General features: G+C 52.7%; 453 protein-coding genes, 3 tRNA genes, 6 pseudogenes, 1 CRISPR repeat array and 1 riboswitch (2 of these 464 running past the window's edge). Of the genes and pseudogenes, 252 read left to right on the top strand and 210 right to left on the bottom strand.

Going from position 1 to position 461,373, the window contains the following annotated elements; all coding sequences use genetic code 11:
* The 5 genes in view from J9253_RS07520 to J9253_RS07500 are tightly spaced (at most 13 nt apart) and all read left to right on the top strand, a layout consistent with a single transcriptional unit that may run on beyond the window.
* Positions 1-304, top strand: partial view of a hypothetical protein gene (locus J9253_RS07520; RefSeq protein ID WP_210224000.1) — the 3' portion only. 302 nt of this gene lie to the left of the window's left edge; the window shows 304 of its 606 coding nt (coding positions 303-606); its start codon lies off the left edge, out of view; the stop codon is at positions 302-304.
* Positions 297-644 (top strand): hypothetical protein, encoded by a 348-nt coding sequence (locus tag J9253_RS07515; protein ID WP_210223999.1) that lies wholly within the window; start codon positions 297-299, stop codon positions 642-644. Before J9253_RS07520 ends, J9253_RS07515 begins: the two co-directional genes overlap by 8 nt.
* Before the next feature lie 10 nt (positions 645-654).
* Entirely contained in the window at positions 655-1,164 is a 510-nt protein-coding gene (locus J9253_RS07510; RefSeq protein ID WP_210223998.1) for a hypothetical protein, read from the top strand.
* 13 nt (positions 1,165-1,177) lie between these two features.
* On the top strand, positions 1,178-2,524 hold the full coding sequence (locus tag J9253_RS07505) for an IS4 family transposase (RefSeq protein WP_210221796.1): 1,347 nt from the start codon (positions 1,178-1,180) through the stop codon (positions 2,522-2,524).
* The gene (locus J9253_RS07500) at positions 2,517-3,896 is read left to right on the top strand and encodes a hypothetical protein (protein WP_210223997.1); all 1,380 of its coding nucleotides are present in this window, start codon (positions 2,517-2,519) and stop codon (positions 3,894-3,896) included. Before J9253_RS07505 ends, J9253_RS07500 begins: the two co-directional genes overlap by 8 nt.
* 966 nt (positions 3,897-4,862) lie before the next feature.
* On the opposite strand, the gene J9253_RS07495 is transcribed toward J9253_RS07500, so the two are convergent.
* The 3 genes from J9253_RS07495 to J9253_RS07485 all read right to left on the bottom strand — a co-directional run bounded on the left by J9253_RS07495 (position 4,863) and on the right by J9253_RS07485 (position 6,986).
* A complete protein-coding gene (locus J9253_RS07495; RefSeq protein WP_210223996.1) occupies positions 4,863-5,321 on the bottom strand; it encodes a helix-turn-helix domain-containing protein in 459 nt (152 codons plus the stop codon).
* Positions 5,321-5,635, bottom strand: a complete 315-nt coding sequence (locus J9253_RS07490; RefSeq protein WP_228291536.1) for a type II toxin-antitoxin system HigB family toxin — start codon at positions 5,633-5,635, stop codon at positions 5,321-5,323. The genes J9253_RS07495 and J9253_RS07490 overlap by 1 nt, the downstream gene beginning before the upstream one ends.
* A gap of 484 nt (positions 5,636-6,119) precedes the next feature.
* Positions 6,120-6,986, bottom strand: coding sequence for an ATP-binding cassette domain-containing protein (locus J9253_RS07485; protein WP_210223995.1), 867 nt, complete (start codon positions 6,984-6,986; stop codon positions 6,120-6,122).
* Positions 6,987-7,059: 73 nt separating this feature from the next.
* Here J9253_RS07485 and J9253_RS07480 point away from each other — a divergent pair, with 73 nt between their 5' ends.
* Together J9253_RS07480 and J9253_RS07475 are read left to right on the top strand one after the other, a co-directional pair.
* Positions 7,060-7,647, top strand: a complete 588-nt coding sequence (locus tag J9253_RS07480) for a Uma2 family endonuclease (protein ID WP_228291535.1) — start codon at positions 7,060-7,062, stop codon at positions 7,645-7,647.
* 225 nt (positions 7,648-7,872) lie between these two features.
* On the top strand, positions 7,873-10,131 hold the full coding sequence (locus J9253_RS07475; protein ID WP_210223994.1) for a DUF262 domain-containing protein: 2,259 nt from the start codon (positions 7,873-7,875) through the stop codon (positions 10,129-10,131).
* 151 nt (positions 10,132-10,282) lie between these two features.
* Here J9253_RS07475 and J9253_RS07470 read toward each other — a convergent pair whose 3' ends face one another.
* The 15 genes from J9253_RS07470 to nifL all read right to left on the bottom strand — a co-directional run bounded on the left by J9253_RS07470 (position 10,283) and on the right by nifL (position 22,900).
* On the bottom strand, positions 10,283-10,540 hold the full coding sequence (locus tag J9253_RS07470) for a nitrogen fixation protein NifZ (protein WP_210223993.1): 258 nt from the start codon (positions 10,538-10,540) through the stop codon (positions 10,283-10,285).
* Positions 10,541-10,613: 73 nt separating this feature from the next.
* Positions 10,614-11,831, bottom strand: a complete 1,218-nt coding sequence (gene nifS / locus J9253_RS07465) for a cysteine desulfurase NifS (protein WP_210223992.1) — start codon at positions 11,829-11,831, stop codon at positions 10,614-10,616.
* A gap of 11 nt (positions 11,832-11,842) precedes the next feature.
* Positions 11,843-12,724: a Fe-S cluster assembly protein NifU gene (nifU, locus tag J9253_RS07460; RefSeq protein WP_210223991.1), complete on the bottom strand. Its 882-nt coding sequence runs from the start codon at positions 12,722-12,724 to the stop codon at positions 11,843-11,845.
* 33 nt (positions 12,725-12,757) lie between these two features.
* On the bottom strand, positions 12,758-13,081 hold the full coding sequence (locus J9253_RS07455) for a HesB/IscA family protein (protein WP_093070997.1): 324 nt from the start codon (positions 13,079-13,081) through the stop codon (positions 12,758-12,760).
* Positions 13,082-13,224: 143 nt separating this feature from the next.
* Positions 13,225-13,725: an Rrf2 family transcriptional regulator gene (locus J9253_RS07450; RefSeq protein ID WP_175518063.1), complete on the bottom strand. Its 501-nt coding sequence runs from the start codon at positions 13,723-13,725 to the stop codon at positions 13,225-13,227.
* The gene (draG, locus tag J9253_RS07445) at positions 13,722-14,609 is read right to left on the bottom strand and encodes an ADP-ribosyl-[dinitrogen reductase] hydrolase (RefSeq protein ID WP_210223990.1); all 888 of its coding nucleotides are present in this window, start codon (positions 14,607-14,609) and stop codon (positions 13,722-13,724) included. Before draG ends, J9253_RS07450 begins: the two co-directional genes overlap by 4 nt.
* Entirely contained in the window at positions 14,594-15,163 is a 570-nt protein-coding gene (locus tag J9253_RS07440) for a nitrogen fixation protein NifQ (protein ID WP_210223989.1), read from the bottom strand. Before J9253_RS07440 ends, draG begins: the two co-directional genes overlap by 16 nt.
* 170 nt (positions 15,164-15,333) lie before the next feature.
* A complete protein-coding gene (locus tag J9253_RS07435) occupies positions 15,334-15,681 on the bottom strand; it encodes a 2Fe-2S iron-sulfur cluster-binding protein (RefSeq protein ID WP_210223988.1) in 348 nt (115 codons plus the stop codon).
* Positions 15,682-15,696: 15 nt separating this feature from the next.
* Positions 15,697-15,981, bottom strand: coding sequence for a 2Fe-2S iron-sulfur cluster-binding protein (locus tag J9253_RS07430; RefSeq protein ID WP_093067968.1), 285 nt, complete (start codon positions 15,979-15,981; stop codon positions 15,697-15,699).
* Between the two features lie 49 nt (positions 15,982-16,030).
* Positions 16,031-17,320, bottom strand: a complete 1,290-nt coding sequence (locus J9253_RS07425; protein WP_210223987.1) for an FprA family A-type flavoprotein — start codon at positions 17,318-17,320, stop codon at positions 16,031-16,033.
* Positions 17,313-17,468, bottom strand: coding sequence for a hypothetical protein (locus J9253_RS07420; RefSeq protein WP_210223986.1), 156 nt, complete (start codon positions 17,466-17,468; stop codon positions 17,313-17,315). The genes J9253_RS07425 and J9253_RS07420 overlap by 8 nt, the downstream gene beginning before the upstream one ends.
* 140 nt (positions 17,469-17,608) lie before the next feature.
* Entirely contained in the window at positions 17,609-17,887 is a 279-nt protein-coding gene (locus tag J9253_RS07415) for a 4Fe-4S dicluster domain-containing protein (RefSeq protein WP_210223985.1), read from the bottom strand.
* Between the two features lie 11 nt (positions 17,888-17,898).
* Positions 17,899-19,407, bottom strand: coding sequence for a nitrogenase cofactor biosynthesis protein NifB (nifB, locus tag J9253_RS07410; protein WP_210223984.1), 1,509 nt, complete (start codon positions 19,405-19,407; stop codon positions 17,899-17,901).
* A 365-nt stretch (positions 19,408-19,772) separates the two neighbouring features.
* A complete protein-coding gene (gene nifA / locus J9253_RS07405) occupies positions 19,773-21,335 on the bottom strand; it encodes a nif-specific transcriptional activator NifA (protein ID WP_210223983.1) in 1,563 nt (520 codons plus the stop codon).
* The gene (gene nifL / locus J9253_RS07400) at positions 21,332-22,900 is read right to left on the bottom strand and encodes a nitrogen fixation negative regulator NifL (RefSeq protein WP_210223982.1); all 1,569 of its coding nucleotides are present in this window, start codon (positions 22,898-22,900) and stop codon (positions 21,332-21,334) included. The genes nifA and nifL overlap by 4 nt, the downstream gene beginning before the upstream one ends.
* A 245-nt stretch (positions 22,901-23,145) precedes the next feature.
* Here nifL and rsxA (J9253_RS07395) point away from each other — a divergent pair, with 245 nt between their 5' ends.
* The 11 genes from rsxA (J9253_RS07395) (at position 23,146) to J9253_RS07345 (ending at position 31,181) form a co-directional block, all read left to right on the top strand.
* Positions 23,146-23,724, top strand: a complete 579-nt coding sequence (gene rsxA / locus J9253_RS07395; protein WP_210223981.1) for an electron transport complex subunit RsxA — start codon at positions 23,146-23,148, stop codon at positions 23,722-23,724.
* A gap of 16 nt (positions 23,725-23,740) precedes the next feature.
* Positions 23,741-24,277 (top strand): electron transport complex subunit RsxB, encoded by a 537-nt coding sequence (gene rsxB, locus J9253_RS07390; protein WP_210223980.1) that lies wholly within the window; start codon positions 23,741-23,743, stop codon positions 24,275-24,277.
* The gene (gene rsxC, locus J9253_RS07385; protein WP_210223979.1) at positions 24,274-25,764 is read left to right on the top strand and encodes an electron transport complex subunit RsxC; all 1,491 of its coding nucleotides are present in this window, start codon (positions 24,274-24,276) and stop codon (positions 25,762-25,764) included. Before rsxB (J9253_RS07390) ends, rsxC (J9253_RS07385) begins: the two co-directional genes overlap by 4 nt.
* A complete protein-coding gene (locus J9253_RS07380) occupies positions 25,761-26,762 on the top strand; it encodes an RnfABCDGE type electron transport complex subunit D (RefSeq protein ID WP_210223978.1) in 1,002 nt (333 codons plus the stop codon). The genes rsxC (J9253_RS07385) and J9253_RS07380 overlap by 4 nt, the downstream gene beginning before the upstream one ends.
* Entirely contained in the window at positions 26,762-27,388 is a 627-nt protein-coding gene (gene rsxG / locus J9253_RS07375) for an electron transport complex subunit RsxG (RefSeq protein WP_210223977.1), read from the top strand. Before J9253_RS07380 ends, rsxG (J9253_RS07375) begins: the two co-directional genes overlap by 1 nt.
* The gene (locus tag J9253_RS07370; RefSeq protein WP_210223976.1) at positions 27,385-28,023 is read left to right on the top strand and encodes an electron transport complex subunit E; all 639 of its coding nucleotides are present in this window, start codon (positions 27,385-27,387) and stop codon (positions 28,021-28,023) included. The genes rsxG (J9253_RS07375) and J9253_RS07370 overlap by 4 nt, the downstream gene beginning before the upstream one ends.
* Positions 28,020-28,295, top strand: a complete 276-nt coding sequence (locus J9253_RS07365) for an RnfH family protein (protein ID WP_210223975.1) — start codon at positions 28,020-28,022, stop codon at positions 28,293-28,295. Before J9253_RS07370 ends, J9253_RS07365 begins: the two co-directional genes overlap by 4 nt.
* 18 nt (positions 28,296-28,313) lie before the next feature.
* Positions 28,314-28,643, top strand: a complete 330-nt coding sequence (locus tag J9253_RS07360; RefSeq protein ID WP_210223974.1) for a (2Fe-2S) ferredoxin domain-containing protein — start codon at positions 28,314-28,316, stop codon at positions 28,641-28,643.
* 99 nt (positions 28,644-28,742) lie between these two features.
* Positions 28,743-29,123, top strand: a complete 381-nt coding sequence (locus J9253_RS07355; protein ID WP_210223973.1) for a hypothetical protein — start codon at positions 28,743-28,745, stop codon at positions 29,121-29,123.
* 20 nt (positions 29,124-29,143) lie between these two features.
* Positions 29,144-30,847, top strand: coding sequence for an ATP-binding protein (locus tag J9253_RS07350; protein ID WP_210223972.1), 1,704 nt, complete (start codon positions 29,144-29,146; stop codon positions 30,845-30,847).
* Positions 30,837-31,181 carry a hypothetical protein gene (locus J9253_RS07345; protein WP_210223971.1) on the top strand — a complete coding sequence of 115 codons (345 nt, stop codon included), beginning with the start codon at positions 30,837-30,839 and terminating at the stop codon, positions 31,179-31,181. Before J9253_RS07350 ends, J9253_RS07345 begins: the two co-directional genes overlap by 11 nt.
* 17 nt (positions 31,182-31,198) lie before the next feature.
* Here J9253_RS07345 and J9253_RS07340 read toward each other — a convergent pair whose 3' ends face one another.
* On the bottom strand, positions 31,199-31,522 hold the full coding sequence (locus J9253_RS07340; protein ID WP_210223970.1) for a GIY-YIG nuclease family protein: 324 nt from the start codon (positions 31,520-31,522) through the stop codon (positions 31,199-31,201).
* A 246-nt stretch (positions 31,523-31,768) separates the two neighbouring features.
* Here J9253_RS07340 and J9253_RS07335 point away from each other — a divergent pair, with 246 nt between their 5' ends.
* The 8 genes from J9253_RS07335 (at position 31,769) to atzF (ending at position 41,997) form a co-directional block, all read left to right on the top strand.
* A complete protein-coding gene (locus J9253_RS07335; RefSeq protein ID WP_210223969.1) occupies positions 31,769-32,104 on the top strand; it encodes a rhodanese-like domain-containing protein in 336 nt (111 codons plus the stop codon).
* A 189-nt stretch (positions 32,105-32,293) separates the two neighbouring features.
* Positions 32,294-32,402, top strand: a riboswitch (guanidine-I (ykkC/yxkD leader).
* A gap of 62 nt (positions 32,403-32,464) precedes the next feature.
* Complete coding sequence (locus J9253_RS07330; RefSeq protein WP_210223968.1) at positions 32,465-33,529, top strand: putative urea ABC transporter substrate-binding protein; 1,065 nt, start codon at positions 32,465-32,467, stop codon at positions 33,527-33,529.
* A gap of 24 nt (positions 33,530-33,553) precedes the next feature.
* Positions 33,554-34,375 carry an ABC transporter permease gene (locus tag J9253_RS07325; protein ID WP_210223967.1) on the top strand — a complete coding sequence of 274 codons (822 nt, stop codon included), beginning with the start codon at positions 33,554-33,556 and terminating at the stop codon, positions 34,373-34,375.
* The gene (locus J9253_RS07320; RefSeq protein WP_210223966.1) at positions 34,372-35,145 is read left to right on the top strand and encodes an ABC transporter ATP-binding protein; all 774 of its coding nucleotides are present in this window, start codon (positions 34,372-34,374) and stop codon (positions 35,143-35,145) included. Before J9253_RS07325 ends, J9253_RS07320 begins: the two co-directional genes overlap by 4 nt.
* Positions 35,138-35,893: an urea amidolyase associated protein UAAP1 gene (locus J9253_RS07315; RefSeq protein WP_210223965.1), complete on the top strand. Its 756-nt coding sequence runs from the start codon at positions 35,138-35,140 to the stop codon at positions 35,891-35,893. The genes J9253_RS07320 and J9253_RS07315 overlap by 8 nt, the downstream gene beginning before the upstream one ends.
* A 10-nt stretch (positions 35,894-35,903) precedes the next feature.
* Positions 35,904-36,542 carry an urea amidolyase associated protein UAAP2 gene (locus tag J9253_RS07310; RefSeq protein WP_210223964.1) on the top strand — a complete coding sequence of 213 codons (639 nt, stop codon included), beginning with the start codon at positions 35,904-35,906 and terminating at the stop codon, positions 36,540-36,542.
* An 18-nt stretch (positions 36,543-36,560) separates the two neighbouring features.
* Positions 36,561-40,157 carry an urea carboxylase gene (uca, locus tag J9253_RS07305; protein ID WP_210223963.1) on the top strand — a complete coding sequence of 1,199 codons (3,597 nt, stop codon included), beginning with the start codon at positions 36,561-36,563 and terminating at the stop codon, positions 40,155-40,157.
* Complete coding sequence (gene atzF, locus J9253_RS07300; RefSeq protein WP_228291534.1) at positions 40,075-41,997, top strand: allophanate hydrolase; 1,923 nt, start codon at positions 40,075-40,077, stop codon at positions 41,995-41,997. Before uca ends, atzF begins: the two co-directional genes overlap by 83 nt.
* On the opposite strand, the gene J9253_RS07295 is transcribed toward atzF, so the two are convergent.
* On the bottom strand, positions 41,918-42,526 hold the full coding sequence (locus tag J9253_RS07295) for a PDC sensor domain-containing protein (protein ID WP_210223962.1): 609 nt from the start codon (positions 42,524-42,526) through the stop codon (positions 41,918-41,920). The genes atzF and J9253_RS07295 overlap by 80 nt on opposite strands.
* Positions 42,527-42,618: 92 nt before the next feature.
* Here J9253_RS07295 and J9253_RS07290 point away from each other — a divergent pair, with 92 nt between their 5' ends.
* The 5 genes from J9253_RS07290 (at position 42,619) to modC (ending at position 46,599) form a co-directional block, all read left to right on the top strand.
* Positions 42,619-42,969: a winged helix-turn-helix domain-containing protein gene (locus J9253_RS07290; protein ID WP_202717158.1), complete on the top strand. Its 351-nt coding sequence runs from the start codon at positions 42,619-42,621 to the stop codon at positions 42,967-42,969.
* 238 nt (positions 42,970-43,207) lie between these two features.
* The gene (locus J9253_RS07285; RefSeq protein ID WP_228291533.1) at positions 43,208-44,008 is read left to right on the top strand and encodes a TOBE domain-containing protein; all 801 of its coding nucleotides are present in this window, start codon (positions 43,208-43,210) and stop codon (positions 44,006-44,008) included.
* Between the two features lie 43 nt (positions 44,009-44,051).
* The gene (gene modA, locus J9253_RS07280; protein ID WP_210223961.1) at positions 44,052-44,828 is read left to right on the top strand and encodes a molybdate ABC transporter substrate-binding protein; all 777 of its coding nucleotides are present in this window, start codon (positions 44,052-44,054) and stop codon (positions 44,826-44,828) included.
* A 2-nt stretch (positions 44,829-44,830) separates the two neighbouring features.
* Positions 44,831-45,511 carry a molybdate ABC transporter permease subunit gene (gene modB, locus J9253_RS07275; protein ID WP_210223960.1) on the top strand — a complete coding sequence of 227 codons (681 nt, stop codon included), beginning with the start codon at positions 44,831-44,833 and terminating at the stop codon, positions 45,509-45,511.
* Positions 45,508-46,599 (top strand): molybdenum ABC transporter ATP-binding protein, encoded by a 1,092-nt coding sequence (gene modC / locus J9253_RS07270; RefSeq protein WP_210223959.1) that lies wholly within the window; start codon positions 45,508-45,510, stop codon positions 46,597-46,599. The genes modB and modC overlap by 4 nt, the downstream gene beginning before the upstream one ends.
* 98 nt (positions 46,600-46,697) lie before the next feature.
* On the opposite strand, the gene clpX is transcribed toward modC, so the two are convergent.
* Genes clpX through nifW form a run of 4 tightly spaced genes read right to left on the bottom strand, consistent with a single transcriptional unit; the run spans position 46,698 to position 49,614 of the window.
* Complete coding sequence (gene clpX, locus J9253_RS07265; RefSeq protein ID WP_210223958.1) at positions 46,698-47,975, bottom strand: ATP-dependent Clp protease ATP-binding subunit ClpX; 1,278 nt, start codon at positions 47,973-47,975, stop codon at positions 46,698-46,700.
* Positions 47,972-48,853, bottom strand: a complete 882-nt coding sequence (gene nifM / locus J9253_RS07260) for a nitrogen fixation protein NifM (RefSeq protein ID WP_210223957.1) — start codon at positions 48,851-48,853, stop codon at positions 47,972-47,974. The genes clpX and nifM overlap by 4 nt, the downstream gene beginning before the upstream one ends.
* A complete protein-coding gene (locus tag J9253_RS07255; RefSeq protein WP_210223956.1) occupies positions 48,846-49,286 on the bottom strand; it encodes a nitrogen fixation protein NifZ in 441 nt (146 codons plus the stop codon). The genes nifM and J9253_RS07255 overlap by 8 nt, the downstream gene beginning before the upstream one ends.
* 4 nt (positions 49,287-49,290) lie before the next feature.
* On the bottom strand, positions 49,291-49,614 hold the full coding sequence (nifW, locus tag J9253_RS07250; protein WP_210223955.1) for a nitrogenase-stabilizing/protective protein NifW: 324 nt from the start codon (positions 49,612-49,614) through the stop codon (positions 49,291-49,293).
* Between the two features lie 391 nt (positions 49,615-50,005).
* Here nifW and J9253_RS07245 point away from each other — a divergent pair, with 391 nt between their 5' ends.
* The 4 genes from J9253_RS07245 (at position 50,006) to J9253_RS07230 (ending at position 55,827) form a co-directional block, all read left to right on the top strand.
* Entirely contained in the window at positions 50,006-50,443 is a 438-nt protein-coding gene (locus J9253_RS07245) for a nucleotidyltransferase (protein ID WP_093068666.1), read from the top strand.
* A gap of 84 nt (positions 50,444-50,527) precedes the next feature.
* Positions 50,528-53,410 carry a COR domain-containing protein gene (locus J9253_RS07240; protein WP_210223954.1) on the top strand — a complete coding sequence of 961 codons (2,883 nt, stop codon included), beginning with the start codon at positions 50,528-50,530 and terminating at the stop codon, positions 53,408-53,410.
* A 40-nt stretch (positions 53,411-53,450) separates the two neighbouring features.
* Complete coding sequence (locus J9253_RS07235; protein ID WP_210223953.1) at positions 53,451-54,275, top strand: Fic family protein; 825 nt, start codon at positions 53,451-53,453, stop codon at positions 54,273-54,275.
* 79 nt (positions 54,276-54,354) lie between these two features.
* A complete protein-coding gene (locus J9253_RS07230) occupies positions 54,355-55,827 on the top strand; it encodes a Fic family protein (protein ID WP_210223952.1) in 1,473 nt (490 codons plus the stop codon).
* On the opposite strand, the gene J9253_RS07225 is transcribed toward J9253_RS07230, so the two are convergent.
* From J9253_RS07225 to J9253_RS07190, 8 genes are all read right to left on the bottom strand, one after another.
* Positions 55,824-56,357 carry a hypothetical protein gene (locus J9253_RS07225; RefSeq protein WP_210223951.1) on the bottom strand — a complete coding sequence of 178 codons (534 nt, stop codon included), beginning with the start codon at positions 56,355-56,357 and terminating at the stop codon, positions 55,824-55,826. The two genes, J9253_RS07230 and J9253_RS07225, sit on opposite strands and share 4 nt — an antisense overlap.
* A 4-nt stretch (positions 56,358-56,361) precedes the next feature.
* Positions 56,362-57,135, bottom strand: a complete 774-nt coding sequence (cysE, locus tag J9253_RS07220) for a serine O-acetyltransferase (RefSeq protein WP_210223950.1) — start codon at positions 57,133-57,135, stop codon at positions 56,362-56,364.
* Positions 57,126-58,277 carry a homocitrate synthase gene (gene nifV, locus J9253_RS07215; protein WP_210223949.1) on the bottom strand — a complete coding sequence of 384 codons (1,152 nt, stop codon included), beginning with the start codon at positions 58,275-58,277 and terminating at the stop codon, positions 57,126-57,128. Before nifV ends, cysE begins: the two co-directional genes overlap by 10 nt.
* A gap of 155 nt (positions 58,278-58,432) precedes the next feature.
* The gene (locus J9253_RS07210; RefSeq protein ID WP_210223948.1) at positions 58,433-59,686 is read right to left on the bottom strand and encodes a D-amino acid dehydrogenase; all 1,254 of its coding nucleotides are present in this window, start codon (positions 59,684-59,686) and stop codon (positions 58,433-58,435) included.
* A 6-nt stretch (positions 59,687-59,692) separates the two neighbouring features.
* Entirely contained in the window at positions 59,693-59,893 is a 201-nt protein-coding gene (locus tag J9253_RS07205) for a hypothetical protein (protein WP_210223947.1), read from the bottom strand.
* Positions 59,890-61,398, bottom strand: coding sequence for a SagB/ThcOx family dehydrogenase (locus tag J9253_RS07200; RefSeq protein ID WP_210223946.1), 1,509 nt, complete (start codon positions 61,396-61,398; stop codon positions 59,890-59,892). Before J9253_RS07200 ends, J9253_RS07205 begins: the two co-directional genes overlap by 4 nt.
* Positions 61,398-61,805 carry a Grx4 family monothiol glutaredoxin gene (gene grxD, locus J9253_RS07195; RefSeq protein WP_210223945.1) on the bottom strand — a complete coding sequence of 136 codons (408 nt, stop codon included), beginning with the start codon at positions 61,803-61,805 and terminating at the stop codon, positions 61,398-61,400. The genes J9253_RS07200 and grxD overlap by 1 nt, the downstream gene beginning before the upstream one ends.
* A gap of 10 nt (positions 61,806-61,815) precedes the next feature.
* Positions 61,816-62,376 (bottom strand): hypothetical protein, encoded by a 561-nt coding sequence (locus J9253_RS07190; protein ID WP_210223944.1) that lies wholly within the window; start codon positions 62,374-62,376, stop codon positions 61,816-61,818.
* Between the two features lie 252 nt (positions 62,377-62,628).
* On the opposite strand from J9253_RS07190, the gene nifE reads away from it, so the two are divergent.
* Entirely contained in the window at positions 62,629-64,029 is a 1,401-nt protein-coding gene (gene nifE / locus J9253_RS07185) for a nitrogenase iron-molybdenum cofactor biosynthesis protein NifE (protein WP_210223943.1), read from the top strand.
* A complete protein-coding gene (gene nifN, locus J9253_RS07180; RefSeq protein WP_210223942.1) occupies positions 64,022-65,410 on the top strand; it encodes a nitrogenase iron-molybdenum cofactor biosynthesis protein NifN in 1,389 nt (462 codons plus the stop codon). Before nifE ends, nifN begins: the two co-directional genes overlap by 8 nt.
* Here nifN and J9253_RS07175 read toward each other — a convergent pair whose 3' ends face one another.
* The 3 genes from J9253_RS07175 to J9253_RS07165 all read right to left on the bottom strand — a co-directional run bounded on the left by J9253_RS07175 (position 65,411) and on the right by J9253_RS07165 (position 66,535).
* Positions 65,411-65,821: a PIN domain-containing protein gene (locus tag J9253_RS07175; protein ID WP_210223941.1), complete on the bottom strand. Its 411-nt coding sequence runs from the start codon at positions 65,819-65,821 to the stop codon at positions 65,411-65,413.
* Positions 65,811-66,062, bottom strand: a complete 252-nt coding sequence (locus J9253_RS07170) for a hypothetical protein (RefSeq protein ID WP_210223940.1) — start codon at positions 66,060-66,062, stop codon at positions 65,811-65,813. Before J9253_RS07170 ends, J9253_RS07175 begins: the two co-directional genes overlap by 11 nt.
* A gap of 83 nt (positions 66,063-66,145) precedes the next feature.
* On the bottom strand, positions 66,146-66,535 hold the full coding sequence (locus tag J9253_RS07165) for a hypothetical protein (RefSeq protein WP_210223939.1): 390 nt from the start codon (positions 66,533-66,535) through the stop codon (positions 66,146-66,148).
* Between the two features lie 38 nt (positions 66,536-66,573).
* Here J9253_RS07165 and tnpC (J9253_RS07160) point away from each other — a divergent pair, with 38 nt between their 5' ends.
* On the top strand, positions 66,574-68,085 hold the full coding sequence (tnpC, locus tag J9253_RS07160) for an IS66 family transposase (RefSeq protein ID WP_210223938.1): 1,512 nt from the start codon (positions 66,574-66,576) through the stop codon (positions 68,083-68,085).
* Here tnpC (J9253_RS07160) and J9253_RS07155 read toward each other — a convergent pair.
* From J9253_RS07155 to hsdR, 7 genes are all read right to left on the bottom strand, one after another.
* Positions 68,072-69,979, bottom strand: coding sequence for a Piwi domain-containing protein (locus J9253_RS07155; RefSeq protein ID WP_210223937.1), 1,908 nt, complete (start codon positions 69,977-69,979; stop codon positions 68,072-68,074). The two genes, tnpC (J9253_RS07160) and J9253_RS07155, sit on opposite strands and share 14 nt — an antisense overlap.
* A gap of 27 nt (positions 69,980-70,006) precedes the next feature.
* On the bottom strand, positions 70,007-71,323 hold the full coding sequence (locus tag J9253_RS07150; RefSeq protein ID WP_210223936.1) for a restriction endonuclease subunit S: 1,317 nt from the start codon (positions 71,321-71,323) through the stop codon (positions 70,007-70,009).
* Entirely contained in the window at positions 71,320-71,727 is a 408-nt protein-coding gene (locus tag J9253_RS07145; protein WP_210223935.1) for a type II toxin-antitoxin system VapC family toxin, read from the bottom strand. The genes J9253_RS07150 and J9253_RS07145 overlap by 4 nt, the downstream gene beginning before the upstream one ends.
* Positions 71,724-71,978, bottom strand: a complete 255-nt coding sequence (locus J9253_RS07140; RefSeq protein ID WP_210223934.1) for a hypothetical protein — start codon at positions 71,976-71,978, stop codon at positions 71,724-71,726. The genes J9253_RS07145 and J9253_RS07140 overlap by 4 nt, the downstream gene beginning before the upstream one ends.
* 66 nt (positions 71,979-72,044) lie before the next feature.
* Entirely contained in the window at positions 72,045-73,085 is a 1,041-nt protein-coding gene (locus tag J9253_RS07135) for a PDDEXK nuclease domain-containing protein (protein ID WP_210223933.1), read from the bottom strand.
* Positions 73,082-74,551 carry a class I SAM-dependent DNA methyltransferase gene (locus J9253_RS07130; protein ID WP_210223932.1) on the bottom strand — a complete coding sequence of 490 codons (1,470 nt, stop codon included), beginning with the start codon at positions 74,549-74,551 and terminating at the stop codon, positions 73,082-73,084. The genes J9253_RS07135 and J9253_RS07130 overlap by 4 nt, the downstream gene beginning before the upstream one ends.
* 21 nt (positions 74,552-74,572) lie before the next feature.
* Complete coding sequence (hsdR, locus tag J9253_RS07125) at positions 74,573-78,079, bottom strand: type I restriction-modification system endonuclease (RefSeq protein ID WP_210223931.1); 3,507 nt, start codon at positions 78,077-78,079, stop codon at positions 74,573-74,575.
* A gap of 263 nt (positions 78,080-78,342) precedes the next feature.
* Here hsdR and J9253_RS07120 point away from each other — a divergent pair, with 263 nt between their 5' ends.
* Genes J9253_RS07120 through fdxB form a run of 5 tightly spaced genes read left to right on the top strand, consistent with a single transcriptional unit; the run spans position 78,343 to position 80,283 of the window.
* Positions 78,343-78,774: a NifB/NifX family molybdenum-iron cluster-binding protein gene (locus J9253_RS07120; RefSeq protein ID WP_228291532.1), complete on the top strand. Its 432-nt coding sequence runs from the start codon at positions 78,343-78,345 to the stop codon at positions 78,772-78,774.
* A complete protein-coding gene (locus tag J9253_RS07115) occupies positions 78,771-79,280 on the top strand; it encodes a SoxR reducing system RseC family protein (RefSeq protein WP_210223929.1) in 510 nt (169 codons plus the stop codon). Before J9253_RS07120 ends, J9253_RS07115 begins: the two co-directional genes overlap by 4 nt.
* Entirely contained in the window at positions 79,267-79,740 is a 474-nt protein-coding gene (locus J9253_RS07110) for a NifX-associated nitrogen fixation protein (RefSeq protein ID WP_210223928.1), read from the top strand. Before J9253_RS07115 ends, J9253_RS07110 begins: the two co-directional genes overlap by 14 nt.
* Before the next feature lie 10 nt (positions 79,741-79,750).
* Positions 79,751-79,960 carry a CCE_0567 family metalloprotein gene (locus tag J9253_RS07105; protein WP_210223927.1) on the top strand — a complete coding sequence of 70 codons (210 nt, stop codon included), beginning with the start codon at positions 79,751-79,753 and terminating at the stop codon, positions 79,958-79,960.
* An 11-nt stretch (positions 79,961-79,971) separates the two neighbouring features.
* Positions 79,972-80,283 carry a ferredoxin III, nif-specific gene (gene fdxB / locus J9253_RS07100; protein WP_210223926.1) on the top strand — a complete coding sequence of 104 codons (312 nt, stop codon included), beginning with the start codon at positions 79,972-79,974 and terminating at the stop codon, positions 80,281-80,283.
* Positions 80,284-80,486: 203 nt separating this feature from the next.
* Here fdxB and J9253_RS07095 read toward each other — a convergent pair.
* A protein-coding gene (locus tag J9253_RS07095) for an ISNCY family transposase (protein ID WP_228291448.1) occupies positions 80,487-81,961 on the bottom strand; the annotation gives its coding sequence in 2 pieces (ribosomal slippage) (positions 80,487-81,508 and positions 81,508-81,961; 1,476 coding nt in all).
* Between the two features lie 228 nt (positions 81,962-82,189).
* On the opposite strand from J9253_RS07095, the gene J9253_RS07090 reads away from it, so the two are divergent.
* Positions 82,190-83,089 (top strand): DMT family transporter, encoded by a 900-nt coding sequence (locus J9253_RS07090; RefSeq protein WP_210223925.1) that lies wholly within the window; start codon positions 82,190-82,192, stop codon positions 83,087-83,089.
* On the top strand, positions 83,086-83,538 hold the full coding sequence (locus J9253_RS07085; protein WP_210223924.1) for a GNAT family N-acetyltransferase: 453 nt from the start codon (positions 83,086-83,088) through the stop codon (positions 83,536-83,538). The genes J9253_RS07090 and J9253_RS07085 overlap by 4 nt, the downstream gene beginning before the upstream one ends.
* 16 nt (positions 83,539-83,554) lie before the next feature.
* On the opposite strand, the gene J9253_RS07080 is transcribed toward J9253_RS07085, so the two are convergent.
* Genes J9253_RS07080 through J9253_RS07070 form a run of 3 tightly spaced genes read right to left on the bottom strand, consistent with a single transcriptional unit; the run spans position 83,555 to position 84,580 of the window.
* A complete protein-coding gene (locus J9253_RS07080) occupies positions 83,555-83,959 on the bottom strand; it encodes a DUF6559 family protein (protein ID WP_210223923.1) in 405 nt (134 codons plus the stop codon).
* A 7-nt stretch (positions 83,960-83,966) separates the two neighbouring features.
* Complete coding sequence (locus J9253_RS07075) at positions 83,967-84,359, bottom strand: type II toxin-antitoxin system death-on-curing family toxin (protein WP_210223922.1); 393 nt, start codon at positions 84,357-84,359, stop codon at positions 83,967-83,969.
* A complete protein-coding gene (locus J9253_RS07070; RefSeq protein ID WP_210223921.1) occupies positions 84,356-84,580 on the bottom strand; it encodes an AbrB/MazE/SpoVT family DNA-binding domain-containing protein in 225 nt (74 codons plus the stop codon). The genes J9253_RS07075 and J9253_RS07070 overlap by 4 nt, the downstream gene beginning before the upstream one ends.
* A gap of 211 nt (positions 84,581-84,791) precedes the next feature.
* Here J9253_RS07070 and J9253_RS07065 point away from each other — a divergent pair, with 211 nt between their 5' ends.
* On the top strand, positions 84,792-85,040 hold the full coding sequence (locus J9253_RS07065; RefSeq protein ID WP_210223920.1) for a hypothetical protein: 249 nt from the start codon (positions 84,792-84,794) through the stop codon (positions 85,038-85,040).
* A 225-nt stretch (positions 85,041-85,265) separates the two neighbouring features.
* Here J9253_RS07065 and J9253_RS07060 read toward each other — a convergent pair whose 3' ends face one another.
* From J9253_RS07060 to nifH, 12 genes are all read right to left on the bottom strand, one after another.
* Positions 85,266-85,562 carry a DUF6156 family protein gene (locus J9253_RS07060; protein ID WP_210223919.1) on the bottom strand — a complete coding sequence of 99 codons (297 nt, stop codon included), beginning with the start codon at positions 85,560-85,562 and terminating at the stop codon, positions 85,266-85,268.
* 5 nt (positions 85,563-85,567) lie between these two features.
* Positions 85,568-86,113 carry a flavodoxin gene (locus J9253_RS07055; protein WP_210223918.1) on the bottom strand — a complete coding sequence of 182 codons (546 nt, stop codon included), beginning with the start codon at positions 86,111-86,113 and terminating at the stop codon, positions 85,568-85,570.
* On the bottom strand, positions 86,106-86,360 hold the full coding sequence (locus J9253_RS07050; protein ID WP_210223917.1) for a DUF3144 domain-containing protein: 255 nt from the start codon (positions 86,358-86,360) through the stop codon (positions 86,106-86,108). The genes J9253_RS07055 and J9253_RS07050 overlap by 8 nt, the downstream gene beginning before the upstream one ends.
* A 16-nt stretch (positions 86,361-86,376) precedes the next feature.
* Positions 86,377-87,339: a hypothetical protein gene (locus J9253_RS07045; protein WP_210223916.1), complete on the bottom strand. Its 963-nt coding sequence runs from the start codon at positions 87,337-87,339 to the stop codon at positions 86,377-86,379.
* Complete coding sequence (locus J9253_RS07040) at positions 87,326-88,045, bottom strand: 4Fe4S-binding leucine-rich repeat protein (RefSeq protein WP_210223915.1); 720 nt, start codon at positions 88,043-88,045, stop codon at positions 87,326-87,328. The genes J9253_RS07045 and J9253_RS07040 overlap by 14 nt, the downstream gene beginning before the upstream one ends.
* A complete protein-coding gene (locus J9253_RS07035; RefSeq protein WP_210223914.1) occupies positions 88,038-88,310 on the bottom strand; it encodes a DUF6129 family protein in 273 nt (90 codons plus the stop codon). Before J9253_RS07035 ends, J9253_RS07040 begins: the two co-directional genes overlap by 8 nt.
* Positions 88,307-88,780, bottom strand: coding sequence for a NifB/NifX family molybdenum-iron cluster-binding protein (locus tag J9253_RS07030; RefSeq protein WP_210223913.1), 474 nt, complete (start codon positions 88,778-88,780; stop codon positions 88,307-88,309). The genes J9253_RS07035 and J9253_RS07030 overlap by 4 nt, the downstream gene beginning before the upstream one ends.
* Before the next feature lie 133 nt (positions 88,781-88,913).
* The gene (locus J9253_RS07025) at positions 88,914-89,108 is read right to left on the bottom strand and encodes a 4Fe-4S binding protein (protein ID WP_210217627.1); all 195 of its coding nucleotides are present in this window, start codon (positions 89,106-89,108) and stop codon (positions 88,914-88,916) included.
* 29 nt (positions 89,109-89,137) lie between these two features.
* Complete coding sequence (nifT, locus tag J9253_RS07020) at positions 89,138-89,350, bottom strand: putative nitrogen fixation protein NifT (protein ID WP_202715971.1); 213 nt, start codon at positions 89,348-89,350, stop codon at positions 89,138-89,140.
* 121 nt (positions 89,351-89,471) lie between these two features.
* Positions 89,472-91,043 carry a nitrogenase molybdenum-iron protein subunit beta gene (gene nifK / locus J9253_RS07015; RefSeq protein WP_210223912.1) on the bottom strand — a complete coding sequence of 524 codons (1,572 nt, stop codon included), beginning with the start codon at positions 91,041-91,043 and terminating at the stop codon, positions 89,472-89,474.
* 58 nt (positions 91,044-91,101) lie between these two features.
* The gene (nifD, locus tag J9253_RS07010) at positions 91,102-92,580 is read right to left on the bottom strand and encodes a nitrogenase molybdenum-iron protein alpha chain (RefSeq protein WP_210223911.1); all 1,479 of its coding nucleotides are present in this window, start codon (positions 92,578-92,580) and stop codon (positions 91,102-91,104) included.
* Between the two features lie 60 nt (positions 92,581-92,640).
* The gene (gene nifH / locus J9253_RS07005) at positions 92,641-93,522 is read right to left on the bottom strand and encodes a nitrogenase iron protein (RefSeq protein ID WP_210223910.1); all 882 of its coding nucleotides are present in this window, start codon (positions 93,520-93,522) and stop codon (positions 92,641-92,643) included.
* A gap of 127 nt (positions 93,523-93,649) precedes the next feature.
* Between nifH and J9253_RS07000 the strand changes: the two genes are divergently transcribed.
* Complete coding sequence (locus J9253_RS07000; RefSeq protein ID WP_228291531.1) at positions 93,650-94,471, top strand: NAD(+)--dinitrogen-reductase ADP-D-ribosyltransferase; 822 nt, start codon at positions 93,650-93,652, stop codon at positions 94,469-94,471.
* A 108-nt stretch (positions 94,472-94,579) separates the two neighbouring features.
* Here J9253_RS07000 and J9253_RS21300 read toward each other — a convergent pair.
* The 3 genes and pseudogenes from J9253_RS21300 to J9253_RS21295 form a co-directional block, all read right to left on the bottom strand.
* Positions 94,580-94,789: pseudogene (locus J9253_RS21300) on the bottom strand (REP-associated tyrosine transposase); the annotation flags it as partial.
* Positions 94,790-94,847: 58 nt separating this feature from the next.
* A complete protein-coding gene (locus J9253_RS06995) occupies positions 94,848-95,999 on the bottom strand; it encodes an RNA-guided endonuclease InsQ/TnpB family protein (protein WP_210223909.1) in 1,152 nt (383 codons plus the stop codon).
* 101 nt (positions 96,000-96,100) lie between these two features.
* Entirely contained in the window at positions 96,101-96,412 is a 312-nt protein-coding gene (locus tag J9253_RS21295; RefSeq protein ID WP_308394135.1) for an REP-associated tyrosine transposase, read from the bottom strand.
* A gap of 291 nt (positions 96,413-96,703) precedes the next feature.
* Here J9253_RS21295 and J9253_RS06990 point away from each other — a divergent pair, with 291 nt between their 5' ends.
* Together J9253_RS06990 and J9253_RS06985 are read left to right on the top strand one after the other, a co-directional pair.
* Positions 96,704-97,564: an SIR2 family protein gene (locus J9253_RS06990; protein ID WP_210223908.1), complete on the top strand. Its 861-nt coding sequence runs from the start codon at positions 96,704-96,706 to the stop codon at positions 97,562-97,564.
* A gap of 2 nt (positions 97,565-97,566) precedes the next feature.
* Positions 97,567-97,800 carry a hypothetical protein gene (locus J9253_RS06985; RefSeq protein WP_210223907.1) on the top strand — a complete coding sequence of 78 codons (234 nt, stop codon included), beginning with the start codon at positions 97,567-97,569 and terminating at the stop codon, positions 97,798-97,800.
* Positions 97,801-97,956: 156 nt separating this feature from the next.
* On the opposite strand, the gene J9253_RS06980 is transcribed toward J9253_RS06985, so the two are convergent.
* Together J9253_RS06980 and J9253_RS06975 are read right to left on the bottom strand one after the other, a co-directional pair.
* Positions 97,957-98,364, bottom strand: a complete 408-nt coding sequence (locus J9253_RS06980; RefSeq protein ID WP_210223906.1) for a hypothetical protein — start codon at positions 98,362-98,364, stop codon at positions 97,957-97,959.
* 373 nt (positions 98,365-98,737) lie between these two features.
* A tRNA-Leu gene (locus J9253_RS06975) sits at positions 98,738-98,824 on the bottom strand.
* A 131-nt stretch (positions 98,825-98,955) separates the two neighbouring features.
* On the opposite strand from J9253_RS06975, the gene J9253_RS06970 reads away from it, so the two are divergent.
* Both J9253_RS06970 and J9253_RS06965 read left to right on the top strand, forming a co-directional pair.
* A complete protein-coding gene (locus J9253_RS06970; protein WP_210223905.1) occupies positions 98,956-100,137 on the top strand; it encodes a lytic murein transglycosylase in 1,182 nt (393 codons plus the stop codon).
* Positions 100,138-100,235: 98 nt separating this feature from the next.
* Positions 100,236-101,411, top strand: a complete 1,176-nt coding sequence (locus J9253_RS06965) for a pyridoxal phosphate-dependent aminotransferase (protein ID WP_210223904.1) — start codon at positions 100,236-100,238, stop codon at positions 101,409-101,411.
* A gap of 37 nt (positions 101,412-101,448) precedes the next feature.
* Here the strand turns inward: J9253_RS06965 and J9253_RS06960 are convergent, their stop codons facing one another.
* The 3 genes from J9253_RS06960 to J9253_RS06950 all read right to left on the bottom strand — a co-directional run bounded on the left by J9253_RS06960 (position 101,449) and on the right by J9253_RS06950 (position 103,811).
* Positions 101,449-101,742, bottom strand: a complete 294-nt coding sequence (locus tag J9253_RS06960) for a hypothetical protein (RefSeq protein ID WP_210223903.1) — start codon at positions 101,740-101,742, stop codon at positions 101,449-101,451.
* 144 nt (positions 101,743-101,886) lie between these two features.
* Positions 101,887-102,774 (bottom strand): carbon-nitrogen hydrolase, encoded by an 888-nt coding sequence (locus J9253_RS06955; RefSeq protein WP_210223902.1) that lies wholly within the window; start codon positions 102,772-102,774, stop codon positions 101,887-101,889.
* The gene (locus J9253_RS06950) at positions 102,771-103,811 is read right to left on the bottom strand and encodes an agmatine deiminase family protein (RefSeq protein WP_210223901.1); all 1,041 of its coding nucleotides are present in this window, start codon (positions 103,809-103,811) and stop codon (positions 102,771-102,773) included. The genes J9253_RS06955 and J9253_RS06950 overlap by 4 nt, the downstream gene beginning before the upstream one ends.
* Before the next feature lie 169 nt (positions 103,812-103,980).
* Between J9253_RS06950 and J9253_RS06945 the strand changes: the two genes are divergently transcribed.
* Positions 103,981-104,553, top strand: a complete 573-nt coding sequence (locus tag J9253_RS06945; protein ID WP_210223900.1) for a glutathione peroxidase — start codon at positions 103,981-103,983, stop codon at positions 104,551-104,553.
* A complete protein-coding gene (locus tag J9253_RS06940) occupies positions 104,553-105,518 on the top strand; it encodes a YbgA family protein (RefSeq protein WP_210223899.1) in 966 nt (321 codons plus the stop codon). Before J9253_RS06945 ends, J9253_RS06940 begins: the two co-directional genes overlap by 1 nt.
* A 36-nt stretch (positions 105,519-105,554) precedes the next feature.
* Here J9253_RS06940 and J9253_RS06935 read toward each other — a convergent pair whose 3' ends face one another.
* Genes J9253_RS06935 through J9253_RS06925 form a run of 3 tightly spaced genes read right to left on the bottom strand, consistent with a single transcriptional unit; the run spans position 105,555 to position 108,438 of the window.
* Positions 105,555-105,878 carry a hypothetical protein gene (locus tag J9253_RS06935; RefSeq protein ID WP_210223898.1) on the bottom strand — a complete coding sequence of 108 codons (324 nt, stop codon included), beginning with the start codon at positions 105,876-105,878 and terminating at the stop codon, positions 105,555-105,557.
* 28 nt (positions 105,879-105,906) lie between these two features.
* Complete coding sequence (gene recN, locus J9253_RS06930; protein WP_210223897.1) at positions 105,907-107,568, bottom strand: DNA repair protein RecN; 1,662 nt, start codon at positions 107,566-107,568, stop codon at positions 105,907-105,909.
* A 3-nt stretch (positions 107,569-107,571) separates the two neighbouring features.
* Positions 107,572-108,438, bottom strand: coding sequence for an NAD(+) kinase (locus tag J9253_RS06925; protein ID WP_228291530.1), 867 nt, complete (start codon positions 108,436-108,438; stop codon positions 107,572-107,574).
* A gap of 104 nt (positions 108,439-108,542) precedes the next feature.
* Here J9253_RS06925 and hrcA point away from each other — a divergent pair, with 104 nt between their 5' ends.
* Positions 108,543-109,601 (top strand): heat-inducible transcriptional repressor HrcA, encoded by a 1,059-nt coding sequence (gene hrcA, locus J9253_RS06920; RefSeq protein WP_210223896.1) that lies wholly within the window; start codon positions 108,543-108,545, stop codon positions 109,599-109,601.
* Between the two features lie 71 nt (positions 109,602-109,672).
* On the opposite strand, the gene J9253_RS06915 is transcribed toward hrcA, so the two are convergent.
* On the bottom strand, positions 109,673-111,382 hold the full coding sequence (locus J9253_RS06915) for a proline--tRNA ligase (protein WP_210223895.1): 1,710 nt from the start codon (positions 111,380-111,382) through the stop codon (positions 109,673-109,675).
* Positions 111,383-111,840: 458 nt separating this feature from the next.
* Here J9253_RS06915 and J9253_RS06910 point away from each other — a divergent pair, with 458 nt between their 5' ends.
* From J9253_RS06910 to J9253_RS06845, 14 genes are all read left to right on the top strand, one after another.
* The gene (locus J9253_RS06910) at positions 111,841-113,112 is read left to right on the top strand and encodes an NAD(P)/FAD-dependent oxidoreductase (protein ID WP_210223894.1); all 1,272 of its coding nucleotides are present in this window, start codon (positions 111,841-111,843) and stop codon (positions 113,110-113,112) included.
* A gap of 181 nt (positions 113,113-113,293) precedes the next feature.
* Entirely contained in the window at positions 113,294-114,895 is a 1,602-nt protein-coding gene (locus J9253_RS06905; RefSeq protein ID WP_228291529.1) for a cytochrome ubiquinol oxidase subunit I, read from the top strand.
* A 12-nt stretch (positions 114,896-114,907) separates the two neighbouring features.
* Entirely contained in the window at positions 114,908-116,050 is a 1,143-nt protein-coding gene (gene cydB / locus J9253_RS06900; RefSeq protein WP_308895187.1) for a cytochrome d ubiquinol oxidase subunit II, read from the top strand.
* Between the two features lie 11 nt (positions 116,051-116,061).
* Positions 116,062-116,169: a cytochrome bd-I oxidase subunit CydX gene (gene cydX, locus J9253_RS06895; protein ID WP_028488905.1), complete on the top strand. Its 108-nt coding sequence runs from the start codon at positions 116,062-116,064 to the stop codon at positions 116,167-116,169.
* A 258-nt stretch (positions 116,170-116,427) separates the two neighbouring features.
* On the top strand, positions 116,428-117,705 hold the full coding sequence (locus J9253_RS06890) for an NAD(P)/FAD-dependent oxidoreductase (protein ID WP_210223893.1): 1,278 nt from the start codon (positions 116,428-116,430) through the stop codon (positions 117,703-117,705).
* Positions 117,706-117,785: 80 nt separating this feature from the next.
* A complete protein-coding gene (locus tag J9253_RS06885; protein ID WP_210224563.1) occupies positions 117,786-118,922 on the top strand; it encodes an efflux RND transporter periplasmic adaptor subunit in 1,137 nt (378 codons plus the stop codon).
* 27 nt (positions 118,923-118,949) lie between these two features.
* A complete protein-coding gene (locus tag J9253_RS06880) occupies positions 118,950-122,210 on the top strand; it encodes an efflux RND transporter permease subunit (RefSeq protein WP_210223892.1) in 3,261 nt (1,086 codons plus the stop codon).
* 146 nt (positions 122,211-122,356) lie between these two features.
* Complete coding sequence (locus J9253_RS06875; RefSeq protein WP_210223891.1) at positions 122,357-123,049, top strand: hypothetical protein; 693 nt, start codon at positions 122,357-122,359, stop codon at positions 123,047-123,049.
* Between the two features lie 137 nt (positions 123,050-123,186).
* On the top strand, positions 123,187-124,296 hold the full coding sequence (gene potA / locus J9253_RS06870) for a spermidine/putrescine ABC transporter ATP-binding protein PotA (RefSeq protein WP_210223890.1): 1,110 nt from the start codon (positions 123,187-123,189) through the stop codon (positions 124,294-124,296).
* Entirely contained in the window at positions 124,293-125,159 is an 867-nt protein-coding gene (gene potB / locus J9253_RS06865) for a spermidine/putrescine ABC transporter permease PotB (RefSeq protein ID WP_228291528.1), read from the top strand. Before potA ends, potB begins: the two co-directional genes overlap by 4 nt.
* A gap of 62 nt (positions 125,160-125,221) precedes the next feature.
* Positions 125,222-128,680 carry a HEAT repeat domain-containing protein gene (locus J9253_RS06860; protein ID WP_210223889.1) on the top strand — a complete coding sequence of 1,153 codons (3,459 nt, stop codon included), beginning with the start codon at positions 125,222-125,224 and terminating at the stop codon, positions 128,678-128,680.
* A gap of 76 nt (positions 128,681-128,756) precedes the next feature.
* Complete coding sequence (locus tag J9253_RS06855) at positions 128,757-129,188, top strand: endonuclease domain-containing protein (RefSeq protein WP_210223888.1); 432 nt, start codon at positions 128,757-128,759, stop codon at positions 129,186-129,188.
* Complete coding sequence (gene potC, locus J9253_RS06850) at positions 129,185-129,949, top strand: spermidine/putrescine ABC transporter permease PotC (RefSeq protein WP_210223887.1); 765 nt, start codon at positions 129,185-129,187, stop codon at positions 129,947-129,949. The genes J9253_RS06855 and potC overlap by 4 nt, the downstream gene beginning before the upstream one ends.
* 1 nt (position 129,950) lies before the next feature.
* Positions 129,951-130,985: an extracellular solute-binding protein gene (locus tag J9253_RS06845; RefSeq protein ID WP_210223886.1), complete on the top strand. Its 1,035-nt coding sequence runs from the start codon at positions 129,951-129,953 to the stop codon at positions 130,983-130,985.
* Between the two features lie 82 nt (positions 130,986-131,067).
* Here the strand turns inward: J9253_RS06845 and rnt are convergent, their stop codons facing one another.
* Entirely contained in the window at positions 131,068-131,709 is a 642-nt protein-coding gene (rnt, locus tag J9253_RS06840; protein ID WP_028488913.1) for a ribonuclease T, read from the bottom strand.
* A 207-nt stretch (positions 131,710-131,916) separates the two neighbouring features.
* Here rnt and aceE point away from each other — a divergent pair, with 207 nt between their 5' ends.
* Genes aceE through lpdA form a run of 3 tightly spaced genes read left to right on the top strand, consistent with a single transcriptional unit; the run spans position 131,917 to position 137,675 of the window.
* A complete protein-coding gene (gene aceE, locus J9253_RS06835) occupies positions 131,917-134,574 on the top strand; it encodes a pyruvate dehydrogenase (acetyl-transferring), homodimeric type (RefSeq protein ID WP_210223885.1) in 2,658 nt (885 codons plus the stop codon).
* Between the two features lie 12 nt (positions 134,575-134,586).
* Positions 134,587-135,909, top strand: a complete 1,323-nt coding sequence (gene aceF / locus J9253_RS06830) for a dihydrolipoyllysine-residue acetyltransferase (protein ID WP_210223884.1) — start codon at positions 134,587-134,589, stop codon at positions 135,907-135,909.
* Positions 135,906-137,675 carry a dihydrolipoyl dehydrogenase gene (lpdA, locus tag J9253_RS06825; protein WP_210223883.1) on the top strand — a complete coding sequence of 590 codons (1,770 nt, stop codon included), beginning with the start codon at positions 135,906-135,908 and terminating at the stop codon, positions 137,673-137,675. Before aceF ends, lpdA begins: the two co-directional genes overlap by 4 nt.
* Positions 137,676-137,765: 90 nt before the next feature.
* On the opposite strand, the gene J9253_RS06820 is transcribed toward lpdA, so the two are convergent.
* From J9253_RS06820 to J9253_RS06780, 9 genes and pseudogenes are all read right to left on the bottom strand, one after another.
* On the bottom strand, positions 137,766-138,605 hold the full coding sequence (locus J9253_RS06820) for a class I SAM-dependent methyltransferase (RefSeq protein ID WP_210223882.1): 840 nt from the start codon (positions 138,603-138,605) through the stop codon (positions 137,766-137,768).
* A 256-nt stretch (positions 138,606-138,861) separates the two neighbouring features.
* A complete protein-coding gene (locus J9253_RS06815; protein ID WP_210224561.1) occupies positions 138,862-139,752 on the bottom strand; it encodes a transposase in 891 nt (296 codons plus the stop codon).
* A 166-nt stretch (positions 139,753-139,918) separates the two neighbouring features.
* Positions 139,919-140,113, bottom strand: coding sequence for a DUF2283 domain-containing protein (locus J9253_RS06810; RefSeq protein WP_028489803.1), 195 nt, complete (start codon positions 140,111-140,113; stop codon positions 139,919-139,921).
* Positions 140,103-140,363: a DUF4258 domain-containing protein gene (locus J9253_RS06805; protein WP_210223881.1), complete on the bottom strand. Its 261-nt coding sequence runs from the start codon at positions 140,361-140,363 to the stop codon at positions 140,103-140,105. The genes J9253_RS06810 and J9253_RS06805 overlap by 11 nt, the downstream gene beginning before the upstream one ends.
* A gap of 295 nt (positions 140,364-140,658) precedes the next feature.
* Positions 140,659-140,868 carry a BrnA antitoxin family protein gene (locus tag J9253_RS06800; RefSeq protein WP_210223880.1) on the bottom strand — a complete coding sequence of 70 codons (210 nt, stop codon included), beginning with the start codon at positions 140,866-140,868 and terminating at the stop codon, positions 140,659-140,661.
* Positions 140,861-140,995 (bottom strand): BrnT family toxin, encoded by a 135-nt coding sequence (locus tag J9253_RS06795; RefSeq protein WP_266097387.1) that lies wholly within the window; start codon positions 140,993-140,995, stop codon positions 140,861-140,863. Before J9253_RS06795 ends, J9253_RS06800 begins: the two co-directional genes overlap by 8 nt.
* Before the next feature lie 55 nt (positions 140,996-141,050).
* Positions 141,051-142,105 (bottom strand): annotated as a pseudogene (locus J9253_RS06790) (ISAs1 family transposase).
* A gap of 191 nt (positions 142,106-142,296) precedes the next feature.
* Positions 142,297-142,662 (bottom strand): HVO_A0114 family putative DNA-binding protein, encoded by a 366-nt coding sequence (locus tag J9253_RS06785; RefSeq protein ID WP_210223879.1) that lies wholly within the window; start codon positions 142,660-142,662, stop codon positions 142,297-142,299.
* On the bottom strand, positions 142,644-142,931 hold the full coding sequence (locus tag J9253_RS06780) for a toxin-antitoxin system TumE family protein (RefSeq protein ID WP_210223878.1): 288 nt from the start codon (positions 142,929-142,931) through the stop codon (positions 142,644-142,646). The genes J9253_RS06785 and J9253_RS06780 overlap by 19 nt, the downstream gene beginning before the upstream one ends.
* 119 nt (positions 142,932-143,050) lie before the next feature.
* Here J9253_RS06780 and J9253_RS06775 point away from each other — a divergent pair, with 119 nt between their 5' ends.
* On the top strand, positions 143,051-143,239 hold the full coding sequence (locus J9253_RS06775) for a hypothetical protein (protein ID WP_210223877.1): 189 nt from the start codon (positions 143,051-143,053) through the stop codon (positions 143,237-143,239).
* Positions 143,240-144,086: 847 nt separating this feature from the next.
* Here J9253_RS06775 and J9253_RS06770 read toward each other — a convergent pair.
* A pseudogene (locus tag J9253_RS06770) lies at positions 144,087-145,217 on the bottom strand (ISAs1 family transposase).
* A 290-nt stretch (positions 145,218-145,507) separates the two neighbouring features.
* Here J9253_RS06770 and J9253_RS06765 point away from each other — a divergent pair.
* The gene (locus tag J9253_RS06765) at positions 145,508-146,458 is read left to right on the top strand and encodes an AEC family transporter (protein WP_028489799.1); all 951 of its coding nucleotides are present in this window, start codon (positions 145,508-145,510) and stop codon (positions 146,456-146,458) included.
* A 4-nt stretch (positions 146,459-146,462) separates the two neighbouring features.
* Here the strand turns inward: J9253_RS06765 and J9253_RS06760 are convergent, their stop codons facing one another.
* A complete protein-coding gene (locus J9253_RS06760; RefSeq protein ID WP_228291571.1) occupies positions 146,463-147,011 on the bottom strand; it encodes a tyrosine-protein phosphatase in 549 nt (182 codons plus the stop codon).
* Positions 147,012-147,090: 79 nt separating this feature from the next.
* On the opposite strand from J9253_RS06760, the gene J9253_RS06755 reads away from it, so the two are divergent.
* Positions 147,091-147,918: a methyltransferase domain-containing protein gene (locus J9253_RS06755; protein ID WP_210223875.1), complete on the top strand. Its 828-nt coding sequence runs from the start codon at positions 147,091-147,093 to the stop codon at positions 147,916-147,918.
* 12 nt (positions 147,919-147,930) lie between these two features.
* Here the strand turns inward: J9253_RS06755 and J9253_RS06750 are convergent, their stop codons facing one another.
* The 3 genes from J9253_RS06750 to J9253_RS06740 are packed head-to-tail and all read right to left on the bottom strand — an operon-like array spanning position 147,931 to position 151,298.
* A complete protein-coding gene (locus J9253_RS06750) occupies positions 147,931-150,309 on the bottom strand; it encodes a serine/threonine-protein kinase (protein ID WP_210223874.1) in 2,379 nt (792 codons plus the stop codon).
* Positions 150,310-150,369: 60 nt separating this feature from the next.
* Entirely contained in the window at positions 150,370-150,702 is a 333-nt protein-coding gene (locus J9253_RS06745) for an MGMT family protein (RefSeq protein ID WP_407701794.1), read from the bottom strand.
* A 14-nt stretch (positions 150,703-150,716) separates the two neighbouring features.
* Positions 150,717-151,298, bottom strand: a complete 582-nt coding sequence (locus tag J9253_RS06740) for a carboxymuconolactone decarboxylase family protein (RefSeq protein WP_228291527.1) — start codon at positions 151,296-151,298, stop codon at positions 150,717-150,719.
* Between the two features lie 151 nt (positions 151,299-151,449).
* On the opposite strand from J9253_RS06740, the gene J9253_RS06735 reads away from it, so the two are divergent.
* Both J9253_RS06735 and J9253_RS06730 read left to right on the top strand, forming a co-directional pair.
* Positions 151,450-151,526 (top strand) — tRNA-Arg (locus tag J9253_RS06735).
* 115 nt (positions 151,527-151,641) lie between these two features.
* On the top strand, positions 151,642-154,434 hold the full coding sequence (locus tag J9253_RS06730; RefSeq protein ID WP_210223873.1) for a response regulator: 2,793 nt from the start codon (positions 151,642-151,644) through the stop codon (positions 154,432-154,434).
* A gap of 14 nt (positions 154,435-154,448) precedes the next feature.
* Here the strand turns inward: J9253_RS06730 and J9253_RS06725 are convergent, their stop codons facing one another.
* Both J9253_RS06725 and J9253_RS06720 read right to left on the bottom strand, forming a co-directional pair.
* Positions 154,449-156,200, bottom strand: coding sequence for an ABC transporter ATP-binding protein (locus J9253_RS06725; RefSeq protein WP_210223872.1), 1,752 nt, complete (start codon positions 156,198-156,200; stop codon positions 154,449-154,451).
* Between the two features lie 34 nt (positions 156,201-156,234).
* Positions 156,235-156,666: a hypothetical protein gene (locus J9253_RS06720; protein ID WP_210223871.1), complete on the bottom strand. Its 432-nt coding sequence runs from the start codon at positions 156,664-156,666 to the stop codon at positions 156,235-156,237.
* Positions 156,667-156,772: 106 nt separating this feature from the next.
* Between J9253_RS06720 and J9253_RS06715 the strand changes: the two genes are divergently transcribed.
* The 3 genes from J9253_RS06715 (at position 156,773) to J9253_RS06705 (ending at position 160,170) form a co-directional block, all read left to right on the top strand.
* Positions 156,773-158,812, top strand: a complete 2,040-nt coding sequence (locus tag J9253_RS06715; RefSeq protein WP_228291526.1) for a monovalent cation:proton antiporter family protein — start codon at positions 156,773-156,775, stop codon at positions 158,810-158,812.
* Between the two features lie 60 nt (positions 158,813-158,872).
* Entirely contained in the window at positions 158,873-159,397 is a 525-nt protein-coding gene (locus J9253_RS06710) for a disulfide bond formation protein B (RefSeq protein WP_210223870.1), read from the top strand.
* A 515-nt stretch (positions 159,398-159,912) separates the two neighbouring features.
* Complete coding sequence (locus J9253_RS06705) at positions 159,913-160,170, top strand: helix-turn-helix domain-containing protein (RefSeq protein WP_210223869.1); 258 nt, start codon at positions 159,913-159,915, stop codon at positions 160,168-160,170.
* Positions 160,171-160,235: 65 nt separating this feature from the next.
* Here J9253_RS06705 and J9253_RS06700 read toward each other — a convergent pair whose 3' ends face one another.
* Positions 160,236-160,730: a helix-hairpin-helix domain-containing protein gene (locus J9253_RS06700; protein ID WP_210223868.1), complete on the bottom strand. Its 495-nt coding sequence runs from the start codon at positions 160,728-160,730 to the stop codon at positions 160,236-160,238.
* Between the two features lie 181 nt (positions 160,731-160,911).
* Between J9253_RS06700 and J9253_RS06695 the strand changes: the two genes are divergently transcribed.
* The gene (locus J9253_RS06695) at positions 160,912-162,390 is read left to right on the top strand and encodes a cytochrome-c peroxidase (protein ID WP_210223867.1); all 1,479 of its coding nucleotides are present in this window, start codon (positions 160,912-160,914) and stop codon (positions 162,388-162,390) included.
* 39 nt (positions 162,391-162,429) lie between these two features.
* Here J9253_RS06695 and J9253_RS06690 read toward each other — a convergent pair whose 3' ends face one another.
* A complete protein-coding gene (locus J9253_RS06690; protein WP_210223866.1) occupies positions 162,430-163,446 on the bottom strand; it encodes an RNA-guided endonuclease InsQ/TnpB family protein in 1,017 nt (338 codons plus the stop codon).
* A 43-nt stretch (positions 163,447-163,489) separates the two neighbouring features.
* On the opposite strand from J9253_RS06690, the pseudogene J9253_RS06685 reads away from it, so the two are divergent.
* Positions 163,490-163,582, top strand: a pseudogene (locus J9253_RS06685) (transposase); the annotation flags it as partial.
* A gap of 78 nt (positions 163,583-163,660) precedes the next feature.
* Here J9253_RS06685 and pyrE read toward each other — a convergent pair.
* From pyrE to J9253_RS06665, 4 genes are all read right to left on the bottom strand, one after another.
* Positions 163,661-164,302 (bottom strand): orotate phosphoribosyltransferase, encoded by a 642-nt coding sequence (pyrE, locus tag J9253_RS06680; protein WP_210223865.1) that lies wholly within the window; start codon positions 164,300-164,302, stop codon positions 163,661-163,663.
* 10 nt (positions 164,303-164,312) lie between these two features.
* On the bottom strand, positions 164,313-165,167 hold the full coding sequence (gene asd / locus J9253_RS06675; protein ID WP_210223864.1) for an archaetidylserine decarboxylase: 855 nt from the start codon (positions 165,165-165,167) through the stop codon (positions 164,313-164,315).
* A gap of 115 nt (positions 165,168-165,282) precedes the next feature.
* Positions 165,283-165,768 carry a hypothetical protein gene (locus tag J9253_RS06670; protein WP_210223863.1) on the bottom strand — a complete coding sequence of 162 codons (486 nt, stop codon included), beginning with the start codon at positions 165,766-165,768 and terminating at the stop codon, positions 165,283-165,285.
* Between the two features lie 158 nt (positions 165,769-165,926).
* Complete coding sequence (locus J9253_RS06665; RefSeq protein WP_210223862.1) at positions 165,927-166,238, bottom strand: BolA family protein; 312 nt, start codon at positions 166,236-166,238, stop codon at positions 165,927-165,929.
* A 92-nt stretch (positions 166,239-166,330) separates the two neighbouring features.
* On the opposite strand from J9253_RS06665, the gene J9253_RS06660 reads away from it, so the two are divergent.
* From J9253_RS06660 to J9253_RS06635, 6 genes are read left to right on the top strand one after another with little or no spacing between them, the layout of a single operon-like run.
* Positions 166,331-167,302: an AAA family ATPase gene (locus J9253_RS06660; protein WP_028488029.1), complete on the top strand. Its 972-nt coding sequence runs from the start codon at positions 166,331-166,333 to the stop codon at positions 167,300-167,302.
* On the top strand, positions 167,302-168,246 hold the full coding sequence (locus J9253_RS06655; RefSeq protein ID WP_210223861.1) for a DUF58 domain-containing protein: 945 nt from the start codon (positions 167,302-167,304) through the stop codon (positions 168,244-168,246). Before J9253_RS06660 ends, J9253_RS06655 begins: the two co-directional genes overlap by 1 nt.
* Positions 168,243-168,719, top strand: a complete 477-nt coding sequence (locus tag J9253_RS06650) for a DUF4381 domain-containing protein (RefSeq protein WP_210223860.1) — start codon at positions 168,243-168,245, stop codon at positions 168,717-168,719. Before J9253_RS06655 ends, J9253_RS06650 begins: the two co-directional genes overlap by 4 nt.
* Positions 168,712-169,695 (top strand): vWA domain-containing protein, encoded by a 984-nt coding sequence (locus J9253_RS06645; RefSeq protein WP_028488032.1) that lies wholly within the window; start codon positions 168,712-168,714, stop codon positions 169,693-169,695. The genes J9253_RS06650 and J9253_RS06645 overlap by 8 nt, the downstream gene beginning before the upstream one ends.
* A 7-nt stretch (positions 169,696-169,702) precedes the next feature.
* Complete coding sequence (locus tag J9253_RS06640; RefSeq protein WP_228291525.1) at positions 169,703-171,541, top strand: VWA domain-containing protein; 1,839 nt, start codon at positions 169,703-169,705, stop codon at positions 171,539-171,541.
* Positions 171,535-173,244 (top strand): BatD family protein, encoded by a 1,710-nt coding sequence (locus tag J9253_RS06635; protein ID WP_210223859.1) that lies wholly within the window; start codon positions 171,535-171,537, stop codon positions 173,242-173,244. Before J9253_RS06640 ends, J9253_RS06635 begins: the two co-directional genes overlap by 7 nt.
* A gap of 111 nt (positions 173,245-173,355) precedes the next feature.
* On the opposite strand, the gene J9253_RS06630 is transcribed toward J9253_RS06635, so the two are convergent.
* Positions 173,356-174,705, bottom strand: coding sequence for a TrpB-like pyridoxal phosphate-dependent enzyme (locus tag J9253_RS06630; RefSeq protein ID WP_228291524.1), 1,350 nt, complete (start codon positions 174,703-174,705; stop codon positions 173,356-173,358).
* Between the two features lie 88 nt (positions 174,706-174,793).
* Between J9253_RS06630 and J9253_RS06625 the strand changes: the two genes are divergently transcribed.
* The gene (locus J9253_RS06625; RefSeq protein ID WP_210223857.1) at positions 174,794-175,408 is read left to right on the top strand and encodes a flavin reductase family protein; all 615 of its coding nucleotides are present in this window, start codon (positions 174,794-174,796) and stop codon (positions 175,406-175,408) included.
* Positions 175,409-175,414: 6 nt separating this feature from the next.
* Here the strand turns inward: J9253_RS06625 and rep are convergent, their stop codons facing one another.
* Genes rep through J9253_RS06610 form a run of 3 tightly spaced genes read right to left on the bottom strand, consistent with a single transcriptional unit; the run spans position 175,415 to position 179,029 of the window.
* Positions 175,415-177,412 (bottom strand): DNA helicase Rep, encoded by a 1,998-nt coding sequence (gene rep, locus J9253_RS06620; protein WP_210223856.1) that lies wholly within the window; start codon positions 177,410-177,412, stop codon positions 175,415-175,417.
* 1 nt (position 177,413) lies between these two features.
* Positions 177,414-178,094: a DUF3226 domain-containing protein gene (locus tag J9253_RS06615; protein WP_210223855.1), complete on the bottom strand. Its 681-nt coding sequence runs from the start codon at positions 178,092-178,094 to the stop codon at positions 177,414-177,416.
* The gene (locus tag J9253_RS06610; RefSeq protein WP_210223854.1) at positions 178,094-179,029 is read right to left on the bottom strand and encodes an AAA family ATPase; all 936 of its coding nucleotides are present in this window, start codon (positions 179,027-179,029) and stop codon (positions 178,094-178,096) included. Before J9253_RS06610 ends, J9253_RS06615 begins: the two co-directional genes overlap by 1 nt.
* 83 nt (positions 179,030-179,112) lie before the next feature.
* Here J9253_RS06610 and J9253_RS06605 point away from each other — a divergent pair, with 83 nt between their 5' ends.
* From J9253_RS06605 to recB, 17 genes are all read left to right on the top strand, one after another.
* Positions 179,113-179,457: a thioredoxin family protein gene (locus J9253_RS06605; RefSeq protein ID WP_228291523.1), complete on the top strand. Its 345-nt coding sequence runs from the start codon at positions 179,113-179,115 to the stop codon at positions 179,455-179,457.
* Positions 179,454-180,065 (top strand): 1,6-anhydro-N-acetylmuramyl-L-alanine amidase AmpD, encoded by a 612-nt coding sequence (gene ampD, locus J9253_RS06600; RefSeq protein ID WP_210223853.1) that lies wholly within the window; start codon positions 179,454-179,456, stop codon positions 180,063-180,065. Before J9253_RS06605 ends, ampD begins: the two co-directional genes overlap by 4 nt.
* A 145-nt stretch (positions 180,066-180,210) precedes the next feature.
* Positions 180,211-180,798, top strand: coding sequence for an META domain-containing protein (locus J9253_RS06595; protein ID WP_228291522.1), 588 nt, complete (start codon positions 180,211-180,213; stop codon positions 180,796-180,798).
* An 80-nt stretch (positions 180,799-180,878) separates the two neighbouring features.
* Positions 180,879-182,156 carry a serine hydroxymethyltransferase gene (glyA, locus tag J9253_RS06590; protein WP_210223851.1) on the top strand — a complete coding sequence of 426 codons (1,278 nt, stop codon included), beginning with the start codon at positions 180,879-180,881 and terminating at the stop codon, positions 182,154-182,156.
* Between the two features lie 6 nt (positions 182,157-182,162).
* The gene (gene nrdR, locus J9253_RS06585) at positions 182,163-182,621 is read left to right on the top strand and encodes a transcriptional regulator NrdR (protein WP_028488041.1); all 459 of its coding nucleotides are present in this window, start codon (positions 182,163-182,165) and stop codon (positions 182,619-182,621) included.
* Positions 182,618-183,733: a bifunctional diaminohydroxyphosphoribosylaminopyrimidine deaminase/5-amino-6-(5-phosphoribosylamino)uracil reductase RibD gene (gene ribD / locus J9253_RS06580; protein ID WP_228291521.1), complete on the top strand. Its 1,116-nt coding sequence runs from the start codon at positions 182,618-182,620 to the stop codon at positions 183,731-183,733. The genes nrdR and ribD overlap by 4 nt, the downstream gene beginning before the upstream one ends.
* Positions 183,734-183,739: 6 nt before the next feature.
* The gene (locus J9253_RS06575; protein WP_028488043.1) at positions 183,740-184,402 is read left to right on the top strand and encodes a riboflavin synthase; all 663 of its coding nucleotides are present in this window, start codon (positions 183,740-183,742) and stop codon (positions 184,400-184,402) included.
* A gap of 6 nt (positions 184,403-184,408) precedes the next feature.
* Positions 184,409-185,515, top strand: coding sequence for a 3,4-dihydroxy-2-butanone-4-phosphate synthase (ribB, locus tag J9253_RS06570; protein ID WP_028488044.1), 1,107 nt, complete (start codon positions 184,409-184,411; stop codon positions 185,513-185,515).
* Between the two features lie 59 nt (positions 185,516-185,574).
* The gene (gene ribH, locus J9253_RS06565; RefSeq protein ID WP_028488045.1) at positions 185,575-186,057 is read left to right on the top strand and encodes a 6,7-dimethyl-8-ribityllumazine synthase; all 483 of its coding nucleotides are present in this window, start codon (positions 185,575-185,577) and stop codon (positions 186,055-186,057) included.
* A gap of 1 nt (position 186,058) precedes the next feature.
* On the top strand, positions 186,059-186,538 hold the full coding sequence (nusB, locus tag J9253_RS06560) for a transcription antitermination factor NusB (RefSeq protein WP_210223850.1): 480 nt from the start codon (positions 186,059-186,061) through the stop codon (positions 186,536-186,538).
* 105 nt (positions 186,539-186,643) lie between these two features.
* The gene (locus J9253_RS06555; protein ID WP_210223849.1) at positions 186,644-186,814 is read left to right on the top strand and encodes a hypothetical protein; all 171 of its coding nucleotides are present in this window, start codon (positions 186,644-186,646) and stop codon (positions 186,812-186,814) included.
* 237 nt (positions 186,815-187,051) lie between these two features.
* A complete protein-coding gene (locus tag J9253_RS06550) occupies positions 187,052-187,390 on the top strand; it encodes a UPF0175 family protein (RefSeq protein WP_210223848.1) in 339 nt (112 codons plus the stop codon).
* Complete coding sequence (locus J9253_RS06545) at positions 187,387-187,866, top strand: DUF3368 domain-containing protein (RefSeq protein ID WP_210223847.1); 480 nt, start codon at positions 187,387-187,389, stop codon at positions 187,864-187,866. Before J9253_RS06550 ends, J9253_RS06545 begins: the two co-directional genes overlap by 4 nt.
* Positions 187,867-187,877: 11 nt before the next feature.
* On the top strand, positions 187,878-188,279 hold the full coding sequence (locus J9253_RS06540; RefSeq protein ID WP_210223846.1) for a hypothetical protein: 402 nt from the start codon (positions 187,878-187,880) through the stop codon (positions 188,277-188,279).
* 3 nt (positions 188,280-188,282) lie between these two features.
* Positions 188,283-189,794: an IS66 family transposase gene (gene tnpC / locus J9253_RS06535; RefSeq protein ID WP_228291520.1), complete on the top strand. Its 1,512-nt coding sequence runs from the start codon at positions 188,283-188,285 to the stop codon at positions 189,792-189,794.
* Between the two features lie 68 nt (positions 189,795-189,862).
* Positions 189,863-190,006 carry a hypothetical protein gene (locus J9253_RS06530; protein WP_210223845.1) on the top strand — a complete coding sequence of 48 codons (144 nt, stop codon included), beginning with the start codon at positions 189,863-189,865 and terminating at the stop codon, positions 190,004-190,006.
* A gap of 209 nt (positions 190,007-190,215) precedes the next feature.
* Positions 190,216-193,827: an exodeoxyribonuclease V subunit beta gene (gene recB, locus J9253_RS06525; RefSeq protein ID WP_210223844.1), complete on the top strand. Its 3,612-nt coding sequence runs from the start codon at positions 190,216-190,218 to the stop codon at positions 193,825-193,827.
* On the opposite strand, the gene J9253_RS06520 is transcribed toward recB, so the two are convergent.
* From J9253_RS06520 to J9253_RS06510, 3 genes are read right to left on the bottom strand one after another with little or no spacing between them, the layout of a single operon-like run.
* On the bottom strand, positions 193,812-194,576 hold the full coding sequence (locus J9253_RS06520) for a sulfite exporter TauE/SafE family protein (RefSeq protein ID WP_210223843.1): 765 nt from the start codon (positions 194,574-194,576) through the stop codon (positions 193,812-193,814). The genes recB and J9253_RS06520 overlap by 16 nt on opposite strands.
* Positions 194,577-194,611: 35 nt before the next feature.
* Positions 194,612-195,361, bottom strand: a complete 750-nt coding sequence (locus tag J9253_RS06515; RefSeq protein ID WP_210223842.1) for a hypothetical protein — start codon at positions 195,359-195,361, stop codon at positions 194,612-194,614.
* 37 nt (positions 195,362-195,398) lie between these two features.
* Complete coding sequence (locus J9253_RS06510; protein WP_210223841.1) at positions 195,399-196,190, bottom strand: inositol monophosphatase family protein; 792 nt, start codon at positions 196,188-196,190, stop codon at positions 195,399-195,401.
* Between the two features lie 225 nt (positions 196,191-196,415).
* Here J9253_RS06510 and J9253_RS06505 point away from each other — a divergent pair, with 225 nt between their 5' ends.
* The gene (locus J9253_RS06505) at positions 196,416-196,763 is read left to right on the top strand and encodes a hypothetical protein (RefSeq protein ID WP_210223840.1); all 348 of its coding nucleotides are present in this window, start codon (positions 196,416-196,418) and stop codon (positions 196,761-196,763) included.
* Between the two features lie 301 nt (positions 196,764-197,064).
* Positions 197,065-197,373: a hypothetical protein gene (locus J9253_RS06500; protein WP_210223839.1), complete on the top strand. Its 309-nt coding sequence runs from the start codon at positions 197,065-197,067 to the stop codon at positions 197,371-197,373.
* 69 nt (positions 197,374-197,442) lie between these two features.
* Here the strand turns inward: J9253_RS06500 and J9253_RS06495 are convergent, their stop codons facing one another.
* Genes J9253_RS06495 through rsxA (J9253_RS06455) form a run of 9 tightly spaced genes read right to left on the bottom strand, consistent with a single transcriptional unit; the run spans position 197,443 to position 204,020 of the window.
* Entirely contained in the window at positions 197,443-197,898 is a 456-nt protein-coding gene (locus tag J9253_RS06495) for an outer membrane lipoprotein (RefSeq protein WP_210223838.1), read from the bottom strand.
* A gap of 9 nt (positions 197,899-197,907) precedes the next feature.
* Complete coding sequence (locus J9253_RS06490; protein ID WP_210223837.1) at positions 197,908-198,327, bottom strand: DUF1841 family protein; 420 nt, start codon at positions 198,325-198,327, stop codon at positions 197,908-197,910.
* On the bottom strand, positions 198,327-198,959 hold the full coding sequence (nth, locus tag J9253_RS06485; protein WP_210223836.1) for an endonuclease III: 633 nt from the start codon (positions 198,957-198,959) through the stop codon (positions 198,327-198,329). The genes J9253_RS06490 and nth overlap by 1 nt, the downstream gene beginning before the upstream one ends.
* Positions 198,956-199,648, bottom strand: coding sequence for an electron transport complex subunit E (locus J9253_RS06480; protein WP_210223835.1), 693 nt, complete (start codon positions 199,646-199,648; stop codon positions 198,956-198,958). Before J9253_RS06480 ends, nth begins: the two co-directional genes overlap by 4 nt.
* Positions 199,645-200,292, bottom strand: coding sequence for an electron transport complex subunit RsxG (rsxG, locus tag J9253_RS06475; RefSeq protein ID WP_210223834.1), 648 nt, complete (start codon positions 200,290-200,292; stop codon positions 199,645-199,647). Before rsxG (J9253_RS06475) ends, J9253_RS06480 begins: the two co-directional genes overlap by 4 nt.
* Positions 200,289-201,320: an electron transport complex subunit RsxD gene (gene rsxD, locus J9253_RS06470; protein WP_210223833.1), complete on the bottom strand. Its 1,032-nt coding sequence runs from the start codon at positions 201,318-201,320 to the stop codon at positions 200,289-200,291. Before rsxD ends, rsxG (J9253_RS06475) begins: the two co-directional genes overlap by 4 nt.
* On the bottom strand, positions 201,317-202,888 hold the full coding sequence (gene rsxC / locus J9253_RS06465; protein ID WP_210223832.1) for an electron transport complex subunit RsxC: 1,572 nt from the start codon (positions 202,886-202,888) through the stop codon (positions 201,317-201,319). Before rsxC (J9253_RS06465) ends, rsxD begins: the two co-directional genes overlap by 4 nt.
* Positions 202,885-203,439: an electron transport complex subunit RsxB gene (rsxB, locus tag J9253_RS06460; protein WP_210223831.1), complete on the bottom strand. Its 555-nt coding sequence runs from the start codon at positions 203,437-203,439 to the stop codon at positions 202,885-202,887. Before rsxB (J9253_RS06460) ends, rsxC (J9253_RS06465) begins: the two co-directional genes overlap by 4 nt.
* The gene (gene rsxA, locus J9253_RS06455; protein ID WP_028488067.1) at positions 203,439-204,020 is read right to left on the bottom strand and encodes an electron transport complex subunit RsxA; all 582 of its coding nucleotides are present in this window, start codon (positions 204,018-204,020) and stop codon (positions 203,439-203,441) included. Before rsxA (J9253_RS06455) ends, rsxB (J9253_RS06460) begins: the two co-directional genes overlap by 1 nt.
* 196 nt (positions 204,021-204,216) lie before the next feature.
* Between rsxA (J9253_RS06455) and J9253_RS06450 the strand changes: the two genes are divergently transcribed.
* Both J9253_RS06450 and J9253_RS06445 read left to right on the top strand, forming a co-directional pair.
* A complete protein-coding gene (locus J9253_RS06450; protein WP_210224552.1) occupies positions 204,217-205,455 on the top strand; it encodes a glutamate-5-semialdehyde dehydrogenase in 1,239 nt (412 codons plus the stop codon).
* Complete coding sequence (locus J9253_RS06445; RefSeq protein ID WP_210223830.1) at positions 205,455-205,631, top strand: hypothetical protein; 177 nt, start codon at positions 205,455-205,457, stop codon at positions 205,629-205,631. Before J9253_RS06450 ends, J9253_RS06445 begins: the two co-directional genes overlap by 1 nt.
* A gap of 60 nt (positions 205,632-205,691) precedes the next feature.
* Here J9253_RS06445 and J9253_RS06440 read toward each other — a convergent pair whose 3' ends face one another.
* Positions 205,692-206,336 carry an SH3 domain-containing protein gene (locus J9253_RS06440; protein ID WP_210223829.1) on the bottom strand — a complete coding sequence of 215 codons (645 nt, stop codon included), beginning with the start codon at positions 206,334-206,336 and terminating at the stop codon, positions 205,692-205,694.
* A gap of 74 nt (positions 206,337-206,410) precedes the next feature.
* A complete protein-coding gene (locus J9253_RS06435) occupies positions 206,411-206,899 on the bottom strand; it encodes an SH3 domain-containing protein (protein ID WP_210223828.1) in 489 nt (162 codons plus the stop codon).
* A 151-nt stretch (positions 206,900-207,050) separates the two neighbouring features.
* Here J9253_RS06435 and miaB point away from each other — a divergent pair, with 151 nt between their 5' ends.
* The 7 genes from miaB to J9253_RS06400 all read left to right on the top strand — a co-directional run bounded on the left by miaB (position 207,051) and on the right by J9253_RS06400 (position 215,072).
* Positions 207,051-208,418 carry a tRNA (N6-isopentenyl adenosine(37)-C2)-methylthiotransferase MiaB gene (gene miaB, locus J9253_RS06430; protein WP_210223827.1) on the top strand — a complete coding sequence of 456 codons (1,368 nt, stop codon included), beginning with the start codon at positions 207,051-207,053 and terminating at the stop codon, positions 208,416-208,418.
* Positions 208,419-208,733: 315 nt separating this feature from the next.
* On the top strand, positions 208,734-208,928 hold the full coding sequence (locus J9253_RS06425; RefSeq protein ID WP_210223826.1) for a hypothetical protein: 195 nt from the start codon (positions 208,734-208,736) through the stop codon (positions 208,926-208,928).
* 192 nt (positions 208,929-209,120) lie between these two features.
* Complete coding sequence (locus tag J9253_RS06420) at positions 209,121-210,158, top strand: carbohydrate porin (protein ID WP_210223825.1); 1,038 nt, start codon at positions 209,121-209,123, stop codon at positions 210,156-210,158.
* Positions 210,159-210,170: 12 nt separating this feature from the next.
* On the top strand, positions 210,171-211,142 hold the full coding sequence (locus tag J9253_RS06415) for a carbohydrate kinase family protein (RefSeq protein ID WP_210223824.1): 972 nt from the start codon (positions 210,171-210,173) through the stop codon (positions 211,140-211,142).
* Entirely contained in the window at positions 211,139-212,611 is a 1,473-nt protein-coding gene (gene zwf / locus J9253_RS06410) for a glucose-6-phosphate dehydrogenase (protein WP_210223823.1), read from the top strand. Before J9253_RS06415 ends, zwf begins: the two co-directional genes overlap by 4 nt.
* Positions 212,608-214,443 (top strand): phosphogluconate dehydratase, encoded by a 1,836-nt coding sequence (gene edd, locus J9253_RS06405; protein WP_210223822.1) that lies wholly within the window; start codon positions 212,608-212,610, stop codon positions 214,441-214,443. Before zwf ends, edd begins: the two co-directional genes overlap by 4 nt.
* A 2-nt stretch (positions 214,444-214,445) precedes the next feature.
* On the top strand, positions 214,446-215,072 hold the full coding sequence (locus J9253_RS06400) for a bifunctional 4-hydroxy-2-oxoglutarate aldolase/2-dehydro-3-deoxy-phosphogluconate aldolase (protein ID WP_210223821.1): 627 nt from the start codon (positions 214,446-214,448) through the stop codon (positions 215,070-215,072).
* Between the two features lie 186 nt (positions 215,073-215,258).
* Here J9253_RS06400 and J9253_RS06395 read toward each other — a convergent pair whose 3' ends face one another.
* Both J9253_RS06395 and xylB read right to left on the bottom strand, forming a co-directional pair.
* Entirely contained in the window at positions 215,259-215,444 is a 186-nt protein-coding gene (locus tag J9253_RS06395) for a DUF1127 domain-containing protein (RefSeq protein ID WP_210223820.1), read from the bottom strand.
* A 150-nt stretch (positions 215,445-215,594) separates the two neighbouring features.
* Positions 215,595-217,043 carry a xylulokinase gene (gene xylB, locus J9253_RS06390; RefSeq protein ID WP_210223819.1) on the bottom strand — a complete coding sequence of 483 codons (1,449 nt, stop codon included), beginning with the start codon at positions 217,041-217,043 and terminating at the stop codon, positions 215,595-215,597.
* A gap of 295 nt (positions 217,044-217,338) precedes the next feature.
* Here xylB and J9253_RS06385 point away from each other — a divergent pair, with 295 nt between their 5' ends.
* From J9253_RS06385 to J9253_RS06355, 7 genes are all read left to right on the top strand, one after another.
* On the top strand, positions 217,339-218,658 hold the full coding sequence (locus tag J9253_RS06385; RefSeq protein ID WP_210223818.1) for an ABC transporter substrate-binding protein: 1,320 nt from the start codon (positions 217,339-217,341) through the stop codon (positions 218,656-218,658).
* 111 nt (positions 218,659-218,769) lie between these two features.
* The gene (locus tag J9253_RS06380; protein ID WP_210223817.1) at positions 218,770-219,648 is read left to right on the top strand and encodes a carbohydrate ABC transporter permease; all 879 of its coding nucleotides are present in this window, start codon (positions 218,770-218,772) and stop codon (positions 219,646-219,648) included.
* Between the two features lie 2 nt (positions 219,649-219,650).
* Entirely contained in the window at positions 219,651-220,496 is an 846-nt protein-coding gene (locus J9253_RS06375; protein ID WP_228291519.1) for a carbohydrate ABC transporter permease, read from the top strand.
* A 12-nt stretch (positions 220,497-220,508) separates the two neighbouring features.
* Entirely contained in the window at positions 220,509-221,555 is a 1,047-nt protein-coding gene (locus J9253_RS06370) for an ABC transporter ATP-binding protein (protein WP_210223816.1), read from the top strand.
* Positions 221,552-222,949 (top strand): D-arabinitol 4-dehydrogenase, encoded by a 1,398-nt coding sequence (dalD, locus tag J9253_RS06365; RefSeq protein ID WP_210223815.1) that lies wholly within the window; start codon positions 221,552-221,554, stop codon positions 222,947-222,949. The genes J9253_RS06370 and dalD overlap by 4 nt, the downstream gene beginning before the upstream one ends.
* The gene (locus J9253_RS06360) at positions 222,946-223,674 is read left to right on the top strand and encodes an SDR family oxidoreductase (protein WP_028489032.1); all 729 of its coding nucleotides are present in this window, start codon (positions 222,946-222,948) and stop codon (positions 223,672-223,674) included. Before dalD ends, J9253_RS06360 begins: the two co-directional genes overlap by 4 nt.
* Positions 223,675-223,700: 26 nt before the next feature.
* Positions 223,701-224,627: an AraC family transcriptional regulator gene (locus J9253_RS06355; RefSeq protein WP_210223814.1), complete on the top strand. Its 927-nt coding sequence runs from the start codon at positions 223,701-223,703 to the stop codon at positions 224,625-224,627.
* A gap of 40 nt (positions 224,628-224,667) precedes the next feature.
* Here J9253_RS06355 and J9253_RS06350 read toward each other — a convergent pair whose 3' ends face one another.
* A complete protein-coding gene (locus tag J9253_RS06350; protein ID WP_210223813.1) occupies positions 224,668-225,345 on the bottom strand; it encodes a hypothetical protein in 678 nt (225 codons plus the stop codon).
* 87 nt (positions 225,346-225,432) lie between these two features.
* On the bottom strand, positions 225,433-225,621 hold the full coding sequence (locus J9253_RS06345; RefSeq protein ID WP_028489035.1) for a YgaP family membrane protein: 189 nt from the start codon (positions 225,619-225,621) through the stop codon (positions 225,433-225,435).
* 94 nt (positions 225,622-225,715) lie between these two features.
* Here J9253_RS06345 and trpD point away from each other — a divergent pair, with 94 nt between their 5' ends.
* From trpD to J9253_RS06310, 7 genes are all read left to right on the top strand, one after another.
* Positions 225,716-226,738: an anthranilate phosphoribosyltransferase gene (gene trpD, locus J9253_RS06340; RefSeq protein ID WP_210223812.1), complete on the top strand. Its 1,023-nt coding sequence runs from the start codon at positions 225,716-225,718 to the stop codon at positions 226,736-226,738.
* Positions 226,738-227,532, top strand: coding sequence for an indole-3-glycerol phosphate synthase TrpC (trpC, locus tag J9253_RS06335; RefSeq protein WP_210223811.1), 795 nt, complete (start codon positions 226,738-226,740; stop codon positions 227,530-227,532). Before trpD ends, trpC begins: the two co-directional genes overlap by 1 nt.
* Positions 227,533-227,550: 18 nt before the next feature.
* Positions 227,551-228,336 (top strand): prolipoprotein diacylglyceryl transferase, encoded by a 786-nt coding sequence (gene lgt / locus J9253_RS06330; protein WP_210223810.1) that lies wholly within the window; start codon positions 227,551-227,553, stop codon positions 228,334-228,336.
* Entirely contained in the window at positions 228,333-229,127 is a 795-nt protein-coding gene (locus J9253_RS06325; RefSeq protein WP_210223809.1) for a thymidylate synthase, read from the top strand. The genes lgt and J9253_RS06325 overlap by 4 nt, the downstream gene beginning before the upstream one ends.
* A gap of 105 nt (positions 229,128-229,232) precedes the next feature.
* Positions 229,233-232,676 (top strand): pyruvate carboxylase, encoded by a 3,444-nt coding sequence (locus J9253_RS06320; RefSeq protein WP_210223808.1) that lies wholly within the window; start codon positions 229,233-229,235, stop codon positions 232,674-232,676.
* A 203-nt stretch (positions 232,677-232,879) separates the two neighbouring features.
* Complete coding sequence (locus J9253_RS06315; RefSeq protein WP_210222949.1) at positions 232,880-233,056, top strand: helix-turn-helix domain-containing protein; 177 nt, start codon at positions 232,880-232,882, stop codon at positions 233,054-233,056.
* Entirely contained in the window at positions 233,041-234,069 is a 1,029-nt protein-coding gene (locus tag J9253_RS06310) for an RNA-guided endonuclease InsQ/TnpB family protein (RefSeq protein WP_210222950.1), read from the top strand. Before J9253_RS06315 ends, J9253_RS06310 begins: the two co-directional genes overlap by 16 nt.
* Positions 234,070-234,118: 49 nt before the next feature.
* On the opposite strand, the gene J9253_RS06305 is transcribed toward J9253_RS06310, so the two are convergent.
* The 6 genes from J9253_RS06305 to J9253_RS06280 form a co-directional block, all read right to left on the bottom strand.
* Positions 234,119-235,477, bottom strand: coding sequence for a cryptochrome/photolyase family protein (locus J9253_RS06305; RefSeq protein ID WP_210223807.1), 1,359 nt, complete (start codon positions 235,475-235,477; stop codon positions 234,119-234,121).
* Positions 235,474-236,406 (bottom strand): MerR family transcriptional regulator, encoded by a 933-nt coding sequence (locus J9253_RS06300; protein ID WP_210223806.1) that lies wholly within the window; start codon positions 236,404-236,406, stop codon positions 235,474-235,476. Before J9253_RS06300 ends, J9253_RS06305 begins: the two co-directional genes overlap by 4 nt.
* A 141-nt stretch (positions 236,407-236,547) precedes the next feature.
* Positions 236,548-237,018: a YidB family protein gene (locus J9253_RS06295; protein WP_210223805.1), complete on the bottom strand. Its 471-nt coding sequence runs from the start codon at positions 237,016-237,018 to the stop codon at positions 236,548-236,550.
* 18 nt (positions 237,019-237,036) lie between these two features.
* A complete protein-coding gene (lysM, locus tag J9253_RS06290) occupies positions 237,037-237,480 on the bottom strand; it encodes a peptidoglycan-binding protein LysM (protein WP_210223804.1) in 444 nt (147 codons plus the stop codon).
* A 131-nt stretch (positions 237,481-237,611) separates the two neighbouring features.
* Positions 237,612-238,259 carry a C40 family peptidase gene (locus tag J9253_RS06285; protein WP_210223803.1) on the bottom strand — a complete coding sequence of 216 codons (648 nt, stop codon included), beginning with the start codon at positions 238,257-238,259 and terminating at the stop codon, positions 237,612-237,614.
* 102 nt (positions 238,260-238,361) lie between these two features.
* Positions 238,362-238,733 carry a TusE/DsrC/DsvC family sulfur relay protein gene (locus J9253_RS06280; protein ID WP_210223802.1) on the bottom strand — a complete coding sequence of 124 codons (372 nt, stop codon included), beginning with the start codon at positions 238,731-238,733 and terminating at the stop codon, positions 238,362-238,364.
* Between the two features lie 216 nt (positions 238,734-238,949).
* Here J9253_RS06280 and J9253_RS06275 point away from each other — a divergent pair, with 216 nt between their 5' ends.
* Positions 238,950-240,320, top strand: coding sequence for an ISNCY family transposase (locus J9253_RS06275; RefSeq protein WP_407701772.1), 1,371 nt, complete (start codon positions 238,950-238,952; stop codon positions 240,318-240,320).
* An 87-nt stretch (positions 240,321-240,407) separates the two neighbouring features.
* Positions 240,408-241,016, top strand: coding sequence for a hypothetical protein (locus tag J9253_RS06270; protein ID WP_210223801.1), 609 nt, complete (start codon positions 240,408-240,410; stop codon positions 241,014-241,016).
* Between the two features lie 12 nt (positions 241,017-241,028).
* Here J9253_RS06270 and J9253_RS06265 read toward each other — a convergent pair whose 3' ends face one another.
* From J9253_RS06265 to J9253_RS21225, 5 genes are all read right to left on the bottom strand, one after another.
* Positions 241,029-242,246, bottom strand: coding sequence for a primosomal protein N' (replication factor Y) - superfamily II helicase (locus tag J9253_RS06265; RefSeq protein ID WP_210223800.1), 1,218 nt, complete (start codon positions 242,244-242,246; stop codon positions 241,029-241,031).
* Positions 242,247-242,260: 14 nt separating this feature from the next.
* Positions 242,261-243,355 carry an SPFH domain-containing protein gene (locus J9253_RS06260; protein ID WP_210223799.1) on the bottom strand — a complete coding sequence of 365 codons (1,095 nt, stop codon included), beginning with the start codon at positions 243,353-243,355 and terminating at the stop codon, positions 242,261-242,263.
* 3 nt (positions 243,356-243,358) lie between these two features.
* Positions 243,359-244,528: a toxic anion resistance protein gene (locus J9253_RS06255; protein ID WP_210223798.1), complete on the bottom strand. Its 1,170-nt coding sequence runs from the start codon at positions 244,526-244,528 to the stop codon at positions 243,359-243,361.
* Between the two features lie 29 nt (positions 244,529-244,557).
* The gene (locus tag J9253_RS06250) at positions 244,558-245,424 is read right to left on the bottom strand and encodes a 5-bromo-4-chloroindolyl phosphate hydrolysis family protein (RefSeq protein ID WP_210223797.1); all 867 of its coding nucleotides are present in this window, start codon (positions 245,422-245,424) and stop codon (positions 244,558-244,560) included.
* A gap of 646 nt (positions 245,425-246,070) precedes the next feature.
* Positions 246,071-246,859 (bottom strand): peptidoglycan DD-metalloendopeptidase family protein, encoded by a 789-nt coding sequence (locus tag J9253_RS21225; protein ID WP_210223796.1) that lies wholly within the window; start codon positions 246,857-246,859, stop codon positions 246,071-246,073.
* A gap of 36 nt (positions 246,860-246,895) precedes the next feature.
* On the opposite strand from J9253_RS21225, the gene J9253_RS06240 reads away from it, so the two are divergent.
* On the top strand, positions 246,896-248,065 hold the full coding sequence (locus J9253_RS06240; RefSeq protein WP_210223795.1) for a pyridoxal phosphate-dependent aminotransferase: 1,170 nt from the start codon (positions 246,896-246,898) through the stop codon (positions 248,063-248,065).
* Position 248,066: 1 nt separating this feature from the next.
* On the opposite strand, the gene ypfJ is transcribed toward J9253_RS06240, so the two are convergent.
* The gene (ypfJ, locus tag J9253_RS06235; RefSeq protein WP_210223794.1) at positions 248,067-248,924 is read right to left on the bottom strand and encodes a KPN_02809 family neutral zinc metallopeptidase; all 858 of its coding nucleotides are present in this window, start codon (positions 248,922-248,924) and stop codon (positions 248,067-248,069) included.
* A gap of 161 nt (positions 248,925-249,085) precedes the next feature.
* Between ypfJ and J9253_RS06230 the strand changes: the two genes are divergently transcribed.
* From J9253_RS06230 to rpoS, 5 genes are all read left to right on the top strand, one after another.
* The gene (locus J9253_RS06230) at positions 249,086-249,682 is read left to right on the top strand and encodes an RNA polymerase sigma factor (protein WP_228291518.1); all 597 of its coding nucleotides are present in this window, start codon (positions 249,086-249,088) and stop codon (positions 249,680-249,682) included.
* Positions 249,682-250,089, top strand: a complete 408-nt coding sequence (locus tag J9253_RS06225; RefSeq protein ID WP_210223793.1) for a hypothetical protein — start codon at positions 249,682-249,684, stop codon at positions 250,087-250,089. Before J9253_RS06230 ends, J9253_RS06225 begins: the two co-directional genes overlap by 1 nt.
* A gap of 23 nt (positions 250,090-250,112) precedes the next feature.
* Positions 250,113-250,346 carry a hypothetical protein gene (locus tag J9253_RS06220; RefSeq protein ID WP_210223792.1) on the top strand — a complete coding sequence of 78 codons (234 nt, stop codon included), beginning with the start codon at positions 250,113-250,115 and terminating at the stop codon, positions 250,344-250,346.
* A complete protein-coding gene (locus J9253_RS06215; protein ID WP_210223791.1) occupies positions 250,327-250,809 on the top strand; it encodes a DUF3106 domain-containing protein in 483 nt (160 codons plus the stop codon). Before J9253_RS06220 ends, J9253_RS06215 begins: the two co-directional genes overlap by 20 nt.
* 328 nt (positions 250,810-251,137) lie before the next feature.
* Positions 251,138-252,169 carry an RNA polymerase sigma factor RpoS gene (rpoS, locus tag J9253_RS06210; RefSeq protein ID WP_456121744.1) on the top strand — a complete coding sequence of 344 codons (1,032 nt, stop codon included), beginning with the start codon at positions 251,138-251,140 and terminating at the stop codon, positions 252,167-252,169.
* On the opposite strand, the gene J9253_RS06205 is transcribed toward rpoS, so the two are convergent.
* Entirely contained in the window at positions 252,166-252,537 is a 372-nt protein-coding gene (locus J9253_RS06205; RefSeq protein WP_210223790.1) for an Mth938-like domain-containing protein, read from the bottom strand. The genes rpoS and J9253_RS06205 overlap by 4 nt on opposite strands.
* Before the next feature lie 87 nt (positions 252,538-252,624).
* Here J9253_RS06205 and alaC point away from each other — a divergent pair, with 87 nt between their 5' ends.
* Genes alaC through J9253_RS06185 form a run of 4 tightly spaced genes read left to right on the top strand, consistent with a single transcriptional unit; the run spans position 252,625 to position 257,306 of the window.
* Entirely contained in the window at positions 252,625-253,818 is a 1,194-nt protein-coding gene (gene alaC, locus J9253_RS06200) for an alanine transaminase (RefSeq protein WP_210223789.1), read from the top strand.
* A gap of 2 nt (positions 253,819-253,820) precedes the next feature.
* Positions 253,821-255,131, top strand: a complete 1,311-nt coding sequence (locus tag J9253_RS06195) for a homoserine dehydrogenase (RefSeq protein ID WP_028489059.1) — start codon at positions 253,821-253,823, stop codon at positions 255,129-255,131.
* 4 nt (positions 255,132-255,135) lie between these two features.
* A complete protein-coding gene (thrC, locus tag J9253_RS06190; protein WP_210223788.1) occupies positions 255,136-256,566 on the top strand; it encodes a threonine synthase in 1,431 nt (476 codons plus the stop codon).
* A 47-nt stretch (positions 256,567-256,613) separates the two neighbouring features.
* Complete coding sequence (locus tag J9253_RS06185; RefSeq protein WP_210223787.1) at positions 256,614-257,306, top strand: metal-dependent hydrolase; 693 nt, start codon at positions 256,614-256,616, stop codon at positions 257,304-257,306.
* Here the strand turns inward: J9253_RS06185 and J9253_RS06180 are convergent.
* From J9253_RS06180 to J9253_RS06170, 3 genes are read right to left on the bottom strand one after another with little or no spacing between them, the layout of a single operon-like run.
* A complete protein-coding gene (locus J9253_RS06180; RefSeq protein ID WP_210223786.1) occupies positions 257,281-258,120 on the bottom strand; it encodes a polysaccharide deacetylase family protein in 840 nt (279 codons plus the stop codon). The two genes, J9253_RS06185 and J9253_RS06180, sit on opposite strands and share 26 nt — an antisense overlap.
* Entirely contained in the window at positions 258,117-259,265 is a 1,149-nt protein-coding gene (locus J9253_RS06175; protein WP_210223785.1) for a glycosyltransferase family 4 protein, read from the bottom strand. Before J9253_RS06175 ends, J9253_RS06180 begins: the two co-directional genes overlap by 4 nt.
* A 17-nt stretch (positions 259,266-259,282) precedes the next feature.
* Positions 259,283-260,269 carry a GNAT family N-acetyltransferase gene (locus tag J9253_RS06170; protein ID WP_210223784.1) on the bottom strand — a complete coding sequence of 329 codons (987 nt, stop codon included), beginning with the start codon at positions 260,267-260,269 and terminating at the stop codon, positions 259,283-259,285.
* A 215-nt stretch (positions 260,270-260,484) separates the two neighbouring features.
* Here J9253_RS06170 and J9253_RS06165 point away from each other — a divergent pair, with 215 nt between their 5' ends.
* The gene (locus J9253_RS06165; RefSeq protein ID WP_210223783.1) at positions 260,485-262,797 is read left to right on the top strand and encodes a GumC family protein; all 2,313 of its coding nucleotides are present in this window, start codon (positions 260,485-260,487) and stop codon (positions 262,795-262,797) included.
* Here J9253_RS06165 and J9253_RS06160 read toward each other — a convergent pair.
* The 3 genes from J9253_RS06160 to gltB all read right to left on the bottom strand — a co-directional run bounded on the left by J9253_RS06160 (position 262,794) and on the right by gltB (position 269,535).
* Positions 262,794-263,354, bottom strand: a complete 561-nt coding sequence (locus J9253_RS06160; RefSeq protein ID WP_210223782.1) for a YqiA/YcfP family alpha/beta fold hydrolase — start codon at positions 263,352-263,354, stop codon at positions 262,794-262,796. The genes J9253_RS06165 and J9253_RS06160 overlap by 4 nt on opposite strands.
* 78 nt (positions 263,355-263,432) lie before the next feature.
* Complete coding sequence (locus tag J9253_RS06155; protein WP_028489066.1) at positions 263,433-264,923, bottom strand: glutamate synthase subunit beta; 1,491 nt, start codon at positions 264,921-264,923, stop codon at positions 263,433-263,435.
* A 16-nt stretch (positions 264,924-264,939) separates the two neighbouring features.
* Entirely contained in the window at positions 264,940-269,535 is a 4,596-nt protein-coding gene (gltB, locus tag J9253_RS06150; RefSeq protein ID WP_210223781.1) for a glutamate synthase large subunit, read from the bottom strand.
* A 158-nt stretch (positions 269,536-269,693) separates the two neighbouring features.
* On the opposite strand from gltB, the gene dnaG reads away from it, so the two are divergent.
* The 3 genes from dnaG (at position 269,694) to J9253_RS06135 (ending at position 273,494) form a co-directional block, all read left to right on the top strand.
* Complete coding sequence (dnaG, locus tag J9253_RS06145) at positions 269,694-271,457, top strand: DNA primase (RefSeq protein WP_210223780.1); 1,764 nt, start codon at positions 269,694-269,696, stop codon at positions 271,455-271,457.
* Between the two features lie 71 nt (positions 271,458-271,528).
* On the top strand, positions 271,529-273,403 hold the full coding sequence (gene rpoD / locus J9253_RS06140; RefSeq protein ID WP_210223779.1) for an RNA polymerase sigma factor RpoD: 1,875 nt from the start codon (positions 271,529-271,531) through the stop codon (positions 273,401-273,403).
* A 14-nt stretch (positions 273,404-273,417) separates the two neighbouring features.
* A tRNA-Ile gene (locus J9253_RS06135) sits at positions 273,418-273,494 on the top strand.
* 405 nt (positions 273,495-273,899) lie between these two features.
* Here J9253_RS06135 and J9253_RS06130 read toward each other — a convergent pair.
* The 6 genes and pseudogenes from J9253_RS06130 to J9253_RS06110 all read right to left on the bottom strand — a co-directional run bounded on the left by J9253_RS06130 (position 273,900) and on the right by J9253_RS06110 (position 277,116).
* Positions 273,900-274,565: an HNH endonuclease signature motif containing protein gene (locus J9253_RS06130; RefSeq protein WP_210223778.1), complete on the bottom strand. Its 666-nt coding sequence runs from the start codon at positions 274,563-274,565 to the stop codon at positions 273,900-273,902.
* A complete protein-coding gene (locus J9253_RS06125) occupies positions 274,565-274,801 on the bottom strand; it encodes a hypothetical protein (protein WP_210223777.1) in 237 nt (78 codons plus the stop codon). Before J9253_RS06125 ends, J9253_RS06130 begins: the two co-directional genes overlap by 1 nt.
* A complete protein-coding gene (locus J9253_RS06120; RefSeq protein ID WP_210223776.1) occupies positions 274,798-275,019 on the bottom strand; it encodes a hypothetical protein in 222 nt (73 codons plus the stop codon). The genes J9253_RS06125 and J9253_RS06120 overlap by 4 nt, the downstream gene beginning before the upstream one ends.
* Positions 275,016-275,792, bottom strand: coding sequence for a BRO-N domain-containing protein (locus J9253_RS20905; RefSeq protein WP_228291570.1), 777 nt, complete (start codon positions 275,790-275,792; stop codon positions 275,016-275,018). Before J9253_RS20905 ends, J9253_RS06120 begins: the two co-directional genes overlap by 4 nt.
* A gap of 18 nt (positions 275,793-275,810) precedes the next feature.
* A pseudogene (locus J9253_RS20900) lies at positions 275,811-276,779 on the bottom strand (IS481 family transposase); the annotation flags it as partial.
* 169 nt (positions 276,780-276,948) lie between these two features.
* Complete coding sequence (locus tag J9253_RS06110) at positions 276,949-277,116, bottom strand: Arc family DNA-binding protein (RefSeq protein ID WP_210223774.1); 168 nt, start codon at positions 277,114-277,116, stop codon at positions 276,949-276,951.
* A gap of 135 nt (positions 277,117-277,251) precedes the next feature.
* On the opposite strand from J9253_RS06110, the gene J9253_RS06105 reads away from it, so the two are divergent.
* The 3 genes from J9253_RS06105 (at position 277,252) to J9253_RS06095 (ending at position 278,397) form a co-directional block, all read left to right on the top strand.
* The gene (locus tag J9253_RS06105; RefSeq protein WP_210223773.1) at positions 277,252-277,470 is read left to right on the top strand and encodes an Arc family DNA-binding protein; all 219 of its coding nucleotides are present in this window, start codon (positions 277,252-277,254) and stop codon (positions 277,468-277,470) included.
* Positions 277,471-277,766: 296 nt separating this feature from the next.
* Positions 277,767-278,015 (top strand): type II toxin-antitoxin system Phd/YefM family antitoxin, encoded by a 249-nt coding sequence (locus J9253_RS06100; protein ID WP_210223772.1) that lies wholly within the window; start codon positions 277,767-277,769, stop codon positions 278,013-278,015.
* A 1-nt stretch (position 278,016) separates the two neighbouring features.
* Entirely contained in the window at positions 278,017-278,397 is a 381-nt protein-coding gene (locus J9253_RS06095) for a type II toxin-antitoxin system death-on-curing family toxin (protein WP_210223771.1), read from the top strand.
* A gap of 239 nt (positions 278,398-278,636) precedes the next feature.
* Here the strand turns inward: J9253_RS06095 and J9253_RS06090 are convergent, their stop codons facing one another.
* The 17 genes from J9253_RS06090 to J9253_RS06010 all read right to left on the bottom strand — a co-directional run bounded on the left by J9253_RS06090 (position 278,637) and on the right by J9253_RS06010 (position 286,815).
* Positions 278,637-279,758, bottom strand: a complete 1,122-nt coding sequence (locus tag J9253_RS06090; protein WP_210223770.1) for a site-specific integrase — start codon at positions 279,756-279,758, stop codon at positions 278,637-278,639.
* A gap of 2 nt (positions 279,759-279,760) precedes the next feature.
* Positions 279,761-279,979, bottom strand: a complete 219-nt coding sequence (locus J9253_RS06085) for a hypothetical protein (RefSeq protein ID WP_210223769.1) — start codon at positions 279,977-279,979, stop codon at positions 279,761-279,763.
* The gene (locus J9253_RS06080) at positions 279,976-280,182 is read right to left on the bottom strand and encodes a hypothetical protein (protein WP_210223768.1); all 207 of its coding nucleotides are present in this window, start codon (positions 280,180-280,182) and stop codon (positions 279,976-279,978) included. Before J9253_RS06080 ends, J9253_RS06085 begins: the two co-directional genes overlap by 4 nt.
* A gap of 13 nt (positions 280,183-280,195) precedes the next feature.
* Positions 280,196-280,354, bottom strand: a complete 159-nt coding sequence (locus tag J9253_RS06075) for a hypothetical protein (RefSeq protein WP_210223767.1) — start codon at positions 280,352-280,354, stop codon at positions 280,196-280,198.
* A gap of 94 nt (positions 280,355-280,448) precedes the next feature.
* Positions 280,449-280,625 (bottom strand): hypothetical protein, encoded by a 177-nt coding sequence (locus J9253_RS06070; RefSeq protein WP_210223766.1) that lies wholly within the window; start codon positions 280,623-280,625, stop codon positions 280,449-280,451.
* Between the two features lie 81 nt (positions 280,626-280,706).
* Positions 280,707-282,599, bottom strand: coding sequence for a hypothetical protein (locus tag J9253_RS06065; protein ID WP_210223765.1), 1,893 nt, complete (start codon positions 282,597-282,599; stop codon positions 280,707-280,709).
* 13 nt (positions 282,600-282,612) lie between these two features.
* Positions 282,613-282,984 carry a hypothetical protein gene (locus J9253_RS06060; RefSeq protein ID WP_210223764.1) on the bottom strand — a complete coding sequence of 124 codons (372 nt, stop codon included), beginning with the start codon at positions 282,982-282,984 and terminating at the stop codon, positions 282,613-282,615.
* On the bottom strand, positions 282,977-283,450 hold the full coding sequence (locus J9253_RS06055) for a hypothetical protein (protein ID WP_210223763.1): 474 nt from the start codon (positions 283,448-283,450) through the stop codon (positions 282,977-282,979). Before J9253_RS06055 ends, J9253_RS06060 begins: the two co-directional genes overlap by 8 nt.
* A complete protein-coding gene (locus J9253_RS06050; protein ID WP_210223762.1) occupies positions 283,447-283,623 on the bottom strand; it encodes a hypothetical protein in 177 nt (58 codons plus the stop codon). The genes J9253_RS06055 and J9253_RS06050 overlap by 4 nt, the downstream gene beginning before the upstream one ends.
* Complete coding sequence (locus tag J9253_RS06045; protein WP_210223761.1) at positions 283,620-283,817, bottom strand: hypothetical protein; 198 nt, start codon at positions 283,815-283,817, stop codon at positions 283,620-283,622. The genes J9253_RS06050 and J9253_RS06045 overlap by 4 nt, the downstream gene beginning before the upstream one ends.
* Positions 283,814-284,002 carry a hypothetical protein gene (locus J9253_RS06040; RefSeq protein ID WP_210223760.1) on the bottom strand — a complete coding sequence of 63 codons (189 nt, stop codon included), beginning with the start codon at positions 284,000-284,002 and terminating at the stop codon, positions 283,814-283,816. Before J9253_RS06040 ends, J9253_RS06045 begins: the two co-directional genes overlap by 4 nt.
* A gap of 83 nt (positions 284,003-284,085) precedes the next feature.
* Positions 284,086-284,607, bottom strand: a complete 522-nt coding sequence (locus J9253_RS06035) for a hypothetical protein (protein ID WP_210223759.1) — start codon at positions 284,605-284,607, stop codon at positions 284,086-284,088.
* A gap of 19 nt (positions 284,608-284,626) precedes the next feature.
* The gene (locus J9253_RS06030) at positions 284,627-284,953 is read right to left on the bottom strand and encodes a hypothetical protein (RefSeq protein WP_210223758.1); all 327 of its coding nucleotides are present in this window, start codon (positions 284,951-284,953) and stop codon (positions 284,627-284,629) included.
* 14 nt (positions 284,954-284,967) lie between these two features.
* The gene (locus J9253_RS06025) at positions 284,968-285,114 is read right to left on the bottom strand and encodes a hypothetical protein (RefSeq protein ID WP_210223757.1); all 147 of its coding nucleotides are present in this window, start codon (positions 285,112-285,114) and stop codon (positions 284,968-284,970) included.
* A gap of 12 nt (positions 285,115-285,126) precedes the next feature.
* Positions 285,127-285,357 (bottom strand): hypothetical protein, encoded by a 231-nt coding sequence (locus tag J9253_RS06020; protein WP_210223756.1) that lies wholly within the window; start codon positions 285,355-285,357, stop codon positions 285,127-285,129.
* Between the two features lie 748 nt (positions 285,358-286,105).
* A complete protein-coding gene (locus J9253_RS06015) occupies positions 286,106-286,402 on the bottom strand; it encodes a hypothetical protein (RefSeq protein ID WP_210223755.1) in 297 nt (98 codons plus the stop codon).
* 23 nt (positions 286,403-286,425) lie between these two features.
* Complete coding sequence (locus J9253_RS06010) at positions 286,426-286,815, bottom strand: helix-turn-helix domain-containing protein (protein WP_210223754.1); 390 nt, start codon at positions 286,813-286,815, stop codon at positions 286,426-286,428.
* A gap of 83 nt (positions 286,816-286,898) precedes the next feature.
* Between J9253_RS06010 and J9253_RS06005 the strand changes: the two genes are divergently transcribed.
* The 35 genes from J9253_RS06005 to J9253_RS05835 all read left to right on the top strand — a co-directional run bounded on the left by J9253_RS06005 (position 286,899) and on the right by J9253_RS05835 (position 319,725).
* On the top strand, positions 286,899-287,195 hold the full coding sequence (locus J9253_RS06005) for a transcriptional regulator (protein WP_210223753.1): 297 nt from the start codon (positions 286,899-286,901) through the stop codon (positions 287,193-287,195).
* Positions 287,192-287,323, top strand: a complete 132-nt coding sequence (locus tag J9253_RS21105) for a hypothetical protein (protein WP_266097375.1) — start codon at positions 287,192-287,194, stop codon at positions 287,321-287,323. The genes J9253_RS06005 and J9253_RS21105 overlap by 4 nt, the downstream gene beginning before the upstream one ends.
* Before the next feature lie 340 nt (positions 287,324-287,663).
* Entirely contained in the window at positions 287,664-288,065 is a 402-nt protein-coding gene (locus J9253_RS06000; protein ID WP_210223752.1) for a hypothetical protein, read from the top strand.
* Positions 288,066-288,292: 227 nt separating this feature from the next.
* Entirely contained in the window at positions 288,293-289,087 is a 795-nt protein-coding gene (locus tag J9253_RS05995) for a hypothetical protein (protein WP_210223751.1), read from the top strand.
* On the top strand, positions 289,065-289,916 hold the full coding sequence (locus tag J9253_RS05990; RefSeq protein ID WP_210223750.1) for an ATP-binding protein: 852 nt from the start codon (positions 289,065-289,067) through the stop codon (positions 289,914-289,916). The genes J9253_RS05995 and J9253_RS05990 overlap by 23 nt, the downstream gene beginning before the upstream one ends.
* A 137-nt stretch (positions 289,917-290,053) precedes the next feature.
* Positions 290,054-290,398 carry a hypothetical protein gene (locus J9253_RS05985; RefSeq protein WP_210223749.1) on the top strand — a complete coding sequence of 115 codons (345 nt, stop codon included), beginning with the start codon at positions 290,054-290,056 and terminating at the stop codon, positions 290,396-290,398.
* A gap of 70 nt (positions 290,399-290,468) precedes the next feature.
* Complete coding sequence (locus tag J9253_RS05980) at positions 290,469-291,926, top strand: hypothetical protein (RefSeq protein ID WP_210223748.1); 1,458 nt, start codon at positions 290,469-290,471, stop codon at positions 291,924-291,926.
* A complete protein-coding gene (locus J9253_RS05975; protein WP_210223747.1) occupies positions 291,917-293,896 on the top strand; it encodes a portal protein in 1,980 nt (659 codons plus the stop codon). The genes J9253_RS05980 and J9253_RS05975 overlap by 10 nt, the downstream gene beginning before the upstream one ends.
* An 8-nt stretch (positions 293,897-293,904) precedes the next feature.
* Positions 293,905-294,297: a hypothetical protein gene (locus J9253_RS05970; RefSeq protein WP_210223746.1), complete on the top strand. Its 393-nt coding sequence runs from the start codon at positions 293,905-293,907 to the stop codon at positions 294,295-294,297.
* 24 nt (positions 294,298-294,321) lie between these two features.
* On the top strand, positions 294,322-294,822 hold the full coding sequence (locus J9253_RS05965; protein ID WP_210223745.1) for a hypothetical protein: 501 nt from the start codon (positions 294,322-294,324) through the stop codon (positions 294,820-294,822).
* A 10-nt stretch (positions 294,823-294,832) separates the two neighbouring features.
* The gene (locus J9253_RS05960; RefSeq protein WP_210223744.1) at positions 294,833-296,602 is read left to right on the top strand and encodes a hypothetical protein; all 1,770 of its coding nucleotides are present in this window, start codon (positions 294,833-294,835) and stop codon (positions 296,600-296,602) included.
* A gap of 20 nt (positions 296,603-296,622) precedes the next feature.
* Positions 296,623-297,120, top strand: coding sequence for a hypothetical protein (locus J9253_RS05955; protein ID WP_210223743.1), 498 nt, complete (start codon positions 296,623-296,625; stop codon positions 297,118-297,120).
* A 5-nt stretch (positions 297,121-297,125) separates the two neighbouring features.
* Complete coding sequence (locus J9253_RS05950) at positions 297,126-297,419, top strand: hypothetical protein (protein ID WP_210223742.1); 294 nt, start codon at positions 297,126-297,128, stop codon at positions 297,417-297,419.
* A gap of 64 nt (positions 297,420-297,483) precedes the next feature.
* Positions 297,484-298,458, top strand: a complete 975-nt coding sequence (locus tag J9253_RS05945; protein ID WP_210223741.1) for a lysozyme family protein — start codon at positions 297,484-297,486, stop codon at positions 298,456-298,458.
* The gene (locus J9253_RS05940; protein ID WP_210223740.1) at positions 298,445-298,639 is read left to right on the top strand and encodes a hypothetical protein; all 195 of its coding nucleotides are present in this window, start codon (positions 298,445-298,447) and stop codon (positions 298,637-298,639) included. The genes J9253_RS05945 and J9253_RS05940 overlap by 14 nt, the downstream gene beginning before the upstream one ends.
* A 40-nt stretch (positions 298,640-298,679) precedes the next feature.
* Complete coding sequence (locus J9253_RS05935; protein WP_210223739.1) at positions 298,680-298,928, top strand: hypothetical protein; 249 nt, start codon at positions 298,680-298,682, stop codon at positions 298,926-298,928.
* A 66-nt stretch (positions 298,929-298,994) separates the two neighbouring features.
* The gene (locus J9253_RS05930; protein ID WP_210223738.1) at positions 298,995-299,495 is read left to right on the top strand and encodes a hypothetical protein; all 501 of its coding nucleotides are present in this window, start codon (positions 298,995-298,997) and stop codon (positions 299,493-299,495) included.
* A gap of 17 nt (positions 299,496-299,512) precedes the next feature.
* Positions 299,513-299,986, top strand: a complete 474-nt coding sequence (locus J9253_RS05925) for a hypothetical protein (protein ID WP_210223737.1) — start codon at positions 299,513-299,515, stop codon at positions 299,984-299,986.
* 10 nt (positions 299,987-299,996) lie between these two features.
* Complete coding sequence (locus J9253_RS05920; RefSeq protein ID WP_210223736.1) at positions 299,997-300,815, top strand: hypothetical protein; 819 nt, start codon at positions 299,997-299,999, stop codon at positions 300,813-300,815.
* Between the two features lie 11 nt (positions 300,816-300,826).
* Entirely contained in the window at positions 300,827-301,759 is a 933-nt protein-coding gene (locus tag J9253_RS05915) for a hypothetical protein (RefSeq protein ID WP_210223735.1), read from the top strand.
* Positions 301,759-301,986 (top strand): hypothetical protein, encoded by a 228-nt coding sequence (locus tag J9253_RS05910; protein ID WP_210223734.1) that lies wholly within the window; start codon positions 301,759-301,761, stop codon positions 301,984-301,986. The genes J9253_RS05915 and J9253_RS05910 overlap by 1 nt, the downstream gene beginning before the upstream one ends.
* A gap of 254 nt (positions 301,987-302,240) precedes the next feature.
* On the top strand, positions 302,241-303,221 hold the full coding sequence (locus tag J9253_RS05905; protein WP_210223733.1) for a hypothetical protein: 981 nt from the start codon (positions 302,241-302,243) through the stop codon (positions 303,219-303,221).
* 22 nt (positions 303,222-303,243) lie between these two features.
* Positions 303,244-304,215: a hypothetical protein gene (locus J9253_RS05900; protein ID WP_210223732.1), complete on the top strand. Its 972-nt coding sequence runs from the start codon at positions 303,244-303,246 to the stop codon at positions 304,213-304,215.
* Positions 304,216-304,225: 10 nt separating this feature from the next.
* Positions 304,226-304,660 carry a hypothetical protein gene (locus tag J9253_RS05895; protein ID WP_210223731.1) on the top strand — a complete coding sequence of 145 codons (435 nt, stop codon included), beginning with the start codon at positions 304,226-304,228 and terminating at the stop codon, positions 304,658-304,660.
* A 1-nt stretch (position 304,661) separates the two neighbouring features.
* A complete protein-coding gene (locus J9253_RS05890; RefSeq protein WP_210223730.1) occupies positions 304,662-304,868 on the top strand; it encodes a hypothetical protein in 207 nt (68 codons plus the stop codon).
* A gap of 1 nt (position 304,869) precedes the next feature.
* Positions 304,870-305,517 (top strand): phage adaptor protein, encoded by a 648-nt coding sequence (locus tag J9253_RS05885; RefSeq protein ID WP_210223729.1) that lies wholly within the window; start codon positions 304,870-304,872, stop codon positions 305,515-305,517.
* Entirely contained in the window at positions 305,514-306,071 is a 558-nt protein-coding gene (locus tag J9253_RS05880) for a hypothetical protein (protein WP_210223728.1), read from the top strand. Before J9253_RS05885 ends, J9253_RS05880 begins: the two co-directional genes overlap by 4 nt.
* Positions 306,062-306,442 (top strand): hypothetical protein, encoded by a 381-nt coding sequence (locus J9253_RS05875; protein ID WP_210223727.1) that lies wholly within the window; start codon positions 306,062-306,064, stop codon positions 306,440-306,442. The genes J9253_RS05880 and J9253_RS05875 overlap by 10 nt, the downstream gene beginning before the upstream one ends.
* Positions 306,442-306,765, top strand: coding sequence for a hypothetical protein (locus J9253_RS05870; protein ID WP_210223726.1), 324 nt, complete (start codon positions 306,442-306,444; stop codon positions 306,763-306,765). Before J9253_RS05875 ends, J9253_RS05870 begins: the two co-directional genes overlap by 1 nt.
* Positions 306,765-307,175 carry a hypothetical protein gene (locus J9253_RS05865; protein ID WP_210223725.1) on the top strand — a complete coding sequence of 137 codons (411 nt, stop codon included), beginning with the start codon at positions 306,765-306,767 and terminating at the stop codon, positions 307,173-307,175. The genes J9253_RS05870 and J9253_RS05865 overlap by 1 nt, the downstream gene beginning before the upstream one ends.
* 8 nt (positions 307,176-307,183) lie before the next feature.
* Positions 307,184-309,091 carry a hypothetical protein gene (locus J9253_RS05860; RefSeq protein ID WP_210223724.1) on the top strand — a complete coding sequence of 636 codons (1,908 nt, stop codon included), beginning with the start codon at positions 307,184-307,186 and terminating at the stop codon, positions 309,089-309,091.
* A gap of 124 nt (positions 309,092-309,215) precedes the next feature.
* Positions 309,216-309,626, top strand: coding sequence for a hypothetical protein (locus J9253_RS05855; RefSeq protein ID WP_210223723.1), 411 nt, complete (start codon positions 309,216-309,218; stop codon positions 309,624-309,626).
* A gap of 2 nt (positions 309,627-309,628) precedes the next feature.
* On the top strand, positions 309,629-310,399 hold the full coding sequence (locus J9253_RS05850) for a hypothetical protein (protein WP_210223722.1): 771 nt from the start codon (positions 309,629-309,631) through the stop codon (positions 310,397-310,399).
* A 34-nt stretch (positions 310,400-310,433) separates the two neighbouring features.
* Positions 310,434-311,864 carry a hypothetical protein gene (locus J9253_RS21290; protein ID WP_407701788.1) on the top strand — a complete coding sequence of 477 codons (1,431 nt, stop codon included), beginning with the start codon at positions 310,434-310,436 and terminating at the stop codon, positions 311,862-311,864.
* Positions 311,865-311,940: 76 nt separating this feature from the next.
* Positions 311,941-319,725 (top strand): PLxRFG domain-containing protein, encoded by a 7,785-nt coding sequence (locus J9253_RS05835; protein ID WP_210223719.1) that lies wholly within the window; start codon positions 311,941-311,943, stop codon positions 319,723-319,725.
* A 23-nt stretch (positions 319,726-319,748) separates the two neighbouring features.
* Here J9253_RS05835 and J9253_RS05830 read toward each other — a convergent pair whose 3' ends face one another.
* On the bottom strand, positions 319,749-320,150 hold the full coding sequence (locus J9253_RS05830; RefSeq protein ID WP_210223718.1) for a hypothetical protein: 402 nt from the start codon (positions 320,148-320,150) through the stop codon (positions 319,749-319,751).
* 88 nt (positions 320,151-320,238) lie between these two features.
* On the opposite strand from J9253_RS05830, the gene J9253_RS05825 reads away from it, so the two are divergent.
* The 10 genes from J9253_RS05825 to J9253_RS05780 all read left to right on the top strand — a co-directional run bounded on the left by J9253_RS05825 (position 320,239) and on the right by J9253_RS05780 (position 332,460).
* Positions 320,239-320,877, top strand: coding sequence for a DUF3164 family protein (locus tag J9253_RS05825; protein WP_210223717.1), 639 nt, complete (start codon positions 320,239-320,241; stop codon positions 320,875-320,877).
* Positions 320,878-321,187: 310 nt separating this feature from the next.
* The gene (locus J9253_RS05820) at positions 321,188-321,436 is read left to right on the top strand and encodes an excalibur calcium-binding domain-containing protein (RefSeq protein WP_210223716.1); all 249 of its coding nucleotides are present in this window, start codon (positions 321,188-321,190) and stop codon (positions 321,434-321,436) included.
* Positions 321,437-321,568: 132 nt separating this feature from the next.
* Positions 321,569-323,110, top strand: coding sequence for an EAL domain-containing protein (locus J9253_RS05815; protein WP_210223715.1), 1,542 nt, complete (start codon positions 321,569-321,571; stop codon positions 323,108-323,110).
* 31 nt (positions 323,111-323,141) lie between these two features.
* Positions 323,142-324,794 carry a glucosamine inositolphosphorylceramide transferase family protein gene (locus J9253_RS05810; RefSeq protein WP_210223714.1) on the top strand — a complete coding sequence of 551 codons (1,653 nt, stop codon included), beginning with the start codon at positions 323,142-323,144 and terminating at the stop codon, positions 324,792-324,794.
* Entirely contained in the window at positions 324,791-325,858 is a 1,068-nt protein-coding gene (locus J9253_RS05805; protein WP_210223713.1) for a glycosyltransferase, read from the top strand. The genes J9253_RS05810 and J9253_RS05805 overlap by 4 nt, the downstream gene beginning before the upstream one ends.
* The gene (locus J9253_RS05800; RefSeq protein ID WP_210223712.1) at positions 325,843-327,627 is read left to right on the top strand and encodes a DUF4091 domain-containing protein; all 1,785 of its coding nucleotides are present in this window, start codon (positions 325,843-325,845) and stop codon (positions 327,625-327,627) included. Before J9253_RS05805 ends, J9253_RS05800 begins: the two co-directional genes overlap by 16 nt.
* Positions 327,624-328,826, top strand: a complete 1,203-nt coding sequence (locus J9253_RS05795; RefSeq protein WP_210223711.1) for an O-antigen ligase family protein — start codon at positions 327,624-327,626, stop codon at positions 328,824-328,826. The genes J9253_RS05800 and J9253_RS05795 overlap by 4 nt, the downstream gene beginning before the upstream one ends.
* A complete protein-coding gene (locus tag J9253_RS05790) occupies positions 328,823-329,890 on the top strand; it encodes a glycosyltransferase (RefSeq protein ID WP_210223710.1) in 1,068 nt (355 codons plus the stop codon). The genes J9253_RS05795 and J9253_RS05790 overlap by 4 nt, the downstream gene beginning before the upstream one ends.
* Positions 329,891-329,902: 12 nt before the next feature.
* Complete coding sequence (locus J9253_RS05785) at positions 329,903-331,348, top strand: oligosaccharide flippase family protein (RefSeq protein ID WP_210223709.1); 1,446 nt, start codon at positions 329,903-329,905, stop codon at positions 331,346-331,348.
* Positions 331,315-332,460, top strand: coding sequence for a glycosyltransferase (locus J9253_RS05780; protein WP_210223708.1), 1,146 nt, complete (start codon positions 331,315-331,317; stop codon positions 332,458-332,460). The genes J9253_RS05785 and J9253_RS05780 overlap by 34 nt, the downstream gene beginning before the upstream one ends.
* Here the strand turns inward: J9253_RS05780 and ygfZ are convergent.
* From ygfZ to J9253_RS05760, 4 genes are read right to left on the bottom strand one after another with little or no spacing between them, the layout of a single operon-like run.
* The gene (gene ygfZ, locus J9253_RS05775; protein WP_210223707.1) at positions 332,439-333,467 is read right to left on the bottom strand and encodes a CAF17-like 4Fe-4S cluster assembly/insertion protein YgfZ; all 1,029 of its coding nucleotides are present in this window, start codon (positions 333,465-333,467) and stop codon (positions 332,439-332,441) included. The genes J9253_RS05780 and ygfZ overlap by 22 nt on opposite strands.
* A 59-nt stretch (positions 333,468-333,526) precedes the next feature.
* Positions 333,527-334,420 (bottom strand): peptidylprolyl isomerase, encoded by an 894-nt coding sequence (locus J9253_RS05770; protein ID WP_210223706.1) that lies wholly within the window; start codon positions 334,418-334,420, stop codon positions 333,527-333,529.
* 33 nt (positions 334,421-334,453) lie between these two features.
* Positions 334,454-334,753 (bottom strand): YciI family protein, encoded by a 300-nt coding sequence (locus J9253_RS05765; protein ID WP_210223705.1) that lies wholly within the window; start codon positions 334,751-334,753, stop codon positions 334,454-334,456.
* A gap of 27 nt (positions 334,754-334,780) precedes the next feature.
* Positions 334,781-335,410 (bottom strand): septation protein A, encoded by a 630-nt coding sequence (locus J9253_RS05760; protein WP_210223704.1) that lies wholly within the window; start codon positions 335,408-335,410, stop codon positions 334,781-334,783.
* Between the two features lie 51 nt (positions 335,411-335,461).
* Between J9253_RS05760 and J9253_RS05755 the strand changes: the two genes are divergently transcribed.
* The 4 genes from J9253_RS05755 to J9253_RS05740 are packed head-to-tail and all read left to right on the top strand — an operon-like array spanning position 335,462 to position 338,802.
* Positions 335,462-336,088: an L-threonylcarbamoyladenylate synthase gene (locus tag J9253_RS05755; RefSeq protein WP_210223703.1), complete on the top strand. Its 627-nt coding sequence runs from the start codon at positions 335,462-335,464 to the stop codon at positions 336,086-336,088.
* Between the two features lie 2 nt (positions 336,089-336,090).
* The gene (locus J9253_RS05750) at positions 336,091-336,762 is read left to right on the top strand and encodes a site-2 protease family protein (RefSeq protein ID WP_228291517.1); all 672 of its coding nucleotides are present in this window, start codon (positions 336,091-336,093) and stop codon (positions 336,760-336,762) included.
* Positions 336,763-336,778: 16 nt separating this feature from the next.
* Positions 336,779-338,002 carry a tryptophan--tRNA ligase gene (locus J9253_RS05745; protein WP_210223702.1) on the top strand — a complete coding sequence of 408 codons (1,224 nt, stop codon included), beginning with the start codon at positions 336,779-336,781 and terminating at the stop codon, positions 338,000-338,002.
* The gene (locus J9253_RS05740; RefSeq protein ID WP_210223701.1) at positions 337,999-338,802 is read left to right on the top strand and encodes a segregation and condensation protein A; all 804 of its coding nucleotides are present in this window, start codon (positions 337,999-338,001) and stop codon (positions 338,800-338,802) included. Before J9253_RS05745 ends, J9253_RS05740 begins: the two co-directional genes overlap by 4 nt.
* A gap of 82 nt (positions 338,803-338,884) precedes the next feature.
* On the opposite strand, the gene hisD is transcribed toward J9253_RS05740, so the two are convergent.
* The 4 genes from hisD to murA are packed head-to-tail and all read right to left on the bottom strand — an operon-like array spanning position 338,885 to position 343,185.
* Entirely contained in the window at positions 338,885-340,186 is a 1,302-nt protein-coding gene (gene hisD / locus J9253_RS05735) for a histidinol dehydrogenase (protein WP_210223700.1), read from the bottom strand.
* A 9-nt stretch (positions 340,187-340,195) separates the two neighbouring features.
* Positions 340,196-341,257: a 3-deoxy-7-phosphoheptulonate synthase AroG gene (gene aroG / locus J9253_RS05730; protein WP_210223699.1), complete on the bottom strand. Its 1,062-nt coding sequence runs from the start codon at positions 341,255-341,257 to the stop codon at positions 340,196-340,198.
* Complete coding sequence (gene hisG, locus J9253_RS05725; protein ID WP_210223698.1) at positions 341,254-341,898, bottom strand: ATP phosphoribosyltransferase; 645 nt, start codon at positions 341,896-341,898, stop codon at positions 341,254-341,256. Before hisG ends, aroG begins: the two co-directional genes overlap by 4 nt.
* Positions 341,899-341,925: 27 nt before the next feature.
* Positions 341,926-343,185 carry a UDP-N-acetylglucosamine 1-carboxyvinyltransferase gene (murA, locus tag J9253_RS05720; RefSeq protein ID WP_210223697.1) on the bottom strand — a complete coding sequence of 420 codons (1,260 nt, stop codon included), beginning with the start codon at positions 343,183-343,185 and terminating at the stop codon, positions 341,926-341,928.
* Positions 343,186-343,412: 227 nt separating this feature from the next.
* Between murA and J9253_RS05715 the strand changes: the two genes are divergently transcribed.
* From J9253_RS05715 to tgt, 6 genes and pseudogenes are all read left to right on the top strand, one after another.
* The gene (locus J9253_RS05715) at positions 343,413-345,863 is read left to right on the top strand and encodes a sugar-binding protein (protein ID WP_210223696.1); all 2,451 of its coding nucleotides are present in this window, start codon (positions 343,413-343,415) and stop codon (positions 345,861-345,863) included.
* Between the two features lie 33 nt (positions 345,864-345,896).
* Positions 345,897-346,184, top strand: a pseudogene (locus J9253_RS21285) (DUF3293 domain-containing protein); the annotation flags it as partial.
* 55 nt (positions 346,185-346,239) lie between these two features.
* Positions 346,240-346,425 (top strand): hypothetical protein, encoded by a 186-nt coding sequence (locus J9253_RS21280; RefSeq protein ID WP_407701787.1) that lies wholly within the window; start codon positions 346,240-346,242, stop codon positions 346,423-346,425.
* Between the two features lie 48 nt (positions 346,426-346,473).
* Positions 346,474-346,662 (top strand): hypothetical protein, encoded by a 189-nt coding sequence (locus J9253_RS21275; RefSeq protein WP_407701786.1) that lies wholly within the window; start codon positions 346,474-346,476, stop codon positions 346,660-346,662.
* Between the two features lie 10 nt (positions 346,663-346,672).
* A complete protein-coding gene (locus tag J9253_RS21270; RefSeq protein WP_407701785.1) occupies positions 346,673-347,173 on the top strand; it encodes an RNA-guided endonuclease InsQ/TnpB family protein in 501 nt (166 codons plus the stop codon).
* A 90-nt stretch (positions 347,174-347,263) separates the two neighbouring features.
* Entirely contained in the window at positions 347,264-348,370 is a 1,107-nt protein-coding gene (tgt, locus tag J9253_RS05700) for a tRNA guanosine(34) transglycosylase Tgt (RefSeq protein ID WP_210224546.1), read from the top strand.
* Here tgt and J9253_RS05695 read toward each other — a convergent pair.
* Together J9253_RS05695 and J9253_RS05690 are read right to left on the bottom strand one after the other, a co-directional pair.
* Positions 348,347-349,213 carry a PfkB family carbohydrate kinase gene (locus J9253_RS05695; protein WP_210223695.1) on the bottom strand — a complete coding sequence of 289 codons (867 nt, stop codon included), beginning with the start codon at positions 349,211-349,213 and terminating at the stop codon, positions 348,347-348,349. The genes tgt and J9253_RS05695 overlap by 24 nt on opposite strands.
* A 9-nt stretch (positions 349,214-349,222) precedes the next feature.
* Positions 349,223-350,635, bottom strand: a complete 1,413-nt coding sequence (locus J9253_RS05690; RefSeq protein ID WP_210223694.1) for a hypothetical protein — start codon at positions 350,633-350,635, stop codon at positions 349,223-349,225.
* A 151-nt stretch (positions 350,636-350,786) separates the two neighbouring features.
* On the opposite strand from J9253_RS05690, the gene hflK (J9253_RS05685) reads away from it, so the two are divergent.
* From hflK (J9253_RS05685) to J9253_RS05655, 7 genes are all read left to right on the top strand, one after another.
* Positions 350,787-351,986, top strand: a complete 1,200-nt coding sequence (hflK, locus tag J9253_RS05685; RefSeq protein WP_210223693.1) for an FtsH protease activity modulator HflK — start codon at positions 350,787-350,789, stop codon at positions 351,984-351,986.
* Entirely contained in the window at positions 351,986-352,855 is an 870-nt protein-coding gene (gene hflC / locus J9253_RS05680; protein ID WP_210223692.1) for a protease modulator HflC, read from the top strand. Before hflK (J9253_RS05685) ends, hflC (J9253_RS05680) begins: the two co-directional genes overlap by 1 nt.
* Before the next feature lie 8 nt (positions 352,856-352,863).
* Positions 352,864-353,058 carry a DUF2065 domain-containing protein gene (locus J9253_RS05675; protein WP_028489761.1) on the top strand — a complete coding sequence of 65 codons (195 nt, stop codon included), beginning with the start codon at positions 352,864-352,866 and terminating at the stop codon, positions 353,056-353,058.
* Positions 353,059-353,066: 8 nt separating this feature from the next.
* Positions 353,067-354,248, top strand: a complete 1,182-nt coding sequence (locus tag J9253_RS05670; protein ID WP_210223691.1) for an ATP phosphoribosyltransferase regulatory subunit — start codon at positions 353,067-353,069, stop codon at positions 354,246-354,248.
* A 40-nt stretch (positions 354,249-354,288) separates the two neighbouring features.
* Positions 354,289-355,584 (top strand): adenylosuccinate synthase, encoded by a 1,296-nt coding sequence (locus J9253_RS05665; protein WP_210223690.1) that lies wholly within the window; start codon positions 354,289-354,291, stop codon positions 355,582-355,584.
* A gap of 8 nt (positions 355,585-355,592) precedes the next feature.
* Positions 355,593-356,342, top strand: coding sequence for a tRNA cyclic N6-threonylcarbamoyladenosine(37) synthase TcdA (gene tcdA, locus J9253_RS05660; RefSeq protein ID WP_228291516.1), 750 nt, complete (start codon positions 355,593-355,595; stop codon positions 356,340-356,342).
* 64 nt (positions 356,343-356,406) lie between these two features.
* A complete protein-coding gene (locus tag J9253_RS05655; RefSeq protein WP_210223688.1) occupies positions 356,407-357,228 on the top strand; it encodes a DUF2189 domain-containing protein in 822 nt (273 codons plus the stop codon).
* Positions 357,229-357,243: 15 nt separating this feature from the next.
* On the opposite strand, the gene dcd is transcribed toward J9253_RS05655, so the two are convergent.
* From dcd to J9253_RS05630, 5 genes are all read right to left on the bottom strand, one after another.
* Complete coding sequence (gene dcd / locus J9253_RS05650) at positions 357,244-357,810, bottom strand: dCTP deaminase (protein ID WP_210223687.1); 567 nt, start codon at positions 357,808-357,810, stop codon at positions 357,244-357,246.
* Positions 357,807-358,253, bottom strand: coding sequence for an LEA type 2 family protein (locus J9253_RS05645; RefSeq protein WP_210223686.1), 447 nt, complete (start codon positions 358,251-358,253; stop codon positions 357,807-357,809). Before J9253_RS05645 ends, dcd begins: the two co-directional genes overlap by 4 nt.
* A 99-nt stretch (positions 358,254-358,352) precedes the next feature.
* Entirely contained in the window at positions 358,353-359,441 is a 1,089-nt protein-coding gene (apbC, locus tag J9253_RS05640) for an iron-sulfur cluster carrier protein ApbC (RefSeq protein WP_210223685.1), read from the bottom strand.
* Positions 359,442-359,677: 236 nt separating this feature from the next.
* Positions 359,678-360,181 carry an Rrf2 family transcriptional regulator gene (locus J9253_RS05635; protein ID WP_210223684.1) on the bottom strand — a complete coding sequence of 168 codons (504 nt, stop codon included), beginning with the start codon at positions 360,179-360,181 and terminating at the stop codon, positions 359,678-359,680.
* Positions 360,182-360,311: 130 nt separating this feature from the next.
* Entirely contained in the window at positions 360,312-361,502 is a 1,191-nt protein-coding gene (locus tag J9253_RS05630) for a tetratricopeptide repeat protein (protein WP_210223683.1), read from the bottom strand.
* 97 nt (positions 361,503-361,599) lie between these two features.
* Between J9253_RS05630 and J9253_RS05625 the strand changes: the two genes are divergently transcribed.
* Entirely contained in the window at positions 361,600-362,385 is a 786-nt protein-coding gene (locus tag J9253_RS05625; RefSeq protein ID WP_323128870.1) for a HesA/MoeB/ThiF family protein, read from the top strand.
* A 1-nt stretch (position 362,386) separates the two neighbouring features.
* Here J9253_RS05625 and J9253_RS05620 read toward each other — a convergent pair whose 3' ends face one another.
* The gene (locus J9253_RS05620) at positions 362,387-362,824 is read right to left on the bottom strand and encodes a hypothetical protein (protein WP_210223682.1); all 438 of its coding nucleotides are present in this window, start codon (positions 362,822-362,824) and stop codon (positions 362,387-362,389) included.
* A 234-nt stretch (positions 362,825-363,058) separates the two neighbouring features.
* On the opposite strand from J9253_RS05620, the gene mscL reads away from it, so the two are divergent.
* Together mscL and J9253_RS05610 are read left to right on the top strand one after the other, a co-directional pair.
* Entirely contained in the window at positions 363,059-363,478 is a 420-nt protein-coding gene (gene mscL, locus J9253_RS05615) for a large-conductance mechanosensitive channel protein MscL (protein WP_210223681.1), read from the top strand.
* Positions 363,479-363,612: 134 nt separating this feature from the next.
* Positions 363,613-367,029 (top strand): DEAD/DEAH box helicase, encoded by a 3,417-nt coding sequence (locus J9253_RS05610; RefSeq protein ID WP_210223680.1) that lies wholly within the window; start codon positions 363,613-363,615, stop codon positions 367,027-367,029.
* On the opposite strand, the gene J9253_RS05605 is transcribed toward J9253_RS05610, so the two are convergent.
* The 4 genes from J9253_RS05605 to J9253_RS05590 all read right to left on the bottom strand — a co-directional run bounded on the left by J9253_RS05605 (position 367,006) and on the right by J9253_RS05590 (position 371,518).
* Positions 367,006-367,809 carry an SGNH hydrolase domain-containing protein gene (locus J9253_RS05605; RefSeq protein ID WP_210223679.1) on the bottom strand — a complete coding sequence of 268 codons (804 nt, stop codon included), beginning with the start codon at positions 367,807-367,809 and terminating at the stop codon, positions 367,006-367,008. The two genes, J9253_RS05610 and J9253_RS05605, sit on opposite strands and share 24 nt — an antisense overlap.
* Before the next feature lie 16 nt (positions 367,810-367,825).
* On the bottom strand, positions 367,826-368,953 hold the full coding sequence (locus J9253_RS05600; RefSeq protein ID WP_210223678.1) for an acyltransferase family protein: 1,128 nt from the start codon (positions 368,951-368,953) through the stop codon (positions 367,826-367,828).
* A gap of 22 nt (positions 368,954-368,975) precedes the next feature.
* Complete coding sequence (locus J9253_RS05595) at positions 368,976-369,902, bottom strand: nucleoside/nucleotide kinase family protein (RefSeq protein ID WP_210223677.1); 927 nt, start codon at positions 369,900-369,902, stop codon at positions 368,976-368,978.
* 68 nt (positions 369,903-369,970) lie between these two features.
* Positions 369,971-371,518 (bottom strand): ATP-binding protein, encoded by a 1,548-nt coding sequence (locus J9253_RS05590; RefSeq protein WP_210223676.1) that lies wholly within the window; start codon positions 371,516-371,518, stop codon positions 369,971-369,973.
* A gap of 74 nt (positions 371,519-371,592) precedes the next feature.
* Here J9253_RS05590 and J9253_RS05585 point away from each other — a divergent pair, with 74 nt between their 5' ends.
* Positions 371,593-371,820 carry a hypothetical protein gene (locus J9253_RS05585; protein ID WP_210224692.1) on the top strand — a complete coding sequence of 76 codons (228 nt, stop codon included), beginning with the start codon at positions 371,593-371,595 and terminating at the stop codon, positions 371,818-371,820.
* 78 nt (positions 371,821-371,898) lie between these two features.
* Positions 371,899-375,585, top strand: coding sequence for a methionine synthase (metH, locus tag J9253_RS05580; protein WP_210223675.1), 3,687 nt, complete (start codon positions 371,899-371,901; stop codon positions 375,583-375,585).
* A gap of 88 nt (positions 375,586-375,673) precedes the next feature.
* Here the strand turns inward: metH and J9253_RS05575 are convergent, their stop codons facing one another.
* Together J9253_RS05575 and J9253_RS05570 are read right to left on the bottom strand one after the other, a co-directional pair.
* Positions 375,674-376,015 (bottom strand): zinc ribbon domain-containing protein YjdM, encoded by a 342-nt coding sequence (locus tag J9253_RS05575; protein WP_210223674.1) that lies wholly within the window; start codon positions 376,013-376,015, stop codon positions 375,674-375,676.
* A gap of 66 nt (positions 376,016-376,081) precedes the next feature.
* On the bottom strand, positions 376,082-376,870 hold the full coding sequence (locus J9253_RS05570) for an EcsC family protein (protein ID WP_210223673.1): 789 nt from the start codon (positions 376,868-376,870) through the stop codon (positions 376,082-376,084).
* Positions 376,871-377,025: 155 nt separating this feature from the next.
* Here J9253_RS05570 and J9253_RS05565 point away from each other — a divergent pair, with 155 nt between their 5' ends.
* Entirely contained in the window at positions 377,026-378,462 is a 1,437-nt protein-coding gene (locus tag J9253_RS05565; RefSeq protein WP_210223672.1) for a DegQ family serine endoprotease, read from the top strand.
* A 226-nt stretch (positions 378,463-378,688) separates the two neighbouring features.
* On the top strand, positions 378,689-379,321 hold the full coding sequence (locus J9253_RS05560; RefSeq protein WP_210223671.1) for a hypothetical protein: 633 nt from the start codon (positions 378,689-378,691) through the stop codon (positions 379,319-379,321).
* 3 nt (positions 379,322-379,324) lie between these two features.
* Here J9253_RS05560 and J9253_RS05555 read toward each other — a convergent pair whose 3' ends face one another.
* Positions 379,325-380,764, bottom strand: a complete 1,440-nt coding sequence (locus J9253_RS05555; protein ID WP_210223670.1) for an FAD-binding oxidoreductase — start codon at positions 380,762-380,764, stop codon at positions 379,325-379,327.
* A gap of 70 nt (positions 380,765-380,834) precedes the next feature.
* Between J9253_RS05555 and J9253_RS05550 the strand changes: the two genes are divergently transcribed.
* On the top strand, positions 380,835-381,317 hold the full coding sequence (locus tag J9253_RS05550) for a LabA-like NYN domain-containing protein (protein ID WP_028489882.1): 483 nt from the start codon (positions 380,835-380,837) through the stop codon (positions 381,315-381,317).
* On the opposite strand, the gene hflC (J9253_RS05545) is transcribed toward J9253_RS05550, so the two are convergent.
* The 5 genes from hflC (J9253_RS05545) to J9253_RS05525 all read right to left on the bottom strand — a co-directional run bounded on the left by hflC (J9253_RS05545) (position 381,300) and on the right by J9253_RS05525 (position 385,327).
* A complete protein-coding gene (gene hflC / locus J9253_RS05545; protein ID WP_210223669.1) occupies positions 381,300-382,322 on the bottom strand; it encodes a protease modulator HflC in 1,023 nt (340 codons plus the stop codon). The genes J9253_RS05550 and hflC (J9253_RS05545) overlap by 18 nt on opposite strands.
* A complete protein-coding gene (gene hflK, locus J9253_RS05540) occupies positions 382,319-383,302 on the bottom strand; it encodes an FtsH protease activity modulator HflK (protein ID WP_210223668.1) in 984 nt (327 codons plus the stop codon). Before hflK (J9253_RS05540) ends, hflC (J9253_RS05545) begins: the two co-directional genes overlap by 4 nt.
* Before the next feature lie 195 nt (positions 383,303-383,497).
* The gene (locus tag J9253_RS05535; RefSeq protein ID WP_210223667.1) at positions 383,498-383,914 is read right to left on the bottom strand and encodes a transposase family protein; all 417 of its coding nucleotides are present in this window, start codon (positions 383,912-383,914) and stop codon (positions 383,498-383,500) included.
* Entirely contained in the window at positions 383,911-384,405 is a 495-nt protein-coding gene (locus tag J9253_RS05530; RefSeq protein WP_210223666.1) for a helix-turn-helix domain-containing protein, read from the bottom strand. The genes J9253_RS05535 and J9253_RS05530 overlap by 4 nt, the downstream gene beginning before the upstream one ends.
* A 64-nt stretch (positions 384,406-384,469) precedes the next feature.
* Positions 384,470-385,327 (bottom strand): WYL domain-containing protein, encoded by an 858-nt coding sequence (locus J9253_RS05525; protein WP_210223665.1) that lies wholly within the window; start codon positions 385,325-385,327, stop codon positions 384,470-384,472.
* Positions 385,328-385,402: 75 nt separating this feature from the next.
* Here J9253_RS05525 and J9253_RS05520 point away from each other — a divergent pair, with 75 nt between their 5' ends.
* The 11 genes from J9253_RS05520 to J9253_RS05470 all read left to right on the top strand — a co-directional run bounded on the left by J9253_RS05520 (position 385,403) and on the right by J9253_RS05470 (position 406,382).
* Entirely contained in the window at positions 385,403-386,143 is a 741-nt protein-coding gene (locus tag J9253_RS05520; protein ID WP_210223664.1) for a CRISPR-associated endoribonuclease Cas6, read from the top strand.
* On the top strand, positions 386,140-389,052 hold the full coding sequence (locus J9253_RS05515; RefSeq protein ID WP_210223663.1) for a hypothetical protein: 2,913 nt from the start codon (positions 386,140-386,142) through the stop codon (positions 389,050-389,052). Before J9253_RS05520 ends, J9253_RS05515 begins: the two co-directional genes overlap by 4 nt.
* On the top strand, positions 389,049-390,032 hold the full coding sequence (gene cas7d, locus J9253_RS05510) for a type I-D CRISPR-associated protein Cas7/Csc2 (RefSeq protein WP_210223662.1): 984 nt from the start codon (positions 389,049-389,051) through the stop codon (positions 390,030-390,032). The genes J9253_RS05515 and cas7d overlap by 4 nt, the downstream gene beginning before the upstream one ends.
* 9 nt (positions 390,033-390,041) lie before the next feature.
* A complete protein-coding gene (locus J9253_RS05505; RefSeq protein ID WP_210223661.1) occupies positions 390,042-390,671 on the top strand; it encodes a hypothetical protein in 630 nt (209 codons plus the stop codon).
* Entirely contained in the window at positions 390,662-392,656 is a 1,995-nt protein-coding gene (locus tag J9253_RS05500) for a DEAD/DEAH box helicase (protein WP_210223660.1), read from the top strand. Before J9253_RS05505 ends, J9253_RS05500 begins: the two co-directional genes overlap by 10 nt.
* Before the next feature lie 9 nt (positions 392,657-392,665).
* Positions 392,666-393,214: a Dna2/Cas4 domain-containing protein gene (locus tag J9253_RS05495; RefSeq protein WP_210223659.1), complete on the top strand. Its 549-nt coding sequence runs from the start codon at positions 392,666-392,668 to the stop codon at positions 393,212-393,214.
* Between the two features lie 4 nt (positions 393,215-393,218).
* Positions 393,219-394,190, top strand: a complete 972-nt coding sequence (gene cas1 / locus J9253_RS05490; protein WP_228291515.1) for a CRISPR-associated endonuclease Cas1 — start codon at positions 393,219-393,221, stop codon at positions 394,188-394,190.
* The gene (cas2, locus tag J9253_RS05485) at positions 394,191-394,493 is read left to right on the top strand and encodes a CRISPR-associated endonuclease Cas2 (RefSeq protein ID WP_228291514.1); all 303 of its coding nucleotides are present in this window, start codon (positions 394,191-394,193) and stop codon (positions 394,491-394,493) included.
* A 122-nt stretch (positions 394,494-394,615) separates the two neighbouring features.
* A CRISPR array of direct repeats spans positions 394,616-399,132; the repeat unit is 28 nt; unit sequence GTTACGAATCCCCATGAGGGGTTATGAG.
* Between the two features lie 132 nt (positions 399,133-399,264).
* Positions 399,265-400,581, top strand: coding sequence for an ATP-binding protein (locus J9253_RS05480; RefSeq protein WP_210223658.1), 1,317 nt, complete (start codon positions 399,265-399,267; stop codon positions 400,579-400,581).
* 35 nt (positions 400,582-400,616) lie between these two features.
* Positions 400,617-405,944 carry a DUF7379 domain-containing protein gene (locus J9253_RS05475; RefSeq protein ID WP_210223657.1) on the top strand — a complete coding sequence of 1,776 codons (5,328 nt, stop codon included), beginning with the start codon at positions 400,617-400,619 and terminating at the stop codon, positions 405,942-405,944.
* A gap of 54 nt (positions 405,945-405,998) precedes the next feature.
* A complete protein-coding gene (locus J9253_RS05470) occupies positions 405,999-406,382 on the top strand; it encodes a hypothetical protein (protein ID WP_210223656.1) in 384 nt (127 codons plus the stop codon).
* On the opposite strand, the gene J9253_RS05465 is transcribed toward J9253_RS05470, so the two are convergent.
* The 9 genes from J9253_RS05465 to J9253_RS05425 all read right to left on the bottom strand — a co-directional run bounded on the left by J9253_RS05465 (position 406,379) and on the right by J9253_RS05425 (position 416,152).
* Positions 406,379-406,582, bottom strand: coding sequence for a hypothetical protein (locus J9253_RS05465; RefSeq protein WP_228291513.1), 204 nt, complete (start codon positions 406,580-406,582; stop codon positions 406,379-406,381). The genes J9253_RS05470 and J9253_RS05465 overlap by 4 nt on opposite strands.
* Before the next feature lie 36 nt (positions 406,583-406,618).
* Positions 406,619-407,926, bottom strand: a complete 1,308-nt coding sequence (locus J9253_RS05460) for a DUF58 domain-containing protein (RefSeq protein WP_210223655.1) — start codon at positions 407,924-407,926, stop codon at positions 406,619-406,621.
* The gene (locus J9253_RS05455) at positions 407,923-408,897 is read right to left on the bottom strand and encodes an AAA family ATPase (RefSeq protein WP_210223654.1); all 975 of its coding nucleotides are present in this window, start codon (positions 408,895-408,897) and stop codon (positions 407,923-407,925) included. The genes J9253_RS05460 and J9253_RS05455 overlap by 4 nt, the downstream gene beginning before the upstream one ends.
* A complete protein-coding gene (locus J9253_RS05450) occupies positions 408,872-409,924 on the bottom strand; it encodes a DUF4350 domain-containing protein (RefSeq protein WP_210223653.1) in 1,053 nt (350 codons plus the stop codon). Before J9253_RS05450 ends, J9253_RS05455 begins: the two co-directional genes overlap by 26 nt.
* Entirely contained in the window at positions 409,921-411,405 is a 1,485-nt protein-coding gene (locus J9253_RS05445; RefSeq protein WP_210223652.1) for a hypothetical protein, read from the bottom strand. Before J9253_RS05445 ends, J9253_RS05450 begins: the two co-directional genes overlap by 4 nt.
* Positions 411,392-412,384 carry a stage II sporulation protein M gene (locus J9253_RS05440; protein WP_210223651.1) on the bottom strand — a complete coding sequence of 331 codons (993 nt, stop codon included), beginning with the start codon at positions 412,382-412,384 and terminating at the stop codon, positions 411,392-411,394. The genes J9253_RS05445 and J9253_RS05440 overlap by 14 nt, the downstream gene beginning before the upstream one ends.
* Positions 412,381-413,070 (bottom strand): RDD family protein, encoded by a 690-nt coding sequence (locus tag J9253_RS05435; protein WP_210223650.1) that lies wholly within the window; start codon positions 413,068-413,070, stop codon positions 412,381-412,383. The genes J9253_RS05440 and J9253_RS05435 overlap by 4 nt, the downstream gene beginning before the upstream one ends.
* Positions 413,071-413,142: 72 nt before the next feature.
* Entirely contained in the window at positions 413,143-414,288 is a 1,146-nt protein-coding gene (locus J9253_RS05430) for an efflux RND transporter periplasmic adaptor subunit (protein ID WP_210223649.1), read from the bottom strand.
* A 61-nt stretch (positions 414,289-414,349) separates the two neighbouring features.
* Entirely contained in the window at positions 414,350-416,152 is a 1,803-nt protein-coding gene (locus J9253_RS05425; protein ID WP_210223648.1) for an endonuclease/exonuclease/phosphatase family protein, read from the bottom strand.
* Between the two features lie 128 nt (positions 416,153-416,280).
* Between J9253_RS05425 and icd the strand changes: the two genes are divergently transcribed.
* From icd to clpA, 3 genes are all read left to right on the top strand, one after another.
* Positions 416,281-417,534: an NADP-dependent isocitrate dehydrogenase gene (icd, locus tag J9253_RS05420; protein WP_210223647.1), complete on the top strand. Its 1,254-nt coding sequence runs from the start codon at positions 416,281-416,283 to the stop codon at positions 417,532-417,534.
* Between the two features lie 188 nt (positions 417,535-417,722).
* Entirely contained in the window at positions 417,723-418,055 is a 333-nt protein-coding gene (gene clpS / locus J9253_RS05415; protein WP_210223646.1) for an ATP-dependent Clp protease adapter ClpS, read from the top strand.
* A gap of 5 nt (positions 418,056-418,060) precedes the next feature.
* The gene (gene clpA / locus J9253_RS05410; protein WP_210223645.1) at positions 418,061-420,355 is read left to right on the top strand and encodes an ATP-dependent Clp protease ATP-binding subunit ClpA; all 2,295 of its coding nucleotides are present in this window, start codon (positions 418,061-418,063) and stop codon (positions 420,353-420,355) included.
* Positions 420,356-420,405: 50 nt separating this feature from the next.
* Here clpA and infA read toward each other — a convergent pair whose 3' ends face one another.
* On the bottom strand, positions 420,406-420,624 hold the full coding sequence (gene infA / locus J9253_RS05405; RefSeq protein WP_028489898.1) for a translation initiation factor IF-1: 219 nt from the start codon (positions 420,622-420,624) through the stop codon (positions 420,406-420,408).
* Positions 420,625-420,809: 185 nt separating this feature from the next.
* On the opposite strand from infA, the gene fabD reads away from it, so the two are divergent.
* The 10 genes from fabD (at position 420,810) to J9253_RS05355 (ending at position 429,308) form a co-directional block, all read left to right on the top strand.
* On the top strand, positions 420,810-421,757 hold the full coding sequence (fabD, locus tag J9253_RS05400; RefSeq protein WP_210223644.1) for an ACP S-malonyltransferase: 948 nt from the start codon (positions 420,810-420,812) through the stop codon (positions 421,755-421,757).
* A complete protein-coding gene (gene fabG / locus J9253_RS05395; RefSeq protein ID WP_210223643.1) occupies positions 421,757-422,512 on the top strand; it encodes a 3-oxoacyl-ACP reductase FabG in 756 nt (251 codons plus the stop codon). The genes fabD and fabG overlap by 1 nt, the downstream gene beginning before the upstream one ends.
* 80 nt (positions 422,513-422,592) lie before the next feature.
* Entirely contained in the window at positions 422,593-422,829 is a 237-nt protein-coding gene (acpP, locus tag J9253_RS05390) for an acyl carrier protein (RefSeq protein ID WP_210223642.1), read from the top strand.
* Positions 422,830-422,906: 77 nt separating this feature from the next.
* The gene (gene fabF / locus J9253_RS05385) at positions 422,907-424,151 is read left to right on the top strand and encodes a beta-ketoacyl-ACP synthase II (RefSeq protein WP_210223641.1); all 1,245 of its coding nucleotides are present in this window, start codon (positions 422,907-422,909) and stop codon (positions 424,149-424,151) included.
* Positions 424,152-425,501, top strand: a complete 1,350-nt coding sequence (locus tag J9253_RS05380; RefSeq protein WP_210223640.1) for an aminodeoxychorismate synthase component I — start codon at positions 424,152-424,154, stop codon at positions 425,499-425,501.
* A complete protein-coding gene (gene pabC / locus J9253_RS05375; protein ID WP_210223639.1) occupies positions 425,488-426,297 on the top strand; it encodes an aminodeoxychorismate lyase in 810 nt (269 codons plus the stop codon). The genes J9253_RS05380 and pabC overlap by 14 nt, the downstream gene beginning before the upstream one ends.
* The gene (mltG, locus tag J9253_RS05370; RefSeq protein WP_210223638.1) at positions 426,294-427,331 is read left to right on the top strand and encodes an endolytic transglycosylase MltG; all 1,038 of its coding nucleotides are present in this window, start codon (positions 426,294-426,296) and stop codon (positions 427,329-427,331) included. The genes pabC and mltG overlap by 4 nt, the downstream gene beginning before the upstream one ends.
* Positions 427,328-427,963: a dTMP kinase gene (gene tmk / locus J9253_RS05365; protein ID WP_210223637.1), complete on the top strand. Its 636-nt coding sequence runs from the start codon at positions 427,328-427,330 to the stop codon at positions 427,961-427,963. Before mltG ends, tmk begins: the two co-directional genes overlap by 4 nt.
* The gene (gene holB, locus J9253_RS05360; RefSeq protein ID WP_210223636.1) at positions 427,960-428,913 is read left to right on the top strand and encodes a DNA polymerase III subunit delta'; all 954 of its coding nucleotides are present in this window, start codon (positions 427,960-427,962) and stop codon (positions 428,911-428,913) included. Before tmk ends, holB begins: the two co-directional genes overlap by 4 nt.
* A gap of 17 nt (positions 428,914-428,930) precedes the next feature.
* Complete coding sequence (locus J9253_RS05355) at positions 428,931-429,308, top strand: PilZ domain-containing protein (protein WP_210223635.1); 378 nt, start codon at positions 428,931-428,933, stop codon at positions 429,306-429,308.
* A 129-nt stretch (positions 429,309-429,437) separates the two neighbouring features.
* Here the strand turns inward: J9253_RS05355 and J9253_RS05350 are convergent, their stop codons facing one another.
* Positions 429,438-429,860 carry a hypothetical protein gene (locus J9253_RS05350; RefSeq protein ID WP_210223634.1) on the bottom strand — a complete coding sequence of 141 codons (423 nt, stop codon included), beginning with the start codon at positions 429,858-429,860 and terminating at the stop codon, positions 429,438-429,440.
* A gap of 8 nt (positions 429,861-429,868) precedes the next feature.
* Entirely contained in the window at positions 429,869-430,708 is an 840-nt protein-coding gene (locus J9253_RS05345) for an SDR family oxidoreductase (protein ID WP_210223633.1), read from the bottom strand.
* A 124-nt stretch (positions 430,709-430,832) separates the two neighbouring features.
* Here J9253_RS05345 and J9253_RS05340 point away from each other — a divergent pair, with 124 nt between their 5' ends.
* The 4 genes from J9253_RS05340 to aspS all read left to right on the top strand — a co-directional run bounded on the left by J9253_RS05340 (position 430,833) and on the right by aspS (position 434,421).
* Positions 430,833-431,096 (top strand): FmdB family zinc ribbon protein, encoded by a 264-nt coding sequence (locus tag J9253_RS05340; protein ID WP_210223632.1) that lies wholly within the window; start codon positions 430,833-430,835, stop codon positions 431,094-431,096.
* A 126-nt stretch (positions 431,097-431,222) separates the two neighbouring features.
* Positions 431,223-431,885: an outer membrane beta-barrel protein gene (locus J9253_RS05335; RefSeq protein ID WP_210223631.1), complete on the top strand. Its 663-nt coding sequence runs from the start codon at positions 431,223-431,225 to the stop codon at positions 431,883-431,885.
* 77 nt (positions 431,886-431,962) lie between these two features.
* Entirely contained in the window at positions 431,963-432,526 is a 564-nt protein-coding gene (locus J9253_RS05330) for a porin family protein (RefSeq protein ID WP_210223630.1), read from the top strand.
* Positions 432,527-432,651: 125 nt separating this feature from the next.
* Positions 432,652-434,421: an aspartate--tRNA ligase gene (aspS, locus tag J9253_RS05325; protein WP_210223629.1), complete on the top strand. Its 1,770-nt coding sequence runs from the start codon at positions 432,652-432,654 to the stop codon at positions 434,419-434,421.
* Positions 434,422-434,468: 47 nt separating this feature from the next.
* Here aspS and J9253_RS05320 read toward each other — a convergent pair whose 3' ends face one another.
* From J9253_RS05320 to rlmKL, 4 genes are all read right to left on the bottom strand, one after another.
* Positions 434,469-435,410 (bottom strand): site-specific integrase, encoded by a 942-nt coding sequence (locus J9253_RS05320; RefSeq protein WP_210223628.1) that lies wholly within the window; start codon positions 435,408-435,410, stop codon positions 434,469-434,471.
* A gap of 163 nt (positions 435,411-435,573) precedes the next feature.
* The gene (locus J9253_RS05315) at positions 435,574-436,869 is read right to left on the bottom strand and encodes a hypothetical protein (RefSeq protein ID WP_210223627.1); all 1,296 of its coding nucleotides are present in this window, start codon (positions 436,867-436,869) and stop codon (positions 435,574-435,576) included.
* A 188-nt stretch (positions 436,870-437,057) separates the two neighbouring features.
* A complete protein-coding gene (locus tag J9253_RS05310) occupies positions 437,058-437,687 on the bottom strand; it encodes an Lcl C-terminal domain-containing protein (protein WP_210223626.1) in 630 nt (209 codons plus the stop codon).
* A 399-nt stretch (positions 437,688-438,086) separates the two neighbouring features.
* Positions 438,087-440,228, bottom strand: coding sequence for a bifunctional 23S rRNA (guanine(2069)-N(7))-methyltransferase RlmK/23S rRNA (guanine(2445)-N(2))-methyltransferase RlmL (rlmKL, locus tag J9253_RS05305; RefSeq protein WP_210223625.1), 2,142 nt, complete (start codon positions 440,226-440,228; stop codon positions 438,087-438,089).
* Between the two features lie 105 nt (positions 440,229-440,333).
* Between rlmKL and J9253_RS05300 the strand changes: the two genes are divergently transcribed.
* Entirely contained in the window at positions 440,334-441,221 is an 888-nt protein-coding gene (locus tag J9253_RS05300; RefSeq protein ID WP_210223624.1) for an NAD(P)-dependent oxidoreductase, read from the top strand.
* On the opposite strand, the gene J9253_RS05295 is transcribed toward J9253_RS05300, so the two are convergent.
* The 3 genes from J9253_RS05295 to J9253_RS05285 all read right to left on the bottom strand — a co-directional run bounded on the left by J9253_RS05295 (position 441,214) and on the right by J9253_RS05285 (position 446,818).
* Positions 441,214-441,708 (bottom strand): LPS-assembly lipoprotein LptE, encoded by a 495-nt coding sequence (locus tag J9253_RS05295; protein ID WP_210223623.1) that lies wholly within the window; start codon positions 441,706-441,708, stop codon positions 441,214-441,216. The two genes, J9253_RS05300 and J9253_RS05295, sit on opposite strands and share 8 nt — an antisense overlap.
* Positions 441,708-444,299, bottom strand: coding sequence for a leucine--tRNA ligase (gene leuS / locus J9253_RS05290; RefSeq protein WP_210224541.1), 2,592 nt, complete (start codon positions 444,297-444,299; stop codon positions 441,708-441,710). The genes J9253_RS05295 and leuS overlap by 1 nt, the downstream gene beginning before the upstream one ends.
* Positions 444,300-444,415: 116 nt before the next feature.
* Positions 444,416-446,818, bottom strand: a complete 2,403-nt coding sequence (locus tag J9253_RS05285) for a Tex family protein (RefSeq protein ID WP_210223622.1) — start codon at positions 446,816-446,818, stop codon at positions 444,416-444,418.
* A 197-nt stretch (positions 446,819-447,015) separates the two neighbouring features.
* On the opposite strand from J9253_RS05285, the gene J9253_RS05280 reads away from it, so the two are divergent.
* Positions 447,016-447,582, top strand: a complete 567-nt coding sequence (locus J9253_RS05280; RefSeq protein WP_210223621.1) for a DUF1877 family protein — start codon at positions 447,016-447,018, stop codon at positions 447,580-447,582.
* A gap of 72 nt (positions 447,583-447,654) precedes the next feature.
* On the opposite strand, the gene J9253_RS05275 is transcribed toward J9253_RS05280, so the two are convergent.
* Positions 447,655-450,873 carry an efflux RND transporter permease subunit gene (locus J9253_RS05275; protein WP_210223620.1) on the bottom strand — a complete coding sequence of 1,073 codons (3,219 nt, stop codon included), beginning with the start codon at positions 450,871-450,873 and terminating at the stop codon, positions 447,655-447,657.
* A complete protein-coding gene (locus tag J9253_RS05270; RefSeq protein ID WP_210223619.1) occupies positions 450,866-451,957 on the bottom strand; it encodes an efflux RND transporter periplasmic adaptor subunit in 1,092 nt (363 codons plus the stop codon). Before J9253_RS05270 ends, J9253_RS05275 begins: the two co-directional genes overlap by 8 nt.
* Positions 451,958-452,057: 100 nt before the next feature.
* Between J9253_RS05270 and J9253_RS05265 the strand changes: the two genes are divergently transcribed.
* The 3 genes from J9253_RS05265 to J9253_RS05255 all read left to right on the top strand — a co-directional run bounded on the left by J9253_RS05265 (position 452,058) and on the right by J9253_RS05255 (position 456,971).
* Positions 452,058-452,687, top strand: a complete 630-nt coding sequence (locus J9253_RS05265; RefSeq protein ID WP_210223618.1) for a DUF4124 domain-containing protein — start codon at positions 452,058-452,060, stop codon at positions 452,685-452,687.
* Between the two features lie 298 nt (positions 452,688-452,985).
* On the top strand, positions 452,986-456,360 hold the full coding sequence (locus tag J9253_RS05260) for a chemotaxis protein CheB (RefSeq protein WP_210223617.1): 3,375 nt from the start codon (positions 452,986-452,988) through the stop codon (positions 456,358-456,360).
* Positions 456,357-456,971 carry a response regulator transcription factor gene (locus J9253_RS05255; RefSeq protein ID WP_210223616.1) on the top strand — a complete coding sequence of 205 codons (615 nt, stop codon included), beginning with the start codon at positions 456,357-456,359 and terminating at the stop codon, positions 456,969-456,971. Before J9253_RS05260 ends, J9253_RS05255 begins: the two co-directional genes overlap by 4 nt.
* A 24-nt stretch (positions 456,972-456,995) precedes the next feature.
* Here the strand turns inward: J9253_RS05255 and J9253_RS05250 are convergent, their stop codons facing one another.
* The 3 genes in view from J9253_RS05250 to J9253_RS05240 are tightly spaced (at most 26 nt apart) and all read right to left on the bottom strand, a layout consistent with a single transcriptional unit that may run on beyond the window.
* Positions 456,996-458,537: a SpoVR family protein gene (locus J9253_RS05250; protein ID WP_210223615.1), complete on the bottom strand. Its 1,542-nt coding sequence runs from the start codon at positions 458,535-458,537 to the stop codon at positions 456,996-456,998.
* The gene (locus J9253_RS05245; RefSeq protein WP_210223614.1) at positions 458,537-459,826 is read right to left on the bottom strand and encodes a YeaH/YhbH family protein; all 1,290 of its coding nucleotides are present in this window, start codon (positions 459,824-459,826) and stop codon (positions 458,537-458,539) included. Before J9253_RS05245 ends, J9253_RS05250 begins: the two co-directional genes overlap by 1 nt.
* Before the next feature lie 26 nt (positions 459,827-459,852).
* Positions 459,853-461,373, bottom strand: partial view of a PrkA family serine protein kinase gene (locus J9253_RS05240; RefSeq protein WP_210223613.1) — the 3' portion only. The gene runs 405 nt beyond the window's last position; the window shows 1,521 of its 1,926 coding nt (coding positions 406-1,926); its start codon lies beyond the right edge, outside the window — the gene reads right to left on this strand; its stop codon occupies positions 459,853-459,855.

The following is a 461,373-nucleotide window of genomic DNA, read 5'->3' as shown; positions in this document are numbered from 1 at the left end:
CGAAACCGACCAGGCGGGCGGGTTTACTTTGGTTGTGCCACAACAGTGGTGGGGGCATAAAGCCGAAAAAATGACCCGTCTGTATATCTGTGGTTTGCGTCCAGGCGAACTACCACCTTTCAGCATGGTGATGGGGGAAGCGTCACACATCTGCGGAACCAGCGGGCGGCGCAGTGATGGAACACGCAGTGACCGGCGGAAAGAGATCAGCAAGCGCGAACGTGAGGCCACCCCGCCCGCGTTTGCCGAATGGCTGGTAGCACTGGCACGCAAGGCACAAAGCCGAGGGGCAAGCCATGAATAATCCACTCTTAACCGCATCCGAACAGGCACACATCAATGCAGTACGTAGCCACCACCGGGGCGGATTGGATAGCACTGTATCCACCCTATCGGCGCTGGTCGATCGGGTTGACTGGAACAAGCTGTTCATCCGTGCGGCTATCGCCCTGAATGCGGTGGGCTTCCTGTACGTGTTGAGCACGTTTCTGTTCTATGCCCACTACTTCGGGGTTTCAGCGTTGGCATTCTTGGGGCAACTCATGATCGGGGTGTTCTTCCTAATGACCGTGTGGAGCACTACAGACGGCCTGAGGGTCATGATGGCATCCATCGGCATGTACATTTTAGCGAATAGTTTCTAAGGGGTAATTTATGAAAATCCAACTTCCAAAATCCAGCGGCCTGTTGCCAACTGACCATCACCGCGCCATTAAAAACCATCGTCTGATGCAGTGGGCGAAAGTCGCCACCTTCGGGCTGTATATCGTCGCCGTGTTCATGCTGTACGTCTCTGACGTGTGGGGTATCGCCTCCTTCGTGGAGAAAAACAGCAATGAGTACATAGCCTTGGCTATCTTCTCCTTCATCAGTTTTGTGCTGGCGTTCTTCCTCGCATCCAGCAAGGAGGCGGTATATGAAGACATTGCTATTCACCGATCTGAGGGCTGGAAGCTAAAGCCAAGCCAATACGCGGCTATGGGCTTGTTCCTGTCATCCGGCATCCTGTTTGAAATGTTCAGCACCACCAACAATCAGCAGCACATTGCCAACACGGCGGCGGAACAATCCAGCATGATGCAATCCATCCAAGGTACGAATGTATCCTTGATCGGTGGCTCTACCCATCTCCTTATACACAAGTCCCAAGCTGATGTAAGATAAGCAATTTTCACCTATGAACTGGTCATCTAGCGAACTCACCGATCTTGATTTGGGAGACAAGCGCCTCGAAACACGCGCCGCCCATATTCTCAATGCCATGCTGAAAGCGCCCCAATCCAGCCTCCCCAAGGCTTGCCAGAGTTGGTCAAGTACCTTGGCGACGTACCGTTTCTTCTGGAATGAGGCGGTGAGCCATGATGCTTTGATGGCATCCCACTTTGAAGCGACAGAGTGCCGAATCCGTCAACAAGACTCGAAGATTATCCTGTGCATTCAAGACACCACCGAATTGGACTTCAATGGACAGGAAACCGAGGGCTTGGGGCGGTTATCCTACGATAAGCAACGCGGGATGTACCTGCATCCGACCTTGTGTATCACCCCGGAACGCCTGCCGTTGGGCATCACCGATACGTGGATGTGGTCACGGGGCTTGAGCAAAGCCGCCGACCAAGCGAACCCCAGCATCAAAGAAAGCCGTCGCTGGATCGAAGGGTATGAACGGGTAGCCGAACTGGCGGCACGCTGCCCCGGACACCGGCTCATCTATACGGGCGACCGTGAAAGCGACTTTTACGACTTGCTCAAACGGGCACAAGCCTTGGATTACCCGGCTGACCTGCTGATACGGGCGCAACATAACCGTGCCTTAGGAGATGACCTCAAACTGTGGGATGCCATTGAGCAACAACAGGCGTTGACCCGCATCACCTTTACCAAACCGCGCAAGCAGGGTGAAAAAGCCCGCAAAGTGGTACAGGAAATCAAGGTGTTACGTTATACCCTGCGTCCCAAGAGCAAGCACCCGATGCTATTGACCTTGGTTCAAGCCAAAGAAATCAACCCACCCGCCGGAAAATCGCCCCTCATTTGGCGTTTAGTCACCAACCGTTGTGTAGAGACCGCCGATGCCGCTTGTGAACTCATCGACTGGTATCGGGCGCGTTGGGAAATCGAAATGTTTTTTGATGTCCTGAAAGTTGGCTGTCGCGTCGAAAAACTGCAACTGGACACTAAAGAGCGCATCGAAAAAGCCCTCGCGCTCTACATCATGGTGGCCTGGCGGATTATGTTTCTGATGCGGTTGGGGCGTACCTGCCCAGAACTTCCGGCTGAGCTGGTGTTTGACCCGCTGGAATGGAAAGTATCCTTCCGGCTCGGCAAAAAAGCACTGCCCGATGGCATACCTACCCTCAATCAAGTGATCCGCAATCTGGCAGAACTGGGGGGCTTTCTGGGCAGAAAATGCGATGGCGAACCGGGAGCTAAAAGTATCTGGTTGGGCTACTCAAGGGTGCTGGACTGTATTTATGGGATTCAGATGGCTAGTGAATTGGGGGAAGGACTGATTTGTGTATAAAGAGATGGGCTCTACCCTCGCTGACAGTTTCGCCAGTGCTCAAATGAAGCTGGCACAATGTGAAGAGCGTCTGAAGCAAGGCAAGGAAAAGCACTGCGAAGGCAGCAAAGCCCGCGTTGATGCTGTGCGTGAAAGCATGGCTATGAGCAACCAGCTCGCCACCACTGCTGCGAAGGCCACGATGGATAACAAAGTGGAGGGTATGCTGAAAATCCGCGAACACTTTGATAAGCCCATGTTTCAGGCGATTGGCAAAGCGACTGGCACAGATAACAACTCAGGCATGTTAATGGTTGTGGGCTTGCTGATCTTCGTGTTTGAGCTTCAGCACATCATGGCGCTGTTTGCCTATGCCAACGCACTGGCACGGATTAACCGCAAAGCAGGCCATAACCAGCCGGGAACTGAATACGCATCCCCTGCCCCATTGGGTGTTTCCGGCAATGAATACGCGCCAACATCAGCATTCACTAGTATGGCTAATTCAGCCCGCCAAACTGTCGGTGAATATGCCGAGAAAGTGGAAGCGGGTTTAAAAGCCTCACCAGAGGTTATCGCCACTGAATATTCACGCGCTCAAAATGCCCGTGAAAATGTTTATCAGGTAGCGGCTGATAAACTGGATGGTTTAAATAAACCCTCTGCCCCTGCAAAAACATTCAGGGAGTCATTAAGGGATGGTGAGAAAGTCGTATCCACTGGGGCATTGGATGAACCTGTTATTACCTACCCTACCCGTCAAGCTAATCAAATGAGCGTAGCGGATACGGTTAAGCAAATCCAAGCCAGTGTAAAAGCCAGTGGTGCGAACTCACCAGCGGCGATTCAGGCAGCGGTATTTGATGCATATGCAGGCATGGCAAACCCTGCCCCACTGAATGACGTTATCCTTGAGCGCATGGCGGAAAAGCTGACAGCCAAGACCCTTCCAGCCACTGCCCCCACTGCTCCATTCAACCAGCGTGCAGGTGCAACGGGCATCCATAATCCTGCACTGGGGACGGCTGAGGAGCACTACCCTCTGCCCATCCAGCACGTTGATGGAGCCGCGCAAAACAGCGCTGCTACGCTTACAGTAAGCGCAGAGCGTGGAGCGGTGAAAAACAGCGCTGCTACGCTTACAGTAAGCGGCGAGGAGTTCACAGAGGACACCTATCAGCGCTTGCTTATCATGGTCAAGGCGGGGGAGATTTCCCCGACATTTGTACCCGTTAAAAAAATGCTGCGGACGTGGGACGTTGGCAGTAGTGACAAGGCACGACAGGACTGGACGGCGCTGGCATTTGAGCGGATGCGCGGGGAGGGCATATTGATAATGAATCCAGCCAACGACGGAACAGGTATCCAAAAGGCAAAATATATCCTTGCCTGATCGGATGACCACCACGGCGGGCAGGGTAGCATCTGACCGCCACCAGTAACCAACGAAGCCGGGAAAGTTCCCGGCTTTGTCTTTTATGTTGTGAGAGAATTGGCGTTTTCAGAAGATGATTTTAAAAGAGGTGAATGTTTATGTATTTGGATTTGATTCAATTGGCAAGGCTTTTATATTCAGTGTTTAGCTTGTTTATAGCGTGGCACTTATCCCAACCGTGGGCAATTAGCTTGTATTCAAAATTGGAATTTCCCGGATGGGTTCAAGTGTCATTGTTTTTAATATCGGCGGGAATGTTATTCCCAAAAAATAGGCGTTTTGATTGGAATAGGGATAGAGATGTGATGCAGGTCAGGCGTGGGTTGTTTATGTCAGGTCTGGCATTGGCAGCCAGTTTTTTACCCTGACAGTCAAAACCCGATCAAGAAAAGAGCCGCACCCGTTGCGGCCTTTTTTTGCCCATAGGGTAGGGCAGTAATCCCTTGTGAATTGTCCCCGAAATTGAGGCAAGCATGACCCCAACATGACCCCGACCGAAACGGGCAAAAAACAGGGCAGGGCGAAAAGTGCCAAGTGCTTGAAAAATTTGGTGCCCGGAGCCGGAATCGAACCGGCACGGTGTCGCCACCGAGGGATTTTAAGTCGGTTTGAAAAATCATTTAAATCAATAATTTAAGTTGGTTCATTTTTCCTAAAGATCGTTAAAACGGCCTATATCAATCAATAACGTAGCGTTTCTTTTTCCTAACCTCTGCGCCTATGAATAGCGTGTTTTTTATACTATATGTTTCATGTGTTTAGGGTCAAGCGATTGAGCGTTGAGCTGAAATCAGTAAGATCTATTGTCCTGAGCTTGACGAACCCTGTGAGCAGCATTTCACTTATTGCTCACTGATTGAAGATGGTTGTTGAGTTTTCTTCCTGTAAGAGGGCGATGTGTTGTACGACGCAAAGAATAACTACTTACGCTGTCCTTGACGTTGAGACCAACCGCAAAGCCGTTGTATGGAAAAAAATCGCAGGGTTTAGCTTGAATCGCAAAGACAAGGCTTGGATATGTTCACGGGTCAGGTTGCGCGAACCATTCAGGATCATCGAAACCAAACTCTTGCTGCCGATTTCCTCTTTCAGGTCTTCGGCTTTAAGTTGGTATTGATCTATTAACGTCCTCAGCACTGCTACCCCATCATCCAGTTTCGCCACCCGCTGGTTAAATTCGGCAAACGCTGGTGCGACATTTTCCCATTCCTCAATCGTATTGGCGAGAATACCGATCAAGGTGCGTTGTTCGTCATAATCTTCCAGCAACTCTTCCATCAATGCCAAGGCATTTTCATAGTCAATATCATCCCGAATCTCAGTCAGGAAGCTGGTTTGTGCGAACAGCTCTTTCGCTTTGATTTTTACAGCAGCAAAGTCCATCAATCTGCCTCCCGTGCGTATTTCTTGCAGAGTTTGTCATAGTCGGCGTGGGTAACAATATGCTTTACATACATACGGTTATCGCGGAATTCAATGAAGGCCAGTAAGCGCAGGTTATTGCCACCAATGTCGATAACCCACCATTTGTCCTTGTAACGAAAATTATCCAGACTGGGAAACACGGCTTTCAACTCCAAAGGGTTGGCAAAACTGCCATTCCGAAGAGTCTTGTAAGCCGCATCAATCGCATCAGCATCATTGGGAAAGTTCAGGCTTGCCTCATTGAAAGGTTTTCTGGATATGACGTGCAACACAACGCTCCTGATTCACTATAGGTGAACTTTAACAACAAACCTATCAATTCACAATATGTGAACAATCTAGAGTGGCTCAATCAAGTGCTTGCTACTGGATTCAGTTGCCTTGTCAAAGGTGTTTTTGACACTGAAAAAAACGGCTTCCTGTTGTAACTGATTGGGATTGGTTTCATTGGCGACAAGCTGTCTGGCGTAACTGCCGTATTAGTGCTGAGGATGCACACCAAGTATCGCCATCAGAATAGACAGGCTCGCGGGATCAAGCCCGCAGTCTGATGCAGGAAGCGGGCATAGTGGCTGTCTACCCAACAAACACGCGCTCGGCAATCAGGCGTGGCTAGCGATTGCGAAAGTTAGCAGCATGGTCAGCAAAAACAGTGATACCATCCGCTCCGCCGTCGCGTTGGATGACAAGCTGTTTGCGAAGCTGATCAGGTACATGAGAAAACCGTGGTGGAATGGGATAATAAAGCCAGGCGTTTCATCGCCGAACAACAGCACAAAATCGCGCATTGGTGTTACAGCGCAAAGCCCTGCAAGGTTGGCGTTCACCCTGTTTGCGGCGATGGGCGGATTTTTCCAATGCAGCTTGTTGTTCGAGTTTTTGTTGCTGGCGGTTGTGTTTGAGTGTTGCCAGTTGCTGTTCCGTGGCGGCAACTTGGGCATCGCGGATGGTGTGGTAGATGGCGTAATTGCCGCCGTATTCGTTCAGGCCGTGCTGATCCAGTTCCAGAATCCGTTCCACCTGTTGCAGCAATTCGCGGTCGTGGGTAGCGACCAATGCGCCCGCCGGGTGTTGGGTCAGTTTTGCCAGTAGCCAGTGCCGACCTTCCGTATCCAGATGGTTGCTGGGTTCGTCCAGCAGCAGGTAGTGATCAGGTTGCAGGAACGCTCGGCACAGTGCCAGCCGGGTTTGTTCGCCGCCGCTGAGATGTTGGACGGGTGTCGACAGGGGCAAATCCAGACCCGCTTCATGCAGTTCCTGTTCCCACAAGGCGGGGAGATGCCAACGGTCTTCGACCTGTGCAAAATCTTCCGCGCTGGCTTCACCGGACTGGATGCGCTCGAAACTGTCATACAACGTGCCAACGCCGAGCGCATCCGCCAGATTCAAACCTTGCAGGCGTTGCAGTTGCCGCACCCAATAGAACGGCACAAGCCAGCGGATGCTGCCGCCGGTGGGTGGAAAATCTTGCGCGAGCAGGGCAAGCAAGACTGATTTGCCTTGCCCGTTACGTCCGACCAGCCCGGTCAATCCGTCGGTCAGGGTGGAGGAAAGCCCTGAAAATACGGTTTTGGTATCAAACTGTTGGGTTAATTGGGAAAACTGGCAGACTACATGTGTCATAAGGGTTGGCGTGGCAATGTGGCATAAGGATAGCCTGAATGTTTCATGCTATTCTTGGAAAAGCAAGCAAGGCATGAAACCAAACTCAGGAGACGCTTACATGGGCGCATTGCCAAAATCTGCCTACATTTCCCCGGAAGAATACCTGCTCGGCGAAAATGACCGTGCCGATGGGGAAAAGTACGAATACGTCAACGGGCAAATCTACGCAATGGCAGGCGCGAGCCGTGGGCATAATCGGGTTGCTGGCAATTTTTTCCTTGCGCTGTCCCTGCATTTGAAGGGTAGCAGTTGCGAAGTTTTCCAGTCCGACATGAAGGTGGGGATCGAAACCATCGGCGACACCCGCTATTACTACCCTGATGTACAAGTCACTTGCGAAGAAGAAACCGCGACTTACTACAACACTTCCCCGTGCCTGATTGTAGAAGTCCTGTCGGATGCCACTGCCCGCAAAGACCGCACCGAAAAACTGGCGGCTTATCGCCTGATTCCGGCGTTGCAAGAATACGTGCTGTGTTCGCAAGAAGTCCCATACGTCGAGATTTACCGTCGCCGCAGCGAATGGGGAAAAGAGATTTACACCGAAGGCCAGAAACTCACACTGGAATCTGTTGGGCTGGAAATGGATGTGAATGAGCTTTATGGGTTTTTGTTGTAGTTTTTATATTGCATTAGGCTCTATCTGGTTTTCGAGGTCTTGCCGTCTATGCTCTGGCGGTAAGCCTCGTGCCACCAAAAAGTTATAACACGACAGACAGGCCAAGACACTGAAATACATAGTGAGCCATAATTAAAATGCTTGCTGTTTGATATTTGCTCAGTATAATACTTGATCTAGTGCAATAATCTATGGCTTTATTAAATATCTCATGGGGAAAGGGTAATGGGGAAAGTAAGGAAGTTATCTCTTAGAGAAATAGCTGATTGGCAGTTATCAGAAAAACATCAGCTATCCGAAAAAGATAAAGTAAAAGTTTGTATTCCATCTCTACAACGCGGTGCTGTTTGGAAACCAGAACAAGTTGAACTTTTATGGGATTCATTATTGCGCGGGTTTCCAATAGGCTCTTTCATTATTTGTCCCCATTTACAAACACAAAATAATGTCAAGGCCAAATACGGCAAGTGTGAAAATCCAACACACCACCTCCTTGATGGACAACAACGCAGTAATGCCATTACGTTAGGATTCGTTGATCCATTCATAAAAGAAAATGTATATGAAGCAATTTGGTTGGATATAAATCCACAAATTAGCGATAGTAGCACTCGATCATTCTTATTTCGGGTGACAACGGAATCACATCCTTGGGGATATAAAAAAGATGAGTCAAAAGATTCCATACAGAAAAACTTCATATTAAATACAGGGGATATAAGAAAAGCATTGGTGAGGTTTGGGTGGCGAGAGGATGAACTCGTGCCAAAAAAACAAGGACGTCCTAGTGTAGGTTATTCTTGGCCTTATGAAGCCAACTTGCCTATTCCTTTTGCTTGGTTGTTAGAAGCAGTTAATGCTACATCAGATGAAGAGGAATTTTGGGTTAAAATTAAAAGCAAGTTTGATAGTTATTCTATTGTTAGGCCAGAATATTATAAAAACTTCAATGAGGCACTTGCTAAATATATTGAAGATACAGACTTAACTAGCCTTTCTGTTAAAAAGAAAATATATTCAAAAGCTAAACAATCTTTAGAGTCAGAGCTTGTTCTTATTGAAGTACCTAATTCTGTAATAGCAGAAGAAACACACCAAGAAATCAATGACGGTAAAAAAATAAAAAATTATAATGAAGAAGAGAGTGAACCAGAAAATATATCAAATATTGAACATTTATTTGATCGGTTGAATTCAAAAGGAACTCCATTAAGTCCACACGATAGAATATATTCAATGATAAAGGCATATTGGCCTGTTTTTGAAGAAAAAATCACAGAGCTTAAAGAGAAGGGCTTGTTGCATTTGCCAGATGCTGAGTTTGTAAGTTTAATCATAAGAGCAGCAATTACTACAGCAAAAGATGAAAAAATACATCCGCCAATTGACGTAAGAGAAATACGACAAATAGCAAAAAATACAAACAATGAATATCAAAAAAAAGATGCTTTAGAAAATATTTTTAGCGAAGATAAAATAATTCTTTGTTGCAGGTTAATAGACTACTGGCTACTTTACTCAAATAACCATGATTTTGGATTGCCTCCATTTATTCGAAGCGAGATAGCTAAGCAATCTGGTGAGGTTTATTTGCTGCTCTTTTGGCTGGCAAAGCGTGAACTAGAAACTACTAGTTATAACTTGGATACTGCAAAATATAAGACTCAAGAATGTTGTAAATATATATTAGGACTGGCAACATCAATTCATTGGTTTTCATTGAACAAATCACAAACTGAAAAAAATAAGCGAATCAATCTTGTCTTTAAAAAACTCAAGGATAATTCCATGAAAAAATCTGATTTTAATGGGATTTTTTCTCCAGAAGATGATGCCAATCCTGTTTGCATGTCTCCAGATAAACTAAATATAGATTTTATTGGTGATGACATTGATGCATGGATTGATAAAGAAGGAAGAAATGAGGCTTGGAATCAAGCAGTTTCACAGCTTTGGAATGATGATATAAAAAGAGCTCATTTTATAAGTATTTGTAGAAGAGATAAATCACAAAGAATTGTCAGTTTGCTTAGCTATGCACAAAGAAAGTATATGAGTAACCAGTTTACTGGTTATGATCCTTCAAATATTTCATTTTGGGAAAACTATAATAGACCTTGGGATTACGATCATATTCTGCCAGCATCAACTCTCTACAATAGAAGAAATAAAAGATATATGCTGATATGCAGAGAGTTTGTTAATCATATCGGCAATCTTCGAGCAATACCTTATGAAGAAAATCGTTCAGATAGAAATATCTTAGCAAAAGAAAAAATAAAAACACCAGAAGATTTTGAAAATAGTTTTCTTACACAAGAACAAATGAAAGGATTAGGGGCTGGTGAAGAAATACTGTGGGATAAAAATGGAGCCGAAAAATTTATTAATTCATCTCAAAGTAGATTAGTTAGAATTTATAGCGAATGGTGGGAAACACTTGATATTTATTATTTATTCGATAATGCAAAGTGCATTCATTAATTAATGAAAAAATATCGTACAATAGATAGGTTGATATTCTATCTATTGTGTTCACTCCCTAGCTAGATGACCGATTATGCTACATGTAATACTGGTAAATGACAGTTACTGAATTTATGGTGGGGGCAGCGTTTAACTAAAGGCTGATGTATTATGGAGCTGTTTCAGTCGCCAACTCCTCCGCCCAACACCCCAACGACACCCCCAACGTCCCGCTCTCATCCTCAAACTGCACCAGATAAAACTCCACATCCGGGTATTCCTCATAATGCCCGGTATTGATCAGCACCCCGCGAGTCCCCGCTTTAACGACCAGCGCTCCTTCGGCATAGCCCGGAATTTCGCCGTCACTGAACAAGTCGGCAGCAGCAAACACCATGTCACCGGGTTGAATTTGAGCAATATCCATGTCATCTCCGATACAAAACAATCTCTTACTCCCCCTCTACCTCTGGGAGAGGGGGCTGGGGGGTGAGGGGGCTTCAGGCATAAGCCGGAGCAAACGCCTTTTCCGGCTCTTCCACTGGCACATTATTGGCAGCATCCCAATACGGCGACAGCTTGCGCAGTTGCGCAATAATCGGCGGAACAACGGCGATGACTTTCTCGATTTCCGGCATATTGTTGTAACGCGACAGCGAGAAGCGGATCGTGCCATGCGCAGCCGTATAAGGAATGCCCATTGCCCGCATCACGTGCGACGGTTCAAGTGAGCCAGACGTACACGCCGAACCGCTGGAAGCCGCGATGCCTTGCTTGTTGAGCATCAGCAAAATCGCTTCGCCTTCGATGTATTCAAACGCGATATTGAGCGTATTCGGCAAGCAATTGTCCGGGTCGCCGGTCACGAAACAGTTGGGGATGGCAGCCAGCAAGCCTTCTTTCAGACGGTCACGCATGGCACGCACGCAAATGTTTTCATGCTCCATGTGTTCCAGCGCCATTTCAGCCGCCTTGCCGAGCGCGACGATGGAAGCCGCATTTTCCGTCCCCGCCCGCCGCCCACGTTCCTGATGCCCACCACGCAACAGCGGACGGAAGCGTGTACCCCGGCGCAAATACAGCACACCAATGCCTTTGGGCGCGTGCAATTTATGCCCGGAAACCGACAGCATGTCGATCTTGGTGTCTTTCAGACTCATCGGGATTTTGCCGACCGCTTGTACCGCATCGGTGTGGAACATGATGCCCGCCGCGTTCGCCATTTCAGCCATTTCCACCACGGGGAAATACGTGCCGCTTTCGTTGTTCGCCCACATCGCCGACACAATCGCCACGTTGTCGGTGAGCAGCTTGGCGTACTCATCCAGATCCAGCCGACCTTTGCCGTCTACCTTGAGGTAATGCACGGTGTAGCCGTCTTTTTCCAGATTTTCGCACAGGGTCAGGATGGCAGGATGCTCCACCACGGTGGTGATGATTTCCTTGCGTTCCGGCTGTGCTTTGAGGGCGGAGAGGATCGCGGTGGAATCGGATTCGGTGCCGCACGAAGTGAAAACGATCTCGGAATCGTGTTCCGCACCCAGCAGCTTTTGCACTTGCTTGCGGGCAGCTTTAATCGCCAGCCCAACCTTGTTGCCAAACTGGTGGATGGAAGACGGGTTGCCGAACTGCTCGGTGAAATACGGCAGCATGGCTTGCACCACTTCCGGCGACACCATCGTAGTCGCATTGTTATCGAGATAAATACCTTCACTCATCACACCACTCCTTAAAACTTGCCCATTTCAGTCGCAGGCAATACGCGGATGAATTCACCCAGATCTTCCATGACGCGCTGTTGCACGCCACCCAAAGTAGCCGCTGCCATCTGGCAACCGGAACATGCGCCGCTGAGGTTAACGAAGGCGATTTTCTTGTCGAAATCGACTTCCACCAGCTCGATGTCGCCCCGGTCGGCTTGCAATTGCGGGCGAATCGCTTCCAGCGTGTGTTCGATGCGGCGCATCCGTTGCAGATTGGTCAACGGGGCTTTGGCAGGTTTGACGGGTTCGGGTGATGGTGCGACGACTTCTTCTTCATCGCGTTCCAGCATGACTTTGTTGAGGATTTCTTCGATGCCTTCAAAACACGCGGAACAACCGCCACCGGCTTTGGTGTAGAAGGTGACTTCTTCCACCGTGCTGAGGTTATTGGCACGAATGGTTTCTTCGATCAACACCGCATCCACCGCGAAGCATTTGCAGATCAACGCGCCTTCTTCGTGGTCGTCTTTCCACTCTTCGCCACGGTAATTAGCAACGGCGGCTTGCAAGGCTTCGCGCCCCATCACCGAGCAGTGCATTTTTTCCGGCGGCAAACCGTCGAGGTAGTCGGCAATGTCTTGGTTGGAAATTTTCAGCGCATCATCTACCGTCATGCCCTTGACCATTTCGGTCAGAGCAGAGCTGGAGGCGACTGCTGAGCCGCAACCAAAGGTTTGGAAGCCAGCGTCTTCGATAATGTCGGTTTCAGGGTTGACCTTGAGGGTCAGGCGTAGCGCGTCGCCGCAACTGAGTGAACCCACATCGCCAGTGGCATTGGCTTGTGCGACTGCACCAGCGTTACGCGGGTTGAAAAAATGGTCTTGTACCTTTTCTGAATAATCCCACATGGCTTGGGTCTCCTGTTGGCGTGGCGTCGTGAATCAGGCAGCGAATGATTTGCCGCAACCGCAGCTATTGGTGGCATTGGGGTTTTCAAACTTGAAACCGCTGCCGTCGATACCGTCGATGAAATCCACGGTTAAACCTTCCAGTTTCGGCGCACTTTCGGGGTCAACGAAGACGGTCAGTGCAGGGAATGGGACTTCCAGATCGCCGTCGGCTTTGGCTTCGACCAAGCTCATCGAATATTGCAAGCCGGAACAGCCGCCGCCGGAAACGCCAATGCGCAAGCCAGCGATGGATTTGTCTGCGCCTTCAATGAAACGTCCGAGGGCTTTCTGGGCATTGTCGGTCAGTATGATCATGCGTTATCTCCCGTTGTAAAGTGCTTTACGGGAATATTGCAAAGCCTGTGCCAAGTAGTTTTATTGTTGATTTTTAAGGATTTTTTGCATTGTTCGAGCGGTTTTGTAGGATTTGGCACAGGTCAGTTGCGCTAGGCTTGTCGTTAAGCAGACATACTGTTGTTGTAGACGGTGTGCGGCGGAAACATGGTGGCGATGTAATTGCTGACGGAATCTTCACGCTGTTTCCACACACTGCTGGGTTTGGTGCTGGCGAAATCGGCAAGGGTGAGTTCGCCGAGAAAGTCGCGGATACGGCGGCTGAGTTCCACCCACCCTTGGGCAGCTTCCAGCCCGCGTGTATCCACGGTTGCAAGCGTGCTTTCTAGCGTGTCCTCATCTGTCAGCGCGTGGGTGGCGTGGAGGATGTCGGCAATGCTGATCTGTGTGGCAGGGCGTGCCAGCCGGTAGCCGCCGCCTACGCCGCGCAAGCCTTCGACCAAGCCGTGTTTGCGTAGGCCGCTGAAAATGTGTTCCAGATACGAGGTGGAAATGCCCAGCGACTCCGACAATTCGGTGAGGCTGATCGGGGCGGCGTAGCGGTCAGTGGCAGCCAGTGACAGCATCGCGGTGATGGAGTGTTCGTCTTTGCGGGAAAGTCTCATGGGGTGTGTCCTTGTTGTGCCAGTTGGTAAAGGGCGCGGGCTTGTTGGGTGCATTGGGCGCGGATGTTGGGGTCGAGCCGTTCCAGCCAGCGGGTGGGGATGTTGTCTATGCCGTACAGTGCGCCAGCCACCATGCCGAGGATTGCGCCCGTGGTGTCGGCATCGCCGCCCCGGTTGACCACATCAACTAGGGCGGCTTCAAAGTTGTCGGTGGAAAATAGTGACTGGAACACGGCTTGCAAGGTATCGACGATGTAGCCGCTGGGGTTGTCGCGGCGGCGTTGGCGGTGGCGGTATTCAAACACGGGGTAATCTTGCACCAGTTGGTGCGCGAGTAATTCCAATTCTGCCAGTGATTTGCCGCGAATGGCGGCTTGCACCATCTGGATAATGCATTCAGTGCCTGCGTCCGATACCGGGTTGTTATGGGTGGTATGGGCTTGCAGGCGGGAGGCTGTTTGCACGTCTGTCCATGACGAATGCACGGTGGCAAGGGCTACGGGCAGGCAGCGCATACACGCGCCATTGCCTGCGTCGTGTTCGCTTTCCGGCATGATGGTTTGTCCGGTGCGGCGGAATTGCACGATGCCACGTCGCACGGTATTGCCGATGTCTTTGGGTTTGCTGCGCATCCATTGACTGAAGGCTTCCGCCACGCTGGTGGGGTCGACTTTGCCCGCAGCAAGGATGGCATCGCCTAAGGCAAGGCTCATTTCGGTGTCGTCGGTGATTTCGCCCGCTTTGAGTTTCAGCCAGCCGCCGCCGATGATGTGTTGGTGCGTGCCGTATTCGTGGCGGATTTCTGCCGGGGTCATGAATTCGACCGTTGCACCCAAGGCATCACCGATGGCAAGGCCGAGGTAGGCGGCTATTCCCCGAAACATGCGGCGTAATCCACGCAAACTTCACAGGAAGGCGCACGGCACACGTAAACGCCTTCGCCAATGCACATTTGCTTGTAGAGGAATTTTTTCCACTTCATGTCTTTGTCGTTCCGTTCGGCGAGGGGACGGAAATTATCGTGCATGAGAGCGGATAAGTCTTTGCGCGACCACAATCCGAGGTCTTGCCAGAGGTGATCGTTGCCCGTACATCCCGCGATGAGTATTTCGGTCATCCAGCCTGCCATCGGTGACGATTGGCTGAGGTTTTGTTGGAGAAGGGTGCGTAGGTCATCAAGTTCTGGCAGACGTGCAAAATCCAGCGATGCGACGTGAGCAGGTAGCGGTAATTGTGGCAGGGTCGGGAAATGGTATTCCATCATCGTGCGGAAAATGTCCAGCGGTAAGCCGAGGTAGAGCGGCATTGCGCCTTGTCCGCACAGGGCAGAGGCGTACATGGTTGCCAACAGGTGCTCGTTGGTTTCGCCACGGCGGTGCTGTATTAGGTAGGCATAATGCGTTTGCAAGAGGTTAGGTGGTTTGGGCATGGCGGTCATAATGAATGGTTTCCTACAATTGGCACGTTTATAGGGATTGATTCAATAAACGTGCCATGAGGCTGTAGGGTGGGTGGAGCGGAACGCGATACCCACCGTTTTTGAAATGGGGAAAAATGAGGTGCATGGGGAAATGGTGGGTATCGCCTTTGGCTACACCCACCCTACGATCAATACTCGACGAAAACATCCTCATCACGCGGAATAAATTGGCAAGCCAGCCGCCATTTGCTCGGCAAATCATTAACGATCATGTCTTCCATCTCGCTTTTGGTGATTTTGCCGAGTTCCAGCAAGACAGTCTTTTCCTTTTCTTCCAGGTGATAGCCCATTGGCGCTTTGTCGCCCAGTTGCGTGACCTTAACCACGCAAGTGCCGCATTCGCCATCACCGCAGGAAAACTGGATCGGAATCTTGTTGGTTTTGGCAATTTTCAGCACGGTTTCGGTGAAGCTGCCTGCCACCGCGTACACGGTTTTGTCCTTGTATTCGGGGCTGGAAAAAGTAATTAATGCCATGTTGTTCTCCTTGAATTAGGCGGGTTTAACTTTGCAATCGCCGAGGATTTGCGCTTGGCACGCAAGGCGGTAGTGGCGGCCTGCCATGTTTTCGCGCAGGACTTTTTCTTCCAGCACGGAAGGTTCGGTCAGGTTGTTCCAGCCTTCGGTGACTTCCATCATGCAAGTGCCGCAATCGCCTTCGCGGCAACCGTAAATAACGCCCGCCCCAATCTTTTCGGAGATTTCGATAATGCGCGTTCCGGCAGGGACATTGACCGTTTGGTTGATGTCTTCAAAGGTAATTTTTGCCTTTGCCATGTCTATTTTCCTTCAATCATTGCTAAAAATTATCAGGTAGTTGGGGTGTTCAGGTGAGGTCGCCGAATTCAATGACCCCGCGCTGCACTTCCTTGCCCACCAGAATATTGGCTATTTCTCTACCAAACCCTGTGCATTCATCCAATTCTTCTTGTGTTGGAATCAGTTTGACGCGGATGCCTTCACGCGGAACCCGCATTTTCAGCCCGCGCATCCGGTCTTCGACCATGCGCACTGCTTCGCCGCTCCAGCCATACGAGCCGAACGCTGCGCCGATCTTGCCTTTGAGGTTCACCACTGCCAGCGACGAGAGCAAATCCCATACCGGCTTGACCGCATCGCCGTTGATGGTGGGGGAACCGAACAGCAACGCGTCGGCGTCTTCAATCAGGTCAACGAAAGGCGCGACTTCGCCGCCTTCGAGGTCGTACAGCGATACGCGCACGCCTTCGACCGTATCCGCACCGCTGTAAATCGCTTCTGCCATGCGTGCCGTATTACCGTAGGAACTCATGTAGAAAATGATCAACGACTTGTTGGTGTCGCCGATTTCGCGGCTAAGGGTGGAGGTGGATAGCTCGCGGTAATGCGCCACGTAACGGCGTGGGCGTTCGCGCAGAATCGGGCCGTGTGTTGGCGCGACGATTTTCATCTTCAACGGTTCGATCAAGGCGAGTGCTTCCATCACCCACTGCTTGAACGGGCGCATGATGTGCGCGTAGTAGTAATCGAATGAAAAGCGGAAATCGCCCACCCGGTCGTTAAACAGGCGCACATCGCAGTAATGGCAGCCAAACACATCACCAGAAAACAGCACTTGTTGCTCTTCCAGATAGGTGCATTGCGTATCCGGCCAGTGTAGGAATGGCGTGTGCAGGAAGCGTAAATGGCGGTCGCCGAGGCTTACCCGGTCATTGGTGGTGACGGTGGTGTATTCAAACGGCTCTTCGCGGTTGGGACGCAACAAGGCTTTGAGCATGGTCGTGGCGCGGGTGGAAATGTACAGCCGTGCTTGTGGGGCGCGGCGCATCAGTTCCGGCAGTGCGCCGCTATGATCAGGCTCCAGATGGTTGAGCACGATCACTTTGATTTCGTCGTAACGCGCTACCGATTCCAGCCGATGGAAAAATTCGTCCTCAAAACCTTCTTTCACCGTGTCGATGATGGCAACGCCTTCGCTGCCGCGTACCAGATACGAGTTGTAAGTCGTGCCGTTGGCGGTTTTGAGGATGATGTCGAAGGTGCGCAAGGTGGGGTCGAGTGCGCCGATCCAGTGGACGCCGGGGGCGAATTCGACCGCTTCCTTCCATGTGGAAACGTTGAGCGGGGTGTCAGCCATGACGGTTGCCTGCAAGACTCATGCTCAACAGCGCGGAATGGCGTTTGATCAGGCAGTTGGGCAGGTTCGGGTAGGCGCGTTTGAGTGCCGGGTCGACCTGTCCGTGACGGCGGAAAGTCTGCAAGAATTTTAGTAAACGTGATTGCATGGCTGTGTCCTCGTGTGGAATAGCGTTCTCCGAACTTACCCCTCACCCCAACCCCTCTCCCTCAAGGGGAGAGGGGCTAAGAAAATCTCTTGTTCCCCCTCGCCCCTTGAGGGAGAGGGGGCTAGGGGGTGAGGGGGTTCTTATCTTGCCTGTATCTCCGCCCGCACCTGTTCCCACCGTTCCGGCGGAATCCCGGTCAGCGAACCCGGCGGATTCAGGGCTTCACCCTGACTGTCCACGATCACTTGTTCGACCGGACAGATGCTGGCGCATTGCTTATCGGCGTAGTCGCCGTCGCATTCGGTGCATTTCTTGGCGTCGATCAGGAAATGCGGGATCGCGGCGTAAATGGCTTTGCTGGGGCAGAGCGGTTCGCACGCCCAGCAGTTCACGCAGCCGTCAACGATTTGTAATGCCATGATGCAGCTCCTTACGCGGTGGCGCGTTGCTTGGTTTCCAGTTTCTTGTCGAGCAAGCCTTTTTCGCCCATTTCCTTGTAGACGGCGGCAACCGCGTCTTCGATGGCTTCCAGCGCGTGTTCACCGTTGGGCATGATTCCGGCTTCTTCCAGCATTCCCCACGGCTCGTAGCCGATTTTGGAACACAGCACCACTTCGCAGCCTTTCAGCGCGTTGATGGTTTTTTGCAGCACGCTTTCGCCGTCGCCGCAGGTGTCATCGCCGCTGCAATACAGGTCAGTTTTGCGGTGGCTGATGAAGCGCACGTCGTGGGCATTGGCTTCGTAAATCAGGAATTCACGCGCATGACCGAAGTGCTGGTTGATGATGCCGCCGCCAGAAGTGGCGATTGCCATCAGTACCGGGCGTGTTTCCTTTTTCGGAATGCTTAAGCTGGACAGCGAGATGAAGGTTTCATTCTTCTTCTGATGTTTGGCGGCGAGGGTGGCTTCGATGGCGGCGTGGACTTCGGTGCGTTTGACCATCGCGGCGGCGTAGTCGACATCCACGGCTTCGATTTTGTCCATCGTGAACTCATCGCCACGGTCTTCGCCCAGCATTCCGACCGCATCGGCGCGGCATTGGCGGCAGTGGCGCATCATGTTCATGTCGCCGGAACAGGCATCTTGCAGTTCCTGCAATTCGTCGTGGGTCGGGCCGCGTTGCCCCATCACGCCGTAGAACGTGCCGTGTTCGGCTTCGGCAATCAGCGGCATGACGTTGTGCAGGAATGCGCCTTTGGCTTTGACCGCTTTGCTGACTTCTTCCAGATGCTTGTCGTTGACACCGGGGATCATCACCGAGTTGACCTTGACCAAGATGCCGCGATCGACCAGCATTTGCAGCCCTTTTTGCTGCTGCTTGATGAGGATTTCTGCGCCTTTACGCCCGTACACGCGGCGGTTTTTCCAGAAAATCCACGGGTAAATTTGTGCGCCGATGTCGGGGTCAACGCAGTTGATGGTCATGGTTACGTGGTCGATATTGTGTTTGCACAGTTCGTCGACCAGTTCCGGCAGTGCCAGACCGTTGGTGGAGACGCACAGTTTGATGTCCGGTGCTTTTTCGGTCAGTTGGCGGAAGGTGTCGAAGGTGCGTTCCGGATTGGCAAGCGGGTCGCCGGGGCCTGCGATGCCCAGCACGGTCATTTGCGGGATATTCGCCGCCACGGTCATGACCTTTTTCACCGCCTGATCGGGGGTGAGCAGTTCGGAAACTACGCCGGGGCGCGATTCGTTGGAACAGTCGTATTTGCGGTTGCAATAGTGGCACTGGATGTTGCAGGCCGGGGCAACCGCAACGTGCATCCGGGCGTAATGGTGGTGTGCCTCTTCGGAGTAGCACGGGTGATTATGCACCTTGGCGCGGATGTGTTCCGGCAGGTGGTTCAGTTGATCGTCGTTGCTCCCGCAACCGCTGGAGGCGCAGCCCCCGGCTTCGGGGGCGGTGGTTTGGCTTTGCCCTAAAACAGTCAGTTCCATGCGTATTCTCCGTGACGTAGGGGTTTCGTGAGGGTGTTTGCATGGGTAGTTCAATTTGCGTGCCAAGTGACGATGCTTGGTAATTTTTCTTTTATTTACAGTTGGTTGGGATTTTGTTGTTGGGTGTGCGACAAAGGGGTTTGAGGGGGAATGTCGGGAATGTGATGTAGGGAAGATGACACCGTATAAAACCGAAACTTTAAGGCAAGACGACTGCCTGCCATGAAGCCATCTACCAGCACAGCAAATTCTTTTGCCTGAGCGGAAATCTTCCGGCAAATGCGCCGTCATGGAGACTGAAAAAAAGCGACCCGAAGGTCGCAGAGGAGAGGGAGATACCGGAGGTGGAGTCGGACTTGTCGGTATCAGATTTGTCGCACCTGAATATTGAGTATTTGGATACGGTAGGCAATTTGGCGCGGTGTCATATTCAGCAACCGCGCGGCCTTGGCTTGCACCCAACCCGCTTCTTCCAGAGCCGTAATCACGCGCTCACGTTCGTCCAGATCCGGCGAATCCAGATCAATCTTGGGTGGCTGTTTGACAGTAGTGCTGCTGGTTTCTACCGGGAAATGGCTATCCAACCCCGTCAGGTGGATCACTTGCTGGTCAATATGCCCATCGGTGCTGAGAATTGCGGCACGTTCCATGCAGTTTTCCAGCTCACGCACATTGCCCGGCCAGCCGTGGTGCATCAGCGCACGGATGGCACTGTCGCCAATATCCAGTGGTCGCCCTTGCTTGTTGCTGATTTTATTGACCAGAAAGCGGGCAAGGTCGGGAATGTCTTCTAAGCGTTCGCGCAATGGCGGCATGATGATCGGCATCACGTTGAGGCGGTAATACAAGTCTTCGCGGAACTCGCCCGCCCGCACTTCCTGTTCCAGATTGCGGTTGGTGGCGGCGATGACGCGCACCTCGACCTTGAGAGTGCGCGTACCGCCGACGCGCTCGAACTCGCCTTCCTGCAAGACCCGTAGCAATTTGGCTTGGAACGCGGGGGTGATTTCGCCGATTTCATCCAGAAACAGCGTGCCGCCGTCGGCTTGCTCAAAACGCCCTTTGCGCTGGCTGACCGCGCCAGTAAATGCGCCTTTTTCATGTCCGAATAGTTCGGATTCCAACAAATTGTCCGGCAAAGCGGCGCAGTTGAGTTTGATGAAAGCATTATTAGCGCGGGGTGAATGGTAGTGGATGGCGTTGGCGATCAGCTCTTTACCCGTGCCGGATTCACCGCGAATGAGTACAGTAGTGTTCCACTTGGCAACTTGCCGCGCTTGGTCGAACACGACTTGCATCACGCGGGTGCGTCCGATCAGGTTGGCGAAACCGGATTCGCCTTTGACCTTGCGGCGCAAGGAGTCGCGTTCTTTTTGCAGTTCCTGCTTGTCGCTGGCGACTTCGTTGGCAAGGACTACATTTTGCCCGATCAGGTTGCCAATCATTTCAAGGAAACGGCGGCGTTCGCCCAGCAAATGCAATTCAGCGGGCGGTTGTGCAGCTAATACGCCGACGATTTCATCGCCACGGGCGCGGATCGGCACGGCAATCAGCGGCAACACTGGGTTGTATACGCCGAGTTTGTCGAGGAAACGCGGTTCGTCGGCTAACTTGCGGATAATCAGCGGCTTATCCATTTCAATCGCCAGCCCCATAATGCCTTCGCCTGCACGGTAGCGCACGTTTTCTACGGTAAGTTTGTCGGCACGGTGCAATTCCAGCAGCAGCAAATCGCCGCTATCGCCGTCCAGCAAGCTGACCATGCCGTGTTCGAGCTGGCCTTCTTCGTGCAGTACGCGCAGCACTTCGCGCAAGGTTTCCTTGAGGTTGAGGGAGCGGCTTAACACCTTGCTGACGGCGTAAATACAGGCAAGTTCGTCTTCCAGCAAGTTGAGGGTTTGTTGCAATTGCGCGTTGTCGTGGCTCATTCCATCCCCCCGTTGCTGGCTTTTAGGGGTAGGTTGACGCGGATACGGCAACCGTTGGGGTAATCGGGGTCGATGCTGATACTGCCGTCGTGGTTGTTGACGATTTCTTGCGCCATGCACAAGCCCATGCCGACATTGCCGTTGCCGCGTTTCCAGCCACTGTGGAAGGGTTCAAATACTTTCAGGCGTAGTGCGGGGGGAATGCCGATGCCGTTGTCGGTGATTTCCACGCTAATGCTGTCGTCGTGTAAACGGGTGTGAATGCGCAATTCGCGGTGTACGCGCCCCGCTTCGTGCAGCGCGAGCAGGGCATTGTCGAGCAGGTAGTTGAACATGCGCCGCAAGGAGGCTTCGTTGCCCATGATGGTGGGTAGCACGGGTTCGGGTCGCCAATCGACGACCACGCCTTCCGAGAGCATCCGGTCGGTGGCAATAATGAGCAAGTCTTTGAGCACCTGATTGATGTTGACCAAGGAATACGTGCCGTGTTCGGCTCTGGGGATTGCCATGCGCATGGCGTTGATGGCGCGATAAGACGATTCCAGCACTTGTTGCAGCACCGGGTACAAGGCTTCGGTGGAAGAGGGCGGCATGACCAGAGCGGCTTGGATCACGTTGAGCGGAGTTTCCAGTTGAAAAATCGCGCCTGCCAAAGTTTCGCGGACGCTGCTGGTGAGTTCTTGTTCCGCCATTTGCACTTTGAGGTGTTGGATGCGGGCGCGTTCCAGCTCGGCCTTGCGGGTGGTGATGTCGGTGGCAACCAACAGCAGGTAATGCCCGCCGCTGCTGGTTAGGGCGAAATAGTTTTTGGCGGCATCGTCGAGTTCTTCGACGTGGATGCCGGACAGGGTGAACCAGCATTCGTTGCCATTGGGCGCGTCGAAACGGATTTGCACATCGTGGAAGTTGTCGAAGGTTTCACCGTCAAGCGAGGGCAAGCGATCCTTGAGTGCGTCGAGGAATAGGTGGATGGGTTCGATTGTACCGAATTCGACTTTGAGGTGTTTGTAGGCTTTGTTATCCATCAAGATATTACGATTGCTATCGAGCAATACCACGATGGCCGGAGCGAGATCGAAAATGGTGTCGGAGAGGATTTTTTGGTGTTTGAGTTGCTGTTCGAGGTTATGGATCACCGATATGTCGCGGTGCATTCCGAGAAAGTTGGTGATATTGCGCTGAGCATCCAGCACAGGCGCAACGGTGACTTCGGCGAGGTAGCGGTCGCCCGCTTTGTTGCGGTTAATCAGCGTACCGCGCCATTCTTTGCCGCTTTGGATGGTGCGCCATAACGTGCGGTAAATTTCCAGCGGTGTGGTTTTGCAGGACAGTACCGATTCGTTTTGCCCGCAAATCTCGTCGCGGGAATAGCCGGTTAATTCCTCAAACGCGCTGTTCACGTAGAGGATATTGGCGCGGGTGTCGGTAATGGAAATCGCAACCGGGGCTTGCTCCACGGTTTCAAGGATGGCTTGCAGCGATAAGCCGGGGGTCACATGCTCGAATCCGGCAATGTGCGAGAGGTCGGCGTAGTGTTCGGCGAATGAGGTGCTTGGCTTGTGCATAACGGTTTCCACGGTTGCTGTGTTTATTGCGGTGCAATAGGCGTGCCAGCCCTACAACGCATGGTAAATGGTGGGTATCGCGTTCGCTCCACCCACCCTACGTTGTCGCAAACCCGACAATTCCCCTCCTTTGTCACAAACCCCACCCCGCAAAATCCGCCGCAAACCCAAGCCACGCAAGGCTTGCAGCGGCTGGCACGCTCCCTGCATTGCCTTCCTCACAGATGATTCTCAGGGAATGTGCGATGGAATATTTCATGATCTTGCTCGGTACGGTACTGGTGAACAACGTGGTGTTGGTCAAGTTCCTGGGGCTTTGTCCGTTCATGGGGGTTTCCAAGCAGATTGACTCGGCGATTGGCATGGGCATGGCGACGACGTTTGTGCTGACGCTGGCGTCGGTGGCGGGCTGGATGCTGGAACACTGGGTATTGCAGCCGTTTGATCTGGGTTTCCTGCGGATTTTGTCGTTTATTTTGGTGATTGCGGCGATGGTGCAGTTTACCGAAATGGTGATTAAGAAGGTGTCGCCCGCGCTGTATCAGGTGTTGGGGATTTTCCTGCCGCTGATTACCACCAATTGCGCGGTGCTGGGCGTGGCGCTGCTGAATGTGCAAGAACAGCACAGTTTTCTGCAAACCTTGCTGTATGGGTTTGGGTCGGCGGTGGGGTTTACTTTGGTGCTGGTGATTTTTGCAGGTTTGCGTGAACGGCTGGCGTTGGCGCAAGTGCCAGCGGCGTTTGGCGGGTTGCCGATTGCGTTCATTGTTGCCGGGTTGTTGTCGCTGGCGTTTATGGGTTTTGCGGGGCTGGCGAGCCAATAGGAAAGGGAGAAAGAGCATGACTGCGATTTTGATTCTGATGACCTTGGGGTTGTTGCTGGGCGGGCTGTTAGGGCTGGCAGGACAATATTTCAAGGTGGAAGGCAATCCGTTACAGGAAGAAATTGAGGCGTTGATGCCCGGTTCGCAATGTGGGCAGTGTGGTTTTCCCGGCTGTGCGCCAGCGGCGGAAGCGATTGCCAACGGTGCAGCGCCCGTGACTGCTTGCCCGCCCGGTGGTAAGGCGTTGGCGGAAACACTGGCGGCGAAGCTGGGTGTCAGCATTGATCTTTCCGGCGTGGCGGATAAGGGGCCGATGATTGCGTATGTGCATGAAAACTTGTGCATCGGCTGCACCAAGTGCTTTAAGCGTTGCCCGACGGATGCCATTGTGGGCAGTTCCAAGCAGATTCATGCGGTGTTTGCGGATGCTTGCACCGGCTGTGAGAAGTGCTTTGAGGTTTGCCCAACGGAATGTATTGAGATGCGCCCGCTGACGCATACGGTGCAGACGTGGTATTGGCCGAGTCCGATCATGACAGGAGTTGCAGTATGAAATTATTCAGCATCCGTGGCGGCGTACACCCGCACGATTGCAAGATCCTGAGCGAGGACAAAGCCATCGAAAACCTGCCGATGCCGAGCTTATTGCACATTCCTTTGCAGCAGCACATTGGCGCAGCGGCGAAACCGGCGGTCAAGCGCGGCGATCACGTCCTCAAAGGGCAATTGCTGGCTAACAGCCAAGGAATGATTTCCGCGCCCATCCATGCCCCCACCTCCGGGCGCATCGTCGGGGTCGGGCATTACCCCGCGCACCACGCCTCCGGCCTGTCGGTACACACCATCACCCTGCAACCCGACGGCAAGGATGAGTGGGGCGAACTCAACCCACCCGCTGACCCGTTCGCGCTCGAACCTGCCGAAATCGCCACTCGCGTTGCCGCTGCCGGAATCGTCGGCATGGGCGGCGCAACCTTCCCCTCCGCCGTCAAACTCAACCTGCGTAACCGTTACAAGCTGCACACGCTGGTGATCAACGGCGCGGAATGCGAACCCTACCTGACCTGCGACGACCGCCTGATGCGCGAATATTCCGCGCATACCATCGACGGCATCCGCATCATGGCTTACGCACTGGGGGTGGAAAACATCATCATCGGCATCGAAAACAACAAGCCCGAAGCGCAAGCCGCGATGCGCGAAACCGCCACCGTCTTCCCCAACATCCAGGTCGTCGGCTTACCGATGCGCTACCCGATGGGGTCGGAAAAGCATCTGGTGCAAACCCTCACCGGGCTGGAAACGCCTGCACGCGGCTTGACCGCTGACATTGGCATTGTGGTGCATAACCCGGCAACCGCGCTGGCAGTCCGCGATGCTTTACGAGAAGGTAAACCGTTAGTCTCCCGCGTCGTTACCGTTTCCGGCGGGGCAGTGCGCCAGCCACGCAACCTGCGCGTATTGCTCGGTACAAAAGTGCAGGACGTGATCGACCATTGCGAAGGTTTCAACGTCGAACCTGCCCGCCTGATCAGTGGTGGGCCGATGATGGGCAACCTGCTGCCCGATACCCGCGTACCGCTGGTGAAAGGTTGCAACGGCATCCTCGCCCTCACAGCCAAAGAGGTGTCGGAAAATCAGGAATCGCCCTGCATCCGCTGCGCCAGTTGCGTGCAAGCCTGCCCGTGTGGGTTGTTGCCGCTGGAAATGGCAGCCAATGCCCGCGCTGGCAACCTCGATGCCGTCACCAAACTGGGGCTGATGGATTGCATCGCTTGCGGTTCGTGTTCCTACGTTTGCCCCGCGCACATTCCGCTGGTGCAATATTTCAACTACGCCAAAGGTGAACTCGCCAGCCGCCAACGCGCCAAGCACAAGCAGGACGAAACCAAACGCCTGATTGAACAGCGCAACGAACGCATGGCAGCCCAAGAACGTGCCAAGAAGGAAATGATGGAACGCCGCAAACGCGAAGCCGCAGCCAAAAAAGCTGCCGCAGCGGCGGCTGCTGCCAAAACCGCACAGGAGGCAAGCGCATGAGCCTATTGATTTCCAGCCCACACACCCATTCCGGCAAAAGTGTCCACACCACCATGTTGCTGGTGATGCTGGCACTTGCCCCCGCGACCGTTTTCGGCTTGTACCTGTTCGGTTTGCCTGCCATCAGCCTGTTTTTGATCACCATCCTCGGCTGCGTGCTGGCGGAGGCGATAGCGCTGAAAATCATGGGCAAGCCCGTAGGCAAATACCTTAGCGACGGTTCGGCGATTCTCACCGGCTGGTTGCTGGCAATGAGTTTGCCACCGACTGCGCCCTGGTGGATTGGGCTATTGGGCGCGTTTCTCGCCATCATTATTGGCAAGCAAGTGTTCGGTGGCATCGGGCAAAACCTGTTCAACCCGGCAATGGTAGCGCGGGTGGCGTTGCTGATTTCCTTCCCGCTGGAAATGACCACGTGGGTGACAGTCGATGGGGTTAGCGGTGCGACCCAGCTGGGGCATATCCGTACTGAAACCGGGCAGGGGCATACCTTGACGAGCCTTGCCGACATTTTGCCGAGTGTCAGCGACATGGGGCTGGGAATGATGGGCGGCAGCATGGGCGAAACCTCGTCGGTATTGCTGCTGCTTGGCGGCTTGTTCCTGCTGTGGAAACGCATTATTACTTGGCACATTCCTGTGTCGATAATTGGCACGCTGTTGGTGTTGGCGGGGATCATGCACGCTGTTAACCCTGATGTTTACCCCGGTGTGGAAGTGCATTTGCTGGCGGGGGCTACCTTGTTAGGTGCGTTCTTCATCGCTACTGATCTGGTCACATCCCCTGTGTCTCCGACCGGACAACTGATATTCGGCGTGGGCTGTGGCTTGCTGGTGTACGTGATTCGCACCTGGGCAGGCTACCCGGAAGGCATGGCGTTCGCGGTATTGCTCATGAATGCTGTTACCCCGCTGATTGACCACTATTTCCGCCCACGCATTTACGGGCGTGACCGTAAGGGTGAACCCCTCAACTATGCCAGCGGGGAGAACAAATAATGACGACTGAAGCCAAAACCCCGTTGCTGGAACGCATTCCCTACCAAGCAATCCTGTTGGGTGCGTGTGCCGCGATTGCCGCCGCTTTGCTGTTGGGGGTGGATAACGCCACCCGCGAACCGATTGCGCAGCGCAAGATGGAAGACCTGCAACAATCACTGGCGCAAGTCGTGCCGGATGATTTGCACGATAACAACATCGTCGCCAAACCCTTGCTATTGATGGGCGCAGATGGCAAGGAGGTCAAGGTTTACCAAGGCACTAAAGCAGGCAAAGTCACCGCGCTGGTGTGGGAAACCGTCGGCTTCGGCTACGCGGGCGAAATCCGCACCATCATTGCACTTGACCCGGAAGGCAAAATCCTTGGTACGCGGGTGTTGTCACACAAGGAAACACCGGGGCTGGGTGACAAGATCGAAGCCGCCAAGGCTGACTGGATTACCAAGTTCACCGGGCTTTCCTTGGGCAATCCGCCCGAAGACCAGTGGAAAGTGAAAAAAGACGGCGGGCAATTTGATCAGTTCAGCGGTGCAACCATTACCCCGCGTGCGGTGGTGAAAAGCCTGCACGAAGCATTGCAATTCTTTGAAGCCCACAAGGCGGAAATGCTGGAGGTAAAACCATGAGTACCGATTATGCACGCCTCACCCGTGATGGGTTGTGGGACAACAATGTGGTGTTCGCGCAAGGCTTGGCACTGTGCCCGACGCTGGCTGTGACCAGCACCGCGACCAATGGCTTGGGGATGGGGCTGGCAACCACGGCAGTGTTGGTGGTTTCCAACCTGCTGGTGTCGTCGGTGCGCAATATTGTCAGTCCAGCGGTGCGGATTCCGGTTTACATTGTGCTGATTGCGACACTGGTGACGCTGGTGGATATGGCACTGAATGCGTGGGTGCATGAGCTTTACAAGGTATTGGGCTTGTTCATCGCGCTGATCGTGGTCAACTGTGCGATTTTGGGGCGGGCGGAATCGTATGCATCCAAGAACTCGCTGGTGCCGTCAATGGTGGACGGGCTGATGATGGGGCTGGGGTTCACGCTGGCGTTGGTGATCCTTGGCGGGGTGCGCGAAGTGCTGGGTAGCGGCACGTTGTTTGCCAGTGCATCGCTGTTGCTGGGCAAGGCGTTTTCCTTTATGGAACTGACTATTATCCCCGATTACAAAGGCTTTTTGTTGATGATTTTGCCGCCGGGTGGGTTTATGGCACTGGGTTTCCTGCTGGCGGGGAAACGGGTGTGGGATGGGAGAAAAACATGAACGTAGGAATTGCTTACGCGGATAAGTTCAAGCAAACGTGGTTGAAGCTGGAAGTGCCGGATGGTAGCACCATCAAAGAAGCTCTTGAGTTTTCCGGCTTGCTCAAGCAGTTCCCGGATATTGATCTGGAGAATCAGGCCGTGGGAATTTTTGGCAAGGTCAGCAAGCTGGATACCAAGGTGGAGGATGGTGACCGGGTGGAGATTTACCGCCCGATTACGGCTGACCCGGAGACAGTGGAGCGGCGTGACCGCAATAATGATGACGAATAGTGCAACAAGGAGTAGGTAATGGCGAAGCCAGAGAAACACGTTTTTATTTGTACCCAGCAACGCCCGCAGGGGCATCCGCGCGGTTCGTGCGGGGCAGACCGGGACGCCTTTTCGGTGTATGCCGCATTTAGTATGGAACTGGATCAGCGTGGGCTGTACAACAAGGTGCAGCTCACCTCCACCGGCTGCATGGGGCCGTGTAATCAGGGCGTCAGCGTGCTGGTTTACCTGGAAGGGGTGATGTATCGCGGCATTACGCAGGCGGATATTCCTACGGTAATTGACCAGCATTTGGTGGGTGGTCAGCCGGTAGAAAGTTTGCTGATGCCTGCTGAGCATTGGGGCTAATGTAGGGTGGGTGGAGCGAATGCGATACCCACCATCTTCGGTATACCTTTATGAAACGGTGGGTATCGCGTTCCGCTCCACCCACCCTACGGAGCGACCATGAACGACAGTTTGGCAGATAAAATCAAGGTGGCTGCGCCACAAGCCGTCAGCATTTGTGCGGAACTCAATCGGCAAATCATCAAGCTGGGTTTTCCGCCCGAACGTGCCGAGGTGACGCTAGGTAGCCATGTGCAATACAGCCTGCAACGCGATACGTTTTCGGGGCTGGATTCGCTGCTGGGGGTGTGGATGCACCCCACCAGCGGCTACAAAACGGGTTCGCTGCTGTTCCATGCGGATGGGACGTTCTTTGCCGAATACGACGTGTTGCAACCGCACCCGACCAAGCGCCAGTGGTTTGTGGAGGCGGTGACAGCGTGGGGCAAGGGTGACGACATCAAGGGCGACCCGCGTTTATTGCCTGCGTTGGGGGAGTAGGTCATGCGTGATATGCTGCAATGAAACTCCAGATCGAACGCCCCTACGTCGAAGCTTTAGTCCGCGAATTTCCTGAGCTTGCGCTGCTGCAAGAGCAACTGAAATTCGGCAACAAAGCCGAGTGGCCTTGCCAGCAGCTCTCCGCGCCCCAGCTCGCTTTCCTGCATAGTCTGTACGCAGTGGCGGGGGCTGCCATGCAAGGGCGGGCTGCCCAGCTTGCCACCCTGCAACGCGCCCTGCACGGCGGCGGCAAACGCTATCAGGAAGGCGAACTGGAACGCCTCGTGCCCGACATTACCGAATTCCTGATCCGCGACGGCATCCGGGGCTGGCTGTTCAAGGCCAATAATGCAGGCAAGCCGCTGGCGTTTTTGCTGGCACGGATTGATTTCACTCCACCGGGCGAAGAAGAGACGGGACGCATCCTGCTTGACCTCAAAGCCAACAGCATGGCGAAAGTTGCTACCGTCAACCTGATGATCCGCGAACGCGACATGATTGGGCAAACCATCCCCGAAATGCTCGCCGCCAAAGGCTTCTTCAAGGAAACCCCGGAACTGATCGCCGCTTACGAACACTCCGCCGAACGTTATTTCACGTGGCGTGCCGATTACGGGCGGCAGTTCTCCGGGCGTGGCACAGGCATTGTTGCCGAAGACCCGACTGCCACCCACCGCAATACCGACTGGGCACGCAAAAACGTGGTGGTGCTGTCGTCTGGCGGTGGCTGGGCGCGGCTGGTTAACGACGAAGAAATCATCAAGGAACGGGTGCTGACGCTGGATGCTTCCGGCGACATTCTCGGCAAATACTTGCGCAAGGCGGGGCGCAGCAACAACTACAACAGCAAGGTCGAAAACGCTACCGAAGCCCTGCAAACCGACATTCCACCGGGGCTATTTACCGAATTGCCGGTGCATGGCTACATCCTCGCCTTCCACCTCGAACTGCACCAGCATTTGTGGGTACACGTCGATGACATGCAACCCTATGTGTACCAGCCCGAACTCAAGGACAAGCTGATCCTGCCGCCCGAACAAACCGACCTGATCGACATCCTCACCGCCGAAATGGACGTGCTGATGGACGACATCGTGGAAGGCAAATCCGGCGGCACGACTGTGCTGTGCGCCGGGCCGCCGGGGGTAGGCAAGACCCTGACCGCCGAAGTCTATTCCGAAATCATCAAACGCCCGCTCTACCGGGTGCATTCCGGGCAACTGGGTTTGAACGTGGGGGAAATGGAAACCGCGCTGAAAAACACCCTGACACGGGCGCAACGCTGGGGCGCGGTGATGCTGATCGACGAAGCCGACGTGTACATCAAGCGCCGTCAGGACAATATTGCCGCCAATGCGGTGGTCGGGGTGTTTTTGCGGGTGCTGGAATACTTCAATGGCCTGCTGTTCCTCACCACCAACCGGGTGGACGACATTGACGAAGCCATCATTTCGCGCTGCATTGCCCTGATTAAATACCATCCGCCCGGCCTCGAAGACCGCCGCAAAATCTGGCGCGTGATGACCGAACAATTCGGGCTGGCAATCGACACTGACCTGATCCACCAGCTTGCGGAACTGTTCCCGGATGCCAGCGGGCGCGACATCAAGGGCTTGGCGAAACTGGTTGCCAAATACTGCCACCACAAAGCCGTGCCGCCGACGCTGGCAGTGTTCAAATGCTGTAGCATGTTCCGTGGCTTGGAGCTGACACATGACTGCTGAGTATGTGCGCCAGTGGGTGCTGGAACATCCGCTCTCGCCCGCCCATGTCGATTGCGCCACCGCCGTCATGCTCAAAATCCTCGATGGCAAGTGCAAGATGGATGCGGAGGAAAAGGCCGTCATGGCGTTGCTGTATGACGCGGTGAAAGGCTGCCCTGGAGTGATTTTAGGGACGGATATTCATGCGCTGATCGAAACTGCCCGACATTCCCATGAGGATGACGATATTCGGGAATTTGTGTATGAAAAGCGCGTGTTGGCGGAAACGATTATTTCCCGCCCGGTGATGAAGGGGTTTAAGGGAATGATTCGGGCGGAGGGGGTGTTTGGGTGATGTAAGTTACCTGCCTATTACCTGTTGTAGCCGATATTGGGGTCTTTAGCATTTAGGGCTTTTATGTATTGCTGTTCCATCCGAAGTATGTCACCAACTCTTACGTCTTCTTGGGCATAAAGAATTTCCTTCTGAAGAACATAAGCATCACCCGTCGTCAGGTATGTGCCTAATTCGTGAAGCATGTCAGTTTTAGCCTTACGAGGCGAGCCAAAATATTTGAAAAAATCGAGACGTGCAGTGCAGGCAGTGTCGCTACCGACATAAATTTTCCCATTGGGAAACGTGATTTTGAAAACGCAACCCCATGAAATGACGGTATCTTTATTTGGGCGCATCATCTGGCTTCATGATTTTTCGTACTCCGCAGCATAAATAGTTACCCGTCATGCTATCTCTTCAATTGATTTTGTCCACTGATTTCACCCTGTATAGCCCAGCATATCGGGTGTTACAAATTTCACTTGTCGCAAAACCAACAACGCCCAAGATTAAAGTCATTTGAAAATCAATGCCTTGAGAAATGGCACACACCTTGCAACAGAACCCGGCATTATCGGGTAAATGTTGGAAGAAAAAGTTTGACCATGAGTTATGAATCGCTATTGGCAGAGCAAGTGCCTGAATTGCTGGAGCAAGCCGACCTGGTGGTGCTGGATACCCGCGACCCGCACAGTTTTGCTCAAGGGCATTTGCCGAATGCCAAACCCGCTGACGAGGCGAACATTGCCCGCCTGATCCGGGGCAGGAACAAGGCGCAGCCGGTGCTGGTCTATTGCTACCACGGCAACAGCAGCCGTGACCTGTGCCGCTTGCTGGGTGGTTTCGGTTACACCCAAGTCTACAATCTGGAAGGCGGCTGGCAGGCATGGGTAAGCTTCCGCGATCGTCAGGAAGTGAGCCTGTCAGCCAGCACCGGATGATTTTAGGCTGCACTCTGACAGGGCAAACACCCCGTCGCACTCACGCCAATAGTGCATCTAGCTCCATCTTTCGCGCCCCAACACCAATAAAACCGCCACTTCACACATGGCACAACACTTGCATTGTCTTTTCCATGCGCGAGAGTAATCAGTCACCTTGACCATTGAGCCGCTCGCAGGACAATTTGGCAAATAGGTCGCTAGGGTTCCGGTTGGCAAGCAGTAGCTTGGCGATGCTGGTCCGAGAGCAACCGACCTTCACAGCAAGGTTACACGGCGGGATAAAAGCCCGGGAGGTTATCGTTATGGATACTCTCGCGTGCCGTATTTATCTTGAACCGAAACTGTGGAGATACTCTGATGACTGGTCATTTCCGTAACAAACTCAGCGCCTTGCTGCTCATACCTGCACTCCTGTTCAGCCTCAACGCTCAGGCTGAAGCCAAAGATTCCTTCAAAATTGCCTGGTCGATCTACGCAGGCTGGATGCCGTGGGATTACGCCGACAGTTCCGGCATCATGAAAAAATGGGCGGACAAATACGGCATCAGCGTCGATATTGTGCAAATCAACGATTACGTCGAATCCATCAACCAGTACACCGCTGGCGGTTTTGATGGCTGCGTCATGACCAATATGGATGCGCTGACCATTCCGGCAGCAGGCGGGGTCGATTCCACCGCGCTGATTGTAGGCGACTTTTCCAACGGCAACGACGGGGTAGTCCTCAAGGGCAAAGACAAGAAGCTGGCTGACATCAAGGGGCAGAAAGTCAATCTGGTGGAACTCTCGGTTTCGCACTACCTGCTGGCACGCGGTCTGGAAAAAGTCGGCCTGTCGGAAAAAGACATTACCGTGGTCAATACCTCGGATGCCGATATGGTCGCCACCTTCAGCTCCAGCGATGTGACCTCTGCCGTGACCTGGAATCCGTTGCTGTCTGAAATCACTGCGCTGCCGGATACCAGCAAGGTGTTCGATTCCAGCGAAATTCCCGGCGAAATCATCGACCTGATGGTGGTCAACAGCGATACCCTCAAAGACAACCCCAAACTCGGCAAAGCCCTGGTCGGTGCATGGTATGAAATCATGGGCTTGATGAAACAAGGCGACGAAACCGCCCTGACAGCGATGGCGAAAGCCTCCGGTACGGATTTGGCAGGTTACAAAGCACAACTGGATGCCACCAAAATGTTCTACGCCCCAGCGGATGCGGTGGCTTTCACCGACAGTGCGGAACTGCCCAAAACCATGCAACTGGTCAGCCAGTTTTCGTTTGACCATGGCTTGCTGGGCAGTGGGGCCAAAGATGCCGGTACGGTGGGCATGGCGTTCAGTGGCGACAACATTACCGGCGACAAGGCCAATGTCAAACTGCGCTTTGATAGCACCTACATGAAAATGGCAGCAGACAGTAGCCTGTAAGCGAACGCACAGGGGAACCGTGCCATGAAAAGACTCATTAACCAGCATCCATCCCGCGCCGCCCAGCTTGCGTTGGGGATTTTGCCCTTTGCCTTGCTGTTGCTGGCCTATCTGTGGGCATCGGAACTGCGGCTGGCAGCCAACCCGAACGACAAACTGTTGCCCGCTTTCAGCAGCATTGGCGAAGCCATCTGGAGCATGGCGTTTGAAGCCGACAAGCGCAGCAGCAACTACCTGTTGTGGGTCGATACCCTCGCCAGCTTGCAACGGCTGGGCTTGGGTGTCTTGCTGAGTGCCTTGATGGGGCTGGTGATTGGGGTGGCCAATGGCGCGGTTCCACTGTTTCGGGCAGGGCTTTCGCCGCTGGTGATGGCTCTGTCACTGATTCCGCCGATGGCAATTTTGCCGGTGCTGTTCATTGTGTTCGGCTTGGGGGAAGTCTCCAAGGTGGCGCTGATTACGATTGGTATCGCGCCCTACCTGATCCGGGACATGCAGCAACGGGTGCTGGAATTGCCGGAAGAACAGTTCATCAAGGCGCAAACCCTCGGGGCGAGTAGCTGGCAATTGATCCTGCGGGTGATCTTGCCGCAAGTATTGCCGCGTTTGCTGGATGCGGTGCGCCTGAGTCTGGGTTCGGCGTGGTTGTTCCTGATTGCCGCCGAAGCGATTGCAGCCACCGAAGGTTTGGGCTACCGGATTTTTCTGGTGCGCCGCTACCTGTCGATGGATGTGATTTTGCCCTATGTGCTGTGGATTACCTTGCTGGCCTTCCTCACCGATTACCTGTTGCGGGTGCTGACCCGGCGCAGCTTCCCTTGGTACTACCACGGAGGCAAACCATGAACGTCATCGAAGCCCGCCACTTGTGGAAAGAGTACGGCGACAATGTGGTGCTGGAAAACGTCAGTCTGGCGGTCAAGGCAGGGGAATTCATTACCGTGGTCGGCACGTCCGGCTGTGGCAAAACCACCTTCCTGAAACTGCTGCTGGGGGTAGAAACCGCTACCCGTGGCGACTTGCTGCTGGATGGCAAACCTTTGCCGCATGAACCCAATGCGGATCGCGGTATCGTGTTCCAGCGTTATTCGGTGTTTCCGCATTTGAATGTGCTGGAAAACGTCATGCTGGGGGCAGAACTGGCAGCTTCACCTTTCTGGGGACGCACCTTTGGCAAACGCCGTCGCGCCATCCGTGAGCAAGCAGTGGCGATGCTGGAATCGGTCGGTTTGGGGACAGCTTTGCTCAAATACCCGTCGGAACTGTCCGGTGGGATGCAGCAACGCTTGGCTCTCGCGCAAGCCCTGATTAAAAAGCCACGTATCCTGTTGCTGGATGAGCCGTTCGGCGCACTCGACCCCGGTATCCGTGCCGATATGCACCAGTTGATCCTCTCCATCTGGCGACAGACCGGCCTGACCATTTTCATGATTACCCACGACCTCAAGGAAGGTTTTTACCTCGGCACGCGCCTATGGGTATTCGACAAACGGCGGCACGACCCGCAAGCCCCCAACCGCTTTGGGGCCACCATTACCTACGACATTCCGCTTGGGCATACCGACCGGATGACCTTGCAGACCATCCAACAATCGCTGGGAGCCAACCATGACTGAAACCCCTTCCCCCTCTACCTTGTTGTATGAAGACCGCATCCCCGGCGGCGCACACTGGTCATTACTGCTACGGCAGGGAACCAGCCTGCGCCTGATTGACCTGGAAGGTGGCGCGAATGTCGGCATGTTGTTCTATAACCCGCTGGAAAAGCTGGAACGCTACAATGCCCCCGACACCCTCAAATGCCAGCACACCTTCAAACTGACCCGTGGGCATTGCCTGTATTCCGACATGGGGCGGATTTTCTGCTCCATCGTGGCCGATAGCGTCGGCTGGCACGATACCGTCGGCGGCAACCTGAGTACCGCCGCACTGCAACGCAAATGGGGGGTGAAAACCTATCAGGATTTCCGCAACGACTGGATCATCAGTGGCGAACAAGCCTTTCTGGTGGAACTGGCAAAATACGGCCTCAACCGCCGCGACATGGCAGCCAACCTCAACCTGTTCAGCAAGGTTGCGCCGGATGATGATGGCAACCTGCATTTCGTCCCCGACCACAGCAAGGCAGGCGATAGCGTTGAACTGCGCTTTGAAATGGATACGCTAGTGCTGTTCCACACCTGCCCACACCCATTGAACCCGGCGGCGGAATACCCCAAAAAGCCGATTGCCTACCAGCTACACACGGCTGCCCCGGTCGCCGCAGACGATTACTGCATGAACTTCCGCCCGGAAAACCAGCGCGGATTCCAGAACAACCACATCTACCATTTACAGGGCAAGCACCCGCACGGCTGCTGTTGAGGAGGCACTCATGATCAAGGAAAGTCCATTACAGGCAGCCGCTGCCCGTTACCGCGCAACCGTTCCAGCGGGTGATTACTGGATGCAGGTGGTCAAGGCGGGGCAAACCCTGCGCATTCTCGATCGGGAAGGCAATCAGGCTGCCGATACCCTGTTTTACAACGCGGCTGACCCGTCGGAGCGTTATTCAGCCGTGGATACCATCCGCGAGCAGGGCAATGTGTACCTGACGGCGGGTACGCCTTTGCTGTCGAATCTTGGCAATGTGATGCTGGAAATCACTGCCGATACCTGCGGGCGGCACGATACCCTGGGTGGGGCGTGCGCCACCGAATCCAACACCGTGCGTTACGCGCTGGAAAAAAAGTGTATGCACGCCTGCCGCGATAGCTGGATGCTGGCGGTGGCTTCCCACCCCGAATTCGGCATGAGCAAGCGCGACATTACCCATAATATCAATTTTTTCATGAATGTGCCGGTCACGCCTGACGGGGGTTTGAGCTTTGCCGATGGCATTTCGGATGCGGGCAAATACGTGGAAATGCGGGCGCACATGGACGTGATTGTGCTGATTTCCAACTGCCCGCAGCTCAATAACCCGTGCAATGCCTACAATCCGACCCCGATCGACGTGCTGATCTGGAATTAACCCAGCGGGAAGACTGCCATGTTCAACAAAGTCCTGATTGCCAATCGCGGCGCGATTGCCGTGCGTATTATCCGTACCCTGCGTGCGCTGGGGGTCAAAGCGGTGGCGGTGTATGCCGAAGCCGACCGCGATTCCCTGCATGTTCAATACGCCGACGAAGCCTGGTCACTGGGCGAAGGTTCGGCGGCAGAAACCTATCTGAACCAGCCGCGTTTGCTGGAAATCATCGCTGCCAGTGGCGCACAAGCCGTGCATCCGGGCTACGGTTTCCTCAGCGAAAATACCGCGTTTGCGCAACGCTGCGAAGCCGCAGGCATTGTGTTTCTGGGGCCAACCCCGGCGCAAATGGAAGCGTTTGGTTTGAAACACCGCGCCCGGGAACTGGCCTTGCACAATCAGGTGCCGTTACTGCCGGGTTCGGATTTGCTCGACTCGCTTGACGCTGCCCTTGCCGCCGCCGAAAGCATTGGCTACCCGCTAATGCTGAAATCCACTGCCGGTGGCGGCGGTATCGGGATGCAACGCTGTGACAATGCTGCTGAACTCAGTGCCGCGTATGAATCGGTGCGGCGTTTGGGGGCCAACAATTTCGCCAACAGCGGCGTATTCCTCGAAAAATTCATTACCCACGCCCGCCATATCGAAGTACAAGTGTTCGGCGATGGGCAGGGGCAGGTGTTGGCTCTCGGTGAACGCGACTGTTCCGCGCAACGCCGCAACCAGAAAGTGATCGAAGAAACCCCAGCGCCCAATTTGCCGGATGCGGTGCGCCACGAACTTCAAGCCGTAGCGGTGCGGCTGATGAGTGCCGTGCAATACCGCAGCGCAGGCACGGTGGAATATGTCTACGACCAGCAAACCGCTGCGTTCTATTTTCTGGAGGTGAACACGCGCTTGCAGGTAGAACACGGTGTCACCGAACAGGTGTACGGCGTGGACATTGTGCGCTGGATGCTGGAACTGGGCGCGGGTGAATTCGCGTTCCCGACTGAAGCGTTACGCGCCAATGGGCACGCTATCCAGACCCGTGTGTATGCCGAAGACCCCAACAAGCAATTCCAGCCGTGCGCCGGGTTGCTCAGCCATGTGGCATTCCCGCAGACAGCCGGTTTGCGTATTGACCACTGGATTGAGGCGGGTATGACCGTTTCACCGTTTTTCGACCCGATGCTGGCCAAAATCATCTGCCACGCGCCGGATCGGGCGGCTGCCTGTCAGCAACTGGATGCCGCACTCGCTGCCACCGAGATTTACGGCATTGAAACCAATATCGCCTACGTGCGGCAAGTGCTGGCAACCGACACCTTCCGCGCCGGACACATCACCACCCGTTACCTCAACAGTCTGGCTTGGCAGCCGCACAGCGTGGATGTGCTTGCCCCCGGCACACAAATCAGCGTGCAGGATTATCCGGGGCGGCAAGGGTATTGGGATATTGGCGTGCCACCTTCGGGGCCTTTCGACGCCTGGTCATTCCGTCTCGGCAACCGTTTGCTGGGCAATGCGCAGGAGTGTGCGGGGCTGGAAATTACCTTGAGTGGCCCGACCTTGCGCTTCAACACCGCTACCCGCATGGTGCTAACGGGGGCGCAGATGGAAGCGACGCTGGATGGCGTTGTTATTCCATTCTGGCAAGTCATCACCGTAGCCGCAGGCAGCACCCTGAAGCTGGGCAAGGTGCAAGCCGCTGGCACGCGGGCGTATTTGCTGCTGCAAGGCGGGGTGCAATGCCCGCACTATCTGGGGTCACGCGCCACTTTCACGCTGGGGCAATTTGGCGGACACGCCGGAAGGGTGTTGCGCAGTGGCGATGTGTTGCACCTGCCGACCTTGCCAGTGGTGTTGCCGGAAATTGCAACCTTGCCTGCCAGCCTGTTGCCGGAGATAAGTACTGACTGGGAAATCAAGGTGATCTACGGCCCCCACGGTGCGCCGGATTTTTTCACCGTGCAGGACATCGACACCTTTTTTGCCACCGACTGGGAAGTGCATTACAACTCCAGCCGTACCGGCATCCGCCTGATTGGCCCCAAACCGCAATGGGCGCGTTCCGATGGCGGCGAAGCGGGGATGCACCCGTCCAACCTGCACGATAATGCCTATGCGGTTGGCACGATTGATTTTACTGGCGATATGCCAGTGATTCTGGGGCCGGATGGTCCGTCCCTTGGCGGATTTGTTTGCCCTGCCACGGTGATTACTGCCGAACTGTGGAAACTGGGGCAATTGCGGGCAGGCGACAAAGTGCGGTTTGTGCCAGTGTCGCTGGCGGATGCGGTGGCGTTGGAGCGGGCGCAACAGCAAGCGATTAATGGGTTGCAACCACTGCGTAGGTCGGACTTTAGTCCGACAAGTCGGGCAACGCCTATCCTCAAATCCATTCCACCCACCCAACACCCCGTCGGTATCACCTACCGCCCCTGCGGCGACCACTACCTGCTGGTCGAATACGGCGCAATGGTGCTGGACATTAACCTGCGTTTCCGTGTCCATGCGTTGATGTTGTGGTTGCAGGAACAGCAAATCGAGGGCGTGCGCGAACTCACCCCCGGTATCCGTTCGTTGCAAGTGCATTACGACAGCCAAACCTTGTCTGTGGAGGCGTTGCTGGCATGGCTGGAACGGGCGGAACAAGCCCTGCAAGGCATTGAGGATATGCAAGTGCCTGCCCGCATTGTGTATCTGCCCCTGTCGTGGGATGACATCGCCTGCCGTGAAGCCATTGCCAAATATCAGCAGTCGGTGCGCAAGGATGCGCCCTGGTGTCCGAGCAATATCGAATTCATCCGCCGCATCAATGGGCTGGCGTCGCTTGAGGAGGTCAAGCGGATTGTGTTTGAAGCGAGTTATCTGGTGATGGGCTTGGGCGATGTGTATCTGGGTGCGCCAGTTGCCACGCCGCTTGACCCGCGTCATCGGCTGGTGACGACCAAATACAACCCGGCACGCACCTGGACAGCGGAAAATTCAGTGGGTATCGGCGGCTCTTACCTGTGCGTCTACGGCATGGAAGGCCCCGGTGGCTACCAGTTTGTCGGGCGTACCTTGCAAATGTGGAACCGTTACCGCCAGACCCGCGAGTTTACCCAGCCGTGGTTGCTGCGCTTTTTCGACCAAATCCGTTTCTATGAAGTCAGCCACGAGGAATTGCAGCGTATCCGTCAGGATTTCCCGCAAGGCCGTTACCCGCTGCGCATTGAGGAAACCACCTTCAGCCTGCGTGACTACAATGCCTTGCTGGAGCAAAACCGCGCTGATATTGCTACGTTCACTGCGCACCGGCAGGCGGCGTTTGACACCGAATTGCAGCACTGGATCGACAGCGGGCAATTCCATTTTGAAAGCGAATCGCAAGCTGGAAACGCCGAAGCCGAACGCGAAACCCTCGATGAACACCACACTGCGGTGGATAGCCCGCTGGCCTGTTCCATCTGGCAAGTGCTGGTCGAGCCGGGGATGGCGGTCAAGGCTGGCGATACCCTGCTGATACTGGAGGCGATGAAAATGGAGATCAAACTGGAAGCACCGTGCGATGGCGTGGTGTTATCCCTGCAACGCCAAGCCGGGGCGCAAGTGGCGGCGGGCGAACGTTTACTGGTACTGGAGGTGCAATAATATGGCAATGTCGATACTCAACCTGACGATTCCGGCACTTCAGGCAGCCTATCGCAGCGGCACATTAACGCCTGCGCAATTGCTGGATGAACTGCTGATCCGCTGTGACAGCTATGCTGAGCACCATATCTGGATCACGCGCCTGAGCCGGGAACAGCTTCAGCCTTATCTGGAGGCGCTGGAAGGGCATAGCCCGGATACTTTGCCTTTGTATGGCGTGCCGTTTGCGATCAAGGACAATATCGATCTTGCCGCGATTCCGACCACTGCGGGGTGCGCCGAGTTTGCTTACGTGCCGTCCGAGGATGCGTTTGTGGTGGCGCAATTGCTCAAGGCGGGGGCCATTCCATTGGGGAAAACCAATCTGGATCAGTTTGCTACCGGCTTGGTGGGGGTACGTTCGCCGTGGGGGGCGTGCCGCAACAGTTTCAACCCGAACTACCTGTCTGGTGGGTCGAGTTCCGGTTCGGCGGTGGCAGTAGCGTTGGGGCTGGTAACGTTTGCCTTGGGAACGGATACCGCAGGTTCGGGGCGTGTGCCAGCGGCATTCAACAATATTGTGGGGCTGAAACCCAGCAAGGGTTTGCTGAGTACGCGCGGGGTTGTGCCAGCCTGCCGCAGTCTGGATTGCGTGAGTATTTTTGCCGCCACCACCGATGATGCAGCCCAAGTATTGGCACTGACTGCCCAGTTTGATGCGCAAGATGCCTATGCCCGCCCCAACCCGGATACCAACCGGCGCAATTACGGTATGCCTGCCAAGCCTGCGTTCCGTTTTGCCGTTCCGTTGGCAGAGCAATTGCAATTCTTTGGCAATGCCAGTGCGCAAGCCTGTTTCGCGGCGGCGGTGGAGAAATTGGAGGGTCTGGGCGGCGAATGTCAGCGGCTGGATTTTACCCCTTTTCTGCAAGCGGCAAAGCTGCTGTACGAAGGCCCTTGGGTGGCGGAGCGGCGCATTGCTACCGCAGGCGTTGATCCTGCGGCGATGTTGCCAGTGATCCGCGACATCCTTGCCGGTCAGGTCGAGGCGAAGGCGGAAGATCTGTTTGGGGCGCAATACCAGTTGCAAGCCTATATCCAGCAGGTGACGCCGATTCTGGCGCATTTCGATTGCCTGCTGACACCGACTGCCGGAACGCTGTACACCATTGCTGAGGTCGAAGCCGACCCGATCCGCCTCAATAGCCATCTGGGGTATTACACCAATTTCATGAATTTGCTGGATTGTGCGGCGGTGGCAATGCCTGCGGGCTTTATGGAAAATGGTTTGCCGTTTGGCGTGACCTTGTTTGCGCGGGCGTTTAGCGACAATCGTTTGCTGAGCCTTGCCAACCGTTGGCAGCAAGCCTTGCAACTGCCCTTGGGGGCAACGGGAGTGGCATTGCCCGCTTCAACCGCGCCTGCGGTTGGTGTTGATGACCGGATTGAGGTAGTGGTATGCGGCGCACACTTGCAAGGTTTGCCGCTGAACTGGCAGTTGACCGAGCGCGGTGGCGAGTTGGTGACGAAAACGTACAGCGCGGCCTGTTACCGCCTGTATGCCTTGGCAGGTGGCCCGCCATTCCGCCCCGGCATGGTCAGGGATGAAGCGGATGGCAGGGCGATTGAGGTGGAAATCTGGCGTTTGCCCACCGCGCAATTCGGCTCGTTTGTGGCGGGTATCCCCGCCCCGCTGGGGATAGGCAAGGTGGAACTGGCTGATGGGCGCTGGTACAGCGGGTTTATTTGCGAGCCGTATGCGCTGGCAAGTGCGACCGATATTACGCAATTGGGGGGCTGGCGGGCGTATATGGCGGCTGGCCTTCCAACGAAAAATAGAACAACAGCCCGACCACACTGAACAAGCCCAGCGCAATCGCGGCGTAGATGCTCTTAAACAGCACACTGAACTTGAGCCGCTGCGAATCGCCCATCAAAAACTCGATGGTGCGTGACAAATCAATGTCCAGCACGATGTAACCCAGCAAGACATCGGTAGCAGAACGCACCTCCACCGCCGCCGAAATGCACAAGCTGCGGCTGGCAACCGACAAATACGGTGCAGTGACGATGGTGGCACGGCTGTCTTTGGCTTGTAGAAAATACGGGCGGTGGCTGCGGTCTTTGCCCACGCCGCCTTGCTGATCAGCCAAGGTGTTACCGGGGGCGACATTGTGGCTGAGTTGCTGCCCGCTAGGGTCGAGGGTGTAGGGCAAGTCCACAAACGGGTAACTTTCCATAAGGCAATCAATGGCTTTCTGTTGGCGAGCCTCATCTTGAAACAAGGTTTCGTCGTTGATGCCGCTGAGGATAGACCCCATCAGCTCGTTGATCGAGGCGGTGTGTTGGTGGTAATGCTCGATGATCTGGATGTAACTCATTTCAGACATAGCTTAGCTCCCTTTCTCAGGTTATTTTGTGCAGTTGCAGCAATATCCATGCCATTGCATTGCCGTTATGTTTTATGATACATAACGAAACCATGAATACAGTACCCAACACCTACCACCTGCGCGGACGCTTTTGGATCGAAAGCCCTCAAGGAACCTTCCTCGGTCAAGGCCGTGTTGCCTTGCTGGAACGTATCCGAGAACACGGCTCGATCAGCGCGGCGGCACGCTCCATCGAAATGTCTTACCGCCAAGCATGGGCACTCGTCAACTCAATGAACACGTACAGCCACACGCCGCTGGTCAGCAGTGCCACGGGCGGGAAGGGCGGCGGCGGCGCAAGCCTTACCGAAACGGGCGAAAAAGCCATTGCGCTTTACCATGCAGTCCGCGCTGATTTTGACGCTTTTCTGGCAAAGCGTTCTGAATCCCTGACCCTGTAAAATTTTTTGCTACTCGTTATGTTTTTTTGGGAATAGCGAAATGGTTATGCACTACAACAACATAACGTAGTAAATCCAACAGGATTATGAAATTTGTTAGGTCTGCGACAGATAGTTATTTTATCAAATAATTGAAAATATTGAGATTGTTCTCGTGGCATGGCTTTTGCTATGTAGGATTTGAAAATCGGAAACTTGTGTAACCCGTTATGTGGTAGCAGGTAATAACGGAGGCCGTATGAAAGAAATCACCAAGCAAATGCAACAACTGATGGCAACCCCGTTACGCCACGGGCGACGCTGGGACTATCTGGAATTACTGGAACGCATTGATGCCACCGGCTCAATTTCCGCCGCTTCCAAAGCGATGGGGATGAGCTACAAAGCCGCGTGGGAAGCGGTGCTAATGGTCAACAACCTGTCAGAAGAACCCGTGGTCGAACGGCAAGCGGGTGGACAACACGGCGGCGGCACCAACCTGACCGCTTACGGGCGGCGCATGGTGATGGTTTACCGCCATCTGGAAAAAGAACACGCCCGTATCCTCTCGCAACTGGGGCAGGTGGCGGACAATTTCGAGCAATATTTTCAACTGATAAGGAAATTCGACATGCAAACCAGCAGCCGGAACCAGTTTCTTGGCACTGTCACCAAAGTGACCAACGGGCCGATTAATTCCGAAGTCATCCTCGACATTGGTGGCGGTGACGAACTCGTTGCTGTCATTACCCACAACAGCGTTGACCATCTTGGCCTTGCCCCCGGCGTACAAGCCTACGCACTGGTCAAAGCCCCGTGGGTGATCCTCGCCAAGGACGACGGCAAGATCAAAACCAGCGCCCGCAACAATTTGCGCGGCACGATCGTCAGCTTGCAAGAAGGTGCGGTCAATGCCGAAGTCATCATTGAATTACCCGGTGGCAAAACCGTCACCGCGATTATTACCAACGACAGTGTGCAGGATATGGAACTGAAAGTCGGGGACAAAGCCTGCGCTTTGATCAAGGCATCGCACATTATCATTGCTGTATCCAATTGATAAACAACTGATTTTTCCTCACTAGCAATTGAAGGAATTTACCATGAAACTGTTTAAACACACCCTGCTTGCCGCCGCTATCGCTTGCAGCACTGCCAGCGCGTGGGCGGATGAAGTGCAAGTCGCCGTTGCCTCCAATTTCTCCAAGCCACTGGAAGCCATTGCGGAAAAATTCAAAGCTGCCAGCGGGCATGAGTTGAAAATCTCCGCCGGTGCAACCGGCAAGCTGTACGCCCAGATCGAAAACGGCGCACCGTTTGAAGTGTTCATTTCCGCCGATAGCAAGACCCCGAAAAAGCTGGTCGAAAACAAAATGGCAGAAGCTGACACTCAATTTACCTACGCTTTCGGCAAGCTGGTGTTGTGGAGCAGTACTGAGGGTTATGTGGATGACAAAGGTGAGGTATTGCGCAAAGGCGACTTCAAGCATCTGGCGATTGCCAACCCCAAAACCGCGCCTTACGGTGAAGCAGGTATGGCTGTGATGGAAAAGCTGGGGCTGACAGCCACGATTACCCCTAAGTTGGTAACGGGCGAAAACATTACCCAAACCTATGATTTTGTCTCGACCGGCAATGCCGAGCTGGGCTTTGTCGCACTGTCACAGGTGCAAAAAGACGGCAAACTCAAGGGCGGTTCGGCGTGGATCGTACCAGCGGAGATGTACCAACCGATGGCGCAGGATGCGGTATTGCTCAGCAGTGCCAAAGACAGTGCCGCCGCTAAAGCCTTGCTGGAATTCCTCAAAGGGGAAGAGGCGCAAGCCATTATCAGCAGTTACGGCTATGGTTTGCCTGAAAAAACGACCGAGGCAAAATAATCATGCTTTCCCCCAGTGATTGGTCTGCCATTTGGCTCACCTTTAAACTTGCCAGCCTGACGACTTTGATTTTGCTGGTCATTGGCACACCGCTGGCATGGCATCTGGCACGTACCCGCCGCTGGTGGAAAGCCCCGTTGAGCGCGGTGGTGGCGTTGCCGATTGTGCTGCCACCTACCGTGATCGGGTTTTACCTGTTGATCACCCTTGGCCCTAAAGGGCCGATTGGGCAATTGACCAGTGCGTTGGGCTGGGGAACATTGCCGTTCACCTTCACGGGTTTGCTGGTGGCTTCGGTGTTCTATTCGCTGCCGTTTGTGGTACAGCCCATCCAGAATGCGTTTGAAACGCTGGATATGCGGCTGATGGAGGCGGCAAGCACGCTGCGGGCAAAACCGCTGGATGCGTTTTTCAGCGTGGCGTTACCGATGGCTCGCCCCGGTTTTCTCACTGCCTGCATTCTGGGGTTTGCGCATACCGTGGGCGAATTCGGCGTGGTGTTAATGATCGGCGGCAATATTCCCGACAAAACCCGCGTGGTGTCAGTACAGATTTACGACCATGTGGAGTCAATGGAATACGCGCAAGCCCACTGGTTGGCGGGTGGCATGGTGGTGTTTTCCTTCATCGTGTTGTTGCTGATGTATACGCTTAACCGTGGGATTAGGGTGTCAAAAATATGAGCAATACACCACACGACAATTTACACGCCCGCTTTCAACTGTCTTTTAGTGGCTTCCAGTTGGAAACCGATTTGCAATTGCCGGGGCGTGGTGTAACCGCATTGTTTGGGCATTCCGGCTCTGGCAAAACCACCTTGTTGCGCTGCATTGCCGGATTGCAACGCCCGGACAGTGGTTTCCTGCAAGTGCGTGGGCAGGTGTGGCAAGACAGCGCGAAGGGGGTATTTTTGCCGACGCACCAACGCCCCTTGGGGGATGTGTTTCAGGAAGCCAGCCTGTTCCCGCATCTGACCGCACGCAAGAATATGGATTACGGGCGCAAACGTGCCGCGCAATCCGCCAATGATGCCGAACTGGCAGCGATTGTGGAGATGCTGGGAATTGAGCATTTGTTGGATAAAATCCCTGCGCAATTATCCGGCGGGGAACGCCAGCGGGTCGGCATTGCCCGCGCCCTTGCCCTCAAGCCGCAAGTGTTGCTGATGGATGAACCGCTTGCTGCGCTCGACCTCAAACGCAAGCAGGAAATCCTGCCGTTTCTGGAACGCTTGCACCGCGAACTCGACATTCCGATTTTGTACGTGACGCATTCACCGCAGGAAGTGGCCCAGCTTGCCGACCATCTGGTGGTGCTGGAAGCAGGCAGGGTGGTGGCTTCGGGCGCATTGGCGGAGGTGCTGACGCGGCTGGATTCGCCAATGGCGCAAGGCAAAGAAGCCTCCAGCGTCTTGCAGGTGAAAGTGTGGGATCATGAGCCGGAGTTTCATCTCAGTCACGTCGGTTTTGCCGGGGGCGTGATCAGCTTGCCTTACCAGCAGGCAACGGCAGTGGGTACGCCGTTACGTTTGCGCATTGATGCCCGCGATGTCAGTTTGACGCTGCAACAACCGGCGCAAACCAGCATCCTTAATGTGTTGCCCGCCAGTATTACCGGTATGGCAAAGCCAGTGGCAGGGCAGGTGATGGTGCGTTTGAACATGGGCGGCGTGCCATTGCTGGCACACATTACCCAGAAATCAGCGGTGCAACTGGGGTTGAAGGTGGGGATGGCGGTGTTTGCGCAGATCAAGGCCACCGCGATTGTGTAGGGTGGGTGGAGCGGAACGCGATACCCACCACTCTTCAGCACAATGATACATTTGAAACTCGGTTGAAGTCGGTGGGTATCGCATTCGCTCCACCCACCCTACGCGGTGGCTTCGATTTGGGTGGTTTCCGGTTCGCGGTATTCCAGCGTAATCTCGGCTTCGCCCTTCACTACGTCTTCTGTTACTACACACCGTGACACATTCTCTTCCGATGGTAAGGTAAACATCAGCTTGCGCAACAAGGTTTCCAGTACCCCGCGCAAACCGCGTGCCCCCGTGCCATGCGCAATGGCTTTCTGTGCAATCGCCCGCAGTGCCTCGTTGGTGAATTCCAGTTCGGCATTATCCAGCGCGAACAGTTGCTGGTATTGCTTGGTCAGGGCGTTTTGCGGTTCGGTGAGGATGCGCACCAGCGCGTCTTCGTCGAGTTCGTGCAGCGCGGTGATGACCGGGAAGCGTCCGATGAATTCGGGGATCAGCCCGAAATGGCGTAAGTCTTCCGGTTGCACTTCGCTGAACAGGCGCAGCTTGTCGGCTTTGGGGTCATCCGGCGTGTGCGTGGAGTGGAAGCCGATGCCTTTTGCGCCCGGTTTCAGGCGTTTTTCCAGCAGCTTTTCCAGACCTGAGAATGCGCCGCCAACGATAAACAGGATATTGCGCGTGTCGAGCATCACCGGTGCTTGGTCTTTGCGGCCTTTGGCGGTGACTTTGACGGTCGTGCCTTCCACCAGTTTGAGCAGGGCTTGTTGCACGCCTTCGCCGCCCACATCGCGCGTGCCATGCGAGTTTTCACCGCTGCGGGCGAGCTTGTCGATTTCGTCGATGTAAACGATGCCCCATTCTGCCAGTTCTTTGTTGCCATCGGCGCTGTCGAGCAGGCGGGCAATGATGCTTTCCACGTCTTCACCGACGTAGCCTGCTTGCGTCAGAGTGGTGGCATCGGCGATGACGAAAGGTACGCCGACGATCCGCGCCAAGGTGCTGGCCAACAGGGTTTTGCCCGTGCCGGAAGGCCCTAGCAGCAGGATGTTGGATTTGTCGAGTTCGACCACTGATTTGTCTGTGCGGGTGCAGATGCGCGGCTTGTCGGTTTCCAGATTCAGGCGTTTGAAATGGTTGTAAACCGCGACGGCAAGGGTTTCTTTGGCGGTGTCTTGCCCGATTACGTAGCCGTCGAGGATCGCCTTGATTTGCAGCGGTTTGGGCGGGGTTTTGAGCGGTTCGCTCATGCTGCGCTTGCGGCTCCAGGTGCTGATGACTTGGTGGGCAAGGCGCACGCAGGCTTCGCAAATGTGTCCGTTCATCCCGGCAATCAGTGGGATGTGCGCGGTTTGCTCTTGTCCGCAGAAGGAACAGGCGGCTGTTTTATCGCTCATGAGGATACCTCCGGGGTGGTGGCTTGCAATTGCTTTAACCATTCTTTCTGGCAGTTGCGCTGGGCGCGTTCTTGCAACTGGGTACGGATTTGCGCTTTGGCTTTGGTCAGGGAGACTTGTTGCGCGGGGTAAATGTGTTCGCACAGCAATAGGTGGAAACCGAGTTCGGTTTCGATGGGGGCGCTGACTTGCCCCGCACTCAGGGCGAACAGTGCGGCATCGAGTTGTGGGTAGAGTTTGCCGTAGGGCAGGTTGCCGAGCTTGCCGCCTTCCATTGCGGTGGGGCATTCGGAATATTGGCGTGCCAGCTTGCCGAATTGTTTGACGTTGCCCGTGGCTTGCGCGGCAATGCTGCGGATGCGTTGCAGCACGGTGTCGTACTGGTTTTCGGCGTAATCGTTGTTGACGGTGACGAGGATTTGCCGCACCAGCCGGGTTTCGGGTTGGGTGAAACGTTCGCGGTTCATCTCGTAATAGAGCTGTACGTCGATGTCGCCGATGGTGATGCTGCGGGAGGCGACTTTTTGCAGGATGCCATCGAACAACAATTCGCGTTGCAGGGCTTGGCGCAGGGTGTCGGGTGTCAGACCGTTCTGGCTGAGGTCGATGGTGAAGTCTTCGTCGTTGGGATAGCGGTCGGCAATTTCTTGCAGTGCCATATCCACCCGTTCGGGCTGGATGAGGATCTGGCTGGCTTCGGGGCTTTGCAGGGCGAGTGATTCGAGGTGGAAACTGCGGTCGGCGCGTTGGCAGACGCGGTTGAATTCCTTTTCATCCAGATGCGGCAGGTTTTTCTGGAAGGCTTCCAGCGCATTGCGCAGCAGGTGGTAGCGGTAGGCGGGCGGTTTGCCCATGATGGCGAAACTTAAGTTAGGCATCGGGGACTTCCTCCAGCAGCTTTTCGGGGACTTGCAGCGTTCTGCCGGGGAAGCGTACATGGTAGGCGAAGCTTGTGGGTAGGCCGCTGATCACTTTGAGGATTTCGCCGACATCGCCGGGGTTGGCGATGACTTCGCCTTCGATGGCGAGGGTGACTTTGGTGGTCACTTTGTCGCGGAATTGGTAGAGGCTGGGTTCCCACGGATCGTCGCCGCCGATCAGCTCTTCTTCGCGGCAACCGACGGTTTTTTGTTCGTCGAGGAAATGCACCGAGTAGATGATCTGGTCTTGCAGGAATGTACCAACATCGCGCACGTAGCCGACACTGCCACGCTTCACCAGCAGGTTGCCGATGGCTGCGCCGTAAAACGTGCCGTCGTCACGCACGTTGCGGATCACGCGCACTTTCGCGCCGTATTCGTATTGGGGCATGGCCTTACCCCTTCCCGAACAGGCTTTCCAGCGTGACGAAAGCGGTTTGCGGTTCGTTCATACGGTAGACTTTCAGCACTTTTTCGGTCTTGGCGTCAGAACCCACGAAATCGGTATACGCCTTGGTGAGCAGGCGCGTGTACTGTTCGCGCATGGCATCGTCGTTGCTGGCGACTGGCTCTTTCGTCAGGTAGTTGTGGAAGCGTTGCAGGATGTGCAGGCGGTTGACATGCACCACGGTCTGGTCAAACGCGATGTCGAAATAGTTGAGGAAGTCTTCCGCGCTGACCAGTTCTTCGAGGTCGAGGGTGAGGTCGGTATCGGTCATGTCGTGCTCCTTGTGCCAAATGAGGAAGATCAAGCAAAGGGCGTGCCATGTTGTTAAATTGTTTGTTATTCAATAGCTTGGGCGTTGTTGATGTGGGGTATGTCGGGTTTGGTACAGTGACGGGAGGTGGGAGATTGTGGGAAAGGGGACATTGCCACATTAATAGCAAACTGGTGGGGAATGCCAATGCTATAATCAACCTTCAGTTCACAGGCAACCGGGATCAGTATGGAACAAGCCGCACCCGCTCCGCGCATGATTAGGAAGGTGGTATGCATCACCACTAACAAAGACCAACCGTCTGACTACCAGTATTGGGTCACGCGCCCGATTGCAGAACGCATTGATGCCATTGAAATGCTCCGCCAATCTTATTTGAGTTTCCGTCAAGATGTTCCACCGCGACTTCAAAGAGTTTATCGAGTTACTGAACAATCACGGGGTTGAATACCTGCTGGTGGGTGGTTACGCGCTCGGTATTCACGGCTATCCGCGCTATACCGGCGATATGGATATTTGGGTCAAGCCTGAGCAGGTCAACGCCGAAAAAGTCATGGCAGTGCTGGAGGCGTTTGGCTTCGGCGAACTTGATTTGAGTACCGATGATTTCACCAAACTAGGTAATGTGATCCAGCTTGGCTACCCGCCTTTACGCATTGATTTGCTTACCCAACCGGATGGCGTGGATTTCTCCAGCAGTTATTCTCAGCGTCTGGATGTGGAATATGGTGGCTTGACTGTTCATGTTATCAGTCTTGAGGATTTCAAGAAAAATAAGGCGGCGAGTGGCAGACCGAAAGACCTTGAAGACTTGCGTAATCTGACATGATGGGCAGCGTGTGTAACTTGCTGAATTCTTTTCCTATCCGTGCCAAAATGCTCGCATCTTCCCCAACCACAAAGCAGGGTTTGTATGGCAGAACTCCCTACCGAAGAAGAACTTGAGAAGCTCTACCATGAGAAAGGGCATGATGCGCTGGTGTGGTATGCGTGGAGGAATACACTACGAATTTTACCAATTTTAGGGAGTTTATCTCTTGAGGAAGTTTGGCCTGATAAGCTAGTAGAAAATATTTACTTAATTTTGCGCATTCCAATTGTTATTCAACAATGGTTAATAGCTAAAGAGCGAGCACAATCTGTTATCAATACCGTGGGATTGGAAGCAACTAGAGCTGTTGCTGCAACTAAAGATGGAACAGCCGTGACGGATGCGGAGATATTTGCTGCAAAGACTGACTTTTTGGCAGCGTCGGAACGACAAGCTGCGGCTTCTGCGAAGATTGATGCAGAGACTGCTAGAACAATTGCTATAAAAGCCAGAGATATTGCATTTTCTAAAAATAGTATTGTCAGATTTATTACTGATACTAGTAAGTTAGATTTTGTGAGAGCTAATGCTGATTCTGCCTGCATTGCAGCGGAAAGAGCAGAATCTATTGCTGCCAAGCAAGCAGCCAGAGCATCAGATGCGGCTGAATCTGCTGCAATTTCCCAATCAATTGATTGCGAGGCCAAAAAGGCTGTAGTTAGGGCTAAAGCCATCGCAGATGAAGTTTCCACTGCTGAAGCGGCTGCGGCTGTCGTCAGAATTGTAGATGTCGTACTCAACGATACAAAGAGTGCTATTGCTGAAACAATGGTTATTGCAGCTAGAGCAGCGAAGATTGAAGCTGAATCAGTTGCAATGGCTCGAAATGATTTTAATTGGCTCTATGAAACTGATTTTTTTCAGGACTCTATTCCATTATTTTCAATAAAAAAATTATATGATAAAAAGCCCAAAAAAATACTAGAATGGGAATCTGGATTACTAGGAAACTTACGTCAACTTAAGTTGGAGTTTCTTGCTGAAGATTTAAAAAATTTATGGAATGGTGATTTTCCTGAGCCACATGCTCAAAATTATCTAAAAGAGTTTTCTGTTGCAATTACTAATGATCCTATCGCACTACAACTTGCTGTTCTTGGAGCGAAAATTGAAACAACGCATTCAGCGCGAGTAATCTTGTTAGGCCCAGGAGGTGCTGGAAAAAGCTCATTAGCTGATCGTTTGCAAGGAAATATGGTTCAATATATTAAGCAACCAACTGTTGGTGTTGATTATCTCCAACATCAATCCATTAATGTACTCGACACTTTTCCCGATTGTGGCCTGGATGGTAAAAAACTAGATTTATTTTTGTGGGACTTCGGTGGACAAACTATTTTCCACGGTTTGCATAGTGCGTTTCTGCATGAAAACTGCGTTTACGTGTTAGTAGTGGATAGCCGCCACGAACAAGCTCCCGATGAATGGCTTCACCAAATCCGCCACTTAGCAGGCTCACAAGTAAAAGTGCTACTTGTCACCAATTGGTATGAACAATGTGAAACTTACCAGAATAAAACCCGTTTACGGCGCGAATTCCCCAAGCAGTTTTCGGATGAAAGTTTCTTCTACTTCTCTTGTCTCGACAAAGATGAGCCAGATTTTAAACGCTTCGTGCAATCCTTGGTAAAAGCCAGCCTCGACAGCCAGAAAATGGTTCTGAAGGAAACGCTGGATGTACAACGGGCATTGGATGCGCAATACAAAGACGGGGATACCGTTTTCGTGCGTGAAAGCAAGTTACGCGAACTGATTGCGGCTAATATTCAAGATGCAAAAAATACCGATAGTACCCTCAATCAGTTGCAACAACTTGGTTTTCTGGTACAGGTCGAGAAGGGCAAGAGCCGCTACTGCCTCAAACCCGCATGGGCGGTAGACAACGCCTACCAATTGCTTTATTCCCCCGCATTGCGCCAAGCCAACGGTATTCTGAATTTGACCGAGTTGGAGCAAGTATTTGCAGGCAAAGTGGATGAAGACCATGTGGAATATCTGGTCAGCTTTCTCAATGAACGTTCTCTGTGTATTCGGTTACAGGATAATGGCAAGTATTTCTTTCCAGATGCAACGCGAGCAGATGAGCCGCTTTTGGTCAGCGAACTACTGAATCAACAGAACAAACTAATACTGCGTTTCGACCTGCCTTACCTGCCACTGGGTTTCCATGCAAGATTGGTGCATAAATTGTTTGTGCCGCATAGCGAAGTGGGCATTCATGACCCTCAAAACATTTGGCGGCAAGGTTTCATCCTGAAGGCGGGTACAACAAGTCAGGCGGTCGTACATTACCTACTGCGAAAAAATGTCATCGAAATGGTGCTGACCGGAGATTTGAAGGCATTTTCCTCGCTGTTACGCGAGTTCTTCACGCATCTGAAAGCGGTGCTGGTGAGTCCGAACGGTATCCGACCGGAACAGATTCATCCATCGGTATTGTTCAACCAGCAATCATTCTCGGTGCATTCCGGCGAAGGCTTGGTTAAAGTGCTGGCGCAGATCAACAGTTACGACCAAATTTTCCAAGAGGTAAGAAAAATGGCAAGTACAGGCAATATTAACGTCACCAACGGGCAAGTCATCATCGGCGACCACAACACTCAAAAATCCCATTCGGACAATACCACCATCACAGTGACAGCCGACCAACGCCAAATCATCAGTTCTGTGCTAGATGAAATGCTGCGCCACAAAGCCAACCTATCGGACGATGTGCTGGAAGCTGTTTATGATGTGCGCAAAGCGGTCAAAACTGACGAAAAACAGCCAACAGAGAAAAGCCAATCGGTGTTGGGCAAACTCTGGGGCGGTATCCGTGAACTCACCAACGTTGCCAAAGACATGACCGATGTTGGCGGATTCGTTGTTGAACATCAGGCAGCGATAGGGACAGCAGTGACGGCGGCAGCGGCTTTGCTTTCCTAAACTAACGGTGTTGTTGGTAAATATGCTAAAAGTATGACGTATGCAAAACCCTTCCTACCAATTCCAGCCCTCCGCCCAGTTGACCAGCAAACTGGCAGCCATTGATGCCGCGCAAGCGGACATCCAGCGTTTGCGTGCGCAACAAACTGACCGCTGGCAACCCATCCAGCAAAAGCTCCGCGCTGAATGGACGTATGACAGCAACGCCATCGAAGGCAGCACGCTGACGCTCGGTGAAACCATCTTCTTTTTGCAGGAAGGGCTGACGGTAGAGGGCAAACCGTTCAAGGATTTTCTCGATGCCCGCAATCATGCCGAAGCCATCGACCTGCTGTTTGATGTGGTAGCACAAAAACGCGCCATCAGCGAAGGGCTGATCAAGGAACTCAATGCGCTATTGCTGGCGGGCGTGCAATCTACCCCTGCACTGAATTCACAAGGGCAACGGGTACAAAAGCCCGCCACACCGGGGCAGTATAAATCGCAGCCGAATCATGTGTTGCAACAGGACGGTTCAATCCACCATTACATCGAACCGCTACAAGTCCCGCTGGAAATGCAGCAATTATGCGACTGGGTGAACTCAAATCTGAGCCAGCTTCACGCAATCACAGTGGCGGGGATTGCCCATTACAACATGGTGCGGATTCACCCCTTCGACGATGGTAACGGGCGTGGGGCGCGAATATTGATGAACCTGATCCTGCTGATACAAGGCTATACTCCCGTGATTGTGCGCACCACCAAACGGCGGATTTACCTGCAAGCCTTAGCGGCGGCGGATAGGGGAGATATTGAGCCGTTTCTAGATTTCATCGCCGATTCCATGCTGGATACGCAGCGGGTGATACTGGCAGAATTATAAGTTTTTCAGTATAAAAACCTTTTTCTATATAAAATTTGCAGGCATTATACAAAATCCACCCCCACAGGAATGCTTGCTCATGTCCACCTTGTCCGGTTATCGCTGGTTGGCGCACCATTACGGGCTAGAACCTGCCCAGCCATTCCTCACGCCTGCCCGTTTGCCCAGCACGCGCCCTGCGGATACCTTGGCAGGTCACTTGACGTTTGCTTTCAAATACGAAGGCGTTCACCTTGAATGCCTGTCGCGTCTGTTTGTGCTGCTGCCGGTGCAGGAACTAGAGGTATGGCTGGCGCAAGAACCCAGCGGGCAATACGCACGGCGGGCAGGTTTTTTTTACGAATGGCTAACCGGGCAGCGGCTGGCGTTTGCGGGGGTAACAGTCGGCAATTACGTGAATGTACTGAATCCACAACACTATTTCACCGCCCACACCGCCACCAATAACCCGCGCTGGCGCGTGCGCGACAATCTGCTCGGAACGGCGGCTTATTGCCCGCTCATTCGCCGCACGGCAGCGATTCAAGCAGCAGAAACTTACGATTGCGCCCAGCATTTGCAGCATCTGGAACAGGCTTACGGCGAAGACCTGTTGATACGCAGTGCTGTTTGGCTAACGGTGAAAGAAAGCCTCGCCAGTTTCACGCTGGAACACGAAGGTCAGCAAACCGACCGGGTGCAACGCTTCGCCACTGCGATGGAACGGCATTGCGGACAAGCCCCCACCCCGTTGGCAGCGGATTTTCTGACCGCATTGCAGCGGGAAATCCTCGGCGATAAGGCTACCCGTTACGGGCTACGCCGTTCCCCCGTGTTTGTCGGTGAGGTGCAAGGTTTTCTGCCCGTGGTGCATTACATCGCGCCGCATTGGGACGATACGCCCGCGCTGTTGGCAGGTCTGGCAACAGTGGAACAGCGTACTCGTGGGCAAGCCAGTGTGTTACGGGCGGCATTGTTGGCGTTCGGGTTTGTCTACCTGCATCCGCTGGTGGACGGGAACGGGCGGGTGTCGCGCTTTCTGGTCAATGACATCTTGCGCCGTGACGGGGTAATACCTGCACCGTATATCTTGCCTGTTTCCGCTACCATCAACCGTAATCCGGCAGCACGGCGAGCCTATGATCAAGCACTGGAAGCCTTTTCGCGCCCGCTGATGCAGCGTTATCGTGGACAGTATGCGTTTGGGGAAGAGCAGGAAGCGGCGGATGGGGTGCGTTACAACCTGCATTTTCACGCTTATGCCGACGCGTTGCACGCTTGGCGTTACCCCGATTTGACGGCGCAGACCGAATACCTCGCCGAGGTAGTGGCGCAAACGCTGGAACAGGAAATGCGTGAGGAAGCAGTCTATTTGCAAACCATGCGGCAGGCGCGGCTAGCAATCAAGGCGCTGCTGGAAGCCCCGGACGCTGACATTGACCGGATTATCCGTTCGATACGTGAAAATCCCGCTGGTTTGTCACGCAAAATCCAGAAGGAATATCCGGCGCTGCAAGACGCTGCGTTAGGAGCAGCGATGGTAGCAGTCGTGCGCCGCTATTGGTCGGATTAACCCGCCGCCTTGCGCAACACCGCCACCCCTTGCTGCTCATACAAATGCTCCTGCGCCAGCACCAGCAACGCCTTCGCGCCCAGCCGGTCGTTGCTATCAATATCCACCAGCGTTTGCAGCCGCCCGACCGCATCCGCCAGTTCCCCCAGCCGCATTTCCAGATAGCCCGCGCCCTTGTGCGCCATCAGGTAGAAGCGCGTCAAGGTCATGGAAACCAGCACACCTTGCCCCAGATGCAAACGGGTCAAATGCCGCCAATCTTCCGGCAGGTGCAAACGTTTGCCGCTGACGGCGATGGCTTTGTGTGCCACGTTTAGCGCATCCGGCAGGCGATGTTGGTAGTAGAAATAGCGGTACAGTGCGACCAGCACGTTCAAATCTTCGGGGGCGAGGAAATAAGCACGAAGTAGCAGGGTTTCGGCCTCCGGTTCTGGGTAAAGGTTGGAGGCTTCCTCCAATAATGCGGCGATTTCAGGGTCGATGGTGGCGTTGAAATAAAGGTCTTCGGCTTCAAAATCCTGCAAATCCATGATGTTAGTCCCCTGATTTTTTAAAGTGAATCGGATGTTCGGTGATGGGTGTGTTAGGTAATTCGTCGTCGCACAGATCGCGGGCATCGCAATGATGGCATTCCGCGCTGTCGTCTTCTTGTTCGGGCAAGCAGCCGCGTGTGCCTGCGGCTTCTTCCAGCAAACGGATGCGGTCGAGCAGGCACTGGATTGCGCCTGCCACCGGGTCGGGAATCAGATGGTGGTTGAGGTCGATGCCTTCGGGGTTGTCGTTGCGGGCGACTTTGTTTTGCACGATTTTGCCGGGGATGCCGACCACGGTCTTGCCCGCCGGAATGTTTTTGACCACCACGGAATTCGAGCCAACGCGCACGTCGTTGCCCAGTTCAATCGGGCCGAGAATCTTTGCGCCTGCCCCGACCACCACGCGATTGCCGAGGGTAGGGTGGCGTTTGCCCTTATTCCAGGATACGCCGCCGAGGGTCACGCCGTGGTAGAGCGTTACATCGTCACCGATCTCGGCGGTTTCGCCGATCACCACGCAAGCGCCGTGGTCGATGAAAAAGCGTCGCCCGATTTTCGCACCGGGGTGGATGTCGATATTCGTCCAGAAGCGGGCAAAGTACGAAAGGAAGCGCGGGAAATAGCGCCAGTTGCGCTTCCACAGGCTGTGGGCAATGCGCTGCAACATCACCGCGTGGATGCCAGGGTAGAGCGTGGCAACTTCCAGCCGCGAACGGGCGGCGGGGTCGCGTTGGAAGACGCAGGTGATGTCTTCGCCAATCAGTTCTAACAACATATCCCCACCTCCGCCACACAAGTCTGTTGCAAAAACTGCTGCAAATCATCCGCCGTCGGTGGGCGTTTGTGTTGGGTGGAAAAACGCCGTACCAGCGCGAGAATCGCTTCGGCCTGTTCATGCTCCAGCGGTACGCCGAGCAGGGCGTAGGCACGTTGCACCCCGTGGCTGCCGGAATGTTTGCCCAGCACCAATTGGTGGTGCCGCCCCATGTCCGCCGGATCGACACCTTGGTAATTGCGCGAATCTTTCAGCAAGCCATCGACGTGGATGCCGGATTCGTGGGTGAACACGCCTTCGCCGACCAGACTTTTTTGCCAGCCGACCGGACGACCGGAGGCTTTTTCCACCAGCAAGGAGAGTTTGGGGAAGCGTTTTAGGTTAACGCCGCAATCCAGCCCGTACAATCGCCCCAGCCCCAGCGCGACTTCCTCCAACGGCGCATTGCCAGCGCGTTCGCCAAGCCCATGGACGGTAGTATTGATGTGGGTAGCGCCTGCGCGGGCGGCGGCGAGAGAATTAGCAGTAGCAAGACCGAGGTCGTCGTGGGCGTGCATTTCGATTTCCATGTCGGTATGCGCCCGCAGTGAAGCTATCCAGTCGTGGGTGGCGAACGGTTCGAGGATGCCCACGGTGTCGGCGAAGCGGAAGCGTTGTGCGCCTGCCGCTTGTGCCGTTGCCAGCACTTGCAGCAGGAAGTCACGGTCAGCGCGGGAAGCATCTTCGCCACCGACGCACACGCCAATGCCCAAATCTTTGGCGATTTGTACGTGCGCCCAGATTTGTTGCAACACCCAAGCGCGGTCACGCTTGAGTTTGTGGAAAATTTGCTGGTCGGAAACCGAGATGGAAATGTCGATCATATCCACCCCCAAATCGCGGCACAGCAGGATGTCGTCGCGGCGCATCCGGCTCCACACCATCAGCCGAGCATTTAACCCAAGGTCGGCAACGGCGCGGATGGAGTCGCGTTCTTCCTCGCCCATCGCGGGGATGCCGACTTCGAGTTCGGGAACACCCAAGGCATCCAGCCCGCGTGCAATCGCTAGCTTTTCCGCAAGGGAAAACGCCACGCTAGCGGATTGTTCGCCGTCGCGCAGGGTGGTGTCGTTGATGGTGATGAAACGCTTGCTGTGGTGCATGGTGTTCGCCTTGCTGATGATCTTTGCTTGATGTCAGCAATACTTGTGCCATAGTTTTTAAGCTGTTGTTTTTAATAAAATAGTAGTGAATTTTTCATTGGTTTTGTCGAGTCTGCGACACACGCGGACGGGTGGGAACTGTGTGGAAACCGACATTACCCGTAACGTTCCATGCCCAGCCCTTCCAGTGCGATGTCCGCCGTTTGCCCGCTGAGCATGGCTGCCAGTATCCGCCCGCTGCCTGCTGCCATCGTCCAACCCAGCGTGCCATGCCCGGTGTTGAGAAATAAACCGGAATACGGCGTTTTGCCAAGGATGGGTGTGCCATCGGGGGTCATGGGGCGCAATCCTGCCCAGAAACTGGCTTTGCTGGGGTCGCTGCCGTTGGGAAACAGGTCAGACAATACGTATTGCAGCGTGGCAAGGCGTTTGGCTGGCAGGCTCAGGTCAAAACCGTTCAGTTCCGCCGTTCCCCCCAAGCGGATGCGCTCCCCCAAACGGGTAATGGCAACCTTGTGGGTTTCATCCATGACGGTGGATTCGGGGGCGTGTTCCGGGTGGGTAATCGGTACGGTGAGGGAATAGCCTTTCACCGGATAAATCGGTAAACGGATACCCAAAGGCTTGAGCAGCAACGGGGAATGGCTGCCCAACGCCAGCACATACGCATCAGCCTGCATCAAGCCCTTGCTGGTTTGCACACAGCTTAAGGTTTGCCCGCTGGCGACTAAGCCTTGAACGGTGGTATTGCAGTGGAAAATCACGCCCATCTGTTCCGCCATGCCCGATAAGGTTTGGGTGAAGCGGAAACAGTCGCCGGTTTCATCATCCGGCAAATGCAGGCCACCGACGTATTTGTGCTGCACCTGCGCCAGTGCCGGTTCGTGGCGGATCACGCCTTCCCGGTCGAGGATGTTGAACGGCACTCCTTGCGCTTGCAGGATAGCGGCATCTTTGTGGATACCGTCCAATTGTTGCTGGGTGCGGAATAATTGGAGCGTGCCGAGGCTGCGTTCGTCGTAACGAATGCCGGTTTCTGCCCGTAATTCGCGCAAGCAATCGCGGCTGTATTCTGCCAGCCGTACCATGCGGGCTTTGTTGAGCTGGTAACGGGATAAGGTGCAATTCCTTAGGAAAGCGCCCAGCCACCGCCACATTGCCCAATCCAGATGTGGGTAAACATGCAGCGGGCTGTGTTCCATCAGCATCCAATGCAGGGCCTTGAGCGGGATGCCGGGAGCAGCCCAAGGCGCGGAATAACCGGGTGAAATTTGCCCTGCATTGGCGTGGCTGGTCTCGAATGCCACCTCGGATTGGCGTTCCACCAGTTGCACCTCATGCCCTGCCTTGGCAAGGTAATAGGCAGTGCTGACCCCAATGACTCCGCCGCCTAGGACTAGTACTTTCATGGTGTTTTACCGCTGTTGTTGTGCATCCCACAATTGTTTGAAGCGCAAATCCAGCGCGGAAAGTTCCGTATCCACGCTTTCCAGTTCGCGGAAACCTTGGCGGGGTGGCATTTTGCCTTCACCCATCGCTTGTTTGAGGCTTTCGCGTTGGGCGAATACCGTGGCGATGCGGGCTTTCAGGTCGACGAGTTCTTCGGCTACGGTCATGGCTGGCGTTCTTTGGGTAGGTGGGAATAAGGGGGCAGCATTTCCAGCCGGGTGTCGATGGAGGGGTTGCCGACGGTGAAATGGTAGAGGCTTTGGAATTGGGTATCCCGCAAGCCCAATACCTCATGCACGCTGTCGTCGAAGAAGCAGCCGATGCCCGTGCCGCGTGCTCCGGCGGCTTCGGCTTGCAGGTAGAGGATTTGCCCGATTAAGCCTGCTTCCCAGTAAAGGTGGCGGTAAACGGGTGCGCCTTCCGCCAAACCTGCGTCGAATGCCGCCAACATGCCGAGGCTGAAACTGCTGGTGGAGGCGATGTCTTGGTGGCAAGAAAGCGTGCGGGCGGTTTTGCGGGCATCGGCTGTTAGTAGGTGGAATAGGGGCAGGTTATCGGGGCAGCCTTCTGGGGTTTGCCAGCCGAAATCGGGGTTCATGGCAGTGCGTAAGGTGGTTGCGGCTTCTTCATGGCGGGGCAGGGCGTATAGGCCAGCGGGTAAGCCTTCGACACGATGCACGAATAAGATTGGGTGGAGGCGAATGGGCAGTGTCCATACGTCCCACGGTACGGGATTGTTGGCAGGCAGTAAGGCAGACAGCATCGCGTAAAAAGTGTCGCGGGGTAGGGTGCTGGTTTTGCCGCTGAAGGCTTGGGCGCTGCGGCGTTGCCGGATCAGTGGGATTAGGTCGGATTGGGGTTCACGAATGCCTGAAGAGGGCGTATGCGATACGCCCCTACGGGTAGATACGGTGGCGGTGGTTACTTCGTCGATAATTGGCCAGTTGTATTTGGGGAGGCCGCCTAGTGCGTTGGCTTTGCCGTGCCATTGGGTGACGGTGGGGAGGTGGAAGGGGGCGGCAGAACCTGTGTGGATGCGGAGTAGCATGTCGGGGTGTTCGGCTTCGGCATCCGTGAAATCTTCTGCCCGATCCAGCCCTAACAATGTGGAAATTTCGGTATCGGCGACGGGGAGTAGTTCTACCTGCAAGCCCAGTGCTGCGGCAGCGTAGCGGATTGCGCCCAGCGCGTGACCGGCATCGAGTTGCACGTAGCGGAAGGCGCGTTCGCCGTATTTCCAGGCTTCGCGCCATGCGATGCTGCTCAAGCTGAGCAGAAGTTGTGGCGGGGAATCGCTGTCAGCCAGTTTGCCGCGTAATTCCAGTGCGTGTTCGTGGGGGGCGTAGTGGTAAACACCATCGCCCAGCTCGCCGATACCATTGGCGATAACGTAGCCTTCGGTAGGATGCAGGTTGCCGCTGGAGGGGTTGCAACGCAATGCCCAGCGGTCGGAGCCGTATTGTTTCCACGCGGATAGGCCGAGGGAGAGTTGCAGCAGGGCGGCAATTCCCTCGCTATCTTCCAACGCCAATTCCACCACGTCCGCGCCCACGAACCGCCGGAACGGGTTCGGTTGCTGATCCCAGTCCAGAAACTCCGGGCCTTTGGCATAGGCATCCAGACGGTGTTTGGTGCGTTCGTGGTAGGCACGTACCGTTTGTGTGGTATCCATTACAGCGTGAGTTGTACCAGATTGTCGGCGGTTGCCGGTTCACTGCTGATGGTAGCGGAAACGCTGGGTTCTGGCAGTTTCCCTTGTTTTACCAGTGCCGCGAGTTGGGTTTGCAATTCACCGCTGTTGTACAGCTCTTCCACGATGTCGCTGCCACCGACCAATTCGCCGCCCACGAAAACTTGCGGGAAGGTGGGGAATTGCGAAAAGCGCGGCAGGTATTCGTAAATGAAGGGCGATTTCAGCACGTTGACGTAGGCGAACTCCACCCCAGTCTTTTTCAGGTAGCCGACTGCTTTGCCGGAAAAGCCGCATTCGGGCGCGTCGGGCGTGCCTTTCATGTAGATCATTACCGCGTTTTCGGTGACTTGCTGTTGGATTTTGTCGAGGGTTTTGTTGCTGCTCATGGTATGTTCCTTAAACTGCGCCCCAAACTTGACGTTTGACGCTGTTACGGTTGGCGATGGCTTCATCGAGGGTGGAAGCCTTGAATTTAGGTTTGTAAGTTTTCAGAGCGTTATAAACGGTGACGACTTTATCTTCAGTCGACTGTCCCTTGAGGTCGTGCTTGTCGAGGAAGCACAGATCCAGCAATTCGTTCCAGATCATCCCAGCAGGCAATGAGATGAGGGTGTATTGCCGCCCGTCCACATCCACCACCACGCTTTCTGTGAGGTTGTCGATGAAGAAAATTGGTTTGCAATCGGCGGCAAGATCGGCGGTGAAACGGCTGATGAATTCCGGCAATTCGAGGATGTCGCTGAAGTTGCCAACGACCATTAACAGGCTGGTGTCGTCGGCGAGAATCACGGCTTCTTTGATGGCGGCTTCGGGTGGGTTGCGTTTGTTGGCGACTTCGTTGAAGTCACCGAGCTTGACGATCAGGTCGCCACGGAATGCATTCAGGCCGTTTTTGGTTTTGCCGTTGATGGTGGTGAGCCAAATGAGTTCGTTGGCTTTGTAGGTATCCAGCAACATGGGGGAATCTCCTGTCATATGAGCAAATGCCAGTGGTAGAGCAGGAAACGTGCCAGTACTGCAAGCCTTTTATTTATCATTAGGTTAGAGGTTAAGTATTGGCAGGTGTTTGTCATAAACACCTCTGAGAAACTTGAGCTTGTCGTGTTCACGACAATTAGCTCGTCAATACTTTATATAAATAACAACAACTTAAAGATCTGGCACACCCCTTGCAACGTCCTTCCCAACGACTGACCGAGGTAACGCCCCATGATGAAGTCCAAAGACATTGCCGCACTGCTGGACGAACCAGCTTGTACCCACAACAAAAAGGAAAAGTCCGGCTGCGCCCGCCCCAAACCCGGCGCATCGGCGGGTGGTTGCGCGTTCGATGGCGCACAAATCGCGCTGTTGCCGATTGCAGACGTGGCGCACATTGTCCACGGCAGCATCGCCTGTGCTGGCAGCTCGTGGGACAATCGTGGCACACGTTCCAGCGGTTCGCGCCTGTTCAAGATTGGCATGACCACTGACCTGACCGAACAGGATGTGATCATGGGGCGCGGTGAAAAACGCCTGTTCCATTCCATCAAACAAGCGATCGACAGCTACAGCCCTTCCGCCGTCTTCGTCTACAACACCTGCATCCCCGCGCTGATCGGCGACGACATCGAAGCCATCTGCAAATCTGCGCAAGAACGCTGGGGAACGCCCGTCGTGCCGATTGATTGCGCCGGATTTTACGGCACGAAAAACCTCGGCAACCGCATCGCCGGTGACGCAATGGTGAAACACGTGTGCGGAACCCGCGAACCCGACCCGCTGCCACACGGCGCAGAAAGCGACACCGTCAAAGTCCACGACGTGAATCTGGTCGGCGAATACAATATCGCGGGCGAACTCTGGCACGTCTTGCCACTGCTCGACCACCTCGGCATCCGCGTGCTTTGCACCCTCTCCGGCGATGCGCGTTTCCACGAAGTGCAAACCATGCACCGCGCCAAAGTGAACATGATGGTGTGTTCCAAAGCAATGCTCAACGTGGCTCGCAAGCTCGAAGACGCATTCGGCACCAAATGGTTTGAAGGCAGCTTCTACGGGGTGCAAGACATGAACAATGCCTTGCGCGATTTCGCCCGCCTGATCGACGACCCGTACCTCACCGAACGCACCGAAGCCCTGATTGCCAGCGAAGAAGCCCGCATTAACAAAGCCTTAGAACCGTGGCGGCAACGTCTCAAGGGCAAGCGCGTATTGCTGTATACCGGCGGGGTGAAATCCTGGTCAATCGTTTCCGCCCTGCAAGATTTGGGCATGACGGTGGTGGCGACGGGGACGAACAAATCCACCGAAGAAGACAAAGCCCGCATCCGTGAAATCATGGGCGCAGACACCAAAATGGTCGAAGACGGCAGCCCGCGTTCCCTGATCAATATCGTGCGTGAATACAACGTGGACATCCTCATCGCAGGTGGACGCAATATGTACACTGCGCTCAAAGCTCGTATCCCGTTCCTCGACATCAATCAGGAACGCGAATTTGGTTACGCAGGCTACGAAGGGATGCTGGAACTCGCCAAACAACTCGCCCTGACGGTCGAAAGCCCGATCTGGCAGGCTGTCCGCAAACCCGCGCCGTGGGCAGTATCCAAGGAGGCCGCTCATGGCTGAGATCACCAAGCGCAACAAAGCCCTGTCCGTCAGCCCTCTGAAAGCAAGCCAAACCATCGGCGCAGCACTCGCCTTCCTCGGCTTTCACCGTGCCATTCCGATGTTGCACGGGGCGCAAGGTTGTACCGCCTTCGGCAAAGTGTTTTTCGTGCGCCACTTCCGCGAACCCATTCCGCTGCAAACCAGTGCGATGGATCAAATCGCCGCCGTGATGGGTTCGGAAGACAACGTGGTTGAAGGGCTGAAAGCGATTTGCAGCAAAAACAGCCCGTCACTGGTCGGCGTGCCCACCACGGGTTTGGCAGAAACCCAAGGCAGCGACGTGACAATGGCTGCGGGCGAATTCCGCAAGAAATACCCCGAATACGCCCACATTCCGGTGGTCGCTTTGTCCACCCCCGATTTCAGCGGCTGTCTGGAAAGTGGCTTTGCCAAAGCGGTGGAAGCCATTATTGCCACGCTCGTTCCCGATGCCGCCACCGCAGGCACGCAACCTGGTAAACGCCCGCGTCAGGTCAATGTACTGGTGAATGCCTCGCTGACCCCCGGCGATCTGGAAGCCTTGAAAGACACCATCGAACTGTTCGGCCTGCGCCCGGTGGTGATCCCCGATTTGTCGGATTCGCTGGATGGGCATTTGCCGGATGAAGATTTCAGCCCGCTGACCATCGGCGGCACGCTGGTGTCGGACATGGCAACGCTGGGCGATTCGCTGGCAACGTTGGTGATTGGTGCGTCGCTGAATGCGGCGGCAGATACCTTGCACAAGAAGACGGGCGTGCCGGATTACCGTTTCGACCATTTGATGGGGTTGGCGGTGAACGATCAGTTTGTTCATACCCTGCACACGCTTGCCGCCGAACCTGTGCCGCCTAAGCTGCAACGCCAGCGGGCGCAATTGCAGGATGCGATGCTGGATACGCACTTTATGCTGGGCTTATCACGCTTTGCGATTGCGGCTGACCCGGATTTGCTCAATGCGTTTTCGCAATTGCTGGCAGAAAACGGGGCGTACACCGTGGCGGCGGTTGCCCCGGCGAATGCGCCGATTCTCAAGCACATCGCAGCCGACAAGGTGCATATCGGCGATTTGGAAGATTTGGAAAAAGCGGCGGAAGCCAATGAGGCCGAAGTGCTGATTTGCAATTCGCACGGGCAGGAAACGGCGTTGCGGCTGGGTATTCCGCTGTTACGCGCAGGTTTCCCGCAATACGACTTGCTGGGTGGGTATCAGCGGCAGTGGATTGGGTATAGCGGCACACGTCAGACGCTGTTTGATATTGCCAATATTTTGCTGTCGTTGGAGAAGGGCGAGATTCACCCGTATCAGTCGATTTATGCGCAGAAGCGGGATGGGGAAGCGGCGCATAAGCGGCATTGATTAAAGGAATGGGTTGATTACCATCAGCCCTGTATCTAGCTTAAAGCCGTGTTGCAGATCTTCGCTCAATACAGCACTACAGCCGTATTCAGAGGCAGCAGCCAAAATCAGGCTGTCGTAAAAACTCAGCAGGTAACGTTTGGAGATGGCAACTGCTCGTTTTGTTATCTCCGCAGTGAGCGGCACGACTTCCACATCTACTTGAATATCCTGTAAAACTGCTTCGACTTCCGCAAACTTGTCGGGGAATTTCCGGCGCAACACGTTGCAAAATTCATTGAGTGCCTGCGCACTGGTCATTGCGTCTCCCGATGTAACCAAGCGTTGGGCAATTTCCTGCTTGGTTGGATCTTGGGCCGTGTTGGCGTAGATGAGGATGTTGGTATCGAGAAAAAAGGGTCTATCGCTCATTGGCTTCTTCCCGATTAAAGCGGAAACCACGGGTATCCAGTTGCAGCGACTTCAGTTTGCGCCGTGCAGGTTTTGCCAGCACTTGTTTCAATCGTTGTTGTGTTGATAGTTCGCCTGTTTGCGTGACAGGCGTTGAGGTTTTCCGCAAACCATCTAGCAACCGCTGGATCAGCGTTAGTTGCTCACCGAAGGTCAGGCGTTCTGCTTCATGTAAGATGTTTTCAACTGTTTGTATGCTCATAAATACATTCCTGATTTTTAGTGCGCTTACACTATGAGTTTATGCCACTGCGACAACTTCGCAAGTTCCACTATTGACTCACATTAAAGATAGACAGGGCACATGCGATCCATTTGACCCAGCGAATCAACATCAACCTCCTGCCTCAAGGTTGCAAAGCGATCAGCATGATGAGTGGTTACGGGAAGGCGAGGATGACGGTACAGCGATGCCCCATGAATCCGGCTCAATAACACCACCTGTTGAGCCAATGTAATCAAATCGGTTGAGCCGTAACGTTTGCGTAGACGTAAAGGGCGTACACTCACCGCATTACCCCAACTTTTGCCTAATTCATCTCCACTGTAAGTTGAAACAACAATTTCATCCTGACAAGGGAAAAAGATTGCATCGCCGACTTCTGGGTTAGAAAATGTTGGCTTAGTTTCTGGCGGTACAGGTGGATGTTTGCGGTATAAAATGTAACTGTTCACGGGCTTGCAACTGCCAGAGTCTGAGCTATGCTTGAAAGATGAACGAGCTAACGATCACCACCGATTTTACTGATATTGCGTTGCCAACCGATTTGGCAGCTTCTCAGCAGCTTAACCGTGATCTGCTGACGTTGGTGGTTGCGTTGCAGGCACGGGTAAAACAACTGGAAGCGGAACTGACAGAACTGAAAGAACGCCTGAATGACTCCTCCGCCACCTCCTCTAACCCCCCGTCACGTGACACGCCCGAACAACGCGCCCAACGCGAGCGCAAACCGAAAAGCCCGTTAAAACGCGGCGGTCAGCCAGGACACAGCAAACATGAACGCACCTTGGTGGAGGAATCACGCCTGGATGCTATCCAGCATTACTATCCCGAAGGCTGTTGCCGTTGTGGTGGTCATCTGGTGCTGGAAACCACGCCGAGCCAGCGTCATCAGGTATTTGACCTACCGGAAGTTGCTTATCAAGTAACGGAACACCGCCTGTATGCGGGTACGTGTAGTTGCTGCGGGAAACGTCAGGTAGCCGAGTTACCCGAAGACATCCCCAGCGGGCAGATGGGTGCTGGCTTGATCAGTTGGATCACCCTGATGAACGGGGCGTGCCGCCTGTCCACGCGGCAAATCCAGTTACTGCTGGAAGAACAATGGCAGTTATCCTTCAGTAGCGGTGCGATCAGTGAGGCTACTGCCCCCGTCAGCCGTTGGTTAGCACCCTTATATGCTCAGGCGGGTGATGCAGTGCGTAGCAGCCCGGTGGTAAACGCGGATGAAACCAGTCACTACCGTGGGCGCGAACGTGAATGGTTATGGGTGATGTGTTCGCCACAGGTGGTGTACTTCATGACGCATTACTCACGCGGCAAAGGTGCAGCGGACGAATTGCTGGGAAAATTCAATGGCGTACTCGTGACCGACCAGCACGGCGGCTATAATCACCACCCCAATGAACGACGGCAACTGTGCTGGGCGCACATTATCCGTAAGTTCAAAAAAATAGCACAACGTTACGGGCGTGCAGGCATCTTAGGGAAGCGTTTGCTGCGTCTGGCACGCCTGATTGTCCACTTGCATAACCGCAAGCTCGCAGGTGCTTACTCGGACAGGTTGTACCGGCAACGCATGGATAAACTCCGCGAAGCCTTCCGCCAGACATTGGTAGCAGGTAGCGGCTTACGTCAAGCACAACATCCTGATAAGCCGACTAAAACCGCCAACCAGTGCCAACGCTTACGGGATGATGACCTGATGTTATGGACATTTTTGCGTCATTCCGGTGTTCCTCTGACCAACAATGCTGCCGAACGGGCTATCCGCCCCTATGTCATCTGGCGTAAGACCAGCTTTTTTAGCCAATCTTTCCGAGGTGATCAATTCCGCCCGTTAATACTGACTATCGTGGAAACCTGCAAACGCCTAGGTATCAGCGCTTACCGAATTATCCGCCAAGCGTGTCAGCAGGCATTGGCTAAAAAGCCGGTGACGGTGCGTTTGCCTATTCCCCCTCCGCGAGTATTGAATCCGGTGACTGGACTTATTGCCGCTTAAGGGGGCTGCTCCGTGAACAGTTACCACCCGATTTCAATACTTCCAGTACATCAACTTCAACTTGGTGTTGTTCAGAAAACGCCTTGATAATATCTAGCGACTCATAAAACTTACCATCCCGATGTAGGGTAATACGTTTTGGAAAATCGCCATTGTGTGCTTTTTTGTAAAGAGTCAGACTTTTTTGTAATAATAATCCCAGTGCTTCATCATTCATTCGCTCGCCTTTTTGTCTGTCAGCTAACTGCCAACCTAATTGTGCACCTTCACGGGTAAACAAGAATGCAAAGCCGGGGGAACGAGTTGTTGTTCCACCCATATCCAAGCCAATGAATAGATCAGAATCACCGGGCATATTCTCAATCGCACATAACTGACCGCCACCTTTACTGAATAAACCCGCAGCCAAATTATGATAGTAGGAATCACTATAGTGATTGGGGCTGTGGTCATAACGCATGAATTGAGTCGCAATTTTATGACTAAATGCTACATCCCGAATTTGTTTCTTTGGATCTTGATTAGCCAATGCAATGAGTAAAATGGCATTCTCAAAGCGATTGCCTGTATTATTAAGACGTTGATCCAACGCATCTGCACTTATGATAGGTTCAGGGAGTTTTGTTAGCGGTGGGAGTTTTTCGCTGCAAAATGATTGACAGGTTTCATAGGCTTTCTTGATTTTAGAAAAAATGACATCTTGTTCAGCATCTGAATGTTTGCCCACGATAAGTGGAATAACTTTCTGGCGAGTCATGTTGGAAAATGCCTTGAGACGTAGTACAGCCCGTTCATTATCTGCCACACCTTTATGAAAGTGCAGTTGAATATCGGGTTTTACAGATAACCGCTCATAATTAACAAATTCCAAGCTATTGAATTTAATTGCAAAAAATGGCAAATAAAGCCCTTTTGCCAATCTGTTCGCTGTATGCAAACGTTCCTGAATAGGCCATTTCAAATGCTTGGCTAATTTGTTCAGTAATGACGAGTCGATTTGTTGTAGTGTGTCAAAATCAAACATAGGCTGAACTAGTGCAGCCAAGTGCATAACGGACTCGTTTCTTTTGCCATAACGAACATGAATCACGGAGGAGTGGGCTGCATTAGCTAGTTGCTTTTTTGAAGCCAGTGCTTTTTCTTGGTGATATTCCAGTATCGTTTTTCCCAATCCATCAATTTCAGTCTCAGGTGAAGCACTTTGATCAATACCAGCAAACTTCGCAACGGTAAATCCCTTATTGAATTCACTGTATACATGACGTACCTGATCAATTTTTTTTAACCATTCTGGACGTTTCTGGATAACCCATTCAAGCGTTATTTCAGGATTTGCTAGAATACGATGCTTAATGTTTAATTCAAGTAATAAAGTACCACACGCAAGTAGCTTTGGTGCGAGCTGCAAGGTTTGGAAGACGCTCAGGTAATCACTCTTTACTGTAATTCGTGTGGAGGATTCAATTTCAGAAATAATCGCATTACCGTATTCTTGATCAGCTTCAATATCGTTACGACCCCTAGCAAGTTGTCGGGCAGCTTGTTGAATATCCTGATTAATTAAACGCTCAATGGCTTCTCTTTGCTTATTATCGCAACAAGTCAATGTTAATGACTCAGAATTTAATAAAGCCAGTTTTTCACCTTTAAATTCATATTCCAGTTGCTTCACCGGTTTGACAGTAATCAGCGTATAGGCATCTAGTTCAGTAGCAGGAATCCAGCCGTTATTTACGGAAACCATTCGTGCCATACGTCGGCAACGTTTAGTTGAATCCTCATCACTTTGCCAAGGAGTCACCGTGAAACGGTATGACCATACAGGGACTTCACTGAATTTCCTATCTGCTTCTAAAGCACTTAGCCCTATTGTTGTTGCTGTATTATTTTTCATGCTATTTAATTCCTGTCGTTGCCCTTGCTATTTACTGTGGCGTGATGCCTTCACGTTGTTACTGTTGCTTGCCTGAATCCGCGCCAACAACGCCACTGCGCTGTTCTCCCCGCTGATCAAATCAGGATTTTGCTCGCGCCATTCTGCCGTCAATTCACCGCGAAACGCCTTCGCCAGAATCGCCTGCGTCAAATGATTCACGCGCTGTTGGGCAACCTTCACGCGCTGCTCAATCTGATCCGCAAACGCAAACAACTCCTCCACCCGCCGCACGATTTCTTCTTGCTCTTCAATAGGCGGTAATGGAATTGGTATTTCTCTAACTTTAGAAAGATTTAAGTTCGGCTGATTTCCGCCGGCTGCTGCTTTTCTCGTTTCCTCATAATTTTCCTGAAGTCTGATTTTTACAAATTTTCGATTTATAATTGACTCATTAACTGTAATTGCAGCACAAGCCTGATTGCACGTTGCCGATAGTTTGAGTTCTGTAACTTGACCTCTAGTTTTACCCTCACCATACATTGCCAATAACAAAGTTCCCGGCTCAAATTTTTTCAATTGACATTCTGAAACTGCTAAAGCGGTAATATATTCTTTTGCATAAACAGTAAAAGCGTCTCCCGTTGCTGCACTTGTCAACCAAGGTACTGTACCGTTATCCCAATAAGATGATTCAGAACGACTCGGAGTTTTACCTGTTGCTACAGCACAAACATCACCGATTGTTTTATATTCCCATTCATGTTTTGTATTTTCTGTCCTCCACTCCTCTGTCAGCTTCCCACTCACCGCCGCAGCCAGCACCGATTGGCGGAAGCGTTTCAGGATGTTAGGAATGGCATCAAGGCGCGTTTTCAGGGTATCGACTTGCGCGAGGAGGTTGTCGAGGAGGGTGGCGATTTCTTTTTGTTCAGCGAGTGGGGGAACTTTTACAGGAATTGCTTCAAGATTGGATTTTGTTAATTTTGGCTGTGCTGAGCCAGTTATCCATTCATCCAATACTAAGGAATTGAGATAGTAAAACAAATAACTATTTGGAATGCCAGAATAACAACATATAACATGAGCATGGTTGTTAACCCAATATTTTCCATTAACAATAAATGCAATATTCTTGTTTCGAGAGATAAGATTCGCTCCATCTTCTCCAACTAAGATATTTTCTCCTTCATGAGTAAAATCATCTAGCGAGTCAATTTTTCCAGTTGCACCATAATAAGGGATGCTCCCTTTTCTATTCTCGCGCTGAGTGGCAGATATTGGGAGGCGTTTTCCATCTTTATTGATCGTATATTTGCCTAATGGGACTTCGAGCCAGCCGTTGGGGAGTTGGGTGTTGCTCAAGGTGCTTTTCCTCCCAAGAGGATGACGGTTTGAGGAGCGTATAGGGTTTTGGCTTTTTTGCTTAGGCGTTGGTCGAAGGTGGCGAATTGTCCGCTACTGTTTGCCAAGTGCAGGGCATCGGCGAAATCCATGCCGGATTCATACCAGCCAAGTGCTTGCACGACTGCGCGTGGATTTTGAACCACCACATTTGGTAAACCCAACACCTCCCGGATTTCCTCAATGATCTTGCCGCGCTCCCAACCATGCCCCGATTTTGCGCCCAGTACCCAAACGGTTTCCAATAAAACGGTCTGGAGTACCATGCACGGATGATTATCAAGGAAAGCCGTCGCTTCCGGTGACTGTTGCTCATCGTCTTGGCTGATGTGACGAACCAGAATATTAGTATCAACGTCAATCATTTATGCAAACCCGCCTGTTCTTCAATAGCCGCATCCATGTCTTCAAGCGTTAACGTTTTGGTGGTGTAAGCCGGTTTTTGCCTAGGTAGCTTCAGCTTGGTTTCGGGGAAATATTGGCGTTTTTCTTCCAACAATTTTTGGAAGTCGGCTTTGCGCTTATAAGCTACAAAGTCTAAAAAATCAGCCACTTCCTGTAGCGTGATACTGTCCAGCAGCTTTGCTTTTTCATAGATGACTTCAGCCGTGACCATAACAAACCTCACTAAGATTCAGGTTGATAGTGGTAAGTATATCGTATTGGGAAAATCTCATGCCTGTCATGCTGGGTTATCCTTGTTCAGCCAGTCGTTTTGTAGTTCTTGTTCGATACGCTCAATGCTGGGGAGTTTGTCTTCTAAATCGGGTGGAAGTGCTTGGGCGAGTTGGTATTCGGCAATGCCAATGGGTTTGCTGTTATCGCGTAAGGCGTATTCGGCAATGATCTTGTTGCGGCTTTTGCACAGTAGCAAGCCAATGCTAGGCGCATCGTGTTCGGTTTTGAAATGATCATCCACAGCGGATAAATAGAAGCTCAATTGCCCAGTGTGTTCCGGTTTGAAATCCCCCGCTTTGAGTTCAATCACCAAATAGCAGCGCAATTTGAGGTGATAGAACAGCAGGTCAAGGTAGAAGTCTTGCCCGCCAATTTCCAGATGAACTTGCTTGCCAACAAAGGCGAATCCCGCCCCAAGTTCGATCAGAAATTGGCTGATGTGTTGGGTGAGTGCTTGTTCAATATCACGTTCCCGCGCTTCTGCACCCAAGGAGAGAAAGTCAAAAATATACGGGTCTTTGAGCGTTTGCTGGGCAAGTTCGGACTGCGGAGCAGGCAAGGTCTGCGCAAAATTCGTGGCGGCATTGCCTTGACGTTCCAGCAAACGGCTTTCGATTTGGTGAACCAATACGTTGCGTGACCATCCGTGTTGTCGGGATAGTTCCGCGTAGGTTAACCGCTCAACATTGCCTTTCAGTTTGGTCAGTAACACCAAATGATGACTCCACGGCAATTGTGCAACAGGCTGTTGCACAAATTCAGGTTCACTCCATGCCTCGGCAAATGCTCGCATATACTTCAGATTTCGTGCTGAAAATCCTTTCAATTCAGGGAAGGCTTGCCGCAAATCCAGCGCCAGTTGCTCAATGACTTTCGTACCCCAGCCCTGTTGTTGTTGGCGTTGCAGGATGTCATTGCCAATCTGCCAATACAGCTTGAGCAACTCTTGGTTAACCGCCAACGCTGCACGTTGTTGTGCGGTGAGAATCTGCGCTTTTAGTTCGCCCAGCCATGTTTGGTAAGCGGTGTTGGATAGCTCACTCATACTGCTTCACCACGCGTTTTACCTGTTAACGCTTCTATTAGTCCTTGTAAACCAGTCATGGCAGATTCCAATTCAATCAAAGCTTCCGCCGCCAGCTCTTCCGGCTCAGGCAAATTCGCCGCATCCACGCTGTTTTCATCTTTCAGCCAGCTAATATCCAGCGAGTCGCCCTTGGTATCGCGCACGTATTCCCGGCTAAAGCAGCGCCAGCGCCCGTCTTCACCCTGATCAACACGCGGGGTTTCCGCATAACACACTTCAAACGGCTCAAGGTGCGACGCACTAAACGGCGTGCGCTTGCCGAAGCTGGGCATATTGGTACGCAAGTCATACACCCAGATGTTTTGCGTGCAGTTCTCGTCCTGCTCCTTGTTGTCTGCTGTGCCACGGGTGAAAAACAGCACATTGGTTTTGACCCCTTGCGCGTAGAAAATCCCCGTCGGCAAGCGCAAGATGGTGTGCAGATTGCACTTGTGCATCAGGTCGCGGCGAATCTCTGTTCCCACGCCTGCCTCAAACAGCACGTTGTCAGGCAATACCACCGCAGCCCGCCCACCCGGTTTGAGGGTGCGGTAAATGTGTTGCAGGAAAGCCAGTTGCTTGTTGCTGGTTTTGTAGGTGAGGTCATCGCGGGTAATGCTGGCTTCGCCGCCCTTAGCCGTGCCGAACGGTGGATTCGCCAGCACGATGTCGCATTTTTTCAGCGTCGCCCCGACTTGCCCCAAGGCATTGCCCAGATGCACCACGCCTTCGTTGTCGCCTTCCATGCCATGCAGCAAACAGTTCATCAGTGCGAGACGGCGCGTACCGGGAACAAGTTCCACCCCGATAAAGGCTTTGTTCACCTGAAAGTGTTGCTGCGCTTCGGGCAGGGCGTACAGGTTGTCAGTACGTTCCTTGATGTAGGCATCCGCCGCAATCAAAAAGCCCGCCGTGCCCGCCGCCGGGTCTTGAATGGTTTCGCCCGCTTGTGGCTGGATGCAATTCACCATGCTATTGATCAGCACCCGTGGGGTGAAATATTGCCCCGCGCCGGATTTGGTTTCGGAAGCGTTTTTCTCCAGCAAACCTTCGTACAAATCGCCCAAGCCGTCGCGTTTCGCGCTGAACCAGTCGATTTGCTCCAACGCTTTCACCAGTTGTTCCAAGTGGCGCGGCTCACGCAAGCGGGTTTGCGCATCGGCATAAATCGCCGCAATCAGCGGGTCACGGTCTTTCGACAAATCCAGCAACATTTGCTTGTAATAGTTGAGCAGCACCAGCCCCGACTTGCCATTGATGTCTGTCCAACGGCGACCTTGCGGCAAGGTATGTTGCCCCAGCAAGCCCGCTTCGGTGTTTTCATGCACCATCTTTAAAAACAGCAGCAGCACCAATTCGGCGACGTAATCGCTGTAGTTAATGCCGTCGTCACGCAGCACGTCGCACAAATTCCAGAGCTTTTGCACGATGTCGTTATTGGTCATGGGGCTTCCTTGTTTTGATTTTTAACTGGCTTGCTGCCAGAGGTGTTCACTCAATTGGTCGAGGACACTTTCTAACTGACCCGACAGTAGTTTGTCCAGCCGTTTCGCGCCACCATCCCGCGCAAAGGTGCGATTGACGAATTCGTGGTCGATTACGGTTTCATGTACCAGTTGTTTGGCAAGTCGTTCCAGCCAGTTGCGTTGCACGGGTGTCCACGGTTGCAGGCTGTAAATCCGCTGCATTCCGGCTTGCACGCGCTGTTCAAACGGGATCAAAGCTTCACCTAACGCCGCCTGACGAATATAGCCGATAATGCTGGCGGCAATGTCCTGATTGCTTTGGTTGCGCCATGCGGTTTGCAGGTTGACAGCGGAATAACCTGCGCTGTCCAGCAGCAGTTTCACTTCACGCAATTGCTCGCGGGTCAGGTCACGCGGTTTGTTGACCACCACGGCTAACGCGGCGGATTGATTGATCTGGGTACGGATGAACTGGTTGAAACTGTCCAGATAGTCAGCGGGCTTTTGGTATTCACCGTAACTTTGTTCGCGTACCAGCAATTCATCGTCATGCTCGGAAATCAGCGGATAGTGTTCGCCGCCCAACAGTTGACGGACAGCATCGACTTGTTTCATCAAGCTGTGGTGCTGTTGCAGGAAGCTGGTGGCTTGTTTCACACCCAACTGATGCAAGTGTTGGTGGAGTTTGTCGGGTGCAATACCCCACAGGTTTTCCAGCTCATCCAGCTTGGTTTTGAGTGCTGGTTTACGCTCGGCTTTTTGGGCAGCTTTGCGCATCACCCGCATGATTTTCTGGTTGAGTTGGTTCAACACGTCATCGGCATGACTGGTATTGGTTTGTTCCCCAGCCGTGGCAAGTGCCTGTTCCAAACTACTGGGGTCGGTGAGTTCGCCGTACAGTTGTTCCAGTGTGATGTTCGGGTCTTTGACCAGCGGTTTCATGGTGGAAACGTCTTGCAGGCTGGCGTAAATGCCCACCGGATCGTAGATTTTGAACACGGTTTTGCCAATTTCATCGCAACGGCGCGTGGCTCGCCCGATCATTTGCTCGTAGAGGATGCGTGACGAAACGCGGCGCATGAACACCAGATGGGCGATTTCTTCCACATCAATCCCTGTGGTCAGCAAGTCCACGGTAATCGCAATGTTGGGGTAACGCTCGTTTTTGTACTGGCGGATCAGTTGCCTTACTTTGTCGCTTTGTCCGGTGATTTTGCGTACTGCTGCTTCATTGTAATCGTTTTCGTAGACTGCCTTGAACGCCTCGTCCAGCAAGCGTTTGACCATATCGGCGTGCAAATCGGTGGCACAGAAAATCAGGGTTTTTTCTTTGCCAAACGGGTCAAGTTCCTTGGCGAGTTGGTCACAAATCACCTTGTTGAACTTTTCAGTGATTACCCGCTTGTTGAAGGCTTCCACCTTGAAACCTGTGTCGTCCTCCAGTTCGGCGGTATCGACTGTGCCATCGCGGGTATTGAGGCGGTTGACGGTTTCGCCTTTTTCAAACTTGATGCCGTTTTGACTCAATAGTGTGGTGTAACGGATCGGGGGTTCGTGGTCGATCAGCCAGTCATCCGCCACGGCTTCACGGTAGGAATAGGTGTAAACGGGCTTGCCGAAAATCTCGGTGGTGTGTTTCGCTGGCGTGGCAGTCAGCCCAATCTTGACCGCATCGAAATAATCCAGCACACGGCGGTAACTGGATAAATATTGGCTGGCAGCACGGGTACTGAGTTCGCCTTCAGTCATTTCCTGATCGAGTGTGTAACCCCGATGCGCTTCATCAATAATAATGCAATCGAACTGGTCAACAGGTGGTGGGGTATCCGACTGGAAAATCCGCATCACCATTGCCTGCACGGTGGCAACCTGAATACGGGTTTCCGCTTCTGCCTGCATGTCGCCGAGTTCGGCAATGTTGTAGATTTTGGACAGGGTTTGGTTTTGCTCCAAAGGTGCTTCATTGAAAGCATCCTGTGCCTGATCCCCCAAGGCGGTGCGGTCAACCAGAAATAGGATGCGGCGGAAGTGCTCGGTCTTGAGGAAACGGTACATCAGGCCAATGATGGTGCGCGTTTTGCCCGTGCCAGTTGCCATTGCCAATAAGCAATGCTGCTGATTATGCTGCAACGCCCGTTCCGTCGCTTGAATGGCTTTTTCCTGATAATCCCGCAACTTGAGGTAAGCAAAGCCTTCTTGCTGTAACAGTTGTTGTGCTTGTTCACGGCTGCGTTTCAACCGATCCAGCAAGCCATCGGGGGTGTGGAATTGCTGCAACGCCCGTGCCGTATTCGCAGGTGAACGTACATCCCGAAACCATGTGCCAGACTGTTCCTTGAGCTGCTGGATAAACGGGCGACCATTGCATGAGTACACAAACGGGATGTGGTAATGTCCGTCGGCTTCATCTGCCCATGCGATGGTACGTCCTTCCTGTTCCCACGCGGCTTGCATGGCTGCTTCAACACGGAAACCACGGGCGTAGCGTTCGGCTTGGGTAATTTTCCCCGCGACATTGGTATTTTCGCGCTTGGCTTCGACTACTGCAATCGGGGTTAAACCTGTGAACAGCACGTAATCAGCGCGTTGTTTACCCGTGGTAGGCCATTCGGCAATGGCTTTGTTCTTGCCTTTTTCGGGGCGCGTGCCTTGCGCGTAGTGCAGCACTTGGCTGTCGGCTTTCCAACCCGCTTCCTGCAATTGCTGGTCAATGATAATGCGGGTGAGGTCTTCATCCAGTGTGATTTGTTTACTGGCTTGCCGGATACGCCTACCCAAGGTTTTCAGGTGTGCGGCATTGGTCTTGGCTTGCTGCGCGGTGCTGAGTTCAGCTTGCAAGGTTTTGATATGCTGTTCAAACGCTTGTTGTTGCTTCAGCAGTTCGGCTTCGTACTGTTGCGCTTGTTGCTGGAAACGGCGGGCTTCTTCGTCCATCGCCTCGGCTAAAGCATCGGATTCGGTTTTTTCCTGTTGCAACAAGGCCAGTAATTGCTGGTTGCTATCCACCTGTTCGTTGGCAGTTAGTAACTGGGTACGCAATTGCCCGATTTGCCCCTGCAAGTCACGCAATTGCTGGCTGGGGTCAGTGGGTGCGATGAATGCGCCCGGTTTGAAATTGCTGTCTTGCTTGCCAAATGAGCGGTGAAACCAGATTGCCAGTTCACGCGCCACTTTCAGGCCATCCATTGCTTCCTTGTGCCGGGTCTGGAAACGGTGGGTAGCGTTATTGCCTTCGATGCGCAAGGTGTGGAAAAGCTGGCGGATGGCAGGTTCAAGCTGTACTTCACGATCCAGCCTGAACAGCAAATCGGCTTGGGTGGTGGAGTCATCGAACAGAATACCATAGCGGGCTGCCATGTCTTGCGCCATCGCTTCACCCAATTGGCGCAATTTGATCAGGGTGGTATTGGGATCGCTGGCAAACACCGCTTCAGCGGTACGGGCAAGTTGCCAAAATACCGGGCTGTGTTCTTTCAGAAAAACGAAATTGCTGTTGTGCTGTTCCATGTCGCCCCAAACCCCTTAAATGCGAAACGCACGGGCAGTTTATAACAGTGTCGATTATTTAGCATGTCATACATCCTTCACGCCACTCATCCATTGTCGCATTCCCGACAACCTGCAAAACCAAACAACCTATTACTAACAATCACTTGGCTAACTGGCACACCCCTTGCAACATCCCTGCAAACAGGATTACGAGGTAAGCAGCTATGGCGGCTCTGACACGGCGGCTCACAGTTCTCGGACAAGACACTGAGGAACACTTCATGGAAACAGCCATTAAAGTTGCGTTTGCATCCACCGATATGAAGCACGTCGACCAGCATTTCGGCGCGGCGGAATCGTTTGCGATTTACGCCCTAACCCCAGAGAACGTGCAGCTAGTGGAAGCCACCCAGTTCGGCAAGCTGGCAATGGACGGCAACGAAGACAAGCTCGATGCCAAAATCAAAGTGCTGGAAGGCTGCGTAGCGATTTACTCGCAAGCGGTTGGTGCATCTGCGGTTGCCAAGCTCAAAACCGCCAATATCCAGCCAGTCAAAGTCAGCGCGGGCGCGGAAATCAGCGAATTGCTGGAAGCCTTGCAGGCAGAACTGCGCAGCGGCCCCAGCGCGTGGCTGGCACAAGCCATTAAACGGATGCAAACCCCCAATGCGCAACGCTTCGACTCGATGGAAGCCGAAGGGTGGGACGAATGATCGAAGAAACCGCTACCGTGGTTGACGCCACCCCCGATCATATTTGGGTGGAAGCCCGCGCCCGCAGTGCTTGTTCCAGTTGTGGCACGCAGGACAGTTGTGCCACTTCCAGCGTTTCCAAACTGTTTGGGATGCGCCGCCAGCAGTTACGCTTGCCGAACCAGTTTGCCTCCAGCGTGGGGGAACAGGTGATTATTGGCGTGGAAGATCAGGTTATGGTCACGGCTTCGCTGGCTGCGTACATCTTGCCCGTGGTGCTGATGATCGTTGCTGCCATTGCCGCCGACATCTACGGCATGAGCGATAAGCAGCAAGCTATTGTCGCTCTGCTTGGCTTGTTGCTGGGGCTATTCGGCGCAGGGGTGTTGACCAGTAACCGCCTGATGCAGCGTTATTTCCAGCCACAATTATTACGCAAGATTACCCCTCACCCCCAGCCCCTCTCCCTCAAGGGGCGAGGGGAGCAAGAATTTTTATTACAGGAGATACCCCATGAGCGAAGCTAGCACGTTGATTGCCAACGACGATCCCGTTCTCGGCACCGATTTTGCCATCGAAATGTTGCGCCAGATGCGTGCGCTCGACAGTTACGGTAGTTACGATACGTGGACACCCGCGAAAATCCTCGAACCGTTCATTCTCACCAAGGCGATGAAGCGCGAAATTCCCATCATTGGCGACCCGGATGAAATCATCGTTGCCCGCCTGAAAGTGTTCTACAACGCCATTGCCGCGCTGATCGAAAAGGAATGTGGCCTGATGGCAGTGCCGATGATGAATTTGTCGCACGAAGGTTTCGGACGTGCCTTGATCACGGTCGGCAAGCTGGTGGTGGTTGACCGTACTTTGCGTGACGTTCACCGCTTTGGTTTCGAGTCGCTCTCCAAAATGAAGGATGAGGCCGATAAGTTGCTCTCGGTTGCGTTGAATCTGATCGGCACACACGCTGCCGTTGCTGGTTTGTAAGGAGGCTGCGATGACCCCGGAAGAACTCAAAGCCCTGCAAAAAGCGGTCAGCAAAGCCAAGCGCATTGCCACCGAACACGCCAGCCAATTGCACGATTTGGTGGAAGACAAGCTGCCCGCTGGCTATCAGGAATTGCCCGCGATTGCGCAAGCCACTTACGACGCTTGTGTGGCGTGGGAAGAAGCCAACGCCAAATTGCAAGCCGCTGAAGCAAACTAGAGGACACACACATGGAACCAATCACTGGTCTTACCCGTGGCGGCATCGCTTGGACACCCGCCTTCATCACTACGCTCAATCAGGGCAAATGCATCGGTTGCGGGCGTTGCTATAAGGTCTGTCCGCGTGACGTGTTTGAGCTGGTCGAACGCGACGAGCTGGAGCTGGAAGAAGATGACGACAGCGATGACAGCTACGACGACGATGACAACACGATGGTGATGAATCTGAAAAACGTGTTGGACTGCATTGGCTGCCAAGCCTGTGCCAAAGTTTGCCCGAAAAAGTGCATGAGTCACGCGCCGCAAGGTTTAAGCGCGTAGGTAGTGTCTGACCGAAAAAGCCTTCCTGCCGCCACGAGTGCCCAATTTTAGTCCATGCAGCCGTTTTCCCCGCCACCTTCTGGCAAGCACGAGGGTAAAACGCTGGGTTTCAAGGCATGGCTGGCAGCGCAGGCTTGCCTTCGGTGCAGGGGCTGCCCTGCCTTCCCGGCATTTTCCCTCATCGGTCGGCGTTGTGGGGTGGTTCAGGCGGCTTGGCGCTGTCGTCGGCGTTCATCCTTCTGCAAGGCCTCCAACGCCCTGGCCTGTAAAATGGCCCCGACCTTTTGCAGGTTCCTGCCCACCACCGCCAGTGCCACATAGCGCTTGAAGCGTTCCAGCCCCCGGTCGGGGCAATAGTCCAGCCCATGGACTTCCAGTGCGTTGATGCCGGATTCCACCGCTGAGTGCTGGCGTCTGGCCTGGACAAACGCCGGGTCGGTTTCACGGGCAGTGTCCGCCTGGCTCCAGCGGCCCTTTTTCGGCAACACCACCCGGTCGAGCAGTTCGGCCAGTTCGCGCTGGTTTGCCGGTGAGTGGAACCCCTTGTCAAAGCTGCACGCGCTCAGGGAGGGGAACAGCGCTTTGGCTTGCTTAACCATGGTCACGGCAATCTCACTGTCGGGGCAGTGTTGCATCACTTGGTGGTGGAGGATGAAGCCGTCAGCCGATTCCATCACGCACACGTTCAGGCCCAGCTCCACCGGCACACCGGCTTTGCCCTTGCTGAGCCATTCGCTGTAATCCTCGAAGAGGGAGAAGATCTTGTCGCCGTGGGGGATGGTTTCCCCGTCCAGCACCCGCCGCCGCACCAGGTCAACCTGATGCCACCCGTACCCCAGCCAGCGCTGGAGGTCGTTGCCCGACCGGCTGTCCAGCAGGCTGAGGGGCAGGTCAGCCACCGTTTCCTCCACTTTCGACAACAGCGCGGCGCACAGGCCCAGGTAGGTGTGGTGGGCGTCACGGATGGCCTGTTGCCGGGTGGCCTGCTTGTCCGGGTCTTGGGAGCTGGAGTGCTTGAGCTTCTGCGCATGACGGCAGGCTTTCTTCACCTGGCGGAGATTGTACTGCCATTGCCGCCAGCGGCTGTCGCCGTGCCCTTCACACCAATCGGCCACCGTGCGCACCGAACAACGCACCGCGTCGTACAACAGGTTGATGTCGGTCGGGTAGTGGATGTTGCTTTCCACCACGAAGGAGTCACAACGGGCGCTCAGCGGCGCGGCTTTTTTTTTAGCAGCTTGTGACCGGCCTCCACCACCAACTGGTTGATGCGTTGCAGGCTGGCTTCGTCCACCAGAGCGGCGTTGTCCTTGACCGTTTGCAGCTTGTACTCATCGTCATCATCCCAGAAACCATGCCCCAGCATCTGACGGATGCTGCGGTGCTGGTTCGCCATCTCCAGCAGCCGGTCATAGTCCCAGTTCAGGTTCACCCGCAATGTCGCCAGCACCAGCGCATTCCACAGATCCATGCCGGGGCGTCCACGGCTGGCGTCCACCTCCGCCGGAACCCGCTTTTCCAGCACCGCAAACACCGCCTCACGCAGTTCGTCTGTCACATAAATGTATTGCAGCCCTTGCAACACCTGCGGGATGTCGTCCCGCGAACGTGGGTTGAAGGTCAGCCTGCCGATGTCAGCGTGACCCAGGCGAAGTTGGCGGGCGATCACTTCACGCATCGTGTGTCTCCTGCGAAGTTTGGCGGATGGATGCCCTATTTTGCCCTATTTTGGGCGCTTTTGCAGCTTTCTGGCCTGCTTCCGGGAAATCTTAGGGCAAGGAAAACGGGCGTAGCATCTTGATCGGAAAAGGGTTTTAGGGTTTCCGGTCAGACACTAGGTAGGTCATGGCGTTGTAGAGACGCAAGATTTTGCGCCTCTACGCGGGATTGCCCTTACAATGCGCCGATGAATACAAAACCTTTGTTGCCGCTGTCCGGTCTGGCTTACGGCGCGTTACTGATTCTGGCTTCCGAGTTTTTTCTGGTGTGTGCGGGGATGGTGATTAAACACTTGAACGGCGTGGTCTCGACGGAACAAACGGTGTTTTTTCGCAATGCGTTCGCGCTGCTGCTGCTGTTGCCGTGGTTGTGGCGCAATGGGGTGCAGGCAGTGAAAACCGATTGCTTGCACCTGCACTTTTTGCGTTCGCTGCTGGGCGTGACGGCGATGAGTTGTATGTTTTATGCGTGGGGGCATTTGCCCTTGGCACAAAGCGCCTTGTTGAAGCAAACCATGCCGTTGTTTGTGCCGATTGTGGCGTTTTTCTGGATGGGGGAACGCTTGTCTTGGCGTAACTTTGTGGCGATTGGTTTGGGGTTTGCCGGTGTGCTGTTGGTGCTGAACCCGTTTCAGGAGGCGGCGGTTTTCAATCTGGCAGTCGTGGTGGGCTTACTCGGCGCGGTTATGGGCGGCTCCACCAAGGTCAATATCCGGCGGATGCGTTCGAGTGATGAACCGACGATGCGCGTGGTGTTTTATTTCGCCTTGTTTGCCAGTGTGTTGTCGGTGATTCCAGCGGTGCTGGCGTGGTTGCCGCTGACTGGGGAAACCTTGCTGTGGCTATTCCTGTTGGGGGTGTTGGCAACCTTGGCGCAGTGGGCGTTGACGGCGGCGTATGGTCATGCTCCGGCGGGGCAATTAGGGGCGTTTACCTATGCGTCGGTGATTTTTGCGGCGGTGTTGGGTTGGTGGTTATGGGATGAAAGTCTGAGCTTGCTGGCGATGGCTGGGATCGGGACTATCATTGCCGCCGGATTGCTGGTGATGTTGGGGCAACCGCGTTTGCCCGTAGAGAATGGGACATGAATCACACAATCACCTTGGCGACCGTAGCGGATATTCCCGACTTATGCGGCTTGCTCGACCTGCTGTTCACGCAGGAAGCCGAGTTCACACCGGATACAGCGGCGCAACAACGGGGGTTGACGGCAATCATCGAAAATCCCGATGTGGGGCAAATTCTGATTGCGCGGCTGGCGGGCAAAGCGGTGGGCATGGTCAGCTTGTTGTACACCGTTTCCACCGCACTCGGCGGGCGCGTGGCACTGCTGGAAGACATGGTGGTTACGCCAGACACACGCGGGCAAGGCGTGGGGGCGCAATTGTTGGAGCAAGCCATTGCACTTGCCAAGGCGAATGGCTGTTTGCGGATTACCCTGCTGACAGATGCAGTGAATGATGCGGCGCAACGCTTTTACCAGCGGCAAGGGTTTGTGGTTTCGCCGATGATGCCGCTGCGCTTGATGTTAGCGTGATGCTGCCAATGGCTAATTAATCACCACCTCCGCCACCATCCCCACCGCCAGAATCCCCTGAACTGCTATCCGCGCTGCTGCTCGATTCCGTGGCGTAGGCATCCACATCCGTAAACGAAAAATCACTGGTGCTGCTGAAACAGGTCTCCGCAATTTCTGTCCGTAGGGTGTCGTAGTGGCAGCTCTCCCCTGCTTCGTCGTGAATGCGTTGGAACTCCTGCGGCGAGCAATACATCGCGTAGGCATAACAGTTGTCACTGATGGTTCCGTTATTGCTGCGGTTCAGACGCTGGCGCGTGAGGGCGCGGTCTACCTGCCCTTTGGAATAATACGGCTGCTTCCCGTAAAGCGCGGTCAATTCGGCGGGCAGCTTGCGGGCGTATTGCTTGATCCGGCGTTTTTTGAAGAAATTGGCGAACATTGGAGCCTCACGGTATCGGTGTGCAGGACTTTTCAAACCAATCGGCAAGTTCTGCTTCTGCAATATTTCCAGCCGCTAATTGCTCAAACATAATGACCGCTTCGGGTTCGGGAGCATCCAGCTCAAAACCGTTGAGTTCCAGAAACACTGCACCGACTGCCAAGGCTACCCGCTTGTTGCCATCAATGAACGGATGATTTTTGGCAATGCCGAAGCTGTAGGAAGCAGCAAGTTCAAACAATGTTGAATCAGGTTCGTAAGTTAAGCGTTGTCTGGGTCGTGCGAGGGCAGAATCCAGAAGTGACTTGTCACGAATGCCCGGACTGCCGCCGTGTTCTGCCAGCAACATTTGATGCACTGCCAGTGCAACATCTTCCAACACCCATCTCGGTTCAGTCATTTTGCTAACTCACGGAAGGCATTGCGGTATTTCTTCAGCACTTTTTCAGCAGCCTGCATTTGATCATCGAAATCCTGCTGATAGGGGGTCAAGGTGAAACCTTCCGGGCTATCCACCAGATATAGGCTGTCACCTTTGCCTACTTTCAGCTTTGCCAGTGCTTCTTTGGGAAGAACAATGCCAACAGAATTGCCGATGGCGGTGAGTTTGACTTGTAGCATGGACGTGTTTCCGTTAGTACGAATGTAATAACACAAGTTTAGCTGTAGAGTGCTATGGGGTGCAAGTAAGATGAGTTTGTAGTTCTACTATAATTTTCCCATAAATATATCAGTATCATCTCTGTGTTAACTTTGTGTCGTAACTGTGTTTACTTAGTATCGAGTCTGTGTTGTAATTCACTCTTCAACCACTAGTCATAAAGGTAAACTTATGATTCCAACATTTACGACTCCGTATAAAGAGCACGACCAACTAAGAATCGGTTGGGCTTCATGGGATGAGGGTTCTTATCAATGCAGATCAATAAAATTTGTTTATTTTGATAAGTCTGGAAAAGTCTCAAGGGGATGTCCTGAACTACCATTCGATGTTCTTGTTGACATGGTAGCTTTGGCTTACCAACAGAATGAGCTATCTGCTGATGAGGTCAAGAAATTAAGAGATGTTTTTGGTGCTTAAATATAATCAAAAGTAATGGGGCAAAAATGGCAAGTGCACGATTTGAAATACTTCACGAAGTCACGTCTGGCAGCACTGGTAACTGGAGACTGTGCTTTCAATGGGGAATATATCATTATGATGACGATACTCCAGAAATGGGATATAGATTTATTTGGAGAAGACCGAATGGTCATCTTCAACCCGCAAGAGCACAAGCAAGGCTACCTAGTGCACAGGATATAACTATACTGTTGAATCTTGCTCAGCAAGCAGGATGGTATCCATCTCCCCCTCCGCATCCGTAATATCTGCTCGCTGGAGCATTCCATCTTTCCTATAGGTGTACTTATGCTCCAGCTCCACATCCCCATAAACCACTTTCTGAAACCCCAATAACACGCCCTCCGCATCGAAATACCCCCGGAAAAAGGTATTCCGATTACGGATTTCATGCTCCCCCAATTCGCCAACCAGCTTAAACGGTAATTTCACGCCACTGTAAGTCGTAAAATAGCGGCAAGTGGATTTCTCATTATCCATGTTATTCACCCAGTCAATTTCGCTAGCAACGCCGGTTTAATCGCTTCAATCCAGGCACTCAACCGCGCCTCGGTCAGCAAACTCTGTGACTGCTGATCCAGCACCAGCCCGACAAACTGCCCATCCACCACCGCAGGTGATTGCTTGAAGGTATAACCCTCAGTAGGCCATTGCCCAACCACTTCCGCGCCACCCGCCACGCCCCAGCGGTACAAATGGATCAGCGAATGCGCAAAGCGGTCAGCGTATTTTTCCTGATCGCCTAGCCCGTACAGCGCAATCACCTTGCCGGACAAATCCTTGCCCGCCAGTTGCGGCATGAAATCTTCCCAACTGCCATCCTGAATATCGGTGCTTTTGCCCGGAAGCTGGTCGATGCCGTAAGTGGCAGTCCCCAGAATCAGCGCGTCGTATTGCAATAGTTCTTCAGCCGTAGCGCGGTTGATATTGAGCGGCTTGGCAGCGACATCGCCCAGCAGCTTCGCCATCTTTTTCGCCATCAGCCGCGTCGTACCAGAATTCGTGCCAAAAAATATCCCGATCTTATTCATGTGGCACTCCATGCCGCATCTCGTGCAGGTTTTCCTTCAACATCTTGCGGTACTGCTCGGCGTAATACTCGATTGCCGCCGCTTCCTTGTCCTCATCACCCAAGGTTTCCCTGAAGTGAAAAGCGTTGTAACGCGCCGCCGCGTACAGGATCGCTGCACTGAGGAAATTCGGTGCCCATTCCTCGCTCAACTTGTTCGCCAGATTGACGAATTCATCGGCGACCTCGTGAAAATCCAGTTCTTGCATCGTCAATCTCCCACTATTACACGCTATAAGACCGCTGTTCCCACTCGCGCAGAATCTTCAAATCCCGCGCTGGCAAATACGCATAAGCCTCCATCTGATCACGCAACACCGCATCCGCCACCGTGGTCGGCACGCCCTTGCGGTTTAACATGAGGAAATACCACGCAAATGGATACCCCACCTTACGGTCAAAACTGTGTAAAGCTTTTGCCATCTCCGCCCCGTGCAAACCGTGGTTTTCGGCGAAATCTGTCACCTTGTCAGTGAAGGTTGCGGTCGGTTTGATATTGTAATGTTCCGCTTTGTCGCTGCCCTGATACCCTTGCAATACCATCACCCAGTGCTGACAGAAAATGGCATCGTTATGCCCAGCACTGCTGTTCTGCCAGTCCTGCATAAAGCGCAACAGGTTCAGCACATGGCGGCTATGGAAATTCTGGTCGGCAAACACCTCCGCCATTGCCTGCAAGCGCCGGAAATGGTAATGCGGCTTGCCCACGGCTTCGGGTTCAAGGCGTGGAAAATCCACCGGATCAAGGAACTCTTCCACACTATCCGGCAAAAAATCGGGGTCGGAAAGCGGACGATCCAGCACTTCCTGCAAGACTTCCACCTCAAGCTGGAGGAAATCCTGCGGTTTGTCACCCGTCGATGCGGTGAAATACAGCGTTGTGCCGCTGATTTTGGTGGCAAACAGGATTTGTTCCGAACACTTGTCCAGCAAGGTGTCAACGTCACCGCCGGATTCGGTTTCAGCCCACAAGCGCAAATTGCTGGCAATCGGCTGCATATTAAGGTTCACCACGCCACCTAAATGATGCCAGCCACCGCGTTCCAGCACTTTCTCAAAGCTGAGATTGAGCGGCGCAAACAGGGCATTAATGGTGTGCAGCAGCTCTTCGTGTGTTACGCCGACGCTCAGTTCTGGGCATTGCGCGGCGAGTTTTCTAGCTTGCCAGTCGAATTCAGTCATTGTCATCCATCTCCCGAAGCCGCTGACGGGCGACTTCTTTCACATCGGGGTCAGTGTCGTGTTCCAGTATTTCCAGCATCCCACGGGTAGCACGTTCAGCAGCTTGCAGACGCACGCCCCAGTCGGGGTCATCCAGCAAGGCGCTCAAGGCTTCCGGCTGGATGCGTTCCGCCACAATGCGGCGAATTTCCGGCTCGACATCGTTAAGCATCAGCCCCAGACTTTCCGGCGGCAAACGGCGGGCAACGCTCATGCGTACTTCGCGGTCGCTGTCGCAAATCATGCGGAACAAACGCCCAGCAGGCATTCGCCGTGCCACGTATTTGCGCACCAAATAATCGTGGTCATTGACCAGTGCTTCAAGCTGTTCCGCAGGCAAACGGTCGGCAACGGTAATGCGCACTTCGCGGTCACTATCGTCTATCAGCCGGTACAATTCATCCACCGGCAAGCGATAAGCCAACACGCGGCGCACCACCTCATCTGGGTCATCAATCAGTTCCAGCAGGCGTGGCTGGGAAATGTAACGCGCTGCAATTGCCCGCCGCTCCCAGAAATCATCGCCGGTGTAGCCTTGCGCCAAATCGGGGTTTTCGCGGAAAAAACGCTCGATTTGCCGTCCGCTCATCGCCTGTACACAAGCATCGCCCGGTTTGCAGCGACCTTTTTCCAGCCGATCCTCATGGTGCGGGCAGGTGGCGCAATCAGTCATTATCCTCACCCAGTTCGGCGATGACCACGCCGCTTGCCGCTTCCAGACTCGGCGTGAAGCATAGGCAATGGTTGCTGCCATCGACCAGATAGACGTTGAAACCCTTACCCTGCGCGGCAGGTTGCGGGCCACACACGTCGTCATCCATGCACCAAGTGAAATGCAGTTCGGGGAAATATCCGCGCAGGTCAGTCAGATTGCTGTCAGCTAAGCCGCGTTGTTCGACCTGTTCCACCACGCTGGCAAGCTGTTCCGGGGTCATCATCCTTCGGCCTCAAGCAGTTCGTCGTCTTCGTCATCGCCAGAGAAACGGGCGCGGGCTTGCGCATCCTTGCCCATGACTTTACCCAGCCACGGTGAGGGGTTTGCTAGCGCCAGTTGCAGCTTTTCCAGCAATTCGCTGGTGGGTACAACCGTCATTTGCTTGATCGGGTGAATGCCTTTCTTAATGATCTTGGCAGCAGCAGGGCCACCCACCGAAGCAATGAACAGGACTTGGCAATCCAGAATCAAGCTAGCGCGGTAAGCATTCTTGTCTTCTTCGGCTTCATCGTCGCCGACTTCGCGCACGTCAATCAGGCGGTATTCGGTTTGCGATACCTGATACACCAAAAAGCGTTCGCAAGAACCGAAATGCCCGTTCAGCAAATCGCCGCTGTTAGAGGCGCAAGCGACGCGGATCGAATCAGGCATCTCGCCATCGGTATAAGGCAGGGGAGTCGGGATATTGCTCATGTGCGGCTCCTAAGAGAACCCCTCACCCCCCAGCCCCCTCTCCCTCAAGGGGCGAGGGGGAGCAAGAGAGGTTATTGTCTTAGCCCCTCTCCCCCTGAGGGAGAGGGGTTGGGGTGAGGGGTTCTTTGGTTAATTAAACGTATTCAATGCAGCCATCTTCCAAACATACTTTCAAGCACTGTGGCTCGTCGTGTTCGCCTTCACATTCGGTGCAGGTGTCTTCAACGATCTTGTAAGTGCCTTTGAATGGCTTGATGGATTTGGTTGGGCAAACGGGTTCGCAATCGCCGCAAGAGGTGCAGATGTCGCGGTTAATTTTCAGTGCCATGACTATTCTCCTTTCACTGGGTTCAGCATTCAGCCGCGCTTGAAACGCAGCGTCGTCGGAAAAGCGGGTGGGGGGCTGATCGGGTCGATGTACCACTTGGAACCATCAGTTAACTCGACAGTGCCACCCCATTCTTCCGCCGTATCTTTCTCGACTGTCGCAACCGTCTCTTCCATGTCCTGTTTAGCGACATAAAATTGCAAGTTGCCATCAGGCTTGCGGCGGATCATCACGTTGGGCATAGGGTTTCTCCTTGATTAAAGACCCTCACCCCAACCCCTCTCCCAGAGGTAGAGGGGCTAAGAGGAAAGTGTCTTTCTCCCCCTCTACCTCTGGGAGAGGGGGCCGGGGGGTGAGGGTCTTTTAACGAACCAAGTCGTAGTTATAGTCCGTAGTCCCCATCCCGCGAGTTTCCTCGTCCAAACGCTCCAACACTGCATTGGTCAAGGTGCGCAGCATGTACATTGCGCCCTCGTAACCCAGCGTTGTGTCACGGTGCATATGGTGGCGGTCGAAGATTGGGAAGCCGATGCGGATCAACGGTACTTCAAACTCTTTGCCTTTGTGCAGCGTGTCACGTTGGATGAACTTGCCGTAGCTGTTACCAATCATGAAATCTGGCTTGTTGGTGAACATCAGTGAACGGAAGTGCCACAAGTCTTTGCTGATGTGAACTTCGCAGTTTGTGCCGTAAGGGGAAGAAGCCAGCAGTGCTTCTACTTCCTTTTTCCAACGCTTGTTGGCATGGGAGCAGAGGATGTGGGTAGGTTCTGCACCGACTTCCAGCAGGAACTTAGTCATGCCCAGCACGAAATCCGCATCGCCGTAAAGACCGAATTTCTTGCCATGCAACCAAGCGTGGGAGTCCGTCAGCATATCCACCAACCGACCGCGTTCAGTCAACAGCGTGTCGGAAATAGGCTTGCCAGTGATTTCGGAGACTTTCATCAAGAAATCATCTGTCCAGTCCAGACCCATCGGGATGTTGATTTTAGGCGCGGTGTGTTTCCACGTGCCTTGCACAAACTTCTTGGTCTTTTCCAACTGCCAAGGTTGCAGCAACAGCGTGTCATAGGCGTTTGGTGCGTCTTTGACTTCATCCATTGTTGTGCCGCCTGCGTACATGCGGAACGTGCCGTCTGCCGGAGTATCCAGCACTTCAGTCGGGTCAGACATCAGCGTGGCATCCACACCCATGTCCGCCATCATGCGCTTGATCACGCGGAAATTGCCGAGGTACGTCTCAAAACCGGGGACAAGGTTGAGCTTGCCATTGCTACCGATTTCTTTGTCCGCCACGTGGTTCAGGGTGAAGTAGCGGGCAATGCCTTCAAACATATTGTCCCAACCCGTGGTATGCGAACCAACGAAGCTAGGGGTATGTGCGAATGGCACAGGGTAATCTGCTGGGATATGCCCTTCCTTGCGGGAGTTGCCGATGAACGCATTCAAGTCGTCACCGATAACTTCCGCCATGCAGGTAGTGGAAACCGCGATCATGTCCGGTTTGTACATCGCCTTGGCGTTTTCCAGACCGTCATACATGTTCTTTTGACCACCAAATACCGCTGCATCTTCTGTCATGGAGTCAGAAACGCACGAAATCGGCTCTTTGAAATGGCGGTTGAAGTAGGTACGGAAATACGCCACGCAACCTTGCGAACCATGCACATACGGCAAGGTTTTCTCAAAGCCGAGTGCGCACAGCACCGCGCCTAAGGGCTGGCAGGCTTTTGCTGGGTTAACAGTCAGGGCTTCACGCGCAAAGTTCAGATCCTGATATTCCTTGGTGGTAGACCACAAGAAAGTTTCCTGAATCTTCTCATCTGCGTGACGCTCTTCGTAGTTGTCCTGCTTGTTTTTCAGGCTAGCTTTGTACTCGTCATTGCGGAACAAAGGGTAGCTGGGAACGATGTTATCAACAGCTTGGCTCATGTCATTTCTCCTCCCGCGCCGCTAATCTGCGAACAACGGGTAGTAAATTGAAGTGGGTTTACGCAGCAGCAGCTACCGCTGGTGCAGCTTCGTCCTTGATCCACGGCGCTTTCATCTTGCCCCAGCAAGGGTTGTTCAGCGTCATGTCCATGTCACGGGCGAAGATGGCGAAGCCGTCATAGCCGTGGTATGGGCCGGAGTAGTCCCAAGAGTGCATCTGGCGGAAGGGGATGCCCATTTTCTGGAAGATGTACTTTTCCTTGATGCCTGCACCGATCAGATCCGGCTTGACCTTTTTGACGAATTCTTCAAATTCGTAGCCAGTCACGTCGTCATAGATCAGGGTGGCGTTACCCATGTCTTTGATGGTACGGTCGTAGTCGTCGTTATGGGCGAACTCGTAACCCGTACCAACCACTTCCATGCCGAGGTCTTCATACGCACCGATAACGTGACGTGGGCGCAAGCCACCGACGTACAGCATGACGCGCTTGCCTTCCAGACGTGGACGGTATTTAGCAATGACTGCATCGTATTGGGCTTGGTAACGCTCAATCACGCGCTCTGCGCCTTCCTTGATGGTGTCGTCGAAGTAGCCAGCAATCTTACGCAGGGATTCGGCGATTTTGGTCGGGCCAAAGAAGTTGTATTCAACCCAAGGAATACCGTACTTCTCTTCCATGTGGCGGCTGATGTAGTTCATGGAACGGTAGCAGTGCAGCAGGTTCAGCTTCACTTTCGGGGTCAGTTCCATTTCAGCCAAGGTGCCGTCACCTGACCATTGGGAAACCACACGCAGACCCATTTCTTCCAACAACGTGCGTGAAGACCATGCGTCACCGCCGATGTTGTAGTCGCCGATAATGGAAACGTCATACGGAGTGGTTTGGAAACTGTTGTCGCCGTCGCGCTTGTCCAGAACCCAGTCACGGATTGCGTCATTGGCAATGTGGTGACCTAAGGACTGGGAAACACCCCGGAAACCTTCGCAACGTACCGGCACAACCGGCTTGTTGAGTTCTTTGGAGGCTTTCTTGGAAACGGCTTCGATGTCGTCACCGATCAGACCAATCGGGCATTCAGACTGAACGGAAATGCCTTTCGCCAGTGGGAACAAACCTTCGATTTCGTTCATGATTTTGGCGAGCTTTTTGTCGCCGCCGAATACGATGTCTTTCTCTTGGAAGTCAGAGGTGAAGTTCATCGTGCCGAAGGTGTTGATACCAGTAGTACCAACATAATAGTTACGGCGACCAGCGCGGGAATATTGTCCGCAACCGACCGGGCCGTGGGAAATGTGGATCATGTCTTTGATCGGCCCCCAAACTACGCCCTTGGAACCGGCGTAAGCGCAACCACGCACGGTCATCACGCCGGGCAGGGATTTACGGTTGGAGGTGATGCACTTTTTGGATTGTTCAACGCTTTGATCGTTGACGGTCAAATGCTTGGCGCGGTCTTTTTTCGCCTTTTCGGGATAAATTTCCAGCACCTCGGCAATGAGGGCTTCGGTTTCTTCGCGGGTCAAATTCGTCATGTCGTATCTCCTGATTCACCGCCACTAATCTGTGGACGGTGAGGGGCAGAATGGGGGGAATTAAGCTTTTGCTTCTTCGGCGGCGGTTTTGCCGACGATGGACTCGTCTTCTTCATCCATCAGGCCGAATTGCATCAACAGGTCTTCCAACGCATCCATTGTGATGGGGGTAGGGATGACGAAGTGTTTGTTGTTGATGATTTTGTTAGCCAAATCACGGTATTGTTGTGCTTGCTTGGCAGTCGGCTCGTATTCGATAACGGTCATACGGCGGATTTCTGCACGTTGTACAACGTTGTCACGCGGTACAAAGTGGATCATGGTTGTGCCAAGCTGACGTGCCAGTTCCATGATCAGCTCGTCTTCACGAGCGGTGTTACGGGAGTTGCAGATCAGGCCAGCCAAACGCACGCCGCCGGAGTTGGCGTATTTCACGATACCTTTGGCGATGTTGTTGGCTGCGTACATCGCCATCATTTCGCCGGAGCAAACGATGTAGATTTCTTGCGCTTTGTTTTCGCGGATAGGCATCGCGAAACCACCGCACACAACGTCACCGAGTACGTCGTAGAATACGAAGTCGAGGTCTTCTTCATACGCGCCTTCTTCTTCGAGGAAGTTGATAGCGGTAATTACCCCACGGCCTGCACAGCCAACACCTGGCTCTGGACCGCCGGATTCGACGCATTTAATGTCGCGGTAGCCAACTTTCATGACATCTTCGAGTTCGAGGTCTTCCACGCTGCCTGCGTTTGCTGCCATTTCCATGATGGAGTTTTGGGCTTTAGCGTGCAGGATCAGACGGGTGGAGTCTGCTTTAGGGTCACAGCCAACGATCATGACTTTCTTACCTGCTTCAGCCAGACCTGCAACCAGATTCTGGGTTGTGGTAGACTTGCCGATGCCGCCTTTGCCGTAGATTGCACATTGACGTAGTGCCATATCTTGGTCTCCTTGTGTGAGTGTGTTGTGATAACTGAATGTAACGATGATGTTTTTGCAAAGCGCGTGCCAAGGCGGCACTTTTGTTTTTAGTTAATTGATTTTAAAGGGAAATTATCTTTTTACCATGAAGATGGCAGGTGTTGATTCCAGTCGTGTTCCCGACAATTCCGACATGTTTTGTATGGGTAAAGACAGTGCTTTCCTGCCATTCAACCATTGCAACCTGCCAGCCAAGCTGCTCGGTAGCCTGTCTTTCCAGCAACATCCCGTGCCATTAACCCTTGATGGGGTGGCAACTTTGCATCGTTCCCTGTTCAAACACCTGCAAGCCATGCCGGATGCGGCGACGCGGGCGCAACGCTTTATGGATTACATGACGGTACATTTCTGTTTGGAAGCGTTGGAAGAAGCGGGGTTGGATGCTGGCGGCAAACAAAAACGTGCCAATGCCAATTACTTACGGGTGCTGCGTGGCTGGGGCTTTGATTCTAGCGGGCGCGAGGGCGCGGTGTTGAAGGGCTGGGTGGAATCGCGCTTTGGGCTGGCGGTGCAATACCATCAGGGCAACTTCCTGCTGGATCGTTGCAAGGGGCTGTATGGCACGAATGCGCTGGAAAGCCAGCTCGACCTTGTTTATACGTATTGTCAGTATGAATTGGGTTTGTTGCATTCGCTACAATCGCACCTGACGCTGTATCGGGGGGTGAATGCGCTGGATGAGTATCGGGTGCTGGCGCGCGATGGCAAGCGGGCGGTGGTGCTGATGAATAATGTCAGTTCCTTTACCCATAGTCGCGAGCGGGCGGATGAGTTTGGAGATTATGTGATTGAAGCGCGGGTTCCGCTGGTGAAGGTGTTGGGGTATTACGATTTGTTGCCGAAGTTGTTGCGGGGGGAGGGGGAGTTTTTGGTTGTGGGTGGGGTGTACCAAGTTGAGATCACGTAGGGTGGGTGGAGCGAATGCGATACCCACCGTCTTCACAACACCGTTCGTTAAATTGGATGACGGTGAAAAATGGTAAAAGACGGTGGGTATCGCTACGCTCCACCCACCCTACGTTTGTGCTAGCCGTTGAGGTTGCCTATCAGCACGTGAGAAGGAGGAATAGTTCCACTCGGCAGGGTGCGATACATAGCCGTGTTTCACGGGGTTGTAGTGGATGTAATCTACATGTTGGCGAAAATCATCTTCATCCCTTAGCGTATGTTCCCAATAGCGGCGTTGCCAGATACCTCGTTCACCCTTGTAATAACGGCTGGCGGAGCGGTGTTCATTCTCTCCCTTGACTACTCCCCACGGCTAAAGCCGGGGGATTCCTAATTCACCGAGAACAGGACGACGACACCGAAATGCCATCGCCACTAACATTCTCTCCAAAGGCTAACACCGCCAGCCCGGCGGCTAAAATGTTACGTGCTGCATTCACGTCACGGTCGTGGGTTGTGCCGCATTCGGGGCACTCCCACGACCGCACGTCCAGCGGCATGTTTTCTTTCACGAACCCACAGCAGGAACAGCGTTTAGTGGACGGGAAAAACCGCCCGATCTCAACGTATGTCCTGCCAGACCAACCAGACTTGTATTCAAGCTGTCGGGTAAATTCGCCCCAGCTTGCATCAGCAATGTGTTTGGCTAGTTTCGGGTTCTTCATCATGTTCTTCACGGCGAGGTTTTCAGCACAGATAACTTGGTTCTCGTTAACTAATCTGCGGGACAACTTGTGCAAATTGTCCGAACGGCAATCGGAGATTTTCGCGTGAACACGGGCAACCTTGCGTTTAGCTTTCAACCTGTTCTTGCTGCCGAGTGTCTTCTTGGCAAGACGGCGTTGGTACTTCGCAAGTTTAACCGCGTGTTGGGCGGTGTGGAGGGGATTGCCGGACTTGAAGCCGTCGCTAGTGACGAACAAATCCTTGATGCCCACGTCAATGCCTGCCTTTTTATCGGTGACGGGCAACAGCGTGGGTTCAAATTCACACAAGCAAGACACAAAATAGCGTCCGGCCTGATCTTTGGAAACAGTAACCGTGGTGGGGTCAGCCGGAAGTGCCTGACTCCACTTGATATTCAGCGGTTTATCGCACTTCGCCAGTTTCAATTCACCGTCACGGTAGCTGAACGCGCGGTACGTGAATTCAGCCGATTGGCGGTGCTTTTTAGATTTGAAGACAGGGTATTTTGCCCGACCTTCAAAGAAGTTTTTGAACGCCGTTTGCTGATTCCTCAAGCATTGTTGCAGCGGAACACTGGAAACGTCGTTCAGGAAAGTAGCTTCAGGCAGTTTTTTGATGGCAGTCAGTTGGGAACTCGCTTTCGTGTACCCAACTTTTTCCTGAGCCTGATAGTAGGCATCCGTGCGGTAACGCAAGATGCTGTTGTAAACGTAGCGCACACAACCGAACGTCTGAGCCAGCAACGTTTCTTGTTGTGGGTCTGGGTAGAATCGGAATTGGTAGGCGCGTTTAGTTTTCATTATTCACAAAATATCGTATATTTCGTGAAGAGTCAACAACCGAAGATAGCAAACCAAACGGAGGAGCGAGAAGAGGGTCGGCTGTCGCCGACGCGCTATCCCTACCCATGCCTAAAGGCAGGGGTATCTCGCGCACGACTGATGAACGGAATCCCTCGTGAAAACATGGTCTTGATAAGCCGCCAACGGGTCGAGTAATCGTGGTCGTTTTCTGGCAATGTCCAGATGCAATGTAAATGTTCGGGGAGAACCACAATCGCATTGATGTGGAACGGATGCCGCTGCTGGGTGTATTGGAAACTTTTTCTCAACAGGTCAACATACTCGGTTAAAAGCGATAAGCGTCTATCGGCAAGCGTTACGGTGAAAAAATAACATCCACCTTTGACGAAATGACGGCGGTAATTGGGCATAGGTGTTATCTGTGACAATGAAACGCCACAATCTAAGCCGTTTAATTTCCTCGCTCCATTTTCGGAGATGAATGGTAGGGTGGGTGGAGCGGAACGCGATACCCACCGTCTTTTTCCACGCAATTTAACGAATGGTATTTTGAAGATGGTGGGTATCGCTACGCTCCACCCACCCTACGTTGTTGGTAATGTGACAATTTTATTTTTATGGTTTTGATATATAAGAGTAAAAATAAGTGGTCTCAAAATTGCATTACATCCCCCATGTATTGCAATACCCAAGGAACACCCATGCCAAACACCACTCTTCAAACCCTGCTCGCCGGGGTCGCCAACAACACCATCGTGCCCTACCTCGGTGCAGGTGCGCTGCAAGGTTCGGTCGATAAACTGAGCGGCGTTGCCATACCTGCCGACAGCGACAGCCTGATCCTTGCCATGAACGGCGGCAAGCCCATGTCGCAACGCCTGATGTGGGAATTTCCACGCGCGGCGATGGATGTGGAGCTGAAGCGCGGGCGCAAAGCCGTCCACAACTTCCTCGAAGACACCTACGGCAAGCGCAAGTGGACACGCGCCCCGTTGCACGATTGGCTTGCAAGCATCGAACCGCATTATGTGATCGACACCAACCGCGATACTCAGTTGCAGGATACTTACGCCGACCAGCCGCACACGCTGATCCGGGGAACCGCACGGATTTCGGGGACGAATTACCGTTTCGTGCTGAACGAATACGTGGGCAGCGGCGGCTACCGCGAGATTACGCAAGAAGAGGTGAATCCCGCGTTGCCAATCCTGTTCAAACCAATGGGCAGCCCGCGCCCGGATGCGAATTACATTGCCTCCGACGCAGACTACGTGGACTACATCACCGAGTTGATGGGCGGGTTTGCGATTCCCGATTTCCTCAAGGAATACCGCAAAGGTAAGCAATATTTGTTCATCGGGATGCGCTTGCAACGCGACACCGACCGCATGGTGATGTCGGATATTACCTACGCCTCGGCTGAACCCAAAGGCTGGGCATTGATTCCGCAACCGACCGACAAGGAAGTGCGTTTCTGCGCCCGTCAGGGGATCGAGATTATCGCGGCGGATGTGGGTGATTTGCTGGCAGCGGCGGGTTTCGCAGCGGCAAAGGCGGCTTAAAGGTGCGTCAGTTCAACCATTGCAAAGGCAAAGATGCTTGCCGCGATGACAGCGAGCGTTGTTTGACCTGCGGACGCAAACTGACGGAAGTAGCGCGGACGGTGTTCCTGATGAACGAATTAAGCGATTTCGTTATCGAGCAAGACTACGACAATGTAGACGAATTTGCCGCCTACATTGCCCGTAAGCTGGTGAAAAAGGTCAAACATCGCCGCGAAATAGCCTCCACTCCGTAAGAATTCCTATCTGGCTGGCGCGTAAACTGGCTAGGCTAATGGCAGCAGGCACGCGCTGGTGTACACCGATGGTTACGCCCGCACCGAGACATCTCACAAGAAAAGCTGCCGTGTTATCTGGCGATTTACACAACCGTATTTCAAAGCAGTCATTGCCTAGTTCAAGGCACTGGGACTGGAGGTCGATATTGCGGTAAAGCATAAAACTGCCGACAGCGAGATAGAATCTGCCTTTTTGGAAAACAACACCCAAGTGTTCAGAAAGCCTGACTCACAAGATTTTGGGTGGTGTGGATGCCGACGGCACATTGCGCTGGATTGACGAAGCAGATCGCCTGACTTGGTATCGGAACCAACCAGCGTCTCAAATTCCCCAAACCACAGCACCTGCCAACGGTGGTCGCTTGCTGGCAGGCGATGGAAACCTTTGTGCTGTGTGCCTGCGTCGCCACGCGGTTGCTGCAACTGTTTTCCCTCCAGTACCACGAGGGGCTTTAGAAGCAGCAGGTCTTGTACTTGCGCACCCATTTCCATGAATTGCCTTCCGAGAACACCGTGTGCCAAATTTTGGCTCCTTTGTTGGCACGGCAATGAATGCGTTCTCCCCCAAAGCCTTCTGGTGGCAAATTCGGGAGGCCGTCAACAGCGATGAGGAGGGTGAAGGGCGAACATGAACCGCTAACAGTGGGAAAATAATCATAATCAAGGGGTTAAAACAGCAGTTCAGTAAGGCTGCTGCCTAACGCCATGCTTGGTTTTTGGGGGGAGAGGTCATCATTGTTGAGTTACTTTAGGAAAATGAATTTAGATGAAACATATTAATTAACAGACAGTTACAGTATGCGCAAAAGGATTCTAAATTTGGATTTAGGAAAAAGCGAGAAATACTCGACAAATGCAATCGGTAATTTAACTTGTTGATATTATTAAGATAATATGGTGCCCGGAGCCGGACTCGAACCGGCACGGTGTCGCCACCGAGGGATTTTAAGTCCCTTGCGTCTACCAATTTCGCCATCCGGGCAAGGGAGGACTAGCGTAGGGGTGCAATCTTACACAACTCTGCGGGCTGCTTCCAGCACTTGTTTAATACAATCAGCATAAAAACGTTATAATGCCCGGCATGATCGGCTTTAACGGGAAATCAATAGCATCATGCATTATCTGAAAGTGGTTTTTTTAGGTGTTAGCCTGTTCTCTGGTTCGCTTGCGCAAGCGGAGTGTACGCCTCCCAACTTCAATGACTGGTTGCAGGGTCTCAAGGCCGAAGCTGTTGCCGCAGGCGTGAAGCCTGATGTGCTGGAGAGTACCTTGGCTGGTCTGAAGCCTGACCCCAGCGTGATTAAGCGTGACCGTTCCCAGCAAGTATTTGCGCAAGATTTCCTGACGTTTGCCAACAAGAAAGTGAGCGCGAACCGGCTGACACAGGGCAGGGCGCAGCTAAAAAAGCAGGCATCCCTGTTCCAGCGGATTGAGCAGCGTTACGGTGTGCCCGCGCCGGTTCTGACGGCATTGTGGGGGTTAGAAACTGACTTTGGTGCGGTAACTGGCGACTTTTCGACGCTACGTTCTTTGTTAACCTTGGCGCATGATTGTCGTCGGCCAGAACAATTCCGCCCTGAATTGTTGGGGGCGCTGCAATTGGTGCAAAAAGGTGACCTGAAACCCGCCGCGATGCGTGGGGCGTGGGCGGGTGAAATCGGGCAGTTACAGTTTATGGCTTCCAGTTACGACCGTTACGCGGTGGATTTTGACGGCAATGGGCATCGTGAATTAATCCATTCCAGTGCCGATGCGCTGGCTTCCGGGGCGAATATGCTGAAATCCAGTGGTTGGCGCTCAGGCGAGCCGTGGCTGCAAGAAGTCAAAGTGCCCGCGAAGATGGACTGGTCACAGGCTCGCCCCGGCAACAAATTAGCGGTGGAAGAATGGGCGAGTCAAGGTGTCCGCGATGCTGACGGTAGCCCACTCAGTGGCAGCGGATCGGCGGCCTTGTTGTTGCCGATGGGTAGGAATGGCCCCGCTTTCCTCACCTATCCAAACTTTGATGTCTTTTTGGCGTGGAATGACTCCACGGTTTATTCGGCTACTGCCGCCTATTTTGCTACCCGCCTCGCCGGGGCTGGAGCCATGCGTAAAGGCAATGCACCCGTGCCGGTGTTATCGGTAGCGCAAACCAAACAAGTGCAAGCCAAGTTACAGGCGCAGGGGCTGGGTATTTCCAAAGTTGACGGCATTATTGGGGAAGAAACCCGTGAGGCAGTCCGCCAGATGCAGCAAAAACTGGGTTTGCCGGTGGATGGCTATCCCGATCCTGAATTGCTGGCACGTTTATAATGCAGTAACATTAATCACTCCAGAAAAGGTGCACAGGTACGGCAACCAAGAAGGCTTGCCGGGTTTATGGATAACACGTAAAAATACGGTTGGTTTCAGTGGATATACAACTTTCACAGCGCGTTGGGCGCGTCAAGCCTTCGCCTACTCTTGCCATCACGGCATTAGCGGCTCAACTCAAAGCATCAGGCCGCGACATCATTGATTTAGGGGTGGGAGAGCCTGACTTTGATACGCCTGAACACATCAGGCAAGCGGGTATCCAAGCGATCCAGACAGGTGTCACCCGTTATACGGCAGTGGGTGGTACACCGACACTCAAACAAGCCATTATCCGTAAATTCAAACGTGACAACGGGCTGGACTTCACCCCGCAACAGATTCTGGTATCGTGTGGTGGTAAGCAGAGTTTTTATAACCTGTGCCAAGCGATGCTGAATGCGGGCGATGAAGTGATCATTCCCGCGCCGTATTGGGTATCTTATCCCGATATGGTGTTGCTGGCAGATGCGACTCCGGTGATTGTGGCTGCTGGTCAAACCGAACACTTCAAGCTTTCCGCAGCCCTGTTGGAAGCAGCGATTACCCCCAAAACCCGCTTGCTGGTTATCAATAGCCCCTCCAACCCGACGGGTGTTGCTTACACGCGGGATGAATTGGCAGCGTTGGGTGAAGTATTGCGCCGCCATCCACAAGTACTGGTTGCTACCGATGATATGTACGAGCATGTGCTGTTCGGCGGTAGACAGTTTGTCAATATTCTGGATGCTTGCCCGGATCTGTATGAGCGCACCATTGTGCTGAATGGGGTTTCCAAAGCTTATTCCATGACGGGCTGGCGTATCGGTTATGCTGGTGGCCCGGAAAAGCTGATTCAGGCAATGACCATCATCCAGTCGCAAAGCACTTCCAACCCCAGCTCCATTTCGCAATACGCGGCGGCCGTGGCGCTGGATGGCGATCAAGGTTTTATCCAGACCATGATCAGTGCGTTTGAGCTGCGCCATGCTTTTGTGCTGGCTGCCTTCAATGCGATGGAGGGCGTGGAATGTTTGCCCGCCGATGGTACGTTCTACAGCTTTCCGAATGTGGAAGGCATGATCAAGCGTCTAGGGCTGGAAAATGACGCAGCGCTTGCTAGCTACCTGCTGGACAAAACCGGCGTGGCCGTTGTGCCTGGCTCCGCGTTTGGCTTGGAAGGGCACATCCGCATTTCTTTCGCCACCAGTATGGCAAATCTCGAAGATGCGCTGGGGCGGATAGCCTCAGTCTAAGTCGGGTAGCATGGGGGCGTGTTCAGGCACGTCCTCATTATTTTGATGAGTAGATCGCGTATTGCTTTTCCAGATGGGTGATCACCAGATCCTGAAGCACGATGAACTCATCGTTTTGCAGCAAATACCCGTAGAGCTTGTGACCCAGCAGTTGCTGTAATTGCGCATAGGGTGATGGTAGGCTCGTCTCGATCCCCTGTGCTTCTGAATGTCCAATAAATGAGCTGCCTGCATAGACAGCCGGATGTGGTTTCCATTGAGCATTAACCGGTGCTGTCATGAGTGACAAGGCAACCAGTAATGCACTGGCACTGTATCTTTGACTGAACATAGCATTTCCCCTTTCAGTTTATTGTACGAATCTGTCAATAGTCATAGATCGTATTTTTATGCTTATTAGTCGATTTATGCTGTGAGCAGGTTCACACTTTTAAGGGAAAGTTTGCATTATGTCAAAAAATTTGTGTATAAGTGCTTAATCGCGGTAGCGTTTTACCAAATCTTCATAGGCATCAATGCGGCGGTCGCGCAGGTAAGGCCACCAGCGCCGTACTTGTTCGGTACGATCCAGGTCCAGTTCCACGACCAGTTCGGTGCTGCTGTTGGTGTCGGCTTGTGCCAGTAATTCGCCTTGCCAGCCTACGATCATGCTGGAACCCCAAAACTGGCTTCCGGCGGTTTGCCCGCTGGGGTCGCCTTCAAAACCGATGCGGTTAGCGCTCAATACCGGAATGTTATTGGCAACCGCGTGGGAACGTTGGATGGTGATCCACGCTTCACGCTGGCGGGCTTGTTCTTCCGGCGTATCCTGCGGGTTCCAGCCAATCGCGGTGGGGTATAGCAGTAATTCAGCACCTGCCAACGCCATCAGCCGTGCCGCTTCGGGATACCACTGATCCCAACACACCAGCACGCCGAGGGTTGCCAAGCTAGTTTTGATCGGGGTAAAACCGAGGTCGCCGGGGGTGAAGTAAAACTTTTCGTAATAGCCAGGGTCGTCGGGGATGTGCATTTTGCGGTATTTACCGGCGATACTGCCATCAGTATCCAGCACCACAGCAGTATTGTGATACAGCCCGGTAGCGCGTTTTTCAAACAGGGAACAAACAATCACGATACCTAGTTCGGCAGCGAGTTTGCCCAAAGTATCAGTGCTGGCACCGGGGATGGTTTCGGCAAGGTCAAAGAAATCGGTGTCTTCGATCTGGCAAAAATACAGGCCGGTATGCAATTCTTGCAACATCACCAGTTGTGCGCCTTGGGCGGCGGCACGGCGAATACCGGCGATGCTGAGGGCGAGATTAGCGGCGTAATCCGCTGTATTGCTATGCTGGACAACGGCAACTTTCAAGTGACGGCTCATACGGTGACAACCTCGTAGGGAATTTGCATGGTAACGCAATGGAGACTGCCGTTCTGGGCAATCAAGGCGCGGCAATCAATCGGGATAATGTCATGGCGCGGGAACGCGGCTTGCATTTGCTCAATCGCCACCGGGTCAAAACATTCATCGGCATACACTGGCAGCAGTACCGCACCGTTAATGATCAGGAAGTTCACGTAACTGGCGGGCAAGCGTCGCCCGTCCTCGCAAATGGCAGCAGGTAGCGGAATCGGGAACAAGCGGTAGGGTTCGCCATTGGTTTGGCGCAAGGCTTTAAGTTCCGCTTCCATGGCTTGGAGTGCTTTGTAATGCGAGTCGGTGTCGTCGTTGCCGCTCATGTACACAATGCTGTGCGGGTCGGCGAAACGTGCCAGCGTGTCGATGTGTGCGTCGGTGTCATCGCCTTCCAGATGCCCGTGTGCCAGCCAGAGGATGCGTTCCACCCCTAGCGCTGTACGCAACTCGGTTTCAATCGCGGCACGCTCAAGTGTCGGGTTGCGGTTGGGGTTGAGCAGGCAAATTTCGGTGGTCAATAACGTGCCTTGCCCATCGGTTTCGAGGCTGCCGCCTTCCATAACCAGCGTGCGGGTTTCCAGCGTATTGCCTGCGAGTAGCGGGTGTTGTGCCAGTTGTGTGTTGACGGCGTTATCCAGTTCCGCGCCGAATTTCCCGCCCCAAGCGTTGAAGGTGAAATCCAACAGCAAAGGCTTGCCATCGCGCCTGACGGTAATAAAGCCAAAATCCCGCGCCCATGTATCGTTATAGGGCATCTGCACGAAATGGATATGCACCGGCACTTGGTGTTTGGTGCTCAATACGCTTTCGATGTGTGCCTGATGTTGTGCATCATGACAGAGCAGCAAGACGTTTTCGCGCTGGCTGATGGCGCTGACGATTTCAGCGTAACAGGTTTCGGCAGCGTCCATATTGTCTGCCCAGTCGGTATCGGGGTGGGGCCAGGCAAGTAAAACGCCCCATTGCGAATGCCATTCGGCGAGAAATTCACGGTTTTCCATCAGGCTGGTCACATCAGATAACAAAGCGGCGATTATACAAAGCTGCTTTGCCGAGGGCGAATATTATTCGTGAAGTTGTTTTCCCCTTATTTGCCTGTAGCTATTTACCCAAAGCGCTACAAAAGTGAGACAATACTTGCATTAACTACACCAAAGGATCGTAAACCTCATGATTAAGCAATTTTTCGGGCTGGCATTGAGCTTTTTTGCCGCTACCAATGTGATGGCTGAGCCTGTGGCTGGGCCTGCTACTGACAATGATTGTCCGGCAGCGTTGAACTTTACCTTACGGGCGTTAGGGTCTGACAAGGAAGTTAACTTGTGCAAGGAGTACAAGGGCAAGGTGGTGATCATGGTGAACACGGCCAGCAAATGCGGTTTTACCCCGCAGTTTGAAGGGCTGGAAAAGCTGTACAGCGATTACAAAGATCGTGGTTTAGTGGTGTTGGGTTTCCCCTCCAACGACTTTGCAGGCCAAGACCCCGGCACGGAAAAGGAAATCAAGGACTTCTGCGAGCTGACCTACGGGGTGAAATTCCCCATGTTCGAGAAAACTGAAGTGCTCAAAGATAAAGCTTCACCGATTTATAAAACCGTGGGCGACATGGCGGGTGAATACCCGGCGTGGAATTTCCACAAGTACGTATTCAACCCCAAGGGCGAGTTGATCGGTAGCTTTTCGAGCTTTGTAACCCCGCAAAGCGACAAGCTGGTGAAATTGATTGAAGCGAACTTACCCTAATGCAGCCGTACAACAAAATAAAAATTGGTATTAGCGCTTGTTTGCTGGGGCAGCAAGTCCGTTTTGACGGTGGCCACAAGCGGGATGGTTACATTACTGGCACGCTGGGGTTGTACTTTGATTTCGTGCCCCTGTGCCCGGAAGCCGGTGCAGGCTTGGGTATTCCGCGCCCAACCATGCACTTGGTGCGCAAGGATGGAACATTGCGGGCAGTCAATGTGCAAGACTCCAGCATTGACCATACGGATGTGTTAGAGAGCTATCTAGGAAGTGCTATACCGCAGTTATCAGACGTGTGTGGCTATATCCTGAAAAAGAATTCCCCCAGTTGCGGGATGGAGCGCGTCAAGGTTTACCCGTTTGAAAAGCGCAATGTGCCGCCCGATCGTGATGGGGTGGGTATTTTTGCGCGTGGCTTGCGGGAGACATTTCCCTTGTTACCGCTTGAGGAAGAAGGCCGTTTGTGTGACCCGGTGTTGCGGGAAAATTTCATTCAGCGGGTGTTTGTGTACCACCGTTGGCAGCAGTTGCAAGCCGCTGGCCTCACGCCTGCTGACCTAGTGGGCTTTCATGCTGACCATAAATACATCCTGATGGCACACGATCAGGATATGGCGCGTGAACTGGGGCAAATGGTGGCGCAAGCGGGGGCGTCGGCAGACTTTCCGGCATTGGTAAAGGCTTACCTCACGTTGTTGATGGCAACGCTGGAAAAGCGGGTGTCACGTGGGCAACATGCCAACGTGTTGATGCATATGATGGGGCATCTGAAAAATGACATTGATGCCGAAGACCGGCAGGAAATGCTGGAAACCATCCACCAGTACCGCAATGGTTATGTGCCCTTGATTGTGCCGATCACCTTACTCAAACACCATTTCCGGCGGCATCCACAACCGTATATTGATCGCCAGCATTACCTGAACCCGCATCCGGGGGAATTGATGCTCAGGAACCAGTTGTAAGGTCAGGCTCTGGGCGCTTATGCCCTTGCTGCTGGCTTAGAAGTTGGCAGTATAGGCGATGCGCTCAGGGCCAATGATCCAATGCCCTGCCTGCACCCCGACGGCGGCACCGAAAGCGTCCCATGCCAAATCTTTTGTGCTGAAAATATTATCGGCGCTTTGGCTGTCGGCGACTTCTTTGAGAATGCCGGGAATCAGAGCCAGACCAAACGCTTTCGTGCGATTATGGGTATAGGCATAGGCGGCTCCGCCGAGTATGGCAGAAACCGCAAAGTGTTTGTTTTTATCGGCTCCTGTCCAGTCGTCGGCATGGGCATTCAGGCACAGGAGCAAGACGGATAAAGAAAAAAAGTACTTCATAGTTCATCCTTATGAGTGTTAACGTCAATTAGCCCAGCATTTCTTCCGCCAGTGTCCGTGTTGCTGGGGTAATTTCCACTCCGCCGATCATCCGCGCTATCTCTTCCACGCGCTCAGCGCGGGTCAGGTGGTTGATGCCGGTGCTGGTGTGTTGCTTACCTTTGACCTTGGTGACTTTGTAGTGTTGGTGCGCTTGCGAAGCCACCTGCGGCAAGTGCGTCACGCAGAGCACTTGGCGGTTAGTGCCGAGGGCGCGGAGCTGTTTGCCGACCACTTCGGCAATACCGCCACCGATGCCAGTATCCACTTCGTCGAAAATCAGCGCGGGTAAAGTCACTTTTTGCGCGGCAATCATTTGGATGGCGAGGCTGATGCGTGAGAGTTCGCCGCCGGAGGCCACTTTCAGCAGCGGTTTGAGTGGCTGGCCGGGGTTGGCGCTCACGGTGAAGTCGATGCTATCCATGCCCAGTGCTTGAAAGTGCGCACCGGAATCTTGCATGACCTGAATCGCGAATTTGCCCCCTTGCATCCCCAGTTGTTGCATCGCTTGGGTGACGCCAGCGGAAAGCTGTTGTGCCGCGTGTTGGCGTGCCTGACTGAGGGCTGTGGCGTGCTGGCGGTAAGTGTTTGCGGCTGTCTGCACTTGCTGCTCCAGCGCATCAAGGTCGTAATCGCCGCCGCCAAGTTGCTCGAGTTCGGTTTGGATAGTGAGCAGGCGTGCCGGAAGTTCTTGCGGCTCCGTGCGGTATTTGCGGGCAAGGTTGCGGATGTCGGCGATGCGGTTTTCCACCCATTGCAGGCGTGCCGGGTCAATGTCGAGACCTTCCGCGTAATCACGTAATTGCGCAGCGGCTTCCTGTATCTGGATTTGGGCGCTGGTAAGCAATTCGAGCGGCGGTTCCAGTTGCGCATCCACTCGCGCTTGCAGGGCAATGTCATGGATCAAACGCCCCAGCGCGGAATACAGCGAGGGTTCGCTGTCATAAAGTTCGTCATAGCCTTGAGCAGCGGTAGCACGAAGCTGTTCGGCATTGGCGAGGCGGTTAAGCTCTTCGTCAAGCTGTGCCGGTTCGTTGGCTTGCAGGGCGAGGGTTTCCAGTTCTTGCGCCTGAAAACGTAACAGGTCGATGCGTTCCTGATGCTGCTGGTTCTGGCTGCTTAACAACGTGATGCGCTCGTGTAGCTTTTTCCAGTGTTTCCACGCTTCACGAGTACTGGCCAGCAAGGCATCATTGTCGGCGAAAGCGTCCAGCATGTCGCGCTGGGCATCCTTTTTCATCAAGGACTGGTGTTCGTGCTGCCCGTGGATGTCGACCAGTTGTTCGCCAAGTTCGCGCAATTGGGTGAGGTTGGCGGGGGAGCCGTTGATCCACGCCCGCGATTTGCCTTGCGCGGAAATAATGCGCCGCAGGATGCAGGTATCATCTGCCCCTTCCCTGCCTTGTGCCTCCAGCCACACGCGGGCGGAAGGTGTTTGGGTAATGTCGACGCTTAGGGTGATTTCGGCTTTGTCCGCACCGTGGCGCACCGTGCTGCTGTCGGCTTTGTCGCCCAGCACTAGCCCAATGGCATCGAGCAGGATGGATTTGCCCGCGCCCGTTTCGCCCGTTAAAGCGGTCATACCGGGGTGCAATTCCAGTTCGAGTGCATCAATAATGGCAAAATCGCGGATGTGAATGTGTGTCAGCATGGTTTATAGCTGTACTCCCCAGTGCAGTTTTTCACGCAGAATATGGAAGTAATCGTAGCTTTGTGGGTGCAACAAACGCACTTTTTCCGGGCGGGTATGGATGCGTAACAAGTCGCCCGATTCCAGCTCGATATTGTTCTGCCCATCAAAGGATAAGCGAGCGGGAATATCACGGTCTTCACACAGATGCACTTCGATTAGACTTTGGTTGTTGATCACCAAGGGGCGATCACTGAGCGTGTGTGGGCAAATCGGCACGAGTGCAATGGCTTGCAGGGAGGGGTGCATGATCGGCCCACCGCTGGACAGTGCGTAAGCGGTTGAACCTGTCGGTGTGGTAATGACCAAACCATCGGCACGCTGGGTGTTGACGAAATGCCCATCTACCCGTGTGGTGAATTCGATCATGCGGACTTCATTGCGCACATGCAGCACCACGTCATTGAGTGCGTCGCCGCTGCCAATGATGGCATCCTCACGAATGACATCGGCGTGAAGTACAAAACGAGGTTCTTCCTTGTACTGCCCGTTGAAGATTTCCTCCAGTTGCGTGAGTGCTTCATCGGGGGAAATATCCACCAAAAAGCCCAAACGCCCCAAGTTGATGCCGATAATGGGCACTTCATGATCAGCGAGTAAGCGTCCGGCACCTAACAATGTGCCATCGCCACCGACCACGATGGCAAGGTCAATGTGCTGCGCCAGCACGTCAGTGGGCATGGTCGGTAAGCCCAGAATAATGCCAGCGTTGCGGTCACAATGTACGTGCAAGCCGCGCTGGATCAGGAATTCGTGCAACTGATGCAGCGTTTTATCGACGCGGGTATCGTTGGGTTTGGTGAACAGGCCGATGTGGGAAAAGGGGGTCATAACCATTGCTTGTCTGATTAAAGCTGCAAGGCTGGCAAAGCTGCGCATAAATTGCAAGTTAAACAGGCTTGTATCTGCCCCACTTTGCCCCTATAACGGTAGTCATGATAACGACACCGCATCCAGAATTGAACGAACGCGCCCGGCACATCCTCAAAGTGTTGGTGGAAAGCTATATCCAAGACGGGCAGCCCGTCGGTTCACGCAACCTTGCCCGCAGCAGTGGGTTGGATTTGAGCGCTGCCACCATCCGCAATGTCATGGCTGATCTCGAAGAGATGGGCTATATCCGCGCCCCGCATACGTCAGCAGGGCGGATTCCCACCTCGCAGGGTTATCGCCTGTTTGTGGATGCGCTGGTCAATATCCGGCCGCTGGAACAGCAAGCCATCCATATTCTGCAAGGCCAGTTGAAAGCCGAGCGTGACCCGGCAGCCTTGATCCAGTCCGCATCCAGCCTGTTATCGGGTATTACCCAGTTGACGGGGGTGGTGAGTTTGCCCCGGCGTAATCCATCTTCGATCCGCCAGATTGAATTTCTGAGCCTGTCCAGCCGTCAGGTGCTGGCGATTCTGGTGATGAACCGCAATGAAGTGCAAAACCGGATTATCCAACTCGATACCGATGTCAGCTCCTCAGAGTTGCAGCAAGCCGCCAATTTCCTCAACGAACGCCTGATCGGCAAGGATTTGCAGCAAGCCCGTGCAGCCTTGCTGGAAGAAATGCGTCAGCACCGCGAAGACATGAACCTGATGATGCTTTCCGCGATTGCATTGGGTGAGAAAACCGTCGCCGATCTGGGCGAGCACAAGCAAGATGAAGATTGCGTGATTGCGGGCGAAACCAACTTGATGGGCTACGACGACTTGTCGGATATTACCAAGCTGCGCGAGTTGTTTGCTGCTTTTACCCGCAAGCGCGATATTCTGGGTTTGCTGGACAAGTGTTTGCAGGCCGATGGGGTTAAAATCTTCATCGGGCGCGAATCCGGGCAGGCGGTATTTGACGAATGCAGCCTCGTGACTGCACCCTATGAGGTGGATGGCGAACAGTTAGGCGTGCTCGGCGTGATTGGCCCGAAGCGGATGCCGTATGAACGGGTCATTCCCGTGGTCGATATTACTGCGAAATTGCTGAGTCTGGCGCTGAAGTCACGCCATTGATTTAACTTAAGAGATAGTCTTACTCTGCCTCAAATCTCCTTCCTCATGTCGGGAGATTTGAGGGGATTTTCTTACAACCCTTGAATAAACGCCAGAATCTCGGCAACCGGTACTTTTATCGCATCACCGCCACTCCGCGCCTTGTATTCAATCTCTCCGGCTTGTAAGCCACGCTCAGAAATGATGACCCGATGCGGAATGCCCACCAGCTCGTGGTCAGCAAACATCGCGCCGGGGCGTAATGCGCGGTCATCCAGCAACACATCCACGCCTGCGGCTTGCAGTTGTGCGTACAGTTCTTCCGCTTTCGCCGCTACATCAGGCGATTTCTGCATATTCAGGGGTGCAATCACTACGGTGAACGGTGCAATCGCCGCAGGCCAGCGAATGCCGTTTTCGTCGTTGTTTTGCTCAATCGCAGAGGCGACGACGCGGGAGACGCCGATGCCGTAGCAACCCATGGTCATGACTTGCGCCCGCCCGTTTTCATCCAGCACGGTAGCATTGAGTTTTTCCGAATAGGTTTTACCCAATTGGAAAATGTGTCCGACTTCGATACCACGCATGATGGACAGTGTGCCACAGCCATCCGGGCTGGGGTCGCCTTCGATCACATTACGCAAATCGGCAATTTGGGGCAGGGCGACATCGCGTTCCCAGTTGATCCCGAAAAGGTGCTTGCCGTCGCTATTTGCGCCTGCGCTGAAGTCAGCCATATTGGCGACAGTACGGTCAGCGATTACCGGGATTTTCAAGCCGACAGGGCCTAAAGAACCAGGGCCCGCACCAATCAGTGGGCGGATTTCATCTTCACGAGCAAAGCGTAAGGGTACGGCAATGCCGGGGATTTTTTCCGCCTTGATTTCGTTCAAGGTATGGTCGCCACGCACCAACAGGGCGATGAAGTCGGCTTCAGCATCCTCCGCCGCTGCCACGATCAAGGTTTTGACGGTTTTTTCGATAGGCAGGCCAAATTGTTCCACCAGTTCTTCGATGGTTTTGGCGTTGGGAGTGTCGACTTCACGCATTGCTTCCGTTGGGGCGGTACGTTCGGCAATCAGGCAAACGGCTTCCGCTAGCTCGATATTGGCCGCGTAGTTGCTGCCACTGGCGAAGGCAATCGCGTCTTCCCCGGAATCGGCAAGGACGTGGAATTCGTGCGAGGCATTACCACCGATTGAGCCGGTATCCGCTTGTACCGGGCGGAAATCCAAGCCCAGCCGTTGGAAGATGCGCGAGTAAGCCGCGAACATGGTGTCGTAAGTTTCCTGCAAGGATTCCTGCGTCGCATGGAAGGAGTAGGCATCCTTCATCAGGAATTCCCGTGCACGCATCACCCCGAAACGTGGGCGAACTTCGTCACGGAATTTTGTCTGGATCTGGTAGAAATTGATCGGCAACTGCTTGTAGCTGCTCAATTCCTTGCGGGCGTAATCGGTGATGATTTCTTCGTGCGTGGGGCCGTAGCAGAAATCACGCTGATGGCGGTCACGGATGCGCAACAGTTCCGCCCCGTACTTTTCCCAGCGCCCGGATTCCTGCCACAGTTCTGCCGGTTGGATGGAGGGCATCAGCACTTCAATGGCTCCGGCATTGTTCATTTCTTCGCGCACGATGGCTTCGACCTTGCGCAATACCCGCAAGCCATACGGCATCCACGTATACAGGCCGGAAGCAAGGCGGCGGATCATGCCTGCCCGCAGCATTAATTGGTGGCTGATGACTTCGGCATCCGCTGGCGTTTCACGCAGGGTGGTCAGGGGGAATCGGGAAACTCGCATGATTGTGTTTTTATCCGGTAAGGGGAAACAGGGGATTATAGGATTCACGGCAGGTTTACGAAAGCCCTATGGCTTTATTCGCTGGCGTTTCACGCCGTTAAGTGGCTAACGCTTGCCATACACAATTGCAGCGATGCTTCATTGATAATTATCAATATTAGCAATTTTTCATTATCCATATATCACTTATTTATTTTTAGGTTAGCAGCTAAACTTAATGTGATCTATAGCTTATACTTGCTATATATTTGATATGTTAGATTATTATTATATTCAAACATATAAATATATTAACATATTATAATAATCTAACTAATTGAATTAAAAGAATTTTTTGACACGGTGATTTGTGTGTGTTCTTATCCAAGATATAAGACGTAATGATCTAAAAGTTCACTCAAAAAATACAAATCAAGTAATTTAATCGAATAAACCGAATCGCTAGGAGGTTTACTACTATGGCTCACATTGTCGTTCTTGGTGCTGGTACAGGCGGGATGCCTGCTGCTTATGAGTTGCGCGAAATGTTAGGGAAGGGGCATGAGGTCACCGTCATCAATGAGCGGGATTATTTCCAGTTCATTCCTTCTAACCCGTGGATTGCAGTGGGTTGGCGTACCCGTTCGGACATTACCTTCCCAATTGAAAAATACCTGAGCCGCAAAAAGATCAAGTTCATTGCCAGTCGTTGCAACAAGATCGATGCTGCTGGTAGTCAGTTGCATCTGGATAATGGTGAGGTGGTTAGCTATGACTATCTGATTATTGCCACGGGTCCCAAGTTATTCTTTGATGAGGTGGAAGGTTCAGGCCCGCACGGTGGTCATACTCAATCGGTGTGCGACGTGAATCATGCCGTTACCGCCTATGAGGAATACCAGAAGCTGCTGGAAAAAGGCAGTGGTCATATCGTCGTGGGCGCGATGCCAGGGGCAAGCTGTTTTGGCCCGGCCTACGAATTTGCCTTTATCCTCGATGCCGATATGCGCAAGCGCAAGGTGCGTGACAAGTTCAAGATGACTTATGTCACTTCCGAACCTTACATCGGCCATCTGGGTTTGGGCGGGGTAGGCGACTCCAAAGGGATGCTGGAATCGGAACTGCGTAACCATCACATCAACTGGATCATCAACGCCAAGACCCACAAGGTCGAAGCAGGCAAGTTGTTTACCACAGAACTGACGGCGAAAGGCGAAGTGGAAAAAGAACACGAAATTGCCTTCGATTTTGCGATGATGCTGCCTGCCTTCAAAGGTGTTGAAGCTGTTGCTGCGGTAGAAGGTCTGTGCAACCCGCGTGGTTTTGTGATTGTGGATGAATTGCACCGCAGCCCAAAATACAAAAACATTTACTCTGCGGGCGTTTGCATCGCGATCCCGCCACTGGAAGCAACCCCGGTTGCCACGGGTATGCCTAAAACCGGCTACATGATCGAGTCAATGGTTACCTCCGCTGTCCACAATATTGCCGATGAAATCGCAGGCAAGGAACCGCATACCACCGGCACATGGAGTACGATCTGTCTGGCAGACTTCGGTGATAGTGGTGCGGCTTTCGTCGCCATTCCGCAAATCCCGCCACGCAATATGGTGTGGGCGAAGAAAGGCAAGTGGGTGCATTTGGCCAAGATTGCCTTTGAAAAATACTTCATCCGCAAAATGAAAAAAGGCAGTTCCGAGCCATTCTATGAAAAGTCCATTATGAAAATGCTGGGGATTACCCGCATCTAATTAGCTATATCTGAATGAATAAAAGAAGAATTAATTTTTTACTTTGATGGAAATCAATGTTGCTGCACTGCGGTGGGCGGTATATTTCCGACTCGGTAAGTAGGAGTTCTCTAAAAATAACATCCGGCACTGCTGGTATTGCCGGAATGTTAGTCGTCAACGTGCTAAGAGGTAGCGCCACATGATTACAGATGCAGTAGTCGATCTTTCGCGGTTGCAGTTCGCAACTGTCGCCCTTTACCATTTTTTGTTTGTCCCGCTCACGCTGGGTATGACCTTTATGCTGGCCATTATGGAATCAGTGTATGTCATGACCGGCAAGCAGATTTACAAGGATATGGTGAAGTTTTGGGGTAAGTTGTTTGGTATCAACTTCGCTCTCGGTGTCACCACCGGCTTGACCATGGAGTTTCAGTTCGGTACGAACTGGGCTTACTACTCGCATTATGTTGGCGACGTGTTTGGCGCACCGCTAGCGATTGAAGGCTTGATGGCCTTCTTCCTCGAATCGACTTTCGTCGGCTTGTTCTTCTTCGGTTGGGATCGTTTAAGCAAGACCTCACACTTGATGGTGACATGGCTAATGGCTATCGGCACCAACTTGTCGGCTTTGTGGATCCTGATTGCCAATGGTTGGATGCAGAACCCGGTGGGTGCAGAATTCAGCTACGAAACCATGCGCATGGAAATGGTGGACTTTGCAGCGGTATTGCTCAACCCGGTTGCACAGGTCAAATTCATCCATACGGTGGCAGCGGGTTATGTGACGGGGGCGATGTTCGTATTGTCGATTAGTGCGTGGTACATCCTCAAAGGGCGTGACCTTGGGTTTGCCAAACGTTCGTTTGCTGTTGCAGCCGGTTTCGGCATGGCGTCCATCCTCTCCGTTATCTTGCTGGGTGACGAAAGTGGTTACGAAGCGGGTGACGTGCAGAAGATGAAACTGGCGGCGATTGAGGCTGAATGGCATACCGAACCCGCTCCGGCTGGCTTTAATGTCATTGCTTTCCCGGATCAGGAGAACGCTGAAAACAGTTTCGCCATCAAGATTCCTTACGCGCTGGGTTTGATTGCGACACGTTCATTAACGGAGGAGGTCAAAGGCATCAATGATTTGGTGGCGGAGAATGTCCAGCGAATCCGCAATGGTATGGTGGCCTATGGCTTGCTCATGAAATTGCGGGCAGGTACAGCGACGGAGGAGGAAAAAGCGGCATTTGCAAGCGCTCGTGTGGATTTGGGTTACGGCTTGTTACTGAAGCGCTATACCGAGAATGTGGTGGATGCGACTGAAGAGCAAATTCAGAAAGCATCTAGAGACACAGTGCCACACGTTGCACCGTTGTTTTGGGCATTCCGTATCATGGTGGCGGCTGGTGTAGCAATGCTGTTTATTTTTGCTTTGGCGTTCTATTTCACGGCGAAAAAGACGGCGTATGACAAGCGTTGGTTGATGCGTTTGGCGGTTGTTGGTTTGCCATTACCGTGGATAGCCATTGAATCTGGCTGGTTTGTGGCGGAATACGGTCGTCAACCTTGGGCTGTCGGTGAAATATTGCCGACGTTCCTGGGGACTTCTACCCTGACGGAAGGGGATTTGATCGGTAGCCTTATCGGGTTTGTGTTCTTCTACAGCATTTTGCTGGTGGTGGAAATGTATCTGATGATCAAGTTTGCGAAACAAGGCCCTAGCAGCCTGCATACCGGACGCTATCACTTTGAGAAGCACGGTGGTGGTCATGCGGGTGCAGTGTACGCTGACAAACTGAACGACAAGGCATAAGGAGCACTTACCATGATTTTTGATTACGAAACCTTCAAGCTTATTTGGTGGGTCTTGGTTGGCGTGCTGTTTATTGGCTTTGCGTTAACAGATGGCTTTGATATGGGCGTGGGTGCCTTGCTACGCATTGTTGGTAAAACCGACGAAGAACGCCGGGTGGCGATTAATGCGATTGCCCCACACTGGGATGGCAACCAAGTCTGGCTGATTCTGGCTGCCGGTGCGATTTTTGCGGCGTGGCCGATTACCTTTGGTGCATCGTTCTCGATGTTCTACTGGGCATTGGTACTGACGTTGTTTTCACTGTTTTTCCGTCCGGTGGGCTTTGACTACCGTTCCAAGATTGCGGATACGCGCTGGCGGAATACGTGGGACTGGGGTCTGGTGGTAGCAGGTGTTGTGCCGCCACTGGTGATCGGCGTGGCGTTTGGCAACTTGTTGCTGGGTGTGCCGTTTGCGTTTGACGAGTTCCTGCGGATCACCACTTATGGCTCATTCTTTAAGCTGTTCCACCCGTTTGCCGTCTTGGTGGGTTTGGTCAGTTTGTTGATGTTTACCATGCAAGGTGCGACTTACCTGATGTTGCGTACTGATGATGTGGTGTATGCACGTTCACGTAAGGCAGCGCAATGGACAGCCGCAGGAGTAATTGTGACCTTCGGTTTAGCAGGTATCTGGTTGTGGGCGGGCATTGATGGTTATGCCATTACCCAAGCGCCACCGCATGATTCACTGCCGAACCCGATTGCGAAAACGGTTGTGCCGATGGCTGGTGCATGGCTGACGAATTACAGCACCTATCCACTGGCGATCATGGCACCTATCGCAGGTTTCCTGGGTGCATTTGGGGTGTTGATTCTGGCGGGTAAAGACCGTCCGGTGCTGAGCTTCATTCATAGCTCCTTGTGCCTGATTGGGGTGATTATGACGGCGGGTGTTTCGCTGTTCCCGTTCGTGATGCCTTCTAGTCTGAACCCTAGTCATAGCCTGACGATTTGGGATTCTTCTTCCAGTCATCTGACGTTGGCGATCATGTTCTGGGCGGCGGTTATTTTTGTACCGATTATTCTGTTCTACACCGTGTGGTGCTACAAGCAGATGTGGGGAAAAATTACCGTTAAATTCATCCGTGACAACGATCACAGCGTTTATTAAGGAGGTTTGCCATGTGGTATTTTGCTTGGTTACTCGGCGTATTGCTGGCCTGTTCTTTCGGTATCATCAATGTGATGTGGCTGGAATTTCATGGCGGGCTGGACGCGGATGATGAATAGGCCATTTTAGGGACGTATTCAATACGTCATCGTTAAGGGGAGATGTTTCATGCACTCCCCTTAACGAAACTATTACGGCATAGGGTTGTACAGTGAGTGAATGTCCCCCATTCGCTTTAGCATTCTAATATGCAAATATTCTTATATATTAATACATAGTAATATACTAACTTATTGAATTTTAAGTGATTTTTTTGACTTTTTTCGCTCAATGTGGTTTCATGCCGTTCAGATAAAGAAACCGTTTAGGAGTTGAATATGGCCCATGTTGTCGTTCTTGGTGCTGGTACAGGCGGGATGCCTGCTGCTTATGAGTTGCGTGAAATTCTTGGTAAAGGGCATGACATCACTGTCATCAATGAGCGGGATTATTTCCAGTTCATCCCCTCCAACCCGTGGATTGCGGTGGGTTGGCGTACCCGTTCCGATATTTCTTTCCCGATTGAAAAATATTTGAGCCGCAAGAAAATCAAATTCATTGCCAGCCGTTGCAACAAGATTGATGCCAACGGTAGCAAACTGCACATGGACAATGGCGAAGTGGTCAACTACGACTACCTGATTATTGCCACCGGCCCTAAACTGTTTTTTGATGAAGTGGAAGGTTCTGGCCCGCACGGTGGTCATACTCAGTCGGTTTGCGATGTTACCCACGCTGAACAAGCTTACGAGGCATACCAAAAACTGCTGGAAAAAGGCAGTGGTCATATCGTTGTGGGCGCGATGCCTGCGGCAAGCTGTTTTGGCCCGGCTTACGAATTTGCCTTTATCCTCGATGCCGACATGCGCAAGCGCAAGGTGCGTGACAAATTCAAGATGACTTATGTCACTTCCGAACCTTACATCGGCCATCTGGGTTTGGGTGGGGTAGGTGACTCCAAAGGGATGCTGGAATCGGAACTGCGTAATCATCACATCAACTGGATTACCAATGCCAAGACCCACAAGGTTGAAGCAGGCAAGCTGTTTACCACGGAACTGACCGCGAAAGGCGAAGTGGAAAAAGAACACGAAATTGCTTTCGATTTTGCGATGATGCTGCCTGCCTTCAAAGGTGTTGAAGCTGTTGCTGCGGTAGAAGGTCTGTGCAACCCGCGTGGTTTCGTGATCGTTGATGAATTGCACCGCAGCCCAAAATACAAAAACATTTACTCGGCGGGTGTGTGTATTGCCATTCCACCACTGGAAGCAACCCCGGTTGCCACGGGTATGCCTAAAACCGGCTACATGATCGAGTCAATGGTTACCTCCGCCGTTCACAATATTGCCGATGAAATCGCAGGCAAGGAACCGCATACCACCGGCACATGGAGCACGATCTGTCTGGCAGACTTTGGGGATAGTGGTGCGGCTTTCGTCGCCATTCCGCAAATCCCGCCACGCAATATGGTGTGGGCGAAGAAAGGCAAGTGGGTGCATTTGGCCAAGATTGCTTTTGAAAAATACTTCATCCGTAAAATGAAAAAAGGCAGTTCCGAGCCGTTCTATGAAAAGTCCATCATGAAGATGCTGGGTATTACCCGCCTTAACGACTAGCCTGAGCCGGGCCGGTTGCCTTGTGGCGCTTGCCCGGTATTGATTCGGTGAAATCGTGATGTTTTGAGGAGGGCATCGTGATGAATAACAAAAAGTCCGCGTTTGTGGGGCTGATAGGTGTGGTATTGGGTATCGGTTTTCCTACCGGTGCGCAGTCTGCCGAGATTATTCCCGTTGAAGTTTCCAGTACCCAAAGCCAATCGGTGCTGGGTAGTACGGTTGTGCCTTACAAGGAAGTGACCTTGACAGCACAAATACCGGGGGTAGTGAAGCGGGTGGCGGGGGGCGTTGGCGCTTCTTTCGCCGCAGGCAATACCCTTGTGCAGATTGATGATTCACAGTTGCAGGCCAAGCGCAATGCGGTGGCTGCCCAGATTGGCACTGCACAGTCTGGGGTTACCAATGCTCAGGCACAATATAACCGCGAGCAGATGTCACCCCGTAGTAAGGATATTGGCGCGATGCCGGGTTTTGGTATGCCTGCCATGTTCGACAGACTGGGGACACGCCAGTTTGCCAGTACCTTTATGGGAGGGTATGACGATAAGACTATCCGTCAGGCAGATTTGGAGAATAGCCGTGCGACTGTTCTTCAAGCACAAGGTGGTCTTCAACAAGCCAGTGCCCAGTTACAGGAACTGGATGCCGCTATCGGTAATGCAACCTCAACCGCTCCGTTCGAGGGCATGATCCTATCAAAGCAGGTTGAGGTCGGTGATACCGTCCAGCCCGGTCAGCCGCTTCTCACTTACGGTTATATCAAAAACAAACGCCTGCAATCGGATGTACCTTCTGGCTTGGTTGCGGGTTTGCAGGTGGGAATGACCGTCGCGGCCAGAATTAACAGCAACTTCGACACAACAGCGAAAGTCGCCGAGATTTACCCATTGGCTGACCCAACCCGTCATACGGTGACAGTCAAATTTGACCTTCCCGCCGATGTTGAGGCAACGCCAGGCACGTATGCCGAAGTGCATTTGCCAGAAGGTGATAGCGCCGCCAGCTTGTTCATTCCCAAAACAGCCTTGTTCAAAGGTAGCAGTTTGCCCAGTGTTTTGGTCGTTAAGGATGGCAAATCACAATTACGGCTGGTGCGCCTTGGAACCGATCAAGGCAAGGATAAAGTCGAAGTCATCTCAGGTTTGGATGCCACAGAACAAATCATCAATGATCCACCCGTTGGCGTCGTTTCTGGCTGGATGCCACCTGCGAAATAATGCCCTTTACCGTCAGGCTCGTTACACATGAATGATTTCCCCAAAGATGCCGATCCGGCTGAAATAGAGCACCCCAATTTGGGGTTGGCAGGCGTTACCGCCAAAGCCTTTATTACTTCGCCGCTCTCCTTGTTGTTGCTACTGGCTTTTTTTGCCGTGGGTGTGTTGGGGATGTGGGTCACGCCGCGTCAGGAAGACCCACAAATATCCGTGCCGATGGTGGACATTTTTGTGCGCTATCCCGGCGCGTCGGCGCAGGAAGTCGAGAACCTGATTTCCCGTCCGATGGAAAGTATCCTCTCGGAAATGACTGGGGTGGATCACGTTTACTCAGTGTCCATGCATGAACAGTCGATGGTCACGGTACAGTTTATCGTGGGTCAAGAACTGGAATCATCATTGGTCAAGCTGTACGACAAGTTGGCCTCCAATCAAGACAAGATTCCCCAGCAAGCCTCAACCCCCAGCGTGAAACCCAAAGGGGCGGATGATGTCCCGCTGGTCACGCTGACCTTGTGGTCGAATAAAGTTGAGGATACCAACCTGAGGCTGATTGGGTTGGATGTCCTGCAAAGCCTGCGCGAAGTGGAAAACACCAGCCAGAGTTTCATGGTAGAAGGCCGTCATGAAGCGTTGAAGGTTGAAATATTGCCCGAACGTTTGGCGACCTTTGGGGTATCGCTGGAACAGGTCGCCAATGCTATCCGCATGGCCAATTCGGAACGCAGTACCGGCACGGTTGAACCTAACCAGAAAGTCTTCAAGATCTACAGCGGTATTTTCCTGAATTCTGCCGCCGATATTCAGCGTCTGATTGTGACGGTTGCAGGGGGGAGGCCGGTCTATGTGCGTGATGTCGCGACAGTGACGGAGGAAGCGGCCGAAGCAGACCATGCCGTTGCTTACTTTACTGGCCCTGCGGCACAGGATGTTAAGGAAACAGCCGATAATGCCGCTGCGGTCACGCTGGCGATTGCCAAGAAAAAGAACACCAATGGTGTCGATGTAGCCAATGCGATACTGGCGAAACTGGAAGTGCTCAAAGGCCGGATTATTCCCGACAATGTGCATGTCGAAGTGACCCGCAATTATGGGGCAACCGCGAAAGAAAAGGTCGATGAACTGATCTTCAAGCTGTTTGTTGCGACTGGTATCGTGACGCTGCTGGTGTGGTTCTTCCTCGGTTGGCGGGCGGCGACGGTGGTGCTGATCGTGATTCCGGCGGTGATTACCACCACGGTGTTTGCGGCTTGGCTGATGGGCATGACGATTGACCGGGTGAGTCTGTTTGCGCTGATCTTCTCCATCGGCATTCTGGTCGATGACGCCATTGTGGTAGTGGAAAATATTTACCGGCGCTGGTTGATGGACAGCAGTACCAAGATCAGTATTGCGGTCGATGCAGTGCGTGAGGTAGGCAACCCGACTATTCTGGCAACGGGCACGGTGATTGCAGCTTTACTGCCGATGGGCTTTGTCAGCGGGATGATGGGGCCTTATATGCGCCCGATTCCGGTACTGGGTTCGGTGGCGATGGTGATTTCCTTGTTTGCAGCGTTTGCCTTTACGCCGTGGCTGACCAATCGCTTTAGACCTTCCCTGAAAAGCTTGCAGGCGGCGGCGGAGAAAGAGCACAAGCAAGCGGCGATGATGGAAAAGTTCTTCCGTGGTGTTATCACACCCTTGGTTGATAGCCGTTTTAAGGGCTTTACCTTTCTAGTGGGCATTATCGCGACCTTCTTCGTGTTTATGCTGATGTTCTACCCATTCACGGGTGTCAGGGTGAAAATGTTACCGCTGGATAACAAGCCGGAATTCAATGTGGTGGTCAATATGCCGGAAGGCACGGCAATGCCCGTGACGGCTAATCTGGTGTACCAACTGGCGGGCAAACTCAAGACCTTGCCGGAAGTGACTGCTTTGCAAACCTATACTGGCACGGCTTCCCCGTTCAATTTCAACGGCTTGGTGCGCCACTACTATTTACGCCAGCAACCTTGGCAGGCGGATATACAGGTACAGCTTTCCCCCAAACACGACCGTAAGCGCAGCAGCCACGAGATTGCGGTGGAGGCGCGGGAAATCCTACAACCTTTGCTGGGCAATACTGGCGCGAAACTTCAGGTTGTCGAAATGCCACCGGGCCCCCCGGTGCTGCAATCCGTAGTCGCCGAGGTTTATGGGCCGGATGCGAATACCCGCCGTCAGGTCGCGGCTGATTTGACTCGCTTCTTTGGGCAGGCCGAAAACCTTGGGGACGTGGATAACTTGATGGAAGACGATCATGAGGTGCTGCACTTCATCGTGGATTCGGACAAGGCGCAACGTAATGGCATTACGGCTGAAGCGATCAATCGCACCCTGGAAATGGCGATGGGTGGTTATGTGTTGGGTGACATCAAGAAAAACGCCTTGATCGACCCGACCCGTATTGTGATGCAGATTCCGTTGGAAGCCCGCTCGCAAATTTACCGCTTGTCACAACTGCCCGTGACCAACCCGACCGGACAGGCTGTACCGTTGCAGGAATTAGGCACTTTCGTGTTCGAGAAGCAGGACAAGCCGATTTACCGCAAGGATTTGCGCCCGGTTGAATTTGTGACGGCTGAAACCACCGGGCGTTTGGCTGCACCGGTTTACGGGCAAAGTCAGGTAGAAAATCTGCTGAAGGCTGCCAACAATGGCGAAGGCTACCGCAGCCCGGATGGCACGTTGTTACATGAACAGGCTTACTGGCTCAAGACTCCGCAAGAGGTGGAAAGTAAATCCGCTTTCGAGTGGGGCGGGGAATGGACAGTAACGTGGGAAACCTTCCGCGATATGGGAATTGCGTTTGCGGCCGCGCTGGTATTGATTTATATGCTGATTGTGGCGCAGTTTGGTAATTTCATCCTGCCTGCCATCATCATGGCACCGATTCCGCTGACCTTGATCGGCATTGTGCCGGGGCATTGGCTGATGAATGCAGAGTTTACCGCAACGTCGATGATCGGCTTTATTGCGCTGGCGGGGATTATTGTGCGCAATTCCATCCTGCTGGTGGACTTTGCCCGAGGTGAAGTGGCTAAAGGTATGCCGGTGTTGGATGCGGTTATCCATTCCTGTGAAGCGCGTACCCGACCGATTTTAATTACGGCGCTGGCCTTGTTTGGTGGCTCGATGGTGATTCTCTCTGACCCGATTTTTCAGGGGATGGCGGTGTCACTGATCTTTGGCGGGGCTGTGGCGACTTTATTGACCCTGCTGATTATTCCGCTGGGTTGCATCAGTGCCGGAAAGTCACTGTGAGTAGACTCCTTCTATTCATCCTAACGTAGAAGGTTTTTTGGCTCCGTGTCTTGTGTACGGAGCCATTTTTTTATTGGGACGGAGGTGGTTTGCTAGTAATGGTCTCGGATGATAAACATTAAACACGTTAGAGAGGATGGATGAAAATGAAATTACCTATCATGGTTTTCGCCAGCTTGTTGGCCTTGTCTACAGCGGCATCGGCTGAATTTTTCAATGGTTTTGATAATGGCTCAGGAACTGGCAGTGGTCAGGGTAGCGGGACTGCCAATACCTCTGGAACGGGTCAGGGTTACGGCACGGGTGCAAGCGATGCCAGTGGCTTCGGGCGTGGCAAAGGTGATGCCGATGGCGCTGTCGATTTCACTGTGACCTTCAAAGGCAAGGGCAATACCGACATGGCTTCCGATGCAGCAGGTAGCGGGCGCGGCAATACCGCCAGTAATCTGCAAGGCAGTGGCTATGGTTACGGTAATGGCTATAACAATATGAGCGGTTACAGCAATACCTCGGGTAATAACAGCGGTGGTGGCAGCCCTTGGGGCAGTGCTAATCCGTGGGGTGGTAATGGTGGCAGTCCTTGGGGTGGTTTCCCGTGGGGCGGCAATAATGGCGGCGGTATGCCCAATATGCAGATGCCTAACATGCCTAACATGCCGATGATGCCACAGCAGAATTACAACGGTATGTCCCCTATGCAGCAGATGCCAATGCAACAGCCGCAGATGATGATGGTACCGCCAGGGTATATGCTGGTGCCGATACCCGCAGGCTCGGCTCCGGCAGCAGCAACTAGCGCTCCAGCACCAAGTGCAGCAGCGCCAGCCGCCGCTCAGTAACGAGTGCGCCTGACATTCTTCCTGTGGGAGCTTGCTCCTACGGGGGAATGGATTTCGGATAAATCAGTCAACCAGCAGCCGATGTTGGTTATAATCAATGCCAGTGTTATGAGTCATGTTAACCACTGGAGTATCGCTTGATCCGATCACCCATCCTTACCCTGAGTAACATTAGCAAGCGCTTTGCCGCTCAGGAAGTACTCTCCGATTTTAATCTGACGATACAGGATGGTGAATTCTTCACGATTCTGGGGCCGTCGGGCTGCGGTAAAACAACCGTTTTGCGCCTGATTGCAGGCTTTGAACAGCCGAATGAAGGGCAAATCTTGCTGAATGGCGACGATATTGCCCGCATTCCCGCTGAAAAACGCCCCTTCAATACGGTATTCCAGAGTTACGCGCTGTTTCCTCACCTGACGGTATTCGACAATGTAGCCTTTGGTTTGAAAATGGCCGGGGTCGATGTGCAAGACATCGCAGTACGGGTGGCGGATGCGCTGGCGATTGTGCGCCTTTCCGAGTTTGCCACCCGCAAACCACACCAGCTTTCCGGTGGTCAGAAGCAACGGGTCGCGATTGCCCGTGCAGTGGTGAATCGCCCAAAAATTTTATTGCTGGATGAATCGCTTAGCGCCCTCGATTACAAACTCCGCCAGCAAATGCAGCTTGAGCTCAAGCAATTGCAACGCCAATTGGGGATTACCTTCGTCTACGTTACCCACGATCAGGAAGAGGCGCTGTCGATGTCTGACCGTATTTTGGTCATGCACAATGGGCAAGCACAGCAGGTTGGCACACCGCGCGAAATTTATGAGTCCCCGCGCAATCTGTTCGTGGCGCAATTCATTGGTGAAATCAATGTGTTTGACGGCGAAATCGTGCAAGCGCTGGGCGAATACCAGTACGAAGCCAGCATTAACAGCGTGGTGCGTGAAATCCGCTGTGACCACCGTTTTGCAGTGGGTGACAAGGTACACGTGATGTTGCGCCCGGAAGACTTGCGCATTGATTGCCGCCCGGACGTGGCAGAACGCAAAGGTTTCCCCGGCATTGTGCTGGAACGCAGTTACACCGGACAGACCCTGAATTCACACATCGAGCTGGAAAACGGGCAAACCTTGATGGCGCACGAATTCTTTGACGAAGACGACCCCGATTTTGACTACAGCATCAACCAGAAAGTGGGGGTGGACTGGGTGCCGGGTTGGGAGCATGTGATCCCGGCGGAAAGATCGGGGAAAGCATGATGGTGATAAATTTCCGCCGCTTTGTGATTGTGCTGACCGTGGTGTGGTTGGGGTTGTTTGTGCTGGTTCCGCATGTGTTGGTGTTGCTGACCAGCGTAATGTCGCCTGACCCGCAGCATTTGGCGGTGTGGCCGCTGACGCTGGATTCCTGGGGGCGTTTGCTGGAGCCGTTGTATGCCGAAGTGTTTTGGCACAGCTTGTGGTTGTCTACGCTGACCACGGCGATTTGTTTGCTGCTGGGCTATCCGTTTGCGTACATCGTGGCGAAATTGCCAGGAATGTGGCGTGGTTTGCTGCTGTTTTTGATGATTGTGCCGTTCTGGACGAATAGCTTGATCCGCACGTATGCGATCAAGCTGATCTTGGGGAACAAGGGGCTGGTGAATAGCTTGTTGCTGGCTTCGGGCTTGGTGGATGAGCCGGTGCAGTTGTTGTATACGCCGTTTGCGGTGATTTTCGGGCTGGTGTATGTGCTGTTGCCGTTCATGGTGCTGCCGCTGGTGTCGAGTTTCGGCAAGCTGGATGGCACGTTGCTGGAGGCCGCGCATGATTTGGGGGCGGGGTTTTGGCAGCGCTTCCGGCTGATCATTGTGCCGCTGACTATGCCGGGGATTATTGCGGGAAGTTTGATGGTGTTTCTGCCCGCGATGGGGATGTTTTACGTGGCGGATTTGCTGGGTGGCGCGAAGAATCTGCTGCTGGGAAATATTATTAAGAACCAGTTTTTGGTGGTGCGGGATTGGCCGTTTGGGGCGGCGTTTAGCGTGGCACTGATTGGGATCATGGCGGTGTTGCTGTGGCTGTATTTCTTGGCAAATCGGCGGATTAACCGACAAGGGGGGTTGGATGATGATGGAATTTGAAGAACCCCTCACCCCTAGCCCCTCTCCCTCAAGGGGAGAGGGGGATAAGAGAATGGGCTGTTATGGAGTTTGATTTTGCTCCTTATTTGAATGCTGTTTTGCAGCGGATTGATGCTTCGGCTGATGCGGGATATGTCTCTACATCAGTCGATTTGCCGTTGCGTGCGGAAATTGAGGATAAAGAGCGACAGGCTGATGATGATTTTGATGGGCGTGCTCGTTTATCTGAGAAACGCAAAAGCGTCGATGTGATGGTTGGTTTGCGTGAATACGCGGCTGGGCATGTGTTGTTATTGGGGAAGCCGGGGGCGGGTAAGTCTACTGCATTTAAGCGTTTATTGCGGGAGGAGGCTGGCGCGGGTTTACGTGATCAGTCTCGACCGATTCCTGTTTTGCTGGAATTGCGGCGGCTTGGGACTAAAGATGCGTTTGATGGTCATGACGTTACTTTGCTTAAACTGATTCTGGAGCAGTTGGAGTTAGCGGGTATTGCGAGTGAGCAGCAGGTGCGTGTTTTGTTGCGAGATAGGCGGCTGTTGTTGTTATTGGATGGCTTAAATGAAATGCCGAGCAGCGTAAGGCTGGCAGATTTTAGGAAGCAGTTTATTGATACACCGATGATTGTTAGCAGTCGGGAGAGTGTTACCGATTTTGGAATTGAAACGAAGCTGCATTTGTTGCCATTGAATGACTCTCAGGCAAGAGCATTGGCTACCAATCGTTTAGGGAGCGAGTCGGCGGCGCGTCAATTGTTGGATGATCTGCCAGACCGTTTGCATGACTTCACTGAACGTCCGTTATTGCTGAATATGTTGTGCAGTGTTTATCAAAAATCACATGCTATTCCACAAAATCAGGGTGAGTTGTTTCGGCGATTTACACATGATGAGTATGCGAAACACAAACCCAGTGGGACGGTAACGACACGCGAAAATACTTTCTTTGATTTCTGCGATGAAATCTTGCAAGAAGTGGCATTTTTGATGATGCACGCGGATGGTGATGGCAAGAATCTCTGGTTACAAGTGCCATTGGCTGATGCTGAAAAATGGCTAGAAAAGCGATTTGGGGAGCGTGGCGAAACAAATGGGGCAAGCAAGGCAAAGCAATGGCTGTCTGATGCGTTAAATTTTCATTTGCTTCAGCCTGCTGCTGATCATGGAAAGATCGAGTTCATTCATCAAGCGTTTCAAGAATATTATGCTGCTGAATGGTTGTTACGCCATTTTGATGAATTGACGGATGACCAACTTTGCGTTCATTATTTGAATCCTATTAAATGGACAGAATCATTGCTGGTATTAGCGGGGATTATACCTGATAAAAGTCGAATTAAACGTTTTCTACAAGTAGCGTTTCTTGTTGATTTCATTTTGGCATCAAGGATTTCGGGAGCGGTTAATTACAAGTTTCAAGAGTCATCATTTAGTTTGGTTAAAAGTTTATTGATGAATAATGATGTGGCTATGACTGAATTGCACTCAATATTGAAGTTTAATAAAACTGAATTTTTGATGAAGTGCTTAGTCGATTTCCTGGAAAGTGATAAAGGTGTTAAATTAGCTCATTTTGATTGGTTTGATTATGCAGAACAGTTGACTAATGTTAAGTGCCTAATATCTTTGAATTATTTCTCTAATATTTTAAAAGAAAAATCAATAAGCAATGAAATAGATGATAGAGAAAAACTGAGATATGCCATAAATGGATTATTTGATCTGAAATATATTAAGCCTTTAATTGATTTTGTGTTGATGGGAGTCGGTCATCGACATGAAATAGGGTGTGCTCTTATGTATATTAGAAGTGTTTCGGATGAGAAAGATTTTTCCTTACTACTGAATGCGTTAAGAGAGAGTGATGCCAATAATTATTTGAGAGAGGCTGTTACTCAAGCAATCGGAAATATTAATTCTGAGCGATCATCTAATGTACTTATTGATCTTCTTATTGATGCAGACAAAGATGTACGGTCTACTGCATGTAGAATGCTGGAGAAGAGCAGTAATAGAAGAGCGATAGAACCGCTATTGAAGTATATTTTTAATAGAAACAATCATGATATTGAGTATGCTGCTCTTTTTTTAAGGAAGAATGCTCCTGAGTATGCAAGAAAACGGATTGAGGCCAAATTAAGAAGAAGCAGACTACTTACCAGAAATATTTTTTTACGGACATTTTTTGATTTTTGTAATAATAATTGGAGGAGTTTGCGCTTTTTGAGAAATTTCCATTCAATTTTCTTGTCATCTTTTCTTAAACAGATTAATTGTATCACTGCTTTGGGGTATATAAGAAACTCTGCATCAGCGCCCTTGGTTGTTAGTGTTTTTAATGAAAAAGAATGGAGGATTAGAAGCGCTTCTGCTGAAGCATTAGGAAGAATTGGTTCAGCAAATACAATTAAATTTCTTGTCGAGAAATTAAATGATAATCATGATGAAGTAAAATCGAGTGTTATAATAGCTTTAGGGAAAATTTCTCATCCACTTGCTGTAAAAGCCGTATTTGATAATCTTTTTTCTTCTAGCATAGGTGGGATTTCATGGGTGTATGATCTGGTTAATGAGATGCAAGCGGATGATCAATATTCAGAAGAGTTTATTGTTTCATCATTGAGTCATGAGAATGAAAAGATTAAAAAAATAATAGTTGAAATGTTATGGAGAAATCCTGTTATTGCTGAAGATAAACCTAAGATTATTGATGAGTTGATTAGAGTTATGGACGGGGACGATGGCAATAATTGGTTATCTATGAGTGCTTTAAGTAAAATTAATGAAAAATTAAATGATAATAAAATTAATGATGCCATTTTTGACTTCAATCTTAAATGTAAAAAAGAAAATGAAGATTCAAATTATACTGATGATGAAGTGAGTGATTTTGAGAGCTGTATTAATATTGGCGTTCTTTTTTCTATTTTGGAGTCTGATGATATTGATCATTCTCAGGATGAGAAAAGTGACGCATTGAGCAAGATAAAGAAAATGGCAACTCTTGATGTATTGCCTAGACTTGTAAAATTAATGCCTGATTATGATAAGTTTGATTCAATATGTAAAATACAAAAGCGTCATGGTCACTATTCTTATCAGTGGTTTAATCAAGCCAGTAACATAAAATTTCTACCTATTATTCAGGAAACAAAAATGAGTAACAAGATATTTAACTTTAATGCGCCCGTAACAGCAGGTGTTATCGGTGATAATCACGGTACAGTCAATGTCGGAAATAATCAGCCTGTTTTAAGTGCTGAAGACATAGCCGCATTGCGTACTTTTCTACAAGCATGGAGTCAACACCAACAATCCCAAATAACCGAGAATCCAGAAAATAGCGGTATTGACGCAGCAAGAACGCTAGAAACAGAAAATCCGGGATTAATGCAACGCATCCAAAACGGTGGTATTGGCGCTTTAACTTCGTTGATCGGCGATATGGCTACCGGAGAAGACCCCATCAGTGCTTTCATCAAAGCCTTCATCGCAGGCATCGGCGGAGCAGCCACCCGCCCATGAAAACCAATACTACCCGCCGTATTTTCTTAGCCCCTCGCCCCTTGAGGGAGAGGGGTTGGGGTGAGGGGTTCCGCCCATGAAAGAACGCCTAGTCATCACCCCCGAACTCAACGCCCAAATGCACGCCTGCGCCCGCGACTTTCGCAAAGCGCCAACGCCCAGCGAAGGCATCCTCTGGCAAGCCCTGCGCAATCGCCGAATCGCCGGATTCAAATTCCGCCGCCAACAACCTATCGGCTGTTTCGTCGCTGATTTCTTCTGCGCCGAAAAAAACCTGATCGTCGAAGTAGATGGATCAATCCACGCCACCCAAGTAGAACGCGACCAAGAACGCCAACACCTCCTAGAAGTCTGTGGTTACACCGTCCTCCGTTTCACCGCCACCCAAGTAGAAAAAAATCTCCAAACTGTTACCGCAACCATCCAAAACTACCTCCTCTTATCCCCCTCTCCCCTTGAGGGAGAGGGGCTAGGGGTGAGGGGAACTCCGCAGGAGCAAACCCAATGAAAATCCTAAAGTGGAGCTTTATCGCCGCCATCTTCGCCTACCTCTACCTGCCCATCGCGATTCTGGTGATCAATTCCTTCAACGTTTCCAAATACGGTTATGAGTGGAAAGGCTTCACCCTCAATTGGTACGCCAAACTCTGGGAAAATGAGGCGTTGGCGCAGGCTTTCCTGAATTCCTTGCTAATCGCGACGCTGGCGGCGACGGCAGCAACCCTTATCGGAACCTTGATGGCGCTGGCCTTGTACCGTTACCGTTTCCCGCTCAAGGCCACCTCCAGCGGGTTGTTGTTCATTGTGATGATGTCGCCAGATATTGTGCTGGCGATTACCTTTTTGGTGATCTTTATTGCGTTGGGTATCCAGCTTGGTTTCTGGTCGTTGCTGATTGCGCACATCACCTTTTGCCTGCCGTTTGTGGTGATTACGGTGTATGCGCAACTCAAAGGTTTCGATCAATATTTGTTGGAGGCTGCGCAGGATTTGGGGGCGAGTGAAAGCCGTATTTTTCGCCTGATTATCTTCCCGTTGGTGTTTCCGGCGATTGTCGCGGGGTGGTTATTGAGCTTTACCCTATCATTAGATGATGTAATCATCAGCTCGTTTGTGACCGGCCCCAGCTTTGAAATCCTGCCGATCCGGGTGTTTTCGATGGTCAAGGTCGGTGTTTCGCCCGAAGTGAATGTGTTGGCAACCCTGTTGCTGGCGCTGTCACTGCTTTTGGTTACGTTCTCAACTTTGCTACTCAGGAGAAAACACTGACATGAAAACAATCCCTGCTTTACTGGCTGCTGTGCTGATGGCGGCGACAACGGCGCTGCACGCTGAAGAAAAACTCGTGGTTTACAACTGGGCAGAATACATTCCCGAAAGTACGCTGGCAGATTTCACCAAGGAAACCGGCATCAAGGTCGAGTATTCCACCTACGAAAATAACGAGGTGATGTACTCCAAGATCAAGCTGCAAAAGGGCAAGGGTTACGACATTGTGGTGCCATCCTCCTATCTGGTGTCGAAGATGCGTCAGGAAGGTTTATTGCAGAAGATTGACCCTGCCAAGCTTCCCAACCTGAAAAACCTTTCGCCTGATTTGCTGGACAAACCCTATGACCCCGGCAATGAATACAGCGTCCCCTACCTGTGGGGCAGCACCGGCATTGGCGTGAATGCCAAGGAAATTGACCCTGCTACCATCACTTCATGGGCAGATTTGTGGGATGAAAAGTGGCAAGGGAAGTTGTTGCTGACCGATGATGTGCGTGAAGTATTCCACATGGCGCTGAAAAAGAACGGCTTTTCCACCAATACCACCAACCCGGATGAAATCAAAACGGCTTACGAAGACCTGAAAAAGCTGATGCCCAACGTGCTGGTATTCAATGCAGATGCACCGCGTGAACCGTTTCTGGCAGGCGATGTGAATCTGGGAATGATCTGGAGCGGTGAAGTCATCATGGCGCAACAGGAGAACCCGGATATCCAGTACATTTTTCCCAAGGAAGGCGCGGGTTTCTGGGTAGACAGTTTTGCGATCCCGGTTGGTGCGGAACATGTCGAGAATGCCCACAAGTTCATTGATTACATGTTGCGCCCTGAAGTGGGTCAGCAAGTGGTCGAAGAGCTGGGCTACAGCACTCCCAACATGGCGTCCAAGGAGTTACTGGATGAGGATACCCAAAATAACCCGGTGATTTTCCCGCCCGCAGACATCGTTAAAGCCAGTGAATTCCAGCAGGATGTCGGCGACGCTATGAAAGTGTATGACGGCTATTGGGAAAAATTGAAGACAGGGAAGTAATTTTGTAGGGTGGGTGGAGGAACGATACCCACCATTTCACCGACGCGGTGGGTATCGCGTTCCGCTCCACCCACCCTACATCTTAATTCTCGACAGCTTTAAACGCTGCGTCGAGTGTTTGCCAGGTATTCACGAAATGGCAAAATAAATCTGCTGTTTTTTCAGCATCATACACGGCTGAGTGCGCTGAATCTGCATCCCAGCCCATGCCTGCTGCTTGCGCCAGTCGCGCCAATACCGTTTGCCCATACATCACCGCACCCAAGGAAACCGTGTCCAGCGTGCTGAAGGGGTGGAAGGGGTTGCGGGTGGCTTTAATGCGTTCTGAGGCCGCGTGCACAAAGTTCAGGTCAAACGGTGCATTGTGACCAACCAGAATGGCGCGACTGCAACGGTTAACCTTCACTTCCTTGCGGATGACCTTGAAGAATTCTTCCATCGCTTTCGGCTCAGGGACAGCCATGCGCAAGGGGCTGAAAGGCTTGATGCCGTTCACTTCGAGCGACTTGGGATCCATGTTGGCATTGGGGAAAGGTTCAATGTGCCAACTGAAAGTGCGGTGGCGTGATAGCTCACCTTTTTCGTCGATACGCAGCACCACGGCTGCCACTTCGAGCAACGCATCCTTGCGGCAATCAAAGCCTCCCGTTTCCACATCCACCACTACTGGGAGGAAGCCACGGAAACGTCCGGCGATAGGGATTATTTCTATATCATCAGTCATAGCGAGAGCTTAACGGAACTGATGTAAAATGAATAGGAAAGATTTTTAAAAATATTTAATATTCTTAAGTTTTTGATATTTAAGTTTTTATTTTTGTAATAATTTTTTCGTTCAAAAAAATACAATCGTGTGATATGGTTCATATCCATCTGGATAATAATACCATTTGGTGCGCCAGAGTTATCGCTGGAAGAGAGAGGATGTACAATGGATAATTCAATACAAGATATTGATTTGCAAGAAACAAAAGAATGGACTGATTCCCTTGAAGCAGTCATTGAAGCAGAAGGTGTGGAACGTGCCCACTTCTTGCTAGAAGAGCTGATTGCTACTGCCCGTCATAACGGCGCGAACCTGCCATACTCAGCCAACACCGCTTACATCAATACCATCCCCCCCCATAAAGAACACTATACACCCGGTAAGCCCGCGATTGAGGCGCGGTTGCGCTCTTATATCCGCTGGAATGCAGCCGCAATGGTGGTACGTGCTAACCGCGAAAGCCCGGAACTGGGCGGGCACATTGCCACCTTCGCCTCAGCCGCGACGTTATACGATGTGGGCATGAATCATTTCTGGCACGCGCCTTCCCCGCAACACGGCGGCGACTTGCTGTATATACAAGGTCATGCTGCACCGGGTATGTATGCGCGTTCCTTCCTCGAAGGCCGCTTTACCGAATCCGAACTCGACAATTTCCGTCAGGAAGTGGATGGCGGCGGCTTGTCCTCTTATCCACACCCGTGGCTGATGCCGGATTACTGGCAGTTCCCGACCGTTTCCATGGGGCTGGGGCCGATCAAGTCGATCTACCAAGCACGCTTCATGAAGTACCTGCAAGACCGCAAGCTGGCTGAAACCGCCAACCGCAAGGTCTGGGCATTCGTCGGCGACGGTGAAACCGATGAGCCGGAAACCCTCGGGGCGATTTCCCTCGGTGGTCGCGAAAAACTCGACAATCTGGTGTGGGTCGTCAACTGCAACCTGCAACGTCTGGATGGCCCAGTGCGTGGCAACGGTAAAATCGTGCAGGAACTCGAAGCGGTATTCCGTGGCGCTGGCTGGAATGTCATCAAAGTCCTGTGGGGTTCTTACTGGGATCCGCTCTTGGCCAAAGACAAAGACGGTTTGCTCAAAGCCCGCATGATGGAAGCGGTCGACGGCGAGTACCAGAACTACAAATCCCGCGATGGTAAATATGTGCGTGAGAACTTCTTCGGTAAATACCCCGAACTAAAGGAAATGGTCGCAAAAATGAGCGACGCCGACATCTGGCGTTTGAACCGTGGTGGTCATGATCCGCACAAAGTGTTTGCCGCCTACCACGCAGCCGTAAACCACACCGGGCAGCCAACCGTTATTCTGGCACATACCGTGAAAGGTTACGGCATGGGTTCTGCTGGCGAAGGCCAGAACCGTACCCACTCGCAGAAAAAGCTGAGTGGCGAAGAAATGATTGCCTATAAAAACCGTTTCAACATCCCGTTGAGCGATGCGGATGCGGCTGAAGCGAAATACTACCGCCCTGACCCGAACGGCGAAGAAATGCAGTATCTGCTGGAACGCCGTAAAGCCTTGGGTGGTTCTTTGCCGCAGCGCCAGACCCACGCAACGCCGCTGAAAGTGCCGGATATTTCCATTTTCCAACCGCTGTTGGAAAGCACGGGCGAGCGCGAAATGTCGACCACGATGGTATTCGTGCGTTTGCTGACCTTGCTGGCACGCGATAAAAACATGGGTCGCCATGTTGTACCGATCGTGCCGGATGAGGCGCGGACGTTTGGTATGGAAGGCATGTTCCGCCAGTTGGGGATTTATTCTTCGGTCGGGCAGTTGTACGAGCCGCAGGATAAAGATCAGGTCATGTTCTACAAAGAGGACAAGACCGGACAGATTCTGGAAGAGGGTATCAATGAAGCGGGCGCGTTCTCCTCATGGATTGCAGCAGCGACAGCCTACAGTACCCACGGCGTGAACATGGTGCCGTTTTACATTTACTACTCCATGTTCGGTTTCCAGCGCATTGGTGATTTGGCATGGGCGGCGGGTGATTCGCGTTCACGCGGCTTCCTGATTGGCGGCACGGCAGGGCGTACCACGCTCGCCGGTGAAGGCTTGCAACATCAGGATGGTCACGGGCTGATTCAGGCAGGCTTGATTCCGAACTGCCTGTCTTACGACCCGACCTTCTCTTATGAAATGGCGGTGATCATTCATAACGGCCTGAAACGCATGTATCAGGATCAGGAAGATGTGTATTACTACATCACCGCGATGAACGAAAACTACACGCACCCCGCCATGCCAGCCGGTTGTGAAGACGGCATTGTCAAAGGCATGTACCTGTTCAGCGGCGGCGGTAAAAAGCGCAAGAAAGTGCAACTGATGGGTTCAGGCACGATCCTGCGCGAAGTGATTGCTGCCGCAGAATTGCTCGACAAGGAATGGGGCGTGGATGCCAATGTGTGGAGCGTGACCAGTTTCAACGAACTGGCGCGTGAAGCCCGTGACATCGATCGCTGGAACATGCTGCACCCGCTGGAAGATGCGAAAGTGCCGTATGTGACCCAAGCCATGAAAGGCCAACGTGGGCCTGCGGTTGCCGCGACCGACTATATCCGCCAGTACCCGGATCAAATCCGTGCTTGGTTGCCAATGCCTTACACCGTGCTGGGCACGGACGGCTTTGGGCGTAGCGATACCCGTGCGCAACTGCGTAAACATTTCGAGGTTAACCGTCATTACATCGTGATTGCCGCCCTGAAAGCGCTGGTGGATGAAAAATCCTTACCTGCTGCTGATTTGGTCAAGGCGATGGAAAAATACGGCATCAACCCCGAAAAACCTAACCCACGTCTGGCATAAGGAGAGCATGTTATGGCAATCCAGGAAATTTTAGTGCCAGACATTGGCAGCTTCAAAGATGTTGAAATCATTGAAGTACTGGTTAACGTTGGCGATACGATCAACGTTGAAGACTCACTCATCACGATTGAATCCGACAAGTCGTCGATGGAAATTCCCTCACCCGCAGCGGGTGTGGTCAAGGAAGTGAAAGTTAAGGTCGGCGACCGGATTTCGGAAGGGAGTCTGGTGGTGATGATGGAGGTGGCGGAGGCAGCCGCTGGCGCGGCTGTTACCCCCCCATCCCAGCCTTCCCCCGTAAGAGGTGAAGGAGCGAAGATGACGGAATCTAAGCCAGTTGCTCCCGTCTTGTCCCCTTCACCCCTTGCGGGGGAAGGGTTAGGGAAGGGGGCTTCTTCCTCTTCCAAGCTCGATTTCAGCAAGGCTTACGCGACGCCATCGGTACGCAAGTTTGCCCGCGAACTCGGTGCTGATCTCAATAAAGTAACCGGCTCAGGCCGCAAAGGACGCATCACCCAAGAAGACGTGAAAGCGTACATCAAGGACGTGATGAGCATGGGCGGTGTGCCGGGCAGAGGTGCTGCTTCCGGCAATACGCTCGGCGTTGCACCGATGCCGGACATCGACTTCAGCCAATGGGGTGAAATCGAAACGGTGGCGCTGTCACGCATCAACAAGCTGACGGGCGAATTCCTGCACCGCAACTGGGTACACATTCCGCATGTGACGCAGTTTGATCAGGCGGACATTACCGATCTGGAAGCCTTCCGCAAGCAGTTGAATGAGGAAAATGCCAAGTCCGGGATGAAAATCACCCCGCTGGTGTTCATCATGAAAGCGGTAGTGGCTGGCTTGAAGGCTTACCCGCGTTTCAATTCCTCACTGGATGCGAAGGGTGAAAACCTGATCCGCAAGCATTACTACCATGTGGGTGTGGCCGTGGATACGCCGGATGGTTTGGTCGTGCCGGTGATTCGTGACGTGGACAAAAAGTCCATCATGCAACTGTCGGAAGAGTTGAAGGCAATCTCTGGCAAGGCGCGTGACAAGAAGCTGAAACCGGCGGATATGCAAGGCGGCTGCTTCTCAATTTCCAGCCTCGGCGGGATCGGCGGCACCAAATTCACCCCGATTGTGAATGCACCGGAAGTCGCTATCCTCGGTGTGTCCAAATCCGACATCCAGCCGATCTGGAACGGTAAAGAATTCGCGCCGCGCTTGATGTTGCCGCTGTCGCTGTCGTATGACCATCGCGTGGTCGATGGGGCGGAGGGTGCGCGTTTCACCACCTACCTTGCGAAAATGCTGGGTGACATTCGGAGGTTGCTGGTATGAGCACGCTAATCGAAGTCAAAGTCCCCGACATTGGTAGCTTCAAGGATGTGGAAATCATCGAAGTGCTGGTCGACGCTGGTTTCAAGATCGAAGCGGAAGATTCGCTGATTACCATTGAATCCGACAAATCCTCGATGGAAATTCCTAGCCCCTTGGCTGGCACTGTCAAGCAGATGCTGGTGAAGGTGGGGGATCGGGTGTCGGAAGGGTCGGTGTTGTTGATGCTGGAAGTGGCGGAAGAGGGGAAAACCCCTCACCCCCCAACCCCCTCTCCCTCAAGGGGCGAGGGGGAGCAAGAGTCTCCTTCTTCGTTCCCCTCGCCCCTTGAGGGAGAGGGGTTAGGGGTGAGGGGTTCTTCAATTGAAACCGAACTCGTTGTGCTAGGCTCTGGCCCCGGCGGCTACACCGCCGCTTTCCGCGCGGCTGATCTCGGCAAGAAAGTGGTGCTGATCGAGCGTTACCCTAATATCGGCGGGGTGTGCTTGAACGTGGGTTGTATCCCGTCCAAAGCCTTGCTGCACACCGCTGAGGTGATTGAAGAGGCTAAGGAATTTGCCAAGCATGGGGTGAAATTCGGTGAGCCGGACATCGACCTCGCTGCGGTACGGGCGCACAAAAGCGATGTAGTCAGCAAGTTGACCACGGGTCTGAAAGGGCTGGCAAAGCAGCGTAAGGTGCAGATCGTGCAGGGTTATGGTCGTTTCACCTCTGCGCACACGCTGGAGGTGGAGGCGGCAGACGGCAGCAAGCAAACGGTTAAGTTTGCCAACTGCATCATTGCGGCGGGTTCGCGTGTTACCAAGCTACCGTTTATTCCGTGGGATGATCCGCGTGTGATGGATTCCACCGCTGCGTTGGAATTACAGGAAATCCCCAAGCGTTTGCTGGTGGTTGGCGGTGGCATTATCGGGCTGGAAATGGCTACGGTTTACCACGCGCTGGGCGCGAGTGTGACGGTGGTGGAGCTTTCCCCCGGTTTGATGCCCGGTGCTGACCGCGACATCGTGAAGCCTTTGCACAATAAGATCAAAGGCCAGTACGAAGCCATTTACCTCAATACCAAGGTCACGGCGATTGAGCCGACGGCGGCAGGGTTGGTGTGTTCGTTTGAAGGCAAGGGTGCGCCTGAAAAGGATACCTTTGACCGGGTGCTGGTGGCGATTGGGCGCAGCCCCAACGGTGATCTGATCGACGCGGGTAAGGCGGGTGTCTTCGCGGGCGCTCGCGGGTTTATTCCGGTGGATAACCAGATGCGTACCAATGTGCCGCACATTTTCGCGATTGGCGACATCGTGGGGCAACCGATGCTGGCGCACAAGGCGACACACGAAGGCAAAGTGGCGGCGGAAGTCATTGCCGGGCACAAGGCGTATTTCGATGCGAAAACCATTCCATCGGTGGCTTACACCAACCCGGAAGTGGCGTGGATGGGTAAGACTGAAGAGCAGTGCAAGGCTGAGGGGATTGCGTATGAAAAAGGCGCGTTCCCGTGGGCAGCAAGTGGGCGGGCTTTGTCGATGGATGCCAGCAACGGCATTACTAAAGTGCTGTTTGACAAGGAAACCGGGCGGCTGATTGGCGCGGGCATTGCGGGTAAGAATGCCGGTGAGCTGATTGCTGAGGCGGTGTTGGCGCTGGAAATGGGTGCGGATGCGCATGACATCGGCTTGACTATCCATCCGCATCCGACGCTTTCCGAGACGCTGAACTTTGCGGCGGAAGTGGCAGAAGGGACTTGCACGGATATTTACGCGCCGAAGAAGTAAAGATTCCCATTCTGTAAGAGTTTGACTCCTCACGTTAAGTGAGAAACCGGTTGGCGGCTCGCGTGAACAACGAGCCGCTTTTTTTTGCTGTTATTTTTGGGCGCTGACACCCATCAGGTGCTCGACTTTTTGTACGTGCTTGAAGCCTGCCGCCTTGAGCCGGTGGATGACGCCATCGACAAAGCTGCTGCCTTTTTTGACGACGTGTGGATTGCCGGTGTAATGAAACAGCCGCCCGTCGCGGCGTAGCACCCGGAAGATTTCCCGGTAGAATTCTTCGCTGTAGAGTTCCCCAGCGAGGGAAAAACGCGGTGGATCGTGAATGACCGCATCAAAGGAAGCCGCAGGCATGGAGCCTATCAGTTCATAGCTACTGCCTTGGCGTTGCACAATTCCGGCTTGCCCTAAATCGTTTGACCACGGGTTTTGTGAGCGTAGCCTCATGACTTCCGGGCTTAGTTCGATGCTGAGTACTTCGCTTGCGCCGAGTCGGTGGGCGGCGATGGCGGCATAGCCCAAGCCGCTACAGCAGTCCAATACCTTGTCACCCTTGCGCACTGCTTGTTGCGCCATCGCGGAGGCGCTGGCAAAGGGGTCGGTTCCCTTGGAGATGTGCATCTTGACGCCGCTAATTTCCAGCAGCGGTGCGCCAGCCGTGGGAACGAGCTTGTAGTAGCCAGCGCTGCGGTCTTCCAAGGGATGCATCGTGCCATCGCGACACAGGTAGATCCTCTGGGTCTTTTTGACGATGCTTTTGAGGGTGTCGATGGAGAGTCGATTGTCTGCGTCGAGCACTAGGCTCTGGTCGCTTAAGGCAAAGTCTTGTTCCGAAAGGTTCAGGTCGGTGGAGAGCCGGATGCAGGTAAGCCCCTTGGCGATGGCATCCAGCGCTTGTTTGGCATTGTCTGTGTGGAGGTAGTAGCTGGGCATAGTGTTCGTTTATCTGGCTAAAAATACTGACCGTACTATATCGAATTAGAAGCATACCTCAAGTTTAGATGCAGAGAATTTCCGTTTGTTAGGTTTTCTCTGTGTTTCCGAATATTGGTATTTCGTCGACTTCATAATAGAGGTCGTTGCCACATTTACAAACTGCTTTCCACGGCCTCCCTATATTGTTCTGAGTCTCGTGCTCGCTTTTTTCACCACACTTCAATGGTGTGCAAAATGATTTGCTTTGATTTCATTATTTGCACCATTGTTTCTCACAAGGAATACCATCATTGTTTCCATCCATTTTGAGGTTTGGACAATTGTTCAAAAAGAAAGTAGCTTCTTCGCAAGAGTTCATTTGAGAACAATATACTCTGCCATCACAGCGAAAGCTTGAAGATTTACCGCTTTGACTATATGAGTTCTGTTTATCAATGCGTGGAGATTCGCCGCCAATGATTGTTAATGCGCCATCAATCGGTTCTTTTCTTTCACATACAGTTCCTACAGGCACGCTACCATATATAACATGGCCATCTTTAGTAATGCATTTTGTGGCTATAGTCGGTGCGGCGTTTGAGGGGGTATTTAGTAAAGATAATTGATGTTGTTTATAGAAAAAATTTCCATACCATCCAATGCCGACTAAAAGAGTGATCAAGATTATATTTTTCATATCAAATTTGTTTCTTTTGTTGTTGTCTAATGTCCGGGTTTGCTGGGCTAGATCAAACATCTCCTTCCCGATCAAGCCTTGGCGGTCACAAATTAGCAGCACTTGGGTAGACAGTTTGGTGATCAGCTCCCCGGCATTGGCGATAAACGCCGCCAGCGTGGTGAAGTGCGGTTGGCTGTCACCGGAAATCGCAATGAACAGCATATTCTCACGGCACGCTGATTCGATTTTGCGGCTACTGATAATGCCACGGCTGTAAGCTAACAGGATGATTTTGAGTAACACCGCTGGGTCAAAAGCGGCTGCACCTTGCACATCATTCTTATAACGTTGGTGGAAGTCTTCAAGGTCGAGTTCCTTATCCACCAGATGACGTAGCGCGTATTCAAACGTACCGTGCAGGATTTGCCGGTCAAAGTCCACAGCCAACAGTTTTACGCCTTGATGGATCGGTTTGTAGCGTGCCATGCCTGTCTACTCATTCTGGTGCTTGTGATGCTTGATTATCCCACAAAATGGCGGTTCGGAGGGTTTTTCTACAGCCTCAACGTCCAGCATGACGGGCGCGGCGCGGTGTGAATTGTGCAAAGTCGCGGGCTGTCCCCGCGTATCAATGAATCTTTGGTGAACGAAGTTAGGCTGCCATTTTCATGGGTATAACTGGATAAAGTCCCTTTTCTTTGGCTTCAAGTATAACAATCTGCACGATATTGTTATCTTTATCGTAGCTGACGTTGATGTTCCAGCCTTGCGAGACTTCCCGAACAATCGGGTTATTGCTAAACCGCTGAACTAGGATGTCATCGTCTTCATAGTATTTAATGTTCATCGCTTAACTCCCAGTTGATCATGACAGTTTTGATGATCAAATTGTTACGCTCAATCGCGGCGGCACACAGCATATTGTCTTCACGGTTAGGGTATGCCTTATAAATCCACAAATGCTGCTCATCTTTGTACTTCACATCACCCGATTCTATCAGGTCAGTAAGTGTCTTCTCGTCTATCTGCCGTTCAGCCATCTGTTCTGTTGCATGATAGGTGAGTATGACTGGCTTGTTGAAACGCTTGCTGATCATCTAGGTGGCTTCTGTTGTGTTACCTGCCTAGTTTCGCCTTACAGGTAAGGATCGTCAAGCATTCCCGAGCCTCAGCGAGCCGCCCCAATGCTCTAAATTCAGGCTTTAAATCTGGCACAGCATTTCCCGCGTTAGCGCATGATGAAATAATCTTCATTCGGTCTGTCAGTTTTGGATAATCATATTTGTCATTTGAGAAGCCAACGTCTCGGTTGATGGGCGCGGCGGGGAGTAATCAAAACGGAGTCGTGGGCTGTCCCCGCGTCCGTCGTCGAGCAACTTGTTAGCACTTTATTTATGACCAAGATAAATCTAACTGCTTGTGTTTGGTGGCACAGTCACGCAGATATAAGTTAATCAGACTTTGATAGGGAATGCCTTTGTCCTCAGCCATGCCTTTGAAGTAATCAACAGTATCCTGATCTATACGTATAGTGATCTGCTGCTTCATCCGCTTTGCATAAGGGTTGGGGACACTGTTGGTAAAATCATAGCTCTCACGCATGGCGACCACCTTCATATTGTCGTTTTTCGGATTTGTCCGCTTTTCGTGCGGAGATGATACGGATCGTATCTTCATCACGTTCACAGTGGCAGACAACCAACAGCCTCGAATAAGCACTCACACCCATCAGGATGAAACGCTCCTCACCGTCAGAGTGATCAGGATCGGGCATCACGGCAAGATTACGAAAATCCTTTAGCCATCAATAACTCAGAAAGATAGTCTGTGTTCATGGCGGCCTTTTTCTGTTTGCGTTTCATGCCTGCCTTAAACGTTTTGTGGCTGTTCAATACGTTAAAGGCGATATGGCGTATCCCTGCAAGGTTCTCGGTGGCTTTGTCGCGGCGAATTCGGCAATCATCTTCACGCATGGCGACATCCAACCGCCAGTGTAACTGATTTTCAATCATCCAATGGTTGCGGATAGCATCCGCGAATTGTTTGGCGGTGAGCGTTGCAGAGCTGATGTAATAGCGAACTGTAGACTTAACGCCACGAAATCCCCGATGACATCGCTCACGATATGGAAACGGGTTTCTTCTCTGCCGTGCGCCTTTTCAATAGTGCTGAAGTAATCACCTTGATACTGGGCTACGTGACTCAGCGGAAAATGTTTCGCAAAAGCATCTTCAAGCCGTTTATGATTGCCCTTGACTGCCAACAGGTAATTAGTCTCCTTATCAAGAATGGCTTTGGCAATCGCTTTCTGGCAACCCATCGCGTCCAACGTGACGAGACAGCCACACACCGATAATAGTTTCAATAATTCAGGAATAGCAGTGATTTCATTGGATTTTTCATCGGTTTTGACTTGTCCTAACACCACGCCATTCGCCGTTGAGAAAGCACTGACCATGTGGATAGCCCCTGTTCTACGGCGCTTGTCATAAGAGCCGCGTAAGGTTTTACCATCAATGGCAATGACTTCACCGTTAGTGAGTGTGTGGCAACTTTGCATCCAGTCAGCGAAACAGCGTTGGAATTGTTGTGGGTTAATCAAGCTCATCACGCGAGCAAGGGTGTCGTGGCTGGGGATGCCGTTATCAAAATCAGCGTATTCTTGTAACCAAGTGAGTCGATCATGTCCAAAGTCTTCAATTTCTTCCCAGCCATCGGCACCCGCAATGACCGCACAGATAACCAAGAGCAAAATATCAGTGAGTTTGTGTTCAATTTTTCCCGTTTAACGGTAGTCTTGAATGATGGAGAAGTGGCTAAGCAGGTCATGATCTTGCATGGGTGCATCCCTTCGATGAAAAGGGGATAGCTTATCAGGTGACGTCGTTTGGGCGTTAATCGTTCGCTATTGATTTTACTGGCTTATTCATGCGTTTGCCCTGGGGGTGAAGATAAACAGCGAGTCAGGGAAGAATCGGGATTAGGCTCGGATTCTTCCCGACGTTGCCATCGTGGTGACTCAGTGAGTTTTCATGCTGCTTGTAAATTGGGAACGATGTGCATATCAACATGAATATCCGCATAAGGGCAGGTCAATGAGCCTTTGGTGTCACGCTCAATCAAGCCCAATTCAACCAACGCCTGAGCATCTTCATGGACGCGCTTCACATCCCGTTGTAGATGCCGTGCCAGTTCTCGCACTCCCATTGTACCCGTCACCTGTAGGGCATTGATGATTGCCCAGCGGCGTTCGCTCAGGCGGGAAAAAAAGATGCCGGGTGACTCAAAATTAAGAAATTCACCTTGGTATCCTCCGCGCTGTGCGGCTTTTCCTGCTGCACGCAGCGCAGCTTTCCAATCAGGTTGCAATGTGATGGTTAATGTACGCTTTTCCATTTGTCCACCTCTAGCAAAAAGTCTTCGATTAATGTGTCTATATCGTTGAAAACATAGGGATGCTCAACATCACCCCAATGTTTGTGATCGCCTTTGCCCCGTTCATTGTCGAAGCCAATAACCCGTTTGTTATCAACAATGTAAACGAGACGATATTTGTAATGATGCGTTGTCGGCGGAACGGGCGTGGGGACGTGCCACACAACCATCTCAATAATGTCACCATTCGTGGCAATGTCTTTGAATTGGGTAATCAGCTCTGCTTTCATGTTGGCTATTGTGCCAACAAATGGCATTAGGAGACAAGTGATTTATTAGCGTTACCCCGGCGGATTTCCGGCATATCAGCTACTTTATCGGGCAGAATCCGGGGTGGGTGGTACAGGGGATGGTGTTGTATGGCGGGGAACGGGTGTTGCCGTTTGGGGAAAGTGATGAGGTGAAGTTGTGGGCAGTGCCGTTGGGGATGATGGCGGGTGAAGGGATATGGCGGATTAAGGTGCAGTGTCAAGGCTTGGTGGGGCATAGGTTTTTCTACAGCCTCAACGTTAAATCTGACGGGTGCGGCGGGGGGTAGATTGGAAAAAATCGCGGGCTGTCACCGCGTCCGTCGTCGAGAATCTCGTGAGCCAATTAATTGAAATTATCTTCCCTTTTATGTGGATTGACATGGCACATCGTCAAACTCATGGAAGATTGGGTTGTCACCAATTCTTAATCTTTTGTTGGCTTGGCACGCAGAATCGTCAAAGCCCTGAAAAATTGGCTCGGCACCAATTCTTGGTCTTTTGTTGGGCTGGCATGGCGCATTGTTAGACATATGGAGGATTGGTCAACCAACAATTCTTGAGCTGTTTTGAAATTGTGCAGCCGCCGGTTCTCAGAACGTAGTCCAGTGGCCACCGAGGAGTACTCCTTTCTCAAGATCGTTCAGCACGAAGATGCCCCCATCCATGAGAGCTACTTTCGCAAAGTTGCACTCGAGGATTCCGGGGACATCCATAGTGCAATCGCCGTAGCCCTTACTGTGAGCCACACCACCACCTGTGGTAGTGAAATCTAAATTGTACGGAGGGTCCAGTGGCGTAAACTCTTGGCCAGGGAGTTTTATCAGGTTCGCTATTAGACGGAACGTGGTGACTTGCTTTTTGGGAGCTTCCACAGGCGTTTGAATTTGAGGCTTGTGCGAAATTGGCTTTTGTGGAGCCGAGGAACAGGCTGTCAAAGATGTCAATACGGTTGAGACAATAGTAATTCTGACGAAGTTCATAGTACACACTCCAAGTGTTAGATAGAAGTTGTCAACGCCCTGAAAGATTGGGTCGGCACGGCGCATTGTTGGGACTCAGAAAAATGAGGCTGTTACTAATCCTGAAAACTTCTTATCCACTTTTTTGGTCATTGGTTAATAAGTCACGGCAAGATTACGAAAATCCTTTAGCCATCAATAACTCAGAAAGATAGTCTGTGTTCATGGCGGCCTTTTTCTGTTTGCGTTTCATGCCTGCCTTAAACGTTTTGTGGCTGTTCAACAGGTTAAAGGCGATATGGCGTATCCCTGCAAGGTTCTCAGCGGCTTTGTCGCGGCGAATTCTGCAATCATCTTCACGCATGGCGACATCCAACCGCCAGTGTAACTGATTTTCGATCATCCAATGGTTACGGATAGCATCCGCGAATTGTTTGGCGGTGAGCGTTGCGGAGCTGATGTAATAGCGAACCGTAGCATTTTCGGGTATTTCCCCTTTGGCGGTGCGGAACGATAAAGCGACACCCAGCGTTTTTAACTCAGGCCAATCGGCACTTAACGCCACGAAATCCCCGATGACATCGCTCACGATATGGAAACGGGTTTCTTCTCTACCGTGTGCCTTTTCAATGGTGTTGAAGTAATCACCTGGATACTGGGCTACGTGACTCAGCGGAAAATGTTTCGCAAAAGCATCTTCAAGCCGTTTCTGGTTACCTTTGACTGCTAACAGGTAATTGGCTTCCTTATCAAGAATGGCTTGGGCAATCGCTTTCTGGCAACCCATCGCGTCCAACGTGACGAGACAGCCACACACCGATAACAGTTTCAATAATTCAGGAATAGCAGTGATTTAATTGGATTTTTCATCGGTTTTGACTTGTCCTAACACTACGCCATTCGCCGTTGAGAAAGCACTGACCATGTGGATAGCCCCTGTTCTACGGCGCTTGTCATAAGAGCCGCGTAAGGTTTTACCATCAATGGCAATGACTTCACCGTTAGTGAGTGTGTGACAACTTTGCATCCAGTCAGCGAAACAGCGTTGGAATTGTTGTGGGTTAATCAAGCTCATCACGCGAGCAAGGGTGTCGTGGCTGGGGATGCCGTTATCAAAATCAGCGTATTCTTGTAACCAAGTGAGTCGATCATGTCCAAAGTCTTCAATTTCTTCCCAGCCATCGGCACCCGCAATGACCGCACAGATAACCAAGAGCAAAATATCAGTGAGTTTGTGTTCAATTTTTCCCGTTTGACGGTAGTCTTGAATGATGGAGAAGTGGCTAAGCAGGTCATGATCTTGCATGGGTGCATCCCTTCGATGAAAAGGGGATAGCTTATCAGGTGACGTCGTTTGGGCGTTAATCGTTCGCTATTGATTTTACTGGCTTATTCATGCGTTTGCCCTGTGTAAGTACGCTACCGCCCTGATCTTTACCGACCAAGAATCCGATGAGCTGTCGTCTTTTGCTGAATAACGGAAGTAATTTATACTAAATCATGGCCTATTACAAAAAATCATGATGGCTAAATGAACACAAATCCAACCATTTTCAGGGTATCTTATGCACCTGATTTGGCTTTGGCAGATGTGTAATGCTCGAATTTTGGAACACTATCCTATTTTCCCTGTCGGTCACAGGGCCGATTTTTATCCTGTTGGCCTTGGGTGCGTGGTTGGCGCGGCGTCGCTCCGTCAACGATGCCTTTGTGGAAGCAGGTTCGCGGCTGGTGTTTAACTGGGCGTTGCCTGCCTTGCTGTTTGTCAGTATCGCGAAAAACCACATCGACGCGACCACCAATTTCCACCTGATCGCCTATGGCTTGGTGGCGATGAGCATTCTGTTTGTGTTGACGGAAATCATGGCGCATTTCACGGTTAACCCGCCAGAAGACCGGGGCGTGGTGGTGCAGGGGATTTTTCGTTCCAATATGGCAATTATCGGGCTGGCGTATTGTGTGAATGCCTATGGCGATGTCGCGCTGGTGGCAGCGTCCTTGTACGTGGGGATTTTGAGCATTCTGTTCAATATTCTGGGGGTGATCACCCTGAGCCGTTCCTTGCATAAACAGCAGGGAATTGGCGGCATCCTGCGTAATATCGCTACCAACCCGCTGATTATTGGCATTGTGCTGGCCTTGCCGTTTGCCTGGTGGGATGTGCGCCCGCCTGAGTTGCTGATGAAGGCAGGGGAAACGCTGGCGGATATGGCTTTGCCGCTGGCGCTGTTGTGTACCGGCGCATCGCTCGATTTCCATACGCTGAAACAGGAAATGAGCAAAACGCTGTTGGCAACCTTCAGCAAGCTGGTGCTGATCCCCTTGCTGTTTACCGCTGGCGGCTTCTGGATGGGTTTTCGCGGGATGGATTTGGGTATTTTAATGCTGATGTCTTCCGCACCCACCGCCGCCGCCAGTTACGTGATGGCGCGGGCGATGGGCGGCAATGCCACGCTGGCAGCCAATACCGTGGTGTTGACGACCTTGGGTTCCTTGTTCACCACCAGTCTGGGCGTGGTCATTTTGCAGGGCGGCGGCTGGATGTGAGCAGTCACAGGTGACAGGCCGAGCCTTGCACCTGCTGGCGGAGCGTCTTCACATCCGCATTCTGGATAAACGCCGGAATATTGCTGAACACGCTGTGATAACCAAACTCACCCAGTTGCATTTCATCAATCGCCTGTTGTTTGCTCCAGCCCTGACACACCACGCGGTACAGGGCGACCACCAGCCCAGTACGGTCAGAGCCGTGCAAGCAATGCACCAGCACCGGCTCTTTAGCATTGGCAATTACCTGCAAGGCGTTGACAACTCGCACCGGGTTGATGCCGCTGGCAAATAGCGGGGCATTGTGCACGGTTAACGCCATGTCCGCGCTCGGCAGATCCTTGTGGTAGAGGCGCAAATCCAGCACTTCGCCAATGCCATGCTGTTTTAGCTCGCCGAAACCTTCCGCATCGGGCTGCGAGGAACGGTACAGCATTGGGCTGACCTGATAGAAATTACTCAGCTTGCTATCGTTAATGGGCATTGCCCAAGTCGCCGGACGGGCATCAGCAAACGCCAAGCTCGGCAACAACAATACCCACAACCCATACATCTTCAACACGTCTATTACCTCCGCTATTTTCAGGGTGCGTTATACTCTGACCATCATTTCCCAATCAATACACAATCCTATGCCTACAAAAATTTTACCCATTGTTGATTGCCGCCATCTTACGGCTTTTTGTGAAGGGCATCATCAGAATGCTTGTTCGCTACCCGCTGCTGAATTGCCAGAACGGATGCACGAACTGCCGAAAACCTCCGAACCCATTATCCTGTATGGCGATACGGTCACGTTGCTGGAAGCCAGTGCTTTTTTGCAGGGTAAGGGTTATCAGGTGGTGCAGCAAATCGAGTGGACGCCGAGCGTGCAAGCTGCGTTGCAGGCAACGGGTGAGTTGGCAAGGGGGGCACATTCCCAACGTTTGTGGCAGCCTGCGCCACTGATCGCTCGTTTTGTGGCAGAGCTTGCCCCGGCACACGGCATTACGCCGGGTACAGGGTTGGATATTGGTTGTGGGGCAGGGCGGGATATGGTGTACCTTGCCATGCACGGCTGGCAGATGTGTGGCATCGACTACATTCCTGCTGCGTTACAACGTGCCCAGAATCTGGCCGTTCGCCATCAGATCAGCATCCAAACGGAATGTCTGAACTTGGAAACCGGCAGTGACCCGTTCAGTGCTTATGCGAGTGGGCAATTCGAGCTGATTAACGTGGCGCGTTACCTGCACCGCCCTCTGTTTCCGTGGATGAAACGCTTGTTGAAACCCGGTGGCGTCCTGATTTACCAGACTTTCATGCAGGGTTCGGAACAGTTCGGTAGCCCGCGTAACCCCAATTTCTTGCTGAAACCGGGGGAGTTGGCGCAGGTGTTTACCGGGGCTGAAATCCTGCTGGATGCGGTGGAAACACTGGACGATGGACGCCCCGTGTCTGCCTTTATTGCGCGTCTGTAGCGTTGCCTGTTATCAGCGGTTATTCAGGCCATCTTTAATGCTATCCAGTGGTACTTCGATCAGGTTAGGCACGTCAGGCGTGAAGGTATTGCCAGTGTTGACCGCATTGTCTGCATCGGTTGCGGGTATTTCAAAGATAACGGTGTTCGGCGGTGCTGACTCGGGAGCGGGGTTATCAAGCTGGATAGGCGGCAACTCGGTGCTTTGCACAGGGATGTCAGCCGGAATATTGACTTCCGTTGGCGTAACAGGGGCGTAAGCGGGTGGGGCAGCCGCTTCGGCAGCTTCAGGGTTTTCCGTTTCCCGTGGTGTGGCGGTAATGCCTTGCGGCAGTGCAACTGGCGTTGGGGGCGGGGCAACGGCTGGAGGGGGTGTGGGGTTTCTGGCAGGCGCTGGCGCTTCTTCTTTCGTTTCTTCTTTGGAGGGGGTAATGCCCATCGCCAGCGTTTCGCGGTAACGCTTTTCTAGGGAAATCTGTTCTTCGACCTGGTTATCCAGCCGGTATTTGCCGATCAGTTCCTGACTGTTATCCAGCGCGGTGCGGGCTTTTTCGGTATCGTTTTTGCGCAACATGGCAAGCGCTTCGTCTTGTTGCAGGGTGACGATTTTTCTCAGCAGCTTCATGGCCTCTGGGTGGTCGGGGGTTTTTTCCAGCAGGGTGCTCAGGTAAGCGACGGCGCTTTCGCTGCGGTCGTCACCTGTGTTGAGGTTGCCGTAGCTGATGGCGCGTTGGGCGCGTTCGAGGTATTGCTGGGCGTTGTCATCACTGGATTCTGTTACGTCGCTGGTACTGGTTGCGGGCGTTGTGGTGTCCGTTGCATTGTCGCTGGTGTCTGGGGCGCTGGGGTTGGTTTCCTGTTCCAGCGCTTGTTTACGTTGGGCTTGTTTGACGGCGCTTTCTAGGCTGACCTGACGTTTCAGGCTATCGGCAAGGGTGAATTCTGAGATGAGGTCATCAGTGGTGCGGAGTCGTTTGCTGGCTTCGTCGAGTTTGCCTGCGGCCAGCAATGCTTCGGCTTCGGCGTGTTGGTCGTTGATCAGTTGTGCCAGCAGTTTTTGGGTTTTGATATTGTCTACTTCGAGTGAGACAGCTTTGCGCAGGTAGTCAACAGCGGCAGGTTGTTCCGGGTCGGTGCTGAACAGTTTGCCTTTGCGGATGGCGTCTGCGGCATTGTCTTGCAAGGTGCTGATGTCGTTTTCGGTGGCGAGTCTGATTTGTGCGGAAGCAGCGGCACTCTGGCGTTCGGCTTCGGCGCGTGCGGCGGTTTCTGCGGCGAGCTTGTCAGCTTGGGCTTGTACGCTTTCCTGATCCAGCACGGGTGGCAGGCTGGTTTCACCGACCAGTGTGGCTGAGTCTTCAGCGGGCTTGGCGGTTTGACCTGCGGTGGATGTGGTGGTGACAGGGGCAGAGCTCTGGGTTTCGACAGGTTTTGGTGGTGTGCTGCCACGGTTGGAGAGCAGAGTATAGGTGGTCATGGCAACTGCGCTAGCAGCGACCAGCGCAGCGATGGGTAGTAGCCGCTTTTTTTGTTGTTTGCGTTGCAGGGTGCGCAGCAAGGTTGCCGGGTTTTTGGGGCGCTCCGCTCGTTTCAGGCTCAAGCCTTGGCGCAAGACATTCCAGGCGTCGGGGCGCAGTTTGCGGATGCTGTTGGGGGACAGGTTGCGGACGGCGGCTTCGAGGGCGCTTTGTTTGCCAAACGGTGCTTCACCCTGAAACAGATGATAAGCGAGGCTGGCAATCGAAAAAGTATCATCAGCAGCGGTGGGTGTGTCGCCGAGCAGGACTTCCGGGCTGATGTAACCGGAGTGCAGGGTTTGGCGTGAGCGTTCGTTGGGGTTGTTGTTGTAGGCAACCCGCAAGGCGGCTGCGATGGGCGCGGTCAGCAAGCAGGGACGTTTTTCACCCAGCAAGACGGCATCGGGTTCCAGATAACCACATACGCCATCGGGGCGCTGGCTGGCAAGAGTGTCGCTGATGCTGTCGAGCAGTTCCATCGCTTCGGGTACGGGCATTCCCCGGTCGTCCAGCTCCGCGAGGCGTTCGGAGAGTAACATGCCGCCGATATTGCGCATCACCATCCAGCGGATGCCGTCGGCGGTTTTGCCGTCATCAAGGATGTGCGGCATTCCGGCGGCAGCTTTTTGGTAGCCCGGCAAGATATGTCCAAAAGCCTGTTCAAAAATGGGGTTTTGCGCCAGTGCGGGCAGCAGGGTGAACACCAGTACATTGGCTTGTTCGCCGTTTTGCTGGGTTTTTTTCTGGTCTTGTGCCCAATAGAGCTTGCCGAGTGCGGTGTCTGCCATGCAGCGGCGCAGGGCGTAGCGCTCCTGAAGAATAGGCAGGTTTTGCACCAGAATGGGTTCCCTGAAAGGTCGGTTTGAAAATGGCATAACGCAAAGGCTCCCGCGAATCACCGCCGGTGGTCATTAAAGTGCGGTGATTATAGAGGATTACTGGGCTTTGAGCACATCTTCATGGGCTGGTTCATGACTCGGCGGTTGCCAGCGGAAATGTTTCAGGCTGATTTTGCCATTGGCGCCGAACACGATGCCTTCGGCTTCCAGCAGATGGCGCTGGTGCAATTCACCACCGGGAAACGCCCGCCCCAGACTGAGCTTGCCTTGCGCATTAATGACGCGCTGCCAGGGTACGTCGGAAAATTCCGGCAGGGCGTGCAGAGCATAGCCCACCAGCCGGGCGTGACCCGGCAAGTGGGCGAGGGCGGCGACATCGCCGTAGGTGGCGACGTAGCCTGCGGGAATTTGCCGGACGACGGCGTAAATGCGTTGGTGTTTGCTCAGGCGGCAACCTCTAGGGGTTCAGATTGTTCCAATGCACGTACCAGTTGCGGGATCTGGGAGAGGGCGGGTGCGCCATCCATCAGCAGGGCAATCGGCATGACCTCGAAAATTTCTTCGGGGCTTGCGCCAAATTCGCGGGCAGCTTTGACGTGCATCTCAATCAGGCGGGCGTCTTGTTGCACCAAGGCGATGCCGAGGCCGACGAGTTCGCGGCAGCGGCGGTCGATGCAGCCTTTGCTGAGGGAAAATTCACGCCACGAGTCCATCCACGCTTTCCACAGCTCAACATGGTGGTGTTCCGGGCTGGCTTGTACGTAGAGAGCTACGCGGCGTACTTGCAGCATTTCCGTATCCGTTGCGCCCAGTTTGACCGCCGCAGTGGTGTGGATGTCGATGCAGCGATGGCAACCTTTCGCCAGCGCAATTCCCAAGGTAATCAGTTCTTTGTGCTTGCGACACAGAACGCCTTTTTTGGTGCTTTCTTGTGAAAGCTCGCTAATGATTTCCAGAAATTCACCCAGCCCGTAGGTGCGTGCCCGTTTCAGGGATTCCATGAAGTCGGAGTCTACCATTGTCATTTACCTATTTTATGTTGCAGTGCACACAAATTCTAGCACAGATGATTTGTAATGCCTCACTTTGTTCGCTGAGCGTCACGGCTAGTAAAAAAGTTTAAATTTTTGCTTGACCGATTATGAACAACTAAGCATAATGCGCACCTCTTCCAGCGCATCCGTAGCTCAGTTGGATAGAGTACCTGGCTACGAACCAGGTGGTCGGAGGTTCGAATCCTTCCGGATGCGCCATCTATATCAAAGGGTTGCCCTAGTGGCAGCCCTTTTTTTTCGCTTGTTGATTTTTGCTGAATGTATTCAGTAATTTTGCTAATATGTGTATCAATAATTTTATAAAAAAGATGCCATGAACGCGAAAAGTAAAAACGTTTATCAGGGCGACGCTTTTGTCACTCGTTACATCGTCTATATCCTGTCTTTCTTGCTGGTGATTGGTTCAACCTTGGTGTTTTGGTTCAGCTACCAAAAAAGCCGTTCGGTGAATGAAGAAATTGCCGTCTACGAAGCCAGCCAGTTTGCGGCGTCGGTGGCGCGTTTCCGTACCTTCTACTCCGAGCAGTTTGTGCCGCGTGCCAATGAAAACGGCATTCCCATTACGCATGATTATTTGTCCGGCAAAGATGCCTTGCCTTTGCCTGCGACCATGATGATTGATTTCGCCAAATTCCTCACGGACAGCAATGATAGTAACTACAAAGTACGCTTTTACAGCGATTTGCCTTTCCCGTGGCGCAAAGGCAAGGGTGGCGGGGCGAGTGATGATTTTGAGCAATGGGCACTTCAGGCGTTGCGTAAAAACCCTGAGCAAGCTGTCTGGCGTTTTGAAGGGAAAGAAAATGAGCAAGTGTTGCGCTATGCCCGTGCTGACCGTTTGGGCGAAAGTTGTGTTAATTGCCACAATACCTATCCGGGCACACCGAAAAAAGACTGGAAAGTAGGGGATGTACGTGGCGTTTTGGCAGTAAGTCGCCCGATCAGTGGCTTTGAGAAAGCTACCAAGTCAGCCATGACGGAATCGTTCCTGATGCTGTTTGGCTTGGGGGTTGCGATGCTGTTGGTCTTGGGGCTGGCCTTGCGTGGGCTGCGGACTTCCTTGAAGTCATCACAGGCATTGGCAGATGATCTCAACGCAAGCCAGATCAAAAGCCGTACTATTGTCGATTCGGTGCTGGATGCGATTGTGGTGATCAACTCGAAAGGCATTATGATTGAGGCAAATGCCTCGGTTTACCCGGTTATCGGCTATACCCCGGAAGAATTGCTGGGGCAGAATATCAATATCCTGATGGATGGCGATCATCACGCTAACCATGATGCCTATCTCCAGCGCTACTTGAAGACGGGCGAACCACATATTATTGGTAAGCCGCGTCAACTCGTGGCACGGCGCAAGGATGGCTCGGCTTTTCCCATTGACCTGTCGGTGAGTGAAGCCCGCCTTGGTGACTGTGTGGTGTTTACCGGGATTATCCGTGACATTAGCCACCGTATTGTTGCCCAGCAAGAACTAGCGGCAGCACGGGATGCGGCATTGGAGTCCGTCCGCCTCAAATCTGAATTTCTCGCCAATATGAGCCATGAAATCCGCACCCCCATGAATGGCGTGATTGGCATGACAGAATTATTGCTGGGCAGTCAACTGAATCGTGAGCAACGTGATCAGGTGCATACCGTGCAGCAGAGTGCGGAATCGCTGTTGCGCATCATCAACGACATTCTGGACTTTTCCAAGATTGAGGCGGGCAAGTTGTCGATCAGCAACAGCCGCTTCGATCTATTACCGGTCATTGAAGGCGTGATTGATTTGTTGGCAGAAAATGCCCAGGCGAAAGGGATTGAATTGGCCTTTTTCATTGAAAAGGATGTGCCATCCGCCCTTGTCAGTGACCCGATCCGCTTGCGCCAAGTGCTGATCAACCTGTTGAACAATGCCATCAAGTTTACCGAACGCGGTTATGTGATCCTCACGATCAGTGTTCATGGCGCTGTCTGGCAGCAAGAAGGCGATAAACAAACCCTGCGTTTTGAGGTCATGGACACCGGGTGCGGGATTCCTGAAGCGGCACAGGCAAAACTGTTCACGGCCTTTTCACAAGTGGATGGTTCTGTGACCCGTCAACACGGCGGTACGGGGCTGGGGCTAGCGATTTGTAAGCAATTGGCGCAATTGATGGGGGGGGATATTGGCTTGCTCAGCAAGCCAGGGGTTGGCTCCAGCTTTTGGATCACGCTTAAGGCGGAAGTAGGTGCAGGGCAGCAAGCTGTCAGCATTGTATCGGGTATTACTTCGGTACTCCTGTTGGGTTCCAAGCCTTTGCTGAATGCTTCTTATGAAAAGCAAATGCAGCAATGGGGGCTGGAGCCGGTGATGGTCGATACCCTGAATGGCCTGCTGCTGACGCTGGAGAAAAACAGTGCTTACGATGTCATCGTGCTGGATGCCGATATGTTCTACTACAAGCCCGAGCACCCATTGGGTATCGTGCCGGTCATCAAGGAAGTACGTGAACATACCAACGTGCCCCTTATTATTTACGGCACGACCAAGCAAATGCTCTTGTTGGAAGCGACTCGTTTGGGGGCGAATATCCAGTTGCTGAATAAACCCGTCAAGCATTCGGTTATCCAGCGTTACCTGAACCGTATGCCCGTGCCTGTTGTTCCGCCAGCTTTGATTCAGCCTGCTTTGGAGGTAACACCACCAACTACCGTACCACCAGCCAATACTGACGGTGTTACCCGCATCTTGTTAACTGAAGACCATCTGGTGAATCAGAAAGTGGCGCTGGCGATGCTGAAAAAACTGGGCTACACCCATATCGACTGCGCCATCAATGGGGAAGAAGCACTCAAGGCAGTGCAACAGCAGCGCTATGACGTGGTATTGATGGATTGCCAAATGCCCATGATGGATGGCTACGAAGCCACCCGCCAAATCCGCAAGCTGGCAGACGCGGGTTATCAAGCGTTACCCATCATTGCCCTGACCGCGCACACCATGAAAGGTGATGACGAAAAATGCTATGAGGCAGGTATGAATGATTACCTCTCCAAGCCAGTGCGGGTGGACGAATTGCAGCAAAAACTGGAAAAGTGGTTGAAGGCGAAAGTACCACAGCGTCAGGTGGTAGAAGCCTGAAACCAGCGTTGTGCTTACTGCAAAAATTCACCGCTTTGGTGTTGCCACATATCGTAATAGTTGCCGCGTAACGCCAGCAATTCATTGTGGGTTCCCTGTTCAATCACCTGCCCGTTTTCCAGCACGATAATCCTGTCCATGCGCAGGATGGTGGCGAGGCGGTGCGCAATTACTATCGCGGTTTTTTGCTCAATCAGCTCGAAAATCGCTACTTGAATTTGTTGTTCGGTGAGTGAATCCAGCGCACTGGTGGCTTCATCCAGCACCACAATCGGTGCATCGTCGAGGAAGGCGCGGGCAATCGCGATGCGCTGCTTTTCACCGCCGGACAGTTTCACGCCGCGTTCCCCGACCATCGTGTCGAAGCCTTGCGGTAGTTTGTCGATAAACTCCAGCGCCCGCGCTTTGCGTGCCACGTTGCGCAGTTGCTCGTCAGTAACGGCCTTGCCCAGCACGATATTGTCGCGGATGCTGCGGTGAAACAGATCCGGTTGTTGCGGCACCAGTGAAATCTGTTCCCGCAAGCAAGCCAGCTTGAAATCTTGGGCATCCACGCCATCAAACAGGATTTTGCCGTGTTGCGGGTCAACAAAGCGGAACAGCAGTTTGGTCAGCGAAGTTTTACCCGACCCGGAATGCCCCACCAGCGCGACTTTTTCGCCCGGCTTGATGTGCAAATTGAAATCCTCAAACAACCCCATCTGCTTGCCTAGCGTAGCCGAAGCATACGCAAACCCCAGGTGCTCGAAACGGATGTCCCCGTGCGTAATGGTGTGTATTTGCCCGGCGTGCTCTTCCTCCAGATCGGTCTGACGGAACACTTCCGCCATTTCCCGCGCATCAGCGAGTACACTGAAAAAGCGCCGGAAATTCATCCCGAAATCCCACAAATGCCTGATCAGGATCAGCAGTACCGTCTGGAACAGCACAAATTCGCCAATCTCGAAGGCGCCACTTTGCCATTCACCAATCATCCAGTAGAGCAATAGCAGCTCGATACCAAACACCAAGGTGCTTTGTACGGCAAAGGACACGAAAGTGAGCAGCCAAGCGACATTGCGCTTGCGGTAAGATTCATCTGCCAGAGCGCTGATATTGGTGCGTTCCTGCTGTTCCAGCGCGAAACTTTTGACGATGGCAATATTGCTGATGCCATCGGCATACGCGCCGCCGAGTTTGGAATCCATTTCCGCTACCCGCAGGTCGAATTTCAGTTTCCACACCAGATAGCCGCCGCTCCAGCCCAGAAAAATCGCTACCCAGATCAGGAAGTACAGCGCAAAACGGGGTTGTTGCTGGTAAAAAATCACAAAGGCGATGCTGATTTGCAGCAAGTTGCCGTAACACTGGAAAATCAGCCAGTCGATGATGGTTTCAAATGCCTTGATGAAGCGATTGGATTGTTTGACCAGACTGCCTGCGAAATTATTCTCGAAAAAGTGGTGGCGTTGCTTCACCAGTACATCAAAGCAGCGCTTATCGAGTTTGTTCAAACCCCAACTCTGGAACATGATCATGCCCAGTTCCAGCGCCCGCCAGCTTAACCAGATGACCCCGTAGGTCATGGCAATGTAAGTCAGATTTTGCAGTAACAGGCTGTGAGTGTCGGCGGTAAACGGTTTTGACAAGCCGTTGGCCATTTCCTTGTAAAACAAGGGAACCAGTAATTCTAGCCCAGCGCCACCGGAGATGCCGAGCATAACCACGACAAACCAGCCCCATTTTTGGCGGATGATTGCGCCATATTCACGAAAGATAATATCCATGCGCGGATGTTAGCAGATGAATACAGCCAATGGCTCAGGTAACGTGTTGGTCTTTTGCTGCCGCTTTGGCTCGGGCTTCGATTTCGTAAGGATTATCCCAATACAAACTGCCCCCGCGCAGGCGTGCCTTGATGCCCGCCAACAGGTAAACCAGCGGGAACAGGAAGCCCCATTGTTCAAATTGCGCGACGTGTACCCGCTCGTGTACCCGGCTATTGTGCAAGTGTTGTGGGGAGATGCCTGCAACGATATGCCCGATGGTAATGGCATTGACCGCACCCAGCAACGGGATGCCACGATCCAGCCAGCGCCCGACCCAGCCACCCCAGATTTCCAGCACGCCGGTATGCAGGTGATAGCCGCCGCCAGTCCATTTTGCCAGCAATGCCAAGGGCAAGCAGAGCAATGTGATGGGGCCTACCCACAAGTAAAGGAGTAATTGCCACCCGAATGGATTTTTTTTCACTGCTCATCTCCGTTGATCTGGGTAAGAACTGAACCCACACAGTGTATGCAAGTTCAGAAAGCCGTATACTTGGCTAAAACAACTTAAGTAAATTGTAGGGAATTACGTGGAAGAACACGATCTATTGCGCAGTATTTTACTGCTGTTGGTAATGTCTGTTGGGGCTGTCGCCGCCTTTCGCACTTTGCGCTTACCCCCTATCCTAGGCTATTTGGTAGTCGGGGCAGCAATGGGGATGAATGGGGCAGAATTTATCCCGGAGAGCGAAGGCCTGGCTTTTATGGGAGAAGTCGGCATGGTCTTCCTGCTGTTCGCCATTGGGCTGGAATTTTCCATGAAGCAGTTCATGGCGATGCGCAATACCATTATCGGCCTAGGTGGCTTGCAGGTGGTGATTTCCACGTTATCGGGAATGGCATTGTTGTCTTACTTTGGAGCATCCTGGCAGAGCGCTTTGGTGGCAGGCGGGGCAATGGCGATGTCTTCTACCGCGATTGTGGTCAAGCAATTGAATGACCAAGCTGAAATGCGTGCGCCGCATGGGCAGTCTGCTTTGGGTATCCTGCTGTTTCAGGATATTGCGGTGGTGCCTTTTTTGGTGGTTATCCCGCTATTGGCTGCCAGTGGTGGTAATGAAATTGGCAATACCAGTGAATTTTTATTCAAGGTGTCGTCTTACGCCTTGCTGTTTTTTGTGACCTTGCTGGTGGGACATTACACGCTGCGGCCGCTGTTTCAGTACATTGCTCGTGCGGAATCGCTGGAGTTGTTCAATATTACGGTGCTGTTGGTGGCCTTGACGGCGGCGTGGATTACTCAGTCTCTGGGTTTGTCGCTGGCTTTGGGGGCTTTTCTGGCGGGGATGTTGTTGAGCGAAACCGAGTACAAGCACCAGATTGAGAGTGAGATACGCCCGTTTCGGGATATTCTGATGGGGCTATTCTTTATTACGGTGGGAACCAAGCTGGATCTTGGGGTATTGTCTTCCCTGTGGTTGCCGGTACTGCTGTTGGTGCTGGGTTTGACGATAGGGAAAGGTCTGCTGATAGGGTTGTTGACCCGGTTATTTTCTAAGAGTAATTCCTCATCATTGCGTACTGGTTTGGTATTGGGGCAGGGGGGCGAATTCGGTTTTGCCTTATTGGCGTTGGCTTTGAACAATAATGTGATGTCGAGTGGTGAGGCTCAGACGACATTGGCGGCGATTGTCATCAGTATGGCTATTTCACCGTTAATCATCCGTTACAATGAGAGAATTACCACGGTATTGCTGGCGGATACTTACACCCATCAACAGTTCAAGGATGCCGCTGAGGTCAGCGAGGCCGTCAATGAAGTGCAAGACCATGTTATCTTGTGCGGTTATCGGCGTATGGGACAAAATATTGCCCACTTTTTGCAAGAACAGGGTGTCTCTTACCTTGCACTGGACCTTGACCCGAGTATTGTGGAAAAAACTTGGGAGGCAGGTGACCCGGTGCATTATGCGGATGCAACCCGCCCGGAAATCCTGATCGCTGCCGGTTTGCTGCGTGCGCGGATGGTGGTCATCACCGTGGTGGATATTGAGGTTGCCAAACGCATTATCGAGGCTATCCGCCTGAAACGGGAGGATATTCCCGTGCTGGTACGTACCCGTGATGAGCGTCATTTGGAAGCATTGGAACGCTTGGGTGCAACCAGTGTGCTGCCAGAGACGCTGGAGGCAACCTTGATGATTACCCAGCGAATTGTCGAACAACTGGGGTTCAGCCCGGATGAAGTCTTTCAGATGACCGAAAAAATTCGCACGGACAGTTATCGTTCCTTACACAGCTATTATCACGGGGATCAGGAAAAACCCCAGCAAGGTAATAAGGCGGCGTTTTTGCACACCTTCACCTTGCAAGATAATGATTTTGGCGTTGGTAAACGTATCTCAGAACTGAAGCTGGAGCGTTTTGCCGTGAATATTAAGGCACTACGCCGTGGCGATATTCGGGGGGAACAACCTTCACCCGATATTTTGCTGCAAAGCGGCGATGTGCTGGTTCTGGAAGGTGGTAAATCGGATTCTTTTCGGGAAGTGGAGAATGCCTTGAAAACAGGCGGTAAAACAACAAAAACCAGTGCTACTCCCGTCATCACTGTGCCAGATAGCAACTGACAGGCGAATGCTAATGAGCAATAACTTTGTTACTGACTTTCTTTAGGGAGACTTGATCCTGTGAATAAACGTCCTCACTACTTGTTTGTGTTTATCCTCTGCTTAATTTTATTGGGGGCTGCACTGTTTTTTCAGTTAGTGGTTGGTCTGGAACCCTGCCCGCTGTGTATTTTGCAACGGTTGGCCATGATGGCGCTCGGTTTGGTGGCCTTGCTGGCTTTCCTGCACAACCCGTCAGGGTTCGGTGACAAGGTATACGGTCTGTTACTGGTATTGGGCGGGTTATTCAGTGCCGGGATTGCCGTTCGTCAGGTTTGGTTGCTGAGTTTGCCACCTGAAGAAGCAGCATCTTGTGGGCCTGGTCTTGAAGTTTGGCTGGATCGTTTCATTACTTATTTTCCACAAGGGTCAGTGACCGAGGTATTGCTGCGTAGCGGTGCTAGTTGTACTGATGTGGCTTGGTCTATTTTTGGACTTAGCCTGCCACAATTAACGTCTCCAGTGTTTGTATTGCTGGCTTTTTATTTAATGTGGTTATTTTTTAGGCGAAATAATAATCATATTGGCGAGTTTTCAATGCGTTAAGTTTTTTTGCCTATTGTCCTATGTGTTTGATAAACTACCGTTTGTCGAGTTAGGATGCCGTTTGTCAGCCCGTGTATTGGGTATATTTCACTCTGTGGTATTCTTTTATTCAGGATATGCGTTTAGTTATTTTGCAGGCAGATTTTTCTCTGTCGAATATTTGACTGCACGTATACCGATGGCCTGATGATTGGTCGAGCAGCTTGGGGTTGGTTATCGATACTCTGACAAAGAGAAAATTTTCTGTATTCCAGAGAACTTTTTATGCAGCAGAGTGTCTATAAACGGTGTCGAGTCGTCTTAGATCAGATTGGGGCTATTCACGACTTTTATGGAGCGGATGCGCTTATCCGTATTGCAAGGAAGCATGTCGGGTGGTATCTGGATTGAATCACCTCCAAGACAAGTTTAACGAAAGGGATTTTTGCGATCACGACTCCTGAAAAACAGTTGGCTGCGGTTCATGATGCATTGTGTAGAATCGCACTAACAAATATTAAAAAGGTTGCATGAATATGACGAATACATCTTCTCGTACCGGTCTGGACTCTTCATTGTCTGAAACGGTTGCTCGTACTTTACAAGATTATCTGGATACGTTGGGTGAGCATGAAGCATCCAACATCTATCGTCTTGTGCTGGATGAGGTGGAACGCCCAATGCTGGAAATCATGATGCGTTACACGCACAGTAACCAGTCCAAAGCAGCGCAATGCATGGGTATTAATCGCGCTACCCTACGTACTAAGCTGAAGCGTCATAATCTGCTCTGATTCAGGGTTTGTTATAATGACGTAAGGAAGGGGTGGTTAGTTTAACCGCCCCTTTTTTATTTGGGTTAGCCTTTTAATGCTGTTTGATAATTTTTCAAACCATCCCAATCACTTTTTCCTGCCAAAGCAGCTTGGGTAGCCCAGCTTTCTGCTGATGCTTTGCTGTAACGGATTCCGCTAGAAGCCAGCCGCTCACCCAGTGTTTCCACACTCAATTCTGCCAATTGCGCATAATGGTTAATACCGGCGGCGTTCATGGCTTCAGCTAATTTGGGACCAATCCCGCTTAATTTGGTTAAGTCATCATCTTCTGCTGGTGCTGCTTCCGTCGCGACAGGGGCTTCAACAACTTTAGCGGCTGGCGCTGGTGCTTTGGCTGTATTTAAGGCTGTTTGCAGCTCGTTGTTTTGTTTTTGCAATTGAGCGTTTTCTTTACGACTGGCTTGCAAGGCTGATTCGAGCTTTTTCTCGGGGCTGGGGACAAACAAGAGGACAAAAATCCACTCGATTACCCAGCCTGCCAGAATACCAAGAATAAAGATGCCTGCTTGTTCAAACATATGGAACTCCATTGATTTAGCCTGTATTTAATGCTTTTTCTTACAAAACTGATTCTAAACACATAACTCTACAGACAGAATACACCAAATGGTAGGGTTCAGCAGACAAACCTCCTCCCGGCTTGATCTATGGCAGTGTAATAATAGATTCACCCCCATTGCCATTAGTGTTGCTTTTATCATGCAGTCGAGTTTTATTATATTGTTATGTGCGCTGTTGTTGTTGCAAGGTTGTGAAGATGAGACGGCTAACAACAACATTTACCGGCCAGACAATGGTAACGCCCTAGTATTACGTTCCGAGCTTGACGCAACGCTCCGCGAGTTGATTCAGCGGCATGGCCTGACGGGCGACCCGCTGCAAGGTCAGGTGCTCCCTGATATAGCGTCACCGCTGGCACAATTGGGTATGAAACTGTTTTTCAGTAAAGCGCTGTCGGGGAATAAGGATGTTGCCTGCGCAACTTGCCACCATCCCTTGCTGGGAGGTGGGGATAACCTTTCGCTGTCGATCGGGGTGGATGCTGCCGACCCGGATAGGCTGGGGCATAAGCGGCTATTGCAGGGCAACCTGATACCGGGCGTGTCACGTAATGCGCCGACTACCTTTAATAGTGGTTTGTGGAAGCAGTTCATGTTCCATGATGGGCGGGTTGCACAAGTGGCGGGCGGTATTACCACGCCGGATGTGGCTGATGCACAGCCTGACCCTCAGGCGGGGGCGAATCTGGTTCAAGCGCAGGCGCGGTTTCCAGTGACATCCAATCATGAAATGCGCGGCGTAACCTTTGATCCTGCTGGCACGCCACAATCTTGCCGTGACCGTTTGGCAGAGCGTTTGGGGGGATATGGTAATAACATTACGCCGGATGATGCCCTGTCTGTGGCAGAAACGGATTATTGGCTGGATGCTTTTCGTCAGGCTTATCAACAACCTCACGATCAGGTGGAAACCCTGATTACCGAACAGAATATCACCGCTGCCCTAGCCGAATACGAGCGTTCACAGGTGTTTGTCAACCATGCATGGAAGCAATACGTACAGGGTAATTTTGCGGCAATCAGTGAGCCCGCCAAGCAGGGGGCTGTGCTGTTTTTCAGGGAACGCGGCGCGGGGGGATATGCGTGTGCCTCATGCCATCGTGGCGATTTTTTTACGGATGAACAGTTCCGCAATGTGCTAATGCCACCGATTGGCCCAGGCAAAGACAATCGTGACCCACAGAACCAGCAGGACTATGGGCGCTGGCTGGTGACGCAGCAAGTGGAAGACAAATTCCGCTTCCGCACGCCTAGCTTGTTGAATGTCACGGTGACAGGCCCTTGGGGGCATAATGGTGCTTACACTAGCCTCGATGCCGTGGTAAGGCACATGCTCAACCCGTTTCAGGCAGCGCTCGATTACGACCCGCAGCAACTGCAACAAGCCAATATTCCGACGGCACAGCTTCAGCCGAACTTGCGTGAAATGTTGGGGGGTAATACCGACATTGCCGGTCAGGTGTATAGCGAAGACGATGTGCAGTATTTGATGGCTTTCCTGCAAACCCTCACTGACCCTTGTGTGACTCGCCCGGATTGCCTGAGCCGTTGGATACCTTCATCAGACCCTGCTCAGCAGGATCCGATGGGCTTGCAATTGAATGCACGGTTTTATTGATATCCTCCCCTCCCTGAAGGAAGGGGATTCCTACTGCATTCAGCTAGATAGCTGACTGACTTCGGTGGGTTCCTGCTTCATCGAGCGGCTTAAGGCCGCATCTCCACAGGCTAACAAGCGGTATCCCCGCTCTAAAACATTGATCGCGCCGACATGATCGGCGTTATTTTCGTAATGGCATTGCACACACACAAACCGCGCTTGCGTCTGACGATTATCCGCCGCTACATGATGACATTCGGGGCATTCCTGACTGGTATAATGCGGCGGCACGGCAAACAACATCCCGCCCTTCCATACCATCTTGTAGTCGAGTTGCCGTCGAAATTCGCCCCAACCTTGATCGAGAATGGCTTTGTTTAAGCCGGATTTCTGGGCAACGTTCTTGCCGGGGTTTTCTGCCGTGCCTGCCACTGACTTCGACATATTACCGACCTGCAAATCTTCGATGAACACGAACGCGTGGTTTTGGCTGAGCGTGGCAAAACGGGCTATACCCAGGTCGATGCCGATGGCTGTCGTGGCTTGAGAGGCGATTTTTTCCACTTCCCGCTGAGTTTGGATGCTGACAAACCATTGGCTGCCCTTGCTGGAAAACGTGACATTGCGCCATTCTCCCAGCACATCGCGGCTGTTGCGGTAGCGTATCCAGCCCAGTTTCGGCAAGAAAAGTCGGCTATTGCCTGGGTCGAGCTTGATTTGTTTGGGGTCAGGATAACGGAAGCTGTCACCGCTGCCTTTACGCTTGAAGCGGGGGAAATCAGCACGTTTCGCAAAGAAGTTTTGGTAGGCTTTATCGAGGTCTTTGAGGGCGTGTTGCAGGGGATGAACCGGGGCATCTTTCAGCCACGGCGTTTCTTCCCCATTGCGCCATGCCGTCAGGTGTTTGGCCATTGCCACGTAACCGATGAATTTTTCGCCCGCTTCATGGTTGGCTTGCTGCAACGCTAATGCCTTGTTGTAAACGAAGCGGCATGACCCAGCAAAACGGCGTAGTTGACGCTGTGTTTCACCATTGGGCATGAGTTCGTATTTGAAGGCTTGTAGTCGTTGCATCCTCATATTGTAGTTTGGTCTATGAGTTAATGACAACGACGCTTTATGGTCGCCCAGTTATTTTGCGGGTAGCTGTGACGGTGCCCCTATTTCTCTCATTCACCAATACATTGAGCAGCAGCAGACACCACACTAAACACTCCGAACATAGGGCGGCTTCGCCACCCGCGCTATCCTCCCCGACCTGAAGGACGGGGTTTGCCGCGCAACCTGATCAAATACCGTATTGGTTGCGGTAAGCCTGTACGTTTGCGAGCAGGGTGGCGTCTTGCAGATGACTGCCAACGTGGTTAATGACTTCATTCAGGCCGACGATGCTGATGACGGCAATGCCATACAGTGCTTCAACTTCTTGCACGGCAGATTTTTCACCTGTACCGCGTTCCTGCCGATCAAGTGAAATGGCCACACTTGCTAGTTTTGCGCCATGCGCTGCTACCATGTTGGCAGATTCGCGGATGGCTGTACCGGCGGTCATCACATCATCAATCACCAGTACCCGGCCTTGCAGGGGAGCGCCGACGATTGTGCCGCCTTCGCCGTGATCCTTGGCTTCCTTGCGGTTGAAAGCATAGGGGTAATCTTTGCCATGATGTTCATACAAAGCAATGGCAGTGGCAGCGGCTAACGGAATGCCTTTGTAGGCAGGGCCAAACAACATGTCAAATTCCACCCCAGAATCGACAATGGCTTGCGCATAAAATTTGCCTAAACGTGACAGGGCAGAACCTGTCTGGAACAAACCAGCATTGAAAAAGTAAGGGCTGATACGCCCCGATTTCAGGGTAAATTCGCCAAAGCGCAATACGCCTTGACCGATAGCAAAATCCAGAAAATCCTGTTGATATGTTTTCATTACCTTGATCCTATGCTTGTAAATCTGCGAATGCTTGTCCCAGTTGTACCGCTATGTCTGCGCCCAGCGCCTTGTCCCAAGGAATTTGCCCTTGTTCCAGCAGCAGGATAACGGTTGAACCCATGTTGAAACGTCCCATTTCTTCACCCTTTGCCAAAGAAACATCAGGGAAGGTTTGGCGTTTTACACCCCAACCTTGCGGGGGTGTCACCAGCCCATCCCAGACGGTTTCAATGGCGGCAACATTGATAGCACCCACCAGCACCATCGCGAGTTTGCCGAAATCAGTATCAAACATCGCCACGACGCGCTCATTACGGGCAAACAGGCGCGGAATGGTACGGGCAGTATGCCCTGCAACACTGAACAGCCGCCCCGGTACATATACCTGCTCTGTCAGAGTGGCCGTCAGCGGCATGTGGATGCGGTGGTAATCGCGAGGTGACAGGTAAATGGTCATGAACTGCCCATTCATAAAGGGTGCAGCACGGTTTTCATCACCACCTAGCAGTTCCAGCGCGGAATATTCGTGGCCTTTCGCCTGAAAAATTCGCCCTTCTTCAATCTTGCCCATTTGGCTAATACGCCCGTCGACAGGGCTAACCAAGACACTATTGCCTGCGGCGAGGGGACGTAATGCCGGTTTCAGTGGTCGGGTAAAAAAGGCATTGAAGGTCGGGTAGCTGGCAGGGTCAGGGTTGACGGCTTCTTCCAGGTTCACCTTGAAAATCTTGCTGAACAGACGGATAGCAGCGGGGACGACGCGAGGGCATTGCACCCGTGTCAGGCGAAACACCAAGCGGGAAATGAAATGGTGCGGTAACAGGTAAAGTGGCCAGGATTTTACAAAATCGGATAAATTCATGCGCTAATTCGTCTGTATCAGGGGGTAAAGGCGGGATAATACGGGAATTTGTGGGAGAATAAACCAAAAAAGGCGTCCCAGAGGACGCCTTTGAGCAAACTGTGATGCTTACGGATTACTTTGCAGGTGTTGCAACAGTCGCTGCTGGTGCAGCTTGTGGAGCAGCAGCTGGCATTTGTGGCATCATCTGTGGAGCCATCATTGCCGGAGCGCCGTAACCATTGTAGCCATTTTGGGAAGTGTTGCTGTAGCCGTAACCGTTGCCAGCACCGTTGCCGTAGCCGTAGCCATTGCCAGCACCGTACCAGTCACCATTGCCTTTGCCGTTACCAGCCATGTCAGTCGCCATGTTGGTTTTGCCTTTGCCTTTGAAAGTGATCGCGAAATCAACTTCACCATCTGCGTCGCCTTTACCACGACCCCAGCCATTAACATCACCAGCACCGTTGCCGTAGCCATTACCGTTAGCAGCAGTAGAACCCGTGCCGTTACCGTAGCCGTTGCCATAACCGGAACCGTTGTCAAAGCCATCAGTGAAGTCAGCGGAAGCAGTGCCAGCCAAAGCGATCAGGGCAGCGAAAGTGATAGTTTGCAGTTTCATAATATTGTCTCCTAGCGTTGGTATGTGAGAAATCTTTAATGTGTTAATATCATAATATTAGTGTTTTCTAATGTAAAGAGGTTTCTGCACGATTTCTGCAATTTTTTTGCAGATGATAAAAGCGCAATAGTAAGGCCGCAAACCCATCTGTGGAGAATTTATTTCCCACCACCCGCACACAAGGGTGAATCCGCCACTTTACCCCCCTTGGCAAAATGCTCTTCCGGCGTCAGGGTATGCAGTGCCAGCGCGTGAATCTTGCCATTGAGTTCTTCCACTAGGATGCCATTGATCTGGCGGTGGCGTGCAATCAGCATTTTCCCCTTGAACTGCTCACTCACAACCGTCACTTTGAAGTGCGATTCAGAACCGGCAGGCACGTTGTGCATATGGCTTTCGTTGACGACTTCGAGGTAGTCAGGTTGCATGGCTTGCTGGATTTTTTGTTCAATTTCGGTCTGTATAGTCATGGTCTTTGCACTTGGATTAACGATGATTAACTTGAAACAACGGGAACGGGGCGCGTATATTCCGCCCTACACCCACACAATGATCGGCTAACATGAACCAAAAAGAAAACTTTGACAAGTTGTCCCAGTATTTGCAAAGCAAAATCATTGGGCAAAAAACCCTGATCAACCGCCTGATGATGGCGTTGTTGGCGGATGGGCATTTGCTGGTGGAAGGTGCGCCGGGCTTGGCCAAAACCCGCGCTATCCAGATGCTGGGGCAGGGCATAGAGGGGGATTTTCACCGCGTCCAGTTCACCCCGGATTTGCTGCCCGCCGATATTACCGGCACGGAAGTGTTCCACCCCAATGATGGCTCGTTCCATTTCCAGAAAGGCCCCTTGTTCCACAACCTGATCCTCGCGGATGAAATCAACCGTGCGCCTGCCAAAGTGCAATCGGCACTGCTGGAGGCGATGGCAGAACGCCAGATCACGGTCGCGGGGACAACCTGGAAGCTGCCCGAACCTTTTCTGGTCATGGCAACCCAGAACCCGATTGAGCAGGAAGGCACTTACCATTTGCCGGAAGCGCAGCTCGACCGTTTCCTGATGCACGTGATTGTGGATTACCCAACGCCTGCGGAAGAAAAAGTCATCCTGCATTTGGGGCGCAAGGAAGCCATGCAGCAAGTGCGCCACGAAAAAGAAGAGGTTGCCCCGCTAGTCAGCCGCGAAGATGTGCTGATGGCGCGTCAGGATGTGCTGAATGTTTACATGTCAGACAAGGTGGAAACCTACCTGCTGCAACTGGTGTTGGCGACCCGCAACCCGGAACGCTACGGCAAATCCCTCGCAGGTAGCATTGCTTACGGCGGCAGCCCGCGTGCCACGCTGTCGATGGACCGTTGCGCCCGCGCTCACGCATGGCTGGCAGGCCGCGATTTCGTCAGCCCCGAAGACGTACAAGCCGTGGCGCACGATGTATTGCGTCACCGTTTGCTGCTGACCTTTGAAGCAGAAGCCGATGGCATGACCGCCAACCATATTATTGACGAACTGCTGGCATTGGTGGCTGTTCCCTGATGGCGACGGTCGCTGAGCGTAACCGAAGTGAGCGCAGTGGCGAAGGCATCGTCTTCCGTTCCCTGCAAGCGCTGTTAAGTTTGCAGGGGCAGGTACGTACTTTGCGTTTGGCGAAAAAGCATATCCGTTCCCGCCATGCTGGCTTGCACCGTTCCGTGCACAAAGGCCGGGGGATGGATTTCGCCGAATCCCGCATGTACCAGCCCGGTGATGACATCCGCAGCATCGACTGGCGGGTGACGGCGCGTAGTGGGCGCGTCCATACCAAGGTGTTTGAGGAAGAGCGCGAAAAGCCGGTGCTGCTGTGGGTGGATTTACGCCCGTCGATGTTTTTTGCGACCCGAGGGCGTTTTAAGTCGGTGGTGGCGGCGGATGTGGCGAGCTTGCTGCTCTGGAAAACCCTCGACGATGGCGACCGTATTGGTGGTTTGCTGCAAAATGGCGAACACGTCGAGTTCAAGCCTTCGCGTAGCCGTTCGGCGGCGCTGCATTTCTTGCGTGAGTTGAGCGATATGACACGCGGGAAGCCGGTTGTTGAGCGTAGTCGCAGCGACTTGCAGGCAAGTTGGACACGTTTGCGTCGTGTGACTCAACCGGGCAGTCAAGTGTTTGTGTTGAGCGATTTTCGCCAAGCAAACCCGGCAGCCTTGCGCCAGTTGGCGATGATTGCAGAACATTCGCAGCTTACCTTGGTTGCCATCCATGACCCGTTTGAAGAAAAGCTGCCCGCTACTAGCGGCAGCCTGCGTTTGACGGATGGCAAGCGCAATTTGTTGCTCAATCTGGGGCTGCGTTTATGGCGGGATCGCTATGCCAAGCGCGTGGAGCAAACCGCGAAAACCTTGCAGGACTTCAGCCGTAGCCACCGCATTCCGCTGGTGCAATTGTCGACGGCAGATAGCGATAACGAACGCTTGCTGAAATTGTCGCGGGGGTTACGATGAACCCGGAAGAATTACCACTACGCGATATTCATTTGCCTGCCCCGGTGGGTTGGTGGCCGCCTGCCCCCGGTTGGTGGTTATTGGCTGGCTTGATGTTGGCGGTGATTATCTGGCTATTCTGGCGCTGGCAGCAGCAACGGCGTAGTGAGCAGGGTCTGGAATTGGCGCTGTCCGAGCTGGAGCGCTTACAAGGCAAGCACGGCAAAAATACCAAGGAATTGTTGCAGGAACTGTCCGTTCTGTTGCGCCGTATCGCCATGACGCAATACGGGCGGCAGGCGGTGTCTGGCTTGACGGGTGAGGCATGGGTCAAGTTTCTGGATGATAAAGCGGGCAAGCCGTTATTTTCTGGCAAGCTGGCGCATTTGTTGACCGAAATACCTTATCGCCCGGAAACACAGGCGGAAACCACGGCGTTGCTGCAAGCAATTCGCGAATGGATTAAGTTGCAACGGGGGAAAAGCCATGTATGAATTCCTCTGGTGGTGGCTGTTTGCGCTGTTGCCGCTGCCGTTACTGATACGTTGGTGGTTGAAACCCGCTGAACAAGCCGAGGGCGTTGCGCTGAAAGTGCCTTTTCTGGAAGATTTTCAGCAAGGCAAGCAGTTGTTGGGCAGTTCGTGGTATGGCCTGTTAGCTTTGCTGCTGGCCAGTGTGGCGTGGGTGATGCTGGTGGCGGCTGCGGCTCGTCCGGTATGGATTGGTGATACGGTGGCAATGCCCGTGTCGGGGCGTGACCTGATGCTGGCGGTAGACCTTTCCGGCAGTATGCAGGAGCAGGATTTCATCCTCAACGGGCAAGTGGTGGATCGCTTGGTGGCAACCAAAGCGGTAGCGGGCGAGTTTGTTCGCAAGCGTACTGGCGACCGAGTGGGTATGGTGTTATTCGGGGATCAGGCGTATTTGCAAGTGCCACTGACCTTTGACCGCCAGACGGTGCTGCAATTGCTGAACGAGTCCCAGATTGGTCTGGCGGGCGAACGTACTGCGATTGGTGATGCGATTGGTTTGGCACTCAAGCGTTTACAGGCTAGCCCGGAGAAAAACCGCGTGCTGATCCTGATGACCGATGGCGCGAATACCGCTGGCAGTGTCAGCCCACTGGAAGCGGCGGATATGGCGGCAGCGGCGGGTTTGAAGATCTACACTGTCGGTATTGGTTCTGAAAGTGACCAAATGCGCAGCGTCTTCGGTTTCCAGTTGATGAACCCGACGGCGGATTTGGATGAGAAGACCCTCAAGTCCATTGCTGAACGTACCGGGGGCGCGTATTTCCGCGCCCGTGACACCGAGGAATTTCACAATATTTATGCCGAATTGGATCGGTTGGAACCTGCTGAAAAAGAAGCGCAACAATGGCGTCCACAGCAGGAATTGTTCCGTTGGCCGTTGCTGGCAGCCTTTGTGTTGAGCATGGCGGCGGCGGTGCTGCGGCTGAATCGGGAGTGATTGTGTGATGTTGAACGACCTGCATTTCCTGCACCCTGAATGGCTTTGGTTGTTGGTGTTGATCCCCGCCGTGTGGGGGATGAAGTTATGGCGTGCCCGTCAAAACGGCGGCTGGGAACAGGTGGTGGACAAACACCTGATGCCGTTTGTGTTGAGTGGCAAGGCGGGGAGCATGGGGTTCCTGCCACTGTTGCTATTATCGGGGGCCTTGTTGGTAGCGGTGCTGGCGATGGCGGGGCCTGCGTGGGAAAAGCGCGAAGTGCCGGTGTTCCGTAACCAGCAGGCATTGGTGGTGGCGATGGATTTTTCCGCCTCCATGTACGCGGAAGATGAAAAGCCCAACCGGATTACGCTGGCACGTTTCAAATTGCTCGACATCCTGAACGCGCGCAAGGATGCCCAGAATGGACTGGTAGTGTTTGCGGGCGATGCCTTTACGGTGACGCCGCTGACTGATGATGTGGATACCATTGAAGAGCAGGTGAAAAACCTTTCGCCAGAAATCATGCCTGCCCCCGGTAGTTTGTTGGCACCTGCGATCCAGCGTTCGGTGGAATTGCTCCAGCAGTCGGGGATGAAACAGGGCAATGTTTTGCTGATTACCGATGGCGCTTCTGACCCGGAAGAGGCGGTGTCAGCCGCTGGAACAGCACTTGGTCAAGGCTATCATGTGTCCGTGTTGTCGTTGGGTACTGCTGACGGTGCGCCGGTAGCGCGTGCGCAGGGCGGTTTCTTGCTCGACAGTTCCGGTAAAACGGTGGTTGCCAAGGTTAATTTGGATGATTTGCAACGCATTGCCAAAGCCGGTGATGGTGCGTTTGCCCGTGCTGCCTTGGGCGATGCTGACCTGAATACACTCACTGCGCAATGGCAAGCAACCGCTGCCAATCAGTTGAGCGCTGTGCAAGGGCGGCAAACCGATACGTGGGTAAACGAAGGCTATTGGTTGGTGCTCTTACTGTTACCGCTGGCAGTATTGGCGTTTCGGCGCGGTTGGTTGAGCGTTATGCTGGTGTGTATTTTGCTGCCGCAACAACAACCTGCTCACGCTTTCAGTTGGGATGAGTTATGGAAAACCCCCGATCAGCGGGGAGAAGCCGCCTTCGAGAGCGGCGAAGCAGCACGCGCTACGGAACTGTTTCAGAATCCTGAGTGGAAAGGTGCAGCCGCCTATAAAAGCAAGGATTACACCACTGCCGCTGAGCAGTATGCGAGTCAGGCCAGCGTTAACGGCCAGTACAATTACGGCAATGCTTTGGCGAAGGAAGGCAAGTTCAAGGAAGCGATAGCGGCTTACCAACAGGTGTTGGCAGCCGACCCCAAGCATGAAGATGCGGCTTATAACCTAAAAGTTCTTGAAGATGCGATGAAAAATCAGGACAAGCAGCAGGGCAAAAACGACTCGCAACAACAGAAGCCAGAACAAGACCAGCAAAAAGATCAGCAGCAAAACCAGTCAGGTCAGCAGCAACAGCCCCAGTCCGGCGCAGACCAGCAAAAACAACAGGATCAGCAAGGTCAGCAAGGGCAACAGGGCAAAGATCAACAGCAACAGGATGCTCAGGCACAGCAAGATGCCGAGAAGGCCAAAGCCGCTGAAGAGAAAGCCAAGCAGCAAGAGCAGCAGGCCAAACAAGGCGAGCAGGACAAGGACAAGCAAGACTCCAAAGACAAGGGAGATCAGGGTGAGCAGGAGGCGAAGGATGACCCGCAACAGCGTGAGCAGAAACAGGCTGCTGAACAATGGTTGCGGCGTATTCCTGATGACCCCTCTGGCTTGTGGCGGCGTAAATTCCAGTACCAATACCAGCAACGGGGTGGTCAGGCGCGAGGTGAAGAATGGTAAGGTTACTCTTGATGGCAGTGTTGTGGTTCCTGCCATTTTGGGCGCAGGCGGCTGCCATCGTTGCCCAGATTGACCGTAATCCGGTGGCCTTGGGCGACCCGGTTGTCCTGACCTTTAAGGCGAATGGTATGGTGTCCGCCGACCCTGATTTTTCCCCGCTGGAACAGGATTTTGAGGTACGCGGGCGTTCCCAAAGCAACAGTTTCAGCATGATCAACGGTGTTAGCACCATTAGCACCACGTGGGAATTACGGCTTTACCCGCGTAAAACCGGGACAGTGACCATTCCGGTCATCCAGTTTGGCAGCGATAAAAGCCAGTCGCTGGATGTGCAAGTGCTAGACCAGCCACAGCCCACTGCTGGCGGCGCACCCGATATTTTCATCGAACTGAGTGCTGAGCCGCAGCAGCCGTTTGTGCAGCAACAAACCATCGTGACCCAGCGCATGTTTCACGTCACGCCGTTGGAGCAGCAAGCCAGCTTGAGCCATCCGCCGATTGAAAGCGGCAAGGGTGATATCGAACAGGTTGGCAATACCCGCAATACCACGATGATGCGTAACGGGCGTAATTATCAGGTGATCGAGCGCCGCTATGCCTTGACCCCGCAGCAAAGCGGCAAGTTGACGTTGGGGCGCACCACCTTTGAAGGTATCCTTGCCGAGCCGGGGTCGAACACTTTTGACCCGTTTGGTTTGAGTGGCAAGCGTATCCGGCGTTTTTCCGAACCGTTAACCCTGCAAGTGCAAGGGCAACCCGCCAGTTATACCGGCAAGCAATGGCTGCCCGCCAACAGCCTTACCCTGAATGCCCACTGGCAAATCCCCCCGGATAAACTCAAAGCGGGTGAACCCGTTACCCTGACCCTGGCCATCGTGGCGGATGGGCTGGCAGCGGAACAATTGCCCAAACTTGATATTCCGATTCCGGCAGGCATCAAGGCATACACCGATAAGCCAGAATTGCGTAATGACGCGGGAAATAATGGCGTCGTCGGCGTGCGTCAGGAAAAGTGGGTAGTGGTTGCGCCTTACAATGGCCAATACGATTTCCCCGGCATAGCGGTCGATTGGTGGAATACCAGCACCGGCAAGCAGGAAACGGCCAAGGTTGAGCCAGCCAAGCTGGTGGTAACAGGTGGGGAGGCCGTGCCAGCATCACCTGCCACGAGCCAGCCACAAGCTGCTTCAACACCCGACAAGCAAGCCCTTAGTGCTGCACCTGAGCCGGATGAATCATGGTTTTCGTGGGGCAGATTTGCAGCAAGTGTACTGTTGATTTGGGTGGTGGCAACGCTTGCTTGGTTAGTATGGCGTTGGTGGCAAACATCCCGTAGCCCTGTTCCGCAAACAACAGCAAGGATTTCTGCTGCTGTTCCTTCACCCCGCAAGCCTGCCGATGCGAAAATAGTGTGGAAGCAGCTTGAGCAGGCTTGCCAACAAAACAAAGCGCAGGCAAGCCATGATGCGTTGGTGCAGTGGATTGGCGTGGGGTTAAATATTCGCCCAGCCTTGCTTGCTTCGCTGCGTGAACAAGCGCCGCCCCGTTTACAAGCTGAAATTGATGCGTTGAATGCAGTGCTTTACGGGCGCAGTAGTGGCGGCTGGCAAGGTGCTGCTTTGCTACAGGCACTTCAGGACTTCAAGCCAGCGGGTGCGACACACGCCAAGGATTCAGGGCTGACGGCACTTTACCCGGATTAAGGATTTCTGGTGCGCTTCAAGGGTAAAAAGCTGGCCAACAAGTGGTGAGAGTGAAGCGCCTTCGACGTGGCAGAGACAGCAGACGCGCCGAAGGAGCCTGAAGCTAAATGACTAGCCAACTTTCGGCAGGTGGGCGAGTGATTCCTTGATAGCTTCTTCGGGGTAGTCGAAGTCAGTCAACTCACCTCGCAGGTAGCGTTCATAAGAGGTCATGTCGAAATGCCCGTGGCCTGACAGGTTGAACAGCAAGGTTTTACTTTCGCCGGTTTTTGCGCAGTTCTGGGCTTCACGGATGGTAGCGGCGATAGCATGGCAAGACTCCGGTGCGGCAACGATGCCTTCGGTTTTAGCGAACATCACGCCCGCTGCGAAGGTTTCCAGTTGAGGTATGGCGACAGCTTCGAGTAAGCCTTCGTTGTACAATTGGCTGATCAGTGCGGATTCGCCGTGGTAACGCAACCCGCCCGCGTGAATACCCGGTGGCATGAAGTCATGGCCTAGCGTATACATCTTCATCAGTGGAGTCAGGCCAGCGGTATCACCGTAGTCATAAGCATAAATACCTTTGGTGAGAGTTGGGCAGGAAGTGGGTTCTACTGCCACCAGCCGTACATTTTTCCCGGCTGCTTTATCGGCAAAAAATGGGAAGGCAATCCCGCCGAAGTTGGAGCCACCGCCACATGAGGCGAAAATCATGTCGGGGTAATCACCCACTATTTCCAGTTGTTTGCGGGCTTCCTGACCAATAATGGTTTGGTGCAGCATGACGTGGTTGAGCACCGAACCTAGCGCGTAATTGGTGTCGGCACGGCTGGCAGCTTCTTCCACTGCCTCGGAAATAGCGATGCCGAGTGAGCCTTGTGAGTCCGGGTGGGCAGCGAGGATGGCACGGCCTGATTCAGTCATGTCGGTGGGGCTGGCGAAGACTTCTGCACCCCAAGTTTGCATCAGGGAACGGCGGTAAGGTTTTTGTTGGTAACTGACCTTGACCATGTAGACGCGCACTTCCAGCCCGAACATTTGCCCCGCCAGCGCGAGTGAACAGCCCCACTGGCCTGCGCCGGTTTCAGTGGCAAGGCGTTTGATGCCTGCTTGCTGGTTGTAATACGCTTGTGCCACGGCGGTATTGGGTTTGTGCGAACCTGCCGGGCTAACGGCTTCGTTTTTGTAGTAGATTTTCGCGGGTGTTTTTAGCAGCTTTTCCAGTCGGTGGGCGCGGAAGAGAGGGGAGGGACGCCACATGGTCAGGGCTTCGCGTACCGGGTCGGGGATTTTGATCCAGCGTTCGGCGCTGACTTCTTGCATCACTAAGGCTTCGGGAAAAATTGCCAGCATTGCTTCGGGGGGAACCGGGTTGCCATCTGGTCCCAAATAGGGCAGCGGCGGCTTGGGCATGTCGGCAACAACGTTGTACCAATGAGTAGGCATTTCTGATTCAGGCAGGTATATTTTGGTGGTCATGCACATCTCCTTTTCCATGTGAATTGTGGGCTTTATATTCCCATTTGCACCAGAAGTGTGCAATGCAAAAACTACAGGATTAATTATTATGTATCTCGATTTTTCACGGATGTCATCCTCTGATATTTATTTTGCGATGACGCAAACCATTGTGCCGCGTCCCATCGCTTGGGTGCTGTCGGAAAATGAGGACGGCAGCTTAAACCTTGCGCCCTTTTCGTATTTTGCGGCGGTTAACAGTGATCCACCGCTGCTGAGCTTATCGGTGGGGAGTAAGCCCGATGGTGCGCTTAAGGATACCCGCCGCAATATTCAAGCACGTAAGCAATTTGTGGTGCACATCGCGCATACCGAGATGCTGGAATCCTTGAATGCCAGTGCGGCGAGCTTGCCAGAGGGTGCTTCTGAAATTGAGATGTTGGGATTAGAAACCGTTGCGTTTGAAGGGTTCAGCTTGCCCCGTCTGAAAGATTGCCGGGTGGCGTTTGCCTGTGAATTGTATTCAGAAGTTCCGTTGGGGGATGGTAGCTATGCCTTATTGCTGGGCAAGATCAAGGCGCTGTATGCGGCTGATAGTATTGCGAGTATCAATGAAGCTGGTCGTCTTAACGTGGATGCTGCCGCTTTCCAGCCCATAGGGCGGCTGGGGGCGGGGGAGTACGCGTACTTTGGGGAAGTGGCGCGTTTGAAACCAGCGTCGTGAGGGGGCTTAATCCCCTAATAATGCTTGTAAATTAGCTACATATGCACTGGCGGTCGCTTGCCGCTCTTCGGGTGTGACCACTTTTTTGTCTTCCCATTCCAGATGTTCTGGCGGTAATTCGTCAAGGAAACGGCTGGGTTCGACGGTGGAGGCTTCGCCGTAGCGCGAACGGGTTTTGGCGTAGCTGATGGTGAGGTTTTTCTGGGCGCGGGTAATGCCGACGTAGGCGAGGCGGCGTTCTTCCTGAATGCTTTGTTCGTCGACGCTGTTGGCGTGGGGCAGGAGTTCTTCTTCAACACCGACCAGAAACACGCTGGGGAATTCCAGCCCTTTGGCGGCGTGTAAGGTCATTAGGCTGACCGCATCCTGTTCTTTTTCTTCATTATTACGCTCCAGCATGTCAACCAGACTCATGTGGGCGATGATGTCGCTGAGGGTTTCTTTGCCTGCGCCATCGTCGTGGAGTTTGCGGATCCATTCGACGATTTCCCAGACGTTTTTCATGCGCGATTCGGCTTGTTTGGGGGTATTGCAGGTGTTTTTTAGCCAGTCTTCGTAGCCGATGTCATTGATGACTTGTTGGGTGATTTTGGTGGGGTCGGCATTTTCGGCGGCACGGGTGACTTCGTGCAGCCAGCCGCAGAAGGTTTCGATGCGCTGGGTGGCTTTGGCAGACACGCGCTGGGCAAAGCCGAGTTCTTGGGCGGCAGTGAGCAGGCTGGTTTTGCGTTCGTGGGCGTATTCACCGAGCTTTTCCAGCGTGGACGTGCCGATTTCGCGTTTGGGCGTGTTGATGATGCGCAGGAAGGCGGCATCGTCGTCGGGATTGCTGATCAGGCGCAGGTAGGCGAGGATGTCTTTGACTTCGGCGCGTGAGAAAAACGAGGTGCCACCGCTGATTTTGTAGGCGATATTGTTTTCGCGCAGGGCTTTTTCAAACAAGCGGCTTTGGTGATTGCCTCGGTAGAGGATGGCGAAATCCTTGAACTCAGCGCGGTCGCGGAAGCGGGATTTGAGGATTTCTCCGACAACTTTTTCGACTTCGTGTTCGGGGGTGCGGGCGGGCATGATACGGATCGGGTCGCCTTCGCCGAGGGTGCTCCACAGATTTTTCTCGAATAAATGTGGGTTATTGCCGATGAGTTTGTTGGCGCTTTGCAAGATGCGGCTGGTGGAACGGTAGTTTTGTTCCAGCTTGACGACCTTGAGCATGGGGTAATCTTGCTGTAATTGCGCAATGTTTTCCGGGCGTGCGCCGCGCCAAGCGTAGATGGATTGGTCGTCGTCGCCTACGGCAGTCAGTGCGCCACGAACGCCAGCCAGCAAGCGGATCAGGCGGTATTGGCAGGCGTTGGTGTCTTGGTATTCGTCGACTAGCAGGTAGCGTAATTTATTTTGCCAGTGTTGCAGGGCGTCGGGGTGTTGCTCGAACAATTGCACGGGTAGCACGATCAAGTCATCAAAGTCGACGGCGTTATAGGCTTTGATTTGACGCTGGTATTTTTCGTATAAAATCGCGGCGAGTTTTTCGTCGGTGGTATTGGCGAGCAGGGCGGCTTGCTCGATTGAGATGAAGTCGTTTTTCCAGCGGGAAATGATCCAGCGCAGGTTATCGGCTTCCTCCACATCTTCTTTGTGGGCGAGTTCTTTGAGGATGGCGGCACTGTCTTGCGCGTCGAGGATGCTGAAATTCTTTTTGTAGCCGAGGCGTTTGGCTTCGCGCTTGATGATATTGAGGCCAAGGGTGTGGAAGGTGGAAACGGTTAAGCCTTTGGCTTCTTCCTTGGTCAAGAGTTGCGTGGCGCGTTCGCGCATTTCGCGGGCGGCCTTGTTGGTGAAGGTGATCGCGGCGATTTGGTCGGCAGAATGCACGCCTTTGCGGATCATCCAGGCAATTTTCTGGGTGATCACACGGGTTTTGCCACTGCCTGCGCCCGCGAGGACGAGGAGGGGAGAGCCGAGGTGCGTGACCGCAGCTTGTTGTTCAGGGTTGAGTCCGTTCATGTTATTGGAATACTTTTTGGAGCCAGAGGGTGAATGCAGTGATGGCTGTGGAGTCGGCGCTGAATACACCCGATTGATAGGCTTTGCCTGCGGATGTACCGGGTTTCTTTTGCCATGCCAGTAGGGTGGAAAGGCGAGCTTTGGATAAGTGTGTGTCTTTAAACGTGCGTAAGTCGCCTAAATCACTGATAGCCGCGTCGGCTTTGCTTAGTAAGGATTGTTGCGCGGGATTACCTAAATTATCGAGCAGTAAATCTTCTAGCATTCCATCAGTGCTGTGGGTTGGCATGATCCATAAGCCAACAGATGGGATGCCTGCTTTGGTGTGTGGAAATATTTCGCCCTGACTAAATGGAGTCTGTAATGTTGGAATGATATAGCCATGTTGCTCTAATAATACCGTGATCTGTGCGCGGCGTTTGAGAAAACCATAACCATGAACAGATGAGTCTGCGTCTACAATAACGGCTAAATGCGTTATTTGTTTTTTGCTGAGACGAGTCAGAGCAAAAGGTAAAGCAATGGTGCGTAAGACATCAACGCCATCACTTTCTGCGTGTTGACATAAACTTCTAGGTGTTTCGGGTTCGATAGTTACATTTAGTTTAAGGGTGCAAATTAATTGCTGACAAAAATCTTTATCACTTTCACCTTCAACTAAAAGAATACGTTGGTCGGTCATTAACGAACCTCCATGCCAGATTGAACAATCCAGACAAGAGTCTTTTCATCGTAAACATCCGCAAGAATTTTTCCGTTGTCGGCAATTGCGGCACTGCGTCCCAGTGAAATGAGTTTGCCGTCAACTTCTTCATCTGCAAGCGATACCTTGCAAAATGCTTTCACTGTGTCTTCGCTATGAGTTGTCGCAAATACCTGAATATCAAGCTCCTTTGCTAACTTGAATAGCTTCTCCCACACATCTTCCTGAATCGAATAGTGCAAGCCATTTTCGAACTCGTCGATCATCAGATAGCCACCTTTGGCTTGATAAGCGTACAGGAATATTTGCAGTAGACGACTCATGCCTTCACCCATAGATTTTATAGAGCGAGCTTCTTCTTCGCCTGCAACAGAAACCATAGTCACTTGGTTTGTTGTGTAAAAAACATCGTCAATATTTTTATCTATAATCTGTAAGGCATTTTTTAGTAGCTGGTCTTTTTTTTGTATTCTTATTTTATCCCATGCCTTAGCTAATTCTTTTTCTGGATATATGGTTGTTTTGATGAAGGAAAATGTATGATTATCTTCGGGGAATAGTTGTTCGTGCACATGCTTTTCTGTAAGATTCTTGTCGTTTATCACTACACTAACATCCACACGACCATTTTGTGAGTGATGTTTATATTGAATATGGTTTTTTTTAGATGAATCCCCAATATAGGAATCTCCTTCTAAAATACTTAGGGTTTTTTTTGAAAATACTTCACCCCTCATTTTTGCAATATCCTTTAAAGCCTGTGAATGACCATGCTGTGAAAAAAGTGCAATAGCCTCCAACAACGTACTCTTCCCGCTATTGTTCTTCCCCACGATCAGATTTACCCGCCCCAGCGAGGGGATGGTGAGGTCTTCAAAGCAGCGGAAATTCTTGATGTGCAGGCTGTCGAGCATGGTGGTTGTCCTTCATCCATAAGTCTCCGAACTATAGCAAATTCCGGCTAGAGGCGTGAACAAGTGCATGTATAATCCCCATCATGACAACGATTGCAAGCCTTACCGATCTCAATTTTCACCATGTGCTGACAGAAACGCCCGGCGCGGCATTGGTGTTTTTCACCGCGCCCAACTGTGGGGCGTGTCGCAACCTCAAGATTGCACTGGAAAAATACCGGCGTGAGTTTCCAGCCTTACCCGTCTTCGAGGTGGATGCCGTCCACAATGGCGGGCTGGTGAACGCGCTGGAAATTTTCCATTTGCCCGCAATGTACCTGTATGTGGATGGGCATTATCACTGTGAACTCCATTCCGAACCACTGCCAGCGCGAATTCACGCAGCCATTCAGGCCGCACTGCAATTACCCGCCGAGGATGAGCCATGATCATTGATGCAGAAACCGGCCTGCTGGACGTTGCCCGCCAGTGTCCATCCCCCAACCACGATGAACGCCCGAATGGTTGTGTGCCGGAACTGATCGTGTTGCACAATATCAGCCTGCCACCCTACGAATTTGGCGGGAATTGGATCGACCAGCTCTTCACCAATCAACTCGACCCGACGGCACACCCGTTTTTTGCCGATATTTGCCATTTGCGGGTTGCCAGTCACTTGCTGATCCGACGTGAAGGTGAAATCGTGCAATACGTGCCGTTCCATTTACGGGCGTTTCACGCGGGCGTGTCGCAGTGGCGCGGGCGGGAGCGTTGCAATGACTTTTCCATCGGCATTGAAATCGAAGGCACTGATTTTGAAGCTTTCACCGAAGCCCAGTACCAACAGTTGGCGCAATTGCTGCCTGCACTGGTGGCTGCCTATCCGGGTTTGAGTATGCAGCACATTACCGGGCACGAACATATTGCACCGGGGCGCAAAACGGATCCCGGCGCATTTTTCGACTGGCAACGTTTGAGCAAGGTGCTGGCGGTGGACTTACCCGCCTCTGCAAGCAGTGAATGTCCGTTTGTTGTAGAAATACCACCGCCAGCATAAAAAAGATTCGATCAGCAAAGTATCGTGTCCTACCCTATACTGTACGAGTGTGGCTTGAATAATACAGTTAGCACAGCATTTACATCATCAAGTACAAACTAGGGAGTGTTTCATGAGTATGCAAAATTCAGGGTCAAAATCATTTATGCAGACACGCAGGAGTCTGCTGTTACTGCCGTTAGCCTTGTTGGTTGGGCGTGTGTTTGCCGAACCAGTGACACCAGCACCCGCAGCATTACCTGTCGGTACTTGCCCGCTAAACAGCGGTGGTCCCTCATTGTTGGGTACAAAATGGCGTTTATTTTCCGTTTATGGCAACAAAGTACCCATAGAACTGGATATCACCATGGAGGTTGGGGACAACGCTCTGAAAGGTTTCGCTGGTTGTAATGATTACACGGCTATATTCCAGCGGGTTGGCCATACGGGTTTCAAGATGACCAAGATTGAGCGAGGCGAGAAAGGTTGCCCGGTATTGTCGACGGGAGCAGGTTTGCCGACAATTAATGTCGGGAGCTGGGAAGGCAGCTATCTGCGGACGTTGGGGCGTGCAGGCAGTGTCCAGCAGGAAGGCAGTATGCTGCACTTTTTCAACATGAATGGCGAGCAGTCGGTGGTCTTTACTAGGCATTACGGTGACGGTGGCGTGGAAAGTACGACCCCGGCTGATGGTTCCGTTCCTGCTCCTGTACCCGCGCCTGCACCAGAACCGGCACCTCCTGCGACTTCCTGATGAAAACACGCTAGATTGAGGTTAAAAGGGTGGTATGATACAAGGCTTTTTTAGCTTCTAACGCGCAGGAGAAAAGCGGCATGTTTTCTAGCCAGATGAAAATCGCAGGTTATGACGATGAATTGTGGGATGCGATGCAGTCCGAAGTGCGTCGTCAAGAAGAGCACATTGAACTGATAGCTTCTGAAAACTACGCTAGCCCGCGTGTGATGGAAGCTCAGGGTTCTGTGTTAACCAATAAATACGCGGAAGGCTACCCCGCCAAGCGTTATTACGGTGGTTGCGAATACGTCGACAAAGCCGAGCAACTGGCTATTGACCGCGTCAAACAATTGTTTGGCGCGGATTATGCCAATGTGCAACCGCATTCCGGCTCACAGGCCAACGCAGCCGTGTACATGGCACTGCTGAACCCCGGTGATACCGTGCTGGGCATGAGCTTGGCACACGGTGGTCACTTGACCCACGGTGCAAAAGTCAACTTCTCCGGCAAAATCTACAACGCAGTGCAATATGGCATCACTGATGATGGCTACATTGACTACGCTGAAGTTGAGCGCCTGGCGGTTGAACACAAGCCCAAAATGATCGTGGCAGGCTTCTCGGCCTACTCTCGCGTGATTGACTGGAGCAAGTTCCGTGAAATCGCCGATAAAGTTGGTGCGTACCTGATGGTCGACATGGCACACGTTGCCGGTTTGGTGGCCGCTGGTGTATACCCTAACCCGGTGCAAATTGCTGATGTGACCACTTCCACGACGCACAAAACCTTGCGTGGCCCGCGTGGTGGTATCATTTTGGCGAAATCCAATCCTGATTTGGAAAAGAAGTTCAACTCACTGGTATTCCCCGGTATTCAAGGCGGCCCCTTGATGCACGTCATTGCTGCCAAAGCGGTGGCTTTCAAGGAAGCCCTCGAACCTGAATTTACCGTTTACCAGCAGCAAGTCGCCAAGAATGCCAACGTCATGGCAGAAACCCTGATTGCACGCGGTTATAAAATCGTCTCTGGTGGTACGGATAATCACCTGATGCTGGTTGACCTGATTGCCAAAGGCATTACCGGCAAGGCTGCGGATGCGGCGCTGGGTGCTGCGAACATCACCGTTAACAAGAACTCCGTGCCGAATGACCCGCAATCGCCTTTCGTCACCAGCGGTATCCGCGTGGGTACGCCTGCGATTACCACCCGTGGTTTCAAGGAAGCAGAATCCGCGCAACTGGCTAACTGGATGGCAGACGTGTTGGACAATGTGGAAGACACTGCCACGATCGAACGGGTGAAAGAGCAAGTGCTGGACATTTGCGCGCGCTTCCCGGTCTACAAGTCTACCTCGTTTGGCGATCACCCGGCGTAAGGCGTCATGCGATGCCCTTTTTGCGGTGCCGATGACACGCGGGTAGTCGATTCCCGCTTGGCGAACGAAGGCGATCAAGTGCGCCGTCGTCGCCGTTGCGTGGTATGCGATGAGCGCTTTACCACCTATGAAGTGGCGGAGTTGACTCTGCCACGTGTGATCAAATCCAATGCCGCCCGCGAACCGTTTAACGACGACAAATTGCGTGGCGGCATTATGCGTGCGCTGGAAAAACGCCCGGTATCCATTGAAAGTATCGAGGCCGCTCTCAGCCATATTCGCAAAACCATCCTGATTAGCGGCGAACGCGAAGTGCCATCCTCCATGATTGGCGAGCTGGTGATGCATGAGTTACGCCGATTAGATGAAGTTGCCTACATTCGTTTCGCTTCCGTTTACCGGCGTTTTGACGATATTGAAGAATTCCGCAGCATGATCGAACATCTGGAAAATGATCAGGCATGAATTTTACCCCCGACGACCACCGTTACATGGCACGGGCGCTGCAACTGGCGCGACGCGGGCTTTACACGACCCAACCTAACCCACGCGTGGGTTGTGTGATCGTGCGTGATGGGCAAATCGTCGGCGAAGGCTGGCACGAACGTGTCGGTGAACCACACGCCGAAGTCCACGCCTTACGCATGGCGGGTGAAGCCGCTCGCGGAGCTGCTGCTTATGTAACCCTCGAACCCTGTTCCCATTACGGGCGCACGCCGCCGTGTGCCAATGCTTTGGTGCAAGCAGGTGTGGCGCGGGTTGTTGCCGCAATGGTTGACCCCAACCCGCTGGTGGCTGGCAAAGGTTTACAGATGCTGCAACAGGCTGGCATTACCACCGCGGCGGGATTGCTGGAAAGTGAAGCACGCGCCCTCAACCCCGGTTTCATTTCGCGCATGGAACGCAACCGCCCCTACATCCGCCTGAAAATGGCGATGAGCCTTGACGGACGTACCGCGATGGAATCCGGCGAAAGCGTGTGGATCACGGGTGAAGCTGCGCGGCGGGATGTGCAATTACTACGGGCGCAAGCAGGCGCAATCCTCACAGGTATCGGCACAGTGCTGGCGGATAACCCTTTGCTCAACGTGCGCCTGAGTGCCGATGAACTGGGGATTAGCGGTGAAGTGCGCCAGCCTACACGGGTAGTGCTCGACTCTGCGTTACAATTCCCCTTGAACGCTGCCATGCTCACCTTACCGGGTGACATTCTCCTGTACACCTGTAGCGCTGATGTGCAAAAAATAGCGCAACTGGAAAAAGCCGGGGCAAAAGTCCGGCATTTTTCCGGCAACACGTTGCAACTGTCCGACGTCATGACTGCTTTGGTGGAGGATGGCATTAGCGAAGTTCACGTCGAAGCGGGGGCAACCCTCGGCGGTGCGCTGGTCGAACAGGGTTTTGCTGACGAGTTGGTGATTTACCTTGCCCCGCACCTGATGGGTTCCAGCGCCCGCGCCTTGTTCAATTTGCCACATATTGCGCAGATGAGTGAGCGCATTCCGTTGGAAATTCGTGATATTCGCGCAGTAGGGCAAGATTGGCGTATTATTGCCAGCCTGCAAACCAGAGGTTAAAAACGGATGTTTACCGGCATTATCGAATCCATTGGCACGATCCGCGACATGCAGCCCAAAGGCGGCGACATGCGCTTGACCCTTGCGACCGGCAAATTGGACATGAGTGATGTTGCCCTCGGCGACAGCATTGCGGTGAATGGTGTGTGTTTGACGGCGATTGCCTTTGATAGCAGCAGTTTCAGCGCTGACGTTTCCCGCGAAACCTTATCCCTGACCAGCCTTGGCAATCTGTCACGTGGCTCGAAAGTGAATCTGGAAAAAGCCCTGACCCTGCAAACCCGTCTCGGTGGACATTTGGTCAGCGGTCACGTCGATGGTTTGGGTGAAATCATCAGCCGTCACGACGATGCGCGTTCGGTGCGTTTCAGCATCCGCGCCCCGGATAGCCTCGCCAAATACATTTCGGCGAAAGGCTCGATCACGGTCGATGGCACCAGCCTCACCGTCAACAAGGTCGATGGCAGCACCTTTGAACTCAATATCGTCCCGCACACGCTGGAGGAAACCATCATCGCCGACTACCGCAGCGGCACGAAGGTGAATCTGGAGGTCGATGTCATTGCCCGTTACCTTGAGCGCCTGCTGCTGGGCGACAAAGCTGCATATCCGACCACGGGTGGCGGTATTACTGAAGCATTCCTCGCCGAACACGGCTTTATGAAGTGAGAAACCATGCAATTCAACACCACAGAAGAGATTCTTAAAGACCTCGCAGAAGGCAAAATGGTCGTTATCGTTGACGACGAAGACCGCGAAAACGAAGGCGACCTGTTGATGGTGGCCTCCCTGACACGCCCGGAAGACATCAACTTCATGGCCAAGGAAGGGCGTGGTCTGGTGTGCCTGACCCTGACCCGTGAACGCTGCAAACAGTTGAATTTGCCGCTGATGATTTCCGGGACGGATGAAGCACACAGCACCAACTTCACCATTTCGATTGAAGCGGCGGAAGGTGTCACCACCGGCATTTCAGCTTACGACCGTGCCCACACCATCCGCACTGCTGTTGCGCCGAATGCCTTGCCTGCCGACATTGAGCAGCCGGGGCATATTTTCCCGCTGATGGCGCAGCCAGGTGGGGTGCTGACTCGCGCAGGCCATACCGAAGCCGGTTGTGATTATGCGCGTTTGGCAGGTTTCGAGCCTGCGGCGACGATTGTGGAAATCCTCAACGAAGATGGCACGATGGCTCGCCGCCCCGATCTGGAAATTTTCGCCGAAAAGCACGGCCTGAAAATGGGCAGTATCGAAGACCTGATCCGTTATCGGGTACAGCACGAAAAAAGCATCGAGCGCGTGTTTGAAAAAGAAGTGCAAACCGAATACGGCCCTTTCCATCTGGTGGCTTATAAGGAATTGGCTAAGCAAGATATTCATCTGGCATTGGTCAAGGGCGAAATCGGCGCTGATGATACCGTGATGGTGCGGGTGCATTTGGAAAATGAATTATGTGACCTGTTGGCCTTGACCGAACCGGGCTGCGGTTGGCCGTTACGCGGGGTGATGCAGCGTATTCAGGAAGAAGGCAAAGGCGTTATTGTCATCCTGCGCGAGCCTATTCAGCCACAAGATGTGTTAAATCGCTTGAAAGGGTTTGAATCTCAACCAGTTGTACAGGACAATACTCGTTCTTCTCCGGCTGAATTAAAAACCTACGGGATCGGGGCGCAAATCCTCTCTGACCTCGGTGTCCACCGGATGCTTGTGATGAGTGCTCCACGGCGTTTGCATGGCATTGCCGGTTTTGGTCTGGAAATTGTTGATTATATTCAGGATTAAGTAACTCCTTACCCCAGGGTTACGTGATTGTTCTTTAAAATTGAGTTTAGGATGGTTCAATGAGCTTCAATGTCATCGAAGGTGATTTTGCCCCACAGGAAGCCAAATACGGCATCGTCGTTGCGCGTTTCAATGGTTTTATCGTCGAAAGCCTGCTGTCAGGCGCGATTGATGCCCTCAAACGTCATGGCGGCGTGAAAGAGGAAGACATCGACGTGGTGCGCGTTCCGGGCGCTTATGAGTTGCCACTGGTGGCACAAGCGATGGCGGCCAATGGTGATTACGATGCCATTATTGCACTGGGTGCAGTGATTCGTGGCAGCACGCCGCATTTCGACTTCGTGGCAGGCGAAGCCTCCAAAGGTCTGGCACAAGTGGGCTTGAGCCATGAACTGCCCGTTATTTTCGGCGTTTTGACGACCGATACCATCGAACAATCCATCGAACGGGCAGGCACTAAAGCAGGCAACAAAGGCGCAGAAGCCGCTTTGTCAGCACTGGAAATGGTGTCCTTGTTACGTAAGATCAGGAAAACAGCATAACATGGCAGGACACAAACCCCTTTCGGAGTCCCAGCAACTGATTGCCCGTCGTCGCGTTTCGCGGCGGCTGGCCATGCAAGGGGCTTACCAGTGGTTGATTACGGGCAACAGTTTTCAGGAAATTTACCTGTATTTTCAGGAAGAGCTGGAGCTGGCAGCGGATTTCCGCAAGTCTGACACGGCTTTTTTCCACAAGTTGCTACGTTGCGCGATTGAAGGGGGCGCAGAACTAGAAGCCCGCATTTCTCCGCATCTTGACCGTTCCTTGGCACAAGTTGACCCGATTGAACACGCTGTTTTGCGGGTAGCGACCTGTGAATTGCTCAATCACCTCGAAACACCTTACAAGGTGGTGGTGAACGAGTACGTCAATCTGGCGAAAAAGTATGGCGCGGAACAGGCACACAAGTTTATCAATGGCGTGCTGGATAAGGTGGCAACCGAGATCCGCCCTTTTGAGTCCCAAGCCAATCGCAAATAAGCGGCACTGCAAAAACCTTCCATCGGCTCTACACATTTTCTGCACATCTGCGCGTTATGCTTATCACGGCATTTAAATAAACGATAAACAGGAGTGTGGCGCAACATGAGCCTTAAAACAGAAACCATTAACCACGATAACAAACTCTCCCTGCTGTTCCGGCAGGGTGTACGTTCGCGGCGTGCCTGCGGGTGTGCCCCGGAAATGCCGCGCGAAGAGCGGATGCAGCGCTGGCAGCATCGGTTGGAAAAGCTGTTTGCACGGCAGGTGTATTGAAGCGAAAGCATACCGAGAAGAAAATCCCCCTCCATCCCCCTTTTTCAAAGGGGGAGGTTAGAGCGGGTTTAGTCAATTAAACATGGCATTCAGCAGCTAACGGTTATGTCTCATAGGGTTGCAATTCATGAAGGAATATTGTGGTGATTGTTTTATGCCCATTCTGAAACCACAAAGTTCTATAAAATCTGCTAAGATGCAATGTACCTGCATAACGTAGTACAGAGGTATCAAGCCATGCACGCCATTGCCATCCGCGAACTGCGGAATAATCCAGCCAGCCTGACGCGTTCGCTAGAACAAAACGAATACGTTTTCATCACTAAACACGGTAAGCCGATTGGTGTTGCCATTCCATTGACGGATGAAAACCTGCAAATTGGTTTGACCAAAGCAACCGCCTTACAAGCATGGCGCAACGGTGATATTTCTTTGGGGAAAATGGCAGAACTGGTACATATGGAGAAGCGAGAGCTACGTCATGTACTCTCCAGCATGGGTTTGCCAATGATTGATTATCCGGCTGATGAGGTATCAGCAGAAATTGACTTCCTTTTGCAAGCTGATCCCGTATGAAGGAATTGATTGTTGCTGACAGTTCTCCGCTGATTACGCTTCTCAACATAGGGCGTTTTAACCTGTTGGGGAAATTGTTTACCCATATCATTGTTCCATCAATGGTTGCGGAGGAAGTGGGTAGGGGGGAAACCAGTGATTCTGTGTGGTTTACCATGCAACAATCTGGGTTCGTGCGTTTAGTCATATTGCCAGCCGACCAACGTTTGTCTGTACTGTTGTTGCAGATTGATCCCGGTGAGTCAGAAGCTATACTGCTTGCTGATCAACTCAAGTTACCCTTGCTTATTGACGATAAAGCGGGGCGTAAGATGGCAAGTTTGATGGGGTTGAAAATTACCGGATTAGTAGGCATTTTGGGAGCGCTTAAAAAACAGGGCGAGATTACTTCTACAGAAATGCCTGAAATTTTGGACGCTCTGGAAAACGTAGAATTCCGTTTAAGCGTCGATTTAAAACGTCGTTTGCTTGAATAAGGAGGATATCAATGCCTGATCTCTTCCTCAGCTACGCCCACGTCGACAAACACTGGGTAGACACCTTCGCCCCGCAGCTCGAACAGCGCATCAACCAGTACGCAGGCCGCGCCAAACCCGACCGCATCTGGAAAGACAACCGCTTCGCCAGCAAGGCTCTCACCCAATTCCTCGGCTCCCGCTTCTGGTGGCAAGAGGCCAACAGCAAACGTACCTATCCGCTTAACCCCGGCGAACCCGGTTTTGAAAAATGCCTGATTGATCTGGCAAAAGACATCGCTGCCCTGCTGCGGGGAGAAAATCTCCCTCAAGCTGCTTCAGCCTCTTCCCTCCTTTGCAAAAGAGAGGCTGGAGGGGATTTTCTTCGTAACTGTTCACGGGCTTGCAACTGCCAGAGTCTGAGCTATGCTTGAAAGATGAACGAGCTAACGATCACCACCGATTTTACTGATATTGCGTTGCCAACCGATTTGGCAGCTTCTCAGCAGCTTAACCGTGATCTGCTGACGTTGGTGGTTGCGTTGCAGGCACGGGTAAAACAACTGGAAGCGGAACTGACAGAACTGAAAGAACGCCTGAATGACTCCTCCGCCACCTCCTCTAACCCCCCGTCACGTGACACGCCCGAACAACGCGCCCAACGCGAGCGCAAACCGAAAAGCCCGTTAAAACGCGGCGGTCAGCCAGGACACAGCAAACATGAACGCGCCTTGGTGGAGGAATCACGCCTGGATGCTATCCAGCATTACTATCCCGAAGGCTGTTGCCGTTGTGGTGGTCATCTGGTGCTGGAAACCACGCCGAGCCAGCGTCATCAGGTATTTGACCTACCGGAAGTTGCTTATCAAGTAACGGAACACCGCCTGTATGCGGGTACGTGTAGTTGCTGCGGGAAACGTCAGGTAGCCGAGTTACCCGAAGACATCCCCAGCGGGCAGATGGGTGCTGGCTTGATCAGTTGGATCACCCTGATGAACGGGGCGTGCCGCCTGTCCACGCGGCAAATCCAGTTACTGCTGGAAGAACAATGGCAGTTATCCTTCAGTAGCGGTGCGATCAGTGAGGCTACTGCCCCCGTCAGCCGTTGGTTAGCACCCTTATATGCTCAGGCGGGTGATGCGGTGCGTAGCAGCCCGGTGGTAAACGCGGATGAAACCAGTCACTACCGTGGGCGCGAACGTGAATGGTTATGGGTGATGTGTTCGCCACAGGTGGTGTACTTCATGACGCATTACTCACGCGGCAAAGGTGCAGCGGACGAATTGCTGGGAAAATTCAATGGCGTACTCGTGACCGACCAGCACGGCGGCTATAATCACCACCCCAATGAACGACGGCAACTGTGCTGGGCGCACATTATCCGTAAGTTCAAAAAAATAGCACAACGTTACGGGCGTGCAGGCATCTTAGGGAAGCGTTTGCTGCGTCTGGCACGCCTGATTGTCCACTTGCATAACCGCAAGCTCGCAGGTGCTTACTCGGACAGGTTGTACCGGCAACGCATGGATAAACTCCGCGAAGCCTTCCGCCAGACATTGGTAGCAGGTAGCGGCTTACGTCAAGCACAACATCCTGATAAGCCGACTAAAACCGCCAACCAGTGCCAACGCTTACGGGATGATGACCTGATGTTATGGACATTTTTGCGTCATTCCGGTGTTCCTCTGACCAACAATGCTGCCGAACGGGCTATCCGCCCCTATGTCATCTGGCGTAAGACCAGCTTTTTTAGCCAATCTTTCCGAGGTGATCAATTCCGCCCGTTAATACTGACTATCGTGGAAACCTGCAAACGCCTAGGTATCAGCGCTTACCGAATTATCCGCCAAGCGTGTCAGCAGGCATTGGCTAAAAAGCCGGTGACGGTGCGTTTGCCTATTCCCCCTCCGCGAGTATTGAATCCGGTGACTGGACTTATTGCCGCTTAAGGGGGCTGCTCCGTGAACAGTTACATTTTCTTCAACAAAAACGCGAATCCCTGGAAAAACGCCGCGCCTTGTTGCACGAACTCCTCACCCGCCAGCAGGAAGAACTCACCTTCGCCGACGACCCCAAGCGCCAGATGCGCCTCGAACGCGACATCAACGCCACCACCGCCCGTCTTGCCCAAGTAGAAACTGAACTTGCCCGCTACTCATGAGGCGGGTCGGGGTTTGAAATAGTTGACATGCAGTGGTGCTGACGTATCCACCAATGAAAAACCCTCCGGGGCAGGAGGGTCAAGGCATTAAGGGCTGTGAATTTTTATTCATGTACTATTTTGGGGACACTCTTGGGCTTTGAGTTCAGTATGTATAACGATTAAGCTCAGGTTCGGTTGACACACAATGAGAAATTTTTAGTAAATCCATGCAAACCCTTGATGCTAAAGCTGTCCCGCTAGCGGGAACCAATCTGATCGAAGCCAGCGCCGGGACGGGCAAGACTTGGACAATTTCCTGGTTATACCTGCGTCTAGTAGCGGTGTATGGCTTGCCCGTCGACAAAATTCTGGTGGTGACTTACACCGACGCGGCGACCGCAGAGTTGCGCGACCGTATCCGCAAGCGCTTGGCCGATGCGCTGGCCTATCTGGAAAACCGCCCGCACGACGAAACCTACGCCGAATTGCTCACCGAAACCGCCTCATCGCAGGACTGTATTCAGCGTCTACAACTGGCGTTGGTCAGTTTTGATGAAGCAGCCGTGTTCACCATCCACGGTTTCTGCAAGCGGGTGCTATCGGAAAATGCCTTTGAAGCACGCCTGCCGTTTGAAAGCGAACTGGTGACGAATGAAGATAACCTGCTCACCGAATTGACCGACAAATTCTGGTATCAATACTTTCTCAAGCCTGACCCGCTGCACCTGATGCTATTGCAAAAAGGCAATCTGACCCCGGATAGCTTGCTGGCAACAGTACGTGATTTCATCGGCAAGCCCTATTTGCACGAAGACATTGCTGAAGTCACCGTGGAAACCTTCAGTGCCTGCAACAGCGCATTTCTGGCGCAAGTCGAGGTTTGTGCCGCTTGGTGGCATGACGCTGGCGAGACTATTCGCGAGTTGTTGTTGAATGCCTTGCAGGCCAAAGTGTTAAACGGTCAAAGCTATAAAGCCGACAAACTGCCCGAGTGGTTTGCCACCTTAGATACCTTGTTTGCCAACAAAGTGATGCCCAAAGGTGCGGAAAGTGTTCTGGAACGGCTGACCACGCCTTACCTGCAACAGAAAACCAATAAGGGTAAACAGACCCCAGCCCATGCCTTTTTTGACGCACTGGAGCAATTGCTGGTGTTGCAGCAGCCCTTACAGGAGCTGTTGCCGTTGGCGCTGGAAAATATCCGTCTGAAATTGCTGCATCATCTGCGTCATGAATTGCCGATCCGCAAGCAGCAACTTGGCATCCTCACCTTCGACGATTTGCTGCTGCATTTGCGGGAAGCGCTGGCGCGGCATCCTGAGCTTGCGCCCCGGCTGGCGACGAAATATCAGGCGGCCTTGATTGATGAATTTCAGGATACTGACCCGATCCAGTACGAGATTTTCGAGCGCCTTTACCGTGACCAGCTAGCACAGCCGGTGTTTTACGTCGGCGACCCCAAGCAAGCGATTTACGGCTTCCGGGGTGCGGATATTTACACCTATTTGAAAGCGGCTAAAGCTACCAGCCATCACCATACCCTGAAACACAATTTCCGCTCCCACCCGGACTTGCTCGCGGCGCTCAACCACTTGTTTGCGCAATCCGACCAGCCGTTCCGCAGCGACATCAGCTACGAAGCGGTGGAAGCGGGTAAAGATCAGGATGATTTGGTGGCGGAGCCAGCCCTCGCGGCAGTACGTCTGTGGGATTGGGATTCACTCGAAGACGGCGTTAACAAACCCGTGGTGCTGGAAGGCATTGCCTCGGCAGTTGCCAACGACATTGCCCGCTTGCTGAATGCTGCCCGCGCAGGCAACGCCCGTATCGGCAATCGCTCGGTGATGAGCAGCGACATCGCCGTTCTGGTGCGCGAAAATCAGCAGGGCGAACAGGTCAAACAGGCATTGCTGGCACGCGGCATTGCCAGTGTGCAGAAATCCCGCGACAGCATTTTTAGTACCCGCGAAGCCAGCGAATTCCGTGCGGTATTGCGGGCGATTGCCGAACCGGGTAACGAAACTGCCTTGAAACAAGCGCTGGTCACCGAGTTGTTTGGGTTTACTGCCCAACGTTTGCTAGCGCTGGATGAAGAACCGGCGGAGTTGGAAGCCGAGCTGGAAGCCTTTCACCGCTGGCACAAAACCTGGCACTCGCAGGGCTTCATGCCCATGTTTCGCCAGTGGATGCTGCAACGCGGTCATTACGCCCGTTTGCTGGGGTTGGCGGATGGCGAACGCCGCCTCACCAACCTGTTGCACCTTGCGGAACTGGTGCATACCGAAAGCCGTTTGCAAGGCCACGGGATGCACGCGCTGATCCGCTGGTTACAGCAAAAGGCGGAAGCGGCTGAAAAAGACGAAGCGCATGAATTGCGCTTGGAAAGCGACGAGAATCTGGTGCAAATCACCACCATCCACAAAAGCAAGGGGCTGGAATACGGTATCGTTTACTGCCCGTATTTGTGGCTGGAACGCGATGCCCATGCGAAAACCAACACTTGGTTCAGTTGGTATGATGCCGATAGCGGAGAAGGCATGTCGCGCCTGCAAGCGGAAACGCTGGCCAGTGAGGCTGCCCGCCAGCGTTTCCGCGAGGCTGAACAGGCTGAAAACCTGCGGCTGTTGTACGTGGCACTGACCCGCGCCAAATACCATTGCACTATTGCCTTGGTCAGTGGGCAAATCAAGCAGTTCGACTATTACTCGGCACTGGGCTGGTTGCTGTTTGGCAAGCTGACGCAGGGGCACGACATTCTCGGCAAATTACGCAAGGAGGGGATGCAAGCCCCGGAACGTCAAACCTTGATGCACCAGCAACTGGAGCGCATCGTCGCTGCATCTGAGGGGCGCATCAGTCACGAGGTGATACCTGTTGATGACGATCTGATGACCTACCAGCCTGAAACCGGGGACGTGCAAACGGCTATCCGGCGTTACCAGCCGCGTTATACCCCCGTGCCCAAGGTCGGCAGTTTTAGCGGGTTATCCTCGGGCAAGGAAGATGAGCGCCCGGATTACGATACGCTGGCCTTCGCGTCGGCTACATTCGCTTCGACTACGCTCAGCGAGCGGAACACGGCGTTTCCACGCGGGACGAAGGCAGGCAGTTGCCTGCACAAGATGCTGGAAGAGCTGGATTTCACTCAGCCCTTGGTCGAACAGCAGGATAAAGTGCTATTGCCTGCGTTGACGCGACACGGCTTGCCAGAACGCTGGCTGACCGCAGCCGAAGTATTGCTGGAAAACACCCTCAACACGCCTTTGCTCCTTTTACCCCTTGGGGGGGAAGGGCTAGGGATGGGGGGTAACGGCGCAGCCGTCATCCGTTTGGCTGGTCTCACCAAAGGGCAGCGTTTGGATGAGCTGGAGTTCTATTTCCCGGTGGAGCGCTTGCGGTTGAAACCGTTGCAGGCGTTATTGCACCAGCATTTGCCGCCTGAGTGGGAAGCTATCCATGCGGCTATCGACAGGTTGAAATTCACCGAGTTGACGGGTTATATGAAGGGCTTTATTGACCTGGTGTTTGCGGCTGATGGGCAGTATTTCGTGGTGGATTACAAGTCCAATGATTTGGGCGCAACCCCGGCGGATTACACCCATGCAACGATGGAGCAGGCGATGGCGGAACACCATTACTACCTGCAATACCTGATTTACTGTCTGGCCTTGCACCGTTATTTACGGCAGCGGGTGGCGGGATATGATTGGGATGTGCAGGTCGGCGGGGCGTTGTACCTGTTCTTGCGTGGCATGATGCCGGATCAGGCGGGTTCCGGGGTGTTTTTCCATAAGCCGGATGCTCGCCTGATCGAGGCGCTGGATCATTTAATCCAGTAAACCACAGCGACCAGTATGCCGATACTGACAACCAGCCAGCGCAAGGTGGCGGGGTTGATGCTGCCAGCGAGTTTACCGCCGAGCACGCCGCCGATGAGTGCGCCGATAGCCATGACGAAGGCGAGTGACCAGACCACTTTGCCCGAGAACAGGAAAAAGACTGCCGTGGCGACATTCACCCCAAACGCTACTGCTTGTTTCAGGGCATTCAGGCGCGTCAGGGAATCATCCAGAATCAGCGCCAGTGCTGCGAGCACAATGACACTCAAGCCCGCGCCGAAATAACCGCCATACACCGCCGCCAGTAGGATTAAGGGGATGACCCAGACAGTGGGGATACCTTGGGCGCTGTGTGCCTGCAAACGGTGGTTAAGCCAGCCACGTAAGGGCGCTTGTACTGCCAGCAACAGCGAGGCGGAGAGAATCAAAAAAGGCACGAGTGACTGGAAAACCTTTTCATTGGTATTCAGCAGCAAGATGCCACCCAGCACGCCGCCGACGACGGCTGCGGGTAATACCAGCCACAAACGCTGTGATTGGCTGCGGATGTCGCCGAGTTGCGCGAGGGTTGCGCCGAAATAACCGGGGCAGAGCGCTACCGTGCTGGTGATATTGGCTGCGACCGGGGGAATGCCCAAGGCAATTAAGGTTGGGAAAGTAATCAGTGTGCCGCCACCGGCGAGGGCGTTAATCGCGCCAGCGGCTAAGGCTGCGAATGCCGCGAGTAAATAGGCCATCCAGTCGTGCATGGTGATTCCTTTAAAGGGGGCGCAAAGGCTTGGGGTTAATGCGGTAAGTCACGGGCATATTCGAGCAGCGCGGTTTCCAAGATGGCAAAGGCTTCCGGTTTTTTACTGGCTCCCGGAAAACTTTGGTAGACCAGTTGCTTTTGCTTGCCGTCGATACTGACTTCCAGCCGTTGAGTGTAATAGCGTTGCCCGGTTTTTGCACCACCAAAGGTTTCACGCTTGAGTGCTAAAACGCCACTATTTTTGACAACCGCGTGCAGATTATCAAGGTCTGCATTGGGTAAAGCCATGCTGATGGTTTTTAAATCACTTTTTTCCCAGCAAGGGCTGCTTTTTATCCATTGCTTACAACGCCCTGTGGTGTCTTCAAAATAGGTGTAACTGAAAATGCCATTAGCAAGCTTGATTTCAGTGTAGAAACTTTCACCTGTTGCCAGAAAACGCAGGGATAGGTTGCTGCCCGGCAGGCTTTGCTGGGTAAGGTTAGGGATTTTTAAGGTATTGGGCTTATCGAGTGTGTCCCATTTAGTTGTGCTTGGCATGACATCCGGCTCCGTAGTGGCGGGTGGGGATGGCTGCGTTTCTACGGCAGTCGTGGTGGTCACGGGGATAGCTGTATCCATTGATGCGGAACCGGGTTTTAGACGGTCAGCTTGCGGGATAATCACAGGTTCGGCTTGAGGTGGGGGCGGTGTTTCATTAGGTTTGTCACAGCCGTGTAAGCACAACAGGGCAAGCCCGCTGATCAGGTAGTAAACGAAGGGAGTGGCGCTTGGTAGTTTCATCCCCTGATTTTAGTCCATCAGGGGATGCTTGTGGGGATTAACGCTTAGCCATGATCGGGTGCAGGCGTTTGATCATTTCTTTGAAGACCTTGGGATTGGCCGCAACGACATCGCCGGTTTTCAGGAAGGTGTTGTCGCCTTTCATGTCGCCGATCAGGCCACCGGCTTCTTGCACCAGCAATACACCGGCGGCAATGTCCCATTCATTCAGGCCGAATTCCCAGAAGCCATCAAAGCGACCGCTGGCGACATAGGCCAAATCCAGCGCGGCGGAACCGGGGCGGCGCACGCCTGCGGTATCGGGCAGCAAGGCTTTGAGGGTTTGCAAATAAAGGTCGAGGTTCTGGTTGGCGCGGAACGGGATGCCCGTGCCCAGCAGGGCGCTTTGCATGGAGGTACGTTCGGACACGCGGATGCGGCGACCATTCAGGGTAGCACCTTCACCCCGCGCCGCCGCGAAGGTTTCATCACGCAGCGGGTCGTATACCACGCCGACCAACAGCCTGCCGTTGTGCTTCAGGGCAATCGACACGGAATACTGGGGGATGCCGTAGAGGAAGTTGGTCGTGCCATCCAGCGGGTCAATGATCCACTCGTAATCACTGTCGGGGCCATGTTTGCCACTTTCTTCACCCAGAAAGGCATGGTCGGGGTAAGCACGTTGCAGCAAGCGCACGATGATTTGCTCGGCTTCTCGATCCACGTTGCTGACAAAATCATTGTGGGCTTTGTTTTCAACATCGAGCTTGTGCACTTTGTTGGCGTGGTGACGGATCGATTCACCTGCTTCGCGGGCGGCTTCTATGGCTTTTCTGAGCATCGGGTGCATCAACAAACTCCGGGTATTGGGCAATATTACGGGGCGTCAGGATAGCACATGCACCTGTGTTTCTGCACGGTGTTACGTCAGGGCGTCAGGGAAAGAAAGTAAAACAGTTTTTTCTATTCGTATCAGAAAAAAAATCGAATGGCGTTTTTGTGAGAGCAAATTATGCTCATTAGGGTGTAGCAGGGAAAGTTACCTAATCATAAGTACAGCAAGGAGACATATAAGATGATAAGCAAAGCAGTCTATAAAAAATTAGCGATTGTATCGTTGGTTTTCGTATCTTTAATGGTTGGACAGCCCAATGCGATGGCTGATGCCGCTTTATCAAAGGTATTGTTGATGGCAACCTTGAATAGTGGCCCGGCGATGCGCCCGCTTACTTGGAAGATATACCGTTTAGAAAATGACAAATCTACCCTGGCAACCTCTTTGGGGCGTCATTCAGCCAATATCCAATTAGCGCCTGGTGTTTATCGTGCGGATGTTACCTTCAATGATGGCAGTGTTAGCCGTTCCCGGACATTTGATTTGCGCACCGTTAGCAGCAGTAATGTCATTGTGGCGATGGATTGAAGATGAGGTAGGTTAATTATCTATCAATCTCAAGGCTATTCAGAGCGCTTTTGAGGGGTTCGCGTGCTCCTCATTTACTCAATGAAAGTCGCTTGGCATCGGTTAGTAAAAAAGTTCCAATAGTTTTTTTATTTAAGTCAGAAAAAAAATCGAATTGTATTTTTTCAGCAGTAAATTACTCTTATAAGAGCGTAACAAGTCGATGTTACCTAATCATAAATACAGTAATGAGGTACATAAAATGACAAAGAATACAGTTCGGAAAGGGTTTGCAGTCTTATCGCTTATTTTTTTATCACTGATGTCAGCGCAATCTATTAGTGCGCCGATTAATGCCGTGGCAGGTGCAGATACCCCCTTGTCAAAAGTATTGCTGATGGCTACCTTGAATAATGGCCCAGCCATGAAGCCGGTGACTTGGAACGTATACCGTCTGGATCATGGTCAGTCTATTTGGGAAACCTCCCTGAGCCGTCACTCAGCCAATATTGAGTTAACGCCCGGTCTTTATCGTGCGGATGTAATGTTCCGTGATGGTAGTGTCAGCCGTTCCCGGACATTCGATTTGCGTACTGTTAGCAGTAGCAATGTTATTGTGGCTATGGACTAAGCGTGATATGAGAAGTGTTCTTGAGTAGGGGGGTATAAAGCTACGCCCCTACTTTTTTAACCTACCTGTTTAATGGGTAATGCGTGCTTTGCCGTCTTGGCTGGTTAATATTTTAACTTGTTCGCCGATCGTAAAATGTTCATCTGCTAATTGAGCAATAGCGACTGTGCGGTTATCTTCCAGCTTTACGGTAATTTCAACCCCCTGTTTGGATTGAATACTGCGGTCAAGTGCAATGCCGACTGTGCCACCAATGACAGCTCCGGCAACGCTACCGATAATTTGCCCTTTCCCTTCGCCTAAATCGTTGCCTGCAACGCCACCGATTACGCCGCCTGCGACTTTGCCGGTTTCAGCATTGTCTTCGCGGATCATGACATTGCGCAAACCGACGACCGTGCCGAATTTGACCTCCTGCAAGGTGCCTGCCTGCGCGGTGGTGTAAGTGTTGCTGGATGGCATAATCGAACAAGCACCCAATGCCAGTGGGAACAACAGCATCCCCATATAAAAGCCCAATTTCATTGTATTTCCTCATCGTTTTTTTAAGCACTCAAGATACGCTGCCTCATCCGGTGCTGTCTGGTTGCGCTGGGCAAGCCAGATGCTTTCTGCCAGACAGTCCATCATGCGGTGTTCAGCGTCGTTATGGCCGTATTGGATCACTAATTGTTGGTAAAGTTCGCGAATTCCCGTCGGGCGGTTAGTGGCTACCTGTTCACGGATACCGAGATGCAAGCCCATGTGCAAGAACGGGTTGGTTTCAGCGTTTTCGGGTAGGTAGTCGCGTTGCAGGGCGCTGTCAGTGCGTTCCAGCAAGGCGTGGTATTCCGGGTGTTCAGCAATGACGCTGGCAACTTGCTGTTCCAGCGCATCCATCGGCTGCTTTTGCTGGAATTTCTGCCAGCATTGCAGGTAATAGCGGCGCATACTGTCACGGTCGTTGCCAAACATCAGCAGGTTTTCTCCTTGAAATCACACAGGTCAGCGATGATGCACTGCCCGCATTTGGGGGTACGTGCCACACAAGTATAACGCCCGTGCAGGATAAGCCAATGATGGGCATCCAGCAGGTATTCCTTGGGGATGTGCTTGAGCAAGCCCTTTTCGACCGCGAGCACGTTTTTGCCGGGGGCAAGGCCAGTGCGATTGGCCACCCGGAAAATATGCGTATCCACTGCCATCGTCGGCTGGTGGAATGCTGTATTGAGGACAACATTGGCGGTTTTGCGCCCGACACCAGGTAAGGCTTCGAGCGCCTCGCGCTGTTGTGGTACTTCTGAATGATGTTTGTCGATCAGGATGCGGCAGGTTGCCATGATGTTTTTGGCTTTGCTGTTGAACAGGCCGATGGTCTTGATGTAATCCTTCAGACCTTCTTCACCCAGCGCATAGATGGCTCCCGGGGTATTGGCGACGGGGAACAGGTATGCGGTGGCTTTGTTGACACCCTTGTCGGTGGCTTGTGCTGAGAGGATCACCGCAATCAGCAATTCAAAGACGCTGTGGTATTCCAGCTCAGTGGTGGGGTTAGGGTTGGCTTCGCGCCAGCGGCGGAACATTTCCGCCCGCTTGGCTGGGTTCATGCGGCTTCACCGAGTGGTTGGCGGGTAATGGGCTGGCTGGCTTTGGCGGTTTGCGCCATGCGCTTGTCGATATAATTTTTCAGCGCGACCAGACAGCCCAAACCGATGAAGGCACCGGGGGGCAGAGCAGCCAGCAATATGCCCTTGAAGTCAGTACCCAAACTGATGGTCATTCCGCGTGCGGCCTCACCAAACATCAGGTGGGCTTGCGCAAACAGCGTGCCATTGCCCACCAGTTCACGCAGCCCGCCCAGCACCATCAGCACCAGCATGAAACCGATACCCATCATCAGGCTGTCGTACCCGGCGTGTAAGGGCGGATTTTTCGAAGCATAGGCTTCGGAACGCCCAATCACGATGCAGTTGGTCACAATCAGCGGGATGAAAATACCGAGAATGGCGTACAGTTCGGGAAAGTAAGCGTGGATCAGCATTTCAATCAGAGTGACATTGCCCGCAATGATCAACACGAAAGCGGGGATGCGGATCTCTGCCCGGATATAATCCCGCACCAATGAAATGGCGAAATTGGACGCTACCAGTGCCAGCAAGGTGGCCAGCCCTAGCCCCAAGCCATTGACAACGTTGGTAGTGACCGCCATCAACGGGCATAAGCCCAGCAGTTGTACCAAGCCGGGGTTATTGTTCCACAGGCCAGCAAGGGTCAGTTCGCGGTAAGTCGCATTCATGGCTGTGCTCCTTGGGAAGTCGCATGGGGGGTGAACAGGCTGTCAAAATGTTGTTGTGACCATTCAAGGGTGCGTTTGACTGCTTTGACGACGGCGCGGGGTGTGATGGTAGCGCCAGTGAACTGGTCGAATTCGCCGCCATCTTTACGCACTGCCCAGCCTTCGAGCGTTGGATTTTGCAGCGACTTGTTGGCAAAGCCTAGAATCCAGCTATTTTTCTCTGCATCAACTTTATCGCCCAGTCCGGGGGTTTCTTTGTGCGACAACACCCGCACGCCTGCAAGTGTCTGATCGGCCTTGATGCCGACGACCATGCGTATCTTACCGCTGTAGCCATCCGGTGCTGTCACAATGAATAGTGCTGCAACGGGTACGCCTTGCTTGCTGGCGCGATAAACCACCACATCTTCAGCACTGCCGAAATTGGCAGCTGGTAAGGTCAGGGTGTTTGCCAGCAAGTCATTGTTGTAAGACGAGGCAGGCACTAACACATTCAATTGTTTCAAGGTGGAGGCACGTTCATTGGCTTCCACTTTTGGTAAAGTTAAGTCATGGACAAAAGCCAACGCCAGTGCTCCCAATAGGGCAAATCCAGCAAGGAAAGCCCCCGACTGGAGAATGTCTTTCAAGCGTTTGTCGCTCATCCTTGCTGCCTCTTGGTGCCGTATACGCGTGGCTGGGTGTAGTAGTCGATTAAAGGAACGGCCATATTCAGCATGATGACCGAGAAGGCCACTGCATCCGGGTAGCCACCCCAAGTGCGGATAATGTAGGTAAACGCACCAATTCCGCCCGCATAATACAGCTTGCCCAACGGCGTAGTGCTCGCAGAAACCGGGTCAGTGGCAATAAAAAATGCCCCCAGCATGGCTGCGCCGCTAAACAAATGGAACAATGGCGAAGAGTACACTTGCGGGTTGATCATCCAGAAAATGCCCGCCATCAGCGTCAGCGACCCCAACAAGGCTACCGGAATATGCCAACTGATAATGCGTTGCCAGAGCAACCATAAACCGCCCAGTAACCATGCCACACTGACCCATTGCCAGGCTTGGCCTGCCAACAGCCCAAACTGCCCATTGGCATAAATCTCGTTCAGGGTTTTATGCAGCCCCAGATTCACCTTGACCGCATCCAGTGGAGTGGCGGCAGTCAGGGCATCCCAGCTTTGCGAACCACCCGCGAACACCTGCTGCACGGCTTGCCCTAAACCAATATGCGCGAAACTGAAATCCAATGGAGCAGGCCAAATGGTCATTTGCACCGGGTAGGACACCAGCATGGCCGCATAGCCGATCATGGCAGGGTTGAACGGGTTATAACCCAATCCCCCGTACAAATGCTTGGCAATCACGACGGCAAACACCATCGCCAACGCAATCAGCCACCACGGCGCGAACGCAGGCATCGCCACTGCCAACAGCCATGCCGTTACCACCGCGCTGTAATCACTCAGGAAGGGTCGAACCGGGCGCTGGCGCAGTGTCAACATGCCCCATTCCAGCAGTTCGGCGAACACAATCGCCAGCAGCAGGTTGCTGATCATGCCCCAGCCAAAGTACCAGATCAGCACTAAAGTGCCGGGAACCAGTGCGTAGAGCACTTGGCGCATGATCACGCTGACATCCTGTTTGCCAGTCACGTAAGGGGAAGTGCGTTTGTTGAACATCATGCCGAGGTTTCCCCGTTAGCGGTTTGGGCAGCCGCTGCGTCGGCTTTTTTGGCCTTGGCACGTTCCAAGGCGGCTTGTATGGCGGCTTTTTTGCCGTCATCGGTATTGGTTTTGGCCTGTTCTTTGTGTTTTGCCAGTTTTTCGGCTTTTTCACGCTTGGCGCGTTCGATGCGTTCCAGATGGAATTCGTGGCGTTCGCGGGCAAGGTCGGCCTTGGCCTTGGCTTCGCGTTGGCTGCGGATTTCGGCTTTGGCAAAACGGTAATAGTCCACCAGCTTGATGTGGCTGGGGCAAACGTAAGCGCAGCAGCCGCATTCGATGCAGTCAAACAGGTGGTATTGTTCCGCTTTGTCGAAATCGCGGGAGCGGGCATACCAGTAAAGTTGTTGCGGCAGCAGGCTGGCGGGGCAACTTTCGGCGCAACGTCCGCAGCGGATACAGGGTAGGGCGGTTTGCTGTTCCGTCTCGGCGACATCGCTGACCAGAATGCAGTTGGTGGCTTTGACCGCCGGAATCTGGTCGCTTTGCAGGGAAATGCCCATCATGGGCCCTCCCATTGCCAGCCGTTTGGCCGCAGCGGTGTAACCCCCGGCTTGTTCAATCAGGTGTTGAACCGGCGTTCCCAAGGGCACTTCGAGGTTGCAAGGCTCAGCCACACCCTTGCCGGTGACGGTCAGGTAACGGTCAATCAAGGGTTCGCCCAAGACGACGGCACGGTAAATGGCGCGGGCAGTGGCCGGGTTGTGGCAGACGATGCCGACTTGGGCGGGTCTGCCGCCACTGGGTACTTCCTTGCCAGTGAGGATTTTGATGAGCTGTTTTTCGCTGCCACTGGGGTAAAGGGTGGGAATGGCAGCAATCTCAATGCGGCGCTCGCCAAGGCTGGCAACAGCGGCTTGCATGGTGGCTATGGCTTCGGGTTTGTTGTCTTCGATCCCGATCAGCGCGTGTTGGGTATTGATGATGTGCATCATGATTTGCACGCCGCGCAGGATTTCTTCCGGCTGTTCGCGCATCAGCATGTCGTCACAGGTGATGTAGGGTTCGCATTCTGCGCCGTTGATCACCAGTGTTTCGATGGGGATGTTGTCGTGTACATTGAGCTTGATGGCGGAGGGGAATACCGCGCCGCCCATGCCAACGATACCGGCGGCACAGATACGCAGGCGCAAAGTTTCGCCATCGACTTGGGTGTAGTCAGGGTAGGGAGACAGGCGTGTATTGCCCCAGTCGTCCTTGCCATCGGGTTTGAGCACCACGCACAGGTCACTGAGGCCGGAAGGGTGCGCAATCGGGCGTTCTTCAATCGCGGTAATCGTGCCGGAGGTGCTGGCGTGTACCGGCACTTTCATGAAGCCGGTGTGCGAGGCGATTTCTTGCCCTTTGTAGACGTAATCACCCACGGCGACGGTCAGCGTGGGCTTGTAGCCGGTGTGCTGTTGCAGGGGAATGATGAGCTCATCCGCCAGCGGAACATGTACCACGGGCTTGGTGTTGGAGATTTCCTTGTGGTAATCGAGGTGCAGGCCACCGGGATTGCGCCAGAGTTTGCGTAAGGTCTGGATCATGAAACCACCTTCAAATTAAACACGGGGTAAGGCCATTTCCAGGAAGCAGGTTCGACCTTGACGGGAACCATGTCAATGCAATCCACCGGGCAGGGGGGCAGGCACAGTTTGCAGCCGGTGCATTCAGCGGCAATGATGGTGTGCATGTGCTTGGCTGAACCAACAATCGCATCCACCGGGCAGGCTTGGATGCACAAGGTGCAGCCGATGCAGGTGTTTTCGTCGATGATGGCGACCAATGGAACGCTGGAATGTTCGCCGTTTTCGTCGTTCAAAGGTTTGGCTTCGACGCCGAGTAATTCGGCGAGTGCCTTGATGGTGTTTTCGCCGCCGGGTGGGCAATGGTTGATGTCGGCTTCACCTTTGGCGATGGCTTCGGCATAAGGGCGGCAACCGGGGAAGCCGCATTGCCCGCATTGGGTTTGCGGCAGGATAGCGTCTACTTTGTCGGCAATCGGGTCGCCTTCGACCTTGAAGCGGATAGCGGCGTAGCCGAGCAGTACGCCAAAGATGGCGGCGAGGCCACCAATAATAAGCAGTGCTGCAATCATCAGTTTTTCACCAATCCAGAAAAGCCCATGAAGGCCAGTGCCATTAGCCCGGCTGTGATCAGGCCAATCGCGTTACCTTGGAAAATACCGGGTACGTCACCCACATTGATGCGTTCACGGATACCGGCAAACAACACCAGTACCAAGGTGAACCCGAGGGCAGCGCCCATGCCGTACAGGCCGGATTCGATGAAACCGTGGGTTTCCTGCACATTCAGTAGCGCCACGCCGAGTACCGCGCAATTGGTGGTAATCAGCGGCAGGTAGATGCCGAGCACGTTATATAACACCGGGCTGGTTTTGCGGATGACCATTTCGGTAAAGCCCACAATCGCAGCAATCACCAGAATAAAGCTGACAGTCCGCAAGTATTCGAGGTGGAAGGGTTCCAATAACCACGTATTAACCAAGTAGCTGGCAACCGCTGACAGGGTGAGGACAAACGTCGTCGCCAGCCCCATGCCCATCGCGGTTTCGAGCTTGCGCGACACCCCCATGAATGGGCATAGACCGAGGAAATGTGAAAGGACAAAGTTATTGACCCACACCGTGCCAACAATAATCAGTAAGTAGTCTGTCATAAGATAAGGCTTTGGGAGTATTTCCAGTGAATAACTGAGCGGCGCATTTTGCCATATTTGGGTGTTATAACCTACAGCAAAGCCTGTGCCCATGATAATTGTCAGAAAGATCGTAGCAGTATTTTCGTGTTACCATTTCCCCATTGCATACCGTGAGGATTTTGGTTTGGACACTATCAATACTATTGCCACCTACATGCAGGGCATTGGTCAGCAAGCAAAGCAGGCTGCGCAAGTCTTGGCAAATACTGATACTAGCATTAAAAACAATGCATTGCTGCGTATTGCTGAGGTAATACTGGAGCGTGCTGACTGGCTGAAAGCCGAGAATGCTAAGGACTTGGCCGCCGGTCGTGAAAAAGGGCTGGATGCGGCGATGTTGGATCGCCTGACCCTGAGCGATAAAACGCTGGCAGGCATGGCAGAAGGCGTGCGCCAAGTGGCGACACTGGCTGACCCGATTGGCACGATTACTGACCTAAGCTATCGTCCGTCCGGGATTCAGGTGGGTAAAATGCGTGTGCCCTTGGGTGTGGTCGGTATCATTTACGAATCACGCCCGAATGTGACGGTGGATGCGGCGGTGCTGTGCCTGAAGTCGGGCAATGCGACGATTTTGCGCGGTGGTTCGGAAGCTATCCATTCCAATCAGGCGATTGCAGCGTGTGTGCGTGCCGGGCTGGAAGCGGCGGGTTTGCCTGCGGCGTGTGTGCAAGTGGTGGAAACCACCGATCGGGCAGCGGTGGGCGAGTTGTTACGCATGGCGCAATACGTCGATGTGATCGTGCCGCGTGGTGGTAAAAGTTTGATCGAGCGAGTCAGTGCTGAATCCCGTATTCCGGTTATCAAGCACTTGGATGGCATTTGTCATGTGTACATTGATGATCAGGCTGATCTGGATAAAGCGGTGAAGATTGCGGTGAATGCCAAAACGCACCGTTACGGCGTGTGCAATGCGATGGAAACCTTGCTGGTAGCGGAAGGTGTGGCGGCGCAAGTATTGCCTGCCCTCGCGGAAGAATACGCCGCCAAAGGGGTGGAATTGCGTGGTTGTGAGCAAACCCGTGCGCTGTTGCCTGCTTGTGTGCCTGCGACCGAGGAAGATTGGAGCACGGAATACCTTGCGCCGATTTTGGCGATTCGGGTGGTGGCAGATATGGCGGCGGCGATTACGCACATCAATACTTACAGCTCGCAGCATACCGATGCGATTATTACCGAGAATTACACGCGGGCGCGGGCATTCCTGCGGCAAGTGGATTCGAGTTCGGTGATGGTGAATGCATCCACGCGCTTTGCCGATGGCTTTGAGTATGGGTTGGGTGCGGAGATTGGGATTAGCACCGACAAGATTCATGCGCGGGGGCCGGTTGGTCTGGAAGGGCTGACTTCGCAGAAGTATGTGGTGTTGGGGGATGGGCATATTCGGGTGTGATGGATGCTTTACAACGTTGCCACAAGCTAGCCAAGGAAATTGGCATGGTGGCTGTGGTGGTAGATGCCAAGCATAATAAGGCAGCGGCGTTTTACCGCCAATATAGGTTTGAGAGTTTGCCGGATCAGCCCTTATTACTGTGGTTGACGAGTAAGAAGCTCAACAAGTTGTTCTGATGAGTTTGAAGATTACCCACATGCCTTAAAATGTCGGGCTGAAGCCCGACAATCTCTCTGCTACTGCACCTTACAGCAACCCGATACCACCTGCTTGTTATTCAACACGGCGGTGATGCTGTAAGGGTATTTCACCTCCGACATGCCATCGCTGCAACTGTCTACTTTTTGCATGAATGCTTGGGTATTGTTGGTGCCGGTTGCGCCGCCAATCACGGCGATGGTGGTGTTATTCGCTGATGTTTGGCGGAAGGTTACGGGTACGGTGTACTGCGGGCCATCTGACATATTGACCTTCAGGGTGGCATCGCTAACATCAATGCGCCAGAAGGGTTCTGTGCCTGTGCAAACCAGTACGTTGGTGGTGGGCGCTTTCACGGGTGGCACGACTGCCGCCGGTGCTTTGCTGGCTTGATTTGCCGGTAGCAGGTAGCGCTTGCTGACCCAACCACCTACGCCGTTCCAATACACTTTCGCCCACACAGTGCTGCCGACCTTTTTTTCTTCACCCGTGGTAACGACGCCTTGGCCGTTGGACGGGATTCTGCCGGTAATGGCATTGCTGACACCTGCGCCAGTACGCATATTCAGGAAGTCTCCTGATGGCACGTCGCTTACGACATACACATCAGTTGCTGCTTGTACGCTGGAGAGGCTCAGGGTCAATGCCAAGGCCATCGCCGGGAAGAATGAAAACGCTTTCATGGTTTGTTCCTTGAGTTATCTATGGTTGCCTGACTGTTAGTCAGGCATGACACTTAAATATTGACGATTGTTGATTACTTGCCTAACGGTTTGGGTGGGATCATGTAAGACGGTATTAACGGTTTGGGTGGGGTCATGTAAGACGGCACTTTCACCGACGGCATCATGGGTGGCGTAGTAACTTTGTACGGAGCCATCACAGACATAACAAATTTTGCCGGTGGTGCAACAGTGGCTTGGGGTTTTGCCGGTGGTGCAACAGTGGTCTTTTGGTTGGCGGGGGACAAGTAGCTTTTATTGACCCAGCCGCCGCTGCCTTTCCAGTAAACCTTTGCCCAGACTGAACCATTGATCTTTTTTTGTTCGCCCGTGGTGACGATACCTTGGCCGTTGGACGGAATCCTGCCAGTAACCGTGTTGCCAGTGCCTGCATTGCTGCGCATATTCAAGAATTGACCGCTTTGCACACCACTTACGACATACACGTCAGTTGCTGCTTGTGCGCTGGATACGCTCAGTGTTAAAGCCAAGGCCATTGCCGGGAAGAATGAAATCGCTTTCATGGTGTATTCCTTATCCTCTTGTAGACTGAAGTGTCCCTTGCGGGCATTACACTCACAATTTTAGTCTGTTTTCGCGAAAAGTTGTTTGCTTTCGGGAGAGCGGGGATAATAGCTGTTTTCCAAATGCTCAAACGACGGACAAAACGGACACATGGCAGGCAAAATTTTTATCGAAACCCACGGATGTCAAATGAACGAGTACGACTCAGCCAAAATGCTGGACGTGCTGCACCATGCACAGGGAATGGAACTCACCAATGACCCCGCAGAGGCCGATGTCTTATTAATGAATACCTGCTCGATCCGCGAAAAGGCGCAGGAAAAAGTCTTCTCACAATTGGGACGTTGGAAAAAGCTTAAAGATAAACGTCCGCACATTGTCATCGGTGTCGGCGGCTGTGTCGCCAGTCAGGAAGGTGAAGCCTTGCGCCAACGCGCCCCGGTGGTGGATGTGGTGTTCGGCCCGCAAACTTTGCACCGTTTGCCGGACATGATCCGTCAAGTGCGCACGGAACATCACCCGGTGGTGGATATTTCTTTCCCCGAAATCGAAAAGTTCGACAACTTGCCAGAACCGCGTGCTGACGGCCCCACCGCGTTCGTATCGGTGATGGAAGGGTGCAGCAAATATTGTACGTTCTGCGTGGTTCCCTACACCCGTGGCGAAGAAATTTCCCGTCCCTTCGATGATGTGATTACCGAAATTGCCCAGCTCGCGGCGCAGGGTGTGCGCGAAGTCAATTTGCTGGGGCAAAACGTGAATGCCTATCGCGGTAAAATGCACGACGGTTCGATTGCCGATCTGGCGATGCTGATTACGTTTGTGGCAGCCGTGGATGGTATCGACCGTATCCGTTACACCACCTCGCACCCCAATGAATTCAATGACAACCTGATTCAGGTGTATGAGGATGTGCCAGAACTGGTGAATCACCTGCATTTGCCGGTGCAAAGCGGTTCTGACCGGATTTTGATGGCGATGAAGCGCAACCACATGGCGATTGAATACAAAGCCAAAATCCGCAAGTTACGCAAAATCCGCCCGACGCTCAGCTTGTCATCCGACTTCATCATTGGTTTTCCCGGTGAAACCGAGCAGGATTTTGCCGATACCATGAAGCTGATTGAAGAGATGAACTTCGACCTGAGTTTCAGCTTTATCTACAGTCAGCGCCCCGGCACTCCTGCCGCGAGTCTGGCGGATGATGTGCCGCAGTCAGTGAAAAAAGACCGCTTGCAACACCTGCAAACCCGCATTCTGGCGCAATCCAACGCCATCAGCGCGGCAATGGTTGGCACGGTGCAACGGGTGTTGGTGGAACGCCCATCCCGTAAACACGATCAGATGGCGGGGCGCACTGAAAATAACCGCGTGGTCAATTTCGACGGGCATCCGCGCCTGATCGGGAAATTTGTAGATGTGCGTATTACCGAAGCCCAACCGAATTCTCTGCGTGGCGTGATTGTCGCGGTGGAAAGCGAGGTGGGACGAATGGTGATGGAGCCGATTGAGTCGTGATTTTCACCCAATGATTAATATTTAATCTGGTTAAGTGGGGATTATTAGTATAGATAATTAGATTATTATTATGTTGTTATATACTTAATTTTAAAGGATAAACCCCAAAACCCTCACGGCTAAACTTCTATGCATTAACAGATCAATACAAATCATTAAAAACGGAAATAGAGTATCAGCATTGTTATATACCGTATCAGGATGCTCGGATTATTGGTGATACTCTATTATCTGCATTGAGAGGAATGCTTATATTTTTCTGCATCAGAATATCACTTCCGATGTGGGATTTTACAGCCACCGGAGGAGAGCTGTATGAAATTTACCCGTCTTTTTGCCGCTATTAGCGGTGCTATTCTGTTGGCGTCAGCCACACTCGCTCACGCAGCCACTGGGCTGGTTGTTGCCGTCGGCATCTCCACTAAAGGCGATGTTGGGCTGATGGATAACTACGACCCACCGGACTCTTCTTCCAATCGTTTCAATGAAAGCCTCACAGGTTTCTGCTGAGCGCGAAATGCAACATTCGGATTGCTTCAAAGCCCGCTGTGGCAGTGTAATCCGACTTTAAAGTAAATGGCAGTTCGCTTCGGCATTGGAGCAAGTGGATGGGACTGGTACTCCCCGCCACTTGGCCGAGGCGAACTGCGCCCTTAGCGCTCAGTAATGAGCGCACTTATAGTAACACAGTAGGTAAGTGCAATGAAAACGAGTGTTCGGTTGAGTGTTGTCAGTAGTTTGGCTGTTTTGTTGATGAGTGCTGGCGCAATGGCAGCAGATGCAGCAGCTTCCCCCAGTAAAACCTTTACCATTGGCGGTGATGTCCAATTAGACATTACAGCGGATGATGGTGGGTCTGGTTTTACCGTTTATAACGCGGCTACCGATGATGCTAGTGGTGATTCGGGTGGCAATTTCACCCACGGCGGGCGTATCAAGCTCAATGCTGTCGGTGAAATCAAAGGTGAAGATTACTTCATCAAAGGCGTAGCGCAACCCTTAGTGCCCTTCCAAGGGAACGATATGCAGTACGAAGATGTATACCTGCAAATGGGGCGTGAGAAGTGGGATGCGCAAATCGGGCGCTTTGAAGCCTTCAATCTGTTTCCACTAGGTAACGATACCCTCATCACCCATGCCGGGGCGGGAGAAGCCAAAGTCTATGAAGCCAACAAGGTACGCGGTCGTAAAGATGACGTGCTGCACGTTGCGCTGCATTCCAACCCGTCTGACCAGCTCAAGCTGGAAATGGGGCTGATGGCGAATAAAACCGGTAGTAATGACAGCTTCACCGGGGTTCGTCCGGCGCTGCAATACAAAGTCGGCAATACGACCCTGCACGCAGGTTTTGAAAGTGTGTCCGACAAGGCTAGCGCTACTACCAAGTTGACCCAGAATGGTATCGGCCTTGGCGCAGCATTCAAAGTGGGTACGGCAGATGTAAATGCCAGTGTTTCCCGGCTGAAGGAAAAAAGTACCGGCGTGGCTGATGCGGATGTCACCTCATTCGGGGTAAACATGAAGCGTGGGGGATTGGGGGGTGGCTGGATTAATTCCACCACCGATAATGGCGCTGCTGCCAAACCCAAAGTCAATACTTTATATGCTACCTACACCGTGCCGCTGTTTAGTGTGAAAGATGCTACCGTCACGTTCGCTGCCAATACATCTCAAGCCGATAATGTGGTCAAGGATGACAAGCTGAATGCCGTCCGTATGCGTTTCGATTACGCCTTCTAAGGAAACTACCCCATGTTTGTTGTTTGTGGTGAGGCGTTGTTTGATGTGTTTGTCCCGGAAGGGGTGAGTCAATCAGCATTTGCTGTACCGTTTGCGGCGCGAGCCGGTGGTTCACCGTTCAATGTTGCGATTGGTCTGCGCCGTCTGGGGCAGACCGTTGCGTTATTGACCGGTGTTTCCACCGATTTTTTAGGTGACCGCTTGATGGCGGTGCTGCAAGCGGAGCAGGTATCTACCGATTTCATTGCCCGTAAAGCCGCGCCGACGACCTTGGGTTTCATCCAGAAAAACGCCGTGGGCGTGCCCAACTATGCGTTTTACGGTGAAGGTGCTGCCGATCGGCTATTAGCCCCGGCAGATATTGCCTTTGATGACACCGAGGTAACAGGTATTCACATGGGGTCGTATTCGTTGGTGGTTGCCCCCACAGCGGATACCTTGCTGGCACTTGCTCGTCGACAAGCGGGCAAGTGTTTGTTGTCACTTGACCCGAATATTCGTTTGACGGTCGAGCCAGATGTGCACCAATGGCGTGAGCGTATCACCCAATTGTTGCCCTTTATGGATGTTGTCAAAGTCAGTGATGAAGATTTGGCAGCCTTATACCCCGGTATTGCACCCGAAAGCATTATCGCCGACTGGTTGGCGGTTGGCGTAAAACTTGCAGCGTTAACCCGTGGCAGTGAAGGTGCGTCGTTGTGGAGCCAACAGGCGCAAGTGACCTTGCCAACCCCGCGTGTCAACGTGGTGGATACCGTTGGCGCTGGGGATACTTTCCAAGCGTCGTTATTAGACAGTTTGCTGGATTTACAAGCCAATACGGCTGATTGGGTAGCAGCATTAACAGCATCAACCTTGCAGCGTATTGGGCATAAAGCGGCGTGTGCTGCTGCCATTACCTGTTCACGCCAAGGGGCTGATCTGCCATCGGCTAAAGAAGTCGAGTTGGCACTTGCTGATTATCCAGAGGAATTACTTGTATGAGTCATGTCATTATTCCGGTTGAGGTCTTTGATCTGGTTATTTTTGGTGGCACGGGGGATCTGGCCTTACGCAAGTTATTGCCCGCTTTGTTCCGTCGCGATGCTGTCGGACAAATTCCGCCACAAGCCCGTATTATTGCGTTGGCATTAGACCACCAAACGCTTGAGGAATACCGTGCACAGGTTGCTGATGCCCTGCAAACCCATTTACGTGCGGTTGAGGCTCAAGCGGAAACTCTGGCGCGTTTTCTAGAGCGCTTGGAATACCATGCAGTGGATCTGATGAGCCCCGCCAGCTTTCAGTCACTGGCAACCATTCTGGATACTTGCCCGGAACGGATTCGTATTTATTATCTGGCGGTAGCGCCCGCCTTGTTCAGCGCTATTTCCCACGGCTTGGCAGGCGCAGGGTTGGCGGGTAACAATGCCCGTCTGGTGTTGGAAAAGCCTTTGGGGCATGACCATGCCAGCGCCGCCTTATTGAATGCGCAAGTTGGTGAGGTGTTTGACGAGCACGCCATTTACCGCATCGACCATTATCTTGGCAAAGAAACCGTGCAGAACCTGATGGCACTGCGCTTTGCCAATGCTTTGTTTGAGCCTGTCTGGAATGCTCAGTGTATTGACCATGTGCAAATTACTGCCGCCGAGTCCCTCGGTGTCGGTTCGCGCGGTGGCTATTACGATACCGCTGGTGCTATCCGCGATATGGTGCAAAATCACCTGTTGCAGTTGCTCTGCCTGATCGCTATCGAGCCGCCCTATCGTTTTGAGGCGGATGCAGTCCGCGATGAAAAGTTGAAGGTACTGCGTTCCCTGCGCCCTCTCTCCGGGCGAAAAGTTCTCGACCATACGGTTCGCGGACAATATTTGGCAAGCTCCTCCTCTCCTGCTTATATCCAAGAAGTGGGAAATCCCGCCAGTATGACCGAATCGTATGTTGCGTTGAAAGTCGAGATTGATAGTTGGCGGTGGTCAGGCGTGCCCTTTTATTTACGTACCGGCAAGCGTTTGAAAGCGCAATCCGCCGAAATTGCGGTGGTCTTCAAACAGCCTTCACACCTCATGTTTGGTGATCTGCCGACGCCGATTCTCCCCAATGTCTTGACCATGCGTTTGCAGCCAGATGAAGGTCTGCGCCTGCATATCATGACCAAGGAACCGGGGCCGGGTGGTTTTCGTCTGCACGACATTCCACTGGATATGGCCTTTGCGGAAGGTCAGAACGAGGACTGGCGGATGCCGGATGCTTACGAACGTTTACTGATGGATGTAGTACGCGGCAACCAAACCCTGTTCATGCGTGGTGATGAAGTGGAAGCCGCGTGGCAATGGATAGACCCCATCATCGAGGCATGGCAATTATCCGGTAGAAAGCCTGATGGCTACGATCCGGGTACTTCCGGCCCTATTTCTGCCATTGAAATGATGGCACGCGACGGACGCCGCTGGCGGGAGATCGAATCATGAGTCATCACACGCTTCACCCACAATTAGTGGCAGTCACTCAGCGCATTGAAGCTCGTAGTGCGGCGAGCCGTGCGGCTTACTTGCAGCAAGTGGCAGCGGCTAACCCCGTGACCCCGCGCAGCAAGCTGAGTTGCGGCAATCTGGCACATGCAGTCGCCGCCGTTCCCAATGCGGACAAGCTGAAACTGGTGGAATGGACAGCGGGCAATCTGGGTATTGTCACCGCATACAACGACATGCTGTCGGCGCACCAGCCCTTCGTTTACTACCCCGACCTGATCAAGGCGGCCGTGCGTGAAGTCGGCGGAACCGCTCAGGTTGCCGGGGGCGTTCCCGCGATGTGTGATGGGGTAACGCAAGGGCAGGAGGGCATGGAATTATCCTTGTTTTCCCGCGATGTGATCGCCATGAGTGCCGCCGTTGCCTTGTCACACAATGTGTTTGATGTTGCCGCTTTTCTGGGGGTATGCGACAAGATTGTGCCGGGGTTAGTGATCGCAGCGGCTAGTTTTGGGCATTTACCGTGCATTTTCCTGCCCGCAGGCCCGATGGTGTCGGGGCTGGCGAATGATGTGAAATCCAAAGTGCGCCAGCAATACGCTGAGGGCAAAGTGGGGCGTGCGGAATTGCTGCAAGCTGAAATGCAATCCTACCACGGCGCGGGTACTTGCACGTTCTACGGCACGGCGAACAGCAACCAGATGTTGATGGAATTCATGGGTTTGCAATTGCCCGGTAGCAGTTTTGTCAATCCGGGTACGTCGTTGCGCGAAGCCTTGACGGTTGCGGGTGCGCAGCGTGCGTTAGCGATGACGGCAAAGGGGCAGGATTACACGCCTGCTGCCAACATCCTCACGGTCAATGCGTTTGTGAACGGCATTGTTGGCTTGAACGCCACCGGTGGCTCGACCAATTTGCTGTTGCATTTGGTGGCGATGGCGCGGGCGGCGGGCATTGTACTGTGTCTGGAAGATTTTGCTGATTTGTCCGCGATTACCCCGCTGATAGCGCGGGTCTACCCCAACGGGGTGGCGGACGTGAACCATTTCCATGCGGCCGGTGGCTTGCAGTTCGTGATCCGCGAATTGTTGGCGGCGGGGCTATTGCATGAAGAAGTAGACACTGTTGCCGGGAAGGGCTTGCATCACTATACGCAAGAAGCCGTGCTGGCAGCAGATGGAACCGTTACATGGCGCGAAGGTGCGAGCACCAGCCATGATACGGACGTTTTACGCCCGGTTGTCCAGCCGTTCCAACCTTCCGGTGGTTTGGTGCGGTTATTGGGCAATCTGGGCGATTCGGTTATCAAGGTGTCGGCAGTTAAGCCGGATAAACACCTGATTGAAGCCCCGGCGAAGGTTTTCCACGATCAGGCAGCGGTTAAAGCTGCGTTTGAGGCGGGTGAGCTGCAAGGGGATTTTGTGTGTGTGGTGCGTTTTCAGGGGCCAAAAGCCAATGGAATGCCGGAGTTGCACGGCCTGACGCCAGTGTTGGGCTTGTTGCAGGATCGTGGGCAACACGTCGCGCTGGTCACGGATGGCAGAATGTCAGGAGCCAGCGGCAAAGTTCCGGCGGCTATTCATGTCAGCCCAGAGGCGATGGATGGGGGCGCAATAGCCAAAATCCGTGATGGCGATTTGATCCGACTGGATGTGGATAACGGTCATCTGGAAGTGCTGACAGCAGGGTTTGCAGAACGTGCACCAGTCAGTGTGGATTTGAGTGCCAACGGCTCTGGTTGTGGGCGGGAACTGTTTCAGGTTTTCCGTTCGCATGTCAGCGCCGCCGCGAGTGGGGCAAGTGCCCTGTTTACTGATACAGAGAGGGCATAACCATGTCAATTAGAAGTATTTGCCAGCAAGTGCCGGTCATTCCGGTGCTGGTCGTTCATGATGCCACGCTTGCCCAGCCCTTGGCGCAGGCATTGGTCAGCGGTGGCCTGCATGTGCTGGAAGTGACTTTGCGTACCTCGGCGGCCTTGGAAGTGATCCGTCGCATGAGTGAAGTGCCTGGCAGTATCGTCGGCGCGGGCACGGTGTTGACCCCGGCTGATGTGAAAGCGGTGAAAGCGGCAGGTGCCAGTTTTGCGGTGTCGCCCGGTGTCACCGATAGCTTGCTGTCGGCGGCAGAAGATGAAGGTTTGCTGCTATTGCCCGGTGCTGCAACGGTATCCGAGGTGATGAAATTGCTGGAACGTGGCTATGACACCCTGAAGTTTTTCCCGGCTGAAGCAGCGGGTGGGGTGAAAATGTTGAAATCCATCCATGGGCCTTTGCCTGATGTGCGTTTCTGCCCAACCGGTGGCATTAGCGTGCAAACCATTCGCGAATACTTGGCATTACCCAATGTATTGTGTGTGGGTGGTTCGTGGTTGACCCCGGAAGATAAAGTTCTCGCCCATGACTGGGCAGGTATTGAAAGCATTGCCCGCTTTAACTGCGAATTGGTTAAAGTGGCCTGAATGTCCACAGTCAGGTATTGAGTCGACTCCTCTACTTTTCTGGACATTGGAGCCGTTAGGATAGTCTGGTTTAACGGCTCTGGTTAACCCTTCCCTTATGTTGAGTCATTCATAAGGGAGGGGTCTTTTTAACAGTTTCTTTTACGACTCCTCAGTTACCTCCTCTCCTCCGAGAGGGGGCTTTTTTTATCTGAAAAGCTCCTGATTCTTACGACCATTGCGCACTGCATCTTGCAGAGTAAAGCGGGATAATCCCAGGTCTTCTAATTCGCGATCACTAAACGCACGCAATGTGTTAATGGTTTTGTAAATGCTTACTTCTGTTTTACAAAATGCCCATAAATTAACGATGATGGTTGGAATGCTAAACATAATTATTTCCTCTATTGGAATGTTCTTGATGGGGTCACTCTACTCTTGATGCTGCACTGCAACAAGTGAGAATAAATTGAGGTATGGGTTAGATAAACTAACCCGTTGTATCATGTTAGCGTGCTCGAGCCGTGAATACGCTTGTCGCTATTAACGCTGCTTCAGGAGCGGATAAACAGCTCGGTAACGTTGGTAGGCATCTTCATAGGCTACCGTTAACGCTGATTGTGGGGCGATGCTCTGTTTAATCGGCGGTGGTTGGCAAACGCTCAGCGGGTCAGCATTATTGGCGGCAATCAATGCCAACCTTGCCGCCCCGAAAGCCCCGCCGAAATCCCCATCTGCGGGAATATCGACTGGTAGGTTCAGTACGGTAGCGATCAGGCGCAGCCAGTAATGCGATTTTGAACCACCCCCGACAGCCGTCAGCCGTTGCAGATTAGTACCAGCGGCATTCAGTGCTCCCAGATTATCGCGAATGGCAAAAGCAACGCCTTCCAAGACAGCCTGCGTCAGGTGTTGCCGGGTGTGCTGGTGTTCAAGGCCGATGAATGCCCCCCGAATGGTGGCATCATTATGCGGGGTACGTTCCCCAGACAGGTAAGGCAGGAAGGTGATGCCACTGGGGGCGCTCAGGTGTTCCCCCAACGCAGCGGTCAAGGCCGCAGCGGGAATAGCGGTAATGCCTGCATACCAGTTCAAGGCATCGGTTGCTGAGAGGATAACCCCCATCTGATGCCAGGTATCCGGTATGGCATGGCAAAAAGCGTGTACCGCACTGCCGGGATTCGGTAGATACGTGGCATTAGCCGCAAACAGCACCCCGGATGTTCCCAGCGAAACAAAAGCGCTACCCGCTTGTACAACTCCCATGCCGCAAGCCGAGGCCGCATTGTCACCTGCGCCACCGGCCACCAGCGGCGATTGCTGCATCCCCCAACGTTTAGCCAGTACAGTACGCAACGCGCCGCTGTTTTCAGTGCCTTCCACCAAACGTGGCATTTGGCTGCGTTGCATACTGCTGGCAGCCAGCAATTCATCCGACCAGCAGCGTCCGGCGACATCGAGCCATGACGTCCCGGACGCATCCGACATATCCGACACCGTTTCGCCGGTTAGCCACAGGCGTACATAATCCTTGGGTAACAGGACTTGCGCTACCTGATCGAAAATGGCGGGTTCGTGGTGCTTCACCCACAGCAATTTGGGGGCAGTAAAGCCCGGAAAAACGATGTTCCCGGACATCTGGCGAAACAACGGGTTGGCATCTAGCGCGGCGGCTTCCAGATGGCTGCGGGTATCGTTCCACAAGAGGCAGGGGCGCAATACTTGATGATCTTTATCTAACAGGGTCGCACCGTGCATCTGCCCAGACAATGACAGCCCTCGGACTGCCGCCATTGCAGCGGGGAACTGTTGGGCAAGCGTGTCCAAGGTGGTTTGTGTTGCGCTGATCCAGTCCGCCGGATGTTGTTCCGACCAGCCAGAATGCAAGCGGGTAACACTTAGCCCAGCATGTGCTGAGCCGATAATGGTTTGTTGCTCATTCATGAGTAACGTTTTTACACCCGATGTGCCGATATCGATACCGATATACATGATGTCCTCTCCTTCAATGGGGGCTATTGTTAGGCTGAATTAGCTTATCGTTATGTTGTTATATGCTTAATTTCAAAGAATAAACCTTGAAAGTCTCACTACTAAACTTTTATGCATTAATGAATCTATATAAATGTCAAAAAATGCAATAAAGTATCAGCATTGTTATATACCGTATCAGGGTGTTCAGGTTGTTGGTGATACTCTATTATCTGCATTGAGAGGAATGCTTCTATTTTTCTGCATCAAAATATCACTTTTGATGCCGGATTTTTACAGCCACTGGAGGAGTTGTATGAAATTTACCCGCCTATTTACCGCTGTTAGCGGTGCTATTCTATTGACGTCAGCCACATTTACTCACGCAGCCACTGATCTGGTGATTGCGACCGTCAATAATGGTCACATGGTTGAAATGCAAAAGCTCAGCAAGCATTTCGAAGACGCGAATCCTGACATCAAACTCAAATGGGTTACGCTGGAAGAGGGTGTACTGCGTCAACGTGTTACGACCGACATTGCCACTAAAGGTGGTCAGTTCGACGTCATGACCATCGGTATGTACGAAGCCCCTATCTGGGGTAAAAAAGGCTGGATCAAGGATCTGACATTTGATGATGCCTATGATGTGGGTGACATTCTGCCTGCCATCCGCGATGGTTTGTCTGCTGATGGTAAATTGTATGCCGCACCGTTCTACGGTGAAAGCTCCATGCTGATGTATCGCAAAGATCTGGTGGAAAAAGCTGGCATGGATATGCCTGACAACCCAACATGGGATCACGTTGCGGAAGTTGCCGCTAAAATTACCGATAAAGATAACGGTATTTACGGTATCTGCCTGCGCGGTAAGCCGGGTTGGGGTGACAATATGGCACTCATCACTACCATGGCGAATACCTTCGGTGGTCAATGGTTCGATATGGACTGGAAGCCGCAACTTGAATCCCAACCTTGGAAAGATGCTGTCGGTTTCTACGTTGATCTACTGGGCAAATACGGCCCGCCGGGTTCTGCTGCCAACAGTTTCAATGAAATCCTCGCGCTGTATAACGAAGGCAAGTGCGGGATGTGGGTCGATGCCACCATCGCAGCATCCTTCATCACTGACCCAGCACAAAGTAAAGTCGCTGACAAAGTGGCTTTCGCACAAGCACCCACCAAAGTCACGCCTAAAGGTGCCAACTGGTTGTGGGCATGGGCGCTAGCCATACCTGAGTCTTCCAAGCACTCCGCCGAAGCTCAAAAGTTCATTGAGTGGTCTACTTCCAAGGACTACATCAATCTGGTTGCCAAGGAAGAAGGTTGGAACAAAGTACCGACTGGTACACGTGCTTCCACTTATGCCAACGCTGATTTCCAGAAGGCAGCGGTCTTCGCAAGTGCAGAGAAAATAGCCATTGACAGTGCCAATCCAAATGATAGCACCTTGCCCAAGTCGCCTTACACGGGCGTACAGTTTGCCGCTATTCCTGAGTTCCAAGCTATTGGTATCGCAGTCGGTCAGCAAATGAGTTCTGCGCTGGCAGGCAAAATGTCTGTTGATGATGCATTGAAAGCCTCACAGGTTTCTGCTGAGCGCGAAATGCAACGTTCGGGTTACTTCAAGAAATAGGCTCTCTCCACTGGGAACCCCTTCTCAAGTCCTGTCCTTGAGGAGGGGGATTCCACAGTTACGAAAGCTTAAAAAGTAACATCTGTCCAGACTCAGATACGGAGCTTGATTATGCGCTCATCTACACCCGGTCATCGCTGGATTCCCCGGCTATTAATGACCCCCGCTGTTGCAACCCTGCTGTTATGGATGATAGTGCCGCTCGGCATGACCATCTATTTTTCCCTCATCCGCTATAACTTGATGCAACCTGATCAAACCGGTTTTGTCGGTTTGATGAACTACGAGTTCTTTATTAGCAACCCTGCATTTACAGACGCCGTTATGAATACACTGCTCTTGCTGGGTAGTGTGGTTATTATTACGGTGGTACTCGGGTTAGCACTGGCGCTCTTGATCAATGACCCGTTTCCGGGGCAAGGCTTGGTGCGCATTCTCCTGATTTCCCCGTTTTTTGTGATGCCGACTGTGAATGCATTGTTGTGGAAACACATGATGATGAACCCGATTTACGGGGTGTTGGCGCAAATATGGCAATTCTTTGGCCTGACGCCGATTGACTGGCTGACGGATATGCCGCTGGGGTCAATCATCATTATGATTAGTTGGCAATGGTTACCGTTTGCCTGCCTGATTTTTATTACCTCGCTGCAATCCATGGATCGTGAGCAACTTGAGGCTTCGGAACTGGATGGTGCAACCTATTGGCAGCAATTACGCCACCTGTACCTGCCGCACATGGGGCGGGCCATTTCAGTCGTGATTATGATTGAGGTGATTTTCCTGCTGAGTATTTTCGCCGAAATCTTTACGACCACAGGCGGCGGGCCGGGCACGGAGAGTACCAATCTGGCCTTCCTGATCTTTACCGAAGCGCTGCTCAACTTTGATGTGGGTGCGGCTTCCGCCGGTGCGCTGTTGGCCATCGTTTTGGCGAACATTGTTGCGATTTTCCTGATCCGCATGATCGGCAAGAATTTGGAGCGATAGACATGAGTAAACCTGTCAGAACCGGCAAATACGATTGGAACATGCGACTAGCGTCACGCACGCTGTTGGCATGGGCAATCACCTTTATTATTTTCTTCCCACTGTTGTTTATGTTTGTGACCGCATTCAAAACGGAACTGCAAGCGATTGCTGTCCCTAGTGTGTGGGCTTTTACACCAACATGGGAGAACTTCGCTCTGGTGCAAGAGCGCAGTGGTTACTTCGACTATGCGTGGAACTCCGTCATCACCAGTGTGGGTTCAACCATCCTGGGGTTGCTCATCGCTGTTCCGGCGGCTTACAGCATGGCGTTTAGCCCGACCAGACGTACCAAAGATATTTTGATGTGGATGCTGTCCACCAAAATGATGCCTGCGGTGGGTGCATTGCTACCGATCTACGTGTTATGCCAGAAATTCGGCCTGTTGGATAACGTTATTTCGTTGATCATTATTTTCACGATGATGAATCTGCCGATTATGGTGTGGATGTTGTATTCCAACTTCAAGGATATTCCGATTGAAATTCTCGAAGCAGCACGCATGGATGGTGCAGGTTTGAGTGAGGAATTCCGCCATGTCTTGCTGCCACTGGCAATGGGTGGCATGGCATCAACCGGCTTGTTGTGTCTGGTGCTGTCGTGGAATGAGGCATTCTGGGTATTGAACCTGACAGCAGCTAACGCGGGCACATTGGCTTCGTTAGTGGCTTCGTATTCCAGCCCTGAAGGGTTGTTCTGGGCCAAATTGTCGGCCGTTTCTGTGTTGGCCATTGCACCGATCGTGGTGTTTGGTTGGTTCAGTCAGAAACAGTTGGTGCAGGGTCTGACGTTTGGTGCAGTGAAATAGGAGGAAGAGGATATGGCATTTTTAGAGTTAAAAAGCGTAGATAAGTACTACGGTAAATTACACGCAATCAAGGAAGTCAGCCTGGAGATCCAGTCAGGCGAATTTATTGTGTTCGTTGGCCCTTCTGGTTGCGGTAAATCCACCCTGTTGCGCATGATTGCGGGGTTGGAAGTGATCAATGGTGGACAGTTGATTTTGGATGGGCGTGATATTACGGAAGTGCCGCCGTCCAAGCGTGATCTGGCGATGGTGTTCCAGTCTTATGCCTTGTATCCGCACATGACGGTGGAAGAAAACATGTCGTTTGCGCTGCGCTTGGCCAAGGTTGACCCCGCCATCATTCAAGAAAAAGTGAAGATGGCTGCTGACAAACTAAACCTTACGGCGTATCTGCAACGCACGCCCAAGGCGCTTTCTGGCGGTCAGCGTCAGCGGGTGGCGATTGGTCGTTCCATTGTACGTTCTCCTAAAGTATTCCTGTTTGATGAGCCGCTTTCCAATCTGGATGCTGCCTTGCGTGGTAATACACGGGTAGAAATTGCTTCCTTACACCGCGAATTGGGTGCAACCACGGTTTACGTTACCCATGATCAGGTTGAAGCCATGACACTGGCAGACCGCGTGGTCGTACTGCGTGATGGCATCATTGAGCAGGTGGGTACGCCATTGGAATTGTATGATCAGCCGATCAACCGTTTCGTGGCTCGTTTCATCGGTATGCCACAAATGAACGTGGCTCCGGCTAGCTTGTTCGGTCAGTTTCCTGCACAGGTGGCGGAGGTGGGTATTCGCCCCGAACACCTGCAAATGGTTAGCCCAGAGGATGGCCTGCTGGCGGGTAAAGTGGTGCTGGTCGAAGCATTGGGTAACGAAACCTTGGTACACATTCGCCCCGACAAGGTTCAACTGGAAGAGCCATTGATTGTGCGTTTGTATGGTCGTACTACTGTTCATGTGGGCGATCGAGTGGGGCTGACGTGGGATGATAGCAAGCATATCCATTACTTCGACGCCAAAGGAATGAGATTAACCCATATGACACAAGGAGTGGCGGCATGAGCCAAGCGTCAACTTTAACCCAGTTACACATTGGCTTGGGTTCGTTCCACCGTGCCCATCAGGCCGTTTACATGCAAAACCTGCATGAACAGGGCGATACCCGTTGGCAAATTATCGGGGGGAATATTCGCCCCGATATGCTCGACACCGTGGCTGCCCTTAAGTCGCAACACGGTGCTTATACGCTGGAAACGGTTTCCCCAGCCGGTGAACACGTTTATCAGTACATTGAGTGTATCAAGCAAATTGTCGACTACGATCCGCAACTGGAAGGCTTGACGGCAGTAGCGGTTGACCCGAATACCCGCATCATTTCCTTTACCGTGACCGAAGCGGGTTATTATCTGGATGCGAATAACGATCTGGATGAGACCTTTGCTGACTTGCGCAGTGATTTATCGGGGAAAACGTGCAGCACCCTGTATGGGGCAATGGCTTTGCTGTTGGAGGCGCGGCGGCAGCTGGATGCTGGCGCTGTTACCCTGATGAACTGCGATAATTTGCGCAGTAATGGCACCCGTTTTTATGCCGGTTTCCAGCAGTTTCTGGAACGTCAGGGCAAAACCGAGTTGTTGGCGTGGGTACGGGCAAATACCCGTGCACCGAATGGCATGGTCGACCGCATTACCCCACGCCCAACCCCGGATGTGCGCGAGCGCGTCTTGGCGGCGACAGGGCGTGATGACCCGGCGGCGTTGATGGGTGAATCCTTTATCCAGTGGGTGCTTGAGGATGATTTCATCGCCGGTCGCCCTGAATGGGAAAAGGCCGGGGTGGAAATGGTTGAAGATGTCACCCCTTATGAGGAAGCCAAGATTCGTTTACTGAACGCGACGCATAGTTGCGTGGCTTGGGCGGGGACTTTGCGGGGTTATTATTTCATCCATGAAGATTGTACTGACCCAGATGTGGTGCAATTGGCGTATGATTATGTGACCAATGACGCGATTCCTTGTCTGGATACACCGGAACATCCCTGCCCGCTGGATCTGGCGAAGTACCGTGATGTGGTGCTGGAACGTTTCGCGAATCCGAATATTCAGGATGCGAATCCACGGGTGGTGATGGATACTTACGCCAAAATCCCTTCGATGATTTTGCCAACTATCCGTGATTGTCTGGCTGCCGGGCGTAGTGCGGCGAGCGTCAGCATGTTACCGGCGCTGTTTTTGGCCTTTTTGCAGCGGCAGCAACGCGGTGAAATTCCTTATGAATATCACGATCAGAGCATGACGGCGGAAAGTGCCCGCACCATTTGCACCTCGGATGATCCGGTCAAGGCGTATGTTGCTGAGCGTTTGTTGTTCGATGATATCGCCGGGGATGAGCGCTTACTGGCTGAGATGCGTGGTGCTTACGAGCGTGTGCAGCAGTTCATTGAGAAAAAAAGATGAGCAAAGCGTTGGCGGGTAAGGTAGCCGCTATTACAGGCGGCGCATCCGGTATTGGCTTGGCGAGCCTTGAGGCCATGTTGGCAGCAGGGGCTCGTGTGGTGCTGATTGACCGTGACGAGGCTGCGGTCATGGCGATTGCTGAACAGCAGGGGGATGCGGTAATTCCCTTGGTTATCGACCTGCTGGATCCGCAACGTTGTGCGCAAATGGTTCCGCAAATCCTGGAAAAAGCCGGTCAACTCGATATCTTTCATGCCAATGCGGGTATGTATGTCGGCGGTGATCTGGTTGATGCTGAACCAGATGCGATTGACCGGATGCTCAATCTGAATATCAATGTGGTGATGAAAAATGTCCGTGATGTATTGCCACACATGATAGCGCGTGGAACGGGTGATATTATTGTCACCAGTTCCTTGGCGGCGCATTTCCCGACACCGTGGGAACCTGTGTACGCCTCGTCGAAATGGGCGATTGACTGTTTTGTGCAAACCACCCGACGACAGGTATTCAAACACGGTATTCGGATGGGTGCGGTGTCACCTGGGCCGGTTATCACGGCGTTGCTTGCCGACTGGCCAGCGGAAAAACTTCAGGAAGCCAAGGAATCGGGTAGCCTGATTGAAGCAAGTGAGGTCGCGGATGTGATCCTGTTTATGCTCACCCGACCACGCGGTGTCACTATTCGAGATGTGGTGATGCTGCCGACCAATTTTGATTTGTAACCTGTCAGAATGAATAGGAGCTTGTCATGGGATCACCCAGCCCCCCATTGTCTAAAAGCGGTATGCCAGAGCTGGAGCGTGAGTTCCAGCGTAGCCCCGGCTTGGGGTATGAGCCGGAAAGCTTGCTGGGTTATGTGCGTTATCTGGAGCATGGTGCACCTAATCCGCTGATTCGTTGGCATTATCACGAGGAATACGAGCTGCACCTGATCGTCAGTACGCATGGTAAAGTATTCGTGGGTGATTACATTGGTCAGTTTGAACCGGGGCATTTGGTATTGACCGGCCCGCGCTTGCCACATAACTGGATTTCCACTGATTTACCCGCAGAAGGTGTTCCGGTGCGTGACCGAGTGCTGCAATTCTCAGACGAGCCGCTGCGTAAGGCGGGGGAGCTGATTCCCGAAGTTCGTGAGATTTTTCCGTTGCTGGAGCGTGCGCGGCATGGTATTGAGTTCATTGGCCTGAGTGAACGGGCGAGTGAGTGTATTACCCGTATTCAAGAAACCTCTGGCTTGCAGCGTTTTGGTGAATTTTTACAACTGTTTGGCGAGTTGGCGCAGCATGATGATTATCGGCTGTTGTCCAGCGTGCAGCTACAGAGTTTCGATGATGATGCTTCTCTGCACCAGATTAGCGAAGTGGTGGAGTACATTACTCATCACTACGCCGCATCCTTCACCATGGAGGAAATTGCCCAGCGTTTTGATATGACGGCTAGCCGTTTTTCCCGTTATTTCCGTCGTGCTACGGGCAATACCTTTACCGATTTCATTAACCATCTGCGGGTGAGTCGTGCTTGCCAGTTACTGATGGATACGGATCAGTATGTCAGTACCATTGGTTATAACGTTGGCTTTAACAATATTGCCAATTTCAATCGGCGCTTTATGGAAGTGAAAGGGATGACGCCGAGCGAGTTCCGGCGGCAGGGGCAGAAAAGATATGGTTGAACATCGTCTGGAATCCACACGATGCTCATGGGGTTATAGGCTACAGCCCTCCCGCAAATTCCGCATAGCCCTGAATAAACCCCAGCTTTTCCTGCGGAATGCTGACATTGATGCCTTCACCTTGCAACTGTTCCAGCAAGGCTGCGCCCTGATTCAAAATCGCCAGCAATTGCACTTCGTCAAACATTTGCAGGGCTACTTGCAGCTCGTCCTTGTCCGCAGACAACAGGGTGGGAACCAGTTCATCGGGGTGAATAGGTGAGTTTGGATTCAACAAATCTGCCACCAATGGCGCATCCAACAGGGCAAAATGTGCTTCGCGGGCACTTTCTTCCTGATCCAGTTCCTGATGCGCCTGCATGTCTGTACCCGCACCACGTCGTACACTCGCCATGATGAAACTTAGCAGTTTGCGGATGGCATCCTTCGTCTTGCTGACATCATGGCCGAGGCTGGAGGCACTTTCGTAAGCGCGATCCATACGGTCTTTGAGTTGCAGGATAACGTCACTCTCAACATTGCCAGCGAGCGAAGTGGTTTCTTCCAGCAATTCGTGGAAGTCGCGGTTGAAGGTTTGCAAGGCTTCGTGATCCAGCCGTTGTGCGTCGATGAGGTTGTCATCGTCCAGCGTGGGGGCGAAGGGAAATAGCGGGTTGCTGGCTTTGCGCAGTAAATGACGCTCGTGTGAGCCGGGGTGCTCACTGGGTTTGATGATCATGCGGTATCCTTCCAAATGAATGGCGGGCAATATCGCATACTGCTTGGCTCGCGGCAAATGACGCCAGCCAAGCCAGTAGAAATCGGCTTATTTTTTGTCGGTATTCATGCCAATCAGCTTATAGGCCGGGCAGAAGTTCAAGTAGCCAGTAGCGAGTAGCACAATCCCGATCAAGGTCAGCAGGATGCCACCCTTGAAAACCAGACCCCAAATCAGCAGGACAGCCCCTGCACCGAAACGGATATTCCTATCCATACTGCCAACGTTCTTTTCCATAAGACACCTCTTTTAGTAGTGAACACAACAGACCAAATCCATGTTAGCATTCGTCCATTCATCATCTTATCTTAGCAAGACTCAAGCGGATTACATGGAATTGCAAAAATTTATTCGCAAAATCACCGAAAACGGCTCATTTTCCACCGAGGAAATGACGGCTGCGATGCGTACCATCATGACAGGTCAGGCAACTCCCGCGCAAATTGGCGGGTTTCTGATTGGCTTGCGGATGCGCGGTGAAACCGTCACCGAAATCAGCGCAGCGGCAAGCGTCATGCGGGAATTGTCTACCCGCGTAGAGGTCAGCCCCGAGCATTTGGTCGATACCTGTGGGACGGGGGGGGATTCCTCCGGTACGTTCAATATTTCCACCGCCAGTGCCTTTGTAACGGCAGCGGCAGGCGCAAGGGTAGCCAAGCATGGTAATCGTTCGGTCTCCAGCAAATCCGGCAGTGCCGATGTGCTGGAAGCGGCGGGCGTGAATCTGAACATTACCCCGGAACAGGTTGCCCATTGTATCAATACGCTGGGGGTAGGTTTCCTGTTTGCCCAAAAGCATCACAGCGCGATGGGGCACGCCAGTGGGCCACGTCGGGAACTGGGTGTCCGCACTATTTTCAATCTGTTAGGCCCAATGGCGAACCCAGCGAATGCCCCGAATCAAGTGTTGGGCGTATTTGACCAGCATTGGGTGCGTCCGATGGCTGACGTACTGAAAACCCTAGGTAGCCAGCACGTCATGGTGGTTCATGCAGCCGATGGTTTGGATGAAATCAGCACCGCCGGACTAACCTTCGTCGCTGAGCTGAAAGACGGGGTGATTACGGAATACACCATTCAGCCCGAAGATGTCGGTGTGCGCCAGTCCAGCCTCGACAGTATCCGGGTGGAAACTGCTGCTGAAAGCCTGAATTTGATCCAACGGGTCTTGGCGGGCGAACCCGGCACGGCACGCGACATTGTGTGCCTGAATGCGGGGGCGGCCATTTACGTGGCAGGCTTGGCAGACAGCCATGCTGGCGGGGTTGTTAAAGCCCAGCAAGCGATTGATTCTGGGGTAGCCGCTGCGCGTCTGCAACAACTGATTGACCTAACCAATGGTGTTAACATCTGATGAGTACACCTGATATTTTGCAAAAAATCTTGCGCACCAAGCAGGAAGAAATCGCGGCGCGTTCCGCTGTCCGCCCCTTGGCACAGTTGGCGGAAGAGGCCGCGAGTGCCTCGCCGGTACGCGGTTTCATCCAATCCATGCGCCAGCGGATTGCGGCGGGTGATTCTGCGGTGATTGCTGAAATCAAAAAGGCATCCCCCAGCAAGGGGCTGATCCGCGCTGATTTTGATCCACCTGCGATTGCGGCCAGTTATGAACAGGGTGGTGCGGCTTGTTTGTCGGTGCTGACCGATGCACCGTACTTTCAGGGGCATGAAAGCTACTTGCAAACGGCGCGGGCAGCTTGCCAGTTGCCCGTTATTCGTAAAGATTTCATCGTTGATCCGTATCAAGTGTTCGAGGCGCGTGCTATCGGTGCAGACTGCATCCTGCTGATCGTGGCGGCATTGGCTGACGCACAGATGAAGGATCTGTACGCGCTAGCAAGGGAACTGGGCATGGATGCACTGATAGAAGTGCATGACAAGGATGAACTTGAGCGTGCCTTGCGTCTCAATGCCCCACTGATCGGCATCAATAACCGCAACCTGCGCACCTTCGAGACTTCGCTGCAAACCACTATCGACCTCTTACCTGATGTGCCAGAAGAGGTGTTACTGGTGACTGAAAGCAGCATTCATACGCAAGCCGATGTCAAACTAATGCGAGACCACGGCGTCCACGCTTTTCTGGTTGGGGAAGCCTTCATGCGGGCACAAGACCCCGGTTCTGAACTCAATAAACTGTTTTTCTAGCAAGAGAGTACCTGATTCATGCTGGTTCATCCTCAATTTGACCCGATTGCCTTATCGCTTGGCCCGTTGAAAATTCACTGGTACGGGCTGATGTATGTCATCGGTTTTCTCGGCTTCCTGATTATCGGGAAAATGCGTTCCAAAGAACCCAGAAGTGTCATGAATCCCGACCGGGTGGATGACATGATGTTCTGGGGTGCTATCGGCGTAGTCGCGGGTGGGCGTATTGGTTACATGCTGTTTTACAATCTGAAAGGCTTCCTGTCTGACCCCATATCGTTGTTTCAGGTGTGGGATGGCGGCATGAGTTTCCACGGCGGCTTGCTGGGGGTGATTCTGGCGATGTTCCTGCTGGCGCGGCGTTGGAACCTGAATTTCTTTCAGGTCAGTGATTTTGTTGCGCCGCTGGTGCCGATTGGCTTGGGCGCCGGGCGTATCGGCAATTTCATCAATGGTGAATTGTGGGGTAGAGCCACGGATGTGCCGTGGGGTATGGTATTTCCGCAGGTGGATAATATTGCTCGTCACCCCTCACAGCTTTATCAGGCATTCCTCGAAGGGTTGGTGCTGTTCCTGCTGCTGAACTGGTTTAGGAAACGTTCGCCGCCGGTGGCTGCGATTTCTGGCCTGTTCCTGGTTGGCTATGGGATTGCACGGGTGATGGTGGAATTTGTGCGCGAGCCGGATTCACAACTCGGTTACGTCGCTTGGGGTTGGGTCACGCAAGGGCAAGTCTTGAGCGTGCCTATGATTTTGCTGGGCTTATTGTTCATGGGCGTTGCTTACAAGGTAGGGAAGCGGTGAAACAATATCTGGATTTGATGCGCCATGTGCGTGATCACGGGGTTCGTAAGGATGACCGCACCGGCACGGGAACAGTTTCCGTGTTCGGCTACCAGATGCGTTTTGACTTGAGTGAAGGTTTCCCGGTGGTCACCACCAAGAAGCTGCATTTGCGCTCGATCATCCACGAGTTGCTGTGGTTTCTTAAAGGCGACACCAATATCCGTTACCTGAAGGAAAATGGCGTGAGCATCTGGGATGAATGGGCAGATGCCGAGGGCAACCTTGGCCCAGTTTACGGCTACCAATGGCGTAACTGGCCGACACCCGATGGGCGGCACATCGACCAGATGGCGCAAGTGATTGAACAATTGAAACACAACCCTGACTCGCGCCGTATTATCGTCAGCGCGTGGAATGTGGCGGATGTCGATAACATGGCCTTGCCGCCATGCCATGCCTTTTTCCAGTTTTACGTGGCGGAAGGCAAATTATCCTGCCAGTTGTACCAGCGCAGCGCGGATATTTTCCTTGGTGTGCCGTTCAATATTGCTTCCTACGCACTATTGACGCTGATGATGGCACAGGTAACGGGTTTGCAACCGGGTGAATTTGTTCACACGCTCGGTGATGCGCACCTGTATTCCAACCATCTCGAACAGGTGGAACGGCAACTCAGCCGTGAACCTTACCCCTTGCCGCAGATGAAATTGAACCCCGCCGTCACCGATTTGTTTGCATTTACCTACGATGACTTTGAATTACAGGGTTATGAGTACCATCCGCTGATTAAAGCGCCAATAGCGGTTTGACTAGCGGCGGTCACTCACGCACACTATCAGCATAATAATAGTGTGGGCTTCCACACCTAGCCCACAGTTAACGGCAATCCGTTCCACCCTTATGAAGGTAGTCCAATGACCCGGCCAATTAACAAACTTCTGGTCGCCAATCGTGGCGAAATTGCCGTCCGCATCTTGCGGGCAGCGTCTGAACTCAAGTTGCGCACTGTTTCCGTCTATACTTACGAAGACCGTTTTTCACCACACCGCTATAAGGCTGACGAAGCCTACCAGATTGGCAAGGATGACGAGCCGCTCAAGCCCTACCTCGACATCGAAGCCATCATCAAGGTGGCAAAACGCAACCACGTAGACGCGATTCACCCCGGCTACGGCTTTCTCTCTGAAAATGTAAGGTTTGCAACCCGTTGCCGTGAAGAAGGCATCATTTTCATCGGCCCCACCCCAGAAGCGATGCAAAAACTGGGCGACAAAGTAGCTGCTAAGGAAATCGCGATTGCCTCTGGCTTACCTGTCATCGAAGACAGCCGCGAACCACTGGATACGCTGGAAATTGCCAAACGTGAAGCTGACCGCATCGGCTACCCGCTGATGATGAAAGCCGCTTCCGGCGGCGGTGGGCGTGGGATGCGCGTATTGCGTGAACCTTCACAACTGGAAGGCGCGTATAACGATGCCCGCAATGAAGCCCTAAAAGCCTTCGGCGATGCTACCGTTTTCCTCGAAAAATACATCGACTCACCCAAGCACATTGAAATCCAGATTTTGGGTGACACTCATGGCAATATCGTTCACTTGTATGAACGCGACTGCTCGGTACAACGCCGCTTCCAGAAAGTGGTGGAAGTTGCCCCTAGCACGGGCCTGAAGGACGAAACCCGCGAAAACCTGTACAAATACGCCCTCGCCATCACCCGCCACGTTGAGTACTCCTGTGCAGGTACGGTGGAGTTCTTGGTCGACAAGGATGAGCGCATTTACTTCATCGAAGTGAACCCGCGCGTACAGGTCGAGCACACCATTACTGAAGAAATCACCGGTATCGACATTGTGCGCAGCCAGATTTTGATCGCTGGTGGCGCTAAACTCGACGACCCTGAAATCGGTATCCCTTCGCAGGAATCGGTTGAATGCAACGGTTACGCCGTGCAATGCCGCATCACCACCGAAGACCCGGAAAACGGTTTCAAGCCCGACTACGGCACTATCATTGCCTACCGCAGCAGCGGCGGCTTCGGGGTGCGGTTGGATGCGGGTGCGGCTTACCCCGGCGCGAAAGTATCGCCGTTCTTCGACTCCATGCTGGTTAAAGTCACTACGTGGGGGCGTTCATTGGAAGGTGCTTCCAACCGTAACTTGCGAGCCTTACAGGAATTCCGTATCCGTGGGGTGAAAACCAATATCGGCTTCCTTGAAAATGTGCTGCAACATCCGGTGTTTACCACAGGTAAGTGCGCTGTTACGTTCATCGACAACCACCCTGAGCTATTCCATACGACGCACCGTTTCGACCGGGGTACCAAGACGCTGAAATTCGTCGGCGATGTTATCGTCAACGGCAACCCGGATGTGAAGTACGTTGACCCCAATAAGCATTTCCGCAAGCCCATCATCCCGGAATTCGACAAGGTAGGCGCGTACCCCAAAGGCAGCAAAAACTTGCTGGATGAAATGGGCGCGGAAAAATTCTGCCAGTGGGTCAAAGAACAGCCGAACATTTTCTACACCGATACCACGCTGCGTGACGCGCACCAGTCCTTGCTGGCAACCCGCGTGCGTACCGATGATATGATGAAAATTGCGGAAGGTTTGGCCAAAAACCACCCGCAACTGTTCTCACTGGAACTGTGGGGCGGGGCGACTTTTGACGTGGCGATGCGCTTCCTGCACGAATGCCCGTGGGATCGTTTGAAGCAACTGCGCGAAGCCGTTCCCAACATCCTGTTCCAAATGCTGTTCCGTGGCTCCAACGCCGTTGGTTACACCGCTTACCCTGACAATGTGGTGGAAGCCTTCATCGAAAAGTCGTGGGAAAATGGTATCGACGTGTTCCGCATCTTCGACTCCCTGAACTGGATCGAGGGGATGCGTAAATCCATTCAGGTGGTGCGTGAACGCACTGGCGGTATCGCGGAAGGCACGATTTGCTACACCGGCAATGTGCTCAACACAGACCCCAGCAACAAGTTCAACCTGCAATACTACCTCGATCTGGCGCGACAACTGGAAGATGCCGGTGCGCACATGCTGGCACTGAAGGATATGGCGGGTCTGCTCAAGCCGTATGCAGCGGAAACCCTGATCCCGGCATTGAAATCAGCGGTCAACATCCCTATCCACTTGCATACCCACGACACCTCTTCCATCCAGTCAGCCACCTTGCTGAAAGCTATCGAAGGCGGTGTGGATGTGGTTGATGGTTGCATGAGTTCCATGTCCGGCCTGACTTCACAGGTTAACCTGAACTCGCTGATTGCCGCGATGGAAGGCCAGCCGCGTGAACAACCGTTCGACCTCAAGTCTTTGAACGATTACGCCAACTATTGGGAAGACGTGCGCGAAATGTACTACCCATTCGAGTCCGGCCTCAAGGCGGGCACGGCGGAAGTGTACAACCACGAAATCCCCGGCGGGCAATATTCCAACCTGCGTCCGCAAGCGATTGCGTTGGGTCTGGAGCACAAGTTCGAGGAAGTGAAGGAAAACTACGCGATCGTCAACCGCATGTTCGGCGACATTGTGAAAGTTACCCCGTCTTCTAAAGTTGTGGGCGACATGGCGATTTACATGACCTCCAACGGCCTGACCGAGCAGGATGTGATGGAGCGTGGTAAGTCATTAGCGTTCCCTGATTCCGTGATCGACCTGTTCAAAGGCGGCTTGGGGCAAGTACCCGGCGGTTTCCCCAAAGACTTGAGCGACATCATTCTCAAGGGTGAAAAGCCGTACACAGGCCGTCCCAATGATCACCTCAAGCCGGTGGATATGGATGCCGAGTTTGAAGCCTTCAAGCAAGAGTTCGACCCGGAACAGACCTTCCTCGACTTCCTGTCGTTCAAAATGTACCCGGCGGTATTCCGCGAGTTCTACAAGCACCAGCAGGAATACGGTGATATTAGCCATCTACCGACAGCATTGTTCTTCTACGGCCTCAAGCTGAACGAAGAGGTGCTGGTCGAACTGGGACGTGGCAAGGTGCTGATCATCCGCCTGCTATACCGTTCACCAACGGATGAAAGCGGTATGTGTGGTGTCACTTTCGACTTCAACGGGCAAATCCGCGCGGTACAAATCCGCGATCTGTCGGTGAAGCCAACCAAGGCTACGAACCGCAAGGCGGTTGACCCGAATGAAGTCGGCACATCCTTGCAAGGCAAGCTGTCTACCGTCATGGTCAAAGCTGGGGATGAAGTTGAGGAGAATACCCCGCTATTCGTGATCGAAGCGATGAAGATGGAAACCACCATTACCGCGCCAGCAGCGGGTAAGGTCAAGAAGGTTCACTTGCCAGCCGGGGAGTTGGTTGAGCAAGGCGATCTTATCGTCGAGATGGAATGATATAACGTCGACTGAAAAATCGCCCTGTTTTGAATGAGCAGGGCGATTGCTTGATCAGGTTGCGCGGCAAACCCCGTCCTTCAGGTCGGGGAGGATAGCGCGGGTGGCGAAGCCGCCCTATGTTCGGTAGTTTTGTCGGATAATCCGCGCAGTTTAACGCAGAATACCCACTCAAGCCGCTCTTGTTTAGCTACACTCCGAAGATGCAACGACACCAAGCCTTCAAATACGAACTCATGCCCAATGGTGAAACACAGCGTCAACTGCGCCGTTTTGCTGGGTCATGCCGCTTCGTTTACAACAAGGCATTAGCGTTGCAGCAAGCCAATCATGAAGCGGGTGAAAATTCATCGGTTACGTCGCAATGGCCAAGCATCTGACAGCATGGCGTAACGGCACAGAAACCCCTTGGCTGAAAGATGCCCCCGTTCATCCCCTGCAACACGCACTCAAAGACCTCGACAAGGCTTACCAAAACTTTTTCGCCAAACGTGCCGACTTCCCCCGCTTCAAACGCAAAGGCAGTGGTGATAGCTTCCGTTACCCCGACCCCAAACAAATCAAGCTCGACCCAGGCAGTAGCCGAATTTTTCTGCCGAAACTGGGCTGGATACGCTACCTCAACAGCCGCGATGTCACGGTTTCCAGCAAGGGCAGCCAATGGTTTGTCAGCATCCAAACTCAGCGGGAAGTGGAAAAAATCGCCTCTCAAGCCACGACAGCCATCGGCATCGACCTGGGTATAGCCCGTTTTGCCACGTTCTCCGACGGTACGTACCTCGAACCGCGCAACAGCTTCAAAACTAAAGCCGCCAAACTCGCCAAATACCAACGGCGCATGGCGCACAAACAAAAGTTCAGCAACAACTGGAAAAAAGCCCAAGTTAAAGTTCAAAAAATTCACCCGCAAATCGCCAACGCCCGCCGCGATTTCCTGCACAAGGCGACGACCACGCTCAGCCAAAACCACGCGTTCGTGTTCATCGAAGATTTGCAGGTACGAAATATGTCGAAGTCAGCGGCAGGCACGGCAGAAAACCCCGGCAAGAACGTTGTCCAGAAATCTGGCTTAAACAAAGCCATTCTCGACCAAGGCTGGGGTGAATTTCGACGGCAACTCGACTACAAGATGGTATGGAAAGGCGGCATGTTGTTCACTGTGCCACCGCATTACACCAGTCAGGAATGCCCCGAATGTCACCATGTAGCGGCGGACAATCGTCAGACGCAAGCGCGGTTTGTGTGTGTGCAATGTCACTATGAAAATCACGCCGATCATGTCGGCGCGATCAATGTTTTAGAGCGGGGATACCGCTTGTTAGCCTGTGGAGATGCGGCCTTAAGCCGCTCTGTGAAGCAGGAACCCGCCGAAGTCAGTCAGCTATCTAGCTGAATGCAGTAGGAATCCCCTTCCTTTAGGGAGGGGAGGATGTCAAGCAAAACTATTGTTTGATTTGTGAAAATTTCGCCAATGCCCGTTCGCGGCTAGCCTTTAAGTCCATGATCGGCGAGGGATAATCCCGTGTCTGTAATTCTGGTATCCACCGCCGGATGTATTCACCGTCAGGATCAAACGTCTGCCCTTGCAGGGTCGGGTTGAAAATGCGGAAATACGGTGCGGCATCCGCCCCGCAACCGGCTACCCACTGCCACCCGAGTACATTGCTGGCAAGATCAGCATCCACCAGCGTATCCCGGAACCACTGTTCCCCCACCTGCCACGGCACCAGCAAGTTTTTGGTGAGCAATGATGCCACGATCATGCGTACCCGATTGTGCATCCAACCGGTTTGCCAGAGTTCGCGCATCCCCGCATCAATGATGGGAAAGCCGGTTTGCCCACGTTGCCAGCGTTCCAATACGTCGGTGTAATCGTCTGCCCACGGAAAGTGGTCGAAACGCGCATCCAGCGCCCGTTCGACGGTGTGCGGAAAGTGGTACAGCAGGTAATACGCAAATTCCCGCCAGCCAATTTCCTGCATAAAATGGCGTAAACCATTTTCCGCGCCGGGCTGTTCTGCCAAATGCCGCTCGGTATGGTAAACCGCTTGGCGGGGGCTGATTTCACCGAAATGCAGATGGGGGGAAAGCCGGGCAGTGCCGGGTTGAGCGGGGAAATTACGCGCCTCCTTGTAAGCACCGCCATGTGTTGGCAAGAAATCGTGCAACTTTTGCATGGCAGCTTCTTCACCGACTTGCCAGTGCGCCATCATGCCGGTGTCCCAACGGATATGCGGCAGCAAACCCAGTGTTTCCAGTGGCAGGCTTTCTGGTTGCAAGGGGAGGGCGGGAATGCGTTCCGGCAGGGGTAGGGGCAAATGCTGGATGCCGTGTTTCAACATGGCTTTCCAGAAAGGGGTGAAGACTTTGTAGGGTGTGCTATCGGCTTTGAGCACTTCCCACGGTTCATTGAGCAGGCTGGCGTTGAAGCTGTGGACAGCACAGCTTGGCTTGAGAGCTTCCTTGAGGTGCTTGTCGCGGGCGAGGCTTTGCGGGTCGTATACCCGGTTCCAATACACATGGGTTGCGCCGGTGGTGGCGATCAGTTTTTGCAAGATCGGCAGTGCTGCGCCTTGTTGTAAGGTCAGGCGGTTTCCTATGGCTTGCAAGCGTGTATCCAGGTCTTGCAAACTGTGGTGTAACCATGCGCGACTGGCGGCGCCCAATTGGCTGACAGAAGTGGGCAACGGGTCGTCAATGAAGAGCGGGATAATGTGGTCGCAGGTACGGCAGGCATGGTACAAGGCTGGGTTATCAGCAAGGCGCAGGTCTTGCCGCAGCCAAACGATGGCGGTTGTCATGGAGCCTTACCCGGTATGAGCAGGGTTTGATCCATGAAACGGCAAACCTCGCTTAAGTCAGTTGGTAGCCTTTGAATCAAGGCGTGTTCCTGCGTTTCTGGCGTCTGTTCTTCTTGAGTGCCTGACAGGAAAACACGGATATTGGTCATGTTTACCAAGGCGTGCAAAGCGCTGGTAATGCTACCGTGTTGGGGAAGCAGTAAAGCATCAAATATTACCCGCCCGATTATCAGGGGTAGGTGATCCAGTTGGGTTTTTGTCCCCAGCAAGCTGACCTGATAACCGTGTTGGCTGAGCACATTGGCGAGCAATAGCGTTTCGAGTTGTGCCTCATGACCACAGGTATTGGCGAGCAAGATGTGCTTGCCTGTGGCGCGGCCATTGTGTTGCAAATAGCGTGAACCCAGCTTGGCACACAGGAATTCATGCAAGAACGCGTAATCCGCATGGGTGGAGGGCAGCACGCCCTGTTGTTGCCAAAGCTGTTGGTGGAGTGGCAGCAATAATTTTTTGGCGACCAGTTCCAACGAATACAGCGAAACGGCCTCGTTAAACACTTGTTCGAGTGAGCGGGCATCGAGTTTATGGATCCAGCGTTGGAACAGGGTGCAGTAATGCCGCCAAGGGTCATCGGTTTGCGCCGTTTTTGCTGGGTGCAACAGAGTTAAGTGGTTATTGCTGTCGATGACATCCCGGACACGGCTAACAGGAATGCCTTGATCAAGCAACACCAGCACTTGCTTTACCCGTTCAACGTCCTGCTGGCTGTAAAGGCGGTGGCCTTTGGGAGTGCGGCGCGGTTTTAGCAAACCGTAACGGCGTTCCCACGCCCGCAAGGTAACGGTGTTAACACCCGTCTGTTCAGAAACAGTGCCAATCGGAAAAAGCGCGGTATTGTCATTCCCGTCAGGGTCAGTGTTAAAATTCATAGGTTTTGTAACGGCCTTGTACAGTAATCATCTAACTATAGGTGATTACCTGAAACTGGAACAGTATTCCCATGAAAATTATGGGCATCAAAAAAGCCGCCTTGTTAGAGCGGCTTTTTTAGAGAGTACGGGTGAGCCGAATTAACGACCGAACAGCTTGCTTGCCAGACCAATAGCGCCAGATACGCCACCAACTGAATCCAGCAGACTGTTCAAATCCAATGAACCGCTTGGGGATGCCTTGTCGACTACTTCAGGAACAGCCGCTTGCAAACCGCTAACCGCTTGATCAGGGCTAATACCCAGTTGCTGGGCGAAAGCAGCGATTTTGTCTTGCCCGAACATTTGGGTTACTTGGTTACCGGAAGGCTGGGCATTAGCGCCATTGCCTAACCAGGAAGCTGCCAGTGATGCCAAACCAGAGTCACCACCACCTTGCATACCGGAAATCATGGAGGCCAAGCCGCCCAAACCACCAGCCTGTGCCTGATTTTGACCGCCACCCATCAGACCCATCATGGCTGAAGCGATTTCAGTCATTTCCAGTTGGCCGTCGCCATCTTTATCCAGTTGGCTTTTGAACAACTGTACAGCGATTTGCATCATATCCATGTGTGAATGTACCTTTGGTTAGATATTTTTAGGAATGCGGATTTTCTGACCGGGGAAGATTTTGTCAGCATCTTTGATGACTTCACGGTTTACTTCCACAATCTTGGTGTACTTAGCACCGTTGCCATAAGCATTTTCAGCAATTTTCCACAAAGTGTCGCCTTTGACGATAACATAAAACTCATCGTCTCCACCAACTTGGCTGCCATCGGCAATAGTCATGCCATCAGCTTTGACTTCCTGAATACCCATAGCGTTGCCTGCCATCAAGACAGCTTTTTCCAGCGCCTCAGCGGACTGTGCCTGACCGGTCAACGTGGCAACGCCATCTTTGACTTCAACTTGCAGGCCATCGACACCGGGGTTGTCTTCATTGATGTGCTGTGTTAATGCCGTAGGGGCTTCCTCTTCCTTGCCAAAAATTTTCTTGCCAATGTTTCTGGCAAAATCAAACAGTCCCATCTTGTTTTCTCCTATGGTTTACGTATGAATGGATCTCCACACGTAGTATAGACGCTATTCAGCCAAAATTAGCAACTGGCCTGACGGTCAGTCGGAAAATCTGATGTAAAGGTTCATGCCAAAGAACAGGTTTACGTCAGGAATGTGCCAAACTTAACGAGGCGCTGCTGCCAGTAACTTTTGCTGAGGCTGTCAAGGGTGACTTTGCCGCCACCGGATGCAGCGTTAATGAAATCACCGCGTCCGATGTAGATGCCTACATGGTTGATAGTGCTGCCACTGGTGCGGAAGAAGATCAGGTCGCCGGGGCGCATTTCTTCAAAGCTGATGGTGCGGCTGGCTTTGCTTTGTTCGAGTGCCGTGCGGGGCAAGGTGATGCCTTGGGCATTTTTATAGACGTACTGCGTCAAGCCACTGCAATCAAAGCCTTCGCGGGGTGTTTCACCGCCGTAGGTGTAACGTACTCCTAGTGCTTGATGTGCATGTGCCAGCAAGGCACGTCTTGCCGGTGCGTCGGCTGGTTCGGTCTGTTGGGATAAGGGTTGGTATGGCTGGGAATAGGCAGGTGGTGACATTCCTTGGGTATTATAGCGAGCAAAATACGGTCTTGGTTCCCCTTGGTAAGCCCCCGGAACCGTGTGGTTCCAATAAGGGTATTGTGCTGTTTGTGGGTAATAAGCCACAGGCGCACAGCCCCCTAGAAATACCGCTGCTGTACCCATCAGCATCGATGCTTTAATTTTGCCCATCATCATATGCCCTGTTTTTTTGTTATGCATTTAGAACTTAAAGGCTATTCTATAAGTTTAAAACTGAATGCACGCAAACAAAACCCGACCAAACATGACGCTTGGTCGGGTTTTCACAGGGATCAGAGTTTTCTACCAGTTAGTGCCGAAACTTTTATCGGATTCATTGCCCAGTTTGGGCAAATCAGCCAAGTTGTGGATAGTGCTCAAGGGGCCATCCGGGAACAATTGGTACAAATATTTGCGCCCACCCTGTCGCAGGAATTCTTCCTGCATCATGTCGGCAAGGGCGCGGGCATTTTGGCAGTCGTCGCAGTGCTCGTAGAAGTCCAGCACAAAATTGACTACATCCATATGGGCATCGGTCAGAGTAATACCGCGTTCGGCGGCATTTTTACTGATTAGATCGTAAACACGGTCGACTTTTAAGTTGGGAAGTGGGGCACGCATAACCGCATGGGCACGTGGGAACATTTCATCCAGGGAAACATCGCTAAACATCATGGTGTAATCCTCCTGTTGAGTTTTTATGGCGATAGTAAACCTTTCGTATCTCTAGTGGTGTGGTTTAGAGCCTTTATATATATCTAAAATAATATTTCATAGTGCTAAAGTCAAGTTACCGGGTTGGCTTTCAGCAATTCTCATTTTGCCCCTCACCCAATAAAATGGCGTAAACTAAACCTATCCCATTGAGATCTGTTCCGGGAGGTGAAGTCGATGAGCTACCCAACCGTTACTGCTGCTGCGCTAACCGCACCGCTCACCTTTGCGGGTATCGTGGAGCAATTGCGCGATACATTCCGCGCCTTCCCCGACTGCCGCAAACCCGGCAATAATACCCGCTATACCTTGGAGGATGCGGGTTTGAGTGCCTTTTCGGTGTTTTTCATGCAGTGTGCGTCCTTTCTGGAGTACCAGCGGCGCATGGTGGAGAACCAAGAGCGGAGTAATGCACAGACGTTGTTCGGTGTTCATGCCATTCCCTGCGACAATCAAATTCGCCATTTGCTGGATAGCGTGCCGCCGTCAGCCGTTGCGCCTGCTTACCGTTATCTTTTCAATGGGTTGCAACAGAATGGTTATTTGGATAAGTGGCGGGTGCATGACTACGGTTATTTGTTGGCACTGGATGGGACACAGCATTTTTCGTCATCCCACATCCATTGTGAGCAGTGTTTGACGAAGACGCATCACAACGGGACAGTCACCTACTCACACCAAGTGCTGACCCCGATTTTAACAGCACCCGATAAACCGCAGGTGATCCCGTTACCGCCAGAGTTCATCAGCCGCCAAGATGGGCAAACCAAGCAAGATTGTGAAATCAACGCCGCTAAACGCTGGCTGGCTCAGTGGGGCGCGGATTACATCCCGCTGGGCATCACGTTTCTGGGGGATGATTTGTATTGTCACCAGCCCTTTTGCCAAGCAGTCCTGGACGCTGGCGCACAGTTCATTTTCAACTGCAAACCCACGTCCCACACGACCTTATATGAAGAGTTGGAAGGGCTAGAGAAAATCGGCGCGATACGCACCCATCTTGTACAGCGGCGGATGGGAAAGCATTCTGTCACGGATACCTACCGTTTTGCGACGCAGATGCCCTTACGTGATGGGGACGATGCCCTGCGTGTCAACTGGTTCAGTCTCACGAGTGTGCGTGATGATGGTAAGTGCTTATACCATAACGATTTCGCCACCTCTCACCCTATCACCACCGGCAAGGTCGTCGATCTTGTGAAGGCTGGGAGGTGTCGCTGGAAGATTGAGAACGAAAACAACAACACCCTGAAAACCAAAGGCTACCACTTTGAACACAACTTCGGGCATGGGCAGCAACACCTCGCCAACTTGTTGGCCGCATTAGTGTTATTGGCTTATCTCGTCCATACCGTGATTGACTTGATGGATGAGCGTTTCCGAACGTTACTTCAGAAAATGGGGTCACGCGAACGCTTGTTCGATGACATCAATACGCTCACGACCTTTTTGTGCTTCAAAAGTTGGACGGCTCTGCTGGATTTTATGCTCGTCGGCTTAGAGCGGCGGCATCAAGCGGATGAGATTGAGCAGTGGGTGGTAAAATGAGAATTGCTGGTTGGCTTTATGATCGTTGGCAAGAAATTTTGATGGCAACGAGGTATTCTGTATCTGCTTAACTGTGTGGAGTATCCAATGCCTATGAGCACTTCCCAACCTGCATTCAGCAGCCTGACACTGGCGGCTTACGGCTGGTCACCAGCCAACTGGCAAGCAATGTTTTACCCGGATGATTTGCCACCAGATTGGCAGACTTCCTATTACGCCAACGAATTCATCAGGATTTTATTACCCGCTAGTGATTGGGAAGCATCATTGGCGAAAGCAGCGCTCTGGGCAGCAGAAACCGGGCAGGATTTTGGCTTCTATCTGGAAATTACCACCAGCTTATTGCAGGCACGGCACTGGCAACAGGTAAAAGCAGGCGCTGACATGCATTTGAGCAGTCAGGTATTGGGGCTGTTGGTGGATGCAGAAGCACTGCCCTTATTGCCGCTGGATTGGTCAGAACGTTTCCCCGTGCATGTGCGGCATCTGGGGCAATGGCTGGCAGCAATGCCAAGTGGTGCAGAGGCACAAATTGGCTTGTTACAGGCGACGCAGGCGTTTTCCCCACCCGCCTTGCGTGAAGTGTTTGAAGAAATCCAGCAACAGACCGCGCATCGGGATGTGATCCTGTTTCTGGATACGCCGTGGGCAACACTGGAACAATTGCGCCTGATGCAACAATTGTACGGAGTTTAAGTAGGGCTTTGTCTAGCGGTAATAATAGCCCGGATTCGACCGATAAGGGTCGGGCAGCCGTTGGCGTGGCTGGTATTGTTGGTACTGCTGGTAATTCCCGCCCTGTTGCATCATTTGTTCAAAGACTCCCTCTTTGTCCATGAAATAGCCCAGACCGCCCAGCAAGCTAATACCCAACAGTGCGGCAAACACGATTTTGACTACGCTGTAAGGCCGTTCGCCTTGGGTTTTACCGTTACGCCCGTTGATGACAAAACGGTACGTTTCGCCGTTATAACGGAAGGCAGCAGACCAGACTGGCAGCAAGACATGTTTGAAGGTGGTGGCTGCATGTTGGGTTTCCAGACTGTTTACCCGTTGCTGATCCCCACCAATGTCGCTAAGGATGGCGTGATAAATACGGCTATCCATGATGCCGCGAGCTTGCTCAAAGCCTTCATCCAGATCGACCTGATAAATTTCGCTTTGAAAACCGCTCAGGTAACTCTCGTTGTAAGGCACAAGATTGGGTAAATCCCACGGTTCCAGCCGGTCAAGAATAGCGCGGGGCAGGGTACGGGTCGCACCGACTAACACATCATCAAAGAATAGCCTTACCCGCCCACTGACAGGCGTCCAGCGGATACGGGGTACATTCTGCACTTGTTGGCGGGGTTGTCCGTTGACAATGACCGTGACCATTTGGCGTTCGTAGTAAATGACGCCGCGTTCACCCCGGTAATAGCTGTCGGTATGGCTGTCATATGTCCAGTAAGGGATGTAAATGCCCAGCAGTTTTTCGTCACGCTTGGCTTTATCCTTCAAAGCAGAAGGGGCAAACCACAAGCCGCCAATCCATTTATCGAAGGCTGCGTGTGCAGCTTTGTCGGTTATCAGGAAGGGTAGCAGCGACTTGGGCTGAAACAAGCGGGTCTGTTCTGTCCCGGTCACGACCGGTGTACCGCAAAATGGGCAATCACCGGCATGATTATTTTGTTTTAGCTCAAACGTGGCGGCGCAGTTGGGGCATTTGATGACCTGAGTACTATCCAGTGGGCGCAATTTGCCCTGCTGTACGGCACGTAATGCTTGCTCAAAACTGTATTCACGAATTTCCTGATGGCTTTGGTGAATGCTATTTTGATGCCCACAATAGGTGCACGTGAGTGTCTGTGTACCTGGTTGGTAAACCAGATCGGCCCCGCACTCTTCACAAGGAAAGTGTTGCTGATTAGTGTCGTTATCCGCCATTTAAGCCTGCGTTGTTATTCTGTAGGGTGAGGAGGTGCTGAAGGTGGAATAGGTGGCGGTGTTTGCCCCGCAAACAAGCCACTGAGTGCGCTGGTTTGCCCCGCAGCTTGCCAGTTCGCCATACCTGCCTGCCAGACCAATGTGGTCGCCGTCAATTGCCCGTTTTGCGCCATTTGCTGCAATTGCTGAAGCCCCAAGGGCCCTCTGGATTCTTGCCCGATGGCCACATGCCAACCGCTATCCGGTAATGGCGGCGGGGTGGCTGCTGCGGGTTTGTTCAATGCTTCTGCCATTTTGTTGGCGACAGCAAAACCCATGCCCATGTCCAGTGCACTGTTGGAACCACCGTTGCCAATACCTTGTGCCGTTTGGTATTGCAGGTATTTGTCGAGATTGCCGATCATGCCCATGCTGGTACGCTTGTCGAGGGCGTCCTCCACTTCGCTGGGCAGGGAGATGTTTTCCACCAGAATATTGGTTAATTTCAGGCCATAAGCGGCGTATTCAGGGGCGATTTTTTGGGTAACGAACTGTCCCAGTTGTTCGTAGTTGGCGGCCATGTCCAATATCGGAATATTGGCGCTGGCAACCACGCTGCTGAAGCGGGTCACGATCATATTACGCAACTGATCGCTGATTTCATCGACGGTGAAATGCCCATCCGTCCCCATGATTTCTTGCATGAATTTGCGGGCATCGTCAATCCGCACCCCATACGTACCAAATGCCCGTACCCGTACCCCACCGAATTCGCTGTCACGGATCATGACTGGGTTGCGCGTGCCCCATTTCAGGTTGGTGAACTGCTTGGTGTTGAAGAAGTAAACTTCCGCTTTGAACGGGCTGTTAAAGCCGTGATCCCAGTGTTGCAGGGTGGAAAGCAGCGGCAGGTTCTGGGTTTCCAGCACATACATGCCGGGGGTGAGGATGTCGGCAACCTCGCCTTCGTTGACGAAAATCGCTACCTGCGATTCGCGCACGGTGAGTTTTGCGCCGAACTTGATTTCATTGCCGTGGCGCTCGAAGCGGTAGACCATGGTGTCGCTGCTGTCATCGGTCCAGTCGATGACATCAACGAATTCACCCATCAGTTTGTCCCATAATCCCATGATTTATACTCCTTGGCGTGGGCTGTCGGCCTTGGCTTTGGCTGCTGTCAGGGCGTGACGCAGATCGCTTTCCATGACCTTGATTTCTTCCTCGGCTTTGGCACGCATGGCTTTACCTTCATCGGCAATGCGCAGCGAGTCGTTGATGGTTTCGATCAGGGTCTGGTTGGCTTTTTTGACGGATTCGATGTCGAATACGCCGCGTTCCATTTGCTTGCGGGTTTCAGCATTGCCCATGCGCAGGGTTTCAGCGTTCTTTTCCAGCAATTCGTTGGTGAGGTCAGAAGCCTTTTTCACCACTTCTGCGGCGTCGCTCATGCGGAAAATGGTGACGGCTTGCGCCAACTGGTTTTTCCACAAGGGAACCGTATTGATCAGGGTGGAGTTGATCTTGTTGATCAGGGTTTTGTCGTTTTCCTGAACCAGACGGATGCTGGGCAGGCTTTGCATGGCTACCTGACGGGTGAGGCGCAGGTCGTAAACGCGGCGTTCGAGGTCATCGCGGGAGCTGCGCAGGTCACGCAGGTTTTGTGCGAGGATCATGTCTTCCGTGTTGGCTTCGGCTTTGGCTACCAGTGCGGGGATGTCGGTGCTTTCCAGACGGCGCAGTTTTTCTTCACCCGCAGCAATATAGGCTTCCAGATTGTGGAAGAAATCCAGATTGGCTTCGTAGAGTTTGTCGAGGGTCACTACATCGGTTAGCAATTGGGTTTTGTGGCCTTCCATTTCGTCGCTGATGGCGTCGATTTGCTTGCGGACTTCTTCGTACTGATTGAGGAATTCGACTACAGGCTTGGCTTTGCCAATGAGTTTTTCCCACCAGCTTGGCTCGTCATTGGGGTTGAGGGAGTCAATGTCGAAGCCTTTAATGGCAACGACCATATTGGTCAGGGATGTGCCTGCGGAACCAATGTCCTTGTTTTTGACGCCATTGAGCATTTTTTCGGAAATGGTGGTCATCTGCTCTTGGGTTTTGGTGCCAAAGAACATGATGCTGCTGCGGTCGTTCATGTCGATTTCCGCGATGATGCTTTCGAGTTTGTTTTTGTTGGCATCATCAGCTTGTTCGTAAGCAACCAGTTCAGTCGTGACTTCCGGCAGGGTGGCAAGTTCAGTGCCGGGGATCACCGCTGGAGCGGTTTGAACGGCTGTTGTCGTTTCTGTTTCATTCATGGTGATCTTCTCCTTGGGTATTGGGGGTATCAGAGGACGCCTTCGCGCTTGAGTTGGGTTTCTAGCACTTCTATTTGTACGTCCAGATCGAAATGGTTGTCTTCGAGTAGTTTGGTTTGTTGTTCGTCAAACGTCTGTTCTATCGAATCCAGCACGCGCCTGAAATTGGTTTCTAGCGCAACTGCCTTATCTTCCTGATGAGTGCGTGCATAGCCTTCGGTGACACGCTGAGTGCCATCCAGATAGACTTTGAGGAATTTGCGGGCGCGAGATAAACGGGTCGGGTCATCCTCGATATTGTCGAGGACTTCACGCGCCTTGCTGGTGATGCGTTGCAGGCGGGCGTTGAATTCCGGGTTAGGAATTTGGCGGCGGGCGCGTTCAATCGCGTCGATTTTGATGTTGGCGGCATCCAGCGCGTCGAGTACTTCTTCGATGGTGACGCCGATGGAGATGTTGCCTGCCTTATCCTTACGTGGGTCTAGCCCGTAGTAGAGGGCAAAACCGAGGAAAGTTACTGCACCGATTAGTGCAGAGGACAAAACTTCTTTCATGGCGAAATCAGAAATCCACCAAGCTAATATACCTGTAGTGATGCTGATAATCAGTGCGGCAACTGTTTTGAATGGGGTGGAGGGCGCACGGGCAATCTTGCGCCGTTCATACTCACCCTGTAAGCGGAAACCGCGCCGGGCGACGCTCGCACCCACCATGAAGGCTGCAAATATTCCGCCTGTGACCAAGGTATCCATGACATCACCTCGCATCAATGAACCGATGGCGGTAATCAGGGAGGGGAGAGGGAGTAAGTAAAGCAGGATACCCTTGATGCCGTAACGGACGTTATGGATAGTGGGTTCGTAGCGTTTGGCAGCCGACTTGACCGTTATTGTCATGGTGTCTCCAGCTTAGAAGAGAGGGGGAAATAGGTGAAAAATAGATAGCACGCTGACGCCGCCAACCGTGACCACCAAAAGAATAAACCCAACTGTCTTTTGTAATGCATAAGCCATTGCGCTTTGTCCTCCTTTTTATAATCAGTGCTAAGTGTAGCGTGTATATGAGGTGATAGCCCATTCTATTCAAGCATGATGCTTAGAAAAAGATTTTATTTATGAACGGAAGCTGTATAATGGGATATAAGTTTGTGTCAGAACGAAAAAAAAGCGAGCAACATGATGCCCGCTTTTTGGAAAGGTAACTCAAGAACGCCGAAGAAATTGAAGACTTCGGTAGTGAATGCAGGCAAACCCCCTGTTTGCGAGCTTGCATTCGGTTCTCTTGCCTCACCTCAACCAGCTCCCCAATAAAAATGGCCGGTTGTAAGGGTCAGTTTGAGAAAGTTAACTTCAGCGTGCCGTCATCCCGAATCTCTTATGCCATTGAGTGTCAGAACGGCGGAACAAGCTTATTTTTTATTTCAGATACATCTGACGACGAAATCGTTACCACAAACCCCAAGTTCGCGATTCCTGCTGAAGTTGTGGCTATAATAAGCCCGAATCACTGAATCGAACCTGAATTGTTGGCTTATTTTTTGTTCTATAGGAATAAGGCTGGATCGACTGCCTCACCATTCAAATACACCGACCAGTGCAAGTGAGGGCCGGTTGCCCGCCCGGTACTGCCTACCTGCCCGATAATATCCCCTTGTTGCACCCTGTCACCGGCTTCTACATTTATTTTACTCAGGTGTGCGTACATGCTGATCACGCCGTCGCCGTGATCAATGTAGACCGTGTTGCCGCTGAAAAAGAGATCATCGGTGTGTAATACTCGCCCAGTAGCGGTGGCTTTGACGGAGGTTCCACTGGCGGCGGCGATGTCCATGCCACTGTGCGGACTACGGGGTTGATTGTTAATAAAGCGTTTCAGGCCGAAACGTCCGGTATCTCGTCCCGGAACAGGCTTGATGAAATCGAGTTGCGCCTCACCCTCGGTGAAGTGCGTTTTGATTTGTTGTTGTATGGCTTGTTCCTGAATGATGCGCTGGCTGGATTCATCGTCCGGGTCGACCTTGTTTTTGTCTCTGATGGTAATGCGCTGGGTTTTGTATTGCTTGGCTTGTATCTGGAAAGGGATAGATCCTGTTGAAGTGTCCAGTTGTTGAGTGCCTGCGTCTGCATCGAGGGGAATGCCGACAACCGCGACCCATTCAGAATCCAGTGGCACGACCGTTACCCGCTTACCTGCATACTGTACAATGGGCGCTTTGCCTGAGAGTGGCGCGACTGGAATGATGGTAAGGCCGCCCGGTACAGGGTTGGCGTGTGGGAAAGCCAGCAGGTTCGCAGAATAAAACGCCATGCTTAATAGTAACCATTTTTTCATTTTTATTGACTCAATCAAGTTGGTACGAAATAGATCATGAAGCATACCATAGCTGCCAAGCGAATGCGGGATATTCAGCCCTTCCATGTGATGGCTTTGTTGGCTGAGGCACGTCAACGCGAAGCCGCTGGGCAAGACATTATTCACATGGAGGTAGGGGAGCCGGACTTTCCAACCCCAGCACCTATTGTGGAAGCCGGTATCCGTGCTTTGCAGTCAGGGCAAACTAAATACACCGCAGCACGGGGTTTGCCGCAGCTACGTGAGGCAATTGCTGCTTACTATGCTAGCCGTTTTGGGGTGAACATTTCACCTGAGCGCATCCTGATTACGCCGGGTGCATCGGGCGCGTTGCAACTGGTATTGGGGGCGCTATTGAATCCGGGCGATGAGGTGTTGATGACCGACCCCGGCTACCCCTGTAACCGTCACTTTGTGCGCTTGTTTGAAGGCAAGGCAACCGCTATTCCAGTGGATGCAACGACTGACTATCAACTGAGCCGTGCACACGTTCAGGAACATTGGAATACAGCTACTAAGGCTGTTTTGTTGGCAACACCCGCGAATCCAACCGGGACAGTCTTGACCTTGCCGCAATTGGCAGACATTCATGCCGCCATCCAGCAACGTGGCGGGGAATTGATTGTGGATGAAATTTATCAAGGGCTGACGTATGGCATTCCTGATACCACAGCGCTGTCGGTAGACCCTGATAACTTGTGGGTCATCAACAGCTTTTCCAAATATTTCGGCATGACAGGTTGGCGCTTGGGCTGGGTAGTTGCCCCGGAATGGGCTGTGGAAACACTGGATCGTTTGGCACAAAACATTTTTCTGGCGGCATCCACCCCGGCGCAATACGCGGCATTGGCAGCGTTTACACCAGAAGCCTTGGCCATCATGGCAGCACAACGCCAGGAATTGCAGCAGCGGCGGGATTTTTTGCTGCCTGCCTTGCGGGAACTGGGCTTTGCGGTGCGTACTGAGCCGCAAGGAGCTTTTTATCTGTATGCAGGTTCAGAACGTTTCGGTGAGGATGCACAGCGTTTGTGTCGGGATATGCTGGATCAAACAGGTGTGGTATTCACGCCGGGAATCGACTTTGGCAGCCATCAGGCAAGCACGCATGTACGCTTTGCTTATACCACGGGCGTGGCGCGACTGGAGCAGGCAGTGGAACGTCTTGCCCACTACCTGCCGCGTTGAGTTAACTGCCGAATGAATTACAGTTTTTCAGGTCGCCCGATTTCAGGCCACGCTGAAACCATTCCATGCGTTGTGTGGATGAGCCGTGCGTAAAGGAATCGGGGTTGATACGTCGCCCGGACATGCGTTGTAGGCGGTCATCGCCAATAGCACCTGCGGCATTGATGGCTTCTTCAATATCACCTTCTTCCAATACATTGAATTGTTTGTGGGCATGGTGTGCCCACACCCCAGCGTAACAGTCTGCTTGCAGTTCCAGTGCTACTGACAAGCCATTGCTATCGCTTTTGCTGGCACGGGCTTGCAGGTTGGTAACTTTATCGGTCGTGCCCATCAGGTTCTGGACGTGATGACCGATTTCATGCCCCAGGACATACGCTTGGGCAAAATCACCGGATGCCCCCAGATTCTGGAGTTCGCGAAAAAAGCCGAGGTCGATGTAAACCTTCTGGTCGCCGGGGCAGTAAAACGGGCCAGTGGCTGAGCTGGAATAGCCGCAAACGGAATCCGTGCCGTCTTCAAACAGCACCAGTTTCGGCTCTACGTAGCGCCCACCAAGCTGGCGGAATACTGGGTTCCAGACATCTTCGGTCGAAGCCAGTACCGAGGAGGCAAATTGCCCCAACTCGTCTTGGGGTGCGCCAGTAGACACGGTTTGAGTACTGCCACCAAACCCACCGAGGATGGTATTTGCCCCGCCGACCAGCCCAAGCACCTGGATCGGGTTAAAACCCATGTACCAGCCAATCAGGACGGCGGCGACGGTGCCGAGCAGGCCGATTTTCATTCTACCACCCCCGCTCTTCCCACCCCGTCGATCTTCCACATTGCTGCTTTGCCGTCCTGTTCTCCAACGCATTTTGATTCTCCATAAAAATATTCGCAGGAATTATTTCGCCTTTTACTGAACTAAAGCTAATTGTATTACATCTGTCAACTTATAAATGGCTACAGCGTTAATACACTGGAGTCTCCGGTATTGGCAGGGGAAAGAGGGGCGCTCAAAGGAATATGATGAGAATGGCGGCATTGATAACCGATCATAACGAGCGGTTGGAGAGAGATTCGCACAAGGATGATGGTTTGGATGATACGACACGCTTGGACACCTTCCTGCGGGAAGTGAGTCGGCGTGCCTTCGTGGTCGCACGTCTGGCAACTCATGATGAAGATGAGGCAATGGATATTGTGCAGGATGCGATGTTCAAACTGGTGCAAAAATACGCTGGAAGTCCTCATGGTGAATGGGGTGCATTGTTTCATACCATTCTGCACAGCAGGATTAACGATTGGCATCGTCGCCAGAAAGTGCGTAACCGTTGGCGGGTGTTTTTTTCGAAAAATGATGATGAGGATAATTCTGCACCCGAAGATCAAGTCGCTCAAACCCAGTTTTTGGAGCCAGAGCGCCAATTGCTACAAGACGAAATGAGTGTTTTGGTGCAAGAGGCGGTCGGGCAGTTGCCATTACGTCAGCAGCAAGCCTTATTATTGCGTGGTTGGGAAGGGTACGACATTGCAGAAACGGCCAAAATCATGAAGTGCTCCGCAGGGAGTGTAAAAACACATTACTCAAGGGCTATCCACAGTTTGCGGGAAAAACTGGGAGATCATTAATGACAAACATGACACAAGAGATGACTGAACGTTTAGTGATGGGGGTCGTCAAGCAGGGGATGGAACATTCAGTCTTAAACTTGGACTGGCAGACACAAGCCAAATTGACGCGCTTACATTTACAGGCACTGGATCAGCTTGATCCTTCGTCTGCTGGTTTTAGTTTTTCATCGCTTGCGCGGGGGTTTGCCGTTGCAACCGCTGTTACATTGGCAGCAACCTTTTGGCTGTTGCCAGATAGGGGGGGTAGGCATCCGGGGGTGTTGGCATTGTCCAGTGATACCCTGACGGATGCGTCAGCAGCAAATTTGGATGTTAGCGTTATGGATGTCCTGATGTCCGGTGAAGACATGGATTTGCTGGAAAATCTGGATATGTATGAATGGCTCGATGCTGAATATGGTTAGTTCTTAATCTCAAGGAGATAGTGATGATAGGGAAAGGATTCCTGTGGAATATTATATTTTGGGTGTCGTTAAGCGGGGTAGTGCCTGTGGCTGCCGCCGAGACGGCTGATGATATTGCAACAATGCTCACATGGTGGGATGAAGTTGGCAGCGATTGGGAAAAAGCTGAAGCCTTCATTGAATTTGCCGGTACGGATAAAGAGTACCAGTTGGCAAGTAACACGGTGGAGAGCAGTGATGAACAGCAGCAGCAATAACTGTCGTTTTATCGGTTTTCTAGTAGCGTTATTGACGGCGTGGACGCTACTGTTGGCAAGTGGGAGCGTGATGGCAGGATCAGTCAAGTGGGAGGCATTGAGCAACACTGAACAGTCTGTATTGAAGGCTTTTCAGGGGGAATGGGGATCCTTGCCGGATAAAACCCAAAGTGCTCTACGCCGCTGGGCAGCCAAACCCGCCGCAGAGCGGGCGAAGATCAAGCAGCGCTTCGGGGATTGGAAGCGGCTTTCCCAATCGCAACAACAGAATGTTGTCAAACAGTTGAAACGTTACCGGGCAATGTCGGCCGAGCAGAAAGCCCGCATCAGGCAATGGCATGAATGGGTTAAAAAGTTGCCGGAAGCAGAGCGTAAAAAATTACGTGAGCAGTGGTCAGGCATGAATGATGCAGAGCGTAGGGCTTACATGAAAGCGTTGCAGGGAAAATACGGGAAGCGCTAGTTCGTTCTATTAAATAAATGGATTTCCTGAGTTTATACCGAATTATTTGTGAAAGATTCAGGTTCCATTCAGGTTAAGTTTTGATCAATTTTTTTTATAAATTCATAAGTTGCTTAAAAAACAATGGCTTATTTGCTCCGTTAAGTTTGCGTTAAGGTCTTTTCGTTGGTGTGGATTTGTGCTAATGTGTATACATAATAATCTTTAGAGCGCTCATTCAATTGGGGTAAAACTTACTCATACTGACGCAGCGGTGCGAGTATTTATTTTTGTTAATGCTGAAAATACCTGAAGGTGCTTGCACCTTTATAAAAAAGGAGTCTCAGGAATGTCAAGACCACAGACCCATGTACGTAGTCAGAAAGTGATGCCCTTAGTATCAGATGAGGTGTCGGATGTTGATACATTGGATGCTGCTGAGCTGGAAGATGATCTTGAGGATGACAGTAGCGATGACCTGTCTGATACAGATGAAGACGTAGCCATCGTCAAAGTTACTACGGGAGCAGCGGCTTTTTCGGGCGACATTGATGCCACGCAAATGTACCTGCGGGAAATCGAATTTTCTCCGTTGTTAACCCCCGAAGAAGAAGTTTTGTATGGTCGTCTTGCCCGTCAGGGTGATGAATTCGGCCGGAAGAAAATGATTACCTGCAATTTGCGGCTGGTGGTAAAAATTGCCCGCCGCTATATGGGACGTGGTTTGCCTTTGCCTGATTTGATTGAAGAGGGTAATCTGGGGTTGATTCATGCCGTAGAAAAATTTGACCCGGAGCGCGGCTTCCGTTTTTCAACGTATGCGACTTGGTGGATTCGTCAAAATATTGAACGTGCCTTGATGAACCAGACCCGCACCATCCGTCTGCCCATTCACGTCAATAAAGAATTGAATGCGTACATGCGCAAGATGCGGGAAATGACCCAAAAGCTGGGTTATGAGCCTTCACTGCCTGAAGTGGCGGAAGCACTCGATAAACCGGTTGAAGTATTGCGTAAGCTGCTGGATTTCAACGAACGGATTACCTCGCTGGATGTGACGGTGGGAAAAGATAGTGATAGCCCGCTGGTCGATTTTGTCAGCGCGGAAACCAGCGATGAGCCTGACAGTAAGCTGGAAGATGAAGACATTACCCAATCCGTGGACAACTGGTTAGGTCAGCTTGAATTCAAGCAAAAAGAAGTGATTGTGCGTCGTTTCGGGTTGCATGGTCATGAACGCGCCACACTGGAACAGGTGGGTGAAGCATTGGGTTTGACCCGCGAACGGGTACGCCAGATTCAGATGGATGCACTCAAGCGCTTGCGCCGGATTCTCGAAAACAAGGGTCTGTCCGGCGAGAACCTGTTAGGTATTCACTAAACCAGAAAAAATGCCGCCGCCACGCGCCTTGCCTCAGACAACAATACATTATAAGTTCGGCAGGCAGCAGCGGTTGTCATGACTTCAAAACCAACACCATGTTCTACCAAAGCCTTCCAGGTTTCTGGTGTGGGGAAATGCTGATTCTCCCCCGTACCAATCAAAATAACCTCTGCCCCAATGTCGAACAAGGCTTGCAAATGTTCGGGTTGTAACGTCTGGATGGACTGGGGTTGCCAGTCGCTAATCAGGGCTTGCGGCCCAATCAGGAAGCTGTTGGTCAGCTTGTCCTGATTCACACGAACCCAGCCTTTGTCATAACCAGTGATGCGGTAACTGGCTCCACCCATGTCTTCACTAAACTTCATTTCCGCTCCCGTAGCCTTTTCTGTAATTGACAGTCTGCATGGTGAATTGTAATGTGGCTGGCATTAGCAATCAGGACATTCAGAACCGTGCAAGACGATTTTCAAAGAATAAACCGGCTTCCAACCTACGTGTTCAAAATCACGGACGCTCTCAAGCGGGAAGCACGTGCCAAGGGCGAAGATATTATCGACTTTGGGATGGGCAACCCTGACCAGCCGACGCCTAAACACATTGTAGACAAATTGGTGGAGGCGGCGCAACGCAGCGACACGCACCGTTATTCGATGTCGCGTGGCATTCCGCGTTTACGCAAGGCTATCAGCAATTGGTACAAGCGCAAATTTGACGTGGATATTGACCCGGAAACCGAGGCCATTGTCACCATCGGCTCGAAAGAAGGCTTGGCGCATTTGGCGCTGGCGACACTGAGCCGTGGCGACACGGTACTTGTTCCCAACCCGGCGTACCCAATCCATCCCTATGGCAGCATTATTGCAGACGCAGATATTCGCCACGTGCCCTTGGTGGAAGGCAAAGATTTCTTTGCGGAACTGGAAGCAGCAATCAAGAATTCTTGGCCAAAACCCAAGATGCTGATCATCAATTTCCCCGCCAACCCGACCGGGCAGTGCGTGGATTTGGAGTTCTTCGAGCGCGTGATCAAGGTTGCCAAAGAGCATGATGTCTGGGTTATCCATGACATTGCTTACGGTGAAATCTGTTTCGATGGCTATGAAGCACCGTCGATTCTGCAAGTGCCGGGTGCGAAAGACATTGCTGTGGAATTCTATTCCCTGTCCAAAACCTATAATATGCCCGGTTGGCGCGTAGGTTTCATGTGCGGCAACCCAGTATTGGTGAAAGCGCTGGAACGTATCAAGTCGTATCTCGACTACGGCATGTTTGCGCCGATCCAAATTGCTGCGATTGCTGCGCTGGAAGGGCCACAAGATTGCGTCAAGGAAATCAGCGGAATGTATGAAAGCCGCCGCAATGTATTATGCGATGGTTTGAATGCAGCCGGTTGGGCGGTTGAACGCCCCAAGGCCAGCATGTTCGTCTGGGCTAAAATCCCTGAACACTACGCGGCGATGGGTTCGCTGGAATTCGCTAAAAAATTGTTAAAAGAGGCACAAGTTGCCGTATCGCCGGGGATTGGTTTCGGTGAATACGGTGACGACCATGTGCGTTTCAGCCTGATCGAAAACGAACACCGTACCCGTCAGGCTATTCGCAATATCAAACAAATGTTTCGTAAAGATCAAGGTTTAAAGGAGTGAGCATGGATCCCGTCAAGGTTGGCCTGCTGGGGCTGGGGACTGTCGGTGGCGGTACTGCCATTGTGTTGAAGCGTAACGCGGAAGAAATCGCCCGCCGTGCTGGTCGCGGCATTGTGATTGATTATGCCGCCAACCTTGACCTCAGCCGTGCTGAAGAGCTGGGTTTGGGCAGTGTGCGCCTGACGCAAGACGCCTTCGAGGTGGTTAACGACCCGGATATTCAGATCGTGGTTGAACTCATCGGCGGCTATACCGTAGCACGCGACTTGGTGTTGCAGGCTATCCGTAACGGCAAACACGTCGTCACGGCTAATAAGGCACTGATTGCGCTGCACGGCAACGAGATTTTCGCGGCTGCACAAGAGCAGGGCGTTGTAGTGGCGTTTGAAGCCGCCGTTGCGGGTGGTATTCCGGTGATCAAGGCCGTGCGTGAAGGCTTGGCTGCTAATCGTATTGAATGGCTGGCGGGCATCATCAACGGCACGGGTAACTTCATCCTGACTGAAATGCGCGACAAAGGCCGTGCGTTTGCCGATGTATTGGCTGAAGCACAAGCGTTGGGCTATGCCGAAGCTGACCCGACCTTCGACGTGGAAGGCATTGATGCTGGTCATAAGCTGACCATTTTGTCTTCCATCGCGTTTGGTATTCCGCTGCAATTCAAGCAAACCTATACCGAAGGCATCACCAAAATCACTGCTGAAGACGTGACCTATGCCACTGAGCTGGGTTATCGCATCAAGCATTTGGGGATTGCACGACGCACACCTAAAGGCATCGAACAGCGCGTACACCCGACCCTGATTCCACACCGCCGTCTGATTGCGAATGTGGACGGGGTAATGAATGCGGTATTGGTGCAAGGCGATGCAGTCGGCCCAACGCTGTATTACGGCGCAGGCGCAGGCGCTGAACCCACCGCTTCCGCCGTGATTGCCGATCTGGTCGACGTGACCCGTGCGTTGACGGCTGACCCGGAAAACCGTGTGCCGCATTTGGCCTTCCAGTCTGGTCAGCTTGCCGATACGGTTATCCTACCGATTGAAGAAGTGGAAACGGCGTTCTACCTGCGTATGTGTGCGCTGGATCGCCCCGGTGTGTTGGCGGATGTGACCCGAATTCTGGGTGATCGCCACATCAGTATCGAAGCCTTCATCCAGAAAGAACCGAGCAGCGGCGTGGACAAGGTGGACATCATCATGCTGACCCAGCGGGTACGCGAAGGCAATATGAACGAAGCGATTGCGGCGATTGAAGCGCTGGAGGCTATCTGTAGCAGCGTTACCCGTATCCGTGTAGAGACTTTGGGCTGAGACTATGAAATACCTGTCAACTCGCGGGCAATCGCCTGCGCAATCTTTCAGTGAAATCCTGCTGGGCGGCCTTGCGCCGGATGGCGGGCTGTATTTGCCGGAAACGTACCCGCATTTCAGTGCCGATGATTTAAGCCGGATGCGCGGCATGAATTACCGCGAACTGGCGTTTGAAGTGTTGTCGCGCTTTGCGACCGACATTCCGGCAGATGACCTGAAAGCCATTATCGACAAAACCTACACGGCAGACGTTTACTGCAATGTGCGCGAAGGTGAAAACGCGGAAGACATTACCCCGCTGCATACGCTGGAACCCAATCTGCATTTGCTGTGCTTGTCGAATGGCCCGACCATTGCCTTCAAGGACATGGCCATGCAGTTGCTTGGTAATTTGTTCGAGTACGTGCTGGACAAGGCGGGGCAGGATATCAATATTCTGGGGGCAACCTCAGGTGATACCGGCTCTTCCGCTGAATACGCGATGCGTGGCAAGCACAACGTGAATGTGTTCATGTTGTCACCACACGGCAAGATGAGCCGTTTCCAGACTGCGCAAATGTTCAGCCTGCAAGACGCGAATATTTTCAATATCGCCGTCAAGGGTGTGTTTGATGATTGTCAGGACATCGTGAAAGCGGTTTCCAATGATCATGCGTTTAAGGCAGCCAATAAAATTGGGGCGGTCAATTCGATCAACTGGGGGCGAGTAGCGGCACAAATTGTGTACTACTTCAAAGGCTACTTTGCGGCGACTGCCGACAATAGTCAGCAAGTGAGTTTTGCAGTGCCTTCCGGCAATTTCGGTAATGTGTGTGCCGGGCATATTGCGCGGATGATGGGCTTGCCGATCAAGCATTTGCTGGTTGCCACCAATGAAAACGATGTGCTGGATGAGTTTTTCCGTACCGGGGTTTATCGCCCGCGTGGTTCGGCGAATACTTACCACACTAGCAGCCCGTCGATGGATATTTCCAAAGCCTCCAACTTTGAGCGTTTCGTGTTTGATCTGGTCGGGCGTGATGGTGACAAAGTGCGTGGCCTGTGGACGGAAGTCGACAAGGGCGGAGCATTTGATTTGAATGCGGAAGGCTTATTGGCCAAAGTACCTGAGTTTGGTTTCCAGTCAGGGGCAAGCTCTCATGCCCATCGCATGGAGACTATCCGTCATACATGGGAAACCTATGGGGTGATGATCGACACGCATACCGCCGATGGTCTGAAGGTGGCGCTGGAACAGCGTGAGGCCGATGTGCCGATGTTGGTACTGGAAACGGCTTTACCTGCTAAATTCGAGGATTCTATCCGCGAAGCCTTGGGGCGTGACCCGGTGCGGCCTGCAAGTATGCAAGATCTGGAAAGCCTGCCACAGCGTTTTGTGGTGATGGATGCCGATGCGGAGGCTATCAAACGCTTCCTGGTCGAAAAAACCGCGTGAAATAACAAAAAAGGGCGTATTCAATACGCCCCTACATAACAAATACAATGGCAAATTTTAGTACTCATATTACGGTAGCAGCCGCTGGGGCTGGTTTGCTGTCTGTTCTCTGCTTGCAGGTTGGCTTAGCTGACCCGCAAGAGGCGTTGATGTTGGCGTTGCTTGGCACGATGGGGGGTATTTTACCGGATATTGACCTGCAACATGCTTACCCTAGCCGTATCATGTTTTCATTATTCGGCATTGTCGCAGCCTTTATGCTGGTATTTTCCAAGAAAAATGACTTGTCGATTGTGGAGTTATGGGGCGTTGGTTTGATCACGTTTGGCATGATTCGTTTCCCAATCTGGACGGTCTTTCATCAATATACCCATCACCGTGGTTCTATCCATTCATTAGTGGCAGCCGTGTTGTTTATGTTGTTAACCACCGCGTTTGCTTACCATGTGATGGAGAAAATACCCTTTATGGCTTGGCTGTTTGGGTTGTTTGTGTTTTTGGGGTTTATACTGCATTTGCTACTGGATGAGCTGTATAGCGTTGATTTCATGAATGCTAGAATCAAGCGCTCTTTTGGAACAGCCTTCAAAATTCTCGACTGGAAAAAACGTGAAAAATCTACCCTATTGGTCATCGCCACGATTCTTGCGTGGGCAGTTACACCTGAATCACGTGCTTTTTGGGATACATTGTTGAGCGCTGATACCTACCGGATTATTGGCTCACGTTTCCTGCCATAGTTTCCACCTTGTCGGGATAGTAGTGTTCCCGGAAGGAGTGAAAGGGGTAGTCTTGTAATAGTTTGTCCAGCTTGGGTTGGATACTGCCCCGGCGGGCAAACTGGTGAACCGCCATTTTGAGTGGGATGGTGACTTGTTGCGAAACTTCCCGGTATTCGTGGGTATCCAGCTCGTAAGGGTGCATGTAAAAGATGCTGGTCGTGTGATTTAGATCGCGTGCCAGCCAGCGTGAGAGCCAGTAAGGATAAATGCGGAAATAGCCGCCACCCATGACCGGCAGGTTTTTGCCCAATACCCGACTGACACTCATTGGGTAACAATCCAGCCCACGTTCGGCGATGCGTTGCAAAATACTGTCATCGGTAAACCCGTAGCAACTGCGCACGGTCGCGAGCATGATGGACGAGTCGTAAATAATCCCCCGTTCCCGCAGCGCGTCACAGTACCAGTCAAGAATATCATCCCGTACCGAAAACGTCGGGGCGCGGAAGCCGATGACTTTTTCCCCGCTGATGTCTTCCAGCAAGCCGACTGAACGTTGCATTTCGGCGCGGAATTGCGCTTCGGTCAGGTTGTAAATCATGCGATGGCTATGGGAATGGCAGGCCAGTTCATGCCCAGCGCTGGCAATGGCTTTGATCAGGCGCGGGAATTTTTCGGCAACCATACCTTGCACAAAGAATGTGCCGGTGATGTTATGGCTGTCCAGAATATCCAGCAGACGGCTGGTGTTGCGGACGACACGACTGGAAACATCTCTGTCGAAGTCGTAAACCGATTGTTGCCAGTCTTCAATATCAGCCGTGAAAATCATGCGGTGGCCTCTCCAATGTCAATAGGGGTGCTGCGGGTACAAGATAGATATAGATCACCCAGAATGTCGAGGATGCGTTCCTCTGAAAACTGCTGCTTGGCATGTTCGTGGGCGGCTTTGCCCATTTGCTGGCGCAGTTCCGGGTTATTGATGAACCAGAGCATGTGTTCAGCGAGTGCTTGCGGGGAATCAAGCGGTGTTTTGAAGCCGGTTTTTTGGTCAATAATGGCTTCGCGGCTGCCTTTGACATCGGTACAAATGACGGGTTTGCCGGATGCCATCGGTTCGATCAGGGCACGGGGGATGCCTTCGGCAAATGAGGTGAGTAACCCGACATCAATGCTTTGGTAAAACGCGGGCATGTCGTTGCTGTATTCGACGATTTCTACCACATCAGCCAGCCCTTTTTGTTGGATGGCTGCGATGACCTCGGCTTGCAAATAGCCCTGCCCAATCAGTTTCACCTTGAAGTCGCGGGTTTTTTTCGTCAGTAATTCAACGGCATCCAGCAGCAAAACATGGTTTTTGATAGGTTCAAAGCGGGCGACCATGCCAAACGTGGTGGGTGTTTGACGAGGTGTAAAGTCGGGTACGAATCTGTTCAGATTGATCCCGTTGCCCAGAAACACCATTTGCGATTCATTCAGTAATTGGTGTTCTCGCACCAGTTCCATGTCTTCACGCAACTGGAACAGCGAATAGCGCACGGTTTTCTTCAGCACTTTTTCGATCAGGATATAGGCTTTGCGTGCCAATGAACCGGTATTTTCGGCAATACTGTAGCCGTGACTTTGGTAAATCCATACGGTTTTTGAGTCGAAAAATGCCAAGAAGCGTCCAACCAAGCCAGGTATGCCAAAGTGCAGGTGTACAGCATCATAGCCACCGTGTTTAATGGCGCGGCGCAAATTCCAAGCAGAGCGTGCCAGTTGTAAGGGGTTCAGGCTGCGGTGCATGGTTTCGACTACCACGTTCATGCCTTGTTCTTGCATGAGGGTGACTTCTAAGCCTGCGCTGCATAATACATCCACCCGCATTTTCCCAGCATGGCGCTGGTTGAGCGCGTGTGCACGGTGGAATACCAGTGCGTAGGCTGAGCTACTGACGGTGCAAACTTCCAGAATTTTTAAGCGATTATCTTTCATGGGGCTGTTTTCATTATTCAGTAAAATTTGTGGATTAGGGCGCGAGAAAGGCCATTCATCACCACTTCGGGGGTGTTGCGTATTAACCAAGAGGCGGCGTCCTGCACGCTTGAGCGGCTGCGGGGTAATGCAGCAATATTCATTTGGTAGTAGTAAATTTTGTGGCTGCGGTTGGCGAGTTTTAGTTTGAATTGGTGTGGATTGCTGCCTTCTGAAGAGCGCCCTAGATTGTAGGTTTTACGCCCACTGGCACCACAATACTCGATCATTTGCCAGAGCATGGCGAGGAAAACATTATGCTTTTTATAATCGGTATGGATGCCCGACCATGCACCGTAGACTTCATCCTGACTAACAAAGCTCACCGACGATACCACGGGAATGCCATCCATATACCCAACAAAGATCTCCATGTGGGCTGGGCATTGCATCATTAGGTCAGTAAAGAACTGTTTAGGATGGAGTAGGCTACCAATATCATGCAGGCTCATGCGGTAAAGCTGGTAAAACTCGTCCAGCAGCGTGGTATTCAAGCCAATTGTGGAGGTAAATCCCTGTTTCAAAGGGCGGCGGATATTTTTTCGAGTGTTAGTTGATAGTTTGTTCCAGATAGCGTCTACAGAGGGTTGGATATCGACATTCAGTTCAACTTTGTCGGATTGGTCGGTCAGGCAGGGAATATGCTGTGCAGTGCGTATTTCCAATGACTTCACGCGGGTTGTTGCCAATTCACGCGCCAGTTGTTCAATGGTTACAGCATAATCGTTGTCGGCAAGCGCGGTAATCAGGCCGGTTTTGTCAAAACCAGCCCCTAAAATCAGCGTTTGTTTGCCAAACAATGGGTTGCGGCGAAACGCCGGGATAGTGATAGCCTCCATGAACACCTGCACGGATTCTAGCCGGAATTCACGCGCTAAAATTGCCCGGAAGGCTGGGCTGGAGAATATATCGCCTACAGCAGGTGTTGGCGTGACCGGGTGCTCCGTTGTAATGGTTATGCTCATGTTTCACGGGGGTCTTGTTTTTATGATGCGCTATTTGTATGACGTTGGGAAAAGACGCGCCAGTATGGGCAGATTAACGGGGGTGCTTGACAGGGTGGGCGGTAACGGTGCCCGCTTATCTAGAAAATGCCCGCGAATGCAGGCTAAACTTTGCGGTATGGCAGCGGCTGTTGGAGAATAGACGACATACTAACAATTATCTCCATTAGAGAATTATGTTAACAGTTAATAATAAAAGCAGTGTTACCTATCAGCATTCTCCCGTCAGCGAACCAGTGCCGTATCTTGCGGTGCCTGCTAGCGGAGTCGCTAACCACACACTGACACTTGAAGATGTGTGGAAACGCCTGATGCGGCAAAAATGGACGTTGCTGTTAACGGCACTCTCCATTCTATTGTTAACAGCTTATATCACTTGGACAACACCGCCGAGCTACCGTGCAGGAGCAACCATCCAGATTGAAAAGGAAGGTGTGCAAGTCGTCAATTTCGGCACGCTGAACAGTGCTGCGCCTGATATGGGGGAGCAGGACCCTTTCTTTCGCACCCAATACGAGCAGTTAAAAAGCCGCAAGCTGGCGACACAGGTTATTGCCGATCTGGATTTGAAAAGCCGTTTGTTTGAGCGCCCCGAGCCGTTCAGCTTGCTAACGTCGTTCAAGGTGATTCTCAAGGGACTATTTTCATCCTTGTTTCCGGCGCAACAAGGGACTGGATTATTGAAAAGTGCTGATTATGCCACTGATTTTTCGCAGAAACTGTACGTTGAGCCAATTGAAAAAACCCATTTGGTCAAAGTCTTTTTTGAAAGCCCTGATCCGGTGTTGTCAGCCGACATTGTGAATGCCCTGATTAATGCCTTTATCAAGGACAATATCAGTTCCCAAAGTGAAACAGACACTTATGCAAAAGCTTTTCTGGAACAGGAGATGGAAAAAGCCCGGCAACGCCTGACTTTGCAGGAGGCCAAGCAGATTGAGTACGCCAAGCAAAACGGTATTCTGGAAGTCAATAACAGCCAGTCCAGTCAGGAACGCAAACTGGATGAGCTGTATTCAGCCTTGGGGGAAGCCGAACGCGCTCGTATTCAAGCAGAAAGCCAGATGATTCAGGGGCGTAAGCGTAGCAACGCCCGTGAGGTGATCAACAATCCGATGCTGGAAGGTATCAAGCAAAACCTGAGCACGCTGGAAGCCGAGTATCAGGACAAGCTCAAGCAGTTCAAGCCCGCATTCCCCGATATGGTGAGTTTACGGGAGCGCATTGAAGAATTGCGGCGTCAGTTGAATAGCGAAACCGGACGTATTAGACAATCCCTGCAAGCCGATGATAGCTCCGCCAGACGTGCCGACTTTTTGTCAGCGAAAAAGCTGGAAGACGATTTACGTGTGCAGGTCGATGCTTACAAGGGTGAGCTGGTCGCGTTGCGTGATAGCAGCATTGAGTACAATGCCCTCAAGCGTGAAGTGGAAACCAGCCGCAACCTTTACGATGGCTTGTTACAGCGCATGAAAGAGGTGAGTGTCGCCTCCAATGTCACCAGCAGCAATATTCGTGTAGTGGATGCGGCTGCCCCTGACGACAATATTTTCCGCCCAAAAAAGGCACTTAACCTGATTCTCGGTGGTTTGGTGGGCTTGATGCTGGGCGTTGGGGCGGCCTTGTTGCGTGAAACCCTGAGCCAAAGCATTAGTTCGGTGACGGAGTTGCAGGCGCTGAGTGGTTTGCCGGTGCTGGGGACGATTCCGCATGTACGCCATTTGTCCGAGAGTAATCTGGCACTGGCAACAGTGCGTGATGCGGGTTCGCTACTGGCGGAATCCTACCGGGTGATGACGGCTAACTTGCGCTTTGTGTTGCCCGGCGGGTGTGCACCGCGTGTGACCCTGATTACCAGCGTCAATCCGGCAGAAGGTAAATCGACTTCAGCGGTCAATATTGCGCTCAGTCAGGCACAGCAGGGCTTAAAAGTGTTGCTGGTAGATGCTGACTTACGCCGCCCATCAGTGCATACCAAGCTGGGTTTGCCCAATGCACGCGGCTTGAGCAACTTCCTCAATGGCGAGGTGGACATCGCCAGCGTTACCCACCCTTCCCGCGAGGTTAAAGGCTTGTACCTGATTACGGCGGGAAGCCTGATTGCATCCGATCCGGTGCGCATGGTGTCTAGCCCGGCGATGGCGCAATTGTTGAACCTTGCTACCAAACACTTTGACAGCATTATCATTGACGGACCGCCGACAGCGGGGTTTGCGGATGCGATTTATCTGTCGTCGATGGCGGAAGCCACCGTGATTGTTGCAGATGAAGACCGTATCAACCGCAAACGTTTAGTGACGGCGATCGAGCAACTGCGTCGGGTAAGACAAAATGTAGTGGGCTTCCTGATGGTCAAGTCACAAGAAGAAACCATCGACTATCGTTACCATGACCGCTATCAGACCCGCATTCCCAGTAAGCCCGCAGCTAGTAGTGCAGCTAAGGCAAAGGGTAAGCGCAAGGGCTTGAACCTGTCGCCCGCCCTTTAAAAACGGTCGATCAGGTCGATTACATCTCTGAAACGGGTAAAACCGTGGTTGCCCCCCTGAAATACCAGTTGGTGGGCATCACGGTAATAGCCGGTAGCGTCCCGCCAGTCCAATGTCTTGTCACCATTTTCCAGCATGAGCAGCATGTTTTGCGGGTGCTGGGGGGAAAGTTGATCCAGCGCGATTAATTCATCCAGATGATCCTGGGTGAAGGTATAAGTCTGGCTTTCCTCATGCCAGTTTTTCTGCACAGTCCCGACCACAGGCCGTAACAACAGCCCCGGATGCACGGCGGGGTTGATCAGTGCTGCTTTCAGTTTGTATTGGGCAACCAGATGGGTCGCATAGAAACCACCGAGGGAACTACCAATCAATTTGGGCGGGGTTTCCGCACGTTCGATCAGTTCCGAGAGCAGGGCAATGGCTTGTGCCGGACGATCAGGCAGGTCGGGGGCAATCCATTCGTGTCCACGATGGCGTGCTTCCAGCCAGCGCTTGAGTTCTTGCGCTTTGCCAGCTTGTGAAGAGGAATTGAAGCCGTGGATATACAGAAACATAATATGGCTTTGTAGAATTAAGTGCTCTCTCCCGTTCCCTTCGATTTCGCTCAGGGAACGGGGGGAGTTTGAGGCGTATTACGGCAAGTAAGTCTTGCCCATCAAAAAGCGGTCACATTCACGGGCGGCTTCGCGGCCTTCGTTAATCGCCCAAACGATCAGGCTTTGACCACGACGCATATCCCCGGCGGCAAAAACGCCCGGCAGGTTGGTGGTGTACTTGCCATAGTCGGCTTGCACGTTACCACGCGGGTCAGTTGCCAGCGTCAGCGCATCAATCAGGGTTTTTTCAGGCCCAGTAAAGCCCATGGCCAGCAACACCAGTTGGGCAGGTAACACTTCTTCCGTGCCTTCAACTTCGACCAGGTTCATGCGCCCGCCTGAACCCTGTTCCCAGCGTACTCCAACGGTATGGATGGCTGTCACATGACCATTCTCATCACCCACCAGTTTCTTGGTGGAAATGAGGTAATCACGTGGGTCACGCCCGAACACCGCCGCTGCTTCTTCCTGACCGTAGTCGATTTTGTGGACACGTGGCCATTCTGGCCAAGGGTTATCCGCCGCCCGCGCATCCGGCGCACGCGGCATGATTTCCAGTTGATTGACGGACTTGCAGCCGTGGCGCACGGAAGTGCCCACGCAGTCAGTGCCAGTATCGCCACCACCAATCACGATAACGTCCAAGCCTTTAGCCGAAATGTAGTTGCCATTTTCCAGATTGGAATCCAGCAGGCTCTTGGTATTGGCAGTGAGGAACTCCATCGCGTAATGCACGCCCTTGAGGTTACGCCCTTCAACCGGCAGGTCACGTGGCTGGGTTGCGCCTGCGCACAACACCACAGCATCAAAATCGTTGCGCAAGGTGTCAGCGGCAATGTCTTTGCCCACTTCCACGCCGGTCACGAAGTTCACGCCTTCGGCTGCCATCAGGTCAACGCGGCGTTGCACCACTTCTTGCTTGTCCAGCTTCATATTGGGGATGCCGTACATCAGCAAGCCACCAATGCGGTCAGCACGTTCGTATACAGTGACTTCGTGGCCTGCCTTATTCAACTGGTCGGCACACGCCATGCCCGCAGGGCCGGAACCGACCACGGCAACTTTTTTGCCGGTGCGCTCAGTGGGTGGCTCTGGTTTAACCCAACCTTCTTCAAACGCCTTGTCAATAATGCTGACTTCGTTCAGCTTGATGGTGACAGGTGGTTCGCTGATGCCGAGGGTGCAAGAGCCTTCGCACGGCGCTGGACACACCCGCCCGGTGAATTCCGGGAAGTTGTTGGTCATGCGCAGGCGTTCGTAGGCTTCCTTCCACAAACCCCGGAAGATCATGTCGTTCCATTCGGGGATCAGGTTGTGTACCGGGCAACCACTTGCGCCACCGGGTAAGATTTTCCCGGTTTGGCAGAAGGGGATGCCGCATTCCATGCAACGTGCGCCTTGTTCACGGCTTTCGACTTCGCGCTCGAAATGCAGGTGAAATTCACGCCAGTCCTTGATGCGTTCCATCGGGGCGCGGTCGGCTGGCAACTCGCGTTGGTATTCGAGGAATCCTGTAGGTTTTCCCATGACTTACTCGTTCTCCTTAGTTGCCGCTGACGCGCGACGCATCACTATTGTTTGCTGTAAAGGCTGCCATCAGCGCTTCTTCACCGGAAAGCCCCTGTTCCTCGAAGGAACGGATCGCTTCCAGCATCCGTTGGTAGTCATTGGGCATGACGCGCACGAAACTGCCCGCCAGCTTGTCCCAATCGGCCAGAATCATGCTGGCGCGAGTACTGCCGGTATGCAGCAAATGCTTTTCGATCATGGCTTTGACTTCCGCCATTTCTGCCGCATCGCTCAACGGGCTGTAGGCCACCATTTCGGTGTTGCCGCTGATCGCGAGGATGCCCGTCGGGTCGTAAACGTAAGCCACGCCGCCGGACATGCCCGCGCCGAAGTTACGCCCAACCTTGCCGAGCACGACCACGCGTCCGCCGGTCATGTATTCGCAGCCGTGGTCGCCGGTGCCTTCGACAACGACGCGCACACCGGAGTTACGCACACAGAAACGTTCGCCTGCGACACCACGGATGTAGGCTTCACCGTCACTCGCCCCGAAGAACGCGACGTTACCGATCAGGATATTATCCTCAGCGGCGAATTGCGCATCTTTACGTGGGTAAACGATGATCTTACCACCCGACAAACCTTTGCCGATGTAGTCGTTGGAATCACCTTCCAGCTCCAGTGTCATGCCTTTAGGGACAAATCCACCGAAACTTTGACCCGCCGAACCGTTGAATTTCAGGCGGATGGTGTCTTCCGGCAAGCCTGCTGCGCCGTATTTGCGGGTAACTTCCGAGCCAGTAATCGTGCCTGCTACGCGGTCAATGTTCTTGATCGCAAATTCAGCGGTAACAGGTGTACCGTTGTCGATGGCAGGCTGGCAAGCCTTGAGGATATGTTGCTCATCCAGTGAGTTAGCAATGCCGTGATCCTGTTCGCGGGTGCAGAATACGCCGTCGCACTCTTCCAATTTAGGTGTGAACAGGATTTTGCTCATGTCGACCATGCTGGCTTTCCAGTGGCCTTGTGCCGGATCCTGACGCAATTTGTCGACACGACCCACCATTTCATCAATGGTACGGAAGCCGAGTTTCGCCATGTATTCACGCAACTCTTCGGCAATGAACATCAGCAGGTTGACCACGTATTGTGGGTCGCCAGCGTATTTCTTGCGCAGTTCCGGGTTCTGGGTGGCAATGCCTACCGGGCAGGTGTCCAGATGGCAAACGCGCATCATGACACAACCCAGCGCGACCAGTGGCAGTGTTGCGAAACCGTATTCTTCCGCACCCAGCAAGGCAGCAATGGCTACGTCACGGCCAGTCATCAGCTTGCCATCGGTTTCCAGACGCACGCGGCTACGCAGGTTGTTGAGCAACAAGGTTTGGTGTGTTTCTGCCAGACCCAGTTCCCACGGTAAACCGGCGTGTTGTACGCTGGTTTTCGGGGAAGCGCCGGTGCCGCCGTCATAACCTGAAATCAGGATGACATCAGCCTTGCCTTTGGCAACCCCGGCAGCAATCGTGCCGACGCCGACTTCGGAAACCAGTTTGACGTTGATCCGCGCACGTTTGTTGGCGTTTTTCAGGTCATGGATGAGCTGTGACAAGTCTTCGATTGAGTAAATGTCATGGTGAGGCGGTGGTGAAATCAGGCCAACGCCCGGTGTTGTGCCACGCACTCGTGCTACCCACGGGTAAACTTTCTTGCCCGGTAACTGACCGCCTTCACCCGGTTTTGCGCCTTGTGCCAGTTTGATCTGGATTTCTTGCGCATTGTTCAGGTAATAACTGGTCACGCCGAAACGCCCGGAAGCGACTTGCTTGATAGCACTGTTGCGGGAATCGCCGTTAGCATCCGGAGTGAAGCGTGCCGGATCTTCGCCACCTTCGCCAGAGTTGGAGCGTCCGCCTAAGCGGTTCATGGCGATGGCCAATGCCTCGTGTGCTTCTTGACTGATCGAGCCGAAGGACATTGCGCCAGACTTGAAACGTTTGACGATAGCGTTGGCGGGTTCGACTTCACTTAACGGAATGGCTTGGTCAGCGTAGTTGAAGTCGAGCAGGTTACGCAGGTTGAACTTAACCTCAGCATCTTCGTGCATCAGCTTGCTGTACTCTTTATACAGCTTGTAGTCACCCATCCGCACGGCCTTTTGCAAGGTGTAAATGGTGGATGGGTTGTACTGGTGCTCTTCTTCTTCATTGCGCCATTGGAACACGTTGCCCGCTTTTAATGAGCGTTGTTCAGCATCGTGGTGGTCATACGCCATTTGGTGACGGATAAGTGTTTCCTTAGCAATGACACCGAGATCTATGCCGCCGATACGGGAAGCTGTCGCGGTGAAATACTTATCAATGACAGTGCTATTAATGCCGAGCGCTTCAAAGATTTGTGCACCACGGTAAGATTGAATGGTGGAAATGCCGATTTTCGACATAACCTTGACCACGCCTTTGGTAACAGCCTTGATGTATTTCTGTACCGCGTAATCGTACTTGAGGTTAGGCAACAAGCCTTCACGCCCTAAGTCATCCAGCGATTCAAACGCCAGATACGGGTTGATGGCTTGTGCACCGTAACCCAACAAGACCGCAAAGTGATGTACTTCACGCGGTTCGCCGGATTCGAGGATCAAGCTGACACGAGTACGTTTGCCATCACGGATCAGGTGATGGTGCAAGCCTGCGACTGCCAATAATGACGGAATCGGTGCATTGTCAGAATCCGCCAGCCGGTCGGACAGCACGATCAGGTTTGCTCCATTGTCGATTTCATGATCGGCCATTGCAAACAAGTGTTCCATTGCCGCATTCAGTCCCGCTTCGCCATCGGCAGCACGGAATGTAATCGGCAGGGTGATGCACTTGAAGCCTTCGCGCTGAATATGGGTCAGCTTGTCCAGTTCAGCATTGCCCAGAATCGGGGTTTGCAGTTGGATTTGTTGGCAACTGGCCGCTGTCGGTGCGGTAACATCGCCCTCAGAACCCAAGGTGGTGTAAGACGAGGTGACGATTTCTTCACGGATTGAGTCAATCGGCGGGTTGGTGACTTGCGCGAACAACTGCTTGAAATAGTTGAACAACGGTTGTGCCTGATTCGATAGCACTGCAATCGGTGAGTCGATACCCATTGCACCCAGCGGATCAATGCCGGTCAGTGCCATTGGCACGAGCACTTTACGCACGTCTTCATAGGTGTAGCCGAACATTTTCTGGCGTTGTACCAGCGTTTCGTGTTCTGGCAAGGCTCTGTGTGGCGCTTCCGGTAGATCGTTGAGTTCAATCAGGTTGCTGGCCAGCCAATCTTGATATGGCTTAGCGGCTGCCATTTCCAGCTTGATTTCTTCATCAGCGATGATGCGTCCTTGGGCGGTATCCACCAGCAACATGCGCCCTGGTTGCAGGCGTTGCTTGGACACGATGGTGCTTTGGTCAAGATCATCTAGCACGCCGACTTCGGAGGCCAAGATGATCATGTCATCGTTGGTTACATAATAGCGTGAAGGCCGTAAGCCGTTACGGTCAAGCGTTGCACCGACAATCGTGCCATCGGTGAAGCCCATCGCCGCAGGACCATCCCACGGCTCCATCAGGCAGCTATGGTATTGGTAGAAGGCTTTCTTTTCAGGACTCATGCTTTCATGGTTTGACCACGGTTCGGGAACCATCATCATCATGGCATGGGGCAGGGAGTAGCCTGATAGGTACATGAATTCCAGCGTGTTATCAAACATCGCTGAGTCACTGCCGTCAGGGTTGATGACCGGGAAAACGTTATCCAGACTGGTGTTGAATACGTCGGTTTTGATCATGCCCTGACGTGCATTCATCCAGTTGACGTTACCGCGCATGGTGTTGATTTCACCATTGTGGATCAGGTAACGGTTGGGATGCGCCCGCTCCCAGCTTGGGAAGGTATTGGTGGAAAACCGCGAGTGTACCATCGCAATGGCAGTTTCCATGTGTGGGTTGGATAAATCACGGTAGAACTGCCCAACTTGTTCGGTGGTGAGCATTCCTTTATAGACCAGCGTGCGCGAAGACAGGCTGGGGAAATAAATATGACCGGTGACATCCGGGCTGCCCACCAGGTTTTGGGTGCGCTTGCGGATCACGTACAGCTTGCGCTCGAAATCAATGCCTGCTGCGACATCATCCGACTTGGCGATAAACACCATGCGGATGAAGGGCATACCTTTCAACGCCGTTTTGCCAATCGGTGTCGGGTTGGTGGGCACGTCACGCCAGCCCAACAGGGTTTGGCCTTCCTCTTCTACAATGCGGGCGAACAGGGAGGCAACATCAGCGCGTGCGTCGGCATCTTGTGGCAAGAAGACCATGCCTACGGCATAATGACCGGGTTCCGGTAATTTGATGTTGAGTGATTTGCACTCGGCTGCAAGAAAGGTATGCGGGAGCTGGAGCAAGATGCCCGCGCCATCGCCGGTATTCTCTTCGCAGCCACAAGCGCCTCGGTGCTCCATGTGGGTCAAGACTTTTAACGCCTGTTGGACGATTTCATGTGACTTGACACCTTTCAGGTGAGCCACAAAGCCCATGCCACATGCATCGTGTTCAAAGCCAGGGTCGTAAAGCCCTTGCGATGGGGGTAATTCAGTGTATCTCATCGTAGTCTCAGGCGATAAAAGGGTGAGTATTATGGACTAAAATGCCAGTTTAGGGCTAGAACCTTAGCGCGTTTTTGTCGATATGAACAGAAGGTGTTATCACGATATGGCGTATACTACCTTGCCCGGATAACAGAACACTATCATTTCGCTATTTTATGAGTACAGCAGGCCGCATTCCTCGCGAATTTATTGATCAGCTTCTTGCCCGTGTCGACATTATCGACGTGGTAGGTTCGCGCGTACCCCTTAAAAAGGCGGGGCGTGAGTACATGGCGTGCTGTCCTTTTCATAATGAAAAAACACCTTCGTTTACGGTTAGTCCGACGAAACAGTTCTACCATTGTTTTGGTTGTGGGGTACACGGTTCCGCCATTTCTTTTTTGATGGAATACGAACATCTGGAGTATCCAGAGGCGATTGAGGCACTAGCACGCACTATTGGGGTGCAAGTGCCCCGTGAAGGTGCAGCGGATGCACCAACGCGTAAGCGTAAAGACCCCAATCTGTATACCTTGTTGGAAGAGGCTGCTGTCTGGTTTCAGGCACAATTGAAACAAAACCCTGATGCGACTGGGTATTTACAGCAGCGCGGCTTGAGCGGGGAAGTTTCTACCCGCTTTGGTTTGGGCTATGCCCCGGTCAACAGCAATCTAGGGCGTGAATTGCACCAGTACGGCGAAGACAAGCTGGTGGCGAGCGGCATGTCTATCCGCAATGATGCCGGGCGAGTGTATGACCGTTTCCGTGAACGCATTATGTTCCCTATTCGTGACCGGCGCGGGCGGGTCATTGGGTTTGGCGGACGGATTATTGGCGATGGGACGCCCAAATACCTGAATTCCCCCGAAACCGACATATTCCACAAGGGGGCTGAACTCTACGGCCTGTTTGAGGCGCGTCACGATACCCGCAAGCTGGGGCGTTTGCTGGTGGTGGAAGGCTACATGGATGTGATCGCCCTAGCGCAATATGGCATCACTTACGCAGTGGCAACGCTGGGAACAGCCACAACCCCGGAACATATCCGCCAGTTACTACGTTTAGTGCCGGAAGTGGTGTTCTGTTTCGACGGCGACCGGGCAGGGCGGGACGCCGCCTGGCGTGCGCTGGAAAATGCTTTGCCGGAATTGCGTGATGATAAGGAAATCCGTTTCCTGTTCCTGCCGCAGGGGGAAGACCCGGATACGCAAGTCCGCAGCATTGGCAAGGATGCTTTTGAAGCGCAAGTAGCCGAGGCGCTGACCTTGAGTGCTTATTTGATTGCCGGTTTGAAGGAGCGTTTCAATATCAGCACCAAAGAAGGCAAGGCACGCCTGTTGAATGATGGCCTGAAATTACTGGTTACCATGCCGGTTATTTTGTTCCGGGAGCAAATTCTCGGAGAATTGTCTACACTCACGGACACGCCATTGGAAGTGGTACGCCGTCATCTGAAAAAAAATTCAGCGGGCGAGATAATCCCGGCCTATAATCAGGCGCGGCTCGGTGATCAGGATGTACGCCGTACCCCAATAGAACATGCTATTGCGCTGTTATTGCACAATCCGGTATTGGTGGAAGTGGCTGATAGTGCTGAACAGATTCTCGATTATGATTTGAAGTACACGGGTTTACTAGCAGCCATCATTGAAAATATCGAGGAGAATCCCCATATACATCTCGCAGGTCTGCTGGAGCAGTTTCGCCAAACAGAGCATGAGAGTGTTGTGCAACGGCTATCCAACTGGCGGCTTGAAACGGATGATGAAGCTGTTATACGGCGTGAATTTGCCGACTGTCTGCAACAAATCAGGCGTCAGTCGCGTCAAAAGCAGCTAGAAATACTGTTACACCGTGGTCAAACCCAGGTGTTAAGTGAGCAAGAGCGTAGTGATTTGGCTTATCTACTACTTCAGGACTATAAAAGTCCGGGGGCGTGATAACCCACCGTGGTTGCATTTTATAAAAATGTGATATACTTACCGACCTTTTTTCCAGAGAGTTTTAGGGCATGAGTCAAGAAGAGCAGCAGCAGTCAAGCTTGAAAGAGTTAATTGCCAAAGGTAAGGAGCAGGGCTACCTCACCTATGCTGAGGTCAACGACCATCTTCCAGATACCATCGTTGACCCCGAGCAGATTGAAGATATCGTTGCCATGATCAACGATATGGGCATTACGGTGTTTGAACATGCCCCGGATGCGGATTCCCTGTTGCTGAATGACGACGCGCCTCAGGCGGATGACGAAGCCGCTGAGGAAGCAGCAGCAGCGTTGGCGAACGTTGACGGTGATTTCGGGCGGACAACTGACCCAGTGCGTATGTACATGCGTGAAATGGGCACAGTCGAGTTGTTGACCCGTGAGGGTGAAATCCAGATCGCCATTCGTATTGAGGAGGGTTTGAACGAAATTCTGCGGGCGTTGGCGCAATACCCAGCATCAACCGAACTCTTGTTGGAGAAGGCTACGCTCGTTGACTCTGAAGAGATGCGCCTGACCGATGTCATCAACGGCTTTGTGAACCCTGACGAAGACTTGAGTGCTTTCCCGGTCGCAGCGGTTGTGGAAGAGGTTCTGGTGGAAGCTGTCGCTGAAGATGAAGCAGCGGTAGCTGAAGAGGAAGATGACGACGACGTTGAAGACCCGGTTGACACAGGCCCGGATCCTGAAGAGGCGCGTCTCAAGTTTGCGGAACTGCGCGAACTGTATGAAGCCTCGAAAGCCGCGAGTCTGGGTAATGACCAATTGGCCTATACCGCCACTCGTGATGCCGTCGCTACCAAATTCATGGAATTCCGTCTGGCTCAGCCGATCATTGAGCAGTTGACCATACAATTGAATGAAATCGTTGATCGTATTCGCCAGAACGAACGCCACATTATGAAGTTGTGCGTGCAAAAAGGCGGCATGGCGCGTCAGGACTTCATCGACAGCTTCCCGAACAATTCCACCGATCTGGAATGGTTGACTAATTACTGTGCCACCAAGCGTGGGGATAGCAGCCGTTTGCTGGCATTCTTGCCCAAAACGCAGGAAGCCCAAAAAGAATTGCTGGATATTGAGCGCGAATGCAACCTGTCGATCTCGCAAATCAAAGACATCAACCGCAGCATGTCAGTCGGCGAAGCCAAAGCCCGCCGTGCCAAAAAAGAGATGGTCGAAGCCAACTTGCGTTTGGTTATCTCCATTGCCAAGAAATACACTAACCGTGGCCTGCAATTCCTCGATCTGATTCAGGAAGGCAATATTGGCCTGATGAAAGCGGTCGACAAGTTTGAATATCGCCGTGGTTACAAATTCTCGACTTACGCGACCTGGTGGATTCGTCAGGCGATTACCCGTTCGATTGCGGATCAGGCACGTACCATCCGTATTCCGGTGCACATGATCGAAACCATCAACAAGCTCAACCGCATTTCGCGCAAATTGTTGCAGGAAAAAGGCCGTGAAGCGACCCCAGAAGAATTGGCCGAAGCGATGGATATGCCGGAAGACAAAATCCGCAAAGTCCTGAAAATCGCCAAGGAACCGATTTCAATGGAAACCCCGATTGGTGACGATGAAGATTCGCATCTGGGTGACTTCATTGAGGACGGCAATATCCTGTCGCCGATTGAGTCTGCCACCACGTCGAGCTTGTCGGAAATCACCCGTGAAGTGCTTTCCAGCCTGACTTCGCGTGAGGCCAAAGTCCTGCGGATGCGTTTCGGTATCGACATGAATACTGACCATACGCTGGAAGAAGTGGGCAAGCAGTTTGACGTAACCCGTGAGCGTATCCGTCAGATTGAAGCTAAAGCCTTGCGCAAGTTGCGTCATCCGAGCCGTTCAGATATGCTTCGCAGCTTCCTTGAATACGAGCCGGGCGTCTTGCCGACGAACTAACCGTAACGTTTTCCGGGCCTATAGCTCAGTTGGTTAGAGCAGGGGACTCATAATCCCTTGGTCCTAGGTTCGAGTCCTAGTGGGCCCACCAAATCCCCCTAAAACATCAAAGGCTTACAGTAATGAATGTGAGCCTTTTTTGTTTCTGGCTTCCTGAAAATAAATGGGGCTTTCCTGAAAATTAGCCATGAAAAAGCCCACTCGTGGTGGACTATTTCCAGAATAGGAATCGGGCAGGAATATCAATATTCACAGCACGCTGTATATCACAGTGTTAGACCGCAGATGCTACCGACATTTCAACATAACTCCTCCAGTAATCAACAAATAAGTTTCTAATTATATCAATAACTTGATTATGTTTTTAGTTGTTTATGTCTTTTAAATGCAGAAAAGAATCAACAAATAATTTCCTGTTTATCTTCACTGTCTTTCACATCAAATCCTATCATATGCAGAAAAAGAAAATAGTAGTAGTTGCAATAAAAACAACAGCTTACTTTGACTTATCGGTTCGGTAAGTTGTTGAGTGCTGGTGGTATTTGGTTTCGAGCTTGCTGATTAGCAGAATAGTTGGTTTTAGGTCGTTGGGCATGGTGTTGTAGTGGTTGCGGTTGAGTTGGGCAAGTTCGGCGCGGGATACTAGGGTGAGATTGCTTAGGGTGGGATTGGCCTTGTTGCCGTCGAGAAACTTTAAGGTGTGGCTTTTGGGGATTTTGCCGTGGGCTTGTTCCCAGATTAGCCGGTGGGTGGGCTTCCATGTCCCGGGTTCGGCAACTTTTGTCAATTGGTAGCCGCTACGCATCCGGGTGCTGCCAATGGGTCGGTGAGTATGTGGTGTGTGGCCTGGTTGGAAGCAGCCTTTGCCGTTGTTCAGCTTTAGCCCTTTCATGCCTTTGTTCCAGGTGGCGTGACCTTTTTCCATGTGACCTGTGCGCCCGGTTTGCCAGTTGCGACGATTGCAGAGGGATTGGAGTTGCGTCACGGGTACATTTGTTCCGAAGGTTTGGTTGTACTGACTGGTGAGTTCGGCGCGTGGCAGGTGGCGGTTGTTGCTGACGAAGAGCAATTGTTGGTATGTGTAGGTTTTTTCACGGTTGGCAGGGATGCCAAGCTCTTCCCTGAGCTTGGTTTCCAGCCATTTTTCATGGCTTTCGGTCATTACTTTGATTCCAGCATCTCGGGTAGGCAGGTCATGGGGATATTGGAATGTTCTTGTTTGAACTTCTCGGCATCCAGTGCCAGTTGCCCGATCTGTACGAGTTGTTTGGCAACGCCGGTGATGGCGCGGCTGCGCTCGATCTCGGTGGTGAGTGCGTCACCTTTGAGGTCTTCATCCCCTAGCCGTTCCAGTTGGGCAAAGAGGTGGTTGTTTAAGTCGACGAGTTTGTTTTTCATGCTATACCTTCTTCTACTTCCTGCATTTGATCATTCAGCCACACGCTGATTCCGTCGCCGTCTTCGTGACCAATGCAGTACCGGCTGCATGGTAATATTCCGAAGGTGTCTTCATCGTCGGCCTGGTCTTCATCGTAGTAACTACCATCTTCGAGCCAGTCGAGCATGGGGACTTTGACAACGCAGCCGGTTAGGTCGGTGTATTGTAAGTCGCTCATGCTGCTGCGCTCCACATTAGGGATTGTTGGCGGTTGGCGGTGAGTTTGGCTACTTCGGCGTAGAGTTCGGCTTCGAGGCGGCGGCTGTCGAAGCCGTTGCCGTTGCGGATGACTTCGCGGAAGAACCTTTTCTCGGCTTCCATTACGGCGCTGCGGAAGGCGAAGGCGAGCTTTCCCATGTCGGTGATCAGTGCCAGTGCGTTGTTGAATTGTGACGCTGGCAGGTTTTTGATGCTGTCTTCGACGTTGAACGCTTTGCGAAGACTGGCATAGGCGGCGTGAGAGGCTGCATTCCTGTAGTGGAAGTTTTCCTGCATTGCGCCAACCAAGCACGCGAGGTGGTTCATTTGGGTGGCGGTGATGTATTCCACTGCGGGTTTGGATGCTGCGGTATAACTGCCGGTTTTGCGGATGCTGGGTAGCACTTCATCACAAACCCAGCTTTCAAACTTTTCTGCTTCCGGTTTGCGGCTCTTGATGATCAGGCGGTAAAGGTTGCCTTCGGTGATGTAGGTGAGTGACTGAGTTCTTCCCATGCTGTCGATGGTGTCACGTTTCGTTACACCATCCGCCCGGCAATGATCCGCTAGGGCTTTTCGGCTATTGGTATAGCCCAGTACATCACAGACATCAGCAACTGCGAACCACGGATCACCATTGATAGTGATGATGCGAATGGCGTTTCCACCGAAGTTGTACGCGTTTGGGGCAACCGCTACCGCTGGTGCGGTTGGCTGGTTGACAGTGATGTTGATGTTGATATTATCTTGCATAGCCATTAGATGTAGGTTGTCAAGTCCCGATAGATCATATACTTTCTTTTTGAATAAATCTGGCTTCTTTTTCTGCCATTCCTTGAGTGCTTGAATAGGGGTTTTGTATCCCAGTGCTTTCTGGGGAATGCAGTGGTTGTAGAGCCGTTCATAATGTTTGATCGCGTCAGCCAATTCATTGGATGAGGCGAAACGGGTGGTTTGCAACAAGTCGCTGATACGTCCGTTGAAGCGTTCTACCATGCCGTTGGTTTGGGGGTGGCGTGGCTTGGTGAGGCGGTGTTCAGCCTTGATGCGCTCACAGGCTTTGTCGAATTTATGCTTGCCTGTGGGGTCACGTTCCCCTTTACGGGTAAAGCGGTCGGTGAATTCCTTCCCATTGTCGGTCAGCACGTATTGCACCTTGATGGGGAAGCGCTGCTCTACTTTACCCAAAAAATCCGCTGTACTGGCAGCCGCTTTGTCGGGGTAAATGGCAAGGCACACCATACGACTGGCACGGTCGATGGCGACATACAGGTATTGGTGTTCCTTTTCGTCGGGCATCTTCGGCAAGTATTTGATGTCAATATGGATATAGCCGGGTTCGTAGTCCTTGAACACCTTTTTCGGTGGCGGCTCCTCGCCATACAGTTCCCGCTTCATTACCGCCAGGTTGGCGATCCCATGACGACGCAGGCAGCGGTCTATACCCGAACGGCTGGCGGCGGCATTGATATATTCTTTGGTGATGTGGGTCAGGTCATCCAGCGACAGCAGCAGGGTCTTACGTAGCTCCACCACCAACCATTCCTGTACCTCAGTCAGCGTGGTGTGCAGCGTATCGGGACGGTGCGATTTGTCGGTCATCTCCTCACGGTTCTGCCATTTGCGGATCGTCAGGCGGCTGACATTGTATTGTTTCGCCAGTTCTGCTTGTGTGAGCGGCGATGCCTTGATTTCACTCCGTAATTTCGGGGTTGTCCGTGCTTCGGGATGCAGTTTCATGTACGCTTTGCCTTGTAGCCATGGGTGGATAAGATGCCTTCAAGGATAGCCCGTGCTTTGAATAATGGGTAGCTCCTTGAGGGAATATGATCCCATGGGACATGACATGTAGTCCTATTCAATATTGAGTGGTTAGGGGTTGCGGGTGTGTCACCACCCTCTTCCCCGATTACTTTGCTGATGCTGTTTCCAGCGGTTCTTGTTGCTTTGCCCATTCCTCCTTCAACTTCCTGAAAATTTCAATGATTTCGCCGTTCAGTGTGCGGTGGTTGCTCTTGGCTGCTGTTTCCAGCCATTCCCGATATTCATCTGGAACTCTGATGGTCATCCTTTGCATGTTTTTCTCCTTAAGTGGCAGTAAATCTCTGTCAGTGTGGATATGTTAATGTGACAGAGTTTTACTGTCAATAACAAAATGACAGTAAAACTCTGTCAGGTGAAAAATGACAGCATTCTGATGTAACATTGCGTCATGGAATATCAGCGAATCACACTACGTATACCCCTTGATCTGCATCAAGAATTAATGGATGCAGCAGATGAAGGCAGCCGATCTATGAATGCGGAAGTCATCGCAAGGCTTCGGCTTGCCCAGTCTTTGCCGGAAGCGGAAACCAAGCCGATTACGGAAAGGCGGATGAAGGAGTTGATGCGGGAGGTGTTGATTGAGAGTGGGGTTATTTCTAAGTAGTTGATCTCATTGCCCGTCGTTATTAGTGAGGGACAATGTGATCAATGGGTTAGGGTTTTTAGTGGGGTGAATGAGTAGCTAGGACTTGCATAGAGATGCCCATATATTTCGCAATCAGAGATTTGAATCTACTATACGTTAAGTAAATTTAACGTGATAACTGTCACGGGTGGAAGAAATCCCCGGTGTGAATGCCTAGGAAAAGTCAGAGGCTGCTCCTAACTGTAAATGTCTGGTTTTGTGTGTTGTTAAGTGTGACAATAACAGCACACTTAAACAGTAACCGGAGATGATGTATGCAAACCCTACTTTCCCGTAAGTCTATTTCTATGACGGAGTTGCGTGAGCCTGCCAAGGTCATTGCGCAGGCGGGTAACTGCCCTGTTGCTATTCTCAATCGTAGTCAGGTGGTGGGGTACTTTGTACCAGTGGCCGCTATTAGCCCTGCGCCGTTGGTGACGGCGGGCGCTGATGAGTTAGGCGCTGTGTTGGCACGCCGCCGCACTGCGATTGCGGCTACGCTGAAATACCTTGAGGACAAGTGATATGAAGTACTTGTCTGCACCGGACGTTATCCTGATTCATGATAGCGTGATCAATGCCCATGAGTTGCAAGGTGAAGCGCCGGATAAGTCGGTGGAATCGGTAATTGCGCGGGTGTTGAATCGGCTGGAGTATGGGCTGATTGGGGATGTGTTTGAGCTGGCGGCGTGTTATGCGGCTTTCATTGCGGTTGCCCATGCGTTTAATGATGCTAATAAGCGTACCGCGTTCGCGGCGCTGGATACGTTGCTGGCACTCAACGGCGTGGAACTGGATTACGGTAGCCCAGAGGATGCTGGTGGCATGATCGTTAAGGTCGTGCTGGGTGAGGTGGATGAATTGGGCTTAGCGGATTGGCTGAGGTCGTTGTCATGCAAGTTGTGAATGTTGCATGGATTTATGGGTGTTTTTTATGAATCATCAAGGGATTATGAATCCCTTGGTGAATTTATTTAAATCAACGGTTTAAAGTGGCGTCTGTGTGCCATACAGAAAATGTAAACCGGGTTTCCTGAAAAAAATGTTCTCTTCCTGAAAACGTTTTCGGGAGTCCGGTTTTCATTGAATGCCGCCATTGTTCCATTTGTGCGGCTTATCGGCAAGCGGTGTTTTTTCTTGTGTGATTATTTTGCGGGGTCGGTGGTGGGTAATTTGCGGTCGTAGCGGTTGCGCATGGCTTCGCTACGATGGCCTGCAATGTGTTTGTCTTTGCTGTCGCTGACGCCTTTGGCTTTGAGGGCGTGGAGGTTGAAAAAGGTTTCGCCCTGCTCTGCTGCGTCGAGTTTTGCTTTGAGTTCGCGCATGGCGATGTGGGCTGCGCCCCGGCTGACGGCTTCGCCGTTGCGGTAGCAAATCAGGTAGGGGTCACGCACGGTTTGTTTGTCGGGTTGGTGGAGTACTAGGGCGGCTTGGTGGGCTTGGCGCAGGCGTTGTGACCAGCGGATGATGTTGTCGCGGGAGCCTTTGCGGCGGTGGGTGCGGATGCCCTCTTCCGTGCAGTCGCTGAGGCGGATGGTGAGGGTTTCGATGCCGCGTAGTGCTAGCAGGTAGGTGAGTTCCATGAGGGGTTGTAGCCAGGGGCGGATGCTGGCGGCGTGGTCGTAGGCGATTTGGTATTCGTCGTCGGTGATGTAGCGGGTGATGGGTGTTTCGGGGATGCCGCTGAAGCCGCGTAAGGGGTTGGTGGTGATGCCGATGTCGGGGATGTAGTTGCACGCCCAACTGAGTGCGCCACTGAGAAAGGTGGTTTCACGGTTGACCTGGACAACCCCTTTTTTGCCGTTGCGTTGGTAGTCGCTGAGGCGTTTGTCGGCGATCTGGTGTAATAGCGGTTGGCTGAGGTTGGTGATGTGGAGCATGGCGAGGGTGCTGGGTGTGCCGTTGATCTTGAGGGGGTGTTCGAGGATGCGGGATAGTTGGAAGGCACGTTTTTGGGTGCTGATGGCGAGGTCACGGAATTGGCGTGAGGCGAGGTATTGTTCGGTGAGCCAGCCTAGGGTGTTGCGGGCGCTGGTCATTTGTAGGCGTAGTGATTCGCGGGCGGCAAGGTAGGCGCGGTAGATGGCGTCTTGGTCATCCAGTGGTGTGCCCAGGCGGATGCTGTGTTTGAGTAGGCCGTTTTTGCCTACGTCTAGCCCTGCCCTTTTTTCGGCTGGGACGTAGGGTCTGAAGACGACCACGCCATAGCTGACGCTGACATAGGGTGGGTATTGGAGTGTGGCGCGTAGCTGGCGTGGTCTTGGCATGGTTATAGCTCGATGGTTTGTTGGGGTTTGAGGTTGGTGTCGTGGTCTTGGCGACGACGTAGCCCCATAGCGGATTCGATGGCGCTTAGGATGGTAAAGGGTTTTCCGCTGGGCGGTAGGATGTAGCGGATGCGTAGCACTTCAAGGTTGGCTACGACACTTTCGGGGGTGTTGCCGCCGACGGTGCGTTTGAGTTCGGCGTAGGTGATGAGTGTGGTCATGCTGTTGCCTCCCCTGCTTCTTTGAGGGTTTCGAGTAGTTGTTGGGCTGATTCGAGCGCGGTACGGTAGCTCATGCCATGGGTGGCGTTGGAGTATTCAATTTCGGTTTCAAGGTCGTCGAGGATGGCAATGCAAAGGTCTACTGCCTCGGCGAGTTTTTCGGGGTTTAGTGTTTGGGTTTTTTGTTGGGTAGGTGTTTGCATGGTTATCTCCTGTTTAGAGTGAAATGGCGGCTTTAGCTGCGATAAATAAAACAATAATTAAAGGCGCGAAGGCTTTGTATGTTTCCCATCCGCCAGCTATTCCTAATTGCGCGGCTATTGCGCCGCCGATTAATAGGCCGATCAGGATAATAATTTGTTCTGCTGTTTTCATTTTGTGTTTCCTTCCCCGGCATTGCCGGGGGGTTGGTGGTTAAGCGATTGCAGATTCAGGCTCGTTGTTTTCTGTATTCGGACGTGACCAGTAATCAATGAAGTATTGTTGTTCCAAATGCCGCCTCCAGATACTCAGGGTCGCCTCTGTTGTCGTGGCGAAGTGCGAGCAGTCTTGCGATTGTTTGGGTATCAAGGCGAACCTTGCACACTAGCCCTTCATCTGCAAAATAAGTGATGAATCCTTGGTTATCCAAGATGTAATGTTTCATGTGTTTTCTCCGTCGTTGTTGATGATGTTGTGTATTTGGAGCGGAACGGATGAAGCGTTCCATCCGTTCCATCCGTTCCATTCAATCCGTTCCATCCGTTCCACCATCCGTTCCATCCGTTCCACCATCCGTTCCATCCGTTCCACCATCCGTTCCATCCAGTTCCTTGCCACGGTATCCGTTCCGTTTTGCGAGTTTCCAGTAATGCGCTTTGTCTTCTACACAGCAGAACCGTTGGTTGGAACGCTTCTTCAGGAACGGAACGGCACATACTGGGCAGAACACTTCCCTTCCCTTCTCAAGTAGTTCATTTTCTTCAAAAACCTTGCGCATTCTTTCAAAGTTTTCTGTGTCATTTTTGGCGGTATCACCCTCTTCCGCAGCGCTTGGAACGCTTCCGCCCTTCTCAACGGAACGGATTGGAACGCTATGGAACGCTTCTATTTCACCCGTTCCAACCCGTTCCATAGCGTTCCGTTCCGTAGCGTTCGGAACGCTTCTATCCGTTCCATCCGTTCCGCCATCCGTTCCAGATTGCTGCACCGCGTCATTTTTGACCATATCATCGGTGGGGAGCGGGAGGGGATAGATGGCTTCAGCTTTGCCCAGTGCTGGGTTTTTGATGCCTGTGCCGCCGATGTATTGATTGCTGGGGCGTTCTGGGATCATGCCGAACGATACCTTTTTAGGGGCAGGGGCAGGGTGTTGCTCAGCAGCGATGGCTGGCGGTTGGATGCCACGATCTTGGGTGATCTTTTCAGCCACTTTGTCCAGATCGGTATCATTCAGCGGGGCAGGGTTGGGGATAACGGAATAAGCGTTGTAGACCGCTTTTTTAATATCGCCCGCCGTATTTGCTTTGCTCAGGTCAACACCGTTCACGATGGTTTTAATGGTGCTGGAAATAGACGATGGGGTAGGGCGGTTATTCAATGCTGTGGCAGTATCATTAAATGCAGGTGATTTAATGGGTGCTGCTGATTGAGATGGCTTTTTAAAGTCCTGCGGCATTACTGGTTGCATCGGTTGACGTGATACAGGTTTTTTCATGTCGTCGAAATCGTCTGAGGAAACAATGTGGCCTGTGAGTTCCATATATTCACCGTTCATTTCAATTAATTCGTTGTTGGTTTCTCTCCAGCGGCGTAAACGGCTGGCGTAAGTAAATAAATTGATGATGTGGGTTAATTCAAAAATCGTAATCATGATTGCTACGCCGATAATCATGCCCGTGTTAATGGTTACGTCAAACGTGTCGCGAATCATTTTGAACAGCGGTTTGTTAGCGTCTTCTTTCAGTTCTTCGCGTGCCTTGTGTTGCTCAGCGAATAGGGCAGTGCTGGCGGCGATCTGTTGCTGAGCATCACGCGCTTGCTGTTCTCTGAGTGAATTGGCACGGGCTTCATCACCCACGCAGGTTTTCTCCTTTTTTGCATAGCAGAGAGCAACCCGGCGCTCAGCCGCTGCCAATTCTGAGCCGCTGGTGCTGGCAATGGTAATGGTGCTTTCGGTCTGCTTGAACGATTGGCTATTTTCAGCCGCTGTGGTGGTGATGTGTTGCTGTTGCGAGGTGGCGGTAAACAACTCGAAAAACAGCCCGGAACACGCGAAAAAAATCAGCGTCAGGATGGCGACGATGTTTAGTCGGTAGCCGCTGGCGGTGGTTTCCGCGATGTCTTTGTAACGGTCTTCCTTTGTCCTGGACAGGAAGCGGGGGAGCATGACGGAAACGGTGCCGAAGATGATGAAGGCGGGTGCGTCACCCATGTTGCTGCTCAGGAAGTCAGCGACACCCCACACGTCATAGACGTACAACGTCCAAACAGCGGTGAAATACAGGATGAATGTGACCCACTTGGCAATGCTGAGGTTAACAATGGAGTGATCTAGTGCGGCTCGGTAGTCGGACAGGTCGGTTTCCAGCAGCTTGAGGCGCTGGTTGATTTTGTAAGCAGATGCTGTGTTGTTACTCATGATGATTCCCCTGTTAGTATGCGATCACGAGGACATACATCCCCGTGCTGTGCAGTAGTGTTTTGATGCCGTCATCGGCTTCCATCGTCCACACCGCGTGGAGGTGGTAGATGCCCATCAGCAGCAAGCCAACGCTGTAGATGGAATGCCACCCAAACGCCTCGGCATACGTCATAAACATGCCGAGGAGGTAGGTGAAACCGGCAAGGTTCAAGATCGTGGCGGCAACCTTGAACCAGCGCCAGTAGTCAATGTCGGCAGCGCGTTGCTTGAGCGATTCCCATGCAGTGTGGGGCTGGAGGAGGGTGGGGTAGGGTTGATCGTGTAATGCCCGTGCTGCGTCGATATGCGCCTGTTCGGCTGCGCTTAAGAGTGGGTTATTCATGACTGCCCCCTTCGATCAGCATGGCTTCCAGATACTCACGACCTTGATAGCCGTGCTTTGCTGCATATTGCTGGTATTCCATCGGCAAGCGCCCACGACCAGACCACAAGCATTCCACGCCACCCACGATCAGGCGGTAACGGGGTGGTGCTCGTCTGGCGTGTGGCAAGCCTTCGGGCAACTTGATTTCTGTAACAGTTTTCAAGTCTGGATGACGGTAATCAGCAATCAACTGCTGAACCGCTGCCAAACACCCCACCGGTACGCGAACAACTGCCGTTTTTTCCGCTACGGATTTGCGCCCACTGCCTTGACGGTTGCCGCCGTGTGGGGCGGGTAGGTCAAATAGCTGGATTTGGTCTAACTTGATTTCTGTAACAGTTTTCAAGTTGGCTTGCGCGGTCTGGTTTTCAGCTTGCAGGGCGACAAGATCGGACAGTGAGAAAGGTTTGCTTAGATTGCTCATTTGAAACTCCCGATGACATAGCCCAGATACTGGATGGTGTTGGTCATCCACACGGGTGGGATGATCAAGACCGCAAGCAAAATAGTGATGCCGATCTTAATTACCCGGCCTTGGTGGTTAGCCTGACGCGCCCGTTTGCGGGGCAGTGGCTGGTACAGGGGTTGCTGTCTCACGGTTGCACCTCCATCGCCTGTTTCAGGTCGGTATGAAGCGCTTGCAGGCTTTCCAGTACCAACACAGCCGCGTCCAGCATTTTGTGCTTGGAGCATTCGTCATGGCGGTCGGCGGCTGCTGCATCGGTGAAGATTTCAAGGATGATCGACTCGCCGTGAATTTGTTTCAAGATGGCTTCAACGGAACGGTTCATGCTGCACCTCCTGCGCGGGTAGGGCGGGGCAGGCCGTTGGTGAGCCAGTGGCGGATTTCGATGTTCTTCAGCCAGATTTGGATTTCAGCCGCTGGTTTGTATGCGGATTGCTTCTTCCAGTGACGTGCTTTAGACTGTTTTTGCCCTGTTGAAAAGGGATTAAGATGTGTAGTTTGTTGTAACATTTATGTGTCTCCTGACCCACCGCAGCGTCGAAACATTGGTGGGTCGTTGATTGAGGTGGAAGCCCTTCGCAAGAGGGGCTTTTTTAATCCATTGCGACAATGGCCTTGGTTGTGGTCAGGACGGTAAATGTCCGGGTTTTGGTCACTTCTTTTTCCGCGATGGTGGTCGTGAAATATGCGGTGTAGTTACCCCAGCATGTCAGCTCTTTTGTCGTTGCAGAGTGTCCGTGTATCTCCATCACGACTATCCCTGATTGCATTACCCGGATTGTGGTTGGTCTCATTGCTGGCTGACCGCCAACGGTTGCGCGGAAAAAAACGGTACATGCTTGGTCACTTGCTGCCGTCTTTTTTGGAGCAGGGAAGTTTTCCGGGCGTGTCCCCAGTGGCTTGATTTCTGTTTTGGTTGTTCCATCCTCGAATGTATAAATGCAATGCTCCCTGTTGAGGAACACGCTGCATTCGGTTTTGATGATCACTGGCAGTTTGTTGTCGGCAAACTTGGCAGCGGCGGCGGCGGGGTTGATGATTAAGAGCAGGGCAGTAGCGGTTGCTGCTGCGCCTGTCAGTGCTGATTTCAATGACATTGTGTTTTGTGTTTTCATTTTCTAAGCCCTTCCTGTGTTATTCGGCGTTGTGACTGTCGTGATCGGCGGGTGGGTATTCATCCATCGCGTCGATGTTGACGATTTCTGGCATATCCGGTGTTTCTGTCATTTCGTCTTCTGGGTCTTTCCAGTCGAAATCAACTTCTTTTTTTCCTATGCTCAGGCTTGTTTCGTAGGTGTGATACGCTTTTGTGTAAATGTATTCGTCGCCTTTTTTAACCATTCTGAGTGGGATGAGTTCTGATTCGTCGAGTGCGGTCAGCAATTTTTGTGCTGATTTCAAGTCCTTGCAAAGAAAGTCATAACCGTTGATTTGGATATATACGGGTTTTGCTTGTGCCATTTTCAAATCTCCTGTTATACGGATAAATATTCGGTGACTTCGTTGCCGTCGCCGTCCAGCCAGACAGAATCTTCTTCACTAATTGCGAGGCGGTAGCAAGGCTCGCCATCTTCGGTTTCAGATTCTTCCAGTTCCAGTTGCTGTTGCTGTTTGGTTGTCATGATCGTTCTCCTTCAGTTGTATTGTTTGAGCCAAGCACGCAGGGTGTGGCGGGTGATGCCTAGCACGATGGACGTTTTCACTTGGCTTGTGTGGGTGTGTACCAGCACGGTGTTGAGGAGTGCTGGAATGGCAACGGCGCGGAAATCGTTGTACAGGTGAGTTTCGTTGCCATTGAGTATTTTGAAGTCGACCCAGTTGGTGATTGCCAGTGCTAGCGCTTCGTTGAGGTGTGGGTTTGCCATGGTTGTTTCCTTGGTAACGTTTGTCGGTTTTGGTTGCCGCCTTATTTTGAGGCAGTGAATAAAGACTACAACCAAAGTTGTATTGTTGTAAACAACCAAAGTTGTATTGTTGTAAACAACCAAAGTTGTTATTGGCAAAACTTTTTGTTTATGACTGGATCTAGCGCGGTTAGATCGAGCGGAGAGCGAACATGGCGGGAAGGGTTGGCGTAAAAAAACCCGCGTGGGCGGGTGGTTGCGGGTGGTTGTTTCCCTGGTGTGCTGGTGTCAAACAATGTGCGTGAGTTTGAGCGTGTGCCGGGGTTGGTGGTTGAGATCTGGGTGGGTTAGACGTGCGACGGCGTAGTTTGTTATGCTATTGGGGTTGGTTGGGTTGGTCAGCCTGCGTTAAACAGGCTGACCGCCTCAGGTCACAATATCAACAGTGCGACTATTGCGGCGATGGCCGAAACCACCTTTGCAAGGTCGATGTTGACATTCACCTTTATTGTTAGCGTCGTTTTCATGGATGTTTCCATGTTGTGACCGCCAACAGCGCTGTCGACTGATCGGTTGATCGGTCTCTTATGACGGTTACGCTGCTGCTGTGTCTTGAGCCGTGCTTGTTACCGCAAGTCGGTGTTCAAGAGGGGGAAGCTGCTTTGCCGTCACCTAGTGGGTCGCGCAGCCCGCTAGGGGTTTTGCCAACGAGCCACCACGCGGTAACGTGGTGGAGTCGTCGGCTTCCCAATTTGGTATGCTTGGCGCTTCAGTGATTCTCTTCTGGAAAAACCCACGATGGCTCTTGATCGAAAAACAGAATACGCACGGATACGCCTCGGTTTTGTAGAGCGACGTAGATTTGAACAAAAGCATCTAGCCCATGAGTTACGTCAATTTGGTAAAGAGTTTCGTTCAACATGGTGCAATTTTTGGCGTTATGCGGTTGTAATGCACTTTTTACCGTTCGTGCGATGTTCTGTAATGTCAGTATATCTGCCAGTTGCCCAGCGGTTGCGGCTTCCACTGCCATCAAAAGATGCGTGGGGCGTAGATTATTTGCCATAAGGTTTCTCCCTGGTTGTGGTGTTACTTCTTGCCCATGACCTTGCTCAATTGCTCCCAGATCACTTTGTTTTGCTGTTTCTGAGCTTCAAGCGAGCGCACGATCTCGGTTTTCTGGTCATCCGTTAGCCCTCGGAATAACCCTAGCAGCACTACTTCCTGCGGTGACGCTGGCAGCTCTTCATTGCTTGCCTGATCAGGCGGGGCAGGGGGTAACATATCTTTGCCCGTCAACAACCACTCAACCGATACCCCTAATGCCCCAGCAATCTCGCCAATAAAGCGCGGCTTGCGCGTCAATCCGTTTAGGACTTTGTAGATTGATGTTTGTGACACGCCAACCCGCAACGCAAGATCATCTTGGCTGTATCCTCGCTCCTGCATTTTTTCTTTGATTCGGTCTTTCATTTCCATAAAGCAATTTTACAACCAAAGGTTGTTGATACAATCAAACAAAAGTTTTGACTAATTACCACTTAAGTTGTTATCTTATAGTAATGAATGAAGCACTCCTTGAAGCAATCTCTATTGCAGGCTCACAGGCTGCACTGGCAAAACACCTCAAGCTACGCCAACAGGCGGTGGCAAAGTGGGTGTTGAATGGTCGCGTTCCTCCGTTTCGCGCTATTCAGATTGAAGAGATGACGGGTGGCGCGATAACAAGAGGTCGCTTGCGTCCTGATTTGTTTGACGCTGACTCAATCGCTACGCCAGTGTTGATGGAAAAGCCAGCGGATGATGATCAGCGGTCTTTAGCGGCTGATGGTCGGTCTTCGGAAGGGGCGAAAGCATGAGCGCCACATCGGCCTACTTTTCGCTTGAGTGCTTTGTGTTGGTGCTGTTGGTGCTGGGGTTTCTGGCAGTGGCGGCGGTAGTCGGCGTAGTGCTCGTTTTTGCGCTGCGGCTATGGGATAGAATTTAGTATTTTTTGAACACTCACCGGCAGATAGCTGGCGACTTCCGGTATTAGCCCATCGGAAGCTGACGTTAAGGGAGATGTGCAGGGGATGACAACTTGCACCGTCCAGCCAGAATCCCTTTTGAATGTTTTGATGGACTTCCCTGACCTCTGGGTATAAGCCCAACACTCTACCCGGCGGATACGCAAGCACTGGGGGAGTCCTTCAAAGCAGTTTGCTGATAGTGCCAGCGTTTTAATCCCTTTTGAGTAGGGCAGGCGCTGGGTTTTTGATAGGCGTAAAAAAACCCACTCAAACGGTGTTACAAGCACCTCGTGGGTTTTTTACAGGGGTGAGAATTGAATGAACAGTATACCTAAAAACACTGAGATTCCCAATAGAATCAACGCCAATAAGGCGATAGACGGCGATAATTTATCGACTGAGGCGAAATTGGGCTATAGCGTTGCGCATATTCCCATTGGTAGGCAGCGTCAGGTGCTGATTACTGTCGGTGCTGACACTAAATCGCTGACGGAGTGGGCTAGGCTTCACGGTATCAATAAGGGGCTGCTGTCACGTCGCGTGAGTGAGCGCCGCCCGCTTTCCCAGCTCTTTGCTGCTTCCTTGCGTAAAACCACTTGCCAGAACCCTGCCAAACAGAAATACGAGGCTGCACGCGCTCAATTGGCGATGGAGGAGAATATTCGGTGGGTGGTGTATTTGCCTGAGGTGTTTGCGCCGTGTGTGCGGGGGTTGATATGAGCAACACTGTACCAACTCCCCGTGTGATCTGGCAGACGCTGCCAGATGGTTCTCGTAAATACTCTGATGGGCGGATGACTGCCATTCTTCCCCCACCTCCACCTTTCATGCTGACCCCCGCTCAATGCCCGAAACAGGGAAGGGAGAAGGAATGAGTTTGGTTTAAGCTTTTATTCTCGCGACAATTTGAATTTTTGAAGTCCCGCTACAGCGGGGTAGGGGTTTTTATGTCTTTTACATTTTGTCCAAATGAAGTTTTTCAAGACGATAGGCTGTCAAAAATACAGCTTAGGGTGCTGTTGGCGCTATTTTCATTCCGTGATAACAAGAGCAGCAACACCATTCATCCCAAGCGGGATACACTGATCGCACGCATCGGCAGTTATTCAACCGAGGTTATTTCTCGCACCACGTCACAACTGGTCGAACTGGGATGGCTTTCAAAGGCAGAAAATAATGGAGGGTTTAGCAGATCAGCAATTTACAAACTGCATGTTCCAGAACTTTTACTCAAAACGGTGACTGATTCGGATACGGTGACTGATTCGTTCGGATACAGTGACCGATTCAGTCGAGAAACGGTGACTGATTCGGTCAATCAAACGGTGACTGATTCGGTCAGGGGCAATAAACAAACCAATAAACAAACCATAATAACAAACCATAATAACATAGCACCAACCACCGAAAAGCCAGCCAGAAAGCCGCAAGCGGCAAGTGCTCAGGTGGCAGTGCCGAGTTTCATTCCTGCAAAACTCTGGGAAAACGTTATCGCTCACCGCAAAAGTAAAAAACAGCCTGTAACACAACTGGCACTGGAAGCGGTTGCTGATCATCTGGCACACCTGCACGCAGCAGGGGAGGATTTGCAGGAGGTGGTGATGGCAACCATCCGAGCCAATTACCCCGATTTCTACCCAGTACGCAAAGCACCACCCGCCGCGCAATCTCGCGCTACTGCATACGCCCCTGTCGACTTTGCAACCGTAGGAGGCAGCCATGCAACCGTTACCCGTTTCTGAGCAATCCGCCCGCCAAGTGCAAGCCGAAATCCTGCGTGACAAGGGGATTAAGCCAGCCGCCAAACCTACCGACAACGTGGTGCAGTTGCGGGATTTCTTCCCAGATGCCCCCGCCGGGGAAGTGCCTGCCGATCTGCAAGCCTTTCGGCAAGAGTGGGAATCTTGCGAAACCCATGGGCGGTATCCTGCCAATGCCCTGCGCAATGGGGTGGTGTGCTGGGTTCCCGATTGCCCGACGTGTGCGCAGAATCGCAAGCTGAAGGCGCTTTCCAGCAAGCTTGTGGCGGTGAATGTTCCTAAGCGTTTCCAACATGCGACCTTTGAGAATTACGTTTGCAGCAATCCGGCGCAACAGGTTGCGGTGGATGAGTGCCGGGCGTATGCCGATGATTTCCAGCGTAACCGCGATGAGGGCAATTGCGTGGTGCTGTACGGCAACCCCGGCAACGGTAAAAATCATCTGGCTACTGCGCTGGTTCGGCAGGTGGTCGAGGCGGGGTTTTCCGCGCTGATCATCACGGCCCGCGATTATTTGGAGGAGGTGTGGGGTAAGGATTTCAGCCAGAAGAAAGCTCTCATTGCCGGTTTCACCGGGGTTGATCTGCTGGTGATTGATGAGATTGAGAAAACATCCAGCGGTAAAGCGGCGCATGATGAGTTTTTCGCGCTGATCAATGCGCGGTATCTGGCAGAGTTGCCGACAGTGGTGATCTCAAATTTGCCGATCAAGGGGATTGAGGCACATATGGGGGAGATGGCGTTCGACCGTCTGCGCCAAGGTGATCGTAGGGCAATACTTTTCAACTGGGGTTCGTATCGTAACAGTTGATTCGATGGTCGATAAATTTTGTTGTTGCAGGATGTCACAGAAATCAGTACAGTTCAGGCATTGTTGCCAGAGGTGGCAATAAGCAAGATTCTTAAAGCCCGGTTGGTTCGTTCCAGTCCGGGCTTTTTTGTGGGCGTTTGATTAATATTCAAATAAATTCAAACGGTTATCGGCTTTGTTTCGTTGGGGTATTTGATATGGCGCGTGGTGGTGCGCGTAGTGGCGCTGGTCGTCCTAAGGGGACTGTGGATGAGAAAAAGAAGCAGGTTAGGGATATTGCAGCCACTCATAGCACGTCAATGATTAACATCCTGGTGAAGCTGGCGCAGAACACGAAGAAACCAGACAACATTCGGATTATGGCTATCCGTGAGGTGCTTGATCGGGGGATGGGTAAGCCACGGCAAGAGATTGATGCGACGGTGAGCAAGGGCCATGAGGAATGGCTTGAGTTGATGGAAAACCTTGGAGTGAGTGAATAGCGTGTTTGAGAGTGAGATGGGGTTGCGTAAGAGATTGTCGAGTGACTTTTTCTTTTTTGCGTCTCATTGCTTGAAGATTCGTACCAAGAGCGGGGCGATTAAGCCGCTGGTGATGAATCAGGCGCAGCGGTATTTGCATGATCGGCTTGAGGAGCAGTTGCTACGTACCCATAAGGTGCGGGCGCTGGTGTTGAAGGGTCGGCAGCAGGGCGTTTCTACTTACACTGAGGCGCGTTATTACTGGCGGGTCATTCACCGCAAGGGTGTCAGGGCGTTCATTTTGACCCATGAGCAGGAGGCGACGAACAATCTGTTCGATATGGTTTCCCGCTATCACGAGAATAATCTGGAGATGGTTAAGCCTGCGACTGATGCGAGTAATGCCAGGGAGTTGATCTTTGGCAGGCTGGATTCTGGGTACAAGGTTGGCACGGCTGGGAATAAGGGCGTGGGGCGTTCGAGTACGATTCAGTTTTTTCATGGTTCTGAAACCGCATTCTGGCCTCATGCGGATGAACACGCGAAGGGGATTATGCAGGCGATACCAGATCAGGCTGGAACCGAGGTGGTGTTGGAGTCTACCGCCAATGGCTTGGGGAATTACTTTTATCAGCAGTGTATGGCGGCTCAGGCGGGCGAGACGGATTATCAGTTGGTGTTTATCCCGTGGTTTTGGCAGCAGGAGTATTTCAGTGCGGTTGAGGCTGGGTTTAAGCGCTCTGAAGATGAAGAGGAATTGGTTGGGCTGCATGGGCTGAATGATGGTCAGTTGGTGTGGCGACGGAAGAAGATTGCAGAATTGTCGGTTGGGGGTGCGGATGGTACGCATTCGTTCCGACAAGAATACCCGTGTACGGTGACTGAGGCGTTTCAGGTCTCGGATAGTAAGAGTTTGATTAAGGCGGTGCATGTGATGGCGGCGCGTGTCGATGATTATCGGGATACGTCTGCACCGTTGGTGATGGGGGTTGACCCTGCACGTTTTGGGAAGGATTCGACGGCGTTTGTGTTGCGGCGTGGTCGGGAAATTGTGGCGACTGAGAAGTTTCAGCGTCTGGATACGATGGAGGTCGTGGGCAGGATGTTGGAGTGGGTCAGGTTGCATAAGCCGATGAAGGTGTTCGTTGACGTGGGCGGTTTGGGTGCTGGCGTGGTTGATCGGGCGCGGGAGCTTGGGTTTGATGATCTGGTAACAGGGATCCAGTTTGGGCAGCGGGCGGGCAATGCGGTGTCTTACACGAATAAGCGTGCGGAAATGTGGGGCTTGTTGAATGAGTGGTTGCAGGATGCGCCGGTGAATATTCCCGATAGTGATGAATTGCATGGTGATTTGACCGCGCCTGAGTATGGCTATGACAGTAATGGGCGCTTGAAGCTGGAGGATAAGGATGCGTTGCAGCAGCGTTTGGGGCGCTCACCGGACTTGGGTGATGCACTGGCGTTGACGTTTGCGTTTCCGGTGGCGCGGGATGAGGTTAGGCGCAGTGCGTCGGTTGGCTCTACTTCTGTGAGGGCTGCATGGGCGTGATGGATGCGCGTAAGCCTGATGATGCCGTGGTGGATGATGCACTGTTGGAGTCTGGGCAGTCGGTTAAGGCGTTGTCTGATCTGGCGGCGCATGTGCGTAAGTGTTACCGCGAGGCGAAAGAGGCTAAGCGGTTGGTGGAAGAGCAGATGCTGGATAACTTGCGCCAGCGCCGGGGGGAGTATCCACCGGATAAGCTCGCGGCGATTCAGAAGCAGGGGTTGTCTGAGCTTTACCTGAAACTGACTGATAGCAAGTGCCGTGGGGCTGAGTCGTGGATACGGGATGTGTTGTTACCAGCTGGGGATAAGCCGTGGACGATGGACGCTACGCCGTTGCCTGATTTGCCGGTGGAGCTTGACAAGGCGGTGTTGTTGACGGTGTTTCAGCAGGGTATGGGGCCACAGGATGCTGATGCGCTGCGTGATGCGGTGTTGACGGCATTGCAGGAGGATGCGGATGAGCGTGCCAGCAATATGGAGCGCTTGTGTGAAGATCAGCAGGTTGAGGGCGGGTTTCGGAATGCGGTGAGCGCGATTATTTCGGATGTGGTGACGCTGAAGGCGGGGGTGATGAAAGCCCCGGTATTGCGCAATGAGAAGCGCTTGAAGTGGGGACGGGATTTTAAGCCGTTGATGGAGGAGCAGGTGAGTATGTGCTTTGAGCGCGTGTCACCGTTTGACCTTTATCCTGCGCCTGGGGCGACGGATTGTCAGCGGGCAGCGTTTGTGATTGAGCACCACCACCTTCAGCCGGGCGATTTGGAGATGCTGCTGGGCGTGACGGGATTTGATGATGTGGCCCTGCAAGCGGTGATGGATGAATTCGATGGTGGCAGCTACCAGTGGCTGGATGTGTCGGATGATGTGCAGGATTTGCAGCGCTCTGAGTTTGAGAGTGGTACGACGTTGGCTAGCCCTTCGAGTGAGATTGATGCGTTGCAGTTCTTTGGGAAGGTGCGGGGTCAGTGGTTGCTGGATTGGGGTTGGTCAGATGAGATTGCGCCGAACCGCTGGCACGAGGCGGAGGTGTGGCTGATCGGTGAGCATGTGATCAAGGCTAAGGTGAATGAGCACCCGCTGGGGTTGCGGCCTTATTACCATACCGGTGCGGTGAAGGTTAATGATCAGTTTTGGCATCAGTCGATTCCTGAGCTGATGACGGATTGCCAGGAGGTGACGAATGCGTCAGCCCGCAATCTGGTGAATAACATGGGGATGTCGTCGGGGCCGCAGGTGGCGATTGATGATGGGCGCGTCAGGAAAGAAGATCAGAACGATTTGATGTACCCGTGGAAGATTTGGCACTTTAGGCCGAATGAGTCGGGTGGTAGCTCGAACCCTATACAGTTTTTTCAGCCTCAGTCGAACTCGAATGAGTTGATTGGGGTGTTGCAACATTTTAAGAATCTGGCGGATGAGCTGACAGGCGTGCCTGCTTATACTCAGGGGATTGGTAATGCTGGCGGGGCGGGTAAGACTGCTTCAGGTTTGTCGATGTTGATGGGCGCTGCGGCGAAGGGGATACGTTCGATTATCTATAACATCGACATCGACATCATTGAGCCGGTGCTGTATGCGCAGTTTGTGTGGAACATGTTGTATCACGACGATGATTCGGTGAAGGGCGACATTATGATTAAGCCGCGTGGCGCAGCAGCTTTGGTGGTGAAGGAGCAGTTGCAGTTGCGGCGCGGTGAGTTCTTGGCGTCAACGGCTAACCCGGTTGATCTGGAGATCGTTGGGATTGAGGGCAGGGCGGAACTGTTGCGCGAGATGGTGAAGGGGTTAGATATGCCGCCTGACCGGATTGTGCCGAGCCGTCAGGAGTTGGCGCGACGGGAACAGGAGAAGAACCAGCCACCACCACAGCAACAGCCGCCGATGCTTCCACCGCAGGCGCAGCAGTCGCCACAAGGCGTTTTACTCCCTGATGGTTCACCTGCGGGTGGGCAATCACATAATCAATTCTGAGGTTCACTATGACGGCAACACCCTTATCATTCGAGAGCGATAACCCTGTTGGGGTTAATGCCACTAGATTTCCTGACCATAACCATACACTAGATAATTATGGGTCTGGCCTTCCAGCCACTGGTGGCGGCGGTGGCGCTGCGGACGGCAACGATGTCTCTACGCTGGTGGATAATGGCGATGGCACGTACACCCATACGGCGGGTGGTGTTGTCACTACCTTTTCTACCAGTACGCCCCTTGATCTGACTGACGCGGCAACGGTCACGGCTATCGTGGATGCGATTGCTGCCAGCCCAGATGATGTTGAAACCCTCATGCGGTCAATGACCGCGAATCCAGTAGCTGTACCTGTTGTGGATGCTTTCGGTGTGCCGCAATACGTCGGCCTGCCTGTTTAAATAACCTTTTTGGAGTAATAGAACATGACACAAGTAGTCACCCCCTCGAACCTTAACACCCCCGACTTTGACATCGGCGGTCGCGTTGCGAATAAGATCAGCCTAGACGGTCGTCTTTTCGTTTCGGCAGTACAGGACAACACAGCAAAGACTCTGACGCTGACCCAGTTGGACGGCACAGATGTTGTCCTCAGCATGGCAGCGTTAGACATTTTCGTGGACGATTTGACCACGGCCTATGACGCGACCACTAATATGATCACGCTCAAGCAGACCAATGGCGGCGCGGATGTCGTCATCAACCTCAGTGAGTTGCAGACTGCTGCGATCAGCAACGGTATCGCCACCACGATGAGCGGTGATGGTTCGGATGCTGCGCCCCTGAAAGTGGACGTGTTGATTGACCCGGCATCTGATGCCTCCCTGACTGCCTCAGCGGCGGGTGTGAAGCTGGATGCTACGCTACTGCTGCCCGTTGAACTGACGGATGCCTTCAATGTTCATATCGCGCAGGCTGGCACGTAAGGAGTAGCACATGACAACTACATCAGTCGTAGCAACTAGCAATCTTAGCGATGATTTTACGCTTGATGTAGTTGCTCAGAAGGTCAACGTCAAAGGCGCTAAGGTGTGGCTGAAACAGTCGGATGACACGCAGGCCAGTACGACCACTGACGCGATACACCACACAGGCAACGTGGCGGTCAAGCAAGCCTTCGCGGTGCGTAGCGGCGGGAACGCGGCTACCTCTGCCTCGCTGAATGCCACGGACAAGTCAGTCATCCGCCTCACGACGGCGGGGACGATTGGTGGGATTACGGGTGCGGAAGATGGTAAGTACTTGACGCTTATCAACACGTCTACGGGCACGGTGAAACTCACCCATGCTGCATCCGCTTCAACGGAAAAGCTACTACTGCCCAATGACACGGATATGACGGTGACGGCAGGCAGTGTGGTTGACCTGATTTATGATCAGACCTCTACTGCATGGCGCTGCAAGTCGCAGGCATACACCCCGCTGGCGACACGGGTCATGGTGGGTAGTGGGCTTGACCCGAACACCACGGCTCCGGTGGATACGTTCGCTGTTGGTGCGCCGTATGTGGCGGGTGAAACGTATCTGCAAACGCACAACGGCCTGAACACGGGCAACCTGTTGGCAGAGTGGCGTTATGTGGGTGGCACATGGCAACGGCTGTATGCCCGTACAGGGGTTGCAGCGACCGTCACCAACATGACCCGCACGTATCATCCGGTACGGTCGAACATGTTGTTGATGACCAAGACGGACGTGAGCACGGCGGCGCAAGTCACCGCGCAGGGCTTCGCGGCACATGGTGGTGCTACCTGTAACCCGTGGTCAGCCGGGGCAGCGTATAATGGTTATTCCATGATTAACTGCACCGCGACACGCGCAATTGCAGCGACACGCTACACCCCGCCGACCAACTACGTCTCGCACACCTTAGCGGTTACGCCGGGTGAGGACAATACGTATTTCTGCTCTACGCTGACCGACCGCGCTAACTTTGTGCTGCTTGAAGCGTGGGTCTGTGACCCGGTGACGAAAGTCCCTGTTATGCGGTTGCACAGTAACTCGCAGTCAGCAGCGTCCACTACCCAACGTCTGAGCATCAACCTTGCCCCCGACAATGGGCATGAACAAGTCAGTGTGTACTTTGCGTTTATGTCCTTCGGCATTCCCAAAGCACTGGTGGACACGTATATCTCAGCGACTAACAGCCTGACCATCGCGCTGCGTCCCGGCTTGAACAGCACGGGTACAGACGTGTTCTATCTCGGTGGGTGGGGCATGGCGACTAACCCCTTTGGTCTGATTACCTCTCCGGTCATCAACCAGTTTTGGAGCGGTAACGATGACCCGTCGCCCAATCTGACATGGTACGGCACGCTGAATAGAGCGGCGGCGGCATCCGTGGCGGCTAACGGCAAGTCGCGGGTGTACATCCCGATCATGGCAACGGACAAGGACATCATCCTGACGTTTATAGGCCGTGAAACGACGTTGACGGATTCCGCACAAGTGTCGCTCACGTTGCTGCACGCGTCGGGGGATGTCGAGTTGGGACGCTTTAACCGTTCGACGAAAAGCCCCTACAGCGTGATGCTGGCAGCGACCTCGCAGAACTGCCAAGCGATGATCATCCCGGCGGCAACCGTGGCGGCGAAAGCGGATACGCCTGCTAACTCAGGCATCTCATACCTTGCCATTGAGATCACCAATCACGCTATCACATGGCCTCAGTACTTTTTTGGGTTTGCGACTGAATACGCAGATTAAACTAAACAGGAGACACGACGATGACACTACAAGAACTTTACAGTTACCTTCAGATGAACGGCAACAGTACCGCCGCCAGCGTTGCAATGAACACGGGCGAGAGCACCGTTGACATTCAAGCACTACTGGATGCGAACACGGGCGCTACTGCGATGTTCACCGTGGACGGGATGGGCATGTATGCTATCAACCCCGACTATGCCCCAGTGACTATCGACGAGGCGGCGAATGATGCGGACGCGCTGGCAGCGTTAGAGCTGGCGATCTGTTCTGCGACCGAATGCCTGAACGATGTGGATGTGGTGCTGGGGACTACGGGTATCACCGCCGAGGCGTGGGCGCGTGGTAATGAAAACACCGAGGCGCTGCTGGCTATGCTGCGTTGCGGTGCATTGCGCACCAAGGTCATTTCCCTCGGTCTGAATGCTGACAAGCTGGATAGCATGTTGGATAGCTGTGACGCGGCTAGCACGGTCAACACCGCGATGCTTACCCATCACGGCGCGGCGGGTGTCTAAGGCTGATGCGGGATGATGCTGAGGCTATCCATGCGCTCAAAGCTGCGGTTTGCTGTTCATGTAGCACAGTCCGCAGTTTTGCAATGGGGGTGCTCTTTGGGGCGCTCTTATTGTGGCTGGCGGCGGTCGCGGGTCTATACACTGCCCAGCTGGTGGGCGGTGCTGCCGGAATTAATCCTGCTGTGCAGCATCCGGTGGTAGCGCCAGTGGTGTCATGCCCTGCCCAGGTAATTGATGTTGAGCATCTGGCACAGGTTTGCTTGGACTACCACAACAAGCCAGTAGTGAAGAAAAAATGATTTCCATTGCTACTCCTCCTAGCGGTTGCCCTCTTCGTGAGGGCATTTTTTTGGGGAACGTGTTGTGATTGACCGCAAGGCTTTTTTTGATGCGGTAAGGATGCCGCTGTTTGACGGGGCGCTGACACAGCGTCAAGTTGATGGCATGGAAGCGATATTGACTGAGTGGGATGCACGGGGGTTGGCTGATCTTGGTCAACTGGCGTACATCCTGACGACTGCCTACCATGAGACTGGACGGGCGATGTATCCGGTTGAAGAGGTGGGCAAGGGCAGGGGTTACAAGTACCCGCCTTATTACGGTCGTGGGTTGGTGGGGATTACATGGTTACGCAATTACCAGTTGTTTGGTAAGCGGCTTGGCGTTGATCTGGTGAATCAGCCCGATCTGGCGATGCGGCTTGATTATTCTGTGACTATCCTCATCGAGGGTATGCTGCTTGGGCTGTTCACGGGTAAGCGTCTGGAGCAATTCGACCTGAGCACAAGCAAGGGTGTTTATGATGCACGGGTTATCGTCAACGGAGATAAGGATTACCCCAGCAGGGATAAGCGGTGGGGAACGCGGGGCATGATGATTGCGTCTTACTTCCAGTTTTTCCGGTCGGCTCTGATGGTGCAGGATGCGCAAACAGACATTACAACAACCGAAGAGGTAGAAGCTGTGGTGCATGATGAAACCGATACAGTGGTCATGAATGAACGCGATAACACGTCACTGGTACGCGGTGATACTCGCGGTGTTGTGGTAAACGATGTCGACCCTGAATACCTTGAGTGGTTGCGCCAGAAGCAGGCGGAAGAGGCCGACGAGTTGTACCGACTCAACAATACGAAGCCAGCGGTATCCAGTACTGTCACGCGCTTTGTCATTGCGGGGATCAGTTCGTTTCTGGCGGTGCGGTTTGGTCTGACGATTCCGCCTGAGTGGCAGCCGCTGATCGAGACGGCGATTGTGACGGTCATGGGTGCGGGTGCTGTCTGGGGACGGTCACGCGCTACAACATTTATTAGTGGGGTATTCAATGCAAAATCTTGATCAGTGGTTTAGTCAGATGCAGGCGCAATTTTATGGGCAAGCACAAGAGATTATTAACAAGCACATGTTGGAACTTCGAGAGGAGCTTGATGCTGTGCATGTATCACGCCTGGAGAAAATCAATAATGATCTGGGTGAATTGTTTGGGCTGGCTGGAACAGGCGAAGCGCAAACTGATTAGGCATTGTAGTAATGCAATTTTTTGAAACAGGGGAATACCAATGCCAGAAACTGAACTGGGGCACGCTACGCGGCTGGCGGTTGTTGAGGAGCGTCAAAACCGCTTCCGGCAGGATATGGACGAAATGAAAAAGAATTTAGGGCAACTTGAGAACGTTACGGAAAAACAACAAACGGTTGTTTCGTCAATTCTCTGGGTGCTCGCTACTTTCCTGATTATTTTATTGCTGGTGGCCTTTGGTCCACTCGATGCAATGAGAGCAGCTTTTGGGTTGCTACCTACAAATTGACCGCTGGCTTTCCTGCTGGCTTCTTTTGATTATGCCCCGGTTGGGGCTTTTTTATGGAATAACACGATGGCACGTTTAGATTCATTGACCGATAAAGTAATGGTGCTTCAGGGCGGAAGCATGGCAAAGGTCATGCCGAAAGTACTGGTTGCTGACGGCATGGAAGCGGCGGGGGGTATCGCTGGGTTGTGGTCAGTCCTCAAGCCCTTGTATATCGCATCCAGTGCGGACTTACCCGTGGGTATCAAGGTATTCGATGCGGATAACAAGGTCTACCAACTGACGGGTACAACAGGCTTAAACGCACCTTCGGGCGATGCGGCAAACTGGACGCTGCTGAATCTTGGCGGGGCGGCGGGTGCGACGGTATCCGCTGCAACGGAAACGGCTGCTGGAATCGCTATCCTGAACGGCTCTGCGACGCCGGATGCAACCGATAATACGCAAGCACTGACAGCGGCTGGTTTGGTTGCGCTCATGAATAATGCGGATGGAAACGACGTCATTCTGGGTGTACAGGCGATTGTTACTGCAATGATGGGTGCATCCATTGAATTGACCGTCTAATACAGGAGGGTAGCTGTATGCAGCTTATAGGAACACGCGACTGTTACGGCAGCCGTGGCAACATCTCGGCTTCACCGCCGGTTATCAATCGACCCGTTATGACACGGCAGTTTACCCCGCTGGATTACTGCCAGTTCATTATTGTGGGTGGGGAGTCAGAGGAGATCGTTAGCGTTCCCTTTGACCCCAACACTAATCAGAAGGCGCAGTTTGCTGTTATGACCCCAATGCGGGGTGACTATGCTGTGTCATTGACGGGCGCTACTGATTTTTCAAACCTTGGGGTTAATGGGCCACTGCTTAACCCGGTGATTTTCCCGCTGGATAACCTGCACGATTTCCGTGTGTATTCCGTCATTGGAACCATGCTGAAAATATGCTGGTATCTGGATAATCCGAACGGGGTTAAATTTGACCGACCGCCCATCGTATCTACTATCCCTGTTGCTGCTGTTGACCAGTTTGCAACAGCGCCTGAATTGACCATCTGAGGCTTATATTATGGCATTACAAAAACTTAACCCGTCGGTAGATTATCTGACGGGCGCTCGTACTTTTAACGCTGCAACGGGGAAGGTTTCCGACCCGTTTGTTATCCACCCGATAACTAACTACTTATCCAGTGCAGTGGCAACGGGTGCACCATTGGGCAGTTGGTCGGCGGTTAAAACAGCGTTGACGGCGGCTGGCGAGACTTTTACGGTTGGCTCTCGCGTTATTGGTAGCAACGGGCGTCAGTACAAACTCACCGGGGCATCTGGGGCGAATGACCCTACCACTGATGCGGCAAACTGGACGGTTGAAAGTGCTGATGTGTACGCTAATGCTCGACACATTGGTATGGCGACGATGACCAACGTAGCTATCCCTGCGGGCATTGGCCTGTTCAATCCGGTTAACTACGGGGCATATACCGAAGTATCTGATATTTACGGTGATTTTGATGCGCCAAACGGTACGGTGCAGATTGCCGATTGGTGTGATGAGATTACCATGACAGCGAGTGTCCTGCTTCACATCACCAACGACCAAGACTGTAATCCTACGGCATACCTCGCCATTGACGGTGATCATACAGATGCATGGGCAGTCGGTAATACGGGGCCACTGATTCAGTCGGGGGTAAACGGCTTGTCGGTAACGGGCACATACATATCCCTCAACATGACGCTGCATATCCCGTCTAAGCAAGAGCTGTGGGGAACGCTACTTAAGGGTATCTCCATACGGATGGCGCTGGGCGGGGCATCCTGTACGGCGGTACTCGATAAAGTGAACATTACGTTTGCTATGGTACGTTTCGGGGATAACTACGACTAAAGTGGTGAAGCATGGATCTCGATAAAATTAAGCCGATGGATGATTTCATCACTGGTGCACGCTCTTACGACCCGATTGAAAAGTTCGCCAATGATGAGTTTGTTATTCGTTCGGTTGATTTGCATATTGCAAACTGCCTGGCAATAGGCGCACCCGTCGGTTTCTGGTCAACGGCGCAGGATTACTTTGCCAGTGCTGGTATCCCCATTCCGGTTGGCGCTCGCATGATTGGCTCAAATGGTCACATCTACCAGCTTGTACTGGAAGGTGGTGGCGTTAATGACCCGACCACTGGGAACCCGGCGTGGGTTGATCTGCTGGACGGGGCTGAGGTGCAGATGCTCGTTGAAAGACTAGCGGGCAAAGTGGTGGTGGTGGTGAATTCCCCACTCGGAGGCAGTGGGACTGTCGCTGCACCACTGCACCTGGACATGCAGGAAATTGCCGATGATCTGGGGGGTAAGGTGAGTATTATCACTGAGGCCCCCTTAACCGGTGATGGTACGGTGGGCAGCCCACTAGCGCTTGATTTGACGCAGTTAGTCAGTGCGTTGGATGCCCTGTTTGGCTGTACGACATGGAAGTCATGCTCAGGGAGTCCAACACCCACGCCAACACCCACGCCAACGCCAACGCCAACGCCCACTGTGACCACTTACGAGGGTTTGCAGTTTGTGACGGGCATCAGCGATGACGGGATTGTTGCCGGTACGGGTGAGTTCGGGGCAGGGTACAGACTGGTATATGGATCTGCCTACGGGACTGAACAGGGGCATGTTGTCATCGCACCCTTTAACGGTACTGTCGCGATAACCGGGGGCAGTGTGAGCCTTAACGCCCACACGGTCACAGGCACAGTGGTAGCGGGGCAAGAATTGCTGATCAGCGTAGATGCCACGGGCCAAACCATGTACGGATTTACTGCGGTATTCACCCAGGCATAATGTTTCCATTGAACCAGCAGCAAGCTAACGCGCTCCACCGGCTATCACAGCATGACGATTTTGCTGTGTTTAGCCAGCTCATGAGTGAAATGGATGCTATCAGCCAGTCGGTGCTGATGGTGAATGAGCATGAGGTGGAGTTGCGCAGGCAGCAGGGGGAGTGCCGCCGTCACCGTAAGTTGTTGGCGTTGTTGGATGAGGCTGAAAGGGTGGTGCGGGGCAGTTGAGGATTGAGGGTGGTGGTGTTGCATAGCGAAAGCCTACTTTGCGGAGTGGGCTTTTTTTATGCCTGAAAATAGGAACCCCAGCGTCAGCGCAGGCGCATGGCTTCTTGATGATGTGCATGTTAGTTGTAGGCGTAATTCCCATCTGATTGGCTTCATGCCGATACAGATACGGCTTGCGTCGTGACGTGATAACTCCCCGATTGGGGCTTACACAGAGGTATTGTATGGCAGGAATTCCTGAACGTGTTCTCAGAATGAACGCGGAGACTGATAAGTATTTGGATGAGGTTGACCTTGAGGCGGATGTGGTTGATGAAGCCCCGCTGGTTGATTCCCTGGATGAATCCCAAGCCTTTGAGGGCGATGGCTCAGACATGGCTCATGAAGAGGATCAGGCTGATTTAGGTGAGGGTGGTGTGCCGGTGCCGCTGGTGGATAAGCCAGAGGCGACGGGCGCGGGTGGTGATAACTGGGAGCATAGGGCGAAGATTGCTGAGGGGCGGTTGCGGTCACAGGGTCAGGAGGTGGCGCAATTGCGTCAGCAGTTGGCGCAGTTCCAGAGTGGTTTGTCGCAGACGGTTGAACAGGTGATTGCGCAACGTGAGACGGCACTGAAGGCGCAAGCCGAGAAAGAGCAGGCACGTCATGCGGCGCGTAGCAAGGTGTTGGAGACGTTTGATGAAGATACGTTGACGGCACTGGATCAGTATTACCAGTCAACCAAACCAGAAACCGCACCCGCGCCCACACCCGTTGCCAACAGCCAGACCCAGCAGGTTGTGCCGATGGAACAGCTTCACGCGATGCGTGCGGAAATGTTCGAGACGGATGTGCTGGAGGCTGTGCCGGATTATGCCGAGGTTATCAGTAACCCTGAATTTCAGTCGTGGGGTCAGCAGGTGGATAGCACCAGTGGCGCGACGTTCTATGACCTGATGGTGCAGGCGAAGACTCAGATGCAGGCGGGTAGGTTGATTGGGATGATGCAGCGTTTCAAGGCGGACGTGCAGACCACCCAACAGCGTAAGCAGGCGTTACAGAGTCAAGTTTCACCGGGTCGGAGTCGGGCAGGGACTACCCAACCGGCTACCCCACAATACCTTAACCCGCAACAAATTGAGCAGTACCGCGCTGATTTCCGGCGCGGCAAGTATCGGGATGAGTCCATGTGGGGCAAGTGGGGCAAAATTGAGAAGCTCATTAACTTGTCTGAGAAGCACATGGGCATTGCCTAGTGTTTTTTTGAGAGGTGTTTAGATGGCTGTACAACGTGCGCCGGGCTTTCAAGACCAGAAAGCCAGCGGTTATATCCCTGAGGTATGGAGTGGTAAGTGGTTGCATGAGTTTTATACTCAGACAGTGGCTTCTTCCATTACTAACACGGATTTCGAGGGCGAGATTCGTGGCAAGGGCGATAAGGTCATTATTCCGCGTGTGCCGGATATTCAGTGGGCGAAGTACCACAAAGGCCAGAAGCTGGAGCTGACGGGCAAGCTGGAAAGTGAGCCGGTGGTGATGGATGTGAATCGCGCCCATTACTTTATGTTTGTGGATGACGATGTGGATACCGTGCAGCGTAACGAGAAGTCGTTGCCGATGAAGGCTATCAAGAAGTCATCCATCAACGGTGCTAAGCGCATTGACTCGGAGCTGCTGTGTGATTTGCCGTTCCATGTGTCGCCGTGCAATCAGGGCTGCGAGGCGGGCGCTGTGTCGGGCGCGTATAACCTTGGTGGTGTGGGTACGGGTGGTTGCAACCCGCTGGAACTGCTGTGTGGTGGTAGCGACTGCCAGAACTCGGCAATCAATGTGCTGATCGACTTGATGAGTACGCTGGAAGAGAACGATGTGCCAAATGATGAGGGCAATCTGTTTGTGGTGATTCCGCAGTGGCTCAAGAATCTGGTGTTGAAGCACCCGCGCTTTCAGGATGCGTCGGCACTGGGTGAGAGCAAGTCACCGTTGCGTAATGGCAAGATCGGCATGATCGACGGCATGGAAGTGTATATGTCTAACCTGGTGCGTAACTATGATCTGGGCGGTCAGCGTGTGTTTGACATTGTGGCGGGGCATACGTCAGCGATTACGTTTGCCACGCAGTTGACCAAGACGGAAAGCAAGTTGCGTTCGCAAGAAACGTTTGGGGATATTTACCGGGGTCTGCAAGTGTATGACTGGATGGTAACGAACCCTGAGTATTTGGCGCTGGCGCGTGTCACTAAAGGTTAAGGAGTAGGTTATGAGTTGCTGTAAGAGTAACCCGTGTGCGTTTTCGTGTGACCCGCCGATTCCGGCGTACAGCACGATTGCTGGGCGTGCGGATTGGGTACGGAATTTCTGCAAACACCCGGCGAAGGCAGGGGAGAAGTTCCAGTTGACGGATACGCTGTTGATGCCGGGTCATTTTATTGATTGGGCTTCGTTCATCGTTGAGACGCCTTCCAGCGTGTCTGTTCCCTTCAAAGTGGGGACGGAGGCTGTGCCGGATAAGTATTTCAGTTCTGACTTGAATGTGGGTCAGAACGTGAAGGGCTTTAAGGATGTGCGTGAGTTTGTCACGGTGGAGACGCCCGTTTATATCACCCTCGACGCGGATGCGGATGAGGGGATTTTGGGTGTGGCGCTGTGGCTGGCGGATGTGTCCCCGATGGGGACGCGAATGGGCGGGGGTTGATATGAGTGATTTACCTGTTGGTACGTGGATTCGTGCGGTGAATGGGACTGTTCACGCCTTTTCGGCGGGAATGGTGTTGCCGAAAGGGGCTGAGGTGTTTGTGGTGCCGGAAGGTGCTGCTACGCCGGATGATGTGGCGGTGGCGGCTGAAGAAGCGCCCGCCGTTGAAGTGAAGCCTGCTGCTGGTAAGAAACGTGCTGGCGGGTGAGGTGATCACTCGTGTTCGGGTGACGCTGCGGGATGAAACCAGCTCGCAGCGTTGGCCTGATGCCGAGTTGTTGCAGTGGTTGCGCGATGGTGTGGACGCTGTAGGCGACGCGAAACCGGAAGAGGCGGCGGCACATCGGGTGCTGGTGATGGTGGGTGATCACCGTCAGGCAGTGCCGGAGGGTGTGCGGCGCTTGTTGCGGCTGGAGGCTAATGTGGATGAGAACGGGAATATGGGGCGGTCGGTGAACCGTGCTGACCGTTTTGCGTTGCAGATGGCTGAGCGCCAGTATGCGTTTTATAAGTATGCCCGCGAGGTGTGGGATTACTGGCAGGATGATGTGGCGGGGACAGATTTTTATGTGTTCCCGTTGCCGCGTGATGGCGTGAGGGTTCGCGCTTATGTGTCGGTGTATCAGCCGGAGATTGTGGGCTTGGGTGATCGGTTGGTGTTGCAGGATTCGTACCGGGCAGCATTGGTGGATTATGTGGTGTCGGCAGCTTATGCGAAGGATGCGGAATACGCGGATAACGTGAATCTGGCGGCGGCGTTTGCGCAGTCGTTTGCGCAGAAGGCGGGGATTAAGGTACAGGGCGGGCGGGATAAGCCGCCCACTGTTACCCATTACGACAGGCAAAAATCTGAATGAGTGATTGGCTGGAGTTGGCGTTGGGTGAGGTGTTGCTTCATGCACCTGAGTGCCCGTCGTTGTTGGCGCGGTCGTATTTGGATAGTGCCTTGCGGTCGGTGGGTAATGCTATTGGGCTGGAGACGTTTCAGCGGCGCTTATTGGCGCGGTCGGGTTGTCGGGAGTATCCGTTGGATGCACCTGTGGGTCGGGCGGTGGCGGGGGTGTTGGGGGTGACATTGGCGGGAACGCCGGTGGCTTATCAGCGTACCCGTGATGGGATTCGGCTGGAGGATGCGCCCAAGGAGGTTGGGGCGGTGTTGCTGGCTGAGGTTCAGCTTGTACCGTCTGCGCTGATGGATGCACCACAGGCGTTGCAGGATGCGGTGGTGAATCATGCGTTGGCGCGGTTGTTGCTGGTTCCGCAGCAGCGTTGGAGTAACCCGGCGTTGGCGTCGGCGTTTATGGCGTTGTATCGGGAGGCTAAGGCGATGTTGGTTTCGGACAGTGCGGCGGCTGAGCGGGCGCAAAAGGGCGTGGCTATGCCGCGTATGCGAGGTTTGCGATGGGTGTGATCAATGAGGGGTTGCGGTTTGACCAGCCCCAGACGGTGTTTTATCTGGAAGGCGTTGACCTGATTGAGGGGATGGCAGCACGGGTGCGGATTGCGCCGCGTGGTTGGCTGTCGGCTTGTGGGTTGCCGCGTGTGGGGGATGTGGTGACTCATGCCGTGGGGCGTGGGTGTCATGACGAAACACGGGTGACGCGTTTTCCGGTGCTGTTGGATGCGACGCTGATGTTTGATGAGCGGGCGGTGTTGTTGGAGGGGGTTCCTTTCGCGGCGTGGCCTGATGGTCTGTATGAGGCGCAAGTGGTGCTGTTGTACCAGGGCAGTGAGATGCCGGTGCAGGAGTTGGTATTGTTTGACGTTGGGGAGGTTTGCTAATGGCTTGTCAATTTGCGGTGGTGGAATGTCGCCCACGGGTGGCACGGGTGGTGCAGGGGTGCGGGTATCGTGCTGGGTATCATCGTCAGCCTGTGGCGTTGTTGCCGGTGCATGAGGTGCATCATGCGGCGGAGGCTTATCAGATTTTCCCCGCTTACCCGGAGCAGCAGGTGCAGGATTATGTGTTGGTTGATCATCGGGGTTGCGGTGGTGGCTGTCATGAGTGTGGTCAGGTGGTGTCGGGCAGTGATTGCGGGTGTCGTTCGCATGGGCAGCCTGCGCATCAGCCGCCGACACGTTATGGTTTTAGGAGTGCGTTCTGATGGGCAAGGTTTTGTTTGGGGATGCGGCGCAGACGAAGTTGCGGGCTGACCTGTATGCGAATGAGGGCTTGATGATTGTGGCGGGGACGGCTTGTTTCCCCACGGTGAAGCCCGATTCAGGGGATTATTTCTTTGTGGCGATTGTGCGACCGGCGACGGGGTGCAATGGGGTATACAAGGAAATCGTGAAGGTGGTGAACACCGACGGGGATAAGTGGGGCATTCAGCGGGTGCAGGATCAATGTTACCGGCTGGCGATGGATTTTCGGATGGGGGATATGGTGTATTTTGAGCCGAATATTTCGCAGATGATCTTCAATGCGTTATCCGATGGGGCGAAGTTGGGTGGGCGTGAGGTGGCGGGTGGCAATTCCTGTGAGGGGATGGCCTTCCAGCAACTGACGTTCTGAGAGGTGATATGGCTAACGGTTTCGATTTGACGGTGTTTAATGGGCTAAGCCCGCGTACTTCCCGGCGGTTGTTACGTGAGGCGATGGCAACGGTGGCTGAGAATGTTTATCTCCTTCATGGCAATGTTGCGCCGGGGCGTTTGCCGCTGGATGCGGGCATTGGCGTGTTATTGGGTACGCGGTCTCTCTACCGCCATTGTGGCACGTGGCTGTCGTATCCGGGAAAAGTCTACTTTGCCCAACGCGTAATGCCCGGCGAGACGGGCGAACGCCTTTACATTGCAGGCAATGGTGAACCTGTGGTGCGTGATTGTGATGGCACTACCTATAATCTGGCTATCAATAAACCTGCGGCGGCGCTGGCTGTCGTGGCTTCCCCCACGGATTACAGTGTTTACACCTACCGTTTTTCGGGCTTCTATGAAGGGGCTGATGGCGGTATGTATGACAAGGCTACGATCACGCCTGCGGTGGTGGATGCGGGCAAGGAATACACGTTTGCACCCCCGGCACGGGTTACGGCCCCGGCTGAATCTGAATTCGGGGTATCGGTTGAGGTGCTCAAGGGCGCTGACCTGCTGGGCATTGTGTACAGCAGCAACACCTACCGGGCGGGTAATTCGGATTTGTATTTGAATGGTAATCAGGTGATTGCTTCGTTGTTTGACCGTACCAGCGGCACAGACACGGCATTCGATGATGGCACGTTAAACCCGGTATTGATGGCGCTTAAGCTTACCTATTCGGCGGCTGACAGTGCCAGCTTGACGCGGGCGTATGCTTATACTTATGTCACGGCATGGGGCGAGGAATCACAGCCGTCTGATGCGTCTGATCTGGTGCTGGTGGATGCGGGCAATGATGTGGTGCTGTCTGGTTTTGTGGCGTCACCGCATGGAAATGTTGACCGTATCCGGCTGTACCGCACGGATAGTAGTGGGGCTTTCCGGTTTGTGGCTGAGTTCCCGGATACGCAGGCGGTCTATACGGATAATAACCTTGATACTGAGCTGGGCGAGGTGTTGCCTTCGGCGACGTGGGAGCCACCACCCGCAGACTTGCAGGGACTTGTCGGGATGCCCAATGGGTTTATGGCTGGTTTTGCTGGCAATGTTTTGTATTTTTCGGAAATCAATCAGCCTCATGCATGGCCTGTTGAATACACGCTGACCAAGATCGACGGCAACATTGTGGGGATTTGCGGGGCGTTTGAGAATTCCTTGGTGGTAGCCACTACTAAGCACCCGTATATCGTCACCGGCTATACACCTGACACGATGACGGCAACGAAGGTATCAGCCTTTGAGCCGTGTTTGTCAGCGTTCAGCTTGGTGGATATGGGGGTTTATGGGGTGGGGTATGCTTCATCCAATGGGCTGGTGATTGTGCGGGCGGGGTCGGCTGAGGTGTTTACTGAGCCGATGATTACACCGGAGCAGTGGCGTAATCATTCGCCTGAAACAATGCGCTGTGGTTGGCATAAGGAGCGGCTGCATGTGGTGTCGGGGTTGGTGCATTGGGTGTTTCACCTGCGTGATGGTGATGACTTGCTGACGACAGAAACCAATTTCCCCACAGCACTGTGGCAGGATACTGAGGTGGATGCGTTGTGGACGGCTGAGGATGGCAAGCTGTGGAAGCATGGCGAGGGGATACAGGCGGTATTAATGTGGCGTAGCGGGGAAACCCAGTATCCGCGCCCCGCGTCGTTTGTGCGGGCAAAGATTGAGGCAGATGAGCATCCGGTGACGTTGCTGCTGTTTGCGGATGGCGTGGAGGTCTATCGGCAGGATACGGATGATGATGAGCCGTTTTATTTGCCGGTATTGCCACGGGCGAAGCATTGGATGGTGGGCGTGTTGAGCCTGTTTGAGGTGCACCGGGTGGTGGTGACAGATGGGCATATCCAGCTTTAGGATAAAATGATGAAGTATGAGGCGATTGGCAGCATGGCACTGAAGATCATGGGCGGCATTGGCATTATTCTTGGTGGCATTGCGGCTGTCATTATGGCCATTGGCAAGTCGGGAATTTATTGAAGTGAAGCAGGTGGCGGTGGCTGACCCGTCGTTAGTGGCGGATGCGTATTTGCGGCAAATTTTACAGGCGTTGCGGCATAACCAGATTGCGGTGTTCCGGGCGCTGGAGGTTAGTGCTAGCACGGCGGTGACGGCGGATGACAGCGTGACCAAGGCGGCAAAGTTGCCGGTGCGCTCGGCGGGTGGCGCTGGGGTAACAGCGGTGTCAGTGGCGTTGGCGCTGCCTGTTGATGCGGTGGCTGCTGACCCTGACAGTATGGCTGCCCTTGCGAATGCGAATAAGGCGGCGTTGCTGGCATTAGCCGGTGAGTACAACAAGTTGCTGGGTGATGTGGCGGCGTTGGTGGCTGTGGTGAAGAATTTGCAGGGTCAAAACGCTGAAGTGATTAATAGACTGAACCAAGGATTATAAGTATGGGACTGTTTTCAGCGATTGGGACGGTGGTGGGGTCGGCGTTTGGTGTGCCAACGCTTGGCGCGGCAGCTGGTGGCATAGTCGATGGGCTATCAGCGAATTCTACCGCCAACAAAGCGAGTGATGCTCAGAATGCGATGATGGCGGAGCAGACGCGGTTGTATGGGCAGCAGGCTGATATGGGGCAGCATTTCTTTGACCAGTACAAGGATAATTATGAGCCGTTGGCGTTGTCGCAGTTGCACGCGGCGCAGACGGGGGTTGATCCGAATTATTACGCGGGGCTGGCGGATAGTGGCGTGGTGCAGAATCAGGGGCTGGCGTTGCAGTCGGCGCAGCGCAATCTTGAGCGTAACGGCGTTGCAGCCACTGATGGACGTTGGTTGGCGATGCAGGATCAGAATGCGTTGGCGTTGTCGGGCAGTAGGGCAGCCGCACAGAATCAGGCGCGACAGGGTGCGCTGGAGACGAATTGGACTCGGCGCAATCAGCAGGTGGAGTATGGGGCTGGGCTGGTGAACCGTGGGTCGGGGATGATGTCGGGCGCGGCTTCTGGGTTTGGTGCGCTGGGTAGTGGTTATGGTGCGCAAGCGGCTGGGGCTGGTACGGCGGCGGGGTATGAGTTTGGGACGATTGCGGGGAATTTGGTGGATGCTTACCGCAAGCCGGATACTGTGGCGTCGGCGAATCAGTCAGCGGTTAACCCGTATGTGTCGGAGTGGGGGACGCTGAAGAATGCGTGGAGCAATGGTGGCTTTGGTGGTCAGTAGGGTTTAATCAGGTGAATATGCGTATGCAAGCAAGGTGGCTATCGTGAATGGTTTGGCGTTGAGTGGGTTTGTGGATGGGCAGCGGGCGGCGATGCGGGACAGGCTGGCATTGGCGCAGGAGCGGCGGATTGCGGCGCAGCATCCGTTGGATATTCAGGCGTTGCAGCAACAGAATTATCAGCGGGGTTTGGTTAACCAGCAGACTGAGGCTATGAATCCGCTGACGGTGACGCAGCAGAAGCAGGGGAACTATGCGCGGGATTTGTCGAATCAGCAGACTGAGGCTATGAATCCGCTGACGGTGACGCAGCAGAGGCAGGGGAACTATGCGCGGGATTTGTCGAACTACCAGAATTACCAGTTAAGCCCGTTGCAGGTGGAGCAGCAGAAACAGGGGAACTATGCGCGGGATTTGTCGAATCAGCAGACTGAGGCTATGAATCCGCTGACGGTGACGCAGCAGAGGCAGGGGAACTATGCGCGGGATTTGTCGAACTACCAGAATTACCAGTTAAGCCCGTTGCAGGTGGAGCAGCAGAAACAGGGGAACTATGCGCGGGATTTGTCGAATCAGCAGACTGAGGCTATGAATCCGCTGACGGTGACGCAGCAGAGGCAGGGGAACTATGCGCGGGATTTGTCGAACTACCAGAATTACCAGTTAAGCCCGTTGCAGGTGGAGCAGCAGAAACAGGCGAATGCTAAGCAGGGGTTGGCGTTGCAGTCGGCGCAGCAGTTGGCGCCAACGGAGAATGCGCTGGCGTTGCAGAAGACGCAGGATGATTTGCATGAAAATGCGTTGCAGAATAGTGTTGATCATTACCTGACGACGGGGAATCTTGACCCGTTGAAGCAGTCGATCACAGCGGCTTACGGCGGGAATGTGAAGCTAGATCAAATGCCTGATGGCAGTGTGCAGATTCAGGGGCCGAGTGGGGTAAAGCGTTTTGAGTCGATGGATGCGTTTTTGAAGGTGGTGAAGCCAGTTCAGAGTGAATGGGTAAGTGCTGGTGATGGTTATGCTGTGAATCGGGCGACGGGTGAGGCCAAGCAGTTGTACCAGAAGGCGCAGAAGCCTGCTGAGTTGCCCGTGGATGCACTGACGTTGGATTCGATGACGGAAAACTATTTGAAGGATAAGGGCATTGATCTTCCAAAGAGTGAACTGGGGATGTTGCAGACTGATTTGCAAGCGCGGGCAGAGGGTTTGATGCGGAACGGTGCTGACCCATCAGTAGCTGTGCAGCAGGCTTATCAGTCATTGGAACCTGCTGTTTCCACGAATGAATATAATATGTTCCGTCCGTGGGATAAGGCTAATGCGTATGACCCGTCGAAGGTGGCGTTGTCGGGGAGTGGGGCGGCTGTTCCTGCTGCACCCGCGTCTGCTGTCAATTATTTGAAGCAGAATGATACGCCCTCGGTACGGGCGATGTTCCAGCAGAAGTACGGCTATTTGCCCTAAATACCGCATTAACCATTTAACTCAAGCCCCGGAAGCTACTAGCTTGCCGGGGCTTTTTTTCGTTTGAGGATTCGTTATGAGCAATGTATTCGACCAGTTTGATGAGCAGCCAGTAGAGAAGGCGCAACCGAAGCCAGCTCAGGCTAATGTGTTTGATCAGTTTGATCAGTTTGATCAGTTTGATCAGCAGCCCGTGGCGAGGCCGGAGGCACGTAATTGGGATCCGACGTTGATTGAGTCAATTCAGGGTGTATTTGGGGCAAACAAGGAGAGGGCTACCAATGAAATAGCCATGAAGAAAGTAGCGCAAGATAACGGTATTTCACTGAATCAGGCTTATAAAAGCGTCGGGGGTCATCGCCCCGTGTTGAACCCGGAGGGGCGCAATCCAGCGCTTGCACTAACTGAAGGGGCTAAGGTTGTTGTTGACCAAGCGCCTGATGTTATTCCGGCAATGGGAAATACGGTGTTGCGCTATGCGCGTGGTGGGCGTGATAACGCTCAGGATTCATCGTGGCTTGATCGAGCCATTACCGCCACCGACACGCCACCACCGGCTGATGCTGACCCTAACTATTCTTCCTTGCAGGGCATTGGGTCGTCACTGGGCTATAGCTTAACTTCAATGGGCGCGTCATTAGGTGCGGGTGCGGCTGTAACGCCATTTACTTCGCCCGCTGGCGGTGTTGCTGCGGGGATGGCAGCGTCGGGCGCTGTGGCATTTAATGCTTCAAAAGACCAATTTCTTGATCATTTGCGCGACAAGATGCAAAAAACCAAGGGAGCGCCGCTTACGCAAGAGGAATGGACGGCAGCTCGTGCCAAGTTTATTGGCGAAGCAAGCAGATACGGGGTATGGGAGGCAATACCCGAGGCAGTAGGTAATGCCTTAATGATTAAGGCAGTTAAGCATGGTCTGGTAGGTATGGCGGCTGAACAGGCATCTGAGCATGTCACTGAAACGGTGACAGCACTGGGGCAGAATCAGGCTGAATATAATTCTGGCCTGACCAATGACAAGATGGATGTGGGGGATGCTTGGCGAAGTCATGCGCTGCAAACGGGGTTGATCACTGCCGGAATGGGTGGTGCTGGCTATGCGTATGACAAGTATAAACAGCGGTCAGATAAGAAAAAGCAGGATGGTGTAGGTAATCAGCCACCTGTGGATATGTCGCCTGCTGATCTGCCGGTTGCTGAAGAGCAGCCAGTGCCGCCAGTGGCGGATGTGCAGGCGCAGGCGCAACCACCGGCGCGACAGAATAGCGGCACGGTGAATGCTTCGTTGCCACCAGAGGCGCGGGCGTTGTTGGATACGATTGCGGGTACGGAGTCGCCGGGTTATGACGTGATATATGGGGGTGAGCGATTCAGTGGATACGGTGATCATCCTCGGGTGGCTGTGCCTATTCGGAGTGGGCCAAACAAGGGTAAGACTTCTTCGGCGGCTGGTCGCTATCAATTCCTTGGCAGTACGTGGGATGGCGTTGCGGGTAAGTTGGGCTTGACGGACTTTTCCCCAGCAAGTCAGGATGCGGCTGCGTGGCAGTTGGCACAGGATGATTATCGTGCCAAGACGGGCGGGGATTTGCTGAGTGATTTGCGGGCGGGGAAAACGGGCGATGTTGGTAAGGCGCTGTCGTCTACGTGGACAAGCCTGCCCTCTGGTATTGAGGCGGGGACGAACGTTGATCGGTTTGGCAGTGAATACGGGGCGTTCCTGTCAGGGAAAAAGGCTACGGGTACGACAGCTGGCGGGGTGAGTGGCCAGCAAGCAGCCGCTAGTGATGCCAGTGGAGCGCAGGCGGCGCGGGATGCGGGGCTGTGGCAGCCGATTGAACCCGCTGCGAGTGAGGCGGGGCAGCAGCGGGCTGATGGGCTGTGGGATAGTCCGGCTGACCGGATTGTGGGTGAGCAGGCGGCAAGGGATGCGGCGTTGTGGAACCCGGTGGAAAGCTCGGTGGATGCGTTTGCGCCGTCGCATGTGTTGGCTGATGGTCGGCAGGTGATGGAGTTGCCTGACCCGACGACGGGGGAAAGTTTGTGGGTTGATCAGCAGTTGAATGAGGTTGACCCGATTGGGTTGAAGCCGATTCCTGAGACGGCGTTGGTTAATGTGGGAGGGGTGGAAAATGCGGGTGATGCGGGACGTGCGCCAGTCGTACCAACAGGTGAGAGCGCGGCGGCGGTTAGCGCCGAAGGTATTGCTGATTCGGCGGTGCAATCAGTGGGGCAGGTTGAGAAGCCTCAGTATGATGGGCTGTTTAGTGTGGCTGAGGGGGATGGCGCTAGGTTTCGGGGTGATGATCTGAGCTTTGCGGCGGAGGTGTTGCAGGAGTTGGCGCAATACGATGAGGCGTTTCGTTACCCTATCAGCAAGCAGCGCAGGCTTGAAGATGTGGTGACGGAGGTGGCGCACAATACCCGTTACCTTGGGGAAGATACACGGATTGATGAGGAGAAGATTTCTGGGGCGGATAGCCGCTATATGTTCCAGACGGAGCAGGGTAAGAATTTTTATGTGTATACCCGTGAAGACCGTGGTGATAGAGAGGTGTGGATTGATGTTAGCCGCTTGGGTGAGGGTGATGGTGGTGGCGGCATTTATGCGGCGATTGCCAACTATGCTTACAACAATAAGGCTGAGTTCATTGGAGACCCTGATGGATTGAGTGAGGCGGCTACCATGCGCCGTACACAGCACATGCTGTCTTCTTTTTTGCGGTATGGAACTATTGACCACTTTTCGCCGTCTATTGAGCAGATGATAGGTGATGAGAAGCAGGGGATTCCTGATCTTGATTGGCGTGGCTCAGATGCTGATAGATTAAAATCATTGATAGCGGTATCATTGGCAACATTACACAACCGTTTCCCAGAGATAAGGAATGCACGTTATGATTTCTCAAAAAGACAATTTGTTGACTCAAGGGGAGTGCCCCTTACGGAAGCTGATTTCAGGGAGATCGGAAATACCAGCGGAAGCCGTAGCGCGAGAGCAGGCAGAGATACGTTGCGAAGAGGCATTCTTATCCAGTCCCTTGTATCAGGACAAGAAGGGCAATCGGCAATACTGGAGAGGGTTCTACGCGGGGCGCGTCAACTGCTACAAAGCGGCGGGCTAGATAGGATATTCTCCAAACAAGATGCTAAAAGCCGGACAAGTTCCGGCTTTTCTGCGTCTGGGGTTAGGGCGGAATTGGCGGCGAAGTTGGGTAAGCGGTTGGCGTTGTTGGAGCGTAGCGGGAAGTTGGTGTTGTCGGATAGCCCGCCACGGGATGGGGCGCAGGGTAGTTTTCTGAATGGGGTGGTGACGTTGTACCCACAGAATATTCAGCCAGGGAATGCGTGGGGGGTGTTCCTGCATGAGGCGGGGGAACATGCGGGACTGGCGGCGATGCTGAAGGATAAGTATGCGGTGGTGGTGCAGCACTTTAACCGCTTGCTTGAAAAGGGTAATGCGTATGCGTTACGGGCGGATGAACGGCAAAAAGCTGCAAAAACACCCGCGAAAGATGTTGATTCGGAGCGTTTGGCTTATCTGATTGAGGACTTTACCCGTAACCCGAATCGGCAGGGTTATGGTGCGGCGCGGCTGTTGGTGGCGCGGATTGTGGCAGCAGTGCGGGCGTGGGCGTTTGAGCGCTTGCCTAAGTGGGCTGCACCAGGGCAGTTGACTGAGGCAGATATTCAGGCGTTGGCGGTACGGGCGGCACGGGCTTGGGCGGATGGGAGTGCTACACTCAATCATTCCCCAGTGAGTGAAGGCGGCAAGCTGATGGTGGCTAGGAATGATGCGAAAATTGAATTAGAACCCGCGATGATTGGCAACCCCTTGGGTAGCTTGAATAATCACCCGGATTATCAGGCAGCTAAGCAGGGGGATTCCGCTGCGGCTAGTCGGGTGGCGCGTGATCTTGTTACGGATAAGATGATTGCGGATATTCGGCGGTTGGGTGATGTGCTGGTTATGCCGGTGTTGGCTGAAGAAAGTCAGGGTCGGAATAAGATTCCGTTGGCGGTGGCGCTGGAGATTGAGCGCAGAACGGGTAATGCGGTGGTGCTGGAGGTTATCCAGTCGAAGAAGGTGGGGCGTACTGAGTTGTCGGGGCTTGACCGTATCTTTAATGTGCCGGAGTTTGATGGTCAAATTGCTGAGAATGCAAAGTATTTGTTGGTGGATGATACGCTGACTCAGGGCGGTACGTTTGCGGCGTTGGCTTCGCATATTCAGCAGTCTGGTGGGGTGGTTGCGGGGTCGGTGGCGTTGACCGGAAAACAGTTCAGTGCTACTTTGAAGCCTTCCGATGACATACTTTCTAAGCTCAGAACCAATTATGGGGATATTGAGAATGCGTTCAGAGAAGCCACTGGCTACGGCTTTGCAGCCCTTACCCAAAGCGAAGCCCGCTACCTTGCCAACTTCACGCCTGTTGAGTCCGTTAGAAGCCGAATCCTTGCGGAAAGAGATGCGGCAATCAGCCGACGAAATTCGGGCGCTGCTACGGGCGGCGTAGACCGACAAAACAATCAGCCTGTTGATGACCAAGCCCCTCCTCGTGAGGGGCTTGGTCGTTCTGGGGCTAGCGAAAGCGGGGTGAAGTTTAGTGTGGCTGACCCTAACCCTAAGTGGTCGCCAGATGCTGCGGTGTGGGATGGGGTGGATTTGCCGGATGATAAGGTGGGGTTGAAGCGTGCGAGGGAGTTGATTGATAAGTCGTTGGCGTGGTCGGCGGGTCAGGCGAATGAGGTGGTGAAGAATGGGTTTGCGGGTACGCTGACGTTGCGCCAGTTGGTGGAGGTTGGGGTTGAAAATGGCGTGACGGCTATGCAGGGGTATTTGCGGCGGTTGGATGAGATGCAGGCGGCACGGGCGGGTATGTTGGCGGAGTCGGCGGAGTTGGCGCAGGGCTGGAATGCGTTGCCACGCAAGGTGAAGGTGGCGTTGTCGCATGTGATGCATGAGGCAACACGCTTTGGGGTTGACCCGTCGTTGCCGAAGTATGAGCCGTTGAAGGCGAGTGTGTTGGGTGGGGTTGATCGGATTCGGGAGGATTTGGGGGTTGCGGGGGTGTCGGTGACACAGGCACAGCGACGCACGGCGGTGGAGGTGGCGGCGACAGCGGATGTGGTGGAGCTGGCGCGGAAGCTGAAGGTGGCGCGGCAGATGCGGGTGAGGAAGTTGGCGACGAGTAACGCGAGTGCGGAGACGTTTCGTTTGGCAACTGAGGCGGCTGAGCGGGCGGCTACTGATTGGCGTAATTTGAAGAATGCGTTGATTGAGTCGGAGAAGCGGGCGAAGCATTACCCGGAGTTGGCGCGGAAGTTTGGGAATTTGCCAGATGAGGCGAGGGCGATTTTTACCGGGGCGCGTGATCAGTATGAGGCGCGGTTTAAGCGGGCACAGTTGGCGCTTGAGGCGAATGTGGCGAAGGCGGAAATGGGTGAGTCACAGAAGGCGGCGTTGCTCAGGAAGTTGCGGGCGGAGTTTGAGGCGGCCCGCTTGAATGGGATTTACTTCCCGCTGCACCGGGCGGGGCGCTATTTTGTGAGTGGTAAGCGCCAGCGCACGGATTTGGTGGGTGGTATTACGACGTATATGAAGAAGGCGCAGCCGATTGATACGGTAACAGACCCAACCACAGGGGAGGTGCGCTGGCAGATTCGGGGGGATGGGCGTTATTTTGCGTCTGAGGCTGAGGCTAATCAGGATGCGGGGACGTGGGCGACGGAGGAGCAGGCAAGGGCGTCGGCGAATTCGCGGGCAGATTTGATTGGTAAGCCGTTGGTGGCGGTGCAGGTGGATACTGCTGGTGGTAGTGCGTGGGTGTTGCAGGATGATACCCATGAGCGGGTGTTTTCGATGGTGGATACGGATAAGGAGGCGACCACTCTGAAGAAGGAGTGGACAGAGAAGGGGTTTGAGAATGTGGATTTTGGGGTGCGTAGCGAGAAGAAGACGCAGGATGATTTGGCGGAAATGAGTGCGTTCATGGGTTTGATGAAGACGATGGAGGATTCTGGGCAGAAGGTCGATGACGATATTTATCAGGCGATGTTGCAGTTGTTGCCGGATATGTCGATGCGCAAGAGCCATATTCACCGTAAGGGGACGGCGGGGTATAGCGAGGATGCGCTGAATTCTTTCGCGCATAGCATGATGCATCAGGCGCACCAGATTGCGAAGCTGGAAGCGCGGGATGATTTGGTGGCGATTTTGGATGAGATTGAAACGGAGTCGCGGGGTGTGCCGGAGGCGAATCGTTCGGTGGCGGGGAATCTGCGGGAGGAGATGAAGCTGCGGCATGATTGGGTGCTGAACCCGACTAGCTCGGCATTTGCGACGGGGATGGGTGCGTTTGGCTTTTTTATGTACCTTGGGGTTTCCCCTGCGGCGGCGTTGATTAATACGACACAGACGGCGGTGGTGGCGTACCCGGTGTTGGGGGCTGAGTTTGGGTTTGATAAGGCGGGCAAGGAGTTGTTGCGGGCTGCTGGCCAGTTGAGCGCGAAGGGGTCGTGGACGGATGGGCAGTCGGCTATTCGGGATGGGGCATTGAGCGCGGATGAGGTTGCTGCAATGGCGGAATGGCAGGGGATAGGGTTGGTTGATCGGTCGCAGGCGCTGGCGCTGGCCGGGCTTGGGGATACGGATAATTTGCAGAATTCGGTGACGTATCAGAAGTGGATGGGGAAGGTGGGGCATTTGTTCCAGCGGGCTGAGGTGGTGAACCGGGAGGTGACGGCATTGGCGGCGTATCGGTTGGCGCGGTCGGCGGGTAAGCCACATGAGGTGGCGGTGCTGATGGGGTTTGATATGACGACGATGGCGCATTTTGATTATTCTAATGCGAATCGGGCGCGGGTGATGCAGGCACCGCACATGAAGGTGTTGTTGATGTTTAAGTCGTATAGCCAGCATATGTTGTTTTATTTGCTGAAGAATGCGCGGGATTGGGGTAAGGGGGATGTGAAGGCGCGTGGGCGTTTGTTGGGGTTGTTGGGGGTGACGTTTGTATTGGGTGGGGTGTCGGCGTTGCCGCTGGGCTTTACGGGGTTGGCGTTGGGCGGCATGGTGGCGGGGGGTAAGTTTTCGTCGGGTAAGCGGGTGCAGGGGTATGTGGTGCTGGCAGCGCTGGCGTTGATGGCGGCGGCGATGTGGGGCGATGATGAGGATTGGGTTGAGGAGATGCGCCAGGCGGTGTTGGAGACGGGTGGTGAGGGTATGGAGGCGCTGCTGTTCCGTGGGGTGGTGAATGCTGGCCTTGGGATTGATCTTTCTAGTCGGATTGGGATTGGTGAATTGTTGGTGCGCTCGCCAAATCGGGAGTTGGAGGGTAAGGATTTGGCGTTGCATTATTTGGAGCAGGCGGCTGGCCCCGGTATTGGGTATTTTCTGGGCTTGCCGGTGGCGGGTTCGCTGTTGGCAGATGGGCATGTAGATAGGGCTATGGAGAAGGTTGTGCCTAAGTTTGTGCGTGACCCTCTGGCGGCGCTACGATTTGCAGGTGAGGGCGTGCTGGGGTTGAATGGCGACCCTGTGGTGGAGAGTTTGAATGCGTGGGAATTGTTTTGGAAGGCGAATGGGTTTACGCCGGATAGTGTGACCCAGCAGTATGAGCTGATTGGGTACGATAAGCGCCAGGAGAGCCGGACAGCGCGTAGCCGTCAGCAGGTGATGAATAAGTATTGGCTGGGGAGTTTGCATGGGGATGCTGAGTTGATGGGTGAGGCGATGAGTGAGGCGATGGCGTGGAATGTGGCTAACCCGATGGAGAAGCCAATTGATGGGGGGACATTGCGGCAGAGTTTGAATTCACACCGCCGACATTTGGCGAAGGCGACGGCGCGTATCCAGTAGTTGTTTTTAGATTATGTCACAAATTAGCATCCGGCTAGTTTTTGGATGGCGCGGCGGCGTGTTTGGCGTTGCGCTGGGGTGCTGCCGGTTGCGTGTTCGGCGTAGTGGCGGGTGATTTCGCGCCTTTCAGCCGGGCTGAGCTGGGTGATGATTTGCAGGTGGAGACTGAGGGCGTCGTCAGTGTTGATGGGTGTGCCGTGGCTTTGCCAGTAGCCGGTGTTGGTGCGCACGGGGGCATGGTCGAGGAGCTTTCCGGCGGGTGATTGGGTGATCATGCCGGTGTCGCGGTTGATGGTGAGTTGGTTGTCACGGAACCACCAGCGTCCCCAGTTGTGTAGCCGGGTGCGGATGCTGGCGAGGATGCTGGCGATGAGGTGGCGTTCAAGGGCGTTGACGATTTCAGCAGTCGTATCAGGCAGTAACATGGCTTTGTGGTTATCCTGTTGTTTTATGGCGGCTATTGTTTTGTATTATACTTAGGTTGCTGTAATTTTGTGTTTTTAGGTGGTTTTAATGGCTAAGTTGGTTGTGCCTGAGGGTTATCGTGAAAATGCGCTGGGGCATATGGTGCCGGTTGCGCAGATTCGGGAGCAGGATTTGTTGCGGGATGAGGTGGTGCGGACGTTGGCGCATGATGCGAAGTTGTTGAGCGAGGCACTGCGGGAGTTTAAGGAGCGTGCTATGCAGGATGTGGAGGATTTGGTGCGGGTGGCGGCTGAGAAGTATGGGGCTAAGGTGGGTGGGGATAAGGGGAATCTTTCCCTGGTTAGCTTCGATGGGCAGTTTAAGGTGGTGCGCTCGATGGCGGCGGTGATTACGTTCACGGAGGAGTTGCAGGCGGCGAAGGCGTTGATTGAGGCGTGTATTACGCGGTGGTCGGATGGGGCGGATGCGCGGTTGCAGTCGTTGGTGATGCGGGCGTTTAAGCCGAATACGAAGGGTGAACTCAATACCAAGGCGGTGTTGGGGTTGTTGCGGTTGGAGATGGTGAATTTTGATGGGGAGACGGATGCGGAGTGGGCGGCGGCGATGGATGCGTTGCGGGATTCTATCCAGACAAGCGGGACGACGACGTATTTTAATGTGTATGAGCGGGTGGGTGTGAGCGATAAGTACCGTCATGTGGCGTTGGATTTGGCGGCTGTGGGTTGAGTTGGGCTATCCTGCCCTGCCCTGCTTTGAGCGCCCACAATGGTGGATTCCTCATGAAAATGGCTTTGTAAGTGTATGATTATGATGGTTGAAACGGGGGTATTCCCTGAAAACGATATTGGGTGAAATGCTTGATAATTTGGTGTTTTGCTTTAGACTCATAATCCCTTGGTCCTAGGTTCGAGTCCTAGTGGGCCCACCAAATCCCCCTAAAACATCAAAGGCTTACAGTAATGAATGTGAGCCTTTTTTGTTTCTGGCTTCCGGTAACGGATTTTGCTGCTATGTTGATTATTTTATAAGACGCCCCATGAAAACCAAGTTGATCACCATTTTTGCCCTATCCCTGCTGCTGGGAACCAGTGCCGCGTATGCCAAGGGTACATCATGCAAGTCGTTCAGCAATCAGTCCGCCGCGCAGGATTATTACAACGCCAAGAAAAAAGGCTGGAAAGGTCTGGATCGTGACAAGGACGGCGAAGCGTGCGAATGCTTGCCGGGTGGCTCAAAGTATGAAGAGAGCGTGTGCCGTAGCTGGCGTAAAAAAAACGGAAAATAATTCCCCGCTAAGTTTCGAAGAGAACGATTTTACCCCACTGCGGCAATCGTGATAAGCAGTTCATCCTCTAGTCATACTCGATAATCGGTCTTTATGTAGGTTTGTCATGGCCTGATGCGTATCTTCTGTGGTATGAAAAAGCAGAAGATACATTGCGTAGTCGTTGATCAGAATGTCGAAGTAACAGCTTCACTGGATGCTGCGCTACGCCATGCTGACGTGCTGTTGGAGCTGAAACAGGTGGCATCAGTGCAGCAACTGATCCCGGTGTTGCAAGAGCTTCAGCCGCACCTGCTGTTTTGCCCGCATGAGAAGTCAGCACCGTCTGTCGAGTTGCTGGAAATGCTGCAACGCTATTCGCCTGATACCTTGCTGGTGTGGGTTTCCCGCGATGAATGGCAGGGCTTGACCACTTGGCTGATGGGGGTTGAATCCTGCACGTTGCCCCTGAATGACTTGGAGTATTTCGGGCAGTATATTGATTTCCTGTTGCGTTATTCGGCGATCAAGCAGGATTTCCGCGACTGCAAGCACCTGCTGGGCGTGTCGGAGTTGCGCTGCCATTGGTTGGTAGATTATTCATGGGAGGCGATTGCCTATATTTCCCAAGGGATGCACCTGTACGCCAACAATGCTTACGTGACCCTGTTTGGCTTTGAGGGGATGGCTGAAGTGCGTTCCATGCCGGTTGCCCAACTGGCAGAAGCGGTTGAGCGCAAAACATTTGAGGCCATGAGTAGGGCTGCTGATGTGGGCAGCAAGCCTTCCAACCGTTTGCTGATTACCTTGCGTACTTTGGATGGGGAACGGATGCGGGCTGAAATTCGCTTCATTCCGGCAGTGCTCAAGGGCAAGCGTTGCACCCAATTACATGTGCGTCCACTGGAACGCAATATGCTTAAAGGCGTGTCAATGCGTAAACAGGATAACCCGTGGGAAGCGGCTGAACAGCGCCTTCATGATGCACCTGCCCCGCCTGTCGCACCGGTAGTGGTGTCGGCGGTTGCCAAAGCGGTTGTGCCGCCGCCGATTAGCGGGATGAACATGGTTTTCCACAAATTTCAGCGTTTGCGTGAGAATCTGCCCAACCTGTATATGGCTACCCCCGAGTTTCAGCAGAAAGCCCAACGGCTGGACTATGCCGCCTTGCTTAGACAGTTGGTGACACCTGCTAGCCGTTTTCGTCTAGACTACTGGAATCTGGGGCAAGCAGTGTTGAAACTGTCAGCTCAGGGGAATGAAAAGCCCGGTTATCTGGTTTTTGTGTCAGTGGGCGGGTCGATTCTGAATAATGAAACTGATTTGAAGCGCGTCATCGAATTGCTGAATGCTGCACCTGCCGCCGCAGAGCGGATTGTGTTAGCACTTCAATACCGTGATTGCATGGAGCAAATGGCTGGCCTAAGCAAGGTGATTAAACTGTTCCGGGCAGTAGGCGTCAAACTGGCTATTGACGATTTGCCGGATGAGCCACGGGCATTGAAATTTGTCCAGGTGGTGAAACCTGCGCTGGTATGTCTGGATGTGACGAAAACGCAGCGTTTGCCAGCCTTTGTTGCGCAACTGGCTGAAAGCCGCTGCCCAGTCATCATTCCGGGCATTCAGGACAAAGCTGCCTTGAAAGTCGCGTATTCAACGGCGGCTGCTTATGTGCAGGGTGGTGTTAGAACATAACTATAACTAACAATTATTAAGTGAGCATATTATGTCGGTTAGCACTTTCAGGGCTGCCCTGATTGTTGATGGCGAATATATTTCCGCCTGGCAATACTGGATGCTGGAACGTTTGCTGGCGTCCCGCAGTGTGGTGCTGGTTGGGGTTATTTTTCGTCAGCCTGATGCTTTTTCTTGTCAGCGCAAAATGAATACAGCCTTGTTGAAGGTATTGCAATATTTTGATGGCAAGCTGTTTAAATGCCCAATAACAGCACGAGTTCCCACCAATATTCTTCCCCTGCTGGGTGATGTCACCTTATGCGATGCTGGCAGTAAACGTTATCAGGCATTGTTGGCCGATCAAGGGCTGGACGTGGCGATTGACCTGAGTGGACAGGCACCGTTACCCGAATTATTGAGTGCTGCCAAGTACGGTATATGGCGGTATTTTTACGGTAGCCCCGCATGTTTATCAGACCGTTACGCCAATATTCACGAATACGCCGATCGTCGCGATGAAATCATCTCGGGCGTTGAGCGCTGCATGGCGGGGCAAGATTCACCGGAATGCATTTTTTCCGCCACCACCAGTACCGACATGGCTTCCATTAACCGTGGCGTTGAGCGCACTTTGTGGAAGATGGCAGATTTTATTCCACAGCGTTTGCATGAGCTTGCCCTTGTGGGTGAGGCTGATTTTTTCCGTAATGTCAGGGAGCGTATCCAGCCAGCGGCAAACCCTATCCGGCATTACGCTTCTGCTTCACCCGGCTTGTCCATGACGCTACGGATCTTATTGCGCTATCCCCGGAATTTTCTCAGGAAGTTGTATAACGCCTTATTCCGTAATGAACAGTGGGTGTTAATGACCAAAACGACGGCTAATGCAACCGATGCCGGGGTGCAGGAACATTTCCACAAGTGGATTCCGCCGCGTGACCGTTTTTGGGCTGACCCCTTCGTGCTCGAACACGCTGGTGAGCAGTACATATTTTTTGAGGAACTGGTTTATGCCCGTGGCATTGGGCATCTGGCATGTGTGCGCCTGAATGCGGATGGCTCGCACACTGAGCCGGTAACGATTCTGGAAAAACCGTATCACTTGTCGTATCCCTTTGTGTTTCAACATCAGGGGCAGTATTACCTGATTCCTGAAACGGCAGGCAATCACACGGTGGAAGTGTACCGCTGCGAGGAATTTCCGCACCGCTGGGTTTTCGAGAAAAACCTGATGGAAGGGGTGGAGGCGTATGACGCGACCTTGCTGGAACACGAAGGCCGCTGGTGGATGTTTGCCAGTATGCGCCAGCACCAAAGCTGTTCGCCGAGCGAAGCGCTTTATCTGTTTCATGCTGATGATCCCCTGAGCACCGAATGGCAGGCACACCCGCAGAACCCGGTGGTGGCGAGTGCAGCGCGGGCGCGTCCTGCCGGGCGTATTTTCAGGGAGGCTGGCAACTTGTACCGGCCTTCGCAAAATTGTGCGGGTGTTTACGGTCGCGGCCTGAATGTAAACCTGATCACGCAACTGGATTTACAGACGTATCACGAGGAAATGGTAAGCAGTTATCTACCGGATGGTGAGCATGACATGAATGGTATGCACACGCTGGGTATCGGCATGGGAGTTTCGGTGACGGATGCGGTACACGTACACCGTCGTTTAGGTATATTGGATCGTTGGATGGCGAAATTGACATGACAGTACGCAGAAAAATCGCCTTGGTGGTTTACTCGCTGGGCATGGGGGGCGCTGAAAAAGTGGTGTCTGACCTGTCGTTCCAGTTTGCCAAGCAGCATGATGTGACCCTCATCCTGTTTGATGGTAGCCGCCGGTATTACCCTTATGCCGGGCAATTGATCGACATTCAACGGCCTTCCAAAAATGGTTTTGTACCTAGGCTGTTTAATTTTCTGGATCGTGCTTTCCAGCTTCGGCGTATTTTCAAGCTGAAGCACTTTGATACGATTATCAGCGTGATGGAACACGCCAGTTTTCCTTCTATCTTGGCGAGTCGTTTGACCATTGCAGCCAATCACTGTAACCCGGAGCGGAATTTCAGCCGCTTTGACTGGTTGTTTGCCCGCTGGTTGTTCCCGCGTGCTAAAAAGGTGGTGGCGGTGTCTCAGGACGGGATGCGGATTTTTCAAGAGCATTTGCGCTTGAAAAACCTTGGTTGCTTGTATAACCCGGTCAATTTGCACCGTATCCGTGAGTTGGCGAAAGAACGCCCATCAGTGACGATCGAGGGTCAATATATCGTGGCGGCGGGGCGGCTTAGCCCGGAAAAGAACTTCGTGAGTTTGATTGATGCTTATGCACAATCACAAGCCCACCAAACCTTTAAACTCCTGATTCTGGGCGAAGGGCCGGAACGTGCTGCGCTGGAACAGCATATCGAGGATCATGATCTGAAACAGCAGGTGATCCTGCCCGGTTTTATGCGCAACCCTTACCCTTATATCGCTCATGCGCATTGTTTGGTGCTCTCCAGTTTACACGAAGGTTTTCCGGTGATCCTGATTGAAGCGTTGGGCTTGGGGCGTCCGGTGATTTCAACAGACTGTGAAACCGGGCCGCGCGAAATCATTGTGCAGGGTGAAAATGGTTTGTTAGTGCCTACCCATGATGTGCCCGCCTTGGCAGAAGCGCTGGATCGAGTCTGTCTGGATGCTGATGTACACGCCCATTTTCAACAAAATGCGACACCTTCCGTTGAATATCTCGACATCGAAAAGGTGGCGGAACAATGGCTCGCGCTCTGACCCGCTGGTGTTGTTATGGCTGCCTGCTGCTCAGTTTGGGTGGCTGTTCCCCGGACAAGGCTGTCACGGGTTTGCAGGTAAAGGCCATTGGTGCGCTGGACAGGTTTGCCCCCTTTGAACCCGTGGTGGGTACGGATGCTGTCACGCTGTTTGCTGCCTGCAACGAGTACGAAGGCTTTCAGTTCGTGATTACCGGCGGCACGCAAGGTGCGACGAATGTGCAGGCGAGTGTTTCCCCCTTGCGTAGCGCGGCGGGTGAGGTAATCGACACGGTACAAGTGTTTCGTGAGCGTTACGTCAAGGTCAGTACGCCCTCGCCGCATTCGCCTTACCCGCCGCAGTACTGGCCGGATATTTTGTTGCCTGCTGCGAACCCTGCTAAGAAAATTGCCGCTGCTTACCGCGCATTCCCGCAAAACCTGACGGCGGGCGAAAACTTGCCGGTGTGGGTGGATGTGCAGGTGCCAACAGGTACTAAACCCGGTGTCTATACCGGCAAAGTGCAGGTGAGTGCTGATGGGCAGACATCACTGGAATTGCCAATTACGTTGACGGTGTGGAATTTTACGCTGCCGGAACGTTCCCCTTTGCGCACGGTATTCGGGACGAACGGCTATCGGGTGGCGGAAATTTACGGCTTTGAGCGTACCGGGAAATCGGCGGAAGACAATCGTCTGATTCGTGCTTACAATGATTTCATGCTGGATCATTATTTGACGCCAGAAAGCCTGTGGGATGCATCCCCGGAAGCGGATGCGGAAGGCAAGCCTGATTTCCAGCGCAACTTTGCAGGGCTGGGGACAGTCACGGAAAACATGCGCCATTACATGCAGGATAAACACGCGACCGCTTATACCTATGTGTTTGCGGACAGTTACCCGTTTACAGACCCTTTGGGCAAAGACCGCCAGCGGGCGCAGCAATTCATGCGCGAGTATGCGGCATGGTGTGCGGCAGAAGCCGGGGCTGAGCATTGTTACACGGATCCTTCGTTTGTGGATGAGCCGGATACCCGCGAGGCGTATCAGTATGCGCGGCGCTGGGGCGAGTTTTTCGATGAAGTGCGTTTGCCGAAGGGTGAAAAAATCCGTTTTCAGGTGAGCGAACCGCCGTTAAACGAAAACCCGACTTTGGGCCGTTTGCTGGGGGCTGTGGATGTGTGGATTCCCAAGTTCTACGACCTTTGGCAAGACGTGGATCATTTGGGTAAAAACGTGGTGGGGCAGCGTTTGGCTGCGGGTGAAGAAGTCTGGGCGTATACCGCGCTGGTGCTGGACTTTGATGAATACCGCCAACGCAATCCGCGTGCGGATGTGTTGAAAGGCCATTATCCGCCGGTATGGCAACTGGATTTTCCGGCGATCAATTACCGGATTCCTACCTGGCTATTCCACCGTTACGGGGTAACGGGTTTGGGGTATTGGGACACGCTGGCGTGGGCGAAGGGTACGGATGTGTGGAATGATGCCGCCAGTTTTATCAGCGACAATCCGCCCGGCATTCGTTTCAATGGTGATGGCTTGTTGGTGTATCCGGCGAAACAGGCGCAAGCTGGCTTCGATGGGCCGCTGGCTTCACTGCGTTTGAAGTGGATACGTGAGTCGGTGGAAGATTATGCGTATATCGACCTATTGTTGCAGGCGGGTGAAACGGAATTTGTGCAACAGCAATTAGGGCAAATTGCCCGTCATTTTGGTGACTGGGATAACAACCCGGCATTATTAATGCAAGTCAGGCAGGCGTTGGGTGAACGTCTGGCAAGCCGATGAACAGTATCCGTAGTGCCGCCATTTTTTTCATGATGCTGCTGGCATTTGCCTTGCCGACGGATGGTGCCGTGGAAATCGCTGGCATGTCATTGGTTAAAATCGCCGGTTTGATGGCCTTTGGTTTGGCGGCGGTGCTGATTATGATGGGTAATAGTCTCCATGCCATGCCTGCTTTCCATTCAGCCGTTTTGTTGTATGTGGCGTGGGTAGTGCTGTCTTATACCTGGTCAGAGATGCCGGTTCCGTATGAGACATCGCAGGCAGTGAGTAGTGAGCAGGCATTGAAAAGTAACCTGTATATTTTGATGATCAGTTTGCTGTTATTTCAATTGGTAAATACCCGGCAGGATATGCAGAAACTGTATATTGCGCTGGTACTGGGTTCATTTTGGCTGATTTATTTGATGGTAAAGGATTATCAGATAGGCGGAAATACAGTGCGTCAGGAGATCAAGCAATTCGATGCTAATGAGGTATCCGTCAAACTGGCGATGGTGCTGCCTTTGGCTATTTACTTGGTGACACAAACCAAGCCGTGGTGGTGGCGTTTATTGGGATTGGCTTATATACCGGCAGCGGCTTTTACCATCTTGATCACAGGTTCGCGCACCGGCGCTGTTGTCATGGTGTTAGGTTTGGCAGGATTTTTGCCTACCATTTTGCGTTCCGGGGTGATGGGCAAAGCTGCCAGTGCATTGGTGGTAGTGGTAGCTTTGGTCGGGATTGCCAATGTGATTCCAGCCAAAACCATTGAGCGTATTTTTTCGACCGGCAAAGAAATTTCCAGCGGTACCTTGAATGAGCGTAGCGTAATATGGGCAAATGCGTATGAGGAATGGGAAGAAAGCCCGATTTACGGCCATGGTTTAGGCTCTTTTCGACGGATTATTAATCCATACAATATTGATTATACGGCGCATAACAGTTTTGTGGCGATTACTGCCGAGCAGGGCATTATCGGGACAGTATTGTATTGGGCAGTGATCGTTATTGCGTTTGCATCAGTGTGGCGTTTGTCGGGTGATGAGCGCTGGTTATTATTACTGATGTTGTTGATTATGGTGATCGGACAGATGTCGCTGACGTTGCAGGATCGGATGTATATCTGGTTTGCTTACGCACTGGCTGTCCTGAACCTTTATATTAAAAATAACGTGCAAAAAACCGAAGACATAAACAGGGTATCCATCAAGGTATGAAAAAAATAGCGATCGTCATTGCGGAATTGGCTGCGCCGGGTGGGGCAGAAAAGGTAGCGGTGGATCTTGCCGAGGAGTTTCGCCTACGTGATTATGAGGTGACGGTGGTCAAGTTTGCACGTTTGCCACCGGAGATCACTCGCCATGACGTGCCGGTCAGGATCATTAATCTGGATATTCCCGAACGACCGGGCGGTTTGCTTACGCAGGTTTACATTCTGTTGCAGCGGGCATGGCAATTCCGCAAGCTGTTCCAGCGTGAGCAGTTTGATCATATCTTTTCCTTTCTGGAAGCCGCCAATGTGCCTTGTGCGCTGGCTTGCGCTGATTCGGTGTTATCCGTACACCTTGACCCCAGTACCATGACCCGCAGTGAATGGCTGGCTTTTCGCTGGTTGTATCCCCGCGCCAAACGGGTGATTGCGGTATCGCGTCAGATGCAGGATTTATTGGAAAAGCAGGCGCACCTGAAAAATGTTAACTGCATTTACAACCCGGTGAATACCCGCTTGATCGGCGAAAAAGCCCAGGAAACACTCAGTATTGACGGGCGTTTTATCCTGGCTGTCGGGCGTCTGGAAAAACAGAAGCGTTTTGATTTGCTGATCGAGGCATTTGCACAAAGCAAGGCGCGGCACGATTGTAAGTTGGTTATTGTAGGTCGTGGCAGCCAACAGGTATTATTGGCAGCGCAGATCAAAACGCTGGGGCTGGAAGAGCGGGTGATCATGATTGGTTTTGACCCTAACCCCTACAAGTACATGGCGAAAGCCGAATTTCAGGTAATGAGCAGCGACTACGAAGGCTATCCACTGGTGCTGATTGAAGCCTTGTCGCTGGGATGTCCGATTGTTTCAACGGATTGCCCGACGGGGCCGCGCGAGATTATCCGTCACGGTGAAAACGGTTTGCTGGTGGAAAAAGGCAACGTAGGCGCGATTGCCGCCGGGATTGATGAGCTGTTTTATGACGCTGAGAAACAGGCGCGGATGCGTCAACAGGGCAGGGAGTCAGTGCGTGGCAATGACATTGCTGCTGTCGCTGATGCATGGCTGGCGGCATGAGCGCGGTGATGTATGTACGTTAAACACAGCTTACTGTATTTGTTAGCAAAACTGGCTCCCGCCTTGGCGAGTTTCGTGGTGTTGGCGGCCTATACGCGCTGGATGTCGGCAGAGGAATACGGTGTTTTCACCACCATTCTGGTGGTGGCATCGAGCGTTAGCCTGTTTGCGTTTGGCTGGCTGTATGTCGGCATTATGCGCTTCTGGAACAAGCAGGAAGTGACAGCAGGTGCGGTGGAGCAGTTGATCAGCGTATCGGTGTTGACGATTGCCGCGTTTGTGGGTTTGTTGGCGTTGATATTTGCCTTGGTGACTGGGCAGGTGGCTGTCGCGGCGGGATTTTTTGTGGTGTTCCTCAGCTCGGCTTTCTACGAGGCTTATCAGCGGATTAACTCGATTACCCTGAAGGTTAACCACTATGTGTGGGCGGAAGTGACCCGCACTTTGCTGACCATGGGCAGTGGTTTATTGCTGGTCTGGGCAGGTTATTCGTGGCTCGGTGCGATTGGTGGTGTGGTGTTGGGCGTCTTGCTGGTGCTGATGCTTTCCGGGGCATTGTGGCGGCATTTTCGGTTTTCCTGGCGCGGACTGGATAGGGATGTATTGAAATCCCTGTTGGTGTATGGCTTGCCGCTGAGTTTGTCGCTGGTCTTGCTGGAAGTGATTCATACGTCTGACCGGGTGATGATTGGCTGGCTGCTGGGGTATGGGCAAGCGGGTGAATATGCAGTCGCTTATAACCTGCCGTTCCAGATTTTGATGATGATGACCAGTTCGCTGAATCTGGCGGCTTATCCGGTGGTGATTCGCACGCTGGAGCAAGAAGGCCAGCAACAAGCGGAAGCCCGTCTCCAGCAGTATTTTGTGCTGTTGATGGGGGTGTCGATCCCGGCGATTTTTGGGCTGGTGGGGATCGCTGATGCGTTTATCCCGTTACTGGTGGGGGCGGCATTTGTGCCTACCTCTATCAGTTTATTGCCGTGGATTGGTATCGCTATTTTCGCCAACTGTACCTATTTGTTCTATGTGTCCTTGTCGTTCCAGTTGGCAAAGTATACTGCTGGCTCAGTCAAGGTCGTGGGTGTGGCGGCAGTGGTGAATGTGGTGTTGAATCTGGTATTGATCCCTACTTACGGTTTGCTGGGGGCAACGTTGGCGTCGATTGCGGCGTACCTGATTTGTCTGGTGTACGGTTATTATCTGGGCAGGCAGCATTTTGCATTGACCATGCCAGTGCTGGATGTTGGCAAAATCCTGCTGGCGGCTTTGGTCATGTACGGGCTGATGGGGCAATTGCCGGAATCGTTGGTGCATGGCGCATACCGGGTTGCCTTGCAAATCCTGCTGGGTGTTTTGACCTATGCGACGTTGGTCTGGCTGCTGGATATTGGCAATGTGCGCCAATTGCTCAAAGGGAGGCTGGGATGGGCAACATTCTCTATGTCATCACCTCGCTGAGTGTTGGTGGTGCGCAAAAAGCTTTGTTGAATCTGGCAAGCTCGGAATTCAGCAGCGAATACCGCCCGTTTGTGATCTCGCTGGTGGAGGTGAACGGCGTCCAGCAACAGTTTGAACAGGCAGGCATTCCGGTGCATGTGCTGGGTTTGAACCGGCTGAAACAATTGCCGTGGTTGTTGCCGCGCCTGTTTGGTCTGGTACGAACGATTAAACCGAGTGTGATTCACGGCTGGATGCATCATGGCAATGTGTTGGCAACCTTGGCGTGGCTGTTCGCCGGATGCCGCCCTGTACTGCTGTGGGGAATGCACCATACCCCCGAAAAAGCCACACTGGAACGTGCCCAACATGCTTTTATCCTCAAACTTGGGCGTTGGCTGTCGCGCTTCCCGCAGCGGATTGTGTACGTGTCACGCCGCAGTATGCAACGTCATGCCGAACTGGGTTATGTGACCCAACACGCGCAAGTGATCGCCAATGGCATTCCTTTGGGTAAAAACAATCATCGAGCAGAGCAAGCGGCTGCGGTGCGTGAGGAGTTGGGGATTCCTGCTGATGCCATGCTGATCGGCAGCTTGACCCGCTATGTGCCTGAAAAAGACATTCCCAATCTGATGCAGGCTATCCAGCTATTGCAGGAGGCTGGTGCATCCGCGCATTTTCTGCTGGCGGGGGAGGGCATGGATGCAGGTAATCCAGCCCTGCAAGCCTTGCTGGAAAACATTCCCGATAAGGCCAAAGTGCATTTGCTGGGAGTACGCACGGATGCTGCTCGCCTGATTGCGGCACTGGATATTGCTACGCTGTCGTCGCAACGTGAGGCATTTCCGCTGTTTCTGGCAGAAGCGATGGCGGAAGGCGTTCCCTGTGTGGCCACGGATGTGGGCGATATTGCTGAGTTCGTGGCGGATACTGGGTTAATTGTACCCGTCAATGATTCGGTTGCTTTGGCGCAGGCATGGTCGACCTTGTTGCAACAGAGTGTTGCGCAGCGTCAAGTGCTGGGGAAATTGGCGCGGCAGCGGGTAGCGAGCCGTTACAGTCTGGATGCAGTGGTAACGGCTTACCGCCAATTATTGCGGGGTGAAACTTACTCAGTTTCCAGTGAGTAAGGCAATTCCAGCACCTTCACCGCGTAGTCGCCGAAGTGCAAGGGGGTGGTGACTTCGGCAATTTTCATGACCGCGAGTGCTTCCACGTAACCATCCGGGTTGAGGGTGGCGTTGAGGATAGTGCCTGCTTCCGGGTCAGTCGCGCTGCCAAAGTGGGTGCCGACAGCGGGGACGTTGATGCAATGGGGGATACCGATGCGGTACATCTGGCGCTTGCTTTTGCCGAGGTATTTCAGGCGGGCAACGATTTCCTGACCGGGGAAGCAACCTTTACTGAAACTCACGCCGTTGATCAGGTGCATGTTCAGCATTTGCGGAACCCATGCTTCAGCACTGGCTTGCGTAACCATGGGTACGCCGGACATGACGTTGAAGTATTCCCAACTGCTTCGCCCGACACAGGCGGCATTGACGTTGATGCGTTCCCACAGTTTGCGGGCTTCATCTAACTCACCGAGAACTTTGAAGCGTGGAATCGGTGCAGGCTGGCGCATAAGGGTCAGGCCACCGATTTGTAGGGTATCGTAGGCGTTAACGGGCACTTTGCCGAGGATTTCCTTGATGCGTACATCACCATCCGGCGCGGCAAAACCGAAATGCACCAGGCTGGCACTGGCATCTTCCACCGCTACTTTAGAGCGCATCACATACATACGCAGGCGTTTGAGGATGGGTTCGAGCAAATCCCGCGATACGCTCAGGTAGTAAACGCCTTGGCGTTTGGTGATGAAAAAGGTGGCGAGTGTACGGCCTTTGGGGGTGCAATAGGCGCTCAGTTGCGACAGGCTATCGGTGACTTGATTAATGTCGTTGGTCAACTGACCTTGTAAAAAGGTTGTGGCATCTTCGCCGCTGACGCTGATCAAACCGAAGTGTGACAGGTCACAGAGGATGGCACCTTGGGGGGGGATGCGGCGTTCGCGGTCAGGGTTGCCAAAAGAAATGAGTGAATCGCCAGTGAACTCTGCACCGTGATCAATAAGAAAATTTTTCCATTCTGCTTTCATGACAACTCCATTGGTGATTGTGATGCAGGGGCGACACGCTGTTCGCCCCTGCCATAATCTTATTTCTTTTCTTCAGGCTTCGCATCAGCCGGTGCTGGCGCGGCTGCTTCTGCTGCTGGCTTGGCTTCTGCTGCTGGTTTGGCTGTTTCGGCAGGCAAGGTTACTTTGATGTCTGCCTTGGCTTTTAACTCATCCATGTATGCCAGCATTTTTTTCTGTTGGTATTCACGTTCCAGTTGTGGCTTGAGGGTTTCAAGTTCTGGTGGCTTTACGTCACGGCGCTCTTCCAGTTTGATAACGTGCCAGCCGAAATCGGTTTGTACCGGTTCTTTGGTATAAGTGCCCGGTTCCATTTTGGCAACCGCTTCAGCAAAGGGCTTGACCATTGTGCCAGGTTTGAACCAACCCAAGTCACCACCTTGGCTCGCGGATGGGCCATCGGAAGATTTCTTGGCCAGATCAGCAAAGTCGATTTTGTTGTCGAGTTCCTTGATGATGCCTTCGGCTTCTTCCTTGGTTTTCATCAGGATGTGGCGGGCTTTGTATTCAACCTTCTCGCCGCTGGTGCGGTCTTCGTAGGCTTTTTTCAGCTCGTCATCGGTTGGTTTGAACGAGGCGGCTTTTTCCTGAGTCCAAGTGTTCAACACCAGACGGTCAGTCGCATCCTTGATTTTGTCCTTGATTTCCTGACGTTCGGTCAAGCCCGCCTTGTTAGCTTCCTGACGTGCCAGTTCGGTAATGATCAGGTCATTGAGAACAGATTTTTTGTCAACCTGCTGTGCCCCCGGCATACCACCGACCATGCCCATGACGGTGTTTAAGGTGTCTTGCGTAATGGCAGTGCCATTGACGGTTGCGACGGTGACTTTGTTGTCATCAGCGTAAAGACTAGTCGCGATAAGCGTTAACCCAACCAGCCCGGTTGCGATGATATTGTTAGTTTTGAAACGCATTGTGAGATTTTTCCTCTGTCAGTATTCAATAAATCAGGGTAAAACTTTTTTGAAGGGTTTGACGGTCACGTGTTGGTAAACCCCGGCTGCCTTGTAAGGGTCAGCGTCAGCCCAACTTTGTGCCGCTTCCAGTGAGTCGAATTCAGCAATGATGACGCTGCCGCTAAAGCCCGCGTCTCCCGGATCGTTACTATCAATCGCGGGGTTGGGGCCAGCAACAAACAGACGGCCTGCGTCACGCAACGCGTGCAGCCGTTCCAGATGTGCCGGGCGTGCTGCAAGTCGTTGTGCCAGACTGTTTTCAACATCTTCGCCAATAATGACATATAACATGGGGATAGTGTCCTTAACGTTTTGTAACTATTTAGTCGGTTCTTCGGTGGTTTCGAGTGCGTGCCGTTGCAGGTAGAACACTTGAGCAATGATGAAGGCGAAAGTTAGCCCCAGCACGCCAAACAGTTTGAAATCTACCCAAGTCTCTTCACTGAAATTGTAAGCAACAATCAGGTTGATGACGCCAACGAAAGTGAAAAAGCCTGCCCACAGCCAGTTGGCTTTCAGCCAGATAGGTGCGGGTACTTGAATGGCGCTGGCCATCATGCGTTCGGTCAGGGTTTTGCGTGCGCCCACGTATTGGCTGACCACGAAGGCAAGCGCAAAGCCCCAGTTGATAATGCTGACTTTCCACTTGATGAAAATAGGGTCTTTCAGGAACAGGGTCAGCGTGCCGAACACCAGCAGGATAGCCAGCGTGATCAAATGCATCCGCTCAAAACGCCGATGCATGGTGAAATATAAGGCATTCTGTACAATGGTCGCCAAAATGATTACCAATGTCGCCAGCAAGATGGCATCCTTCGGTTCACTCTGGTTAAGTGTCATGAGAGGCAACTGATTGGCGGCTGCAATCCACGCGGGTGGCAGCTCACCGAAAAATTTGTACACCATAAAGAACAGTGCAACCGGGAAAAAGTCAAACAGGAACTTCATACGTATGGGTATAATCGGTTAAAGTTAAACATTCTAAACGATAATTGTGCAATGAGTCAGTATTTTCAAATTCACCCAGAAAATCCCCAGATACGCTTGATACGTCAGGCGATTGCGATCATTCGTGATGGCGGGGTCGTCGTTTTTCCGACGGATTCCAGTTACGCGATTGGTTGTCAAGTTGGCGACAAGGCAGCGATGGAACGTATCCAGCGCATCCGTAGAGTCGACAGCAAGCATAACTTCACCTTGATTTGCCGCGATTTGTCGGAGATTTCCCTCTATGGGCAAGTGGATAATATGAATTACCGCTTGATCAAGTCTTTGACACCGGGGCCGTATACCTTCATCCTGCAAGCCACTCGTGAAGTCCCGCGCCGTTTGCAGAACCCCAAGCGCAAGACTATTGGGGTGCGTTTGCCTGAGCACATTGTCACGCAGACCTTGTTACAGGAATTGAACGAGCCGTTGATGTCCAGCACCCTGATCTTGCCGGGGGAAGATTTGCCGATGGTAGACCCTTACCAGATTCGCTTGTCGCTGGAGCATCAGGTGGATTTGATCATTGATGGTGGTTTCTGCGGGCATGAGCCGACCACCGTGGTGGATTTGATGGACGCAAGGCCGGTTATCCTGCGTGAAGGCAAGGGTAATATTGACTGGTTGGTGGAGCACTAAGCATGGAAGGAATGGATTTAGGTTACGTCATTCGTTTGATTGTGGCAGGGGTAATACCCGTATTGTTCGCCATTACCCTGCACGAAGTGGCGCATGGTTGGGTTGCCAACAAGCTCGGTGACAGTACCGCCAAAATGTTGGGAAGGTTAACCATTAACCCGCTTAAACATATTGATCCGATTGGTACGGTGGCATTGCCTTTGGGTATGTTGCTGATGTCGATGTTGACCACGGGGCAGCCCTTTGCGTTTGGTTGGGCAAAACCCATTCCCGTCAATACCCGCAATTTGAAGCAGCCGCGTCGTGATATGGCGATAGTGGCTATGGCTGGGCCTGCGTCTAATTTTCTCATGGCAGTGTTCTGGGTCATTATGATTCCGGTGTTCGTGGCCTTAATACCAGATGCCAATATTGCGGATGGTTTTGTAACCATGGCGCAGATCGGCTTGGTATTTAATCTGGTGTTGGGGGTGTTGAACTTGTTACCTATCCCACCGCTGGATGGCGGACGGGTATTGGCAGGCTTAGTACCGCGTAACATGGCCGATCTGTTGGATAAAGTTGAACCTTATGGCTTTCCCATTCTGATTGTGTTGTTGTTATTGGGGGTGCTGGATAAGATTATTGGCCCAATCATTGGTACACTGTACCAACTGCTTACTTCTATTATTTAATCAATAAAGGTTTGATGTGAGTACTACGCCTTCGCACAACCAGCGCGTTGTTTCCGGGATGCGCCCGACTGGACTGTTACACTTGGGGCATTATCATGGTGTCCTGAAAAACTGGGTGGAAATGCAGCTCAATTACGAGTGCTTCTTTTTCGTGGCGGACTGGCACGCGCTGACCACCCATTACGAAACACCCGGCGGTATTTCCCAGCACGTTGAAGACATGGCGATTGACTGGCTGGCGGCAGGCATTAGCCCCAGTTCTGCCACGATTTTCACCCAGTCGCATGTGCCGGAACACGCCGAATTGCACTTGCTGCTGTCGATGATTACCCCGCTGGGCTGGCTGGAACGTGTGCCAACCTACAAGGATCAGCAGGAAAAACTCAAGGAACGCGATTTGGCGACTTATGGTTTTCTGGGCTATCCGCTGCTGCAATCGGCTGACATTCTGGTCTACAAAGCCGACCGCGTACCCGTCGGTGAAGATCAGGTAGCGCATATTGAGCTGACCCGCGAAGTGGCGCGACGCTTCAACCATTTGTATGGGAAAGAGCCGGATTTCGAGCAAAAGGCTGAACAAGCTGCCACTAAAATGGGCAAGAAGCAGGCGAAAATGTACCGTGATCTGCGCCGCCAGTATCAGGAGCAAGGCAGTGGCGAAGCGCTGGAAATAGGCCGCGCCTTGCTGGAATCGCAGCAAAACCTGTCACTGGGTGACCGTGAACGCTTGTTTGGTTATCTGGAAGGTTCCGGCAAAATTATCCTGCCCGAGCCACAGGCTGCCTTGACCAAAGCCTCAAAAATGCCGGGGCTGGATGGGCAGAAGATGTCCAAATCCTACAACAACACCATCGCCTTGCGGGAAGCGCCGGAGAGTGTGGAAAAGAAAATCCGCACCATGCCGACTGACCCGGCACGCGGACGCCGCACTGACCCCGGCGACCCGGCGAAATGCCCGGTGTGGCAGTTCCATGAAGTCTATTCCGACGAGACCACCAAGCAGTGGGTGCAGGAAGGTTGCCGCAGTGCGGGCATCGGTTGTTTGGAATGTAAGCAGCCGGTGATTGCAGCGGTACAGGCTGAGCTTGCCCCGATCCAACGGCGTGCTGCCGAGTTTGAAGAAAACCGTGGACGGGTACGCGACATTCTGCGCGAAGGTTCGGAAGCTGCGCGTCAGGTTGCCCGCGAAACGCTGGCGGACGTGATGGAGGCGATGCGCTTTACCCATCATCAGCGATGAGTGTTGTTCAGAAAGAAATGCCGTGGGCGGTGGTGCGTGGTGAGCAACTCATCACCATGCCCGAGGATTTGTACATCCCCCCTGATGCGCTGGAAGTGTTTCTAGAAGCCTTTGAGGGGCCGCTGGATTTGCTGCTGTACTTGATCCGCCGCCAGAATTTCGACATTTGCGACATTCCCATTGCGCAGATTACCGAGCAATACGTGGCCTATGTCGAGCTAATGAAAGATTTCAAGCTGGATTTGGCGGCGGAATACTTGTTGATGGCCGCGATGCTGGCGGAAATCAAATCGCGGCTGCTGTTGCCGCGCTCCACGGAAGTAGTGGAAGAGGACGACCCCCGTGCTCAATTGATGCGCCAGTTACAGGAATACGAGCAGTGCAGGCAAGCGGCGGCTGATCTGGACACCTTACCGCGTCTGGAACGTGAACACTGGGTGGCGCAAACCACCGCTGATTTCCCCACAGCGCCGCGCCCGCAACCGGAAGTGGGGTTACGCGAACTGCTGTTGGCATTTCAAGATGTATTGAAACGCGCGGATATGTTTACATCCCACCAGATTCGGCGCGAACACTTGTCTATCCGCGAGCGTATGACGCATGTGTTGGCGCTATTGCAGGTGCACACTTTCGTACCGTTTGAAAACCTGTTCCGGGTAGAAGAAGGGCGGCGCGGGGTAGTGGTTTCCTTGATGGCGGTGCTGGAATTGCTCAAAGCGCATTTGATTGATGTTGTGCAAGGCGACGAGACGTATGCGCGGCTGTATATTCAGGCTGCCTCTTCAAGTTTCTTGCAGTGACATGAATGGCAATTTTTTAGGCGTTATCTCAATCCCACCCTCTCTAGAGGGTGGATTGTTTAGGTTCGACGGGAATGGCTGGCTATTCCTTAATCCGATACTCCGCCGAACGTGCGTGAGCAACCAGCCCTTCGCCCCGTGCCAGCACCGAGGCAATCTTGCCCAGTGCTGAAGCACCTTCCGCCGAGCAATCAATCAGCGACGAACGCTTCTGGAAGTCATACACCCCCAGCGGGCTGGAAAAACGTGCAGTACGTGAAGTCGGTAAGACATGGTTCGGCCCTGCACAGTAGTCACCCACCGCTTCAGCCGTATAACGCCCCATAAAAATGGCTCCGGCATGACGGATTTGCTTCGCCATTTCACGTGGATTTTCCACGGAAAGCTCCAGATGTTCTGGTGCGATGTAGTTCGCCACTTTCACCGCTTCATCCATATCCTGCACATGGATCAGCACGCCACGGTTTTGCAGCGAGGTGGAAATGATGGCCTTGCGCGGCATTTCTTCCACCAGACGGGCGATGCTGGCTTTGACCTGTTCGATGAAGGCGGCATCCGGGCATACCAGAATGGATTGGGCGTCTTCATCGTGTTCGGCCTGTGAAAACAGATCCATCGCAATCCAGTCCGGGTTGGTTTTACCGTCGCATATCACCAGAATTTCGGAAGGTCCTGCAATCATGTCGATGCCGACCGTGCCGTATACCATGCGCTTGGCGGTTGCCACGTAGATATTGCCGGGGCCGACGACCTTATCGACCTGTGGAACGGTGGCCGTGCCGTAAGCCAAAGCGGCGATAGCCTGTGCGCCGCCGATGGCAAACACGCGGTCAACGTTGGAAATAGCCGCCGCTGCCAACACCAATTCGTTCACCTCGCCGTCCGGCGTGGGTACGACCATGATCAGTTCCGGCACACCGGCAACTTTGGCAGGCACGGCATTCATCAGCACGGAAGAGGGGTAGGCTGCCTTGCCACCGGGCACGTACAAGCCCACCCGATCCAGTGCGGTGACCTGTTGCCCCAGCAGCGTGCCGTCGGCTTCGGTGTAGTCCCACGATTCCATGATCTGGTGTTGCGCGTAGGACTTAAGGCGAGCCGCCGCCTGTTCCAGTGCGCTGCGCTGTTCCGGGGTGATTTTGGTCAACGCTTCTTGCAAACGTGAAGCAGGGATTTCCAGCTCCGCCATGCTGGTAACGCTCATGCGGTCGAAACGGTTGGTGTATTCGACCACAGCAGCATCGCCCCGCTTGCGCACGTCTTTGAGGATGCCGTTGACGGTGTTGAATACGGCGTCATCGGAGACGCTTTCCCATGCCAGCAGCTCTTGCAGCTTTGCCCAGAAATCACTGGCGCTGGTGTTTAATTCGGTAATATTGAGCATGTGTTACTCCTATTTTTTACGCCGCGCATCCACGGCTGCTGCCAACTGACGCAGCACGCTATCCGTGGTGTCCCAGTTGATGCAAGCGTCGGTGATGCTTTGTCCGTAGACCAGTTCTTCGCGTTTTTTGCCATCAGCTTTCTGATTGCCTTCCACCAGATGACTTTCGATCATCACGCCGGTAATGGCCTTGCTGCCAGCGGCAAGCTGTTCCGCAACGCTGGTGGCAACTTCCGGCTGGCGACGGTAGTCCTTGTAGCTGTTGGCATGGCTGAAATCGACCATCAGGTACGGTGGCAATTTGGCTTTTTCCAGTGCAGCCACAGCAGTCGCAACGCTGGCGGCATCATAGTTCGGCTCTTGCCCGCCACGCAGGATTACATGGCAATCCTCGTTACCTTTGGTGGCAAAAATCGCGGTATTGCCTTCCTTGGTCACCGACAGGAAGTGGTGGGGGCGGGAAGAGGCACCAATCGCATCAATCGCAATGTTCAGGTTGCCATACGTACCGTTCTTGAAACCGATCGGGCAAGAAACCCCGGAGGCCAGTTCGCGATGCGCCTGACTTTCGGTGGTGCGTGCACCAATCGCCGCCCAACTGACCAGATCAGCCACGTATTGCGGGCTGATCAGGTCGAGGTATTCCGTTGCGGCAGGCATTCCCTGATTGTTCAGATCCAGCAGCAGCTTACGCGCCATGCGTAAGCCTTTGTTGATGTGGAAGCTGTTATCCATATCCGGGTCGTTGATCAGCCCTTTCCAGCCAATGGTGGTGCGGGGCTTTTCAAAGTAAACGCGCATGATGATGTGTAACTGGTCTTTCAGTTCATGGCGCAGGTGCTGTAAACGCGCGGCGTATTCCATCGCAGCATCGACATCGTGGATGGAGCAGGGGCCAACAACGACCAGCAGACGGTCATCTTCACCGTGCAGGATGCGGTGAGCTTCTTCGCGGGCGTTATGTACCGTTTCGGTGGCGGTTTCATTGAGCGGGAACTCGCGGTGTAGTTCAACGGGCGGGGCGAGTTCGTGCATTCCGATAATGCGCAGGTCGTCTGTTTGGTATTTCATGCCAAGTTCCTTTGTTCTACCGCGTGCTGGATATGGGCAATCAGTTCACGGATAGGGGCGTGTTTAAGTTTCATGGAGGCTTTGTTGACGATCAGGCGCGAGGTGATGTCGGCCATGTGTTCCAGTGGCTCTAGGCCATTGGCCCGCAAGGTGTTGCCGGTATCCACTACGTCGACGATGCAATCCGCTAAGCCGACCAGCGGGGCGAGTTCCATCGAGCCGTAGAGTTTGATGACATCGACCTGACGGCCTTGTTCGGCGAAATACTGGCGGGTGCAGTTGACGAATTTGGTGGCAACTTTCAGCCCGGTAGTGGGTAGCGGGCGATTAGCGAACCCGGCGACCATCAGTTTGCAGCGGGCAATTTGCAAATCAACCAGTTCGTACAGGTCTTGCCCGCCGTGTTCCATCAGCACGTCTTTGCCTGCCACGCCGAGGTCTGCCGCGCCGTATTGCACATAGGTCGGCACGTCGGTAGCACGGATAATCACCAGCTTCACGTCGTCGCGGTTGGTGTCGAGGATCAGCTTGCGGCTGGTTTCCGGGTCATCCAGTGGCTCGATACCGGCAGCTTTGAGCAGCGGTACGGTATCTTTAAAGATGCGCCCTTTAGAGAGCGCAATCGTCAAGGTATCTTTCATAAGTGTCCAGGTTTGTTAACCAGTTGCTTAACCATTGACCCGCTGGATTCGCGCACCCAGCCGGGAGAGTTTTTCTTCAATGCGTTCGTAGCCACGGTCGGTATGGTAAATGCGGTCAACCGTAGTTTTGCCCTGTGCTGCCAAGCCTGCCAGTACCAGCGAGGCGGACGCACGTAAATCCGTTGCCATGACGGGCGCACCTTTGAGCGATGGCATCCCCGCCACGATAGCGGTATTGCCTTCCAGACGGATGTTAGCACCTAAGCGCATCAATTCAGCGACGTGCATCATGCGGTTCTCGAAAATGGTTTCGACAATCACGCCAATGCCACGTGATACTGCATTCATTGCCATGAATTGCGCCTGCATATCGGTCGGGAATGCGGGGTACGGGTCGGTGCGAATGTCGACCGCTTTCAGCACGCGGTCACGCATATCGACTTCAATCCAGTCCGCTCCGGTTGTAACCAGTGCCCCGGCTTCGGTAAATTTGTGCAGTACAGCATCGAGTGTATCAGGTGCGGCTTTTAATGTCCTGACCCGCCCACCAGTGATGGCGGCAGCGGCGAGGAAAGTACCAGTTTCGATACGGTCAGGCAGTACGCTGTAGTCCACACCTTTGAGGCTGGTGACGCCTTCAACGGTGATTTTATCCGTACCTGCGCCTTTGATGTTCGCACCCATCGCGATCAGACAGTTGGCAAGGTCGACAACTTCAGGTTCACGTGCGGCATTTTCCAGAATCGTAGTGCCTTCCGCCAATACTGCTGCCATCAGCAGGTTTTCTGTGCCGGTAACGGTCACGATGTCCATGACGATTTTCGCCCCCCGGAGGCGGCGGGCAGTGGCACGGATGTAGCCTTCTTCGACCACAATTTTTGCACCCATGGCTTCCAGACCCGACAGGTGGATATTGACCGGGCGCGAACCAATCGCGCAACCACCGGGCAGGGAAACTTCAGCTTCCCCGAAACGCGCTACCATGGGCCCCAAAACCAGAATGGAGGCACGCATGGTACGCACCAGATCATAGGGCGCAACAAAATGCTGAATGGTGGACGTGTCAGTGTGGACATTATTGTACTCGTCCATCTCAACACTGACGCCCATGCCCGCGATGACGGCCGCAAGGGTGGACACGTCCTTCAGGCGTGGCACGTTGCGGATGGTCATGGGGGTTTCTGCCAGTAAGGTGGCAGCCAACAAGGGCAGGACAGCGTTTTTTGCGCCAGAGATGTCTACATCCCCGTCCAGTGTTACGCCACCTTCGATAATCAGCTTTTGCATGGTATTAAGATCCGGTTCAGTCGCTTGTCAGCAAAAGGATGGAATAATAGCGAAAAATGCGAGGGGATTCACCGCATCCTGAAAACTTTCCTGCAAACCGCAGGTATAGGGGCTAAAGCGGGGAACTTAATAAGTAAAATTGTTTTCCAAAAAGAACAAATTGGGGCATAAGGCGGCATCAGCGCAAGGCTAGTGCTGCTTTCGACAACATGGGGTTACATATAATTATGATAAAAGCTTGTCATTCAGGGGGAAGCCGCTGGGCTATTGCCTGCCTATTGTTGCTGGGGGGGGCGATGGTCAAGCCTGCTGCGGCATTTTACAACAGTTCATCGGCGTTGGGGACGAATACCAACGAAATCATGGACGACGACTCCAGTGCGCCGTTTATTGATTTGATGAAAATGTCTCTGCCATTCCGGGAAGCGCGCCCGCTTAATAAAGGTAATATCGAATACGACCGTAATGGTTGGCCGACCCGCATTTCCGCAGGTGGGCAGGTGGGCACACGTTTTGTCAGCAAACTCCCGGCGGGAACCATCCCCAGCGGTTCCTATACGGTGCTGTACGAGGGCGAAGGCAAGCTGGAATACGGCAATGATGCGACCGTGCAGAATCAAGCGCCGGGGCGTGACGTGATTATCCTCGATCCGGGTAAGGATAATGAGTTGAACGCCACCTTGTACATCAAGGCTACCGACCCTGCCAATCCAGTGCGCAATATCCGTATTTTGCCGCCGGGAGGTGTTTGTGCCAGTAACCCGTTCCAACGTGTTGCCGCCGCAGGGCAATGCCGGGGGGACTACCTGTCCTTTGAGCAGCATTCCGGTAAAATTATTTTTAACCCGGATTACCTGACGTTTATGCGCGATTACCGGGTCATTCGTTTCATGAACATGAGCGGGATTACCCGTAACCCGGTGTATGCGTGGGAAGACCGTGCCAGTATTGACCAGCAGACGTGGGGCGGGGCAGAAGGTATCCGGGGCGCACCCATGGAAGTCATGGTGGAACTCGCCAACCGTTTGCACGCTGACCCGTGGTTTTCCCTGCCACATGCTGCTAGCAATGACTTTATCCGCCGTTTTGCCGAATACGTGCAAGTGAATCTCGACCCCAGCCTGAAAGTGTATGTGGAATATTCCAACGAAGTTTGGAACGGGGTGTTTACCCAACACGCTTACGCCAAGCAACAAGGCGTACAGATGGGGCTTGACCCCGATCCGAATCAGGCCGCTTACAAGTTTTATTCCAAGCGTTCGGTGGATGTGTTCGGGATCTGGGAACAGGTTTTCCAAGGCAACAAGCGTGTGGTGCGGGTGATGTCGGGTTTGGTGGGGAGTACCCAGATGACCAAGACCATCTTGTCCTACAATGGCGCTTACCGTTTCACCGACGCTTATGCAGTAGCACCGTATGTGTTCGGCGACGCCAATGCCTTGCGTAAGGCACGTAGCGTGGCGGATATTTTCCGCGTCATGACCGACCCGAAATACCCGCATTCCTTGCCCAGCGAATTAAATTCAGTGCGCAAGCAAGCGGATGTCACCAAAAGTTTCGGGGTCGATTTGATTGCGTATGAAGGCGGGCAGCACTTGGTTGAAATGACCACTAAATCGGATAATCAACACCCGAACAACCTATTTTACGCAGCTAATCGTGATCCGAAAATGGCTTCCATCTACCAACAATTATTGACGGGTTGGAAACAGGCGGGCGGTAAATTGTTTGTGCATTTCAGCTCGCCGCGCATTTATCGCAAATACGGCAGCTTTGGCACCAAGGAATACATTACCCAGCCGGATTCACAAGCCCCGAAACACCGTGCCTTGCTGGCCTTTACGCGTGCTAACCCATGCTGGTGGAGTGGCTGTTCCGGCAATAACCTGGTGCGTCAGGCCAAACCGGCTATTACGCTGGAAACCATGAAAACCCAGTCCGAACCGCTGGATGCTACTGCGCCGCAGTACGAACCGATCTACGGCGAACCACCACCGTTCTCGATAGGCAATATCCCGCCGGAAGCATCAACAGCGCAGGAAAGTACGCTAGTTTCCATGCGCAGTGCACCTAATGAGCAATACGTGGTTGGGGGCAATGCTTTGATTCGTAAAGTTCGCAGTCGGGCGAGTGTGTGGCAGGGGGCGTCGGCTTACCAGCTCCGTAATGTGGTGAGTGGCAGCATTGATGGCAAACAGGATTTGGCTGCCTTGTGGCAAGCAAGCTGGGATCAGCAAAACCTCTATGTGCGTATCGGGGTTGAAGATGACAAGCCTGCGGTTAATGATTCCACTGTGCCTTGGGAAGACGATGCTGTGGAGTTGTATCTGGATGCGGATGCTTCGATGGCTGCCCAGTATGACCAGCGCAATGACTTTCACTTCATTTTTAACCTGAAAAATGGCACCGTTGCATTGGGCAAGAACTCACCTCGTGGGGCACGGCTACAGCTAAACCAAAAGCTTACCCGCTCAGCTAATGGCTATGTGTTGGAGGTGATGTTACCGTGGTCAGCATTAGGGGTTAGCCCGCGTTCCGGTCATCGTTTAGGGTTAGATGTACACGTCGATGACGACGATGACGGCGGCGATCGTGACGGTAAATTGACCTGGAAGGCCAAACAGGATGATGCTTGGCAGAACCCTTCTTTATTCGGTGGGGCGATTCTGGGCGATTGACATCCACATGGCTGGCCATAAAGCGAGGCAGACAATGCTCTGGCGCAAGAGCAACTGGCGGGGGAGCTGGAACAGAATGGCTACACCGCCATTCCCACGTTCGGGCTTGACCCGGCGGGCGAATGGCAGGGCGAAGAAAGCTTTTTAGTGCCGGGGCTGGATCTGGAAAATGCCAAGTTTCTGGTCTTGCCAATGCGGAAGAGGAGCCAGCGACAGAGAGTGCAACCTCACAATTCTCCCGATTTTACCAAATTTTGGGAAATCGGGGTTCTCACGGCATCCTCGACCAGGGGAGGCCGGGGACGGTTTCTTTATCAGTAATCGCGTAAAACCTCGTCCTTCAGGGCGAGGATATAAGCGTCTTCGGCTTTCTCTGATGAAGTATCGTTCATCCCAAGTCCGCATCCGCGACAAATACGCGCCTGTGTTGCATCAATGGGCGTTTGAGTGCAATCAGGTGTGGAATTTCGCTAATGCTTACACGGCGGAATACAGCAACATCCCCATTCCCGGTGTAGGTTGGGTGCGCAGTAACATCACCGCCTTCGACTTAGCCAAATAGCAGGCTGCGTACAAAAAAGAGCGCGGCTTCACCCTGCATTCGCAAACCGTGCAAGAAGTCACCGAAGCCCACGCGAAAGCCCGAAAACAGTTCAAAAAAGACAAATTGCGCTGGCGGATTTCCGGTGGCTCCCAACGTTCGCTGGGCTGGATTCCCTTCAAGTCGGGTGCGGCGGTTTGGAAGGACGGACAAGTTCGCTATAACAAGCATTTTTTCAAAGTGTGGGACAGTCTGTAGCGATGGCACGGTGTTGGAACGCCAGCAGCGTTACCGAAATCTTGAGGTGAAACTCGGCAAAGCCCAACGCGCCCATCAAAAACGGCGGGTCAAGGCTATCCATGCCAAAATCAAGCATCAACGCCAAGACGACACCCACAAATTTACCACCGCACTGGTGCAACAGCACAGTGCGATATTCGTCGGCAACGTCAGCAGTGCTGGCTGGGCAAAAACCACGATGGCGAAAAGCGTCTTGGATGCAGGCTGGTTCATGTTGAAAACCCAACTGAAATACAAAGCGATAGCGCGGTCAGTGGTGTTTGCAGAAGTCAACGAAGCGTACAGTACCCAGACTTGTTCGTGTTGCGGCAGTCTTTCCGCCAACAGTCCGAAAGGTAGAGCAGGTCTTGGAATAAGGGAATGGACGTGTGCCAACTGTGGCACGCTGCACGACAGAGATGTCAATGCAGCCCGCAACATTCTCGCGGCTGGGCATAGCCGTCTCGCAGGAGGAATCCTCGTCCGTTAGGGCGGGGAGGATGTCAACCCTTCCCCCGTCACTCCCAACCCGCTAAAATCCCCCTCTTTCCCTGCAACCCAAGGAACCCCCATGTCTCACATGCAGTTCGACCTGCTCACCAGCGACGGAACCGCCCGGCGCGGACGCCTCACTTTCCCGCGTGGCACGGTAGAAACCCCCGCCTTCATGCCCGTCGGCACCTATGGCACGGTCAAAGCCATGACCCCGGAAGAACTGCAAGGCTTAGGTGCAGAAATTATCCTCGGCAACACCTTCCATCTGATGCTGCGCCCCGGCACCGAGATCGTGAAATTGCACGGCGATTTGCACAACTTCATGCACTGGGAAAAGCCTATCCTCACCGATTCCGGCGGCTTTCAGGTATTCTCACTCGCAGAAATGCGCAAGATTTCCGAAGAAGGTGTACGTTTCCAATCCCCCGTCAACGGCAGCAAAGTGCTAATGACCCCGGAATCGTCCATGCAAGTGCAACGCGACCTCGGTTCCGACATCGTAATGATTTTCGACGAATGCACCCCTTTCCCCGCTACCCACACCCAAGCCCGCGAGTCGATGGAACTTTCCCTGCGCTGGGCAAAACGCAGCAAGGATGCACACCAAGGCAACCCTTCAGCATTGTTCGGCATCGTGCAAGGCGGCATGTATGAAGAACTGCGCAAGGTTTCCGCCCACGGCCTGCTCGACATCGGCTTCGACGGCTACGCGATTGGTGGCCTGTCCGTCGGCGAACCCAAAGATGAACGCGACAAAGTGCTGGAATGCACCCTGCCCGAACTGCCAACCGACCGCCCCCGCTACCTGATGGGTGTCGGCAAACCGGAAGACATTGTGGAAGCAGTCAAACGCGGCGTAGACATGTTCGATTGCGTGATCCCCACCCGCAATGCCCGTAACGGCTTCCTGTTCACCCGCTACGGCACGCTGAAAATTCGCAACAGCCAGTACCAGAACGACACCCGCCCAATTGATGAAAAGTGCGGCTGCTACACCTGCCAGCACTATTCTCGTGCCTACTTGCGCCATCTCGACAAATGCGGGGAAATCCTCAGCGCCCGCCTCAACACCATCCACAACCTGTATTACTATCAGGAATTGATGCGCGGCATCCGCGAAGCGATTGCAGCCGGAACGTTTGAGGCATTTGTGCGCGAATTCTACGCGCTACGGCAACAGGAAACCGCCTAAACCCTGTTGCGACACCTTGCGCCCTGCCATCTTGACCGCATGGCGCAAGGCTTCTTCCAACAATTGCCCAGTAGCCAGCGCGTGTACCAGACAAGCGTTGAATACATCCCCCGCCCCCAGTGTATCCATCACCTTGACGTGCAAAGCAGGCGCATGGAACACCACCCCAAGCTGGTCAATCGCCCACGCCCCCGCCGCACCCCACGTACACGTCATCCACACCTTGCCATGCTTTTCCTGCCGATCGCGCAAAAAGCTTTCCGCATCAACAAAGCCTTGAGCCTGCGCATACGCTCGCGGAAACATCACCAGATCCACCTGTTCAATCAAATCCTCCAAACCGTCGCGGACTTTTTCAATTTCCAGTGAAATCGGCTGATCGAAAATATTTTCGCGGGTATACGCCAGCATCTTGCTGAGTTCTGCCACGTTGCGCCCCTCAAAATGCAGCCAGTCGTAACGTTCCACCGGGATACCGCAAAAATCGTCTGCTGACAACTCAGCCAGCTCGCGGTGATGCACAATGGTGCGGCTGCCATTTTTCTGATTCAGGGTAATGTAGGAAACTGGCGATACGCCCGATAAATGACGCACATGATCCAACCCGATAGATTTTTCCGCCAAGCGCGTGGCAATGCGTTGACCATCGGCATCATCCGCTATTACCCCGACAAAATCGCAGCGGTGTAAATGAGCAGCCAGCACTTGCGCCATATTGGCGGCATTACCACCCGTTTCTGTCCACTGCTGTAAGGCACGCATTTCCTCGTCTTCATGTGGGTAATGATCAACCACATTGACAATATCCAGGGTCGCATTACCCGTTATCAGAATAAAACTCATACTAATTTTTCATCCATGTGCAGTATTTTGTGGAGAAGAAGATTTCAAGAAACTGACCGTATTATCCAGTTCCACCTGTTTCACTAACAACTTCTTCATGCCCCAAGGCACGAACTGGAGCAGCGTGATGCCCGCGCTGCCCAGCAATAACATGCTGCCCAAAATGTTGCCAACCATCGCATCAGCATCCAGCAAGTTGCCAATGCCGAATAGATCCAACACAAAACGCAGCAAATAAAACATCAGGGATGCCAGCAACAAAATGGTCGATATGTGTACCAGTGCTCCGCCCGTCTGGTTGACCCATGACCAGCGCTGCCGTTCCTTTTCAGCCACCTGTTCGTAATGGCGTGAACGCAGACGCACTTCATGGATAATGCGTTGCTGGGAAGCGGCCAGAATCCGCGCACCAATTTGCTGTTCACGCTGGCTGAGGGTCACATACGGCAAATGCGTCATGACCCGTTCATGCTGTTCGACAACTTGCAGAAACAATGCCCCCGAATCAATCTGATCCGGCAAGGCCAAACTCGCCAGTGCATTCTGCTGCCATTGAGCATGGACATAATGCTGGATGCGTTGCACCCGCACGCTGCGTAAATCCTGTAACACACCAGCCAGTTCCGGCTTCCCGGCAAAATCCGGTTCCGCCTGCGCCTGCACGTAATACAGCGGGGAACGCCCCACCACTTGCGCCAACTGTTGCGCGGCGGCTTGGGTTTCGCCACCTGCTGCCAAGTAACGTGACAGTTCATAGCGCACTTCCAGATCGCCCGGCACAGCATGTGGTAAAACACTCAAAGCAAGCTCGGCGGCTTTGCCAAATTCCTGCAAACCATACCAAGCATCCGCCAGATGCCGCCGCGCAAACTGCGCAAACAGTGGGTTACACGGTTCGGCCTGTTGTACGGCAATATTCAGGTGAAAAGCAGCTTCTGGCAGCTTGTCCAGCAAGAATAAGTACATCCAGCCCAACTCGAAGTGCGCCCGGTAATTATATTCATTGGCGCTCAGGGCATCGTTGAGCATCCGCTCTGCCAACAAAACCCGTTGCTGCGCATCAGCAGCAGATACCACCAAGGATTCGGACAGTTGCTTGCTGGCAAAATCCGCCCCCATACCCGCCCGGTACAAGCTGAAACTACCTTGGCTATCCGCCAGCAATTGCTTGCGCAAGCGTTCCTTGTCTTGGGAGAGTGCCTGACTCTGGGTGAAAACGGTGGCAGCCTGCCACTCCAGATGCGCTTGCAAGCCCGGCATGACAGCATCATTTTCACCTGAACGGTGCAAATTGCCGCGTATGCCCTTGTCCAACAGCCTAGTAATATCCTGTGGCTGCATACCCCGCAGGGACGCGATGTACTCCAGATTGAGGCGATGAAAGGCATGAAACTGGCGAGCAAGTAATTCGTCAGACAGCATAATGGTATCCAGATTAATGACACTATAGGGTTGTTGTGACAAATATTATATCAGCTCATCGGTATTTCAACCCATTTTTTCAGGGTGAGTTGGGAACTGCGATACCTAATCTGTTATGATCCGCGTTGAAATTTACTTAGGAGCTGAAACTATGCCCTGGAACGAACCGGGTGGGAATCAACAAGACCCATGGTCTGGCAAAAAACGCGGATCGGGTGGCAATGATCCCGAAGAACTTATCCGTAAACTTAACCAAAAACTCGGCACCCTGTTTGGTGGTTCCGGTGGTGATGGCGACGCTAACAACCAAGGCGGCAAAGGCTTGCTGTTACTGGCGGGCGTGCTGGTCATTGGCTGGCTACTGTCAGGTTTTTATACGGTTGACTCACGTCAAGAAGGCTTGGTATTACGCTTTGGTGCGTATCAGGAAACCACTGATGCGGGTCTGCACTGGCGTATGCCTTACCCTATCGAAACCGTTGAAATCGTCGACGTTGAGCAAAACCGTAGTGCGCAAGACCGCAGTATCATGCTGACCAAAGACGAAAACATCGTTGAAATCGCGGTATCAGCACAATACAAAGTCCGCAACCCGGAAGAATTTGCGTTCAACGTTTTAAACCCTGACTCCACCACTGACCAGACACAGGGAACCTTGTATCAAGTGCTGCGCGGCACCACCCGTGAAGTCATTGGCCGCAATGATATGGACTTCATCCTCAAGGAAGGCCGCGAACAAATCGCCATTGCTATCCAGAGCCAAATGCAGCAAGTCCTCGACAGCTACAAAATTGGCTTGCAAGTCATCACGGTTAACCTGACCTACGCGGAAGCCCCTCCCCAAGTCAAAGCAGCCTTTGACGAAGCCAACAAAGCACGGGAAGACGCCAACCGTTACAAAAACGAAGCGGAAACCTACTCCAACCGGGTTCTCCCGGAAGCGCGTGGTGAAGCAGCGCGGGTCAAGGCCAGTGCTGAAGCCTACCGTCAGGAAACCGTCGCCAGAGCGGAAGGTGACGCATCCCGTTTTACCCAACTGGTCGGCGAATACCGCAAAGCACCTGCGATTACTCGTGAACGCCTCTATCTGGATACCATGGAAGAGGTCATGTCAGCCAGCCGCAAAGTCATGATTGACAGCACCAACAGCAACAACCTGATGTATCTGCCACTCGACAAACTGGGCATACAAACAGGGGCTGCCAACAGCGAAACCATTCCTCCAGCGGTAGCCGCACAAGCAGCTCAAGCCATCAACAATGGTAACGCTGCCACCTCTGCTGCTGGTGGCATTAGTAATGGCGATGTGATGCGCCAACCCCGTGAACCCAGCATCAGGGAGAGCCGCTAATGGATATTAAAAACATGATCGCAGGCGTGATCGGCTTGATTGCTTTACTGCTCTACAATTCCCTGTATACCGTTGACCAGCGTGAAAAAGCCATCCTCTTCAAATTCCGCGAAATTGTGAACGCGGATATTGGGCCAGGGCTGCACTTCCGCCTACCCTTCGTGAATAGCGTCACCACCTTCCCGGCACGCATCCAGACGCTCACTTCCAAACCGGAGCAATTCCTGACGGGTGAGAAAAAATATGTGACCGTGGATTTCTTCGTTAAATGGCGCATTCAGAATGTGGCAGCCTTCTACGGTGCGACCGGCGGCGGGCGCATCGGCGATGCTGAAAACCGTCTGGAACAGCTCATGAAAGATGGCTTGCGCAACGAATTTAGCCGCCGCACCATTGAACAGGCGCTGTCTGCCGAACGTGGCAATATCATGCAAGGTCTGGAAAGCAAGTCCAACGAAGTCGCCAAACAACTCGGTATCGAAATTGTTGACGTGCGCGTCAGCCGGATCGACTTCCCGGATACGGTTAGCGACTCCGTTTACGACCGGATGCGTTCTGACCGTCAACGGGTTGCGCAAGACTTCCGTTCACGCGGTAAGGAAGAAGCTGCCAAGATCGAAGCCACGGCTGACCGTGAAGCCACCATCCTCAAAGCAGAAGCCTACAAGGAATCGGAAACCATCCGTGGTGAAGGCGATGCTAAAGCGGCGGATATTTACGCCCGTGCTTACCAGCAGGATGCTGAATTCTACGCGTTCTACCGTAGCTTGGGCGCTTACCGCAACGCCATGGGTAAAAACGGTGATGTGATGGTCGTGGACCCCAGTTCTGAGTTCTTCCGCTATTTCAAAAATCAAGCGATTCGATAAACTGACCCGTGGCATTTAACTGGAACGATTTGTTAACTGCCCTTGCCCTCCTGCTGATACTGGAGGGGCTTATGCCATTCTTAAGCCCTTCCAGCCTTAAACAAGCCTACCGCGAATTACTCAAATTACCTGACAAAACCTTACGAACCATTGGTCTGGTCAGTGTAATTGCTGGTATCCTACTGCTCTTTTTGACTGAATAGCTGCAACCATGCTGAATACTCACCACTATTGGGCACTTCCTGACGGAATCAGCGAAGCCCTGCCCGATGAAGCCGAAGCGCTGGAGCAACTGCGCCGCAGCCTGCTCGACCTGTATGCCACTTGGGGCTACCGTTTGGTTATGCCACCATTGGTGGAGTTCATGGAATCTCTGCGTACCGGGCACGGCACGCATCTGGATGTGCAAACCTTCAAGCTGACCGACCAGTTGAGCGGGCGCATGATGGGGGTACGTGCCGACATGACACCACAAATTGCCCGCATTGATGCCCACAAGCTGCAAACCGAGCACCCCAACCGCCTGTGTTACATGGGCAGCGTATTGCGTACCCGCAGCATCCATGACGGCTCACGCTCCCCGCTGCAAGTCGGGGCAGAACTGTTCGGTCATGCTGGGTTGGACAGCGATGTCGAGGTCATCTCCCTGCTACTGGAAACACTCGCACATTGCCAAGTCCCCCAACCCTTGCTGGATATTGGTCACGTAGGCATTTTCCGCACACTGGCGCGGGAAGCGGGTATGAGCGAGCAACAGGAAAACGATTTCTACGACATGTTGGTGCGCAAATCCCTCCCCGAGATTGATGCATGGCTGGCACAGGCCAAACTCCCGGCTGAGGTGAGTGCTTGCCTGCAACAACTGCCGCGCCTCAACGGTTCTGTCGAAGTGCTGGATCAAGCCATCACCTTATTTGCCAATGCCCACCCGGAAGTCCAGGAAGCGCTGGCCTATTTGCGCACCTTAACAGCACGTATCACCACTCACTTCCCCCAGTGCAATATTCATGTTGATCTGGCTGAATTGAGCGGTTACGACTACCATACAGGCATTGTGTATGGCATTTATACACCCGGTATGGGGCGTGAAGTCGCACGCGGTGGGCGTTATGATGGCATCGGTGAAGCCTTTGGACGTACCCGGCCTGCGACGGGTTTCAGTACTGATTTGCGCACGCTGGCCACCTTTGGCTTACAGCAGACCGCTAAACCAGCAGCCATTTTTGCCCCAGCAGCGCAAGATGCAGCATTGGAACAACTGATTCGTAAATTGCGCGGACAGCAGCAGCGGGTAATCCGCGCACTGGAAGGCCAGGCACCCGACCCAGCAGCACTGGGTTGCACCCAACAAATAACCCAGCACGATGGCCAATGGCGCGTCGTGGCTATTTGAAACTTACTAACATCTTTTGGCATATTTGAGCGAGACTGACATGGGAAAATTCGTCGTTGTATTGGGCACTCAGTGGGGTGATGAAGGCAAAGGCAAGATCGTTGATCTGCTGACTGAAAATGCCTCCGCCGTAGTTCGTTTTCAGGGTGGGCATAATGCCGGTCATACACTGGTCATCAACGGTGAAAAAACCGTATTGCATCTGGTACCTTCCGGTATTTTGCGCGAAGGTGTCGAGTGCATGATTGGCAACGGTGTCGTCGTCGCCCCTGATGCGCTGCTCAAGGAAATCGAAATGCTGGAAGCGCGTGGCGTACCTGCACGTGACCGCCTGAAAATTTCCGAAGCCTGCCAACTGATCCTGCCTTACCACATTGCGTTGGATGCTGCCCGCGAAAAAGCCCGTGGCAAGCAAGCGATCGGTACAACCGGGCGCGGCATTGGCCCAGCTTACGAAGACAAAATTTCCCGCCGTGGCCTGCGGGTTGGCGATTTGCTGAACCCGGAACAGTTTGAAATCAAACTGCGCAGCATCATGGAGTACCACAACTTCACGCTGGTCAATTACTTCAAGTGCGATGCAGTTGACGTAGACGCGGTACTGGCTGAAGCCATGCAAATGGCCGAAATCATCAAGCCAATGATTGCCGACATCCCTAACCGTCTATCCGAACTGCGTAAATCTGGCAAAGATGTCATGCTGGAAGGTGCACAAGGCACGCTGCTGGACATCGACCACGGTACTTACCCATTCGTGACCTCCTCCAGCACTACGGCTGGCGGCGCTTGTACCGGTTCTGGTATTGGTCCACGCCACATTGACTACATCCTCGGCATTACCAAAGCCTACACCACGCGTGTTGGTTCTGGCCCATTTCCGACCGAGTTGTTTGATGACGTGGGTGCTTACATCGCCAAGCAAGGCAATGAATTTGGTTCCACCACGGGGCGTCCGCGCCGTTGCGGCTGGTACGATGCGGTTTCCCTGCGTCGCGCCATGAATATCAATTCCATCAGTGGCCTGTGCATCACCAAGCTGGATGTACTCGACGGCATGGAAACTGTGCGCATTTGCACCAGCTACACGCTGGATGGCAAGACTATCGACGTACCACCAGTGGATACCGATGCGTTCGAGCGTTGCGTACCGGTTTACGAAGACATGCCGGGCTGGAGCGAATCCACCTTTGGTGTTACCAGCTATGACGCGCTGCCTGCCAACGCCAAAGCCTACCTCAAGCGTCTGGAAGAAGTGGTCGAAACCCCCATCGACATCATTTCCACTGGCCCTGACCGTGACCAAACCATTATCCTGCACGACCCTTACGCTGCATAATGGATGGCATGGATGTTAGCCGCCGCTTTGGTGGCATCGTCCGCACTTACGGTGAAGCGGCATTTAACCGCTTCACCCGTTCCCATGTGTGCATCATCGGTGTGGGTGGCGTAGGCTCCTGGGCCGTTGAAGCCCTTGCCCGCAGTGGCATTGGTACACTGACCCTGATTGATCTGGATAATGTCAGCGAGTCCAACATCAATCGCCAGTTAGTTGCACTCGGCAGCACCATCGGCCGTGCCAAAATCGAGGTATTGCGGGAACGTTGCCTCGACATTAACCCTGACTGCCAACTGCATCTTGTTGAAGATTTTATCGACAAGGACAATCTTGCGAACCTCATTCGCCCAGAATTCGATTACGTGCTGGACTGCATCGACAATGCCCGCACTAAAGCTGCCCTGATTGCTTATTGCCGCCGCAACAAAATTCGCCTGATTACTGCCGGTGGCGCGGGTGGGCAAAAAGACCCCAGCAAAATCCGCCTGACCGACCTGACTAAAACCGTGCAAGACCCCTTGCTCTCGAAAGTGCGCAAGGAACTGCGCCAGCATTACGGTTTCAGCAGCAACCCCAAACGCCGCTTTGACGTGCCCGCTGTGTGGTCGGAAGAAGCCATGACCTTGCCCGAACGAGCGGATGGTGCAAGCGCCTGTGACCTGAGTTGCGCGGGAGGCATCGGCTCAGTAACGACAGTGACGGCGAGTTTTGCTTTCATCGCCGTCAGCCATGTTTTGGGAAAGCTGGCAGCCCACTAAGTAAGCGAACCAACCCTTTCTGGTGTATTCTCAGCAATAGAAACCAGAGGAGGAGAATTTCGCTATGTCACCCACAGAAAAAACCGACAACAATATTCATGAACCTGAAGTAACAGAAACCCCCCGTTTGCGGCCGTTTGTTGCCCCTTGCCGTCAGCTCACCCCAACCGCCCCCCTGCGCTGGCTAAAACAAGGCTGGCAGGACTTTAAGCAGGCTCCACTACTGAGCATGGTATACGGTTCGCTCTTCATGCTGGCCAGTTGGGTGATTGCCTTATGGTCATGGCAAGTGGGCAGTTTCACCATGCTCATCGTCTTGTTCTCTGCTTTTGTGTTTCTTGGCCCCGCGCTGGCCATGGGCTTGTATTCCGTCAGTTGCCAACTTGATCGCGGCATGAAACCCCGCATCGGGTTCTGCCTGAAACAGGGCAGGAAACGCCTCGGCAACCAACTGGTGTTTGCTTTTGCCCTGTTGGTCATCTTTTTGGTCTGGGCGCGAGCGGCCGCCATCGTCAATATTTTCCTACCCATGGCGCGAAGCCCTGACTTTTCGGAATTGCTAACATTCCTGATCATCGGCTCTGTTGTCGGTTTGTTGTTTACCTTGATCGTTTACGCTGCCAGCGTGTTTTCCCTACCCATGATCATGGATCGGGATGTGGATGCGATTACCGCCGTACTGAGCAGTATCAATGCTGTCCTGAAAAACAAGGCTGCCATGCTGCTGTGGGCGTTGATTATTCTGGGGTCCGTTTTAGTGGGCTTCCTGACGCTGTTTCTGGGCTTTATCGTTACCTTGCCGGTGATTGGCTACGCCAGTTGGCGGGGCTACCGGGAAACCATTATCGGCGATGAATGGCAGCAAGACCCGGAAACAGCCGCCTGATCCGGGCCATGAAACTCAGGTTTTCGGCAGGGTAACGCCGGTTTGCCCTTGGTATTTACCGCCACGGTCTTTGTAGGACGTGGAGCAGACTTCATCCGACTCAAAGAACAGCATTTGCGCCACGCCTTCGTTGGCGTAGATTTTTGCGGGCAAGGTGGTGGTGTTGGAGAACTCCAACGTCACATGCCCTTCCCATTCGGGTTCCAAGGGCGTTACGTTCACAATAATGCCTGTTCTTGCATACGTCGATTTCCCAAGACAAATGACCAGTGTGCTGCGTGGAATACGGAAATATTCCACCGTGCGTGCCAAGGCAAACGAATTGGGCGGAATGATGCACACGTCACCCACAAAATCAACGAAACTACGCTCATCAAAATTCTTCGGATCGACAATCGTGCTGTTAATGTTAGTGAAAATCTTGAATTCGTTGGCACACCGCACGTCGTAGCCGTAGCTAGACGTTCCATAAGAAACAATTCTTTCGCCGTTTACGGAACGTACTTGCCCCGGCTCGAACGGTTCAATCATATGGGTTTCTGCCGCCATACGGCGAATCCAATGGTCAGATTTGATACTCATTGATGTACTCCTACCCCGCCTTGGCGCTGGAATGGCACGCTAATAAATGGCAATTTCACCGCCCCCGTCAGGTCGTATTGTAGGCTACGAGTCTTCATCGCTTCCGGCGCAAGTTGCAGTAACTGCATGAAATCCAACTTTACGGGGATATTGATGGGCATTTCCTGACGTGCGCCAATGCTCATATCCTGCGCCTGATCACCGCTGGCAACGGGATGCCCGTTCAGGCTCAAACCGTACTGGATGCCTTTCAACGGAATAGGGAAAGCATTCGGGTTAGCGACGTTGAGCGTCACAACCGCAACCCCTTCGGTCAGAGAAATATCCTGTAAGCCGATGTTCTGGATGGAAATCTTGGGTTGTTCAATAACACCGGGGACGCCGCTGGCACAGGCTTGCAACAGTAAAGCAGAGGATAACAGGATTGAAATTCGTTTCAGCATGGATTGTTCTTCATATTAGTTGGACGTGCTGAATACTAACAAAAAAGCCGTGGCAGATACCACGGCTTAATAGTGACTCACACGAAAGTGTGAAAGTGTTTAAACGTTCATGATCTTGATAGTCGGGAACTTGGTGCTGTAATCCTTGGCTTTCTGTGCCAGACGTGATGACGCACGGCGGGAAATCTCTTTGTAGATTTTCGCCACAGCGCCATCCGGGTCAGACACGACGGTTGGATTACCGTTATCGACTTGCTCACGGATTTTAATGTCCAGTGGTAAGCCACCAAGATAATTCACGTCGAATTGCTCAGCCATGCGCTGACCGCCGCCTTCACCGAAAATATGCTCGACCGTGCCGCAGTTGCTGCAAATGTGCATACTCATGTTTTCAACGATGCCGAGGATAGGCACTTCGACCTTCTCGAACATTTTCAGACCTTTACGCGCATCCAGCAACGCAATGTCTTGCGGGGTAGTGACGATGATCGCACCCGATACCGGGATTTTCTGCGAAAGCGTCAACTGGATATCGCCCGTGCCCGGTGGCAAATCCACCACGAGGTAATCCAGATCACCCCAGTTGGTGTCACCCAGTAACTGTTCCAGTGCCTGCGTTACCATAGGGCCACGCCAGATCATCGGGGTATCTTCTTCAATCAGGAAACCGATCGACATCGCTTTGATACCGTGGTTTACCATAGGCTCCAGGCTCTTACCGTCAGAAGACTCCGGTTGACCCGAGATACCTAACATACGTGGTTGGCTGGGGCCGTAGATATCCGCATCCAGCATCCCGACGGTTGCGCCATCGGCTTTGAGTGCTAACGCCAGATTGACGGCTGTCGTGGATTTACCAACGCCGCCTTTACCAGAAGCAACCGCAATGATGTTTTTGATGCCATCCTTACGCTTGACACTTTTTTGCACGGCATGAGCAGCGACCTGCGTGGTAACGCTAACAGTGGCATCAGCAGCACCCGCAGCCGTCAATGCTGCCTTGATTTCGGCGGCCAGCTCATCGCGATACTCACCCGCCGGATAACCTTGCACGATGTTGACCGTTACCTTGCCGCCATCCACTGCAATGTCCTTGACCTGATGCAGGGATACGATGTCCTGCTCCAAATAACGGTCTTTGATGCCTTTCAGTAACGCTTCAACTTGTTCGCGTGTCATATCTGTCATTCTGGTCTCCTCAATAAACGTGAAAATCTGGGCGCGATTCTACACCATCTAAAGGCATACTCGAAATAAGCCCGTATTTCTGAATGACAACCGCCAATTCGACGCTAATCAGATGTTGTAGGCATAAAAAAAGCGGGGTTGCTGGCTCAAGGCAAACCCCGCTAGGGAGATGCTGCCCGGTGTTCGGAGGAGTATGGGCAGCGTGCGAGAAATGGTTACATTATCGTGTGTATGCTTTACATCGCCATTTGAGGCATGAGGCTAGGGTTAAGTTCCCGTGCGGGGAACATACGCGCAATCATGCTGGCCGTTTCACCCATCCGGTAGGTTTTGCGTGGCAATTCGTGGCCTGCCATCAGGCTTTCCAGCGTAATATCTTCCATAAACTGCTGGAACTGGGCACTCAGGTTGCCCCACATTTGCTGCACCAGATATTGATCCACTGAATGGGTACGATTCGACGCTACCCGCTCAGCGGATGATGCTTCTTCTGCAGCCAACACAATATCTGCCAAGGTAATTTCATCGGCATGGCGACTCAGGCGATAACCACCGCCGGGGCCACGAATACCTTCGACCAAACCTTCGCTACGTAAGCGGGCAAATATCTGTTCCAAGTAAGACAACGAAATGCCCTGCTGCGCTGCAAGATCACCCAAGCGCACTGCACCCTCATCGTCGTGGATAGCTAATGCCAGCATCGCCATAATGGCATGTTGGCCTTGCGTGGATAGTTTCATGTTTGTCTCCTAAGAATTCTTGTTACTGATCCTTGCCAAGAACTATACGACGCCATGAATCCAAGGAAAAGTCGAATTTTTCATTATAATGCTTCGTAAAAACCGAACTATTTTAATGTGCGGCTCACGTTTAGCTTTTACGCAACATGCCCAGATTACGCTGTGCATCACTGCTGCCGCCACGAGCTGCCTCAGAAAACAGTTGTTCAGCTTTTTGGGCATTCTTATCGACGCCATTGCCCAACACATACAATACGCCGAGATTATTCTGAGCCTCGGTAAAACCGGCAGTGGCAGCTTTTTCATACCAGTAAGCGGCTTGATTGTAATTTTGGGTCACGCCGCGCCCGTCCTCATACAACAGGCCAAGGTTATACTGGGCTTTCGGGTAGCCCTGTTTCGCCGCCTGTTCGTACCAGTAAGCCGCATCACGCAAGTCTGAAGGCAAACCGCCAAGGCCATCTTCATACATGGTTCCCAGCATCAATTGCGCTTGCTTGTCGCCTGCTTCAGCCGACTGGCGCAACACTTCCGGTTCAATGCCGGTCAAGTCAACACTGCCAGCGTTAGTGTCTTGCTTCGGCACGGAAAGGGATACTTTGGTAGCCACTGGCGCCGGGTAACTGGCAGAGTCGACCACGGGAGCCATCGCTTTAGGGCGCAATACCGGCGGCGGCGCGGCGGCAACTCGTTCTTGTCGAACGTCTTCCATCGCTGGTGCGGCGGCAACCGCTTGGGCAGAGGCACCGTTGCTCAGAGAAAGTAATGCCAAACGCGCCGCAACGTGCCCTTGACCTGCCGCTTGCTGAAACCAGTTACGCGCCTGCTGCGCATCGGCTGCTACGTATTGCCCGTTGGCATACAACAGGCCAAGGCCGTACTGGGCTTCAGCATAACCTGCTTGCGCTGATTTTTGTTGCCACTCCAGTGATTGTTGGATATTGGCGGGGGAACTGTCGCCCTTACGGTATTGCATCGCCAATTTGTACTGAGCTTTCGCATCCCCCTGCTGGGCGGCTGCCTGAAGTGCAGCCTGTTCATTGGCAGGATTAGCCGCCGTCTTGCGGCGGTTGCGATACCAGTTTTCTATGCTGGAACCACCAGAAGCAGTCTGTGCCACAGCAGGTGCGGAAGTGTTTGATTGTGTTGCTGGAACACCCTGCCACGGTGGTGGGGCTTCATTCATATTCACTTGCGTAGCGGGTGCGATAAGCTGATCAGCTCCCGCAAAAGCAGGAGTCAGCGCACAGATAAAACCAAGCAACAAGGTTGGCGAGGTAAACAGGGAAAATGCCCGATGTGGTGCATGGATGGTTGTCATGGTAGCCCCGCTATTTGCTCAAAATATCATAGTTATAGGTTAGATAGACGCTGAGTCACTATTCAGGGAGTTATAAGTGCCCACAGCCAAACCGTAGATGAATAGTGGCAAATTTTCCGATAAACTCCCCTTCATGAATGATGAAACCTTGCTACGTTACAGCCGCCAGATCCTGCTACCCGACGTTGATATTGGCGGGCAGGAACGCTTACTGGCTTCCAAAGTCCTGATCATCGGCATGGGGGGACTGGGTGCGCCGGTGACACTCTACCTTGCGGCTGCCGGGGTAGGGCAATTGACACTCGTCGATTTCGATACAGTGGATTTGACTAACTTACAACGTCAGGTGATCCACACCACTGCCAGTATTGGGCAATTGAAAGTCGCCTCTGCGGCGCAGACCGCACGGGCATTAAACCCCACCATCCAGATTGACACTATCCAGCAACGACTGGACTATGCGGCATTACTGGCAACGGTCGCCTTGCATGATGTGGTGGTGGATTGCAGCGACAACTTTCCTACCCGCTTCAACCTCAATCTGGCGTGCAAAACGGCGGGTAAGCCGCTGGTTTCCGGGGCGGTGATCCGTCTCGAAGGGCAAATCACCACGTTCGATTTTCGCCAGCCAGATAACGCCTGTTACCGTTGCCTGTATGGTGAAGAAGGCGAAACCGCCGATACGTGCAGCACCACCGGCATCCTCGCCCCCGTAGCGGGCATTATCGGCAGTATGCAGGCCGCCGAAACACTCAAGGTTTTGCTGGGCTTACCCACCCTGAGCGGACGGCTGTTACTGCTGGATGCCAAATACATGGAATGGCGGGAAATGCGCCTGAAGCAGGATACAAACTGCCCGGTGTGCCACCCGCAGCATTCCTAATCTAGGCAGCAGCCCAATGGGTATTCACCGCCCGCACTGTGGGGTAGAGGTGCTCGACTTCATCCTCAATACGACGTAACACCAACTCAAACATCTCGGCCGTTTCCTTGACAAACTGGTCGTGATCCTTGATACGTAACTCGCGGTGTTTGCACCAGCGTTTCAGGTATTGGTTAAAAACCCGCTTGATTTCACCTGATCCAGATAAAAACATTTTGGCGGTGTTACACACCTTGCTGTCGCTATGTGTCAACAAATTCTGGTACAGCTCACGGTCTTCGATATCCAGATGCTGCTGTACCTTGTCGACATACTCAAAAAACAGCTCACACGTCACACTGGTGTCGCAAATGGCACGGTCATGAATCAGGAAAGCCAATACGTTGGACAGCTCAGTGATCTTGTCGTTTTGACGGTTTAATGCCTCAAATGAAATCATTATTTTTGCTCCTGTGGTGCAGATGATGGTTTGGCTCAGGATACCCACCTCCCTTCTCCTGCTGCTTGATATTTGTCAACCATCATCAGGGCAGGTTCATTCATACCCAAAACATTGATCATTGTCCGAAAAAGCTGGTTCTGTAGCCGCTGGAAATATAGTCTGCCACCCGTGAACCAACATCACGACTGTCTCGTCAAACAAACGAGTTTATTTCAATAATCGGAGGTATATATGAGTTTTGTCAGTGAATTCAAAGAATTTGCCATGAAAGGTAATGTTGTCGATCTCGCCGTTGGTGTGATCATTGGCGCAGCATTCGGCAAGATCGTTTCGTCTCTTGTCGATGGCATCGTCATGCCACTGCTGGGATTACTAACAGGTGGCGTCGACTTCAGTGACATGGCTTTCAAACTCAAGGATGCTGTTGGTGTTGAGGGTGCTCCCGATTTCGTGCCAGCCCTTGTTCTTAAATACGGGGCTTTTGTTCAGACCATTTTTGACTTCATCATCGTGGCATTGGCTATTTTCGTTGCCATTAAGGCCATGAACAAAATGAAGCGCAAGCAGGATGCAGTCGCAGAAGAACCCGCCGCACCTTCCAATCAGGAGGCATTGCTGGGTGAAATCCGCGATTTATTGAAGCAAAAGTAAGCTTTCCGGCGGGGGGTGATGACTTCACCCCTTCCGCCAATCACCGGCAAATCGACATCTTGCCGTGACAAACCCAGCGCATCGTTGCACAATGTGACCCGACTAAAAATTCAGTCTGGTAATAAACGAACGAAATGCATCTAACAGCTAAACACCTCGACCTGCTTGCTGACAACCATTTTTCCCAAACAGTCCTGTTTAATGTTTTTGATACCACGACCATCGAGCGTGGCATTGATTATTACGAAAAGGGCAAAGTCACGCATTTTCGGTCAGAAAAAAGTGGCAATGGTAATGTTTCCATCACTGCCAAGGTTCAGGGCAACGCTGAGGAACCTTATGTTACAGTAGTCAATTACAACGAGCACTCGCCGCGTTGGGTCACTGGCGTTTGCACCTGCCCGGTCACCATGGCGTGTAAACACGCGGTGGCCACCTTGTTTGAATACCTCGACTACGCCCGCAAGCAAAAAGCCAGGGAACCCCAGCGCAAAACCGTGCCTGCGTTTATGGCTGCTACCATGCCAACCGCCAGGGCTGCCACCCACTCCCCCGTCGACCTGTGGCTACAGTCACTCAGCAATGCTGACAAGCCTTCCGGTATCACTTTTGAGGGTGAAACCGAGCTTACCAGTGCACATTTGCTCTACCTGCTGGATATAGATGCTTACGAACACCCGACCCTGAGCCTGTACAAAGCCAATGTGCTCAAAAAAGGCGGTTATGGCAAACCCTCCCACGTCCAACTAGAAGCCCTCCTAACCCCTTACCGCGCCCGCAATTTCGGTTACGAACCTCACGACCTGATGATTGCCCAACTGCTCGCGATGCCAGGAATGCGCTTTTTGCATCACTGGAACAAAGGCACTTTAAACGGTAAAACTGGCGAACAAGTACTTCTCGAAATTCTCAAAACTGGGCGAGCATTCTGGGCAAATGCCGACACATGGCAACGCGATATACAGCCGCTGCATTGGGGTTCGGCACTCGGCTTCCAGTTTGAATGGCAACAGGACGCCAACCAGACTTACACCGTCAGCCTGATTCCCGACCGTACCGTCACCCGCTATTTCTGGCTCAACGCCAAGCTTTGGTACATTGATACCCAGACACAGACTTGCGGCTGGTTACAGCACCCCGACCTCAGCCTCGCACAGGTTGAAAAATTCCTGAATGCACCACCGATTCCCGCCGAACAAGCCGAGCGTGTCAGTGAACGCTTGCTGGAAGCGCTGCCAGATGCGGAAGTTCCCGCGCCTTCCCCGCAGGTGTGCCAACAAATCGAAGATGTACACGCCACACCCATACCCGACCTGTATCTGCGCACCGTCACGCTGCCGGAAACTGGCCTTGAAACCCACATTGCCAGCCTGCGCTTCCATTACGCCGATAAGCTGCTGCAACCCGCCCAACACAAGCCCAGTACCTTACTGAAAGCGGACAAACAACGCTACCGCATCCACCGCGACCTTGACGCCGAACAACAAGCACTCGACACCCTCGAGGACTACGGTTTTGAAACAGCCAATAGCCGTTTCCCTGACCTACACCGTCTTGAACTGCTGATGCACCCGGATTCCCCTGCGTTAACAGCATTACGCTGGAATGATTTCCTCGACCACGGGGTAGAGGCGCTGCGTGCGGAAGGCTGGAACGTCACGCTGGATGACGCCTTTGACCTGCATTTTGATATCGTCGGCGACCTTGATGCCGCGTGGGAAGAAAGTGCCAACGGCAACGACTGGTTTGAAATCAGCCTCGGCTTTGAGGTGGAAGGCCAGCGCATTAACCTGCTGCCGATTCTGGTCGACATGCTCGGGCAGATGGAAAGCCCGCAAGCCTTGCGCGATCTGTTGGAACGCCAGCAATACATTTTCGTACCGCTATCTGGCAACCGCTGGGCCAAACTCGAATCACAGCGCCTGGGTGGAATTCTCGACACGCTGGTCGAACTCTACGACCACCAGCCACTCAATGCCAACGGCAATCTGGAACTCAGCAAATACCAAGGGACGGCATTGGGCGCACTGCTCAATGCCCCCGGCATGAAATGGAAAGGCGCGGAAGAACTCCTCATCCTCACCCAAAAATTGCAGGATTTCCAAGGCATCCAACCCATTACACTACCGGAAGGTTTGAATGCCGAATTGCGCCATTATCAGCACGACGGTTTGAACTGGCTGCAATTCCTGCGTGAATACCAGTTCAACGGCATCCTCGCCGACGACATGGGCTTGGGCAAAACCCTGCAAACCCTCGCGCACTTACTGATAGAAAAGCAGGCCGGGCGACTGGAACAGCCTGCGCTGGTCATCGCCCCCACCAGCCTGATGGGGAACTGGCGCCGCGAAGCAGCCCGCTTCACCCCTGATTTGCGGGTGCAAACCATCCACGGTAATGACCGTCACAAGCACTTTGAGCATCTGGGTGAGTATGACCTGATCCTCACCACTTACCCGCTGATCGTGCGTGATGAAGAACAATACCTGCGCCACACCTTCCACTACCTGATACTGGATGAAGCCCAAGCCATCAAGAATGCGGCTTCACGCACCACTCAGGTCATTTACACCCTCAAGGCACAGCATCGCTTGTGCCTGACCGGCACGCCGCTGGAAAATCACCTTGGCGAATTATGGTCGATGTACCACTTCCTGATGCCCGGCTTTTTGGGTGCGCACGACAAATTTACTCGCCTGTTCCGCACCCCGATTGAAAAACAGGGCGATGTAGGCAGGCAACAGCAATTACGCCAGCGGGTCTTACCCTTCATGTTACGTCGTACCAAGGAGCTGGTTGCCAGCGAATTGCCCCCCAAAACCGAGATCATCCGCAGCGTGGCACTCGAAGGCAAACAGCGCGACCTGTACGAAACTGTGCGCCTCGCGATGGACACCAAGTTACAGGAAGAAATCGGCAAAAAAGGTTTCGCCCGCAGCCATATCATGATTCTCGACGCACTACTGAAACTGCGCCAAGTCTGCTGTGACCCACGTTTGGTCAAGCTCGACAAAGCCACGAAGGTCAAACAGTCCGCCAAACTCGAACTGCTGATGACCTTATTGCCAGAAATGCTCGAAGAAGGCCGCAAGGTCTTGCTGTTCTCGCAATTCACCTCGATGTTAGCTTTGATCGAAGAAGAACTGATGGCCTCAAAAATTGCATACACCAAATTGACCGGGCAAACCAAAAACCGCGATGAAGTCATTGCCGACTTTCAGGAAGGCGATGCCAAAGTATTCCTGATCAGCCTCAAAGCAGGCGGTACCGGGCTAAACCTCACCGCTGCCGACACTGTTATTCATTACGACCCGTGGTGGAACCCAGCGGCGGAACAGCAAGCCACCGACCGCGCTTACCGCATCGGTCAGGACAAACCTGTATTCGTCTACAAACTGATTACCGAAGATACAGTTGAGGAAAAAATCCTCAAACTGCAAGAGAAAAAGCAGATGCTGGCCAATAGCCTGTACTCAGAAGCGGGAGCACAAGAAAGCGTGCGCTTCAGCTCTGAAGACCTGATGGACTTACTGAAACCGCTGGAGCAGTGAGTTAGCAAACAGCAACTGACCCACGTATTTCGCCCCGGCGGGTGTCAAATGCCCGCCGTCGTAGGAAATCAGTTGCGCATCATCCGTAAACAAGCGGCAATTCGCCCCCTCCCCGCAAATCAGGCGTTGCTGATCCACGAAAACCTTATCCCCCAAACTGTCGCGCAATAGCTGATTGGTTGCCAAAGGCTTGGGGTCAACCTTGTTGCTCAAGGCGCGTAATTCATCGTCGGATAGCTTCAGGTAATTCCTGACCGACACTCGACCGAAATCTTTCGCACCCACCACTACCAAAGACTGATCAGCACGTAAGTTCATGCTTTTAAGGGTTTCTGGCAATAGCTTTGCTGCCCATTCTTGCCAGCGTGCCACCATAATCACCACATCAGCGTCAGCAATCTGCGCGGCAGCCTGCGTCAGGTTATCGGATGCGGCACATAAAGCGGTATCTTTAGGCTGGATATTTTCTGCACCCTTTTCGCCAAAAAACATCTGGCAACGGGTGGGAATGTAGCGGGTACTCAGTTGGTAATTCGCCAAATAACCATTTTCCAGCACGCCGTTGAAGAAATCCTGCGCATGGCTGTCGCCGATAATCAGCGTCTTTTTGCGCTTGTCGGCAGGGTCAAACGGCTTTTTTTGCACAGCAAGAAAGCGCTGACGAGTGTATGCGCCGCTGGCTTCGGTGTCAGCCGCTTTCAATAATGCCTCGTGGCTATCGGCTGATGCAGGCATCATGCTGCCAAAACACAACAAGCCCACAAATAATGGTATATACATTTTCATCATCATTTTTTCACTCTGCAAAGCGACTTGCCAGCCCATCAGTCAGCACCAAGGCTGCGCCTAAGGCGATAAACAGCAAACTGCCAATCACCGCACCGCTGAAAATTTGGGTACGAGTAAAACGGCTGCGGTCACGGAACGGCTTTTCCACAAAGCGCCAGCTAAACCACGCCAGCACCAACGTCAGCACACTCAAGCCTGCCATGAAAGCCGTGCTTGGCTCATCCAGCGCCTGCATCCGTGCAAACACAAACAGGGGCTGATGCCACAAATAAGCACTGTAGGAAATCAGCCCGATACCCACCAACGGCGGGCTGGCCAGCAACTTGCCCACCCACGTGGCTGGCGTCGCCGCCACAATCAGCAGCAGTGCCCCGACGGTCGGCACTAACGCATACAGGCTAGGAAACGGAATACCGTCATGAAAGAAAAACACTGCATAACCCAGCAAGGCGATACCACCCAGACTACCCGCTTGCGCGAGCATTCCCTGTGGGGAAGCTTTGTTTTGCAAGTAGAACGCCGCCAATGCGCCCAGCATCAATTCCCATGCCCGGCTGGGAATCAGGTAGAAATTGGCTTCCACCGAACCGCGCCACAACCATTCCGACCAGCCCAGACTTAGCAAGGCCACCAGCGAAATCAACCCTACCAACCAGCGCTTGCCCAAGCCCCATGCCAGCAGCATGAACAGTGGAAACACCAGATAATATTGCTCCTCAACCGCGAGGCTCCACGTATGCAGCAAGGGAATCTGTTCCGCCGTCGCCGCAAAATAATCGGTCTGCAACCAGAACAGGATATTGGAAGCAAACACCGCTACCGCCGCCATACTCTTACCAAAGTCCACCATTTCGGCAGGCAACAATAGCCACCACGCCAACGGCAAGCACGCGAGTAATACGAAAAACAAGGCAGGTAAAATGCGCCGGGCACGGCGTTCATAGAAACCGGCGACAGTGAAACGTCCCGCCGCCAGTTCTTCCAGAATGATCGAAGTAATCAGGTAGCCGCTGATGACAAAGAAGACATCCACACCCACAAAGCCGCCGCTCACCGCCGCAAATCCGGCATGGAACAAGATCACCGGGATGACCGCCAAGGCGCGTAACCCGTCAATTTCCTTTCTGTAAATCACGTTGGCGCTTACCCAAAAGCGCTTATTCTACCAGACCCAATACACCCGCGCCTCGATCTTCTGGCACATCCGTAATACCGCGTAACTGGCGGCTGGCGTTGATCAGGTCGTGGATAATCGGCATTAATACCAGCTCAATCGCCATCAGCATTTTGCTGCTGGGAACCACCATGGTATTGCGCCGCGTCATGAACGCCCCCGGAATATCCGCGAGCAACGGGACGAAATTAGGCCAGTATTTGTCGATGAAATGGATAATCAGATAACACTCATCCGCCGACGGCACTGCTTCAGCCCCAAACGGGTCAGAGGTATCCACTAATGGAATAAGCTGGAAATTGATATGCGTGCGCATGAATTGCGGGGTAATGTGGCTGACATAATCGTTGAGACGCTTCAGCAAAGCTTCTTTCGCATCCTCCAACGGCACACTACGGTTGTAGACTTCGTGCTGGATTTTACTCATCCACTCCAGATTGGCATTCGGCGCAATCCCGATCGACAAGTCGGGGTATTGTGACAAATCAATATCGTCGACCGAAGCAGCGCCATGCAAACCACGATACAACAATAAATCGCTGTCAGGATCCATACGTTCCCACGGGGTAAACGTGCCGACTTCCTGCCCGAATTTGCGTGCTTGGGTGTCGGTGTGCAAGTAGTGCCGAGACAAACCACCACCTGTTGCCGCGTATTCAAAAAACAGGCTTTCCAACTTTTCGAGATGGTTGCCTTCAGGGCCGAAATGCCCCAGGGTTTTGCCTTGTTGTTTGGCCTCACGTACCGCTTCACGCATGGTGTTACGGTCATAACGGCGGAAAGCACTGCCGTCGATATAGACCGCTTTGACCCGCTCTCGGTAAAAAATCCGCTCCAATGCTTGGATAACCGATACTGAACCCGATTCCATAGCGCCGGTAATGGCAACAATAGGATGCTCTGCTGACATGAATCCTCCTCCTAAAAAACGTGGTGAAGTGGAGCATACCACCAGCCTATTGGGTTCGATACCTACCCTTATTGAGGGGCAAGCTCCCATTCAAAGCCAACGATGTTGCGTAGGGGCTTGCTGAATTCGATGCCTACCAAATAAAGCTCGCGCCCATCGCAGTATTTATCGGCGTAGTGCTTCGACTTGATTTGCGCCAAGGCTTTGCTGTTAGCCTGTTCCGTATCAAGTGCCTTGAACTCGACAATGAATACCTTGTTTTCCACGATAACAGTCAGGTCGATTTGCCCGGTAGAGGTGACATCTTCGGGAATGGTATTCGCTCCACAAGCGACCATGTGGGCATAAAACAAACTGGCATAATAACCTTCGTATTGCTCGATGTGGTTGTTGCGATACCAATCGTGCGGAATGGAAGCGAAAAAGCGTTTGAGCAATTCGTGCAGCGCATCTAAATTGGCGGCGGCCAAAGCGTCATAGATGCGCAGGCTGTAACGCTCAGGGCGTACTGTGCGGGGTGTCAGTTCCGCCAGCAAATGGGTGGTAAACGCTACTTTGACTTCTTGGTTGGGGTAGCCCAGCACCAGATAAAGCTGTTCGCCCCGGATCAGCGTATCGTGGATGGTGAGGTAGCCAGTCTGGAACAGCAGTGCCTCAGCGGACATATTGCCGATGTCGATGCTGCCAAGGCTGGCTTCATGCACTTCAAAGTGCTCCAACTCTGGCAGGTAATATTGCCCCGCTTTGAGCAGTTTAAGTAAAAATGTGGGGGTGGCTGTGGCAAACCAGTGGCTGCGGTAGCGTTTTTCTTGCAGAAACAGCAGCACGTCAAAGGGGTTGTAGACGGATTCGCCCAGCCAGTTGTAACCGTTGTACCAACGGCGCATTTGCTCCAGATTGACCCCCGGCAGATAGTCAGCGAAGTTTTGTTCCAATTCAACTTGGGTGTAACCGCACAGACTGGAATAGGTGGAACGCAGGGTGATGTCTTGCAGGTTATTCAAACCACTGAACAGCGAGACTTGCGAGAATTTTGAGACGCCAGTTAGTAACACGAAGCGTAGCAGGGTGTCGCGCCCTTTCAGTACGGAATACAGGTTTTTCAGGCCGTCACGCAGTTCGATAGCCCGTTCTGGGTGGTCGATCTGGTCGTTCATGGGCTTGTCGTATTCGTCGATCAGCACCACTGCGGGTTGCCCGTGGTGGGCTACGGCACGTTCCAGCAGGCGGGCAAATAACAGGGCATTGTCGTTACTTTCCGGTAACGTGATTTGCAGACGGGCTGCGTTATCCTGTAATTGTCCTGTGATGCGTTGTTCCAGTTGCGCCCGGTCGGTATGCACGCCGTCATTGAAGCTGATGTGGATGACGGGGTGTTGTTTCGTCCAATCCCAGTGGGGGTGGATGTGCAGCCCACGGAACAGGGCTTCGTTGCCCTCGAACAATTCTTTGAGCGTATCCACCAGCAAGGATTTGCCAAAACGGCGCGGGCGCGAGAGGAAGTAATAACGCCCATCGTTGACCAATTGCGCGATTAACGCGGTTTTATCGACGTAGACGCAACCGCCGTCGATGATGCTGGATAAGGTGCTGATGCCGATAGGGAGTTTTTTCATGCGTTGCCGTGCCTTTCGAGGATACAAGGCAAGTATAGCGGAAGTGGGTCGAAGATGGTGTTTCGTGTCGTTTGATGCCGATTGTACAAGCCTCCCTCGACGACCTAAAAACCCCGCTATGGCAACGTTTCCGCTCACCCCTTTCGCCCAAAGATGACCGCGAGTTTCTATCCAAGCTGAAACTGATTATCCTCACCGAGAGCGAACAGTTATCCGGCAAACGCCCGGTCTATCGCCTGATTGATGATGCCGAGCTTTTGCTGACCTTGTTTGCCGCCCCCTCACCCCACGGCGATCCATGAAAACACCGTGCGGTTTATGCCCTCCCCGCCAGATTCTGGTACGATACCCGCCTTATTTGAACTGCCGATGATGTAACCATGAACCGCACAACCCAACTCCAGCAAGCCCTTGCCGACCGCATCCTGATTCTTGACGGCGCGATGGGTACAATGATCCAGCGTTACAAGCTGGAAGAAGCCGATTATCGTGGCGAACGTTTCGCCCATTGGCACACTGATGTCAAAGGCAATAACGACTTGTTGGTGTTGAGCCAACCGCAGATTATCCGGGCGATTCATGGCGAATACCTCGCAGTTGGTGCGGATATTCTGGAAACCAACACCTTCAACGCCACCACGATTTCGATGACCGATTACGACATGCAAGAGCTATCGTATGAAATCAACGTGGCGGCGGCAAAGCTGGCGCGTTCGGTTGCCGCCGAATACAGCACGCCGGAAAAACCACGTTTCGTCGCAGGCGTACTCGGCCCCACCAGCCGTACATGCAGCATTTCACCCGACGTGAACGACCCCGGTTTCCGCAACGTTACCTTCGATGCGCTGGTGGTGGCCTACATGGAATCCACCCGTGGCCTGATCGAAGGCGGCGCGGACATTATCCTGATCGAAACCATTTTCGACACCCTCAATGCCAAGGCAGCGGTGTTTGCGGTCAAGCAAGTGTTCGACGAAGACGGGATCGAGTTGCCGATCATGATTTCCGGCACGATTACCGATGCGTCCGGGCGCACGCTTTCCGGGCAAACCACCGAAGCGTTTTACAATGCGCTGGCACATTCCGATGCCATTTCCTTCGGGCTGAACTGCGCACTGGGGCCGGATTTGCTGCGCCAGTATGTCGAAGAAATGTCGCGCGTATCCGCCACCCACGTTTCTGCCCACCCGAATGCCGGGTTGCCGAACGAGATGGGCGAATACGACATGGATGGCGCGGAAATGGCCGTCCACATCAAAGAATGGGCGCAAAGCGGCTTTTTGAACATCGTCGGCGGTTGCTGCGGCACCTCGCCAGCACACATCAAGTCGATTGCGCAAGCGGTCGCCGGGATTCCACCGCGCCAACTGCCCGACATTACCCCTGAATGCCGCCTTTCCGGGCTGGAACCGTTCAGCATCGGTGCCAACAGCCTGTTTGTGAACGTCGGCGAACGCACCAACGTCACCGGCTCGCTCAAATTCAAGCGCCTGATCAAGGAAGGCCAATACAGCGAAGCCCTCGAAGTCGCGCTGGAACAGGTCGAAGGCGGCGCACAAATCATCGACGTAAACATGGACGAAGGCTTGCTGGATGCGGAAAAGGAAATGACCCGCTTCCTCAACCTGATTGCTTCCGAACCGGATATTGCCCGTGTGCCGGTGATGGTCGACTCCTCCAAATGGGACGTTATCGAAGCCGGTTTGAAGTGCATCCAAGGCAAAGGCATCGTCAACTCGATTTCCATGAAGGAAGGCGAGGAAAAATTCATCCACCAAGCCAAGCTGGTGCGCCGTTACGGGGCTGCGGTGATCGTGATGGCCTTCGACGAGCAAGGCCAAGCGGATACGCAAGCGCGGAAAATCGAGATTTGCACCCGCGCTTACAAGATATTGACGGAACAAGTCGGCTTCCCGCCCGAAGACATTATTTTCGACCCGAACATCTTCGCCGTCGCAACCGGCATCGACGAACACAATAATTACGCGGTGGATTTCATCGAAGCCACCCGCTGGATTCGCCAGAACCTGCCGTATGCGAGCATTTCCGGTGGGGTTTCCAACGTGTCGTTCTCGTTCCGGGGCAATAACCCGGTACGCGAAGCCATCCACAGCGTGTTCCTCTACCATGCCATCAAAGCGGGCATGAACATGGGCATCGTCAACGCCTCACAAATGTCAGTGTACGACGACATTCCCGCCGAATTGCGCAATGCGGTCGAAGACGTGATCCAGAACAAGGATTCGGGTGCAACCGAACGCTTGCTGGATATTGCTGCCAAATACAAGGGCGACGGCACGACCGAGGTGAAGAAAGAAGACCTCGAATGGCGCTCATGGGCGGTTGAAAAGCGCCTCGAACACGCGCTGGTGAAAGGCATTGATGCCTTCGTCAACGAAGACACTGAAGAGGCACGGCTGAAACTCGGGCGTCCGCTACTGGTCATCGAAGGCCCGTTGATGGACGGCATGAACGTGGTTGGCGACCTGTTCGGCGCGGGCAAAATGTTCCTGCCGCAAGTGGTGAAATCCGCTCGCGTCATGAAAAAATCGGTGGCCTACCTCGACCCGTTCATGGAACTGGAAAAGGCCGGTTGTGAAGTGCAAGCCAACGGCAAAATCCTCATGGCAACCGTGAAAGGCGACGTGCATGACATCGGTAAGAACATCGTCGGCGTGGTATTGCAGTGCAATAGCTACGAAGTGATCGACCTCGGCGTAATGGTTTCTGCCGAAAAAATCCTGCAAGTCGCACGCGATGAGAAGGTGGATATTATCGGTCTTTCCGGGCTGATCACGCCGTCGCTGGATGAAATGGTGCATGTGGCGAAAGAGATGCAGCGTCAGGATTTCCATGTGCCCTTGCTGATTGGTGGGGCTACCACCTCCAAGATTCATACGGCGGTGAAAATCGAGCCGCAGTTTAAGAACGACATCGTGGTGTATGTGGCGGATGCGTCGCGTGCCGTCGGTGTGGCGAGTGCGTTACTGTCGAAGGAACAGAAACCGGATTACGTGGCCAGCATTCGTGCCGAATACGAGCAGGTGCGCGTCAAGCGGGCAGCGAATCAGACCGAACGCAAATTAATCAGCATTGCAGCGGCACGGGAAAACAAGTTCAAGGTGGATTGGGCGAATTACACGCCGCCGAAGCCGACCACCCTCACCCCGTTGGTGTTCAACGATTATCCGTTGGCGGAGCTGATGGAGCGGATTGACTGGACACCGTTTTTCCGTAGTTGGGAAATGGCGGGGCGTTTCCCCGACATTCTCACCGATGAAATCGTGGGCGAAGAATGCACCAAGCTGTATGCCGATGCGCAAGCGATGCTGAAAACGCTGGTGGATGAAAAGTGGGTGCAAGCCAAAGCGCTGGTGGGGTTCTTCCCGGCGAATGCGCAAGGCGATGACGTGGTGCTGTATACCGACGAAAGCCGCAGCGAACCACTGACCGTATTGCACAATTTGCGGATGCAGATGGAACGTAACGGGCAGCAGCCGAATTTCTGTCTGGGCGATTTCGTAGCGCCGCTCGAATCGGGCAAAGCGGACTGGATGGGCGTGTTTGCCGTGAGCACCGGCTTTGGGATTGAGCCGCACCTGAAAGCCTTCCGCGACAAGCACGACGATTACAGCGCGATCATGCTGGAAGCCTTGTGCGACCGTCTGGCGGAAGCCTTGGCAGAGCGGATGCACGAGCGCGTGCGCAAGGAATTCTGGGGCTATGCAGCCGATGAAACGCTGGATAACAACGCGATGATTGCTGAGAAATATCAGGGGATTCGCCCTGCGCCCGGCTACCCTGCCTGCCCGGATCACACCGAGAAGGCCACGCTGTGGACGTTGCTGGATGTGGAAGCGAATACGGGTATGGAACTGACCAGCTCATTTGCGATGTATCCGGCTTCGTCCGTGTCTGGCTGGTATTTCAGCCACCCGGAATCGCGGTACTTCGGTATTGGGCGGATTGCGCGGGATCAGGTGGAGGATTACGCCAAGCGTAAGGGGATGACGATTGCGGAAGCGGAACGCTGGTTATCTCCGGTGCTGGGGTATGAGGCAGGGTAGTTGTCTTGATGCATTGACATCTGTATAGTTTTCTATGCTCAATAAGATTTTATAATAAAAAATTATTGAGCATCTTTTTTCAGGCTACTTAGATCTTCTTGACGAACTCGGATTTCAGGCTCATTGCGCCGATGCCGTCAATTTTGCAATCAATATCATGATCGCCTTCAACCAGACGGATATTCTTCACTTTGGTGCCGACCTTGACCACCAGTGATGAGCCTTTCAGCTTCAGATCCTTGATGACGGTGACGGTATCGCCGTCTTGCAAGATATTGCCGTTGGAATCCTTGATCACGCGGGCTTTGTCGGTGTCATCGGCAGCGGCGACTTGTGGCCATTCGTGGGCGCATTCCGGGCAGACGAACATGGCGCCGTCTTCGTAGGTGTATTCAGAAGCGCATTGGGGGCAGGCTGGCAGAGTGCTCATGGGGTTTAACCTCGGCTAAAAGACGGCAAGGGTAGCACAGTTTGCAGGCCGTTTTGACGGTGATGTTTAAGGCAGTGCAAGATAAGCCGCCTTCACCGCCACCGCGCCATAACCACGCTCCAAACGCCGCACAATGAAATGCCCTCGGCTCATGTTCTGGAAGTGGTCGATGAACAGGGTATTGATCAATGCCCCTCCGGCAGCACCCACCACAGGCAGGGCTTGCGCCGCTGCTTTTTCCGTGACCGGAATGCCGAAACGTGCCGCAATCTGTGCAACAAAACGTACCAACGGCGGGGAAGCCTTTTGGGTAATGCCTTGTTGCGCGATGTATTCCAGCGCATCTGACAGCGATTTTGCCAGTGCTGCCCGTACCGCGAAATAGCCGGATTCGCTGGCATCATCAAGCGTGGTGGGGCCACCGAGGGCAAACACTTCCAGACAGGCCAACCGGGCTTCTGGTGACTTGATGGCTTCACCTTCGCTGCGGGCAATGTCAGCAATCGAGCGCAGGATGATCGTGGTGGAAACCGGCAATTCAAACGCCAGCGCAGGCAAACCAAATGCCCCACCCGCTGCACCGCTGATCCCCACGAAGGTTTTATGCAGCCAGTTGGAAGCCAGTTGTGGTTGTTCTTCCAGCGTGGAAACGGCCATATCCAGCGAGGTTTCCAGCGCCTTTTGGGTAGCTTTGCCAATCATGGCGTGGGCACTTTCGGGCAACATCGCCAGCCCTTTTTCGATAGGCGTGCCGACAACGTTGGTGATACGCGCCGCCAGCCCCGGATTTTCCAGCAGGTTTTTGGCGTAGCGCAGGTCGTCAAGGTCTTCGGGAGTCATGCTAAGCGTCGTCATAATGGCCGCCTTGGGTGAATAATGCTGATCGCGTGATTATGGCATGATGCAACAAAACATGAACATTCCGTAACGTTATCGCAAACCCCCGGTAATGTTTTGTCTGTCATAATCACTGCCATAAACAAGCTATTTGATATAGGAGTTTGCAATCCATGTTCACACGTAACAAGTTGGTATTGGTCGCAGGTGTATTGATGAGTTCTGCATTGGTGTTGGGTAATTTGCCTGTGATGGCAGAAACAACCAGTGTGTCACCTTTGTCACCAGCCCCGGCTGCTGCGAATGGCTTACCGGAACTGACTACCTTAATCAAACAAAACGGGGCAGCGGTGGTAAATATCAGCGTTGAGGGTAAAAGCACCAGCGGGCGCAGCGGCCTGCCCGAAGGTTTGCCACCAGAACTGGAGCGCTTTTTCCGGGGTATGCCAGAAATGGCAGAACCAGAACGTCGTACCAAGGCAACCGGCTCTGGCTTTGTTATCTCCGCTGATGGTTACATCGTCACCAATGCACATGTGGTTGAAAACGCCAAGTCGGTCACGATCGGCCTGAGTGACCGCCGCGAATTGCCTGCTGAAATCATCGGGGTGGATACCCTGAGTGACATCGCCTTGTTAAAAGTGAAGGCAGACAACCTGCCGGTCGTGCAGATGGGTGATTCCAATGCACTGGAAGTTGGGCAGTGGGTAGTGGCGATTGGTGCGCCGTTCGGCCTTGACCATAGCGCGACCCAAGGAATTGTCAGCGCCCTGTCACGTAGCTTGCCGGATGGTACTTACGTGCCCTTTATCCAGACCGACGTAGCCGTCAACCCCGGTAACTCCGGCGGCCCGCTGTTTGATCTGGCGGGGCGGGTAATCGGGGTGAACTCACAGATTTACAGCCGCAGCGGTGGTTACATGGGTATTTCATTCGCCATTCCGGTGAATGTAGCGAAAACCGTGGTCGAGCAACTCAAGAATAAGGGCAAAGTCGAGCGGGGCTGGTTGGGTGTTGCCATTCAGGATATGAGCCAGGATTTAGCCAGCTCATTCAGCCTTACCCAGCCCGATGGTGCTTTGGTTTCCAGCGTGCAACCGGGTAGCCCGGCAGACAAGGCTGGTGTACAAGCCGGTGACATTATCGTGGGCTTTGGCACGGGTAAAGTGAAATCTTCCGCCGATTTGCCATTGCTGGTGGGTAATACGCCGATTGGCACACAGGTTCCGCTCAAATTGCTGCGTGCTGGTGCAGAAAAGACCTTGGATGTCACCATTGCCAAACTCGATAACGGCGACGAAGACGCTGCTCCGGTGCTGGCTGGTGGTGATACGGGTATGTTGGGGCTGGCGGTTTCCAGCCTGAGCAGTGCCGATCTCAAGGATCACAAACTGAGCAACGGCCTGATGGTTGAAGAAGTCTTGGCAGGCAGTGCGGCGGAACAAGCCGGTTTGGAAAATGGCGACATTATCATGTCAGTCAATAACCAGCCCGTCACCAACCCGGCAGATATGAAAACGGCGGTGCAGTCTGCCCCGGCAGGCAAGCCGATTGCCCTATTGATCATGCAAGGCGATCAAACCCGCTTTATTGCGATTCCCAAACCGTAAGGTAAACACACACTCTTTCACTCTCAACACTCTCTTGGCACACTCCAAGCCACTTTCCCCGTCAACGGATACGCAACCACCGTGACGGGGATTTTTTTTGATGGCTGAGCGTAGTTGAAGCCATATGCCGATTGTCTGAATATCACGCTGGCTCAGGAAGAAGCCAACGGACAAACCCCACCAAGGCTCGCATCATGGGAACAATAATGTTAACGAGGAATTGTTCATGTCTGATGCTACCGAAATGTATTCAACGCCCGCCGAACCCGCACCCTCCGACGCACCCGCAGAGCTGGTGGAAGCCGTTGAAACTATTCAAACGGTTGAATCCATTGAGCCAGCAGAACCCACCGAAGCAGCCGAAGCAGCCGTTGATACCAAGCCACCGCCAGCCCTGCCGAATGACACCGTGCTGTCTTCGGCTTTGGGTGTATACCGCGATCTGCTGCAACAGTTGGTAACCAACAAACAGACGATTCAAACCACCCGGCATGAACTGGCCGAAGTCCGCCAGCAAATCCGCGACTTATCTGCACTCAGCAAGCGTGAGCCACATGTGGAAGACGATGCTGACAGTCACGGGTTACACACCAGCAAGGTTGCCGCCCAATACGACGACTGCGGCAGCATTATTGCTTATGCCGAGCAGGTCAGACGCCATGTTTACGACAATATCAATGAAGCCGAAGCCTTGCTGTCCCCGATGACCCAGAGTGTCGATCTGCTGAAACTGCGGGTACACCATATCCGCTTGCTGGAAAACTTGTTGAGCGCCCAAGAGCAGGGCTTACGTCTCGAAATTCAGCAACGCAATGCCGACGCTTGTATCTGGCAGCTTGCTGACATCCTCAAGGTGTAAGCCTTACAACTTAACGCTTTGCGGGTGGCGGATCAGGTTGTGCGGGTCAAACTGGCGCTTGAGTGCCTGCAAACGCGGGTAGTTTTTGCCGTAATAGGCCGTTTCCCAATCAGATAATTCGGCATCAGGGTAATTGCGGTAATGCGCCTTGATGCCGCCTGTGGTCAGCACTCCCTGAATCTCCCGCACGGTCTGTTCCACCGTATTGGTTTGGCTGGCTTTGTCGTAATAGGTTTGAAGCTCGCCCAGATAGCCGAACCGGCGGTGGGGGTAGGCAGCGCTTGTTTCCAGCATTGGGTCGTTGATAGCCCCGCCCAGCGTGTTGATTTGCAGGATGGTGTTGACCTTGGCAGCCGCCATTTTCTTGCAAATCTCCGGCAACATTGCCTTCAGGTCACTGAAACCGCTGTAATAACCCGCCGACACATTTTTGAAATACATCGGCTCAGTGCCGCCCCTGTAACGCTGGATACCGCGCAGGAACGCATCCTTGCGCGGTGTCATGATTTCGGTTGCACCCGGCTTCAGTTTGGCGAGAATGGTTTTCAAGGCAGCGGAAGGTGCTGCACTGGTGTCGGTCAGCAAGATGGTTAAATGTGTGCCATTCAATACCCAGGCTGAGTAAGCGCTGTTGGGCAAGGTCTTGGTCAGTTCAAACCAGCGTTCCGCCAGTTGGGTTGCGCTACTTGGTGTCAGGTTTTTGTACTTGTAGCGGTAACTGCTGAACGATGCCGGGGCAGGGTGGGTTTTAAATTCCAGCTCGGTAATAATGCCGAAATTACCATTGCCGCCGCCTTTGCACGCCCACAGCAACTCGGCATTGTCCTTGGAATCGTGTACCTTGCCTTGACCATCGACCATGCGCACCCGTTGCAAACTGTCGCAGGTCAGCCCCCGTTGACGGGCAAAAAAGCCGTAGCCACCGCCCAAAGTTAACCCCGCCACTCCCACGCCCGCACACGACCCCGCCGGAATCAGCCGCCCGTATTGGTTGAGGTATTCGTACACGCCACCCAATTTTGCACCGGGTTGGATGGTTAGGCGTTTGCTGGTTTTGTTGTAGGTGGGCTTGTTCATGCCTGACAAATCCAGCATCAAGCCGCCGTCATTGGTGGAAAAACCTTCAAAGCTATGCCCGCCGCTTTTGACCGCTATCGGCAGTTTGTTGGTTTGGGCGAAGGCCACTGCTTCTTGCACGCCTTTTTCATTGGCACACACCGCAATGAACTTGGGCATGTTGGTAATGCGTTTGTTGAAAATCTGGCGGTGTTTGGCGTAGTCCGCGTCATGGCGTTGCAAGAAACGCACGTTGCCGCTGGAAACCGGGATGCTAGCGTCGGCAAATGCTGCGATCGGGTAATAAAAGGCCGGAATGCTGGCAGCCATTGCCAATGAGTCCAGCAAAAAGCACCGCCGGTTGGGGTTGGGAGTGATGTCCTGCATAATGGCGTGCCCTCGTATGGTTATGATGCTTGCAGTCAAATAATCTTATACCCCCTTTCCAAGGAATGCCGTGAAAAAAGTTAGCCTGTTTGTGGATGTGCAAAACATCTACTACACCACCCGCGACGCCTACGGGCGCAGTTTCGATTACAACCGTTTTTGGGCGCAGGCAACTGCCGGGCGAGAAGTGGTGCAGGCGTGTGCCTATGCCATTGGGCGCGGCGATGAAAAGCAGATGCAGTTCCAGAATATCCTGCGGGCGATTGGCTTTGAGGTGAAACTCAAACCCTATATCCAGCGCAGTGACGGTTCTGCCAAAGGTGACTGGGATGTGGGCATTACGCTGGATGTGATCGAAGCCGCCGCCAGCACGGATATTATCGTGCTGGCGTCCGGCGATGGTGATTTCGACCAGTTGCTGCTGCGGGCATACCAACGCTACGGCGTGGAAACCGAAGTGTATGGTGTGCCGCGTTTGACGGCTAATTCCCTGATCAATGCGGCGACCCGCTTCGTGCCGATTGAAGAGGCTTTGTTACTGGGGAAACGCTGAGGGCGGGGGCGCAGCATTTTGCACCGCATTCGGCATGGAACCCATGTCTTTAAGCAGTTTGAAGATATCGCTATCGGTGGACAATATCAAACTGGTATCCGGCGTCATGATGGACTTGTAAGCATCCAGCGTGCGGGTGAAGGCGTAAAACTTGGCGGCTGCCGGGTTTTGGTTGTAAGCATTGGCGTAGATTTCAGCGGCTTTGGCATCGCCTTCGCCCCGGATTTCTTCCACTTTGCGATAGGCTTCGGACTGGATACGATCCAGGTCGCGGGTCATATTGCCACGAATCCGTGCGGCTTCTCCGTTACCTTCGGAGCGGAAACGTTCGGCAATCTGGCGGCGTTCGCTGATCATGCGTTCGTAGATTTTGGGTTCGACGCTGGCGTTGTAATTGATGCGTTTGAAGCGGATGTCGAGCAATTCCACCCCGAAGACTTTTACCTTTTCGGCGGCGGCTTTGAAAATTTCCTGCTCTACCACGATCCGCCCTTTGCTGATGGGGACAAGTTCGCCTATGGATGCGCCCACGGAAGGGTTGGCATTCGCCACGTCGCTTTCGGTCAGCACCACGTCTTTGAGTGGCACACGGCCTTTGGTGGTGCGCACGATTTCAATCAGCTCGTGTTTGGCGACGGCGTTGCGGGTTTCGCTGCCGAGGATGTCATCCAACCGTGACAGGGCGCTGCGTTCGTCACGCAAACGCAGGAAATACGCCAGCGGGTCGACAATGCGCCAGCGGGCAAACAGGTCTACCGAGATGTAGAGCTTGTCCTTGGTGGGCATATCGGAAGGGCTGCCATCCCATTCGAGGATGCGTTTGTCGATGCGGTTAATGTCCTGAATGAAGGGCACTTTCATTTTTAGCCCGGCATCGGTGACGGGTTCGCCCACCGGCTTGCCAAACTGGGTGAGGATGACTTGCTGGGCTTCACCCACGGTATAAAAGGCATTGAACAGCACAAAGGCCAATAGCCCGGCAACAATAATGAGTAAGCGGTTCATGGTTGCGCCTCCGCTGGGGTTGTTTGTTTTTGGTTAAGGTTGAGCAGGGGCAGCAGGTTTTTCATGCCTTCATCGACCACTACCTTATTTTCGACGCCGGGCAAAATGTCCTGCATGGTTTCCAGATACAAGCGTTGCTGGGTAATGGCGGGGGCTTTTTGGTATTCGGTAAATACGGCATTGAAGCGTGAAACATCCCCTTCGGCTTCATTGATGCGTTTGAGGCGGTAGCCTTCGGCTTCGCGGATGCGCTGGTCTTTTTCACCTTCTGCCAAGGGCACGACCTTGTTGTAGTCGCGGCGGGCTTCGTTGATGAGTTTTTCCTTTTCCTGTTGCGCTTGGTTGACCTCGTTGAAGGATTCCTGCACCGGGGCGGGTGGGTTGATGTTTTTCAGTTGTACTTGGTCAATGCTGATGCCCATGGTGTAGAGGGTGGCGAGTTTTTGCATCTTGAGCAGGGCTTCGACTTCGATTTCCTGCCGCCCAATGGTGAGCACTTCATCGACGGTGCGGTCGCCGACCACTTCACGCATCACCGATTCGGACACGTCGCGCAGGGTTGCGCCGGGTTCGCGCACCGCAAACAGGTAGTGAGTGGGTTCGGATATGCGGTATTGCACCACCCATTCGACCAGCCCGACATTCAGGTCGCCGGTGACCATCGGGGATTCGTCTCTTGGGGTATCAGAATACTGGTCGGGGTTGCTGGCACCTTCGGTATAAAAGCCGAATTCCTGTTTCAACTGGCGCTTGACGGGCAGGATGGTAGCAACATCCACCCCCAACGGAATCTTGAAATGCAGGCCGGGCGGGACTTCCGCGTGAAGTTTGCCAAAGCGTTGCAGGATGGCGACAGAATCACTGGGGACGGTATACCACGATGACCACGCAATAATGCCGAGCACTACGAGGATAACGGGTAGGGCGCTAAAGCTGCGTGCTGACGGCAACTGTAACACCTGCGGGAAAGGCGTTTTCATGGGCTTGTGCTCCGGTAATAATCTTTATTATGTTGATTACTGTATACCTTGCCGGGGTGTTTTGCTATTCACCCCGGTTTGTTAGCTGATGATTTCCAGACGAACGTCGGCTGTGCCGGGCAGGATCACCGCTGCTGCGGGGAGACATCAATAGACATTATTCAAAAATCTCAACTGATTGATGGTTAAATGAATTCAGTAGTTTTTGATTCGTATGGCAGTGCGTAAATTGTGCAAGCCACAAGCGATTTCCATCACTAAATCATCAAAGTCTTCCACGTAGTTGCGGAAAATATCCTTGACGCACCGACACCGTTTGATACCGCTGTTCACATGTTCAATGACCACCCGAATGCTGGAAATGGCGCGGTTATGCGCTTTATCCTGATCACTCAAGGGTTTACCCCGTGGCTTTTTCTTAGGTTGGTGGACAACTGCCCCGTCACCCGAATTATGCCCAAGATAGCCCAAATCCCGGTAAATCTCATACCCTTCCGGTACTTTCACGCCTTCCTCATCCGCGATACGTTTGTCATGATCTTTGCCGCGTCGAGTTTCGCCCAAGTATTTGATTTCACGATCTTCTAAGCCTGCTATTACGTTGTTCTTCACCGAATGGAATTTTTTTTCCCACTGTAGTATTCCTCCTGAACCCCAACGTCAATTGGGCGTTGGATACGGCGCTCGGTCGCATCCAAGCCAAGCGCTTGCGGCATTTCATGCGTTAGGCGTTCCAAGACCTCTTCGGGAAGTCTGGCGGGGGAATGTCCCATGCTTTTTAAGCTTGACTGTAAAATGGGACACAGGCGATGTATCCACCGATTGGCTAACCCTTGGGACATATTGAAGGAGTAGCCCAACACTTCTTGCAGGGGGTAAGTCTTCAAATAATATAGAATAAAGAACAACTTATCTTCGATCGTTGTCAGGTTTCCGGGGCGACCTCGCTTCGTTTCACTATCATGACCATCAACAATCAACTGCACCGTGTATGCCCGTTGAAAATGGGGCAACAGTTGGGTGAATTCACCCAAATCAATGCCCGTCATGGCGCGAAAGGTTTTGCTCTTGCCTTTGAGAGCGTGGTAGCTGTACTCTGCCATGAGTTGTTCCGGTTCCCTTGGTGAAAATGATGATCATAGGTTGTAGCGCATTCCCATTGATTTTTCACATGATTTGTTGACTAGGGACAAGTGCGAGATTTTGGAATAATGTCTCATAACGTTCTTGAGCGGGGACATATAACCAAAGTGGAATTTTATGCTGCCAATCTATCCGTTCCATTTCGCGCAGCACGTATGCTTGCAAGGCTTTGCGTACCGTGATGGTGTAAAGATTTCCTTTCAAACGAAAATCGAGCAATAAGGTGTTTCTGAGCTGTTCCGGTAATTCGGGATTAGGCTTGAAGTTTAAATCGATATACGTATTCCATTCCTTGTCTTCATCAGATGAAACCCAGTCTTCTGTAGAAATATCAGCTTCCAGAATACGTGACAACACTAGGTCGATGTATTTGTTAGCATCGTAACTGTAAGCGCGTATATGGTAACGGCGACTGGCATACACCAGTTGATTGGGGGCAACGGTCAGGTCATGAGTTTGTGCCTTGGCGTGATAATACAAGTGCAGAGCTTGTTGGGTCTGAATAGCACTGACCACCGTTTGCGTGATGTCGCTTTGCAGATGGGGACGGAACAAGGTGTCTACGTCATGGATAGGTAATTCACTCCAGTCCTCGTCCTTCCAAAATTTACTGGTTAAATAGTTACCCCGTAAATAATTCAAATAAATCTCTGGTTTATCACTGATGTAATGTGCTGCAAACGTATTACTGGCTTCGTGGCGTTTTAGTGAAGCGTTGTAACACAGATTGTTCGGGTGCAACTCCCGGTAAGCAGTGATGCTGGCTTGCGCATTTGGACGTGCAATTTCAAAGGTTTCCCCTAACTGTCGAGCAGTGATACCGACTCCCCAGTATAGACAAGTCTCAATGTAAGCAAAACGTCTGGATGTGTCACGATTCATAACATGTATGGATTTGCATAGTTAATTTTATAGGTAGATACTATTTTGCACAAATTACAGCGGCAGGACAAAGCAATGTTACGACTTCGTATACAACTTCCCAAGGTCTCACCCCTACAGGTTTATTCCCATCAGGATCTTATCCATGATGCGTTAGTTAATGCACTGGTTGAAGCAGGTGCAAACAGTTCGGACATCATCGGCTACCAGGCCAAGCCATGGAATTTTGCGGTGCTCGGCTGGCATCGTGGTCATAACGGTTTTGCCCATGGCTTGATTGTTTCTACTCCCAACGCTGAACTGGCACGGGTATTGTCGCGTATCAAACCGGAACACATTGTCAAACGGCGTTGGGACGCGGAATCTGTCAATTTCTCGGCGGCTAGTGTGCATATCGAACCTGACCCCATCCTGCCACAACAGACTCAATTGGGTTGTATTTTTTATTCCCCGTTGGTTCTCAGGGACGAAACGCACCCCGGTAAAAACAAACACTGGCATCAAAAGCTGGATGCACCGGAACTACGTTTAAGCGAGATCATCAATCGCAAACTGTCTTTTATGGCAGGTCGGGAAGTCAAACTGGAACTTCACCCTGATTCCCTGTATTTGCGTGCTAACCCCAAACATTCGGTGCTGGTCAACCTGAAAATCTTTCAGGATGGGCGCAAAAGCTTTGTCATCGGGATGCAAGCGCCCGTGTTATTGCAAGGCAGTGAGGAAGACTTGCGGTTGGCGTGGTATGCCGGAATTGGGGAAAAGACCCGCAGTGGATTTGGCTGTCTGGGGTTGTTGGAAGAGGGGATTGGGCGATGAACACAGGAATGAAGCGTGCCAATGCTGTGGCTGGCGAGATTTACAGCCGCTTTATGCAAAATGTGTTGGAAAAGCATGTATTGAAGGAACGGGCGGGTGGTCATTTAGGTGAAGAGTTAAAGAAAAACATCCAGTCAGGCAAATCCATAGACCCGCGTGTTATTTACCTGATGAGTATCAGCGGCAAAGGTGGCTGGGATGATGATGCAGGTAAGCGCGAACGCTACCTAAAAAACCAAAATGTTACGCTGTTGGATCATTTGCTTTCAGTGGTACGTGGTGCATTGCTGCTGGCAGCACTGGACTGGTTGCTGGAAAACCCGGACATGGATGACGGCGAATTACGCCAACGCCTGACGGTACTGGCTGCGATTGCATTCCTGCACGATCTCGACAAGATGTTACAACTACTACGGGATGCGGAACTGACATTGGTTCATGTGGATGAAGCGGTGAAGCGTTATGGTATTACCGACTTTCTTGCTAGTGAAGGTGTTGAACTTTCCAGCGACCAAATGCGTTTCCTGATTGAACAGGCGGAAGACTCCCAGCGTTACCGTCATCCAGCGGTTATTGCGCCGCCGCGTGCCTACAAACATGCGGTTGAACGTTACGTCAAGCTGGCGGATAAGTTGGATGGTTTATGGCAGGAACATGGGGCGCACGGTGGTCTGGAAGCCATTATCAAGCGCTTGCAGCAAGAGCAAAGTTTTAATTCAGCGTTACTAGCGCAGTGGGAAACGGTGGATGTGTTTGACCCACATCACCCGTTTTTACTGGATGAACTGCAACGCCGTTTATCCTTCGCCTGTCAGCGCATTGCCGGAATTCCGCCGTTGTTGGAAGTGCATCAGGATGGGCGTTTGTTCATGCTGTTACCGAGAGAACAAGCCGCTAAGATCAAGGCTGATGGGCTGAAACGCTTGGTAAGTCATTTGCCTTTCAAGCTCGAAATCAGCATTTCCAACCGTGGTTTGCCCGAGTTGTTGAATGGCAAGCCTGACCATCTGGGACTGCAAGAATTTCTGGAAAAAGAACCACGCCGTACCATTGGGCAACTGTTTCGCATCAGCAATAGTTTGATTGAACACATCAAACAGCCAATGGATGATTGCCTGAAGTCCATTGGCCTTGCACCTCGTTGGCCTAAGTTAAGTGGTCAAACCAGTACACCTTATCCTGATCCCGATATTTTGGAGTCGTCGGCGCAACAGCCTTTGCTGAAGGCTGCTCATCTTGCCTTGCTTATTAACCTGAAGTTACCTGTCAGCAAGAAAAATGGCCTGCCGGATTATGCCGAGCGTGAACGGCAGCTATTGGCGGTTATTGGTATCCCATTGCCGGACTGGCTTCTGGATATCGGTGATGATCAATCCCGCCGGGTGTTATTGAGTTTGTGGCTGGTGGCAGTTAGCAGTAGCAATAAGGAGTTAAGTCCGCGTGTTTGGGGTGAGAATGGCCTGTTGCAACAATGGTTGGAGGGAGCAGAGGAAACGGTTGGTTTTAGCCAATTCTTTGAAGGCGAAGGTGTCGCTGTCCAACAAGCAGTAGAACGGCATTTTGGGCAGCTACTGGGAAAACAACGTGCCTATCCCCACGATGAAGCAATTGCAGGCCGTTGTTTGTTTACGGATGAACCAGCTAGTACTTTGATAGCCAGTAATCTTGGTTTGTACGAAGTCAAAGTCTCCGCTTTTAGTGGGCGTGATGGCAAACCCGATTCCATTACTGCCCCCGCGAATGGGCAAGTGCCGATTGGGCATGTTTCTCTTGCGGAACACAAACTCAGAAGTGATGTTTATAGCATTCAGGGAGGCAAGCCTTCCGGTGTTCCGAGTTTGTTGTCCTCCCCTGTGACTACAGGTTTGTTTGGTGCTTTGATCATGAACAATGACCAGATGTTTTCAGCATTGTCTGTGTATGACCTGAGCCGCCAGAAGGTCGAACCGGGCAAGGCTTATTACAAAGGGTTGGAAGCTTACATGCATCGTTACCGTATGGCGCGGCTGGAACGCATCCCGGAAAAAACGGAAGATCAGATCAATATGCTGCGTTTGCTGTTGTCTGCCTGCTTACGCATTGGTCGCCCGATTCATGTATTCCGTGGCTTACCGACACCCCAAAAAGCTTTTTTCTACTTTGATGCCATGCCGCCCGTTTTGAAGGCTTTGATCGGCTATCAGGCATTGCGCTTGGAGCAAATCCCGGATGCCATCGCTAATTTGAACATGGCGCAAATACTGGTTGATACCCCAAATCTGGGTTACGACGTACTCAACCTTTATGCCTTCCAGCGTACCCGCTTTAGTGCCATCTGCTTGGCGTGGTGTCATGCGCATGATGAGTTAAAGCGCACTAACAACCAAAAAATCGGAGCCATGAAGCAATTGGCTGCGCGTCTTTTCAAAGAGTTTCACCAATTAGAGGAGCAACAAGCTATGTCAGATTCCGATGGGGCATTAGTGCGGCTGGGGCAGGCCGCTACCCGTATCCAGCGTCGACCAACAGGGCAGGTGTCCACCAATGTAGAAATGCGGGTATTCAAGATTTGTCTCGATAGTGCTCTGGCCTTACGCAGTGCCGGGCAGACTGATCCTGCCTCACTGATTCACGGGGTTGCGGGTGAATTGGAAACCAATCTGGTACGTAAAGATGAGGCTGCCGCCAGAAAACACCGTGATGAGCAATCGCTGGAAGCCGCCTGTATGGATTTCGCCAGCCAATTTGTCCATGAAGTCTGGCTAGGCGTGCTGCACGGCAAACCCCCTGCCCAGAAAACCCGCCGTTTGCTGGGTAGTGTTTACCGTATGGCTTTTTTGCAAGCATTCCGTAACACCACCGCTAACGAAACCAACCAATCGATTGAAGACACTGCCACCCTCGAACCGGCACAAGGAGAATTGTTATGAAAGCACTCGCCCCTTATTTGGCAAGCATTGATGGCCTGACGACTGAAAGCCCAATTGATGACAAGAAAAGCTATATCCACCCCAAACTGAAAAATCTGGGGTCTGTCAGTTTGGTGCTGATTCGCGAAGCGGTTGCCCCGGTAGTCTTCCGCAATGCCGAGCAGGAAATCACCGATATTGAATGGCTGGACGATTTGTATGTTCGTGCCGTACCCAACAAATTCAAATACATTGAGCGTAACCGTGGTTTGCAAATCCTGCGGGCATTAGGTGTAGGGGGGCGTTTGCCACAAAACAAGACTGTTTTGTATAAAGGCCAAAACCCTTCGGATGCGTTCGACCTGAATACGCTGGTATTTGGGGATTCTGCGAACTACGACAACCGGGTTTTGCCGGTACGTGCAGCCGTCAACTATTCCGATGCACTTAGCCTGTTACCGAAGGATAAGTGCGTGGATGAAACTTTCCACAATCGGGCAATGGAAGACGGTACGTTGTTTGATGCCGAAAGCAAAAAGAACAGCGACAATCTGTTTACCCGCCATTTCATCAAACCGGGAACCTTGATGGTACAGGTGCTCAGCACCCGTGGGCAGGTACTGCCTGAAATCGGTTTAAAACACCTGCTGTTGAGTGTGGGCATGGCGGGTAGCTATGGCGGGCAGACTTCCGTGACTGGCATCAATATTCGTACCCATGTGGTGGGTTTGTATGGAGGCAAGTTTGAACAGGCGATTACTTCACCTTACGAACTGTTGCGTGGTTTACAAGGTAGGGATGGTAGCGACGTGCTTGCAGCCAAAGCCCGCCTGCATGAGTTGCTGCAAGCTGCCCATGACCTTGCTATTCAGGGGGATGAGGTTGCCGCATGGCAGGCTGACCTGATTGCAGCGTTCAACCAAAGTGGTAGCGAACTGGAGCAGCAATACAAGCAGGCACAACCCAAAGTAGCAGGGCTGTTTGACCAGTGGTTTCAATAGGAGCTTGCCATGAAAGCCATCATCACCGGCATTCAGGCAGAAACCCTGACGCCGTTTGCTTACCACTCCCTGATGGTACAGGGTGGCACGGCAACCCTGCCCGAACTGGTCAGTGACCATGCGCTGATGTTTGGGCTGGCGGCAACATTGGGCATGATGCGCTCCAGTGTCTGCTTACCCAAAAAGGATTACCGCCGTGATCTGGATGCCATGCCGTGGCGGGCTTCCGTGTTGACAACAGATCATCCGCGCCTGTTGTCCCCGGTAGTCAGGCGGCTAAATCTGACCGAAGAGGCGGGCTATAAGCGCCGGATTCAGGATGTGGTGAAAAAAGGCAATCTCAAGGATTTTTTCACTACGCAGGAAGTACCACCGGGTGTGATCTTTACGGGCGCATTATTTGGTTTTGATCCATTTGCTTACAGTGGGCAGGATGAACTGGTTATCCGTATCGGCCTACACCGTAATGGGATGTTACGCCTACGGCCTGTGAAAGTTGAACAGGTGCGGTTGAATGCGGCTACGGCGGCCTTATTTGGACGTGAACTGTCTGTTGAGCGTTACTTGCTTTACGGGTTGCAACTGACTCAGCGGATGCCCGCCAAGGATGCCTTGCATGAGGTGCAACAATGGAACTGACCGTCACCCGCCATTGTGTGGCACAACGCGAGAATGGTTTGTCACCACTGCAACATGCCTTGCTGCATGAGCCTAAACGGGTGCGGATTGTGGATGCCCCAACCGGGGCAGGCAAAACCTACGCTTTCCAGAAAGCCTTATTACAGGATCAGCGCATCCTGTTTATCGTGCCGACCCGCCGGTTGGCACAAAACATTGCCGCCAGCCTGATTGACGATTTGGTGGTGAATGCCAAATGGCAAAAGGAAGTGGCAGAAAAGAAGGTGCAGGTCTGGAGTTCCGACCAAACAGCCGTATTACGTGAGCAAGGTATCGCCAATATCCGTGGTTATCGGATCAGGCAGATGCAGGCATTGGATGCTACCCGTTCCGGTGGGGAAATGATTATTGCGGTTCCTGAAGTGGTCAGCCAGCTTTTACAACGTTATAGGCTGGACAAGGGGCAAGCAGGTACGAGCGTATTCGATGTGCTGGATGATTTTGACCACATTGTGTTTGACGAATTCCACACTATTGAAGCGCGTGGTTTTGGGCTGGCTGCACTGTTTGCCAAACTTGCCAGTGTGCCAACCGATGGGGGAACGACGGGTTACGGAGGTGCTAAAGTCAGCCTGCTATCTGCTACCCCATTGGATGTTAAGCCGACATTGGTGACATTGGGTGTGCCTGAAACCCAGATTGCTGAATTGCATGAAGTCATCACCGACACCGGACGGGCATTGCATGGGGATGTCCGACTTGTATTGGAATCCTTACCGGGTATGCCTGCGGTGTTGGAGCAAAATCTAGCACTGGTCAAGGCAGAAGTTGCACAGAACCGGCAGGTAGTGCTGATCTACAACGCCCTTGCTGCCTTGAAACGTGACATGCCTGCTTTGCTGCGGTCGCTGAAAGGTGCAGGTATCGCCGCAGATAACGTGCTGGTTATCAACAGCATTGACGATAGCGGGGACAACAGCCAGTCAGGTTACGGCTTCCATACCGGGCGGCGGCAGAACCCCGACGATTTCAATGTCCTGATTGCTACTGCCAGTGTGGAAATGGGGGTAACTTTCCGTGCTGCCAATGTCATGTTGATGGAGCCAGGGTTTGCGCCGATGAATTTCCTGCAACGCTACGGGCGGGCTGCACGGCGTGGAGAAGATGGAACCGTGGTGGTGCGTACCGATGCTGCTTTGGAAGATCGCCATCCGTGGTTGCGGGAATTGGGTAGCTGGATCAGCGCACACCAGAGCCAGCAGGTTGCCATCCGTGAACTGACTGAAGTGCTCAGTCGAGAAGCCCAGCAACAATTCAAGGGTGAAACAGGCGAAACACTGTATTTCGGTTCATTGCCGCAACAGGCTGTGTATACCAGCGGCTTGTACTGGCAGGTATTGCTAGGGCACAAAAGCAGCCATAGACACCGCCGCGCACACCTGTTGCAGCACCAGCCCGCCAGCAGTAAACACATCTATGCCCTGCTGAAACAGTATTCCGCGCTGGAAACCGATGATTATTACCGGGAGTCCGCTACCCAATGGCATGAACAGTTATTTGCCCAAGCACTCAACCTGAGGAATATCGGGCTACGGGTCAAGGTCATTGAAGCAGATGGTCGGCGTTTGCTAGTGGATCGTGTTTGGCTGGAGCGAGAAACTGACATCATGACCCGAATCACAGGACAGTACGATGCCAATGATGAGCTGTCTTTCCAGCTACAGGCTGACCTTGAACATTACCTGTTGGATGAGAAAAACCGTGCCAGTCGTCGTCTGATGGTGTATTTCCCGCATACCAAACGCACCGGAGAGCTGGAAGCCAGTGCTGGTTTGTTACGGGAATGGGTCAAGCATTTGCAGAACAAGCGGGATATGGATGCCGAAGCCGCGTGGGATGATTACCCAGAAGCCATGAAAGCCGCCGAGTTGCTGGTTAGCTTGACGGGGCTTATACCAGGTAACGATACCGATCTTTCCGCTTCAACCACCAGTTTGGTGCTGTGAGGTGCTGCCATGCCCGAAGCTTTCTTTTGGGAACATGCCCAAGCCTTTCTGGAGCGGGTCGAACGCCTCAACCTGCATGGCCTGCATTTTCAGCATGTGGAGTTGTGCGAGCGCCGCGCCTGGATGTACATGCACAAGGTGAATTTTGCCCAATGGTATTCACGGGTACAGACGGGTAGTGCGTTGCATGATACCAGTTATCAACGTGATCACTCGGTGCGCGGTCTGTTTGGGCTGGCTCCTGACCGGATTGAGTGGGACGAGTGCATTGTGTACGAAAACAAGGGGACGGGGGGCGCAGTGGAGGCTTCCAGCAACCAAACGGCGTTTTATGCCCTGATGTTGTCGATCAGTACCGGCAAACAGTGGCGGGCTTACACGCATGTGCTGAGTTCACGCCGCCGCCGTGAAGTGGTGCTGGATGCGGCTCGTTTGCAGAAACTCTGGGATGCTTCGGGACGATTGGAGCAGTTGGGCGAGCTGGAAGCGGTTCCAGTCGCCAAAAAAATCAGCTTGTGTGAGACCTGTTCACTGGCTGCCTTCTGTGGTTTTGATTGAGGATATGATGGAAACGTTGTTCATTTCACGCGAAGCGCAGCTCAGGCAGCACGAAAACACGCTGCAAATCAAAATGGGCGATCAAGTGCGCTCATTGCCGATTGAAAAGTTGTCGCATGTGGTATTGCTGTCGGAAAGCCGTCTTAATTCGCGCCTGTTGGGCTTGTGTGGCAAACACGGGGTACGCCTGTCGGTGTTTGATTACTACGGCTATTTCAAGGGGGCATTTGAGCCTTACGATCACAATCCGGCGGGTAAGGTGAAGCTCAAACAGGCCGAATTACTGCTGGATGATGTGCGACGCATGAGTGTGGCACGGGAGGTTGTACGGGGTGCAGCTCACAATATGTTGGCGAACTTGCGTTATTACCAGTATCGCGGTAATGAGGCGATGAAACAGCCGGTGTTCGATATGCAGAAGCTGTTGGCGACTATTGCACGGGCGGTGGATACCAACACTTTGATGGGGATTGAGGGGCAGTTGCATCAATACTATTACGCTGCTTGGCCTGCTATTCATGCGGAACTGGATTTTGGTAAGCGGGTACGGCGTCCGCCGAATAACCCGATCAATTGCTTGTTGTCGTTCTTGAACCAACTGGTTTATACCGTGGTGCGGCATGAAATCAGCAAGACGCATCTGGAGGAAACGTTCAGTGTGTTGCATTCCCCCGGTTATGGGCGTGCGTCATTGAGTTTGGATCTGGCGGAGCCTTTTAAGCCGGTGCTGACGGATATGCTGATTTTCCGCATGGTGCAACGGCGGATGTTGGATGAAAGTTGGTTTGAGCAGCATGACAACGTTTGTTTGCTGTCGGAAACTGGGCGGCGGCATGTGGCGGAACAATTCTCCTTGCGGCTGGAAGAACAGTATCAGGGGCGCAGTTTCCGCAATTGGATTTACCGTGAGGCACTAGGGCTGGAACGCGAAGTGCTGGGAGCCGGGGAATATGAAGCGTTCAAACGGAGGGTATGAATGTTTATGCTGATGACTTACGATGTCGAAGCCAAACGCACCGACAAATTCAAGAAGCTGCTACGTCGCTATCTGAATCATGACCAGTATTCGGTGTTTACTGGCGACATTACTGATGCGCAGGCGATTAAATTGCGGCGTGAGCTGGGCAAGCTTATGATCCCCGGTGATCGGGTAACACAAATCAGTGCTGCCAACCGCCAGAATGTCGAGGTCAATCATCTGTCTAAAAGTGACTCTGGCAAGGGTGAGCTGAAACAGACACCCGTTGATGACCATCGCCGTGATTTCTCGGTTTTGTAGGCAACTTCGCCCGCCACTGAAGTAAAAATTCCCTACCTTTGATGAATATCTATCACTCTTTCATGCTATGTTTACACTGTCTGATTCAAGCGGTCATACCCAAAATTGGCTTGAAATCGGGCGTTACGAATCCCCATGAGGGGTTATGAGGGCATGACGCCGGGTCAGCGTGGATTCCGGGCAAAGGTTACGAATCCCCATGAGGGGTTATGAGCTGCAAGGCATTGTTGAGCGGGCGCGTGAACGTATCGTTACGAATCCCCATGAGGGGTTATGAGACGACATTGCCAATGATACGGCGCATGGCATCGAGCGTTACGAATCCCCATGAGGGGTTATGAGATAATGGGAGATGGACAAACATCATGGCATTTTGCGCGTTACGAATCCCCATGAGGGGTTATGAGAGCGCCGGGCAATCCTTCCGCGCCCATTTCATCAATGTTACGAATCCCCATGAGGGGTTATGAGAATAGAGCGCGGGTGGCTGCCATCAAACGCATACAGAGTTACGAATCCCCATGAGGGGTTATGAGAGACGCTGAGATCAGTATTGAAGATAGGCTTTTAGAGTTACGAATCCCCATGAGGGGTTATGAGTGTCTATCATCCTTGCCCCGTTGGAGCGGAAAGAATGGTTACGAATCCCCATGAGGGGTTATGAGACGGATTCTCAGAAGACCCGCGTGGCAGTACGTGGCGTTACGAATCCCCATGAGGGGTTATGAGATAACGCGCATACAGCCGTTCAGCCGCTTTGTCCGCGTTACGAATCCCCATGAGGGGTTATGAGTTGCAGAGAGGGCCGCTTACGTTGAGGGCTATGAATCGTTACGAATCCCCATGAGGGGTTATGAGAGTCGGGCACAGATACGTTGTCAGTTGTTATATCAGGTTACGAATCCCCATGAGGGGTTATGAGGTGCTTGCTGACATCAGTCCGCCGCCGGAAAAGTGGGTTACGAATCCCCATGAGGGGTTATGAGTTGCTGTGTGTTAATTCTTCTTTTCTCGCTAGTTTTGTTACGAATCCCCATGAGGGGTTATGAGCAACAAGTGCAACCGTTACCCATAGCCACAAAATCGTTACGAATCCCCATGAGGGGTTATGAGAACTTAGTCGGGAGTTAATTAAGGAGTAATTGACATGTTACGAATCCCCATGAGGGGTTATGAGGTTTTTCTGTAGCAGGCAGTCATTAATCAGGCTGGCGTTACGAATCCCCATGAGGGGTTATGAGATGAGCACGACAAGGACGGGAATCTGATCGAACAAGGGTTACGAATCCCCATGAGGGGTTATGAGGTGCGGTTTCGGCCTCATAGGCTTTAATATCCAGCTCGTTACGAATCCCCATGAGGGGTTATGAGAAAGCTGAGGCCGGTAAAGCCGAAATCGTGACGTTTGTTACGAATCCCCATGAGGGGTTATGAGAGCGCATCAGCAAGGCGGTCGCATTCGTCTATATCGGTTACGAATCCCCATGAGGGGTTATGAGCTTGCAAACATTGAATTAAATAACCAACAGGACTAAAGTTACGAATCCCCATGAGGGGTTATGAGCTCCATGATAGTTCCAGCCGTCAAGTGACCGTGAGTGTTACGAATCCCCATGAGGGGTTATGAGGTGAGTACGACGCGACTGACTCGCTTACAAAAATCCGTTACGAATCCCCATGAGGGGTTATGAGGCTGTCTTTTTCAGGATTTGCGTATAGTTGCCGATAGTTACGAATCCCCATGAGGGGTTATGAGTGCGTGACCGCCTGTTTTATCTGGAAAACATCCATTGTTACGAATCCCCATGAGGGGTTATGAGGATGTGCTGGCAAGCGCAGCAGCCAACGCTCACATTGTTACGAATCCCCATGAGGGGTTATGAGAGCGTTTGCAAACTCTGAGCGCGATGACGTAAGTATAGTTACGAATCCCCATGAGGGGTTATGAGAGTACCAGCAAACGGGATACGCTCACCAACAGCCTGGTTACGAATCCCCATGAGGGGTTATGAGAGTTCGGCAAGTGTCGCTTCTGATTCCTGCCCATCAGTTACGAATCCCCATGAGGGGTTATGAGGGATTGATGGGCGTAGCGGCTGGACAGGGTTACGACGTTACGAATCCCCATGAGGGGTTATGAGAGTGAATTTCTGGTGGTAGATAACATCCTCGGCTTGGTTACGAATCCCCATGAGGGGTTATGAGCATGTTGTTGACTGTTTTTCGCCAAATCCGTGATTTGTTACGAATCCCCATGAGGGGTTATGAGTGTGCTACTTCGCCCGCGTCGAATTGGTTTTGCTTGTTACGAATCCCCATGAGGGGTTATGAGATGTCAACAAAAAAATCATATGAGCGCAAACGGTCGGTTACGAATCCCCATGAGGGGTTATGAGTGAGATTGATCGAGTCCAAACATGCTGGCAAGTTCGTTACGAATCCCCATGAGGGGTTATGAGCTCGCAGCATTGGCATTAATATCAAGCGCTGGTTTTGTTACGAATCCCCATGAGGGGTTATGAGATGTACGGGTTGCTAACACTAGGGCGTCAGCAAGGCGCGTTACGAATCCCCATGAGGGGTTATGAGAGTCGACCCCGACAAGGCGCACCGTCACGTTTTTACGTTACGAATCCCCATGAGGGGTTATGAGGGCTGCACAGCACTTACTTGTAGCGCGGACAAAGCAGGTTACGAATCCCCATGAGGGGTTATGAGACATTTAAGCTTGATGTAGACGGTACTACCAGATTTAGTTACGAATCCCCATGAGGGGTTATGAGGTGCATTTTGCAGCCGTGGCTACCAGCACCCACCCCGTTACGAATCCCCATGAGGGGTTATGAGAAGAATCGGATTACGTCAACTATGTCGTGACAAAAGGTTACGAATCCCCATGAGGGGTTATGAGTTGAGAACGAGCGCAGCAAGGTAGCAGCAGATAAAGGTTACGAATCCCCATGAGGGGTTATGAGACTTAATAGGGTTGTTTTTCCGCCATTCGTTCAAGAGTTACGAATCCCCATGAGGGGTTATGAGGTAAACCTCACTTTCGTCCATGGCTTGGTCAACAAGTTACGAATCCCCATGAGGGGTTATGAGCATCGCCACCCGTCGTGTCGCCCCCACCGCCACAGAGTTACGAATCCCCATGAGGGGTTATGAGACGGTGAAGGTGGGGCTTGGCACTGGTGACCAACTGGTTACGAATCCCCATGAGGGGTTATGAGTTGCAGACGGGGTACACTACTTTATCGCTGGTACTAGTTACGAATCCCCATGAGGGGTTATGAGAGGAGTTGTCGGGTCGAGGTCGGGGGCGAATCCTTGTTACGAATCCCCATGAGGGGTTATGAGGGCAAGTGATGGGCTGATGATTGGGGTGTGCAGCACAGTTACGAATCCCCATGAGGGGTTATGAGAATAGATTGTTGAGCACCGTATTTGCCAATGTCAGCGTTACGAATCCCCATGAGGGGTTATGAGGCGTTGATGCCCCAATTTTTTTAGGCGCGGGCAGAAGTTACGAATCCCCATGAGGGGTTATGAGGTGGCAGCTATTCGCGGTTCATCTGTTCCGACGGCAGTTACGAATCCCCATGAGGGGTTATGAGTTCCAGTAAGGCTTGGAATTGAAAAGAAGAATTTAGGTTACGAATCCCCATGAGGGGTTATGAGAAGAAATACGCGAATATTGCCGCGAATACGGCGATGAGTTACGAATCCCCATGAGGGGTTATGAGGAGCATGGGCAATCATCACCGCCGCAACTGTGGGGGGTTACGAATCCCCATGAGGGGTTATGAGCATGCCGTAGAGGTTTTGAGCAACGCCCATGCCTGAGTTACGAATCCCCATGAGGGGTTATGAGCTGAATATGCCTCGTCAGTTAGCCAGTTAAAAAAGTGTTACGAATCCCCATGAGGGGTTATGAGAGTGCAGCGGTTTGGCGGACAAGATCGGCGCGTTGTGTTACGAATCCCCATGAGGGGTTATGAGATGCCGCCAAAAACAAGCGTAGACGCAAGCAACAGGGTTACGAATCCCCATGAGGGGTTATGAGTTAACCAATTCTGGGACTGCGGCAATGCATACAGGAGTTACGAATCCCCATGAGGGGTTATGAGGATATTCCGTCGGAGTTGGTGCAGGCTCAGGCATGGGTTACGAATCCCCATGAGGGGTTATGAGTGATAAAAGGAAAAGGGGTTGTAGTGACCCTGAAAGGTTACGAATCCCCATGAGGGGTTATGAGCAGTAGCCGTAATCGTGCCCTGCCGCTGCCATTTGCGTTACGAATCCCCATGAGGGGTTATGAGCCGAATTTGTCATAAGTGGCAGTCCCGCTAGGCACTGTTACGAATCCCCATGAGGGGTTATGAGAGTTAACAGCTCGGGCTGATGCCGAAAAGATGCTGAGTTACGAATCCCCATGAGGGGTTATGAGAACGTGTGCGGATTGGAACTCAGCCATCCATCCGTGGTTACGAATCCCCATGAGGGGTTATGAGAGCGGCGTATTGCGCGGCTTTTCCAGCGTTGCGGATGTTACGAGTCCCCATGAGGGGTTATGAGCTGATGAAACAGGAAGAGGCGCAACACCGCGAACGCGTTACGAATCCCCATGAGGGGTTATGAGTGATTAAGGAGAAGCTACATTTTCTTAAAATCACGCAAAGTGCTAAAAAAAATCAACACTTTTCGATTAAATCATCCATTATTATAAATGACTGTAAAGATTATGATGGATTTTTGTCGGGAGTGACGCACTATGATTAAGATTCTCCAAGAAATAATATTGGATTTTCAAGAGATTGAAGTTTTTTCAGGTATTCCGCGCCATTTGGATGTTACGCCTCTCCACGGCAAGGCCACTGTCTGTATCGGTGTGCGCCGTAGCGGTAAATCTACCTTTCTGTTTCAGCTTATGCAGGGGCTGCTGGGGAAAGGCGTAATACGGCAGAATATTCTGTACCTGAACTTCTTCGATGACCGTTTGCACGGGCTTCAGCAAAGTGGCTTGGGGGTGATTCTTGATGCGTATTACTCACTCTACCCCGACAAGAAAAACAGTGAAAAGGTATACTGCTTTTTCGACGAAATTCAGGCGATTGATGGTTGGGAGCCGTTTGTGGATCGGCTGATGCGTACCGAGAATTGCGAGGTGTACATCACTGGATCTTCAGCAAGGATGCTTTCCAAGGAAATCGCCACCCAAATGCGGGGCAGGGCGCTATCGTGGGAGGTGTTCCCATTCTCTTTCCGTGAATATCTGGATTATCTAGGGTTGGACGGTGGGGATGGGGTGCTTTCCACCAAGCAGCGTTTGTTCGTGCAGAATGCTTTCGAGCAATATTGGGAGGCTGGCGGTTTCCCCGAAGTGGCGAGTTTGGAACGGCATTTGCGGGTAAAAATCCATCAGGACTATTTTCACGCGGTGTTGTTTCGTGATCTGGTGGAACGCCATGATATTTCTCACCCCAAGGCACTGACGGATTTAGCACATTGGTTGGTTGATAACACGGCATCTTTGTATTCCCTGAACAAATTGACGGGGTATTTGAAATCGCTGGGGCATAAAGTACCTCACTCTTCGGTGGCTGATTATCTGGCATGGTTTGAAGATGCCTATTTCTTGTTTACTGTGCGACTGTTCGATGCATCCCTTAGCCGTGCTAATGCCAACCCTAAAAAAATTTACTGCATAGACCATGCGATGGTGACATCGGTTTCATCGGGGATTTTGGTCAATACCGGTCATTTGCTTGAAAATCTGGTGTTTACCGCGCTGCGGCGAGTCACACCGGATATTTTCTACTACAAAACTAAGGGTGGTCGAGAGGTAGATTTCATCGCGCAGTGGCAAGACCGTCCCCGTTTATTGGTTCAGGTGTGCGAGACGTTGGTTAACCCGACAACCCGCAAACGTGAAATAGCCGCGTTGGAGGAGGCGATGATGGAGTTGAATCTGCCAACGGGAATCATCGTGACACGCCAGGAAGAAGAGCAAATGGTGCTTAAAGCGGGCACTATCGAGGTCATCCCCGCATGGCGGTTTCTATTGTACAACCCCCCCTTTTTGTACTAAACATTAAGCACGCCGAAAAATAATGCGGGGGACGCATGGATTCCATCACGATCAGTGGCAAGTTAACCGGGCAAGACTTGTCATACAAAACCAGCAATGCTTACGCCGACATTCTGACAATCACCTGCCAGCGGGAGGTGACGCTGGAAGCCGTGCGCAGCACGGGCGCAACGCTCGAACTCAAGGATGTGGCGGATGCAACGCTGGTAGAACTCGAATTCGAGGGCGGTTTCAAACGCTGGGTGCGGGCGGGGGATTTACAGGCACAAGCCCCGCTGACTCCCACAAGTTTTGACGTAGGCAAACAGCGCAACACGGTCGGTCTGGTGCTGAAATACCTGCGACTGCTGCAAGTCGACCCAGTAGGCGACGCTACGCAGACATTGACCGCCCTGATGACCAAGCTGGAAACCCGCAAGATTGCCCAGCCGGGCATATACCGTTGCGCCAACCCCGGCAAGCTCGATTTGCAACGGATCACCCAAGCGGCGGACATCGACACCACCAAGCCGGTGCTGCTGTTCCTGCACGGTACGTTTTCTAACACGGATGGCAGTTTCGGCGAACTCTGGGAATCGCGCCAAGGCTACAACGCGCCTGCGTGGTTACAGCGTTTGTTTGCCCCTTATTGCCAGCAAGTGTTCACGCTGGAACACCACACCCTCGCAGTTAGCCCGGTGCAAAATGCGCTGCAAGTGTTGCGTTTGTTGCCGCCGCATACCCGTTTGCATGTGATCAGCCATTCACGCGGTGGTCTGGTCGGGGAATTGCTGTGCCAAGGGGTGCTGAAACGCAAAACCCGCGATTCCGCCGAGCAGTTTCTGGATAGCGATGACATTTTCACCCCGGCTGAACGCCAGATGTTTGCCAGCGACGCTCGCCGCAGCGATCGGGAAGGTTTGCAGGAAATCGAAATCTTGCTCAAGGATAAGCAAATCCGGGTGGAACGTTTTGTGCGGGTCGCCTGCCCTGGGCGTGGCACGGTGCTGGCGGCGGCAGGCTTGGAAGATAACTTGTCGCTGGTGTTCAATGTCTTGAATCTAATCCCTGCGCCCCGCTACCAGAATCTGGCGGAATTTGTGCGTATGGTACTGATGGCGACTGCCCGCCAGCGCACCGCTCCCGCAGCATTGCCGGGGATCGAGGCCATGATGCCCGGTTCACCCCTGATCCGTTTGTTGAATCGCCCGGATGTGCAACTGGATTCTGACCTTACCGTGATTGCCGGGGATATGAAGGCATCCAACCTGCTGGGCAGTTTCAATGCGTGGGTGATGCAGCGTTTTTTCGGCGAAGAAAACGACTTTGTGATGAATACCGCCGGGATGTACGGTGGGGCGCGGCGGTTGCAGGGAATGCGTTTTTATCTGGATCAAAGCGATGATAGCAGCCATTTTGGTTATTTCCGCAAGGGTGATGTGCGCGAACGCCTGATCAGTGCATTGACGCACCCGGATACCGATTTGCGCTTGCGCCCGTTGCTGCCGGAAGCGCCTGTAGTACGTCCGGCGGCGCGTTCCAGCCGTGGGCAGGAGAAGGCTAAAAGCAGCACAGTGTATTTCCTGCCCGGTTTTATGGGGTCAACCTTGCAGGCGGGGGATAACCCGGTATGGCTGAATATGTCGGCACTGGGTTGGGGCGATTTTTCCCGGTTGGGCATGGATAGTGCGGGAATACAAGCCGTTGGCGTATTGGAAACACTGTACCGCCCCTTACTGGATATGCTGGACGATAGCCACAAGCTGGTGGAATTTGACTACGACTGGCGGCGCTCTTACGCGGAAACAGGCCGCCGTCTGGGGGATGCGCTGGAACAGGAGCTGGATGCGGCGAAAGCGGCGGGCAACAAGCTAGTGATCCGCCTGCTGGCACATTCGAGCGGCGGCTTGGTGGCGCTGGCGATGATGAGTGAAGCACCCGCTGTGTGGCGACGTTTGCGTGAGGAAGCCGATTGCCGCGTGGTGATGTTGGGCACGCCGTTGCAGGGCACGTATGCGGCGGTGCAAATCCTGTTGGGGAAACACCGTTTGGTGCGTTTGCTAAACCTGCTTGACGGCAGTATGGATGAGGGCGAAAACCAACGGCTGGCGCAACAATTTGCGCGTTACCCCGGTGTGCTGGAGTTATTGCCTGCGGCGTATTTGCAGGAAGCGCGTTGGCAAGCGCTATTGGGTGATGCTTTTGCGGAATGGCCGGGGCGTGGTTTGCTGGCGGGGGCGCTTCAGGTGCGTGAGCAATGGCGGGCGCTGGAACTGGATGCCCAGCGGCTGATTTACCTGTACGGGCGTTCAGCACTGACGCCGGATGATGTGCAGGTTCAGGATGATGGCGGGTGGCGTTTCCATGCCAGCGGGGAGGGTGACGGGGTGAGCTTGTGGGGCAGCCTGCCTGAGTCTGTGCCGACCTGGTTCATGCCGGTGGAACACGGGCGCATGGCGAGCCACAGCGAGTATTTCCAGACCTTGCAATACTTGCTGGATGATGGCGTATCGCGTCAGTTGGAGCAGAAACCGCCAGCGATTGGCAAGGCGGGGGATCAGTGGTTGCCTGAGATTCGTAGCGAATTATTCCCGGATGAAGCTGAATTGCTGGCAGCGGCGCTGGGTTATCACACCCGCATGACGCAGGAGGAGGTACGCCCGTCCGTGGAAGTACGCGTGGTGCATGGCAATCTGGAGCAAGTGGCGCACCCGGTGGTGGTGGGGCATTATGAGGGGGATTCCATCCTCAGTGCGGAAGCCTTGCTGGACAAACGGCTGGATGGGCGCATGAGTGAGTTGCACCGCATGGGTTTGTATCCGGGGTCATCGGGTACGTCGCATGTGTTCCTGAATCCGGGCAGAAAGCCGGGGGGCGCGGTGATTGTGGGCTTGGGCGAAGTCGGCAAGTTGACACCGGGGGAGATGACAGCGAGCTTTACGCGGGCGATGATGGATTATTCCCTGAAAATCCAGGAAGCGCTGGAAAGTGCCGGGAATACTTCAACGGATGGTGACAGCGTGCCGGTGCATGTGGCGACCTTGCTGATCGGTACGGTAGGCGGTGGCAGCGTGACGCTGGCAGATTCAATTACCGCGATCTTGCGGGCGATTGCTCAGGCGAATCAAGCGCTGGACAAGAGTGAGCGCGGTTTGCGTTTGCGCTTACAGGTGGTGGAATTCATCGAGTTGTATGAAGACCGTGCGGTGGAGGCGGCAAGGCTGGTGCAGGATTTTGTGCTGCTACCGGAATTCCGCACGGATTTTACCGTGAAGAGCCTGATGCAATACTTGCCGGGTAAACGTCGCCGGGTGATGTACAACGATCCGCCCGGTTGGTGGCGGCGTCTTCAGGTGGAAGCCAGTGACAGCGGCCTGAAATATACCGCCCTGACCGATAAGGCGCGGGCAGAAATGGTGTTGCAGCCTACCCAGCGTAAACTGGTTGACCAGTTCATCGACAAGGCGATCAGCTCCAGCAGCGACGACCCGGATATTGGCAAAATCTTGTTTGAATTGCTGTTGCCAGCGGCCATGAAAGAGCAAGCGCCGAATGCTGAAAATTTGGTGATGGTGCTGGACAGTGCTTCATCGGCGTACCCGTGGGAGTTGCTGTACAACCGCCTTGACCACGAGTCGCAACCGTTGGCAGTACGTTTTGGCTTGTTGCGTCAGTTGCAGGTGGGGCAATATCGCCAGCGAGTGGTGAATCCGGTTGACCGTTCCGCGCTGGTGATTGGCGACCCGCCCGTGGGGGGTGAGTTTGTGCGCCTGCCTGCCGCTAAGCATGAAGCCGAAACCGTTGCCAAACTGTTGGAAGCGGGTGGTTTTACCCAAGTGAGACGCGAGATTGGCACAGACCCGCAATCCATCCTCAAGGCGCTGAATATCGCGGATTACCGCGTGCTGCATCTGGCGGGGCACGGGGTATACCGCTACAAACCGGATAAGGACAGCGATCTGGAAGTCAGCGGCATGGTGTTGGGCGATGGCATTTTCCTTACTCCGGTGGAAATTGGGCAAATGCGCAAAGTGCCGGAATTGGCCTTCATCAACTGTTGCCATTTGGCGCAAATGGATTTTATGGAAGCCGATATTCAGGCATCATTGACCCAGGATCGCAGCAAATTGGCGGCGAGTCTGGCGCAAGAATTAATCCGTATGGGTGTGAGGGCTATCATAGCGGCAGGTTGGGCAATTGATGATAATGCAGCCAAGGTATTTGCGGAACAGTGTTACAACGCACTGTTGCAAGGCTACCCGTTTGGCATGGCGGTATTGATGGCGCGGCGCGAAACCTGGCAACAATTCCCGAATGGCAACACTTGGGGGGCTTACCAGTGTTACGGCGACCCTGATTACAAGTTGTTGAGCCGCCAACCCAGCAGCAGCGGGGGAGACGCGACGGCGGATACTTGGCGTTTCGTTGCCGAGGTTGAAGTGGTGGCTGAATTACAGAACCTGATCAATGCTGCCGACACCGCGCAGGCTAGTGATGTGGCGTGGTTGCAGGAACGCTTGCAGCAATTGCATCGGGCAGTTCCTGCTGAATGGCTTGGTCATGCGGAAATTCTATATGCATTGGGGCGGGCTTATGGCAAGTTGGAGATGTTCGCCCCTGCATTGGATGCTTATGAGGCAGCGCTGAATTCGCCACAGGCTGATTACCCGGTGATTTTACTGGAAGACAAGGTAAGCCTGCAAACCGCGTGGGCGCTGGCTTGGTCGCAGGGTAGTGTGGATGCACCCGCTGCACGCATAGCCGCTTCCCCGGCTGATTTGATGGTAAGCAGCCTGAAAACCCTCCAGTTGCTGGATGGTCTAGGGAATAGCCTGCAACGCTTTGAGGAAGTCGGCAAATTCTGGAAGCGGCAGGCGATGATGGTGAGCGGGGAAGGCCGCGCCCGTGCCTTGCTGGAAATGGAAAAGGCCTATAAGCGGGCGCACGAGTTTGCTTTGCAGGAAACCCATGCCATTGCAGCTTATCCGCTGATCAACTGGCTGACGTGCAAGGTAGTGCGCTACCTGCGCGGGGATGTGAAACAACTGGATCGGCAGGAACTGAAGCACTGGCTGGATCAGGTACGGCAATGTGCCGAGGTGGTGAGAGGGACGGGTGCTTTCTGTCCTGGGATTACGCGGGCGGAATACAGCCTGCTGTATTACATCGTTGGTTCACGCCTGAATGAGGTGACGCAAGTGCAAAAAGTTGTGGCGGAGTACGTGCAAGCGATTAGTTATGGTGTAGCGCCCCGGCAATTACGCTTCATTAACGAGCATTTGAACTTCCTGCGGACGATGCTCGGCGAGTTTCAGGAAGAAAAACGGCAATTGCAGCCGGTGGTGATGGCAATACTGGCGATAGAGGAAAAACTATCTGTATAAAAAATAGCCATTTCAGTGTGTTAAGGGTAACATGCGCCGGAATGCGAGGTGTTTATGACAACGACTATGAAAATGATGGCAGTAAAGGGCTTACTGCTGTCAGCAACGATGGTGGGTGTAACCGCGTGCGGTACGCCACCGTCGTCTTTGCCCTATGATTCTATCCGCTTGATGGCACAACCGTTTGCGCTGCGTCCCAATGAGATACGCAATGATATGCTGCTGGAACAACGTTTATGTGCCAATAGCAACCTGTTGATGCGTGATTGTAAGACGGCGGTGCGTAGCGAGTCTCGCTTGAAAGAGCGTTTGCAGAACAATGTGCGGGAAAATTTTTACGATAACCTGTCAGGCAAATTGTTTGCCAATGGTCACTCGTCCAGCAAGGCGCATTGGCGCTTGAAGCGTGACCGGGTGGAATGGCAGTACAAGTTCTAAGTCGAGGTAGGCTGGATCAGTAGCAACAGCAAACCCCCCAGCAGGTAGTATGCAGCAAACTGGATGGTCAGTGGCTTTTTGAATTCTTCGGGGATGTATTCGTCCACGAATGGAAAAAAATGGCGCACGATGCCAATGATTAGGGTGGTAATGCCAAACAGCACCAGTACAAAACCGATAGCCGCCAGTAAACTCATCATCGCGTATTCCTTTGTGTTCCCAATGTCTTACAGTGCTTACAATATCCCGCTGCGCTTGATATCGAGGTAATGGTTAATCAGGTTAACCGACAACGCCGGGGGCGCGACATCCAGACAGCGGATCCCAGCCGCACGGATGCGTTGTAAGGTTGCTTCCCGTGTTGCCAGATAATGCTGTACAGCGGCTTTGTGCAGCGCATCTTCCTGATTGTCGACTGGTTTGTCCAGCGCTTGATCAATGGCTTGTTCACGCATACTCGCCAGCAACACCAGATGGCGCTTGCGCAAGATGTGTACCGCAGGCAGCAAGTCATCCAGATCTTCATCACGTAAATTGGTCAGCAGGATCACCAGGGCGCGTTTTTTCTGACGTACCAGTAATTCAGTCACGGCCTGAGCGTAATCGGGCGCTTGGGTGGTAGGCTGCAAATCATACAACGCATCCAGCATGTGCTGGACATTGTGTTGCCCCTTGTGGGCAGGCAACCAGCGGCTTTGCCCGGCGAAACTGCCTAAGCCTACCGCATCGCCCTGCCGTAGCGCTACATAGGTCAATAGCAGGATGGCGTTCAGGGTATGGTCAAAATGCGAAAGGCTGTCGTCTTTCGCCAGCATCCGATGCCCGCAATCCAGCAGGAAAATGATTTCCTGATCACGTTCATCCTGATACTCGCGGGAAATGGGACGGCGCATCCGCGAACTGGCTTTCCAGTCGATCTGGCGCAGGCTGTCCCCGGCGCGGTATTCGCGGAGCTGGTGGAAATCCTGCCCTTCACCCCGACGACGCTTTTTCATGATACCCATGTGACTGAGGTGGTGGTCGGTTGCCATCAGCGCGTATTGCGCCACGGCGGCGAAGTTGGGGTAAACCTTCACTTCAGATACCACGGGCAACTTGAGGTCATGCCACCAGAATTGCAGCGGGGAGCGTACCCGGATTTGCAGGCAAGGGAATAACAGTTTACCGCGTTCGTTGGCCGTCACTTCATACAGCGGCTCGGCGAAAGTGCCGCCGGTCAAGCCCAAGCGGAGCGGGAAACCACGGGCGCTGACTTCCAATGGGAAATGATCAAAAACGTCGAGGGTTAGGGGGCGCTTGCCGGTATTGTGGATCTTGAGACGCACGTTGCGTTTCACCCCCAGTGGCAAGGAATGGGGCACGAAGCGTTCGCCACGCGGTGTGGGTTCTGTCACCGCTAACAACAAATCAACGAAGGCCGCCAGCAGGCTTGCCCCCACTGCCACATACCACAGGACAATCCGTTCAGGGAACACGCTGACAAGCAAGGCTATCGCCGCATTCACGCCCAGCAATTGAAACGCACGGCGGGCGGGTAACATCATCTGCGTGGCGCTTCGGTTTTGTCGAGTAGTGCTGTGAGCAAATGGTCGGCGTTATAGCCTTCCAGCTCCATTTCCGGTGACAGGGAAACACGGTGGCGCAGGATCGGCAGGCACACTTGCTTGATGTCATCCGGGTGGACAAAATCGCGGCCTGCCAGCAAAGCATTGGCACGTGCCGCACGGATCAGGGCAATGCTGCCGCGTGGCCCCGCCCCAAAGCGCAAGCCTTGCCAGTGGCGAGTGGCGCGGGTAATGCGCACTGCGTAATCGAGTACGTGAACATCCACCGCAATGTCAGCAGTGACGGTTTGCATCGCCAGTACTTGTTCGGGGGTAGCAATGGCTTGCAGGTTGTTGAGATTGAAACGGTCGCCGATTTGCTTGTCGGTGACAATACTGACCATTTCAGCCTCTTCTTCGAGCGCCGGGTAGTCGATGAAAACTTTCAGCAGGAAACGGTCAAGTTGGGCTTCCGGCAAGGGGTAAGTGCCTTCTTGTTCCAGCGGGTTCTGAGTGGCGAGCGTCATGAAGGGCAGGGGGACGGGTAATGACTGGCCTTCGATGGTGACTTGTTGTTCCTGCATCACTTCGAGTAAGGCAGATTGGGTTTTGGCGGGGGCGCGGTTGATTTCATCCGCCAGCAACAGGTTGGTGAACACTGGCCCCTTGCGCACGTTGAAACGCTGGTTCTGCATGTCGAACAGGACGTGGCCGCTGATGTCGGCGGGCATCAGGTCGGGGGTGAACTGGATGCGGGCAAACTGTCCGCTGATGGTGCGGGCGAGGGCGCGTACCAGCAAGGTTTTGCCTAAGCCCGGCACACCTTCGATCAGTACGTGACCACCGGCGAGTAGCGCGATGAGGGTTTCGCCGACGACTTGTTTTTGCCCGATCAGCGCTTTGCTTATTTCGTGGCGGATGCTGTCAGCCAGTTGGCTGGCTTGTTCAAGCGTCAGGGTTGCTGTTGTCATGTTGTTTCCTTGTGCCTGGGTTAAGTTGTTCGGCGCTTGCGATGAAGCTGTTGTATTGGGTGTCGCCGTGTTGGCGGTGACGTTGCCACATGAATAGACCACTGGCGTGGATGTGTTCCAGAATGCGGCGGCGCTCCAGTGCTGGTTTGGGGATCATCGGTCCAAAGCGTGGGCTAAGGGCGAGAATACTTAGCGGAATCAGTAAGGCCAAAGTGAGTACCAATGCCCAGGCGTGTTCCCAGATGAGCTTCCACAACGGTGGCATATCATCTGTATGTATCAGCCAGACGCCAGCAGGTTCATCCCTCAAGCTATGCAGCATGTACCACAGGAAGGCGGCGTGGTCGTAATCTTCAAGCGAGTGGTTTTCGATGAAGTCGAGGTTGGCTGCGAGCGTGATTAAACCTTTGCCGCGTTCGATTTCCTGTAACCAGTCAGCATCGTTGTAGCTTTGCGGGTAGTTTGCTGTGGTGGTTTGCAGCGCGTAGAAAAATTCCGGGTCTACTTGCAGCGGGTGGCTCATGTTGGAGAGTTGCGCATCCAGCGGCAGGTCATCATCTTCCGGGATGACGTGTTCGCCGATACTGACGCCCAAGGTGCTTTGCAGCATGTCGTTGTTGCTTGGGGGCGGCACGGGTGACTTTTCGGCTTCCTTGTCGGTATCCTCGGTATCGTCATAGAGGGTGTCACTGCTGGTAGTGTGAGCGCGGGTGATCAAGTGCCCGCCGCGTTCTACCCACGCGAGGATTTCGTCGATTTTTTGCCGCGACAGGGTGTAACGTTCGGTGTCGATCAGCAGCACAGTGTCGGTAGCGGGTAAGGTTTGCAGGCTGTCTTTGCGTTCGGCGGGAATACCCATGCCTTCCAAAAACAGCCGGGCAGCGAAAAGCGGGTTGCTTTTGGCTTCACCACGCAAACCGATGTATTCATTGACTTCCTTGTATTCATAGTTTTTCAGGAACCAGAAAACCCCGATGGTCATGACGAGGGCGACGAACAGGCCGATGAGGATGTGTTGGAGTTTCATGCGGGCTTCCCTGCGAAGTCGAAGCCAAACAACGGTATGACTTGCGCATCTGCCGGAATGCGATGGGCGTAAGCAATTTCTTGCCAGACACGGGTAACAGCCGTCAGCCATGCCATGCGTGCGCTGTCGAGGTGGGGGTGTGCGAGCCGCAGGATGTCGCCTTCGGTATGGCTATCTTGTACCACCATTTGCTCATGCCGGGTCAATTGCATCAGTGCTCCTCGGTACAGCAGGCTGAGGGCTTCGCGATGCTGGCCTGCTTCCCACAAGCGGCGGCTGGCGCTGGCAATATCGTCAGGAAGCGATTCGGGGCGAATGTCCATCCCAAACAGGATGTCGGGTGGTGGTGGGGGCGCTGCTTTACGCTGGGCGGGTTTTAGCAAGGCCAGAATCCGCTGGCGGTACACAAAGCCGACGATAAGCAGCACAATGACCGCAATCCACAGCACGGTTTTGGTGAGGTTGGCGAACAGCAATTGCCACGATTGGGCTAATTCGCTGGGTTTGTCGTCAGTTGTTGTTTTGTCCGGGTTGCGCGGAACCCACTGCATCCGGGTGCGCATTCCCGCCAGTTCTTCGCGTTGCATGACTTCAGCCATTTGGGCGCTGGCTTCTTCGGGTGGCAAGCGTTCACTTGCCCATGATGGTGTGGGGGCGATACTCGGTAAACCTACCAATAAGCAAGCAGCCAGTAACAGCGCTAGCGGTGTTTTCGCCACTTGGCTGAGGCGTGCGCCGAGATTGCGGAAAGCGAGTTCAATATCCCAAGCTTCCAGTTGGGTGCGGCGGTTCAGGTACAGGCTGAAACTGGCGGCGATGTACAAAGGTTCGATCACCAGCACAGTCAGGACGTATAACACCAGATATAACAAATTGCCCCAATATTCGGTCTCGGTATCAAAGGTTTCGGTGAAAGTACTGAGGATGTAATTCCACGAACCATCGCTGGGGTCAAGCATGACAATCAATACGTACAGGCTGAAAATCACCACGTATTCCAGGTGCTGACAGGCAATCGTCAGCCATACCGCTTGGGAATGTGCTTGCAGGTGCAATACGTTCTGACGTTCCTGCCGGGTTTTGCCGCGTAACTGTTCCAGTTGCCAAATGGACAGGTTGAAGCCGCGTGACAACGAAAACCGCCGGAATGTCAGCGCACTTAATAGGCCGGTATGACGTATCAGCTTGGGTATCGCACTGACAATATCCGCCGTGGACAGCCGCTGGTTAAACATCTGATGGCTGAGGATATGCAGCAATACCCGGTCATACAGCGGCTTGAACCACCACAGCGCCAGCGGGACGTAAGCTTTGTAAGGTTCCGGTATCGCGACCCACAGGATCAGCGCAAACCCGCCTAACAACAACGCCCACGCCGGGAAAATCCAGCGTACATTGTGCTGCACCATCGCAAACCCAAGGTCAACGGCTTCCCACGGCGAACGCAAGCGAATATTGGTGGTGATGTCATCCAGTTTCATGCGAAGCCCCGCGTCCGAGTCGGGTGAAATAGCCGATCACCAGCAGCCACAAGGCAATGCCCACGCCGTATTTCACCATGAGCGGAATCCAGGGCTGCGATGACCATAAGGCTTCCACAAACGCTGCCATAACGAACAGGGTGGCAGAGCCGTACACGATGCCGATAGCCTCCTGCGCATTGTCACGCAAAGCCAGCGCCCGCGATTTGCGCCCCGGCATGATCAACGCCGCAGCCAGTTTGAAACCCGCAGCACCCGCCAGCACGATAGCGGTCAGCTCGAAAGCACTGTGCCCCGCCACAAACCCCCAGAAGGTGCTGATATAACCCATCTGGGTCAAATGCCCGGCAACCGCACCAATCACCAGCCCGTTGTAAAACAGAAAAAATAAACTGCCCAAACCGTATAACAAGCCCCCGGCAAACACCTGAAAGCCAATGCCGGTATTGTTCTTGATGTAATAACCGAACATGTAAATATCGCTGTCGGCTTCGCGTTCACGCCCGAGACGGGAGGTACGTGCCGGGTCGTACATCTCTTCCATCCCCGCCACTTGAGAGCCATCAATCACCGAATACACCAGGTCAGGCTGAATCTGGATGGCGATCAAAATGGCAAAAAAGCTGCCGAAAAACAGTAAGCCCGCCAGCAAGACCGCTTGCCATTCACGGCGCACCAGTTGCGGCAAATCCCGCAGGTAGAAATTGACAAAACGGTGTGCAAAATGTAGCCGCGAGGTATACAGGTGGTTATGCCCGCGTGTCACCCGTTCATTGAGTTGCCCAATCAGCAAGGGGCTGTACAAGCGTGATTGTGCTAAGGCCAGGTGGTGGCACAGTTGGCGATAGGCTTGCGGGAAATCCAGCGCCGGTTCCGGCAATGCCTTGCGTTGTTTTTTGGGGAGTTGCTGGTAATCCAGCCATGCCTCGAATTGATCCCACTGCGGCTGGTATCGGTGGATGAACCGTTCCTGTTTCATGACCTGCCGCCTCCGCTCAGCCAGCGGGCAATGCCTTGCAGCCAGCGGGCAGGGTTGTCTTGCTGTGCTACCAAGGAGCCGGTCATGCGGGCGAGTTCATCTTGGCGTGCCGGGGTGAGTGTGTAGCTGCGCTGGGCAAATAACATGATGGCTTGTTGCTCGGGCAGGCTCAGACTGACTTCCGGGCGTATCGGGTCGGTGTCGACGGCATGGTTGTAATGAGGGTTACGCGGGGTTTTGTGGAGTACCACGGTATTAGCCGCCAAATCACCCAAACGTTGGAAACGCCCATTCAGCATCATGCTGGCAAACCCGAAACCGTATAGCAGCGGTAAAAAGTCGACAACGCGTAGCAGGTTGCGTACCAGCGATGCGGAAGGTGTGATGGGGCTGGCATCGGCTTGTGCTACATAAATGTCGAGCATTTTTTTGCCGGGTGTTTGCCCTTGCTGGCGCAATTCAAAATAAACCGGGTAAAACCACTCCAATAAAAAAGCCAGGATTAAGGCAATGCCTGCCCCTGTTTTTCCCAGTGTTGATAGCATCAAAAACAAGGCGACGTTGACCAAAGAACGCAACAGCAAATCCAGCAGCCATGCCAACAGGCGTGGCACGGGGCCTGCGGGTGAAAGCTCCAAGGCAATGCCTTCCGGCGTATTGACGGTGTAAGTGGTGTCCAGTCTCATCGTTTATTCGTTATTGTTTTATTATCCCCCTCCTTTGCAAAAGGAGGGGTTAGGGAAGGATTTTCTTCAGCCTTACTGCGCCGCCGCTGGCATCCAGCCTGAAGTAACGCCCACGGGTGGGTTATCAATGATCTTGTCGCCGGGGTTCAAGCCGGAAATGATCGACACTTTAGTGCCACCATTCTGCTCAGAACCCAAGCGCACCATACGCAACTCGGAGGTGTTATCCTCTTTTACCACCAGCACGCCGGGCAAGCTGCTGCCTTTCATCAGGGCAGAGCGTGGGATAACCGTTACCTGACTGCTACCCTTTTTGTTTTCGGGTACATAGATTTCAGCATACATGCCGGGGGCAGTGTTGATTTCCATCGGAATGTCGAATTTCACGGTGACGGTATGACGATTAGGGTCTGCGACTGGCGAAATTTCCGATACCCGTACCGAGGTGTTGGTGCTGCCGTCGATCCGTGCCGGTAGCAGCATATCCTTGCTCAGGTTGCCAACCAGACCGGACGGGACATCCGCCTGCAAACGCTTGTATTTGACGTAGCCGTATTTGATCAGGGGTTGACCCGGCTGTACGGTGTCACCGACTTCCACCATCTTTTCCATGATGATGCCTTCAAACGGGGCAAGGGCGCTGGCGTCACGCAGGGCAGAATCAATTTCCTGCAATTGCGAGTTGGCTTGCTGAAGCTGGCCTTGTGCTTGCGAAACGCTGGCCATCACATTGCTGAGGTCGCCTTGGCGCACAGCATCGGTGTCGTAGCCACCCATGAAAGAATTGGCAAACGGTTTGACAGCCATCCGGTCGAACATGGCGGGCATCCCGAAACCCGGCATTGCGCCGATGTCTTTGCTGCGCGGCGAGGTCAGTTCGCGGTAATACTGTGCCTGGGCATTTTGTAGCGCAGCTTGGGCAATGGAAATCTGCGCAATGACGGCATTACGCTTGGCGATTAACTGGGATTCGTCAATCTTGAAGACAACTCCACCTTCTGTCAGATTGGTGCCGACAGGCCCTGCAACGTATTTCACGACACCGGGGATTTGGGCGCTCAAAGCGACTTCTTTGTACGGGATAACCGTGCTGCCCAATACGGATTGTGAGCGGGAGCCTGTGGTTTCTACCTGGATAATTTCAGCAGCTTGTACCGAGAAGATGCTTGCACAGAAGCTAAGCACTAAAAATCCAGACGCTTGTTTGCGTGTAGTCATGTAATTGTTTTCCTCGAAAGCGGGCGATTCATCAAATTGTGGCATTTTAGCTAGCCTCGCGCTACTGCTGGTATTCAATCGAATCCATCAGGTCACGGTTATTCAGCAATTGTAATGCATTTTCAGGCGTATCAATAAAGGGATTTCGAATTCCGAGCCGGGAATGTACCCAGTTATTGTAAGCAAGCTCCCAAGCGCTAGGGCTGTCAACCTTGGCCCAGTGTACCAGAGTCGCAATATGCCGATCATAGAGTTCGTCGATTTCGTAGATCATTACCATGTAGAGAATGGCGCGGGCAATATCGCCTCGGTTACGTGAGGGGATGACCCATTCGTGGTCAGCGTCAAACCCGGTGCTGCCTGAAAAGTTGTCCGGGTGCAGTTCAAGGTTATAGGGGCGCACGATCCGGTCGTCATCCATGTCAAACGGGAAGTTGGAGCGTTTGGCATTCAGGCCACGTTCCGAGGGGGCGAAATTGAAGGGGTTGACCGTAGCACCATTGCGCACATGACGCGGCGCCCGCTTGCGAGCCAGATAGCGGTCGAGAAAGTCACGCGGGATAATGTGCTCAATGCTGTGATGCTGTTTCTGATACAGCTCATTGACGGGGAGTGTACCGTAAATGGAGGTTACCCAGCCGTATTCATTATCGAAGAAAAACGACCAGAAGTTTTTCCACTTGTCGCCGCTGTCCCACTGCTTGAAATGGTGGTGCGACTGGTATATCCCGCCCGCGTATTGCACAAAATCCTGCCGGGTATGGATGTCCGCCAAGGTGCGCACCGTATGCGCGGGGCGCTGGTTGATGGTATCGGCATAGTCGGGTTGGGCATCGCAGGGCAGTAATTCCACGCAAACTTGCCCGTGATCGGATTGCAAGCGGTCGTCGACCCCATCGGCTTCGAGGTGCTGGTTCCAGACCTCGTAGTGGGCGACTTCGGCTTTGGCGGCGGTGTTTTTGGGGTTGAGTGCGTTGGAAACCAGAATGTAGTCGAGCACTCCGCCTCGGCCTCGGTGGATTTTGGTAAACGGGCGTACCCGCTGGCGCATATTCGGCGCCAGACGGAAACTGTCCGCTAGCCGATAAGCATACAGCCAAGGGGCGATGTTTTCCGGCCAGTGATCGGGTTCCACCCCGCCGATGCTGTAAACACGTTCTTGCATGGTGAGGGCAGCTAGCGGGATGGAATCTTCGCTGTCATTCATGTCGCCCAGCACGACCAGCGGGTGGTTGGCATCCTGTTCCAGCCGGGCAGTCATGTGGTGGTAGAGCAGGGTGGCTTCCAGCCCGCGTTGCAGCAAGGAGGCAATCGTGCCGCGTGACATCCGCTGAAACGTATCCAGCACCCGTTTGGGCCAGCTCATGTCCGCAGGGTAACGCATATCGAGGGAGGCGGGGCGTTTGGATTTGAGGTGAAGCACATAAACCGTCAGCAGCCCAATGCCGGGCACTCGCACATCGACGCAGACCGGGGCGCGGCTGAAACGAAAGTCATCAGGAATCGGCAATTCAGCCCGCACGTCTTCCGCTACGGTGACTGGGTGCACTGTTTCGATGGGGAAACGTGAGGCCAGCGCCACGACCGATTTGCAATACACGGCGGGATCATCTTCACGGCAGGCTGAATCATCCACGTAAACAAAATGCGGGTATCCGGCGGCATGGCAAAGCTTTTGTAGCGCCGGGATGCTGAAAACTTCCTGAAAACCGACGATATCTGCATCCATTTGGTGCAGGCGGGTTTTGACCCAGGCTTGCTTCTGTTCCCACTCAGCGATGCTGAATGTGTTGTGCTCAATGCGGTCATGCCAGTAATAGCCTTGCATGGCAAATTGGTAAAGGTTAAATGTGGCAAGTTTCATGTTTTTTTGGCCTCCTTCTTGCAAACGCCATGTTCACACGTTTAAGGAGTGTATGCCAAGGTGGAGGGAATTGTTTATACTCCACCCCTGCGCTCTGAAAGACACACAGCAAAATGGAGAGAGTATTGATGTACCAACATATCCAAGTTCCCGCACAAGGCGAGAAAATCACAACGAATGCCGACTATTCCCTGAATGTGCCGAACAACCCGGTTATCCCCTACATTGAGGGGGATGGTATCGGCGTCGATATTAGCCCGGTGATGATCAAGGTGGTCGATGCTGCCGTACAAAAAGCCTACGGCGGTGAGCGCCGCATTTCCTGGATGGAAATCTACGCGGGTGAAAAAGCTACGCAAGTTTACGGCGAAGATGTTTGGCTGCCGGATGAAACAGTTGATGCCGTTAAAGAGTATGTTGTCTCCATTAAAGGCCCGTTGACTACGCCTGTTGGTGGTGGGATCCGTTCCCTGAACGTTAAACTGCGTCAGGATCTGGATTTATACCTGTGCCTGCGCCCGATCCGTTACTACGATGGCGTGCCCAGCCCGGTCAAGCACCCGGAAAAAACCAATATGGTGATTTTCCGTGAAAACTCCGAAGACATTTATGCGGGTATCGAATGGGCGGCTGGCTCTCCTGAAGCCAACAAAGTCATCGACTTTTTGATGAAGGAAATGGGTGTCACCAAAATCCGCTTCCCGGAAACGTCCGGTATCGGTATCAAGCCCGTGTCGAGTGAAGGCACCAAGCGTCTGGTGCGTAAAGCGATGCAGTATGCCATCGACAATGATTGCCCTTCTGTCACGCTGGTGCACAAAGGCAACATCATGAAGTTTACCGAAGGTGCCTTCAAAAACTGGGGCTACGAGCTGGCAAAAGAAGAATTCGGCGCGGTGGACATCGACGGCGGCCCATGGTGCAAGATGAAAAACCCGAACACGGGCAAAGACATTCTGGTCAATGACGTGATCGCGGATAACTTCCTGCAACAAATTTTGTTACGCCCGGAAGATTATTCTGTGGTGGCAACCCTTAATCTGAACGGTGACTTCGTATCCGACGCGCTAGCAGCACAAGTTGGCGGGATTGGCATTGCGCCGGGGGCAAACCTGTCCGATACCATTGCCATGTTTGAAGCGACCCACGGCACTGCGCCGAAATTTGCGGGTCTGGATCAGGTAAACCCCAGCTCACTGGTACTCTCCGCCGAAATGATGCTGCGTCACATGGGCTGGCTGGAAGCGGCTGATCTGATCAATAAAGGCACGGCGGGGGCGATTTCATCCAAGCGTGTCACCTTTGACTTTGCGCGAATGATTGATGGCGCGGAAGAAATTGCCTGCTCTGAATTCGGCGATAATGTGATTGCGCATATGTAAGGCAAAGGTGCAGGAAACGGCTCAATAATCACGAAACAGGCGGCCTTGGTGTCGCCTGTTTTTTGTCTACCCTATTGTATTCGGCTAAGATGCACCAATCTAGGTGTGGAATAGTGACACCAGACCGTCAAAACGTTTATAACATAAACATCACACATCCCGTCAGTTTGGGGCAAGGTAAATCAGGAATGGCGCAGAAGCATAAAGAAGATCATGGCAGTGATCAGGATTCCGGCGTAGCGGTGCAGGAATCCCGCCCAGAGGTGAAAGAGCCACCGCGCTTTAAAGTTATACTGTTAAACGATGATTTCACACCGATGGACTTTGTAGTCGAAGTGCTGCGAACGTTTTTCGATATGGATCACGAGGGTGCAACACGCATCATGCTACACGTACATACCCGAGGCAAAGGTGTCTGTGGCGTCTATACTCGTGATATCGCGGAGACCAAAGTGGCACAAGTCAGCCGGTTTGCGCGGGAACATCAACATCCTTTGCTGTGTACAATGGAAGAGGCATAAGTCTTATGTTGAGCGCTGAAGTAGAATATTCAATTGAGACCCTGCACCGCGATGCTCGCAGCAGGCGTTACGAGTTTGTCACAGTGGAGCACCTGTTATTGGTGATGCTGGACAACCCTAGTGCTGCGGAGGCGCTGCGTGCCTGTTCGGTGGACATCCCGCAATTACGCCGCGAGCTGGAAATGTTCGTGGAAGAAAACACACCACTGGTTCCAGAGCATGATGTGCAACGTGAGGTGCAGCCAACGCTGGGTTTCCAGCGGGTGATTCACCGTGCCATTTACAGCGCCCAAACCTCCCGCAAGGGGCAGGTAACGGGTGATGCGATTCTGGTGGCCATTTTTGGCGAGCCGGATTCGCACGCCGTGTACTTCCTGTCACGGCATCGGGTAGCACGGCTGGATATCATCAACTTTATTTCCCACGGCATCCGCAAGGACAGGCAGTCAGAGCCGCCGATGGGGCAGGGGCAAGATGATGAGTCGCAACAACCTGCCGCGAACCAGCAAGAAGGCGATTCAGAAGGCGGCGATAACGGCAAGCCGCTGGAAAAATACGCCAGCAACCTGAATGAAATGGCGCTGGAAGGCAAGATTGACCCTTTGATTGGGCGCGATCTGGAAATCGAGCGCACTATTCAGGTGCTATGCCGCCGCCGCAAAAATAATCCGCTGTTGGTGGGTGAAGCTGGCGTTGGTAAAACCGCTATCGCTGAAGGGCTGGCAAAACGCATTGTCGATGGTGAAGTGCCTGAAATCCTTGACGGGGCGGTCATTTACTCGCTGGACATGGGCGCTTTGCTGGCTGGTACCAAATACCGGGGTGATTTTGAAAAACGCCTCAAGGCGGTGTTGAAGCAAGTCAAGAGTGAACCTCATGCGGTGCTATTCATTGATGAAATTCACACGATTATCGGCGCGGGTGCAACTTCCGGCGGCACGATGGATGCTTCCAATCTGATCAAGCCGGTATTGTCGAACGGTGATCTCAAATGCATTGGCTCCACCACCTTTCAGGAATACCACAGCATTTTCGAGAAAGACCGGGCGCTGGCGCGGCGTTTCCAGAAAATCGACGTCAATGAGCCATCGGTGGAAGAAACCATCGAGATCCTCAAAGGCTTGAAATCACGTTTTGAAGCGCACCACAACGTGCGTTATACGCTGCCCGCCCTCAAAGCAGCAGCGGAATTGGCAGCCAAGTACATCAATGACCGCCATTTGCCGGACAAGGCTATTGATGTGATTGATGAGGCGGGTGCAAACCGTCAGATGCAGCCGTCTGCTTCGCGCAAGAAAACCATCAATGTCACCGACATCGAAGACATTGTTGCCAAGATTGCGCGGATTCCACCGAAGTCAGTCTCCACCTCCGATATGCAAACCCTGCGTCATCTGGAGCGTGACCTGAAAATGGTTATTTTCGGGCAGGACAAAGCGGTTGAACAACTGACGGCAGCGATCAAAATGGCGCGTTCCGGCTTGCGGGATGATACCAAGCCGATTGGTTCCTTCATGTTTGCCGGGCCTACTGGGGTGGGTAAAACCGAAGTTTCCAAGCAACTGGCGCAACGGCTGGGCATTGAATTGCTGCGCTTCGACATGTCGGAGTACATGGAGCGCCACACGGTTTCACGCCTGATTGGTGCACCTCCCGGTTATGTGGGGTATGACGAAGGTGGTTTGCTGACCGATGCCATTAACAAGCACCCGCACGCGGTATTGTTGTTGGATGAAATTGAAAAAGCCCACCCGGACATTTTCAACATCCTGCTGCAAGTCATGGATCATGGCACGCTGACCGATGCTAACGGACGCAAGATCGACTTCCGCAACGTGATTCTGATCATGACCAGTAACGCAGGCGCTGAAAATATCAGCCGCAAGTCACTGGGCTTTACCATACAAGACCATGTGCTGGATGCAACGGAAGCGGTTAACCGCACCTTCTCACCAGAATTCCGTAACCGTCTGGATGCCGTTATCCAGTTCAACCCGCTGACAGCAGAAGTGGTGGCTTCAGTAGTCGACAAGTTTGTCATCAAGCTGGAAGCGCAATTGGAGCCGAAAAAGGTTGTGCTGGTAGTGGACGAAGCCGCCCGTCGCTGGTTGGCAACGAAAGGTTACGACCGTCTAATGGGCGCACGCCCAATGGAACGGGTGATTCAAGAACACATCAAGAAACCACTGGCAGATGCCATCTTGTTTGGCGAACTCAGCCAGGGTGGTCGGGTGGAAGTATCGGCAGATGATGAAGGGCTGGTGATTGAAATGCACGGGGTAGAAGCCGTGCCAGCCTGAGCATGATCGGTGGAAACTGACACACTCAATGCGCCCTGATGGGCGCATTGTTATTTGTTGCGGTAGCTGATGCGACCCTTGGTTAGATCGTAAGGGGTAAGCTGTACGGTAACGCGGTCGCCGGTCAGGATGCGGATGTAGTTTTTACGCATACGACCCGAGATGTGGGCGTTTACGACGTGACCATTATCCAGTTGAACGCGGAATGTGGTATTAGGCAGGGTTTCCTGCACAATGCCTTCCATTTCAATGTAATCTTCTTTTGCCATAGGTTCTGTCAATACTTTGGGAATACTAAACGGCGTATTATCCTTGCCACACGCCAGATGACAAGTTCTTTTTTGGATTTCTCCATTTGATAGTTTTCACGGCATCCCTTTTTTATTAGGATAGGACGATTTTACTTTATTCAGGGTGCAAAAGTCGCCCATTTTACGCTGGAGTAGTAGACAACATGACAATCGCGGGTATTTTTCCGGGGCAGAGTTCTCAATCGCTCGGTATGCTGTCGGCATTGGGCACAGACTTTGCGGAAGTGCGTGATACGTTTCAGGAAGTTTCCGATATATTGGGGCGCGATTTTTGGCTAATGTGTCAGGAAGGCACCGAAGCAGCCATTAATAGCACTGAAAATACCCAACCTTTGATGTTGGCGGCAGGCGTTGCCGTATGGCGTGTTTGGTTGAAGCAGGGCGGTTGCCAGCCAGTCGTGTTTGCCGGGCATAGTCTTGGTGAATATTCAGCATTGGTTGCTGCCGGGGCGTTGGCTTTTACTGATGCGGTTAGTCTGGTGGCGGAACGTGCCCGTTTGATGCAATCCGCTGTTGCTGACGGTGAAGGCGCAATGGCAGCCATTTTGGGGCTAGACGATGTGCAAATCGTAGCGGCGTGCGCACAGGCGGCGCAAGGTGATGTGGTCGAAGCGGTGAATTTTAATTCACCCGGTCAGGTGGTCATTGCAGGAAGTGCGGCTGCCATTGATCGCGCCATACAGGCGGCTACCGCAATGGGGGCAAAAAAAGCCGTCAAACTGTCGGTCAGCGTGCCTTCGCATTGTGCGTTGATGAAACCTGCTGCCGAAAAGCTGGCCGTCCGCTTGGCAGCCACCCCTTTCAGCCCAGCACAAATACCTGTTTTGCATAACGTTGATGCGGCGATTCGCGATACGGTGGACAGCACCCGCGCTGCGCTGGAACAACAGCTCTATCGTCCGGTACGCTGGGTTGATACCATCCTGAACCTACAGGGGCAATACGCTGCCACGGCGGCGGTTGAGTTTGGCCCCGGTAAAGTGTTGGTTAGCCTGAACAAGCGTATCGACCGTAAGCTCACCAGCGTTTGTATTCTGGATAGCAAAACATTAGAAGAAGCATTGAAACTTTGTGAGGAGGCGGCAGCTTAATGGATTCACTCATCAATTTGCAGGGCGAAATTGCTCTGGTCACTGGTGCAAGCCGTGGCATCGGGCGCAGTATTGCAGAAATGCTGGGTAAGGCTGGCGCGACGGTCATTGGTACGGCAACCAGCGAAAAAGGTGCGGATGCTATTTCTGCTTACCTGACAGAAGCGGGCGTTGCTGGTAAGGGCATGGTACTCGATGTGGCGGACAAGGATTCTATCGAAAGCGTTGTCAAAGCGGTGACGGGTGATTTTGGTTCGATTAGCGTCTTGATCAACAATGCAGGCATTACCCGCGACAATCTGTTGATGCGCATGAAAGATGAGGAGTGGGATGACATCATCACCACCAACCTAACCTCTGTTTACCGCATGAGCAAAGCCTGTATGCGCGGCATGACCAAGGCTAAAAAAGGCCGTATCATTTCGATTTCATCGGTGGTGGGTGCATCCGGTAATCCGGGGCAAACCAACTATGCGGCGGCAAAAGCCGGGCTGGTCGGTTTTTCCAAATCACTGGCGCGTGAAATCGGTTCCCGCAATATCACGGTCAACGTGGTAGCTCCGGGCTTTATTGATACCGACATGACTCGCGAACTTTCTGAAGAGCAGCGCAACAACCTGTTGCAAAATATTCCGCTTTCTCGCTTGGGACAGCCGGGCGAAATTGCTGGTGCGGTGCTGTTTTTGGCGTCCCCATTGGGTGCTTACATCACTGGCGAGACAATTCATGTGAATGGTGGTATGTATATGGCGTAAACCTGCTGGTATGATGCAGAGGTTTTAAATACAATAGTCCACCGCGACAAACATTTTTTATTTACGAGGAACATAAGACCATGAGCGATATAGAAGAACGCGTCAAGAAAATCGTTGTTGAACAACTGGGTGTTGATGAAACTGAAGTCACTAATGATGCTTCCTTCATTCACGATCTCGGCGCGGATTCTCTGGACACCGTCGAACTGGTTATGGCACTGGAAGAAGAATTCGGTGCTGAGATCCCTGATGAAGATGCAGAAAAGATCACAACGGTCCAAGCTGCTATTGATTACATCAAGGCTCAGCAGGGTTAATTCCTGCCAGCAAACCGCAGCCCGTTTGTGATGGGGTGCGGTTTTCTCATTTATCACGACAAGATAGGGGCATAAGTTTGTCTAAGCGACGTGTAGTAGTAACAGGTCTCGGCATTGTTTCACCTGTTGGTTCCAAGCTGGAAACAGCATGGGACAATATCAAAGCTGGCCGCAGCGGGATTAACCGGATTAGTTCTGACCTGTTCGATGCCAGTGCCTTCAGTGTACGAATTGCTGGTAACGTCAAAGGTTTCAATGCCGACGATTACATCAAGCCGAAAGACCAGAAAAAAATGGATAAATTTATCCATTACGGTATCGGTGCGGGTGTTGAGGCTATTCGTGACTCAGGTTTGGAAGTCACCGAAGAGAATGCTGAGCGCATCGGTGTGCTCATGGGTTCCGGGATCGGTGGTTTGGACACGATTGAGCGCAACTACGCGACGTTCCTCAACGGTGGGCCACGCAAGATTTCCCCGTTCTTCGTGCCTGCAAGTATTATCAACATGGTGGCAGGTAACTTGTCCATCATGTTTGGCCTGAAAGGGCCGAATATGTCGATCGTTTCGGCGTGTGCAACAGCCACTCATAGTATCGGTGATGCAGCGCGGATGATTGTGTATGGCGATGCAGATGTGATGATTGCCGGTGGCTCAGAAATGGGGTCTACCCCGTTGGGTATCGGTGGTTTTGCTGCTGCTCGTGCACTGTCTACCCGTAACGATGATCCAGAAGCGGCCAGCCGCCCGTGGGATGTTGACCGTGACGGTTTCGTGCTAGGTGATGGCGGTGGCGTATTGGTGTTAGAAGAATACGAATTCGCCAAAAAACGCGGCGCACGTATCTACTGTGAACTGGTCGGTTACGGCATGAGCAGCGACGCTTACCACATGACCACTCCATCGGAAGGTGGTGAAGGCGCAGCACGTTGCATGGTCAATGCCATGAAAGACGCAGGCTTGAATGCGGCAGATGTGGATTATGTGAATGCACACGGCACTTCTACACCTGCGGGTGATAAGGCTGAAACCATGGCGGTCAAACGTGCGCTGGGTGATCATGCTTACAAAGTGGCAGTCAGTTCCACCAAGTCCATGACTGGGCACTTGTTGGGTGCGGCGGGTGGTATTGAAGCGGTATTCAGCGTGTTGGCTATCCGTGACCAGATCCTGCCACCGACCATCAATATGGATAATCAGGATCCTGAATGTGATTTGGACTACGTGCCAAACGTTGCCCGTGAAACCACCGTCAATGTTGCCATGAGCAACTCCTTCGGCTTCGGGGGCACGAACGGAACCCTGATTTTCAAGAAAATCTGATTGCATACGCAAACCTTCAAGGGCGAGCATGATTTGCTCGCCCTGCATGAACAGAATCCTACCCGTTATCCTTTCCTGCTGGAAAGTGTCGCTACCTCACCCCTTAACCGTTACAGCCTGCTGTTTGCGTTTCCGCAGGAAACCTTGCGCCTAGATGATTTGGGTGAAGAGAGCTTCTGTACACGATTGGATGCTGCTTGGGTAGAAGAAACCCCTCCCGGCCTCCCCTTATCAGGGGAGAGACAAGAACTGCCATTTCGGGGGGGGTGGTTTCTGTATCTGGGGTATGAACTGGTTGGGCAGTTGGAACCGACGCTGCAATTACCGGCTACTTCGCAAGCTTTACCGATTGCTTTAGCGGTGCGTATTCCGGCGGCAATCATCGTCGATCATCAGCGCAATGAAACGACGGTGGTGGCGGAAGAGGGGTTTCAACAGGAATTTGTATCTATGTTGGAAGCCATTGCCAAGGTAGATGCTACCTCTTCCTCCTCCCCTGATAAGGGGAGGCCAGGAGGGGTTTCTTTGTCCGAAGACCCACCCGAACATTACACCGCTGGCGTGGAACGCATCCGCGACTACATCAGTGCTGGTGATGTTTTTCAGGTCAACTTGTCGCGTGCATGGCGGGGGGAGCTACACGCCGAACAGCGTGCAGTGGACTTGTACCGCCAATTGCGCACCACCAATCCTGCACCTTTCGCGTGTCTGGCTGACTTCCATGACTTCGCCATCATCAGTTCTTCGCCGGAACGTTTAGTAAGAGTGCATAATGGCACGGTCGATACCCGCCCCATCGCTGGAACCCGCCCGCGTGGTGACAATGCCGCCGATGATCAGGCATTGCTGGAAGAACTGATTGCCCACCCCAAGGAACGCGCCGAACACATCATGCTAATTGATCTGGAACGCAACGATCTGGGGCGTATCTGCGACTATGGCACGGTCAAGGTTAATGAGTTAATGACGGTGGAAAGTTACCAGCATGTCCATCACATTGTCTCCAATATTCAGGGCAAGCTGCGGGATGGCATGACGCCGGGGCAAGTTATCCGCGCCGTATTCCCCGGTGGCACGATCACTGGCTGCCCCAAAGTGCGTTGTATGGAAATCATCGCGGAACTGGAACAGACGGGCAGGGGGGCATACACCGGCTCGGTAGGCTATTTAAACCATAACGGTGACATGGATCTGAATATCCTGATCCGTACCATGACCTTGCAAGGCAGGCGCCTGCAATTCCGCACTGGCGCTGGCATCGTAATGGACTCGGTTGCACCCAACGAACTCAAGGAAACTCGCCACAAAGCACGGGGTTTGCTGCGAGCTATCGGCCATGATACAGGTTAATGGGTGCGTTACTGATCACCTGCCTGTAACCGACCGTGGCTTGTTGTACGGCGATGGTGTGTGGGAAACCATCGGTGTGCGGCAGGGCAGGCCGCAACTGCTGGAATGGCACTTGGAACGCTTGCAAACAGGTTTGTCGGCTTTGGGCATAGCGTCGCTGGACTGGGATGCCTTTCGTGAGGAAATCAGTGTCGCTTGTGAAGGTGAGGAACGCGCCATCCTCAAGCTGATTGTTACCCGTGGGGTGGGGCAGCGCGGTTACAACCCGCCTACCCTGTTGCCGCCTACCCGCATCCTGCAAGTTACTCCCTGGCCTGAATACCCTGCCGCTTACACCGCTACTGGCATTCGCCTGACGTTATGTGAAACCCGTCTCGCCCAGCAGCCGCGCTTGGCAGGTTTTAAACACCTTAACCGGCTGGAACAAGTGCTGGCTCGTGCTGAATTCGGCAGCGAATTTCAGGAAGGTTTGGTTCGCGATTATCACGGCAATGTCATTGAAGGCACAATGAGTAACCTGTTTATTATCCGCACTGATGGTACTGTTGCGACCCCTGAACTTAGCCAATGCGGTATTGCGGGAATAATGCGCCGATATATTGCTCAAACGCTTGAGAAATTCTCCATCGAATGCCACATTCAACCTTTGGCGTTGAAGGATGTCGAGCAGGCTCAAGCAATATTCATGACCAATTCCCTGATTGGTGTGTGGCCTGTGCACGAATTTTCCGGAAATTTATATAACATTCCGTTGTTAGTCAGGGAGTTACAGGCGGAAATACTATTATTACCATGAAGCTGCTATTCAAACTATTCAGTATCCTATTCCTCACGGCGGTTATCATCATTGGTTTCATGCTGTGGTATCAATACAATACGTTTCTCAAGACACCGCTGACGGTGACGCCTGAACATGCCACCTTCGAGATCAAACCCGGCAGTAATATCCGTCAGGTGTCGAATCAGCTTGAAGCGAAAAACATTATTCCTTACGGCTTGTTGTTCTTTGCCCATGCTCGTTTGCAAGGTAAAGCAGGCCAGATCAAAGCAGGTGAGTACCAGCTTGAGACTGGCATGAAGCCTGATGACTTGCTGAAAAAATTCATCGCGGGGCAGGTGATTCAATACCAGATGAGTATTATTGAAGGTAAGCGCTTCACGGATATTGTGGCAGATATTCGTAAGGATCCGACGATTGAAACGACGCTCTCCGACGCCGATTTGCAGGCTATTATGTCTAAACTTGGTGCAGCAGCAGGGATGCAACCAGAAGGCTGGTTCTTCCCGGATACTTACCATTTTCCACGCAAAACCACCGATCTCGAATTCCTGCAACGTAGCCACAAAGCCATGCAAGACTATCTGGACAAGGCATGGGAAGGGCGGGTTCTCAATCCAACGATTACCACACCTTATCAGGCGCTGATTCTGGCTTCCATCGTCGAAAAGGAAACCGGGCTTCCCGAAGAACGCCCGTTGGTGGCGCGGGTTTTCCTCAACCGTCTGGAAAAAGGCATGATGTTGCAAACTGACCCGACGGTCATTTACGGCATCGGCGACAAATACGATGGCAATATCCGCAAAGTAGATTTGCAAACGGATACGCCTTACAACACTTATACCCGTTTTGGCTTGCCGCCAACACCGATTGCAACACCCAGCAAGGCTGCGATTGATGCGGTAATGCATCCAGTCGCGAGCAATGCCCTGTATTTTGTGGCGACTACGCCCGGCGGGGCCTCACAGTTTTCTGAAACATTGGATCAGCACAACCAGGCAGTACGGCAATACATCCTCAATCGCAAAAAAGCCACGGAGCAAAAACCATGAAACGTGGTGTCTTCATCAGCCTCGAAGGCGGGGAAGGTGCTGGCAAAAGCACCAATGCCACTTGGTTGGCAGATTACTTGCGCTCACAGGGCAAAACAGTGCTGGTGACACGCGAACCGGGTGGAACCGAAGTTGCCGAAGCTATCCGCGAAGTGTTGCTGTCACCTGGGCTGCCGGGAATGAATGCGGACACTGAATTGCTACTGATGTTTGCAGCGCGTAATGAACATTTACAGTCCAAAATTCTGCCAGCACTAGGGCAGGGTACGTGGGTCATTTGCGACCGTTTTACCGATGCCACTTATGCCTATCAAGGTTACGGGCGCGGCATTTCACTGGCACGTATTGCGGAGCTGGAACACTGGGTGCAAGGCAATTTACGCCCCGATTATGTGATCCTGTTTGATCTGGATGTCGCCACCGGCATGGCGCGGGCGCAAGCACGCGGGCGTGCTGACCGTTTCGAGCAGGAACACGTCGCTTTTTTCGAGCGGATTCGGGTGGGTTATCAGGAAAGGGCGCAACAGTCGCCGCAGCGTTACCCCATCATCAATGCAGCGCAATCACTGGAACAGGTCAGGCAGCAATTACAGGCCGTCGCTGAGCGTATTGTCGCGGAAGCCGTCACATGATTTACCCCTGGCAAACGCAGGCATGGGAGAGTGTGCAACAGGCCAAAACGGGCAACCATTTGCACCATGCCTTGCTGTTCAGCGGGGAGGAGGGCTGTGGCAACGACACTTTCATTCAGGAAGTTGCTAAAGGTCTGCTGTGCCTGAAGCCACACCCTGATGGTATTGCCTGTGGGGAATGCCGTAGTTGTCAGGTATTTGCTTCTGGTGCACACCCGGATTTCATGTCGATCAGGTTACTGGAGGACAAACAGGCTATCCTGATTGACCAGATTCGTGAGTTGAACTATTTTCTGGGGCTGAGCCGCAGTTATAGTTTACGGCGGGTAGTGATCATTGCTCCGGCTGAGCGGATGAACATCAATGCTGCGAATAGTTTGTTGAAATCACTGGAAGAACCAGCGCCAGATACGCACATATTGCTGCTGACGGCGCATCCGGCAGTGTTGTTGCCCACCATCCGCAGTCGCTGCCAACGTGCCCGCTTGCCGCTGCCTACACACACTGATGCTTTGCAATGGCTACAGCAGCATAATTTGCAACATCCTGCTAAACAATTGCTGGCAAGCACGGCTGGCAGGCCACTAGCTGCTTTAGAACTCGATACCACCGATACTTTGGCACAACGTCAACAGTGGCTAACGCATTTGGCAGAATGTGTACAAGGGCAGGGGAGTATTACAGCCATTTCGGCGCATTGGGAAAAATTTGACAAAAGCCAATTGCTGGACTGGCAGTTGGATTGGTTGCTTTCCTTGTTAAAACAGGAGGTTGGTAATGGCGAAGCTGAACCGGACGATAAATTACGCGACTTGCATCGCTTGTTAGGTCAGCGACGTATCTTGAGCCTATATGATAAATTGCTTGAGCTGAAGAAATTATCCACTCATCCTCTTAACGCCCGGTTATTGCTAGAATCCATGCTAATATTGTGGCGACAAACAAATTAGTAATTTAGAGAGTGTTAATGGACGATACCCAGCAGATACAGCAAAAGAGAAAGGAGGATAGCGGTCCAGCCAGCCTCTCGATGGCTATTGCTGAAAAATCTGCATTGCACGCTTGTTACATGCCGTTTATTAAGGACGGAGGCATGTTTGTACCGACTACTGACAAATTCACCTTGCACGACGATATTATTCTGCACTTGCGCTTAGTTGAGGATGGCAAGAAACTGCTGATTCCAGGGCGAGTGGTGTGGATTGCACCGGGTGTAGGTCAGCGTGGAACCAGCCCCGGTATCGGTTTGCAATTTACAGGTGAGCACCGTTTCCGTGTCAAACAATTTATTGAAGAAATGTTGGGGGATCTCCTCAAACAACCTTCCGCCAATCCTGCTTACTGAAGGACTTCTGGGATACCTATTACATAACTACGCATAATACATATTATGTCAATTTGACATAATATAAGTGAAGTGCAGTTATGTAATAGAGTAAGAGTAGATGACATTGAACGTCATCTACCTTGGTCGTTAAAGGCGTTTACAGATCGGTGAATCGTCTGGTGTTTCCACACTGCGAACGATCGTATCGACGAAAGCATTCAATTCATCGGTAGTAATGACCGTCAATATCCGGCTCATGATGACAGGATCTACCTGCGCGATGGTTTGGCTTCCGTCTGCCAGTTGCAGATAAATACCAGCAGTACTCTTCGAGTCGTCATCCTCTATCCCTGCTTCTACTAATGCCTGATCTTCGTCACTGAGCATATCGTATAGGTCGTCCAGCTCATCCCACAGGTCATCATCGACCCCTTCCGCTATTTTGAGGACAATAGCGCCCTGCACAGGCTCAATTTCACGTTCAAAGTGCAAGTCGTGTTCTTGTAACGCCACAATAAACTTGTCAGCGATGGCTTGGGTAAAAAACAGGTATTCGAGTACTTCATTCATATTGCAACCTACTGATTTTCTTTGTTTGATATGCGTAACAGGACTTTATCCAACCATTTGGTCGGCAGTATGCGCCGCAACGTCCAAAACAGATGAGCTGGCACGGTCACCGGGTAACGCGCCTTGGGATGGTGGCTTTCCAGCGCGAGAATCACTTTCGCCAGCACTGCCTCTGGTGGCAAGGTAAACGGTGCTGCTGGTCCTTCCTTTTCCAGACGCTGGATATTGCCCTGGTATTTTAGCCGATGCACGCTTTGGTCGATACTGACTTGTTCCTTGAGGGACTGCAAAGCATTGGCGCGAAAACGGCTCTCAATTGGCCCAGGCTCGATCAGACAGACGTTGATGTCCGTATCTGCCAGTTCCAGCCGCAAGGTGTCTGCCATGCCTTCTATGGCATATTTGCTGGCATTGTATGCCCCACGAAACGGTAAGGCCACATAACCCAGCAAGGAACTGTTGTAAATGATCCGCCCTTCGTTACGTTGGCGAAAGATAGGCATCAGCATGGTGGTCAATTGATGCCAACCAAACACGTTCGTCGCAAACTGCTTTTCCAATGCTTCGCGTGACAGGTCTTCCAAAGCGCCTGCCTGACCGTAAGCGCCATTGTGGAAAACGGCGTATAACTCACTGTTGGTACGCAACATCAATTCATAAACCGCATCCTGAACGCTTTCCGGGTCAGCCAGATCCAATTGTAGGGTTTTGAAGCCCTCGCCTTCCAGCCTCTCCACATCTTCCTGTTTGCGGGCAGAGGCATAAACCTGATAGCCGCGTTCACGCAACCCTTTCGCGACACAATAACCAATGCCACTGGAACACCCGGTAATCAACACATTACGCATGTTTTGTCAGTCCTCTGCACATCAAGCGATAGATAAAGGAGAGAATGTAACGTGATTCATTGAATTCAGGCAACCGTACCCCTATTATCACGGCCTGCTAATATACACGGACTAGAGTGAAAATATGCCTATTTATGCTTATCAATGCAGTGCTTGCGGTCATGAGATGGAAGCATTACAGAAAATGTCGGATGCGCCTCTTACCGAGTGCCCATCCTGTCATGCGTCAGCGCTGACGAAAAAAGTAACGGCTGCCGCGTTTCGCTTAGGCGGTGGTGGTTGGTATGAAACCGATTTCAAAAGCGGGAACAAGAAAAATCTTGCGGGTAATGATGCGCCCTCTTCCGCTTGCGGCACAGGGGCTTGTCCTGCCAGCAAAACAGATTAATCTGAGCGCTTGGGCTGGCTTTCTTCCACTTATCGGAAAAAACGGGGGACTCATTGCGTATTGCCCGCAGACCAGAATAAAATGATCGAGCTTGCTTAATTACAACAATAAAAGGTCATAAGCATTATGAAAAAATCTATTTTGGTAGCAGTCCTAGCTACCTTTTCTGCTTCTTCTGTGTTCGCTGGTGGTTCAATTTTTGGTGGTTCAGACGATGACAGTGCTGGCTCTGGTGCTATGTATGGCGGTGCTAGTATTGGCCAAACCAGTGATAGCACCTGTAACTCCGTTGTTGATCAAGGTGGTGCGTTACTAGGTAATGTTGACTGCCCTACTCCAAGTGGTTGGAAAATATTTGGCGGTTACAAAGTTACGCCAAATCTGGCGGTTGAAGGCTCTTATATTGATTTTGGCGATGCTACCACTAGCGGTACTATTCCTGTTATCCCCGGTTTGAACGCAGTCCCTAACGCTACCGCTTTGTCTTCATCTGCAACAGGGTTTAACGTATCAGGCGTTGCCAGTGTTGCAGCAACGGATGAAGTTAACTTGTTTGGTAAAGCAGGCATGATGATGTGGGACAAAAAGACAGCGGTAACCATTCAAAATGTTGGCCCTACCGCTGCCACGGTAACTCAAGAAACGTCTACTGATGGCGTTGGTATATCACTGGGTGCTGGTGCCGAGTACAAAATCAACGACAACTGGGGTATACGTGGTGAAGTTGAGCATTTCGACGGCTTAAATTCAAACCTGTATTCTGCTGGTGCGACATTTTCAACTTTCTAAATATTATCATTTCCTTGTTACTAAACTCCCAGCCCCTCCTTGCGATAAGGAAGGGGTTTTCAAGAAGGAAACCCCCAATGAAGTCTACTCTGTTATTTTGTCTCTTAGGCATGATGATGGCTCCTTCTGCCGTGCAGGCTGAAGATATATTTAACGAAACAATGACTGAACCCGGTCAGTTTTACGCAGGTTTCAGCCTGCTTAAGTCTGAAGCAGAATGCAGCTATGAAGGTGTCGCTTGTGACAGCACTGGCTACAAACTCGCGACTGGCTACAAATTCAATGAGCACCTTGCGGTGGAAGGCGGTTACTACGATCTGTTCAATAATGATGGTACTAATCCCTCTACCTTGAAAAGATCATCCGTTAATGCTTCTGGCTTGGCTTTGTCTGGCATTGGAACTTACTCCATCAATGACAAAACATCCTTATCTGGTCGAGCGGGTATCATGGCTTGGCAAGCTGACGGTAATACCGATGGCATTCGAGTTGATGCCATGAGCGGTACAGACATATTGCTCGGTGTTGGTGGAGGTTACAAGCTGAATGACCATTGGCAAATGCGTGGAGAATATGAACACGTTAGCGGTGATCTGGAAGCCAATATTTATTCCGTTGGTACAACACTCTCTACCCTGTAAACAACACGCATTCCTTTATCCAGCTTGCGTATAAGGCTGTCAGGGCTTAACATTCCCGGCTTTACAGGCAACGTTCCCGACCCAATACTCTTTCGGGCACGAATGGAAACAAACAGGAATAAGCAATGCGTAGCCATTATTGTGGGCAGGTGGATGAAGCCCTGCTGGATCAGCAAGTTACTTTGTGTGGGTGGGTAAACCGTCGTCGGGATCACGGCGGGGTTATTTTTATTGATTTGCGCGACCGCGAAGGGCTGGTACAGGTTGTATTTGACCCTGACCGTGTGGATGTTTTTAACACTGCTGAAAAGTCGCGTAATGAGTACGTATTACAAGTGGTGGGTAAGGTACGTCGTCGCCCTGCTGGCACAGAAAATGCCAACCTGCGTAGTGGCCAAATTGAAATTCTCGGTCTTGAATTAAACGTTTTAAATGCGTCTGAAACCCCACCCTTCCAATTGGACGAAGACAACGTTAACGAAGAAACCCGCCTGACGTATCGCTACATTGACTTGCGCCGCCCTGAAATGCAAAAACGGATGCAGATGCGAGCCAAAGTCACTGGCTTTTTGCGCCGTTTCCTGGAAGACAATGGTTTCCTCGACATCGAAACCCCGATGCTGACCAAGGCAACACCAGAAGGTGCACGCGATTATCTCGTGCCTAGCCGTACTCATCCGGGGTCATTCTTCGCCCTGCCCCAGTCACCACAGTTGTTCAAGCAATTGCTGATGATGTCCGGCATGGATCGTTACTACCAGTTTGCACGTTGCTTCCGTGACGAAGACCTACGGGCTGACCGCCAGCCTGAATTCACCCAGTTGGATATTGAAACTTCCTTTATGGATGACAATGCCATCATGGGAATGATGGAAGACATGATGCGGGCTACTTTCAAGGAAACCCTTGGGGTAGAATTGCCTAACCCGCTGCCACGGATGCCCTATTCCGAAGCCATGCACCGTTTTGGTTCTGACAAGCCTGACATGCGCATTCCGCTGGAGTTTATCGAAATCAGCGACCTGATGGAAAACGTTGAATTCAAGGTATTCTCTGCACCAGCCAAAGACCCTGACAGCCGCGTCGTTGCCATGCGCCTTCCTAAAGGTGCTGAGTTATCACGTAAAGAAATCGACGACTACACTAACTTTGTCGGGCGTTATGGTGCAAAAGGCTTGGCTTATATCAAGGTCAATGATGCTGCTACTGGGCGTGATGGTCTGCAATCCCCTATCCTGAAATTCCTGCCGGATGAAACTGTCAGTGGTATTATGGAACGTACCGGAGCACAAACCGGCGACCTAATTTTCTTTGGGGCTGACAAATCCCGCGTGGTTAACGATGCACTGGGTGCATTACGGGTCAAGTTGGGTCATGACCGGGGCTTGGTCGAAGGTGAATGGGCAGCCTTATGGGTTGTTGATTTCCCAATGTTTGAATGGGATGACAAAGATAACCGTTGGGTTGCACTGCATCACCCCTTCACTGCACCTAAAGGCACACCGGAAGAATTGCTGGCTAACCCCAGTCAAGCGCTTTCCATCGCGTATGACATGGTATTGAACGGTACCGAAGTCGGTGGTGGTTCAGTACGTATTCATAGCATGGAAATGCAGAAGTCTGTATTCAAATTACTGGGTATTTCTGATGAAGAAGCCAATGAGAAATTCGGCTTCTTGTTGAATGCCTTGAAATACGGCTGCCCTCCTCACGGTGGCTTGGCCTTTGGTCTGGATCGCTTGATCATGTTGATGACTGGCTCCCAATCTATCCGTGATGTGATGGCATTCCCGAAAACCCAAACAGCCGCTTGCCCATTAACCGATGCACCCGCAGAAGTTAATCTCAAGCAATTACGTGAGTTGAATATCCGGGTACAGTTACCACAGAAGTAATATCTAGCGATATAAAATCATCCTGCTGAATCAGTAGGATGATTTTATTACAGAAAACTATTCCCTGCGTGATTTTTAAATAATTCAGCATTACGTACATAACTTTTTACCGTTTGTACCGATTTATGTCTAGAAATATCCATTATTTTGAATAGGTTAGCGCCAGCCTCAGCCGCTGAAGTAATGAATCCTGAACGTAAACTATGTCCACTAAATTCATTAGGATTCAAACCTGCTGCCATTGCATATCGCTTAACAATCTCAGCAACCGAACGATCACTTAAAGTTTGTTTGCGAATTTTTCCGTTTTTTGTAATAGGTCTAAAAATTGCGCCTTCCTTAATTCCAGCAGATGTTAAGTAGTCTTGTAGTACACCTACAACATTTAAACGTCCATTCAAGATAGCAATCGTATGGCCTTCTCTCTCTTGGTCAGTTTTAGATTTCCTTATTAAGACTTTTAGTCCATCAGAAACTTCTTCTAAATCTGCCACTGTTAAGCCAACTAATTCAGAGCGACGAAACGCTCCTGCAAACCCTAACAACAAAACCGCTTTGTCACGTTTGCCTTGCAAGGTTTTAATATTACATTGCGCGATCATTTGGTAGATTTTATCTATAGTTGCCGCTGATTTTTTGGTAGCACGTACCCCGCTACTTCTACGGATACCCTTTAAAGTAACACTGACCAATTTATCAGATGTCGGTGTTGAGTATCCTGCCGCTTCATGAGCATAACGAATAGCAGCAACCCGTCGATTCAGGGTTGAAGGAGAAACCCCTTCATTCGCTTGGCTAGCAAGAAAGTCAGCAACCGTCACTGCGTTAGCAGGAATGATAGAAAGGCTTCTTGCCTCGCACCATTCAGCAAAAATTTTTATATCAGTACGGTAAGCCTTGCGTGTAGCTGTACTCGTTGCTTCTACAACAAAGTGATGAGCTTGTTCACTAACACAGGGTATCTTTTGTTCTATCGACGAAATATCCATCAATTTCCCCTTATCAAGACAACTTCCGAGAATAACACTTATCGGAAGTTATTACTATTGATAATAAAACTTACTACGTAAAAACATATTTAGAAAAAATACTCTTTCATAGTAATTACTTAGTGAGATTTAATATTGAATACTTATTAAGTATTTTACGTATTTAGTTTTTTACTAGCTCAAAGAAGGTAGCTGGTTTGCCACTACGCCCGTCAGAACGTTGTTTTACCGTTCGCTTGACTCTGCCTTGTGTTTCTAGTGACTTCAGCAAAGTATTCATCGCAGCAGATTTGATATTCTGTTGAAAAACGTTGACCCTAATTTGGGTGGTGGTCAACTTACCGTGTTTACGCAATGCTGCCATGATCTTGCCTTCGTCCTCGTTCTGCTCCCCTTCAAAGATGTAGGCGACGCTGCCGAGGCAATAATCCCAGATATGAGTGGCCGCCTGTAAATGTTGCGGCGCAACCTGCTCTTCACAATCCAGCAAGGCAAAAATACAGGCAAGCCGTAATACTTGGACACGTGAACGCTCTGACATCGGAGAATTCACTTTCGCCAGCGACAACGCCAAGGTGCTCCACAATTCCAGGGATTCGGGTGACAGCGACAATTCGTTAACATCACTGGAAAACTGAACCGCTTTAGCGACGGCATCCGCGTAATGCAGCATTTTGACGACTGGGATGCTTTCTGGGATAGCAACAATTTTCGGACGACGCACACAGATCCACAGAATACGACTGGCGAGTGCCGTAGCATATTCACTTTGTTCTAAGCGCTTCACCAATTCTTCATAGGTAATGTGACCGACGAAACACACATGCGCATCAGTAACCGTCACGCGGTTATTTTTGGTTAACGGTGAAAAGTTACCGGTATCCCAAAAGCGGCGGATCGCGGCTGAAACGGTATTACCTTCGCGGCGGGCAGCCTGTAACACAGCCGCAAATTCTTCTTCAAGGATCATCAAGCGTTTGTCGGTAACGCCCTTATCAGTAGGATTACCATCCTCATCGTCAGTATCCGCAGGGTCACGTACCGCCCAAGCCAACCCCTCCCCGCTCGACATCGGGCCATCGCGGTAAAGTGCCAAAGGCAAGCCCATTTTACGAAGTTGCACGCCCACGTAATCCAGCATGAGCTTCCTAACGGGGGCTGCGGCAGTGCCCTTCCCCCCACCAGCAGAACTCGCCGTGACACTAAACAGCCGTGGTGGTGCTTCAACATCCCCCAGACGCAGCACAGCCTTGTTACCAAAATAAGCCCCTGCCCACGTCAATAAATGGATCAGCACCCCAATCGGGTCAGCCTCAGATTGTTGGCAAGCTTCAAAGGCAAAACGTCCGGCAATGCCGTAGTAACAACCTTCGTGTGGTATCGGAAATTCTGACGGCGCTTCTTCGATCTCAATCGTATTGTATGAACCCGTATCAGGCAGCTTGACGACGTTGCTCATGGTGTTATCCCTCGGTAACTAAGTACGTTTAATTATACAGTAATTATCCAGAATTAAAACAACATAACTTACTAATTTTAATGAAATTAATTATTTTTACGTAAGTACGTTTAAAAATTTAACTCTTATACAGTCAAAGAGACATTGAAAAATACCTTTCAAGTGCCTCTTTTTAGAGGTTTTAGTTATTAACTTCCACCGACCAAACGTGTATAACAAATCCAGTTGGCATTAGGGTAAACGGTCTTGCCATCCTGCACTTCACCCGAAAATCTCAGGGCTATCATGCTATCGCCGCGTGGATTATCAGCACGTACCTTCACACCGTAATCAACACCTTGGTAATTGCATTCTATGCGACCATCGGCATTGTAAGTTACGTTGCTACCGGGAGCGTAGCCACAGTCATCCGGGTTTCTAATCGTATTTTCAGAACAATACGGGCCTTTTCCGTTGGTATCAGCGAAATAAGTACGGTCAATATTCAGTGGTTGACCATCAGCATGGTACTCGATCAAACTCAACAATTCGGCCATTGTTGGCAAGCGCCAGTCGTTTCTGCCACAAACCCCGGAACCTTTAAGCGCGTTAACGTAGCTATAAGCATCGCATGAAGCTGAGCCAAGGTTTTGGCACAATACCTGACCATTGTAGTCAACTGAGGAAGCATAACCGCTGAAGTTATGAAAGTGACGATAACGCCAATCCCTATCCTGCAAGCCGCCATCATCCGTCTTGGTTTCCCAGACCAGCCCGGTTTCTTTGTCTTTTACACAGCTCCAGCTTTGGGCATCCGTAGGTAATGGATTCCCTCCCATATCCAGCTTGAGGTAGCGTGATTCAGGAGGCGGAGTTGTAACAACAACGGGTTCAGGATCTGGCGTAACGACGGTAGGTATAGAGGCAGTAGTACTAGCACCAGTACTACTGCTTGTGGTAGGTGTCGTAATCGCTGTGTTACTGGTATTTCCTGTATCGGTCGTGGATGCTGTTCCAGAGTTACCTCCTCCACATGCTACCAGCAAAGAAGAAAATACAAGTCCGGTCGTTATTAGTATCGCCGGATGGCTATCCCTTATATCCATAAATAAACTTAATCCATTGATTTATTTGAGAAGATTCACAATGCACTATTATAAGTGTGATTCTGATTCTGTCTCACTTTTATCAGAATAAGGGTAAAATTTATCCGACCAACGACAATTTATCGGATGTCATCACTTTTTACGGATTAGCCAGCAGCCATGTATTTTAGGGTCACGTTCAAAATCTAACGGCAATGACTGCTTGCGATAATCTTGCACTATATACCTTTCCTCAACTTCAGCATCCAGCTTGAACTTGCGGAAATTGTTGGAAAAAATCAGCGTGCCATCCGCCGACAATACCCGCATGGCATCATCAATCAAGGCCAAATGGTCACGTTGTACATCAAAGGTATCCTGCATTCGCTTGGAATTGCTGAAGGTTGGCGGATCAAGAAAAATCAGGTCGTAATATTCATCGCAGTCATACAACCACTCCAACACGTTAGCCTGAATAAAGCGGTAACGCCGGTAAGGGTCATGTTGCAAATCATTTAAGCTGAAATTCTCCTTTGCCCATTCCAGATAAGTGGCGGACATATCGACACTATCGACCCGATTAGCTCCCCCCACCGCCGCATGGACGCTAGCAGTACCGGTATAGCAAAACAGGTTCAACACTTTCTGACCCTTCGCGTGTTGCTGCAACCAGTAACGTATCGGGCGATGATCAAGAAACAGGCCAGTATCCAGATAATCGCTCAAGTTAATCTTGAAACGCACCCCATGCTCGCTGACGATCAAGGCTTGTTCTGCCCGCCCCTGTTTCTCATACTGATTCTTGCCTTTTTGCTGACGACGTTGTTTTAAAACGACTTTTTTCGGATCAACACCAAGAGCCGCTGGAAGCGTCAACAAGGCTTGCTGCAAACGTTGTTCCGCTGCTTTTTCATCAATACTCTTCGGTGGCGCGTACTCCTGCACATGCAACCAGTCAGCATAACGGTCGACGGCAATCGCATATTCGGGAATATCCATGTCATAAACACGGTATGCATCGGTATGCCCTTGCTTAATAAAGTTTTTCAGCTTGCGCAGGTTTTTGGTAATGCGGTTAGCAAGATCGTCTGAAATCCACTCAGTTGGGCGTTCTTTTTGCGCCAGCTTATCGAAGGTATAAAGTTTGCACTCGGTTTCGCTGTTGAGGAAACGGTATTCCTTACTGTAGAACAAATTGGTCAAGGCAATCGGCACATCTGCTTCAGCAAACAGTGCACCCCGGTATGTTGAGGGCAGGCTTGCCATCCACGTCCCCAATGCATCAAACAGTGGGCGCAAGGTCACCACATTGGCACTGGCTTCAATCGTTGGACTGTTGATGACCAACCCCACCGCAGCCAACGTTGGCGCAGGCATTGCATTGAGATCACATTGCGTCCAGCGGGCGGCGGGTAAATCGGTAGAACGCCAATCCGCACGCGCGGCCATCACTGCTGCTGTATGGCTGTCATTACCCCAAAACTCGAAGCGTTCGGTGTGCGCAAGCCCGCTAGTACGGCGTTGCTGCGCTTCTTCCAATAGCTCTTGCCACAAATCGACATCATGACCCAGCCAACGTTCCGCCACCGTGTGTTCGCGCAATAAGCCGGGGGCAATATCGAAGGCCATCAACGCGCCTTCGATCAGAAAAGTCGCAGCCGCACATTGGGGGTCAATCAACGCCACCGTTTCTGCATCGCTGGCAATTAATTCAGGCCACCCGGCACGTACCAGCACCGCAGCCGCCAAATTTTCACGGATCGGCGCATGAGTACCCAAATCACGGTAGCCACGCTGGTGCAAACTGTGCTGATTAAGCTCGATACCAATGCTGGCATTGCCTTTGTGCAGGTTAACCACAACCACCAAATCCGGCGTATTGCTGACACTGGGACGCACCCCATGCTGGCTGCGGAATTGGTCGCCGATCTGGTCTTTGACCCACTGCGCCCCAAACTGAGTATTGCGAATATCGTCATTCAGCCCAAAGAAACGCACCTTCAGCGTACCCTCCGGGCGCAAATGCTGTTGCCAGTCGATGGAATCAATCAGTGCCTGCAATTCGGCCTGATCTTTGCCGAAGCCTTGCGCCAGTTGCAAGGTAGCGCGGGAAGCCAAACGACTCCACAGCATTGCACGATAGCCAAAGCGTAAATCCCCCAGTGCTTGCACCCCGGCATGACCGATTTTGACGGATTCAGCACCACAATGGGTTAGCTCATCCGCCAGTAACGGCTCGATAAATTGTGGGCAAGCGAAAAACCACTGCAAGGAGGTTACATTGTCTGACTGCATGTTTAATAAACCGGGGTTGCGAAGCAAAGCGAGATTCTACCACCTTTCACGCTTGTGCTAACATCTTCCAAACCTTTAACCACCTACAGGATATACACCGTGTCCATGACTACCCAACCCAAAATCGGCTGGATCGGCCCCGGCATTATGGGACGCCCCATGTGCAAACACCTGATGAAGGCTGGCTTCCCTTTGGCGGTTTACGCCCGCCGCCCTGAAACGGCGCAAGAACTGACCGCATTAGGCGCTGAATTCCATGCAACCCCGGCGGCACTTGCTGCCAATGTCGACATTGTGATCTCGATGGTCTCGGATACGCCTGACGTGGAAGCGGTTTTACTGGGTGAAAATGGGGTTATTGAAGGCGGCAAGCCGGGTTTGTTGGTCGTCGACATGAGCACCATTTCACCCGTCGCCACCCGCGAAATCGCCACAAAGCTGGCAAAAAAAGGTATCCGAATGTTGGATGCGCCGGTTTCAGGCGGTGATGTTGGCGCAATTGCCGCCACGCTTACCATCATGGTGGGTGGTAGTGCCGATGATTTGACCTACGTCCGCCCTGCCCTGGAAACGATGGGTAAAACCATTACCCATATTGGCGATCACGGCGCGGGGCAACTGGCTAAAGCCTGCAACCAACTGATTGCCGCTCAAACCGTGATTGCGGTAACGGAAGCTTTCGAGATGGCAAAAGCTGCCGGGGTTGACCCTGCAAAAGTCCGCGCAGCATTACTGGGTGGGTTCGCCTATTCCAAAGTGCTGGAATTACACGGACAGCGGATTCTGGATGAGAATTTCCAGCCCGGTTTTAAGGCGCATTTACATAATAAGGATATGCATATCGTAACGGATACCATCGCCGCGTTTGGCCTGAATCTGCCGGGAACACAACGTGCCGCCGATTACATGCAAATTTTGGTAGATGCAGGTAATGGCGAACTTGATTCGTCCGCCATTGCGAAAGTCGTGCAGCAAAATGCCAAAGCTATTTGATAGCTTGCAAACGTAACAGCATCAGCCGTACCGCTTCCCGACGCAGCTCTTCCTTGATGACGTTTTCTTCCTCTGCTGTACCAAGCACATATTGACCATCATAAACCTGGGAACGTTCTGCATTGACAGAACGTTCCACGCCTTCCGGCGTAGCAGGGGTTTTTACCCGAAAATTAACGCTGACCGAATGGCTGAATTCGCGCACCTGCCGGGTCGAGGAATAACCGGAAACTGAGCGGTTTTCCTTAAAACTGATGATACTCAAAGTCGTTGCCGCCGCTTTTTCATCCTGTTTGATGCTAACCCCGGCATCTTCCAGCCCTTCACGTAAGGCGATGGCAAAATCACTGCGCGGGTCAACGCCGTGCAGGTAAATGCCCTGACGCATCAAATCGTTAAGCGGTTTGCTGTTCCTCAGGTGGAAGAGTTCTCCCCCACACCCGGCGAGCAAGATAACCAGACTCAGGAAAAACAGCGGTATTTTCATCAGTTTGCCACGATGTTAACCAGACGTCCCTTGACGACAATGACTTTCTGCACTGTCAAGCCATCCAGAAATTTCTGTACGTTTTCATTTGCCAATGCAGTTGCCTTAATTTCCTCATCGCCAGTGCTAGCGTTAATTTGCACTTTGCCACGCACTTTACCATTGACCTGCACGATGAGTTCCAGCGTGTTTTGCACCAAAGCACTTTCGTCGATAGCTGGCCAGCGGGTATCAATGACGGCTTCATCATGCCCCAAGGCTTGCCACAATACATGGGATATATGCGGGGTAATCGGTGCCAACATTAGCACGACCTTTTCCAGTGCTTCTTGGCGTACTGCACGCCCCGTAGCACTCTCATCGGCAAAGCGAGCAATGTCGTTCAACAACTCCATATTGGCCGCCACCGCTGTGTTGAAGGTATGACGACGTGCCATATCATCCCCAACTTTTTGTACACTTTGGTAGACTTTGCGGCGCAAGGCTTGTTGGGTATCGTCCAGCGTAGTGGTATCCAGTGGTGCAGCCACACCTGAAGAAACGTGCTCAAATACCTGTTTCCACAAGCGACGCAAGAAACGTTGTGCCCCTTCCACCCCGGAATCCGACCATTCCATGCTCTGATCTGGTGGTGCGGCAAACATTGAGAATAAGCGTAAGGTATCCGCGCCGTATTTCTCGATCATTTCCTGCGGGTCAACGCCATTATTCTTGGACTTGGACATTTTGGTAATGCCACCCGATTGTACCGGTAGGCCATCAGCCATCAAGGTAGCACTCAGTAAGCGACCTTTCTCATCACGCATCACATTGACAGCAGTCGGCTGGAACCAGTCCTGCCCACCGGTATCTTTCTCGCGATAGAAGGTATCCGCTAGCACCATGCCCTGCGTCAGCAATTGAGTGAATGGTTCATCAGAATCCACCAAACCGTTGTCACGCATCAATTTGTGGAAGAAGCGCGAATACAACAAGTGCAAAATGGCGTGTTCGATCCCACCAATATACTGATCCACCGGCAGCCAATAATTGGCGCGTGAATCCAGCATTGCCTCATTGCTATCCGGGCAGGTGTAACGCGCGTAATACCAAGAAGACTCAAAGAATGTATCAAACGTATCGGTTTCACGCGTCGCTGGTTTACCGCATGTCGGACAAGTCGTTTCGTAGAATTCTGGCATTCGCTTAATCGGCGAACCGCCCGTTTCATCAAATGTCACGTCTTCTGGCAAAACGACGGGTAAATCTTTCTCAGGAACGGGCACAGCCCCGCAATCATCGCAATAAATGATCGGAATCGGACAACCCCAGTAACGCTGACGGGAAACACCCCAGTCACGCAAACGGAAATTCACACGCCGACGACCTTTACCCTTTTCAGACAAGTAGTCAGCGATGGCATTAAAAGCATCACCTGAATTGAGACCCGTGAAATCACCCGAATCAACCAGCACACCTTTGTCAGTGAAGGCAGCCACGTTCAGGTCAACCTCAGCACCATCAGCCGGGGCAATCACTTGCTTGATGGGCAAACCGTAAACGTGGGCAAATTCCCAATCACGCTGATCGTGCGCCGGAACCGCCATTACTGCACCAGAGCCATAAGACATCAGCACGAAGTTGGCAACCATCACCGGCACACTAGCGCCCGTTATCGGGTGCTGCGTCATGACGCCGGTTGCCATGCCTTTCTTTTCCATGGTCGCCATGTCCGCTTCGGCAACCTTAACCAGCTTACATTCTTCAATGAATGCCGCGAGTTCAGGCTTGGTAGCAGCAGCTTTTAAAGCCAAGGGATGTTGTGCAGCAACAGCCACATAGGTCACGCCCATCAAGGTATCCGGGCGCGTGGTGAATACACTGAGCTTGTTGTCACTACCGACCAGACCGAATTCCAGTTCGATACCTTCAGAGCGCCCGATCCAGTTTTCCTGCATGGTGCACACTTGCTGCGGCCAACCGGGCATCTTGCCGATTTCTTCCAGCAATTCATCCGCATAGGCGGTGATTTTCAAAAACCACTGATCAATTTCACGTTGTTCAATCAAGGCACCGGAACGCCAGCCGCGCCCATCGATCACTTGCTCATTCGCCAATACAGTCTGATCAACTGGATCCCAGTTCACCGTGGATTTCTTGCGATAAACCAAGCCTTTTTCGTATAACTGGGTGAAAAACCATTGTTCCCAGCGGTAATACTCAGGGGTACAGGTGGCGATTTCACGTGACCAATCAATGCCCAGCCCCATCGACTTGAGCTGCGTCCGCATGTAGTCGATGTTTTTATATGTCCACGCTGCTGGCGCAGTATTGTTTTTGATGGCTGCATTTTCGGCAGGCAAACCAAACGCATCCCAGCCCATCGGTTGCAAAACATTTTTACCCTGCATCCGCTGAAAACGTGCAATCACGTCACCGATGGTGTAATTACGTACATGCCCCATGTGTAGCACGCCGCTAGGGTATGGGAACATGGAGAGGCAGTAATACTTTTCCTTGTCAGGGTCTTCCGTCACTTCAAACGTGTGGTGCTGTTCCCAGAATTGCTGGACTTCCGGTTCCAGAGACTTATGTTGGTATTGTTCCTGCATATTACTCATAGCTAAGGCATTCATTTCACTGGTTATCGAAGGAGCGAAGCATACAAAGCCTACTGGCATATTACCAGTGGCTTAACGGGTAAACGCGAGATTATAGCGGATTATAATTACTTACGCATTTTTGCCATCGCTGCCGCTAAAGCATCGCCCATGGCCGAGTTTGTAGCAGATGCTGCATCTTTCCCGGATTTTTTAGGCATAGGCTTGCGGTTATCCACTCTGCGGTCAGCGGCTGGTTTGGCGGAATGCGGCTGCGGGCGACGTTCCTCACGATTGCCAAATTTCTGTGCGTGTTTTTGCACCGCGCTTGGCTCCGAAGACTCTGCATGTTGGTTTGGCTTTTGCTCGGCTGGTTCCAAACGCATGGTCAGGGCAATACGCTTGCGTTGCACATCAACCTCTTCCACACGCACTTTGACCACATCACCGGTGCGCACGACTTCTCGCGGGTCTTTGATGAATTTATTGGTCAATTGCGAAATATGCACCAAACCATCCTGATGCACGCCAATATCAACGAAAGCCCCAAAATTCGCCACGTTAGTGACCACACCTTCGAGGATCATGCCTGCTTCCAAGTCTATGAGTTCATTGACGCCATCACGGAAGGTAGCCGTCACGAATTCAGGACGCGGGTCACGACCAGGCTTTTCAAGTTCCGTCAGAATGTCGCGGATGGTTGGCAAACCAAACTGCTCGGTCACGTAATCCGTCGGTTTGAGGCTGCTCACCAGCTCGCTATTACCGACCAATTCTTGTAAGGGATGGCGGTTTACAGCAGCAATTTGCTCAACCAGTGTGTAGGCTTCTGGGTGGACTGCTGAAGCATCCAGCGGGTATTCACCGTCACGGATACGTAAGAAACCAGCAGCCTGTTCAAAGGTTTTCGCCCCCAAGCGCGACACTTTTTTCAACTGATTACGGTTGCGGAAAGCGCCGTTGTCGTTGCGGTATTCCACGATATTTTCGGCAATACCGCTGTTTAAACCTGACACCCGTGCCAGCAGCGCAGCGGATGCCATGTTCACATCCACGCCTACCGCGTTTACGCAGTCTTCCACCACCGCATCCAGTGAGCGTGCCAGTTCCGGCTGATTCAGGTCATGCTGATATTGGCCTACACCAATGGATTTCGGGTCTATTTTCACCAATTCTGCCAAGGGGTCTTGCAGACGACGGGCAATCGATACCGCACCCCGAATGGATACATCCAGCAACGGAAACTCTTTCGCCGCCAGTTCAGAAGCGGAATACACCGATGCACCGGCCTCAGAAACCACCACTTTCGACAAGTTCAGTTCAGGATGACGGCTGATCAGATCCCCCGCCAGTTGGTCGGTTTCGCGGGAAGCCGTGCCATTGCCGATGCTGATCAGGTCAACGTGGTATTTGGCGCAGATGTCGGCCAGCGTGGCAATCGACTGATCCCACTGCTTTTTGGGCACATGCGGATAAATGGTCGCAAAATCCAGCAACTTACCCGTCGCATCGACCACCGCGACTTTCACGCCAGTACGCAAGCCAGGGTCAAGCCCCATCGTTGCGCGTGCGCCCGCCGGTGCTGCCAGCAGTAAATCTTTGAGGTTGGCGGCGAAGACACGAATAGCTTCGGCTTCAGCCTGTTCGCGCAGACGCAGGTTGAGGTCAGTACTGAGACGGCTGTGCAGTTTAACTTTCCATGTCCAGCGCACCGTATCCAGCAACCAACGGTCGGCTGCCCTACCCTGATCGTAAATATTGAAAGCTTTAGCAATTTTTTCTTCACAAGGGTGCGTCGCACCTTCTGCCACGGTGACATCCAGTTTCAGGTCAAGAATGCCTTCATTGCGTCCACGGAATAGCGCCAAAGCACGGTGAGAAGGTATTTTGCTCAGGGCTTCGTTGTAAGCAAAGTAATCGGCGAACTTCTGACCTTCTGTTTCCTTGCCCTCCACCACGCTGGATTCCATCCCGCCCTGCTCCCACAGGTATTCGCGCAAACTGCCGCTAAGCTCGGGGTTCTCGGCGAAATCTTCCATGAGGATTTGGCGAGCACCATCCAATACCGTTTTGGTATCGGCAAACTCCAGCGCCGGATTCAGGTACTTGGCGGCTTCAGTTTCAGGGTCAAGCTGCGGATTCGCCAGCAAAGCGTCTGCCAAGGGCTGGATGCCAGCCTCGCGGGCAATCATCGCTTTGGTACGGCGCTTGGGCTTGTAAGGCAGGTAAATATCTTCCAGCTCGGTGCGAGTTTGTGCCTGCAACACCTGCTGTTCAAGATCTGCGGTGAGCTTGCCTTGTTCACGAATAGAATGGAGCACCGTCTCACGCCGCTTTTCCAGTTCACGCAAGCTACCCAAGCGGGTTTCGAGGTAACGCAGTTGGGTATCGTCCAGACCGCCCGTTTTTTCCTTACGGTAACGAGCGATGAAAGGAACCGTGGAACCCTCGTCCAGCAAGGCAACAGCAGTAGCCACTTGCTGTTCTTGAACCGCCAATTCGGTGGCAATGCGTGAAAGAATACTTTGCATACAAAACTCATTGTTGTGATCGATGGCGCACATCATAACAAAGTCGGGGTTAGCCTCAAAACAAAGCGAATTTCATGGCATTGGTGATGACTATCACAGTAAAAATCTGACTGCATGGGGATAATTCGCTCATTAAGTGATCAAACTAACTAAACAAATATTTTGGCTTTGCCAGTTTTCAAAAAGGGTCTACTATCATGGGTGTACATTTGCATCTTGCGGCAACATCTGATTTAAATATCAGTCGTTTAATGGAAAATCCAAAGCTGATTTGGACATTGGTGTTTGCCGACCAATTCAACGCTATGCGTACCAATCCTCATTTCCCACCGCCTCGTTATGCCTTGGAGCCTGAACCAGTGCAATTGCGGGAAACCTTGGGTGAATATTGGCATGGCATCCATTATCTAATGTGCGGGCAAGTCTGGAGCGGGCATTTCCCGGATGCTTTCCTGATTGATGGCGGCAGTTATGTGGGGGATGTGGATGTGGGTTATGGGCCTGCGCGAGTGTTTGAGTCCTGTGAAGTCAAACACATTACCCAAACGGTAGTTAACAAAACAGCGGCAGAGCTGGTGAGGAACTTTGATGCCAATCAAATGCTTGATGAGGATATTTATCCGCAAATCTGGGATGGCAATGACGGCACACTGGCACTGGATGCTTGCCTGAATCGCTTTAAGGCGATGCAACATTTCATGCACCATGCAGCCAAGAATCATCTCGGCCTGACCTTGTATTTGAGCCGAACAACAGAAGCCTGAACGTAAGTCCCCGTACCGTTTGATACGATGCCGGGGATTACGCCAGATTGAACACGTTTAGACAAAGTGCTTTTAAGCGACAATAGTCGCAAGGCGAGTCCGCGCATACAGGTAGTACATCAACGGAATCAGCACCAGCGTCAACACTGTCGAGACCATAATCCCGAAGATCAGTGATACCGCCAATCCGCCAAAGATGGGGTCATCAATGATAAAGAATGCACCCACCATTGCCGCCAACGCTGTCAAAGCAATGGGCTTAGCACGCACCGCACTGGAATTGATCACCGCCTGTTTCAGCGCCATACCACTGCGTATTTGCTCATTGATGAAGTCCACCAGCAAGATCGAGTTACGCACGATAATCCCCGCCAGTGCAATCATCCCGATCATCGAGGTCGCGGTAAACGGCATCCCCAGCAAAGCATGACCCGGCATTACACCGATAATGGTCAGTGGAATTGGCGACATAATAACCAGAGGAACCATATATGACCTGAACTGTGCCACGATTAGCAGGAAGATCAGAATCATCCCCACCCCATAGGCAATCCCCATGTCGCGGAAGGTTTCGTAAGTGACCTGCCATTCGCCATCCCACTTCATGCCGTACAGATACGGGTCATCAGGCTGGGCAACGAAGAACTGGTTAATCGGATTATCGTATACCGACAAGTCCTTGATGCCAGAGTAAATATCAAACATGCCATACAACGGGCTATCCGTTACCCCAGCCATATCACCCGTGACATAAACCACCGGCAGCAAGTCCTTGTGATAGATAGAATGTTCGCGGGTAGTCTCTTCCACGCTGACCAGTTCTGACATCGGCACCAGTTCACCGGCGTTACTGCGTACCCGTAAAGCTAAGACGGAATCCATCTTATCTTTGAGGGCAACGGGGAACTCCACACGGATAGGTACGGCGTACTTGATCCCCTTGCCGTGCAAGAACACCACATCTTCACCACGCAACACCGTATCAATGCTGGAAGCAATCGCATCCTGCGACACGCCTAACAACGCCGCTTTGCTGCGATCAACCTGCACCACCAAACGCTTCTGCGGCGCTTCCACGCTGTCGTCGATGTCCACAATGTCAGGCGTTTGCTCGAAAACACCCCGGATTTGCTTGGCAACACCAATCTGTCCAGCATAATCCAGCCCATACACCTCCGCCACAATCGGCGACATCACGGGCGGGCCGGGGGGCACTTCCACCACTTTCACATTGGCGTTGTACTTCTTGGCAATGTCCTGCAACGGCGGGCGCACAGCCAGCGAAATCTCATGGCTTTGCCGTTCACGCCCATGCGCATCGGTCAGGTTAACCTGAATATCGCCGACGTTAGCACCTTCCCGCAGATAGTACTGGCGCACCAAGCCATTGAAGTTGATCGGTGCTGCGGTTCCCGCGTAGATCTGGTAATCGGTCACTTCATCAACCTTGCCCAGATAATCCGCCATCTCATTGAGAACCCGCGAAGTTTGTTCCAGCGAGGTGCCTTCCGGCATATCCAGAATCACCTGAAACTCTGACTTATTGTCGAATGGCAGCATCTTCAGCACTACCAGCTTGAACATCGCCAAGGATGCCGACAACACTATCAACAAAGTGATGACCGCAAACAAACCCATGCGACGTTTACCGCCCTTTTTATCGTCCAGAAACGGCGACATGATGCCGCTGAAAAAGCCAAACAGCTTGCTGTTGTCTTCTTTGTGATGGCTGAAATCGACATTGCCAAGCATCTTGCCTGTCATCCACGGCGTGACCACATAAGCCACTGCCAATGAAATCAACATCCCCAAACTGGCATTGATCGGGATAGGTGACATATATGGTCCCATTAACCCGGAAACAAACGCCATCGGCAACAAAGCCGCGATAACAGTAAACGTCGCGAGAATCGTCGGGCCACCGACTTCATCCACCGCCAACGGAATGACCTCTAACAGTTTCTTCCCACCTTGCTGCATGTGGCGGTGAATATTTTCCACTACCACAATCGCATCATCCACCAATATCCCGATGGAGAAAATCAGCGCAAACAACGATACCCGGTTCAGGGTAAAACCATACGCCCACGAAGCAAACAAGGTCACTGCCAGCGTAATCACCACGGCTGCACCAACAATCAAAGCTTCACGCCACCCCAGCGCCAACCAGATCAGGATAGCGACCGCGATGGTTTCAATAATCAGTTTGTGGATCAGCTTTTCGGACTTGGCCTGTGCGGTTTCGCCATAATTGCGGGTCACGGTGACATTCACCCCTTCCGGCACAAACGTTCCACGTAATTTCTCAAAGCGGTCGATGACATTATTAGCAATATCCACCGCATTGGTTCCCGGCTGTTTAGCAACCGCAATGGTCACTGCTGGGGTATGAATACCCGTTGGCAAACCTTTATGCTCTGCCGCTGCACCCGTGCCAAAACTGACGTAGGCTTCCGGCGAATCAGAGGTACGTTTCACATCCGCCACGTCGCTGAGGAATACCGGCTTGCCATCGAAGACCCCGACCATTAATTCGCCGACTTCTGAGGCATCCATCAGGAAAGTACCGGCTTGTACCTGAATTTCCTCGTTATTATTCACCAGCGACACCGCGTCACGTGCTGAATTGCTTGCCTGTAACGCATTGCGCAAGTCCGCTAAAGAAATGCCATGCCCGGCAAGTTTTTCGGCGTCCAGCAAGACATGTACCACCTGTTGTGGTCCACCGATAGTGTAAATGTCACGCGAACCGGGCACGCGTTTGAGTTCCGATTCAATCGCATGGGCAACCTGATTCAACTCATACGCGCCGCGCTTGTCATCCTCTGTCCACAAGGTCAGCGCCACAATCGGCACATCATCAATGCCCTTGGGTTTGATCAGCGGCGTACCGACCCCGAGCTTTTGCGGCAACCAGTCCTGATTGGAAGCGACCTTATTGTACAAACGCACCAGTGCAGCGGTATTGTCTTCACCCACCTTATACTGCACGGTGACAACCGACATACCTGGCATGGAGGTGGAATAGATATGCTCCAGCCCCTCGATTTCCGAAAGCACCTGTTCGGCAGGCGTGCTCACCAAACTTTCCACCTGTTCAGCACTCGCCCCCGGAAACGGGATAAATACATTAGCGAAGGTCACATTGATCTGCGGGTCTTCCTCACGGGGTGTCACCATAACGGCAAATAAACCCAGCAGTAAACCGACCAATGCCAACAGCGGCGTGATTTCCGTGGTCAGGAATTTTTTCGCAATCCCGCCAGAAATGCCCAACTTTGGCTCATTCATCGCGTTTTGCTCCCTCTTGTTGCTTGAGGAAAATAGCAGCCTGTACCGGGTCAAGCGCAATGGTTTCCCCTGCGTCTACGCCCGCCAATACGCTAATGGTATTTTCATCCAGCTTTTTGCCCAGACGAATTTGACGTAAAGCAGGTCGACCTTGCGCATTGATTACATACACACCAATGACCTCGCTACGTGTTACCACGGCACTTTCCGGCACGCTGACCACACCTTGCTGTTGACCCAGCACAAAGGCCACTTTCACGAACATACCGGGGAACAAGTCTTTCGCGCCTTCCGCTAGATCAATCCGTACCTTGAATGCATTGGTTTTAGGGTCAGCATACGGGAAAAAGGTTAATGACTTGACCACCAGTGATTTGTTGGAACCATCCTGAAACACGAAGGCTTTCTTTTCCTGACGCACCTTGCCAATCAAACGCTGTGGCACTTCCACCACAACCCGCATCTGGTCGAGTGAAATACCTGTCATAATGGGCGTACCGGGGTTAACGGCTTCGCCGAGTTGCACGTGGCGCTTGGTCACAATGCCGCCAAAAGGTGCGATCAGACTGGTATAGCCCAGCTCTTCACCGGCCTGGGTCATTTGCGCTTTTGCCGCAGCCAAACGCGCTTCCGCAGCCCGCAAGCTGGCCTGAGACGTATCATAATCGGCTTTGGGAACCAAACGTTTGGCGTAAATATCACTAATGCGTTTGAAGTCGGTTTGCGCTTCGGTGAAACGGGCTTGTGCCTCATCCAAGGAGGCTTGCGCCTGTGCCACACCGGCTTGTTGATTTTTTGACTTAATACGAGCAATTACCTTGCCCGGCTCGACATAATCATCCACATCGTAAAATAATTTTTCAATCACCCCACTGGTCTGGGCAGATAAGGTGCTTTCATTCACGGCTTCTACATGACCATCCAGATAATGTAATTCAGGTGTACCAATTGCATCCACCTTAACGGTTTGCAAGGTCGACTTCACTGAGGCATCCGTTGCGGCAGCCGGTTGCTGCTCTGCTTTTCCGCAAGCAGACAAGGCCGACAATCCGACGATCAGTACCCACTTTGGTAACATTTTCATGGCATACTTACCCTAAATAAAAATAAACGTTGATGTATCCTAGCAGAGAATATTAGAAAACACTAATATGTGGTTAAATGATAACAAAACAAGGTGATCCATGAACAAGGCTATTTTAATGCCAGCAGTATTGCTGGCAATGACACTTAATGCTCCCAGTGTTTCTGCTGAAATGTATAAATGGACGGATAAACGTGGCGAAACCCACTATACCCAAACACCTCCCCCACCCGATGCCAAGGGCAAGGATATTGAGGACGATATCCGCCTTTCCACTGGCAAATTGGGTAATATCCTCCCGGAACAAGCCAGTAAAGCCACCGGCAAAGACGATATGGAGCAAGCCCGCCAAGCTGGCGAGAAGAGTGACAAGAAACACCGGGATTTCTGTGCCCAACAAGAAGCCGCCTTAAAACAAATGACCGCCAATGCCCTGATCAAATGGAAGGATAGCGAGGGTGAACGCTTCCTGACGGCTGAAGAAAAAATCAGTAAGATGAAGGAAATGCAGAATAATATTGATAGTATGTGCAAACCGGAAATGTTCAGCAGTAAAGACGGCACACCGACTAGCCAAACGGAAAAAGCCAACGATGCACGCCATTCGACCGAAGAAGGCAAAACCGTGGAGCGCAGCGCTACTAGCACACAAAAAGGTAAAGACAGCGGCACCATCACCTCTGGTAGTGGAACAACTTCCGCGTCCTCCATGCTTCCAGCAACGAATTAACTTGTTGACCTATATCAAGGGATAGCGCCAAGACCTAGTAAAGACCCTTGGTCATCCTATAATATTCCCAAGCAAATTCACATTGGTTTATTAGCAAATACTAATTACACTCTTTTCCGCACTTGCACAAATGACAGCGCTGAAAGCGAAGCTAGGAGAGAAAGCAAGTGCCTACAACAGAAGCTAAATCATAACAATCTTTAGTGGGGAGCCAGAGTAATCTGGCTCCCCACTTTTTTTGGATTTTTTGGTGCATCCACATCTGCTATTATCCTCTTGCATAAACAGGGAAGAAGCCATGACGACTGATAGAGAATCAGAGCAAACCGAGCAAAAGATCGACGATAACCGCATGATTATCGTAGGGATTGGTGCATCGGCGGGTGGACTGGAAGCACTCCGCGCACTGGTTCCCAACCTGCCGATTGATGAACGGGTCGTTTACATCCTTGCCCAGCACCTTGACCCCAAACACAGCAGCATGATGGTGCCGATCCTAGCACGTGAAACCCAGCTTCCCATTGCCGAATTACAAGACAAGCAAGCGCTGAACGCGGGTACGTTTTATATTATCCCGCCAGCAATGGACGCTTTCTACGCCAACGGGCATTTTCACTTGGAAAAAGCCACTGGCATTGGCCCCAAACCCTCGGTTGACCGCCTGTTTGCCTCACTCGCCGAAAACCACGGCAGGCATACAGTGGGCATCATCCTCTCCGGTACGGGTACTGACGGCACGCACGGCATCCGCGCCATCAAGGCCGAAGGTGGCATTACCCTTGCGCAACTGGAATCCACCGCCCGTTTCGACAGTATGCCGCATTCTGCTATTGGCACGGGGCATGTCGATCTCGCACTTCCCCCCGAAGATATTGCCCAGCAAATCCACGATATGCTGGCACAACCTGATATTTCCTTTCTGTTTGCTAGCAAGCCCGAACCCAGCGAAGACGAGATTCAGGAAATCCTGCGGATGCTGCTTGACCAGACCGGCACGGATTTTCGCGATTACAAACGTAATACGCTGTTGCGCCGCATCGAACGGCGCATGACCGTCCACAAATGCAAACAACTGAGTGAATACGCTGCTTTCCTGAAGCAAAAACCTGAAGAACTCTATGAGCTGCATAACGACATCCTGATTTCGGTCACCAGCTTTTTTCGCGATACCGATGCGTATCAGGCACTACGCCGGGTGCTGGAAGATATCGTGCCACAAGGTGGCCATGAAATCCGCGTCTGGGTTGCCGGGTGTGCGACTGGCGAAGAAGCCTATTCCATCGCCATTATGTTGTCGGAATACCTTGGCAACCGCATCGCCCGTTACAAGGTGCAAATTTTTGGTACCGACCTGTATGACGGCGTGCTGACCATTGCGCGTCAGGCGCGTTACTCCAAAGCCTCGGTTGCCGGTATTGAACAGCGAATCCTCGACAAATACTTCATCCAGAAAGACGGTGAATACCAGCTTACCCAAACCATCCGCAACATGGTGCTGTTTGCCCGCCACGATCTGGTGCGTGACCCACCGTTCTCACACCTTAATTTAGTAACATGCCGTAATGTACTGATTTACTTCAACCAAACCTTGCAGCGCAATGTGCTGGAATCCTTTCACTACGGGCTGGAACCGGATGGCATTATGTTTCTTGGCAAGTCCGAAACCATCGGTGGTAGTGATCGCTTGTTTATTACCGTTGACCGCAAAGCACGCATTTACCGGCGGCGCAGTGATGTCAAAGGTCACCTGCCCTACTTGTTACAAAGCCGTTCCTTACGGGAACAACGTAACCAGCCATATAACGGCAATGCGCGTGATAAGCCGCGAGCCAAGCTACAGGACTCCATCGACAAATTGCTGGTCAATATTTATCAGCCTGCCTGCATCATGCTGGATGACCGCCAGGAAATTGTCTATGTACGTGGTCAAGTTGACCCTTTTCTGGGGTTTGCTGAAGGGCGGGCGGCATTAAGCGTGCTTGACCTGATTCGCCCCGAATTGCGTCAGGACTTGCGCGGGCTGATATACAAAGCCCGGCGTACCGATGAAACCATCAGCAGCCGCCGCATCAATTTCAAACTGGGGGGTGAAGCCGTGCGCATCGTCATGCGTACCCGCCATTTCCCCGCCGGAAAATTGACAGAAAGCGAAGTCAGCATTGTCATCTTTGAGGTACTGCCGCCCAGCGACTACCCCAACAGTGCCGAGCAGGATGCCCTGCATGTCAGCGATACCTTGCGCCTCAAGGAACTCGAAGAAGAATTGCGCGAAGTTCGCGAAAGCCTGCAAACCACCATTGAAGAGCTGGAAACCTCCAACGAGGAACTGCAATCCACCTACGAAGAAGCGCAGTCCACCAATGAGGAACTCTACACCTCAAGCGAAGAGTTGCAGACCTCCAACGAGGAATTGCAATCCACCAACGAAGAATTACGCACCGTCAATCAGGAAGTCAGCGTCAAAAGTAGCGAGCTGGAAGCTGCCAACCTGCAACTCAAAGCCAGCAATGACCAGTTGCTCCACGAAATTGAGGAACGCAAATGGGCAGAAGCACGTCTGGAAATCGAACGCGCCAAACTCGACACCATTTTCCAGAGCCAACCCAACTGGATTAATATTTGCACGCTTGATGGCATGATTGAGGAGGTCAACCCGGCAGGCTCCATCATTATGGAAGCCAAACATCCGGGGCAATTGATCGGACACTCACTCAAAGACTTCATGTTCCCCGAATACCAGCACGAGGTTGATACATGTATCAACCAGATTGCCAAAACAGGGGAGTTTCATGCCCGTGAAGTGAAAGTCAAAACCTTCAAGGGCAATGTACGTTGGCTGGAAATTCGCCCCGTGCTCATCCATCTCGATAATGACGAACTGCGTATTATGTCGATTATTGTCGACCATACCGAGCGCATGATTGCCCAAAACCTGCTGGCTGAACGCCAACAGGAACTTGCACACATTATGCGCCTCAATACGCTGGGAGAAATGGCATCCGGTATTGCCCACGAACTGAATCAGCCGCTATCAGCCATTGGCAATTATATTCGTGGCTGTGAATTACGCATGAACAGCAAAGAATGCAGCATGGAAGACATTGCGGATGTCATGAAATTAGTGAGTACCCAAGTGCGACGGGCAGGCGAAATCCTGCGTTACGCTAAAGACTTCACCCGCAAAGATCAGGATGTGGAATGGCGTGAACATGACATCAACAGCATCATTAAAGAAACACTACACCTGTTGGATACCACAGAACAATTCAAACAGGTCAAACTGAACACAGCACTATCCCCGCATCTGGGTTTGGTAAACGTCAATAAAATACAGATTGAGCAAGTATTGGTTAACATGATACTCAATGCGCTGGATGCAATGGCTGAAACGTCAATAAACACTATCGACTCCCTGTATATCCGCAGTGAACCGCTTGGCAATCAAGAGGTGCGCGTATCAGTCATTGACGAGGGCACGGGTTTGCCCAATGATTTTGCCAGCAAAATCTTCCGTCCATTTTACACCAGTAAAAAGAATGGCATGGGCATGGGGTTGCCGATCAGCAGTTCCATTATCGAAGCACACGGTGGTAAACTTGAGGCCAGTAATAACAATACCAAAGGTGCAACGTTCAGCTTCACGTTGCCAATCAAAGGAAACAACCGTTCATGAATTATCAACCAACCGTTTTCATTGTTGATGACGACCCTGCTGTGCGCGATTCATTGCGCTGGTTATTGGAGTCGATGCGTTTGAGGGTCGCCACTTTTGGCTCTGCCGAGGATTTCCTGAAGTTTTACACCATGCACATGGTGGGCTGCCTGATTCTGGACGTGCGGATGCCGGGTATGAGCGGCTTGCAATTACAGCAGTTCCTCACCAAGCAAAAATACTCGCTACCGATTATTTTCATCACCGGGCACGGCGACATTCCCATGGCCGTGCGGGCAATGCAGGCGGGTGCAATGTATTTTCTGGAAAAGCCTTTTGAAGACCAGGTGCTGCTCGACTACGTGCATGAAGCCTTGGCACTGGACAATGACAACCAGCAATCCCGCATCCGCCTGACCATGATTCAGGCGCGTATTGCCAATCTGACCGAACGCGAACGCGAAGTGATGGAACTGGTGATCGACAACCATTCCAACAAGGAAATTGCCAGCAAACTCGGCGTTAGCATCAAAACCGTCGAGTTTCACCGCAGCCACATGATGGATAAAATGCACGCCACCTCCCTCATCGAACTGGTGAACATGGCGCGGGAAGCTACCAGCAACGAGTAAACGCTGGCAGCCGTATGGGTGGAATCAGTTCTGGTGCTCACCCACCAAATGGTAACTGCGCACGGTGCGCCCATCGGGTTCCACCGAATGCAGGTGTACGTCGTAACCCCACAGCCGATAAACGTGGCGCAGCATTTCATTCACCTCGCCATTCAGCGGGCGGCGTTCATTCAGCACATGCTGCAAGGTCAGGGAACGGTCGCCGCGCAGATTCACCTTGAAAATTTGAATGTCCGGCTCTTGCTGGCTCAGGTTGTATTGCATGGACAAGGTTTCCCGTACCCGCCGATAACCTTCATCATTGTGGATCGCGGTCACGTCGATGGTGTTTTTGCGGTCATCGTCTTCCAGCGCGAAAAAGTGGAAATCCCGGATAATTTTCGGTGACATAAATTGCAGGATGAAGCTCTCATCGCGATAATTGCGCATCACATGATCCAGCGTGGTCAACCAATCACTCCCCGCCATATCCGGGAACCAGTGCTTATCTTCCTCCGTTGGGTTTTCGCAAATACGGCGGATGTCAGTCATCATCGCAAAACCCAAGGCATAAGGGTTAATGCCACTGTAATACGGGCTATCAAAACCGGGTTGCATCACCACATTGGTATGGGAAGTGAGGAACTCCATCATGAAGCCTTCGTTCACTAGCCCTTCGTCGTACATCTCATTGAGGATGGTGTAATGCCAAAACGTCGCCCACCCTTCGTTCATTACCTGCGTCTGGCGTTGCGGGTAAAAATATTGCGCTACCTTACGCACGATGCGGATGATTTCACGCTGCCAAATGTCCAGTGAAGGCGAATTTTTTTCGATGAAATACAGCAGGTTTTCCTGTGGATCTTCAGGAAAATGGCGAACAGCCTTTTCTTCTTCGCGCTCACGTCCACGGTGCGGCAAAGTGCGCCACAAATCGTTGATGTGTTGCTGAATATACAGCTCACGTTCCTGCTGGCGGTTTTGTTCTTCCGCTGCTGAAATCGGGGCGGGACGCTTATAACGGTCGACCCCGTAATTCATCAAGGCATGGCAAGAATCCAGCAACAACTCGACCTGCTCTACCCCGTAACGCTCCTCACACTGGCTGATGTATTTCTTGGCAAACATCAGGTAATCAATGATGGCCTCGGCATCCGTCCAAGTTCGGAACAGGTAGTTGCCTTTGAAGAACGAGTTATGCCCATAACACGCGTGCGCAATCACCAGCGCTTGCATCGTCATGGTATTTTCTTCCATCAAATAGGCAATGCAAGGGTTTGAATTGATGACGATTTCATACGCCAACCCCATGCGCCCCCGACTGTACTTCTGTTCAGTGTCGACGAAGTGTTTGCCATACGACCAGTGATTGTAAAACACTGGCATCCCGATGGACGCATAAGCATCCATCATCTGGTCAGAGCGGATCATTTCAATCTGGTTTGGGTAGGTATCCAGCTTGAACTTGTCGCGGGCAATGCGGGCAATCTCGCGCTCATAAGCTTCGATGGTGGCAAACGTCCATTCCGAACTGGTCGAAATATAGTGTTTTTCAGGGTAATCTTTTTCAGGATTATGCTCAGTCATCAGTCAAGCTCCTCACCCGTGTGGCGTTTAAACAATTCACGGAATACCGGGTAGATTTCCGCATTATTGCGCACCCGCTGGATAGCAAAACGATCCATAAAGTCCCGTTGCAAATGCTCATACAGATGCCACAAGCCTTGCGGATCACGGTCGCCAATTTCGATATAGGTGTAATACTGCACAAAGGGCAGAATATTGCTGATCAGGGCATCATGGCAGCGCTGGTTATCTTCATGCCAATTGTCACCGTCCGAGGCTTGCGCCACGTAGATATTCCACTGGCTGGGGGAGTAACGCTCTTCAATGATGTCGCCCATCAAGTTCAAAGCGCTGGACACCACCGTTCCGCCGGTTTCACGGGCGTAGAAGAAGGTGTTCTCATCCACTTCCTGCGCTTGGGTATGATGACGGATAAACACCACCTCAATCTTCTCGTAGTTCTTTTTCAAGAACAAATACAGCAGGAAAAAGAACCGTTTGGCGGTGTCTTTTATATCCTGTGTCATGGAACCCGATACGTCCATCACGCAAAACATCACCGCTTTTGGCGACGGCTTCGGGACTTTCACTTTGAGGTTGTACTTGAGGTCGAAATCGTCCAGCCACGGAATCGCGTGAATCTTCACATTCAGGTGGGTCAACTCAGCTTTTAGCAGCGAGCGTTGGGCTTCCGTTTCCGGGCTGTCACCTGCCTGCTCCAGCGCTTCGAGTGCTGCCAACACTTCGCGGCGACGACGGCGTTCCTTACCACGCAAGGCAATGCGGCGGCCTTGGGCACTGCGCATCGAACGCACAATATTGATTTGCGCCGGATTACCGACTTCGCTAACACCCGCACGGTGATAGTCAAAGGAATCCGTACTCAATAACTGGCGCTTGACCATATTGGGCAAGGCCAAATCTTCAAACAGGTATTCGAGGAATTCCTCCTGCGAGATCTGGAACACGAAGTCTTCCATGCCCTCGCCATCGGCGGAAGCTTGCCCGGAACCACGACCACCACCCGCACCACCGGGTGGACGCTGGATACGGTCGCCTTCGACAAATTCCTTGTTGCCAGTATGCACAATGCTACGCTTACCGCCTTCACCATGACGGAACACAGGTTCGGAAATGTCGCGTTTGGGGATCGTAATACTCTCCCCCTGCTCCATATCCGTGATGTTGCGGCGGCTGACAGCATCCGATACCGCCCGGCGAATCTGTTTCTGGTAACGTTTGAGGAAGCGTTCCCGATTCACCAGACTCTTGTTTTTGCTGTTCAGTCGACGGTCAACGATATAGGCCATACGGCACTCCTTATGGTTGTTACCGATTACTGCGACTTGCGTACCCGCAAGTACCATTCAGCCAGCAAACGTACCTGCTTTTCGGTGTAACCACGTTTCATCATGCGCTCCACGAAGTTGTTGTGTTTGCGCTGTTCATCTGCCGTGGATTTTGCCCCGTAGGAAATGACCGGCAGCAAGTCTTCGGTGCTGGAGAACATTTTCATCTCGATGACGCGGCGCAGCTTTTCGTAACTCGTCCACGCTGGATTACGCCCACCATTATTGGCACGCGCCCGCAGTACGAAGTTGACAATCTCGTTACGGAAATCTTTGGGATTGCTGATACCGGCCGGTTTCTCGATTTTTTCCAGATCAGCATTGAGCGATGAACGATCGAGGAATTCGCCGGTTTCAGGGTCACGGAATTCCTGATCCTGAATCCAGAAATCCGCGTAAGTCACGTAACGGTCGAACAGATTCTGACCATATTCGGAATACGATTCGAGGTAAGCCGTCTGGATTTCCTTGCCGATGAAATCCACATAACGCGGCGCAAGGTATTCCTTGATAAAGCGGATGTAACGGTCTTGCAGTTCGCGCTGGAATTGCTCCTTCTCGATCTGGCGTTCCAGCACGTACATCAGATGCACCGGGTCAGCCGCGATTTCGGTGGCATCGTAGTTGAACACTTTCGACAAAATCTTGAAGGCGAAGCGGGTGGAAAGGCCATTCATGCCCTCGTCTACGCCACCGGCATCCTGATATTCCTGGATGGTCTTGGCCTTGGGATCAATATCCTTGAGGTTTTCACCGTCGTAAATACGCATTTTGGAAAATAGGCTGGAATTTTCCGGCTCTTTCAGGCGCGACAGAATAATGAACTGCGCCAACATCTTCAGCGTATCCGGCGCACACGGCGATGCAGCCAGGGAACTGTTGAATAGCAGCTTGTCGTAAATCTTGATTTCTTCGGTCACACGCAGGCAATACGGCACTTTCACGATCGACACACGGTCAATGAAGGCTTCGTTATTGCGGTTGTTTTTGAACGTCTGCCATTCAGATTCGTTGGAATGCGCCAGAATCACCCCGCTGAACGGGATAGCCCCAATGCTTTCCGTGCCATTGAAGTTGCCCTCCTGCGTGGCGGTCAACAATGGGTGCAGCACCTTGATGGGTGCTTTGAACATTTCCACGAATTCCATCAAGCCCTGATTTGACAAGCACAAACCGCCGGAATAGCTGTAAGCATCCGTGTCGTTCTGCGGGTAATCTTCCAGCTTGCGGATATCGACTTTCCCCACCAGTGCCGAAATATCCTGATTGTTTTCATCGCCCGGCTCGGTCTTGGAAACCGCAATCTGGTTAAGGCGCGAAGGATAACGTTTCACCACTCTGAACTTGGTAATATCCCCGCCGAATTCGTGCAAACGCTTCACTGCCCAAGGCGACATAATGGTTTTCAGGTAACGCGAAGGAATGCCGAAATCTTCTTCCAGAATCGCGCCATCTTCTTCCACCGTGAACAAACCCAGCGGGGATTCGTTGATCGGCGAGCCTTTGAT

This window comes from Thiothrix litoralis (genome assembly GCF_017901135.1).
GTDB lineage: Bacteria > Pseudomonadota > Gammaproteobacteria > Thiotrichales > Thiotrichaceae > Thiothrix > Thiothrix litoralis.
This window is presented reverse-complemented; position numbering and strand designations above follow the sequence as displayed.

Coding starts and splice junctions, on each gene's coding strand:
- J9253_RS07515 (WP_210223999.1), top strand. CDS start 297: ATGAATAATCCACTCTTAACCGCATCCGAACAGGCACACATCAATGCA.
- J9253_RS07510 (WP_210223998.1), top strand. CDS start 655: ATGAAAATCCAACTTCCAAAATCCAGCGGCCTGTTGCCAACTGACCAT.
- J9253_RS07505 (WP_210221796.1), top strand. CDS start 1,178: ATGAACTGGTCATCTAGCGAACTCACCGATCTTGATTTGGGAGACAAG.
- J9253_RS07495 (WP_210223996.1), bottom strand. CDS start 5,321: ATGGACTTTGCTGCTGTAAAAATCAAAGCGAAAGAGCTGTTCGCACAA.
- J9253_RS07485 (WP_210223995.1), bottom strand. CDS start 6,986: ATGACACATGTAGTCTGCCAGTTTTCCCAATTAACCCAACAGTTTGAT.
- J9253_RS07480 (WP_228291535.1), top strand. CDS start 7,060: ATGAAACCAAACTCAGGAGACGCTTACATGGGCGCATTGCCAAAATCT.
- J9253_RS07475 (WP_210223994.1), top strand. CDS start 7,873: ATGGGGAAAGTAAGGAAGTTATCTCTTAGAGAAATAGCTGATTGGCAG.
- J9253_RS07470 (WP_210223993.1), bottom strand. CDS start 10,540: ATGGATATTGCTCAAATTCAACCCGGTGACATGGTGTTTGCTGCTGCC.
- nifS (WP_210223992.1), bottom strand. CDS start 11,831: ATGAGTGAAGGTATTTATCTCGATAACAATGCGACTACGATGGTGTCG.
- nifU (WP_210223991.1), bottom strand. CDS start 12,724: ATGTGGGATTATTCAGAAAAGGTACAAGACCATTTTTTCAACCCGCGT.
- J9253_RS07455 (WP_093070997.1), bottom strand. CDS start 13,081: ATGATCATACTGACCGACAATGCCCAGAAAGCCCTCGGACGTTTCATT.
- J9253_RS07450 (WP_175518063.1), bottom strand. CDS start 13,725: ATGAGACTTTCCCGCAAAGACGAACACTCCATCACCGCGATGCTGTCA.
- draG (WP_210223990.1), bottom strand. CDS start 14,609: ATGTTTCGGGGAATAGCCGCCTACCTCGGCCTTGCCATCGGTGATGCC.
- J9253_RS07440 (WP_210223989.1), bottom strand. CDS start 15,163: ATGACCGCCATGCCCAAACCACCTAACCTCTTGCAAACGCATTATGCC.
- J9253_RS07435 (WP_210223988.1), bottom strand. CDS start 15,681: ATGGCATTAATTACTTTTTCCAGCCCCGAATACAAGGACAAAACCGTG.
- J9253_RS07430 (WP_093067968.1), bottom strand. CDS start 15,981: ATGGCAAAGGCAAAAATTACCTTTGAAGACATCAACCAAACGGTCAAT.
- J9253_RS07425 (WP_210223987.1), bottom strand. CDS start 17,320: ATGGCTGACACCCCGCTCAACGTTTCCACATGGAAGGAAGCGGTCGAA.
- J9253_RS07420 (WP_210223986.1), bottom strand. CDS start 17,468: ATGCAATCACGTTTACTAAAATTCTTGCAGACTTTCCGCCGTCACGGA.
- J9253_RS07415 (WP_210223985.1), bottom strand. CDS start 17,887: ATGGCATTACAAATCGTTGACGGCTGCGTGAACTGCTGGGCGTGCGAA.
- nifB (WP_210223984.1), bottom strand. CDS start 19,407: ATGGAACTGACTGTTTTAGGGCAAAGCCAAACCACCGCCCCCGAAGCC.
- nifA (WP_210223983.1), bottom strand. CDS start 21,335: ATGAGCCACGACAACGCGCAATTGCAACAAACCCTCAACTTGCTGGAA.
- nifL (WP_210223982.1), bottom strand. CDS start 22,900: ATGCACAAGCCAAGCACCTCATTCGCCGAACACTACGCCGACCTCTCG.
- rsxA (WP_210223981.1), top strand. CDS start 23,146: ATGGAATATTTCATGATCTTGCTCGGTACGGTACTGGTGAACAACGTG.
- rsxB (WP_210223980.1), top strand. CDS start 23,741: ATGACTGCGATTTTGATTCTGATGACCTTGGGGTTGTTGCTGGGCGGG.
- rsxC (WP_210223979.1), top strand. CDS start 24,274: ATGAAATTATTCAGCATCCGTGGCGGCGTACACCCGCACGATTGCAAG.
- J9253_RS07380 (WP_210223978.1), top strand. CDS start 25,761: ATGAGCCTATTGATTTCCAGCCCACACACCCATTCCGGCAAAAGTGTC.
- rsxG (WP_210223977.1), top strand. CDS start 26,762: ATGACGACTGAAGCCAAAACCCCGTTGCTGGAACGCATTCCCTACCAA.
- J9253_RS07370 (WP_210223976.1), top strand. CDS start 27,385: ATGAGTACCGATTATGCACGCCTCACCCGTGATGGGTTGTGGGACAAC.
- J9253_RS07365 (WP_210223975.1), top strand. CDS start 28,020: ATGAACGTAGGAATTGCTTACGCGGATAAGTTCAAGCAAACGTGGTTG.
- J9253_RS07360 (WP_210223974.1), top strand. CDS start 28,314: ATGGCGAAGCCAGAGAAACACGTTTTTATTTGTACCCAGCAACGCCCG.
- J9253_RS07355 (WP_210223973.1), top strand. CDS start 28,743: ATGAACGACAGTTTGGCAGATAAAATCAAGGTGGCTGCGCCACAAGCC.
- J9253_RS07350 (WP_210223972.1), top strand. CDS start 29,144: ATGAAACTCCAGATCGAACGCCCCTACGTCGAAGCTTTAGTCCGCGAA.
- J9253_RS07345 (WP_210223971.1), top strand. CDS start 30,837: ATGACTGCTGAGTATGTGCGCCAGTGGGTGCTGGAACATCCGCTCTCG.
- J9253_RS07340 (WP_210223970.1), bottom strand. CDS start 31,522: ATGATGCGCCCAAATAAAGATACCGTCATTTCATGGGGTTGCGTTTTC.
- J9253_RS07335 (WP_210223969.1), top strand. CDS start 31,769: ATGAGTTATGAATCGCTATTGGCAGAGCAAGTGCCTGAATTGCTGGAG.
- J9253_RS07330 (WP_210223968.1), top strand. CDS start 32,465: ATGACTGGTCATTTCCGTAACAAACTCAGCGCCTTGCTGCTCATACCT.
- J9253_RS07325 (WP_210223967.1), top strand. CDS start 33,554: ATGAAAAGACTCATTAACCAGCATCCATCCCGCGCCGCCCAGCTTGCG.
- J9253_RS07320 (WP_210223966.1), top strand. CDS start 34,372: ATGAACGTCATCGAAGCCCGCCACTTGTGGAAAGAGTACGGCGACAAT.
- J9253_RS07315 (WP_210223965.1), top strand. CDS start 35,138: ATGACTGAAACCCCTTCCCCCTCTACCTTGTTGTATGAAGACCGCATC.
- J9253_RS07310 (WP_210223964.1), top strand. CDS start 35,904: ATGATCAAGGAAAGTCCATTACAGGCAGCCGCTGCCCGTTACCGCGCA.
- uca (WP_210223963.1), top strand. CDS start 36,561: ATGTTCAACAAAGTCCTGATTGCCAATCGCGGCGCGATTGCCGTGCGT.
- atzF (WP_228291534.1), top strand. CDS start 40,075: ATGGCGTGGTGTTATCCCTGCAACGCCAAGCCGGGGCGCAAGTGGCGG.
- J9253_RS07295 (WP_210223962.1), bottom strand. CDS start 42,526: ATGTCTGAAATGAGTTACATCCAGATCATCGAGCATTACCACCAACAC.
- J9253_RS07290 (WP_202717158.1), top strand. CDS start 42,619: ATGAATACAGTACCCAACACCTACCACCTGCGCGGACGCTTTTGGATC.
- J9253_RS07285 (WP_228291533.1), top strand. CDS start 43,208: ATGAAAGAAATCACCAAGCAAATGCAACAACTGATGGCAACCCCGTTA.
- modA (WP_210223961.1), top strand. CDS start 44,052: ATGAAACTGTTTAAACACACCCTGCTTGCCGCCGCTATCGCTTGCAGC.
- modB (WP_210223960.1), top strand. CDS start 44,831: ATGCTTTCCCCCAGTGATTGGTCTGCCATTTGGCTCACCTTTAAACTT.
- modC (WP_210223959.1), top strand. CDS start 45,508: ATGAGCAATACACCACACGACAATTTACACGCCCGCTTTCAACTGTCT.
- clpX (WP_210223958.1), bottom strand. CDS start 47,975: ATGAGCGATAAAACAGCCGCCTGTTCCTTCTGCGGACAAGAGCAAACC.
- nifM (WP_210223957.1), bottom strand. CDS start 48,853: ATGCCTAACTTAAGTTTCGCCATCATGGGCAAACCGCCCGCCTACCGC.
- J9253_RS07255 (WP_210223956.1), bottom strand. CDS start 49,286: ATGCCCCAATACGAATACGGCGCGAAAGTGCGCGTGATCCGCAACGTG.
- nifW (WP_210223955.1), bottom strand. CDS start 49,614: ATGACCGATACCGACCTCACCCTCGACCTCGAAGAACTGGTCAGCGCG.
- J9253_RS07245 (WP_093068666.1), top strand. CDS start 50,006: ATGTTCCACCGCGACTTCAAAGAGTTTATCGAGTTACTGAACAATCAC.
- J9253_RS07240 (WP_210223954.1), top strand. CDS start 50,528: ATGGCAGAACTCCCTACCGAAGAAGAACTTGAGAAGCTCTACCATGAG.
- J9253_RS07235 (WP_210223953.1), top strand. CDS start 53,451: ATGCAAAACCCTTCCTACCAATTCCAGCCCTCCGCCCAGTTGACCAGC.
- J9253_RS07230 (WP_210223952.1), top strand. CDS start 54,355: ATGTCCACCTTGTCCGGTTATCGCTGGTTGGCGCACCATTACGGGCTA.
- J9253_RS07225 (WP_210223951.1), bottom strand. CDS start 56,357: ATGGATTTGCAGGATTTTGAAGCCGAAGACCTTTATTTCAACGCCACC.
- cysE (WP_210223950.1), bottom strand. CDS start 57,135: ATGTTGTTAGAACTGATTGGCGAAGACATCACCTGCGTCTTCCAACGC.
- nifV (WP_210223949.1), bottom strand. CDS start 58,277: ATGCACCACAGCAAGCGTTTCATCACCATCAACGACACCACCCTGCGC.
- J9253_RS07210 (WP_210223948.1), bottom strand. CDS start 59,686: ATGAAAGTACTAGTCCTAGGCGGCGGAGTCATTGGGGTCAGCACTGCC.
- J9253_RS07205 (WP_210223947.1), bottom strand. CDS start 59,893: ATGACCGTAGCCGAAGAACTCGTCGACCTGAAAGCCCGCATCGCCACG.
- J9253_RS07200 (WP_210223946.1), bottom strand. CDS start 61,398: ATGGATACCACACAAACGGTACGTGCCTACCACGAACGCACCAAACAC.
- grxD (WP_210223945.1), bottom strand. CDS start 61,805: ATGAGCAGCAACAAAACCCTCGACAAAATCCAACAGCAAGTCACCGAA.
- J9253_RS07190 (WP_210223944.1), bottom strand. CDS start 62,376: ATGTTGCTGGATACCTACAAAGCCAACGAACTCATTTGGCTCACCACC.
- nifE (WP_210223943.1), top strand. CDS start 62,629: ATGATGAAGTCCAAAGACATTGCCGCACTGCTGGACGAACCAGCTTGT.
- nifN (WP_210223942.1), top strand. CDS start 64,022: ATGGCTGAGATCACCAAGCGCAACAAAGCCCTGTCCGTCAGCCCTCTG.
- J9253_RS07175 (WP_210223941.1), bottom strand. CDS start 65,821: ATGAGCGATAGACCCTTTTTTCTCGATACCAACATCCTCATCTACGCC.
- J9253_RS07170 (WP_210223940.1), bottom strand. CDS start 66,062: ATGAGCATACAAACAGTTGAAAACATCTTACATGAAGCAGAACGCCTG.
- tnpC (WP_210223938.1), top strand. CDS start 66,574: ATGAACGAGCTAACGATCACCACCGATTTTACTGATATTGCGTTGCCA.
- J9253_RS07155 (WP_210223937.1), bottom strand. CDS start 69,979: ATGAAAAATAATACAGCAACAACAATAGGGCTAAGTGCTTTAGAAGCA.
- J9253_RS07145 (WP_210223935.1), bottom strand. CDS start 71,727: ATGATTGACGTTGATACTAATATTCTGGTTCGTCACATCAGCCAAGAC.
- J9253_RS07140 (WP_210223934.1), bottom strand. CDS start 71,978: ATGGTCACGGCTGAAGTCATCTATGAAAAAGCAAAGCTGCTGGACAGT.
- J9253_RS07135 (WP_210223933.1), bottom strand. CDS start 73,085: ATGAGTGAGCTATCCAACACCGCTTACCAAACATGGCTGGGCGAACTA.
- J9253_RS07130 (WP_210223932.1), bottom strand. CDS start 74,551: ATGACCAATAACGACATCGTGCAAAAGCTCTGGAATTTGTGCGACGTG.
- hsdR (WP_210223931.1), bottom strand. CDS start 78,079: ATGGAACAGCACAACAGCAATTTCGTTTTTCTGAAAGAACACAGCCCG.
- J9253_RS07120 (WP_228291532.1), top strand. CDS start 78,343: ATGGAAACAGCCATTAAAGTTGCGTTTGCATCCACCGATATGAAGCAC.
- J9253_RS07115 (WP_210223929.1), top strand. CDS start 78,771: ATGATCGAAGAAACCGCTACCGTGGTTGACGCCACCCCCGATCATATT.
- J9253_RS07110 (WP_210223928.1), top strand. CDS start 79,267: ATGAGCGAAGCTAGCACGTTGATTGCCAACGACGATCCCGTTCTCGGC.
- J9253_RS07105 (WP_210223927.1), top strand. CDS start 79,751: ATGACCCCGGAAGAACTCAAAGCCCTGCAAAAAGCGGTCAGCAAAGCC.
- fdxB (WP_210223926.1), top strand. CDS start 79,972: ATGGAACCAATCACTGGTCTTACCCGTGGCGGCATCGCTTGGACACCC.
- J9253_RS07090 (WP_210223925.1), top strand. CDS start 82,190: ATGAATACAAAACCTTTGTTGCCGCTGTCCGGTCTGGCTTACGGCGCG.
- J9253_RS07085 (WP_210223924.1), top strand. CDS start 83,086: ATGAATCACACAATCACCTTGGCGACCGTAGCGGATATTCCCGACTTA.
- J9253_RS07080 (WP_210223923.1), bottom strand. CDS start 83,959: ATGTTCGCCAATTTCTTCAAAAAACGCCGGATCAAGCAATACGCCCGC.
- J9253_RS07075 (WP_210223922.1), bottom strand. CDS start 84,359: ATGACTGAACCGAGATGGGTGTTGGAAGATGTTGCACTGGCAGTGCAT.
- J9253_RS07070 (WP_210223921.1), bottom strand. CDS start 84,580: ATGCTACAAGTCAAACTCACCGCCATCGGCAATTCTGTTGGCATTGTT.
- J9253_RS07065 (WP_210223920.1), top strand. CDS start 84,792: ATGATTCCAACATTTACGACTCCGTATAAAGAGCACGACCAACTAAGA.
- J9253_RS07060 (WP_210223919.1), bottom strand. CDS start 85,562: ATGGATAATGAGAAATCCACTTGCCGCTATTTTACGACTTACAGTGGC.
- J9253_RS07055 (WP_210223918.1), bottom strand. CDS start 86,113: ATGAATAAGATCGGGATATTTTTTGGCACGAATTCTGGTACGACGCGG.
- J9253_RS07050 (WP_210223917.1), bottom strand. CDS start 86,360: ATGCAAGAACTGGATTTTCACGAGGTCGCCGATGAATTCGTCAATCTG.
- J9253_RS07045 (WP_210223916.1), bottom strand. CDS start 87,339: ATGACAATGACTGAATTCGACTGGCAAGCTAGAAAACTCGCCGCGCAA.
- J9253_RS07040 (WP_210223915.1), bottom strand. CDS start 88,045: ATGACTGATTGCGCCACCTGCCCGCACCATGAGGATCGGCTGGAAAAA.
- J9253_RS07035 (WP_210223914.1), bottom strand. CDS start 88,310: ATGATGACCCCGGAACAGCTTGCCAGCGTGGTGGAACAGGTCGAACAA.
- J9253_RS07030 (WP_210223913.1), bottom strand. CDS start 88,780: ATGAGCAATATCCCGACTCCCCTGCCTTATACCGATGGCGAGATGCCT.
- J9253_RS07025 (WP_210217627.1), bottom strand. CDS start 89,108: ATGGCACTGAAAATTAACCGCGACATCTGCACCTCTTGCGGCGATTGC.
- nifT (WP_202715971.1), bottom strand. CDS start 89,350: ATGCCCAACGTGATGATCCGCCGCAAGCCTGATGGCAACTTGCAATTT.
- nifK (WP_210223912.1), bottom strand. CDS start 91,043: ATGAGCCAAGCTGTTGATAACATCGTTCCCAGCTACCCTTTGTTCCGC.
- nifD (WP_210223911.1), bottom strand. CDS start 92,580: ATGACGAATTTGACCCGCGAAGAAACCGAAGCCCTCATTGCCGAGGTG.
- nifH (WP_210223910.1), bottom strand. CDS start 93,522: ATGGCACTACGTCAATGTGCAATCTACGGCAAAGGCGGCATCGGCAAG.
- J9253_RS07000 (WP_228291531.1), top strand. CDS start 93,650: ATGAAGATGGCAGGTGTTGATTCCAGTCGTGTTCCCGACAATTCCGAC.
- J9253_RS06995 (WP_210223909.1), bottom strand. CDS start 95,999: ATGAAAACTAAACGCGCCTACCAATTCCGATTCTACCCAGACCCACAA.
- J9253_RS21295 (WP_308394135.1), bottom strand. CDS start 96,412: ATGCCCAATTACCGCCGTCATTTCGTCAAAGGTGGATGTTATTTTTTC.
- J9253_RS06990 (WP_210223908.1), top strand. CDS start 96,704: ATGCCAAACACCACTCTTCAAACCCTGCTCGCCGGGGTCGCCAACAAC.
- J9253_RS06970 (WP_210223905.1), top strand. CDS start 98,956: ATGCATTATCTGAAAGTGGTTTTTTTAGGTGTTAGCCTGTTCTCTGGT.
- J9253_RS06960 (WP_210223903.1), bottom strand. CDS start 101,742: ATGTTCAGTCAAAGATACAGTGCCAGTGCATTACTGGTTGCCTTGTCA.
- J9253_RS06955 (WP_210223902.1), bottom strand. CDS start 102,774: ATGAGCCGTCACTTGAAAGTTGCCGTTGTCCAGCATAGCAATACAGCG.
- J9253_RS06950 (WP_210223901.1), bottom strand. CDS start 103,811: ATGGAAAACCGTGAATTTCTCGCCGAATGGCATTCGCAATGGGGCGTT.
- J9253_RS06945 (WP_210223900.1), top strand. CDS start 103,981: ATGATTAAGCAATTTTTCGGGCTGGCATTGAGCTTTTTTGCCGCTACC.
- J9253_RS06940 (WP_210223899.1), top strand. CDS start 104,553: ATGCAGCCGTACAACAAAATAAAAATTGGTATTAGCGCTTGTTTGCTG.
- J9253_RS06935 (WP_210223898.1), bottom strand. CDS start 105,878: ATGAAGTACTTTTTTTCTTTATCCGTCTTGCTCCTGTGCCTGAATGCC.
- recN (WP_210223897.1), bottom strand. CDS start 107,568: ATGCTGACACACATTCACATCCGCGATTTTGCCATTATTGATGCACTC.
- J9253_RS06925 (WP_228291530.1), bottom strand. CDS start 108,438: ATGACCCCCTTTTCCCACATCGGCCTGTTCACCAAACCCAACGATACC.
- hrcA (WP_210223896.1), top strand. CDS start 108,543: ATGATAACGACACCGCATCCAGAATTGAACGAACGCGCCCGGCACATC.
- J9253_RS06915 (WP_210223895.1), bottom strand. CDS start 111,382: ATGCGAGTTTCCCGATTCCCCCTGACCACCCTGCGTGAAACGCCAGCG.
- J9253_RS06910 (WP_210223894.1), top strand. CDS start 111,841: ATGGCTCACATTGTCGTTCTTGGTGCTGGTACAGGCGGGATGCCTGCT.
- J9253_RS06905 (WP_228291529.1), top strand. CDS start 113,294: ATGATTACAGATGCAGTAGTCGATCTTTCGCGGTTGCAGTTCGCAACT.
- cydB (WP_308895187.1), top strand. CDS start 114,908: ATGATTTTTGATTACGAAACCTTCAAGCTTATTTGGTGGGTCTTGGTT.
- cydX (WP_028488905.1), top strand. CDS start 116,062: ATGTGGTATTTTGCTTGGTTACTCGGCGTATTGCTGGCCTGTTCTTTC.
- J9253_RS06890 (WP_210223893.1), top strand. CDS start 116,428: ATGGCCCATGTTGTCGTTCTTGGTGCTGGTACAGGCGGGATGCCTGCT.
- J9253_RS06885 (WP_210224563.1), top strand. CDS start 117,786: ATGAATAACAAAAAGTCCGCGTTTGTGGGGCTGATAGGTGTGGTATTG.
- J9253_RS06880 (WP_210223892.1), top strand. CDS start 118,950: ATGAATGATTTCCCCAAAGATGCCGATCCGGCTGAAATAGAGCACCCC.
- J9253_RS06875 (WP_210223891.1), top strand. CDS start 122,357: ATGAAATTACCTATCATGGTTTTCGCCAGCTTGTTGGCCTTGTCTACA.
- potB (WP_228291528.1), top strand. CDS start 124,293: ATGATGGTGATAAATTTCCGCCGCTTTGTGATTGTGCTGACCGTGGTG.
- J9253_RS06860 (WP_210223889.1), top strand. CDS start 125,222: ATGGAGTTTGATTTTGCTCCTTATTTGAATGCTGTTTTGCAGCGGATT.
- J9253_RS06855 (WP_210223888.1), top strand. CDS start 128,757: ATGAAAGAACGCCTAGTCATCACCCCCGAACTCAACGCCCAAATGCAC.
- potC (WP_210223887.1), top strand. CDS start 129,185: ATGAAAATCCTAAAGTGGAGCTTTATCGCCGCCATCTTCGCCTACCTC.
- J9253_RS06845 (WP_210223886.1), top strand. CDS start 129,951: ATGAAAACAATCCCTGCTTTACTGGCTGCTGTGCTGATGGCGGCGACA.
- rnt (WP_028488913.1), bottom strand. CDS start 131,709: ATGACTGATGATATAGAAATAATCCCTATCGCCGGACGTTTCCGTGGC.
- aceE (WP_210223885.1), top strand. CDS start 131,917: ATGGATAATTCAATACAAGATATTGATTTGCAAGAAACAAAAGAATGG.
- aceF (WP_210223884.1), top strand. CDS start 134,587: ATGGCAATCCAGGAAATTTTAGTGCCAGACATTGGCAGCTTCAAAGAT.
- lpdA (WP_210223883.1), top strand. CDS start 135,906: ATGAGCACGCTAATCGAAGTCAAAGTCCCCGACATTGGTAGCTTCAAG.
- J9253_RS06820 (WP_210223882.1), bottom strand. CDS start 138,605: ATGCCCAGCTACTACCTCCACACAGACAATGCCAAACAAGCGCTGGAT.
- J9253_RS06815 (WP_210224561.1), bottom strand. CDS start 139,752: ATGGCACGCTACAAACCGATCCATCAAGGCGTAAAACTGTTGGCTGTG.
- J9253_RS06810 (WP_028489803.1), bottom strand. CDS start 140,113: ATGAACATTAAATACTATGAAGACGATGACATCCTAGTTCAGCGGTTT.
- J9253_RS06805 (WP_210223881.1), bottom strand. CDS start 140,363: ATGATCAGCAAGCGTTTCAACAAGCCAGTCATACTCACCTATCATGCA.
- J9253_RS06800 (WP_210223880.1), bottom strand. CDS start 140,868: ATGCGTGAGAGCTATGATTTTACCAACAGTGTCCCCAACCCTTATGCA.
- J9253_RS06795 (WP_266097387.1), bottom strand. CDS start 140,995: ATGGGTGTGAGTGCTTATTCGAGGCTGTTGGTTGTCTGCCACTGTGAA.
- J9253_RS06785 (WP_210223879.1), bottom strand. CDS start 142,662: ATGGAAAAGCGTACATTAACCATCACATTGCAACCTGATTGGAAAGCT.
- J9253_RS06780 (WP_210223878.1), bottom strand. CDS start 142,931: ATGAAAGCAGAGCTGATTACCCAATTCAAAGACATTGCCACGAATGGT.
- J9253_RS06775 (WP_210223877.1), top strand. CDS start 143,051: ATGGTGTTGTATGGCGGGGAACGGGTGTTGCCGTTTGGGGAAAGTGAT.
- J9253_RS06765 (WP_028489799.1), top strand. CDS start 145,508: ATGCTCGAATTTTGGAACACTATCCTATTTTCCCTGTCGGTCACAGGG.
- J9253_RS06760 (WP_228291571.1), bottom strand. CDS start 147,011: ATGTATGGGTTGTGGGTATTGTTGTTGCCGAGCTTGGCGTTTGCTGAT.
- J9253_RS06755 (WP_210223875.1), top strand. CDS start 147,091: ATGCCTACAAAAATTTTACCCATTGTTGATTGCCGCCATCTTACGGCT.
- J9253_RS06750 (WP_210223874.1), bottom strand. CDS start 150,309: ATGCCATTTTCAAACCGACCTTTCAGGGAACCCATTCTGGTGCAAAAC.
- J9253_RS06740 (WP_228291527.1), bottom strand. CDS start 151,298: ATGACAATGGTAGACTCCGACTTCATGGAATCCCTGAAACGGGCACGC.
- J9253_RS06730 (WP_210223873.1), top strand. CDS start 151,642: ATGAACGCGAAAAGTAAAAACGTTTATCAGGGCGACGCTTTTGTCACT.
- J9253_RS06725 (WP_210223872.1), bottom strand. CDS start 156,200: ATGGATATTATCTTTCGTGAATATGGCGCAATCATCCGCCAAAAATGG.
- J9253_RS06705 (WP_210223869.1), top strand. CDS start 159,913: ATGACGAATACATCTTCTCGTACCGGTCTGGACTCTTCATTGTCTGAA.
- J9253_RS06700 (WP_210223868.1), bottom strand. CDS start 160,730: ATGTTTGAACAAGCAGGCATCTTTATTCTTGGTATTCTGGCAGGCTGG.
- J9253_RS06695 (WP_210223867.1), top strand. CDS start 160,912: ATGCAGTCGAGTTTTATTATATTGTTATGTGCGCTGTTGTTGTTGCAA.
- J9253_RS06690 (WP_210223866.1), bottom strand. CDS start 163,446: ATGCAACGACTACAAGCCTTCAAATACGAACTCATGCCCAATGGTGAA.
- pyrE (WP_210223865.1), bottom strand. CDS start 164,302: ATGAAAACATATCAACAGGATTTTCTGGATTTTGCTATCGGTCAAGGC.
- asd (WP_210223864.1), bottom strand. CDS start 165,167: ATGAATTTATCCGATTTTGTAAAATCCTGGCCACTTTACCTGTTACCG.
- J9253_RS06670 (WP_210223863.1), bottom strand. CDS start 165,768: ATGAAACTGCAAACTATCACTTTCGCTGCCCTGATCGCTTTGGCTGGC.
- J9253_RS06665 (WP_210223862.1), bottom strand. CDS start 166,238: ATGACTATACAGACCGAAATTGAACAAAAAATCCAGCAAGCCATGCAA.
- J9253_RS06660 (WP_028488029.1), top strand. CDS start 166,331: ATGAACCAAAAAGAAAACTTTGACAAGTTGTCCCAGTATTTGCAAAGC.
- J9253_RS06655 (WP_210223861.1), top strand. CDS start 167,302: ATGGCGACGGTCGCTGAGCGTAACCGAAGTGAGCGCAGTGGCGAAGGC.
- J9253_RS06650 (WP_210223860.1), top strand. CDS start 168,243: ATGAACCCGGAAGAATTACCACTACGCGATATTCATTTGCCTGCCCCG.
- J9253_RS06645 (WP_028488032.1), top strand. CDS start 168,712: ATGTATGAATTCCTCTGGTGGTGGCTGTTTGCGCTGTTGCCGCTGCCG.
- J9253_RS06640 (WP_228291525.1), top strand. CDS start 169,703: ATGTTGAACGACCTGCATTTCCTGCACCCTGAATGGCTTTGGTTGTTG.
- J9253_RS06635 (WP_210223859.1), top strand. CDS start 171,535: ATGGTAAGGTTACTCTTGATGGCAGTGTTGTGGTTCCTGCCATTTTGG.
- J9253_RS06630 (WP_228291524.1), bottom strand. CDS start 174,705: ATGACCACCAAAATATACCTGCCTGAATCAGAAATGCCTACTCATTGG.
- J9253_RS06625 (WP_210223857.1), top strand. CDS start 174,794: ATGTATCTCGATTTTTCACGGATGTCATCCTCTGATATTTATTTTGCG.
- rep (WP_210223856.1), bottom strand. CDS start 177,412: ATGAACGGACTCAACCCTGAACAACAAGCTGCGGTCACGCACCTCGGC.
- J9253_RS06615 (WP_210223855.1), bottom strand. CDS start 178,094: ATGACCGACCAACGTATTCTTTTAGTTGAAGGTGAAAGTGATAAAGAT.
- J9253_RS06610 (WP_210223854.1), bottom strand. CDS start 179,029: ATGCTCGACAGCCTGCACATCAAGAATTTCCGCTGCTTTGAAGACCTC.
- J9253_RS06605 (WP_228291523.1), top strand. CDS start 179,113: ATGACAACGATTGCAAGCCTTACCGATCTCAATTTTCACCATGTGCTG.
- ampD (WP_210223853.1), top strand. CDS start 179,454: ATGATCATTGATGCAGAAACCGGCCTGCTGGACGTTGCCCGCCAGTGT.
- J9253_RS06595 (WP_228291522.1), top strand. CDS start 180,211: ATGCAGACACGCAGGAGTCTGCTGTTACTGCCGTTAGCCTTGTTGGTT.
- glyA (WP_210223851.1), top strand. CDS start 180,879: ATGTTTTCTAGCCAGATGAAAATCGCAGGTTATGACGATGAATTGTGG.
- nrdR (WP_028488041.1), top strand. CDS start 182,163: ATGCGATGCCCTTTTTGCGGTGCCGATGACACGCGGGTAGTCGATTCC.
- ribD (WP_228291521.1), top strand. CDS start 182,618: ATGAATTTTACCCCCGACGACCACCGTTACATGGCACGGGCGCTGCAA.
- J9253_RS06575 (WP_028488043.1), top strand. CDS start 183,740: ATGTTTACCGGCATTATCGAATCCATTGGCACGATCCGCGACATGCAG.
- ribB (WP_028488044.1), top strand. CDS start 184,409: ATGCAATTCAACACCACAGAAGAGATTCTTAAAGACCTCGCAGAAGGC.
- ribH (WP_028488045.1), top strand. CDS start 185,575: ATGAGCTTCAATGTCATCGAAGGTGATTTTGCCCCACAGGAAGCCAAA.
- nusB (WP_210223850.1), top strand. CDS start 186,059: ATGGCAGGACACAAACCCCTTTCGGAGTCCCAGCAACTGATTGCCCGT.
- J9253_RS06555 (WP_210223849.1), top strand. CDS start 186,644: ATGAGCCTTAAAACAGAAACCATTAACCACGATAACAAACTCTCCCTG.
- J9253_RS06550 (WP_210223848.1), top strand. CDS start 187,052: ATGCACGCCATTGCCATCCGCGAACTGCGGAATAATCCAGCCAGCCTG.
- J9253_RS06545 (WP_210223847.1), top strand. CDS start 187,387: ATGAAGGAATTGATTGTTGCTGACAGTTCTCCGCTGATTACGCTTCTC.
- J9253_RS06540 (WP_210223846.1), top strand. CDS start 187,878: ATGCCTGATCTCTTCCTCAGCTACGCCCACGTCGACAAACACTGGGTA.
- tnpC (WP_228291520.1), top strand. CDS start 188,283: ATGAACGAGCTAACGATCACCACCGATTTTACTGATATTGCGTTGCCA.
- recB (WP_210223844.1), top strand. CDS start 190,216: ATGCAAACCCTTGATGCTAAAGCTGTCCCGCTAGCGGGAACCAATCTG.
- J9253_RS06520 (WP_210223843.1), bottom strand. CDS start 194,576: ATGCACGACTGGATGGCCTATTTACTCGCGGCATTCGCAGCCTTAGCC.
- J9253_RS06515 (WP_210223842.1), bottom strand. CDS start 195,361: ATGAAACTACCAAGCGCCACTCCCTTCGTTTACTACCTGATCAGCGGG.
- J9253_RS06510 (WP_210223841.1), bottom strand. CDS start 196,190: ATGCACCCGATGCTCAGAAAAGCCATAGAAGCCGCCCGCGAAGCAGGT.
- J9253_RS06505 (WP_210223840.1), top strand. CDS start 196,416: ATGATAAGCAAAGCAGTCTATAAAAAATTAGCGATTGTATCGTTGGTT.
- J9253_RS06500 (WP_210223839.1), top strand. CDS start 197,065: ATGTCAGCGCAATCTATTAGTGCGCCGATTAATGCCGTGGCAGGTGCA.
- J9253_RS06495 (WP_210223838.1), bottom strand. CDS start 197,898: ATGAAATTGGGCTTTTATATGGGGATGCTGTTGTTCCCACTGGCATTG.
- J9253_RS06490 (WP_210223837.1), bottom strand. CDS start 198,327: ATGTTTGGCAACGACCGTGACAGTATGCGCCGCTATTACCTGCAATGC.
- nth (WP_210223836.1), bottom strand. CDS start 198,959: ATGAACCCAGCCAAGCGGGCGGAAATGTTCCGCCGCTGGCGCGAAGCC.
- J9253_RS06480 (WP_210223835.1), bottom strand. CDS start 199,648: ATGAATGCGACTTACCGCGAACTGACCCTTGCTGGCCTGTGGAACAAT.
- rsxG (WP_210223834.1), bottom strand. CDS start 200,292: ATGAGCGACAAACGCTTGAAAGACATTCTCCAGTCGGGGGCTTTCCTT.
- rsxD (WP_210223833.1), bottom strand. CDS start 201,320: ATGATGTTCAACAAACGCACTTCCCCTTACGTGACTGGCAAACAGGAT.
- rsxC (WP_210223832.1), bottom strand. CDS start 202,888: ATGATCCAGACCTTACGCAAACTCTGGCGCAATCCCGGTGGCCTGCAC.
- rsxB (WP_210223831.1), bottom strand. CDS start 203,439: ATGATTGCAGCACTGCTTATTATTGGTGGCCTCGCCGCCATCTTTGGC.
- rsxA (WP_028488067.1), bottom strand. CDS start 204,020: ATGACAGACTACTTACTGATTATTGTTGGCACGGTGTGGGTCAATAAC.
- J9253_RS06450 (WP_210224552.1), top strand. CDS start 204,217: ATGCAGGGCATTGGTCAGCAAGCAAAGCAGGCTGCGCAAGTCTTGGCA.
- J9253_RS06445 (WP_210223830.1), top strand. CDS start 205,455: ATGGATGCTTTACAACGTTGCCACAAGCTAGCCAAGGAAATTGGCATG.
- J9253_RS06440 (WP_210223829.1), bottom strand. CDS start 206,336: ATGAAAGCGTTTTCATTCTTCCCGGCGATGGCCTTGGCATTGACCCTG.
- J9253_RS06435 (WP_210223828.1), bottom strand. CDS start 206,899: ATGAAAGCGATTTCATTCTTCCCGGCAATGGCCTTGGCTTTAACACTG.
- miaB (WP_210223827.1), top strand. CDS start 207,051: ATGGCAGGCAAAATTTTTATCGAAACCCACGGATGTCAAATGAACGAG.
- J9253_RS06425 (WP_210223826.1), top strand. CDS start 208,734: ATGAAATTTACCCGTCTTTTTGCCGCTATTAGCGGTGCTATTCTGTTG.
- J9253_RS06420 (WP_210223825.1), top strand. CDS start 209,121: ATGAAAACGAGTGTTCGGTTGAGTGTTGTCAGTAGTTTGGCTGTTTTG.
- J9253_RS06415 (WP_210223824.1), top strand. CDS start 210,171: ATGTTTGTTGTTTGTGGTGAGGCGTTGTTTGATGTGTTTGTCCCGGAA.
- zwf (WP_210223823.1), top strand. CDS start 211,139: ATGAGTCATGTCATTATTCCGGTTGAGGTCTTTGATCTGGTTATTTTT.
- edd (WP_210223822.1), top strand. CDS start 212,608: ATGAGTCATCACACGCTTCACCCACAATTAGTGGCAGTCACTCAGCGC.
- J9253_RS06400 (WP_210223821.1), top strand. CDS start 214,446: ATGTCAATTAGAAGTATTTGCCAGCAAGTGCCGGTCATTCCGGTGCTG.
- J9253_RS06395 (WP_210223820.1), bottom strand. CDS start 215,444: ATGTTTAGCATTCCAACCATCATCGTTAATTTATGGGCATTTTGTAAA.
- xylB (WP_210223819.1), bottom strand. CDS start 217,043: ATGTATATCGGTATCGATATCGGCACATCGGGTGTAAAAACGTTACTC.
- J9253_RS06385 (WP_210223818.1), top strand. CDS start 217,339: ATGAAATTTACCCGCCTATTTACCGCTGTTAGCGGTGCTATTCTATTG.
- J9253_RS06380 (WP_210223817.1), top strand. CDS start 218,770: ATGCGCTCATCTACACCCGGTCATCGCTGGATTCCCCGGCTATTAATG.
- J9253_RS06375 (WP_228291519.1), top strand. CDS start 219,651: ATGAGTAAACCTGTCAGAACCGGCAAATACGATTGGAACATGCGACTA.
- J9253_RS06370 (WP_210223816.1), top strand. CDS start 220,509: ATGGCATTTTTAGAGTTAAAAAGCGTAGATAAGTACTACGGTAAATTA.
- dalD (WP_210223815.1), top strand. CDS start 221,552: ATGAGCCAAGCGTCAACTTTAACCCAGTTACACATTGGCTTGGGTTCG.
- J9253_RS06360 (WP_028489032.1), top strand. CDS start 222,946: ATGAGCAAAGCGTTGGCGGGTAAGGTAGCCGCTATTACAGGCGGCGCA.
- J9253_RS06355 (WP_210223814.1), top strand. CDS start 223,701: ATGGGATCACCCAGCCCCCCATTGTCTAAAAGCGGTATGCCAGAGCTG.
- J9253_RS06350 (WP_210223813.1), bottom strand. CDS start 225,345: ATGATCATCAAACCCAGTGAGCACCCCGGCTCACACGAGCGTCATTTA.
- J9253_RS06345 (WP_028489035.1), bottom strand. CDS start 225,621: ATGGAAAAGAACGTTGGCAGTATGGATAGGAATATCCGTTTCGGTGCA.
- trpD (WP_210223812.1), top strand. CDS start 225,716: ATGGAATTGCAAAAATTTATTCGCAAAATCACCGAAAACGGCTCATTT.
- trpC (WP_210223811.1), top strand. CDS start 226,738: ATGAGTACACCTGATATTTTGCAAAAAATCTTGCGCACCAAGCAGGAA.
- lgt (WP_210223810.1), top strand. CDS start 227,551: ATGCTGGTTCATCCTCAATTTGACCCGATTGCCTTATCGCTTGGCCCG.
- J9253_RS06320 (WP_210223808.1), top strand. CDS start 229,233: ATGACCCGGCCAATTAACAAACTTCTGGTCGCCAATCGTGGCGAAATT.
- J9253_RS06315 (WP_210222949.1), top strand. CDS start 232,880: ATGCAACGACACCAAGCCTTCAAATACGAACTCATGCCCAATGGTGAA.
- J9253_RS06310 (WP_210222950.1), top strand. CDS start 233,041: ATGGCCAAGCATCTGACAGCATGGCGTAACGGCACAGAAACCCCTTGG.
- J9253_RS06305 (WP_210223807.1), bottom strand. CDS start 235,477: ATGACAACCGCCATCGTTTGGCTGCGGCAAGACCTGCGCCTTGCTGAT.
- J9253_RS06300 (WP_210223806.1), bottom strand. CDS start 236,406: ATGAATTTTAACACTGACCCTGACGGGAATGACAATACCGCGCTTTTT.
- J9253_RS06295 (WP_210223805.1), bottom strand. CDS start 237,018: ATGGATATGATGCAAATCGCTGTACAGTTGTTCAAAAGCCAACTGGAT.
- lysM (WP_210223804.1), bottom strand. CDS start 237,480: ATGGGACTGTTTGATTTTGCCAGAAACATTGGCAAGAAAATTTTTGGC.
- J9253_RS06285 (WP_210223803.1), bottom strand. CDS start 238,259: ATGCATAACAAAAAAACAGGGCATATGATGATGGGCAAAATTAAAGCA.
- J9253_RS06280 (WP_210223802.1), bottom strand. CDS start 238,733: ATGATGTTTAGCGATGTTTCCCTGGATGAAATGTTCCCACGTGCCCAT.
- J9253_RS06275 (WP_407701772.1), top strand. CDS start 238,950: ATGAGCTACCCAACCGTTACTGCTGCTGCGCTAACCGCACCGCTCACC.
- J9253_RS06270 (WP_210223801.1), top strand. CDS start 240,408: ATGCCTATGAGCACTTCCCAACCTGCATTCAGCAGCCTGACACTGGCG.
- J9253_RS06265 (WP_210223800.1), bottom strand. CDS start 242,246: ATGGCGGATAACGACACTAATCAGCAACACTTTCCTTGTGAAGAGTGC.
- J9253_RS06260 (WP_210223799.1), bottom strand. CDS start 243,355: ATGGGATTATGGGACAAACTGATGGGTGAATTCGTTGATGTCATCGAC.
- J9253_RS06255 (WP_210223798.1), bottom strand. CDS start 244,528: ATGAATGAAACAGAAACGACAACAGCCGTTCAAACCGCTCCAGCGGTG.
- J9253_RS06250 (WP_210223797.1), bottom strand. CDS start 245,424: ATGACAATAACGGTCAAGTCGGCTGCCAAACGCTACGAACCCACTATC.
- J9253_RS21225 (WP_210223796.1), bottom strand. CDS start 246,859: ATGAAAAAATGGTTACTATTAAGCATGGCGTTTTATTCTGCGAACCTG.
- J9253_RS06240 (WP_210223795.1), top strand. CDS start 246,896: ATGAAGCATACCATAGCTGCCAAGCGAATGCGGGATATTCAGCCCTTC.
- ypfJ (WP_210223794.1), bottom strand. CDS start 248,924: ATGCGTTGGAGAACAGGACGGCAAAGCAGCAATGTGGAAGATCGACGG.
- J9253_RS06230 (WP_228291518.1), top strand. CDS start 249,086: ATGGCGGCATTGATAACCGATCATAACGAGCGGTTGGAGAGAGATTCG.
- J9253_RS06225 (WP_210223793.1), top strand. CDS start 249,682: ATGACAAACATGACACAAGAGATGACTGAACGTTTAGTGATGGGGGTC.
- J9253_RS06220 (WP_210223792.1), top strand. CDS start 250,113: ATGATAGGGAAAGGATTCCTGTGGAATATTATATTTTGGGTGTCGTTA.
- J9253_RS06215 (WP_210223791.1), top strand. CDS start 250,327: ATGAACAGCAGCAGCAATAACTGTCGTTTTATCGGTTTTCTAGTAGCG.
- rpoS (WP_456121744.1), top strand. CDS start 251,138: ATGTCAAGACCACAGACCCATGTACGTAGTCAGAAAGTGATGCCCTTA.
- J9253_RS06205 (WP_210223790.1), bottom strand. CDS start 252,537: ATGAAGTTTAGTGAAGACATGGGTGGAGCCAGTTACCGCATCACTGGT.
- J9253_RS06195 (WP_028489059.1), top strand. CDS start 253,821: ATGGATCCCGTCAAGGTTGGCCTGCTGGGGCTGGGGACTGTCGGTGGC.
- thrC (WP_210223788.1), top strand. CDS start 255,136: ATGAAATACCTGTCAACTCGCGGGCAATCGCCTGCGCAATCTTTCAGT.
- J9253_RS06185 (WP_210223787.1), top strand. CDS start 256,614: ATGGCAAATTTTAGTACTCATATTACGGTAGCAGCCGCTGGGGCTGGT.
- J9253_RS06180 (WP_210223786.1), bottom strand. CDS start 258,120: ATGATTTTCACGGCTGATATTGAAGACTGGCAACAATCGGTTTACGAC.
- J9253_RS06175 (WP_210223785.1), bottom strand. CDS start 259,265: ATGAAAGATAATCGCTTAAAAATTCTGGAAGTTTGCACCGTCAGTAGC.
- J9253_RS06170 (WP_210223784.1), bottom strand. CDS start 260,269: ATGAGCATAACCATTACAACGGAGCACCCGGTCACGCCAACACCTGCT.
- J9253_RS06165 (WP_210223783.1), top strand. CDS start 260,485: ATGTTAACAGTTAATAATAAAAGCAGTGTTACCTATCAGCATTCTCCC.
- J9253_RS06160 (WP_210223782.1), bottom strand. CDS start 263,354: ATGTTTCTGTATATCCACGGCTTCAATTCCTCTTCACAAGCTGGCAAA.
- J9253_RS06155 (WP_028489066.1), bottom strand. CDS start 264,923: ATGGGAAAACCTACAGGATTCCTCGAATACCAACGCGAGTTGCCAGCC.
- gltB (WP_210223781.1), bottom strand. CDS start 269,535: ATGAGATACACTGAATTACCCCCATCGCAAGGGCTTTACGACCCTGGC.
- dnaG (WP_210223780.1), top strand. CDS start 269,694: ATGAGTACAGCAGGCCGCATTCCTCGCGAATTTATTGATCAGCTTCTT.
- rpoD (WP_210223779.1), top strand. CDS start 271,529: ATGAGTCAAGAAGAGCAGCAGCAGTCAAGCTTGAAAGAGTTAATTGCC.
- J9253_RS06130 (WP_210223778.1), bottom strand. CDS start 274,565: ATGACCGAAAGCCATGAAAAATGGCTGGAAACCAAGCTCAGGGAAGAG.
- J9253_RS06125 (WP_210223777.1), bottom strand. CDS start 274,801: ATGAAAAACAAACTCGTCGACTTAAACAACCACCTCTTTGCCCAACTG.
- J9253_RS06120 (WP_210223776.1), bottom strand. CDS start 275,019: ATGAGCGACTTACAATACACCGACCTAACCGGCTGCGTTGTCAAAGTC.
- J9253_RS20905 (WP_228291570.1), bottom strand. CDS start 275,792: ATGCAAGATAATATCAACATCAACATCACTGTCAACCAGCCAACCGCA.
- J9253_RS06110 (WP_210223774.1), bottom strand. CDS start 277,116: ATGCAAAGGATGACCATCAGAGTTCCAGATGAATATCGGGAATGGCTG.
- J9253_RS06105 (WP_210223773.1), top strand. CDS start 277,252: ATGGAATATCAGCGAATCACACTACGTATACCCCTTGATCTGCATCAA.
- J9253_RS06100 (WP_210223772.1), top strand. CDS start 277,767: ATGCAAACCCTACTTTCCCGTAAGTCTATTTCTATGACGGAGTTGCGT.
- J9253_RS06095 (WP_210223771.1), top strand. CDS start 278,017: ATGAAGTACTTGTCTGCACCGGACGTTATCCTGATTCATGATAGCGTG.
- J9253_RS06090 (WP_210223770.1), bottom strand. CDS start 279,758: ATGCCAAGACCACGCCAGCTACGCGCCACACTCCAATACCCACCCTAT.
- J9253_RS06085 (WP_210223769.1), bottom strand. CDS start 279,979: ATGACCACACTCATCACCTACGCCGAACTCAAACGCACCGTCGGCGGC.
- J9253_RS06080 (WP_210223768.1), bottom strand. CDS start 280,182: ATGCAAACACCTACCCAACAAAAAACCCAAACACTAAACCCCGAAAAA.
- J9253_RS06075 (WP_210223767.1), bottom strand. CDS start 280,354: ATGAAAACAGCAGAACAAATTATTATCCTGATCGGCCTATTAATCGGC.
- J9253_RS06070 (WP_210223766.1), bottom strand. CDS start 280,625: ATGAAACATTACATCTTGGATAACCAAGGATTCATCACTTATTTTGCA.
- J9253_RS06065 (WP_210223765.1), bottom strand. CDS start 282,599: ATGAGTAACAACACAGCATCTGCTTACAAAATCAACCAGCGCCTCAAG.
- J9253_RS06060 (WP_210223764.1), bottom strand. CDS start 282,984: ATGAATAACCCACTCTTAAGCGCAGCCGAACAGGCGCATATCGACGCA.
- J9253_RS06055 (WP_210223763.1), bottom strand. CDS start 283,450: ATGAGCAATCTAAGCAAACCTTTCTCACTGTCCGATCTTGTCGCCCTG.
- J9253_RS06045 (WP_210223761.1), bottom strand. CDS start 283,817: ATGAACCGTTCCGTTGAAGCCATCTTGAAACAAATTCACGGCGAGTCG.
- J9253_RS06040 (WP_210223760.1), bottom strand. CDS start 284,002: ATGTTACAACAAACTACACATCTTAATCCCTTTTCAACAGGGCAAAAA.
- J9253_RS06035 (WP_210223759.1), bottom strand. CDS start 284,607: ATGAAAACACAAAACACAATGTCATTGAAATCAGCACTGACAGGCGCA.
- J9253_RS06030 (WP_210223758.1), bottom strand. CDS start 284,953: ATGGCACAAGCAAAACCCGTATATATCCAAATCAACGGTTATGACTTT.
- J9253_RS06025 (WP_210223757.1), bottom strand. CDS start 285,114: ATGACAACCAAACAGCAACAGCAACTGGAACTGGAAGAATCTGAAACC.
- J9253_RS06020 (WP_210223756.1), bottom strand. CDS start 285,357: ATGGCAAACCCACACCTCAACGAAGCGCTAGCACTGGCAATCACCAAC.
- J9253_RS06015 (WP_210223755.1), bottom strand. CDS start 286,402: ATGGCAAATAATCTACGCCCCACGCATCTTTTGATGGCAGTGGAAGCC.
- J9253_RS06010 (WP_210223754.1), bottom strand. CDS start 286,815: ATGGAAATGAAAGACCGAATCAAAGAAAAAATGCAGGAGCGAGGATAC.
- J9253_RS06005 (WP_210223753.1), top strand. CDS start 286,899: ATGAATGAAGCACTCCTTGAAGCAATCTCTATTGCAGGCTCACAGGCT.
- J9253_RS21105 (WP_266097375.1), top strand. CDS start 287,192: ATGAGCGCCACATCGGCCTACTTTTCGCTTGAGTGCTTTGTGTTGGTG.
- J9253_RS06000 (WP_210223752.1), top strand. CDS start 287,664: ATGAACAGTATACCTAAAAACACTGAGATTCCCAATAGAATCAACGCC.
- J9253_RS05995 (WP_210223751.1), top strand. CDS start 288,293: ATGTCTTTTACATTTTGTCCAAATGAAGTTTTTCAAGACGATAGGCTG.
- J9253_RS05990 (WP_210223750.1), top strand. CDS start 289,065: ATGCAACCGTTACCCGTTTCTGAGCAATCCGCCCGCCAAGTGCAAGCC.
- J9253_RS05975 (WP_210223747.1), top strand. CDS start 291,917: ATGGGCGTGATGGATGCGCGTAAGCCTGATGATGCCGTGGTGGATGAT.
- J9253_RS05970 (WP_210223746.1), top strand. CDS start 293,905: ATGACGGCAACACCCTTATCATTCGAGAGCGATAACCCTGTTGGGGTT.
- J9253_RS05965 (WP_210223745.1), top strand. CDS start 294,322: ATGACACAAGTAGTCACCCCCTCGAACCTTAACACCCCCGACTTTGAC.
- J9253_RS05960 (WP_210223744.1), top strand. CDS start 294,833: ATGACAACTACATCAGTCGTAGCAACTAGCAATCTTAGCGATGATTTT.
- J9253_RS05955 (WP_210223743.1), top strand. CDS start 296,623: ATGACACTACAAGAACTTTACAGTTACCTTCAGATGAACGGCAACAGT.
- J9253_RS05950 (WP_210223742.1), top strand. CDS start 297,126: ATGCGGGATGATGCTGAGGCTATCCATGCGCTCAAAGCTGCGGTTTGC.
- J9253_RS05940 (WP_210223740.1), top strand. CDS start 298,445: ATGCAAAATCTTGATCAGTGGTTTAGTCAGATGCAGGCGCAATTTTAT.
- J9253_RS05935 (WP_210223739.1), top strand. CDS start 298,680: ATGCCAGAAACTGAACTGGGGCACGCTACGCGGCTGGCGGTTGTTGAG.
- J9253_RS05930 (WP_210223738.1), top strand. CDS start 298,995: ATGGCACGTTTAGATTCATTGACCGATAAAGTAATGGTGCTTCAGGGC.
- J9253_RS05925 (WP_210223737.1), top strand. CDS start 299,513: ATGCAGCTTATAGGAACACGCGACTGTTACGGCAGCCGTGGCAACATC.
- J9253_RS05920 (WP_210223736.1), top strand. CDS start 299,997: ATGGCATTACAAAAACTTAACCCGTCGGTAGATTATCTGACGGGCGCT.
- J9253_RS05915 (WP_210223735.1), top strand. CDS start 300,827: ATGGATCTCGATAAAATTAAGCCGATGGATGATTTCATCACTGGTGCA.
- J9253_RS05910 (WP_210223734.1), top strand. CDS start 301,759: ATGTTTCCATTGAACCAGCAGCAAGCTAACGCGCTCCACCGGCTATCA.
- J9253_RS05905 (WP_210223733.1), top strand. CDS start 302,241: ATGAACGCGGAGACTGATAAGTATTTGGATGAGGTTGACCTTGAGGCG.
- J9253_RS05900 (WP_210223732.1), top strand. CDS start 303,244: ATGGCTGTACAACGTGCGCCGGGCTTTCAAGACCAGAAAGCCAGCGGT.
- J9253_RS05895 (WP_210223731.1), top strand. CDS start 304,226: ATGAGTTGCTGTAAGAGTAACCCGTGTGCGTTTTCGTGTGACCCGCCG.
- J9253_RS05890 (WP_210223730.1), top strand. CDS start 304,662: ATGAGTGATTTACCTGTTGGTACGTGGATTCGTGCGGTGAATGGGACT.
- J9253_RS05880 (WP_210223728.1), top strand. CDS start 305,514: ATGAGTGATTGGCTGGAGTTGGCGTTGGGTGAGGTGTTGCTTCATGCA.
- J9253_RS05875 (WP_210223727.1), top strand. CDS start 306,062: ATGGGTGTGATCAATGAGGGGTTGCGGTTTGACCAGCCCCAGACGGTG.
- J9253_RS05870 (WP_210223726.1), top strand. CDS start 306,442: ATGGCTTGTCAATTTGCGGTGGTGGAATGTCGCCCACGGGTGGCACGG.
- J9253_RS05865 (WP_210223725.1), top strand. CDS start 306,765: ATGGGCAAGGTTTTGTTTGGGGATGCGGCGCAGACGAAGTTGCGGGCT.
- J9253_RS05860 (WP_210223724.1), top strand. CDS start 307,184: ATGGCTAACGGTTTCGATTTGACGGTGTTTAATGGGCTAAGCCCGCGT.
- J9253_RS05850 (WP_210223722.1), top strand. CDS start 309,629: ATGGGACTGTTTTCAGCGATTGGGACGGTGGTGGGGTCGGCGTTTGGT.
- J9253_RS05835 (WP_210223719.1), top strand. CDS start 311,941: ATGAGCAATGTATTCGACCAGTTTGATGAGCAGCCAGTAGAGAAGGCG.
- J9253_RS05830 (WP_210223718.1), bottom strand. CDS start 320,150: ATGTTACTGCCTGATACGACTGCTGAAATCGTCAACGCCCTTGAACGC.
- J9253_RS05825 (WP_210223717.1), top strand. CDS start 320,239: ATGGCTAAGTTGGTTGTGCCTGAGGGTTATCGTGAAAATGCGCTGGGG.
- J9253_RS05820 (WP_210223716.1), top strand. CDS start 321,188: ATGAAAACCAAGTTGATCACCATTTTTGCCCTATCCCTGCTGCTGGGA.
- J9253_RS05815 (WP_210223715.1), top strand. CDS start 321,569: ATGAAAAAGCAGAAGATACATTGCGTAGTCGTTGATCAGAATGTCGAA.
- J9253_RS05810 (WP_210223714.1), top strand. CDS start 323,142: ATGTCGGTTAGCACTTTCAGGGCTGCCCTGATTGTTGATGGCGAATAT.
- J9253_RS05805 (WP_210223713.1), top strand. CDS start 324,791: ATGACAGTACGCAGAAAAATCGCCTTGGTGGTTTACTCGCTGGGCATG.
- J9253_RS05800 (WP_210223712.1), top strand. CDS start 325,843: ATGGCTCGCGCTCTGACCCGCTGGTGTTGTTATGGCTGCCTGCTGCTC.
- J9253_RS05795 (WP_210223711.1), top strand. CDS start 327,624: ATGAACAGTATCCGTAGTGCCGCCATTTTTTTCATGATGCTGCTGGCA.
- J9253_RS05790 (WP_210223710.1), top strand. CDS start 328,823: ATGAAAAAAATAGCGATCGTCATTGCGGAATTGGCTGCGCCGGGTGGG.
- J9253_RS05785 (WP_210223709.1), top strand. CDS start 329,903: ATGTACGTTAAACACAGCTTACTGTATTTGTTAGCAAAACTGGCTCCC.
- J9253_RS05780 (WP_210223708.1), top strand. CDS start 331,315: ATGGGCAACATTCTCTATGTCATCACCTCGCTGAGTGTTGGTGGTGCG.
- ygfZ (WP_210223707.1), bottom strand. CDS start 333,467: ATGAAAGCAGAATGGAAAAATTTTCTTATTGATCACGGTGCAGAGTTC.
- J9253_RS05770 (WP_210223706.1), bottom strand. CDS start 334,420: ATGCGTTTCAAAACTAACAATATCATCGCAACCGGGCTGGTTGGGTTA.
- J9253_RS05765 (WP_210223705.1), bottom strand. CDS start 334,753: ATGTTATATGTCATTATTGGCGAAGATGTTGAAAACAGTCTGGCACAA.
- J9253_RS05760 (WP_210223704.1), bottom strand. CDS start 335,410: ATGAAGTTCCTGTTTGACTTTTTCCCGGTTGCACTGTTCTTTATGGTG.
- J9253_RS05755 (WP_210223703.1), top strand. CDS start 335,462: ATGAGTCAGTATTTTCAAATTCACCCAGAAAATCCCCAGATACGCTTG.
- J9253_RS05750 (WP_228291517.1), top strand. CDS start 336,091: ATGGAAGGAATGGATTTAGGTTACGTCATTCGTTTGATTGTGGCAGGG.
- J9253_RS05740 (WP_210223701.1), top strand. CDS start 337,999: ATGAGTGTTGTTCAGAAAGAAATGCCGTGGGCGGTGGTGCGTGGTGAG.
- hisD (WP_210223700.1), bottom strand. CDS start 340,186: ATGCTCAATATTACCGAATTAAACACCAGCGCCAGTGATTTCTGGGCA.
- aroG (WP_210223699.1), bottom strand. CDS start 341,257: ATGAAATACCAAACAGACGACCTGCGCATTATCGGAATGCACGAACTC.
- hisG (WP_210223698.1), bottom strand. CDS start 341,898: ATGAAAGATACCTTGACGATTGCGCTCTCTAAAGGGCGCATCTTTAAA.
- murA (WP_210223697.1), bottom strand. CDS start 343,185: ATGCAAAAGCTGATTATCGAAGGTGGCGTAACACTGGACGGGGATGTA.
- J9253_RS05715 (WP_210223696.1), top strand. CDS start 343,413: ATGATAAAAGCTTGTCATTCAGGGGGAAGCCGCTGGGCTATTGCCTGC.
- J9253_RS21280 (WP_407701787.1), top strand. CDS start 346,240: ATGAAGTATCGTTCATCCCAAGTCCGCATCCGCGACAAATACGCGCCT.
- tgt (WP_210224546.1), top strand. CDS start 347,264: ATGCAGTTCGACCTGCTCACCAGCGACGGAACCGCCCGGCGCGGACGC.
- J9253_RS05695 (WP_210223695.1), bottom strand. CDS start 349,213: ATGAGTTTTATTCTGATAACGGGTAATGCGACCCTGGATATTGTCAAT.
- J9253_RS05690 (WP_210223694.1), bottom strand. CDS start 350,635: ATGCTGTCTGACGAATTACTTGCTCGCCAGTTTCATGCCTTTCATCGC.
- hflK (WP_210223693.1), top strand. CDS start 350,787: ATGCCCTGGAACGAACCGGGTGGGAATCAACAAGACCCATGGTCTGGC.
- hflC (WP_210223692.1), top strand. CDS start 351,986: ATGGATATTAAAAACATGATCGCAGGCGTGATCGGCTTGATTGCTTTA.
- J9253_RS05670 (WP_210223691.1), top strand. CDS start 353,067: ATGCTGAATACTCACCACTATTGGGCACTTCCTGACGGAATCAGCGAA.
- J9253_RS05665 (WP_210223690.1), top strand. CDS start 354,289: ATGGGAAAATTCGTCGTTGTATTGGGCACTCAGTGGGGTGATGAAGGC.
- tcdA (WP_228291516.1), top strand. CDS start 355,593: ATGGATGTTAGCCGCCGCTTTGGTGGCATCGTCCGCACTTACGGTGAA.
- J9253_RS05655 (WP_210223688.1), top strand. CDS start 356,407: ATGTCACCCACAGAAAAAACCGACAACAATATTCATGAACCTGAAGTA.
- dcd (WP_210223687.1), bottom strand. CDS start 357,810: ATGAGTATCAAATCTGACCATTGGATTCGCCGTATGGCGGCAGAAACC.
- J9253_RS05645 (WP_210223686.1), bottom strand. CDS start 358,253: ATGCTGAAACGAATTTCAATCCTGTTATCCTCTGCTTTACTGTTGCAA.
- apbC (WP_210223685.1), bottom strand. CDS start 359,441: ATGACAGATATGACACGCGAACAAGTTGAAGCGTTACTGAAAGGCATC.
- J9253_RS05635 (WP_210223684.1), bottom strand. CDS start 360,181: ATGAAACTATCCACGCAAGGCCAACATGCCATTATGGCGATGCTGGCA.
- J9253_RS05630 (WP_210223683.1), bottom strand. CDS start 361,502: ATGACAACCATCCATGCACCACATCGGGCATTTTCCCTGTTTACCTCG.
- J9253_RS05625 (WP_323128870.1), top strand. CDS start 361,600: ATGAATAGTGGCAAATTTTCCGATAAACTCCCCTTCATGAATGATGAA.
- J9253_RS05620 (WP_210223682.1), bottom strand. CDS start 362,824: ATGATTTCATTTGAGGCATTAAACCGTCAAAACGACAAGATCACTGAG.
- mscL (WP_210223681.1), top strand. CDS start 363,059: ATGAGTTTTGTCAGTGAATTCAAAGAATTTGCCATGAAAGGTAATGTT.
- J9253_RS05610 (WP_210223680.1), top strand. CDS start 363,613: ATGCATCTAACAGCTAAACACCTCGACCTGCTTGCTGACAACCATTTT.
- J9253_RS05605 (WP_210223679.1), bottom strand. CDS start 367,809: ATGTATATACCATTATTTGTGGGCTTGTTGTGTTTTGGCAGCATGATG.
- J9253_RS05595 (WP_210223677.1), bottom strand. CDS start 369,902: ATGTCAGCAGAGCATCCTATTGTTGCCATTACCGGCGCTATGGAATCG.
- J9253_RS05590 (WP_210223676.1), bottom strand. CDS start 371,518: ATGAAAAAACTCCCTATCGGCATCAGCACCTTATCCAGCATCATCGAC.
- J9253_RS05585 (WP_210224692.1), top strand. CDS start 371,593: ATGCCGATTGTACAAGCCTCCCTCGACGACCTAAAAACCCCGCTATGG.
- metH (WP_210223675.1), top strand. CDS start 371,899: ATGAACCGCACAACCCAACTCCAGCAAGCCCTTGCCGACCGCATCCTG.
- J9253_RS05575 (WP_210223674.1), bottom strand. CDS start 376,015: ATGAGCACTCTGCCAGCCTGCCCCCAATGCGCTTCTGAATACACCTAC.
- J9253_RS05570 (WP_210223673.1), bottom strand. CDS start 376,870: ATGACGACGCTTAGCATGACTCCCGAAGACCTTGACGACCTGCGCTAC.
- J9253_RS05565 (WP_210223672.1), top strand. CDS start 377,026: ATGTTCACACGTAACAAGTTGGTATTGGTCGCAGGTGTATTGATGAGT.
- J9253_RS05560 (WP_210223671.1), top strand. CDS start 378,689: ATGTCTGATGCTACCGAAATGTATTCAACGCCCGCCGAACCCGCACCC.
- J9253_RS05555 (WP_210223670.1), bottom strand. CDS start 380,764: ATGCAGGACATCACTCCCAACCCCAACCGGCGGTGCTTTTTGCTGGAC.
- hflC (WP_210223669.1), bottom strand. CDS start 382,322: ATGAACCGCTTACTCATTATTGTTGCCGGGCTATTGGCCTTTGTGCTG.
- hflK (WP_210223668.1), bottom strand. CDS start 383,302: ATGAAAACGCCTTTCCCGCAGGTGTTACAGTTGCCGTCAGCACGCAGC.
- J9253_RS05530 (WP_210223666.1), bottom strand. CDS start 384,405: ATGGCAGAGTACAGCTACCACGCTCTCAAAGGCAAGAGCAAAACCTTT.
- J9253_RS05525 (WP_210223665.1), bottom strand. CDS start 385,327: ATGAATCGTGACACATCCAGACGTTTTGCTTACATTGAGACTTGTCTA.
- J9253_RS05520 (WP_210223664.1), top strand. CDS start 385,403: ATGTTACGACTTCGTATACAACTTCCCAAGGTCTCACCCCTACAGGTT.
- J9253_RS05515 (WP_210223663.1), top strand. CDS start 386,140: ATGAACACAGGAATGAAGCGTGCCAATGCTGTGGCTGGCGAGATTTAC.
- cas7d (WP_210223662.1), top strand. CDS start 389,049: ATGAAAGCACTCGCCCCTTATTTGGCAAGCATTGATGGCCTGACGACT.
- J9253_RS05505 (WP_210223661.1), top strand. CDS start 390,042: ATGAAAGCCATCATCACCGGCATTCAGGCAGAAACCCTGACGCCGTTT.
- J9253_RS05500 (WP_210223660.1), top strand. CDS start 390,662: ATGGAACTGACCGTCACCCGCCATTGTGTGGCACAACGCGAGAATGGT.
- J9253_RS05495 (WP_210223659.1), top strand. CDS start 392,666: ATGCCCGAAGCTTTCTTTTGGGAACATGCCCAAGCCTTTCTGGAGCGG.
- cas1 (WP_228291515.1), top strand. CDS start 393,219: ATGATGGAAACGTTGTTCATTTCACGCGAAGCGCAGCTCAGGCAGCAC.
- cas2 (WP_228291514.1), top strand. CDS start 394,191: ATGTTTATGCTGATGACTTACGATGTCGAAGCCAAACGCACCGACAAA.
- J9253_RS05480 (WP_210223658.1), top strand. CDS start 399,265: ATGATTAAGATTCTCCAAGAAATAATATTGGATTTTCAAGAGATTGAA.
- J9253_RS05475 (WP_210223657.1), top strand. CDS start 400,617: ATGGATTCCATCACGATCAGTGGCAAGTTAACCGGGCAAGACTTGTCA.
- J9253_RS05470 (WP_210223656.1), top strand. CDS start 405,999: ATGACAACGACTATGAAAATGATGGCAGTAAAGGGCTTACTGCTGTCA.
- J9253_RS05465 (WP_228291513.1), bottom strand. CDS start 406,582: ATGATGAGTTTACTGGCGGCTATCGGTTTTGTACTGGTGCTGTTTGGC.
- J9253_RS05460 (WP_210223655.1), bottom strand. CDS start 407,926: ATGATGTTACCCGCCCGCCGTGCGTTTCAATTGCTGGGCGTGAATGCG.
- J9253_RS05455 (WP_210223654.1), bottom strand. CDS start 408,897: ATGACAACAGCAACCCTGACGCTTGAACAAGCCAGCCAACTGGCTGAC.
- J9253_RS05450 (WP_210223653.1), bottom strand. CDS start 409,924: ATGAAACTCCAACACATCCTCATCGGCCTGTTCGTCGCCCTCGTCATG.
- J9253_RS05445 (WP_210223652.1), bottom strand. CDS start 411,405: ATGAAACTGGATGACATCACCACCAATATTCGCTTGCGTTCGCCGTGG.
- J9253_RS05440 (WP_210223651.1), bottom strand. CDS start 412,384: ATGAAACAGGAACGGTTCATCCACCGATACCAGCCGCAGTGGGATCAA.
- J9253_RS05435 (WP_210223650.1), bottom strand. CDS start 413,070: ATGAGACTGGACACCACTTACACCGTCAATACGCCGGAAGGCATTGCC.
- J9253_RS05430 (WP_210223649.1), bottom strand. CDS start 414,288: ATGACTACACGCAAACAAGCGTCTGGATTTTTAGTGCTTAGCTTCTGT.
- J9253_RS05425 (WP_210223648.1), bottom strand. CDS start 416,152: ATGAAACTTGCCACATTTAACCTTTACCAATTTGCCATGCAAGGCTAT.
- icd (WP_210223647.1), top strand. CDS start 416,281: ATGTACCAACATATCCAAGTTCCCGCACAAGGCGAGAAAATCACAACG.
- clpS (WP_210223646.1), top strand. CDS start 417,723: ATGGCGCAGAAGCATAAAGAAGATCATGGCAGTGATCAGGATTCCGGC.
- clpA (WP_210223645.1), top strand. CDS start 418,061: ATGTTGAGCGCTGAAGTAGAATATTCAATTGAGACCCTGCACCGCGAT.
- infA (WP_028489898.1), bottom strand. CDS start 420,624: ATGGCAAAAGAAGATTACATTGAAATGGAAGGCATTGTGCAGGAAACC.
- fabD (WP_210223644.1), top strand. CDS start 420,810: ATGACAATCGCGGGTATTTTTCCGGGGCAGAGTTCTCAATCGCTCGGT.
- fabG (WP_210223643.1), top strand. CDS start 421,757: ATGGATTCACTCATCAATTTGCAGGGCGAAATTGCTCTGGTCACTGGT.
- acpP (WP_210223642.1), top strand. CDS start 422,593: ATGAGCGATATAGAAGAACGCGTCAAGAAAATCGTTGTTGAACAACTG.
- pabC (WP_210223639.1), top strand. CDS start 425,488: ATGATACAGGTTAATGGGTGCGTTACTGATCACCTGCCTGTAACCGAC.
- mltG (WP_210223638.1), top strand. CDS start 426,294: ATGAAGCTGCTATTCAAACTATTCAGTATCCTATTCCTCACGGCGGTT.
- tmk (WP_210223637.1), top strand. CDS start 427,328: ATGAAACGTGGTGTCTTCATCAGCCTCGAAGGCGGGGAAGGTGCTGGC.
- holB (WP_210223636.1), top strand. CDS start 427,960: ATGATTTACCCCTGGCAAACGCAGGCATGGGAGAGTGTGCAACAGGCC.
- J9253_RS05355 (WP_210223635.1), top strand. CDS start 428,931: ATGGACGATACCCAGCAGATACAGCAAAAGAGAAAGGAGGATAGCGGT.
- J9253_RS05350 (WP_210223634.1), bottom strand. CDS start 429,860: ATGAATGAAGTACTCGAATACCTGTTTTTTACCCAAGCCATCGCTGAC.
- J9253_RS05345 (WP_210223633.1), bottom strand. CDS start 430,708: ATGCGTAATGTGTTGATTACCGGGTGTTCCAGTGGCATTGGTTATTGT.
- J9253_RS05340 (WP_210223632.1), top strand. CDS start 430,833: ATGCCTATTTATGCTTATCAATGCAGTGCTTGCGGTCATGAGATGGAA.
- J9253_RS05335 (WP_210223631.1), top strand. CDS start 431,223: ATGAAAAAATCTATTTTGGTAGCAGTCCTAGCTACCTTTTCTGCTTCT.
- J9253_RS05330 (WP_210223630.1), top strand. CDS start 431,963: ATGAAGTCTACTCTGTTATTTTGTCTCTTAGGCATGATGATGGCTCCT.
- aspS (WP_210223629.1), top strand. CDS start 432,652: ATGCGTAGCCATTATTGTGGGCAGGTGGATGAAGCCCTGCTGGATCAG.
- J9253_RS05320 (WP_210223628.1), bottom strand. CDS start 435,410: ATGGATATTTCGTCGATAGAACAAAAGATACCCTGTGTTAGTGAACAA.
- J9253_RS05315 (WP_210223627.1), bottom strand. CDS start 436,869: ATGAGCAACGTCGTCAAGCTGCCTGATACGGGTTCATACAATACGATT.
- J9253_RS05310 (WP_210223626.1), bottom strand. CDS start 437,687: ATGGGAGGGAATCCATTACCTACGGATGCCCAAAGCTGGAGCTGTGTA.
- rlmKL (WP_210223625.1), bottom strand. CDS start 440,228: ATGCAGTCAGACAATGTAACCTCCTTGCAGTGGTTTTTCGCTTGCCCA.
- J9253_RS05300 (WP_210223624.1), top strand. CDS start 440,334: ATGACTACCCAACCCAAAATCGGCTGGATCGGCCCCGGCATTATGGGA.
- J9253_RS05295 (WP_210223623.1), bottom strand. CDS start 441,708: ATGAAAATACCGCTGTTTTTCCTGAGTCTGGTTATCTTGCTCGCCGGG.
- leuS (WP_210224541.1), bottom strand. CDS start 444,299: ATGCAGGAACAATACCAACATAAGTCTCTGGAACCGGAAGTCCAGCAA.
- J9253_RS05285 (WP_210223622.1), bottom strand. CDS start 446,818: ATGCAAAGTATTCTTTCACGCATTGCCACCGAATTGGCGGTTCAAGAA.
- J9253_RS05280 (WP_210223621.1), top strand. CDS start 447,016: ATGGGTGTACATTTGCATCTTGCGGCAACATCTGATTTAAATATCAGT.
- J9253_RS05275 (WP_210223620.1), bottom strand. CDS start 450,873: ATGAATGAGCCAAAGTTGGGCATTTCTGGCGGGATTGCGAAAAAATTC.
- J9253_RS05270 (WP_210223619.1), bottom strand. CDS start 451,957: ATGAAAATGTTACCAAAGTGGGTACTGATCGTCGGATTGTCGGCCTTG.
- J9253_RS05265 (WP_210223618.1), top strand. CDS start 452,058: ATGAACAAGGCTATTTTAATGCCAGCAGTATTGCTGGCAATGACACTT.
- J9253_RS05260 (WP_210223617.1), top strand. CDS start 452,986: ATGACGACTGATAGAGAATCAGAGCAAACCGAGCAAAAGATCGACGAT.
- J9253_RS05255 (WP_210223616.1), top strand. CDS start 456,357: ATGAATTATCAACCAACCGTTTTCATTGTTGATGACGACCCTGCTGTG.
- J9253_RS05250 (WP_210223615.1), bottom strand. CDS start 458,537: ATGACTGAGCATAATCCTGAAAAAGATTACCCTGAAAAACACTATATT.
- J9253_RS05245 (WP_210223614.1), bottom strand. CDS start 459,826: ATGGCCTATATCGTTGACCGTCGACTGAACAGCAAAAACAAGAGTCTG.